444 protein-coding genes, 9 tRNA genes and 1 pseudogene (1 of these 454 only partly in view) are annotated in these 452936 nt (G+C 57.6%); 248 read left to right on the forward strand and 206 right to left on the reverse strand.

All coding sequences use genetic code 11. The features are described from left to right. From ACR0DK_RS09000 to ACR0DK_RS09010, 3 genes are all read right to left on the reverse strand, one after another. Positions 1 to 375 carry the beginning of a capsular polysaccharide biosynthesis protein gene (locus ACR0DK_RS09000; RefSeq protein ID WP_480735815.1) on the reverse strand. 1623 nt of this gene lie to the left of the window's left edge, so the window shows 375 of its 1998 coding nt (coding positions 1-375); its start codon is at positions 373 to 375; its stop codon lies off the left edge, out of view. Between the two features lie 3 nt (positions 376 to 378). After that, positions 379 to 1512 (reverse strand): polysaccharide biosynthesis/export family protein, encoded by a 1134-nt coding sequence (locus ACR0DK_RS09005; RefSeq protein WP_170396306.1) that lies wholly within the window; start codon positions 1510 to 1512, stop codon positions 379 to 381. Positions 1513 to 1592: 80 nt separating this feature from the next. Further along, entirely contained in the window at positions 1593 to 2891 is a 1299-nt protein-coding gene (locus ACR0DK_RS09010) for a capsule biosynthesis protein (protein WP_480735817.1), read from the reverse strand. 140 nt (positions 2892 to 3031) lie between these two features. Between ACR0DK_RS09010 and ACR0DK_RS09015 the strand changes: the two genes are divergently transcribed. Further along, entirely contained in the window at positions 3032 to 3619 is a 588-nt protein-coding gene (locus ACR0DK_RS09015; RefSeq protein ID WP_170396310.1) for a riboflavin synthase, read from the forward strand. Positions 3620 to 3622: 3 nt separating this feature from the next. On the opposite strand, the gene ACR0DK_RS09020 is transcribed toward ACR0DK_RS09015, so the two are convergent. After that, a complete protein-coding gene (locus tag ACR0DK_RS09020; RefSeq protein WP_480735819.1) occupies positions 3623 to 4678 on the reverse strand; it encodes a phosphatase PAP2 family protein in 1056 nt (351 codons plus the stop codon). Between the two features lie 318 nt (positions 4679 to 4996). Between ACR0DK_RS09020 and ribB the strand changes: the two genes are divergently transcribed. The 4 genes from ribB to ACR0DK_RS09040 are packed head-to-tail and all read left to right on the forward strand — an operon-like array spanning position 4997 to position 7516. Continuing rightward, positions 4997 to 6118 carry a 3,4-dihydroxy-2-butanone-4-phosphate synthase gene (gene ribB, locus ACR0DK_RS09025; protein ID WP_170626626.1) on the forward strand — a complete coding sequence of 374 codons (1122 nt, stop codon included), beginning with the start codon at positions 4997 to 4999 and terminating at the stop codon, positions 6116 to 6118. Positions 6119 to 6120: 2 nt separating this feature from the next. Then, a complete protein-coding gene (locus ACR0DK_RS09030; RefSeq protein ID WP_170396313.1) occupies positions 6121 to 6672 on the forward strand; it encodes a 6,7-dimethyl-8-ribityllumazine synthase in 552 nt (183 codons plus the stop codon). Further along, a complete protein-coding gene (nusB, locus tag ACR0DK_RS09035; RefSeq protein ID WP_170396315.1) occupies positions 6669 to 7151 on the forward strand; it encodes a transcription antitermination factor NusB in 483 nt (160 codons plus the stop codon). The genes ACR0DK_RS09030 and nusB overlap by 4 nt, the downstream gene beginning before the upstream one ends. A gap of 59 nt (positions 7152 to 7210) precedes the next feature. Then, positions 7211 to 7516 carry a hypothetical protein gene (locus tag ACR0DK_RS09040; RefSeq protein WP_480735822.1) on the forward strand — a complete coding sequence of 102 codons (306 nt, stop codon included), beginning with the start codon at positions 7211 to 7213 and terminating at the stop codon, positions 7514 to 7516. 215 nt (positions 7517 to 7731) lie between these two features. Here ACR0DK_RS09040 and ACR0DK_RS09045 read toward each other — a convergent pair whose 3' ends face one another. Together ACR0DK_RS09045 and ACR0DK_RS09050 are read right to left on the reverse strand one after the other, a co-directional pair. Beyond that, positions 7732 to 8157 (reverse strand): SRPBCC family protein, encoded by a 426-nt coding sequence (locus ACR0DK_RS09045; protein WP_170585376.1) that lies wholly within the window; start codon positions 8155 to 8157, stop codon positions 7732 to 7734. After that, entirely contained in the window at positions 8154 to 8474 is a 321-nt protein-coding gene (locus ACR0DK_RS09050; protein ID WP_480735825.1) for an ArsR/SmtB family transcription factor, read from the reverse strand. Before ACR0DK_RS09050 ends, ACR0DK_RS09045 begins: the two co-directional genes overlap by 4 nt. Positions 8475 to 8577: 103 nt before the next feature. Between ACR0DK_RS09050 and ACR0DK_RS09055 the strand changes: the two genes are divergently transcribed. Continuing rightward, a complete protein-coding gene (locus ACR0DK_RS09055) occupies positions 8578 to 9009 on the forward strand; it encodes an MmcB family DNA repair protein (RefSeq protein ID WP_170396323.1) in 432 nt (143 codons plus the stop codon). On the opposite strand, the gene ACR0DK_RS09060 is transcribed toward ACR0DK_RS09055, so the two are convergent. Next, positions 9006 to 9194, reverse strand: coding sequence for a DUF6324 family protein (locus ACR0DK_RS09060; protein WP_480735826.1), 189 nt, complete (start codon positions 9192 to 9194; stop codon positions 9006 to 9008). The genes ACR0DK_RS09055 and ACR0DK_RS09060 overlap by 4 nt on opposite strands. Before the next feature lie 78 nt (positions 9195 to 9272). Between ACR0DK_RS09060 and ACR0DK_RS09065 the strand changes: the two genes are divergently transcribed. The 6 genes from ACR0DK_RS09065 (at position 9273) to ACR0DK_RS09090 (ending at position 13388) form a co-directional block, all read left to right on the forward strand. After that, positions 9273 to 9755, forward strand: a complete 483-nt coding sequence (locus tag ACR0DK_RS09065; protein ID WP_170597945.1) for a GNAT family N-acetyltransferase — start codon at positions 9273 to 9275, stop codon at positions 9753 to 9755. Positions 9756 to 9802: 47 nt separating this feature from the next. Next, positions 9803 to 9879 (forward strand) — tRNA-His (locus ACR0DK_RS09070). Positions 9880 to 9971: 92 nt separating this feature from the next. Continuing rightward, positions 9972 to 10991 (forward strand): tRNA dihydrouridine(20/20a) synthase DusA, encoded by a 1020-nt coding sequence (gene dusA, locus ACR0DK_RS09075; protein WP_480589953.1) that lies wholly within the window; start codon positions 9972 to 9974, stop codon positions 10989 to 10991. 28 nt (positions 10992 to 11019) lie between these two features. Further along, complete coding sequence (locus ACR0DK_RS09080; protein ID WP_170511906.1) at positions 11020 to 11844, forward strand: sulfite exporter TauE/SafE family protein; 825 nt, start codon at positions 11020 to 11022, stop codon at positions 11842 to 11844. Further along, positions 11838 to 12623 (forward strand): hypothetical protein, encoded by a 786-nt coding sequence (locus ACR0DK_RS09085; RefSeq protein WP_170565823.1) that lies wholly within the window; start codon positions 11838 to 11840, stop codon positions 12621 to 12623. The genes ACR0DK_RS09080 and ACR0DK_RS09085 overlap by 7 nt, the downstream gene beginning before the upstream one ends. Before the next feature lie 36 nt (positions 12624 to 12659). Continuing rightward, on the forward strand, positions 12660 to 13388 hold the full coding sequence (locus ACR0DK_RS09090) for a SpoIIAA family protein (protein ID WP_480735828.1): 729 nt from the start codon (positions 12660 to 12662) through the stop codon (positions 13386 to 13388). Between the two features lie 491 nt (positions 13389 to 13879). Here the strand turns inward: ACR0DK_RS09090 and ACR0DK_RS09095 are convergent, their stop codons facing one another. The 3 genes from ACR0DK_RS09095 to ccmI are packed head-to-tail and all read right to left on the reverse strand — an operon-like array spanning position 13880 to position 15812. Then, positions 13880 to 14113: a DUF1289 domain-containing protein gene (locus ACR0DK_RS09095; RefSeq protein ID WP_170663723.1), complete on the reverse strand. Its 234-nt coding sequence runs from the start codon at positions 14111 to 14113 to the stop codon at positions 13880 to 13882. A gap of 17 nt (positions 14114 to 14130) precedes the next feature. Continuing rightward, positions 14131 to 14595 carry a Holliday junction resolvase RuvX gene (gene ruvX, locus ACR0DK_RS09100; protein WP_170403288.1) on the reverse strand — a complete coding sequence of 155 codons (465 nt, stop codon included), beginning with the start codon at positions 14593 to 14595 and terminating at the stop codon, positions 14131 to 14133. Next, positions 14592 to 15812 carry a c-type cytochrome biogenesis protein CcmI gene (gene ccmI / locus ACR0DK_RS09105; protein ID WP_480735831.1) on the reverse strand — a complete coding sequence of 407 codons (1221 nt, stop codon included), beginning with the start codon at positions 15810 to 15812 and terminating at the stop codon, positions 14592 to 14594. Before ccmI ends, ruvX begins: the two co-directional genes overlap by 4 nt. 178 nt (positions 15813 to 15990) lie before the next feature. On the opposite strand from ccmI, the gene ACR0DK_RS09110 reads away from it, so the two are divergent. The 4 genes from ACR0DK_RS09110 to ACR0DK_RS09125 all read left to right on the forward strand — a co-directional run bounded on the left by ACR0DK_RS09110 (position 15991) and on the right by ACR0DK_RS09125 (position 21270). Continuing rightward, the gene (locus tag ACR0DK_RS09110) at positions 15991 to 17235 is read left to right on the forward strand and encodes a sarcosine oxidase subunit beta family protein (protein WP_170422297.1); all 1245 of its coding nucleotides are present in this window, start codon (positions 15991 to 15993) and stop codon (positions 17233 to 17235) included. An 88-nt stretch (positions 17236 to 17323) separates the two neighbouring features. Continuing rightward, positions 17324 to 17653, forward strand: coding sequence for a sarcosine oxidase subunit delta (locus ACR0DK_RS09115; protein WP_170422295.1), 330 nt, complete (start codon positions 17324 to 17326; stop codon positions 17651 to 17653). 43 nt (positions 17654 to 17696) lie between these two features. Then, positions 17697 to 20711: a sarcosine oxidase subunit alpha family protein gene (locus tag ACR0DK_RS09120; protein WP_480735833.1), complete on the forward strand. Its 3015-nt coding sequence runs from the start codon at positions 17697 to 17699 to the stop codon at positions 20709 to 20711. Beyond that, positions 20704 to 21270, forward strand: coding sequence for a sarcosine oxidase subunit gamma family protein (locus ACR0DK_RS09125; protein WP_170396351.1), 567 nt, complete (start codon positions 20704 to 20706; stop codon positions 21268 to 21270). Before ACR0DK_RS09120 ends, ACR0DK_RS09125 begins: the two co-directional genes overlap by 8 nt. A gap of 109 nt (positions 21271 to 21379) precedes the next feature. Here the strand turns inward: ACR0DK_RS09125 and ACR0DK_RS09130 are convergent, their stop codons facing one another. Beyond that, positions 21380 to 22147: an FkbM family methyltransferase gene (locus tag ACR0DK_RS09130; protein WP_480735836.1), complete on the reverse strand. Its 768-nt coding sequence runs from the start codon at positions 22145 to 22147 to the stop codon at positions 21380 to 21382. Between the two features lie 101 nt (positions 22148 to 22248). Between ACR0DK_RS09130 and ACR0DK_RS09135 the strand changes: the two genes are divergently transcribed. After that, complete coding sequence (locus ACR0DK_RS09135) at positions 22249 to 22848, forward strand: superoxide dismutase (RefSeq protein WP_113789565.1); 600 nt, start codon at positions 22249 to 22251, stop codon at positions 22846 to 22848. Positions 22849 to 23132: 284 nt separating this feature from the next. Next, entirely contained in the window at positions 23133 to 23585 is a 453-nt protein-coding gene (locus ACR0DK_RS09140) for a baeRF12 domain-containing protein (RefSeq protein ID WP_170396355.1), read from the forward strand. A gap of 48 nt (positions 23586 to 23633) precedes the next feature. Here the strand turns inward: ACR0DK_RS09140 and ACR0DK_RS09145 are convergent, their stop codons facing one another. Further along, entirely contained in the window at positions 23634 to 24185 is a 552-nt protein-coding gene (locus tag ACR0DK_RS09145; protein WP_170422288.1) for an LOG family protein, read from the reverse strand. Positions 24186 to 24311: 126 nt separating this feature from the next. On the opposite strand from ACR0DK_RS09145, the gene ACR0DK_RS09150 reads away from it, so the two are divergent. The 3 genes from ACR0DK_RS09150 to ACR0DK_RS09160 all read left to right on the forward strand — a co-directional run bounded on the left by ACR0DK_RS09150 (position 24312) and on the right by ACR0DK_RS09160 (position 27983). After that, positions 24312 to 25652: a LysM peptidoglycan-binding domain-containing protein gene (locus tag ACR0DK_RS09150; RefSeq protein ID WP_223117869.1), complete on the forward strand. Its 1341-nt coding sequence runs from the start codon at positions 24312 to 24314 to the stop codon at positions 25650 to 25652. A gap of 59 nt (positions 25653 to 25711) precedes the next feature. Further along, on the forward strand, positions 25712 to 27523 hold the full coding sequence (locus tag ACR0DK_RS09155) for an ABCB family ABC transporter ATP-binding protein/permease (RefSeq protein WP_170565844.1): 1812 nt from the start codon (positions 25712 to 25714) through the stop codon (positions 27521 to 27523). 136 nt (positions 27524 to 27659) lie between these two features. Continuing rightward, on the forward strand, positions 27660 to 27983 hold the full coding sequence (locus ACR0DK_RS09160) for a hypothetical protein (protein WP_480735839.1): 324 nt from the start codon (positions 27660 to 27662) through the stop codon (positions 27981 to 27983). A gap of 47 nt (positions 27984 to 28030) precedes the next feature. On the opposite strand, the gene ACR0DK_RS09165 is transcribed toward ACR0DK_RS09160, so the two are convergent. After that, positions 28031 to 31846 carry an efflux RND transporter permease subunit gene (locus tag ACR0DK_RS09165; protein WP_480735841.1) on the reverse strand — a complete coding sequence of 1272 codons (3816 nt, stop codon included), beginning with the start codon at positions 31844 to 31846 and terminating at the stop codon, positions 28031 to 28033. Further along, entirely contained in the window at positions 31843 to 33066 is a 1224-nt protein-coding gene (locus ACR0DK_RS09170; RefSeq protein WP_170403249.1) for an efflux RND transporter periplasmic adaptor subunit, read from the reverse strand. Before ACR0DK_RS09170 ends, ACR0DK_RS09165 begins: the two co-directional genes overlap by 4 nt. A 226-nt stretch (positions 33067 to 33292) precedes the next feature. Here ACR0DK_RS09170 and ACR0DK_RS09175 point away from each other — a divergent pair, with 226 nt between their 5' ends. The 5 genes from ACR0DK_RS09175 to ACR0DK_RS09195 all read left to right on the forward strand — a co-directional run bounded on the left by ACR0DK_RS09175 (position 33293) and on the right by ACR0DK_RS09195 (position 38663). Further along, entirely contained in the window at positions 33293 to 33964 is a 672-nt protein-coding gene (locus tag ACR0DK_RS09175; protein ID WP_170396370.1) for a hypothetical protein, read from the forward strand. Positions 33965 to 34004: 40 nt separating this feature from the next. Further along, positions 34005 to 35327: a PQQ-like beta-propeller repeat protein gene (locus tag ACR0DK_RS09180; protein ID WP_480735843.1), complete on the forward strand. Its 1323-nt coding sequence runs from the start codon at positions 34005 to 34007 to the stop codon at positions 35325 to 35327. A gap of 49 nt (positions 35328 to 35376) precedes the next feature. After that, entirely contained in the window at positions 35377 to 36840 is a 1464-nt protein-coding gene (gene der / locus ACR0DK_RS09185; RefSeq protein WP_170396374.1) for a ribosome biogenesis GTPase Der, read from the forward strand. Positions 36841 to 37003: 163 nt separating this feature from the next. Beyond that, complete coding sequence (locus tag ACR0DK_RS09190; RefSeq protein ID WP_170396376.1) at positions 37004 to 37990, forward strand: fatty acid desaturase; 987 nt, start codon at positions 37004 to 37006, stop codon at positions 37988 to 37990. 88 nt (positions 37991 to 38078) lie between these two features. After that, entirely contained in the window at positions 38079 to 38663 is a 585-nt protein-coding gene (locus tag ACR0DK_RS09195; RefSeq protein ID WP_223117874.1) for a helix-hairpin-helix domain-containing protein, read from the forward strand. A 53-nt stretch (positions 38664 to 38716) separates the two neighbouring features. On the opposite strand, the gene serS is transcribed toward ACR0DK_RS09195, so the two are convergent. Together serS and ACR0DK_RS09205 are read right to left on the reverse strand one after the other, a co-directional pair. After that, entirely contained in the window at positions 38717 to 40009 is a 1293-nt protein-coding gene (serS, locus tag ACR0DK_RS09200; RefSeq protein WP_223117875.1) for a serine--tRNA ligase, read from the reverse strand. A gap of 72 nt (positions 40010 to 40081) precedes the next feature. After that, entirely contained in the window at positions 40082 to 41746 is a 1665-nt protein-coding gene (locus ACR0DK_RS09205; protein ID WP_170663713.1) for a mechanosensitive ion channel domain-containing protein, read from the reverse strand. A 192-nt stretch (positions 41747 to 41938) separates the two neighbouring features. Between ACR0DK_RS09205 and yajC the strand changes: the two genes are divergently transcribed. The 10 genes from yajC to ACR0DK_RS09255 all read left to right on the forward strand — a co-directional run bounded on the left by yajC (position 41939) and on the right by ACR0DK_RS09255 (position 48917). Next, the gene (yajC, locus tag ACR0DK_RS09210) at positions 41939 to 42226 is read left to right on the forward strand and encodes a preprotein translocase subunit YajC (protein WP_155151194.1); all 288 of its coding nucleotides are present in this window, start codon (positions 41939 to 41941) and stop codon (positions 42224 to 42226) included. Positions 42227 to 42259: 33 nt separating this feature from the next. Next, positions 42260 to 43921 (forward strand): protein translocase subunit SecD, encoded by a 1662-nt coding sequence (secD, locus tag ACR0DK_RS09215; protein WP_170597971.1) that lies wholly within the window; start codon positions 42260 to 42262, stop codon positions 43919 to 43921. A 1-nt stretch (position 43922) separates the two neighbouring features. After that, on the forward strand, positions 43923 to 44891 hold the full coding sequence (secF, locus tag ACR0DK_RS09220) for a protein translocase subunit SecF (protein ID WP_170396385.1): 969 nt from the start codon (positions 43923 to 43925) through the stop codon (positions 44889 to 44891). Next, positions 44884 to 45630 (forward strand): TSUP family transporter, encoded by a 747-nt coding sequence (locus ACR0DK_RS09225; protein WP_480735848.1) that lies wholly within the window; start codon positions 44884 to 44886, stop codon positions 45628 to 45630. The genes secF and ACR0DK_RS09225 overlap by 8 nt, the downstream gene beginning before the upstream one ends. 10 nt (positions 45631 to 45640) lie before the next feature. After that, complete coding sequence (locus ACR0DK_RS09230) at positions 45641 to 45994, forward strand: Mth938-like domain-containing protein (RefSeq protein WP_170626639.1); 354 nt, start codon at positions 45641 to 45643, stop codon at positions 45992 to 45994. A 130-nt stretch (positions 45995 to 46124) separates the two neighbouring features. Next, positions 46125 to 46739: a heme ABC exporter ATP-binding protein CcmA gene (ccmA, locus tag ACR0DK_RS09235; protein WP_170396391.1), complete on the forward strand. Its 615-nt coding sequence runs from the start codon at positions 46125 to 46127 to the stop codon at positions 46737 to 46739. Further along, a complete protein-coding gene (ccmB, locus tag ACR0DK_RS09240; RefSeq protein ID WP_480735850.1) occupies positions 46736 to 47392 on the forward strand; it encodes a heme exporter protein CcmB in 657 nt (218 codons plus the stop codon). Before ccmA ends, ccmB begins: the two co-directional genes overlap by 4 nt. 61 nt (positions 47393 to 47453) lie before the next feature. Further along, entirely contained in the window at positions 47454 to 48227 is a 774-nt protein-coding gene (locus ACR0DK_RS09245) for a heme ABC transporter permease (protein WP_170396395.1), read from the forward strand. Further along, on the forward strand, positions 48224 to 48382 hold the full coding sequence (gene ccmD, locus ACR0DK_RS09250) for a heme exporter protein CcmD (RefSeq protein WP_480735853.1): 159 nt from the start codon (positions 48224 to 48226) through the stop codon (positions 48380 to 48382). Before ACR0DK_RS09245 ends, ccmD begins: the two co-directional genes overlap by 4 nt. Then, the gene (locus ACR0DK_RS09255; RefSeq protein ID WP_170396396.1) at positions 48375 to 48917 is read left to right on the forward strand and encodes a DsbE family thiol:disulfide interchange protein; all 543 of its coding nucleotides are present in this window, start codon (positions 48375 to 48377) and stop codon (positions 48915 to 48917) included. The genes ccmD and ACR0DK_RS09255 overlap by 8 nt, the downstream gene beginning before the upstream one ends. Here the strand turns inward: ACR0DK_RS09255 and ACR0DK_RS09260 are convergent. The 3 genes from ACR0DK_RS09260 to acnA all read right to left on the reverse strand — a co-directional run bounded on the left by ACR0DK_RS09260 (position 48912) and on the right by acnA (position 54039). Beyond that, positions 48912 to 49613: an SDR family NAD(P)-dependent oxidoreductase gene (locus ACR0DK_RS09260; protein WP_480735854.1), complete on the reverse strand. Its 702-nt coding sequence runs from the start codon at positions 49611 to 49613 to the stop codon at positions 48912 to 48914. The two genes, ACR0DK_RS09255 and ACR0DK_RS09260, sit on opposite strands and share 6 nt — an antisense overlap. A 115-nt stretch (positions 49614 to 49728) precedes the next feature. Beyond that, the gene (locus tag ACR0DK_RS09265) at positions 49729 to 51231 is read right to left on the reverse strand and encodes a BCCT family transporter (protein ID WP_170403204.1); all 1503 of its coding nucleotides are present in this window, start codon (positions 51229 to 51231) and stop codon (positions 49729 to 49731) included. Positions 51232 to 51348: 117 nt separating this feature from the next. Then, entirely contained in the window at positions 51349 to 54039 is a 2691-nt protein-coding gene (acnA, locus tag ACR0DK_RS09270) for an aconitate hydratase AcnA (RefSeq protein WP_480735856.1), read from the reverse strand. A gap of 226 nt (positions 54040 to 54265) precedes the next feature. On the opposite strand from acnA, the gene ACR0DK_RS09275 reads away from it, so the two are divergent. Further along, positions 54266 to 54967 carry a DUF1223 domain-containing protein gene (locus ACR0DK_RS09275; RefSeq protein WP_170396404.1) on the forward strand — a complete coding sequence of 234 codons (702 nt, stop codon included), beginning with the start codon at positions 54266 to 54268 and terminating at the stop codon, positions 54965 to 54967. Here ACR0DK_RS09275 and ACR0DK_RS09280 read toward each other — a convergent pair whose 3' ends face one another. The 4 genes from ACR0DK_RS09280 to purB form a co-directional block, all read right to left on the reverse strand. Further along, a complete protein-coding gene (locus ACR0DK_RS09280; protein WP_170396406.1) occupies positions 54968 to 55891 on the reverse strand; it encodes a lysophospholipid acyltransferase family protein in 924 nt (307 codons plus the stop codon). A gap of 85 nt (positions 55892 to 55976) precedes the next feature. After that, positions 55977 to 57071: a flagellar motor switch protein FliG gene (locus ACR0DK_RS09285; RefSeq protein ID WP_480735859.1), complete on the reverse strand. Its 1095-nt coding sequence runs from the start codon at positions 57069 to 57071 to the stop codon at positions 55977 to 55979. A 66-nt stretch (positions 57072 to 57137) separates the two neighbouring features. After that, a complete protein-coding gene (locus ACR0DK_RS09290) occupies positions 57138 to 57680 on the reverse strand; it encodes a tetratricopeptide repeat protein (RefSeq protein WP_170663706.1) in 543 nt (180 codons plus the stop codon). Positions 57681 to 58060: 380 nt separating this feature from the next. Then, entirely contained in the window at positions 58061 to 59365 is a 1305-nt protein-coding gene (gene purB / locus ACR0DK_RS09295) for an adenylosuccinate lyase (protein WP_170396410.1), read from the reverse strand. Between the two features lie 88 nt (positions 59366 to 59453). On the opposite strand from purB, the gene ACR0DK_RS09300 reads away from it, so the two are divergent. From ACR0DK_RS09300 to ACR0DK_RS09320, 5 genes are all read left to right on the forward strand, one after another. After that, on the forward strand, positions 59454 to 59786 hold the full coding sequence (locus tag ACR0DK_RS09300) for a hypothetical protein (protein WP_480735862.1): 333 nt from the start codon (positions 59454 to 59456) through the stop codon (positions 59784 to 59786). Beyond that, positions 59783 to 60205, forward strand: a complete 423-nt coding sequence (locus tag ACR0DK_RS09305) for a DUF6314 family protein (RefSeq protein WP_170422260.1) — start codon at positions 59783 to 59785, stop codon at positions 60203 to 60205. Before ACR0DK_RS09300 ends, ACR0DK_RS09305 begins: the two co-directional genes overlap by 4 nt. A gap of 75 nt (positions 60206 to 60280) precedes the next feature. After that, positions 60281 to 60868, forward strand: coding sequence for a biotin transporter BioY (locus ACR0DK_RS09310; protein WP_010442062.1), 588 nt, complete (start codon positions 60281 to 60283; stop codon positions 60866 to 60868). A gap of 139 nt (positions 60869 to 61007) precedes the next feature. Further along, entirely contained in the window at positions 61008 to 61565 is a 558-nt protein-coding gene (locus tag ACR0DK_RS09315; RefSeq protein ID WP_480735864.1) for a hypothetical protein, read from the forward strand. A 10-nt stretch (positions 61566 to 61575) separates the two neighbouring features. Beyond that, positions 61576 to 61926, forward strand: coding sequence for a hypothetical protein (locus ACR0DK_RS09320; protein ID WP_170403183.1), 351 nt, complete (start codon positions 61576 to 61578; stop codon positions 61924 to 61926). A 55-nt stretch (positions 61927 to 61981) separates the two neighbouring features. Here the strand turns inward: ACR0DK_RS09320 and ACR0DK_RS09325 are convergent, their stop codons facing one another. Continuing rightward, positions 61982 to 63196, reverse strand: a complete 1215-nt coding sequence (locus ACR0DK_RS09325) for a bifunctional alpha/beta hydrolase/OsmC family protein (protein ID WP_480735867.1) — start codon at positions 63194 to 63196, stop codon at positions 61982 to 61984. Between the two features lie 254 nt (positions 63197 to 63450). Between ACR0DK_RS09325 and ACR0DK_RS09330 the strand changes: the two genes are divergently transcribed. Beyond that, entirely contained in the window at positions 63451 to 63645 is a 195-nt protein-coding gene (locus ACR0DK_RS09330) for a hypothetical protein (protein WP_223117882.1), read from the forward strand. Between the two features lie 10 nt (positions 63646 to 63655). On the opposite strand, the gene dddP is transcribed toward ACR0DK_RS09330, so the two are convergent. Further along, positions 63656 to 64999 carry a dimethylsulfonioproprionate lyase DddP gene (gene dddP, locus ACR0DK_RS09335; protein ID WP_170626646.1) on the reverse strand — a complete coding sequence of 448 codons (1344 nt, stop codon included), beginning with the start codon at positions 64997 to 64999 and terminating at the stop codon, positions 63656 to 63658. 124 nt (positions 65000 to 65123) lie between these two features. Here dddP and ACR0DK_RS09340 point away from each other — a divergent pair, with 124 nt between their 5' ends. After that, positions 65124 to 65867 (forward strand): heme-dependent oxidative N-demethylase family protein, encoded by a 744-nt coding sequence (locus ACR0DK_RS09340; RefSeq protein ID WP_223117883.1) that lies wholly within the window; start codon positions 65124 to 65126, stop codon positions 65865 to 65867. A gap of 36 nt (positions 65868 to 65903) precedes the next feature. Here the strand turns inward: ACR0DK_RS09340 and ACR0DK_RS09345 are convergent, their stop codons facing one another. The 5 genes from ACR0DK_RS09345 to ACR0DK_RS09365 form a co-directional block, all read right to left on the reverse strand. Next, positions 65904 to 66833, reverse strand: a complete 930-nt coding sequence (locus ACR0DK_RS09345; RefSeq protein ID WP_480444140.1) for a hypothetical protein — start codon at positions 66831 to 66833, stop codon at positions 65904 to 65906. A 176-nt stretch (positions 66834 to 67009) separates the two neighbouring features. After that, positions 67010 to 67804: a lytic murein transglycosylase gene (locus ACR0DK_RS09350; protein ID WP_170396432.1), complete on the reverse strand. Its 795-nt coding sequence runs from the start codon at positions 67802 to 67804 to the stop codon at positions 67010 to 67012. A gap of 67 nt (positions 67805 to 67871) precedes the next feature. After that, positions 67872 to 68519 (reverse strand): MSMEG_1061 family FMN-dependent PPOX-type flavoprotein, encoded by a 648-nt coding sequence (locus ACR0DK_RS09355; RefSeq protein ID WP_480735870.1) that lies wholly within the window; start codon positions 68517 to 68519, stop codon positions 67872 to 67874. Between the two features lie 128 nt (positions 68520 to 68647). Then, entirely contained in the window at positions 68648 to 70054 is a 1407-nt protein-coding gene (gene glnA / locus ACR0DK_RS09360) for a type I glutamate--ammonia ligase (protein ID WP_170396436.1), read from the reverse strand. Between the two features lie 33 nt (positions 70055 to 70087). Beyond that, the gene (locus tag ACR0DK_RS09365; protein ID WP_170422248.1) at positions 70088 to 70426 is read right to left on the reverse strand and encodes a P-II family nitrogen regulator; all 339 of its coding nucleotides are present in this window, start codon (positions 70424 to 70426) and stop codon (positions 70088 to 70090) included. A gap of 169 nt (positions 70427 to 70595) precedes the next feature. Here ACR0DK_RS09365 and ACR0DK_RS09370 point away from each other — a divergent pair, with 169 nt between their 5' ends. The 3 genes from ACR0DK_RS09370 (at position 70596) to tig (ending at position 75121) form a co-directional block, all read left to right on the forward strand. Continuing rightward, positions 70596 to 72179 (forward strand): NAD(P)H-hydrate dehydratase, encoded by a 1584-nt coding sequence (locus ACR0DK_RS09370; protein ID WP_480735872.1) that lies wholly within the window; start codon positions 70596 to 70598, stop codon positions 72177 to 72179. A gap of 301 nt (positions 72180 to 72480) precedes the next feature. Next, positions 72481 to 73605, forward strand: a complete 1125-nt coding sequence (locus ACR0DK_RS09375) for a porin (protein ID WP_170422244.1) — start codon at positions 72481 to 72483, stop codon at positions 73603 to 73605. Positions 73606 to 73789: 184 nt separating this feature from the next. Continuing rightward, the gene (gene tig, locus ACR0DK_RS09380; protein WP_170396960.1) at positions 73790 to 75121 is read left to right on the forward strand and encodes a trigger factor; all 1332 of its coding nucleotides are present in this window, start codon (positions 73790 to 73792) and stop codon (positions 75119 to 75121) included. 95 nt (positions 75122 to 75216) lie between these two features. Here tig and ACR0DK_RS09385 read toward each other — a convergent pair whose 3' ends face one another. The 6 genes from ACR0DK_RS09385 to rpsF form a co-directional block, all read right to left on the reverse strand. Continuing rightward, positions 75217 to 76071 (reverse strand): acyl-homoserine-lactone synthase, encoded by an 855-nt coding sequence (locus ACR0DK_RS09385; RefSeq protein WP_170396444.1) that lies wholly within the window; start codon positions 76069 to 76071, stop codon positions 75217 to 75219. A gap of 119 nt (positions 76072 to 76190) precedes the next feature. Next, the gene (locus tag ACR0DK_RS09390; protein ID WP_170396446.1) at positions 76191 to 76892 is read right to left on the reverse strand and encodes an autoinducer binding domain-containing protein; all 702 of its coding nucleotides are present in this window, start codon (positions 76890 to 76892) and stop codon (positions 76191 to 76193) included. 278 nt (positions 76893 to 77170) lie between these two features. Next, positions 77171 to 77656 (reverse strand): transglycosylase SLT domain-containing protein, encoded by a 486-nt coding sequence (locus ACR0DK_RS09395; RefSeq protein WP_480735875.1) that lies wholly within the window; start codon positions 77654 to 77656, stop codon positions 77171 to 77173. Positions 77657 to 77809: 153 nt separating this feature from the next. Further along, positions 77810 to 78430 carry a 50S ribosomal protein L9 gene (gene rplI / locus ACR0DK_RS09400; protein WP_170396450.1) on the reverse strand — a complete coding sequence of 207 codons (621 nt, stop codon included), beginning with the start codon at positions 78428 to 78430 and terminating at the stop codon, positions 77810 to 77812. Between the two features lie 12 nt (positions 78431 to 78442). Then, positions 78443 to 78670, reverse strand: coding sequence for a 30S ribosomal protein S18 (rpsR, locus tag ACR0DK_RS09405; RefSeq protein WP_005608650.1), 228 nt, complete (start codon positions 78668 to 78670; stop codon positions 78443 to 78445). Positions 78671 to 78697: 27 nt separating this feature from the next. After that, on the reverse strand, positions 78698 to 79051 hold the full coding sequence (gene rpsF, locus ACR0DK_RS09410) for a 30S ribosomal protein S6 (protein WP_068332653.1): 354 nt from the start codon (positions 79049 to 79051) through the stop codon (positions 78698 to 78700). Positions 79052 to 79329: 278 nt separating this feature from the next. Between rpsF and ACR0DK_RS09415 the strand changes: the two genes are divergently transcribed. After that, positions 79330 to 79839 (forward strand): hypothetical protein, encoded by a 510-nt coding sequence (locus ACR0DK_RS09415; protein ID WP_480459283.1) that lies wholly within the window; start codon positions 79330 to 79332, stop codon positions 79837 to 79839. 126 nt (positions 79840 to 79965) lie between these two features. Next, complete coding sequence (locus tag ACR0DK_RS09420) at positions 79966 to 80538, forward strand: YceI family protein (RefSeq protein WP_170422240.1); 573 nt, start codon at positions 79966 to 79968, stop codon at positions 80536 to 80538. A 53-nt stretch (positions 80539 to 80591) separates the two neighbouring features. Here ACR0DK_RS09420 and ACR0DK_RS09425 read toward each other — a convergent pair whose 3' ends face one another. Continuing rightward, complete coding sequence (locus tag ACR0DK_RS09425; RefSeq protein ID WP_480735878.1) at positions 80592 to 81821, reverse strand: cytochrome b/b6 domain-containing protein; 1230 nt, start codon at positions 81819 to 81821, stop codon at positions 80592 to 80594. A 172-nt stretch (positions 81822 to 81993) separates the two neighbouring features. On the opposite strand from ACR0DK_RS09425, the gene fabD reads away from it, so the two are divergent. The 7 genes from fabD (at position 81994) to mltG (ending at position 88333) form a co-directional block, all read left to right on the forward strand. After that, positions 81994 to 82932, forward strand: a complete 939-nt coding sequence (gene fabD, locus ACR0DK_RS09430) for an ACP S-malonyltransferase (protein ID WP_223117887.1) — start codon at positions 81994 to 81996, stop codon at positions 82930 to 82932. 44 nt (positions 82933 to 82976) lie between these two features. Further along, positions 82977 to 83714 (forward strand): 3-oxoacyl-[acyl-carrier-protein] reductase, encoded by a 738-nt coding sequence (gene fabG, locus ACR0DK_RS09435; protein WP_170396459.1) that lies wholly within the window; start codon positions 82977 to 82979, stop codon positions 83712 to 83714. A 210-nt stretch (positions 83715 to 83924) separates the two neighbouring features. Then, on the forward strand, positions 83925 to 84158 hold the full coding sequence (locus ACR0DK_RS09440) for an acyl carrier protein (protein ID WP_008756330.1): 234 nt from the start codon (positions 83925 to 83927) through the stop codon (positions 84156 to 84158). A gap of 141 nt (positions 84159 to 84299) precedes the next feature. Continuing rightward, positions 84300 to 84839, forward strand: a complete 540-nt coding sequence (locus ACR0DK_RS09445) for a GNAT family N-acetyltransferase (protein WP_170403143.1) — start codon at positions 84300 to 84302, stop codon at positions 84837 to 84839. 123 nt (positions 84840 to 84962) lie between these two features. Beyond that, positions 84963 to 85706 carry a 1-(5-phosphoribosyl)-5-[(5-phosphoribosylamino)methylideneamino]imidazole-4-carboxamide isomerase gene (locus ACR0DK_RS09450; RefSeq protein ID WP_170396463.1) on the forward strand — a complete coding sequence of 248 codons (744 nt, stop codon included), beginning with the start codon at positions 84963 to 84965 and terminating at the stop codon, positions 85704 to 85706. Positions 85707 to 85909: 203 nt separating this feature from the next. Continuing rightward, positions 85910 to 87175 carry a beta-ketoacyl-ACP synthase II gene (gene fabF, locus ACR0DK_RS09455; RefSeq protein WP_170635234.1) on the forward strand — a complete coding sequence of 422 codons (1266 nt, stop codon included), beginning with the start codon at positions 85910 to 85912 and terminating at the stop codon, positions 87173 to 87175. Next, entirely contained in the window at positions 87176 to 88333 is a 1158-nt protein-coding gene (mltG, locus tag ACR0DK_RS09460) for an endolytic transglycosylase MltG (RefSeq protein WP_170512919.1), read from the forward strand. 113 nt (positions 88334 to 88446) lie between these two features. Here the strand turns inward: mltG and ACR0DK_RS09465 are convergent, their stop codons facing one another. After that, a complete protein-coding gene (locus ACR0DK_RS09465; protein ID WP_170512921.1) occupies positions 88447 to 89706 on the reverse strand; it encodes a DEAD/DEAH box helicase in 1260 nt (419 codons plus the stop codon). 325 nt (positions 89707 to 90031) lie between these two features. Here ACR0DK_RS09465 and ACR0DK_RS09470 point away from each other — a divergent pair, with 325 nt between their 5' ends. The 3 genes from ACR0DK_RS09470 (at position 90032) to ACR0DK_RS09480 (ending at position 92723) form a co-directional block, all read left to right on the forward strand. Then, entirely contained in the window at positions 90032 to 90919 is an 888-nt protein-coding gene (locus ACR0DK_RS09470; RefSeq protein ID WP_480735883.1) for a DMT family transporter, read from the forward strand. An 84-nt stretch (positions 90920 to 91003) separates the two neighbouring features. Continuing rightward, positions 91004 to 91444 carry a hypothetical protein gene (locus ACR0DK_RS09475; RefSeq protein ID WP_480735885.1) on the forward strand — a complete coding sequence of 147 codons (441 nt, stop codon included), beginning with the start codon at positions 91004 to 91006 and terminating at the stop codon, positions 91442 to 91444. Next, positions 91353 to 92723 (forward strand): DNA-packaging protein, encoded by a 1371-nt coding sequence (locus ACR0DK_RS09480; protein WP_480735887.1) that lies wholly within the window; start codon positions 91353 to 91355, stop codon positions 92721 to 92723. Before ACR0DK_RS09475 ends, ACR0DK_RS09480 begins: the two co-directional genes overlap by 92 nt. Positions 92724 to 92796: 73 nt before the next feature. Here the strand turns inward: ACR0DK_RS09480 and ACR0DK_RS09485 are convergent, their stop codons facing one another. Beyond that, positions 92797 to 93051, reverse strand: a complete 255-nt coding sequence (locus ACR0DK_RS09485) for a hypothetical protein (RefSeq protein WP_170422230.1) — start codon at positions 93049 to 93051, stop codon at positions 92797 to 92799. Between the two features lie 457 nt (positions 93052 to 93508). Here ACR0DK_RS09485 and ACR0DK_RS09490 point away from each other — a divergent pair, with 457 nt between their 5' ends. The 17 genes from ACR0DK_RS09490 to ACR0DK_RS09570 all read left to right on the forward strand — a co-directional run bounded on the left by ACR0DK_RS09490 (position 93509) and on the right by ACR0DK_RS09570 (position 106766). After that, positions 93509 to 93955, forward strand: coding sequence for a hypothetical protein (locus ACR0DK_RS09490; RefSeq protein WP_170396477.1), 447 nt, complete (start codon positions 93509 to 93511; stop codon positions 93953 to 93955). Positions 93956 to 94242: 287 nt separating this feature from the next. After that, positions 94243 to 95403: a phage portal protein gene (locus ACR0DK_RS09495; protein ID WP_480735890.1), complete on the forward strand. Its 1161-nt coding sequence runs from the start codon at positions 94243 to 94245 to the stop codon at positions 95401 to 95403. Further along, complete coding sequence (locus ACR0DK_RS09500; RefSeq protein WP_170635229.1) at positions 95396 to 95614, forward strand: GTA head formation protein, RCAP_rcc01685 family; 219 nt, start codon at positions 95396 to 95398, stop codon at positions 95612 to 95614. Before ACR0DK_RS09495 ends, ACR0DK_RS09500 begins: the two co-directional genes overlap by 8 nt. 26 nt (positions 95615 to 95640) lie before the next feature. Beyond that, complete coding sequence (locus ACR0DK_RS09505; RefSeq protein ID WP_480735892.1) at positions 95641 to 96186, forward strand: HK97 family phage prohead protease; 546 nt, start codon at positions 95641 to 95643, stop codon at positions 96184 to 96186. Between the two features lie 34 nt (positions 96187 to 96220). After that, positions 96221 to 97399 carry a phage major capsid protein gene (locus ACR0DK_RS09510; RefSeq protein ID WP_223117892.1) on the forward strand — a complete coding sequence of 393 codons (1179 nt, stop codon included), beginning with the start codon at positions 96221 to 96223 and terminating at the stop codon, positions 97397 to 97399. Between the two features lie 171 nt (positions 97400 to 97570). Further along, complete coding sequence (locus ACR0DK_RS09515; RefSeq protein WP_223117893.1) at positions 97571 to 98170, forward strand: head-tail connector protein; 600 nt, start codon at positions 97571 to 97573, stop codon at positions 98168 to 98170. After that, a complete protein-coding gene (locus ACR0DK_RS09520) occupies positions 98167 to 98505 on the forward strand; it encodes a phage head closure protein (protein ID WP_223117894.1) in 339 nt (112 codons plus the stop codon). The genes ACR0DK_RS09515 and ACR0DK_RS09520 overlap by 4 nt, the downstream gene beginning before the upstream one ends. Continuing rightward, the gene (locus ACR0DK_RS09525; RefSeq protein WP_480735895.1) at positions 98502 to 98915 is read left to right on the forward strand and encodes a DUF3168 domain-containing protein; all 414 of its coding nucleotides are present in this window, start codon (positions 98502 to 98504) and stop codon (positions 98913 to 98915) included. Before ACR0DK_RS09520 ends, ACR0DK_RS09525 begins: the two co-directional genes overlap by 4 nt. A 20-nt stretch (positions 98916 to 98935) precedes the next feature. Beyond that, positions 98936 to 99349 (forward strand): phage major tail protein, TP901-1 family, encoded by a 414-nt coding sequence (locus ACR0DK_RS09530; RefSeq protein WP_170396490.1) that lies wholly within the window; start codon positions 98936 to 98938, stop codon positions 99347 to 99349. After that, complete coding sequence (locus ACR0DK_RS09535) at positions 99349 to 99663, forward strand: gene transfer agent family protein (RefSeq protein WP_170422217.1); 315 nt, start codon at positions 99349 to 99351, stop codon at positions 99661 to 99663. Before ACR0DK_RS09530 ends, ACR0DK_RS09535 begins: the two co-directional genes overlap by 1 nt. Next, entirely contained in the window at positions 99660 to 99869 is a 210-nt protein-coding gene (locus tag ACR0DK_RS09540; protein ID WP_480735898.1) for a rcc01693 family protein, read from the forward strand. Before ACR0DK_RS09535 ends, ACR0DK_RS09540 begins: the two co-directional genes overlap by 4 nt. Continuing rightward, the gene (locus ACR0DK_RS09545) at positions 99856 to 100518 is read left to right on the forward strand and encodes a phage tail tape measure protein (RefSeq protein ID WP_170512022.1); all 663 of its coding nucleotides are present in this window, start codon (positions 99856 to 99858) and stop codon (positions 100516 to 100518) included. Before ACR0DK_RS09540 ends, ACR0DK_RS09545 begins: the two co-directional genes overlap by 14 nt. Positions 100519 to 100530: 12 nt before the next feature. After that, on the forward strand, positions 100531 to 101163 hold the full coding sequence (locus ACR0DK_RS09550) for a phage distal tail protein, Rcc01695 family (protein WP_480735900.1): 633 nt from the start codon (positions 100531 to 100533) through the stop codon (positions 101161 to 101163). Next, the gene (locus ACR0DK_RS09555) at positions 101163 to 102047 is read left to right on the forward strand and encodes a DUF2163 domain-containing protein (RefSeq protein ID WP_480735902.1); all 885 of its coding nucleotides are present in this window, start codon (positions 101163 to 101165) and stop codon (positions 102045 to 102047) included. The genes ACR0DK_RS09550 and ACR0DK_RS09555 overlap by 1 nt, the downstream gene beginning before the upstream one ends. After that, positions 102047 to 102487 carry an NlpC/P60 family protein gene (locus tag ACR0DK_RS09560; protein WP_170396502.1) on the forward strand — a complete coding sequence of 147 codons (441 nt, stop codon included), beginning with the start codon at positions 102047 to 102049 and terminating at the stop codon, positions 102485 to 102487. Before ACR0DK_RS09555 ends, ACR0DK_RS09560 begins: the two co-directional genes overlap by 1 nt. Continuing rightward, entirely contained in the window at positions 102487 to 106467 is a 3981-nt protein-coding gene (locus ACR0DK_RS09565; RefSeq protein WP_480735903.1) for a baseplate multidomain protein megatron, read from the forward strand. Before ACR0DK_RS09560 ends, ACR0DK_RS09565 begins: the two co-directional genes overlap by 1 nt. Before the next feature lie 2 nt (positions 106468 to 106469). Next, positions 106470 to 106766, forward strand: coding sequence for a DUF7742 family protein (locus ACR0DK_RS09570; RefSeq protein ID WP_170663682.1), 297 nt, complete (start codon positions 106470 to 106472; stop codon positions 106764 to 106766). Here the strand turns inward: ACR0DK_RS09570 and ACR0DK_RS09575 are convergent. Then, positions 106747 to 107085 carry a TraR/DksA C4-type zinc finger protein gene (locus tag ACR0DK_RS09575; RefSeq protein WP_170396506.1) on the reverse strand — a complete coding sequence of 113 codons (339 nt, stop codon included), beginning with the start codon at positions 107083 to 107085 and terminating at the stop codon, positions 106747 to 106749. The two genes, ACR0DK_RS09570 and ACR0DK_RS09575, sit on opposite strands and share 20 nt — an antisense overlap. An 86-nt stretch (positions 107086 to 107171) precedes the next feature. Between ACR0DK_RS09575 and cysE the strand changes: the two genes are divergently transcribed. After that, positions 107172 to 107981 carry a serine O-acetyltransferase gene (gene cysE, locus ACR0DK_RS09580; protein WP_223117899.1) on the forward strand — a complete coding sequence of 270 codons (810 nt, stop codon included), beginning with the start codon at positions 107172 to 107174 and terminating at the stop codon, positions 107979 to 107981. A gap of 71 nt (positions 107982 to 108052) precedes the next feature. Here the strand turns inward: cysE and ACR0DK_RS09585 are convergent, their stop codons facing one another. From ACR0DK_RS09585 to ACR0DK_RS09610, 6 genes are all read right to left on the reverse strand, one after another. Then, positions 108053 to 109354 carry a pyruvate dehydrogenase complex dihydrolipoamide acetyltransferase gene (locus ACR0DK_RS09585; RefSeq protein WP_170646353.1) on the reverse strand — a complete coding sequence of 434 codons (1302 nt, stop codon included), beginning with the start codon at positions 109352 to 109354 and terminating at the stop codon, positions 108053 to 108055. 1 nt (position 109355) lies between these two features. Beyond that, complete coding sequence (locus ACR0DK_RS09590) at positions 109356 to 109616, reverse strand: hypothetical protein (protein ID WP_170403080.1); 261 nt, start codon at positions 109614 to 109616, stop codon at positions 109356 to 109358. Beyond that, entirely contained in the window at positions 109616 to 110989 is a 1374-nt protein-coding gene (locus ACR0DK_RS09595) for a pyruvate dehydrogenase complex E1 component subunit beta (protein WP_170635219.1), read from the reverse strand. Before ACR0DK_RS09595 ends, ACR0DK_RS09590 begins: the two co-directional genes overlap by 1 nt. Positions 110990 to 111004: 15 nt before the next feature. Continuing rightward, positions 111005 to 111994 (reverse strand): pyruvate dehydrogenase (acetyl-transferring) E1 component subunit alpha, encoded by a 990-nt coding sequence (gene pdhA, locus ACR0DK_RS09600; protein WP_170396516.1) that lies wholly within the window; start codon positions 111992 to 111994, stop codon positions 111005 to 111007. A gap of 172 nt (positions 111995 to 112166) precedes the next feature. Next, entirely contained in the window at positions 112167 to 112466 is a 300-nt protein-coding gene (locus ACR0DK_RS09605; protein ID WP_170626672.1) for an FtsB family cell division protein, read from the reverse strand. A gap of 130 nt (positions 112467 to 112596) precedes the next feature. Then, positions 112597 to 113787, reverse strand: coding sequence for a phosphoglycerate kinase (locus tag ACR0DK_RS09610; protein WP_223117902.1), 1191 nt, complete (start codon positions 113785 to 113787; stop codon positions 112597 to 112599). A gap of 135 nt (positions 113788 to 113922) precedes the next feature. On the opposite strand from ACR0DK_RS09610, the gene ACR0DK_RS09615 reads away from it, so the two are divergent. Continuing rightward, positions 113923 to 114429, forward strand: a complete 507-nt coding sequence (locus ACR0DK_RS09615) for a peptidylprolyl isomerase (protein ID WP_170396522.1) — start codon at positions 113923 to 113925, stop codon at positions 114427 to 114429. Beyond that, entirely contained in the window at positions 114422 to 114970 is a 549-nt protein-coding gene (locus tag ACR0DK_RS09620; protein WP_170512043.1) for a peptidylprolyl isomerase, read from the forward strand. The genes ACR0DK_RS09615 and ACR0DK_RS09620 overlap by 8 nt, the downstream gene beginning before the upstream one ends. A 51-nt stretch (positions 114971 to 115021) precedes the next feature. Here ACR0DK_RS09620 and aqpZ read toward each other — a convergent pair whose 3' ends face one another. Further along, positions 115022 to 115711: an aquaporin Z gene (gene aqpZ, locus ACR0DK_RS09625; protein WP_170403069.1), complete on the reverse strand. Its 690-nt coding sequence runs from the start codon at positions 115709 to 115711 to the stop codon at positions 115022 to 115024. Positions 115712 to 115950: 239 nt separating this feature from the next. Between aqpZ and ACR0DK_RS09630 the strand changes: the two genes are divergently transcribed. After that, positions 115951 to 116316 carry a cupin domain-containing protein gene (locus ACR0DK_RS09630; RefSeq protein WP_008758336.1) on the forward strand — a complete coding sequence of 122 codons (366 nt, stop codon included), beginning with the start codon at positions 115951 to 115953 and terminating at the stop codon, positions 116314 to 116316. 177 nt (positions 116317 to 116493) lie between these two features. Here the strand turns inward: ACR0DK_RS09630 and ACR0DK_RS09635 are convergent, their stop codons facing one another. The 4 genes from ACR0DK_RS09635 to ACR0DK_RS09650 all read right to left on the reverse strand — a co-directional run bounded on the left by ACR0DK_RS09635 (position 116494) and on the right by ACR0DK_RS09650 (position 119853). After that, the gene (locus tag ACR0DK_RS09635; protein WP_170585092.1) at positions 116494 to 116994 is read right to left on the reverse strand and encodes a polymer-forming cytoskeletal protein; all 501 of its coding nucleotides are present in this window, start codon (positions 116992 to 116994) and stop codon (positions 116494 to 116496) included. Further along, complete coding sequence (locus ACR0DK_RS09640) at positions 116984 to 118309, reverse strand: DUF5930 domain-containing protein (protein ID WP_480735908.1); 1326 nt, start codon at positions 118307 to 118309, stop codon at positions 116984 to 116986. Before ACR0DK_RS09640 ends, ACR0DK_RS09635 begins: the two co-directional genes overlap by 11 nt. A 178-nt stretch (positions 118310 to 118487) precedes the next feature. Next, on the reverse strand, positions 118488 to 119306 hold the full coding sequence (locus tag ACR0DK_RS09645; RefSeq protein ID WP_480736616.1) for a ferritin-like domain-containing protein: 819 nt from the start codon (positions 119304 to 119306) through the stop codon (positions 118488 to 118490). An 85-nt stretch (positions 119307 to 119391) separates the two neighbouring features. Further along, positions 119392 to 119853 carry a peroxiredoxin gene (locus ACR0DK_RS09650; RefSeq protein WP_480735910.1) on the reverse strand — a complete coding sequence of 154 codons (462 nt, stop codon included), beginning with the start codon at positions 119851 to 119853 and terminating at the stop codon, positions 119392 to 119394. A 68-nt stretch (positions 119854 to 119921) separates the two neighbouring features. On the opposite strand from ACR0DK_RS09650, the gene ACR0DK_RS09655 reads away from it, so the two are divergent. The 4 genes from ACR0DK_RS09655 to ACR0DK_RS09670 all read left to right on the forward strand — a co-directional run bounded on the left by ACR0DK_RS09655 (position 119922) and on the right by ACR0DK_RS09670 (position 126460). After that, positions 119922 to 123305: a YhdP family protein gene (locus ACR0DK_RS09655; RefSeq protein ID WP_480735912.1), complete on the forward strand. Its 3384-nt coding sequence runs from the start codon at positions 119922 to 119924 to the stop codon at positions 123303 to 123305. 44 nt (positions 123306 to 123349) lie between these two features. Further along, positions 123350 to 124396, forward strand: coding sequence for a tRNA preQ1(34) S-adenosylmethionine ribosyltransferase-isomerase QueA (gene queA, locus ACR0DK_RS09660; protein WP_480736618.1), 1047 nt, complete (start codon positions 123350 to 123352; stop codon positions 124394 to 124396). A 106-nt stretch (positions 124397 to 124502) separates the two neighbouring features. Beyond that, positions 124503 to 125774: an MFS transporter gene (locus ACR0DK_RS09665; protein ID WP_170422201.1), complete on the forward strand. Its 1272-nt coding sequence runs from the start codon at positions 124503 to 124505 to the stop codon at positions 125772 to 125774. A gap of 107 nt (positions 125775 to 125881) precedes the next feature. Continuing rightward, the gene (locus tag ACR0DK_RS09670) at positions 125882 to 126460 is read left to right on the forward strand and encodes a DUF924 family protein (RefSeq protein ID WP_170396541.1); all 579 of its coding nucleotides are present in this window, start codon (positions 125882 to 125884) and stop codon (positions 126458 to 126460) included. Here ACR0DK_RS09670 and ACR0DK_RS09675 read toward each other — a convergent pair. Then, entirely contained in the window at positions 126457 to 126891 is a 435-nt protein-coding gene (locus ACR0DK_RS09675) for a hypothetical protein (RefSeq protein ID WP_170565982.1), read from the reverse strand. The genes ACR0DK_RS09670 and ACR0DK_RS09675 overlap by 4 nt on opposite strands. A 213-nt stretch (positions 126892 to 127104) precedes the next feature. On the opposite strand from ACR0DK_RS09675, the gene lpdA reads away from it, so the two are divergent. Beyond that, positions 127105 to 128499 (forward strand): dihydrolipoyl dehydrogenase, encoded by a 1395-nt coding sequence (gene lpdA / locus ACR0DK_RS09680; RefSeq protein ID WP_480735915.1) that lies wholly within the window; start codon positions 127105 to 127107, stop codon positions 128497 to 128499. A 134-nt stretch (positions 128500 to 128633) separates the two neighbouring features. Here lpdA and ACR0DK_RS09685 read toward each other — a convergent pair whose 3' ends face one another. Beyond that, positions 128634 to 130019: a dipeptidase gene (locus tag ACR0DK_RS09685; RefSeq protein ID WP_170663672.1), complete on the reverse strand. Its 1386-nt coding sequence runs from the start codon at positions 130017 to 130019 to the stop codon at positions 128634 to 128636. A 302-nt stretch (positions 130020 to 130321) separates the two neighbouring features. On the opposite strand from ACR0DK_RS09685, the gene hemA reads away from it, so the two are divergent. From hemA to ispG, 3 genes are all read left to right on the forward strand, one after another. Further along, positions 130322 to 131545, forward strand: coding sequence for a 5-aminolevulinate synthase (gene hemA / locus ACR0DK_RS09690; RefSeq protein ID WP_480735918.1), 1224 nt, complete (start codon positions 130322 to 130324; stop codon positions 131543 to 131545). 130 nt (positions 131546 to 131675) lie between these two features. Next, on the forward strand, positions 131676 to 132890 hold the full coding sequence (locus tag ACR0DK_RS09695; RefSeq protein ID WP_480570170.1) for a helix-turn-helix domain-containing protein: 1215 nt from the start codon (positions 131676 to 131678) through the stop codon (positions 132888 to 132890). A 70-nt stretch (positions 132891 to 132960) separates the two neighbouring features. Beyond that, a complete protein-coding gene (gene ispG, locus ACR0DK_RS09700; protein ID WP_170396552.1) occupies positions 132961 to 134082 on the forward strand; it encodes a flavodoxin-dependent (E)-4-hydroxy-3-methylbut-2-enyl-diphosphate synthase in 1122 nt (373 codons plus the stop codon). 6 nt (positions 134083 to 134088) lie between these two features. Here ispG and ACR0DK_RS09705 read toward each other — a convergent pair whose 3' ends face one another. Genes ACR0DK_RS09705 through ACR0DK_RS09715 form a run of 3 tightly spaced genes read right to left on the reverse strand, consistent with a single transcriptional unit; the run spans position 134089 to position 137322 of the window. Then, complete coding sequence (locus tag ACR0DK_RS09705) at positions 134089 to 135159, reverse strand: agmatine deiminase family protein (protein ID WP_480735921.1); 1071 nt, start codon at positions 135157 to 135159, stop codon at positions 134089 to 134091. A gap of 22 nt (positions 135160 to 135181) precedes the next feature. Beyond that, on the reverse strand, positions 135182 to 135940 hold the full coding sequence (locus ACR0DK_RS09710) for a DsbA family protein (protein ID WP_170635211.1): 759 nt from the start codon (positions 135938 to 135940) through the stop codon (positions 135182 to 135184). Continuing rightward, on the reverse strand, positions 135937 to 137322 hold the full coding sequence (locus ACR0DK_RS09715; RefSeq protein WP_480735925.1) for a M48 family metalloprotease: 1386 nt from the start codon (positions 137320 to 137322) through the stop codon (positions 135937 to 135939). The genes ACR0DK_RS09710 and ACR0DK_RS09715 overlap by 4 nt, the downstream gene beginning before the upstream one ends. Between ACR0DK_RS09715 and ACR0DK_RS09720 the strand changes: the two genes are divergently transcribed. The 7 genes from ACR0DK_RS09720 to ACR0DK_RS09750 all read left to right on the forward strand — a co-directional run bounded on the left by ACR0DK_RS09720 (position 137321) and on the right by ACR0DK_RS09750 (position 146620). Continuing rightward, entirely contained in the window at positions 137321 to 138484 is a 1164-nt protein-coding gene (locus ACR0DK_RS09720) for a pyridoxal phosphate-dependent aminotransferase (protein WP_480735927.1), read from the forward strand. The genes ACR0DK_RS09715 and ACR0DK_RS09720 overlap by 2 nt on opposite strands. Positions 138485 to 138550: 66 nt before the next feature. Further along, positions 138551 to 139771, forward strand: coding sequence for an N-acetylmuramoyl-L-alanine amidase (locus ACR0DK_RS09725; protein ID WP_480735930.1), 1221 nt, complete (start codon positions 138551 to 138553; stop codon positions 139769 to 139771). Positions 139772 to 139866: 95 nt separating this feature from the next. Then, complete coding sequence (locus ACR0DK_RS09730) at positions 139867 to 142353, forward strand: PBP1A family penicillin-binding protein (RefSeq protein WP_170396564.1); 2487 nt, start codon at positions 139867 to 139869, stop codon at positions 142351 to 142353. 89 nt (positions 142354 to 142442) lie between these two features. Continuing rightward, positions 142443 to 143570, forward strand: a complete 1128-nt coding sequence (gene prfB / locus ACR0DK_RS09735; RefSeq protein WP_170635206.1) for a peptide chain release factor 2 — start codon at positions 142443 to 142445, stop codon at positions 143568 to 143570. After that, positions 143571 to 144278: a M50 family metallopeptidase gene (locus tag ACR0DK_RS09740; RefSeq protein ID WP_480735933.1), complete on the forward strand. Its 708-nt coding sequence runs from the start codon at positions 143571 to 143573 to the stop codon at positions 144276 to 144278. Between the two features lie 118 nt (positions 144279 to 144396). Then, positions 144397 to 145794: an amidase gene (locus tag ACR0DK_RS09745; RefSeq protein WP_480735935.1), complete on the forward strand. Its 1398-nt coding sequence runs from the start codon at positions 144397 to 144399 to the stop codon at positions 145792 to 145794. Between the two features lie 28 nt (positions 145795 to 145822). Continuing rightward, positions 145823 to 146620, forward strand: coding sequence for a DUF2189 domain-containing protein (locus ACR0DK_RS09750; protein WP_170422180.1), 798 nt, complete (start codon positions 145823 to 145825; stop codon positions 146618 to 146620). On the opposite strand, the gene ACR0DK_RS09755 is transcribed toward ACR0DK_RS09750, so the two are convergent. The 4 genes from ACR0DK_RS09755 to ACR0DK_RS09770 all read right to left on the reverse strand — a co-directional run bounded on the left by ACR0DK_RS09755 (position 146617) and on the right by ACR0DK_RS09770 (position 151306). Next, positions 146617 to 147312: a helix-turn-helix domain-containing protein gene (locus tag ACR0DK_RS09755; RefSeq protein ID WP_170396965.1), complete on the reverse strand. Its 696-nt coding sequence runs from the start codon at positions 147310 to 147312 to the stop codon at positions 146617 to 146619. The two genes, ACR0DK_RS09750 and ACR0DK_RS09755, sit on opposite strands and share 4 nt — an antisense overlap. Positions 147313 to 147652: 340 nt before the next feature. Then, the gene (ilvN, locus tag ACR0DK_RS09760) at positions 147653 to 148213 is read right to left on the reverse strand and encodes an acetolactate synthase small subunit (protein WP_170396580.1); all 561 of its coding nucleotides are present in this window, start codon (positions 148211 to 148213) and stop codon (positions 147653 to 147655) included. After that, complete coding sequence (locus tag ACR0DK_RS09765) at positions 148210 to 149481, reverse strand: glycosyltransferase family 87 protein (RefSeq protein ID WP_170626685.1); 1272 nt, start codon at positions 149479 to 149481, stop codon at positions 148210 to 148212. The genes ilvN and ACR0DK_RS09765 overlap by 4 nt, the downstream gene beginning before the upstream one ends. Positions 149482 to 149554: 73 nt before the next feature. After that, on the reverse strand, positions 149555 to 151306 hold the full coding sequence (locus tag ACR0DK_RS09770) for an acetolactate synthase 3 large subunit (RefSeq protein WP_480561373.1): 1752 nt from the start codon (positions 151304 to 151306) through the stop codon (positions 149555 to 149557). Between the two features lie 425 nt (positions 151307 to 151731). Here ACR0DK_RS09770 and ACR0DK_RS09775 point away from each other — a divergent pair, with 425 nt between their 5' ends. Further along, positions 151732 to 152577 (forward strand): HalD/BesD family halogenase, encoded by an 846-nt coding sequence (locus ACR0DK_RS09775; RefSeq protein ID WP_170422173.1) that lies wholly within the window; start codon positions 151732 to 151734, stop codon positions 152575 to 152577. 43 nt (positions 152578 to 152620) lie between these two features. Then, a complete protein-coding gene (locus ACR0DK_RS09780; protein WP_480570147.1) occupies positions 152621 to 153007 on the forward strand; it encodes a bleomycin resistance protein in 387 nt (128 codons plus the stop codon). A gap of 74 nt (positions 153008 to 153081) precedes the next feature. Here the strand turns inward: ACR0DK_RS09780 and ACR0DK_RS09785 are convergent, their stop codons facing one another. Then, the gene (locus ACR0DK_RS09785) at positions 153082 to 153729 is read right to left on the reverse strand and encodes a response regulator transcription factor (RefSeq protein ID WP_170396590.1); all 648 of its coding nucleotides are present in this window, start codon (positions 153727 to 153729) and stop codon (positions 153082 to 153084) included. Next, the gene (locus ACR0DK_RS09790; RefSeq protein WP_480735940.1) at positions 153729 to 155162 is read right to left on the reverse strand and encodes a cache domain-containing protein; all 1434 of its coding nucleotides are present in this window, start codon (positions 155160 to 155162) and stop codon (positions 153729 to 153731) included. Before ACR0DK_RS09790 ends, ACR0DK_RS09785 begins: the two co-directional genes overlap by 1 nt. A gap of 246 nt (positions 155163 to 155408) precedes the next feature. Between ACR0DK_RS09790 and ACR0DK_RS09795 the strand changes: the two genes are divergently transcribed. From ACR0DK_RS09795 to ACR0DK_RS09805, 3 genes are all read left to right on the forward strand, one after another. Further along, a complete protein-coding gene (locus tag ACR0DK_RS09795; RefSeq protein WP_170396967.1) occupies positions 155409 to 156491 on the forward strand; it encodes a TRAP transporter substrate-binding protein in 1083 nt (360 codons plus the stop codon). A gap of 117 nt (positions 156492 to 156608) precedes the next feature. Beyond that, positions 156609 to 157535 (forward strand): TRAP transporter small permease subunit, encoded by a 927-nt coding sequence (locus ACR0DK_RS09800; RefSeq protein ID WP_170396594.1) that lies wholly within the window; start codon positions 156609 to 156611, stop codon positions 157533 to 157535. A gap of 17 nt (positions 157536 to 157552) precedes the next feature. Then, the gene (locus tag ACR0DK_RS09805) at positions 157553 to 159907 is read left to right on the forward strand and encodes a TRAP transporter large permease (protein WP_480735942.1); all 2355 of its coding nucleotides are present in this window, start codon (positions 157553 to 157555) and stop codon (positions 159905 to 159907) included. A 53-nt stretch (positions 159908 to 159960) separates the two neighbouring features. Here ACR0DK_RS09805 and ACR0DK_RS09810 read toward each other — a convergent pair whose 3' ends face one another. The 5 genes from ACR0DK_RS09810 to ACR0DK_RS09830 form a co-directional block, all read right to left on the reverse strand. After that, positions 159961 to 161319, reverse strand: a complete 1359-nt coding sequence (locus ACR0DK_RS09810) for a dicarboxylate/amino acid:cation symporter (protein WP_480735943.1) — start codon at positions 161317 to 161319, stop codon at positions 159961 to 159963. A gap of 244 nt (positions 161320 to 161563) precedes the next feature. Further along, positions 161564 to 161971, reverse strand: a complete 408-nt coding sequence (locus tag ACR0DK_RS09815) for a VOC family protein (protein WP_170396600.1) — start codon at positions 161969 to 161971, stop codon at positions 161564 to 161566. A gap of 6 nt (positions 161972 to 161977) precedes the next feature. Continuing rightward, positions 161978 to 162802, reverse strand: coding sequence for an arginyltransferase (locus ACR0DK_RS09820; protein ID WP_170396602.1), 825 nt, complete (start codon positions 162800 to 162802; stop codon positions 161978 to 161980). A gap of 74 nt (positions 162803 to 162876) precedes the next feature. After that, positions 162877 to 163308, reverse strand: coding sequence for an RDD family protein (locus tag ACR0DK_RS09825; RefSeq protein WP_170396604.1), 432 nt, complete (start codon positions 163306 to 163308; stop codon positions 162877 to 162879). Between the two features lie 65 nt (positions 163309 to 163373). After that, on the reverse strand, positions 163374 to 163796 hold the full coding sequence (locus ACR0DK_RS09830) for a DUF2852 domain-containing protein (RefSeq protein ID WP_170396606.1): 423 nt from the start codon (positions 163794 to 163796) through the stop codon (positions 163374 to 163376). Positions 163797 to 164059: 263 nt separating this feature from the next. On the opposite strand from ACR0DK_RS09830, the gene ACR0DK_RS09835 reads away from it, so the two are divergent. Then, complete coding sequence (locus ACR0DK_RS09835; protein ID WP_480735947.1) at positions 164060 to 164737, forward strand: aspartate/glutamate racemase family protein; 678 nt, start codon at positions 164060 to 164062, stop codon at positions 164735 to 164737. 785 nt (positions 164738 to 165522) lie between these two features. Here the strand turns inward: ACR0DK_RS09835 and ACR0DK_RS09840 are convergent. Further along, positions 165523 to 166158 carry a LuxR C-terminal-related transcriptional regulator gene (locus ACR0DK_RS09840; RefSeq protein ID WP_480561378.1) on the reverse strand — a complete coding sequence of 212 codons (636 nt, stop codon included), beginning with the start codon at positions 166156 to 166158 and terminating at the stop codon, positions 165523 to 165525. Between the two features lie 215 nt (positions 166159 to 166373). Between ACR0DK_RS09840 and ACR0DK_RS09845 the strand changes: the two genes are divergently transcribed. From ACR0DK_RS09845 to ACR0DK_RS09870, 6 genes are all read left to right on the forward strand, one after another. Continuing rightward, entirely contained in the window at positions 166374 to 167615 is a 1242-nt protein-coding gene (locus ACR0DK_RS09845) for an alanine--glyoxylate aminotransferase family protein (RefSeq protein ID WP_170598129.1), read from the forward strand. A 15-nt stretch (positions 167616 to 167630) separates the two neighbouring features. Beyond that, the gene (locus ACR0DK_RS09850; protein ID WP_170396612.1) at positions 167631 to 168827 is read left to right on the forward strand and encodes a malate--CoA ligase subunit beta; all 1197 of its coding nucleotides are present in this window, start codon (positions 167631 to 167633) and stop codon (positions 168825 to 168827) included. Next, entirely contained in the window at positions 168827 to 169717 is an 891-nt protein-coding gene (gene sucD / locus ACR0DK_RS09855; protein WP_170408424.1) for a succinate--CoA ligase subunit alpha, read from the forward strand. The genes ACR0DK_RS09850 and sucD overlap by 1 nt, the downstream gene beginning before the upstream one ends. Beyond that, positions 169717 to 170688, forward strand: a complete 972-nt coding sequence (locus ACR0DK_RS09860; RefSeq protein WP_170408467.1) for a 2-hydroxyacid dehydrogenase — start codon at positions 169717 to 169719, stop codon at positions 170686 to 170688. Before sucD ends, ACR0DK_RS09860 begins: the two co-directional genes overlap by 1 nt. A gap of 28 nt (positions 170689 to 170716) precedes the next feature. Beyond that, the gene (locus ACR0DK_RS09865; RefSeq protein WP_480561380.1) at positions 170717 to 171694 is read left to right on the forward strand and encodes an HpcH/HpaI aldolase/citrate lyase family protein; all 978 of its coding nucleotides are present in this window, start codon (positions 170717 to 170719) and stop codon (positions 171692 to 171694) included. A gap of 622 nt (positions 171695 to 172316) precedes the next feature. After that, positions 172317 to 173306: a Gfo/Idh/MocA family protein gene (locus ACR0DK_RS09870; RefSeq protein ID WP_480735949.1), complete on the forward strand. Its 990-nt coding sequence runs from the start codon at positions 172317 to 172319 to the stop codon at positions 173304 to 173306. Positions 173307 to 173648: 342 nt separating this feature from the next. On the opposite strand, the gene ACR0DK_RS09875 is transcribed toward ACR0DK_RS09870, so the two are convergent. The 3 genes from ACR0DK_RS09875 to ACR0DK_RS09885 all read right to left on the reverse strand — a co-directional run bounded on the left by ACR0DK_RS09875 (position 173649) and on the right by ACR0DK_RS09885 (position 177368). Continuing rightward, positions 173649 to 175328 carry a BCCT family transporter gene (locus ACR0DK_RS09875; protein WP_170566031.1) on the reverse strand — a complete coding sequence of 560 codons (1680 nt, stop codon included), beginning with the start codon at positions 175326 to 175328 and terminating at the stop codon, positions 173649 to 173651. A gap of 27 nt (positions 175329 to 175355) precedes the next feature. Then, complete coding sequence (locus ACR0DK_RS09880; RefSeq protein WP_223117915.1) at positions 175356 to 176414, reverse strand: FAD-binding oxidoreductase; 1059 nt, start codon at positions 176412 to 176414, stop codon at positions 175356 to 175358. 78 nt (positions 176415 to 176492) lie between these two features. Next, positions 176493 to 177368 carry a LysR family transcriptional regulator gene (locus tag ACR0DK_RS09885; protein ID WP_170396625.1) on the reverse strand — a complete coding sequence of 292 codons (876 nt, stop codon included), beginning with the start codon at positions 177366 to 177368 and terminating at the stop codon, positions 176493 to 176495. Positions 177369 to 177493: 125 nt separating this feature from the next. On the opposite strand from ACR0DK_RS09885, the gene ACR0DK_RS09890 reads away from it, so the two are divergent. The 8 genes from ACR0DK_RS09890 (at position 177494) to ACR0DK_RS09925 (ending at position 185896) form a co-directional block, all read left to right on the forward strand. Beyond that, the gene (locus tag ACR0DK_RS09890) at positions 177494 to 178576 is read left to right on the forward strand and encodes an amidohydrolase family protein (protein ID WP_480570118.1); all 1083 of its coding nucleotides are present in this window, start codon (positions 177494 to 177496) and stop codon (positions 178574 to 178576) included. A 17-nt stretch (positions 178577 to 178593) separates the two neighbouring features. Further along, on the forward strand, positions 178594 to 178947 hold the full coding sequence (locus tag ACR0DK_RS09895) for a Rieske (2Fe-2S) protein (RefSeq protein ID WP_480735953.1): 354 nt from the start codon (positions 178594 to 178596) through the stop codon (positions 178945 to 178947). 623 nt (positions 178948 to 179570) lie between these two features. Next, on the forward strand, positions 179571 to 180563 hold the full coding sequence (locus ACR0DK_RS09900) for a hypothetical protein (RefSeq protein WP_480735954.1): 993 nt from the start codon (positions 179571 to 179573) through the stop codon (positions 180561 to 180563). 112 nt (positions 180564 to 180675) lie between these two features. Further along, positions 180676 to 181065 carry a nuclear transport factor 2 family protein gene (locus tag ACR0DK_RS09905; RefSeq protein ID WP_170512099.1) on the forward strand — a complete coding sequence of 130 codons (390 nt, stop codon included), beginning with the start codon at positions 180676 to 180678 and terminating at the stop codon, positions 181063 to 181065. Next, a complete protein-coding gene (locus tag ACR0DK_RS09910; protein WP_480735956.1) occupies positions 181062 to 183854 on the forward strand; it encodes a [protein-PII] uridylyltransferase family protein in 2793 nt (930 codons plus the stop codon). Before ACR0DK_RS09905 ends, ACR0DK_RS09910 begins: the two co-directional genes overlap by 4 nt. Further along, the gene (locus ACR0DK_RS09915) at positions 183841 to 184113 is read left to right on the forward strand and encodes a hypothetical protein (RefSeq protein ID WP_170513003.1); all 273 of its coding nucleotides are present in this window, start codon (positions 183841 to 183843) and stop codon (positions 184111 to 184113) included. The genes ACR0DK_RS09910 and ACR0DK_RS09915 overlap by 14 nt, the downstream gene beginning before the upstream one ends. Before the next feature lie 41 nt (positions 184114 to 184154). Beyond that, the gene (locus tag ACR0DK_RS09920; RefSeq protein ID WP_480735959.1) at positions 184155 to 185357 is read left to right on the forward strand and encodes an RSP_2647 family RNA methyltransferase; all 1203 of its coding nucleotides are present in this window, start codon (positions 184155 to 184157) and stop codon (positions 185355 to 185357) included. Next, on the forward strand, positions 185354 to 185896 hold the full coding sequence (locus tag ACR0DK_RS09925; protein WP_480735962.1) for an RSP_2648 family PIN domain-containing protein: 543 nt from the start codon (positions 185354 to 185356) through the stop codon (positions 185894 to 185896). The genes ACR0DK_RS09920 and ACR0DK_RS09925 overlap by 4 nt, the downstream gene beginning before the upstream one ends. 68 nt (positions 185897 to 185964) lie before the next feature. Here ACR0DK_RS09925 and ACR0DK_RS09930 read toward each other — a convergent pair whose 3' ends face one another. The 7 genes from ACR0DK_RS09930 to ACR0DK_RS09960 form a co-directional block, all read right to left on the reverse strand. Continuing rightward, positions 185965 to 186654 carry a M48 family metallopeptidase gene (locus tag ACR0DK_RS09930; RefSeq protein ID WP_170396642.1) on the reverse strand — a complete coding sequence of 230 codons (690 nt, stop codon included), beginning with the start codon at positions 186652 to 186654 and terminating at the stop codon, positions 185965 to 185967. A gap of 84 nt (positions 186655 to 186738) precedes the next feature. Then, a complete protein-coding gene (locus ACR0DK_RS09935; RefSeq protein ID WP_480735965.1) occupies positions 186739 to 188541 on the reverse strand; it encodes a hypothetical protein in 1803 nt (600 codons plus the stop codon). Between the two features lie 161 nt (positions 188542 to 188702). After that, positions 188703 to 189887 carry a vWA domain-containing protein gene (locus ACR0DK_RS09940; RefSeq protein ID WP_170732429.1) on the reverse strand — a complete coding sequence of 395 codons (1185 nt, stop codon included), beginning with the start codon at positions 189885 to 189887 and terminating at the stop codon, positions 188703 to 188705. Positions 189888 to 189891: 4 nt separating this feature from the next. Continuing rightward, positions 189892 to 190059: a hypothetical protein gene (locus tag ACR0DK_RS09945; RefSeq protein ID WP_170396648.1), complete on the reverse strand. Its 168-nt coding sequence runs from the start codon at positions 190057 to 190059 to the stop codon at positions 189892 to 189894. 6 nt (positions 190060 to 190065) lie between these two features. Continuing rightward, positions 190066 to 191430 carry a DUF2927 domain-containing protein gene (locus ACR0DK_RS09950; protein ID WP_170406392.1) on the reverse strand — a complete coding sequence of 455 codons (1365 nt, stop codon included), beginning with the start codon at positions 191428 to 191430 and terminating at the stop codon, positions 190066 to 190068. After that, positions 191427 to 191876: a GNAT family N-acetyltransferase gene (locus tag ACR0DK_RS09955; protein ID WP_170732427.1), complete on the reverse strand. Its 450-nt coding sequence runs from the start codon at positions 191874 to 191876 to the stop codon at positions 191427 to 191429. Before ACR0DK_RS09955 ends, ACR0DK_RS09950 begins: the two co-directional genes overlap by 4 nt. Before the next feature lie 90 nt (positions 191877 to 191966). Beyond that, positions 191967 to 192812, reverse strand: a complete 846-nt coding sequence (locus ACR0DK_RS09960; protein ID WP_170396653.1) for an AAA family ATPase — start codon at positions 192810 to 192812, stop codon at positions 191967 to 191969. Positions 192813 to 193197: 385 nt separating this feature from the next. On the opposite strand from ACR0DK_RS09960, the gene dksA reads away from it, so the two are divergent. Together dksA and ACR0DK_RS09970 are read left to right on the forward strand one after the other, a co-directional pair. Beyond that, a complete protein-coding gene (dksA, locus tag ACR0DK_RS09965; RefSeq protein WP_074736317.1) occupies positions 193198 to 193620 on the forward strand; it encodes an RNA polymerase-binding protein DksA in 423 nt (140 codons plus the stop codon). A 72-nt stretch (positions 193621 to 193692) separates the two neighbouring features. Further along, positions 193693 to 194844: an FAD-dependent monooxygenase gene (locus tag ACR0DK_RS09970; RefSeq protein ID WP_480735968.1), complete on the forward strand. Its 1152-nt coding sequence runs from the start codon at positions 193693 to 193695 to the stop codon at positions 194842 to 194844. A 4-nt stretch (positions 194845 to 194848) separates the two neighbouring features. On the opposite strand, the gene xth is transcribed toward ACR0DK_RS09970, so the two are convergent. Together xth and ACR0DK_RS09980 are read right to left on the reverse strand one after the other, a co-directional pair. Then, on the reverse strand, positions 194849 to 195628 hold the full coding sequence (gene xth / locus ACR0DK_RS09975) for an exodeoxyribonuclease III (protein ID WP_170406381.1): 780 nt from the start codon (positions 195626 to 195628) through the stop codon (positions 194849 to 194851). A 280-nt stretch (positions 195629 to 195908) separates the two neighbouring features. Continuing rightward, positions 195909 to 196232, reverse strand: a complete 324-nt coding sequence (locus ACR0DK_RS09980) for a HesB/IscA family protein (RefSeq protein WP_170396659.1) — start codon at positions 196230 to 196232, stop codon at positions 195909 to 195911. Between the two features lie 76 nt (positions 196233 to 196308). Between ACR0DK_RS09980 and ACR0DK_RS09985 the strand changes: the two genes are divergently transcribed. Beyond that, entirely contained in the window at positions 196309 to 197466 is a 1158-nt protein-coding gene (locus ACR0DK_RS09985) for a deoxyguanosinetriphosphate triphosphohydrolase (protein ID WP_480735971.1), read from the forward strand. On the opposite strand, the gene ACR0DK_RS09990 is transcribed toward ACR0DK_RS09985, so the two are convergent. Further along, a complete protein-coding gene (locus ACR0DK_RS09990; RefSeq protein WP_480735973.1) occupies positions 197448 to 197999 on the reverse strand; it encodes a putative pterin-binding protein in 552 nt (183 codons plus the stop codon). The two genes, ACR0DK_RS09985 and ACR0DK_RS09990, sit on opposite strands and share 19 nt — an antisense overlap. A gap of 130 nt (positions 198000 to 198129) precedes the next feature. Between ACR0DK_RS09990 and argS the strand changes: the two genes are divergently transcribed. The 6 genes from argS to ACR0DK_RS10020 all read left to right on the forward strand — a co-directional run bounded on the left by argS (position 198130) and on the right by ACR0DK_RS10020 (position 203742). Further along, positions 198130 to 199875, forward strand: a complete 1746-nt coding sequence (gene argS, locus ACR0DK_RS09995) for an arginine--tRNA ligase (RefSeq protein ID WP_480735975.1) — start codon at positions 198130 to 198132, stop codon at positions 199873 to 199875. A gap of 39 nt (positions 199876 to 199914) precedes the next feature. After that, positions 199915 to 201006 carry an SPOR domain-containing protein gene (locus ACR0DK_RS10000; protein ID WP_255612079.1) on the forward strand — a complete coding sequence of 364 codons (1092 nt, stop codon included), beginning with the start codon at positions 199915 to 199917 and terminating at the stop codon, positions 201004 to 201006. After that, the gene (gene nagZ / locus ACR0DK_RS10005) at positions 201003 to 202010 is read left to right on the forward strand and encodes a beta-N-acetylhexosaminidase (RefSeq protein ID WP_480735977.1); all 1008 of its coding nucleotides are present in this window, start codon (positions 201003 to 201005) and stop codon (positions 202008 to 202010) included. Before ACR0DK_RS10000 ends, nagZ begins: the two co-directional genes overlap by 4 nt. Next, complete coding sequence (locus ACR0DK_RS10010; protein WP_170509855.1) at positions 202000 to 202794, forward strand: segregation and condensation protein A; 795 nt, start codon at positions 202000 to 202002, stop codon at positions 202792 to 202794. Before nagZ ends, ACR0DK_RS10010 begins: the two co-directional genes overlap by 11 nt. Further along, positions 202787 to 203437: an SMC-Scp complex subunit ScpB gene (gene scpB, locus ACR0DK_RS10015; RefSeq protein ID WP_170396671.1), complete on the forward strand. Its 651-nt coding sequence runs from the start codon at positions 202787 to 202789 to the stop codon at positions 203435 to 203437. Before ACR0DK_RS10010 ends, scpB begins: the two co-directional genes overlap by 8 nt. 65 nt (positions 203438 to 203502) lie before the next feature. Then, positions 203503 to 203742, forward strand: coding sequence for a hypothetical protein (locus ACR0DK_RS10020; protein ID WP_170396673.1), 240 nt, complete (start codon positions 203503 to 203505; stop codon positions 203740 to 203742). Between the two features lie 3 nt (positions 203743 to 203745). Here ACR0DK_RS10020 and ACR0DK_RS10025 read toward each other — a convergent pair whose 3' ends face one another. The 8 genes from ACR0DK_RS10025 to ACR0DK_RS10060 form a co-directional block, all read right to left on the reverse strand. Then, entirely contained in the window at positions 203746 to 204825 is a 1080-nt protein-coding gene (locus tag ACR0DK_RS10025) for a 2'-deoxycytidine 5'-triphosphate deaminase (RefSeq protein ID WP_480735980.1), read from the reverse strand. A gap of 61 nt (positions 204826 to 204886) precedes the next feature. Then, positions 204887 to 204963 (reverse strand) — tRNA-Pro (locus tag ACR0DK_RS10030). Positions 204964 to 205024: 61 nt separating this feature from the next. Continuing rightward, complete coding sequence (locus ACR0DK_RS10035; protein ID WP_480705049.1) at positions 205025 to 205615, reverse strand: MerR family transcriptional regulator; 591 nt, start codon at positions 205613 to 205615, stop codon at positions 205025 to 205027. 18 nt (positions 205616 to 205633) lie between these two features. After that, positions 205634 to 205936: an integration host factor subunit alpha gene (gene ihfA, locus ACR0DK_RS10040; RefSeq protein WP_008755922.1), complete on the reverse strand. Its 303-nt coding sequence runs from the start codon at positions 205934 to 205936 to the stop codon at positions 205634 to 205636. Positions 205937 to 206032: 96 nt separating this feature from the next. Then, positions 206033 to 207004: a beta-ketoacyl-ACP synthase III gene (locus tag ACR0DK_RS10045; RefSeq protein WP_170509411.1), complete on the reverse strand. Its 972-nt coding sequence runs from the start codon at positions 207002 to 207004 to the stop codon at positions 206033 to 206035. Between the two features lie 24 nt (positions 207005 to 207028). After that, positions 207029 to 208114: a phosphate acyltransferase PlsX gene (plsX, locus tag ACR0DK_RS10050; protein ID WP_170396680.1), complete on the reverse strand. Its 1086-nt coding sequence runs from the start codon at positions 208112 to 208114 to the stop codon at positions 207029 to 207031. Positions 208115 to 208138: 24 nt separating this feature from the next. Next, a complete protein-coding gene (gene rpmF / locus ACR0DK_RS10055; RefSeq protein ID WP_008756996.1) occupies positions 208139 to 208345 on the reverse strand; it encodes a 50S ribosomal protein L32 in 207 nt (68 codons plus the stop codon). A gap of 205 nt (positions 208346 to 208550) precedes the next feature. Further along, the gene (locus ACR0DK_RS10060) at positions 208551 to 209087 is read right to left on the reverse strand and encodes a YceD family protein (protein ID WP_170567032.1); all 537 of its coding nucleotides are present in this window, start codon (positions 209085 to 209087) and stop codon (positions 208551 to 208553) included. An 84-nt stretch (positions 209088 to 209171) separates the two neighbouring features. On the opposite strand from ACR0DK_RS10060, the gene ACR0DK_RS10065 reads away from it, so the two are divergent. From ACR0DK_RS10065 to ACR0DK_RS10075, 3 genes are all read left to right on the forward strand, one after another. After that, on the forward strand, positions 209172 to 209648 hold the full coding sequence (locus ACR0DK_RS10065) for an outer membrane protein assembly factor BamE (protein WP_170396685.1): 477 nt from the start codon (positions 209172 to 209174) through the stop codon (positions 209646 to 209648). Positions 209649 to 209746: 98 nt separating this feature from the next. Then, positions 209747 to 210481: a GNAT family N-acetyltransferase gene (locus ACR0DK_RS10070; protein ID WP_223118271.1), complete on the forward strand. Its 735-nt coding sequence runs from the start codon at positions 209747 to 209749 to the stop codon at positions 210479 to 210481. Positions 210482 to 210549: 68 nt separating this feature from the next. Next, positions 210550 to 212358, forward strand: a complete 1809-nt coding sequence (locus tag ACR0DK_RS10075; RefSeq protein WP_480735983.1) for an ABC-F family ATP-binding cassette domain-containing protein — start codon at positions 210550 to 210552, stop codon at positions 212356 to 212358. 71 nt (positions 212359 to 212429) lie between these two features. Here ACR0DK_RS10075 and ACR0DK_RS10080 read toward each other — a convergent pair whose 3' ends face one another. From ACR0DK_RS10080 to ACR0DK_RS10090, 3 genes are all read right to left on the reverse strand, one after another. Continuing rightward, complete coding sequence (locus ACR0DK_RS10080; RefSeq protein WP_170567034.1) at positions 212430 to 212972, reverse strand: sugar O-acetyltransferase; 543 nt, start codon at positions 212970 to 212972, stop codon at positions 212430 to 212432. Between the two features lie 10 nt (positions 212973 to 212982). Continuing rightward, positions 212983 to 213738 carry an SDR family NAD(P)-dependent oxidoreductase gene (locus ACR0DK_RS10085; protein WP_480735985.1) on the reverse strand — a complete coding sequence of 252 codons (756 nt, stop codon included), beginning with the start codon at positions 213736 to 213738 and terminating at the stop codon, positions 212983 to 212985. Between the two features lie 74 nt (positions 213739 to 213812). After that, positions 213813 to 214763, reverse strand: coding sequence for a GlxA family transcriptional regulator (locus ACR0DK_RS10090; RefSeq protein ID WP_170396693.1), 951 nt, complete (start codon positions 214761 to 214763; stop codon positions 213813 to 213815). Positions 214764 to 214896: 133 nt separating this feature from the next. On the opposite strand from ACR0DK_RS10090, the gene ACR0DK_RS10095 reads away from it, so the two are divergent. The 4 genes from ACR0DK_RS10095 to ACR0DK_RS10110 are packed head-to-tail and all read left to right on the forward strand — an operon-like array spanning position 214897 to position 219369. Then, positions 214897 to 215607: a GntR family transcriptional regulator gene (locus ACR0DK_RS10095; protein ID WP_170396695.1), complete on the forward strand. Its 711-nt coding sequence runs from the start codon at positions 214897 to 214899 to the stop codon at positions 215605 to 215607. Positions 215608 to 215614: 7 nt separating this feature from the next. Beyond that, positions 215615 to 216532, forward strand: a complete 918-nt coding sequence (locus ACR0DK_RS10100) for a dihydrodipicolinate synthase family protein (protein WP_170509877.1) — start codon at positions 215615 to 215617, stop codon at positions 216530 to 216532. A gap of 3 nt (positions 216533 to 216535) precedes the next feature. Beyond that, positions 216536 to 218032: an aldehyde dehydrogenase gene (locus tag ACR0DK_RS10105; protein WP_480735989.1), complete on the forward strand. Its 1497-nt coding sequence runs from the start codon at positions 216536 to 216538 to the stop codon at positions 218030 to 218032. Then, on the forward strand, positions 218029 to 219369 hold the full coding sequence (locus ACR0DK_RS10110; protein ID WP_480735991.1) for an NAD(P)/FAD-dependent oxidoreductase: 1341 nt from the start codon (positions 218029 to 218031) through the stop codon (positions 219367 to 219369). Before ACR0DK_RS10105 ends, ACR0DK_RS10110 begins: the two co-directional genes overlap by 4 nt. A 12-nt stretch (positions 219370 to 219381) precedes the next feature. Here the strand turns inward: ACR0DK_RS10110 and ACR0DK_RS10115 are convergent, their stop codons facing one another. From ACR0DK_RS10115 to ACR0DK_RS10125, 3 genes are read right to left on the reverse strand one after another with little or no spacing between them, the layout of a single operon-like run. After that, positions 219382 to 220116: an SDR family oxidoreductase gene (locus ACR0DK_RS10115; RefSeq protein WP_170817861.1), complete on the reverse strand. Its 735-nt coding sequence runs from the start codon at positions 220114 to 220116 to the stop codon at positions 219382 to 219384. Beyond that, the gene (locus tag ACR0DK_RS10120) at positions 220113 to 220844 is read right to left on the reverse strand and encodes an SDR family NAD(P)-dependent oxidoreductase (protein ID WP_480735994.1); all 732 of its coding nucleotides are present in this window, start codon (positions 220842 to 220844) and stop codon (positions 220113 to 220115) included. Before ACR0DK_RS10120 ends, ACR0DK_RS10115 begins: the two co-directional genes overlap by 4 nt. Before the next feature lie 19 nt (positions 220845 to 220863). Beyond that, the gene (locus ACR0DK_RS10125) at positions 220864 to 222414 is read right to left on the reverse strand and encodes a trimethylamine methyltransferase family protein (protein ID WP_480735996.1); all 1551 of its coding nucleotides are present in this window, start codon (positions 222412 to 222414) and stop codon (positions 220864 to 220866) included. A gap of 341 nt (positions 222415 to 222755) precedes the next feature. On the opposite strand from ACR0DK_RS10125, the gene ACR0DK_RS10130 reads away from it, so the two are divergent. Next, positions 222756 to 224243 (forward strand): adenylate/guanylate cyclase domain-containing protein, encoded by a 1488-nt coding sequence (locus ACR0DK_RS10130; protein ID WP_170422077.1) that lies wholly within the window; start codon positions 222756 to 222758, stop codon positions 224241 to 224243. Positions 224244 to 224320: 77 nt separating this feature from the next. Here ACR0DK_RS10130 and tyrS read toward each other — a convergent pair whose 3' ends face one another. Both tyrS and ACR0DK_RS10140 read right to left on the reverse strand, forming a co-directional pair. Then, the gene (tyrS, locus tag ACR0DK_RS10135; RefSeq protein ID WP_170611148.1) at positions 224321 to 225571 is read right to left on the reverse strand and encodes a tyrosine--tRNA ligase; all 1251 of its coding nucleotides are present in this window, start codon (positions 225569 to 225571) and stop codon (positions 224321 to 224323) included. A gap of 298 nt (positions 225572 to 225869) precedes the next feature. After that, positions 225870 to 226949 carry a Hint domain-containing protein gene (locus ACR0DK_RS10140; RefSeq protein WP_480735998.1) on the reverse strand — a complete coding sequence of 360 codons (1080 nt, stop codon included), beginning with the start codon at positions 226947 to 226949 and terminating at the stop codon, positions 225870 to 225872. Positions 226950 to 227599: 650 nt separating this feature from the next. Between ACR0DK_RS10140 and ACR0DK_RS10145 the strand changes: the two genes are divergently transcribed. After that, a complete protein-coding gene (locus ACR0DK_RS10145) occupies positions 227600 to 228679 on the forward strand; it encodes an anhydro-N-acetylmuramic acid kinase (RefSeq protein ID WP_370644450.1) in 1080 nt (359 codons plus the stop codon). A 64-nt stretch (positions 228680 to 228743) separates the two neighbouring features. Here the strand turns inward: ACR0DK_RS10145 and ACR0DK_RS10150 are convergent, their stop codons facing one another. Further along, positions 228744 to 229634 carry a fatty acid desaturase gene (locus tag ACR0DK_RS10150; protein ID WP_480736000.1) on the reverse strand — a complete coding sequence of 297 codons (891 nt, stop codon included), beginning with the start codon at positions 229632 to 229634 and terminating at the stop codon, positions 228744 to 228746. 4 nt (positions 229635 to 229638) lie between these two features. Beyond that, the gene (locus ACR0DK_RS10155) at positions 229639 to 230058 is read right to left on the reverse strand and encodes a cupin domain-containing protein (protein ID WP_170509491.1); all 420 of its coding nucleotides are present in this window, start codon (positions 230056 to 230058) and stop codon (positions 229639 to 229641) included. 86 nt (positions 230059 to 230144) lie between these two features. On the opposite strand from ACR0DK_RS10155, the gene ACR0DK_RS10160 reads away from it, so the two are divergent. Then, positions 230145 to 231563, forward strand: a complete 1419-nt coding sequence (locus ACR0DK_RS10160; RefSeq protein ID WP_480736002.1) for a protein adenylyltransferase SelO — start codon at positions 230145 to 230147, stop codon at positions 231561 to 231563. A 62-nt stretch (positions 231564 to 231625) separates the two neighbouring features. On the opposite strand, the gene ACR0DK_RS10165 is transcribed toward ACR0DK_RS10160, so the two are convergent. Next, the gene (locus tag ACR0DK_RS10165) at positions 231626 to 232057 is read right to left on the reverse strand and encodes a hypothetical protein (protein WP_480736004.1); all 432 of its coding nucleotides are present in this window, start codon (positions 232055 to 232057) and stop codon (positions 231626 to 231628) included. Between the two features lie 116 nt (positions 232058 to 232173). Here ACR0DK_RS10165 and ACR0DK_RS10170 point away from each other — a divergent pair, with 116 nt between their 5' ends. The 6 genes from ACR0DK_RS10170 (at position 232174) to ACR0DK_RS10195 (ending at position 236511) form a co-directional block, all read left to right on the forward strand. Then, entirely contained in the window at positions 232174 to 232878 is a 705-nt protein-coding gene (locus ACR0DK_RS10170) for an endonuclease/exonuclease/phosphatase family protein (protein WP_170396721.1), read from the forward strand. A 72-nt stretch (positions 232879 to 232950) separates the two neighbouring features. Then, entirely contained in the window at positions 232951 to 233364 is a 414-nt protein-coding gene (locus ACR0DK_RS10175; RefSeq protein WP_170396723.1) for a Fur family transcriptional regulator, read from the forward strand. A 136-nt stretch (positions 233365 to 233500) separates the two neighbouring features. Beyond that, positions 233501 to 234379, forward strand: coding sequence for a DMT family transporter (locus tag ACR0DK_RS10180; RefSeq protein ID WP_170422062.1), 879 nt, complete (start codon positions 233501 to 233503; stop codon positions 234377 to 234379). Between the two features lie 144 nt (positions 234380 to 234523). Continuing rightward, complete coding sequence (gene eno / locus ACR0DK_RS10185) at positions 234524 to 235801, forward strand: phosphopyruvate hydratase (RefSeq protein ID WP_480736008.1); 1278 nt, start codon at positions 234524 to 234526, stop codon at positions 235799 to 235801. A gap of 122 nt (positions 235802 to 235923) precedes the next feature. Continuing rightward, entirely contained in the window at positions 235924 to 236241 is a 318-nt protein-coding gene (locus ACR0DK_RS10190; protein WP_170422059.1) for a hypothetical protein, read from the forward strand. Positions 236242 to 236343: 102 nt separating this feature from the next. Then, entirely contained in the window at positions 236344 to 236511 is a 168-nt protein-coding gene (locus ACR0DK_RS10195) for a hypothetical protein (protein WP_170396730.1), read from the forward strand. Here the strand turns inward: ACR0DK_RS10195 and ACR0DK_RS10200 are convergent. From ACR0DK_RS10200 to mazG, 3 genes are all read right to left on the reverse strand, one after another. Continuing rightward, positions 236508 to 236957, reverse strand: a complete 450-nt coding sequence (locus ACR0DK_RS10200; protein ID WP_170422057.1) for a GNAT family N-acetyltransferase — start codon at positions 236955 to 236957, stop codon at positions 236508 to 236510. The genes ACR0DK_RS10195 and ACR0DK_RS10200 overlap by 4 nt on opposite strands. Beyond that, on the reverse strand, positions 236954 to 237892 hold the full coding sequence (locus ACR0DK_RS10205; RefSeq protein WP_170662756.1) for a nucleoside hydrolase: 939 nt from the start codon (positions 237890 to 237892) through the stop codon (positions 236954 to 236956). The genes ACR0DK_RS10200 and ACR0DK_RS10205 overlap by 4 nt, the downstream gene beginning before the upstream one ends. A 62-nt stretch (positions 237893 to 237954) precedes the next feature. Further along, positions 237955 to 238812, reverse strand: coding sequence for a nucleoside triphosphate pyrophosphohydrolase (mazG, locus tag ACR0DK_RS10210; RefSeq protein WP_170662754.1), 858 nt, complete (start codon positions 238810 to 238812; stop codon positions 237955 to 237957). 66 nt (positions 238813 to 238878) lie between these two features. Between mazG and ACR0DK_RS10215 the strand changes: the two genes are divergently transcribed. From ACR0DK_RS10215 to ACR0DK_RS10230, 4 genes are read left to right on the forward strand one after another with little or no spacing between them, the layout of a single operon-like run. Beyond that, positions 238879 to 240042, forward strand: coding sequence for a M20 aminoacylase family protein (locus ACR0DK_RS10215; RefSeq protein WP_170636205.1), 1164 nt, complete (start codon positions 238879 to 238881; stop codon positions 240040 to 240042). A 12-nt stretch (positions 240043 to 240054) separates the two neighbouring features. Continuing rightward, positions 240055 to 241023, forward strand: coding sequence for an agmatinase (gene speB, locus ACR0DK_RS10220; protein WP_170406255.1), 969 nt, complete (start codon positions 240055 to 240057; stop codon positions 241021 to 241023). Between the two features lie 59 nt (positions 241024 to 241082). Then, entirely contained in the window at positions 241083 to 242030 is a 948-nt protein-coding gene (speB, locus tag ACR0DK_RS10225) for an agmatinase (RefSeq protein WP_170396741.1), read from the forward strand. Between the two features lie 45 nt (positions 242031 to 242075). Beyond that, on the forward strand, positions 242076 to 242489 hold the full coding sequence (locus ACR0DK_RS10230; protein WP_170509517.1) for a DUF1499 domain-containing protein: 414 nt from the start codon (positions 242076 to 242078) through the stop codon (positions 242487 to 242489). Here ACR0DK_RS10230 and ACR0DK_RS10235 read toward each other — a convergent pair. Then, positions 242415 to 242717: a hypothetical protein gene (locus ACR0DK_RS10235; protein WP_170509520.1), complete on the reverse strand. Its 303-nt coding sequence runs from the start codon at positions 242715 to 242717 to the stop codon at positions 242415 to 242417. The two genes, ACR0DK_RS10230 and ACR0DK_RS10235, sit on opposite strands and share 75 nt — an antisense overlap. Before the next feature lie 62 nt (positions 242718 to 242779). On the opposite strand from ACR0DK_RS10235, the gene prfA reads away from it, so the two are divergent. The 3 genes from prfA to ACR0DK_RS10250 all read left to right on the forward strand — a co-directional run bounded on the left by prfA (position 242780) and on the right by ACR0DK_RS10250 (position 245498). Then, the gene (gene prfA / locus ACR0DK_RS10240) at positions 242780 to 243835 is read left to right on the forward strand and encodes a peptide chain release factor 1 (RefSeq protein WP_170396981.1); all 1056 of its coding nucleotides are present in this window, start codon (positions 242780 to 242782) and stop codon (positions 243833 to 243835) included. Next, a complete protein-coding gene (gene prmC, locus ACR0DK_RS10245; protein WP_480736014.1) occupies positions 243832 to 244689 on the forward strand; it encodes a peptide chain release factor N(5)-glutamine methyltransferase in 858 nt (285 codons plus the stop codon). Before prfA ends, prmC begins: the two co-directional genes overlap by 4 nt. A 227-nt stretch (positions 244690 to 244916) precedes the next feature. Continuing rightward, positions 244917 to 245498: a DUF4167 domain-containing protein gene (locus tag ACR0DK_RS10250; protein WP_170396747.1), complete on the forward strand. Its 582-nt coding sequence runs from the start codon at positions 244917 to 244919 to the stop codon at positions 245496 to 245498. A gap of 58 nt (positions 245499 to 245556) precedes the next feature. On the opposite strand, the gene rsmA is transcribed toward ACR0DK_RS10250, so the two are convergent. The 5 genes from rsmA to lptG form a co-directional block, all read right to left on the reverse strand. Further along, positions 245557 to 246399, reverse strand: coding sequence for a 16S rRNA (adenine(1518)-N(6)/adenine(1519)-N(6))-dimethyltransferase RsmA (gene rsmA, locus ACR0DK_RS10255; protein ID WP_170610981.1), 843 nt, complete (start codon positions 246397 to 246399; stop codon positions 245557 to 245559). An 82-nt stretch (positions 246400 to 246481) separates the two neighbouring features. Further along, positions 246482 to 247447, reverse strand: a complete 966-nt coding sequence (gene pdxA, locus ACR0DK_RS10260; RefSeq protein ID WP_480736018.1) for a 4-hydroxythreonine-4-phosphate dehydrogenase PdxA — start codon at positions 247445 to 247447, stop codon at positions 246482 to 246484. Continuing rightward, entirely contained in the window at positions 247444 to 248697 is a 1254-nt protein-coding gene (locus tag ACR0DK_RS10265; RefSeq protein ID WP_480736020.1) for a peptidylprolyl isomerase, read from the reverse strand. The genes pdxA and ACR0DK_RS10265 overlap by 4 nt, the downstream gene beginning before the upstream one ends. After that, a complete protein-coding gene (locus ACR0DK_RS10270; RefSeq protein WP_480736022.1) occupies positions 248688 to 250853 on the reverse strand; it encodes an LPS-assembly protein LptD in 2166 nt (721 codons plus the stop codon). Before ACR0DK_RS10270 ends, ACR0DK_RS10265 begins: the two co-directional genes overlap by 10 nt. Continuing rightward, a complete protein-coding gene (gene lptG, locus ACR0DK_RS10275; protein ID WP_223118273.1) occupies positions 250853 to 251953 on the reverse strand; it encodes an LPS export ABC transporter permease LptG in 1101 nt (366 codons plus the stop codon). The genes ACR0DK_RS10270 and lptG overlap by 1 nt, the downstream gene beginning before the upstream one ends. Positions 251954 to 252172: 219 nt before the next feature. On the opposite strand from lptG, the gene ACR0DK_RS10280 reads away from it, so the two are divergent. The 3 genes from ACR0DK_RS10280 to ACR0DK_RS10290 are packed head-to-tail and all read left to right on the forward strand — an operon-like array spanning position 252173 to position 255180. Continuing rightward, positions 252173 to 253639: a leucyl aminopeptidase gene (locus ACR0DK_RS10280; RefSeq protein WP_170732377.1), complete on the forward strand. Its 1467-nt coding sequence runs from the start codon at positions 252173 to 252175 to the stop codon at positions 253637 to 253639. A 4-nt stretch (positions 253640 to 253643) separates the two neighbouring features. Continuing rightward, positions 253644 to 254102 carry a DNA polymerase III subunit chi gene (locus ACR0DK_RS10285; RefSeq protein WP_170732376.1) on the forward strand — a complete coding sequence of 153 codons (459 nt, stop codon included), beginning with the start codon at positions 253644 to 253646 and terminating at the stop codon, positions 254100 to 254102. Positions 254103 to 254133: 31 nt separating this feature from the next. Beyond that, positions 254134 to 255180: an aldo/keto reductase gene (locus tag ACR0DK_RS10290; protein WP_480736024.1), complete on the forward strand. Its 1047-nt coding sequence runs from the start codon at positions 254134 to 254136 to the stop codon at positions 255178 to 255180. A 75-nt stretch (positions 255181 to 255255) separates the two neighbouring features. Here the strand turns inward: ACR0DK_RS10290 and ACR0DK_RS10295 are convergent, their stop codons facing one another. Continuing rightward, a complete protein-coding gene (locus ACR0DK_RS10295; protein WP_480736025.1) occupies positions 255256 to 256242 on the reverse strand; it encodes a GlxA family transcriptional regulator in 987 nt (328 codons plus the stop codon). A gap of 132 nt (positions 256243 to 256374) precedes the next feature. Between ACR0DK_RS10295 and bcoG the strand changes: the two genes are divergently transcribed. The 3 genes from bcoG to ACR0DK_RS10310 all read left to right on the forward strand — a co-directional run bounded on the left by bcoG (position 256375) and on the right by ACR0DK_RS10310 (position 259595). Further along, the gene (gene bcoG, locus ACR0DK_RS10300; RefSeq protein ID WP_170422013.1) at positions 256375 to 257292 is read left to right on the forward strand and encodes a 3-dehydrocarnitine:acetyl-CoA trimethylamine transferase BcoG; all 918 of its coding nucleotides are present in this window, start codon (positions 256375 to 256377) and stop codon (positions 257290 to 257292) included. A 63-nt stretch (positions 257293 to 257355) separates the two neighbouring features. Then, complete coding sequence (locus tag ACR0DK_RS10305; protein WP_480736028.1) at positions 257356 to 258837, forward strand: carnitine 3-dehydrogenase; 1482 nt, start codon at positions 257356 to 257358, stop codon at positions 258835 to 258837. Next, positions 258834 to 259595: an SDR family oxidoreductase gene (locus ACR0DK_RS10310; protein ID WP_170396769.1), complete on the forward strand. Its 762-nt coding sequence runs from the start codon at positions 258834 to 258836 to the stop codon at positions 259593 to 259595. The genes ACR0DK_RS10305 and ACR0DK_RS10310 overlap by 4 nt, the downstream gene beginning before the upstream one ends. A 1-nt stretch (position 259596) precedes the next feature. Here ACR0DK_RS10310 and ACR0DK_RS10315 read toward each other — a convergent pair whose 3' ends face one another. Both ACR0DK_RS10315 and ACR0DK_RS10320 read right to left on the reverse strand, forming a co-directional pair. Then, positions 259597 to 259779 (reverse strand): hypothetical protein, encoded by a 183-nt coding sequence (locus tag ACR0DK_RS10315; RefSeq protein ID WP_170396771.1) that lies wholly within the window; start codon positions 259777 to 259779, stop codon positions 259597 to 259599. Positions 259780 to 259855: 76 nt separating this feature from the next. Further along, positions 259856 to 260722, reverse strand: coding sequence for a helix-turn-helix domain-containing protein (locus ACR0DK_RS10320; protein WP_480736031.1), 867 nt, complete (start codon positions 260720 to 260722; stop codon positions 259856 to 259858). 108 nt (positions 260723 to 260830) lie between these two features. Between ACR0DK_RS10320 and ACR0DK_RS10325 the strand changes: the two genes are divergently transcribed. From ACR0DK_RS10325 to ACR0DK_RS10335, 3 genes are read left to right on the forward strand one after another with little or no spacing between them, the layout of a single operon-like run. Next, positions 260831 to 261034: a DUF2061 domain-containing protein gene (locus tag ACR0DK_RS10325; protein ID WP_039535902.1), complete on the forward strand. Its 204-nt coding sequence runs from the start codon at positions 260831 to 260833 to the stop codon at positions 261032 to 261034. Beyond that, positions 261027 to 261929 (forward strand): fatty acid desaturase, encoded by a 903-nt coding sequence (locus ACR0DK_RS10330; protein WP_170662736.1) that lies wholly within the window; start codon positions 261027 to 261029, stop codon positions 261927 to 261929. Before ACR0DK_RS10325 ends, ACR0DK_RS10330 begins: the two co-directional genes overlap by 8 nt. Before the next feature lie 21 nt (positions 261930 to 261950). Beyond that, the gene (locus tag ACR0DK_RS10335) at positions 261951 to 262853 is read left to right on the forward strand and encodes a DMT family transporter (protein ID WP_170567088.1); all 903 of its coding nucleotides are present in this window, start codon (positions 261951 to 261953) and stop codon (positions 262851 to 262853) included. Here ACR0DK_RS10335 and ACR0DK_RS10340 read toward each other — a convergent pair. The 3 genes from ACR0DK_RS10340 to ACR0DK_RS10350 form a co-directional block, all read right to left on the reverse strand. Next, positions 262850 to 264202 (reverse strand): DEAD/DEAH box helicase, encoded by a 1353-nt coding sequence (locus tag ACR0DK_RS10340; RefSeq protein WP_170396782.1) that lies wholly within the window; start codon positions 264200 to 264202, stop codon positions 262850 to 262852. The two genes, ACR0DK_RS10335 and ACR0DK_RS10340, sit on opposite strands and share 4 nt — an antisense overlap. 183 nt (positions 264203 to 264385) lie before the next feature. Next, complete coding sequence (locus ACR0DK_RS10345) at positions 264386 to 265309, reverse strand: glycosyltransferase family 2 protein (RefSeq protein WP_480736035.1); 924 nt, start codon at positions 265307 to 265309, stop codon at positions 264386 to 264388. Between the two features lie 23 nt (positions 265310 to 265332). Further along, positions 265333 to 266937 (reverse strand): peptide chain release factor 3, encoded by a 1605-nt coding sequence (locus ACR0DK_RS10350; protein ID WP_170396785.1) that lies wholly within the window; start codon positions 266935 to 266937, stop codon positions 265333 to 265335. 108 nt (positions 266938 to 267045) lie between these two features. Here ACR0DK_RS10350 and ACR0DK_RS10355 point away from each other — a divergent pair, with 108 nt between their 5' ends. The 8 genes from ACR0DK_RS10355 (at position 267046) to ACR0DK_RS10390 (ending at position 274454) form a co-directional block, all read left to right on the forward strand. Then, positions 267046 to 267408, forward strand: coding sequence for a SnoaL-like domain-containing protein (locus tag ACR0DK_RS10355; protein WP_170396787.1), 363 nt, complete (start codon positions 267046 to 267048; stop codon positions 267406 to 267408). A 72-nt stretch (positions 267409 to 267480) separates the two neighbouring features. After that, entirely contained in the window at positions 267481 to 268260 is a 780-nt protein-coding gene (locus ACR0DK_RS10360; RefSeq protein WP_170396789.1) for an SDR family oxidoreductase, read from the forward strand. 2 nt (positions 268261 to 268262) lie between these two features. Continuing rightward, the gene (locus ACR0DK_RS10365) at positions 268263 to 269375 is read left to right on the forward strand and encodes a hypothetical protein (RefSeq protein WP_480736038.1); all 1113 of its coding nucleotides are present in this window, start codon (positions 268263 to 268265) and stop codon (positions 269373 to 269375) included. A 96-nt stretch (positions 269376 to 269471) separates the two neighbouring features. Next, positions 269472 to 270518 (forward strand): methyltransferase domain-containing protein, encoded by a 1047-nt coding sequence (locus ACR0DK_RS10370; protein ID WP_170406181.1) that lies wholly within the window; start codon positions 269472 to 269474, stop codon positions 270516 to 270518. Between the two features lie 80 nt (positions 270519 to 270598). Continuing rightward, positions 270599 to 271684: an ABC transporter ATP-binding protein gene (locus ACR0DK_RS10375; protein ID WP_480736041.1), complete on the forward strand. Its 1086-nt coding sequence runs from the start codon at positions 270599 to 270601 to the stop codon at positions 271682 to 271684. Between the two features lie 118 nt (positions 271685 to 271802). Further along, positions 271803 to 272585 carry a 5'/3'-nucleotidase SurE gene (gene surE / locus ACR0DK_RS10380; RefSeq protein WP_480736043.1) on the forward strand — a complete coding sequence of 261 codons (783 nt, stop codon included), beginning with the start codon at positions 271803 to 271805 and terminating at the stop codon, positions 272583 to 272585. Next, positions 272582 to 273232: a protein-L-isoaspartate(D-aspartate) O-methyltransferase gene (locus ACR0DK_RS10385; RefSeq protein WP_170509978.1), complete on the forward strand. Its 651-nt coding sequence runs from the start codon at positions 272582 to 272584 to the stop codon at positions 273230 to 273232. The genes surE and ACR0DK_RS10385 overlap by 4 nt, the downstream gene beginning before the upstream one ends. Before the next feature lie 58 nt (positions 273233 to 273290). Next, on the forward strand, positions 273291 to 274454 hold the full coding sequence (locus ACR0DK_RS10390; RefSeq protein WP_170406164.1) for a peptidoglycan DD-metalloendopeptidase family protein: 1164 nt from the start codon (positions 273291 to 273293) through the stop codon (positions 274452 to 274454). A 63-nt stretch (positions 274455 to 274517) separates the two neighbouring features. On the opposite strand, the gene ACR0DK_RS10395 is transcribed toward ACR0DK_RS10390, so the two are convergent. Then, positions 274518 to 275189: a helix-turn-helix transcriptional regulator gene (locus ACR0DK_RS10395; RefSeq protein WP_480736046.1), complete on the reverse strand. Its 672-nt coding sequence runs from the start codon at positions 275187 to 275189 to the stop codon at positions 274518 to 274520. A gap of 21 nt (positions 275190 to 275210) precedes the next feature. After that, entirely contained in the window at positions 275211 to 275516 is a 306-nt protein-coding gene (locus tag ACR0DK_RS10400; RefSeq protein ID WP_170636189.1) for a hypothetical protein, read from the reverse strand. Positions 275517 to 275734: 218 nt separating this feature from the next. Between ACR0DK_RS10400 and ACR0DK_RS10405 the strand changes: the two genes are divergently transcribed. From ACR0DK_RS10405 to ACR0DK_RS10420, 4 genes are all read left to right on the forward strand, one after another. Then, positions 275735 to 275950, forward strand: coding sequence for a twin-arginine translocase TatA/TatE family subunit (locus tag ACR0DK_RS10405; protein WP_010440381.1), 216 nt, complete (start codon positions 275735 to 275737; stop codon positions 275948 to 275950). Positions 275951 to 275956: 6 nt separating this feature from the next. Next, complete coding sequence (tatB, locus tag ACR0DK_RS10410) at positions 275957 to 276415, forward strand: Sec-independent protein translocase protein TatB (protein ID WP_170396807.1); 459 nt, start codon at positions 275957 to 275959, stop codon at positions 276413 to 276415. Next, positions 276412 to 277290, forward strand: coding sequence for a twin-arginine translocase subunit TatC (gene tatC, locus ACR0DK_RS10415; RefSeq protein ID WP_480736048.1), 879 nt, complete (start codon positions 276412 to 276414; stop codon positions 277288 to 277290). Before tatB ends, tatC begins: the two co-directional genes overlap by 4 nt. A gap of 115 nt (positions 277291 to 277405) precedes the next feature. Next, positions 277406 to 278248: an ATP-binding protein gene (locus tag ACR0DK_RS10420; RefSeq protein WP_170396985.1), complete on the forward strand. Its 843-nt coding sequence runs from the start codon at positions 277406 to 277408 to the stop codon at positions 278246 to 278248. 61 nt (positions 278249 to 278309) lie between these two features. Here the strand turns inward: ACR0DK_RS10420 and ACR0DK_RS10425 are convergent, their stop codons facing one another. From ACR0DK_RS10425 to ACR0DK_RS10505, 17 genes are all read right to left on the reverse strand, one after another. Then, a complete protein-coding gene (locus ACR0DK_RS10425; RefSeq protein WP_223117960.1) occupies positions 278310 to 278954 on the reverse strand; it encodes an SDR family NAD(P)-dependent oxidoreductase in 645 nt (214 codons plus the stop codon). 42 nt (positions 278955 to 278996) lie between these two features. Further along, on the reverse strand, positions 278997 to 279245 hold the full coding sequence (locus tag ACR0DK_RS10430; RefSeq protein WP_170396813.1) for a hypothetical protein: 249 nt from the start codon (positions 279243 to 279245) through the stop codon (positions 278997 to 278999). A gap of 238 nt (positions 279246 to 279483) precedes the next feature. Further along, positions 279484 to 281004, reverse strand: coding sequence for an amidophosphoribosyltransferase (gene purF, locus ACR0DK_RS10435; protein WP_170396815.1), 1521 nt, complete (start codon positions 281002 to 281004; stop codon positions 279484 to 279486). Positions 281005 to 281020: 16 nt separating this feature from the next. Continuing rightward, positions 281021 to 281176, reverse strand: a complete 156-nt coding sequence (locus ACR0DK_RS10440) for a hypothetical protein (protein WP_170396817.1) — start codon at positions 281174 to 281176, stop codon at positions 281021 to 281023. A 466-nt stretch (positions 281177 to 281642) separates the two neighbouring features. Then, positions 281643 to 282215 carry a CvpA family protein gene (locus tag ACR0DK_RS10445; protein WP_170421967.1) on the reverse strand — a complete coding sequence of 191 codons (573 nt, stop codon included), beginning with the start codon at positions 282213 to 282215 and terminating at the stop codon, positions 281643 to 281645. Between the two features lie 40 nt (positions 282216 to 282255). Continuing rightward, entirely contained in the window at positions 282256 to 283620 is a 1365-nt protein-coding gene (gene radA, locus ACR0DK_RS10450; protein ID WP_170396821.1) for a DNA repair protein RadA, read from the reverse strand. A gap of 121 nt (positions 283621 to 283741) precedes the next feature. Further along, positions 283742 to 284518, reverse strand: coding sequence for a DNA repair protein (locus ACR0DK_RS10455; RefSeq protein ID WP_480736052.1), 777 nt, complete (start codon positions 284516 to 284518; stop codon positions 283742 to 283744). A 148-nt stretch (positions 284519 to 284666) separates the two neighbouring features. Further along, positions 284667 to 285119, reverse strand: a complete 453-nt coding sequence (locus ACR0DK_RS10460) for a paraquat-inducible protein A (protein WP_170396825.1) — start codon at positions 285117 to 285119, stop codon at positions 284667 to 284669. 535 nt (positions 285120 to 285654) lie between these two features. Further along, positions 285655 to 286401 carry an ABC transporter ATP-binding protein gene (locus ACR0DK_RS10465; RefSeq protein WP_223117963.1) on the reverse strand — a complete coding sequence of 249 codons (747 nt, stop codon included), beginning with the start codon at positions 286399 to 286401 and terminating at the stop codon, positions 285655 to 285657. After that, positions 286398 to 287180: an MlaE family ABC transporter permease gene (locus ACR0DK_RS10470; RefSeq protein WP_170396831.1), complete on the reverse strand. Its 783-nt coding sequence runs from the start codon at positions 287178 to 287180 to the stop codon at positions 286398 to 286400. The genes ACR0DK_RS10465 and ACR0DK_RS10470 overlap by 4 nt, the downstream gene beginning before the upstream one ends. Continuing rightward, positions 287177 to 288211: an alanine racemase gene (gene alr, locus ACR0DK_RS10475; protein ID WP_480736055.1), complete on the reverse strand. Its 1035-nt coding sequence runs from the start codon at positions 288209 to 288211 to the stop codon at positions 287177 to 287179. The genes ACR0DK_RS10470 and alr overlap by 4 nt, the downstream gene beginning before the upstream one ends. Before the next feature lie 47 nt (positions 288212 to 288258). Next, positions 288259 to 289197, reverse strand: a complete 939-nt coding sequence (locus ACR0DK_RS10480) for an isopenicillin N synthase family dioxygenase (protein ID WP_480736058.1) — start codon at positions 289195 to 289197, stop codon at positions 288259 to 288261. 173 nt (positions 289198 to 289370) lie between these two features. Further along, positions 289371 to 290861 (reverse strand): replicative DNA helicase, encoded by a 1491-nt coding sequence (locus tag ACR0DK_RS10485; RefSeq protein WP_170421945.1) that lies wholly within the window; start codon positions 290859 to 290861, stop codon positions 289371 to 289373. 201 nt (positions 290862 to 291062) lie between these two features. Continuing rightward, the gene (locus ACR0DK_RS10490; RefSeq protein WP_170406124.1) at positions 291063 to 291740 is read right to left on the reverse strand and encodes an orotate phosphoribosyltransferase; all 678 of its coding nucleotides are present in this window, start codon (positions 291738 to 291740) and stop codon (positions 291063 to 291065) included. Between the two features lie 328 nt (positions 291741 to 292068). Next, a complete protein-coding gene (locus ACR0DK_RS10495; protein ID WP_480736061.1) occupies positions 292069 to 292551 on the reverse strand; it encodes a CinA family protein in 483 nt (160 codons plus the stop codon). Continuing rightward, positions 292548 to 293045: a phosphatidylglycerophosphatase A family protein gene (locus tag ACR0DK_RS10500; RefSeq protein WP_480736063.1), complete on the reverse strand. Its 498-nt coding sequence runs from the start codon at positions 293043 to 293045 to the stop codon at positions 292548 to 292550. The genes ACR0DK_RS10495 and ACR0DK_RS10500 overlap by 4 nt, the downstream gene beginning before the upstream one ends. Then, positions 293042 to 294172, reverse strand: coding sequence for a bifunctional 2-C-methyl-D-erythritol 4-phosphate cytidylyltransferase/2-C-methyl-D-erythritol 2,4-cyclodiphosphate synthase (locus ACR0DK_RS10505; protein WP_480736065.1), 1131 nt, complete (start codon positions 294170 to 294172; stop codon positions 293042 to 293044). Before ACR0DK_RS10505 ends, ACR0DK_RS10500 begins: the two co-directional genes overlap by 4 nt. Before the next feature lie 179 nt (positions 294173 to 294351). Here ACR0DK_RS10505 and dusB point away from each other — a divergent pair, with 179 nt between their 5' ends. The 7 genes from dusB to ACR0DK_RS10540 all read left to right on the forward strand — a co-directional run bounded on the left by dusB (position 294352) and on the right by ACR0DK_RS10540 (position 303396). Next, on the forward strand, positions 294352 to 295335 hold the full coding sequence (gene dusB / locus ACR0DK_RS10510) for a tRNA dihydrouridine synthase DusB (RefSeq protein ID WP_480453725.1): 984 nt from the start codon (positions 294352 to 294354) through the stop codon (positions 295333 to 295335). Next, complete coding sequence (locus ACR0DK_RS10515) at positions 295332 to 296411, forward strand: two-component system sensor histidine kinase NtrB (RefSeq protein ID WP_170396849.1); 1080 nt, start codon at positions 295332 to 295334, stop codon at positions 296409 to 296411. The genes dusB and ACR0DK_RS10515 overlap by 4 nt, the downstream gene beginning before the upstream one ends. Next, positions 296411 to 297778, forward strand: coding sequence for a sigma-54-dependent transcriptional regulator (locus ACR0DK_RS10520; protein ID WP_170396851.1), 1368 nt, complete (start codon positions 296411 to 296413; stop codon positions 297776 to 297778). The genes ACR0DK_RS10515 and ACR0DK_RS10520 overlap by 1 nt, the downstream gene beginning before the upstream one ends. A gap of 162 nt (positions 297779 to 297940) precedes the next feature. Further along, positions 297941 to 300166 carry a sensor histidine kinase NtrY-like gene (locus ACR0DK_RS10525; RefSeq protein WP_480453723.1) on the forward strand — a complete coding sequence of 742 codons (2226 nt, stop codon included), beginning with the start codon at positions 297941 to 297943 and terminating at the stop codon, positions 300164 to 300166. Next, on the forward strand, positions 300163 to 301572 hold the full coding sequence (ntrX, locus tag ACR0DK_RS10530) for a nitrogen assimilation response regulator NtrX (RefSeq protein WP_170396856.1): 1410 nt from the start codon (positions 300163 to 300165) through the stop codon (positions 301570 to 301572). Before ACR0DK_RS10525 ends, ntrX begins: the two co-directional genes overlap by 4 nt. Then, positions 301569 to 302159 carry a helix-turn-helix transcriptional regulator gene (locus ACR0DK_RS10535; protein ID WP_480736069.1) on the forward strand — a complete coding sequence of 197 codons (591 nt, stop codon included), beginning with the start codon at positions 301569 to 301571 and terminating at the stop codon, positions 302157 to 302159. The genes ntrX and ACR0DK_RS10535 overlap by 4 nt, the downstream gene beginning before the upstream one ends. Positions 302160 to 302202: 43 nt before the next feature. Beyond that, complete coding sequence (locus ACR0DK_RS10540; RefSeq protein ID WP_480736071.1) at positions 302203 to 303396, forward strand: MFS transporter; 1194 nt, start codon at positions 302203 to 302205, stop codon at positions 303394 to 303396. On the opposite strand, the gene ACR0DK_RS10545 is transcribed toward ACR0DK_RS10540, so the two are convergent. Beyond that, a complete protein-coding gene (locus ACR0DK_RS10545) occupies positions 303361 to 303840 on the reverse strand; it encodes a hypothetical protein (RefSeq protein WP_170406102.1) in 480 nt (159 codons plus the stop codon). The genes ACR0DK_RS10540 and ACR0DK_RS10545 overlap by 36 nt on opposite strands. 96 nt (positions 303841 to 303936) lie before the next feature. Here ACR0DK_RS10545 and trkA point away from each other — a divergent pair, with 96 nt between their 5' ends. From trkA to hflX, 4 genes are all read left to right on the forward strand, one after another. Next, positions 303937 to 305313 carry a Trk system potassium transporter TrkA gene (gene trkA / locus ACR0DK_RS10550; protein ID WP_170396865.1) on the forward strand — a complete coding sequence of 459 codons (1377 nt, stop codon included), beginning with the start codon at positions 303937 to 303939 and terminating at the stop codon, positions 305311 to 305313. After that, positions 305313 to 306854: a TrkH family potassium uptake protein gene (locus ACR0DK_RS10555; RefSeq protein ID WP_170396867.1), complete on the forward strand. Its 1542-nt coding sequence runs from the start codon at positions 305313 to 305315 to the stop codon at positions 306852 to 306854. Before trkA ends, ACR0DK_RS10555 begins: the two co-directional genes overlap by 1 nt. A 131-nt stretch (positions 306855 to 306985) precedes the next feature. Beyond that, positions 306986 to 307225, forward strand: a complete 240-nt coding sequence (gene hfq, locus ACR0DK_RS10560) for an RNA chaperone Hfq (RefSeq protein ID WP_005982826.1) — start codon at positions 306986 to 306988, stop codon at positions 307223 to 307225. Then, positions 307225 to 308496: a GTPase HflX gene (hflX, locus tag ACR0DK_RS10565; RefSeq protein ID WP_223117975.1), complete on the forward strand. Its 1272-nt coding sequence runs from the start codon at positions 307225 to 307227 to the stop codon at positions 308494 to 308496. The genes hfq and hflX overlap by 1 nt, the downstream gene beginning before the upstream one ends. On the opposite strand, the gene ACR0DK_RS10570 is transcribed toward hflX, so the two are convergent. From ACR0DK_RS10570 to hemB, 4 genes are all read right to left on the reverse strand, one after another. Beyond that, positions 308493 to 308888: a nuclear transport factor 2 family protein gene (locus ACR0DK_RS10570; protein WP_170509614.1), complete on the reverse strand. Its 396-nt coding sequence runs from the start codon at positions 308886 to 308888 to the stop codon at positions 308493 to 308495. The genes hflX and ACR0DK_RS10570 overlap by 4 nt on opposite strands. Before the next feature lie 103 nt (positions 308889 to 308991). Further along, complete coding sequence (locus ACR0DK_RS10575) at positions 308992 to 311454, reverse strand: penicillin acylase family protein (RefSeq protein WP_170567136.1); 2463 nt, start codon at positions 311452 to 311454, stop codon at positions 308992 to 308994. A 165-nt stretch (positions 311455 to 311619) separates the two neighbouring features. After that, positions 311620 to 312192, reverse strand: coding sequence for a lipid-binding SYLF domain-containing protein (locus tag ACR0DK_RS10580; RefSeq protein ID WP_170396874.1), 573 nt, complete (start codon positions 312190 to 312192; stop codon positions 311620 to 311622). Between the two features lie 143 nt (positions 312193 to 312335). Then, positions 312336 to 313334: a porphobilinogen synthase gene (gene hemB / locus ACR0DK_RS10585; RefSeq protein WP_223117976.1), complete on the reverse strand. Its 999-nt coding sequence runs from the start codon at positions 313332 to 313334 to the stop codon at positions 312336 to 312338. 120 nt (positions 313335 to 313454) lie between these two features. On the opposite strand from hemB, the gene ACR0DK_RS10590 reads away from it, so the two are divergent. Together ACR0DK_RS10590 and mfd are read left to right on the forward strand one after the other, a co-directional pair. After that, positions 313455 to 313979, forward strand: a complete 525-nt coding sequence (locus tag ACR0DK_RS10590; protein WP_170396878.1) for a component of SufBCD complex — start codon at positions 313455 to 313457, stop codon at positions 313977 to 313979. Positions 313980 to 314000: 21 nt separating this feature from the next. Beyond that, positions 314001 to 317456, forward strand: a complete 3456-nt coding sequence (gene mfd / locus ACR0DK_RS10595) for a transcription-repair coupling factor (RefSeq protein ID WP_480736076.1) — start codon at positions 314001 to 314003, stop codon at positions 317454 to 317456. Here mfd and ACR0DK_RS10600 read toward each other — a convergent pair. From ACR0DK_RS10600 to ACR0DK_RS10620, 5 genes are all read right to left on the reverse strand, one after another. Then, positions 317453 to 318130, reverse strand: a complete 678-nt coding sequence (locus ACR0DK_RS10600; protein ID WP_170636176.1) for an SH3 domain-containing protein — start codon at positions 318128 to 318130, stop codon at positions 317453 to 317455. The two genes, mfd and ACR0DK_RS10600, sit on opposite strands and share 4 nt — an antisense overlap. After that, entirely contained in the window at positions 318127 to 319791 is a 1665-nt protein-coding gene (locus ACR0DK_RS10605; protein ID WP_480736078.1) for a hypothetical protein, read from the reverse strand. Before ACR0DK_RS10605 ends, ACR0DK_RS10600 begins: the two co-directional genes overlap by 4 nt. Positions 319792 to 319846: 55 nt before the next feature. Continuing rightward, positions 319847 to 321055: a multidrug effflux MFS transporter gene (locus tag ACR0DK_RS10610; RefSeq protein WP_170406074.1), complete on the reverse strand. Its 1209-nt coding sequence runs from the start codon at positions 321053 to 321055 to the stop codon at positions 319847 to 319849. Between the two features lie 73 nt (positions 321056 to 321128). After that, positions 321129 to 321788 (reverse strand): DsbA family oxidoreductase, encoded by a 660-nt coding sequence (locus tag ACR0DK_RS10615; protein ID WP_170421902.1) that lies wholly within the window; start codon positions 321786 to 321788, stop codon positions 321129 to 321131. Next, entirely contained in the window at positions 321785 to 323302 is a 1518-nt protein-coding gene (locus ACR0DK_RS10620) for a class I adenylate-forming enzyme family protein (protein WP_170406068.1), read from the reverse strand. The genes ACR0DK_RS10615 and ACR0DK_RS10620 overlap by 4 nt, the downstream gene beginning before the upstream one ends. Positions 323303 to 323367: 65 nt before the next feature. Between ACR0DK_RS10620 and ACR0DK_RS10625 the strand changes: the two genes are divergently transcribed. Further along, positions 323368 to 323991: an XRE family transcriptional regulator gene (locus ACR0DK_RS10625; RefSeq protein WP_170396891.1), complete on the forward strand. Its 624-nt coding sequence runs from the start codon at positions 323368 to 323370 to the stop codon at positions 323989 to 323991. Here the strand turns inward: ACR0DK_RS10625 and ACR0DK_RS10630 are convergent. The 5 genes from ACR0DK_RS10630 to ACR0DK_RS10650 all read right to left on the reverse strand — a co-directional run bounded on the left by ACR0DK_RS10630 (position 323980) and on the right by ACR0DK_RS10650 (position 328246). After that, the gene (locus ACR0DK_RS10630) at positions 323980 to 324216 is read right to left on the reverse strand and encodes a hypothetical protein (protein ID WP_170465312.1); all 237 of its coding nucleotides are present in this window, start codon (positions 324214 to 324216) and stop codon (positions 323980 to 323982) included. The two genes, ACR0DK_RS10625 and ACR0DK_RS10630, sit on opposite strands and share 12 nt — an antisense overlap. 187 nt (positions 324217 to 324403) lie before the next feature. Next, on the reverse strand, positions 324404 to 325063 hold the full coding sequence (locus ACR0DK_RS10635) for an MIP/aquaporin family protein (protein WP_170421892.1): 660 nt from the start codon (positions 325061 to 325063) through the stop codon (positions 324404 to 324406). Then, on the reverse strand, positions 325060 to 325536 hold the full coding sequence (locus ACR0DK_RS10640; RefSeq protein WP_170396900.1) for an arsenate reductase ArsC: 477 nt from the start codon (positions 325534 to 325536) through the stop codon (positions 325060 to 325062). The genes ACR0DK_RS10635 and ACR0DK_RS10640 overlap by 4 nt, the downstream gene beginning before the upstream one ends. 26 nt (positions 325537 to 325562) lie before the next feature. Next, positions 325563 to 326387 (reverse strand): arsenate reductase/protein-tyrosine-phosphatase family protein, encoded by an 825-nt coding sequence (locus ACR0DK_RS10645; RefSeq protein WP_170406059.1) that lies wholly within the window; start codon positions 326385 to 326387, stop codon positions 325563 to 325565. 32 nt (positions 326388 to 326419) lie between these two features. Further along, positions 326420 to 328246 (reverse strand): extracellular solute-binding protein, encoded by a 1827-nt coding sequence (locus ACR0DK_RS10650; protein ID WP_480736082.1) that lies wholly within the window; start codon positions 328244 to 328246, stop codon positions 326420 to 326422. A 293-nt stretch (positions 328247 to 328539) separates the two neighbouring features. Here ACR0DK_RS10650 and ACR0DK_RS10655 point away from each other — a divergent pair, with 293 nt between their 5' ends. Both ACR0DK_RS10655 and ACR0DK_RS10660 read left to right on the forward strand, forming a co-directional pair. Next, positions 328540 to 329313: a 3-hydroxybutyrate dehydrogenase gene (locus tag ACR0DK_RS10655; RefSeq protein ID WP_170421879.1), complete on the forward strand. Its 774-nt coding sequence runs from the start codon at positions 328540 to 328542 to the stop codon at positions 329311 to 329313. 64 nt (positions 329314 to 329377) lie between these two features. Continuing rightward, on the forward strand, positions 329378 to 330403 hold the full coding sequence (locus ACR0DK_RS10660) for a patatin-like phospholipase family protein (protein ID WP_223117984.1): 1026 nt from the start codon (positions 329378 to 329380) through the stop codon (positions 330401 to 330403). On the opposite strand, the gene ACR0DK_RS10665 is transcribed toward ACR0DK_RS10660, so the two are convergent. From ACR0DK_RS10665 to ACR0DK_RS10680, 4 genes are all read right to left on the reverse strand, one after another. Next, positions 330404 to 331081, reverse strand: coding sequence for a DUF502 domain-containing protein (locus ACR0DK_RS10665; RefSeq protein WP_170396909.1), 678 nt, complete (start codon positions 331079 to 331081; stop codon positions 330404 to 330406). Between the two features lie 63 nt (positions 331082 to 331144). Further along, positions 331145 to 332059 (reverse strand): pseudouridine-5'-phosphate glycosidase, encoded by a 915-nt coding sequence (locus ACR0DK_RS10670; RefSeq protein WP_170406047.1) that lies wholly within the window; start codon positions 332057 to 332059, stop codon positions 331145 to 331147. Then, the gene (locus ACR0DK_RS10675; protein ID WP_170636170.1) at positions 332056 to 332949 is read right to left on the reverse strand and encodes a PfkB family carbohydrate kinase; all 894 of its coding nucleotides are present in this window, start codon (positions 332947 to 332949) and stop codon (positions 332056 to 332058) included. The genes ACR0DK_RS10670 and ACR0DK_RS10675 overlap by 4 nt, the downstream gene beginning before the upstream one ends. Positions 332950 to 333004: 55 nt before the next feature. Continuing rightward, entirely contained in the window at positions 333005 to 333625 is a 621-nt protein-coding gene (locus tag ACR0DK_RS10680) for a thiamine phosphate synthase (protein WP_170626905.1), read from the reverse strand. Between the two features lie 164 nt (positions 333626 to 333789). Between ACR0DK_RS10680 and ACR0DK_RS10685 the strand changes: the two genes are divergently transcribed. Genes ACR0DK_RS10685 through ACR0DK_RS10695 form a run of 3 tightly spaced genes read left to right on the forward strand, consistent with a single transcriptional unit; the run spans position 333790 to position 337212 of the window. Beyond that, on the forward strand, positions 333790 to 334533 hold the full coding sequence (locus ACR0DK_RS10685; protein ID WP_170396917.1) for an RNA methyltransferase: 744 nt from the start codon (positions 333790 to 333792) through the stop codon (positions 334531 to 334533). Between the two features lie 59 nt (positions 334534 to 334592). Continuing rightward, positions 334593 to 335738 (forward strand): heme A synthase, encoded by a 1146-nt coding sequence (ctaA, locus tag ACR0DK_RS10690; protein ID WP_480736085.1) that lies wholly within the window; start codon positions 334593 to 334595, stop codon positions 335736 to 335738. A gap of 4 nt (positions 335739 to 335742) precedes the next feature. Then, the gene (locus tag ACR0DK_RS10695; protein ID WP_170567164.1) at positions 335743 to 337212 is read left to right on the forward strand and encodes a carboxypeptidase M32; all 1470 of its coding nucleotides are present in this window, start codon (positions 335743 to 335745) and stop codon (positions 337210 to 337212) included. A gap of 23 nt (positions 337213 to 337235) precedes the next feature. On the opposite strand, the gene trhA is transcribed toward ACR0DK_RS10695, so the two are convergent. Both trhA and gyrA read right to left on the reverse strand, forming a co-directional pair. Continuing rightward, a complete protein-coding gene (trhA, locus tag ACR0DK_RS10700) occupies positions 337236 to 337904 on the reverse strand; it encodes a PAQR family membrane homeostasis protein TrhA (protein WP_170595483.1) in 669 nt (222 codons plus the stop codon). 126 nt (positions 337905 to 338030) lie between these two features. After that, entirely contained in the window at positions 338031 to 340754 is a 2724-nt protein-coding gene (gyrA, locus tag ACR0DK_RS10705) for a DNA gyrase subunit A (protein ID WP_480736087.1), read from the reverse strand. 194 nt (positions 340755 to 340948) lie between these two features. On the opposite strand from gyrA, the gene ACR0DK_RS10710 reads away from it, so the two are divergent. Next, a complete protein-coding gene (locus tag ACR0DK_RS10710; RefSeq protein ID WP_039535770.1) occupies positions 340949 to 341218 on the forward strand; it encodes an usg protein in 270 nt (89 codons plus the stop codon). 3 nt (positions 341219 to 341221) lie between these two features. On the opposite strand, the gene ACR0DK_RS10715 is transcribed toward ACR0DK_RS10710, so the two are convergent. After that, positions 341222 to 342175, reverse strand: coding sequence for a radical SAM protein (locus ACR0DK_RS10715; RefSeq protein ID WP_480736090.1), 954 nt, complete (start codon positions 342173 to 342175; stop codon positions 341222 to 341224). A 163-nt stretch (positions 342176 to 342338) separates the two neighbouring features. On the opposite strand from ACR0DK_RS10715, the gene zwf reads away from it, so the two are divergent. From zwf to ACR0DK_RS10735, 4 genes are all read left to right on the forward strand, one after another. Beyond that, a complete protein-coding gene (zwf, locus tag ACR0DK_RS10720; protein WP_170396935.1) occupies positions 342339 to 343793 on the forward strand; it encodes a glucose-6-phosphate dehydrogenase in 1455 nt (484 codons plus the stop codon). Continuing rightward, positions 343790 to 344461, forward strand: coding sequence for a 6-phosphogluconolactonase (pgl, locus tag ACR0DK_RS10725; protein WP_480736092.1), 672 nt, complete (start codon positions 343790 to 343792; stop codon positions 344459 to 344461). The genes zwf and pgl overlap by 4 nt, the downstream gene beginning before the upstream one ends. A 5-nt stretch (positions 344462 to 344466) precedes the next feature. Beyond that, complete coding sequence (pgi, locus tag ACR0DK_RS10730; RefSeq protein ID WP_480736094.1) at positions 344467 to 346077, forward strand: glucose-6-phosphate isomerase; 1611 nt, start codon at positions 344467 to 344469, stop codon at positions 346075 to 346077. 106 nt (positions 346078 to 346183) lie between these two features. Then, positions 346184 to 347803 carry a long-chain-fatty-acid--CoA ligase gene (locus tag ACR0DK_RS10735; protein ID WP_170396987.1) on the forward strand — a complete coding sequence of 540 codons (1620 nt, stop codon included), beginning with the start codon at positions 346184 to 346186 and terminating at the stop codon, positions 347801 to 347803. Between the two features lie 18 nt (positions 347804 to 347821). Here ACR0DK_RS10735 and ACR0DK_RS10740 read toward each other — a convergent pair. After that, positions 347822 to 347896 (reverse strand) — tRNA-Asn (locus tag ACR0DK_RS10740). Between the two features lie 347 nt (positions 347897 to 348243). Continuing rightward, positions 348244 to 349443: an ROK family transcriptional regulator gene (locus ACR0DK_RS10745; protein ID WP_170393677.1), complete on the reverse strand. Its 1200-nt coding sequence runs from the start codon at positions 349441 to 349443 to the stop codon at positions 348244 to 348246. Positions 349444 to 349629: 186 nt separating this feature from the next. Here ACR0DK_RS10745 and ACR0DK_RS10750 point away from each other — a divergent pair, with 186 nt between their 5' ends. From ACR0DK_RS10750 to fsa, 5 genes are all read left to right on the forward strand, one after another. Further along, complete coding sequence (locus tag ACR0DK_RS10750; RefSeq protein WP_170392952.1) at positions 349630 to 350649, forward strand: sugar ABC transporter substrate-binding protein; 1020 nt, start codon at positions 349630 to 349632, stop codon at positions 350647 to 350649. A gap of 117 nt (positions 350650 to 350766) precedes the next feature. After that, on the forward strand, positions 350767 to 351837 hold the full coding sequence (locus ACR0DK_RS10755; protein WP_170380653.1) for an ABC transporter permease: 1071 nt from the start codon (positions 350767 to 350769) through the stop codon (positions 351835 to 351837). Continuing rightward, positions 351837 to 352619 carry an ATP-binding cassette domain-containing protein gene (locus ACR0DK_RS10760; protein ID WP_170392954.1) on the forward strand — a complete coding sequence of 261 codons (783 nt, stop codon included), beginning with the start codon at positions 351837 to 351839 and terminating at the stop codon, positions 352617 to 352619. Before ACR0DK_RS10755 ends, ACR0DK_RS10760 begins: the two co-directional genes overlap by 1 nt. After that, positions 352616 to 353287: a nucleoside/nucleotide kinase family protein gene (locus tag ACR0DK_RS10765; RefSeq protein ID WP_480736097.1), complete on the forward strand. Its 672-nt coding sequence runs from the start codon at positions 352616 to 352618 to the stop codon at positions 353285 to 353287. Before ACR0DK_RS10760 ends, ACR0DK_RS10765 begins: the two co-directional genes overlap by 4 nt. A gap of 93 nt (positions 353288 to 353380) precedes the next feature. Next, on the forward strand, positions 353381 to 354034 hold the full coding sequence (fsa, locus tag ACR0DK_RS10770) for a fructose-6-phosphate aldolase (RefSeq protein WP_480736099.1): 654 nt from the start codon (positions 353381 to 353383) through the stop codon (positions 354032 to 354034). Positions 354035 to 354784: 750 nt separating this feature from the next. On the opposite strand, the gene ACR0DK_RS10775 is transcribed toward fsa, so the two are convergent. Continuing rightward, positions 354785 to 354859, reverse strand: a tRNA-Asn gene (locus tag ACR0DK_RS10775). Positions 354860 to 354932: 73 nt separating this feature from the next. Further along, positions 354933 to 355847, reverse strand: a complete 915-nt coding sequence (locus ACR0DK_RS10780; RefSeq protein ID WP_480736101.1) for an MBL fold metallo-hydrolase — start codon at positions 355845 to 355847, stop codon at positions 354933 to 354935. A 44-nt stretch (positions 355848 to 355891) separates the two neighbouring features. On the opposite strand from ACR0DK_RS10780, the gene ACR0DK_RS10785 reads away from it, so the two are divergent. After that, a complete protein-coding gene (locus tag ACR0DK_RS10785; RefSeq protein ID WP_480613450.1) occupies positions 355892 to 357211 on the forward strand; it encodes an ATP-binding protein in 1320 nt (439 codons plus the stop codon). Between the two features lie 762 nt (positions 357212 to 357973). Beyond that, positions 357974 to 358161: pseudogene (locus ACR0DK_RS10790) on the forward strand (IS5/IS1182 family transposase); the annotation flags it as partial. Between the two features lie 24 nt (positions 358162 to 358185). Here ACR0DK_RS10790 and ACR0DK_RS10795 read toward each other — a convergent pair. Both ACR0DK_RS10795 and ACR0DK_RS10800 read right to left on the reverse strand, forming a co-directional pair. Beyond that, the gene (locus ACR0DK_RS10795; RefSeq protein ID WP_480736104.1) at positions 358186 to 359292 is read right to left on the reverse strand and encodes a glycosyltransferase family protein; all 1107 of its coding nucleotides are present in this window, start codon (positions 359290 to 359292) and stop codon (positions 358186 to 358188) included. A 175-nt stretch (positions 359293 to 359467) separates the two neighbouring features. Next, positions 359468 to 359544, reverse strand: a tRNA-Ile gene (locus ACR0DK_RS10800). 107 nt (positions 359545 to 359651) lie between these two features. On the opposite strand from ACR0DK_RS10800, the gene purM reads away from it, so the two are divergent. The 3 genes from purM to rnd all read left to right on the forward strand — a co-directional run bounded on the left by purM (position 359652) and on the right by rnd (position 362559). After that, positions 359652 to 360698, forward strand: a complete 1047-nt coding sequence (purM, locus tag ACR0DK_RS10805) for a phosphoribosylformylglycinamidine cyclo-ligase (protein ID WP_223118274.1) — start codon at positions 359652 to 359654, stop codon at positions 360696 to 360698. Further along, positions 360695 to 361291 carry a phosphoribosylglycinamide formyltransferase gene (gene purN / locus ACR0DK_RS10810; RefSeq protein WP_170817811.1) on the forward strand — a complete coding sequence of 199 codons (597 nt, stop codon included), beginning with the start codon at positions 360695 to 360697 and terminating at the stop codon, positions 361289 to 361291. The genes purM and purN overlap by 4 nt, the downstream gene beginning before the upstream one ends. Positions 361292 to 361401: 110 nt before the next feature. Further along, on the forward strand, positions 361402 to 362559 hold the full coding sequence (rnd, locus tag ACR0DK_RS10815; protein WP_223117996.1) for a ribonuclease D: 1158 nt from the start codon (positions 361402 to 361404) through the stop codon (positions 362557 to 362559). Here the strand turns inward: rnd and ACR0DK_RS10820 are convergent. After that, positions 362556 to 363080, reverse strand: coding sequence for a hypothetical protein (locus ACR0DK_RS10820; RefSeq protein WP_170405998.1), 525 nt, complete (start codon positions 363078 to 363080; stop codon positions 362556 to 362558). The two genes, rnd and ACR0DK_RS10820, sit on opposite strands and share 4 nt — an antisense overlap. A gap of 141 nt (positions 363081 to 363221) precedes the next feature. On the opposite strand from ACR0DK_RS10820, the gene ACR0DK_RS10825 reads away from it, so the two are divergent. Then, positions 363222 to 363632: a SufE family protein gene (locus tag ACR0DK_RS10825; protein WP_170392962.1), complete on the forward strand. Its 411-nt coding sequence runs from the start codon at positions 363222 to 363224 to the stop codon at positions 363630 to 363632. 3 nt (positions 363633 to 363635) lie between these two features. Here ACR0DK_RS10825 and ACR0DK_RS10830 read toward each other — a convergent pair whose 3' ends face one another. Further along, positions 363636 to 364301 (reverse strand): DUF1638 domain-containing protein, encoded by a 666-nt coding sequence (locus tag ACR0DK_RS10830; protein ID WP_170392963.1) that lies wholly within the window; start codon positions 364299 to 364301, stop codon positions 363636 to 363638. Positions 364302 to 364402: 101 nt separating this feature from the next. Next, positions 364403 to 365101 (reverse strand): corrinoid protein, encoded by a 699-nt coding sequence (locus tag ACR0DK_RS10835; protein WP_170392964.1) that lies wholly within the window; start codon positions 365099 to 365101, stop codon positions 364403 to 364405. Between the two features lie 315 nt (positions 365102 to 365416). Here ACR0DK_RS10835 and ACR0DK_RS10840 point away from each other — a divergent pair, with 315 nt between their 5' ends. Continuing rightward, the gene (locus tag ACR0DK_RS10840) at positions 365417 to 366484 is read left to right on the forward strand and encodes a PA0069 family radical SAM protein (RefSeq protein WP_223117998.1); all 1068 of its coding nucleotides are present in this window, start codon (positions 365417 to 365419) and stop codon (positions 366482 to 366484) included. 9 nt (positions 366485 to 366493) lie between these two features. Here the strand turns inward: ACR0DK_RS10840 and ACR0DK_RS10845 are convergent, their stop codons facing one another. From ACR0DK_RS10845 to gltX, 3 genes are all read right to left on the reverse strand, one after another. Next, positions 366494 to 367435 (reverse strand): autotransporter domain-containing protein, encoded by a 942-nt coding sequence (locus tag ACR0DK_RS10845; RefSeq protein ID WP_170392966.1) that lies wholly within the window; start codon positions 367433 to 367435, stop codon positions 366494 to 366496. A 171-nt stretch (positions 367436 to 367606) separates the two neighbouring features. Further along, positions 367607 to 368902 (reverse strand): citrate synthase, encoded by a 1296-nt coding sequence (gene gltA, locus ACR0DK_RS10850; protein ID WP_170392967.1) that lies wholly within the window; start codon positions 368900 to 368902, stop codon positions 367607 to 367609. A gap of 114 nt (positions 368903 to 369016) precedes the next feature. Beyond that, positions 369017 to 370423: a glutamate--tRNA ligase gene (gene gltX / locus ACR0DK_RS10855; protein ID WP_480736108.1), complete on the reverse strand. Its 1407-nt coding sequence runs from the start codon at positions 370421 to 370423 to the stop codon at positions 369017 to 369019. A 78-nt stretch (positions 370424 to 370501) separates the two neighbouring features. On the opposite strand from gltX, the gene ACR0DK_RS10860 reads away from it, so the two are divergent. Next, a complete protein-coding gene (locus ACR0DK_RS10860) occupies positions 370502 to 372529 on the forward strand; it encodes a ComEC/Rec2 family competence protein (protein WP_480736110.1) in 2028 nt (675 codons plus the stop codon). On the opposite strand, the gene lexA is transcribed toward ACR0DK_RS10860, so the two are convergent. The 6 genes from lexA to ACR0DK_RS10890 form a co-directional block, all read right to left on the reverse strand. Further along, positions 372523 to 373221 carry a transcriptional repressor LexA gene (lexA, locus tag ACR0DK_RS10865; protein ID WP_170392970.1) on the reverse strand — a complete coding sequence of 233 codons (699 nt, stop codon included), beginning with the start codon at positions 373219 to 373221 and terminating at the stop codon, positions 372523 to 372525. The two genes, ACR0DK_RS10860 and lexA, sit on opposite strands and share 7 nt — an antisense overlap. A gap of 70 nt (positions 373222 to 373291) precedes the next feature. Continuing rightward, the gene (locus tag ACR0DK_RS10870; RefSeq protein WP_480736112.1) at positions 373292 to 374464 is read right to left on the reverse strand and encodes a molybdopterin molybdotransferase MoeA; all 1173 of its coding nucleotides are present in this window, start codon (positions 374462 to 374464) and stop codon (positions 373292 to 373294) included. Further along, a complete protein-coding gene (moaC, locus tag ACR0DK_RS10875) occupies positions 374461 to 374934 on the reverse strand; it encodes a cyclic pyranopterin monophosphate synthase MoaC (RefSeq protein WP_480736114.1) in 474 nt (157 codons plus the stop codon). The genes ACR0DK_RS10870 and moaC overlap by 4 nt, the downstream gene beginning before the upstream one ends. Then, a complete protein-coding gene (gene trpC / locus ACR0DK_RS10880) occupies positions 374934 to 375746 on the reverse strand; it encodes an indole-3-glycerol phosphate synthase TrpC (protein ID WP_480736115.1) in 813 nt (270 codons plus the stop codon). Before trpC ends, moaC begins: the two co-directional genes overlap by 1 nt. After that, positions 375743 to 376762 carry an anthranilate phosphoribosyltransferase gene (gene trpD / locus ACR0DK_RS10885; RefSeq protein ID WP_170646154.1) on the reverse strand — a complete coding sequence of 340 codons (1020 nt, stop codon included), beginning with the start codon at positions 376760 to 376762 and terminating at the stop codon, positions 375743 to 375745. Before trpD ends, trpC begins: the two co-directional genes overlap by 4 nt. Continuing rightward, the gene (locus ACR0DK_RS10890; protein WP_170392975.1) at positions 376759 to 377340 is read right to left on the reverse strand and encodes an anthranilate synthase component II; all 582 of its coding nucleotides are present in this window, start codon (positions 377338 to 377340) and stop codon (positions 376759 to 376761) included. The genes trpD and ACR0DK_RS10890 overlap by 4 nt, the downstream gene beginning before the upstream one ends. 197 nt (positions 377341 to 377537) lie before the next feature. On the opposite strand from ACR0DK_RS10890, the gene ACR0DK_RS10895 reads away from it, so the two are divergent. After that, on the forward strand, positions 377538 to 379019 hold the full coding sequence (locus ACR0DK_RS10895; protein ID WP_480736118.1) for a divergent polysaccharide deacetylase family protein: 1482 nt from the start codon (positions 377538 to 377540) through the stop codon (positions 379017 to 379019). Positions 379020 to 379043: 24 nt separating this feature from the next. Here the strand turns inward: ACR0DK_RS10895 and trpE are convergent, their stop codons facing one another. The 5 genes from trpE to fabI form a co-directional block, all read right to left on the reverse strand. After that, entirely contained in the window at positions 379044 to 380555 is a 1512-nt protein-coding gene (trpE, locus tag ACR0DK_RS10900) for an anthranilate synthase component I (RefSeq protein WP_170595521.1), read from the reverse strand. A 12-nt stretch (positions 380556 to 380567) separates the two neighbouring features. Continuing rightward, positions 380568 to 382409, reverse strand: coding sequence for a SurA N-terminal domain-containing protein (locus ACR0DK_RS10905; protein ID WP_480736120.1), 1842 nt, complete (start codon positions 382407 to 382409; stop codon positions 380568 to 380570). Between the two features lie 81 nt (positions 382410 to 382490). Further along, positions 382491 to 383666: an aminotransferase gene (locus ACR0DK_RS10910; protein ID WP_480736122.1), complete on the reverse strand. Its 1176-nt coding sequence runs from the start codon at positions 383664 to 383666 to the stop codon at positions 382491 to 382493. Between the two features lie 39 nt (positions 383667 to 383705). After that, positions 383706 to 384215, reverse strand: coding sequence for a xanthine phosphoribosyltransferase (gene gpt, locus ACR0DK_RS10915; RefSeq protein ID WP_170421803.1), 510 nt, complete (start codon positions 384213 to 384215; stop codon positions 383706 to 383708). 6 nt (positions 384216 to 384221) lie between these two features. Then, entirely contained in the window at positions 384222 to 385028 is an 807-nt protein-coding gene (fabI, locus tag ACR0DK_RS10920) for an enoyl-ACP reductase FabI (protein WP_170405951.1), read from the reverse strand. Between the two features lie 134 nt (positions 385029 to 385162). On the opposite strand from fabI, the gene pdxH reads away from it, so the two are divergent. From pdxH to ACR0DK_RS10940, 4 genes are all read left to right on the forward strand, one after another. Next, positions 385163 to 385768 (forward strand): pyridoxamine 5'-phosphate oxidase, encoded by a 606-nt coding sequence (gene pdxH, locus ACR0DK_RS10925; RefSeq protein ID WP_170405948.1) that lies wholly within the window; start codon positions 385163 to 385165, stop codon positions 385766 to 385768. A gap of 117 nt (positions 385769 to 385885) precedes the next feature. After that, on the forward strand, positions 385886 to 386413 hold the full coding sequence (locus ACR0DK_RS10930) for a cold-shock protein (protein ID WP_170392983.1): 528 nt from the start codon (positions 385886 to 385888) through the stop codon (positions 386411 to 386413). Positions 386414 to 386420: 7 nt separating this feature from the next. After that, entirely contained in the window at positions 386421 to 386888 is a 468-nt protein-coding gene (locus ACR0DK_RS10935; RefSeq protein ID WP_480736125.1) for a DUF192 domain-containing protein, read from the forward strand. A 43-nt stretch (positions 386889 to 386931) separates the two neighbouring features. Beyond that, a tRNA-Pro gene (locus ACR0DK_RS10940) sits at positions 386932 to 387008 on the forward strand. 8 nt (positions 387009 to 387016) lie between these two features. Here ACR0DK_RS10940 and ACR0DK_RS10945 read toward each other — a convergent pair. Beyond that, positions 387017 to 387469 (reverse strand): hypothetical protein, encoded by a 453-nt coding sequence (locus ACR0DK_RS10945; RefSeq protein ID WP_480536934.1) that lies wholly within the window; start codon positions 387467 to 387469, stop codon positions 387017 to 387019. Positions 387470 to 387995: 526 nt separating this feature from the next. Between ACR0DK_RS10945 and ACR0DK_RS10950 the strand changes: the two genes are divergently transcribed. Both ACR0DK_RS10950 and ACR0DK_RS10955 read left to right on the forward strand, forming a co-directional pair. After that, on the forward strand, positions 387996 to 391613 hold the full coding sequence (locus ACR0DK_RS10950) for a vitamin B12-dependent ribonucleotide reductase (RefSeq protein WP_480736127.1): 3618 nt from the start codon (positions 387996 to 387998) through the stop codon (positions 391611 to 391613). 543 nt (positions 391614 to 392156) lie between these two features. Further along, positions 392157 to 392402 carry an EF-hand domain-containing protein gene (locus tag ACR0DK_RS10955; RefSeq protein ID WP_170405941.1) on the forward strand — a complete coding sequence of 82 codons (246 nt, stop codon included), beginning with the start codon at positions 392157 to 392159 and terminating at the stop codon, positions 392400 to 392402. A 54-nt stretch (positions 392403 to 392456) separates the two neighbouring features. Here the strand turns inward: ACR0DK_RS10955 and ACR0DK_RS10960 are convergent, their stop codons facing one another. Continuing rightward, positions 392457 to 394001, reverse strand: a complete 1545-nt coding sequence (locus tag ACR0DK_RS10960; RefSeq protein WP_480736129.1) for a trimethylamine methyltransferase family protein — start codon at positions 393999 to 394001, stop codon at positions 392457 to 392459. Positions 394002 to 394414: 413 nt separating this feature from the next. Between ACR0DK_RS10960 and ACR0DK_RS10965 the strand changes: the two genes are divergently transcribed. Then, complete coding sequence (locus tag ACR0DK_RS10965) at positions 394415 to 394933, forward strand: outer membrane beta-barrel protein (RefSeq protein ID WP_170392989.1); 519 nt, start codon at positions 394415 to 394417, stop codon at positions 394931 to 394933. 17 nt (positions 394934 to 394950) lie between these two features. On the opposite strand, the gene ACR0DK_RS10970 is transcribed toward ACR0DK_RS10965, so the two are convergent. Both ACR0DK_RS10970 and ACR0DK_RS10975 read right to left on the reverse strand, forming a co-directional pair. Further along, complete coding sequence (locus ACR0DK_RS10970) at positions 394951 to 396126, reverse strand: pyridoxal phosphate-dependent aminotransferase (protein ID WP_480736131.1); 1176 nt, start codon at positions 396124 to 396126, stop codon at positions 394951 to 394953. Positions 396127 to 396183: 57 nt separating this feature from the next. Then, the gene (locus ACR0DK_RS10975) at positions 396184 to 396528 is read right to left on the reverse strand and encodes an MmcQ/YjbR family DNA-binding protein (protein ID WP_170405929.1); all 345 of its coding nucleotides are present in this window, start codon (positions 396526 to 396528) and stop codon (positions 396184 to 396186) included. A gap of 218 nt (positions 396529 to 396746) precedes the next feature. Between ACR0DK_RS10975 and cysS the strand changes: the two genes are divergently transcribed. Genes cysS through ACR0DK_RS10990 form a run of 3 tightly spaced genes read left to right on the forward strand, consistent with a single transcriptional unit; the run spans position 396747 to position 400556 of the window. Beyond that, positions 396747 to 398147, forward strand: coding sequence for a cysteine--tRNA ligase (gene cysS, locus ACR0DK_RS10980; protein ID WP_480736132.1), 1401 nt, complete (start codon positions 396747 to 396749; stop codon positions 398145 to 398147). Beyond that, on the forward strand, positions 398144 to 399778 hold the full coding sequence (gene cimA, locus ACR0DK_RS10985) for a citramalate synthase (protein WP_480736134.1): 1635 nt from the start codon (positions 398144 to 398146) through the stop codon (positions 399776 to 399778). Before cysS ends, cimA begins: the two co-directional genes overlap by 4 nt. Position 399779: 1 nt before the next feature. Then, entirely contained in the window at positions 399780 to 400556 is a 777-nt protein-coding gene (locus ACR0DK_RS10990) for a squalene/phytoene synthase family protein (RefSeq protein WP_170392994.1), read from the forward strand. 2 nt (positions 400557 to 400558) lie between these two features. Here ACR0DK_RS10990 and ACR0DK_RS10995 read toward each other — a convergent pair whose 3' ends face one another. After that, positions 400559 to 401785, reverse strand: a complete 1227-nt coding sequence (locus ACR0DK_RS10995) for an MFS transporter (protein WP_170421779.1) — start codon at positions 401783 to 401785, stop codon at positions 400559 to 400561. A gap of 98 nt (positions 401786 to 401883) precedes the next feature. Here ACR0DK_RS10995 and ACR0DK_RS11000 point away from each other — a divergent pair, with 98 nt between their 5' ends. From ACR0DK_RS11000 to ACR0DK_RS11010, 3 genes are read left to right on the forward strand one after another with little or no spacing between them, the layout of a single operon-like run. Beyond that, positions 401884 to 402516, forward strand: a complete 633-nt coding sequence (locus ACR0DK_RS11000; protein ID WP_170392996.1) for a DNA-3-methyladenine glycosylase family protein — start codon at positions 401884 to 401886, stop codon at positions 402514 to 402516. Further along, positions 402513 to 403178 (forward strand): alpha/beta fold hydrolase, encoded by a 666-nt coding sequence (locus ACR0DK_RS11005; RefSeq protein WP_170562612.1) that lies wholly within the window; start codon positions 402513 to 402515, stop codon positions 403176 to 403178. The genes ACR0DK_RS11000 and ACR0DK_RS11005 overlap by 4 nt, the downstream gene beginning before the upstream one ends. A 27-nt stretch (positions 403179 to 403205) precedes the next feature. Further along, the gene (locus ACR0DK_RS11010; RefSeq protein WP_480736137.1) at positions 403206 to 403508 is read left to right on the forward strand and encodes a putative quinol monooxygenase; all 303 of its coding nucleotides are present in this window, start codon (positions 403206 to 403208) and stop codon (positions 403506 to 403508) included. A gap of 4 nt (positions 403509 to 403512) precedes the next feature. On the opposite strand, the gene ACR0DK_RS11015 is transcribed toward ACR0DK_RS11010, so the two are convergent. Further along, a complete protein-coding gene (locus ACR0DK_RS11015; protein WP_170562618.1) occupies positions 403513 to 403938 on the reverse strand; it encodes a VOC family protein in 426 nt (141 codons plus the stop codon). Positions 403939 to 403969: 31 nt separating this feature from the next. Continuing rightward, the gene (locus ACR0DK_RS11020; RefSeq protein WP_480736140.1) at positions 403970 to 404575 is read right to left on the reverse strand and encodes an rRNA large subunit pseudouridine synthase E; all 606 of its coding nucleotides are present in this window, start codon (positions 404573 to 404575) and stop codon (positions 403970 to 403972) included. A gap of 211 nt (positions 404576 to 404786) precedes the next feature. On the opposite strand from ACR0DK_RS11020, the gene ACR0DK_RS11025 reads away from it, so the two are divergent. Continuing rightward, positions 404787 to 405374, forward strand: a complete 588-nt coding sequence (locus tag ACR0DK_RS11025; protein ID WP_170405905.1) for an HNH endonuclease — start codon at positions 404787 to 404789, stop codon at positions 405372 to 405374. 3 nt (positions 405375 to 405377) lie between these two features. Here the strand turns inward: ACR0DK_RS11025 and ACR0DK_RS11030 are convergent, their stop codons facing one another. Next, complete coding sequence (locus ACR0DK_RS11030) at positions 405378 to 405842, reverse strand: disulfide bond formation protein B (protein WP_170421771.1); 465 nt, start codon at positions 405840 to 405842, stop codon at positions 405378 to 405380. Continuing rightward, positions 405839 to 406417: a YqaA family protein gene (locus ACR0DK_RS11035; RefSeq protein WP_170393003.1), complete on the reverse strand. Its 579-nt coding sequence runs from the start codon at positions 406415 to 406417 to the stop codon at positions 405839 to 405841. The genes ACR0DK_RS11030 and ACR0DK_RS11035 overlap by 4 nt, the downstream gene beginning before the upstream one ends. A gap of 145 nt (positions 406418 to 406562) precedes the next feature. Between ACR0DK_RS11035 and ACR0DK_RS11040 the strand changes: the two genes are divergently transcribed. Further along, positions 406563 to 406648: transfer RNA gene (locus tag ACR0DK_RS11040), tRNA-Leu, on the forward strand. A gap of 33 nt (positions 406649 to 406681) precedes the next feature. Here ACR0DK_RS11040 and ACR0DK_RS11045 read toward each other — a convergent pair. From ACR0DK_RS11045 to ACR0DK_RS11055, 3 genes are read right to left on the reverse strand one after another with little or no spacing between them, the layout of a single operon-like run. Beyond that, positions 406682 to 407716: a lipocalin-like domain-containing protein gene (locus tag ACR0DK_RS11045; RefSeq protein WP_480736143.1), complete on the reverse strand. Its 1035-nt coding sequence runs from the start codon at positions 407714 to 407716 to the stop codon at positions 406682 to 406684. After that, entirely contained in the window at positions 407706 to 410120 is a 2415-nt protein-coding gene (locus tag ACR0DK_RS11050) for an ABC transporter permease (RefSeq protein ID WP_480736145.1), read from the reverse strand. Before ACR0DK_RS11050 ends, ACR0DK_RS11045 begins: the two co-directional genes overlap by 11 nt. Further along, complete coding sequence (locus ACR0DK_RS11055; protein WP_480561460.1) at positions 410117 to 410764, reverse strand: ABC transporter ATP-binding protein; 648 nt, start codon at positions 410762 to 410764, stop codon at positions 410117 to 410119. The genes ACR0DK_RS11050 and ACR0DK_RS11055 overlap by 4 nt, the downstream gene beginning before the upstream one ends. Here ACR0DK_RS11055 and ACR0DK_RS11060 point away from each other — a divergent pair. Beyond that, complete coding sequence (locus ACR0DK_RS11060) at positions 410763 to 411365, forward strand: potassium channel family protein (protein WP_370644421.1); 603 nt, start codon at positions 410763 to 410765, stop codon at positions 411363 to 411365. The two genes, ACR0DK_RS11055 and ACR0DK_RS11060, sit on opposite strands and share 2 nt — an antisense overlap. On the opposite strand, the gene cls is transcribed toward ACR0DK_RS11060, so the two are convergent. From cls to ACR0DK_RS11075, 3 genes are read right to left on the reverse strand one after another with little or no spacing between them, the layout of a single operon-like run. Continuing rightward, on the reverse strand, positions 411362 to 412774 hold the full coding sequence (cls, locus tag ACR0DK_RS11065) for a cardiolipin synthase (protein ID WP_480736148.1): 1413 nt from the start codon (positions 412772 to 412774) through the stop codon (positions 411362 to 411364). The genes ACR0DK_RS11060 and cls overlap by 4 nt on opposite strands. A 23-nt stretch (positions 412775 to 412797) precedes the next feature. Next, positions 412798 to 413772 carry an HAD family hydrolase gene (locus ACR0DK_RS11070; RefSeq protein WP_480736150.1) on the reverse strand — a complete coding sequence of 325 codons (975 nt, stop codon included), beginning with the start codon at positions 413770 to 413772 and terminating at the stop codon, positions 412798 to 412800. 60 nt (positions 413773 to 413832) lie between these two features. Further along, positions 413833 to 415443, reverse strand: a complete 1611-nt coding sequence (locus ACR0DK_RS11075; protein ID WP_255612093.1) for an arylsulfatase — start codon at positions 415441 to 415443, stop codon at positions 413833 to 413835. 191 nt (positions 415444 to 415634) lie between these two features. Between ACR0DK_RS11075 and ACR0DK_RS11080 the strand changes: the two genes are divergently transcribed. Beyond that, the gene (locus tag ACR0DK_RS11080) at positions 415635 to 416315 is read left to right on the forward strand and encodes a Crp/Fnr family transcriptional regulator (RefSeq protein ID WP_170562640.1); all 681 of its coding nucleotides are present in this window, start codon (positions 415635 to 415637) and stop codon (positions 416313 to 416315) included. A 7-nt stretch (positions 416316 to 416322) separates the two neighbouring features. Here the strand turns inward: ACR0DK_RS11080 and ACR0DK_RS11085 are convergent, their stop codons facing one another. Further along, positions 416323 to 417414, reverse strand: a complete 1092-nt coding sequence (locus ACR0DK_RS11085; protein ID WP_170421749.1) for an AI-2E family transporter — start codon at positions 417412 to 417414, stop codon at positions 416323 to 416325. Positions 417415 to 417572: 158 nt separating this feature from the next. Here ACR0DK_RS11085 and ACR0DK_RS11090 point away from each other — a divergent pair, with 158 nt between their 5' ends. The 3 genes from ACR0DK_RS11090 to ACR0DK_RS11100 all read left to right on the forward strand — a co-directional run bounded on the left by ACR0DK_RS11090 (position 417573) and on the right by ACR0DK_RS11100 (position 420620). Beyond that, on the forward strand, positions 417573 to 418430 hold the full coding sequence (locus ACR0DK_RS11090) for a YihY/virulence factor BrkB family protein (RefSeq protein ID WP_170393012.1): 858 nt from the start codon (positions 417573 to 417575) through the stop codon (positions 418428 to 418430). After that, complete coding sequence (locus ACR0DK_RS11095) at positions 418430 to 420334, forward strand: cytochrome c3 family protein (protein WP_480736623.1); 1905 nt, start codon at positions 418430 to 418432, stop codon at positions 420332 to 420334. The genes ACR0DK_RS11090 and ACR0DK_RS11095 overlap by 1 nt, the downstream gene beginning before the upstream one ends. A gap of 91 nt (positions 420335 to 420425) precedes the next feature. Further along, entirely contained in the window at positions 420426 to 420620 is a 195-nt protein-coding gene (locus tag ACR0DK_RS11100; protein WP_170393013.1) for a hypothetical protein, read from the forward strand. A gap of 6 nt (positions 420621 to 420626) precedes the next feature. Here ACR0DK_RS11100 and ACR0DK_RS11105 read toward each other — a convergent pair whose 3' ends face one another. Together ACR0DK_RS11105 and ACR0DK_RS11110 are read right to left on the reverse strand one after the other, a co-directional pair. After that, the gene (locus ACR0DK_RS11105; protein WP_170393014.1) at positions 420627 to 421343 is read right to left on the reverse strand and encodes an RlmE family RNA methyltransferase; all 717 of its coding nucleotides are present in this window, start codon (positions 421341 to 421343) and stop codon (positions 420627 to 420629) included. After that, positions 421343 to 422455, reverse strand: coding sequence for a Ppx/GppA phosphatase family protein (locus tag ACR0DK_RS11110; RefSeq protein ID WP_170393015.1), 1113 nt, complete (start codon positions 422453 to 422455; stop codon positions 421343 to 421345). The genes ACR0DK_RS11105 and ACR0DK_RS11110 overlap by 1 nt, the downstream gene beginning before the upstream one ends. Positions 422456 to 422696: 241 nt before the next feature. Between ACR0DK_RS11110 and ACR0DK_RS11115 the strand changes: the two genes are divergently transcribed. From ACR0DK_RS11115 to ACR0DK_RS11130, 4 genes are all read left to right on the forward strand, one after another. Next, a complete protein-coding gene (locus ACR0DK_RS11115; protein WP_170393016.1) occupies positions 422697 to 422993 on the forward strand; it encodes a virulence factor in 297 nt (98 codons plus the stop codon). Positions 422994 to 423019: 26 nt separating this feature from the next. Beyond that, the gene (locus ACR0DK_RS11120; RefSeq protein ID WP_170509779.1) at positions 423020 to 423946 is read left to right on the forward strand and encodes a methylenetetrahydrofolate reductase; all 927 of its coding nucleotides are present in this window, start codon (positions 423020 to 423022) and stop codon (positions 423944 to 423946) included. 9 nt (positions 423947 to 423955) lie between these two features. Next, positions 423956 to 425020: a methyltetrahydrofolate cobalamin methyltransferase gene (locus tag ACR0DK_RS11125; RefSeq protein ID WP_170393018.1), complete on the forward strand. Its 1065-nt coding sequence runs from the start codon at positions 423956 to 423958 to the stop codon at positions 425018 to 425020. Between the two features lie 110 nt (positions 425021 to 425130). Next, positions 425131 to 425204: transfer RNA gene (locus ACR0DK_RS11130), tRNA-Gly, on the forward strand. A gap of 1 nt (position 425205) precedes the next feature. On the opposite strand, the gene ACR0DK_RS11135 is transcribed toward ACR0DK_RS11130, so the two are convergent. Beyond that, positions 425206 to 426063 (reverse strand): class I SAM-dependent methyltransferase, encoded by an 858-nt coding sequence (locus ACR0DK_RS11135; protein WP_170509785.1) that lies wholly within the window; start codon positions 426061 to 426063, stop codon positions 425206 to 425208. A 24-nt stretch (positions 426064 to 426087) separates the two neighbouring features. After that, positions 426088 to 428133 (reverse strand): ASKHA domain-containing protein, encoded by a 2046-nt coding sequence (locus tag ACR0DK_RS11140; protein WP_223118024.1) that lies wholly within the window; start codon positions 428131 to 428133, stop codon positions 426088 to 426090. A 215-nt stretch (positions 428134 to 428348) separates the two neighbouring features. Here ACR0DK_RS11140 and guaB point away from each other — a divergent pair, with 215 nt between their 5' ends. The 3 genes from guaB (at position 428349) to ACR0DK_RS11155 (ending at position 433416) form a co-directional block, all read left to right on the forward strand. Beyond that, positions 428349 to 429797, forward strand: coding sequence for an IMP dehydrogenase (gene guaB / locus ACR0DK_RS11145; RefSeq protein WP_170510229.1), 1449 nt, complete (start codon positions 428349 to 428351; stop codon positions 429795 to 429797). Between the two features lie 60 nt (positions 429798 to 429857). Continuing rightward, positions 429858 to 431021 carry an RsmB/NOP family class I SAM-dependent RNA methyltransferase gene (locus tag ACR0DK_RS11150; protein ID WP_480736156.1) on the forward strand — a complete coding sequence of 388 codons (1164 nt, stop codon included), beginning with the start codon at positions 429858 to 429860 and terminating at the stop codon, positions 431019 to 431021. A 103-nt stretch (positions 431022 to 431124) separates the two neighbouring features. Next, positions 431125 to 433416, forward strand: a complete 2292-nt coding sequence (locus tag ACR0DK_RS11155) for an ATP-binding protein (protein WP_480736158.1) — start codon at positions 431125 to 431127, stop codon at positions 433414 to 433416. 5 nt (positions 433417 to 433421) lie between these two features. On the opposite strand, the gene ACR0DK_RS11160 is transcribed toward ACR0DK_RS11155, so the two are convergent. Beyond that, complete coding sequence (locus tag ACR0DK_RS11160) at positions 433422 to 434015, reverse strand: sulfotransferase family 2 domain-containing protein (RefSeq protein WP_170562662.1); 594 nt, start codon at positions 434013 to 434015, stop codon at positions 433422 to 433424. A 190-nt stretch (positions 434016 to 434205) separates the two neighbouring features. On the opposite strand from ACR0DK_RS11160, the gene recA reads away from it, so the two are divergent. The 4 genes from recA (at position 434206) to ACR0DK_RS11180 (ending at position 439392) form a co-directional block, all read left to right on the forward strand. After that, positions 434206 to 435270: a recombinase RecA gene (gene recA, locus ACR0DK_RS11165; RefSeq protein ID WP_170595572.1), complete on the forward strand. Its 1065-nt coding sequence runs from the start codon at positions 434206 to 434208 to the stop codon at positions 435268 to 435270. A gap of 180 nt (positions 435271 to 435450) precedes the next feature. Then, positions 435451 to 438123, forward strand: coding sequence for an alanine--tRNA ligase (alaS, locus tag ACR0DK_RS11170; protein WP_480736625.1), 2673 nt, complete (start codon positions 435451 to 435453; stop codon positions 438121 to 438123). Between the two features lies 1 nt (position 438124). Further along, on the forward strand, positions 438125 to 438412 hold the full coding sequence (locus ACR0DK_RS11175) for a DUF1330 domain-containing protein (RefSeq protein WP_170393026.1): 288 nt from the start codon (positions 438125 to 438127) through the stop codon (positions 438410 to 438412). A 359-nt stretch (positions 438413 to 438771) separates the two neighbouring features. After that, on the forward strand, positions 438772 to 439392 hold the full coding sequence (locus ACR0DK_RS11180; protein WP_480601538.1) for a transglutaminase-like cysteine peptidase: 621 nt from the start codon (positions 438772 to 438774) through the stop codon (positions 439390 to 439392). Between the two features lie 101 nt (positions 439393 to 439493). Here ACR0DK_RS11180 and ACR0DK_RS11185 read toward each other — a convergent pair whose 3' ends face one another. The 3 genes from ACR0DK_RS11185 to ACR0DK_RS11195 form a co-directional block, all read right to left on the reverse strand. Continuing rightward, a complete protein-coding gene (locus ACR0DK_RS11185) occupies positions 439494 to 440342 on the reverse strand; it encodes a hypothetical protein (RefSeq protein WP_223118028.1) in 849 nt (282 codons plus the stop codon). Between the two features lie 273 nt (positions 440343 to 440615). Next, positions 440616 to 442433 (reverse strand): translational GTPase TypA, encoded by a 1818-nt coding sequence (typA, locus tag ACR0DK_RS11190; protein WP_170595576.1) that lies wholly within the window; start codon positions 442431 to 442433, stop codon positions 440616 to 440618. A gap of 76 nt (positions 442434 to 442509) precedes the next feature. Next, positions 442510 to 442845, reverse strand: coding sequence for a DMT family transporter (locus tag ACR0DK_RS11195; RefSeq protein WP_480453698.1), 336 nt, complete (start codon positions 442843 to 442845; stop codon positions 442510 to 442512). A 186-nt stretch (positions 442846 to 443031) separates the two neighbouring features. Between ACR0DK_RS11195 and ACR0DK_RS11200 the strand changes: the two genes are divergently transcribed. Continuing rightward, entirely contained in the window at positions 443032 to 443163 is a 132-nt protein-coding gene (locus ACR0DK_RS11200) for a hypothetical protein (RefSeq protein WP_255612097.1), read from the forward strand. Between the two features lie 72 nt (positions 443164 to 443235). On the opposite strand, the gene ACR0DK_RS11205 is transcribed toward ACR0DK_RS11200, so the two are convergent. Then, a complete protein-coding gene (locus ACR0DK_RS11205) occupies positions 443236 to 443481 on the reverse strand; it encodes a hypothetical protein (RefSeq protein ID WP_170393030.1) in 246 nt (81 codons plus the stop codon). Beyond that, positions 443481 to 444134, reverse strand: coding sequence for an alpha/beta hydrolase (locus ACR0DK_RS11210; RefSeq protein WP_008758207.1), 654 nt, complete (start codon positions 444132 to 444134; stop codon positions 443481 to 443483). The genes ACR0DK_RS11205 and ACR0DK_RS11210 overlap by 1 nt, the downstream gene beginning before the upstream one ends. A 178-nt stretch (positions 444135 to 444312) precedes the next feature. Between ACR0DK_RS11210 and iscR the strand changes: the two genes are divergently transcribed. From iscR to ACR0DK_RS11260, 10 genes are all read left to right on the forward strand, one after another. Then, positions 444313 to 444771, forward strand: a complete 459-nt coding sequence (gene iscR, locus ACR0DK_RS11215; RefSeq protein ID WP_170393031.1) for a Fe-S cluster assembly transcriptional regulator IscR — start codon at positions 444313 to 444315, stop codon at positions 444769 to 444771. Positions 444772 to 444825: 54 nt separating this feature from the next. Continuing rightward, positions 444826 to 445869, forward strand: coding sequence for a cysteine desulfurase family protein (locus ACR0DK_RS11220; RefSeq protein ID WP_480736164.1), 1044 nt, complete (start codon positions 444826 to 444828; stop codon positions 445867 to 445869). 18 nt (positions 445870 to 445887) lie between these two features. Then, the gene (sufB, locus tag ACR0DK_RS11225; RefSeq protein ID WP_170393033.1) at positions 445888 to 447408 is read left to right on the forward strand and encodes a Fe-S cluster assembly protein SufB; all 1521 of its coding nucleotides are present in this window, start codon (positions 445888 to 445890) and stop codon (positions 447406 to 447408) included. Next, on the forward strand, positions 447408 to 447611 hold the full coding sequence (locus ACR0DK_RS11230) for a hypothetical protein (protein WP_170405842.1): 204 nt from the start codon (positions 447408 to 447410) through the stop codon (positions 447609 to 447611). Before sufB ends, ACR0DK_RS11230 begins: the two co-directional genes overlap by 1 nt. Before the next feature lie 51 nt (positions 447612 to 447662). Next, entirely contained in the window at positions 447663 to 448418 is a 756-nt protein-coding gene (gene sufC / locus ACR0DK_RS11235) for a Fe-S cluster assembly ATPase SufC (protein WP_170393035.1), read from the forward strand. Beyond that, complete coding sequence (sufD, locus tag ACR0DK_RS11240; RefSeq protein WP_480736167.1) at positions 448418 to 449698, forward strand: Fe-S cluster assembly protein SufD; 1281 nt, start codon at positions 448418 to 448420, stop codon at positions 449696 to 449698. The genes sufC and sufD overlap by 1 nt, the downstream gene beginning before the upstream one ends. Beyond that, a complete protein-coding gene (locus ACR0DK_RS11245) occupies positions 449698 to 450183 on the forward strand; it encodes a YIP1 family protein (protein ID WP_170393037.1) in 486 nt (161 codons plus the stop codon). Before sufD ends, ACR0DK_RS11245 begins: the two co-directional genes overlap by 1 nt. After that, entirely contained in the window at positions 450180 to 450746 is a 567-nt protein-coding gene (locus ACR0DK_RS11250) for a Yip1 family protein (RefSeq protein ID WP_170393038.1), read from the forward strand. The genes ACR0DK_RS11245 and ACR0DK_RS11250 overlap by 4 nt, the downstream gene beginning before the upstream one ends. 13 nt (positions 450747 to 450759) lie before the next feature. Next, on the forward strand, positions 450760 to 451980 hold the full coding sequence (locus ACR0DK_RS11255) for a cysteine desulfurase (protein WP_170562686.1): 1221 nt from the start codon (positions 450760 to 450762) through the stop codon (positions 451978 to 451980). 57 nt (positions 451981 to 452037) lie between these two features. Further along, positions 452038 to 452114 (forward strand) — tRNA-Arg (locus ACR0DK_RS11260). A gap of 128 nt (positions 452115 to 452242) precedes the next feature. On the opposite strand, the gene mepK is transcribed toward ACR0DK_RS11260, so the two are convergent. Next, positions 452243 to 452812 carry a peptidoglycan L,D-endopeptidase MepK gene (gene mepK / locus ACR0DK_RS11265; RefSeq protein ID WP_170509840.1) on the reverse strand — a complete coding sequence of 190 codons (570 nt, stop codon included), beginning with the start codon at positions 452810 to 452812 and terminating at the stop codon, positions 452243 to 452245. Positions 452813 to 452936: the final 124 nt, after the last annotated feature.

Below are 452936 nucleotides of genomic sequence, written 5' to 3' on the forward strand. Positions count from 1 at the left end.
GTCATCCAGCGGATGCGTGGCTAACAGAGTTTCCAGATCCGAAGGCACACTCGGATCAAAATGCAGACCCGATCGATCCAACAACAGACCCATGGGTGCCTCACCGCTTCGTCCAGGGTGCAGAGACCGCAGGAACGCGTCTTCGACCCTCACGACGGGCAGATCGCGTTTCTGCGCGATACCCATTCCCCGATGGGCTGTCGGGCTGTTGCCCCAGACCCCGACCAGATCGTCTGGCTGTGGCAGACCAAGCCGGATGTCATACCCGGCCAGAGACAATATACGACGCAGCCGCGACTGTGTCAGGAACCCACCGTTGTAAACAAAAAGCCGGGAGCGTTCGCCCCCGGCCGTGTTCTCCGGTTCAGAGAGCATTCATCAGTTACCCGTAAGCGTCGCCACATTCGCAAATGGCGTCAGACCTCCAGCAATCAGCGAGACAGATTTGCTCCACTGTGCATATGGGGCCTCGGTGACGTATATCGTGTCATCGTCTCGGATCACGAAATCGCGGGCGATGAACAGGCCATTGGGCGCGGTCAGGTTCAGCAAATAGATCATGCGCTGATCACCCTGTAGCTCGGGACGTCCCATGACATTGCGCGCCACATCCTGCCGTTCCTCACGCAGAACAAAAATACCTGTCGGGTCTGAGGATAGCGGCTGTAAGCCTCCGACCTGAGCCAGCGCCTCAAGGGCGGATAGGTCCTGACTTTCAAAGGCCACGCGGGATTGTCCTCCGGTCGAGCCCAGCGCGATGTATGAGCGGCTGTCCTGTTCGACCAGAATGCGATCGCCGCCGCGCAAGGCGATATCGGTTTCCGGGTTGCGGAACAGATCGTCGTACCAGATGGTTCCTCTTTGCTTGCCCCTGATCACAGTGACCAATGCGATATCGGATGCAACTGCCACCCCGCCTGCTTGCGCGAGCATGGTCGACAACGAGCCAGTCGGTCGCTCAATCGGATAGATTCCCGGCGCGCCGATAGTTCCGGTCAGAGAAACGGTCGACCCATCACCCGGAGTGCGCGACACTTGGACCTGCGGATCCGGAGTCTGTTCTTCCAGCTTCGAGGAAATCAGTGTGCGGAGCTGCTCGGGCGTATTGCCCGCCGCACGCAGCCGCCCGGCATAAGGGACAAATATGTAACCTTCGCTGTCGACCTGCACCTGATCCAGAACGGTGGCGCCACCGGCTGCGGAACTTAGCAACCCATCCTCGACATTTTCCCAGATGCTGAGACTCAGAATATCGCCGGGGCGTACGGTATCGGATGCGACGCTTTGCGCGCTGCGGAAGGATTTCGAAAACCCGTATTGCGGAATCACCGATGTGGCCCGCGCAACACGGTCGTCGACCTCAACCACAAAGGCGTTACCCCCGTTTTCGACCGACCCGGCTAGAATTTCGTTTTTGTTCGGTCCGGATTTGGGAAGCTGGCATGCTGCCAGCAGGCCAAGGGTCGCCACAAGGGAAACCCCCCGGATCCATCGGGTAGGAAAGCGCTGCACTGCCGATTTACCTCAATCGTCTTTGTTTTGGGAAGGTTACCCGCATCGCTTCGAAACATCCAGCAGCAGGTTGCCCGCGATCATTCAACAACGCGCAACTGTGGCGTTGTGGCCTCTTTATCGGAGAGCAACCCTTGATAGGGGTCCTGAGCCGATAGCATAATGTCAGCCGCCCGCCGCAGCAATTGACGACGCCCTTGGCGAGAATAGAACCCCCCGGGGACTTGGCAGGTTTCCAGAAGAAATTGGCGATAGGCCCGATAGGCCTTGCCGCCCGGGGCATCTGGCTGGGCAAAGAATGCCTCAATCGATTGCCGAGATACGAATTCGGGCTTGTCATAAACCGACTGCCCAAAAATCCGCAAAGGAATGCCGCGCCACAGAACCTGCTGACCTGCCGTCGAATTCACCGTCACGGCGGATTTTGCATCGTCTAGCAACCTGGCCAGCTTACCACCGGGCACATAGTGAATTCGGTTTGTGATGCCGTGCTGCGCTGCAAGCTGGCGCGCCCGCAGCCGCAGCGGCTCACGGTGGTTCTCAAGTGGATGTTCCTTGATAACGAGGTGGTGATGCGCCGGGGCGCCTTTGGCGAATCCGGCGATCACCAATTCGAGAAACTCGGACATACAGGAAAAATCCGAGTGGTATTGCACCGAACTGTCATGGCCCAATTGAAGCAACACAAGATGGTATGGAAAACCGCTCCACCTGACCTGTGCTGTGGCCCAACCCCGCTGTAGCCTGTGAATGGGCATCAGACTCAGACGTTTGAAGTACAAACGAAACTCTTTCGAAACCGGCAGCTCTCGATGTGGTCGGAATTTCTGATATCTGCGGTTCAGAAACAGCACAAACCAGTGATAGAGCGCACCGTAAAAGATGTGCTGGCGCATATCCCCCCAATGGGAAGGCGGTGGGGGCGCATGCCCTTCGGACTGTTCCAGCGCCGTCTGCATCTGCGCCACATCCAGTTCCATCAGGCGTGAGTTTCCGTTCGACCCGTTTCGTTCATAGGTCACCCACCAAGGGCGCAGGTAGCCTTCTTCAAACACATGAACAGTGGTCCCGCGTGCTTTGGCAATCTCAACTGCGCGTGCATGCACGGGCCGGGTGTCGCCATAGAGCACGATATCGGTCACATCATAGTGGGTGAGCAATTCGCTTAAGGTCTCCGGCCAATCATCTGGCGCGCCGCGATATGGAATGTAACTGGATTTGTCGCCCCAGAAAGCCTGATCGCCCGCGTTGAATCCGACCCGCCAGACCTGAGCACCCGCAGCCCGCAGCATCCGACCAAGCGCGTTAAAGAACGGACCATGCGGTCCTTGTAGAAACAGGAACACACGCCGGTTAGGGCTGTTGGCCAAAGGGATCATGCGGTCTGCTCGTGTGGTGACTTTTGGTGCGTTTGTATAAAATTATGCCTCTTTGTCGTTTTCACGGCAAGGCAGGGCTTGCCGGTAGAGCTGCGTGCCTTTACCTCGGCTATTGAAGCTAGGTTCAGAGGGTTAATGACATGTTCACAGGGATCGTCACCGATATTGGCACTGTTACCGAACTGGACCAGCAGGGAGACCTGCGGGCACGGATCAAGACAAGCTATGAAACGGCGGGCATTGATATTGGCGCTTCAATCGCAAGTGATGGCGTCTGCCTAACCGTCATCGCGTTGGGCGATGATTGGTATGATGTGCAGATCAGCGCTGAGACGGTTTCGAAAACCAATCTGGACAGTTGGCAGGTGGGCAAGCGCGTCAATCTGGAACGTGCCTTGAAGGTTGGGGATGAATTGGGAGGGCACATCGTCTCGGGCCACGTGGATGGCGTGGCTGAGGTGGTCTCTGTGATAGACGAGGGTGATAGCACGCGGGTGACATTGCGGGCGCCGGCCAATCTGGCCCGGTTTATCGCTCCGAAAGGGTCCGTCGCGCTGAACGGTACATCGCTGACGGTTAATGATGTGGACGGGTGCGACTTTGGTATCAACTTCATCCCTCACACCAAAGAGGTCACCACATGGGGTGACGTCTCGGTTGGTGATCGCGTGAACCTTGAGATCGATACCCTGGCCCGATACGTCGCGCGACTGGCCGAGATGTCCTGACCTTCAGGTGGAAGGTCCAAATTTGGCCGTCAGCCTCCTGGACAGCCACCAGAAGCATGAAGCCAGCAGGATTGAGACATACCCGTCGATGGCGTAGTGCCAGGCGAGGTGAACCGAGCCTAGTAAGATGATGAAGGCAAACACCGACAGCGCCCAGCCGAGCCAACGCGAATAGGTGAAGCCGTAGAACGCCAGCAGCACGGTAGAGGCAACATGCATGCTGGGCATCGCCGAGATTCCGCCTGCTAGCCCATTATTCCGATAACCATCCAACAGCATTTCATGCACATTCAGCGCCCAGACCGGGCTGATTTCGTGTGATTTGCGTAACAACTCCATCTGCGGAACGAAGTCAGAGCCAAGATTGAAGGGTTCGTAGTAAACGGGACCAACCGAGGCAAAGATGGTTGCAATCACATTGCCGCCTACAAACCAGCACAGTGCAAACGCTACCAGAAAAACGGTGCTGCGGTTCGGGTCACTGCGGTCCAGACAGGCGACGCAAACCGCGATGTAAATCATGGGAAACCAGATGTGATAGGCACCATTTATCGCAGTGGTTGCGATCGGTGATCCCAAAATGGGCCATAGCAAGGTCCACGGATCGACGCCGCCGTGCAGAAACCGGTCCCATTGCACGAATTGCTCATCCCAGAGTGTCGGATTCACAGCATGTATTTCGTTCTTCAGAAAGGTATAGGTCAGGATAAGTGCGACGATGCTGAGAAAGCAGATAACCGCATCGGTCGCTTTTTCAACATCTGCCATCTTGGATCGCAGATCTTGCAACATCCATTGAATTGGCTTTTTGGGTCGCACGACGAACATGGCAACGCCAAGTCGCCAAAGAACGAAATTTGCGAACATGAAACCAAGAAGACGAACTGAGATGACAATCAGGGAAGAGGTCGAAAAATCCCAATATGACCGTCCTACATAGATGCTAACGGCAATGGCATAGACCATCTGCAGTGCAATGAGTGATAGCAGCAGCCTGTTTCGCCGAAGGGCGTTTACACGCACGAAATTCGCAGCGGGCAGATCAGCGGTCTTAGACACTGGGCTCAAATTCTCGTCTAGCTAGGACATTATACAATGACTGGGCCCAGGATATCAGGCGATCCAAGGGCCCAATTGGGGCAATTTGTGGACAAAGTTCACGCAACCGGCCTAAAGGTTCAGCTATTGGCAACAATGCGCAGAAAAGGCCAAAGTCAAAACTGGCGCATAGGATTGGTAAACTGAGTTGGCACCAGATTTCATCGCTGGCCCTATAGCGCTGGGCATATCAATCTATCTCGCAGTGCTTACAGGCTGGTCTTTGCGTCCACTCTGGTCTATCCCGCCATTCAAACCCGTTGTGCGAAAGGCTGCCCTATGAGTTTTGAAACCCCCGGACCGGTAGAGGCCCAATTGCGCGAGGCGATCAGTCCGATCGAGGAAATCATCGACGAGGCCCGAAAGGGCCGGATGTACATTCTTGTGGATCATGAGGACCGCGAGAATGAGGGTGATCTGGTGATCGCGGCTGAGTTCGCTGATGCAGAGGCGATCAATTTCATGGCGACCCATGGGCGCGGGTTGATCTGCCTGCCGATGACAGCGGAACGGATCGATAGCCTGGGCCTGCCGATGATGGCGGTGAACAACTCGTCGCGTCATGAGACAGCCTTCACCGTGTCGATAGAAGCGCGCGAGGGAGTTTCGACGGGAATATCGGCCGCTGATCGCGCACTAACGGTGGCGACCGCGATCAACGAGCAAAACACTATGGCTCACATAGCGACCCCAGGCCATGTCTTCCCCTTGCGCGCCAAAAGGGGCGGTGTATTGGTGCGTGCAGGGCATACCGAAGCCGCCGTTGATATCTCGCGTCTTGCCGGGCTGAACCCCTCGGGCGTGATCTGCGAGATCATGAAGCCCGATGGCACAATGGCGCGCCTGCCTGATCTGGTCGCCTTCGCCAAAGAGCATGACATGAAGATCGGCACGATCAGTGATCTGATCGCCTATCGCTCACGCAACGACAATCTGGTTGTGGAAACTTCGCGCGAGATGGTGACATCAGAATATGGTGGCGCGTGGGAGATGCGGATTTTCACCGACCAGACCCACGGTATCGAACACGTTGTCATGATCAAGGGCGACATCACAACGCCCGAGCCGGTCCTGACCCGGACCCACGCCCTGCATGAAGCGCCCGATATTCTGGGTCTTGGCCCGAAATCTTCACGAGAGCTGCCCCGCGCGATGGAAAAGATCGCCGAAGAGGGGCGCGGCGTCGTTTGCCTTTTCCGTCAGCCGCGAAATTCGCTGTATGCCGCAGACGACGAAGGCCCGCGCACGATCAAGCAAACCGGTCTGGGTGCGCAGATCCTGTCCAAGATGGGTATTCAGGAACTGGTGTTGCTGACAGACTCGCCTGAAACCGTGTATCTGGGGCTCGACGCGTTTGGACTGTCAATCGTCGGCACCCGCTCGATCCTCAAGGAAGACTGATAATGGCTGAAAAAGACAAACATGGCATTCTGCCGACTCCCAGCTTCGACAAGCCGGTGAAACTGCTGCTGGTGGTGGCTCCGTTCTACCGTGCCATCGCCGACAACATGGTCGCTGGTGCCAAGGCTGAGATCGAGGCCGCAGGCGGAACCTGCGACGTGGTCGAAGTGCCCGGTGCGCTGGAAATCCCGACCACAATCGCCATGGCCGACCGTCAGTGCAACTACGACGGCTATGTCGCGTTGGGCTGTGTCATTCGGGGCGAGACGACGCATTATGAAACCGTCTGCAACGACTCTAGCCGTGCAATCCAGTTGATGGGCCTGCAGGGCCTGCTGATCGGCAACGGCATCCTGACTGTCGAAAACGACGAACAGGCCGAGGTACGTGCAAACCCCGAAAAGATGAATAAAGGCGGTGGAGCGGCGGCTGCGGCCTTGCATCTGATCGCGCTCAGCCGTAAGTGGGGCTCTTCCAAAAAGGGCGTGGGCTTCAAGCCACCGTCCGAGTCCATCCTTGTGGCGGGCGACAGCAACGGACCCACGACAGCATGACCCAGACAGACGCGCCGAAACCGGCCAACCAGAAACGCCTGATGAAATCCGCCGCCCGGCTTTATGCCGTGCAGGCGCTGTTCCAGATGGAGCAGTCGGGCCAGACGACTGAACAGGTTGTGAATGAGTTTCTGGATCATCGGTTTGGCGCGGTCTACGAGGGGGATGAGATGCTGGATGGCGATATCAGTGTCTTCCGTAAGTTGGTGGATGACGCCGTGAACTATCAGGCCACTATCGACCAGATGACCGATCGTGCATTGGTCGCCAAATGGCCCATTGCGCGCATCGATCCGACCCTGCGCGCTGTGTTTCGCGCGGCCGGGGCTGAGTTGACCCAGAGCGACACGCCGCCAAAGGTCGTGATCACCGAATTCGTCGATGTCGCACGTGCGTTCTTCCCGGAAGGCAAAGAGCCCAAATTCGTGAACGCTGTGCTGGATCACATGGCGCGCGAGGCCCAGCCCGAGGCGTTCTGACGCCTTTACCGCGACCCAGCATGCGCTAGACTCACCATCACAGTGCAAGGAGGTTCGCCATGCCCAAACTGGTCCGTCTCTACATTACGCAAGTCGTCTGGGGCTTTGTGATCTCGGCCGTCTTTGTCGGGGTGCTGCTGGCGCTCAACGTGGCCAATCTACGGCATCTAATCACCAGTTCGGAAATTGGTCTGATCGCGTTGGTCATGATCTGGTTCATGAACGGGATCGTCTTTGCGGGTGTGCAGTTCGCCTATGCGATCATGAGCATGGCTGAGAAGCCGAACAAACCACGTGGTGGAACACCGATTGCTCATGGTTTGAAGCCTGCGCCGATCAAACAGGAAGTGCGCGTAGGGCGCTGATTTATTAGGTAAATATGTGGCGGGACCACCAGTCAACCGTGCGGTTTGATTCCCGAGGACCTGTATGTACAGGTGGGCGCCAGGTAATCAGGCCAGGACCTGAACAGAGCCAGCCCCCTCGGAATTGCTTAAGGCCACCAGAATGCTACCAGTCACAAGAAGGGCAGAACCCGCCACGGGCCTAAGTAGGGCCTGAAGCTGGTTCGCACAAGGGGTCAAGCATCAACAGTTTCGTGCAGAGCGGTGCGCATCTTGCCGAAATGTTCATCCCATCCGTCATCCAGCGAAAGGATCAGGCCAAAGGCGTCAGCCCCTTGAGGTAGGCCTTCGTGCAGCAGTCCAAGACGTGTGCCACCAGCGACGGGGTCCAGCGTCCACTTGACCACGCTTTCGGCGCCGCCCATTGGTTTTATGGTGAATGTATATTCAAGATATTCAGGACGTCTCGCTTCACGCACTTCACCCCAAATTAGAAGGTCGCCACTGGTCGTCCCGAACATCTCAAGCTTTTGTCCTGCGGCCAGGGGGCGTTCGGGTTTGTGAAACCACTCGGCCAGTCGGTCGGGATCGGTCAAATAGTCCCAAACGACTTCCGGTGTGGCGCGGAGAAAGATTGTTTTCTGCAAAACTGCGTCTGTCATTTCTTGTTCCCTTCGATAGCTTTTTTCAGATTGGCGAGGCGATCATCCCAGAACCGGTCGAAGTAACTGAGCCAGTCCAAAACCGGAGCCATCCCCTGTGGTTCAAGGCGATTGATGCGCTCGCGACCTCTGGCCTCAACCGTGATCAGACCGCCATCTGACAGGACCGTCAGGTGTTTCTTGACCGCCGCGCGGGTCATGTCGAAACGCTCGGTCAGTTGGGCAATCGTCATGTCTTGGGCGGCGAGCATTTGAATAATGTCCCGCCGGGTCGGGTCGGCGAGCGCCCGGAATGCGTTTTGAGTTTGTGAGTTCATGACAAATTTCACCAGATACCATTTGGTTTCACATTATTGCGATACCAAATGGTACCATGTCAAGCTGCTTGATTTTTGTTCATGAATTGTTCACATTCTCGGAATGACACTAATTATGCAGCCCGGACAAAAGCTGGCCCGTGGTGTTTCGCGTCACTTGTTGACCCACGGCTATGTTTCGATTGAAGAATTTGTCCCTACCCGAGGGCTGCGGGTCGATGTGATGGGGTTGGGCCCAAAGGGCGAGATATGGGTGGTCGAGTGTAAATCCAGCCGCGCCGATTATCAGTCGGATTCTAAATGGCAGGGCTATCTTGACTGGTGTGACCGATTCTTTTGGGCGGTTGATACGGATTTCCCGACCGAGCTTCTGCCTGCGGAAACAGGCTTGATCATCGCTGATGCCTATGATGCTGAAATCATCCGTATGGGGCCAGAAAGCAAGCTGGCCCCGGCGCGGCGCAAAAAGATGGTTCAGAAATTCGCGATGGATTCTGCACGTCGGTTGCAGGCCTTGCGCGACCCCAGGGTTTAGCTTTTGATGGCGCGCGCGGCTTGGGCTGCGGCGCGGATTTCCTCGGCGATTTCTTCGGCCTCTTCGGGGTCGAAATCCATTGGAATCTCAATTCCGGCACCTTCAACGAACAGCCGCACCATACCATGATCGGTGGGGCCGATCTGCAGGTTCGCTTCGATATCGCGTTCGGTATTGATGCTCATGTTCGCCTCCGGGAAATGCGCTTTGGTGCTAACGCGCGATGGGTTGAGAATCAAGCCGACTATGGGTTCAGATAGGGCATGGAGACGGCAACGCTCAGACCTTTCCGCGCCGAGGATGCGCCGTGGCTGGTAGAACAGCATGACGTGCTCTATTCCCGTGACGAAGGGTTTGATGACAGTTTCGGCCCACTGGTTGCCCGCATTCTGACGGAATTCATCGCGGATCATGATCCAACTTGCGAACAAGGCTGGATCGCCGAGTGCGACGGGGATCGTTTGGGTAGTATTTTCTGTGTCAGGCTGGATGATCAAACCGCCAAGCTGCGGTTGTTTCTGCTGCTGCCCGAGGCTCGTGGACAGGGGCTGGGCAAGCGGCTACTGACCGCCTGCATGGGTTTCGCCCGCGACGCAGGATATCGCCAGATGGTGCTGTGGACCCATGAGAGTCACGCCGCCGCTTGCGGGCTGTATCGTGCGTTTGGGTGGGAGCTTGTCGACAGCAAGCCGGTGCATTCCTTCGGTGTCGATCTGGTCGAACAAAGCTGGCGAATTCAGCTTTAATCCCCTTGCAATCCCCGTACGCCTTCGCTAAATCGCCCCTCACAAGTGCCGCCTTAGCTCAGTTGGTTAGAGCGCTGGATTGTGGATCCAGAGGTCCCCTGTTCAAGCCAGGGAGGCGGTACCATCTCCCAAAACCCAAGAACGGTTTGCCGGTTGCAGGTCTTTCTGTATACCCGGTACTTGGCGAAAGCTGCGTTCCGATGACATGAGCAAGATATGCCGGATAAGAAACCTGTAGACATCCGTAGAAATGCGAGACTGTCTGTTGCACCCATGATGGATTGGACCGACAAGAATTGCCGGTTTCTGCATCGTTTGCTGAGTTCTGAGACCTTGCTTTATACTGAAATGGTCACAGCGCCTGCTTTGGTGCGCGGCGGCGCGCTGCATCTGCTGGACTTTAATCCTCAGGAACACCCGGTTGCGTTGCAGCTAGGGGGTTCGGACCCGCAGGAATTGGCGCAGGCGGCCAAGCTGGGGGCTGAAGCCGGATATGACGAGATCAACTTGAACTGTGGGTGTCCGTCTGACCGTGTGCAATCAGGGACATTCGGTGCGGTATTGATGCGCGCACCCGAAAAAGTCGCGGAGTGCGTTGCGGCGATGCGCGAGGCGGTGAAGGTCGAAGTCACGGTGAAATGCCGTATCGGTGTTGACGAACAGGAACCTTCAGAAGTGCTACCTGCATTCCTCGACCAGATTCGCAAGGCCGGTTGTCGGCGGGTGACGATCCATGCGCGCAAAGCTTGGTTGCAGGGGTTAAGTCCCAAGGAAAACAGAGATATTCCGCCACTGGATTATGATCTGGTGCATCGGATGAAGGCTGATTTTTCGGACATGCACATCTCGATCAATGGTGGCATTACGTCGCTTGCTCAGGCGCAACAGCATCTGGAGGCTGGGCTTGATGGTGTCATGATCGGTCGTGCCGCCTATCACCAACCGACAGATATTCTGGCGGCTGCGGACCCGTTGATCTTTGGAACGGGCAGTGTCGCGGATCCCATTGAAGTGGTGCAAAATATGCTGCCCTATGTCGAGGCGCATCTTGTCGACGGTGGTCGATTGCACCAGATCACGCGGCATATGCTGGGCCTGTTCGCGGGGCGTCCCGGTGCGCGGGGATGGCGGCGGATGCTCTCCGAAGGTGCTGTGCGCGAGAATGCCGGCCCAGAAGTGATCCTGCAGGCTCTGGACTCTGTCGCAGCGCTATCGCAGGTGGAACAGGTAGGCTAAGACGGCTTCGAGCCGCTATGGGGGAATGATGCCCGAGACGATGTTGCTGGCCCAGATGCTGGGCCTTTTGCTTGTGATCGGCGCTTTGGCCGGGGTGTTGGCTGGGCTTTTGGGCGTTGGCGGTGGAATCGTTCTGGTGCCCGCGTTTTTCTATGCGTTTCAGACACTTGGATATGGCGGGCCTCAGCTGATGCAGCTATGCCTCGCAACTTCGCTGGCCACGATCATTGTAACGTCGATCCGATCGGTTCTTAGCCATAACAAGAAAGGCGCGGTGGATTGGGGCATCCTGCGCGGCTGGGGGCCAGGCATAGCGGTGGGTGCGGTGATCGGTGTTCTGGTGGCTTCAGCTCTGAGGACAGAGTTTTTGCAGGCGCTGTTCGGCATGCTTGGAATGGTTATCGGCATCTATCTTGGATTGGGTAAATCCGAGTGGCGGTTGGGGGATGCGATGCCCAAAGGATTGCGCCGCGCCGCGCTTTCCCCTTCGGTAGGGTTTCTGTCGGTACTGATGGGAATTGGCGGGGGCAGTTTCGGCGTTCCATTGATGAGCCTTTATAACACCCCGATCCACCGGGCGGTTGCGACCGCAGCGGGCTTTGGCGTGATCATCGCTGTCCCGTCGGTGCTGGGTTTTTTATTTCTCAACATCGCTCCGGAGCATCGCCCGCCGCTGACCATTGGCGCGGTCAATCTGGTGGCTTTCGGTATCGTCGTTGCGATGACTATGATCACCGCCCCGTGGGGCGTTAAGCTGGCGCATGCGATGGATCCGAAGCCGCTCAGGCGGGTCTTCGCGGTATTCCTTACCCTGGTTGCTCTGAATATGCTGAGAAAGGCGTTGGGGTGGTAGCGTCGTTTTACGAGCTAGGTTGGGTAAAGTTTCCTTATGATGGAGCGTTGGCGGATTGGGTGGCGCACGCTCTTCCCACTGCGCGTGCGTCCGTCAGCGATCCAGCTCATGCAGCTTGGCACGATTGCGATGGCACGTGGTTCATTGGCGTTGATGCACTGGACAATGATGCGCAGGGCAGGGTGGCGGGTTCGCCTGCACTGGCGGGCGCGGCCATCGAACTGGCACACCAGCAGTTTGGATCGATCGATCTGCACAAAGGGCAGGTCTCGGTGATCTATCCGGGATATCCGCGTCCCCGACGTGGCGAAAGCGAGGCGGCGGCGCGGTATCGAGCGCGTCGGGATGCGGCGCATGTGGATGGGCTGAAGCCAACTGGCCCTGATCGACGACGGCGGGTGGATGAACCTCATGCCTGGATATTGGGTATCCCACTTACCGAGGCCAGTGTGGACGCAGCACCAATGGTGCTGTGGGAGGGAAGCCACAAAATCCTCGGCGATGCTTTTCGGGCCGCGATGAAGAAGGTGCCGCGGCATGAATTGAGCGAGGCCGATATCACAGATGTCTATCAGGCGGCGCGTCGCGAAGTGTTCGAGACATGTCCGCGCCTCGAGTTACCGGCGCGTCCGGGCGAAGCCTATCTGTTGCACCGCCACTGTCTGCATGGGGTTGCACCCTGGGGTCCGAATGCCAGCGCTGGACCGGATGGACGGATGATCGCCTATTTCCGCCCTCAGTTGCCTGATGGTGTAGCGCAATGGCTCGAATCCCCGTAACCTCCTGCCATTGTTTAGCTTTGGAGAGTTGGTTCGATGATTACGGTTCACACGAATGCAGATGGTGCCCTTATTGAGGTCGAGCTTTCGGGCGAGGTCACTAGCGCAGATTACGCGAGCACGCTTGTTCCCGCTATTGAGGCCGCATTGGAAGAGCACGACGCCATACGACTGCTGGCGATCATTGGGTCCGAGTTCAAAGGATACGATCTGGGCGCCGCATGGTCCGATACCAAGTTGGGGCTCAGCCATTGGCGCGGATTCGACCGGATTGGCGTTGTGGCGGACCAGGGATGGGTGCAAACAAGCGTCCGCCTGGCTGCCCCGATCCTGCCTTGCCCGGTGCACGTTTTTGGAATGGATGAGGTGGAGGAAGCGCGTCGCTGGATGCGCGAATCTCTCGGGGCGATCCACGTGACGGATCTGGGCGGACCTTGCGTGCAGATCCGCCTGATGGGCAAACTGGATTCACAGGAATACGGTCAGGCTCAAACCGATCTTGATGCGCTGTTGCGCGAACGTGACGGGTTTCGCCTGTTGATCGATCTGCGCGAGTTCGATGGTTGGCAGGGTCTGACTGCAATGGCAGCCCATTTCAGACTGGCGGCTGGTCATATTGGGATGCTGGATCGTGCAGCGATTGTCGGTGACAAGACATGGCAAAAAATGGCGCAACGCATGGCCAGCCATGTTCTGGGAACGCGGACCCAGTATTTCCCGGCTGAGGAATACGAGAATGCAAAAACCTGGCTTGCGACTGGCTAGATGCTCTAAAAATGGTTCAGAAACAATGCCTTGTAATCATAGGCATTGTTCTTTTTTGCGTTGACGTTACGGAATGCAACTTTAAGTTAGCGCTATTATTGACTGGTTGGTCAAATAACTTAAAAAGTCCTTACCTGTCCCGGATTTAGAGGGAGAGGCAACAAGCTGTTTCGCGTCGCTGTGGGCCACCACTCACTCAAACACAGCTTCCGGACTCTTCCCCCCTCGGTGTTCGGAACGGTCCCGCAGTGGCGCGTCGTTTATTACATATTGGAAGAGCAATGATTTTTCGCTCAGTACTAAAACGCATTCTTTCGAAGGACACTCCCGAACAGGTTGAAAGCTACGAGTTGGAAGTTGAGTTGCGCCCGCGACCTGCCAAGACGACAACCCAGAACGAGCTGGTTAAACTGTTCGGTTCTGAGTTGCGGGATCACGAATCTCTGAGTGATCTTAAGCCTACGCGGAGACCAAAATACTAGGCTTGCGGATCAGGACCCATGCAGCCGGGCGGCACGGCCACCACGGCGCTTTGCCAGACGGGGTTTGCGTTCCGGCAGATCCTGCATGATTTCGGCCCGTTCGGTGCTGTCCATCTTTGACCAGCGCGTGATCTCGTCAATGGTGCGGTAGCAGCCGGTGCAGATACGTTCGGTCGGGTGAACGACGCAGATTTGGATGCAAGGGCTTTCGACCTCGTCCCGTTTCCAAACCATATTCGTCATGGGCGTTTTCCGATCCGTCAAAGAAAGCGCAGTCTGTCCAGCGCGCCTTGCAGAATATAACCTGCTGCGACGTGATCAATAACCTGTCCGCGACGTTTTCGTGTCGTATCCGCCTCAAGCAGTGCTTTTTCTGCCGCAACGGTACTTAGTCGTTCGTCCCAGAAACCGATGGGCAGATCGGTCAAACGGGTCATGTTTCGTGCGAAGGCGCGGGTTGACTGGCAGCGCGGCCCTTCGCTGCCATCCATGTTGCGCGGCAGTCCGAGGATAATGCCGCCGATCTCACGCTCGGTCACAATCTCGATCAAACGCGCGGAATCCAGTGTGAATTTCTTGCGTCGTACCGTCTCAAGCGGGGTGGCCACGCCGCGCATCCGGTCCGAGACGGAAACGCCGATGGTCTTTTCTCCCAGATCCAGCCCCATCAGGGCTGACATTGGGGGCAGGGATGCTGCGAAGTCTTCGAACGCGTCGTGGATCATTGAGCGATTCCGGCCTGCAGCGCGGCAGCGTCGATCATCTCCAACGCTTCAGCGTTACCCGCAAATACTTCCTTGGCTTCGTTCCTGATTTTGATGGCGCGTTGGCCTTCGCCCAGCACGCCCAAGGCGGCAATCAGGCGTGCCCACTCCTCGGGTGTCCCGCCCTCGGTCGCAAGGCGGTCCGAAAGGCCATCGACCATGCCGCGGATCATTTCTTGTCGTTCTTCTGGCGACATCTCGGCAGCGGCATTTACATCGTCCTGGCTAGGGCCGGATGCAGCAGAAAAGTCGGGTGTGTTAAACACGCCTGCGCGGAATGCCAATTCATCGATCTGTGACCGGATGGCATTCGCCCATGGGGCGCCAGCCGGGGCGTCGTTAAGGGTTTCGACCCAAACGCGATAGGCCATATCAGGCCGCCCGGTCTGTGCCAGCATCTGCCCCCAATAATACCGGGCAGGACCCAAGCGCTGATTGCGCTCAAGCGCCTGTCGCAAGGCGGCTTCCGCTTCTGGTGAGACATAGCCGCCAGCGGCCAAAATCATCATCTCCGCCTGATCCGAATAGGCCTGAGCCGAAGCGTCATCACCCGACAGTTCGATCACACGGGTTTGTGCCTCATACCCTGCTTTGAAGTTCCCCGCGTTGGTTTCATGCTGTGCCAGCAGGGTATGGCCTTGCAGATCATCGGGGCGTTCGGCCACAGTTTCGCGCAGCCGGTTCAGCAAAGTTGCATAGCTTTCGTCCAGCGGAGGCGTCTGGAGCGGTGTGGCAATGCCCTCGGCCTCAGCCTGGCTGGGTCGATTTTCGCGCAGGTCTTCTGCCATTTCCAGACGAACTGAAAGGGGCATGTCAGGGAAACCGGCAGCACCCAACTGACGATACATCGCCAACCCGCCACCAACCAGAACGGCGGCCATGGCGAGGAACGCTATTATGGTAACCAAGCGTGATGGCCCGGCGCCTTTGTCTTCATTGCGCATCTGCGCGTCTGCGGCCAGGATACGGCGCGAGATTTCCGTGCGTACACGCTCGGCATCAGCTTTCGCGATCACGCCGCGCGCCAAGTCTTTGTCGACGCCTGCTAGCTGTTCACGATAGACTCGCAGATCATAAGCAGCTGTCGGGCCGGTGCCGCGACGACCGCGCAGCATCGTGTAACCCAGGAAAATCGCGATCAGCAGCGCGATCAAAAAGATGAGAACCCAGAACGGCATGGTCCCTCCAAAATGGTTGCCCTGACTTAGACCTGTCGGCGCATGGAAAAAAGGGACAAATAGCCGCGAAGGGCGCTCATGTCGCAATAGTGCATTATTGCGGCGTTGCGCGGCAGGGTTAAAATGTACGGGCACGGCATACCTGCGCCCAATCATCGAAGACCGGACGGATTCGCACATGAAACACTACTCAGCCTTTGCTGTAGCGCGCGAAGCGCTGCGCTATCACACCGGATGGGAGCGCGCATGGCGTTCGCCGGAGCCTAAGAAGCGCTATGACGTCATTATCGTCGGGGCCGGCGGTCACGGTTTGGCAACAGCCTACTATCTTGGCAAGAACTACGGCATCCAGAACGTCGCCGTAATAGAAAAAGGCTGGTTGGGCGGTGGCAACACCGGTCGGAACACGACCATCATCCGATCGAACTATCTGCAGGACCCGTCAGCGGCGATTTACGAAAAGGCGCGCGGTCTCTACGAAGATCTGAGCCAGGAACTGAACTATAACATCATGTTCAGCCCGCGTGGCGTAATCATGCTGGCGCAGACCCAGCACGAGATTCGCGGCTATCAGCGTACTGCGCATGCGAATGCGCTGCAGGGTGTTCAGACCGAATGGATTGGGCCCGAACGCGTGAAAGAGCTGGTGCCGATCATTAATCTGGAAGGCCCGCGCTATCCGGTTCTGGGCGGGCTTTGGCAGGAACGTGGTGGGACCGCGCGCCATGATGCGGTGGCATGGGGCTATGCCCGCGCATGTTCGGCCATGGGTATGGACATCATCCAGAAATGCGAAGTCACCGGCGTCCGGTCCGAAAACGGTCGTGTTGTCGGGGTCGATACCACAAAAGGGGCCATCGATTGTGACAAGCTGGGGATCGTGGTTGCGGGGCATTCCGGCCAGTTGGCTGAGATGGCGGGCTTCCGTCTGCCGCTTGAGGCCGTCGCGCTGCAGGCGCTGGTGTCCGAGCCGATCAAACCCTGCATGGATGTCGTTGTGATGGCGAACACCGTACACGGCTATATGTCTCAGTCCGACAAGGGCGAGATGGTGATTGGTGGTGGCACGGACGGGTTCAACAACTATACCCAGCGTGGCAGCTTCCATCATATCGAGGAAACGGTACGCGCATTGGTCGAAACTTTCCCGATGATCTCGCGCCTGAAAATGCTGCGCCAGTGGGGCGGTATTGTGGATATGACCGGCGACCGTTCACCCATCCTGTCGAAAACACCGCTTAATGGCTGCTTTATCAACGCAGGCTGGGGCACCGGCGGCTTCAAGGCCATTCCGGGATCGGGCTGGGGCATGGCACAGCTGATGGCCACGGGGCATTCACCACTGACCGAAGCCTTCTCGCTGGATCGTTTCAAAGAAGGCCGCTTCATCGACGAAAGCGTCGCGGCCGGGGTGGCGCACTGATGAAGATTTTTCGTCGAAAAATCTCGCACGCCCGTCACGCAGAATCTGCAGGCAGATACGTCTCGCCTGCTGCCAAGAGGATGATCACATGCTGATCTTGAAATGCCCCTATTGCGGCGTCGAAGCCGAAGAAACTGAACTGGCTGCAGGTGGCGAGGCGCATTTGAAGCGTTATGGCCCGGGCTCGTCAGATGATGAGTTCCACGACTACCTGTTCATGCGCGAAAACCCCAAGGGCGTTCATTTCGAACGCTGGCGCCATGCCAATGGGTGCGGCAAGTGGTTCCACGCCGCGCGCTGTACGAACACGCTTGAGGTCTTTGGCACCTATTCGGCGCAGACAACCGAGCCGCCCCAAGAGATCAAGGACGCCATCACCGCCAAGCGTCCCGGCTGGACGTGGAGAGAGTACAAATGATCTGTACAGCCATCCAAAATACCGCCTGCGAAAGGTCCGCATCATGAGCACCCGTCTCGCAAAACATGGCCGTTTGATTGATCGGTCGAAAAAGGTCAACTTCACCTTCAACGGCACCTCGATGCAGGGCTACGAGGGCGATACGCTCGCGTCTGCCTTGCTGGCCAATGATCAGATGATGATGGGCCGGTCGTTCAAGTATCACCGCCCGCGCGGCGTGGTCGCGAGTGGCGCGGAAGAGCCAAACGCTCTGGTCGGTCTGGGTGAGGGCAACCGGTTCGAGCCGAACCAGCGCGCCACCACGACAGAGCTGTTCAATGGTCTGACATCCGCGTCACAGAACCACTGGCCGAACCTCGAGTTCGACATCGGTGCGATCAACACGCATCTGTCGCGGTTTCTGCCCGCCGGTTTCTATTACAAGATGTTCATCCATCCGAAACCGTTCTGGAAACATGTTTACGAGCCGTTTATTCGCCAGTCGGCGGGTTTGGGCAAAGCGCCCGACAAGGACAACCGTGACGCGGACACATACGAGCACTTTTACGCCTTCACCGATGTCTTGGTGATTGGCGGTGGCGTTGCAGGTCTGCAGGCCGCCAAAACGGCAGCCCAGTCCGGTGCCAAGGTAATGTTGATTGAACAAACCGCACATTGGGGCGGTCGCGCTCCGGTTGATGGCGGTACCATCAATGGTGAGCCTGTGGATAAGTTCGTGGAACAATTGGTTTCCGAACTCGAAACAATGGACAACGTCACCATGCGCAATCGCTGCATGGGCGCTGGTGTCTATGACCACGGTTATGTGCTGGGTTATGAGCGCCTGACAGACCACAAGCCGGGTGTTCAGGGCCCGCGTCACCGCCTGTGGCGCATTCGTGCGAAACAGGTCGTGACCGCGACCGGTGCGATTGAGCGTCCGTTGTCGTTCGCAGGCAATGATGTGCCTGGTGTCATGCTGGCCTCGGCCATGCGCGACTATGTGGTCAACTGGGGTGTGACGCCGGGTGAGCGTGTGATTGTCGCCACCAACAATGATGACGCCTACCGGACTGCAATTACCTTGAAGCAGGCCGGTGTCGATGTCCTGCGCGTGGTTGATGCGCGCGACACCGCCGGACCTCTGGCCGAAGAGGCGCGTCAGCTGGGTATCCGCGTCGATCCGGGCAAGGCGATCGCAAAGGTCAAAGGCGGCAAGCGGGTCAAGAAAGTTGCGATCTGCAATCAAGAGGGTATCGGAGGCGCCCGGGAAGAGGTCGAATGCGATGCGATTGCCATGTCAGGTGGCTGGTCTCCGGTCGTGCATATGTGGTCGCATTGCGGCGGTAAGCTGATCTGGGACGAGGCGAACGCGCATTTCCGCCCCGATCCTTCACGTCCTCCGCTGGGGGCAGACGGTGAAGGTTTTGTTCTGGCGGCAGGGGCTTCGAACGGCCCGCTGGCCCTGGGGGATGTCCTGAAGGATGCAGATACTGCCGGCAAAGCGGCAGCGAAGGCGGCCGGGTTCTCCGCGAAGCGCACCAAAGCGCCAGTTGGTGAGACTACGGCCGAGGCCCCAATGGCCGCTGTCTGGCTCATGCCTTCTAATGCCGAGATTGATCTGCGCATGAAATCGTGGCTGGACTTCCAGAACGACGTCAAGGTCTCGGACGTGCAACTGGCTGCGCGCGAGGGCTATGAAAGTGTCGAGCACACCAAGCGTTACACCACGCTGGGCATGGCAACGGATCAGGGTAAGTTGAGTAATATCAACGGTCTGGCAATCCTTGCTGATGCGCTGGATTCGGAGATCCCGAAGGTCGGTACCACCACCTTCCGCCCGCCATATACTCCAATCTCGATGGCTTCGATTGGTGGTGAAGCGCGTGGTGAGGTGTTCCAGCCGATCCGTCAAACGCCGATGCATAACTGGCACGATAAGAACGGGGCCGATTGGGAGCCGGTCGGCCATTGGCGTCGAACCTATGCCTATGTGCGACCCGGAGAATCCGTGCATGATGCGGTGAATCGCGAGGTTAAAAACACCCGCGAAAACCTCGGGCTGTTGGACGCTTCGACCCTCGGCAAGCTGATCGTCAAAGGCCCCGACGCAGGCAAGTTCCTGGACATGATGTACACCAACATGATGTCCACGCTGAAGGTCGGCAAATGCCGCTATGGCCTGATGTGTTCCGAGAATGGCTTCCTGATCGACGACGGCGTTGTTGCCCGCATCGATGAGGACACGTGGCTGTGCCACACCACCACCGGCGGGGCCGAGCGTATCCATGGCCACATGGAAGAATGGCTGCAGACCGAGTGGTGGGACTGGAAAGTCTACGTCGCGAACGTCACCGAGCAATATGCGCAGGTCGCCGTGGTAGGTCCGAACGCCCGCAAGGTACTTGAGAAGCTGGGCGGCATGGATCTGTCGAAAGAGGCGCTGCCCTTCATGGAATGGCGCGATGGCAAGATCGGCGCATTCGACGCGCGGGCCTACCGTATCTCGTTCTCGGGTGAGCTGTCCTATGAGATCGCGGTCCCTGCAAGCCAAGGTCAGGCGTTCTGGGACGCTCTGATCGAGGCAGGGCAGGAGTTCGGAGTGATGCCATACGGCACCGAATGTCTGCATATTCTGCGTGCCGAGAAAGGCTTTATCATGATCGGCGATGAGACCGACGGCACCGTGATCCCGCAGGATCTGGGGCTGCACTGGGCGCTGTCCAAAAAGAAAGAGGATTACCTCGGAAAACGCGCCCATTCGCGGACCCATATGGCCGATCCTGAGCGCTGGAAACTGGTTGGTCTTGAGACTGTGGATGGATCGGTTCTGCCGGACGGTGCCTATGCGGTGGGCGAGGGCGTGAATGCGAACGGTCAGCGCAACATGATCGGTCGCGTAACTTCGACCTACTACTCGGCCAATCTGGGCAAAGGCATCGCCATGGGCCTGATCAAACACGGCCCCGACCGGATGGGCGAAGTGGTCGAGTTCCCGGGCACTGACGGCAAAACCTACAAGGCCAAGATCGTGGACCCGATCTTCTATGACAAGGACGGGGAGAAGCAGAATGTCTGAACCCATCAGCGCACTGAACCACGCCTCATATGATGGCATCGCCAAGATCGAGGAATGCGGCCTACAGGGCATGATCACACTGCGCGGTGATCTGTCGGATAAGGTACTGGCTAAGGTTGTCAAAGACGCCACCGGGCAGAAAGTGCCCGGTCAGCGTGAAGCGTTTGTGAATGGCGACACCGGTGTTTGCTGGATGTCCACCGACGAATTGCTGGTGCTTGTGCCTTATGCCGAGGTCGAGGCCAAACTCGCCGCGATGACCAACGCGCTAAGTGGTACGCACGCACTGGCGGTCAACGTCTCCGACGCGCGGGCCGTATTCCGCGTTTCGGGCGCGAACGCGCGCGAGGTATTGGGCAAGCTGGCTCCGGTTGAGCTGTCGGCCGAGGCATTCCAACCCGGCCAGATCCGCCGTTCGCGTTTGGCGCAGGTGGCAGGTGCCTTCTGGATGGACGACGCTGAGACTTTCCGCATCGTCTGCTTCCGCTCTGCGGCGGACTATGCGTTCAAATTGCTGAAGGTTGCGGCGCAGCCCGGCAGCGAGGTCGGGGTTTATTAAGCCCTGATCGCCTGATGATATGTGGGTGAGGGGGCTTTGCCCCCTCGGCCTGCGGCCTCACTCCCAGGATATTTCTGTTTAGATGAAGGTCGGATCTCTGGTTCGGGTCTCAGGGGGTCGTGCTGAACAGGAATGTCGGGAACTGAGTGAGTGCACGCTGGCCCGTGAGGGCGGACTCACCGGTTTCGCGTGTGTGTGGGTCGTGGCATTGGCGATAGAAAGCCAGGTCTTCTGATAGTTTTTTCATGGCCGCGCTGCGGTTGTCTACGCTCAGATAAGGTGCGTGCGTTGAGAGAAACAGCGCAGGGTTATCTTTTTCTAACCAAGGCAGCATAGAAGGCAGGACCGAAAATTCAGCGCCTTCGATATCCATTTTGACCAAAGAGACATCAGTCAGGTCGACGGATTCAGAAAATTGATCCCAACCGATGGTAAGTGCGTCAGTGCCATGGCTGCCTTCGTGGAGCAATGATGACGTTGAATCGCCTGCCTCTCCGTGCGCTGAAGCCATTCGTGCCACTCCAAACCCATCTGACAAGGCGATGCTGAAGGCTGATACGTTTCGGATGTCGTTCAGCTCTAGGTTCCAGACCAAATGGCGGTAAGCCACTGGGTCAGGTTCAAAACACCACACATGGCGAGCGCGGCGCGCGGCATAGAGGACCGTGGGGCCAATCCATGCACCGATATCAAGATAGTCCTTTTCGGGCGACAGATAGTGGTCCAGCACCGAAAATGTCTCAGGTTCCCACTCCCCGGCTGATACCTTGCGCCAGAATTTCGAGTGATAGGGGTCCAGGCGAAAGGGTTCACCGTTCAAGTTGCCCGCATAGTATCCGCGGGCGCGATAGAACATTTTGCGCGCCTGTGTCAGCATCGCGGACCTCCGGGTTTTTGTGTTGCGGCCCTTGACCTGCGGCGGCTGTCAAAGCATTTAACCTTTGGAACCGCAACATTCATTTTCAACAGGGGGCCGAGATGGCTTTTGAACTTCCTGATCTTCCTTATGCACATGACGCGCTGGCAGCCAAGGGTATGTCCGCGGAAACGCTGGAATATCACCATGACCTGCACCACAAGGCCTATGTCGACAACGGCAACAAGCTGATCGCCGGCACCGAGTGGGACGGCAAGTCACTGGAAGAGATCATCGTTGGCACATACGACGCAAATGCCGTCGCGCAGAACGGTATCTTCAACAACATCAGCCAGCTGTGGAACCACAACCAGTTCTGGGAGATGATGGGCCCCGGTGGCAACGCGATGCCCGGTGAGCTGGAGAAGGCTCTGACCGAGAGCTTTGGTTCGGTTGACGAATTCAAGTCGCAGTTCAGCGCTGCCGGTGCCGGTCAGTTTGGTTCCGGCTGGGCGTGGCTGGTCAAGAATGCCGACGGTTCGTTAGCAGTGACGAAAACTGAAAACGGCGTGAACCCGCTGTGCTTCGGTCAAACCGCACTGCTTGGTTGTGATGTGTGGGAGCACTCGTATTACATCGATTTCCGCAACAAGCGTCCGGCCTACCTGTCGAACTTCCTCGACAACCTGGTGAACTGGGAAAACGTAGCCTCGCGGATGTGATTTCCACTTGGTAGAACTTAATGAATGGCCCGCTGGCAGTGATGCTGGCGGGCTTTTTGTTATGAATTGATGGGTGGCCGGTAAAAACCTGCCGGTACGTCAACTTTCATTATCCCACCTATTGTGCACGGCCTTTCTGCACCTACGTAAAGTAGGCGGAGGGAGAGAACCGCCAATCAACCAAAAACCTATCAAAATGCGAGCGAAACACCAACGCCGCATCGTTAAACAGGTGTGTCTAAGGGACAGGCGAAGGCCAACCTAAGCGATACAGGAGATCACGAATGGCTGCACTTGAACAGGGAACATGGGTTATCATCGCCGATGGGGAAAAAGCGCTGGTGATGGAGAATATCACGGACGCACAGGACCCCAACTTGGTCGTCGTGTCGGTCGAAGAACAGGACGCAGCACCGACCAAGCCAAGTGACAGGGCAGGGCGGCGACCCGATACGGGACCGAACCAGAAATCTGCAGTTGAAGAGGAGACATGGAAGTCCCACGCAAAATCTCTGTTCGTTCAGGATGTGGCGAACCTTCTGAATCGCAAGGGGCTGAAAGGGGCCTATAAACGATTGGTATTGGTTGCCAGTCCGCATGTTCTGGGCCTGTTACGCCGTCGGCTGCACAGTGAAGTGCTGGCAAAGGTGGTGGCCGAGGTTGACAAAACACTCACAAACCACCCGTTGCACAAGGTCGAACGGATATTGAAGACCCGATTGGCAAAACCTGCCTAAACGAATGCCGACAATCGGGCGGTTTGCGTCGCCCGATTGCCAGTTTATTTAGTTCAGTAATTTGCGAAGCGCGGACATGGTCGCATCCGGTGTGTCGACCCAGGTGATGAATTCTGCCAGAGAACCATCTGCAAACCCCTGACCGATCAGTTGATCCAGCAGCGTGTGCAGCGTATCCCAGTACCCGTCGACATTCATCACCAGAATGGGTTTGTCATGAAGCCCCAGTTGCCGCCATGTCAGTGCTTCGAAAAGTTCGTCCAATGATCCGGGGCCGCCGGGCAGGACAACTACGGCATCCGCGTTCATGATCATCACTTTTTTACGCTCGTGCATCGTCTCGGTCACGATGAACCGGGTAAGGTCGGTCTTGCCGACCTCGCGCTGAAGCAAGTGCACCGGGATCACCCCAAATGTATCGCCGCCGGACGATTGTGCCGCCCGCGCGACCTCGCCCATAAGACCCACATCTCCGGCCCCGTAGACCAGCCGCCAGCCTTCGTTGGCCAACAAGGTTCCAAAGCTGTGGGCAGCGGCGGAGTAGGCAGGATTCACACCATTGCGTGACCCGCAATACACACAGACGGATTTCTGGGACATAGGTAGGGCTCTCTGCTCTTGTGTTAGGGGTTTTGACCCCTGATAGCGGGATTGATAGGTTGGCTCAACCGCTCCATGAAATGCGCGCCAAACTGGGCATTTCCCGGGCGGAGTGAAAGGAAAAGAATGAACGCCAAATCGGGAAGCGGAGGTTCTGGTACCTTCATATGGGGGCTGGTTGCCGGGATCGTTGTGGTGCTCGTTGCGGGCGGGTTGTACCTGTCCGGTCTGTTCGGCGAGCCGGAACAGCAGGCTGAGCAGGAAGCAACCGAAACATCCGAGCCGATTGCGGAGGTCGCTGAGCCGGAAACCCAGCCAGCGGAGGCGCAGCCCGAAAGCCAGGCGGCGGAAGCCGGCGAATCTGTTGCTGAAGACACACCGCCCGAGATTTCCGATCAAACTCCGGATAGCGAAGAAGCGGATGTTCCGGTTGTGGCCGCGCCGGTTCTGGATCAGATATTCGTTGAGTCCGATGGAAACGCGGTACTATCCGGCAATGCCGAGCCGGGGTCCGAGGTCAGTGTTTTGCTGGACGGTGAGACTGTTCACAGCTTCACCGTCGATGACAGCGGCCAGTTCGCCGAGTTTGTATCGATCCCGTTTGCAGACGACGCTCGCGGGCTTGTTCTTGAGACCCGGAAAGGCGAAGACACCAGCCGTTCAGATGATTATCTGATCGCGGCGCTGCCTGAACCGGTCCTGCCGACCGTGTCAGAGCCCGCTGCCGATGAGCCGGTCGAAGAGGTTGCCGAGGCACAGACGACGGATACGGAAACAACCGATCAGCAAGCAGCCAACCAAGCTGAAACCGAAGAGAATGAACCAGAAGTTGCAGGTGCCGCAACGCCACCTGTGAATGAGACCGCGCCCGCGACTGAAACTCAGCCGGAATCAGGCGACGCGCCTGACCAGCAGGTTGCGATCCTGCGCTCGGGCGAAGAAGGGGTTGAACTTTTGCAAGCACCCACTGTTCAGGATACGCCGCCAGAGCAGATTGCCCTGGACACGATTGGCTATTCGGACGCGGGTGATGTGGAATTGACCGGGCGGGCACAGGATGGATCGGCCGTACGCTTGTATCTGGACAACCAGCTTGTGGCCGACATTGCACCAGCGACTGACGGGCAATGGCGCGGCGAGGTCGAGGGCATTGACCCCGGAGTTTACACTCTGAGGGTGGATGAGGTTGCCCCAGATGGCACTGTGGTCAGCAGGCTTGAGACGCCGTTCAAACGCGAACCCGTCGAGGTCCTGCGCGCGACCGAAACCACCAATCCGGGTGAGGCCTCAACCGACGCTCCGGCGATCCGCTCGGTCACGGTTCAAAAGGGTGATACGCTTTGGGCGATCTCGCGCGACCGGTTTGGTGACGGTGTGCTGTATGTCAAACTTTTCGAGGCTAACAAAGATTCGATCCGTGATCCTGACCTGATCTATCCAGGGCAGATTTTCACCATTCCTGAATAAACATGACCACTGGCCCAACCCGGGCCAGGGCTTTTCTCTGACCGCAGTTAAGGTACGTGATGAGACAACCATCCGCGATCAAAACCGACACGGACGAGCATCGTTCGGGCTGGCGAACCATCCGCAAGGTTTCGCCCTATCTTTGGCCCGAGGACGAGCCATGGGTGAAACGGCGTGTCATTTTGGCGATGGCGATGCTGGTGCTGGCCAAGCTGATCGCTGTGTATACTCCCATCCTGTACAAAGGTGCCGTGGATGGTTTGGCGGGCGAAGGTGTACCGCCGCTTGCGTTGGGTGCGATTGGATTGACCGTTGCCTATGGTGTGGCCCGCATGATGACTGTTGGCTTCCAGCAATTGCGGGATGCGTTCTTTGCACCGGTTGGGCAACGCGCGCTGCGAGCGCTGGCGCTTGAGACGTTCCAGCACATTCACCAGCTCTCGATGCGCTATCACGTGACCCGGCGCACGGGTGGTCTCAGCCGGATAATCGAGCGGGGCGTGAAAGGCGTAGAGTTTCTGTTGCGGTTTCTGCTGTTTTCAATCGGGCCGCTGATCCTGGAATTGCTTCTGGTGTCGATCATCCTGCTATGGTTATTCGACGTCTGGTATCTGGTCGTCGTCGCGGTGACGATTGCGCTTTACATATGGTTCACCTTTGCGGTGACCGAGTGGCGCGTGAAGCTGCGGCGCGAGATGAACGATCAGGATACCGAGGCCAACCAGCGCGCCATCGACAGCCTGCTGAACTTCGAAACAGTCAAGTATTTCAATGCCGAAACCCGCGAAGCCGAACGGTATGATGTTTCGATGAAAGGTTACGCGAAGGCTGCGCTGAAGACGGCCTATTCGCTGGCATTCCTGAATTTTGGTCAGTCGTTCCTGATCACATGTGGCCTGATTGGCGTGATGGTTCTGGCTGCAATGGGCGTGCAGAAGGGGGCGCTGACCGTCGGCGATTTCGTGATGGTTAATGCTTACATGATCCAGATAACCGTTCCGCTGAATTTTCTTGGCACGGTGTACCGCGAAATTCGTCAATCACTGGTGGATATGGGGCAGATGTTTGATCTGTTGGAACAGCCAGCAGAAGTGATGGACAAACCCTGCGCCCCGAACCTGAAGGTAAATGGTGGGGAGGTCACGCTTGAAGATGTCCGCTTTGGATACGAGCCTGATCGCGAAATCCTCAAGGGCGTTTCCTTGGCCGTACCAGCCGGTCAGACCGTTGCGATTGTCGGCGCCACCGGGTCTGGGAAATCCACAATCGGGCGGCTGCTGTTTCGGTTCTATGATGTCACCGGCGGGTCGCTGAAAATCGACGGGCAGGATGTGCGCGATGTTAGCCAGTCAAGCCTGCATGCCTCAATCGGCGTCGTTCCGCAGGATACGGTCCTGTTCAATGACACGATCCGATACAATATCGCTTATGGGCGAGAAGGTGCGACCCAGCAGGATGTAGAGACCGCCGCCAAATCCGCGCAGATTCATGATTTCATCGTCAGCCTTCCAGAAGGGTACGATACCAAGGTCGGCGAACGCGGCCTGAAACTATCAGGCGGTGAAAAGCAACGCGTCGGCATCGCCCGAACCTTGCTAAAAAACCCACCGATCCTGTTGTTGGACGAGGCGACCTCGGCCTTGGATACGGATACCGAGCAGGACATCAAAGATGCTTTGGCCCGGGCGGGTGAGGGGCGGACGGTGATCACCATCGCACACCGCCTTAGCACCATTGCCGAGGCCGATCGGATAGTCGTTCTGGAACGTGGTGAGATCATCGAGCAGGGCACGCATGATGAGCTGCTCAGCCGCGAAGGGCGATATGCCCAGCTATGGAACCGTCAACAGGCCGACAGCGAAGCGGCCTAGGCCCGACAGCCTTGACTGCCAATGATAGTGCGGATCGGTTCGAAAAGAAAATCGGCTGCTGTGGTACGGTTTCCGTTTGACGCGGATCCGCCGCCGCGACACTTTGCAGACCGAAACACAGACAAGGAAAAACTTCATGAAAATGCGAGCAGCAGCAGCGTTGACTGCAACACTGTTGATGGCCACTTCGGCGGCAGCCGAGGATCTGGAATTCTTGATTATCAACGAAACCAGCTTTGACCTGGTTGAGTTCAACGTGTCTCCGGCCTCGTCCGGCGGCTGGGAAGGCAACCTGCTTGAGGGTGGTTATCTGGGCGCGGATTACGAAGTAGACGTCCTTATTGCGGACGGGCTGACCACCTGTGTCTATGACATCCGTGGTATTTTCAGCGACGGAGAAACGATTGAAGACTATGGTCTGAACCTGTGCGATCTGGGCGAATACGCGTTCGTCGAGTAACGGCCATGCCAGAAACGAAAAGGCGAGCCCTTGGGCTCGCCTTTTTTTTATTCCGCCGCCTTCAGCGGTGTTGTCGGGGGATGATCGGGGCGGTCGTCCTGAGCGCTCTGATCTGGGGCAGCTTTGTCCTGTTCATCGGTCCAGATCATTTCGGCTGCTTGCACATCTCGCGCGCTTTGGCCGATTGCCATGTCCTGCGCGATTTGGCTGGATCGGCCCGCCGTGGCGCGTGCCAGCGCCTTACCCAGCCATACCGCGTAGGTTGTGACCCACACTCGCAGCGCCAGGAATGACGGCGTCACGATCAGTGTCAACACCGTGGCCGTACCCAAGCCAAAGACCACCGCCGTGGCCAGCTGTTTCCACCACAATGCCGTGGGGCTGTCGATCGAATACCCTCCGCCGATGAAATCCAGCGACAGGCCGAACATCATCGGGGTCAGACCCGCCATTGTTGTCAGCGTAGTCAGCAGAACCGGACGGATGCGCGCCTCAGCCGTGCGGACAATTGCATCAATGCGAGACATGTAGCCGCTATATTCCTGGTAGGTGTCGATCAGAACAATGTTGTTGTTCACCACGATCCCGGCCAACGCCACGATCCCGGTCCCGGTCATGATGATCGAGAACGGTTGTTGCATTACCATCATGCCCAGCAACACGCCGGTCGTAGACAGAACCACGGCCAGCAGCACCAGCACCGAGTTGTAGAACGAGTTGAACTGCGCCAGCAGGATCACGAACATTAGACCCAGTGCTGCCAGGAATGCGCTGGACAGGAACGCCTGGCTTTCAGCCTGATCCTCCTGATCGCCGGTCCATTCCCAAGTGATGGTGCGACCAAAAGGGTCGGTTTCCAGCCACTCGGTCAGCACGGCAATCCGTTCGTTCGGATTGATCAGGGCAAACCGAGCGTCACCGCTTTCGATGGCGGACCGCACTTCACCCACGTTCTCGGCACCCGTTAGTTGAACGAGTTCGAACTCTGCTCCGTCCGCGCTGGTAATCGTGGTGCCAGTTGGTGTGGCACCTTCGCCAATCGCGCGCACGGTTGCCAAACGCAGCTCTGCACCGTCAGGACCGGTGGTCACGATCTTGCTCAGCCCAGGCTCGACATCCGCTTTAACGTCATAGTAGCGCTGTTGATCCGCGCGATTGATCTCGGCGAGCTTGGCCACGGGTTTGCGGGTGACGAAGTTCGACAGGGGGACCAACCCGTCCGGTGTGCGAACTTTCAGCGTATCCAGCGTCGACAGGACGCGATCCTGATCAGGTAGGCGGACGCGGATTTCTACCTCTTCATCGGTTGAATCCGGTCGCATTTCACCCAGCAAGATGCCACGCGTCACAAGCTGTACCATCGCGCCAACGGTTGCGACGTCCGCGCCGAATCGACCCGCCTTGGCCACGTCCACGTCGATCTGCCAGTCGATGCCAGGCAGGGGCAGGGTGTCCTCGATCTTGATCAAACCGGGTGTGGTGTCAAAGGCTTCTCGTGCTGTGACGGTCGCGGCCGTCAGATCCTCCCAGCTATCGCCTTTGATGCGCAGATGAACGGGCTTGGCGGAAGCGGGACCTTGTTCCAGCGCCTGAAGATCAACGATAAAGCCAGGAAGGGTTGCCAGCTCTGCGGTTAGTTCGTCCAGAACAAAATTGCCGTCATATTCCGCCGCGACCTCTTCCTTTGCAAAGCCAAGTAGACCTGCAATCGGTCCCCAGAACCAACCGGTAATCTGTTCAGAGCTGATTGGGCGATCTTCCCAAGGAATGAGCTCGAACTGTACGCGACCAATTGTGTCGGCGGGGGCTTCTGCACCGCCATTGTTCTGATTGAGCCCGCCTTCGCCCGCAAAGGCAAATACGTTGATCACCGCCGGGTGTTCGCTGATTACGCGCTCGGCCTCAAGAACCATTTCGTCCTTTTCAGCCAGAGACAGGTTGCCGCGTGCCCGGACATAGGCCGTGGCCTGTTCCGGTTCGCTTTCCACGAAGAATTCAACACCGCGAGAGTTTTGCGGGAATATGATGAATGCGACCCAAAACACCGCCGCAAAGACGACTGCGATGGACACCACCGGCATGACCGGATTGCCGACCAGGAACTTGATCACATAACCGAAGGGCGTGTGCTCTTTAGCGGTATGAACATGTTCATCCGGGGCGCGTTCGATCTTGGCAGCACTCAGCGTGACCGACCCAGCGAAGGCGCCGAACAGAAACAGTAGCACGCCAGCAAGTGAACCGCCGGGCAGCAGATAGTTGGGGTTCAAAACCTGCATCGCGCCGAGGAAGATCATATATAGTGAAGGCGGCACCAGAAGCACTCGCAGCCACCAAGGCGTGCGGGCTCGCAGCCAGTTCGAGCTGCGCTCGAAACTGCGGCTCATACGGCCCGAGACACCGCCCACGACCGGCAGGTAGATCAGTGCCACAATCAGCGAGGCCGACAGAACGAAGATCAGCGTGATGGGCAGCATCTTCATGAACTCGCCGGGAATACCGGGCCAGAACAACATCGGAAGAAATGCACACAGGGTCGTGGCCGTCGACGAAACAATCGGCCAGAACATCCGTTGCGCCGCCTCGACATAGGCGTGCATCGGACCAACGCCTTCTTTAATGCGCTTGTCGGCATATTCCACAACAACGATGGCGCCATCGACCAGCATGCCCACGGCAAGGATCAGGCCAAACATCACCATATTCGAGATGGTGACCCCGATCATCGCGAGGAAGGCGAAGCACAACAGAAACGAGGTTGGAATGGCAAAACCCACCAACAACGCGGCGCGTGTTCCCAACGAAGCCAGCACCACGATCATCACGAGCGCGACGGCGGTCAGAACCGATCCTTCAAGCTGGCGCACCATTGAATCGACGATGCGGCTTTGGTCGTTTGAGGTGCCCACATCGACAGCGGCCTGCAGTTCGGCTGGCCACTTGATTTGTTCTTCGGCGACAGTGGCTTTGATCAGCGCAACGGTGTCGATCAGATTGAAGCCCTTGCGCTTGACGACCTGCAGCGCGACGGTGGGTTCGCCGTTGAACCGGGCCGTGCCCGCGCGGTCTTCAAACGTATAGTTGATTTCGGCCAGTTCGCCTAAGGTGACCACACGGTCTCCGTTGACCTTTACGGGCAGGCCATAGACGTCCTGAGCAGTCTTAAATGACGACGGGATCTTGACCGAGAACGTGCCCTGTTCGGTCTCGACCTCACCTGCCGCAATCAGTTGGTTGTTGTTTTGCACAACGTTGATCAGTTCGGCGGCCGTGACGTTGTAGGCCTCAAGCCGCAGCGGATCGATCACGACCTCAAGCATTTCATCGCGGTTTCCGGCAATGCCAGCTTCCAGCACTGCGTCCAACGCCTCAAGTTCGTCCTGCAGATCTTTGGCAACGCGTGCCATTGTACGCTCAGGTACCGGGCCGGTCAGGTTAACAATGACGATGGGAAACTCGGAGAAGTTGACCTCGGTAATCGTGTATTGCTCAGCCCCATCAGGGAAATCAGCTTGCGCGGTGTTCATGGCATCGCGAACATCCGCGATGGTGGCGGATTTGTCCCAACCGAACTCGAACTCCAGCAGAATGCCTGCGTAGCCCTCGGCGGCGGTGGCCGTCATCGTGTCCAACCCGTCGAGATCGGCCATCTCGGTTTCCATCGGCCTGATCAGCAGGCTTTCGCTGTCCTCGGCTGAAATCCCTGGAAACTGCACCGAAACGAAGAGCATCGGGATATCGATGTCGGGTTCACCCTCTTTTGGGAGCCCGACATAAGCATACCCGCCGATAACCAGCGAAATCGCGATGAAAGCCAGCACCATTCTGGCACGGCTTGCGGCCCAACTGACGATACCCGTCATTGCGATACTTCCCTGTATGTCGGCGCGACCGTCACACCACGTGTGACGAATTCCTGCCCGATCACGATGATATCAGCAGTTTCCGGCAGGCCACCAACCCATACACCATCAGCGGTGTCACGCAGAAGGCGGATCGGAACAAAATCAACGACATTGTCGGCTACCACGGTGCGAACACCAAGCTCACCTTCATTGTTCAAGGTCAGTGCGGATTGGGGCAGCAGATGTGCCTTGACCCCTTCGGCCGCGATCTGAATGTTGGCGGTTTGCCCGTCACGGATCAGCAGTTCCGGGTTTGGCACTGTGATCTCGACCTCGAATGTCCGCGTGGTTTCATCGGCCGAACGGCTGAGGAAGGTCACGCGCCCCTCGACCTGCAGACCCGTAACCAACTGCGCAGTTGCCATCGATCCGACAATGATCCGATTCACTTCTGATTCAGGCACAAAACCCACCAGCTTGATCGGATCGAGCTGGATGACGGTTGCGCAGAGCGAGCCGGGCTGCATCAGGCTGCCCAATTCCGCAGTATCACTTTCAAGCAGACCCTTGAACGGTGCGCTGATGGTCAGGCGATCAATCTCGCGCTGGGCGGCTGCAACTGCTGCGGTGGCGGCTTCAATCCCAGCTTGCGTAGCTTCCAGACCAGCCTCGGCGGATTTGATTCCGGCCTCGGCAGTGCTCATTTCGGCTTCGCTCGAGATACGGCGCGTTTCTGATCCAAACCCGGTTTCCGACAGCTTGCGGGCTGCTTTTAGATTGATTTCGGCTTCAGCCAAACGGGCGTGAGCTTCTTCCAGGCGCGCTTCGGCCTCGGGAACGCGGCTTTCGGCCTCAAGCTTGGCTGCCATGGCTTCGGCCAGGCTCGCGGGCCGGGTTCCGGGGTCAAGCTCGCACAGCAGATCTCCTGCTTCGACAAAAGCTCCTTTGCGCTTGGGCTCGGACAGGACTGTCGAAATGGTTTCGGCAAGGACCTCGACCTGGCGGTTTGCCTTGGTCTGACCCCGTAATTGAACGGCGCTGCCGATCTCGCGCGCAGTCGAGCGCAGCACGACAACGCCGATCGAGTCCGGTGATTGCACCGATTCCGAGGCCTCGGTCGCGGTCTCGGATGGCTCGTCTCCGCGACCGGCAAAAGCAAACAGCGCGTCGCGCTCGAAAACAAGAAAATACAACGCAACAATAACCAAAATGGCGTTAACGAATGAAATCAATCGCATGCGGTAGAATCTCCAGATCTGTTCGCGCGGTCGGCTTTAGCCGCTATCCCTTAAAATGGGGCTGTGGCCATGTCTTTTCCATACTGAACTGAATAGTTCGGTTTAGTTTTTTACGCAAGGGTCACCCACATGGTGGCAAATGTATGAATTCGGGCACTTGGCTTGGCCTGATCGCCGGGGTATGACATGGCGCTAGAAAACCGGACACTTAAGCCTGGGGGCAGGGATGAGCGACGCCGACAGTTTTATTGAAGAGGTCACCGAAGAGGTGCGCCGCGATCGCATGTACCTTCTTTTGCGCCGTTGGGGCTGGGTCGGTGTGCTGGCTGTCGTGGCCATTGTCGGGGGCGCTGCGTTCAACGAATACCGAAAAGCACGTGATACCAACCAGGCCGAGGCTCTGGGTGATGCGATTCTGTCGGCGCTGGCTGAAAACGGATCGGCCGAACGGGCACAAAGCCTGCAGGCGATCGATGCTGCGTCTGTCGGCGGTGACGCGGTTTTGAACATGTTGCTGTCCGCCTCTCAGGCCGAGGCCGGATCGGCGCAAGATGCGGTGAACAGCCTGAACGCGATCGCCACGCAGGGGGATTTGCCCGAAATCTATCGCGCGATTGCAAGTTTCAAGGCATTGCTACTGCAAACTGACACGATGCCAGTGGCGGATCGTCGTCAACAGTTCGAAGCGCTGGCCATACCTGGTGCTCCTTTGCGTCTGCTCGCCGAAGAACAATTGGCCCTGATCGATGTGGCCGAGGGCAATACGCAAGCCGCTTTGGACCGTTTGCAGGCGTTGCGCCAGGACGCCGAGGCCAGCGTCGATCTGCAACAGCGCGCGGCTCAACTGATCGTCGCGCTTGGGGGCGAACCCGAGCCCGTGGCGAACCAGCAGGGTTAACCGGCAGCGAAACGGAACATCACAGGCGAGTTTGTAGATTATGCTATCACGTTATTTCTCAGGCTTCGGATTGCCGGTTGCGGCAGCCGCGCTCACCGTTCTCAGCGCCTGTCAGGAACCCGAAGTCATTCTGCCGGGTGAGCGTGAGGATATTCGTGCCTCCATCGACAACGAAACCGTTGAAACCCGTGGCGCCAAACCGATCAGTATTCCGGCTCAAAGCCGCAACGCCAACTGGTCGCAAAGCGCGGGAACACCCGCCTTCCGCACTACCAACGCAGCGTTGAGTGCCACACCGCAGCGTATTTGGTCTGCTAACATTGGGTCCGGCGATAGCCGAAAACAGCGGATCACCGCAGACCCTGTTGTTGCTAGTGGCCTGATATATACGCTCGATTCCGGGGCAAATGTCTCGGCTGTTACGCCCCAAGGGCAGGTCGCCTGGAGCACAAACCTGATCCCGCCGAATGAAAAGGACGGGGATGCCACAGGCGGAGGGCTCGCCTATGCCGACGGTGTGCTTTATGTCTCGTCGGGTTTCGGTAGGTTGACCGCGCTCGATGCGAAATCCGGGGCGCAAAGGTGGCAGAAACGTCTGAATGCAACTGGCAGCGGTGCTCCTTTGGTTAGCGGCGGCATACTCTATCTGGTGGCCGGGGACGAAACCGGTTGGGCGGTGAATACCAAGGATGGGCGGATCATCTGGCAAATCGAAGGCACGCCGAGCGTCGGCAACGTTCTGGGTGCACCTGCGCCCGTGATTGCCTCGGACCTGTCAGTCTTTGCCTTTGGATCGGGTGATGTCGCGGCAACATTCCGCCGGGGCGGTATTTTACGCTGGAACGCGTCCGTTGCAGGCGGGCGTCGGGGCCGAGCGGCAGCTCAGATCGTGGATGTGACCGCCGGGCCCATGGTGTCGGGTAGTTCGGTCATAATCGGCAACCACTCGGGGCGCACGGTTTCCTTCGACGGGAATTCGGGTGAGCGGAACTGGACTGCACCGGAGGGGGCCGTTGATACAGTCTGGCCGGCGGGGAACAGTGTATTTCTGATCAGTGATCGCAGCCAGTTGGTACGGTTGGATGCAGCCGATGGCTCGACTGTCTGGGCCATCGATCTGCCGGGCTTTGTCAAGAACAAGCCGGGCCGCCGGGGTCCGATCTTTGCCCATTACGGCCCGATCATGGCCGGTGGACGCCTTGTCGTGGCTTCGAACGACGGCTATCTGCGCTTCTTCAATCCCGTCGACGGAACGCTGGTGCATCAGGTCGAAGTGCCGGGTGGCGCGACCACGGCACCGGTCGTGGCGGGTCAGACGCTGTATGTTGTATCGACCAAGGGCGAACTGCACGCTTTCCGTTGACGACAAGATGCGTTAAAGGGCGCATCTTGAGTCTTGAAAGTTGAGTATCATGTCGCTGACCCTCGCCATCGTGGGGCGCCCGAATGTGGGCAAATCCACTCTGTTCAATCGCCTTGTGGGCAAACGCCTGGCTTTGGTCGACGACCAGCCCGGCGTGACGCGTGACCTGCGCGAAGGTGAAGGGCGGTTGGGCGATCTGCGTTTTACCGTGATCGACACGGCGGGTCTTGAGGACGCAACCGATGACAGCTTGCAAGGTCGGATGCGCCGCCTTACCGAGCGTGCAGTGGACATGGCCGATGTCTGCCTGTTCATGATTGACGCGCGGGTGGGCTTGACGCCCACGGACGAAATGTTCGCCGAGATTCTGCGTAAGCGCTCCAAACACGTGATCCTGGCAGCGAACAAGGCCGAAGGGAACGCGGCTGATGCGGGCGTGCTTGAAGCATACAACCTTGGCCTTGGCGAGCCGGTGCGTCTGTCGGGCGAACATGGCGAGGGGATGACGGACCTCTATGCGCAGTTGATGCCACTGGCTGACGCGGCTGAAGAGGCGCGCGTAGAAGAGACACCGCAAACCGATATCGAGCTTGACGAAGACGGGGAAGGCGAAGCCCCGCTGATCACCGCTGACAAACCCCTGCAAGTCGCTGTAGTTGGCCGTCCGAATGCCGGTAAATCCACCCTGATCAACAAGATCATCGGCGAGGATCGATTGCTGACCGGCCCCGAGGCCGGGATCACGCGCGACGCGATCAGCTTGCGGATCGACTGGGCCGACCCTGACGGGGACAGCACCCCGATGCGGATTTTTGATACCGCCGGGATGCGGAAGAAGGCCAAGGTGCAGGAGAAGCTTGAGAAACTCTCGGTTTCCGACGGGCTGCGCGCAGTCAAGTTTGCCGAGGTCGTCGTCGTGTTGCTGGATGCGGCTATCCCATTCGAGCAACAGGACCTGCGCATTGCCGATCTGGCCGAACGTGAGGGTCGTGCTGTGGTCGTCGCCGTCAACAAATGGGACATCGAAGAAGACAAACAGGAAAAGCTGCGCGATCTGAAAGAATCCTTCGAACGCTTGCTGCCGCAGTTGCGTGGAGCGCCGCTGATCACAGTCTCAGCTAAAACAGGCCGCGGTTTGGAACGTTTGCGCGCCGCGATATTGCGTGCCCATGACGTGTGGAACCGCCGCGTGCCCACCGCTGCGCTGAACCGTTGGCTGACCGCCATGCTGGAACAGCACCCGCCGCCAGCCCCGCAGGGGCGCCGGATCAAGCTGCGGTATATGACGCAGGCCAAGACCCGCCCGCCCGGGTTTGTGGTCATGTGTTCGCATCCGGACAAGATGCCTGACAGCTATTCGCGTTATCTGGTCAACGGCCTGCGCGAGGATTTTGATATGCCGGGCACCCCTATCCGCCTGACGTTGCGCGGACAGGGGGATAAGAACCCCTACAAAGGGCGGCGCAAGAAAAACGCAGGCGCACTGGCCAAGCATCTCAAGGGACGGGCGTAACTGCGCTAATTTCAAGCATTTTCAGAGAGGGGGCGTGACAGCCCCGTTTCTGCGCGTTAGCATTCAAGCACGTGCATTTGTTTTGCACGTGCTGCTTGTTTGCGGGATCTCCGCACTTAATTTCGAATTTGTGATTGGTCGACCTCCGTGGGGAGCGGGCGTGATGGATCTGAGAGAATATACAAGACAATACGCGGTGCAGGACAACAAGCTTGCCGCGCTCAGTTATTTCGGAACATTCGCGGTGTATTTCGCATCGCTTACATTGGCGATCACCTATGTCGACCGCTGGTACATCATGATCCCGGCGGGGATCGTTTTTGCCTTCTCTGCCGTGCGTCTCTATGTCCTGCAGCATGATTGCGGGCACCATTCGTTGTTCGAGACGCGCGAGCAGAACGAATGGGCTGGCCATGGGTTGTCGCCCTTCACATTTGCCCCGTTCGAGGTGATGAAGCAGAACCACAATCTGCATCACGCCGGAATCGGCAACCTCGAGCATCGCGAGACTGGTGAAATCCACACCATGACGCTGCGCGAATGGAACGAGGCGGATTGGAAAAAGCGTTTGTTTTACCGACTTTATCGGAATCCCTTCATTCTGGTGCCGGTTGGCGCGCTATTCACATACTTCATCCGCTATCGCTGGCCAAAGAACACCGTGCGGTTCGGTGTGATGGGCGTGGTGCTGCACAACCTCTCGATTGTTGTGTTTTTGGGACTGCTGTATTTGATCGCCGGTGCCACCGGCATTCTGGTCTGGCTGGTGTTTTCGCTGCTGGGCGGGATGCTTGGGGTGTTCCTGGTGTATTTGCAGCACAATTTCGAAGATACCTACTGGGATCGCCGCCCCGAGCTGGATCCAAAGCTGGCTGCGTTGGAGGGGTCCTCGGCGCTGGATTTCGGCTGGTGGTTCGATAATGCGGTGGCCTGCATCACATTGCATGACATCCACCATTTCAATGCCCGCATCCCATCTTACCGGCTGCGCGCGTGCCACTATAACCTGCCGCCAGAATATACACCGCGACGGATCAAGTTTCCCGAGGCAGTGGCAGCGCTGAATCTGAAACTATGGGATGAAGACGCCAAAAGACTTGTCCCATTTCCCAGCCGAACTGCAGGCCATCGCCTGGCCGAAAGCGGGTAACCTCCTATCTAATTCTTGAATTGGCGCTCTCGCAGGAACGTATGTGCTGTGCGTTTACAATCTGGGGGAGTTAACGAAAGGAAACGAAATGACCGCAGTTACTGAGGTGCGTGGCGTAGGGCCAGCGCTGGCAAAGGCCTTTAATGCAAAGGGCTACAAAACAGCAGAAGCCATTGCCAAGGCCAAACCGGAAGATCTGTCCGGCACCCCGCGGGTCGGTTCCACTCGCGCAGCTAAGCTGATCGCGGCTGCGAAAGAAGTCGTTGGTGCCAAGCCCAAGCCCGCGCCCCGCGCTGCCACCCGTAAGCCTGCCGAGCGGAAATCGGCTGTGCAGCGCGCGACAGCCAAAAGCAATGCGGCTGCGAACAAGGCCGAGGCCGAGCGTAAGGCGGCAAAGGAGCGCGCGGCGGCAGAGCAGGCCGCTGCCGAGGCCAAGGCAAAGAAAAAGGCGAAAGCCAAGGCCAAGGCTGAAAAGGCGGCCAAGAAGAAGTCTGAAATGGAGGCGGTGTTTTCCAAAGCTAAGGAAAAGGTCAAGGAAAAGTCCAAGAAGGGTAAGAAAAACAAGAAGCCCAAAAAAGACGTTAAGAAAAAGAAGGACGATAAGAAGTCTGACAAGAAGAAGTCCGACAAGAAGCCCGGAAAGAAGAAAGATAAGAAAAAGGCGAAGAAGTGATACTTCTCCGCCTTGTCTGATCGGGAACCGGCGCTTGAATGCGCCGGTTTTTTTTATGTCAGCGTGCCGTTGGTCTGAAGGGTTAGCTTGCCGCCCAGATAGGGTGCCAGAACCTCGGGCAGGGTGACCGTCCCATCCGTGTTCTGACCATTTTCCAACACAGCTATCAGGCAGCGCCCCACGGCCAGGCCCGAACCATTCAGGGTATGGACATATTCTGGCTTTCCCCCGGCCTCGGGCCGGAAGCGCGCATTCATGCGGCGCGCCTGAAAATCCCCGCATGTCGAGACCGAGCTGATCTCGCGATAAGTGTTCTGGCCCGGCAGCCACGCCTCGATGTCGTAAGTGCGTCGTGCACCAAAGCCCATGTCGCCGGTGCACAAGATCACGGTGCGATAGGGGATGCCCAGCTTTTCGAGAATGCCTTCGGCGCAGCGCAGCATACGTTTCTGTTCATCATCCGACTTGTCCGGATGGGTGACCGAGACCATCTCGACCTTTTCGAACTGGTGCTGCCGCAGCATCCCGCGTGTGTCCTTGCCCGCCGATCCAGCCTCGGACCGGAAGCACAGAGAATGGGCGGTATAGCGGCGGGGAAGATAGCTTTCCTCGATCATCGTGTCGTTGACGATGTTGGTCAGTGAAACCTCGGAAGTCGGGATCAGCCACCAGCCTTCGCGGGTTTGATAGCTGTCCTCGCCAAACTTCGGCAACTGGCCGGTGCCCTGCATCATTTCCGAGAGAACCAGAACCGGGCCGTTGACCTCGGTCAGCCCGTTCTCATTGATATGCGTGTCCAGCATGAACTGCGCCAAAGCTCGATGGATGCGAGCGACGCCGCCCGACAGCAGCACAAAGCGCGAGCCGGAGAGTTTGGCAGCCGTCTCAAAATCCATGCCATTCTGAACGGCATCGATTTCAAAATGCTCTTTCGGCGCGAAATCCAATTCGCGTGGTGTGCCCCAGCGGTTGATCTCGACATTGTCGTTCTCATCCGCGCCTTCGGGCACATCCTCGGCGGGCAGGTTCGCGATGCGGATCAGCTGGTCGGCCAGCAGAGCGTCCAGATCCTTGGCTTCGGTCTGCATCCGGGCCACTTCGGCCTTTTTCTCGGCGACCAGAGCACGCAGGCGTTCGAATTCAGCTTCATCCCCGCGCCCTTTGGCAGCGCCAACCTCTTTGGAGGCCTTTTTCTGTTCGGCCTGAGCTGTCTCAGCAGCCAGAATCTTGGCGCGGCGGCTTTCGTCCAGCCTCAGCAGGTCTGACGACACCGGCGCGTCCCCACGGCGCGCAAGGGCGGCGTCGAAGGCGGCTGGGTTTTCGCGTATGGCGCGGATGTCGTGCATGGTTCAGATCCTTAACTGCGTGAATCACTGAATCCGCTTATGCACCATCTGAATGGCAGGGTGTAGCACCGGTTACGACTTATCCGATTCCTCGTGGGATTCATGCGCCAGATGGCCATCCCACTCTTCGGTTGGGATTTTCGGCTCGGGCGGGTCGGCCATGTACGAAGGTGTCATGATCTGCACGTTATTCTCATTGAACACGGCCACGATGTTGCGGTGCAAATCCGAGCGGATTTTGGGAATGATGCTGCCTCGCGTGGTATAGCCGTTGATCTGATAGTTGATCGCGTAATCGGCCAGGGCGGTCCACAAAACAAAAGGTTCGGGCTTGGCCTTGATCCCCTTGGTGCGATGGGCGGCCTCGATCAGCATCGCTTCGATCTTTTCGGGCGGCTCTTCATACCCAATCCCAACGGTGGTGTGCAGAAGCAAACCGCTTCCATCTGTTCTTTTTGAGAAATTCACCACGTCCGAATTCATCAACTGGGCGTTCGGGATCGAGATCAGTTCGTTCTTGATGGACTTCAGATGCGTCTCCATCAGTTTGATCTGCACCACATCGCCAATATGGTCCCCGATCTGGATCCGATCCCCGATCGAAGTTGAGCGGCGATAGATCACGAAGAGCCCCGCCAGCATGTTCGACACGACCGAGTTTGCGCCCAGCGACAGCATGGCACCAACCAGAATCGTCAGCCCCTGAAACGCCGCCGAGTCTGACCCGGGGATGTAAGGGACAGCAAAGACCAGCGCGATCAGGATAACGACGACGCGGGCGATGTTGAAGGTCGGGTTCACCCAGTGGCTTTCAAAATCGCCCATGTCAAAGGTTCCCGCCTCGACGGCGTCAAAGAACACACGCATGCCCCGGATAATATACAGCGTTATCCATGCGATCAGTATCAACATGATCAGGTTTGGGATGTAGCTGAGGATGCCTTTGAAGATTAGCAGGACCGGTTCGGTCAAGTAGGTCAGCAGGAGTTGCGCGAAATAGCGCGTCTCGGCAAAGGCAAGCAGAACGAAGGAAAGGTAGTAGTAGAAGCCGAGGAAAAAGATCACCAGCAGGACAAAATTCAGAGCATACCGGATCAACGCGGCGATGGCCTCGGCCTGAACGCTTTTTGCGGTCGCGGTTTCGACATCCTTGAGGTAACGCTTGACCAGTTTCAGCGTACGGCGGCGAATGCGCCGGTGCAGCCACAGGATAACGACGACAAAAAGCGCGAATCCAGCTGTCCATGCTAAGGCTTCGATGGCACCCGAAACACGCGCCTGTTCGGTGCGGTTTGCGCGATAGCTTTCAATGGATTGTTTAATAGCGTCGCCGTGCAACAAACTGAGAACGTTCAAGTCCATCTGCTCAAGCTCGGAATCGGCATCGGTCACGATCGAAACTTGAACACCATCGGCAAAGATTCGAATGCCGAACTCTGAGTCCTCGAAGGTTATGGAGACCTGCTCGGCGTCTGAGGCCTCGGCGATTTCGATGATCTTGTTCTGTACACTCGCGGCCCGTTCCGGAGCGGGCAGCGCGCTGGAGCCGCGCAGGTGAAACAAGGTGTCGCCGTCAACGATAACCGGAGCCTGAAAAATCTCTGATTCAGTGTCTTCTATAGCAGGCTCTTCGCTAGTGGCGTTCTGTGCCCATACGGGCGACGCCAAAAGACCTATACAGGTTGTCACGAGCATCAGGCGAACAAATGCGCCAAGGGTCTGGATTGATTGAATCATTAGGCCTCCTGCCACAGGACTATATCTGACTGGAAGGGTCTGCCTAGAACATATCTGCAACGTCCGGCAGCAAACCTTTGAACCCGATGGTCGAAATGGGGCCAGGTTTGCTTGCAAACCCATGTTTCAAAGCATAGGTTCCCGCAAACTTTGCAGAGAGCTCTCTGCATCATCAGAACAAAGGAATATCCCATGGAAGGTGGCGCAATCGCCCAGTTTCTCCCGCTGATCCTGATCTTCGCGATTATGTATTTTCTGCTGATCCGTCCGCAGCAGAAAAAGATGAAGGAACATCAGGCCATGGTCGAAGCCGTGCGCCGGGGCGATCAGGTTGTCACCCAAGGCGGGCTGATCGGCAAGGTGTCGAAGGTCAAGGAAGGCGACAACGAGATCGAAGTCGAGATCGCCGAGGGCGTTAAGGTTCGCGTGGTCAAATCGACCATCGCTCAGGTTCTGAACAAGACCGAACCTGCGAAGTAACTTCGCGCGACAATTCCTTGAAAAGGCAGGGTAATGCTGCAAATTGATTCCTGGAAGCGGGTTCTGATCTGGTCGGTCTGTGTGATCGGTCTGTTCCTTGCCCTGCCGAATGCGTTTTATACGCGCGTAGAACAATCTAACGATGCCAAGGCTGCGATTGAGCTGGGCATTGATACACCTGAAATGCAGGCCGAGGCCGCGCAATGGCCGAACTGGCTGCCGTCGTCCCTAGTCAATCTCGGGCTCGACTTGCGCGGCGGCGCGCATTTGCTTGCCGAGGTCAAGGTTGATGATGTCTACGAATCCCGGATGGAGGCGATGTGGCCCGAAATCCGCGACGCGCTGCGTGATGAACGCGCGACGGTCGGCACGATCCGTCGTCAGGATTCGGCGCCTGACGAGATTCGCGTGCGCATCAGCCAACCCGAGGGCATGTCCCGCGCATTAGAGGTTGTGCGCGGTCTGGCCCGACAGGTGCAGACGCTGACCGGGGCAGGGGCAACAGATATAGAGGCCCGCGCTGAGGGGGACACTATCGTTGTCCAACTGTCCGAGGCCGAAAAGCTTGCTTCGGATGATCGTACTGTGCGCCAGTCCCTTGAGATCATCCGCCGTCGGATCGACGAGGTTGGCACACGCGAACCAACTATCCAGCGCCAGGGCGCTGATCGTATCCTTATTCAGGTGCCCGGTATCGGCAGCGCTGGGGAGCTCAAAGAGATTATCGGCACGACGGCACAGTTGACATTCAATCCTGTCGTTGGACGCGGGACTGACCCGGATGCAATTCCGGGCGTTGGTGAGAAGCTTGTGCCTTCGATCGATGAAGATGGTGTGTATTACACTCTGGATGCCGCACCCGTCGTGACCGGTGAAGAATTGGTCGACGCGCAGCCATCCTTCGACCAGAACGGCCGCCCTGCGGTCAGCTTTCGGTTCAACACCTCTGGAGCGCGCAAATTCGGCGATTACACGCTGGAAAACATTGGCGCACCCTTTGCTATCGTCCTGGATGACGAGGTGATCTCGGCCCCTGTAATCCAAAGCCATATCCCAGGTGGTTCGGGCATCATCACTGGCAATTTCACGGTTGAGGAAAGCACCAATTTGGCCGTCCTTCTTCGCGCAGGTGCCTTGCCTGCAGGTCTGGATTTCCTAGAAGAGCGCACCATCGGCCCTGAGCTGGGTCAGGACAGTATCGACGCAGGTAAGGTCGCGACAATCGTGGCTTTTGTCGCCGTGTTGGTATTTATGGCTCTCAGCTACGGCCTGTTCGGCATCTTCGCCAATGTTGCGCTGATCCTGAACGTGGGGCTTTTGTTTGGCCTGCTCTCACTGATCGGCGCCACGCTGACCTTGCCCGGGATCGCGGGTATCGTGCTGACCGTCGGCATGGCAGTTGACGCCAACGTGCTGATCTTCGAGCGTATCCGCGAAGAGCTGAAATCTGCCAAAGGTCCGGCGCGTGCCATCGAGCTGGGATACGAAAAAGCGCTTTCGGCCATTCTGGACGCAAACGTGACCACATTCATTACCGCAACCATCCTGTTTGCCATGGGCAGTGGTCCCGTGCGCGGCTTCTCCATTACGCTTGGTCTGGGTATTCTGACCTCGGTCTTCACCGCGATCTTTGTGACGCGTCTGATGATCGTGATGTGGTTCGAACGCCGCCGTCCGAAAACGATCGAGGTTTGACATGAGACTGAAACTCGTACCCCAAAACACCTCGTTCGATTTCTTTAGCCGTTGGAAGGTCTGGCTGGGCATCTCGGGTTTGATGATGGTGATCGCATTCACGTCATTCCTGCTGCAAGGGCTGAACTTCGGCATCGACTTTCGCGGCGGCACCACGATCCGGACCCAAAGCGCGCAAGAGATCGACGTCGGCGCCTATCGCGACGCCATCGCGCCGCTTGAGCTTGGCGATGTGACTATCACCGAGATTTTTGATCCCACCTTTGGTGAGGATGAAAACGTCGCGATGATCCGCATTCAGGCACAGGACGGAGCCGAAGCTGTGGCGGCCGCAACCGTCACAGCCGTCGAAGAAGCGCTGACCGTCGCCGCGCCGGATATCCAGTTCGTCTCGGTAGAATCGGTTGGCCCCAAGGTTTCGGGTGAGTTGATCCAGACCGCGGTCATTGCGGTCGCCTTGGCGATTGGCGCAGTGCTTGTCTATATCTGGCTTAGGTTCGAATGGCAGTTCGCACTCGGGGCGGTCGCCGCGTTGGTGCATGACGTGATCCTGACCATCGGCATCTTCTCGGAACTACAAATCCGTTTTGACCTGGCGATCATCGCCGCTCTACTGACTATCGTCGGCTATTCGCTGAACGACACCGTGGTCGTCTTCGACCGGGTTCGCGAAAACCTGCGGAAGTACAAGAAGAAAGACCTCAAAGAGGTGCTGAACATCTCGATCAACGAAACGCTCAGCCGGACGGTGATGACCTCTGTGACCACGCTGCTGGCGCTGATCTCGCTCTATGTACTGGGCGGAGACGTGATCCGAGGCTTTGTCTTCGCGATGATCTGGGGCGTGATCGTCGGGACCTATTCGTCGGTCTTCGTGGCCTCGACCATCCTGCTGTGGCTGGGGGTCAAGCGCGACTGGTCGAAGCCGTCGAATACGGCGGGCAACCAGTTTGCCAACATTGATGCCTGAGTATTTCGGCCAGACCCCAACCGGTCTGGCCGTTATTATTTTCGCCGCCTTTGTTGGGGGCATCGTGCGCGGGTTCTCCGGCTTTGGGACGGCCCTGATCTTCCTGCCCATCGCCAGCCCGTATCTTGGCCCCTTCGGTGCCATCATCGCGCTGACGGTCATGGACATATTTGGCCCGATCCCGAACCTGCGCCGCGCATGGACGGTTGTTGACAAGGCAGATCTGATGCGCCTTTTGGTCGGGTGCGCGCTACTTCTACCGGTTGGCTTATGGCTGCTGACCCGGACCGATCCCGAAGTGTTTCGCTATATCGTCAGCCTGATTTCATTGTCGATGCTGGCCGTTCTGATTTTTGGTCTGCGCTACCGGGGAGCGGTATCGCGTGGCATGGTTGCTGCGATCGGCGGGGCTGCAGGGCTACTTGGCGGGGTAGCCGGGATACCGGGGCCTGCCGTCATCCTGTTTTATATGTCACGGCCCTTACCGGTTGAGATCATCCGCGCGACGATCCTGCTGTTCCTGTTTGCTTTCGATTTGCTGATCCTCGGATATCTTGGCGGGATGGGGCGTCTTTCGATCGCGAGCATCGGATTGGGCCTTGCGCTTGCGGTTCCCAACATCGCGGGCAACTGGCTGGGGGGCTGGATGTTCCGACCCGAGTACGAGAACATCTACCGCGCCGCAGCCTATCTGGTGATTGCAACAGCGGCCTTGTCCGGCCTGCCGTTTTGGGGCTAGAACCCTGCACATGCGCCTGAACGAGATCACATATACAAACGCTCAGCCGGTTGATGGCTATGGCCCCGGGTTCTTTCGGATAGGCGGGGAAGTTCATGATGGGGCAGTCCTGACCGGCCCCACCGGTACATCGGCTTGGGCGGGTTACTCCGACGCCCAGACCCTGCTGGCCTTGTCCGAACACGTCGATGTTCTGTTCATCGGTACGGGCAAAGAACTGACCCACATCCCAGCCGACTTGCGCACCACATTGGAAGAGGCAGGTCTGGGTGTCGAAATCATGAACTCTCCGGCGGCCTGCCGCACCTACAACGTGCTGCTTTCCGAAGGCCGCCGCATTGCGCTTGCGCTGATCCCGGTCTGAGGATCTGTTCTTGCTCTGGCTAAAAATATCCCGGGGAGTGTGAGGGGCTGGCCCCTCACTGCGATCCAACCGGCCGCTCTGCGGCAATTCCGACCTTTTGCCCACACGCACAATCCGCTAAGCGGGCTTCATGACTTTAAAGGTAACCGATCTGGCCATCGCACGCGGCGGAGTTCCCGTGCTCGAAGGGCTGAGCTTCTCGCTTGAGGCAGGAAGGGCACTGATCCTGCGGGGGCCGAATGGAATCGGAAAGACAACATTACTGCGTACGCTTGCGGGCCTGCAACCGCCACTGGCAGGGCAAATCGACGGGGCAGAAGACCAGATCGCATACGCGTCCCATTCCGACGGGTTAAAACCGACCCTGACCGTTGTCGAAAACCTCAACTTCTGGGCGTCGGTCTTTGGCACCCGTGATATCCAGCACGCCCTTGATGCGTTTGAACTGAACGAGTTGGCTGACCGCCATGCGGGCAACCTTTCGGCGGGGCAGAAACGGCGTCTGGGATTGGCGCGTATGTTGGTTACTGGCCGCCCGATCTGGATGCTGGACGAGCCGACGGTCTCGCTGGATCGTCACGCCGTGCAGATGTTTGCGGATGCCGTGCGCGCGCATCTGGGGCAGGGTGGTTCGGCCCTGATTGCGACCCATATTGATCTTGGATTGGACGGAGAGGTTCTGGACGTTGGCCCCAACAAGGCCAAGCCCAAGCCCATCGACGATTTCGACGGAGGTTTCTTGTGATCGCCTTATTGCTGCGTGATCTAAAATTGTCCTTCCGTGCGGGGGGTGGCTTTGGTCTCGGTCTTGCTTTCTTCCTGATCGTCACCGTTCTGGTGCCATTCTCGGTTGGCCCGCAATCTTCGCTGCTTTCGACCATCGCACCGGGTGTTCTTTGGCTGGGCGCGCTTTTGGCGTGTCTGCTGTCACTTGATCGCCTTCTGGCGCTGGATTGGGAAGACGGCTCGCTTGATCTGCTCGCGACCGCGCCGCTTCCGTTGGAATCAGTTGTTACCGTCAAAGCGCTAGCCCATTGGCTAACCACCGGATTGCCGCTGGTTCTGGCCGCGCCGTTCCTAGGCGTGTTGCTAAACCTGCCTGTACCCGGGTTTTCGTGGCTAGTGATCTCACTGCTCCTCGGTACTCCGGCGATGAGCGTTATCGGCACCTTTGGCGCGGCCCTTACTGTTGGTCTAAAACGGGGCGGTCTGCTACTGTCGCTTCTGGTTTTGCCGCTCTACGTGCCGACTTTGATTTTCGGAGCCGAGGTCGCCCGACGCGGTGCGACAGGCATGGAGACGCAAACGCCCCTGCTAATGCTGGCAGGGATTACCGCCGCAACGGTCGCACTTTTACCCTTTGCCAGCGCAGCGGTACTGCGCATCAATCTTAGGTGATGGCCACAAAGCTTGACTGAGGTCAATTGAGAACCACGCCGACTCGGACTAGATAGAGCCCATGACAATCGCAGCCAAAGCCAATGCCCTTTGGGAATACGCCAACCCGCGTAAGTTCCTCGCGACCAGCGAACGGGTCCTTCCGTTCTTCTGGATCAGCTCAGGTCTTTGTCTGGTCGTCGGATTGATCTGGGGCTTTTTCTTCACCCCGGATGACTACAAGCAAGGCTCGACCGTAAAGATCATCTACCTGCATGTACCTGCCGCGTTGATGGCGATCAATTGCTGGCTGATGATGCTGGCAACTTCGCTGGTCTGGTTGGTGCGTCGCCACCATGTCAGTGCGCTGGCTGCCCGCGCCGCTGCGCCCATCGGCATCGTGATGACGCTGATCGCATTGGCCACCGGAGCGATCTGGGGGCAGCCTATGTGGGGGACATGGTGGGCCTGGGACCCGCGCCTGACATCGTTCCTGATCCTGTTCCTGTTCTATCTAGGTTATGTCGCGCTTTGGGAAGCGATCGAAGATCCGGATACAGCGGCGGACCTGACCTCGGTCCTTTGCCTCGTGGGCTCGGTCTTTGCGTTCCTCAGCCGGTATGCCGTGAATTTCTGGAATCAGGGGCTGCATCAGGGGGCTTCGGTGATGCGCGCCGGGGCGATCACAGGCACGGATACTGAAGAGAAGGTAAGCAATATCTACTTCTATCCACTGCTGCTTTGCATCATCGGCTTTGTACTGCTGTTCATTGCGCTGGTCTTCTATCGTACGGGCACAGAAATTCGCGCCCGCCGGACCAAGGCGCTTATGGCGCGTGAAAGGGTGAGCGGATGATCCCTGATCTTGGAAAATATGCCGATACCGTCTTGTGGTCCTATGTCGTATCAATCGGACTTCTGATCGCATTGGTGGGTTGCAGCGTGATCCGGGGCCGTAAGGTACGGGCCGAGATGGAGAAGGTTGAACAAAGGATGTCACGCAATGGCTAAGATTTCGCCCCTGATGATCGCGCCTCCGCTGATTTTCGGCGCCTTCGCTGTGCTCGCGGGCATCGGCATGTTCCGTGACGATCCCAACGCCTTGCCCTCAGCGCGCGAGGGTCAGCCAGCGCCGCCGGTTGTACTGACCGAGTTCGCGGGCAAACCGGGCTTCGATGATGCCACACTGCGTGATGGCGAGGTCAAGCTGGTCAACTACTGGGCCAGTTGGTGTGCACCATGCCGCGTCGAACACCCCAATCTGCAGGCTCTGTCTGACGAGGGTATCCCCGTCTATGGTATCAACTACAAGGACCAACTGGACAACGCCGAAGGATTTCTTGCCGAACTGGGCGATCCCTATGCCGGTATCGGTCGGGATGAACAGGGCCGAATGGGGCTGGACTGGGGCGTCTACGGTGTGCCCGAAACCTATGTGATCGACGGTGAGGGCACGATCATCCTGCGCTGGGCTGGTCCGGTCACTCAGCGGGTGATCGAAAGCACGATCCGCCCAGCACTTGAGAAAGCCGCAGGTGGCTCATAAGCGATAGCCACCGGTGACGCCCAGAACCTCACCAGTGATGAAGGATGCGGCATCGGACGCCAGAAACCTGACGACTTTGGCGATATCCTCGGGCTTTCCCGCGCGACCTAAAGCGGTTTCGTTGACAAACAGCGCGGTCAACTCCTCAGACCGGGGCGCTTCGGGGATGTTGATCGCACCCGGCGCGACTGCATTAACGCGTATCCCCTTTGGCCCAAGCTCCTTTGCCATGGCGTGGGTCCATAGATTCAGGGCGGCCTTGCTTGCCCCATAGGTCACCGCATCCCGAGGCGGCAAGACCGCGTTCATGGATGAGATATTGACGATTGAGGCGTCGCGTTTCAGATGTGGTAGCGCAGCAGCCAACAATGCGGCGGGGGCCAGCAGGTTCAAATCCAGAATGGCGCGGTGGTCCTCGACCCGAAATTCCTCTTTGGGGGTAGATTTCACAAGGCCGGCATTGTTGACGATCACATCCAGCCTTCCAAACCTCTCGATCACCTGCGAAATCACGATAGCCGGCTGGTCGGGCGCAGATAGATCGGAGCGTATGGCCAGAACATCCCCACCCAGTAGCTCGGGCGTGGGTTTGCTCGACAACCAAGTAAACGCGACGCGGTGATCACGGCTGAGGTCTTCGACGATTGCACGCCCAATTCCGCGTGCACCGCCGGTTATCAATGCGACTTTGTCCATAATCGTAGGAAATCGGTAAAATGGCCGGGATTCAAGCCGTTACTTACGGACCAAAATCCAGATCATCGCGCCGATGAATGCAAAAGTGGTCAGATTCATAAGCGTATCCGTCAGATCACCGATCAGCATGGCTCAGCCCCTCTTCTCGTAGCCCTCGGAACAGGCAGACCATCAGCAGAACCGAGATGAACACAAAGGGCAGCGCCCCGAGTGAGATCAGGACTTTGACCGATTCCACCGAGCCCGACAGGATCATCGCGACACTCAACAAGCCCAGCAATGCACCCCAGATCAGCCGCACGCGCGGGGGCGGGTTTTCATCCCCCTGGGACGAGAATGTACCCAGCACAAAGGCCGCGCTTACAACGCTGGTTACGATGAACAGAAACGCCGCTGCTACGGTTGCAAGTATTGTGATCTGCGATAAGGGCAAACGGTCGAGCAGGGCGAAGGTCACACGCTCGATGTTTGTTTGCGTATAGGCCAGCAGTTCTCCGGCACCGTTGAGCGCCTCGAACAGACCGATGCCGCCGAAGGCACCGAACCAAAGGATCGAGAACAGTGTGGGCGCAAAGAGTACTCCGATCACGAATTCCCGGATCGTGCGACCGCGAGAGATACGCGCGACAAACACACCAACAAAAGGTCCCCAGGCGATCCACCAGACCATATAGGTGAGGGTCCAGTCGCTGAACCATTTGGTGACGTCATCGCCGAAGAAGGTGAAGGTCTGAAAGCCCCGAGGGATGACATTGGTGACGTAATCGCCGAACCCTTGAACCACAGTGTTCAACAGATACTCTGTAGGCCCGAGGACCACTGTGTAGGCCACAAGGCAGATCGCGATCAGCATTGCCGCATTCGACAAGCGCGCCATGCCTTGGCCAAGGTCGATCAACAGAGCAGGGATGTAGGCTGCGACCATCGCCAGGAAAACAACGCCGATCAGAAGGGCACCAACCGTTTCCCGGCCACCCAGAACCGCAATCCCGTCCGCAACCTGGAACACGCCCATGGCCATTGAACCGCCAACACCGATAGAGATTGCAACAATGGCCATGAAATCCGACAGCCACCCGACCCGCTCGGCCCAGCGTTCGCCGGGAAACAGGCTTTTGATCGGGGCGCTGACCATCATGCCTGTCCCGCGCCGAAAGCTGAAATAAGCGATGGTCAGCGCGGTCGAACCGTAAATCGCCCAGGCGTGCAGGCCCCAATGGAAGTTTGTTGCCAGCATGGCCTGCTGCGCGGCGACATAGTCGGGTGCCATGCCCGAGATGAAGTTGAAATGGGTCAGGGGCTCGGCGACCGCCCAGAACAGCAGTCCAACGCCCATTCCTGCGGAGAACAGCATTGAGATCCAGGTGGCGGTCGAGAACTCGGGCTCTTCATCATCCCGGCCCAGACGGATTTTGCCATAGGGTGAAAAGGCCAGAACCAAACACCCGATCAACATGCCTGAGGCCGCGAGCATCACGAACCAACCGCGACTGTGGAAGGTTTGTTGCACGATGCTGTTGGCCCAAGTCACCAAGCTTTCGATATCGACGACGCCCCAGATCCCGATCACGGCGATGACGCTAAGCGAGCAAACCAGTAGGGCGTTGGGCTTTTTCATGGTGATGGAATTCCGAAGACTGTCTTGCCCAACAGTTTCAGATTTTTGAATAAATGGCCAGAAAACAAAACCCCCGGCGCAGGGCCGGGGGCTGAGGTTGGATATCAACCTGCTGATTTATGACGCTTTTGCGAGATTGCGCAGCACGTATTGCAGCACACCGCCGTTTTCGATGTATTCGATCTCGGGCGCGGTATCGATGCGGCACTTCAGGGTGATCGTCTTTTCGGTACCATCTCCGTAAATGATGGTGCAGGGCACTTCCTGCAGGGGCTCAACCGAATCCAACCCGTGGATCGAAACGGTCTCATCACCCTTCAGACCCAGTGTCTTGCGGGTATCACCATCGGTGAATTCGAATGGTATGACGCCCATGCCTACCAGGTTTGAACGGTGGATGCGCTCAAAGCTTTCGGCGATCACTGCCTTGACGCCAAGCAGAGCTGTGCCCTTGGCCGCCCAGTCGCGTGACGAACCTGCACCGTACTGTTCGCCGCCAAAGACGACCAGCGGGGTGCCTTGCTCCTGATAGGCCATCGATGCTTCGTAGACCGAGGTTTGTTCACCATCCGGGCCTTTTGTATAACCGCCTTCAACGCCATCCAGCATCTCGTTCTTAACGCGGATATTAGCGAAGGTGCCGCGCATCATGATCTCGTGGTTGCCACGGCGTGAGCCATACGAGTTGAATTCGCGCGGCTGAACCTGACGATCCGTCAGATACTTCCCGGCAGGTGTCGTTGTCGCAAACGAACCGGCGGGCGAGATATGGTCGGTGGTGATCATGTCGCCCAGGATCAGCAGAACCTTTGCACCATCGATATTCGAGATCGTGCCCGGCTCAGGCCCCATGCCTTGGAAATAGGGAGGGTTTTGAATGTAGGTTGACGTCGGTGGCCAATCATAGGTTTCCTGTTGCGGAACCTCGACATCCTGCCATTTCTCGTCGCCTTTGAATACATCGGCATATTTCGACTGGAACGCCTCGCGGGTCACGGTTGCCTCAACCAATTCGGCGATTTCGCTTTGGGTTGGCCAGATGTCTTTCATGTAGACATCGTTGCCAGCCTGATCTTGTCCAATCGGTTCCGAAGTCAGGTCGATGTCCAACGTACCAGCCAAGGCATAAACCACTACCAGCGGCGGTGAAGCCAGATAGTTGGCGCGAACGTCGGGCGAGATCCGGCCTTCGAAGTTGCGGTTGCCTGAAAGTACCGAAGTGGCAACAAGATCGCCTTCGGCAATCGCTTCGCTGATTTCCCTTTGGATCGGACCCGAGTTGCCAATACAGGTGGTGCAGCCATAGCCAACAAGGTTGAAGCCGATCTTGTCCAGATCTTCCTGCAGACCCGCAGCCTCCAAGTAGGCGGACACAACCTGCGAGCCGGGCGCCAATGAGGTCTTTACCCACGGTTTGCGATCCAATCCCAGCGCGGCGGCTTTACGTGCAACGAGGCCCGCGCCGATCATCACATACGGGTTCGACGTGTTGGTGCAGGAGGTGATCGAGGCGATCACGACTTTGCCCGATTCCATGCCGTAGTTTTCGCCTTTGACCTCTATTTGTTTGCCCATCGGGCGTTTGAAGGTCTCGGCCATTTCCTTGGTGAATGCGGCCTTGGCGTCGGTTAGTGCGACATAATCCTGCGGCCGTTTCGGGCCCGAGATCGCAGGAACAATTGTGCCCATATCCAGCGACAGAGTGTCGGTGTAGATCGGCGCGTAATCGGCATCGCGCCAGAAGCCGTTTTCCTTGGCGTAGGCCTCGACCAATGCGATGCGGTCTTCGTCGCGTCCAGTATTGCGCATATAGCGCAAGGTCTCGCCGTCAATCGGGAAGAAACCACAGGTCGCGCCGTATTCGGGGGCCATGTTGGCGATGGTTGCGCGATCGGCCAAGGGCAAGCGGTCCAGACCTTCGCCGTAGAATTCAACGAATTTACCAACCACGCCTTTCTCGCGTAGCATCTCGACGACTTTCAGGACAAGGTCAGTTCCCGTTGTGCCTTCGACCATCGAACCGGTCAGTTCAAAACCCACAACCTCGGGGATCAGCATCGAGATCGGTTGACCCAGCATCGCTGCCTCGGCCTCGATCCCACCAACGCCCCAGCCCAGAACGGCCATGCCGTTGACCATGGTGGTGTGGCTGTCAGTACCAACAAGTGTATCGGGATAGGCGACTTCTTCGCCGCTTTGGTCCGTGTCTGTCCAGACGGTCTGCGCCAGATATTCCAAGTTTACTTGGTGGCAGATACCGGTGCCGGGAGGCACGACGCGGAAATTGTTGAACGCGTTCTGACCCCATTTCAGGAACTGATAGCGTTCCATGTTGCGCTCATATTCGCGGTCCACGTTCATCTGAAACGCGCGTGGGTTGCCGAACTCATCAATCATGACCGAGTGGTCGATGACCAGATCGACCGGGTTCAGCGGGTTGATCTTTTGCGCGTCCCCACCAAGGCCCTTGATGCCGTCGCGCATCGCTGCCAGATCCACCACGGCCGGAACTCCGGTAAAGTCTTGCATCAGAACCCGGGCAGGGCGATAGGCAATCTCACGTGGGTTCTTGCCACCGTTGGCACCCCATTCGGCAAAGGCTTTGATGTCATCGACGGAAACCGAGAACCCGTCATCTTCGAACCGCAGCATGTTTTCCAGAACCACTTTCAGCGCGGCAGGCAGATTCGAAAAATCGCCTAAGCCTGCTTCTTGCGCGGCTGGAATCGAATAATAGGAAATGGATTTGCCATTCACGTTCAGGCTGCGGCGTGTCTTGGCGGTGTCCTGTCCGACCTTGATGGGCATCTGTGGCCTCCCTCTCAAATGACTTGGAATACGGGCTTCGCTAAGGGTTATCTGCATTACCACACCAGTTGTTTCAAGGTGCAACGGGCAGTTTGGGTGGTTTTTTGTATACCATTGCACACATTTTGTCGAAAGCTTGTGTCTGAGGTCTCAAGAAACCTTGATTGGCAGTTTATTCGGTTCCGACTTAAACCTTTCAGGCAATCATCCTCTATCGAGAGAAAACATGCTCAGATCAGTCGCTGCGACCGCGTTTGTTTCACTCTTTCTTGCTGCCCCGGCTCAGGCGCAGGATGATCCGGTGGTGGTCGAACTGTTCACCTCGCAGGGGTGCTCGTCCTGCCCGCCAGCGGACCGGATCATGCATGAATTGGCCAAGCGGGATGATGTAATCGGTCTGGCGTTGCATGTGGATTACTGGGACTACATTGGCTGGAAAGATGAATACGCCAATCCCGACCACACCGATCGTCAGCGCGCCTATGCACGTGAAGGCGGGCGGACGATGATCTACACGCCGCAGATGGTTGTGAATGGGCAGCAGGATGTGGTTGGGGCCAAGTCAATTGAACTGAACCGGCTAATCGATGCACACCTGACTGCGCCGCCGGAGGCCGAGGTCAGTGCCACGCGTACCGCGAACGAAGTATCCATGAATGTCGTTCCGATCGAGTTACCAGACGACGAAACCTATGATGTTCGGATTGTGCAGTATTCGCCGATGCGTCGCACCTCGATCCGGCGTGGCGAATTGGCCGGACATGATCTGGATTATGCAAACGTGGTCGAGAATTGGCAGATTGCCGGTCGCTGGGATGGCCAAACACCGCAGAGTTTCACCGCAACATTGTCATCGGAATTGCCTGCCGTTGTTCTGATCCAGCGCAGTGGCCATGGTCCGATCGTGGCCGCAGCGCGGGTTAAGTGATCAGGGCATATCCTTTGGCTGGACCCCCAGTCCCCTCCAGGACTTCCAGCGCCGATGAATCCAGAACCATTGTCCCATGTGCTGACGCACCATCGCTTCCAGGTCGTCATTGGTGAACTGGGTCATGGTTTTGGCATCAGTATGCGGGACCGGGTCGTGTAGGACGATCTCAAAATCGATCCCGTTGGGTTGGCGCACTGCATAGCAGGGGATCAGCACAGCCTTGTATTTGATCGCAAGTTCCGCGTTCAGTACCGAGGTGACGGCGGGTTTGCCGAAAAAGGTCAGCTCCTCACCACCATGCGCATGCAGGTCGGATACAATGGCAATGATGCCTCCGCTTTTCAGTGAACGGACCATTTCGACCATACCTCGGCGGCCCTGTTCGAACATGGGCGACCCGGTCTGATAGAATGCCTCGACATACATGTCGTTGAAATATGGATTTGCCATGCGGCGATAGAGGCTGCCGATGGGTTTACCGCTACGCGCCTGCAGCGCGACCCGCGCGGCCAGATAGTGCCCGAAATGCGCAGTGATCATCATCACTGGACGCCCTTCCGCCACGGCGGCATCAAATGCTTCGACACCCGAGCCCGATACTTTGGCCTTGCTTTGTCGCTCGATGAAACCGTCGGCTGAAAAATGCTCCATGATCGCGCGCCCGGCATTGTCAGGCACGGCGCGGCAGATGCGTTTGACCTCGGCCTCGGGCAGGTCTGGGCAGGTGAGTTTCAGGTTGCGGCGCACGCGGGTTCGAAACCCGACAATAGGGGCAAGCCAGCGCACAATCGCGCCCATCGCTCCGATGCGGCGCTCATATGGCAGCAGACGCATGCCGCGGATTACGCCGGTCAGAAACAGGTTGGCGACGTAGTATTTTCCAAGCTCAAATCGGCTTAGTTCCGACTTTTCGACGGGCATGGGGAGAGACACCTGAGCGTTGTGAACTGCGCGACGAGACATACAGTCCTCATCGTGCGATCACAAGTAGCCGCGCTTTGCCGGACTATTCTGCATTCTCCTCTGCCTCGACCAGTGCGATCGCGCCCTCGTCCAAAAGCGCGCGGATGGCTGCAACGATCTGCGACATCGCATCTTCACTGTCGGATTGTTTGACCTTGCCACGTTCGGCCATTTCTTCCCGTAAGTTTTCCGCCATGCGAGAGGACAAGTTGGCTAGGAAGAACTCGACCGTGGCGAGGTCTTCGTCGCTATTGGCTCCGGCCAACGCCGTGATGAGAACGGGTTGATCCACACCGCGCAGAATCGCTGGAACATCGCGGGGTTCGATGCGCGAGGGCACATGCGAAAAGATGAAGATCGATTGCCGGACGGTATCGGCAAAATCGGAGTCTTCTTCGTCCAGCGCGGTCAGCAAACCATCACGCGTCGCCGCGGCCGACTGGTTGAGGATCGCGCCCACACGCTCACCCGGCCCATCCCGAAAGGCGGGCTCGGGGCGTTGATCCAGCTGAGCGGCCAAGGACCATCCGATCCGCTCTACCGCCTCGGGCGTCACGTTGGCCGTTTTCGATACAGCATAGGTTATCCGTCGCGCTGTGGGGCCGGGCAGGTGGCCCAACAACTGGGCAGCCTTGGCGGTTTCGAGTTTCGACAGCATAACGGCGGCGACTTCTGTGCTTTCAGCTTTGGCCATCTCGGCCAGATCTTCTGAGGGTACTTCGCGCAAACGCTGCCATGGGTCACCGATCTGCCTCACGCCAGCTACCTTGCGCAGCCGGGCGGCGGTGGCTGGGGCGATCTTGCCGTTCACCGCGTCCAGAGCACCGGCTAGCCCATGGGGAAATGCAAGCCCTACGCCATCCAGCGCATCGGCAAATTCCTGCGCGACGGCGGCCAGCGTTACCCGGTCAACCAACCCCATCTGTCCAAGTTGGTGGGTAAGTTGTTCCTGCAGTGAATCGGGAAGCTCTTCCAACGGGATATCCGCCCCCTCGTTCAGCAGCAGCCGAACCACAACCGCGGCTTTCTCTCGGTTGCTGAGGGCGCGCGGCACAACACGTGGCGCATCATCGTCCTGTTCAACGACCGGGGGTTGCGCGCCCGGCGTCATCTGCACCATTAGTTTCGTGTCCTGCATCTGCCTGCAATGCCTCATTCGCGTTGCAGGCAGAATATAGAGAGTCGGGTAAAGAAACCCTGAAACTCAGTAGCTATATGTCAGCCCTGTTCTGATCGCTTCGCGCAGCGATGTCTCAGCCCATGTGCCTTCGCCACCACGCGCCTTGATCTCGCGCCATTGTGCGATGGCCAACTCGGTCTTGCCCTCTGTAACAAATCCCTGGCCCATGTAGCTGCGGGCGAGGATGTTGTCGGGGTTGGATTCAATTGCTTTCTGGTAAAATGCGTCAGCCAGTTTCAGCTCACCCATCTTGCGATAGGTGAACCCCCAATAGGTCTGCACCCGATCATCATCTTGATCCATGATACGCAGAATGCCCTGAGCATTTTCGTACTGCCCGTCGTAAGCCAACTCGCGCACGGCATCATACAGCTGGTCTTCAGTGAAATTTGTCTTGTTGGGTTTGACGCAGCGCCCGGCTGCCTCGTCATAGACGCGGCCAAACAGGCATTTCTTGGTGGTGTTGGTGGGCTTGGGCGGGCTGCTGTCCCCACCACCCGCAGCAATGGCCATGGGCGCGAAGGTAAAGGCCTGAAGAGCGATGGCCGAGGCTAGTACAAGACGCATTTTCCTACTCCGTTGTCAAAGAGACTTGTTACAATCATAGCTTGATCTTCAAAAAAGCTAACGATTGACTGATCGCTTTTATTCACAAGCAGGAAATAAAAATGTCAGCTATTGACGATTTTCATGCAGCTTTGGCTTTCGCTGTCCCAAATTGTGCCTTCAGCACAGGACTGGGTTTGCTTGGTGTTACCGTTACAGGCAAATCCGGCGGTGCCCGCACAGATAAGAGCAATTGCGCATAGAGCAGTTCGTAGCATCGAGTTTTCCTTTCGCGGAAACTGTGCCAACAGATTAACCGATTTTTGCCAATCTGGCAAAGACACAAGGCCCGGCTGCATTGAGCAAGCCGGGCCAAGTTTTTAGCACTGTTTGAGTTTGAATTATTCGCCGAATACGCGGGCGAAAATCGTATCTACATGTTTGGTATGGTAGCCGAGATCGAATTTCTCTTCGATTTCTTTCGGGCTCAGCGCGGCGGTGACATCGGCGTCGGCCAACAGTTCCTCTTTGAAGTCGGTGCGATGCTCCCAGACTTTCAGCGCGTTGCGCTGAACCATGGCATAGGCATCCTCGCGGCTTACACCTGCTTGGGTCAACGCCAACAGCACTCGTTGGCTCATGACAAGACCGGGGAACTTGTTCATGTTCTCGATCATGTTCTCGGGGAAGATCAGCATCTTGTCGATTACACCGGTCAATCGCGCGAGTGCAAAGTCCAGCGTGATAGTGGCATCCGGCCCGATCATGCGTTCGACCGAGGAATGCGAGATATCGCGCTCGTGCCACAGCGCCACGTTCTCCATCGCCGGGATCACGGCCGCACGCACCATGCGCGCAAGACCGGTCAGGTTCTCGGTCAGCACCGGGTTCTTCTTGTGCGGCATCGCGGATGAGCCTTTCTGACCCATCGAGAAGAACTCGGCCCCCTCCAGTACTTCGGTACGCTGCATGTGGCGGATTTCGATAGCGATGTTTTCGATGCTGCTGGCGATAACACCCAGTGTGGCGAAGAATGCGGCGTGACGGTCGCGGGGAATGACCTGCGTGCTGATCGGTTCAGGCACCAGACCCAGCTTGTCGCAGACATGCTCTTCAACCTGCGGGTCGATATTCGCAAACGTCCCGACCGCGCCGCTGATCGCTCCGGTGGCGATTTCCGCGCGGGCATCGCGCATCCGGGACAAGTTGCGGTCCATCTCGGCATAGAAGCGGGCAAAGGTCAGGCCCATCGTGGTGGGTTCGGCATGGATACCGTGGCTGCGACCGATGCGAACGGTGTCTTTGTGCTCGATCGCGCGGCGTTTCAGGGCAGCCAACAGACCTTCGAGGTCTGCAATCAGCAGGTCGGCGGCGCGGGTCAGTTGCACATTGAAGCAAGTGTCCAGCACGTCCGAGGAGGTCATGCCCTGATGCACGAAACGAGCTTCCTCGCTACCCACATGTTCGGCCAGATGGGTCAGGAAGGCGATGACGTCGTGTTTGGTGACGGCTTCGATCTCGTCGATACGGGCGACATCAAACTCCACATCCTTGGCTTTCCACACGGCCTCGGCGTTTTCACGCGGGATCACGCCTAGATCGGCCATGGCGTCGCAGGCGTGCGCCTCGATCTCGTACCAAATGCGGAACTTGCTCTCGGGTGACCAGATGGCGACCATATCGGGGCGTGAATAGCGGGGAATCATTGGCGGCAGCACCTTTTTATGATTGGGATGAGGCGTTGGCGCGGGGTTTAGCCGCGCATTGACCAAGGAACAAGGCGCGAGTGCTGGGATGAGACGGTTTGCCCTGATTTTATTGCTTTGGCCCGGATTTGTGGCCGCCGACGAGTTTCAGCAACTGACGGGTGATGAGATTCTGATGGCGCTTGCTGGCAAGAGGCTCGACTATGGCGAGGGGATCACCCAGACCTTCGATAGCAATATGCAAACGCAGTACTTTTCAGGCCGCCCAAGTTCGGGACGATGGGCCGTTCGTGATGATCGCTATTGCTCGGTCTGGCCGCCTTCGGATTTCTGGGCTTGTTATGATGTTGAGCAAAGCGGTGAAACCATCCGGTTTGTGGATGATTCAGGCAATACAACTGACGGAATCTATTTGAAGTGAGCCTGCCCAGAAATATTTATGATTTCCAGGGCGTTTGGGACCTGAGCCGCCTCATCCGGGACGAGCGTGCAGGCCAGATCATTCAGGCCGAGGGTAAGGCAGAGCTTCGGCAAGATACCCAAGGGTTGGTCTATGATGAGACGGTCACGCTGCGTGTTCCGGGGCAGCCTGCAATGACGGGAACGCGTCGATACCTTTGGCGCGACGCCGGTGATCGGATCGCTATCCATTTTGATGATGATCGGTTTTTTCACGCACTTAAACTTGGCCAAACCCGCGTCAAGGATCATCACGATTGCCCGCCGGACAGCTATGATGCAGACTATGATTTCTCGGGATGGCCGCGCTGGACAGTCCGCTGGACTGTATCAGGACCGCGAAAATCCTATGAAATGGAGACCAAATACGCGCTGCGATAGCGTAATCATCTTGCAGCAACGGCCCGGAACGGGCATTGCTGCATGTGCAAATAAGTCCGAATGTGGAGAAATGAGATGAACGCAAACGTACTGGCCAATGCTTTTGGCCCGCGTGAGGGGACGGCGCTGCGCGTCAAGCAGGTGGCTCTGGTTGCCCTGGGTATCGTTGCTCTGGCTGTTGCAGCCAAAATCAAAGTGCCGATGTGGCCGGTTCCGATCACCATGGGCACATTCGCCGTTCTGACCATCGGCACCGCCTATGGCGCGCGCCTTGGCCTGATCACGATGCTGGGTTACCTGCTGGTTGGTGCTCTGGGCTTTGACGTGTTTGCGGGTTCCTCGGCCGAAAAATTCGGCCTGACCTACATGATGGGTGGCACCGGTGGCTATCTGGTCGGTTACCTGATGGCGACCATTCTGCTGGGCGCACTGGCCGCGCGCGGCTGGGATCGTTCGGTCGGCAAGCTGGCGCTGGCGCTGGTGCTGGCCAATGTCCTGATCTATGTGCCGGGCCTGCTGTGGCTGGGTCAGCTGTATGGCTGGGACAAGCCGATCCTGGAATGGGGTCTGACACCGTTCCTGCTGGGTGACGCAATCAAGCTGGCGCTGGCCGCTCTGCTGATCCCTGGCCTGTGGAAGCTGCTGGGCGACGCACGCACCTGATAGCGCGCTCTTGCGCAAGACACACCCGCGTTCGGAGCTTTCCGGACGCGGGTTTTTTATTGTCTGCAGAACAGGATACTGGACAAAGTCAAACTGCATGGGCAACCTGACATCAGAAAACTGATCAGGTTATTGAGATATGCGTATTTTGTTAAGCTTGGCGCTTGCTGCAAGTGCCGTGACTTGGTTGGCTGTAACGCCTGTGCAAGCTGACACACCGGTGACCTACACCGATGAAGGGCGCGCCCTGTTCCGCTTTGAGGTTCCCGACTTTTGGGCATTGCGTACCGGTGGCCCGCGTGAAATCGAGGATACCAATCTGGGCGATGCCCGTGCGGTTTCGCGCGTCATGGGGATCAGACCGGTGACCGACGATAATGTCTGGATGGGCTTCGTCTCACCATCACGGGTTTCCAGCATTCAGGGCGGGCTGAGCTATCTTGAGGATATCGACAAATTCCTCGTCAAGGACCCGACGGTGACCAGCACCAGTGATACAAGGATTGGCGGGCGGCCTGCTTATGTCATTCGCGGCACCGGCAATCGGGATGGGCGGGGTGTGAATTTTACCGCCACCGTGATTGACCTGCCGCGTGACCGTGTTGCGATTGGGGTTGCGATCCTGCGTGACGGGGCCGACCCGTCTTATGTTGATGCCTTGAACGCCGTTTTCGCGTCGTTCCGGTCTTTGCAGTAAGGAGGCTCGGATGACTCGCAAACTGTTAAAACGGTCTGTTCTGGCGCTGGGGTTGGGTACTGCAACGTTTACATTGTCCGCCTGCGATGGCGTGTCCGTCGGGGTAGGGTATGGCGTTGGGTATGACCCGTTCTACGACTCGATGCTGTGGAATGATTACTACCACGACCGTAACGTGAATGTAGATGTTGACATAAACCGCCCAGACCGGCCTGACCGCCCCGATCGACCGGTTCGTCCGAACCCTCCACCGCGGCCAAAGCCACCGATCGCCAAACCGCCGTCGCGTCCGCATCCCCCGGTGGCGCGTCCTCCGACGGCACGGCCACCAATTCACCGACCCTCACCGAGGCGCCGTTAGAAAAAGGGGGCAAAAGCCCCCTTCAATCATTATCATAAGCTGACAAAGGTGGTTTTCAGTCCAGCAGCTCAGTCGTGATATGGGCCGAGCCTTCAAGGGTTCGGTGCACGGGACATTTATCTGCGATCTCCAATAGCTTAGCACGTTGCGCGGCATCCAGCGGCCCTTGTAGCCGTATCTTGCGGCGGAACTGATCGACCTTGCCATCGCTGGCCAGTCCGGCGTCCTGCGCGTGTACCTTGTCGTGGCAGACATCGACGGTGATACCTGTCAGCGGCCATTTCTTGCGCCGCGCATACATGCGAATGGTCATCGAGGTACAGGCGCCCAATCCCGAGGACACAAATCCATAAGGGGACATGCCTCGGTCCGTTCCTCCGTACGAAGCGGGCTCGTCAGCGACCGAATGGTGGCGCGGGCCGGACTGGATGTCTTGCAGGAACCCTGCCGGGTCTGCCTCGGTCACACGTACCACCCCCTCCGGGGCGCCGGGTGGCGGTGCGGGAGGGCAAAGTTTGACGTATCGAGAAACCCAAGCCGCAATGACATCCGCCGCATAGTCTGCATCTGCCGCACGCGTGATCAGATGGTCGGCATCGTCGAGCGTGACAAAACTTTTGGGATGTTTCGCGGCCAGAAAGATGGTGCTGGCGTTGTCGATGCTTACGGTTTCGTCGCGCGGCGCGTGCAGGATGAGCAGGGCCGCCTTGAGTTCGGCGATGGCAGGGCTAAGCGCGGCCTCGGAGATGTCATCGACAAAAGCCTTGCCTATGCGGAACGGGCGACCGCCAAGCGAAACCTCTGCGCTGCCTTGCGCCTGAATCTCGGGCAGGGCGGCCTCGAAATGGTGTGATACGTGGCCCGGGTCAGCAGGCGCACCCAATGTGACGACCGCCTTGACCGACGGTATGCCAGCGCGTGCGCGCAGTACCGCAGCGCCACCAAGTGAATGGCCAATCAGCAGGGCGGGGGCCATGTTGCGGCCGGACAGGTAGTGCGCTGCAGCGATCAGATCTTCGACATTTGAGGTGAATGTCGTATTCGCAAACTCTCCATCCGAGTGGCCAAGGCCTGTAAAATCAAACCTGAGCACGGCGATGCCCATCGCCGCCAAACGCGCCGAAATGCGCCGTGCGGCAGGTATGTCCTTAGAGCAGGTAAAGCAATGCGCAAACAAAGCCGTTGCCAGTACCGGCCCGTCCGGCAGATCAAGGCGCGCGGCCAATTGGCTGCCGTCGTGACCGGCGAAAGTAATGCGTTCGGTGGGCATGATGAATCCTTGGTGGTCCGGGTTTCGACAATACTGTGTGCTGTGTGCGGTTCTCTCAACCCTTGTGTCAGTGGCGTAACGGGAAGGTGAGGGGGAGAGACCACATAGCCCTTGGCGCGTCGCATCAATGCATTGTTGGGGTTGGTTTTTGAATATCAAAAAATGTGATGATAATTCGGATAAACATTCATTTTACTTATTTTTACTTGGACCCCAACTTGCAATCATCCTTCTTATCCAAAGCAGAGGTCAAAATGGCACATACAACATCTGCACCGCTAAGCCCGACACTCCACGCCGGAGTTCTGTTGGCAATTCTCGTGACTGGTGCAATTGGTTTTGCACTGGGACAAAGCTGGCCGCTGACCAATACGTCTGAGGACACGCCAACTCTCATCGCGCCTGAGGATTGGCACGGTAATGTCAGACGGTCCCACTGGTCGAACTAGGCCATAGCGCTTAGCCAGACCCCATCAACTGTGCGTCGAACGGATACTTCGTTAGGTTTTCATAGCCGTCTTCAGTGATCAGAACCTGATCTTCCAGCTTGATCGAGAAATCGCCGCCAACCTCGCCAACTGCCGCTTCGACGCACAACACCATTCCGGGTTCAAGTGGATAATCATAGGATCCCTCGACCGCCTTGTCGGGATAGGCTACCAAGGGCCATTCATCGCACAATCCAACTCCATGCATCAGGCAGCCGTATTTCTGTGCCTGAAACTTGTCATCCAGCCGATGGGCATTCGCAGTTAGTTCCGGGATCATGACGCCGGGCTTCAGCATTTCCATATTGGTCATGATATGCTCATGCGCGTGCTGCATGGCATAGATCATGTCGGGGCGCGGTTTTTGATCGCCGATCCACCAGGTTCGTGAGATGTCGACGCAAATGCCGTAAGACCCGATCAGGTCGGTATCGAACGCGATGATTTCATTTTGCCTCGTGATGCGCGGGCCGCATTCCTGAAACCAGGGATTGGTGCGCTGGCCCGAGGCAAGCAAGCGGGTCTCGATCCATTCACCACCGCGCCGGATGTTTTCAGCATGTAGCACTGCCCAAATGTCATCCTCGGATGTCTTCCCGTCTCCGACATTGACACGTGCGAAGCGCTCCATTTCGGCCACTGCGGTCTCGCAGGCGTGGCTGGCGCAGCGCATGGCGAGGATTTCGTCTGGGCCTTTGATGGCACGGGTTTTCTCGGTAAGCTCTTCGCCCTCCATCACCTCGAACCCCTGAGCCTCAAGCGCGCGCAGGCCGTGCAGCATGATCTTGTCGACACCCAGCCGCATGTTGCCGCCGCCGTGTTCTTCGATCAGGGCGCGCACCTCGTTTGAGAACACATCTGCGGCAACGTCAATCTTGTCGCCCCGGTCGAAATAGAACAGATCAGCGCCCGAGCGCTGCTCGCGCACCAGCGGGTTGAATTTCGACAAGAACGGAGAGTTCTTGTAGTCCCAGATCACCATATACCCGTCAGCGCAAACCAGAACGGCCCGGAACGGGTTATGGGTATTCCAGAGCTGCATGTTGGTGCTGTCAGTCGCATAGCGGATATTCAGGGGGTCAAACAGCAGGATCCCGCCCCAATCGCGCTGCACGATGGCCTGAGTGAGGCGTTTCCAGCGGTATTTACGCATCTGTTCTAGTTTGGGCAGGCTAAGCCCGGCAGCGGCCCATTCGTCGAAGGCAAGCTGTGTCGGTCCGATCTCGATCCTGTCATTGTCGTTCGGTGTCCCGTCCCCGAGGGTGGCGCCCCGGGTCGGGTCAATCTTACGGGTGTCACGATATGGTGTGTTCACGGTTGGACCTTTCTGCTTGCCTGCCCAACCTGCAAATCCAGATGCGCTGCGTCTTCTAGGTTTGCGACCGTCTTCTGGTCGCTTTTTGACCGACAGCGTCAGAGCAGGGTGCTATGCCTCGACTATGACCGTGATATTACAGCAAGCCATTCCCTATGATCCACTCGCCCAAAACCCGCTGCCTGGCATTAAGCCTGCGGACCCCAGGGCCTGGTTGCATCGCGACGATGCGTTTTCTGCCCAGATGCAACGACGCGCCGCGCTGTTGGCGCAGCAAAAACTGGACGTCTTGGCGCAAAGCCCCGAGGCGTTGGCACCCGCGCAGGAGTTGCTGGAACTGGTCATTCAGCAAGTTTATCCGAATGTCTCCGATCACGTTGTGCGGCCCGACGGTGTGCGGGTTGAGGTTGACCGGGAACGCCCGTTGGAAACGCTATGCCATTTGGTGCAAGAGGATTTCTGCATTCTGCAGAAACACGATGACGAGCATGTTTTGACTGGCGCGATCCTGTGCTTTCCCGCAAGCTGGATGCTGTCGGAAAAGTTCATGCGCCCGTTGATTGGGATCCATGAGCCGGTTGACGCCTACGACGCCAATATTGCCCGCAGAGTTCAACGTTTGTTTGACGGCATTCAACCCAACCGGCCACTCTGGCGGTTCAATGCGCTTTGGTACAATGACGCCGAATTGTTCCAACCGCGCAGTCTCATGCAGCGACGCACACCGCGGGACGAAAATTCGGCCCGATATCTGCGTAGTGAACGTCAGACTCTCTTGCGTTTACCTGAGACAAACGCAGTGGTGTTCGCGATCCACACTTATGTAATGGCCGCTGATCAGGTCCTTAAAATGGAAAACCCCACCTGACGGCGGGGCCTCCAAGGAGGGTCTTGGGTAATTTGATTACATGCCAATCGCGCTGGCGACCTCGGCAAAAGCATTCGTAGCGTTCAGGCCAAAAATCGCTGTGGTAAAAGCCAGAACCTGAGTGTTGAGGCGGAAATCCTCACCCCGGATCAGATTGACTGCTGCCAAGGATATGGCAATCGGTGTCGATATGCTTGCCACAGCACCAGTCATGCCCCAGCTGGTCAGTCGCAGAATATCGCTTGGGCGTTCCGTTTCGTCCTCGGACTGGTGAATGTTGCCGGCGGGCAGGGGAGCGTCAGCCTCGGTCCGGAAGGCGATACTGAGCAGTTGGTCGTCACTTAGCTTGATCGGACGCGGCTTGGCGTGTTTGGTCTGTGTATTTTCCGCATCAGGATCGGGCAGATCGAGCCCCGCAAATGGGCCGCTGACTGCTTCGAATATCTGCTTTCGGTTCCGGGCGTTGCGCGGCGCAATTGAATCAAAGGCACTCATGAATTGTTCGATGGTCAGAACGGTTTTGGGCGACAACCATTCGACACGACGGGTCGTGCAGATGTCGACCATTCGGTACAGGATCACCACAAGCATCAACTCGGATATTTCACTGTCATCGAGCAGCTTTGACACCGGACAAATCGAGATCGTCAGCCGGTTTCCCGGCAGCGTAACCGCAGCACGCGGCATAGTTTTGAGACCAGCGGTTCGATCCATCCGCTCATGGTGGTTGTGATCTACTTGGGTTGGTTCCGAGTCCAATGTCAGACGCACGAGATATTGGCTGCTGACGATACTGGCCTCTGATGCGCTAAGAAGCGTCTTGCGCTCGACCAGATGGCCATAGTCACCCAGCGTCGTCGAGACGACCTCGCACAGACGCTCAAGCGCGCCATCTGCCGACCCGTCAAACTGGAGGCCACCGTGGTAACTATGCTTTGCAGTCACAGCATGTTCCTTTGCTGTCATAATCTTCACAACAAATTAACAGGCGAAATGGCGCAAATTTTGACCAAAATGGAAAAAAGTCGAAATATTCCAAGATTGATTACGCTTTGGAAACCAAGAAAATCGGGGTTTCCTTAAATCTATGTGGCAACAATGTGGCCGAATTCAGGTGCTCTGACGTCAAGCCTATGACCGCCCTAGTTGTCGATTCGCGCCGCCATGATTGCAATGGATTGCTGGTAGACCGAGGCCGCATTCCATTGCTGTATGACCGCAAAATTCGGCTCTCCGGGTTGATAGCCGCGACCGGGCTTCCACCCTTTCTTACGTAGAAAATTCGCGGTCGAGGCGAGCGCGTCGGTCATGTTATAAAAATCGACCCGACCGTCACCGGTGGCGTCCACACCATAGGTCAGGGCGTTGCCGGGCAGGAACTGTGTATGCCCCAGCTCGCCATGTTTTGCCCCTTTTGTCGCCATCGTAAGGGTACCTTGGTCAACCAGTTTTAAGGCGCCGATAGCGTGCGGGATGAAGAATTCGGATCGGCGACAATCATAGGCTAATGTCGTGATTGCGGAAACAACCTGACTATCTCCCATGAAACCTCCAAAGCCGGTTTCCATGCCGTGAATGGCAATTAGCACACCCGCCGGTACGCCATATTGACGCTCGAGCGCGGCGTAAAACTGCGGATTGCGAGCTTTGCGCTTGCGCCCTTGCGCAACGATGGTGTTTGCCCCGCGCACCTGCATGAATTTGTCTAATGAGTATTTAAAGCTCTTCTGATTGCGATCCGCGGCAATCGTACGTGTTGCATATTGCGTTTGTGCGAGCGCTTGCAGACCCTTCTTTTTCACACCCGCCCGTTTGGCGGTTTTGGCAAAGTCGGCTTTCCAGGCCTCAAACCCGCTGCTGGTATTCCCACAAGGGGCGGATAGTGCCACTGAGGGCAGAAGGAACGCGAGTGCAGCGTAAAGGCGAAGACGAGGCATAGAGGAAATCCGAGTGCAAAAAAAACCATGCTCAGCCTAAGCCGAGTTCGACCTACCGCAAAGTGGTTTAATAGAGATCAAGCTCGTCTGTGCCTTTCAGGGATTCGAACCATTCATCCGGGGTTTTGTCGATCTTGGCATGTTTGACCATCATCGCGTTCATATTTGGCAGACTGGATGAGTCCGGCCATTCATCGGGTTGCCACAGGTTTGATCGAATGATGCATTTGGGACAGTGCGCAAAGACGGTTTCGACATGGATCAACAGGGCCAGCGTGGGCACGCGTCCACCAACGGCCATGTTTGAAAGAAGTTCGGGATCTGCGCTAATTCTCGCGGATCCCCGCAGGCGCAGAGTTTCCAATTTTCCGGGGACAAAGAATATCACGCTGACGCGCTGATCTTTCAGCACATTATGAAACGTATCCACGCGCTTGTTCCCAGGCCGGTCCGGGATCGCAATCATCGAGTTCGAGAGCACCTGCACAAACCCCGCAGGATCGCCACGAGGCGAAATATCGAGATGCCCATCGGGATTGGCCGAAGCGATCAGGCAGAACGAGGACATGCCAATGAAGTCTCGACACATCTCATCAAGTGCAGGCAATTCCTTTGCAATGATCTGCGGCAAGGGTTGCCCGCAAATGCGTTCCAGATCTTTTTCCGAGGTTACAAGTCCTGAATACTCAGAAAAGGGTTTGTCGCTTGCGGGCATGTGCTCTCTCCGCCTGATGTTGAGCTTAAATTTTGAAAGATCATCATCGATCCGTCAAATCTCGCGGAGATACAGAAAAAGGGGCGCCCGATGGGCGCCCCCTGAGAATTTTCGTCGAAAATTCTTAATCAGCAGCTGTAGTACATGCCGTACTCAACCGGGTGAGGTGTGTGCTCGTAGGTTTCTACCTCTTCCATCTTCAGCGCGATGTAGCCGTCGATCTGGTCTTTGGTGAACACATCGCCTTGCAGCAGGAAGTCGTGATCAGATGCCAGCGCTTCCAGAGCTTCGCGCAGCGAGCCGCATACGGTCGGGATGTCGGCCAGTTCTTCGGCAGGAAGATCGTACAGGTTCTTGTCCATGGCTTCGCCCGGATCGATCTTGTTCTTGATGCCGTCCAGACCGGCCATCAGCAGCGCGGCGAACGCCAGATAGGGGTTTGCGGCCGGATCGGGGAAGCGGGCCTCGACGCGCTTGGCTTTCGGGCTTTCGGTCCACGGAATACGCACGCAGCCTGAACGGTTGCGGGCCGAATAGGCGCGCAAGACGGGGGCTTCGAAACCTGGGATCAGACGCTTGTAGCTGTTGGTCGCCGGGTTGGTGAAGGCGTTCAGCGTTTTGGCGTGCTTCAGGATGCCGCCGATGAAGTACAGCGCCTCATCAGACAGGTCGGCGTATTTGTCGCCCGCGAACAGCGGCTTGCCGTCTTTCCAGATCGACATGTTCACGTGCATGCCGGTGCCGTTGTCACCTGCGATTGGCTTCGGCATAAAGGTCGCCGATTTGCCATAGGCATGTGCAACGTTGTGGATCACGTACTTGTATTTCTGAAGCTCGTCGGCCTGCTTGGTCAGGCTGTCGAAGATCAGGCCCAGTTCGTGCTGACACGATGCAACCTCATGGTGGTGCTTGTCGACCTTCATGCCCAGACGCTTCATGGTCGACAGCATTTCCGAGCGCAGGTCCTGCGCTTCGTCAACGGGGTTTACGGGGAAGTAACCACCTTTGACGCCCGGACGATGGCCCATGTTGCCCATCTCGTATTCGGTGTCGGTGTTCCACGATGCATCAGTCGCATCAACTTCGTAGGATACCTTGTTGATACTGTTCGAGAAACGAACGTCATCAAAGAGGAAAAATTCGGCCTCAGGACCCATGTAGGCCACATCACCAATACCGGAAGCCTTCAGGTACGCTTCGGCTTTCTGAGCGGTGCCTCGCGGGTCACGTTCATAGGCTTCACCAGTGTCAGGCTCCACAACCGAGCAGTGCAGGCAGATGGTCTTTTCCGCATAGAACGGATCGACATAGGCGCTGTCGGTGTCGGGCATCAGTTTCATGTCGGAAGCTTCAATCGACTTCCAGCCCGCGATGGACGAACCGTCGAACATAAAGCCCTCTTCCAGGAAGTCCTCATCGACCTGATCGGACATGATGGTGACGTGCTGAAGTTTGCCGCGCGGGTCGGTAAAGCGGATGTCGACGTATTCGGCGTCTTCATCACGGATCAGCTGAAGAACTGCGTCCTTGCTCATACTATTTGTTCCTCTGATTTGAAGATTGCTGTGTTACAGGGCTTCCGAACCGGTTTCGCCGGTGCGGATACGAATGGCTTGTTCGATAGGTGAGACAAAGATTTTTCCGTCCCCGATCTTGTCGGTCTTTGCGGCGCCAACGATGGCTTCGATCGCAGCGTCAACCTGATCATCATCCAGGACGACCTCGACCTTTACCTTGGGTAGAAAGTCGACAACATATTCTGCGCCGCGATAAAGTTCGGTGTGACCTTTCTGGCGACCAAAGCCTTTCACCTCGACCACGCTGAGGCCCTGGACTCCCACGTCCTGCAGCGCCTCTTTCACTTCGTCCAGTTTGAACGGCTTGATGATCGCTTCGATCTTTTTCATTCCGGTTCACCTTGTATGGTTGTCTTGATGGCAATGATCACGTCTAAGATCGGGCGGCAATGGAACCGCGAATTTGGTCGCCTTGTGGTGCTGCGAAATCGTGCAACGGGTTAAATTTTGATCGATGTGCACAAAATGTAATCAGAATTGAATCGCGTGAGGGCGCAATATGGCAGAGTTGCTGACAGCGGCACAGATGCGGACGATCGAAAAGTCCGCGATTGAGTCCGGTGACGTGAGCGGGCTGGAGCTGATGGAGCGGGCGGGGCGCGGTGTTCTTCAAGCCGTATTTGAAGAATGGCCAGAGCTGCAGCGGGGGCCAGCCCCCGCACCCCCGAGGTATTTGGGGCCAGATGAAGAGGATCCGCTGCGTGCGGTAATTCTTTGCGGGCCGGGAAATAACGGGGGGGATGGATTTGTTGTTGCACGCTTGCTGCGGGAGCGCGGCTGGGAGGTGGCGGCATTTCTTCTTGGTGATCCGGCGAAGCTGCCACCAGATGCGCGTGTGAATCATGACAGGTGGGGCGAATTGGGGGAGGTTCAACCATTTTCCGAAGTGTTTGCCGCGCATCAAGGGGCTGACCTTTATGTCGATGCGTTTTTCGGGACGGGCTTACAGCGACCGCTTGAGGGTGATGTTCTAAAATGGGCAGAAATGACTGCCTCGGATCCAGCCATCGCCGAAAAGACAGTATCCGTTGATATGCCGTCTGGCCTGTGTTCCGATAGTGGGCGTGAGCTGGCCCCGGGGACCGCGACGGTTCAGGCCAGGCTCACGGTATCGTTTCATACTGCAAAGCTGGGGCATTATCTGGGGCTGGGGCCGGTCAGAAGTGGCCGATTGGTCGTCAAGGACATTGGTTTGGAGGAGGGAGTTCAGGGTGCGGTCAAACTGGTGACCGCCCCGGATGCTGATTTTTCGAAGGCAACTGCCTTACACAAATATGCGCATGGGCATGCCTTGATTATTAGCGGAGGTGCGGGGGCAACCGGCGCAGCAAGGCTGGCGGCACGTGGTGCATTACGCATCGGGGCCGGATTGGTGACGCTGGGTGTTCCACCCTCGGCTCAGATGGAGGTTGCCAGTCACATCACTGCGCTGATGCTGCAGCGGGTCCAGAGCGGCGATGATCTGTTGGAAGTCCTGATGGATGCGCGGTTGAATGCACTATGCCTCGGTCCTGGTTTGGGGCTGGCGCGTGCGCAGGAGCTGGTTCCTGCGGCGCTGGCCTCGGGGCGTCCCGCGTTGCTGGACGCGGATGCTTTGACGGCTTTTGCTGATGCGCCAGAGGTGCTGTTGGACATGCTCCATGACAGATGTGTTCTGACACCGCACGGGGGCGAGTTTGCGCGATTGTTCCCGGAGATCACCGAAAAGCTCTCGGTCAAGCCGGGCAGAGGGCCGGCTTATTCCAAAGTGGATGCCGTGCGTGAGGCGGCCAAGCAGGCTGGCTGTGTGGTACTATACAAGGGCCCTGACACGGTGATTGCTGCACCGGATGGGCAATGTGCGATCAATGCGGCGTTGTATGACCGGGCGGCACCCTGGCTGGCGACCGCAGGATCGGGTGATGTGCTGGCCGGGTTCATAACGGGGCTTTTGGCGCGTGGGTTCAGCCCGCTGCGTGCTGCCGAGGCTGCAGCTTGGTTGCATGTGGAATGCGCCAGGCAATTTGGTCCGGGGCTGATTGCCGAAGATCTGCCAGAACAAGTGCCAGCAGTATTCGCGCGGCTTGATATCACCGGGCCGTAGGCAATTATTGGCCGATCGCGGTTCAAAACGGCAAGGTTTCGCCTTATGATTTACCTATACGCATAACGGGTGTTTGCAAGCTGCAACACGCAGCGCAAGAATTGTCTTGCAGGTTAGCTGGGTGCTGCTTTCGAACTAGGTCAAAATATTGATTATAAAACGCTTTCCCTGAAGGTCCCCGCTTCCGCCTGTGGCAGAAATGCAATGCCGGGCTAATAAGCTTTAGCAATCATTGGAACCGTTAATCCAGGTGCGCATATCGGCAATATCTAAAAAAACTGACCCATCTATGGTGAATGACATGACAGTGAATTTTAAGCTGACTTCGATAGCCGCGGCGCTTGTCGCAACAACGGCAATCCCCGCCGCCGCCGAACTGAAATACGAAAACAACACGGGCGGTTATGTCCTGCTTTATGGTCAGTTGCACCCGGCCTTAATCTCGGTTGACGACGGTGAAGAGACCGAAACGCGCGTTCTGGACAATGACCTGTCAAACAGCCGCGTCGGTTTGGAACTGTTGCAGCCCTTCGGCAACAACGATTTCACCTTCCGTTTTGAAACCGGGCTTGGTCTGCCGAGCTCGAGCGAGTGGAACCAGCTGGGCACAGATTTCAGCGGCTGGACCCGTGAAGATATCCGTCACGTGGATTTCGCACTTGCCGGTGACTGGGGTAAATTCTCGGCCGGTCAGGGCAGCATGGTGGCCGATGGCGCTGCCGAAGTGGATCTGTCTTACGTTGGAACTGCGCTGTATTCCTTTACCAACGATGAAAATGGCGGGTTCTTCTATCGCGGTACTGACGGTTTGCTGAGCGACATCACCGTTGGCGATTCCAGCAGCAACTTTGACGGTGCGCGCCGTGGCCGCGTTCGGTATGACACGCCGGAGTTCAGCGGTTTTAAGGCCGGCATCGCCTATGGTCAGAACATTCTGTCCAGCAGCGATGACGATGACTATTACGATATTGGCCTTCGCTATAACAACACCTTCGGCGGCGGGGTTGAATTTGCAGCGGCGGTTGCATACTCGGTGCGCTCGGCTGACGATGGATCGGGGGACCGCAAGGATACGATCGGGTCGGCCTCGGTTATGCTGCAAAACGGCCTGAGCTTCACCGTAGCCGCCGGGACGCGGGACAATGACGCGGATGGTGCGTCTGACCCGAACTACTTCTACGGCAAGATTGCCTACGAGGATCAGTGGGTATCCTGGGGTAAAACCGGTATCGGGATCGACTATTACTCGGGCTCGGACTTCGTAAATGACGGCTCCAGCACTGATGCTTGGGGCATCGCTGTTGTTCAGCGTATCGACAGCATCAATACAGATGCATATCTCAAATACCGCAATCACGATTTCGAAGATGGCGCTTCGTTCGACAACAACGAGGCGTGGGTGCTGGGGGCCCGCTGGAGGTTCTGATTTCTCAGCTTTCGATGATCGAACGCTCCGGCCTGTGCCGGGGCGTTTTTTCGTCTGTAATAGGGGTAAAACCAGCCTGAAAGGGCCTTTGCCTCTTGCACGCAGGCGGCTGTGCAAATAGAAGGCGTCAAATTTGCCCGGCGCGCCCGTTTTGCGCGCCCCGAATCCTATGGGGACTACCAAAATGCAGGTTACCGAGACGCTGAACGAAGGTCTGAAGCGCGGCTACAACATCGTTGTGACCGCAGCCGAGCTGGACGACAAGGTCAACGAGAAACTGACCGAAGCGCAGCCCGAGGTTGAAATGAAGGGTTTCCGCAAAGGCAAGGTGCCGATGGCTCTGCTGAAAAAGCAGTTCGGCCAGCGCCTGCTTGGCGAAGCGATGCAAGAAACCATCGACGGTGCGATGAACAAGCACTTTGAGGACAGCGGCGAACGTCCTGCTTTGCAGCCCGAGGTCAAGATGACCAACGAGGACTGGAAAGAAGGCGACGACGTAGAAGTTGCGATGTCCTACGAAGCGCTGCCCGAGATTCCAGAAGTTGACCTGAAATCGGTTGAACTGGAGAAGCTGGTTGTCAAAGCGGACGACGCAGCCGTGGAAGAAGCGCTGAACAACCTGGCTGAAACCGCGCAGAACTTCAAAGCGCGTCGCAAAGGTTCGAAAGCCAAAGACGGTGACCAGATCGTGTTCGACTTTGTTGGTAAGGTTGACGGCGAAGAGTTCGAAGGCGGTTCGGCTGAAGATTACCCGCTGGTTCTGGGCTCGAACAGCTTCATCCCCGGCTTTGAAGAGCAGTTGGTTGGTGTGAAGGCCGAGGAAGAAAAAGACGTCAACGTCACCTTCCCCGAAGAATACGGTGCTGAGCATCTGGCCGGCAAAGACGCCGTTTTCACCTGCACTATCAAAGAGGTGAAAGAGCCGGTCGCGGCTGAGGTCGACGACGAGTTGGCCAAGAAATTTGGTGCCGAAGATCTGGCTGGGTTGAAGGCACAGATCGCCGAGCGTCTGGAAGCCGAATATGCTGGTGCGTCCCGTGCAGTAATGAAGCGCGCTTTGTTGGACGTGCTGGACGAGAAAGTCTCGTTCGACCTGCCGCCGTCACTGGTAGAAGCCGAAGCCAAGCAGATCGCGCATCAGCTGTGGCACGAGGAAAATCCTGACGTTGAAGGTCACGATCACGATCCGATCGAACCAACCGACGAGCATAACAAGCTTGCCGAACGCCGCGTGCGTCTGGGCCTGCTGCTTGCCGAACTGGGCCAGAAGGCCGAGGTTGAAGTGACCGACTCGGAAATGACACAGGCGATCATGAACCAGGCGCGTCAGTACCCGGGCCAGGAGCGCCAGTTCTTTGAATTTGTGCAGCAGAACGCCCAAATGCAGCAGCAGCTGCGTGCGCCTATCTTTGAAGACAAGGTTGTCGACTACGTCTTCGAACTGGCTCAGGTTGCGGACAAAGAAGTCAGCAAGGACGATCTGCAAAAAGCCGTTGAGGCACTGGAAGAGGAATAATCCTCTTCCTTCCCCCTTTAGGGGTCAAAAAAAAGCGGAGCCGTCTCGAATTAGACGGCTCCGCATGGGTGGCTTTGTACTATGAGGTGAGGGGGTCAGGCCTCATGAGCAAAAGCACGGGGGGTCTGTAACAGAGCGGTCTTCTGCTCTGGGGTGAATGTGTCGGACAGCGCTTCGATCAGTTTCAGCACTGCCTGCCTTTCTTCTTCCGTCTTGGCCGCACTCATCTGTTCGACAAAGTACTTCTCAAGATCGGTGAGCGGCTTGTGGTCGCGATTTGCCGGGCTGAGTTTGGCGGCCTTTTTAGCCTCGAAGAACTCCAACGCCTTTTCTTCTTCGATAAAGACATCGTGGTGAATGTCTGCGAATTCGCGAAGACCCGAAATCCTCTCTTCTGTGCAATCCAGCAACGCCGCCATGGCCGGTACCTTGCCCATCGGAACGGTTTCGCCCACATAGTCGTAAGGCGCACAGTTCGAGCGTTTGAGAACGCGGTTCATAACCGGGTCAATCACGGTGATGATGTCCTGGATACCCGCGCTGCGGCAGTATTCCAGAGATCCGATCATCAGCTCACAGGTCGCGTAAGAAACCGAGTTCTTCTCTTTTCCTCGGGTCAGTCGCTGCGTGTCGACGCAGAAGCGGGTGGATTCCCACATGGTCGCGCTGCGCATTGGCGCTTCGCCGCACAAGATGTCCGAGAAGACATCTGAAAGCATGTGCGGGCCGGTGGTCTGGAGTGCACGTACTGCGGCTACGACGTTCCCCTCATCGTCGAGACCAATTACGTATGCAGGATCCAGGTGATCGAACTGATCGATTTCTTTGCCGTCTTCGATGTGGACGTCCCATCCAAGTCGTCCACCAAAAACCCGAGCGCGCAGTTCGAACATATCGTCAAGAACTTCGGTGAACAGATGTCTGTTCAGCCCATCAACTACCAAAATCATGTTAACCCCCTTCGAGTGATCTGTCTGTGGATAAGACGTTACCCGGTTTCCACAGCGAATCTATTGGGGGTTTCCCGTAATATTGGCTTTTTTTAGCCCAATTTCGGCAAAATTTGGCTTTATCCTGGGTAGATTAAGCCGATTCCGATGGCCCGACCGACAGCCTGCGGAGTCGTCAGTGCATTAAGCTTTTCGCGAGAAGAGCGCAAGTGCACCTCAACCGTGCGGTGCGAAATCGACAGGATATCGCCGATATCTTGTTGCGATTTACCCGCTGCGGCCCATTGCAAAATCTCCAATTCTCGGCTGGAGAGGGTCGGGTGGTACAGCATCCGGCTGATCGTATCCGATGTCATGACATTGTCATGGATGTGTACGGCCAATGATTGCAGGTCACTTATCACGTTGGGCACCAGTTTCTTCCACTCATCCCGGCTGCACTCGCGCACTGCGCTAAGCAAGCCGATATCTCCGTACGGCCCGCGAACCGGAATCGTAATGCCTTGATCTGGAATGCCAAAATCATGTGCATCGCGAAAAACGCGCTGGAAATCTTTACCGCGTTCCAGACGGCTCCAGTCGACCGGAGCGATACTGCGCTGGCTCATGTGCAGCGTCGGATCGATCAGGTGCAGGCCTTGCTCTTGATAGTGGGTTTTCCAGTCGTCCCCATAAGTCACATGGCCGTGAATCGTACCTGCAGCAGGATTCATACCCGCATAGGCTGCGTGGTCCATTTCATATTTGTCACAGACCTGACGCAGGAACTCGTCATACCGAGTATCCTGTTCGGGAAGAGTGCTGAGATCAACAATATCCATACGGTAACGACCAGTTAGACCCGAGTGAGCGGGCGGATCCCCTTGGCCAGGAAAATGATACTGTCTTCCCTGACGTCAAGCAGGACACCACATTTCGCTTGTCAAGACAAGAAGATGTGGGAAATGTCTGCCTTTTATAGGTAAATGTGCCTTTCGGGCACACAATTACGCACCTTTAAAAGATTTAACGTCAGAGTTGTGCAGTAGGTCATGGGATTCGCCGTGGCATTTCGAAGGTTATGTATGTGCATTACAATCGAAATGCGAATTAAACATGCCTATTCTGTGGCAGAAACCAGACCCGTCTCGACGAGCATGCCTCTGGCCTTTGCTTCGGGCCAATATCCTTTGGCATAAAGAAAGATGGCACGTTGTTGATCTCCATCAGACAAAAGCCAGGCGCCTCGCAGGTATTTTCCGGCGAACTCCAGATTGGTATCGGCGTCCAGCAGGCCTTCGGCATTTCCAGTATAACCCATTGATCGCGCAGTGGCCGGGAGGATTTGCAGAAGCCCATAATAGGGCCGGTTCACCGCCCACGGCCGATGTGTACTTTCACGGATGGCCAGCTTGTGCACCAACTCCCGCGGGAGCTCGTAGTGGTCAGCCCATTTATTGATCGAAACGCGAAGCTCGGGTGTTTCATTGGGGTAGAGGGGGGGATCGAACGTATCGCCGGAACCCGAGCTGCCAGGACTGCCACAAGCTGCAAGCGGTGCCATAAGCAACAAGGTTAAGACGCGGCGACGAAGGAGGGGGGTCATCAAAATACTCCTGATTGCGAATGGCGATGATATGAAACCCTCGCCGGTCTGCAAGGCCAGGCGAACAATCGGGCCGAATTTTGCTTGCGAAGTGACAAAAAGAAAAAGGGCCGCGTAAAAGCGCGGCCCTTTGATATTGGATATGCAGCCAGATCAGGCTTTTGCTTCGTCTTCTTCGACCGGAGCTTCTTCGGCAACCAGATCTTCGTCTTCCGAAGCGGCAGAGCCTATGTCGTCGAAAAGTTCGGCGATTTCGAATTCGGCAGCGGCTTCTTCTTCAGCAGCCAGTTCCTGGATCGATTTGCCCGATGCCTGCAGTTCGGCTTCTTCTTCCGAACGTGCGACGTTCATCTTGATCTCGACTTCTACCTCGGGGTGCAGGTTGACTGCGACCGAGTGCAGACCCAGTTCCTTAATCGGAGCGATCAGGGCAATCTGTTTCTTGTCGACGGTGAAGCCAGCTTCGGTTGCGGCGTCTGCGGCATCACGCGGGGTGACCGAACCGTACAGTGCGCCGGCATCCGATGCCGAACGAATCACGATGAACTGCTGACCGTCCAGCTTTTCAGCCAGCGCTTCAGCTTCTTTCTTGGTTTCCAGGTTGCGTGCCTCAAGCTGCGCTTTCTGGGCTTCGAACGACGCGATGTTGGCGTTCGATGCGCTCAGCGCTTTGCCTTGGGGCAGCAGGAAGTTGCGGGCGTAGCCGGGCTTGACGTCAACGACGTCGCCCATCTGACCCAGTTTCGCAACGCGTTCCAGAAGGATAACTTGCATGTCAGTCTCTCCTTACTTCACGGCGTAGGGCAGCAGGGCGAGGAAGCGGGCGCGCTTGATAGCACGGGCCAGTTCACGCTGCTTTTTCGCCGAAACGGCGGTGATGCGCGAAGGTACGATCTTGCCACGCTCAGAGATGTAGCGCTGCAGCAGACGAGTGTCTTTGTAGTCGATTTTCGGCGCGTTCTCACCCGAGAACGGGCAGACCTTGCGGCGGCGGAAAAATGGTTTTGCGGCCATGGTTTATGTCCTTTCGTCAGGCGTTGATCAGCGGCGCTCGCGGCGGCCTTCGCGCTCATCGCGCTTCTGCATCTGAACCGAGGGGCCCTCGGCATGCTCGTCGACCTTGATGGTCAGAACGCGCATCACGTCATCATGCAGGCGCATCAGGCGTTCCATTTCCTGAACCGCACCCGAAGGGGCATCGGTTTTCAGGAAGGCATAGTGGCCTTTGCGGTTCTTGTTGATCTTGTAAGCCATCGTCTTGACGCCCCAGTACTCGCTTTCGACGACGTTGCCGCCGTTGTCAGCCAGAACTGTGCCGAAATGTTCGACAAGGCTTTCTGCCTGCGCGTTGGACAAATCCTGACGCGCGATCATTACATGCTCATACAGTGGCATGTGCACTCCTGTTTATATCAAGGCGCATTTCAAAGGCGGGGCCATATGGTCCTTCGCGACCCTGCCACGAGAGGCTGCGCGATTCATAACTCCTGCGAAGGATGGCTCCGTATACACGTTTGAGCGGGCGGGGCAAGCCCTGCCACATATGCCTTTGTGAAGTCGCCCTATTTCCACTGGTGCGCCCAATTCCTGACGCTTTTCGCCCCGAGGTTGTTCATGAAGCCGGGAGAACCCGGTAGATTGGAAAACATAGACAGGGCAAGACAATGGCCGTCATGAACACAAACACTTTTGAACAATCGACGCCTGCTGCGGTATTTGATAAATCCGTCCCCGTTCTGATTACGTTTGCGCCGAATTGGCGGGCTCGGATGTTTCTTTTGCGTGCCGTTGGTGTCTTTCTGATCGTGTCGGCCTTTTCGATGTGGTTGATGCCGGGTTCGGTTATGGGGGCCGAGGTTTGGCCTATCAAGTTGGTCGCTTCACTGATGTTCCTGATTGTTGGCGTCAGCCTGCTGACCATCGAGGTGATGGATGCGCGCCCAGACGCCTATTTTGACCCAATCCGCCGCGAGGTTCGCATTCTTCAGAAAAACGAAAACGGTCGGCCGCAAACGGTATTGCGCCGCAGCTACGACTCGCTGGGTGGCGCGCGTTTCGCTGACGACCAGGTCGAACTGTACGATGTAGACGGAAGCCTGCTGATGAAGCTGCCACTGGAATCGGCGGATGTTGGCTCAGCGCTCAAAGGTCAACTCAGCCAAAACGTAACAATTTTCGCCTGATTTTTATTCTGTTCAAAAAGGAACAGAAGTTGTGAATCAAAAAAACTTGTGTGCCGCCCTTGGGCGGCACATTTTCGTAGGTGAGCAACCCACCCGGTTTGCAACAACACCATTGCGGAGATTGTTATGAAATCCACCCTTATTGCTGCTGCTTTGGCCGTATCGGCGACCACAGCATTCGCCAGTGCTGAAAAATACGTTTTGGACTCCAGCCATAGCCAGGTCATCTTCAGTTGGAACCATCTTGGCTTTTCGACCACCACGGGCATGTTTTCGGGCTTTGAGGGCGAAATCATGTTTGATCAGGAAGACCCGGCAGCATCGAGCGTGACTGTTTCGATGCCGGTCGTTGAGATGATCACCGGTTGGAAACCGCGCGAAGATCACTTCATGACCGAAGATTTCTTTGGCGCAGCCGAAGGTGATCTGGTGACCTTCACTTCAACTGGTATCGAGGTCACTGGCGAGAACACAGCCAACATCACCGGTGATCTGACCATGAATGGTGTCACCAAATCCGTGGTTCTGGATGCCAAGCTGAACCAAGTGGGTGAACACCCGATGGCGGGCAAGCCATGGGCCGGATTTGACGCCACCACAACGCTGGTGCGCAGCGATTTTGATTTGGGCCAATTCGCTCCATTCGTGGGTGACGAGGTCGAGGTCAAGATTTCGATCGAGGCACAGAAGGCCGACTAATCCCTTCATGATCCCAAAAAGAAACCGTCGGGGTTATGCGCCCCGGCGGTTTTCTATTTGTTGTCGCGTTCTGCCGTCAATTCGACTGCCACGATAACCGTGAACCCCAACGAATCTTCGGTGGGTTGCGATGTTCCAACGTCGAAATCCATTCGGTTGAGTTCCAGATTCCCCGACATCGTCGCTGTATCGTCGGCCAGTTCCAGCGTAAATGGCAGGACGACATCGATAGATTTGTCCCGGATTGTCAGAGGTCCTCGCGCCTCATAACCCGCATCCGTTTTGAACAGGTCGGCCTTAAATTGAGCCGCAGGAAACTGCGCACTGTCAAAGAAATCCGCACCCATCGCTTGGTCGGTGACTGTGCCGAGGCTGAGTGAACCAATGGCAATCGTTACATCGACGGAACCGGCCAATCCCGGCTCGGCGGGATCCTCAAACGCTATCGCTGCAGTCCAGTCAGCAAACTCGCCGCTTACGGGACTGCCCAATTGCGAGATAGTAATCGACAGGGATCCGTCTTCGACCTCCCATTCCGATTGAACTTGCGCAAGTTCGGCCGTGTCTTCGGTTGCTTTGGACTGGTCGTCAAAGACACCGGTGGACCAACCTCCGACCAGCACCGCGCCCCAGATTGCCAAGGCGGCGAAGGCGGGAACAATGGAATGGTGCTGTGCCGGGGGTTCCGGCGCGTCCGATTGGCCGGGCAGCATACGGCGCAGGGTACTGTCTTTGTCCACGACATGGTGTTTCAGCGCGCCCGCTATGTGCAGCACGAGCGCCACACCCAGGGCCCAGACGAAAAGCCAATGCAGGCTGGCGCTGATGTCTGCAAGGAAAGCTGACTTCGGAATAAGCGGCAGGTTCTGACCAAGGGGCCATAGGATCGGCGCGAAGCCGTCGGTGGCGGCGTGGTGGATCCAGCCGCTGAGCGGAGCCAGTACAAGCGAGCCGTACAGCAGCCAGTGCACAGTTTCGGCGGCGAAGGCCTCGGGTTTGTTTTCAGCGTTCAGCAAGCCCGGCTTCGTCTGGGTAACAGCCCAAAGGATTCGGGCCAGTGCGACGAAGAACACGGTAACACCAATGGTTTTGTGCAGTGAAAACAGCTGGGCGGCGCGGGCGATGTCATCCTCGGTCGTGGGAATGCTCGGATCGTAAATCGCATGGGCCAATTGGTTCGCGAACCAGCCTAGCGGCAGAGCCGTCAGGATCAGTAGCGCGGTCAGCCAGTGAAATGCTTTGGTTACACCACCATAGCTGGACCGGGTGTTGGTAAGGGGCATCGATTGGCTCTCCGAGTTTCTGAATTGAGGGTAAGTTAAATGGATGCCGTGTGGACACAAGACAGAGAAATGCACAGTAAAGGTGTCCTGATGCAGAACGCAGGCAATGCTTGTGCCGCGCCGATTGTCAGTTTAAACCCCGCCGAAATCTGACGTCACGCAAGAGGCACCAATGACACGCGCGTTTGTTTTCCCCGGGCAGGGCGCCCAGACCATCGGAATGGGCAAGGCCTTGGCTGAGGCATATCCAGCCGCCCGCGCCGTTTTCGATGAGGTCGATGAGGCCTTGGGCGAAAAACTGAGCGATCTGATCTGGGAAGGCGATATCGCAGAGCTGACCCTGACTCAGAATGCACAGCCCGCGCTGATGGCAACCTCGATGGCCGCAATGCGCGCACTTGAGGCCGAAGGCGTTTCGATTTCAATGGCATCTTATGTGGCGGGTCACTCGCTGGGTGAATACTCGGCGCTGGCTGCGGCCGGAGCTTTGACGGTTGCCGATACTGCCCGCCTGCTGCGGACGCGCGGGCAGGCGATGCAAAGTGCAGTGCCGGTGGGCGAGGGCGCAATGGCCGCCATTCTGGGGCTCGATCTTGAAGCGGTGCGCGCCGTTGCGGAAGAGGCCGCGCAAGATGAGGTCTGTCAGGCTGCCAATGACAATGACCCAACCCAGGTAGTCGTTTCTGGTTCAAAAGCCGCTGTTGAGCGCGCAGCCGAGATCGCCAAGGAAAAAGGTGCCAAGCGTGCAATTATGTTGCCGGTAAGTGCTCCATTTCACTGTGCGCTGATGCAGCCTGCGGCAGATGTAATGGCAGAGGCTTTGGCCTCGGTTGAAATCAAAGCGCCTGCCGTGCCTTTGGTTGCGAATGTTCGCGCCGAAGCTGTGGCTGATCCAGATATGATCCGTCAGTTGCTGGTGGAACAGGTCACCGGCTCGGTTCGGTGGCGTGAGAGCGTACAGTACATGGTCGCGCAGGGTGTGACCGAAGCGTGGGAGATCGGCGCGGGCAAAGCTCTGTCGGGAATGATCCGCAAGATCGATCGAGCATTGGCGTGCACAGCGGTCGGGACGCCTGAAGATGTACAAAAAGCCGTTAACCCCGGCGCATGAACAAGGGACAGCCGCCGGTTTCGGCGGCCAGAGAGGAAACATAGATGTTTGATTTGACAGGTAAGAATGCGCTAATCACCGGTGCTTCGGGTGGTATTGGCGGCGATATCGCCCGCGCGCTTTACGACGCTGGTGCAACTGTTGGCCTTTCCGGAACGCGCGTGGAGCCTCTGCAAGCTCTGGCCGACAGCCTTGGCGATCGTGCGCATGTCTTGCCGTGTAACCTGAGCGATCCCGAAGCCGTCGAGGCCCTGCCGAAACAAGCGGCTGAGGCGATGGGCTCGGTTGATATTCTGGTGAACAACGCAGGCATCACACGCGATAACCTGTTCATGCGCATGTCGGATGAAGAATGGCAGAGCGTGATCGACGTGAACATGACCGCAACGATGAAGCTGTGCAAAGGCGTGATCAGGGGCATGATGAAGGCGCGCTGGGGTCGGATCGTCAATGTCTCGTCCGTTGTGGCTGCGATCGGAAACCCAGGGCAGGCGAACTATGCTGCCTCCAAGGCCGGCATGATCGGCTTTTCCAAGGCGCTGGCGCATGAGGTTGCGACCCGTGGCATTACCGTTAATGCGGTTGCGCCGGGCTTTATCACCACCGCGATGACCGAGAAGCTGACGGATGAGCAAAAGAAGGGTCTGCTGCTCAAGGTTCCGGCCGGCCGTATGGGTGATCCGCAGGAAATCGCAGCCGCTGTGCTGTATCTGGCAAGCCCTGAAGCAGGTTATGTTACCGGAAGCACCTTGCATGTGAATGGCGGTATGGCCATGTTGTAATCGCAATTCAGGGTGGGCGCGAAAGCGTTTGCCTTGTGCGTTGTCTGTGCTATAGGCGGCGCATATGCGCAGGAACCGGTCCAAGGGCCGGTTCTCTGATTTCCCGGGGACCCGGGACCCAAACCGCCCGGAAAGGGCAAAACAAGTCCACCCCGAACGGGCAAGGGCAGAACCGGGCGGACAGCCCTGAAATTGAAATGAGGAATAGACATGAGCGACGTCGCAGATCGCGTAAAGAAGATCGTTGTTGAGCACCTGGGTGTTGAAGAGGACAAGGTTGCCGAAAACGCCTCGTTCATCGACGATCTGGGCGCAGACAGCCTGGACACCGTTGAGCTGGTAATGGCGTTCGAAGAAGAGTTCGGCATCGAGATTCCGGACGACGCAGCCGAGACCATCCAGACCTTTGGCGACGCGGTCAAATTCATCAGCGAAGCTTCCTAAGCTGACCTGACTGAGACAAAAACGGCGCTTCCGGGCAACGGAAGCGCCGTTTTTTTATGCTCTGCCACATTTCGCGCTTGCTTTGAGGCGTTGAGGCTCCGCACTCTGACACCTGAGGCAAGTTTCTGAGCGGGCAAGGGCATGATAAGATCCACCCCGATGATCAATACGGCGCGTCTGACCTTGTGTGCAATGCGCCCCGAGGATTTCAACCGGTTCGCCGAAATCTGGCGCGACCCCGAAGTTGTACGCCATATCGGAGGCACCCCGAAAACGCGCGGCGAGGCGTGGGATTCTTTCCTGCGCAACGCTGGACATTGGCAGATGACCGGGTTCGGTCAATGGGGTGTGATGCTGCAGTCGAATCGTACTCTGATCGGGCAAGCCGGGTTCTTCTATGGCAACCGTTCTCTGGGCGATGATTTCGATGGTTTTCCCGAAGCCGGGTGGGTTCTGGCCCCGGACATGCAGGGGCAAGGATACGGGTGTGAGGCCGCACAGGCGGCGCACGACTGGTTCGACCGGATCATTCCGGGCCCGTTGGTTGCGCTGATCGACGCGGACCATGCAGCCTCACAGCGATTGGCTGAAAAGCTGGGCTACAAGCTGTTGCGCGAGGCTGAATACCGCGACACCCCCGTTCATCTGTTTCGCCGTGATGGACCTCCTACACGGGTGTGAAACGCATTAGGCAGTGCGATGCCGCAAAATGGACGAGCTTTGCCGATCTTGTGAAATAAAGCGGCAAACTGAGACTCTATGCTATCGTGGAATTACGGAATGATTCAGCGGAGGATATGAATCATGATGATTTACCCCACGATGGAGTTGCAGAACGGTCGGTGCGTTACGCTGGACAAGGGGCGTCTGGATGAAGCGATGATCTGGCATGTCGATCCGGTCGAGACCGCGCGCGGCTGGTCTGCGGCTGGAGCGGAATGGATGCAGCTTACGGATTTTGACGCGATCGAAGGTCGGGATACCAATTCCGAGCTGATCGAAGAAATCATTCGCTCCTCTGAAATGTCAGTACAGTTGGCAGGGGGGATGCGGACCCGCGAGCATGTTGAACATTGGATCAACAAAGGGGCTGGCCGAATCGTGATTGGCACACTTGCGGCTTGGGACCCACAGTTGGTTAAGGAATTGGCTAAGCTTTATCCCGATCAGATCGTGTTGGCGGTCGATGTTTGGCAAGGGCAAGTGATGACCGAAGGTTGGCGTAGCCAAAGTGCGTTTACCCCGGAAGCCTTCATCGAAGCTTTCGCGGATACGCCTCTTGCAGCAATTTTGGTGACCGATATCGATAGTGATATGGAAGATGTCGAGGCGCAGCTGGGTCTGATTTCAGGACTGGCCGAAAAATCGCGTACACCGATCATAGCCAGCGGTGTCGTGCGTACCAGCGACGATATCTCTCGTCTCGCCTATATCTCGAATATTTCGGGTGCGATCGTTGGCCGGGCACTGTTCCGCAAGTCCGTCGATCTGTCCGAAGCACTGGAAGTCGCCCAATCGGCACACGAGCCAGTCGCCGAGTTCCAGTAAACTTTAGTACCAGACGACCCGCCTTTCCCGTTGAAGGAAGGGCGGGTTTTTGCTTTTCAGGCATCGTTCAACTCAATTGACAGAGGATTTGAACAGGTTACGGCACAAGGATGCCGGTTCAGAATATGCCGTTGCTCTTGCCCCCGCACCCCGGGCCGGGGTATGAGCGGTTCTCATAACAGGAAGCAGGCAAGAGGCACTTCATGCGCAGAGTCGTTGTAACCGGTCTTGGATTGGTCACTCCTTTGGCCAGTGGGGTTGAGGAAACATGGTCACGGCTGCTGGATGGAGAATCCGGCGCAGGACCAATCACGCAGTTTGATGCCGAGGCAAGCGGGGTCACCACGACCTATGCCTGCGAAGTGCCGCGCGGAGATGGCACCAATGGGACATTCAACCCCGACGACTGGATGCCGCCGAAAGAACAGCGCAAGATTGAAGATTTCATCCTTTATTCCATCGCTGCAGCCGAGATGGCTTGCAAGGATGCCAATTGGCTGCCCAAAGACGAAGAAGACCGCCTGCGCACGGGCGTTCTGATTGGGTCCGGTATCGGTGGGCTGGGATCAATTGCCAACACGGCCAACCTGATCCGCGACAAAGGTCCCCGTAGGGTTTCTCCGTTCTTTATCCCGGGCGCGCTGATCAATCTGGCCTCGGGGCAGGTTTCGATCCGTCATGGGTTCAAGGGGCCGAACCACTCGGTCGTGACTGCTTGCTCGACCGGTGCCCATGCGATCGGTGATGCCAGCCGCATCATCCGCGCCGGGGATGCAGACGTGATGATCGCAGGCGGCGGCGAGGGCTGTATTTGCGAAATCGGTATCGCCGGCTTCAACGCCTGCAAGGCGCTGTCGACCAAATACGCCGATGACCCGAAGAAAGCGAGCCGCCCCTATGACATCGACCGCGACGGTTTCGTCATGGGCGAAGGTGCAGGCATTGTAGTTCTTGAGGATTACGAACACGCCAAAGCGCGCGGTGCCAAGATTTATGCCGAGGTTCTGGGCTATGGGATGTCGGGTGACGCTTATCACATAACCGCGCCGTCCGAGGATGGCGATGGGGCCGAACGCTCGATGAAAGCAGCGCTGCGTAGTGCGGGGCTTGAGCCGAAGGATCTGGATTATATTAACGCGCATGGGACCTCGACCATGGCGGATACGATTGAGCTGGGCGCGGTAGAACGCCTGCTGGGGGATCACGCCAGCAACGCGACGATGACTTCGACCAAATCGGCCACTGGTCACCTGCTGGGCGCCGCTGGCGCGATTGAGGCGATTTTCTCAATCCTTGCGATCCGCGATCAGGTTGCACCACCGACGATCAATCTGGACAATCCAGCAGTTGAAACTCCGATCGATTTGGCCCCGAATGCCAAGCGCGAGCGTGAGATCAACGTGGCCTTGTCAAATTCGTTCGGCTTCGGCGGCACCAATGCAAGTGTGATCTTCGGAAAGGTCAACTAAATGTGGCGAGCGCTCGCTTCGAACGCGTTGACAATACTGATCGTTGGGCTGTTCCTGATGGGCGGTGTCGTCCTGTGGGGGCAGTCGCAATACAAGTCCGAAGGACCGCTGGAAACCGCGATCTGCCTGCAGGTAAAGCCAGGCTCCAACATGACACGGGTCAGCCGTGACCTCGAGGATCAAGGTGCGATCAGCAGCGGGTTGATTTTCCGCTTAGCTGCTGATTACACAGACAAATCTCAGCAGCTGAAAGCGGGTAGCTTTCTGGTTCGCGAAGGCGCGTCGATGGAGCAAATCGTCGACGACATAACTCATAGCGGTGCCAGCACTTGCGGGACCGAGATCGAATACCGCATTGGCGTGACCCGTATGCAGACCCGCGTGCGGGAACTGAACCCGGCGACTCTGGATTTTGATGAGGTGGCTTCCTTTGTGATCGGCGAAGAGGACGCCCCGGAAGTTTATGCAGAAAAACGCGGTGAGGCGGATACGCGTTATCGCATCTCGTTAGCTGAAGGCGTCACCAGTTGGCAGATTGTCGAGTCGCTAAAGGCGATGGATTTGCTAACCGGCGAAGTAGCAGAATTGCCCGCTGAAGGGATGTTGGCCCCTGACAGTTATGAGGTCAGACCCGGTGAAGATCGGAATGCAATTCTTGCTGAAATGCAGGAAAAACAACAGCTTAGAATCAACGCAGCGTGGGAGGGGCGTCAGGATGGTTTACCTCTGAACAGCCCCGAAGAGATGCTGATTTTGGCTTCGATCATCGAAAAAGAAACAGGTCAGCCGGAAGAGCGTGGCCAGGTAGCCAGCGTTTTCGTTAACCGTCTGAACCAAGGTATGAGGCTGCAGACAGACCCGACGGTGATCTATGGTGTAACCAAAGGGCAGGGTACTTTGGGTCGCGGTTTGCGGCAAAGCGAACTGCGCCGTGCGACGCCTTGGAACACCTATGTTATCGAAGGGCTGCCACCCACCCCGATTGCCAATCCGGGTCTCGCGAGCCTTGAGGCTGCAGTGGCACCTGACAACACGGATTTCATCTTCTTTGTTGCGGACGGAACCGGTGGTCATGCCTTTGCCGAGACCCTGCAAGAGCACAATCGCAACGTCGCAAAGTGGCGTGAGATCGAGGCTGAGCGGAATTCCGGGAACTGATTCAATCGTCCGTGTTGTACAGGTTTGAAACGGCTCTTTGTCCGACTTGTACAACACGAACCTCTGACCCCGATAAAGCAACGGCCCGGTCAATCGACCGGGCCGTTTCTTATTCAGGCCGCTTTCGCGCGACGCGGTCGGCGGCGTTTCTGACCGCCCGGTTTGGGCGCACCAGAGTGCTGAGGTTTCGGGCCGCGACGGCGGTTGCTTGGGCGGCGCGGGGTTTTCTTTGGTGAGATTGCTTCAGGCATCTCACCGCTGGCGACCGGGATTTCGATCTTCATCAGCTTCTGAATCTGACGCAGCAGGTCGACCTCTTCCGCCGAGCAGAAGGCAATGGCCTCGCCCTCGCGGCCTGCACGAGCGGTGCGGCCGATGCGGTGGACATAGTTGTCCGGTACCTCGGGCAGGTCGTAGTTGATCACATAGGCCACGCCCGGAATATCGATGCCGCGCGCGGCGACGTCGGTAGCGACCAGAACATTGACCTCACCGGCGCGGAACGCCTTGATTGCGCGGTCGCGCTGGCCCTGACTTTTGTTGCCGTGGATCGAGGCTGCATTGTAGCCATCGGCGACAAGCCCCTTCATCAGCTTTTCGGCCCCGTGTTTGGTACGAGAAAAGACCAACGTCAGCGCGTCCATGTCAGCCGAGAGGATCTCGCGCAGTTTGGCGGGTTTTGCAGGCTTTTCAACAAAGTGGATCGACTGCGTGATCTTGTCGGCTGCTTTGCCGGGGGGCGAGACCTGCACCCGTTGCGGGTTGGTCAAATAGGCACGGCTGAGCTCTTCCATTTGCTTCGGCATGGTGGCTGAGAACAGCATGGTTTGGCGCGGCGTGCCCAGTTCCGGCGCGATCCGACGCAGGGCATGGATGAAGCCCATATCGAGCATCTGGTCAGCCTCGTCCAGCACGAGGTGCTTGACTGAACCCAGATTAACCGCACCGCGATCCATAAGGTCGATCAGGCGACCGGGGGTGGCGACAAGAATGTCGGTGCCGCGCGCCAGAAACATGATCTGCTTGTTGATCGACTGACCACCAACCACGGTCGCGACGCGGATCTTGGTTTTCTTGGTCAAGTTGCGAAGGCTGTCGGCGATCTGGTTGACCAACTCGCGGGTGGGCGCGAGGATCAGCGCCTTGGCGGTTTTGGGATCGGGCTTGCCGGGCTGGGCCAGCAGATGGTCGATCAGCGGCAGGCCAAAGGCCAATGTCTTACCTGTACCGGTCTGGGCGAGGCCAAGGATATCGTGACCATTCAGGGCCAGCGGGATCGCCTGGTTCTGGATCGGGGTCGGTTGAGTGAAGTTGGCGCGTTTGAGCGCATCATTTAGAGCGGGCGCAAGGCCCAGCATATCGAAGTCGAACAAATAACTATCCTTTACAGCCCGAGGCAATGGCCCACGGGCAAGTCGTGATGGGCCGCATCCGCGACCGGCAGGGGTTGTGCGAAACCTCAGGACGTGCAGGCGTTCCCTGCAGCATCTGGTTGTCGCGTCAAGAACCCTGCGTGATGGGGAACTATGGGTGAATCGGGCGCTGTTGGGGGCGGTGTCGCCCACGTGCTCACGCGGTAGCGCTGTTTGAGGGGCACATGCGCCTTGCGGTCGCGATTGTCAAGCGCCGTGTCGGCCATAAGCTTGCGCGGGTTGCGCGTTTGCCAGATACGGTTCGGAAGGTTTTATGAGTCGGGTCATGACATTCAGAGCTTTACACGGAGCGGATTTGAGGACCGCCAGCGTCGCCCTTGTCATCGGCGGGATGATGTGGGGGCTGTACTGGATTCCGGTTCGTTACTTTGTCGACCAAGGACTGGATGGCCCATGGCCGGGTATTGTGATGTACACCTCGGCGTTGATCGTACTGACGCCTTTCCTGATGCGCGAACGGCAAGCGCTTTTGAAAGACTGGCGCGGGCTGATCTTCAGCGGGATGTTCACCGGTGCTGCGTTCAGCTTGTTTACCATCAGTCTGGTTTACACAGATGTCGTCCGGTCAATCCTGCTGTTCTATCTGACACCGGTCTGGGGAACGATCCTTGGAATGGTGTTTCTGGGTGAGCGTCTTGGCCCGGCGCGCGTGCTGGGCTTACTCTGCGGTCTGGGTGGCATGTTCATCGTGCTTGGCGGAGAACAGGGGTTTCCTTGGCCGCGCAATACTGGAGACTGGCTGGCCCTGATCTCGGGGATCACTTGGGCGATGGGATCTCTGGGGCTTTATCGGACGTCCGGTATCTCTGTTCCGGGGCAGGTTTTTGCCTTTGTTTCAGGCGCTTTGGTGTTGTCTCTGCTGAGCGTTCCATTCAGCGGCGGTTTTGCGTCATCAGAGGCAGTCGGCGAGATGGTTATACGTATCGGCCCGGTCGCGTTGCTGTCGGTCCTGTACACCTTGCCGATGTTTTTTCTGACGATTTGGCCCGCAACCAAGCTGACCCCGGCACGCGTTGGTCTACTGCTGATGAGCGAAGTTGTGGTGGGCCTGATCTCGGCGGCGGTCTTCTCGGGCGAGCCGTTTGGGATGAGAGAAGCATTGGGTGCGGCGTTGATCGTAAGCGCTGCGTTTCTTGAGGTCATGCGGGGCTGATCGTTAACCGATCGGACGCCGGGTGTTGCATCTGCGTTGCGTAACGCATTGACTTTGCGCACTTTTCTTGGTAGGAATTATGTCATGCTAGAAGAGGTGGGCAACGGCCCCGGGGCGACCCGGCGGTCGTTTTTCGTTTCTCTCGTGCGGAAAAACTCACGCATGAGGTCACAGGCAAACATGACTTTGATTACCCCGGAAGAGCGGATTTCTCAGACGGCTGATTTGTTGCAGTCGCTCGAAAGATCCATTCGCGATCTGCGCCAAGCGGCAGAAGAACTGCGAAAACAGATCGGCGCCGGGGAGGATGCAGACCTTGCCGGAACAGGCAAGCAACTGGGTCAGCTAGAGGGGCTGATCCGCAGTTGCCAGAAAGTGGAGACAAGCTTTGTCGAACAACATCACAGACAAGCCGGAATTGCCCAAGGGGGCTATGCGCTCGACCTTGATCGAGCACGATCTGAGATCGGGTGCAGGCTGGCTCGCCTCCGCGCCTGCTGCGGTGCAGGACGGATTTCTGAGTGAGATCGGGGAGGGGGGGCTGTGTGCCCTCCCTTTCCTGTTCGAGTTCTGGGCACTACCGCATCAGTTGCCGCCCGAGGGTGACTGGCGGTCGTGGGTGATCATGGGCGGGCGCGGGGCCGGTAAGACGCGGGCGGGGGCCGAGTGGGTGCGGTCGGTGGTCGAGGGGTCTTTGCCGCTGGATCGGGGGCAGGCGTGTCGCGTGGCTCTGGTCGGTGAGACATTCGATCAGGTGCGAGATGTGATGATCTTTGGTGATAGTGGGATCTTGCAGTGTTCACCGCCGGATCGGCGGCCTGTTTGGAAGGCGTCCGAACGCAAGCTGGTTTGGCCTAACGGGGCCGAGGCGCAGGCGTTTTCGGCACATGATCCCGAGGGGTTGCGCGGGCCGCAATTCGATGCGGCCTGGGTGGATGAGCTGGCCAAGTGGAAGAAGGCGGGCGAGACCTGGGATATGTTGCAATTTGCGCTGCGGCTGGGGGAACGGCCGCGGGTCTGTGTGACCACGACGCCGCGCAATGTGAAGGTTTTGAAGGAGTTGCTGGCGTCTCCGTCCACGGTGCAGACCCACGCGCCGACCGAGGCAAACCGGGCAAATCTGGCGGGCTCGTTTCTGGCCGAAGTGCGCGCGCGATATGCAGGAACTCGGTTAGGGCGGCAGGAGCTGGACGGGGTACTGCTGTCGGATGCCGAAGGCGCGTTGTGGACGGGTTCGATGCTGGAGGCGGCGCGCTGTATGCGGGTGCCTACGCTGGACCGCATCGTCGTGGCACTGGACCCGGCAGTAACGGCGGGGGCGGATGCAGATGCTTGCGGGATCGTGGTCGTGGGGGCCCAGCTACAGGGGCCGCCCGAGGAGTGGCGCGCCTATGTGCTGGCCGACCGGACGGTTCAGGGCGTTGGCCCGGCGGGCTGGGCGCAGACAGCGATTGACGCGATGCATGAGTTCGGGGCCGAACGGTTGGTGGCCGAGGTCAATCAGGGCGGGCAACTGGTGGAAGAGGTGGTGCGGCAGGTGGACCCTCTGGTCCCGTTCCGCGCGGTGCGGGCGTCCCGCGGCAAGGTTGCGCGGGCCGAGCCTGTGGCGGCACTGTACGAGCAGGGGCGCGTGACCCATGTGGCCGGGCTGGATGCGCTAGAGGAGCAGATGTGCCAGATGACCGCGCGGGGGTTCGAAGGGCAGGGTTCGCCCGACCGGGTCGATGCGCTGGTCTGGGCGCTGCATGAGCTGGTTGTGGGACCTGCGAGGACGTATCGGCGGCCTAGGGTGCGGAGTTTGTGAGCATTTTGAGGGGTGCTCTACAAACATTCATACATCGCCTAGAGAATTGGTCCTTCACGGGATGCATCTAGGTTCAGGACGTTGGGTACTCTTGATTCCAACTGTCCTCGTATTCGCCGAGCAACCTCGACAACGTCAGCAGCGAAGAAAACAGCCTTGCGTGGACATCCGGCGACATCATGGTTTTGTAGTCATCAAGTAGCTGCACAAGAACGACTACGTTGGAGGCAAACACCTCGTAGACGTGTTTGTCGGCAGCAGTAGGTTCCTTGGTCCAGTTATTGTTCGTATCGGAGTGTCCGGACGGTGCAGGTTCGTTTTCAGTCATCGGGTGGCCTCTTCAATTTGAAGCACACGTGGGGGCATGTGAAACGCAGACAATTGCCGTGGCATGAAATCACAAGAACTTGGCGGCGATTGCAAAGGAATTTGGTCGGACGTTGAGCGCGCCGCGGCTATTGTAATAGTCCAAGCTGGAGTCAGGGCCAGGGCTCGCCCGACAGAATAGATGCGTTGGTATGGGCGCCGCATGAATTGATTGTGGTGCCTGCGGGAGCGTATGGTCGGCGTCGGGTGCGAAGTTTGTGATTAAAACGCGTATTTCGAAGCTAGTGGCTCTACGACAATGCTTAGCCTTTAGCAGGCCTGTTTCCAGACCAACGGAAAAGAACAATAGGTCAAACCGGCGTGCTAACCGCAGACCAACGATCAAATTGCGACACTGGTTTGAAGTTTCAATTCATGCCAATACCAGCCGATACTACTTGAGAGTATGGAGAAGGCATTTGAGCAAATACCCCAAATTAAACATAGCTCTCGAGTACTTAGAAGCAGCTATTGAAGAAAGAGAGTTGCGTCAAAGATATTTCGCCGCAATGAATTTGGCCGGAGTGGCAGAGGAGCTTCTTGGCAAGCTTATTCGTGCAAATGGCGATGTGGACCAAATGACTGAAGCAGTTAATCGTTTGAACGTCATCCAAAAAGTGGGCGTGGAGCAACTCGGCTGGAAGAAGTTGAGTGAAAAAGAGCTCAGAAAATTACTTGTGCGCCCCAAAAACAGCATCAAGCATATGGATAGTGTTGCATCTGAGAATAGTGCTGAGTTGTTCTTTGAGGTGGAGGATGAGTCGAAGTGGCTCATTCAATCAGCTATCCGCAATTTGGACATTCTCAATATTGATTACTCAAACGTCGTAAAAGAGTTTGTAAATAAGCACGCAGCAGACGTATGAAAGCTGCAACAATTGCTCTTTGGGATCGATACCCACCCTAGTGATTTAGCCAAAATGTCGTGGACATCACATGTCGGTCATGTTTGTTTTCGAGGCGTGGGCAGTGCAGATCGTAAACTTCGAAAGTCCGGAGCTGCCGATTAATTGTCTTGTTGCCTGATGGCAGTCGGAGAATGGTCGCTGACCCGTTGCCCACCCCCCGAACGCCCCATTCCCAAGGCTTAAACTTCTTTCCCTCATAACTCCTTTCAACAAGCCGGGCAGAGCGGCGGCAGAAAGGAGCACAGATGGTATTCGATTTCTTGCGTCGTGGATCGGCTGAGGCAACGCCCGAGGCGAAGGCGAGCACGGCGGGGCCTGTGGTGGCGTGGCAGACGGGCGGGCGCGTGGCGTGGAGCCCTCGGGATGCGGTGTCGCTGACGCGGACGGGGTTTTCGGGGAACCCGGTGGGGTTTCGCTCGGTCAAACTGATTGCCGAGGCGGCGGCGGCCTTGCCACTGGTGCTGCAGGATCAGGCTCAGCGCTATGATACCCATCCGATCCTGTCCCTGATGCGCCGTCCGAATGCGGCGCAGGGGCGGGCGGAGTTGATGGAAGCTCTGTTTGGGCAGTTGTTGCTGTCGGGCAATGCCTATGTTGAGGCAGTGCAGGCCGAGGAAGGGCTGCCAGTTGAGCTGCATGTCTTGCGCTCGGATCGGATGAGCGTGGTGCCGGGTGCGGATGGGTGGCCCAAGGCTTATGATTACGCGGTTGGTGGCAAGAAGCACCGGTTTGCGGCGGAAAATATCTGTCATATCAAATCGTTCCATCCTCAGGATGATCATTACGGATTTTCACCGATGCAGGCGGCGGCGATGGCGATTGATGTGCATAACAGCGCGTCTCGGTGGTCGAAATCACTGCTGGACAATGCGGCGCGGCCTTCGGGGGCGCTGGTGTGGAAGGGTGACGGCCATGGGGTGATGGCCGAGGATCAGTTCCGGCGTTTGTCGGATGAGATCGAGCAGAACTATCGCGGGGCGCGCAATGCTGGGCGTCCGATGGTTCTGGAAGGGGGCTTGGATTGGAAGCCGATGGGGTTCTCTCCGTCCGACATGGAGTTTCAAAAGACCAAGGAAGCCGCCGCCCGCGAGATCGCGCTGGCCTTTGGGGTCCCGCCGATGCTGCTGGGGATCCAGGGCGATGCGACCTATTCGAACTATCAGGAGGCCAACCGGGCGTTTTATCGCCTGACCGTGCTGCCCCTGGTGACGCGGGTGGCGGCGGCGGTGTCAGAATGGCTGGCGGGCTTTATCGGTGAGGATCTGATGCTGAAGCCTGATCTGGATCAGGTGCCGGCGCTGTCGGCGGAACGGGATGCGCAATGGGCGCGGGTCAACGGGGCGGATTTCCTGACGGATGCGGAAAAGCGCGCGTTGCTGGGGCTGCCGGAGCGTGGCGATGGGTGACGGTTATCCTCCGTTCGACTGCGCGCCGGGCCTGCGTCTGGCCGCACATGAGCGGGTGGCCGAGATCCAGCACGCCCACCTGTGTCGGCGGCTGGATCAGATCGAAGAGATGATGGAGCGGCTGGAGAAGCGGTTGTGGCTGACGGTTTACGGCGTGGCGGCGGTGATTTTGGCGCAGGCGTTTCAGTCGTTACTGGTGGTAGCGCCGTAATGTCAGTGGGTTACATGGAGAAGTTCATGGATTTAGAACAAAAATTCGCTCGGTTTGGCGACGGGTTGTCGGTGTCCGAGGATGCGGTGATCGAAGGGTATGCCAGCCTGTTTGAGCAGGTCGATCAGGGCAGCGATGTGGTGCAGCGCGGGGCGTATACGGGCTCGCTGGAGGGGCTGGCAAAGGCGGGTCAGCGGGTCAAGATGCTGTGGCAGCACGATCCGGCGCAGCCCATCGGCGTCTGGGACGAGGTGCGCGAGGACGACCGGGGCCTTTGGGTCAAGGGGCGTCTGTTGGAGAGCACGCAGAAAGGCCGTGAGGCGGCCGAGTTGATCCGGGCGGGCGCAATGGATGGTCTGTCGATTGGCTATCGCACCAAGCGGGCCGTGAAGAATGACAAGGGCCAGCGGGTCCTGACGGAACTGGAGCTATGGGAGGTGTCGCTGGTGACCTTTCCGATGTTGCCCAGTGCGCGGGTGGCGGCGAAGGGCGTTGAGCCTGACGTTGAAAACACCTGGCGCAGTATTGCCGAGGTGTTCAACGACGCCCGGCAGGAGCTGGCGCGGACCTAGCGCGCCTCAATACCCACCCAAAAAGGAAGTGCTGATGAGCAAGACCGAGACCCCGGCCTTGACCGGAGAGGGTGCGCCCCTGGTTCAGGAGGTGAAGCAGGCGATGGCTGGCTTCGTGAATGAATTCAAGGACCTGAAGGCTGAAGTTAAAACACAACTGCAACAGACAGAAGAGCGACTGACCATGCTGGATCGTAAATCAACCATCGCGGCACGCCCGCATCTTGCGGCCTCGATCGAGGACGGCGCACCGCACCAGAAGGCATTCGACGCCTATGTGCGTTCGGGCGAGGATGACGGGCTGCGCGGGCTGGAGATTGAAGCCAAATCGCTGTCGAGCGCGGTGAACAGTGATGGCGGTTATCTGGTTGATCCGCAGACGGCTGAGATGATCAAGTCGGTGCTGAACTCGACCGCCTCGATCCGCTCGATTGCGGCGGTGGTGAATGTCGAGGCGAACTCGTTCGACGTGCTGATCGACCACACCGATGTGGGTGCGGGCTGGGCGGATGAGACCTCGGCGACCGCCGAGACATCGACCCCGTCGATTGACCGCATCTCGATCCCGCTGCACGAGCTGAGCGCGCTGCCCAAAGCGTCGCAACGTCTGCTGGACGACAGCGCCTTTGATGTCGAGGGCTGGCTGGCCGGTCGTATCGCCGACAAGTTCGCCCGCGCCGAGGCGGCGGCGTTCATCAATGGCGATGGCGTAGACAAGCCCAAGGGTATTCTGAACCACCGGACGGTGGAGAATGGCAGCTGGGGTTGGGACAGCCTGGGCTATATCGCGACGGGCATTGATGGCGGTGTCGATGCGGATGCCATTGTGGATGTGGTTTATGCGCTGGGCGCGCAGTACCGGGTGAATGGCACCTTCGTTATGAACTCGAAAACCGCGGGTCTGATTCGCAAGCTGAAGGACAGCGATGGTCGCTTCCTGTGGTCGGACGGTCTGGCCGCCGGTGAGCCCGCGCGTCTGATGGGTTACCCGGTGCTGATTGCCGAGGACATGCCGGATGCGGCGACCGACAGCTACTCGATTGCTTTTGGTGATTTTCAGTCGGGCTACACCATTGCCGAGCGTCCCGACCTGCGCGTGCTGCGCGATCCGTTCAGCGCCAAGCCGCATGTCCTGTTCTACGCGACCAAGCGCGTCGGCGGCGACGTGAGCGATTTTGCTGCGATCAAGCTGGTGAAATTCGGCACTGCCTAAGCGGTGACGGATCCGGGGGGCCACTGGCCCCTCGGGCGGCGGGCGCGGGCCGGGGTGATATCCCCCGCGTTGTCTAGCTGCTCCCCTCCGTCCGAGCAACGTGGGGCGGCGCGTGCCCGTCATTTTCCAAGGATACGGCCCCGGAGGGGTCCGAGATTGCGGAGTGAATAGATGATGTTGATCGAAGAAACCGCCATCGCGGATGCGGCGCTGCCGGTGGATCAGTTCAAGGCGCATCTGCGGCTGGGCACGGGGTTTGCCGAGGGCAATGTGCAGGACGAGGTGTTGAATGGCTTTCTGCGTGCGGCCATTGCAGCGATTGAGGCGCGAACCGGCAAGGTGCTGATCGAACGGAATTTCTCGTGGAGCCTGAACGGTTGGCGCGATCCAGCAGGTGAGGTGCTGCCGGTGGCCCCGGCGGTCTCGGTTGCTGCGGTCACGCTGACGGATGCTGCGGGGACCGAGACGGTTGTGGACGCCGAAGCTTATCGGTTGGAGCGCGACATGCAGCGCCCTCGGTTGCGTCCGGTTGGGGCCTGTTTGCCAAGGGCGCAGACCGGCGCCTCGGTGAAGATCGTTTTCACGGCCGGAATGGCTGCGGATTGGGGCGGGCTGCCCGCTGATCTGGGGCAAGCGGTGCTGCTGCTGGCGGCGCATTACTATGAATACCGCGATGAGACGGCGCTGGGTGCGGGGTGCATGCCGTTTGGTGTGACAAGTCTGATCCAGCGTTACCGCACAGTGCGCTTCGGTGCAGGGGTGACGCAATGAGCACGCCGCTATTGAGCCGCAAACTGGTGCTGGAGGCTCCGGTGCGCAATCCGGATGGCGCGGGGGGATACACCGAGACATGGGCCGCGCTGGGCTCACTTTGGGCGGAAGTCACGGCGCGCAGTGGGGCGGAACGCGCGGTCGGTGGCGCTTCGGTGTCGCGGGTAGGGTACCGGATCGTCGTGCGGGGCGCGCCCGAGGGGTCCCAAATGAGGCCCACACCGGATCAGCGCTTTGTCGAAGGGACGCGCCGGTTTGTCATTCGTGCGGTGGCCGAGCGTGATGGGCGCGGCCAGTACCTGACCTGTTTCGCAGATGAAGAGGTGGCGGCATGAGTTACGGCGTTGCAGCGGCTTTGCAGGCGGCGGTGTTTCAACGGCTTTCTGGCGATGCGCAGGTGGGTTCGCTGTCAGGCGGTGCGATCTATGACGCGGTGCCTTCGGGGGTGTTGCCGCAGACCTACGTGACACTTGGCCCGGAGGAGGTGCGCGACGCCTCGGACCGGTCGGGCGCAGGTGCGGTGCATCGGTTCACGGTCTCGGTGGTGTCCGAGGCGGCGGGCTTTGGCGCTGCCAAGACGCTGGCAGGCGCGGTGTGCGACGCGCTGGAAGGTGCGGCGCTGGCCCTGAACCGGGGCCGCCTTGTGGGCCTGTGGTTCGAACGCGCCAGCGCCCGGCGCACGGGAACTGGCGGCGCGATCCGCCAGATCGATCTGAAATTCCGCGCCCGCGTGGAAGACGACTAAGCAATCAACGGAGAGAGCATATGGCTGCCCAGAACGGAAAAGACCTGTTGGTCAAAGTGGATATGAACGGCACGGGCCTGTTCGAGACCATCGCGGGGCTGCGCGCCACGCGGATCAGTTTCAACGCGGAAAGTGTGGATGTGACCAGCCTGGAAAGCCAAGGCGGGTGGCGCGAGCTGCTGTCGGGGGCCGGGGTAAAATCGGCCGCGATTTCGGGCTCGGGCGTGTTCAAGGATGCGGGCACAGATGAGCGTGCGCGCCAGTTGTTCTTTGACGGTGAGACGCCCGGTTTTCAGGTGATCATCCCCGATTTCGGCATTGTCGAGGGCCCGTTTCAGGTCAGCAGCATCGAATATGCGGGCTCGCATAACGGTGAGGCGACCTATGAGATGAGCATGGCAAGCGCCGGTGCGCTGAGCTTTACGGCGCTCTGATGGCCAATCCGTGGACGGGTGAGGTGGCGTTGACCATCGATGGGGAGCAGCGGGTGCTCAAGCTGACATTGGGTGCTTTGGCGGAATTGGAACAAGAGCTGCAGGCCGGGTCTCTGGTCGAACTGGTGCAGCGGTTTGAAGGCGGGGCTTACTCCAGCGGTGATGTGCTGGCGCTGCTGGTTGCCGGGTTGCGGGGCGGCGGAGCGCAGGTCACGCGCGATGATCTGCTGCATGCCGAGATTGCGGGTGGGCCGATGGCGGGGGCCAAGGCGGCAGCCGAGTTGCTGGCGCGGGCCTTCATGGTGCCCGAGTGAGCGGGTTCGACTGGCCCGTACTGATGCGGGCCGGGTTCCTCGGTCTTCGCCTGACGCCGGATCAGTTCTGGCGTCTGACCCCGGCCGAGCTGCGGCTGGTGCTGGGGCAGGGCGCGGGGATGCCGGCGATGAACCGGGCGGGGCTGGATGCGCTGCTCGCGGCATATCCGGACAAGACACAAGGAGAGCGTAATGACGGATCGTGATGGTTTTGACGACCTGCAGGAGCGGGGAGAGGCGCTGGGTGACGCGTTGGGCGATGCGGCGACCATGGCCTCGGCATTTGATGGCCAGATGCGGCGGATCAAGGCCGCGTTTGAAGAGACCGGAAAGGATGTGGCCACGCTGGAGCGCGGCATGTCCGGCGGGTTGCGCAAGGCGTTTGATGGTGTGGTGCTGGACGGAATGAACCTTTCAGGCGCGCTGGATGTGCTGAAGAACTCGATGATCCGCACGGCCTATTCGGCGGCGATCAAACCGGTAACGGATCACTTTGGCGGGATGCTTGCCAATGGGGTTGGTGGGTTGGTTCAGGGGATTCTGCCCTTCGCGGACGGAGGCAGTTTTTCTCAGGGCCGTGTGATGCCGTTTGCCAATGGTGGGGTCGTTAGCAGCCCGACCATGTTCCCGATGCGCGGCGGCACCGGGTTGATGGGTGAGGCGGGTCCCGAGGCGATCATGCCGCTAGCGCGCGGGGCCGATGGCAAGCTGGGTGTACGGACGCAGGGCGGCGGGCGAGCGGTCAACGTGGTGATGAATATCTCAACACCGGATGTGCAGGGGTTCCGCCGCTCTCAGGGGCAGATTGCGGCGCAGATGAGCCGCGCATTGGGCCGCGGCAATCGCAACAGATAAGGGGAGCAGGCGATGAATTTCCACGAGGTGAGATTTCCCGCCAGCCTGAGCTTTGGCTCAGTTGGGGGACCTGAGCGGCGCACGGATATTGTGACGCTGGCGAATGGGTTTGAGGAACGCAACACGCCCTGGGCGCATTCGCGCAGGCGCTATGATGCGGGTCTGGGGATGCGGTCGCTGGAAGATATCGAAACGCTGATTTCCTTCTTCGAGGCGCGACAGGGCCAGATGTTCGGGTTCCGCTGGAAGGATTGGTCGGATTTCAAGTCGGGCGCGGCAACGGCAGAGGTCGACAAGGGCGATCAGGTGATTGCGCGCGGAGATGGCGAGACGGTCTCGTTTCAGCTGGTCAAGACCTACAGCTCGGGCGGGTTCAGCTATGTGCGGCCAATCCTGAAGCCGGTACTGGGCACTGTGACACTGGGGCTGGATCAGGACGCGCTGCGCGAAGGCGTGGACTTTGAGGTCGATCTGGCGACCGGACGCGTGATGTTCTCGGCCCCGCCGCCTGAGCAGGTCGAGATTACAGCCGGGTTTGAGTTCGACGTTCCGGTACGGTTCGACACCGACAAGATCCAGACCAGCGTCGCCAGCTTTCAGGCCGGTGACGTCCCGAACGTACCGGTGGTCGAGGTGCGGGTCTGATGAGCGGGGACAAACAGGCGCTGCAGGCGCATTTGCAAAGCGGGCTGACCACCACCTGTCGTTGCTGGGCGATCACGCGCAGCGACGCACAGGCCTATGGTTTCACGGATCACGATATGGAGTTGCGCTTTGACGGGCTGGTGTTCAAAGCCAGCACCGGTCTGACCGCTGCGGCGATCGAGCAGGCAACCGGCCTGTCGATCGATAATACCGAGGCGATGGGCGCGCTGTCTGATGCCTCGGTCCGGGAAGAGGATATCGAGGCGGGGCGCTTTGATGGGGCCGAGGTGCGGGCTTGGCTGGTCAATTGGGCCGATCCTGAGCAGCGGATGCTGCAGTTTCGTGGTTCGATTGGCGAGTTGCGTCGCGCTGGCGGGGCGTTTCATGCGGAATTGCGCGGGTTGACCGATCTGCTGAACCGGCCTTTAGGGCGGATTTATCAGAAGCCCTGTACGGCTGTGTTGGGGGATAAGGCGTGCCGCTTTGCCCTGGAGACGCCGGGTTATCGCGCTGAGGCTGAAATTGTCGCGCTGGACGGCGCGGCTTTGCGTTTGCAGGGCGCGGAGAGTTCTGATGCGGGTTGGTTTGAACGCGGCAGGCTGGATGTGCTGGACGGGGCTGCGCAGGGCCTGTGGGCCTCGATCAAGCTGGATGAACAGGTCAGAGATGGCCGCGATGTCACGCTGTGGTCGGCGATTGGCGGCGGGCTGGCGGTTGGGGACCGGGTCCAGCTGATCGCCGGGTGTGACAAGCGCATGACCACTTGCCGACTGAAGTTCAACAACATGCTGAATTTTCAGGGCTTCCCTGACCTGCCACACGAGGATTGGGTCATGGCCGTACCCAAGCGCAGTAGTCAACACAAAGGGGGAAGCAGGCGGTGATGCGGACAAAACAAGATATCGTGGACGAAGCGCGCGGATGGCTGGGCACACCTTATGTTCATCAGGCCTCTGTTCGGGGTGCAGGCGCCGATTGTCTGGGCTTGCTGCGGGGCGTTTGGCGCGCGGTGATGGGGCATGAGCCCGAGGCGGTGCCGGTCTACAGCATGGATTGGTCCGAGCCACAGGGTGAGGAACGCATGTGGGCCGCAGCCCGTCGCCATCTAGTCGAGAAATCGCCCGATGATTTGGCCCCGGGGGATGTATTGCTGTTTCGGATGCGGGATGCGGCCGTGGCAAAGCATCTGGGCATCGTCAGCGCCCAAGACCCGATGCGATTCATCCACGCCTATACCGGGCATGGTGTTGTTGAAAACACGCTGAGCGAGCCTTGGCGTCGCCGCGTGGTCGCTTGTTTCGAATTCCCGCTGGAGGATTTCTGATGGCCACAATAGTTCTGTCTGCTGCAGGTGCGGCAATAGGTGGTTCGATCGGGGGCTCGGTTGCGGGTCTGTCCACGGCGGTGATTGGCCGCGCGGTCGGGGCGACGCTGGGGCGGGTGATCGACAACCGGTTGATGGCCAGCCAATCCGTAATGGGCGGCGGCAGCGAGGTGGTCGAGACCGGGCGTCTGGATCGTTTCCGTCTCACCGAAACCGGTGAGGGTGCGACCGTCGCGACGGTCTACGGCCGGATGCGAGTTGGAGGACAGGTCATCTGGGCCTCGGACTTTCTGGAAACCCGATCGACCTCGACGACGACGCAAACATCAGGCGGTGGCGGTGGAGGCAAGGGGAAACCCAAGCCCGTTGAAGTGACGACAACGACAACCACGCATAGCTACAGCTATTCTGTGTCTCTGGCGATTGCCGTGGGCGCAGGCAAAGTTGCGGATATCACACGCATCTGGGCCGATGGTGAAGAGGTCGAGCGCCGAACGCTGAACATGCGGATATATCGTGGCGATCACGAGCAACTGCCCGATCCTCTGATGGAAGCGGTTGAAGGCACAGGTACGGTGCCCGCTTATCGCGGCACGGCTTATGTGGTGATCGAAGATCTGGCGCTGGGCCCCTTTGGCAACCGCGTGCCGCAATTCTCGTTCGAGGTGGTGCGGCAGGAACAAGAAGAGATGCCGGATGCGGCGGACGCGCTGTCACGGATCATCAAGGGGGTGGCCTTGATGCCGGGTACGGGTGAATACGCGCTGGCTTCATCTCAGGTTAATTACACCAAGGGCCGGGGGCGCAGTTGGGCGGCGAATGTCAATTCACCATCGGGCAAGTCCGATCTGGTGACCTCGACGCGGGCGCTCGGCCAGGAATTGCCGGGCTGCGAGGCGGCCTCGTTGATTGTGTCGTGGTTCGGGGATGATCTGCGCTGCGGAGAATGCCAGATCCGCCCCAAGGTCGAGCGCAAGAATATCGAAGGCGCAAACATGCCCTGGAGTGTTTCAGGTCTGTCCCGAACTGCGGCGGGGCAGGTGAAATGGCAGGATGGGCGTCCGGTTTATGGCGGCACACCGGCTGATGCGGCCGTAGTGCAGGCGATCCGGCACCTGAAGAACTCGGGCAAACGGGTTATGTTTTATCCGTTTATTTTGATGGAGCAATCAGAGGGCAACGGCCTGCCTGATCCGTGGTCCGATGCGCCGGATCAGCCACATTTACCCTGGCGTGGGCGGATCACTTTGGATGTTGCTCCGGGGCGGCCAGGCTCGCCGGATCAAACTGCCGATGCGGATGCGCAGGTGGCGGCGTTCTTTGGTACGGCGCGCGCGTCACATTTCTCGACCAGCGGCAGCAAAGTGACCTATCGCGGCCCTAGCGAATGGGGATTACGGCGGTTCATTCTGCACTATGCGGCCCTTTGCAAGGCGGCGGGCGGCGTGGAGTCCTTCTGCATAGGGTCCGAGATGCGCGGGCTAACGCAAATCCGCGGCGCGTCTGGCTTCGCTGCAGTTGCGGGGCTGCGGTCTCTGGCCGCGGAAGTGCGCGCGATATTGGGGCCGGAAACTAAGATCGGCTATGCCGCAGACTGGACCGAGTATTTCGGGTATCAGCCGCAAGACGGCACCGGAGACCGGTATTTCCACCTCGACCCGCTTTGGGCCGATGAGAACATAGATTTTGTCGGCATCGACAACTATATGCCGCTGTCCGACTGGCGGGACAGGGCCTCGCATCTGGACGCTGAGGTGTCGAATGGGTCGATCTACGATCTGGACTATCTGCGCGGCAATATCGAAGGCGGCGAGGGGTATGATTGGTACTATGCCTCACCGGAGGAAGCTGAAGCGCAGATCCGAAGCCCGATCACTGATGACGATCATGGCGAGCCGTGGGTCTGGCGGTACAAGGACCTGCGCAACTGGTGGGCGAACCGACATCATGAGCGGATCGGGGGTGTGCGGCAGGAAACGCCAACGGGTTGGGTTCCGGGGTCCAAGCCAATCTGGTTCACCGAACTGGGCTGCGCGGCCATCGACAAGGGCACGAACCAGCCGAACAAATTCTTGGACCCAAAGTCGTCTGAATCGAATTTGCCGCGCTATTCCAATGGAGTACGGGATGATTTTATCATGGTTCAGTACCTTCGGGCCGTCCTTGGCTATTGGGGTGATGCTGAGATCAACCCGGTTTCAGATATCTATGACGGCCCGATGGTGGACCTGTCGAACGCCTTTGTCTGGGCTTGGGATGCGCGTCCGTTCCCGACTTTCCCGAACCTGCGGTCGCAGTGGTCGGACGGCGATAACTATGCACGTGGGCATTGGCTGAACGGGCGATCCGGGTCGCGGACTCTGGCCTCGGTCGTGACAGAAATCTGCCTTGAGGCAGGGGTGACGGCGATTGATGTGTCCGAGCTCTACGGCGTGGTACGCGGTTACGCGGTTGAGGACGTCATGAATGCTCGGCAGGCCTTGCAGCCGCTGATGCTGCGCTATGGGTTCGACGCGATCGAGCGGGACGGGGTGCTGAAGTTCAGAACCCGCGACGGGCGTCGGGCCGTTGACATTGACCCCGAGCAGATCGCCATCAGCGCGGATATCGACGGGTCAGTAGAACATCGGCGCGAGGCAGAGGCCGAGATGACCGGTCGCGTGCGTCTGCGGTTCGTCCAGTCGGATGCAGATCACGATGTGGTCGCGGAAGAGGCTGTTTTGCCGGATGACAAAACCCATGCGGTTGCGGTCAACGAAATGCCCCTGTCGATGACCCGCGCCGAGGGGCGGCAAACGGTCGAGCGCTGGCTGAGCGAATCCCGCATTTCGCGAGAGACGGCGCGTTTTGCGCTGCCGCCGTCGCTGTTGAACGTTGGGGCCGGGGATGTGGTGCGTCTGCCGGATGCCGGGGACGGAGCTCTTTATCGGATCGACCGGTTGGAACAGGCCGAGATGCAGCTGGCGGATGCGGTACGCATCGAACCCGGCGTTTATACCCCTTCTGATGTGCTGGATGATGTGGCGGTGGCCAAGCCGTTCATCGCTCCGGTGCCAGTTCTGCCGGTGTTCATGGATCTGCCGCTGATCACTGGATCCGAAGCGCCCCATGCGCCGTATCTGGCGATATCGGCCGAGCCCTGGCCCGGTAACGTGGCTGTCTATTCGGCTGCACAGGATGAGGACTATACCTTGCATCAAGTGATCGCGGGGCAGGCGGTGATTGGCTTCACCGAAACACCCCTGCGACGCGCAGGGGCTGGGATCTGGGACGAAGGGGCCGCGTTGCGTGTCAACCTGATCGATGGCGTGTTGGAGTCGCGTCCACGCTCGGCGTTGCTGAGTGGTGCCAATCTGGCTGCCATCGGTGACGGAACGCCGGGCAATTGGGAAGTGTTTCAGTTCTCGGATGCGATCTTGCAGGAGACTGGCGTTTACAATTTGTCAGGCCGCTTGCGTGGTCAGTTGGGTACGGATGCCCTGATGCCGGATGTATGGCCTGAAGCGTCTACCTTTGTCCTACTGGATGAACGTGTTTATCAGACCGGATTGCTGCGCACCGAACGCCGCGTGGCCAAGCATTACCGTATCGGCCCTGCAACGCGCGGCTACGAGGACCCGGCATATGTGCATCTGGTTGAAGCGTTCGATGGCAATGGGCTGAGGCCTTATGCGCCAGTGCATTTGCAGGCTTCTGCGTCGGCTACCGGGGACAAGATCTCGTGGGTGCGCCGCACCCGGATTGACGGCGATGACTGGAGCGCATTGGATGTGCCTCTGGGCGAAGAAAGCGAATCCTATCTGATCCGCGTCTTCACTGAGGGTGCTTTGTTGCGCGAAACTGTCACCAGTGATCCGGTTTGGCAGTATTCTGCCGCGATGAAAGCCGATGACGGGCTGGCCGGACCCTACGATATCGCAGTCGCGCAGGTTTCGGCTACCTACGGACCCGGGGCGTTTGCGCGCCTTTCGGTCTGCTAGCCGTGCGGCCAGTCCTGCACGGAGATCTCAGCGCGGCGGCGCGGGCTTTGCTGGCCGCGCCGCGAACCGACCGCGATAGGATAAGCACCCTCCTGATTGCTGAGGCCGAACTGGCGGATCGACATGTCGCCAGAACTGGGCGGTTGCACCCTGTTTATGGAAATGGCTCGTTGATGGCAGCCGCGCACTGCCGGCCCTTGGCAGACGAACCAAATTTCGACGATCTGCAATATTGCCAATGTTTCGAGATGGTTCTGCGCAAACTGATCCGGTTTCAAATCAGCCAGATGCGCAGCTGACACATTTTGAGGCGGCCAGGTCCAGCTCTAGCCTTCCGTGCGCTATTTCCTCGCCGCAATCTTCGCAATAGCCGAATTCGTCTTCGTCCATCCGGTTCAGCGCGGCCCGAAGCCGATGCGTTTCGGTGTCGCGCCGGGCCTGTTGCGCCTTGGCCATTGCTTGATTTTGCAACGCATCCATCCGGCTGAGCCGACCCACTGCCTGTTGATCCAGCTCCACAACTGATTGCGCATCCTGACCGGCGGCGGATTGCGCGGCGAGATCGCGAAGGCGCTGGTGAATAAGCTTCCGAAAATGGTCCAGATCGGCTGAGTTCATTTTTTGTTGTAGTGCATATCAAGGGTTTGCGTTTGGTAATTTTACGACTAGATGGCTATTCTAAGCGCAGCAAAGGATGAAAAGCCATGTTCGAAACGCGCAGCCAAGTGACACCTGTGGACCCGGTTTGGGACCGCATCACCTCGGAAGCCCATGCAGCCGTCGAGAAAGAGCCGCTGATGGGTGGGTTGGTGCACGCCTGTATCTTGCATCACCGCAGTCTTGAGAGGGCATTGTCCTATCGCATCTCGGCCAAGCTATGCTCGAATGAGATGTCGATGATGGTACTGCGTGAGATCGTGGATGAGGCCTATGCTGACGACAAAGCGTTGATTGAAGCCGCGCGCGCGGACCTGATGGCCGTTTATGAACGCGATCCGGCCTGCCACCGCCTGCTGCAACCGATCCTTTATTTCAAAGGGTATCAGGCGATGCAGGCTTATCGTGTGGCCCACTGGCTTTGGAACAAGGGGCGCCATGATCTGGCGTATTTCTTCCAGATGCGATCTTCAGAGATATTCGGCATTGATATCCATCCAGCTGCCCGCATCGGTAAAGGCATCATGATCGACCATGCCCATTCTATCGTGATTGGTGAAACCGCTGTGGTTGGGGACAATGTTTCGATGTTGCATTCGGTGACGTTGGGCGGAACCGGCAAGGAAGAAGAACAGCGCCATCCAACCATTGGTGACGGCGTTCTGATCGGCGCGGGTGCTAAGGTTCTGGGCAATATCGAGGTTGGCCATTGCAGCCGTATCGCCGCCGGATCAGTGGTGCTGCAGGAAGTGCCACCGTGCACGACGGTTGCTGGCATTCCCGCCAAGATCGTGGGTGAGGCCGGGTGCGAACAGCCGTCAATCTCGATGGATCATATGCTGGGGAAAGACCAGTAATTCGGAGTGAATAGATGAAAAAGGCCGCCTCGGGGTTCGAGGCGGCCTTTTTTGTGCATGATCTTCTGGGCTTAGGCCAACATGACCATCGGATTTTCCAGGTTGTCGACGATGGCTTGCAGCAGCTGAGCGCCAAGCGCGCCGTCGATGACCCGGTGATCGACCGACATGGTGACGGACATGACGGTTGCGACCGTCAGTTCTCCGTCATCGCCCACTATGGGTTTCTTGAGGCCGGTACCAACTGCGAGGATACCTGCATGCGGCGGGTTCACGATGGCATCGAAATTGTCGATGCCGAACATGCCGAGGTTCGAGACTGCGAAAGTACCGCCTTGGTACTCGTGCGGGGCCAGCTTGCGCTCGCGGGCGCGTCCGGCGAGGTCTTTCATCTCAGTCGACAGCGCCGACAGCGATTTGGTGTCGGCATCTTGCAGGACCGGAGTGAACAGACCGCCCTCGATGGCGACGGCAACAGCCACATCCGAAGGTTTCAGTTGCAGAACCCGGTCGCCCGCCCAGACGGCGTTGCATTCGGGAACCTGCTGTAGTGCGTTGGCGACGGCTTTGATGATAAAGTCGTTGACGCTGAGCTTCACACCCCGGCCTTCGAGTTGCTTGTTCAACTGGCTGCGGAACTTGAGTAGCGCATCCAGCTTAATGTCGCGACGCAGGTAGAAATGCGGGATGGTCTGTTTGGCCTCAGACAGACGCGCGGCGATGGTCTTGCGCATGCCATCGAGTTTGATCTCTTCGTATTCGCGGCCTTCGTACATCTTGGCCACGGCGTCCGCCGATGGACCTGCGGGAGCGGCGGCGGTTTGGGCGGCTGCAGCAGCAGGCGCAGGTGCCGCTGCAGGTGCGGCTGTGGCGCTTTCCACATCGGCTTTGACGATACGGCCATGCGGGCCAGAACCTGAGATTTGAGCCAGATCTAGACCCTTTTGCGCGGCAATCCGACGAGCAAGGGGGGAGGCAAAAATACGACCGCCATCCGCTTTGGCCGGTGCCGCTGGGGCAGGGGCGGGCGCCTCGGGTGCCGCTGGTGCGGCAGCCTCGTTGCCCGCTGCGGCAGCTGGCGCAGCCGCGGGAGCAGCGGTTGGCGTTGCACCGATATCATCAGCGCTTTCCCCATCTTCCAGCAGGACTGCGATGGCGGTGTTGACTTTAACGCCTTCGGTTCCCTCAGGAATAAGGATCTTGCCGACGGTGCCTTCGTCAACGGCCTCGAACTCCATTGTTGCCTTGTCGGTTTCAATTTCGGCCAGCAGATCGCCCGAGGAGACGGTGTCGCCTTCCTTGACGAGCCATTTTGCAAGTGTGCCTTCCTCCATCGTCGGGGACAGGGCAGGCATCAGGATTTCGGTGGGCATTTCAGCGCTCCTCAATCAGAGTAATTTGGTCAAAGGGCGCCTTGGGGCGCCCGGTGCCGCGTGCGAGTGTCGCAATCGCAGCCTCGATTTTGTCTTTGTTCTCCGCCATCCAGACATAGGCGGTCTGGTGTGAGGGGCGCGCGCCGATCAACCGCATATCCGCCGCCAATCGCTCGGGTACAAGCGCCCGCACGATGCGGTTGTCGATGTCAATCTCGACACGGTAGCATTCGGTTGCTGGATCGCGGCCCCTGATCTCCATTACCGGTAGGTCACCTGTTTCACCGCAGCGATCACCTCATCAGTGGTGATCAGCGCCAGCTTTTCGAGGTTCGCCGCATATGGCATCGGAACATCTTTGCCGGTGAGGGTGATGACCGGGGCGTCGAGATAATCGAACGCTTCCTGCATGACCACCGAGCTGATGTAGCTACCAACGGAACCTTGCGGCCAGCCTTCTTCGACGGTCACAAGACGGTTGGTTTTCATTACCGAGTTGATGATCGCACCGGTGTCCATCGGGCGGATGGTGCGCAGGTCGATCACTTCGGCGCTGATGCCGTCTTCGGCCAGTTTGTCTGCGGCTTCCAGCGCATATTGCATGCCGATGCCGAAGCTGACGATGGTCACATCCGATCCTTCGCGCCAGATGCGGGCCTTGCCCAGCGGGATGGTCAGGTCTTCCACTTGCGGCACGTCGAAGGACCGGCCGTAGAGGATTTCGTTTTCCAGGAAGACCACCGGGTTCGGGTCGCGGATGGCTGATTTCAGCAGACCTTTGGCATCGGCTGCGGAATAGGGCATCACCACTTTTAGACCGGGCACCTGCATGTACCATGCAGCGTAGTCCTGCGAGTGTTGCGCGGCCACGCGGGCAGCGGCACCGTTAGGGCCACGGAATACGATCGGACAGCCCATCTGACCGCCAGACATATAAAGCGTTTTGGCGGCAGAGTTGATGATCTGGTCAATCGCCTGCATGGCGAAGTTGAAGGTCATGAACTCGACAATCGGTTTCAGCCCGCCAAAGGCCGAGCCGACGGCGATGCCAGTGAAGCCGTGTTCAGTGATCGGGGTGTCGATGACACGTTTGGCACCGAATTCATCGAGCAGGCCTTGAGAGATTTTATAGGCGCCCTGATATTCAGCGACTTCTTCGCCCATCAGATAGACATCTTCGTCGCCGCGCATTTCTTCGGCCATCGCGTCGCGCAAGGCCTCGCGGACGGTTTGCTGCGCCATCTCGGCGTCAGCAGGCCAATCGGGCGACAGGTCCACAACCGGAGCAGCGGGGGCTGCTGCGGCAGGAGCGGGGGCCTCAACCGCCGCAGGGGCGGCTTCGGCCACCGCTGCGGCTGTGGGCGCAGCCACGGGCAGGGCGGAGGCGTCTTCACCATCTTCGACCAGGATCGCGATAGGGGTGTTTACTTTGACCCCTTCGGTGCCCTCGCTGATCAGAATCTTACCGACGATGCCTTCATCGACGGCTTCGAACTCCATCGTCGCCTTGTCGGTTTCGATCTCGGCCATGATGTCGCCCGAGGATACGGTGTCGCCTTCCTTGACCAGCCACTTGGCCAATGTGCCCTCTTCCATAGTGGGCGAAAGGGCGGGCATGAGAATTTCGGTTGCCATGTCTTATTCGTCCTCTCAGGCGTAGATATCAGTCCAGAGCTCGTCCAGCGACGGCTCGGGGCTTTCTTTCGAGAATTCGGCGGCCTGATTGACGACCTCTTTGATCTCTTTGTCGATCGCCTTCAGGTCATCCTCGGTCGCGTGTTTGCCGGTCAGCAGCAGCTCGCGTACATGTTCGATCGGGTCGCTTTGTTCGCGGACTTTCTGAACCTCTTCGCGTGTACGGTACTTGGCCGGGTCAGACATCGAGTGGCCGCGATAGCGGTAGGTTTTCACCTCGAGGATGTAGGGACCTTTGCCCGCACGGCAGTGGGCGACCGCTTTTTCACCTGCGGCTTTGACGGCCAGCACATCCATGCCGTTCACCATTTCACCCGGTATTCCGAAGGCTTGACCGCGGTGGTAGATGTCGGCCGAAGAGGTCGAGCGTGCTTGCGCGGTGCCCATGGCATACTGGTTGTTTTCGATCACGAATACCACCGGAAGCTCCCAAAGAGCAGCCATATTGAAGGTCTCGTAGACCTGACCCTGGTTGGCCGCGCCGTCACCGAAATAGGTGAAGGTGACGCCGCCGTTCTCTTTGTACTTGTCAGCAAAGGCCAAACCCGCACCCAGCGGAACCTGTGCGCCGACAATGCCGTGGCCGCCATAGAAATTCTTCTCTTTCGAGAACATGTGCATCGAGCCGCCTTTGCCTTTGGACAGCCCGCCTTCGCGACCGGTCAATTCGGCCATTACGCCGCCCGGGTCCATTCCACAGGCCAGCATGTGGCCGTGATCGCGATAGGACGTGATGCGCTTGTCGCCTTCTTTGGCCGCGGCCTCAAGGCCGACAACAACCGCTTCCTGACCGATGTAGAGGTGGCAGAAACCCCCGATCAGACCCATGCCGTAGAGTTGACCTGCCTTTTCCTCGAATCGGCGGATCAGCAGCATCTCGCGGTAATATGTGGTCAGTTCTTCCGCAGAAACATTTGGTTTCTTTGTGGTTTTTCGCGCAGCCATAGTGGCGATCTCCCCCTTTCGGCAAGATAGTTTAGCGTTAAACTATCTCATAGAGCATTTCACACGTTCTGGCGAGTACTAATGTTACGTGAGGGCAGGATACGCGAGTTGCGGCCTGCCACAGCTTATCTTCCGGGCGTTAAGGTACAGAGATTCTTAGTCAAAAATTTCGTCAGCGGATGACGATCTCATCCGCGCGGATCATGCCGAGCACTGAGCGGGCCTGTTGATCCAGCAGATCGAGATCCAGATAGGTGTCTGACAGTCGGCGGGTCAGGTTCTCCATCTGCTCGATTTCGGCGTTCAGCTGCGCCAGATCGCGAGACAAAACATCGCGCTCGGCGGCAATCTCGACCCGGCGAAACAGACCGTAATCCCCTTGAACGGCGGCAAAGGTGAAATACACCCCCAGCATGAAGGCGATCGTGAAGAAAATGAAGGCCCCTAAACCGGGCCGATTGGAACGGGACACTGTGTTAACCGCCGTGTGAAATACTGCCTCAGAAACGCACCCTTTTTGGATGTCTCGACGCACTATGTCACAGGTGATTCGGCTTGTGAATCCCCTGAGTAGAAAAAGCTGAGACCTGAGGTTTGAGCGCTTACGGGTCCAGCGCGGCCACACCCGGCAAGGTCTTGCCTTCCATCCATTCAAGGAAGGCACCACCAGCAGTAGAGATATATGAGAAATCCGTTGCCGCGCCCGAGGCGTTCAGCGCGGCCACCGTGTCGCCCCCGCCCGCGACCGAGGTCAGCTTGCCATCGCGGGTTAGTGCTGCGGCCTTCAGCGCCGCCACATTGGTTGCGGCATCGAACGGGGTCAGCTCAAACGCCCCCAGTGGGCCGTTCCAAATCAGGGTCTGGCTTTTTTCCAGCACTTCGGACACGGCTGCGACGCTTTCGGGACCGGCGTCTAGGATCATCGAGTCAGAAGGGCACTGATCAGCGGGCAGCACCTGATGCGGCGCGTTGGCCTCGAACACTTCGGCCACGACGATGTCGCGCGGCAGGACGATCGTACAGCCAGCGGCTTCGGCCTTGCCGAGGATTTCGGCGGCGGTATCGGTCATGGCGTGCTCGGCCAGCGATTTGCCGACATCGATCCCCTGGGCCAGTAGGAATGTATTCGCCATCCCGCCACCGATGACCAGATAGTCAACCTTCTCGATCAGGTTGCCCAGCAGGTCCAGCTTGGTCGACACTTTGGCGCCCCCGACAACCGCTGTGACAGGCCGCTTGGGTGCGCCCAAGGCGGCTTCAAGCGCGCTCAGTTCCTGCTGCATCAAGCGCCCGGCACAGGCGGGCAGCAGACGGGCCAGCGCCTCGGTCGAGCTGTGGGCGCGGTGCGCGGCCGAGAAGGCATCGTTGCAATAGATGTCGCCCAGCTTTGCCATGCCTTGGGCAAGTGGGACGCTGTTCTTGGTCTCCTCGGCATGGAAGCGGGTGTTTTCCAGCAGCAGAACCTCACCTTCCGTCAGGGCGGAGGCGGCGGTTTCAGCCTCATAGCCCACGCAATCATCGGCAAAGCGCACGGGAGCCCCAAAAGCGGATTCAAGTGCTGGCACAAGCTGCTTCAATGACAGCTCGGGTACATGCCGACCACCGGGGCGTCCGAAATGGGCCAGCAGGATAGGTTTACCGCCTGCGGCGAGGATATCGCGCACGGTTGGCACGATCCGTTGAATGCGGGTGTCGTCGGTCACCACGCCATCCGCGACCGGTACGTTGATATCCACGCGCACCAGAACCCGCTTACCGCCAAGATCCATATCGTCCAGAGATTTCCAGCCCATCGCGCTCATCCTTGCCCATTGCATCCAGTTTCAGCGGTTCTTTTCCTGCATTTTGCGTTCAGGTCAATGCGTCACTTGGCATTCGCGCGCCCGCGTCATAGGTATTTGCGCAAGTTTCAAAGACAGGAGGGCCAGATGGCCGAGATCAAAGACCCCGAAAACACGATCATCATTGAGCTGAAAGACGGCAATGTCGTCATCGAATTGCTGCCCGACGTGGCCCCTCAGCACTCGGCCCGCATGAAAGAGCTGGCGCGTGGTGGTGAATATGACAACGTCGCCTTCCACCGTGTGATCGACGGGTTCATGGCGCAAACCGGCGATGTGCAGCATGGCGACATGGAAGACGGGTTCAACATTCGTATGGCGGGCACCGGTGGATCGTCGCTGCCGAACGTTCCGGCAGAGTTTTCGAAACTGCCCCATGATCGCGGCACGTTGGGTGCGGCACGCTCGGCCAACCCGGATTCGGCAAACTCGCAGTTCTTCATCAACTTCAAGGACAACCATTTCCTGAACGGCCAGTACACCGTGTATGGCCGCGTCATCGACGGGATGGAGCATGTAGACGCGATTGTGCGTGGTGAGCCGCCAGCGAGCCCCGACCGCATGATCAGCGTTAAGGTGGCTGCTGATGCATAAGCTGGCTGCAGTTTTTGCCTTGCTGGCCAGCCCTGCGCTGGCAACCGGGCTTGAGATTGAGATCGAGGGCGAGGGCGCCAATGGCACCGTCACCGTTGATCTATTCGAGGATATTGCACCCAAGCATGTAGAGCAGATCACCGCTCTGGCCGCTGCGGGTCAGTACGATGGGGTTGTGTTCCACCGTGTGATCGATGGGTTCATGGCGCAGACCGGCGATGTTGAGTTTGGCCGTGTCGGTGGCGACATGCGTCGTGCGGGTACGGGTGGATCGGATCGCCCTGATCTGCCTGCTGAATTCTCGGATTTCAATTATGACCGGGGCGTCGTGGGTATGGCGCGGGCGCAGGACCCAGACAGCGCGAACTCGCAATTCTTCATTATGTTCGAGCCCGGCCCGTTCCTGAATGGTCAGTACACGGTTGTTGGTCAGGTGACAGAAGGGATGGACGTGGTCGATGCGATCAAGCGGGGCGATGGCCCTAATGGCGCAGTGATCGGACAACCGGATGCGATGAAAAAGGTCACGGTGACCGAATAAAAGAAAACCCCGGCGCGCTTCTGCGGGCCGGGGGTTCTTGATGCGGCCGGGTCAATCGTCGTCCGACATCGCCCGCCAGATCAGTGCGCCAATCGCACCGCCGATCAAAGGTGCCACCCAGAACAGCCAGAGCTGCGCCAGTGCCGGTCCGTCAGCAAACAACGCCACGCCGGTTGACCGGGCGGGATTTACGGAGGTGTTGGTCACCGGAATCGAGATCAGGTGGATCAGCGTTAACCCCAAACCAATCGCAATCGGGGCGAACCCGGCAGGCGCGCCGCTGGAGGTCGCGCCGAGAATGATCACGATGAAGAACGCGGTCATGACGATTTCGATGATCAATGCGGACATCATCGAATAGCCTTCGGGTGACGCCTCGCCATACCCGTTCGAAGCAAATCCTCCGACACCTTCGAATCCGGGCGCGCCACTGACGATCAGGTACAGCACCGCTGCTGCGGCGATCGCTCCGATCACCTGCGCGATCCAGTAGGGGATCAGATCCTTGGCATCGAACCGCCCGCCGATCATCAGCCCAAGGCTGACCGCCGGGTTGAAATGCCCGCCCGAGATATGACCGACCGCGTAGGCCATGGTCAGCACCGTTAGGCCGAAAGCGAACGAAACGCCCAGCCAGCCGATACCCACATCGGCCACACCTGCAGCCAGTACCGCGCTGCCGCAGCCGCCGAGTACCAGCCAGAATGTACCGAAGAATTCGGCCATGAGTTTTGATGACATGAAAAGCCCTCCAGAAATCAATGACTTTAAGGTTAATTCAAAAAACGCTTTTTGTGAAACTGTGAGAATGCGGGGAATTTTCCTTCAAGACACGTCAGATAGGGGGGCTGTTAGGGAATATGCTTATTCCGGTGTGTTGGCGATTAAGAACGACACACTCGGCCCAACTTGCGTTTTTCTCCTTTGCGCCCCAATGTCCGGTATCGGTTTTGGGCTTGTGATGTGGCGGGGGTATCAAAGTGAAGTTCAAAAAACTGTATTCGGATGCTCAAGGCGAAAGCCATTGGAAAGACATCGAAGTCGAACTTGAAGAGCAAAGCTTTGCACCACCTGCGAAAGCAATCGAGATTTCAAAGCCAGAAGCTGTCAAGCAAACCATGTTCTTGAGACTCAAGAAGGGTTGGGATGAGCCAATTCATCCCACACCTGTCGCTCAAAAGCTCATTTGTCTTTCTGGCTCAGTGCGCGTGACCGCGAGCGACGGGGAATTCAGAGATATTGGTCCGGGTGACGTCTGGCATATGGAAGACAAACACGGCAAAGGCCACCACACAGTTGTAACAAGCGATGATGATTTTCTTTCGATGATCGTGCAGTACGAGTAGCGGGGGCAACGCAGACCAAGCCCTCCTGATCAACCAAGCGCATTGCGGCACTTGCGCGGTGTAAGGCCGCTTCGTCCCGCATTGAGGTCATTGTTAGATTTAGACGAACAACCCAAAACAAAAAAAAACGCCGCAGGGTATCCTGCGGCGCTGTCAATTTGTCTTCTCGACAGAGGCTTACTGCTTCACTTCCGCCGCCGGGTTGGCACCGGATTTGCCGCTGCGGCCAGGGTTCAGCGGGTCGTCCTGACGCTGGACAGACCCTTCGAAATGGGCACCGCTTTCGATGGCGATAGTCTTGTGGATGATGTCGCCTTCAACGCGTGCAGTCGAAGTCAGGCGCACCTTCAAGCCACGGACGCGACCCACGATGCGGCCATTGACAACAACGTCGTCAGCGGTGACTTCTCCCTTGATGGTGGCCGTCTCGCCGATGGTCAGCAGGTGGGCACGGATGTCGCCTTCGACGGTGCCCTCAACCTGGATATCGCCTGAGGTTTTCAGATTGCCGGTGATGTGCAGATCCGAGGATAGGACCGACGCGGGCGGCTTTGGCTTGGGCGGGGTGCTTGCCTTGGTTTCAGCCGGTGCAGGGGCCGCCGGAGTGGCCGGAGCGGCCGGTTTCGCTGCCTCAGTCTCTTTCGATCCGGGTTCGTTGATTTTGCTCTTAGAAAACATTTCTCGCAGCCTTGATGTAAGTCATTGGGTTTACAGGTTTTCCGTTCACGCGCACCTCATAGTGCAGGTGGGTGCCGGTCGACCGTCCGGTGCTACCCATATCAGCAATATGATCACCGCGCGAGACCCTTTGACCAACCTTTACACGTATCTTGGTATTATGAGCGTAAAGTGTCTCAATCCCGAACGCGTGCTTGATCTTGACCAGCCGACCGAAACCCGATTGCCAGCCTGCATGGGTGACCACGCCATCGGCGGTGGCGAAGATATCGGTGCCCGAGGGACCAGCGAAATCTGCGCCGTTATGCATGCGGCGTCCACCGGTCTTGGGGTCGCGGCGGGTTCCGTAGCCACTGGTATAACGGACAGCGGCGCGCACCGGGCTGGCGAAGGGGGCTTTTTCGGCAGCGATGCGATAGAGGTTCAGCTGGTCCATCTGTTCCAGCAGGATATTGGCGCGGATCTGGTCGGGGCTCAGTTCCTCACCGCGGGTGCTGAAGGATAAAGGGGTCAGCGGACCGCCCATACCGCTATATCCGCGCCGAACTTCGTCGAGGATACGATCTGTTGGCATGCCCGCGCTGCGGAACATCTTGTCGAGAGGTTCGACCGAGATCAGCATCGCCTCTTCCAACTGGCGGAAAATCTCGTCGCTGCGCTCCTGCATTAGGCGGATTTCAAGCTCGAGCTCGTCACGCTGGTCCAACGCGCCTTGCGCATCGGCAGCGATCTGGTCGCGCTGCGCCGCGGTCCGGGCCAGGGCATCGGTCATAAATGCCATCTGTTCCGGGTTTGCCGATGCCATCGCATAAGCCGCGTCCGCATCAGTGCTGGGTTGCAGTTCGGCCAGTTTGGTCCGCGCGTCTTCGCGCTGCTTCATAGTGGCACGCAGCGTGGTTTGGATCACCTCGATGCCGGTTTCCAGCTCGCGCCGGCGGTTCTCGGATTCCAGCAATTCGGACTGCATGACCGAAATCTGTTCCAGAGCTGCGTTAAACCTGTCATGTGCAGCCAGCGCTTCGGCCGCACGCGCATCGCGCTCTTCCGACAGGATGTTCAGACGTTCTTGATACGTAGCCTGATCGCGCTTGGCCTGTTCCCGGAAATTGCCCGATCCGATGCTGTCCATCAACAGAACTGACGTGGCAATCGCGGTCCAGGCGACCATCACCGACACACCGGCGACTGCAGCGATCTGAGTTTCAGAACTCAGTCGGATGAACCGCGTGTCGTTGTCAGATTTCAGAAAAACACGGCGCTCTGGAAAGTGCCGCTCGAGCAGTGAGTGTAGTTTAATTGCCAGACGTGTCCGCACGCGTCCTACCTCAATTGTCCCCATATCTCGGAGCCGGTCGTGAGTGAGTAGCCGCTCCTTGACGCGATTGCATAAAGCGGTCGAGGCATTCGGGCAAGTTTGTTAACCAATCAAGAGCTATGAACGGAGAATTACCGCACGTGATCGGCGAGAACTTGCCGATAGCGAGCATTTGCTGTCAGTCCGACACAACTCCGGGTGGTGGCAGGTCTTCGGTCAGGGGCCAATAGAAATCTGGCGGCAGTCCGGCCTCGGCCCGTTTCTCTTCGTTAAATGGTGGTTTCAGCGCGCCGTGGAAGTAGCGGCGGACGAGGGCGTGGAATACATCCTTGGGGTCGGCATTCTCGCGCCCGCACAAGAAGTGGAACCATTTCGAGCCATAGGCGACGTGACCAACTTCCTCGGCATAAATCACTTCCAGTGCAGCGACTGCGTCGTCAGCCTTGGCCTTGCGGAAAATGTCGATCATTCCGGGGGTCACGTCCAGCCCACGTGCCTCAAGCACCATTGGGACGACGGCAAGACGACCCATAAGATCCTCGGCAGTGTCCTCGGCGGCGCGCCACATGCCTGCATGGGCGGGCAGGGCACCATAATGGCTGCCTATCTGTTCGAGGCAGTCGCAGACCATCTCAAAATGGCGTGATTCTTCTTCGGCGCATTTCACCCAATCATCGTAGAACCCGATGGGCATGGGCACATCCCCGAACCGGGCGATGATGTCCCAGTGCAGGTCCACCGCGTTCAATTCGATATGGGCAACGGCGTGCAACAGCGCGATACGACCTGCTTCTGACCCCGGCCTGCGGCGGGGTACATCGCGGGGCGATAACAGCTCGGGTTTATCGGGACGCGCAGGGTAAGGCGGAGGCTCGGCAGTGCCCACTGCGATCTCGGGTGCTTCGCCTTTTCGGGCGGCAAACCATTCGGCGGCATAGCGTTTGGACAGAGCAGTCTTCTCGCGCCCGACCGATGTGGTCAGAATCTCGGTCGCCATTTCGGTCAGTGTTTTTGACACGCTTGCCCCCTTACGCTGCACTCCGCGCGGGTCATACCCTTGATGCCCGCGCGGGTCGAGAGGGCTAGAGCGCGCGTGCGGCCTCCAACACTTCGTCCACATGACCCGGCACTTTCACATTGCGCCAGACGCGGGCGATTTTTCCATCCGCATCAATCAGAAAGGTCGAGCGTTCGATCCCCATGGATTTGCGTCCGTACATGTTCTTTTCGATCCAGACGCCATAATCTTCGCACACGCTCTGACCCTCATCGGACAAAAGCGGCGTCGTCAGGCCGTGCTTGGCGACAAATTTGTCATGCTTTGCCACGGTATCGCGCGAGATGCCGAAAACGTTAGCACCCGCATCCGCAAAGGCTTGTAGTTGTTCCGAGAAACCGATGGATTCCTTGGTGCAGCCCGGCGTATCATCGCGGGGATAGAAAAACAGAACGACCGCGCGGCCACGCTGTTCCGACAGGGTCACCTCGCCGCCGCCGTCGCGAGGCAGTGTAAAGTCGGGTGCGATGTCTGAGACTTCGGGCATATTCAAACTCCGGCTGAGAAATTAACGGTTGCCGCATATCATAGGGCTCCGTTGACAGGTTGAAAGGCGTGAGACGCAAATTGGTCCAGCAAGAACAGCAGGATGACACGAAGGCGGATAAGAAACCCCGCCGTCGGTCGCGGCGTCGGACCGCAGGCCTGTGGACATTGCGCGGTGTCTTCATCCTTGGATTTCTGGCACTGGTCACCGGCTTTATGGTTGTCGGCCAGCGCATGCACGCGCCGGATTGGTTGCGCGACCGGGTCGAGGCGCGCCTTGATCAGACATTGGGTGGCGTCAAAGTTCGGTTCGGCGATGTCAGTTTCATCATTCATGAAGGCTGGCGTCCGCGACTGCGACTGACCGATGTTCGTATCAGCGATGCGGACGGACGGCAGATTGCCGAAGTGTCCGACCTGCGGGCCAGCCTGTCGATGCGCCCGCTGTTGCGCGGGCATGTGCGCCCGAAGCGGATCATATTGCAAGGCGCGCAGATTGCACTGACACGGGGTGTCGATGGAGCGCTGTCGCTGACGGTCGGTGCCGGAAGTGCGCCGGTCGGTCAGGCCCGGAACCTGGCGCAGCTGATTGAATCATCGGACGAGGTGTTCCAGGCACCTATTTTGTCAGCCCTGACCTCGGTCGAACTGGATGCAATTACGCTGGACTATCAGGACCTGCGGTTGGGCCGGTCCTGGGTGCTGGACGGCGGGCGTATTCAGGCCAACCGCAGCGCGGGTGAGATTCGTCTGGCCACCAATTTCTCGGTGCTGGCCGGTCGCGATTATGTCAGCACGATCGAGGCCAACTATACCAGTTTGCTGGGCAGTCCGGCTGCGCAGTTCGGCATCTCGATCACCGATCTTCCCGCCGAGGATATCGCAGGCCACAGCCCTGCGCTGGCATGGATGCAGGTACTTCGCACACCGATCTCAGGTGCTTTGAGGGGTGGCATTGATACTGAGGGCGCGCTGGGGCCGGTCTTTGCCACGTTGAATCTGGGTGCAGGCGCCGTGCAGCCCACGCCTGAAACAACACCGATCAAATTCGACGCGGCGCGGACGTATTTTACCTACGACCCGAAACAACAGGCGCTGGATTTCAATGAAGTCTCGATCCAGTCTGCCTGGGGTACGGTGCAGGCAGATGGCAAGGCCTTTCTACATGGGGTCAAAGCTGGTGGGTTGGACAGTATGTCGGGGCAGTTCCGCCTCAGCGGGATTGAGATCAACCCGGCCAATCTGTTCCCCGAAGCACTGAATCTGACGCGGGCCGATGTTGATTTCCAGATGAAACTTGCGCCGTTCCGTATACAGCTGGGGCAAATGACGGTTGAAGACGGTGCACATCGCGCACGGCTCAGCGGGTCTCTGGCTGGTTTGACCGACGGCTGGGTCGCAGCCATTGATGCACAGATTGATCGGATGAGCTCTGATCAGCTGTTGAACTACTGGCCCGAACGACTTGCCCCGAAACCGCGCCTTTGGGTCACCGATAACCTCTATCACGGAGAAATGTCCGATCTGGATTTCGCCCTGCGTTTGCGGCCCGGAGAAAAGCCGGACATCTATGCGGATTTCGAATTCGACGAGACCGAGATACGGTTCGCCAAGACGTTGCCAACCATCCAAGACGCGCAGGGACAGGCCAGCCTGCTCAACCGGCGCTTTACCGTCTCGGCGCAAAAGGGGATTGTGATCGCGGATGAAGGAGGTGCGGTTGATGCCTCGGGCACCTCGTTCATCATTCCCGATACCGGCATCAAAAAAACCACCCCGGCCATTGCGCGGATTAAGGCCAGCGGCAGTGTAACCGCAGCCATGTCATTGCTGGACCGCCCGCCGCTGCAACTGTTGACCAAGGCCAATCTGCCGGTGGATCTGGCCGACGGTCAGGTCAGTCTGAATGGAACGCTTTCCTTGCCGTTGATTAAGGGCCTGAAGCTGGAAGATACCAGGTTCCATTTTGTTGGCGAGTTGTCGAATTTGGACAGCAGCAAGCTGGTACCCGGATTTGAAGTCAGCGCAGACCGATTGGACCTGAGCGGCGACCAGACGCAAGTGGCCATCCAGGGCGAGGGGCTGTTTGGCGTCGTACCGGTTGAAGCGCTTTGGCGGCAGCCGATCGGAGGCGAAACCCCGCAGCAAAGCGAACTGACAGGTCAAATCGAACTCTCCCCGCGTTTGATGGAACAAATCAATGCCGGACTGCCGCGCGGCATGTTGACCGGAGAGGGGATCGCCGATTTCAGCCTGAGTCTTGGTGCGGGTGAGCCCCCGCGCTTGTCGGCACAGTCCGATTTGGTTGGCGTGGCGTTGGCGATCCCTGAGCTTGGATGGCGCAAATCAGCCAGCACTGGCGGCTCTCTGACTGCCGAGGCCACGCTGGGCGCTCAGCTAAGTGTCGATTCCCTTCGGATCAACGCTGCTGGTCTGCGGACAACTGCAGCGATCTCGTTCCGGGATGGCGGGTTCGAAAGGGTACGGTTCAGCACGTTCGAACTGGGCGACTGGCTTGCAGTTCCGGCGGAATTGATTGGGCGTGGTGCCGCGCTGCCGGATATCCGTGTGTTGGGCGGCGTGCTTGATCTGGGAAAATCCACTATCGGCGAGGGAGGCGGCAGCAGTGGTGCTGCCGGGCCCGGGCCAAAGCTGGATGTGAAGCTGGACCGACTACAAGTCACTGAATCCGTTGCGTTGACCGGGTTGACTGGCTCGTTTCAAACCACTGGCGGACTGACCGGCAGCTTTGCGTCGCAAGTCAATGGCGGTGCAGCGATCCGCGGACAGGTCACCCCGCGCGCGTCCCGATCTGCGGTTGGTCTAACCTCGGACGATGCGGGGGCAGTTCTGCGATCAGCGGGGGTTCTGACGCAGGCACGCGGTGGAACAATGCAATTGCAGCTGGATCCGATCGCAGAGCCTGGAAACTATGACGTCGACCTGAAAATCAAAAATACGCGGATCACGGACGCTCCGGCCATGGCAGCGATATTGAACGCGATCAGTCTCGTGGGGTTGCTGGATGAAATGGCGGGGCAAGGTATTTTCTTCGCAGCCATCGACAGCAAAATGCGTATCACTCCGACCGATGTGAAAGTGCTGAGCGGTAGTGCCGTAGGTCCATCAATGGGACTGTCCTTTGATGGTACGGTCGACACTGTAGCCGGGATGCTGAACCTGCGCGGCGCGATTTCACCGATCTATCTGGTCAATGCTATTGGCAGCGTTCTGACCAAAAAGGGGGAAGGTATCTTTGCCTTCAACTACACTTTGTCCGGACCGCTGTCCGACCCGCAAGTTTCGGTCAATCCTCTGTCTGGTCTCGCACCTCTGTTTCTGCGCAACCTGTTGCGCGAGCCTGCGCCAACGGTCTCGGATGGCCCGAATGCCACACCGGATCGATCTGGCGAACCCAATCCCGCCTTCCAGACACGTGGTGAGGATCGCTGATCTGAGCTGTGGCCGAATCTGTCGGGCCGATGTATGGCGCGGCCATGAAACTCAGCGACTTTGACTTCCACCTGCCCGAACACCTGATTGCCACGCGTCCCGTCAGCCCGCGCTCGTCAGCGCGACTGCTGCTTGCGCAGGGTGATGCTGTTCAGGACCGGCACGTGTTCGATCTGCCGGACATATTGCAGCCCGGGGACCGTCTGGTGCTGAACGACACCCGCGTCATTCCCGCTCGCCTCAGCGGTCGCCGCCACCGTGACAGCGCGCAAGGGCCGGTATCTGCCGCGATTGAGGCAACGTTGCTGGACCCGCAATCTGATGGTTGTTGGGCCGCGCTGATCAAGCCGCTTAAGAAGATCAAACCGGGCGAAGAGATCGTATTCTCAGACGATCTGAGCGCAACCCTGGACCGAGTTGCCGATGGCCAAGCCTATCTGCGCTTCAACCTGACCGGAGAGGATTTCGATCAAGCGTTGGAGCAGGCCGGCGCGATGCCGCTGCCTCCCTACATCGCAGCGAAACGCGCGGCGGATGAGCAGGACAAGACCGACTACCAAACTGTGTGGGCGCGAAACTCCGGAGCCGTAGCGGCCCCAACCGCGTCCTTGCATTTTGATGATGCGCTTTTGCAGGCGCTATCGGAGCGCGGTGTCGAGTTCACGCATGTCACACTGCATGTGGGGGCAGGCACATTTCTGCCGGTCAAAGTGGAAGACGTGACCACCCACAAGATGCACGCCGAATGGGGACGGGTCAGCGCGCAGGCCGCTGCCGAGATTGCGGCGACCAAAGAAGCGGGCGGGCGCGTTATCCCGGTGGGCACAACTGCCCTTCGACTGATCGAAAGCGCGGCACGCCGCGGCCGGATCGTGCCGTGGGAAGGCGAGACCGATATCTTCATATACCCAGGTTTTGAATTTCACGTCACTGATGCGCTGATGACCAATTTCCACCTGCCGAAATCCACATTGCTGATGCTGGTTTCGGCGTTGATTGGGCAGGATCGGGTCAAGTCGGTCTATGACCACGCTATCGCAGAAGAATATCGCTTTTTCTCATACGGCGACGCGTCTCTGCTGATACCATAGTCGTATCTTGGCCATCTGAGCCCTTACAATGTCGTAGACAAGCGCGACGTGCTTCGTCATTGACGGCAAAGCGGACAAAACACACCGGCAATTTTGGATAGGCAGAATGCTTCAGGTTCTTTCCAGCGCTTGGGCGCTTCTTCTGGGAATGGGGTTGCTGATGGTCGGCAACGGCCTGCAGGGCACGTTGCTGGGGGTGCGTGGAGAAATCGAGGGATTCTCGACCCTAGAGATGTCCTTTGTGATGTCGGCCTATTTCCTTGGGTTCCTTGGCGGCTCGCGTCTGGCACCTGAAATGATCCGCCGCGTGGGGCACGTGCGCGTGTTCGCGGCGCTGGCCTCGTTCATCTCGGCTGTTATGATCATGTATCCGATGCTGACCGATCCAATTGCATGGTCGATTGGCCGCGTGATTATCGGGTTCTGTTTTTCGGGCGTGTATGTGACCGCGGAAAGCTGGCTGAACAATGCCGCAAACAACGAGAACCGAGGGCAGGCGCTGTCGCTTTATATGATGGTGCAGATGACAGGTGTGGTGAGCGCCCAAGCCTTATTGCTGGTCGGCGACCCGGCAGGATATGAGACCTTTGTCATCGCTTCTATACTGGTTTCGATCTCATTTGCGCCTATTCTGCTGTCCATTTCTCCGACCCCGGCGTTCGATACCACCAAACCGATGACATTGCGCCAGCTGATGGAAACATCGCCGCTGGGCTGCGTCGGCATGTTCTTGCTTGGCGGGATATTTTCAGCGCAATTCGGGATGAGCGCCGTTTATGGCGCTCAGGTTGGATTGAGTCTGGTCGAGATTTCGACCTTCGTAGCGGTGTTTTATATCGGCGCCGTAGTCCTGCAATATCCGTTGGGCTGGATGTCCGACAGAATGGACCGCCGTCTGCTGATCATGCTGGTGGCCGCTGTTGGTGGGGTAGGCGCCGTGATAGGCATGATACTGGGCGTCACTTTCACCATGCTTCTCGTAGCTGCCTTTATCATCGGCGGCATGACAAGCCCGCTCTATTCTCTGTTGATCGCGTATACCAATGACTACTTGGAGTATGACGATATGTCGGCGGCTTCGGGCGGTCTGGTTTTTATTAACGGCTTGGGCGCAATCGCAGGTCCAATTATCACCGGTTGGCTAATGGGGGCTGGCGTGCTCGGCCCACAAGGCTTTTTCCTGTTCATCGCGGCGCTGATGTTCATCATGGCCGCCTATGCGGCCTATCGTATGACCCAGCGCGTCTACAAACCCGTGGATGAAACCGGATCGATTGCCCCGATCTACCCGACATCGTCGCCCGTTGCCCTGGAAGTTGCGCAAGAGGTCGCCATAGAGGCAGCCCAGGACGAGCAGGATACGCAAGAACCCGCCTGAGCGCCGGAAATGTGACTTTTGTGTTGCAATATGTTACTGTCACAAATCTGTAAAAGTGATTTTAATGACGTTACGTCCTGGGGAGGGCAATTACGGAGTCTAGGGCAATGGTAGGTCCTGAAGAAGTATTGAGTTTTTGGTTAGATGAGGTTGGCCCCGAGGGGTGGTACCTGCAGGATGAAGCGCTGGATGCGCGGATCCGGGATAAATTTCTTTCAACATGGGAAGCCGCGTGTGAGGGTAAATTCTCGCTTTGGCTGACCTATCCTAGCGGTTCGCTGGCCTATATTATTCTTATGGATCAGTTGCCTCGCAACATGTTCCGGGGAAGCAAACAGGCCTTTGCATCGGATCGGGCGGCACTGGCTGCAGCGAAATGCGCGGTCGACAAAGGCTGGGATCTTAAGATCGACGAACCGGCGCGGCAGTTCTTTTATTTGCCGATGATGCATTCGGAAAATCTGTGCGATCAGGAGCGCTGTGTGCGCCTTATGATCGAACGGATGCCGGAAGGCGGCGAGAGCAATCTGCTTCATGCGCGCGCTCATCGTGAGGTGATCCGCAAGTTCGGTCGTTTCCCGTATCGAAACGATGCGCTGGAACGCGCGACCACTGAACACGAAGCCGCATATGTCAGTAATGGCGGATATGGTTCGACTGTGCGCGAGTTGCAGGCCGCGACCTAGGTCGCGGGCTCACAGCCTTTTAGGATCAGAAGGCGGTCGGTGACAGTGTCGGCGGATGTCGTGATGGCATAGTCGATCAAGTCTTCTGGTTTTTCGACCAGGCCCGCCAATCGGGCCTGAGTGTCTTCCAGCTTCCCCTCCAGATCACCCAAACGTCGCAATGCCGCATTCAACTGTTGGCGTGTGACCGCATCGAGTTGCGTGCCCTGACTGCCAAGGGTCGCAAGATCGCTGCGCAACGCGGCCAGTTCCCCACGAATTCCCTGCGCCTGATCTCGTAGCGGCGCCACGACCTGCAGGTTCTCAGCAAACCCGACCCGGATCTGATCGACAGACTGCGCAAGTTTCCACCCCAAAAACAGGCATAAAGCCAACAATATCAATGTCGCGTTCAAAAGAGCGAGCAGTAAATCTTTGAGCGTTTTAGCCATGATACGCCTTTCGAAAATCGGGAAGGTCAAAAACTGGTAGTGCATATTCGTCAGTTCTAGCCTTTGCGGTAACGTGGGTATAGGCTGAATTCAGCTCCAAATACCTGATTTGACCCCGCGTCACATATGTCGCGGGCTCTGATGTTGATGCGTTGTAAAAAATAGTTTAACGGTAAACTAGTTTTTTGAACTGACCTGTGTCGAGAGGGAAACATGGCTGCACAATCTTATGATCTGATCGTAATCGGGGCTGGCCCCGGTGGCTATGTAGCCGCTATTCGCGCGGCGCAACTGGGCCTGAAGACCGCTGTCGTCGAGCGCGAACATCTGGGTGGTATCTGCCTGAACTGGGGCTGTATCCCGACAAAGGCACTACTGCGATCATCGGAAGTGTTTCACCTGATGGAGCGTGCCAAGGATTTTGGCTTGAAAGCTGACAAGGTCGGCTACGATCTGGATGCGGTTGTGAAGCGCTCGCGCGGTGTTGCCGCGCAGTTGTCCGGCGGTATAGGTCATCTGCTGAAAAAGAACAAAGTCGCCGTTGTCATGGGTGAGGCATCGATCCCCGCCAAGGGCAAGGTCAGCGTCAAAACAGACAAAGGCACGGAAGACCTAGCCGCGAAGAATATCGTTCTGGCCACCGGTGCCCGGGCGCGCGAACTGCCGGGCCTTGAAGCGGATGGCGATCTGGTCTGGACGTACAAACACGCGCTGCAACCGCCGCGGATGCCCAAGAAACTGCTGGTCATCGGCTCGGGTGCGATCGGGATCGAATTCGCCAGCTTCTATAACACTTTGGGCGCGGACACGACCGTGGTCGAGGTGATGGATCGAGTGCTGCCTGTCGAAGATGCCGAGATCAGTGCATTTGCCAAGAAAGCTTTCACCAAGCAGGGCATGACCATCATGGAAAAGGCGATGGTTAAACAATTGGACCGCGCCAAGGGCAAGGTGACTGCGCATATCGAGGTGAAAGGCGAGGATGAGAAACACGATTTTGACACGGTGATCTCGGCCGTGGGCATCGTCGGCAATGTGGAAAACCTCGGGCTTGAAGCCTTGGGTGTGAAGATCGACCGCACGCACGTGGTCACCGATGAATACTGCCGCACTGGGGTAGACGGGCTTTACGCTATAGGTGATATCGCCGGGGCGCCCTGGCTGGCACACAAAGCCAGCCACGAAGGCGTGATGGTAGCTGAGCTGATCGCGGGCAAACACGCACATCCGGTGAAGCCTGAAAGCATCGCGGGCTGCACCTATTGCCAGCCTCAGGTCGCTTCGGTTGGATATAGCGAAGCCAAGGCCAAAGAGCTGGGTTATGACATCAAGGTCGGACGCTTCCCGTTCATCGGCAACGGCAAGGCCATCGCGCTTGGTGAGCCCGAGGGACTGATCAAGACCGTCTTCGATGCCAAGACCGGGGAATTGCTCGGAGCACACATGATCGGTGCCGAAGTCACAGAGCTTATTCAGGGCTATGTGGTCGGTCGCCAGTTGGAAACCACTGAAGAAGACCTGATGAACACCGTCTTCCCGCATCCGACGCTGTCTGAAATGATGCATGAAAGCGTGCTGGATGCCTATGGACGCGTGATCCACATGTAAGGCCAGGGGGCTCTGCCCCCGCCGCGGCAAGCCGCGACTCCCCCGAGATACTTATAGCCAGATGAAGCAGGGGATCCGTACTTCATCTGGCCGAAAATACCTCGGAGCGCGAGGCAGAGCCTCGCAAAGGATCCTCATTTATTTATTGCTTCCAATATACGGGCCCACGAGCGGATGCCTTTGTGGAAGCTTTTGACGTCGTATTTCTCGTTCGGCGAGTGGATGGCATCATCGTCATTGGCATACCCAACCAGCATCGAATCCAGCCCCAACACTGTATTGAAATATCCAACCACCGGGATTGATCCGCCCATCCCGGTGAAAACGGCCTCGCGATTCCACTCGTCCGAAAGTGCTCTGCGGGCCGCTTCGAATTCTGGGCGGCTAAGGTTCATCACCGAAGCAGGAGAGCCTTCGAGATCACTGTCCCAGACCACTTTTGCATCCGTAGACAGGCGCTCTTCGACATGTTTGCGGATCCTTTTGCGGAGCGCATCCGGGTCCATGTCGCCGACCAGGCGGCAGGTGATCTTGCAATGTGCCTCGGACGGGATAACGGTCTTGGAGCCCGCGCCGTTGTAACCTCCCCAAAGGCCATTCACTTCGAGTGTGGGTCGCGCCCATTGTTGTTCCAGCGTGGAATAGCCTGTTTCACCGTGCGGCTCGGTATAGCCAACCGAATTCAGGTATTCCGCTTCATCAAACCCGCAATTCTCCCATTGGCGCAACTGCTCGGCCGGGACTTCGTGTACGCCTTCGTAAAAACCTTCGACCGCGACGCGGCCGGTTTCTTCATCATAGAAGGATGCGACGATGCACGACAGTTCCCGCAGCGGGTTCAGACCCGGCCCGCCATAGTGGCCCGAATGCAGGTCGATGCGGGGACCGATGATTGTGAATTCATCCTTGAGCATGCCGCGCAATTGCGACGCTATCGAAGGCACCCCCCGCGACACCATCGAAGTATCACAGACCAGCGCGAGATCCGCCTGAAGCTCGGATTTGTTTGCTTTGAGAAATGGCACGAGTGAGGGCGACCCGGATTCTTCCTCACCTTCGAAGAAAAACGTGATGCGGCAGGGCAGGGTGCCATGCACTGCTTTCCAGGCGCGGCAGGCCTCGACGAAGGTCATCAGTTGGCCTTTGTCGTCAGAAGCGCCGCGCCCGCGTATCACCTGTCCGTGTGGAGTGTCTTCCAAAGCCGGATCGAAAGGATCGCGTGTCCACAGCTCCAGCGGATCGACAGGTTGCACATCATAGTGTCCATAGAACAGAACATGCGGCCCACCGCTGTCCTCACCGACATGGCCAACGACCATGGGATGTCCCGGAGTTTCGCGCTTTTCGGCTGCAATACCGATACTTTTCAGATCCGCCACCAGCCAATCGGCAGCCTGGTCGACTTGGTCCTTGAAGGCCGGGTCAGTCGAGATGGAGGGAATGCGCAGAAACTCCATCAGGCGGTCGATGGAGGTGGTCAGATCGGTATCGATCCGGCTCAGTACAGCGTCAAGCGACATAGGGGTCTCCTGGGAAGGTCTTGAAATTGGACAGAGCCTATCAGCATGGGCGGTACCGTCCAGCAGGTTTCTGTGCTGGATCTGGGGGAAAGGCCTGCGGCGTTTCCTCGCGTCTTGTGGTCGTAACTTTGCTTGTCGGTTTAGGCGTTTGGCGTTATTTGATGCAAATCAAAGTTGGGTTCGGCTGTTCGGCTGTAGGCCAGTTGGACAGATGAACGCGACGCCATACTTCCAGCCCGGCTTGTGAAGTGGCGAAAAAAGTCGCCCGGGGCTATAATAACCGGGCATCCAAGGAGGGTCCGTTGGACTATACTGCTCAGCTCGATACAGCGATTGCCAGGCTGCATGACGAAGGACGTTATCGGACCTTTATCGATATTGAACGTCGGAACGGTCATTTTCCGCATGCGGTACGGACTTGTCCCGATGGTTCGCAGCAGAACATCACCGTGTGGTGTGGCAATGATTATTTGGGCATGGGTCAGAATCCTGTTGTTTTGGAGGCCATGCACGAGGCGGTGGAGGCCGCAGGCGCAGGCTCGGGCGGGACGCGCAACATTTCAGGCACGACAGTCTATCACAAACGGCTGGAAGCTGAATTGGCGGACTTGCACGGCAAAGAAGCCGCACTGCTATTCACCAGTGCCTATATCGCCAATGACGCGACACTCAGCACTCTGCCAAAATTGTTCCCCGGCCTGATTATATATTCCGATGCACTGAACCATGCGTCGATGATCGAAGGCGTGCGCCGCAACGGGGGTGCCAAACGCATCTTCCGCCACAATGACGTGGCACATCTGCGTGAGTTGCTTGAGGCTGATGACCCTGCAGCCCCCAAGCTGATCGCGTTTGAGTCGGTCTATTCGATGGATGGCGATTTCGGACCCATTGAAGAGATTTGCGATCTGGCCGATGAATTCGGTGCTTTGACCTATATTGATGAGGTTCACGCGGTTGGCATGTACGGCCCCCGCGGCGGGGGCGTAACCGAGCGTGATCGGTTGGCGCATCGCATTGACATCATCAACGGAACGCTTGCCAAAGCCTATGGTGTCATGGGCGGCTACATCGCGGCTAGTGCCAAGATGTGTGACGCCATCCGGTCCTATGCGCCGGGCTTTATCTTCACTACCTCGCTGCCACCTGCGGTTGCGGCAGGGGCGGCAGCCTCGGTGGCCTATCTCAAGCGCGCGCCTGAACTGCGCGAGCAGCACCAGACCCAGGCCAGCATTCTTAAGCTGAGGCTGAAAGGGCTTGGCATGCCTCTGATTGATCACGGCAGCCACATTGTGCCGGTGATCGTTGGCAACCCCGTCCACACCAAGAAGTTGAGCGATATGCTGCTGGATGACTATGGTATCTATGTGCAGCCAATCAATTTCCCGACCGTTCCGCGCGGCACCGAACGTCTGCGGTTTACGCCATCTCCGGTGCATGGATCCGACGAAATGAACCGTCTGGTGCAGGCGATGGACGAACTTTGGTCACATTGTGCGCTAAATCGCGCCGAACTTGCTGGATAACCTCACGCTAAAGTGTGCAACGAGTTTGCTGCGTGTTAAGCTTACGCTAACAAAAGAAGCGGACGAATCGTTATAGGGGCGATTCGACGTTTGCGCGTAACACGCGACAGGCAAAGATGGGGCAGCAGGAATGATTGGGCGCAGATCACAGCGCGATTCCGAAGAAGACATGGACGTCAGACCCAAGGGTTTTGATGACTATGAGGTACGGCTTGGCGATGTCATGCGCGGCGAACGTGCAACGATGGGCAAGTCGCTTCTGGATGTGCAGCGTGAACTGCGAATCAAAGCCAACTACATCGCCGCCATCGAAAATGCAGATCCCGATGCCTTTGACACACCCGGCTTCATCGCCGGGTATGTGCGTTCATATGCCCGCTATCTGGGCATGAACCCCGATGAGACTTTTGCGACCTTCTGTCAGGAAAGCGGTTTCGAGGTTGCGCATGGCATGTCGGCCGAGGCGTCGGTGGTCAAAAAAGCGCAAGGTGGTTTGCCCTCACGCGGGCCGATGGGACGTGATCCGTTTGTCTCGCCCAGTACGCCTTATATTCCGGGCCGCGAATCCGTAGTCAGCCAGATTGAACCGCGTGCTATTGGATCGACGCTGGTGCTGTTGGCCGTCATTGGCGGCATCGGTTATGGGGGCTGGTCGGTTCTGAACCGCATTCAGCAGGTGCAGGTCAGCCCGGTTGAGCAGGCCCCCGTCGTGCTTACAGACCTTGACCCGCTGGATGCCGCACAGGCCCGGCCCGAGGGAACCGAGCTGGCCAGCGCCGAGGTGCCAAGCTCTGAAGCGCTGGATCGTCTGTATCGTCCGCAGGCACTTGATGTGCCGGTGCTGGTGGCGCGGGATGCACCGATTTCCACCCTTGATCCGCGCAGTGTCGGAACGTTCCGCGCGCCTGAACCTCCGCAAATCAAAGTGACCGAAGTTCATACGGTTGAACGCCCGGCCTTGCCTCAAGTGGTTGAAAAGCTGGATACGACGCTGAAGATCGTGGCCGTGAACCCTGCTTGGATGCGTGTCACGGCAGCCGATGGCAGCGTGATTTTCGAAGGAACTCTGGGCACCGTTGAGCAGGGCAGCACGTTTGAAGTGCCGCTCACCGAGGAACCCCCGCAACTGCGAGCAGGAGCTGCGGGGTCGGTCTATTTCTCGATGAATGGCGAACATTTTGGTCCTGTGGGCGCGCCGGGTACGGTGGCCAAAGGTGTTGTTCTGTCAAAGGATGCCGTTGCAGAAACCTTCGCAGTTGCCGATCTTGAGGCCGATCAGAACAGCGCACTCAAGCAACTGGTGGCCGAGTTGCAGACCGAGGCGGCAGAAGCGCCCGCCGAGTGATCTTGGCATTGCTCCCCAAGGGATGGCGAACTATCTAAGGGTCAATTCAGGCTGATCCGGATCGATCCTCATGTCGCTCAATCACGTGCGCCCCTGGCGCAATATCTATCGCCGCAAATCCCGCCAGATCATGGTTGGCAATGTGCCCGTCGGAGGTGACGCACCGATTGCCGTGCAGACCATGACCAACACGCTGACCACCGACGTGGCTGCGACCGTGGCACAGGTGCAGGCGGCAGCAGAGGCGGGGGCGGATATCGTGCGGGTCTCGGTCCCGGATGAGGCCTCGTCAAAAGCGCTGAAAGAGATCGTGCGCGAAAGCCCTGTTCCTATCGTGGCTGATATTCATTTCCACTACCGTCGCGGAATCGAATCCGCCGAGGCCGGTGCGGCCTGTCTACGGATCAATCCGGGCAATATCGGCGATGAAAAACGGGTGAAAGAGGTCATCAAAGCCGCGCGAGACCACAATTGCTCGATCCGGATCGGGGTGAACGCAGGGAGCCTGGAAAAGCACCTGCTTGAGAAATACGGCGAGCCGTGCCCCGAAGCGATGGTCGAGAGCGGGTTGGAGCATATCCGTATTCTCGAAGACAACGACTTTCACAATTTCAAGATCAGTGTGAAGGCCAGCGACGTATTCCTGTCAGCGGCGGCTTATCAGGGCATTGCCGAGGCGACGGATGCGCCCATCCATCTGGGCATCACCGAGGCCGGAGGGCTGGTCAGCGGCACCATCAAATCGGCCATCGGTCTGGGCAATCTGCTGTGGATGGGCATTGGCGACACGATCCGCGTCAGCCTGTCTGCTGATCCGGTGGAAGAGGTCAAGGTCGGCTATGAGATCCTGAAATCTCTGGGCCTGCGCCATCGCGGCGTGAACATCATCTCATGCCCCTCCTGCGCGCGACAGGGTTTTGACGTAATCAAAACGGTTGAGGCGTTGGAGCATCGCTTGGAACACATCAAGACACCCATGAGCCTGTCGATCATCGGCTGTGTCGTGAACGGTCCGGGTGAGGCGCTGATGACCGATGTCGGTTTCACCGGTGGCGGGGCAGGCTCGGGCATGGTCTATCTGGCAGGCAAAGCCAGCCACAAGATGTCAAACGACCAGATGATTGATCACATCGTTGAAGAGGTCGAAAAGAAGGCAGCAGAGCTGGATGCGGCAGCTGAAGCTGCTGAGTAACAAGGCCTAAGCAACAGGCATTTGCTGTGTTGCGCAGTGAATGCCGCCGCCCAGCTCGCCCAATACGTCGACATTCAATGCAATGATCTCGCGGCCGGGGTAGTGACGAGCTAATGCCTTCTGTGCAATCTCATCGGTTTCGCGGTCTCCGAACTGGGCCATCACGATGCCGCCATTACAAACATAGTAATTCGCATAAGACGCCACGAATTCGGGATCGTTAACTCGGCGCCTATTGGGTTCAGGGATCACCTCAACCTGCAATCCTTCGGCGACGAGACGGTCATGAGTATCAAGGGCCGCGACATGAAACGGATCATCCATATCCGGCTCGTCTGGCAGGTTGATCAAAACGCGCCCAGGGCCGGTGAAGCGCGCCAGACTGTCGATGTGGTAATCGGTGATATCCTCGCCCCAGACCCCATCAGACCAGACCATGCGGTCGGCCCCATATGCAGCCAGTAATCGAGATTCAATTTCATTGCGTGACAGGTCTGGATTGCGGTTCTCATTCACCCACGAGCTTTCATGGGCCATGATCAACCCATGACCGTCTTGTTCTACACCGCCGGCCTCGCCTTTCAAGCCGGTCGGAAGCAGGGGCAGACCGAGATGGTCGGCAACCTTGGCAGCGATCCGCGCATCGTGTTTGTGCACCTGTTTCCGACCCCAGCCGTTGAACTGGATATGAGTGACCGCAATCCCGCCTCGATTGTCGATCACGAAGATTGGACCTGCGTCGCGGCACCACAAATCTTCGGTTGGAACATCCCAGAGCTCGACTGATGAGGAGAGTTTTTGACGCGCATCCGCATGGTGCTTTCCCGCCGCAAGCAGCGTCACGGGTTCAAAGGCGGAAATGGCGTTCGCGATTTCCGCGATGGTTTGTTGCACCATATCCAGAAAGATCTGGTCACGGTAAACTTTGCGGCTGACCGGCCATTGCATAAATGTGCGTTCGTGGGGCGCTTCTTCCGCCGGTACAAAGAGGTTTGAGGTGCGCTGAGCGAGGGTTTGCTTAGACAGGCCCATAAAACTCAGCGCACCTCCAGTGAGTAAGAGGTTCCGTCGATCCATGCTGGAAACCCACAGTGATGACTTAACCCTGTTCTGCCCGAACACCATTTGCGATCTGGAGCATTTGGTCTGCGGGCAGGTACCCGCGCATCATTTCGGTGCCCAGAACAAAGGACGGTGTGCCTGAAATCCGCAGCTTTTGCGCCAGATCGCGGGTTTTTGCGATTTCTTCGGTGACCTCATCGCTGTTCATTGCCGCGATGATCGCGTTGCTGTCCAGACCCAGCCCATCTGAAATCCGGCGCAGGGTCACCTCGGAGGGCTCGCCGCTGAATTCCAGCAGAGCGTCATGGACCTGCTTATAGGCATCGTCTCCCGCCACCTGTTTTGTTGCGATGGCAAAGCGGGATGACGCTACAGAGGCATCGCCCAGGATCGGCAATTCCTTAATCACAAGACGGATATTGCCGTCCTCGGCCAGCAGGGTGGCCACTTCGGGCACGGCGCGCCGGCAGTAACCGCAACGGTAGTCCATGAACTCGACCAGAGTAATATCGCCGTCCGGATTGCCACCGACCCAGCTGTAACCGTCATTAAAAAGCTCGTCAGCGTTGGCCGCGACAAGCTCCTTGTCAGCCTGAGCCTCGGCAACGGCATTGCGTTCCTCAAGGATGTTGATCGCCTCGAGGATCACTTCGGGGTTTTCCAGAAGGTATTCGCGCACCTGTGCGCCAAACTCGGCCTTCTCGGCGTCGCTCATCGCGTTCAATTCCAGCGCCTGCGCAGGACCAGTGATCAGGGAAAGACCCAATAGGGCCGGTGCAGCATGTCTCAGGATCATTTCCGTTTCCTCTTTTTCTTCTTCTTTGCGCGCTCCGAGGCAATCAACACATCCTGTGCCCTTTGCCAACCCGGAGAGCCTTCGGGGAGCTGTGCAACAGCCCGTTTAGCATGTATGCCCGCATCATCAAGTCGGCCCTGCAGCGCATAGCGTTCTGCAGTCACCGCAGACGCCATTCCGTTGTTGCCCACCTGCGAATAGGCAGAACCCAGATCCCGCATCAGCCGGGCATTGCGGTAGTCGCGTGCGCGCGCCTTTTCAAGCACTTGCAGGGCTTTCTTCGTCTTGCCATCCGCCAGCAAAGCACGTCCGTAACCGGCGAGGATCAGGGCATTGTTGGGCGCCATATCAACGGCTGCACCGTAGGCATCCACAGCTTCGGGCACGCGCCGGTTCTCCAATAGAATCTGGCCCTTCAATTCATAAAAAAACGGATCGTCAGGGCGAATCTCCAGCGCACCATTGATTGCGGCGCGGGCACGGGCGAGATCGCGATTTTGATGATGGGCCGATGCCTCGCGCATCAGGCGTATGTCACGATCTTTTTCTTCGCCCGCGCGACGCATGGTCCAGGTCGGGGATCGAAGAAAGGCTGACAACTTACCTTTGATCCGCGCGAACCAGTAATCGGCATTTGCGTTTTGCTCTGCCTTGTCGCCGAATTCGTTCAGAAAGGCCTCGGCGGCGCGCAAACGTTCGCGGCTGGTAGGGTGTGAGCGCATGTAGGGGTCTTGATTGACGGGGTTCAACAGCTCTTGCCCCGCGAACTTACGGTGCAGGTTGACCATCCCGTGCGGAGATACTCCCGCCCAACGCAAATAGCTGGCAGCACTTCGATCCGCCGAGGCTTCTTCGGCCCGCGTATGGCCCAGAAAGCTTCGCAGCGCCGAGGCTTGTGTGCCCGCTGCAATTCCTGCTGCAGCTTCTCCGCCACCTGCGGCCGCGGCTGCAAGCGCTAAAAGCGTCCCAAGCTGCGCGTTACGTTGCGCCGCGCGCAGGTTCTCTGAGCGTCTGGCCAGGTGGCCGTTGGCGATGTGCGCGGCCTCGTGTGCGATCACCGCTTGCAGCATCTCGGGCGTATCGACGCTTAGGATCAAGCCATAGTTGATATAGATCGTGTTGTAATCGATCACGAAGGCATTGAACGTACCATCATTGACGATCAGTACGCGCACCCGGTTGGTGTTCAGGCCAGCGGCCCGCAGGATCGGAAAGGCGAGCTCTTGCAGCCCGTGTTCAATGTCGGGATCGCGGATAAGGCTTTGCGCGCTGGCCTGCATGGCGCTGATCGACCATGTCACTGCCAGCAGCAACACGGCCGGGATTGACGCCAGCCGGGATAAGCGTTCAAAAGCCATGGCTGCAACATGGGAGATGGCCATGAGAAACTCAACCCGTTCCGGGGTCGATCCCTTCATCGTGATGGACGTGATGGAGGCCGCGCGCAAGGCGGAAGAAGCCGGGCGGCATGTCGTTCACATGGAAGTAGGTCAACCGGGGACCGGCGCACCCAAAGGGGCAACCGAAGCATTGGCGAAGGCCATGGAACAAGGGCCGCTTGGGTATACGGTGGCTTTGGGTTTGCCCGCTCTTCGTCAGCGGATCGCGCAGATGTATGGCGAATGGTATGGCGTTGATCTCAATCCAGAACGGGTGGTCATCACACCGGGATCATCGGGCGGGTTTTTGCTCGCCTTTACCGCTCTGTTCGACAGCGGTGATCGGGTGGGGATTGGTGCCCCGGGATATCCCTCTTATCGGCAAATCCTGAAAGCCTTGGGTTTGGTGCCGGTAGACTTGCCGACAGCACCGGAAAACCGGCTGCAGCCGGTGCCCGCCGATTTCACGGGGCTTGATTTGCAGGGATTGATGGTTGCCTCGCCTGCCAACCCGACTGGAACAATGCTGGATCACAAGGCGATGCAGGCGCTGATCGATGCGGCGCACGGGCAGGGTGCATCGTTCATCAGTGACGAGATTTATCACGGGCTGGAATACGAAGCCAAAGCCGTCACTGCGCTGGAGCTGACGGATGAGTGCTATGTGATCAACTCATTCTCCAAATATTTTTCGATGACCGGCTGGCGCGTTGGCTGGATGGTTGTGCCCGAAGATCAGGTGCGGGTGGTTGAGCGGATTGCCCAGAACATGTTCATCTGCGCGCCTCACGCCAGTCAGGTGGCCGCATTGGCAGCTATGGATTGTGACGACGAATTGCAGGCAAATATGGATGTATACCGCCGCAATCGTCTGTTGATGTTGGACGGGTTGCCCAAGGCCGGTTTTACCAGTATCGCACCGCCGGATGGGGCGTTTTATGTTTACGCGGATGTCTCAGACTTGACCGATGACAGCCGGGCATTTGCAGCCGAGATTCTCGACAAAACCGGAGTTGCCGTGACGCCGGGGCTGGATTTCGATCCGGTGCGCGGGCATACGACGCTGCGATTTTCCTATGCGCGATCGACCGAAGACATTCAGGATGGGCTGGATCGGCTACAACGTTTTATGGCCAAGCGGGGTGCGATCCCGCAATCGGCCTAAAGCGTTCACAAAGGCGGCGTCATGCGATAGGCTCTGCCTCAAACGATCTCGGGATAACTTGAGGCCATGAGCAGGATTTTCTACGCAATCGCCCTGATCTGGGCGTTGAACGGTGTCGCTGTCGCGCAGGACTTCAGCGCGCTCGCACGCGTCCTTCCGGACCAGAGCAGCATCGTCGATGATGGCAATACCGGCGTAAGGGTCGAACTTGGGCTGACTCAAGGCGTGCCATACCGCGTGTTCACGCTGCGCGATCCATACCGCGTGGTTCTGGATTTCCAAGAGGTCGACTGGTCTGGCCTGAACCGCGAGACCTTCCTGCAAACCAGCCGGATCAGCGGTGTTCAATTCGGGGCATACGTGCCCGGTTGGTCGCGACTGGTGTTGGAGCTGGGCGCTCCGCTGGCGGTGGAAACAGCTGATCTGCGGGTTGATCAGGCGACGGGCACTGCTCAACTATCGCTGCACCTAAAAGGCACTGATTTTGACAGTTTTGCAGCCAGCGCAGGTGCCCCGCGTCAGCCCGGCTGGGATTTGCCGGAACCCGCAGTGACACCGGCACTGCCACGGCGCGACGGTGTGCGGGCGGTACGGGTCATGCTGGATCCCGGGCATGGCGGCATTGATCCCGGGGCAGAATTCGCTGATACAAATGAGAAAACACTGATGCTGACCTTCGCGCGAGAGCTGCGAGAGGCGCTGCTGCGTACCGGCGGTTTCGAAGTGGTGATGACGCGTGTTGACGATCAATTCGTCTCGCTCGAACGCCGTATCTCGCTGGCACATCAGGCCGGGGCCGACGTGTTTATCTCACTGCATGCGGATTCGCTTTCCGAAGGGCTGGCGCATGGGTCGGTCGTGTACACTCTTTCAGAGGAAGCTTCAGACGTTGCCAGTCAAAAGCTGGCCGAACGGCATGACCGGAGTGATTTGATCGCAGGTATTGATCTCAGCGGTGCAGACGATCAGGTCGCTGATGTGTTGCTGGATCTGGCTCGGCAAGAGACTGTGCCACGCAGTAGCGCACTGGCGCGCTCGCTGGTGGATGGAATGACGCAGCAGGGAGGCCCGATGAATCGTCGTCCGCTACGTTCTTCGTCGTTTTCGGTGTTGAAGGCAGCCGATATCCCATCGGTTCTGGTTGAGTTGGGTTTTTTGTCCAGCCCGCGCGATTTCAAGAACATCTCTGATCCAAGCTGGCGCGCATCCATGGCGCATGGGCTTGTGCAGGGGCTTGAGAACTGGCGTCGGGACGATCTGGTGAAGCGATCTCTGATCGGACAATGACGCAGCGGCGCAAAACAGCCATTGTAGCCTTTCGTGTTTTGACCCTGCGCGGGGGCGACACTATATAGGCGTCATCGCGAGTAAAAGGCAGTAACGTGATCCGGTTCATTCTTTCGTTCTTCGGGGCAATTTTCAGTCTCGTGACCTTAGGTATTTTTATGGCCGCGCTGGTCGTTGGCGCGGTGTTCTGGATGTATGGCCGAGACCTGCCCAGCCACGAGTCATTGGCGCAATACAAACCACCGACGATCAGCCGGATTTACTCGGGTGAGGGCCAGCTGATCGACGAATTTGCACAGGAGCGCCGCCTGTTCACGCCGTCCGAGGAAATTCCCGATCTGGTAAAACAGGCGTTTATCTCGGCGGAAGACAAGAATTTCTATACCCATCAGGGCTATGACCCACGCGGTATCATTGCTGCCGGGGTCGAGGCAGTGCGCACTAAAGGCGAAACCGTTCGTGGTGCGTCAACCATCACGCAGCAGGTGATGAAGAACTTCCTGTTGTCCGGTGACCGCCGGGCCGAGCGCAAGATCAAGGAAATTATCCTCGCCACCCGGCTTGAGGATACCTTGGACAAGGAACAGATCCTCGAGCTTTATATGAACGAGATCTTCCTGGGCCAGAACTCTTATGGTGTGACCGCTGCTGCGCAGACCTATTTCAACAAAACTCTGCAGGAACTGGCCCCGCATGAGGCCGCGATGCTGGCGGCCATGCCCAAGGCGCCGTCCGACTATCATCCGGTCCGCCAGAAGGAGCGTTTGCTGAACCGCCGAAACTATGTACTGCGCGAGATGCAGCAGAACGGGTACATCGATCAGGCCACCTATGAGACCGAAGTCGAGATGCCGTTGCGCTCGGTCCAGAATGGCGATTTTGAAAGCTTCCGCACTGCATTGCCACCCCGTGATTACTTCACCGATGAAATCCGCCGTCAGTTGAGCGAGGATTTTGGCGAGGGTGAGTTCTTCACTGGCGGTTTCACCGTACGCGCCTCGGTGGATGAGGAAATGCAGGTCGAAGCGGCGAAAGCCCTGCGCACGGCGCTGCAGAAATACGACCGCTCTCGTGGGCGGTGGCGCGGCACAGGCGAGGTCATCGCTGAGGAGAAGCTGGCGGATGAAGCACAGTGGCGCGAGGCGCTGGCGATCATGGAAATCCCCCGCGACGTGGTGCTGCCGACGCAGTGGTATCCTGCCGTTGTTCTGAACGTGGCCGACCAATCCCTGACCGTCGGGATCGAAGATGGCCCAGCAGATGGCACCGTCCCGCGCGAAGACATCAAATGGATGCAGGGCAACTTCCAGGACAATTTCAAACGCGGCGATGTCATTCTGGTAATGGCTGGCGAAGAGGGGCAGTGGTCTGCCCGTCAGGTGCCAGAAGTGCAGGGCGGCTTTGTCGCGATGGACGTGAATTCGGGCCGTGTTCTGGCGATGCAGGGTGGGTTCTCGTATCAGGACACGGTGTTCAACCGAGCCACTCAGGCGCAGCGCCAGCCTGGGTCCAGCTTCAAGCCATTCGTTTATGCCGCTGCTCTGGATAGCGGATACAGCCCCGCGACGATCGTTGTGGATGCGCCGATCGAGGTGAATACACCGCAGGGCCTGTGGCGTCCCAAAAACTCGACGAACAAGTTTTATGGTCCGACCCCGTTGCGTACCGGGATCGAACAGTCGCGGAACCTGATGACCATCCGTCTGGCGCAAGAAGTCACCATGCCCGTTGTTGCGGGCTATGCCGAGCGGTTTGGCGTCTATGATCGGATGGGGGCGTTCCTTGCGAACTCGCTGGGGTCAGAAGAGACGACGCTGTATAAGATGGTTGCTGCTTATGCGATGTTCGCCAATGGTGGTGAACGGGTCGAACCCACACTGGTTGACCGTATTCAGGACCGGTTCGGCAAGACCATCTATCGCCATGACGATCGCCAGTGCGTCGATTGTAACTCTAGCTGGCTTGAGCCTGATGAATCGCCCACGATCCTCACCGATCGCAGCCAGGTCATGGATGCCATCACCGCCTACCAGTTGACGTCGATGATGAAGGGCGTGGTTGATCGCGGCACTGCATCGCGTGTTGTGAACCTGCCCGTGCCCACAGCGGGGAAGACCGGCACCACGAACGAATCCAAGGATGCGTGGTTCATCGGTTTCACCTCAAATATCGTGGCCGGTTGCTACATCGGTTATGACCGCCCGCGCCCGATGGGCCGAGGAGCCTACGGCGGCACCTTGTGCGGTCCTGTGTTCCAAAGCTTTATGGAAAAAGCAGTCGAGAAATACGGCGGTGGCCCGTTCGAGGTGCCTCCAGGTGGCCATTTCATCAAGATTGACCGTTTCAGCGGCGCGCGCCTGCCAGAAGATGCCAGTGGAGAATATGTGGTCGCCGAGTATTTCCGTGATGGCGTGGATGGTTTTATCGATCGCGTCTATGACGGTGGCTTCGCGATGGGATCTGACCTGCCGTTGTTTGAAGAGGCAAGTTCGGGCCGTCAGGTGACCACCTCAACCGGGGATACGATCACCGTTGGCCCCAATGCCAGCCAGGGCGATCTGCAGGGCGGCGGGCTTTACTGATCCGCCCAAGTTTCCCGGCTCAGTCGTCTTGTGGTGCCTCGCACCTCTTGCTATCACGCACACCTGATTGAGCAAGTTGGGACCTGACCATGCGCGCCGAAACCCAGAATATTGTGGCGGAAATCGAAAAGTCGCTGGAGCTGCTGGCGCAGCGCATGGACTATGAAACAGCGCCGCACCGGTTGGAGGAATTCAACGCGCGTGTTGAAGATCCGAACCTGTGGGACAATCCCGAGAACGCGCAGAAATTGATGCGCGAACGGCAGTTGCTGGTCGATGCCATCGAGACCTACGAATCCATCAAGACCGATCTCAACGACAATATCGAGCTGATCGAACTGGGCGAGATGGAAGAGGACGAAGAGGTCGTAACCGACGCCGAAGAAGCGATCAAAAAGCTGCAGACCAAGGCCGCAAAGAAAGAGCTTGAGGCGCTGCTTGATGGCGAGGCGGACGGCAATGATACCTTCCTTGAGATCAACTCGGGCGCGGGCGGTACGGAAAGCTGCGACTGGGCCTCGATGCTGGCGCGGATGTATGTCCGCTGGGCCGAGAAAAAAGGCTATACGGTCGAACTGCAATCCGAGACAGCGGGGGAAGAGGCGGGGATCAAGTCCGCCGCCTACAAGATCACTGGCCACAACGCCTATGGCTGGCTGAAATCGGAAAGTGGCGTGCACCGTTTGGTGCGTATCTCTCCGTTCGACTCGGCGGCCAAGCGTCATACCTCGTTCAGTTCGGTCTGGGTTTATCCTGTGGTGGATGACAACATCGAGATTGAGGTGAACCCGGCCGATATCCGCGTAGATACCTATCGTTCGTCCGGTGCCGGTGGTCAGCACGTGAACACCACCGACTCGGCGGTTCGGATTACGCATATTCCAACCGGAATCGTGGTGACCAGTTCCGAGAAATCGCAGCACCAGAACCGAGATATTGCCATGAAGGCGCTCAAGTCCCGGCTGTACCAGCAAGAACTGGATCGCAGAAACGCCGAGATCAACGCCGCCCACGAAGCCAAGGGTGATGCGGGCTGGGGCAACCAGATCCGGTCTTACGTGCTGCAGCCCTATCAGATGGTCAAAGACTTGCGGACCAATCACGAGACATCGGACACCAAGGGTGTGCTGGATGGTGATCTGGATGGTTTCATGGCGGCGACACTGGCCCTGAATGTCTCGGGCAAAAGCCGGTCCGAGGCACAGGGCGACGGCTAATTGCGGCAGTCCCTGACCTCGGCTGTGAACCTGATCAAGGGCCACTGGCAATTGATCGCAATTGTCGCGTTGGTGTTTGTGTTCTGGAACACGATGCTGGTGCTTCCGTTGAAAATCCTGGTTGTGTTCCTGCATGAGCTTTCGCATGCAGGTGCCATTATACTGACCGGTGGTTCGGTTGAAAGTTTCTCGGTCTCTCCACAACAAGGTGGCCTGGTTATTGGCCGAGGAGGCAATCGGTTTGTCAGTCTGTCAGCGGGATATCTTGGGTCCTTGATGCTTGGGATGGGCCTGCTGATGATCGCCCTGCGCACCAATGCCGATCGGGCTGCGCTTGGTCTCTTCGGGGGAGTCATGCTGATTGTTGCGCTCCTGTATATCCGGGAACCGTTTGCCATGGCGTTCAGCGCGGGCTGTGGAGCGGTGATGCTGGCCACCGCGTGGTTCCTGAACCGCAAACTGTGTGATCTGATTCTACGGGTCATCGGGCTGACCAGCATGATCTACGTTCCGTTTGACATTTTCGATGACACGATCCGACGCGTGGGATTGCGATCAGATGCATATATGCTGGCTGAAGAATTCGGCGGAACCACCATGATGTGGGGCGGGTTGTGGCTGGTGCTTAGTCTGGTGATGATCGTCTTTGGTCTGAAGAATGTGCTGGGCCGCAATAGCAATGTGCGGATCGACCTCAGGATCAGATGATGCGCGCTCTTGCGCCGCTCTTCTTCGCGAAATTCTAAAAAGATACATTTAAACAGTGGCTTTAAATGGTCCGAGCACGTCGCTAGGCTGATGACGAGCAGCCAAAGGACCAACCCGAATGGATTTGACCAGAGCATCCGCGACGGACCTTCTTGACGCCTTGTCCCGCCGACAGCTTTCAGCTGCAGAACTGATGCGCGCGACGCTGGATCGGATCGCCCAGGTGAACGGTGAGGTAAACGCGATTGTCGCGCTGCGGGATGAAGACGCTTTGATGGCCGAGGCGCGGGCGGCGGATGCCGCGTCACCTCGCGGCGCGCTGCACGGGTTGCCGATAGCGGTGAAAGATCTGGCAAATGTGGCAGGGATCACTTCGACGCAGGGTTCGCCATTGTTCAAGGATCATGTGCCGCAAACTGACGATCTGCTGGCCGCCCGGCTAAGGGCTGCTGGGGCAATTCTGATCGGTAAGACCAACACGCCGGAATTCGGACTGGGTTCGCACACCTTCAATCCTGTCTATGGTGCAACACGCAACCCTTATGATCCCACGAAAACCTGTGGAGGTTCGTCGGGCGGTGCAGCAGTGGCGTTGGCGACTGGAATGCTGGCGCTGGCAGACGGCTCGGACATGATGGGCAGCCTGCGCAACCCGGCCGCATGGAACAACGTATACGGGTTCAGGCCAAGTTGGGGGCGCGTTCCGTCTGAGCCAGTGGGGGACGGTTATCTGCATCAGCTTTCAACTCTGGGGCCTATGGCGCGCAGCCCTGAAGACATCGGGCTATTGCTTGACGTCATATCCGGCCCCGATCCAAGGATGCCATTAAGCACAGAGGTCGAGCGCGTGTCGCCCGTTCAAGCGGCTGATCTGACAGGGATGCGCATAGGCTGGTTGGGCGACTGGGGCGGGGCGTTTCCATGCGAAGAGGGTATCCTCGCGCTATGCCGCGATGCGTTGCACGTTTTCGAAGAACGCGGTGCGCGAGTTGAGGCGCTTGCACCCCCGTTTGACGCGGACCTGATCTGGGACAGTTGGATTACTCTGCGCTCCTGGTCAGTGGCCGCAGGGTTGGAGCCTTTGGCCAAGAAGAAATCATCACTCAAAGATACCGCGCAATGGGAGTTGGAGCGCGGCCTGGCGCTCAGCGCGATGGATGTGCACTGGGCCAGTGTGAACCGGTCTGACTGGCACAAGCGGGCGGTGGAGCTTTTCGAAGACTATGACGCCTTGGTGTTGCCCGCAGCGCAGGTCTGGCCGTTCGAACTTGAAACGCCGTACCCAACCGAAATCAAGGGGCAGGGGATGGATACCTACCATCGCTGGATGCAGGTCGTGACACCCGTCAGCCTTTTGGGGTTGCCCTGTCTGGGTGCGCCTGTCGGTTTTGGAGCACAAGGGCTGCCGATGGGAATGCAGCTGTTCGGTCCGCGTGGTGCAGATGCGCGGATCTTGTCGATTGGGGCGGCATATCATTCTGCAACGCTTTGGCCTCAGAAACGACCCGCCATGTAGAACAACCGCCCGGGAGGAGAAAACAAGAATGGACAAACCCTTTGGTGTGCCGACGCTGAAACCCGTTGATACCGCGATGCTGAAAGAAGCGTTACGCCGAGCTTGGCAGGATTATCGCCGCGCGCCGCTTTTCGGACTTCTGTTCGCAGGCTTCTACGTGCTGGCCGGGTGGCTGATGGCGTGGGTCACGCTGCAGACGGGAACGTCGTTCTGGCTGGTTTTGGCCGCGATCGGCTTTCCCCTGATCGGGCCGTTTGCTGCCGTGGGATTATATGAGGTCTCGCACCGGCTGGAACAGGGTGAGCCGTTGAATCCCGGTGCGATATTCGGTGTGGTCATACAGCAAAGCCGAAGGCAACTGCCGTCGATCTGCGCCATTATCGTGGTGATCTTTCTGTTCTGGTTCTTTCTGGGCCACATGATCTTTGCGCTGTTCATGGGGCTGTCGACGATGACCAATATTTCAACATCATTTGAGGTGTTCCTGACACCCAATGGGCTGAGCATGTTGGTACTGGGCACACTGGTCGGGGCCGTATTTGCAATCATTCTGTACATGATCACCGTGCTGTCGATTCCTATGCTGCTGGATCGTGAGCTGGATTTTGTGACCGCGATGATCACCAGCTTTGCCTATGTCAAAGCGAACATTGGTGTGATGCTGGCGTGGGGGGCCTTCATCGCGATCATCACTTTTTTGGCGATGATCCCTTGGTTCCTGGGCCTGTTTATCGTCCTGCCTTTGCTGGGGCATGCCAGCTGGCATCTTTATCGCTTGATCTTGGACAACGATCCGTCCGGGGCTGCTCAGCCGACACCCTCTTAAATCTGTCCGTTTAAGTCAGGCCCTGATGAATTGTGCGCCTTTCGGGCCGATTGCAGTGCTGCGGACAAATTATGCCCAAGGTGATGCAGCGTAAGCCGTCTTACATCGGATCCACTGCCACCGGCCAACCGATACACATAACCCGACCATTCCTGAGGTGCCCATTCAGGCGGAAGGTTCAGAACCATCATTCTGCAATCCTGTGCGCCGGGCCGGGACATCAATGCGCAGACTTGTCCGCCGATGTGAGAAACGATGCCCTGAACCTCACGCATCGGCGCGGAGCATTTCGGCATGTGCGACAAGGGTTCATAGCTGCGCAGCAAGGTGCAATGCCGAATGCGGCGCATAAACAGTAGCCGGTGAAGTGTTGGTTCGCGTCGGTTTGGTGAGGCCTCAGCGGCGTGATAAAATCCGGTCGCCATAGTTTTTTCTGACCCGGTGACGAGAAATCGATCGATGATTTCTGATGCGGGATGAGCGGCGACCGGTTCTATTTCATCCAAAGGTTTCAGCAGGATACGCGCGTCGATATCGAAGAATCGACACATCCGGTCCAGCACATCCGGCCTGGGAAAACTTTCACCTGACAGATAGCGATTAAACTGCGTTCGATTGATGCCCAATTGGCGGCAAAGCTCTGAAACCGACCGATAACTGTTTGCGAGCTGCCTGAGGTTGGCTCCGAACATGCTGCGCAATTCTGCGGGGCTGCGATTGATGTCGGTCACTTCTGTCCCAGATTTCCGTTTGTATCTTCAGCAAAAACAGGTTTGCGGCGGCACAACGGCCGCGCAGTATTCAGAAATCGTAAAGTTGACCCCAACGGGCGCTGCAAAGCGCCTCGCTACGCGTCACAGGCTAGTCTGATGATAAGCAAAATCAATAGGCTTTCAGCCTATTTGCATGATCTTTTTCATGCTGTTGCTCATATTTGATGAACGCATTAAGCCTTTTTGAGGTTAGCAGGGCACAATGGCCAAGCAGGCCGCCGCCCCGAGAATGAATTCAGTCCCAGGGCGGAAATGGGGCTTAGTCACCGCGCAACAGGGCTGCAACTCCGGTACGGGCGATTTCAATCAAGCCAAGAGGGCGCATCAGATCGGCAAAGGCATCGATCTTGTCCGGTGCACCGGTGATCTCGAAGATGAACGAATTCAGCGTACTATCGACGACATTGGCCCGGAAAATGTCGGCCAGTCGCAGGGCTTCGACCCGTTTGTCGCCTTCACCCACAACCTTTATGATCGCCAACTCGCGCTCGACCGAAGCACCTTCGACGGTCAGATCATGCACGTCACGGACCGACACGATGCGTCCAAGCTGCGCCTTGATCTGCTCAATCACTTGTGGGGTGCCGGTGGTGACGATGGTAATTCGGCTGAGATGCCCGGTATGGTCAACCTCGGCAACCGTTAGACTTTCAATATTATAGCCACGACCCGAGAACAGACCAATTACGCGGGCCAGAACCCCCGGTTCGTTTTCAACCAGCACCGCGATCGTGTGTTGTTCCTGCACGTCCGAGAATGTTGGGCGTAGGTTATATGCAGAATGGCGGGTGGAGCCTTTGACGATGTTTAGCGGAGTCATTGATAGACCTCATCTTGGACATAAGTTTCTTCGGGCTTTCGTAGCGCAGAGATCAGCGCTTGGAGGCAAACTACGCAAGCCAGTATTAGGATCGGGGCAAACACGAGGCGCAAAGACAATATCTCGGTCATCTTGAAAAGCACCATATGTGTTGCTGGTCCGATACCGATCCACATTGCGGCGGCCAGTACCAGACGCCATGGAGAAGTTGTCAGGACGCCAGCTCGAAGCAGGAACAATGCAACGATTGCAAGCAGCCCAGATTCATAGAACCAGAAGTACGGTGTAGACATGGAAATACCCAGAAAGAGCACCGCTACCCGCAAGTCAAAACCTACCCTTGGGCTGCGCCATGCAACGAAGACTGCAATTCCAGACAACACTGTCAAAGTCCATTGCATCGCAAGCGCGAGCGTTTCTGGCACACCGATGCTGGCCAGCAAGGAATAAGGGCTAAGCATGACCGTATTCAGGTGGATTGAGCTTCGTATCTCTTCAAAGTGAACGCCCATCATGTTGCGCATTTCGGTCCAATATTCGACGCCAACGACCAGAGTGGCCAGAACGGACAAGACCACCGTCGTGACCGTTGCTGATATGATCGTCTTCCACGCACCGCTTGCCAAAAGCGCAAGCGGTATGAGCAGGCCGAGTTGGGGTTTAAGCGTCAGCAATCCAATAAAGAACCCTGCTAGTACGAAGCGGTCGTTCTTTAGCGCCGCTAGTGCGGCCAGAAGGCCTGCTGCCCAAAGGGTTGTGGTCTGCCCCATATACAAGTTTGGCAACATGGCGGGGGAGAGTGCAAAAGCAAACCAAACCGGTACGATTCCGCAGGAAAATGGCCGCACAGCAAGAAACATCGCGACAATTGAAATCGCTGTGAAAATCGCCCAAGCCGGAGAAAACGACAATGCCCCGAGTGGTTGGAGTGCGACAAGGAATGAGGGAGGATAAGACCAAGGCATCCAATCGTCTTCCTTGGACGCTTCGTGTATTTCCGACAATCTGTCGATATCAAATGCCGCAAGCGGTTCGCCTAAATGCGCGAGGTGACCTGCAGCCCAGAACACCTTGAAATCAACGGATAACGCCATTTTTCCTTGATCAACAACGGCATACCAGCCTGTGCCGACCCAGAACAATATCAACGCTAGAACGAAGAGTGGAACCATGAGCCCCACTTGCCAACCGCGACGGCCGGTGAATATCGACAAATTCTCTTCCGGGCTCGAAGCTCTGGCTGAGAACTGACTGCTGAGATCACGCATGATCTAACCCTTTTTCATGTCACGTGCGGCGACCTTAGCTCCGGCATTTGACCTAGATGTGGCAAAGCGGTGCTCAAACGAGCACAGCTCCACCAGCTTGAATAACACCTTGCGTTTCGGCTTCGCCCAGCAGCATCTCATTGTGGGCCTTGCCCGATGGGATCATCGGGAAGCAATTCTCGTGCTTTTCGACCACGCAGTCGAAGATGACCGGACCGTCGTAATTGATCATCTCCATGATCGCGTCGTCCAGATCGGTCGGGTCGGAACACAGGATACCCTTGGCACCAAAGGCTTCAGCGAGCTTGACGAAATCAGGCAGGGCCTCGGACCACGAATGCGAATAGCGTTCGCCGTGCAGCAGTTCTTGCCATTGTCGTACCATTCCAAGCCGCTCGTTATTCAGAATGAACTGTTTCACGGGCAGGCGGTATTGCGCGGCCGTGCCCATTTCCTGCATGTTCATCAGCCACGAGGCCTCACCAGCCACGTTGATGACCAGCGCATCGGGATGTGCCATTTGCACACCGATCGAGGCGGGGAAACCATAGCCCATAGTGCCCAGCCCGCCCGAAGTCATCCAGCGGTTGGGGTCTTCAAATCCCAGGTATTGCGCCGCCCACATCTGGTGCTGTCCAACCTCGGTCGTGACATAGCGGTCATATTTCTTCGTCAGCTCTTCAAGCCGTTGCAGCGCGTATTGCGGCTTGATGGTCTTCTCGCTGTTTGTGAAGGCAAGGCAGTTGACGTTGCGCCATTCGTTAATCTGGTCTTGCCACTGCTTGATATTGGCAGCGTCTGTTTTGCGACCGCGTGCTTTCCAGACTTTCAGAATATCCTCAAGCACGTGGGCAACATCGCCAACTATTGGGATGTCGACACGGATAACTTTGTTGATCGACGACGGGTCGATATCTACATGGGCTTTGATTGAGTTCGGCGAGAACGCATCGATCCGGCCGGTGATACGGTCATCAAATCGCGCGCCGATGTTAATCATCAGATCGCAATCATGCATCGCCATGTTGGCCTCGTAGAGCCCATGCATCCCAAGCATACCGATCCAGTTTTCGCCCGAGGCCGGATAGGCCCCAAGCCCCATCAGAGTCGAAGTGATCGGAAAGCCGGTTGCATCCACCAGTTCGCGCAGCAGCTGGCTGGCAGCTGGACCAGAATTGATAACGCCACCACCGGTATAGAAGACTGGCTTCTTTGCGGTCTCGATTGCTGCAACAAGCTCCGTGATTTCTTCCAGATCGCCCTTCAATACTGGCTGATAGTGAGAGGTCGACGGTTTTGGCGTCGTGTATTCACCCGAGGCGAACTGAACGTCTTTCGGAATGTCAACGAGCACGGGGCCGGGGCGACCGGAAGTGGCCACATGGAAGGCTTCGTGCATAGTTGCCGCCAGCGAGTCCGTATCCTTCACCAACCAGTTGTGCTTGGTGCAGGGGCGCGTGATGCCCACAGTGTCTGCTTCCTGAAAGGCGTCAGAGCCAATCATGAAGGTCGGAACCTGACCGGTCAGAACAACGATCGGAATTGAATCCAACAACGCATCGGTCAAGCCGGTCACGGCATTGGTCGCGCCAGGACCGGATGTGACCAAAGCAACGCCCGGCTTGCCGGTCGAGCGGGCATAGCCTTCGGCAGCATGTACCGCACCTTGCTCATGCCGTACCAGAATGTGACGGATGTCATTTTGCAGAAAGATCTCGTCATAGATCGGTAGGACGGCGCCACCTGGGTATCCGAATACCGTGTCCACGCCCTGATCCTTGAGGGCCTGAACCACCATCTTTGCGCCGGTCATCTCACGTGTCATCTGCTTTGCTCCGTTCGCGACATGTGTCTTGCGTGTTGCCAAAAAAAAGCCCCCGAGATTTTCGGAGGCGCATGGGTTCGATTATGGTTTACCGTTACCGGCCCATGCGCGTGTTTCCTACGATTACGACTAGCGCTTTCATCGCCAGAGGCTCCTTCTTTGCGTGCAGGGACATTATGGTTGAGGGGAAGGGGCGTCAACAGGCAAATACAAAAATATTGTAAGTCTGGGCTTGTGAGATTTGATATTTTGTTGCGCAAAATGACGCAGGTCGAGAAATATCCGCGAAAATTCGCCGAAATTTGGGGCGCGATCCCGCGATCAGCAGTGGTCTGATTGCGTCAGGCCTATGTCTGAAACAGACCAGAGCAGCGCCCGATGCTGAGGCAGGCTGGTGAAAACAGCGCTAAATCGGGAGGTCAGACATGCTGCACGATCTTGTGGATCTGGGGCGCTATCCGATCGATCGGCCTGATTCATACGGGTACAGGCAGCTGATCGCTGACCTGAGGCGGGATCTGGAAGTTGATGGATGCGCGGTCCTCCCCGGCTTTGTGCACGAAGATGGCCTTGGGAAACTGATCGCTGAGGCCGATCACGTCGCTCCCAAAGCTCATCGATCGTTCAATCGCACGAATGCCTATTTTACGCAGGATGATCCCAGTTACGGGATCGGTCATCCAATCCGACGTTTTTATGACCGATCCAACGCCTTTGTTCCGGCTGACAACTTCCCTGTCACAAGCCCGCTGCGGCGTATTTATGAGTATGAAGGTTTCATGCCTTTCATCCGCATGGCTTTGAACGAGCCGGAGGATCGTTTCTTCCGATATGATGACCCGTTGGCGGATGTGATCATCAATGTGGTCGAGAAGGGAGGCGGCTTTCCGTGGCATTTTGACACCAATAATTACACCGTGACGCTGGCAATCCAGAATGGCGAGGAGGGCGGTGCATTCGAATACGCACCCAATCTGCGGACCAGTGAAGACGAGAATTTCAAAGGCGTCGCTGCGATTTTGGATGGCAGCAGGAGGGGCGTACACCAACTGGAACTGCAACCGGGCGACCTGCAGATATTCAAGGGGCGCTATGCCTTGCACCGGGTAGCGCCGGTTGAAGGACAACGGAAACGCTATGTTGGTATCTTTTCGTTTGTCGAAACCGAAGGCATGTGTGGTGGGGTGGAGCGGACCCGTCAACTCTATGGCCGTGTGCTGCCGCATCATTATGAGCGTGAAGGGTTGCGGGGTGATCAACTGCTTGACTGATATGTGCTAGTCTCGGGCCCGAGGTTGGAAGAGGGCTGTTTTGATGCAGATATTACAACTTACACCATTTGTCCTTTGTTCTTCTTTGGACGCGCAGATTGAGTTCTACACTCGGCGGCTTGGGTTTTCCTGCACATTCAGGCAGGACAATTATGCCTTTTTGCGCCGTGATCCCGTAGCGATCCGATTATTGGAATGTCCACCGCGTCAGGATGGGCGCGCATTGGGGGATGAGCAGTCGTTTTATGTTGACGTCAAAGGAATCGACAGCCTGTTCGAAAGCCTGCGCCCCGGGTTGGAGGAACTGCCTGAAGGGCGGGTGCGCCCGCCATTCGATCAGCCCTATCAGCAGCGCGAATTTCATGTCCTCGATGAAGACGGGACTTTGGTGTTCTTTGGTGAAGATATCAGTGAACGCGGCAGCGGGTAGTGCTCCCGCCCGACTTCAATGTGCGGTTGGCACATCTCCTTCGGTTGGGCCGGGCAGCGCGTTTCGCGCTGCGGTCATAGCCCGGGGCTGGTGCCCTGCAGGACGCCATGCTCCAGGGCATAGCGGGTCAAGCCGGCGGTGGAGGAGATGCCAAGTTTGCGCTTGATGTTCTTGCGATGCGTCTCAACTGTGCGCACCGAAATGTCCAGCGCCAGTGCCACCTCTTTGTTGGATTTACCCTGCGCCAATTCCAGCAGGATTGTCTGTTCCCGGCCGGTCAGCGCCTCGCGCGTGTTGCCGTCCTTGGGCTCCAGCGAGCCGCTGGCCCCGGTACAAAGATACCGCTCGCCCCGCATCACGGCATCGATGGCTTGCTTGATCTCTTCGGTGGGAACGTCCTTGAGGATATAGCCTTTGGCGCCGTGGCTGAGCGCGGTTGAGATGTATTCGGGACTGTCATGCATCGACAGGATCAGAACGCGGGTTTTGGGCAGGCGCTCTAAAATGATCTCGGTGGCGTTCAACCCGCTCAGGCCGGGCATATTGAGATCCATCAGGATCACGTCCGGCTGCAGGTGGGTTGCTCGATCGACAGCTTCTTGTCCGTTGGAAAGTGTGCCGACAACTTCGATCTCATCATAGCTTTCCAGCAGAGACTGAATGCCTTCGGCGACCATGGGGTGATCGTCGACAATAAGGACCCGGATGATTGAGTCGGACATCAGATACCGGCCTTTCGTTTTGGCGTTGGGTCTTCCTGTGGTGGCAGCATATGACTGAGCGGCAAGCTGACCTCAATCACGGTGCCGCTGCGCCCGCCGCGCGATGAGAGGATGCGTAGAGTGCCGTCAAGCTGTTCGATCCGTTCCTGCATGTTGCGTAGCCCGATCCCGGTGCTGACATGGCCTGGTTCGTTCCGCAACCCGCGACCATTGTCCGTAATCCGCATCGTGGCGCCTTTCTTATGACCCCGCAGGTCAATGGTAACACGGGTTGCTCCCGAGTGGCGCTCGATATTGGTCAGGGCTTCCTGCGCAATACGGTAGAGGGCGATCTTGCTGTCTTGATCCAATCGGTTTCGGAACACCACGGTTGAGAAATCGGTTTCAATACCCGTGCGTTCACTGAAATCGTCGGTCAAAGCCTTGAGCGCTGGCCCAAGCCCAAGATCATCCAGAACACCAGGACGCAGGTCGCGGCTGATGCGGCGAACCTCGGTGATGGCGGTGGCCAGATTGTCGATACCTGTTTGCAATGGTTCCTGCGCCGACTCGTCATCCCCGCGGATCAGACGTCGTCGGGCGTTGTCCAGTGCATAGCGTACGCCAACCAGAATCTGGCTGATGCCGTCATGCAATTCGCGGGCGACGCGCCCGCGCTCTTCTTCCTGAGCGTCCAATACCCGCTGTGTCAGTTCCTTAAGCTTGGCATCAGCCAGCCGCCGTTCGCGGAAGTTCAGCAACATGCCCGAGGCAAAGACGATCAGAACAGCGGCCAGAACAATGCCTCCGATATAAAGGAATGTGCGCTGCACGCGCGCCTCAACCTCAGCACGGGCATTGGCGACGGTGGCGACGATGTCATCGATGAACACACCCGTGCCCACCACCCAGCGCCAGTCCTGCAGGCCAACAACATAGGCGATCATCTGAGCCTCTTCACCGGTCGATGGTTTTTGCCACATAAAGCTGTGCCAGCCTGCGCCCTGTCGGGCGAGCGTGATGAACTCATCCACAATCGGGGTGCCATCGCTGTCGGTCAGATCGGCCCAGTTGCGATTGATGAATTCAGTCTGGCGCGGGCTGACGAGGTTGTTGCCGTCATAGTCATAGACAAAGAAGAACCCGTCCTTGCCGTAAATCATCGCCGACAGAATCTGGGTCACGAGGTTTTTTGCGATTTCGTCATCCGGGGAGGCGCGACCGTAAATATAGGCAAACCCGTTCCGCGCCTGGGTCACGTAATTACGCAGCTCTTCTTTTTTGGCTTCGATCAGGCGGCGCTCGAGCGCGTGTATCTCACTCTCGGCGGTCGCGCGCGATTCATAAGCGACCACCATTGCAATGGCCGCAACCGCTGCGATCAGCGGGATTGCGGCAACCAGCGACAGTTTTTGCGCATAGGTTAGCGAGATTAGGTTCCGGATTCCTCCCATGTTCGAATCGATACGCAAGCTGCCGGGAAATTGCAAAAAATTTGGAAGAACACAGTGCTCGGCCACAGTGATTTGGGCGTGAGCGGGTAAAATCAACCGGATTTGTGCTTTTGAATGTGGAAAAACCCGACTGGCTACGTAGTAGTAGGTATTCACATTCATGTGTGTGGAACTAGGCTAACGCGCACTAGAAACGATCGACCCGGCATCACCCGGGGAATGAATATGAAGGGGAGGATCACTCATATGGATCGTCGTAAGTTTCTGAAAACATCAGCACTGGGCGGCTCGGCCGCTGCAGCCACCACGCTGGCAGCGCCCGCCTATGCGCAAGGCAAGCGCACGCTGACTATGGTCACCTCGTGGGGCCGTGGCCTCGCAGGTGTGTTCGACAGCGCGCAGCGTTGCGCCGACAGCATTACCACAATGTCGGATGGCGACCTGAACGTTGAAATCAAAGCCGCCGGTGAACTGGTTGGTGCCTTTGAGGTGTTTGACGCGGTATCGTCCGGTCAGGCCGATATGTACCACGCGGCAGACTACTACTTTGTGGGTCAGCACCCGGGCTATGCATTCTTCACCGCTGTTCCGTTCGGCATGACCGCACAGGAACTGGTGAACTGGTACTACCATGCCGGCGGCATGGAGCTGCATGATGAACTGGGCGAAATCTTCGGCCTGAAATCCTTCCTGGCCGGTAACACTGGCGCGCAGGCAGGTGGCTGGTACTCGAAAGAGATCAACAGCCCCGAAGACTTTAATGGCCTGAAATTCCGCATGCCGGGTCTGGGTGGCAAGGCGCTGGGCAAACTGGGCGCATCCGTTCAGAACATTCCGGGTTCGGAAGTGTATCAGGCGCTGTCGTCCGGTGCTATTGACGGAACCGAGTGGATCGGTCCCTGGGCTGACGAAAAAGCGGGCTTCCAGGAAATCACCAAAACCTACTACACTGCGGGCTTCCATGAGCCGGGTGCGGGTCTGTCGCTGGCCACCAACCGCGAGGTTTATGACAGCCTGTCCGCCGCGCAGCAGAAGATCATCGAGATTGCAGCTGCCGAGTGCCACCAGTGGAACCTGGCACAATTCCTGGCCAACAACGGTGCAGCGCTGCAGCGTCTGCAGGCCGGTGGTGTCAAGGTCATGGAATTCCCGGACAGCGTTTGGGACGCGTTTGGCGCAGCCAGCCAAGAAGTTCTGGACGAAAACATGGGTGATGAGCTGTTCAAGCGCATTCACGACAGCGCTATGGAGTCGATGGCAGCATCGTCGGCATGGAACAACCTGTCGTCGGGTGTCTACACCTCGCAGCGTGACCGCGTACGCGGCTAAGCAATCCGCTCAATGCAATCGGTTCCCCCGTCATCGGGGGAGCCTTTCCTGTTGCACATAAGCGGCCCGGACATGCCGTCATAACCAAACGTGCAACCGATGCGACCTGGGGACAACATGCAGGACGAAAACGGTATCTCGTTCTTCGGCGCCCTGTGGAATGGACTGGTCTGGTTCATTCAGAACATTGCCGAAGCCTTCTATAATTTCGGATACGCCATCACGCATCCGCAGCTCTGGCTGGACTGGTCGAACAAAGAAGCAATCATGCGCTTTGTTTATTATGGCGGGTCTGTCGAGTTCTTCTTCGTGATCTTCGCGCTGTTTCTGGTGCTGACGGCCATTGGTCTTTACTATCGGAACTTCATGTGGGGAATGGTGCGCGGGCTCGAGGGCTTCGCCAATACCACTGGCCGCTTCTTTGCGTGGGCGGGATTGCTGATGGTAATTCAGCAGATCGTTATCGTATTCATGCAGCGGGTGTTCACACGGCCGGATATGTCCTTTGGGCTGGGTATCCCTTTTCAAATGGATATCAGTTGGTTCGCCGAAGAACTTAAACTCTACAACGCCATGGTTGTGTGCCTTTGCTGCACCTACACATTCGTGCAGGGCGGCCATGTGCGCGTTGACCTGATTTATGCGGGCATCAGTCACAAGGCCAAACGCGTCGTTGATATGTGCGGGGCGGTTCTGTTCATGATGCCCATGGCCGTTCTGACCTGGATGTATGGATGGTACTTCATGTGGCGGCACCTGATCGTGCCGAAACCCTCGGCCAGTGACACGCTGGATAGGCTTGTGGCCAAGTCCCGAGCGCTGCGTTGGAACGTGGAAACCATCGGGTTTAGTCCCAACGGGTTCAACGCCTACTTCCTGTTCAAAATCCTGCTGGTGGCCTTTGCCGCCATGGTGTTCCTGCACGCGATTGCGTTCCTGTATCGCTCGTATCTGGAATACGTGGAAGGGCCGGAAAGTGAAGGAAAATACCTCGACAAGGACAGCCTTGGCGAGGGTGAAGAAGCCTACGAAGGCGCGCATTAGGGACGGAGAACCAGACAATGCTATTCGGACTTGATGGCGTCGAGATAGGCCTCATTATCGTATTTTTCTGCCTCTTCGGAGGCATTCTTTCGGGTTTCCCCGTGGCCTTTGCCATCGGTGGGGCCGGGGTGATTTCCTTCGGGATTATCGCTGCATTGGATAGTGCCGGCCTGTTGATCCACCAGGCGATCGACACCGGTTCGCAAGCCTACCGCGAAGTGGTGAATTCTGGCGTCAAACCTGACGTGATATCCGTGTTCCGATACCCGGATTTGCCAAGGATCGCCGAGCCGGTCTTTGTACAAGGCTGGGAAACCGCGCTGGACCGGAATGTTTCCTTCATCGTGAACCGCATGAACGAACGTGTTCTGGCCGGGCAGTCGATCGAGACGCTGCTGGCGGTGCTGATGTTCGTTCTGATGGGCATCACGCTGGAGCGTTCAAAAATTGCAAACGACCTGCTGACCACGATGGCGCGCGTCTTTGGCCCGCTGCCCGGTGGCCTTGCGGTCTCGATTGTGGTCGTGGGCGCGTTCCTTGCTGCCTCGACCGGAATCGTCGGCGCGACCGTTGTTACCATGGGACTGTTGGCCCTGCCGACCATGCTGCGGAACAACTATTCGCCGGAATTGGCGACAGGTGTGATCGCGGCCTCGGGTACGTTGGGGCAGATCATTCCACCCTCCATCGTGATCGTTCTGCTGGGTACACTGGCTGGCGACCTCTATTCGACCGCGCAGGAAACGCGCGCGGTTGAGGCCGGGTGCACCGACGCGCTGACCTATCTGGGCGAGCCTGCAGTTGTTTCGGTGGGTACATTGTTCCAGGCGGCGTTGCTGCCTGGGATCATGTTGGCGCTGCTCTACGCGCTTTATGCCTTTGGCTATGCGCTGTTGAACCCGGAAAAGGCCCCGGCAGTTGAATTGTCGGGAGGCTCGGGTGAAACCATCACGCGCTCGGAAGGGCTGACCTGGCTGCTGGGCGCTCCGGTTGCTCTGATTGTTGGCGCGGTGCTTTTGGGAAGCGCGGGAGTGATTGGCAGCCAGAACATCTCGGTCTCGGCATTTACGGATATCGGGCAGGGCGCCTCGCTGCGCACGAACGTGTCCGAAGAGTGTAAGGCTTCGATGATCGAACTGCATGGGCAATCAGCCTGGGATCAGGCCGTGGCCGAGCAGGAAGCGATTGACGAAGCAGGTGGTTCGTCCGAAGCGCAGCGTCTGAGCGAAGAGGAACTGGCTGCTGCGCAAGAGGCCAAGATCGCCGCTGCAGCGCCAATTGGCAACGGCGTCGCCGTTATTGTGGTACTGCTGGGTCTGACACTGGTGCTGGGTCGCGGGATTGCACCGTCGCAAGCGCCGCAGCCTCTGATCGTCGGAGCGATTGGCCTGTTGCTGATGCTGTTGGTCGACGTGTTGCTGATCGCGCCAACGACTTCGTCCGGGGCTACGTTCCTGATACTCGCCATACCTTTTGCGCTCGCAATGCATGGGTGCAAAGAAGCTGCCGCCCGTTGCGCGACCAATGATCTGATCCGTGTGGTCTTCCCACCGCTGGTGCTGATCATCGCGGTGTTGGGTTCGATCCTTGGCGGTGTCACCAACCCTACGCCGGCTGCGGCACTGGGGGCGGGTGGAGCGATCATGCTAGCGGCCTATCGGAAACTTCAGGATCAGAACCGGTCGGGCAAAGTGATCATCTGGTCAACCTTCGCAGTGATCATCGCACTGGTGATGGGAGTGAACTTTGATCTGCGCATCAATCAGGGCAATGTTTCGGTTGAAAGCTGGATCGCGTTCATCATCGCCTATTCGGCCTACCTCTATGCGCTGTTCGGCTTGATCTACGGCTGCTGGGTGCTGTTCTCAAGCGGGGTTCTGACACCGGTGGTGCGTGAGACAGCGAAGGTGACGTCGATGGTCTTCACCATCCTGATCGGATCGCAACTGCTGAACCTGGTGGTGATTTCCTTTGGTGGAGAGCACTATATCCAGCAGTTCCTGCGCAGCTTTGATAATGAATTCACGGTCTTCCTGATCGTGATGCTGGTGCTGTTCATTCTTGGCTTTGTGCTGGATTTCCTTGAGATCATCTACATTGTGATCCCGATCGTGGGCCCCGTAATCTATGGCGGATCGTTTGATCCGAAATGGGTGACCATCATGGTGGCGGTGAACCTGCAGACCTCGTTCCTGACGCCGCCGTTCGGGTTTGCGCTGTTCTACCTCAGGGGCGTTGCGCCGAAAGAGGTCACAACGGGCCATATCTATCGTGGCATCATACCGTTCGTGATCATTCAGGTGGTGGGCATTGCAATCCTGTGGTTCTTCCCCACGATTGTGACTATCGTTCCTGACCTGATCCCGAACTGATCTGCAGCTTAATCTAACGAAAACGGAGGCCCATTCGGGCCTCCGTTTGTTTTTCAGGAGTGTGGATGCGGGTGTGTAAGCCTTTCAAACTCCGCCTCAGTCGCATGATCGATTGCTAGGTCTGTGGTCTCGACAAGTCCGGCATTGGGATTGTCGAAGGTAGCCTTGTCCAGCTTGCCAACCTTTTGCCCGACGATGGTGGTGACAACAGCATCTCCGGTGACATTCACAACCGTCCGCATCATATCGAGGATCCGGTCGACGGCCAGAATGATGCCGATGCCTTCCAGCGGCATACCCAACTGGTTCAGAACCATCGCCAGCATCACTATCCCCACACCGGGCACACCTGCCGTGCCGATTGAGGCCAGAACCGAGATTGAAATCACGGTCAGATAACCGCTTAGCCCCAGATCAATGCCATAGGCATTAGCCAGAAAAACGGTCGCCACTCCATGCATGATTGCGGTGCCATCCATGTTGATCGTCGCCCCTAGGGGAATACCGAACGAGGCCACGGAACGGTCAACGCCGACTCTCTGAGTCACGCATTGTAAGCTGGCCGGAATTGTCGCGTTCGAGCTTGAGGTCGAGAACGCAAACACCTGCGCCGAGCGCATCTTGCGCAGGAATACCCGAGGGCTCAGCCCGGTCGTAAAATACAGCAGCGCCATCAACGTGACACACAGATGGAATACCAGCGTCAGGCTGATCGTGGTCAGATAGCCGATCACCGGTCCGAATAGGCCAAAGCCCTCCATCGCAAAGGTTTTGGCAATCAGGCTGAAGACGCCGATGGGGGCGAAGGCCATGACGATATTGACGATCTTCATCGCCAGTTCATTCATGAACTCGCAGCCTTCCACAAAGGCCTTGGCGCGGCTGCCCATCATTAGCACTGCAATACCAACGACCATCACGTAGAAGATGATCTGCAGCATCTCACCATTGGCCAACGCGTTGATCGGGTTCTTTGGGATGATGTTCGCCAGTATTTCCCAAGTGGTCTGCGGGTTGGCGACGCTTACGCTATCACCGGCCAGATGCAGGCTCGTGAATCCGGTACCCGGCCCAATGAGGCCCGCAAAGATCAAGGCAGTTGTCACGGCCAAGGCGGTGGTGGCCAGATAGGTAACGAAGGTCAGCCCTCCGACACGGCCCAGCAATTTGACATCGCCAATGCCGACAACGCCGCACAGCAGTGAGAACACAACCAGCGGCACGACAAGCATCTGAAGTGCATTAAGGAACATTTGCCCAAACATGGACAGCACACCCTGCACAAGTGTTGCGTTGAGCGCAGTGATATCGAGATAGTTCAAGACCAGACCAAAGATCGAGCCCAAGGCGAGCGCGACCAGGATCTGGGTCGTCAGCGTGGCCGAAACCAGTCGGCGTGCGGCATATGTCATTTTCCCCCTCCTTCAGAACCTCTGCGACAGGGTGGGAGGCCTGCCGTAGCGACAATAAAGCCAGCCCGGTCAGCGTCTGATTGAGCTGCGGGTTTCAGGTTTGGGCTGGACGTTTAGAAGTGCGGCTAATTTGGTGACCTTGCGTCAACTTTCAATCGCACGGGCGGGGGAAGGTCGATTAAGATTGCTTAACAATTGGGCGCAGCATGGCGGAAGGTAGTTTAACGTGATGAAAAAAATGTATTTATTTTGTCGATACAGGTGCTGAAAATTCGATCAAATCCCAACGATTTCCGAAAGGATCCCGCCAGACGGCGACAATTCCATAGGGTTCATGGCGCGGGCGCTCTTCAAATCCTACGCCTGCTTCCAGCATCGCCGCGTGATCGCGGTAGAAATCATCTGTTTCGAGGAAAAAGCCAACGCGCCCACCGGTTTGATTGCCGACCGATGCGATCTGTTCCGCGCCCACCGCCTTGGCCAGCAACAACGAAGCACCATCCGAGCCCGGAGGCGTGATCCGCACCCAGCGTTTACCATCGCCCAGATCAATATCCTGCGTCAGAGTAAAGCACAGCACTTTGGTGTAGAACGCGATCGCTGCGTCATAATCCGGGACGACCAGCGTCACCGCATGAAGGCTCTGACGCATGATAGATTAACCTTTGGTGGGGTGGCGGTCAGGCAGTTGGATGTTGGCCACCTGCTCGGCAATCGGGGCCGACGAAAGGGGGTGGTGGGCCGTATGGTCACACTGCTCGGGATTTTTAATTCGCTGCCATTCACCCTGCATATAGACCTGCAAGCCCGCGAATTTGGCCTTGTACCCCATCTTGGGGCTGCCGGGCACCCAATAGCCCAGATAAATATAGGGCAACCCAGCCTCGCGCGCGATCTCGATATGGTCGAGAATCATGTAAGTGCCCAGCGAGCTTTGCTGGAACTCTGGATCGTAGAATGAGTAAACCATGCTCAGCCCGTCATCCAGTACATCGGTCAAACTGACGGCGATCAGCTCGCCGGTTTCGGGATCGGCATATTCTACGACTCGGCTGCGGATCGGGGTTTCCTCGATCATCGCGGCAAATTCGAAGACATCCATATCGGCCATGCCGCCATCCGCATGGCGCGCGTCCAGATACCGACGGAACAGGTCGAACTGTTCATCCGTTGCCCAGGGCGATGTTGCACGTCGGATCAAGTAGGAATTGCGCTTGTGGGCCCGTTTTTGGCTTTTGCTTGGCTGAAAGGCTGACACATCGATACGGGCAGACAGACAGGCGGCGCAGTCGGTGCAGGACGGGCGATACAGTACGTTCTGCGAGCGGCGAAATCCTTGTTGCGAAAGGCAATTGTTCAATTGATCCGCACCTTCCCCCTGTAGGGCGGTGAACAGTTTGCGCTCCATCCTGCCCTCAAGGTAAGGGCAGGGCTGGGGTGCCGTCACATAGAATTGTGGCGCAATTGGCAGCGTGTGTCGCATGAAGGTCCCGCATTTCCTCGGAACCGATGATAGCAACGGTTTTTGGCGCAGCCAAGTGTTTCACTCAGGTGTTTTTAGGCGCGCTGGTTGATCATCACGGTGCCGAGGAAGGCATCGGTCAGGCCCTGACAGCGGGCGCTGGTCATCATCATGATGACCGAAATGATCTGTAGTACCGGGATCGCCATGCTGACAAAGTAACCTGCCGTATGTGCAATGGCTTTCCCCGTATCCATTCGGGCGCCAAAGGCGTCACGCAATTCTATCCCCATGAAGCGCATCCCCAGCGTGGCCGAGCCGTTGGCGATGGTAACAACGCGATAGACAAAGCTGATGACTGCGTAGATCAGCGCCAATATGAAGAAGCCCATGCCAAAGGTCAGCAGAATCGCAACTGTACAGAGCAATGAGATAAAGGCGATGTCGAACAGCCACGCGAAAAAGCGCTTGGTCGCTACGGATTGGTAGAATTCGGGTTGGCTGTCGGGGTCAGGCAGATGAGACATAGACTGTAATCCGGGTATTGTGCAGAAACACCCTGTCCCGATGGGCGGGACAGGGCAAGCCGCAATTAGGCAGGTTGTTCGCCGTTTTCGTCATCACGATTATCGCGGGCGCGTTCGTCCATGAACTCGTCGAACTCGGCCTTGTCCTTGGCTTCGCGCAGGCGGTGCAGGAACGCCTCAAAGTCTTTCTGTTCGCGCTCCAAACGCGCCAGGGTGTCGGCCTTGTAGGCGTCAAACGCGCTGTTGCCCGAAGGTTTCATGGCGCTCATGTGGCTGTTCCACGACGAACGGCGGCTGCAGGATTTGCTGAACATGCGTTTGCTCCAGATCATATAGGCAAGAAAGGCCAGGCCGATGGGCCAGAAGAAGATAAAGCCAAGGACCATTGCGGCGATCCAGGCGCCTTTGCCCTTGCTATCAAGCCAGGCTTCGCTTCGGTGCAGCCATCCCGGATTTTGGGGAACGGCGTGGTCGGACAATGCGGTCATGTGCTCTCTCCAGTTAGGATGTAAATGCTTTTCACATTACCAAGATGGGAGGGGGGATAGGTGGTTGCAAGGGGGTATGTGAAAAAGATTTACATTTTTCGGAATCCAGCGTCTGACCGGGCGGATCAATCAGCGGGGTGAAGCGCGCCATGGTTTTATTCAAATTTCGACATGGATAATTGCAGCAAGTCGTTTTCTGGTTTCTTCGCTCACTGGTCCCCGGATCAAAGCCGCCTATCTGGGCGGAGAAGTGTGAGGACGCTGTGAAACTGCTTGTTGTAAATCTCAACACCACCGCCTCCATGACGCGAAAGATCGATGAAGCTGCACGGGCCGCTGCGCATTCCGAAACCACGATCATTGCCGCCAATTCGCAAGAAGGCCTCGCCAGCATTCAGGGATATCTGGATGTCTCTACCTGTGTACCCGGTCTTCTGGAGGTCGTGAAGGCGCATGCTGATGCGGACGCAATTGTTGTTGCTTGTTTCGATGATACCGGAGTCGACGCCGTGCGCTGCGTCACTTCGGCGCCAGTCATCGGCGTTGGGGAGGCGGCCTACCACGCGGCGTCCATGATCAGTCCAAAATTTAGCGTCATCACCACTTTGTCCCGATCTCTAGCAGGGCTAGAGGCAAACTTGTTGCGATACGGCTTAGATCGCAGATGTGTCAGGGTTCGGGCTTCGGATGTGCCGGTTTTGAAGCTGGAGGAAAACGACCCCAAGACCATCGATATAATACGGGCAGAGATACGCGCCGCAATCGAAGAAGACCGAGCGGAAGCGATTGTTCTGGGCTGCGCTGGCATGACAGATCTAATGTCACAACTGTCCGAAGAGTTCGGCCTGCCGGTGGTAGATGGCGTTGCATGTGCCGTCACTTTTGCCGAAGCCCTTGTCAAATCCAGATTGACGACGTCAAAGCTTTGTTCTTATTCCTAGCCGGTTTTTTTAACTAATTGCGTCAGAGGTCGAGTGGTAGCAATGGCATGTTGCTTATCAAAATTGTTAATTGATGCGTTCAATCGTTGAAACTAGTTAATGCACAAGATCATTTGCCGCGGCGGATGGCAGGCAATGCGCAGGGCGCATGATTGAAATATTCAGCGCAACCTCGGGAAAGAATGCTCGAAAGACAACCGAAGGCGATTATTACTGCCCGTTGATGTATCCGCTCACGGTGGTCGGGTCGCAAAGACTATGGAAAAGCTCTTTTTCGACCAGTTAAGTCAGGGTGAAAGGCTCTGAGTTCGAAGCCGTGTTCGAACCGAGCTTACTACAGAACGAAGGCAACGAGGGTTGCGATCAGGTTCGGGTCCCCCAACTGAATCGCTGCCCTTGGGCGGCCTAATAGCGATTTGGTGTCCCGTGTATATCCTAGAATTACGGGCACAAAATCTGGGCTGGAGCATCAGCGTATATCTGCGTCCAGAAATTCAGTGCACGGCGACAACGCCTCATAGTAGGCATAGCCCGCTGGTTTGCCCTTGATCTACGCCAGCCGGTCCGACGCGATGTCCATGGCCCAGATGTCATTCATACGCTCAACCTCAGATCGGCTGGATCAGCGCGCTCAAATCTGCGGGGGTAACGCTCGACGAAAGGTAAGTGACGCATATGATCCGCAAAGGTCAAATCATACCCAGAACCTGTCCGTTTCATCAATTCGCTGAACCAGCCGCTTAACAATCTAAACCTTAGCAACGGACGCCACGAGGTTTCGCAGTTCACGAGTTTCCGTTGTCCAGTTTTGAAGCGTAATAGAAGGCAATCGCCTGCGCGCGGTTCTTGATCGACAGCTTGTCGTAAATGTTCGACAGATGGAACTTTACCGTGTTGGTCGAAATCTGCAGCTCTTTTGACAATTCCTTGTTAGACATGCCCTGCACCAGCGCCTCAAGGATAGCGAGTTCTTTGCGCGACAAAGTCTGCAACGGGTTTTGATGCATTTTGCGCACGTCGATATAGGGAAATACCATTTTGCCCTTAGCGACATCGACACAGGTTTCCAGCAAGCCTTCGACCTCGCCCGAACGCGGCGCGAACCCTGCGGCTCCGGCCTGCATAGCCTGACGCGGTACGTCCCCAGCCTCGTCCCCATAGACCACAAAGCGTGGCGCGTTGGTCTGCTCGCGCAGAACCTCAATCAGTTTTGCCGCGCCCAAAGCAGGAAGTTCCCAGGACACGATCCCCACCTGAACCGGCACCCGCATGACTGTGCCCAGAAATCCCTCGGCGGTCGCTGAAGTGGCCACCAGAGAGAATCGCGGGTCGCGCTCGAAGATCTCGGACATGGCCGACAGCACCAAAGGGTTGTTGTTGGCCAGCATGACATCAATGGGGCGTTGAGATGTGTCGGACATTGTTTTCCAGTCTGATTTTAACTAAACCTACCCATTTTGGTGGGGATGCTTTCAGTATACATTGGCATATTTACCAAAATGGGTAGGTTATTACCCGTCTAACAAGATATGCTAAAGCTGTAGTAAGTTACGTTGCGCCCCGGCGCAAGTTTCAGTTTTCCTCTGGGTCAAGGCGATCGGCGGTATCGAACACACCCGACGCACAGGAGGAGCACATGACGTTTCAGATCTATCCAACGCTCGACATCCCCGAGACGCTGGCCGCTGGCCCAGGACCGGGAAACACCGACGCACGTGTTTTGCAGGCGTTTGCCAGCGCCGGCGTTGCCGACCACATGCAGAGCGACGTGCTGCGTGGCATGATCGAATGCAAGCACATGCTGCGTCTGATCTGGGGCACCGCCAACACCCATACCTTCGCGGTTGCTGGCACCGGATGGAGTGGGCTGGACACCATGTTCTCGGCGGTGATGCCGGGTGACAAGGTTGTGGCCTTCACCAATGGCACCTTCTCGGGCATCGATGCGATGACTCTGCGGATCAAGGCTGCAACACCGGAAGAGCACGCGACCAACCCTCTGGACCCACAAGCCGCGAGTGTCGCCGTTATTGAAATTCCCCACGGCCAGCCCGTCACAGGCGAGATGGTCGAAGAGGTGTTGGCCTCGCACAAACCGAAGTGGGCCTTCATGGCGCATTGGGAAACCGGGTCGGGTCGGGTCAACGACCTGCGTGGCTTCTCGGATGCCTGTGAACGCCACGATGTGATGGGTTTGATCGATGCCGTATCGTCGCTGGGTATCGCGGATTTCCGCATCGATGACTATCCGGGTGTCGCAGGATGGGCCTCGTGCCCGCAAAAAGGGCTGTGCTGCCTACCGCTGACCTATGCGCCGGTCAGCTTCACCGACGCCTATATCGACGCGCTGAAGACCTCCGGCGCCTATACATACGTCCACAACCCGATTTTCGAAGCACGCCACTGGGGCATCGTTGACGGGCAAGACGTGGAAAAGGGCACCTATCACCGTACCCATTCGGGCTATGCGGTCGCCGCCTTCCATGAATCGCTGCGCCTGACTCTGCAGGAAGGGTTGGCCAAACGTGCGCATTCCTATCGCACGCATGAGGCCGTCCTGCGCGACGCCGTCACCGCGATGGGTTGCCAGGTCACATCGGACATGCCCAGCCTTGTGGTGCTGAACCTGCCCGCAGAGCTGGCGGGTCGTGAGATGGAGTTGGTACAGAACTGCCGCGCCCGTGGCTTTGGCATCTGGCCCACGCTCAGCGCCCCGGTTCAAGTCCGTATCGGCATCCTGAACCAGCTAACCCACCAATCGGTCAGTCGCATCGTCAGGCTGTTCGCCCAGGCCATCCGCGAGATGGGCGGCTCGGTTGATTTCGAAGCCATCGAAGCACTTTTGGAAAGTCGCTACGGCACATCTATCGCTGCATAACGGGAGGGAATGCAGATGGATATCCATGAATATCAGGCGAAAGAACTTCTTTCGAATTTCGGCGTCGAGGTCCCTTCGGGGGCTTTGGCCTACAGCCCCGAGCAAGCGGCATATCGCGCGCGTGAGTTGGGTGGTGACAAGTGGGTTATTAAGGCGCAAGTCCATGCTGGCGGGCGTGGAAAGGCCGGTGGTGTAAAGCTGTGCAACTCGGAAAGCGAAATATACGAGGCTTGTGACGAGATGTTTGGCCGCAAGCTGGTGACGCACCAGACCGGCCCCGAGGGCAAAGGCATCTACCGCGTCTATGTGGAGGCCGCCGTACCGATTGATCGCGAGATTTATCTGGGCTTTGTACTGGATCGGTCCAGTCAGCGGGTGATGATCGTGGCCTCTTCGGAAGGTGGGATGGAGATCGAAGAAATCTCATCTGAGCGCCCCGACAGTATCGTCCGCTCAATCGTTGAACCTGCCGTTGGACTGCAGGAGTTTCAGGCCCGCGAAATAGCGTTTAATCTGGGGCTGGAACCTCGCCTAATTCAACACATGGTCCGTACCCTGCAGGGTTGCTATGCTGCGTTCAGCGAGCTGGACGCGACTATGGTCGAGATCAACCCGCTGGTCATCACTGGTGACGACCGTGTGCTGGCGTTGGACGCGAAGATGAGCTTTGACGACAATGCCCTGTTTCGCCATCCGCAGGTTGCTGAATTGCGCGACAAAAGTCAGGAGGACCCGCGCGAAAGCCGCGCGGCGGATCGCGGACTGTCTTATGTCGGACTGGACGGCAATATCGGCTGTATCGTGAACGGTGCCGGTTTGGCCATGGCCACGATGGACACCATCAAGCTGGCTGGCGGTGAACCTGCGAACTTTCTGGACATCGGTGGCGGTGCCTCACCCGAGCGGGTGGCCAAAGCGTTCCGACTGGTACTGTCCGATGACAACGTTCAGGCGGTGCTGGTCAATATCTTCGCAGGCATTAACCGCTGTGACTGGGTGGCCGAGGGCGTAGTGCAGGCGCTGCGCGAGTTGGAAATCGACCTGCCGGTCATCGTGCGTCTGGCGGGCACCAATGTCGAGGAAGGTCAGAAGATCCTGGCCAAATCGGGCCTGCCAATAATCCGCGCGACAACCCTTATGGAAGCCGCTGAACGCGCTGTGGGTGCATGGCGCAACGATCTGTCCCAAAACACCAAGATGAGGGCTGTGTAATGAGCATTCTTCTGGACCGCGACACCCGCGTTATCGTTCAGGGCATCACCGGACGCATGGCACGCCTGCATACCAAGGATATGGTGCAATATGGCACCAACGTCGTTGGCGGCGTTGTTCCCGGCAAAGGCGGAGAGACCGTCGAAGGCGTACCCGTATTCGACACCGTCAAACAGGCGGTTGAGGCCACTGGCGCCGAGGCTAGCCTTGTCTTCGTGCCTCCGCCGTTTGCGGCGGATTCGATCATGGAGGCAGCAGATGCCGGTATTCGCTATTGCGTCTGCATCACAGACGGCATCCCCGCGCAGGACATGATCCGCGTAAAACGCTACATGTACCGCTATCCTAAGGACAAGCGCCTGGTGCTGACCGGTCCGAACTGTGCCGGTACCATCAGCCCCGGCAAGGCGCTGCTGGGCATCATGCCGGGACATATCTACCTGCCGGGCACTGTGGGGATCATCGGACGCTCGGGCACGCTGGGTTATGAGGCTGCGGCGCAGTTGAAAGAGCGCGGCATCGGTGTCTCAACCAGCGTCGGCATTGGCGGCGATCCAATCAACGGCTCGTCCTTCCGCGATATCCTTGAGCGGTTCGAACAGGACGAAGACACCGAGGTCATAGCTATGATCGGCGAGATCGGTGGCCCTCAGGAAGCCGAGGCTGCAGAATATATCCGTGACCACGTCACCAAGCCTGTTGTGGCCTATGTCGCGGGTCTGACCGCGCCCAAGGGCCGGACCATGGGCCATGCTGGGGCGATCATCTCGGCCTTTGGCGAAAGCGCCAGCGAGAAGGTGGAAATCCTGTCAGCGGCTGGTGTAACGGTTGCTGAAAACCCCGCGGTGATCGGCGAGACTATCGCCCGTGTCATGGGAAAGGCCGCGTGATGGTCAAACCTTCGGTCCTTGTCACCCGTCGCTGGCCTGCCGCCGTCGAGGCGCAACTGGCCGAAAACTACAACGCCGTGCTGAATACCGGGGACATTCCGATGTCTCCGGCGGAACTCCGCGACGCGTTGAAGACATACGACGCGGTTCTGCCCACCGTCACCGACACGCTTAGCGCCGAGGCGCTGGACGTGGCCGCAGCTCAGACCAAGATTTTGGCCAATTACGGCGTCGGGTACAGTCATATCTGTGAACCGGCGGCCCGTGATCTGGGTATGACGGTCACCAACACGCCCGATGTTCTGTCTGAATGCACCGCCGATCTGGCCATGACCCTGCTTCTGATGGTCGCCCGTCGCGCCGGTGAGGGCGAGCGCGAGCTGCGCGCAGGCGGCTGGACCGGCTGGCGTCCGACCCATTTGGTCGGCACCAAGGTCAGCGGCAAGACGCTGGGCATCATCGGCTTTGGCCGCATCGGTCAGGAAATGGCCCGTCGCGCCCATCACGGGTTTGGCATGAAAATTCTTGTCCAGAACCGCAGCGCCGTGTCGCCCGACGTGCTGAAGCAGTTCGATGCGACCCAAGTCGAAACGGTGGATGATCTGCTGCCGCATTGCGACTTTGTCTCGCTGCATTGCCCCGGCGGGGCTGCGAACCGGCACCTGATCAACGGACGCAGGCTGGACCTGATGAAGCCCGACGCCTTCCTGATCAACACTGCGCGCGGCGAGGTGGTGGACGAGCGCGCTTTGGTACAGTCGCTGATGTTCGACACGATCGGCGGCGCCGCGCTGGATGTGTTCGACGGCGAGCCACGCATCAGCCCCGACCTGCTGCAATGCGACAACCTCGTGATGCTGCCGCATCTGGGCAGCGCAACAAAAGAATCGCGCGAAGCCATGGGCTTTCGCGTGCTGGACAATCTGGGCGACTTCTTCGCTGGTCGCCCACCCCGTGACCGCGTGATCTGACGCACCCTTCTTCAAAGGAGCAAAACCCATGAGCTTTTATGCCATCGAACAGGCCCCCGCGCGCCTGAACCGCAGCGAACTCGCCGTGCCGGGCAGCCAGCCCGGCATGTTCGAAAAAGCCGCGAAATCGGATGTGGACGTGATCTTCCTAGATCTCGAAGACGCGGTAGCCCCGGATGAAAAAGAGCAGGCCCGCAAGAACATCATTCAAGCCCTGAACGATATCGACTGGGGCAGCAAGACAATGTCGGTGCGCATCAACGGGCTGGATACGCATTACATGTATCGCGACGTTGTGGATGTAGTCGAACAAGCCGGTGCGCGGCTGGACCTGATCATGATCCCCAAGGTCGGCACAGCGGCAGATGTCTATGCCGTCGATATGATGGTCACGCAGATCGAAGACGCAATGGGTTACAAGAAACGCATCGGGTTCGAGCATATCATCGAGACCGCTCTGGGCATGCAGAATGTCAGCGAAATCGCGGCGGCCTCGAACCGCAATGAGAGCCTGCACTTCGGTGTGGCGGACTATGCAGCCTCGACCCGCGCGCGGACCACGATCATCGGTGGTGTGAACCCCGACTATTCGGTTCTGACCGACCCGGATGGCGATGCTGCGCGCGCGACCCATTGGGGCGATATGTGGCACTACGCGCTCGCCCGTATGGTTGTCGCCGCCCGTGCCAACGGTCTGCGTCCGATTGATGGTCCGTTCGGTGATTTCCAGGATCCTGAAGGCTATAAGGCAGCTGCCAAAAGGGCGGCGGTGTTGGGCTGCGAAGGTAAATGGGCCATCCATCCCAGCCAGATCGCTCTGGCGAACGAGGTCATGTCACCCAGCGATGCCGAAGTCACCAAGGCGCAGCGTATCCTTGTTGCTATGGCCGAGGCCGAGACCGCAGGCAAAGGTGCGGTGTCGCTGGATGGTCGTCTGATCGACTATGCCTCGATCCGCCAGGCGGAGGTCATGGTCGAAAAGGCTCGCCAGATTGCGGCAGCGTGATTTTAGCCCGCATTGGGCACTGAAGTAGGGGTGCGCGCGCTTGCCTCGGCAGGTCCGGGGCAGGCAACATCTGCAGACTTCGGTGGTCATTCATTCGATATGGCTGAAGTCTGCAACACACTACCCTGAACACTCACAGCCTTGCCTGAAAACGATGTTTTTCGGACCAAACCAGATAGGTTCTGTCGCAATCTACGATCCCAATTGTCGCTTGCAAGGTAGTTCTTTTGGCGGCGTTCGCAAAACAGACAGGAGCGGTACGTACTGATCTTACTCAAGGGAGCACATTTTCCTGATGAAGTGATCTTCCACGCGGTTTTCCGCTACCTGCGCTAGCGTGTTTCTTGCCGGGACCCAGAAGAAACCATGTCGGAGCGGAGCGTAGTCTTGGACCACGCTGCACTGAACCGCCTTTTGAAGGAGACCAATAGCAGACCGTCAACTGGATAATACCTTTCGCCAAACAGGCGCCAGATCCACCAAGGTCAATGGTCAAAAGATTGCAACGGGTCCCGTTACGACAAAACCGGCTTCTATAAAGTGGCAACGGCGCAAACGCGGTTTTGAACCATGTCAATTTTGACGACGACAGCAGGGGGCCAAGACGTTCAATCAGTGTCGCATGATAGGTATTAAGCCAGATGACCTAAGCCTCGGTCAAAAACTGAATCTGCAGCATGGTGGTTTGAACAGGGCACCATGTCAGGTTCGAAAACTGCATGAACCCGTCATCGACTCTTACGATCTCGAACAGGTTTTCGATCCGGATACCGAACTATTCGGGCACATAAGAGCCTGGTTCGCAAAGAAGGGCGATCTTGTGACCGAACCTGATGCCGAGTACGCCATTCTGCGCTTCCGACAAGCGTCATCAGCTCATTTTATACTGACTCACAACTACACGGGTTATCCAATGGTTCGTCAGGCACGTGGCATGGTGCGTGCGGGCGAGTTGGGCAAGCTGCGGTTGGTGCAAGTGGAATATGCGCAAGACTGGCTGGCCGTACCCACCGCATCGGACAACAAGCAGTCCGACCGGCGCACCGACCCAATTCGGTCCGGTGCTGGTGTAATTGGTGATATCGGTACTCACGCGTTCAATCTGGCACATTTTGTAACGGGCGAAGTGCCATCGCACCTTGCCGCCGACCTTTCAAGCTTGGTTCCGGGCCGCCAGGTGGACGACAACGCCCACGTCTTGATGCGCTATGCTAGTGGCGCGCGTGGAATGCTATGGGCCAGTCACGTGGCCGTGGGAAACGAAAACGGTCTGCGTTTGCGGGTTTATGGCGAACGTGGTGGTCTGGAGTGGTCACAGGAACACCCTAACCACCTACAATTCACCCGCTTTGGCCAACCTATGCAGCTCCTGACACGTGGATCAGGATCGGTGCTCCCGCAAGCCGCTCAACGAGCAACTCGTATCCCTCCGGGCCACCCTGAAGGATATTTGGAAGGCTTTGCAACCTTCTACGCCGAGGCCGCCGAACTGATCCGATGTGAGGATAAGGCGGACCACTTACTGCCCGGTCTTTGCGACGGTTTGTTGGGTATGGCGTTAATCTCAAGCGTACTGGCATCGGTCAAGACGAAGGCCGATGGTGCCGCATGAATGCATAAGGGTTCTACAGCGAAGCCTCCTGAAGTTCTAATAAATGCATCTGACCTGCGGTATAAAGTGGTCAGTTCTTTGAGCTTTTGAAAGGAACAGACTCCAAGCGTTAGCTGACCTTTACGGATCATGTGCGCGACCTCGATTGTCGGCAAAAAAGTGCGGGGCGATACTTGTAGTAAAGCGTCCACATTGGCCGACATTGTCGCAAACAACTTCAAACTGGAATACAGATTTGAATCAGTTTCAGTTTGCTCATACCTTTGATGGGTTGGCATTGAGGGCCAGACAGAAAATGGCCTCCGAAATACCGGAGGCCAATCAAAGATATTAGCTCAACCTCTACTCGGCCGGCATAGTCGTTGCGTCAGCTGAGATTGTTGTCGCGATGCCCGCTGCTTCGCGCCGCCCATCATTCCAGATTGCTTTGATCAGTGCGATGCACATCAACGCCATTACAATAGAGAAGGGCAGTGCACCTATCACCATTGCGGTCTGGATGGCTCCGGTACCACCTGAGACAAGCAAGCCCCCGACAACAAGTGCCAGAGCTGCGCCCCAGAACATGATGTGAGGCCTTGCCTTGGGACCTTCGTCGCCAGCTGCGTTGATCGTATTCACGATCAGCACGGCCGAGTCTGCAGACGTGACAAGGAAGGTCATCAGCAGGACAACGATCACCGCGGCCATTGCCCACGCCAATGCTTCTGCAATCGGAGCAAGCATGTGTTCTGTCATCGCGAAGATCTTGTCACCGTTCGCCGCATCCAGGATGACGCCGTTTGCGTCTCCGTTCAGTTCCAGGTCGATTGCCGTGCCTCCGGCCCAGGCGAACCAGACAAAGCACATTAGTGCGGGAACAATCATCGCGCCCAACACGAACTCACGGATTGTCCGGCCTCTGGAAATCCGCGCCAGGAACAAACCGACGAAAGGTGCGAACGCGATCCACCACGCCCAATAGAAGACCGGCCACCAGCCTTGCCACTGCGCAAGAAGGAACGCTTCCGACCCTTCAACACCATCAGATGTGTATACGTTGAAGCTCAGCCATGGCAGCGCGACCACATAGTCCCATATGCCTACAAAAAACGCTTTGGCGCCAAAGAAGGTCGCTCCGAACAGGATGAAGAACCCCAGAAGGAAGATCGACAGGCCCATATTGATGTTCGATAGCCATTTGATGCCCTTGCCAACACCGGACAGGGCCGACAAGGTCGACGCGCCCATGATGACAAGTAGAGCGACGACGATACCCAAGTTTGTCGCAGAACCATCGGGCTGTGCGAGCCCACCGATGCCGATGCGTGTGAGACCTGCAACGAACTGTTCAACACCGAAGCCGAGCGTCTGGGCTACCCCAAGAATAGTGGCGACAACGGCGACGATGTCGATCAGATGACCGAGGTTGCCCGACAGTGATTTACCAAACAGTGGGGTCAATGAGGAGCGGATCGTCAGCGGCAGTCCGCGACGATAGCTGAAGAAAGCAAGCGCCAAGCCAGCTATCGCATAGCATGCCCACGCCCCGAAACCCCAATGCAGGTATGACCACACATACGCCGTTCGGACATTGTCTGCATCCAGTGCAGTCGTCACCCCCTGAATAACGGATGGATTGTTCTTGAAATGCGCGACAGGTTCGGCGACCGCCCAAGTTAACATTCCGACACCGATGCCCGCGCCAAACATCATCGAGAACCAGGAAAAGTTAGAGAACTCGGGTTTCTCGCCCTCTACGCCAAGTTTCATACGTCCAGCAGTTGGCCAGATGGCCAGCCCAATACAGACGATGACAAACCCGGTAACAACCCAGATATACCAGGCAGCAAACTGCGAAAGAATGGCGGCATTCCAATCGCCAAGAATTCTACCAGCCTGTGTTGGCCAGACTATGCACCAAACAACCAGCAGGCTGATGACGATCTTGCTGATCACCGTCACGTTGACGCTGAACCCCCGGTAAAAACCGTTGTCAGCGGTTTTTATCGGAAGTTCCGATAGCGGTGGTTTCATTGACATTTGTATTCCTCCCTTTGAATCTCCACTTCACGCGTCGAGCGCGACCGGGCCTTTCGGCCAACTGCAACAGGCCAGCACATACCCTTGCTCGGTATCACCGGGTTGCAGGCCGCCCATGTCCTGCATCTCAACATCGCCCTGAGTGAGGCGCACTTTGCAGTTGCCGCAAACGCCCTGCTGGCAGGCCGAGTCGATCCAGACGCCTGCGTTCAGCGCAGCCTCTAGCAAGGTCTCGCCCTCGGCGGCATGTCCGTGCAGACCGCTGAGTGAGAAATAGACCTCACCCCCCGTGCCGCTGCTTTCTTCGATAGTGATCTTTTCGCCAAAGCTTTCTTCGTGGACAGCGGCAAACGGAATGACAGAAGCCACATCACGGGCTGCTTTCATGAACCCTTCGGGACCGCACATGAAAATGCTGCGCTCGGCGTGATCAGGCACAAGTCGCTGCAGCAAATCTGCCGATATCTGACCGATTTCACCCTCAAACCCATCATTCGCTTCATCCACAATGGTATGGATGGTCACGTTGGCGAAGCGTCGGTTCAAAAACTCAAGCTGGTCGTGGAAAATGATGTCCCTAGGCGAGCGAGCGAAATGCACGAAAACGATGTCTTTCGGCAAGGTCACGTCGGTGACGTATTGCAGCATCGACATGACCGGGGTGACACCCGAGCCACCGGACAGGAACAATGGCTTATCGCTGGGGATATCCACCCAGTTGAAGCCACCGGTGATATCTGCAATCTCGATCTCTGTTCCGGGGACCATCTGATCGTTCAGATAGTTGGACACAACCCCACCGGGCACGCGCTTGACGGTGACCTGAATGTTGTGGGGCCGGGTCGGCGTGGACGAGATCGAATAGGCGCGTACATGCTGCTTGCCCTCGATCTCGAAACAGAAGGTCACGTATTGGCCTGGTTTGAAGTCGAAGCTGCGGCTTTGCGTGTCTTCAAAGACGAAGGTCTTGCTGTCATGCGTTTCATCGATCACCGCTTTGCAGGTCAAAGTGGCAGGCCCACCTGCGTAGCAGGGTTGGTTGTTGGCTGAATTCAGGGAAAACGGACTGTCCGTCGCAACGAGCATCTTGCGGAAACCTCCAGAATAGGGTTCGCGCGAGGATAATGGTGCGAGGGGACTGAAAAACGGTGCAGAATTGCGGTATCAATCGGTTAAAGCGATTGATCTGTGTTGGATTAGTTCTTTGAACAGGGTGACAGCTTGCGCCACCAGCGGATCATGGCGTTTTCGAACGTGCACGATGGAATAGATGGGCTGTGGGATCACCGGTGCGTCAGTAACCTGTTGCAATGTTGGATACTCGGCACACAGACCCGGTGCGGCAAATCCCGGGAAATATGCCGTTCCGCCGCTGGCTTTTAGGAAATCCAAAGCCAGATCATTGCTGCCCACCAGGGTCGAGCTTTGCGGCTGATCCAAAAACGCCTCGTCATGCTGGCGGTCAAAATATGATGTGTAGGCTACCTGAATGTAGCGCGTCCATGGAACGTCCTCGATCCGGTCACAATCGGTGGACAGCATTACATAGCTTTCGCTGCCCAATTCGCTGACAAACATGTCAGGCGCCCGCTGCGGGACAAAAACAATACCGATATCGGTCTCGCCGGTCAGAACATCCCGCTGTATCTGTTGTGAGAAATTCGCCTCGAGATACAGGTCCAGATACGGGTTTCTTTCCCTGACTGCCTTAGTCCAGTCTATCAGCACGGATCGGGCCAAACTGAACTGAACTGATATACGCAAGCGTTGCCTGTTGCCGCTGCCACCCGCCTCAACATCGCGTCGTGCCAGACTCCAAGCAGCCAGCAGTGACCGGCAATGGGTCTCAAAGCGGCGCCCGGCGGCCGTGGGTTCAGCCCCGCCGCGCCCCCGTTCGAACAGGCGTGTGTCCAGCTCCTGCTCCAACTGACGGATGCGAGCGCTGACCGTGGATTGGGTCACATTCAGACGTTCGGCGGTGCGGTTGAAGTTCCGCGTTTCCAGAACATCCATGTAGGTCACTAAAAGCTGGCGATTCATTTAATCGGTAATCCCGATCGATAGGTGCGTTTCAATTGTATTTATTTGCCAAAGTTTCGCAGATATCAAGCATCGTTGAACAAGATGTAAGCCCGCCCTTTTGGCGCCAGCAACAGGAGAAGTTCATGTTCATCGTCGATTGCGACTGCCACAACTATTGGTGCAGCGCCACGGTTCTGGAACCCTACATGGAAGGTCTTTTCAAGGACATGTTCGTCCGGGGTGAACGCACCGGCCCACGTGGTGCATTCCCACATGGCCATCGTCCCTGGTTCCACCCCGAAGGATTTGCCCGCCATGACGTGAACCCGGTTGAGGAAGACGACAACTACTTGATAATGAAGGAAAAGCACCTCGATAAATACAATATCGACGTTGCGATCCTGACCGGCGACGAACCGATCGAAGCCTCAACGCTGGCCAACCCTTATTACGCCAATGCGCTGTGCAAAGCCTATAACGACTACATGATCGACTACTGGCTGCCCAAGGACGAGCGGTTCTGGGGCTCGATCGTGGTGGCACCGCAGGACCCGCATCTGGCCGCCGCTGAAATCCGCCGGGTTGGCGGCCACCCCCGTGTCGTTCAAGTTTTGGTGAGCCACGGTGCCGCACGCCCTTATGGCGACCCGTTCTATCACCCGATCTATGAGGCTTGCGCCGAAATGGGCTTGCCATTCGCTATGCATCTCGGCGGACAGGGCGGCATCAACTCGACCCCCATCGGGGCCGGGCCTTCGACCTTCTTCTGGGAAACCCACGCGATCCTGCCGCAGACGGCCATGACCCACATGGCCAGCCTGATCGCCCACGGCGTGTTTGAGAAATGGCCGGGCTTGAAAGTGGTAATAATCGAATGTGGCGTCGCCTGGGTGCCCTCGGTTCTTTGGCGTCTAGATGCGAACTACAAGGCGCTGCGCAAGGAAACGCCGTGGCTCAAGCGTCTGCCGTCCGAATACTTCAAGTCGAACATCCGCATGTCGACCCAGCCCCTGGAGCAGCCCGAGAACATTCAGCACCTTTGGGCAACGCTTGAGGCTATGGATGGAGAGAACACCCTGATGTTCGCGTCGGACTATCCGCATTGGGACTACGACGACGTCAACAAGCTGCATGTCCCGCCCGCATGGCGCGAGAAGATCTTCGGACTCAATGCGTTGGACGTATATACCCGTCTGCCACGCCCGATGGCGCATGCCGCCGAATAAAGAAGGAGACATCGACCATGGCAAACAAGTATTTCGCCTGCAAAACTGATGAAGTCCCCAGCGACGCGGCAAAGATCGTCACAGTTTCGAACATGCCCATCGGCGTTTTCAAACTCGACGACGGTTATCACGCTTTGCTCAACATCTGTCCTCACAAAGGTGCGGCCCTCTGCGAAGGCCCGGTCTGCGGTACGACCCGCCAAACGGACTCAACCGACTTTGTCTATGATCGCGCCGGTGAAATCGTCCGTTGCGCCTGGCACGGTTGGGAATTCGACATTCGCAGCGGTGAGTTTCTTGTGGATTCGTCCATTAAAACGAGACGCTTCGATGTATCAGTAGAGGGCAGTGATCTCTTCGTGCATCTGTAAGAAGCGGGTTTCACGACGAAGGTCAGAAATATTAGGCAGTTCAATCTTTCCTCACAGCTGCCTGCGCTGGCATTGTCTAGGCATAGGCAATGCCAGTTTTATTTTTGAAACCGGAGATCTATCGCTGTGCTTTTCGTATTGGCTCGGAGGATGGCTATATGCACGTTCTGATTGGCCTACAGGAGGGCGCTCACCCTGGCCAGATATTCAATGAAAACAACTCATGGCTTGGCTAAGCCATTCTTACCAGCGCCCAAAACTATTTGTTTGATTGGCTTCATGAGGCATTGGGCATTTGCCACTTTTATGTCCCAGAAAACAGCAGACCGCGTAAATAGCTGTTCAAGGCCTTCTTGAAAACCATTGGGCTCATGAGATTTTCAAACTAAGGAAATGCATTTGAGCCCATATTTTACACGCCAATTCAGGTCCATTCGCAATTATCCCGCTTCCTCTGATCTACTGCAGTATCGAGTATTCAACTACAGCGGATTTACGTCTCAGTAATTCAGGCCGAGCGACGCAGCCCATCGGTTAAACGTTTTATTAAGAACGCTTAATAATCAAACCCTTCCATAGGGTTTGCGCAATGGCTGAATACATAGTTTTCCGAGGAGCAATCAATGGAGGTCGCTGAAATGAATGTTGTGAACACAACTCATTGGCCGTTCGGGTCAGAGGAGAGTTTCATCTTGTCGACCGAACCAGGCCCAGCTTCGCAAGGCGGCGTATCTAGTTCGATTGATCAAGTCGATTTGCCTTTTTTGAACCTCGATCCCCATGATCTCGAAGGGAAAGAAGATCTGCCGGATATCGAATTGCGCGGGTTTTGGGACGGGGTGATCGACAGCACGGTCAGCGCGTATCAAGGTGCTGGGTCTCGCGAGGTTGAGTTCAATCTTTCGATGGTGAACCACGAGATCGCAACACGCGGAAGCGCCACGCTCATTTCCGAGCTGTACCATACACAGCAAGTCGCGCTTGAAACCATAAGCATGAATGGAACGGACATACCTGTTTCTTATGAGGCCCGGTCAGCCTTTGGATTTGAGGGCGTTCACATTAGTCAGGCAGCACAGTTTCAGCATCTGTCTATAGCCAGCGAACAGGGGGAGATGTTCGATGTGCATGGGTTCGATACAAATGGCGATCTGGTTTTGGCGTCATACGGCTATTACGAGGTCGTCGAGATCGCAGGCAAGCTTCACCAAAACGGAATTTCTGATTTTGCACTTAGTTTCGAGGTGTCGTTCGAGCTCGAAATGAATGAGACTGGTCTTTATGAAGTATTTGCTGCGGTCTCGTTCGATGGCCAAATTGACTTTAACGACGGAATGTCGCGCTACTTTGAGTTTGAAGAGGATATGTATTTCCCAGCTCGCGATCTGGGGAGTGTGGAATTTGGCCCTTTGCCAGATGGCTTGTTCCAACAACTGGCGATGTTTCAGACTCATATGGGTGACGCCTGGGACGAGTTGGTGAGTTTGAACGATCAGCTTGAGGCGGTGTTTCTGCAGCTTCGTGAAGACGAGCACTATGATGAGTGGGATTTAGCCGGGCAGGGGATTGAAAATCCGTTCACTTTCGATTTGCCGCCAGTGGATCAGTGGCTATAACGATTTGGACATTCGGCCCTTTCTGCTGTTCAATCGGACAGGGCTAAGCCAACTCTGTCCGATCATGTGCGCTGGCCGCATCTGATTTTCGGCCGTCACAAGTCATAGGCAAATGGAAGATATTGAAAACACCAGCCCACCGTCACTCGATCAGATCCTCTCGCTGGAAAAACAGGTATGGACTGCGCTGGTTGAAGGCAATGCACAGGCCGACCGGGCACTTCTGAGCCCCGATTTTCTGGGCGTGTATCCAGCGGGTTTTGCCAACCGCGACGATCATGTTGGCCAGTTCGCCGATGCGCCTACGATGGCGCAATATGAACTCAGCGATACCAGGTTGCGCGTCTTATCGGCGGATGTGGTTTTGCTCTCATACAGGGCAGATTATCTGCGCCCCGAAGCACAGGAATGGGAGGCGATGCTGATCTCATCCCTGTGGGAGCGGCGTCACGACGTCTGGATCAACAGTTTCAGCCAGGACACACCACTGGAACGGTCATGAGCCAGCCTCTTGTTATCAACCGCTTACCGCGCGCTTTTCATACCGATCTGGGTGACGAAACACGCGCGGCGCTGCCCGATTTGACTGCCGAGCAGGGGGAGTTGATCGCGGGAACTGCGGGCTCTAGCCCCTACCTGAAAGGGTTGATTGACCAAGAAAGGAACTGGTTGCCACACGCGTTGCAGCAACCGGACCAGGCATTGTCGGAAGTGATGGACGCGGCGCGCGCGCTGCCGTCGGATCAGTTGAAACCCGGTTTGCGGCAAGCGAAGAGGCGCATGGCCTTGCTGACGGCGCTGGCCGATCTGGCGGGTGCGTGGCCGTTGGAAAAGGTAACTGCCGTGCTGACCGACGTTGGCGCTTTGGCCGCAGATGTGGCAGCGAAGGCCGAAATTGCTGCGTTGATCCGGCGCGGCAAGCTGCCGGGTATGACCGAGAATGACGTCGAAACCGCCGCTGGTATGGTCATTCTGGCGATGGGCAAAATGGGCGCACATGAGCTGAACTACAGCTCGGATATCGATCTGATCGTGCTGTTCGACGAAACCCGTTTCGATCCCGATGATTTCTATGAAGCCCGTCAAGGAATGGTGCGCGCCACGCGGAATTTCTGTGCCACGCTTAGCGACAAGACGGCTGATGGCTATGTATTTCGCACCGATCTGCGATTGCGCCCCGACCCTGCAGTCACGCCCGTCTGTCTGGCGATGGAAGCGGCCGAGCGGTATTACGAAAGTCTTGGGCGCACGTGGGAACGTGCGGCCTATATCAAGGCACGCCCCTGCGCCGGGGACATCGCGGCAGGTCAGAGATTCCTCGATGCATTGCGCCCGTTCGTCTGGCGGCGGCATCTGGATTTTGCCGCCATTCAAGACGCCCATGACATGCGCTTGCGCATTCGCGAGAACAAGGGAACGGGCGGAAGTCTCTCGATTCCCGGCCACGATATGAAGCTGGGGCAGGGCGGTATTCGAGAGATCGAGTTTTTTACTCAGACCCGTCAATTGATCGCGGGCGGACGTGATCCCGACCTTCGCGTCCGGGGTACCGTTCCCGGTCTGGCGGCGTTGGCGTCGAAGGGCTGGGTGCCCGAAGACGTCGCAGAGAAACTGACTGACCACTACCGCGCCCACCGCGAGGTCGAGCATCGCATCCAGATGGTGCACGACGCACAGACCCATAAGGTGCCAAATTCAGAGGACGGTTTCGAACGGGTCGCGTGCCTGATGGGGATCAGCAGCGCCGAATTGACCGCCGAACTGACCCGCCGCCTGACCGAAGTGCACGAACTGACCGAAGGGTTCTTCGCCCCTGGACCAGGCGCGGCACCCGTGCCGCTTCAGGAGGTTGAGTTTGACAAGGGTGTGCTGGCCCGCTGGCCGACTTATCCGGCGCTTCGATCGCAGCGTGGTGCACGGATATTCGAGCGGCTCAGGCCGGAACTTCTGGCGCGATTGGCAAAAACTGCGAAACCCGACGAAGCGCTATTGGCACTGGATGGTTTTCTGGCGGGATTACCCGCCGGAGTGCAGCTGTTTTCCCTGTTCGAGGCGAACCCGCATCTGATCGATCTGCTGGTCGATATCGTTGGAACGTCACATGCGCTCGCCACCCATCTGTCGCGCAACGCCTCGGTTTTTGATGCGGTGATTGGTGGCAGTTTCTTCAGCGATTGGCCCGGGCAGGCGACCTTGCAGTCGGACTTGACGAAGGCCTTGGCAGAGGAAAGCGACTATGAAACACAGCTCGATTTCGCTCGTCGCTGGTGCAAGGAGTGGCACTTTCGCATCGGTGTGCATCATCTGCGCGGACTGATCGATGGGGCGCAGGCCGGGCAGCAATATGCCGAACTGGCGCAGGCCGTGATTGCGGCGGTTCTGCCCTGCGTTGTCGACCAGTTCTCCAAAAAGCATGGACCGGCGCCCGGGCGCGGCGCCGCGGTTTTGGGCATGGGGTCACTTGGGGCAGGGCGCATCAACTCGCAATCCGATCTGGACATGATTGTCATCTACGATCCTCAGGATCAGGACATGTCCGATGGCCCTCGCCCGCTGGCAACGCGGACATACTACGCTCGTTTCACCCAGGCTCTGATCACGGCGCTCAGCGCGCCAATGTCGCAGGGACGGCTTTATGAGGTCGACATGCGTCTGCGCCCGTCGGGCAATCAGGGGCCGGTGGCTACAAGCTGGGCCAGCTTCACCAACTATCAGCAGAATGAGGCCTGGGTGTGGGAACACCTTGCTTTGACTCGCGCCCATGTGGTCGCAGGTGAAGCCGGTTTAGCCGAGGATATCGAAAACTTCCGCGCTGAATTCCTGTCGCAAACGCGCGACCACCAGAAGGTGCTGAAAGAAGTGGCCGCGATGCGCGAAAGACTGGCCGCAGCCAAAGCACCAGCGGGCGTTTGGGACGCAAAGAATGGGCCGGGCCGCATGATGGATATCGAGCTGATGGCAGAGACGGGCGCATTGCTGGCCGGATTGCCCCAGCGCGATGTACACTGGGGTCTGGACGGGGCGGTCGCTGTCGGGCTGCTGGATGTCGCGCAGGCGCAAACCCTGAAGGGTTGTTACGATTTATGCTGGTCGGTGCAATGTGCGGCGCGTCTGCTGTCGGGAAAGGTGATCGAGGCCGACAAGATCGGTGAAGGCGGTACGGCCTTTCTGTGTCGGGCGACCGGGTTCGATCAGGTCGAACAGCTGCAATCCGCGTTGCAAGACAATTACAGCACTGCGGCCTCGTTGATTGGCGCAGTGGTCGGAGGGGTTGAAGATGGCACGCAGTGATGATCCGAATGACCACAAAGGCCTGATCCGCGAGGCGTATCGCATTGAAGGCATCACCTTGCCCGAGTGTCGCAGCATCTTTCTGGATTGGGCGCTGAGCCTGCCTGGAGAGCTTGACCAAAATCAGGCTCTGACCAACCTGCACGCAGTCTATTCGGAACAGGCTGCTGATCATCCGATGACGCAGGTCCTGACCGAGGGTTTGCAGGCGGCCCATGCCCCCAAGCGTCGTGGCGGCTGGCGCAAGCGCAACCGTTAACGGGGCTTTCACCCACGCGCATTCACGATTATGAGGGCGCCATGACAACCACAGCTGATCGCCCCCGTATCCGTTTGAAACCCAAGGCCAATGCGCGTGGCCTGCGCCACGGGTTTCCCTGGGTCTACGCCAATGACATCGTCACCGACCGCCGGACTCGCAAGATCGGGCCGGGGTCCTTGGCTGTGCTGGAAGACGAGAAGCGTGCGCCAATCGCTCTGGTCGCAGTGAATCCGGTCTCGAAGATCATGTGCCGGGTATTGGATCGCGATATCGGCGCGCAGTTGGATGCGGACTGGTTTGAAACCCGTCTGCGCCGCGCGCTTGAGATGCGCGAGCGACTGTTCGATGCGTCGTACTACCGTCTGATCCATGCCGAGGCGGATGGGTTTCCCGGGGTGATCATCGACCGGTTCGGAGACGCCTGCGTGATCCAACCCAACGCAGCCTGGGCTGAGGCACATCTTGAATCTCTGACCGACGCGCTGGTCAAGGTGACCGGGGTCGACACAGTGCTGAAGAACGCCTCGGGGCGCACGCGTGTGCTCGAGGGGTTGGACGACACCAATCTGACCTTGCGCGGCACCGCGCCCGATAAGCCTCTGCCAGTGCCAATGAATGGCGCAACCTACATGGCTGACCTGACTGGTGGGCAGAAAACCGGCCTGTTCTATGACCAACGCCCCAATCACGCGTTTGCCGCCAAGTTGGTTCACCCCGAGGCGCAGGTGCTGGATGTATTCAGCCACGTCGGAGGCTTTGGTCTGGCCATGTTGGCGGGCGGAGCAGCACAGGCATTGTCCGTTGACGGCTCGGCAGCGGCGCTCGAACTGGCGGCGAAGGGCGCTGAAGCCTCAGGATTTTCTGCCCGTTTCCAGACCCGACAAGGCGACGCCTTTGATATACTGACCAAACTCGGCGAAGAGGACGCGTTGTTCGACGTCGTCATCTGTGATCCCCCGGCTTTTGCACCTTCGAAACAAGCATTGGACGCAGGCCTGCGCGCCTATGAGCGTACCGCACGTCTGGCGGCTCCGCTGGTCAAACCGGGCGGGTATCTTGGCCTCTGCTCCTGTTCTCATGCCGCTGATCTGGGCCGCTTCCGCGATGCCTCATCCCGTGGGATCGGACGGACAGGACGACAGGCCCAACTGATCCGAACTGGCTTTGCCGGGCCGGACCATCCACAACTGCCGCAGCTGGCAGAAAGCGGCTACCTCAAAGCCGTGTTTTACCGTCTGTGAAGGCGGTTCTTGATACCTGCGTCATCTATCCAACGGTGATGCGAGAGATGCTGTTGGGCGTTGCGAGGCTTGGTTATTTCACGCCCGTCTGGTCTGCACGTATCCTCGAAGAATGGGCCCGTGCCGCCCGCAAACTCGGCCCCGAGGGAGAGGCGCAGGCGCGCGCCGAAATCGCGCTGGTTCAGGCCCAATGGCCAAATGCCGAGCAACCCGCCAACCTCGGTGTTGAACAGCGCCTATGGTTGCCGGATGCCGCCGACATCCACGTTCTCGCAACGGCGGTCACAAGCTCAGCAGATGTCATTGTCACCGTCAATGCCAAGGACTTTCCCAAGAATATGTTGGCCGACGAAGGGCTTGAGCGGCGCGATCCGGACGGGCTGCTGCATGAACTCTGGCTGTCCGAGCCCGAAGGCATGACGCAGGTTTCCAAAGCGGTCCTTGCTGAAGCCAACCGGCTATCCGGTGCTCAATGGACCTTGCGCAGCTTAATGAAAAAAGCCCGCCTGCCGCGCCTTGGCAAAGCCCTGAGTACTTAATTCGGGATCCCATTCATCTGGCCAAAAATATCTCGGGGAGCGCGAGGGGCTGGCCCCTCGCTCCTATCCTAAACTCCCACGCCCCACTTTTGTTCAAGTACTTCCAGAGCTGCGATCCGCTCATCCGTCTTTGGATGACTCATCAACCAAGCGGGCACAACGCCCGCGCGCTGCTGTGTCAGATCCTCAAGCTTGTGGAACAAAGACTTCTGTGGACCAATCCCGATCCCGGCTTTTGTCAAAAGCGCAGCCGCATATTCATCCGCCTCATATTCATCACTCCGCGACAGGCGGGAGGCCAGCAAATGAGTCAGCATATTTGCAATCCAGGCTCCAATGAACGGGATGAAGCGGTTCAATAGCATCATCAGCGCAGCACGCAGGGCGTTTTGACCCGAGAAATCAATCATCCGCCGCCGGGCGTGGCCAAGGGCGACATGGCCCAATTCATGCGCGATTACGCTTGCCATTTCTTCCGCTGATACTTCGCCGTTGCCAAATTTGCGATAAAAACCGCGAGTGATGAAAATACGCCCATCCGGCGCTGCCAGCCCGTTCACCGGATCGATCTCGTAGATGTAGACTGGGACCCGATCAATCTCCAAGGCTGCAGCCAGCCGGTCCGTCATGCGTTTTAGCGCAGGATCGGCCAGTTCGGTGGACTTCGCATCCAACTCACGATGCGTGCGCCAGACGGATATCCGGTACATCACAACGGCATAGGCTATGGCCAGCAGGATGGGTGTTAAGCGAAGCATGAGTTAGATATGGGCGGCCCGCCCCGAGGAGGCAAGCGGTAACTCGCCCTTCACGTCCGATCAGTTATGCGGCTAAATCCAGCCTTACCTGCCTGGCGAGGGCAGGTGCAGGTTCGAATGAAACTCGGCAAGGGACTGCTTGGTTAAGACCTCGCCCTTCGAAGCCTCAAAAAATGCGCGTTCAGCTTCCTTTTCTGCGACCAGAGCATCAACTCTCAGGTCCCTCACATCCGCGCGCAGAGCGTCGCGCGCCTCCTCGTAGGTTTCAGCATCGCGCAGCTCATCCTCAAGCGCACTCAGCTTGTCATCATAGTCCGGGTCCGCAGGATCAAGTGCGGCGATATCATCGGCGATGTCTTCGCTGCTGCGGCCATCGTAGTCTTCGTTCAGATCACGCAGTTCACGGCGCGCCTCATAGAGGTCACCGCGTAAGTCGTAATAGGTTTCCGCCGCCGCCTGGTAGGTCGCGATTTTGCCGACATTGCTGTTGGGTGAAGCGTTGCGGAACGCTGGGGCCGCTGCCTTAGACGCATTCAGGTTACGCAGCTTGTCCGAGCCATAGGGATCGGTGATCGCTGCAACAAGCGGGTCGCGATAATAGCGGTAGCGGTTCTTATTGCGATCGGAATATGGCTTGTCGTAGCGCAGTCGATAGTCGGTTTCATCATAGAACTTCTTATCATCCGAATAGCGGTAGCCGTCAGGATCGTAAGGCACCGGCTGGACCGTTGCCCAGTCCTTGTGCCGGTGGTTTGGCTGTGGCAGATCGAGATTGCCGTGGAACTCGCCCAGCGTCGCCTTGGTCAATGTACGCCCTTTCGAAGCGTCATAAAAGGCAGCCTCCGCATCTTGCAACGCGTCGCGGGTTTCGTATTTCAGATCCCTCAGATCCGCGCGCAGATCGTCGCGCGCCTCCTCATAGGTTTCAGCATCGCGCAGCTCATCCTCAAGCGCGCTCAGCTTGTCATCATAGTCCGGGTCCGCAGGATCAAGTGCGGCGATATCATCGGCGATGTCTTCGCTGCTGCGGCCATCGTAGTCTTCGTTCAGATCACGCAGTTCGCGACGGGTCTCATAGAGGTCACCGCGCAGGTCGTAATAGGTTTCCGCCGCCGCCTGATAGGTCGCGATTTTGCCGACATTGCTGTTGGGTGAAGCATTGCGGAACGCCGGGGCTGCTGCCTTAGACGCATTCAGGTTACGCAGCTTGTCCGAGCCATCGGGATCGGTGATCGCTGCAACAAGCGGGTCGCGATAGCGACGCTTGCTGGGCTTCTTATTGTCATAGTGCTTGGATTTATAATCTGTGCGAGCAACAGGTCGCGGGGAATACTCAACCGGAGCCACCGACGCCTTGCGGTACGATTTCTTTACCCGGTTCGCGCTTGACTTGGTTTTTACCGGCGAACGCTTGCCAAATAGTTGCTCGACATCGCGTTTAAACTCTCTTCCAAAGCCCGCCAGTGTGGTCTTTTGTACCTTGCCGTTCCGTCCCTTAGCTTTAGCAGAGGTTTTGGCTGACCGGTGGTGTTTTGCCTTTTGCTTCTTGTTAAACCCGAAAGCCTTTTCCACGCGGTGCGTTTTGGAGTTGGCCTTGCCGGCATCTTTACCCGCGCTTTTGGAACCCTTAGCTTTGCCGGATTTTCCCTTTTCGCCACTTTTGTTGCCGTCGTTGCCTTTTCCGGACTTACCCTTGCCTTTGTTGCCATCGTTGCTTTTTCCAGAATTACCTTTGCCGCCGCCGCGGCCCTTTCCATTGCCATTATCATTCTTGGCATAAGCGGCGTCAGGGGAAAGTACCAATGTCGCGGTCGCACCCGATGCAATTGCGAACGCTGTAATGGTCAAAACAGATGTCAGGATATTTCGTAGTTTTGAAATGGTCATCTCAGCCCCCCAGCTTCAATCCCTTTGTCGTATATCACGAATTCGAGAGAGGCAGGGAATTTTGCCGAGATTGTTTCTTTGGTGGTTCTTTTGACGCGAATATCTCTGAAAAATGGGCCTATTGTTTCCGGTTTCTGAAAAAACAAGGACTCCGACGGTGACTATCGCGTCAGTTCCCGCATACCTTGTTCCAAACCCGCCAGCGTCATGGGTACCATGCGATCTTCGAATATCTCACGGATCATGCCGATCGAATGGGTATATTCCCAATACTTCTCTGGCACTGGATTGATCCACAGGTTCGATGTCCACTGTTCGCGTGCACGGCCCAGCCAGACTTGGCCAGATTCCTGATTCCAATGCTCATTTGCACCGCCGGGATAAGCGATCTCGTAGGGACTCATCGAGGCATCGCCGACAAAGATGCATTTGTAGTCCGGCCCGTATGTGCGCAAGACCTCGTGCGTCGGAGTTTGCTGATCCCAGCGGCGGCGATTGTCGCGCCAGACGCCTTCATAGAGGCAATTGTGGAAGTAGTAATATTCCAGATGCTTGAATTCTGTGCGGGCCGCCGAAAACAGTTCTTCCACAACCTTGATATGCGGATCCATCGACCCGCCCACGTCCAGAAACAGAAGCACTTTGACGGCGTTGTGACGTTCGGGACGGGTTTTGACATCCAGATATCCGTGTTCAGCCGTAGCCCTGATCGTTCCATCCAGATCAAGCTCTTCCGCTGCACCTTCACGCGCCCAGCGGCGCAGGCGTTTCAAGGCAACCTTGATGTTCCGGGTGCCTAGTTCAACAGTGTCATCTAAGTTCTTGAATTCGCGCTTGTCCCAGACCTTTATGGCACGCTGATGGCGGCTTTCTTTCTGGCCGATGCGCACGCCTTCGGGGTTGTAGCCATAGGCACCGAAAGGTGAGGTGCCCGCGGTGCCGATCCACTTGTTACCGCCCTGATGGCGACCCTGTTGGTCCTTGAGGCGCTCGCGTAGCGTCTCCATCAGCTTCTCAAAGCCACCAAGCGCCTCGATCTCGGCTTTTTCTTCATCCGACAGGTGCTTTTCGGCCATCTTTGCAAGCCACTCGGCAGGAATATCGACCGCCTCGAGTACTTGATCGAAACTGATTTCACCCAACCCTTCGAAACTGGCGGCAAAGGCACGGTCGAACTTGTCGATGTTGCGCTCGTCTTTCACCATCGAAACGCGCGCGAGATAGTAAAACGCCTCGACATCGTATGTCGCCAAGCCCTTTTTCATCCCTTCCAGAAACGTCAGGTACTCGCGCAGAGATACGGGAATGCCAGCGTTTCGGAGGTTTTCGAAGAAGGGCAGGAACATCGTTCTATACCAGACGGACAATGACCAGTGAAATCACCAGCCCGACCAACGCAAAGGCAATGCCGTAACCTGCAGCGTATTGAGCCATATCCGCACCGCTTCCGTTACGTTTGCGTGCTGTCAACGCGCCCAGAATCGCGCCCAGAATAGCCATGCCCAGAACCACTATCATGTGACGTTATCCACCCGTGCTTGTGGCGGCTGACTGCGCGATGTCTTGTGTGACCGAGCGCACCACCAAATCCGAGCCGAAGCCGTAACGTGCCCATCCGATACTGTCCAGCCGAACGCGACGTGCCTGATCTAGTTGACCGGACTGCCGCAGTGCCTCGGATTTGAGCAGCAGCAGGGTGGCCAGAAGGGCGGCGTTCTCGGCCTTGGTCATGACATTGATTGCTTTGTTCAATTCGGGCAGGGCCTCGGTGCCCTGACCCTGTGCCAAAGCAAAGGCTGCGGTTTGTGCCGTGATATGAGCGCGCTGAATTTCTGTTCCCGGGGTGGCGTTCAGGTATTTCAGGGCAATTTCATATTGCTGCTGCGCCGCCTCGGGGTCGTCGAATTGCCCCATGCGCCCTAGCAGATAATGCGGATAGGCGCGGCGGTGGTCGGTCCAGCCTTGCTGTTGACCAATTCGCGCTGCCTCGTTCGCAGCGTTGACGCGTTTGGCCGTACCAGCGCCAGCCCCCAAAGCGCGTTGAACTGCGTTAATCCAGGCCCGAGGTGTCTCAGTAACCTGTTGTGGCGCAACCCGATCCCCTCTGGGGTTCAGCCGGCTGAGTACGCCGGGCAGAACCGCTGCCACCTGTTCGCGTGTCATGCCATTTTGCAGCTCAGGCGCATAGGCTGCGCGCAGGATCAACATGTCGAATCCGGTCAGAACCGTGTGGAAATTGTCGTCGTTGAATACTGAATCGGTTAGGCGATAGAGGTCGTTCAGAGGTCCAAGTGCCTGAGCCAATTCTTCATGCAGGCAGTCCCGAATTTCCTGTGGGCTGGCATCGTAGGGGATGAATATCCCGATCCGTTCACGTTTTCGCAGTTCGGTCCAGTTGCTTTTGCTTTTGCGCCTGTCACGGCGGTATTCTTCCAGACTTGAAGAGTTGGGCACGACGAAACAGGCTGCCTGCGGCAGGATGCGGCGGATCTGTTTCTGGCTTACAGCCTCGATCGTGATGTTCGCCTGACCCTCTGGAATCTGCCGGATGTCGATCTTCGCCTCACGTTGCAACCGTGTCAGTAGCCGGCTCAGGTCGGTCTGCATCGTTGGTGGCGGTGTCCCAGTCAGACGCACCGTGATCGGTCCATCAAACCGGGTGAAGACCGGCAGTTCCGCGCCGCTTTCAAGCGCGAAATGCAGTGAGAGGAAGTCGGCAGCGATATTCTTGTTCGAACGGGCAGGCGGGCTTGGACGAGCAGCGCCGAAGGATTTAGACGGCGGCAGCGATGCTTCAATCACCTGGGTACGGGTCGGCGTCTCGATCCGGTCGACCGTGGTGCAGGCAGACAGCGCCGCCAGAAGTAGGGTTGCGCCTAAAAGCCTCATGGTCGCTGATACTTCAGGAACGGCGACAACTTGCCGATGCGGTCATAGAGTTTGCGTGCGGTATGGTTGTTTTCCTGCGTCAGCCAATAGACTGAGGGGGCTTTCTGCCTGTCCGCTTCTTCATAGACGGCCTCAATCAGGGCGCGTCCAACTCCGGTGCCTCGCGCTTCTGGGCGGGCATAGAGATCCTGCAGATAGCAGACACTTTCTTCCTTCCAGGCGTGGCGATGAAACAGGTAGTGGGTCAGTCCAAGCAGTTGCCCATCCAAATCCGCGACAAAACAGGAAAAGTCATTCGGATCATCACCTAAGAGCCGCGCAAAGGTGCTTTGGAAAGTCGAATCCGGCACTTTGGTTTCATAAAATGCCAGGTAGTCACGCCACATTTCGGCCCATTGATCCCGGTCTTCTGGTCGCAAGGGGCGAATTGTGAGGGCGTTAGACATTTTACTATTTCCTGCTCTGGAGGCCCGATTGGCGCGGGGTCTTTCGTTGATGTAATGCTGACACCCGACCGTACCGATGACAAGCTGTGATCACCGCTTGCTACGCGCCATAAAGGCCAGCCGTTCAAACAGATGTACGTCCTGCTCATTTTTTAGAAGCGCACCATGCAGCTTGGGCAGTGCATTCACACCGTCGCGTTTAAGGTCCTCAGCGCTCAAGTCCTCAGCTAAGAGCAGTTTCAGCCAGTCCAGCACTTCCGAGGTCGAGGGCTTTTTCTTCAAACCTTGCGTTTCGCGGATTTCGTAGAACTGGGTCAGCGCGGTGGTCAGCAGCGCATCTTTGATGCCGGGGTGATGGACTTCGACGATACGGCGCATCGTGGCTTCGTCTGGAAAGCGGATGTAGTGAAAGAAGCAGCGGCGCAGGAATGCGTCAGGTAGTTCCTTTTCGTTGTTCGACGTGATTATGACGATAGGACGGTTCTTGGCACGGATCGTCTCGCCAGTCTCGTAGACGTGGAACTCCATCTTATCGAGTTCTTGCAGCAGGTCGTTCGGAAACTCGATATCAGCCTTGTCGATCTCGTCGATCAGTAGCACAACCTTTTCATCCGCATCGAATGCCTGCCACAGCTTGCCCTTGCGAATATAGTTCGAGACATCATGCACGCGCTCTTCGCCAAGCTGGCTATCGCGCAAACGGCTGACCGCATCGTATTCATACAACCCCTGTTGCGCTCGGGTGGTGGATTTCACGTTCCACTCAATCATCGTCAGCCCCAGCGCGCCCGCGACCTGTTTCGCCAGCTCGGTTTTGCCGGTTCCGGGTTCGCCCTTGACAAGCAGCGGGCGTTCCAGCGTGACGGCGGCGTTCACGGCAATGTTCAGATCGTCGGTGGCAACATATTCTGCGGTGCCTTGAAAACGTGCGGTCATGGGACCCCTCATGTGGTTTCCGCGGAATGCGGGCTGGGTTTGCTCTGCTCGGGTTACAGAGAGGCAAGGTTATTTACAAGCCGGGCCGCAGCGTCGCGAAAGGATGGGATGGGCTGTAAGTCCAATCTGTTTTGGGCGATTCGTTCGGGGCGGGGTATCGCAGGGGTTGAAGCTGCCTGAAAAACGCCTTGCGAGAACCACAGAAAAACAAGGTTTTGTTGTTACAAGTCTCAATATTAGAGCAGTCGGAGTGACGCGGCGGCGAGGCATACGTTTGTGTAGTGACAATCTCTGCCCCGTCGGATAAACGCTCCGCAGAAGGGGGTGCCGAATGTCAGGTAATACAATCGCAACCGACGTTTCAGGCCATACCGAGGGAGCAAATATGAAGCAGGAAGTTTTTCTGCCGGAAGATTACCGTCCGGCTGAAGATGAACCTTTCATGAATGATCGCCAGCTTGAGTATTTTCGCCGCAAGCTGATGGATTGGAAGACAGAACTACTCGCAGGCAGCCGTGATACGATCGAAGGTCTGCAGGACAACACCCGAAACATTCCCGATGTCGCTGACCGCGCAAGCGAAGAGACCGACCGTGCGCTGGAACTGCGCACCCGGGATCGTCAGCGTAAGCTGGTGGCAAAAATCGACTCGGCCCTGCGCCGGATCGAAGAAGGGGAGTATGGATATTGCGAGAAGACCGGTGATCCGATCTCGCTCAAGCGCCTGGATGCGCGTCCTATCGCGACTATGACTCTTGAGGCGCAAGAGCGTCACGAGCGCCGGGAAAAGGTCCACCGCGACGATTGATCGCTGGGAAATTGCAACAAAACAACTTCGCCGGGGCCTGTCGCCTCGGCGTTTTTGCGTTATGGCAGACCCATGAATATCAATGGTCTGAATTTCTGCGTCATTGGCGGCGGCATTGGGGGCATGGCAGCGGCACTCGCACTGCGAAGTCAGGGTGCTCAGGTGACGGCTCTGGAACAGGCCCCAGAACTGACCGAAGTTGGTGCTGGATTGCAAATCAGTGCGAACGGGATGGCGGTACTGCGTGCGCTAGGCGTTGCTGGTAAGGTTCCGGAGGCCGGACAAATCTCGGGTGGGACCGTTCTGCGCGATTACCGTAATGGGCGCGTGATCAGTCGGGTCCCGGTCCCTGCCGCTGGGTCGACTTACTATTATCACCGGGCAGATCTGCTGGACCTGTTACACAAAGCCGCCTTGCGCTCTGGGGTGGATATTCGGCTGGATGCACGTGTCGCCACGGTTCATAAACACCCAAGCGAAGCCGAGATCGTTCTGGAAAGCGGCGAAAGGCTGCGTGCGGAATGCGCGATCGCCGCAGACGGTGGGCGCAGCGCTATCCGTCCGATCTTGAATGGCCCCGAGGTCCCGGTTTTCACCCATCAGGTTGCCTGGCGAGCAACGATTCCCTGGACCCAGCGAGAAGAACTGCCATGCGCGTCCTTGACGATGGGGCCAGGCCGGCACGTGGTAACCTACCCGCTGCGCGATCAACGCCTCGTGAACATCGTGGCCATAGAAGAGCGTTCCGACTGGAAAGAGGAAGGCTGGCGACGTCAGGGTGATCCCGACGACCTGCGAACCCGGTTCGCCGATTTTGGCGGACCGGTTGGTGACATATTGTCAAAGATTGACGAGGTTCACCTTTGGGCGCTGTTTCTGCGCCCCGTGGCGCAAATCTGGCAGAATGGGCGATTGGCCTTACTTGGGGATGCGGCGCACCCGACGTTGCCTTTTATGGCCCAAGGAGCTTGCCTGGCACTGGAAGATGCCTGGGTCCTGACACGCGCGTTCCAGGACAACTCAGGCGTCGCCCGCGCATTGGCTACCTATGAAGCCACTCGACGACCGCGTGCCAGGCAAGTGGTTGGCGCCGCAGGCGCAAATGCGCGTAATTTCCACCTTCGTGGGCCAATGAGGCTGGCCGCACAGGCCGCCTTAATGGCGGTTGGTCCACGCTTGGCACGGCGCTACGAGTGGATCTATAGCTACGACGCGACCGCGTAAGCGTTCACAGGTCGAGATCAACCCAGACCGGCACATGGTCCGAAGGTTTTTCGTGCCCCCTCACTTCGGCATCGATCCTGCAATCACGCATCAAATCTGCAGCTTGCGGCGTCAGAAGAAAGTGATCGATGCGAATCCCGTCGTTTCTGTTCCACGCGCCGGCTTGATAATCCCAGAATGAGTAATGACCGGGGCCTTGCGTTCGCGCGCGAAAGGCTTCAGTGAAGCCCAGATTCAATACCTTGCGGAATGCAGCGCGACTTTCGGGTCGAAAAAGCGCATCCTCGCGCCAGGCGTCGGGGCGCTTGGCATCTTCGGCCTGCGGGATGATATTGTAATCCCCGGCCATCAACGCGGGTTCCTCTGATGCCATCAAATCGCGGGCACGATCATAGAGGCGCTCCATCCACTCAAGCTTGTAGTCATATTTCGGCCCCGGCACCGGATTGCCATTTGGCAGATACAATCCGCAGATGCGCAGTGCTCTCTTTCCTATGACAGTAGCTTCGATCCAGCGCGCCTGCTCATCACTTTCATCACCGGGCAACCCACGGGAGACATCCTCAAGCGGCAATTTCGAAAGGATTGCAACGCCGTTGAAGCTCTTTTGCCCGTGGGTTTCAACGTTATATCCGCGCTCCTCGAAAATCTCGCGGGGGAAATTCTCATCGATTGATTTGATTTCCTGCAGCAACACGACATCGGGCTGCGCCTCATCCAACCAGCGAGGTAACGCCTCGGCGCGTGCCTTGATACCGTTGATGTTGAATGTGGCGATTTTCATGCGTGATCCTCCGGTGCCATTGGCAACCTATCGCGCAGAATACACGCAACGGCAAGTTGCCGTACAAGTTAGCGAGGCTCTGCCTCGCGCTCCGAGGTATTTTGGGCCAGATGAAGAAACGGATTCTTAACCATATTCGTCAAAACTGAGTATGCGGTACAGGCGGAGGCGCCGATGACCGCGCCAGGTGAAGCTCTCTGACTTTGACTGTCAGAGAGCGGATCCCTCTTCATCTGGCTAAAAATACCTTGGGGGTGTGGGGGCAAAGCCCCCACCGGAGCTACATCGAGAACGATGTGCCGCAGCCGCAGGACGAGGTGGCGTTGGGGTTCTCAATCACGAAGCGCGCGCCGATGAGTTCCTGTGTGAAATCAATTACCGCGTTCTCCAGAAACGGCAGAGAGATCGAGTCGACGATGACCTTTTGGCCTTTGCCCTCTAGCACCAAATCGTCCTCTTTCGGCACATCCAGGGCGATCTCATATTGAAATCCGGAACATCCGCCACCCTCCACAGCGACACGCAGGGCCTGGCCCTGATCTGCGGCACCGATTTCGGCCAGGCGTTCAAAGGCGCGTTCTGTGACTGTTGGGGGCAGATTCATGCCGGTCTCCAAAGGTTTATTTCCTTAGCATCGTACAATATATGGAACCTGACGACAGGCGACAAGGACAAGACCTTTGGACAGAGCGGGTTTTGCCTCGGACCCAGGCCGCGCAAGGGGGCGGCTTGTACCTGAGGAGGAAAGCAGTTTTCGGTCATGCTTTCAGCGCGACCGTGACAGGATAATTCATGCCAGCGCGTTTAGGCGCCTCAAACACAAAACCCAAGTGTTTGTTGAGCATGAGGGTGACAGTTATCGAACCCGCCTGACGCATTCCATAGAAGTGGCTCAGGTGGCCCGAACGATTGCCGGGGCCTTAGGCCTGAACGGCGAATTGACCGAAGCGGTCGCGTTGGCGCATGACCTCGGGCATACACCGTTTGGTCACACGGGCGAGGACGCTCTGCATGCGTTGATGGAGCCATATGGTGGCTTCGATCACAACGCGCAGGCCATTCGGATCGTAACCAAACTTGAGCGTCACTACGCCGAGTTCGATGGGTGCAACCTGACCTGGGAATGTCTGGAAGGGATAGCCAAGCACAACGGGCCGGTCACTGGTGCATTGCCTTGGGCATTGGCCGAGTGTAATCGGGGCTTTGACCTCGAACTTCACACCCATGCGAGCGCCGAGGCGCAGGTTGCGGCGCTATCGGACGACATTGCCTACAACAACCACGATCTGTTTGACGGATTGCGGGCGGGATTGTTCAGAGATGAAGACATTCAGCAGCTTCCCATAATTGATGCCTGTTTCGCCGAAGTGGATGCCAAATTTCCGGGTCTTGACCCTTATCGCCGTCGGCACGAGGCGCTCAGACGGGTATTTGGCGTCATGGTTTCGGATGTGATCGACACATCACGCGGGCTGATTGCAGCCTCGGGGGCGCAGTCGGTCGAGGATATCCGCCATCTGGGTTGTCCGGTCATTCAATTCTCGGATGATCTTTGGGCGAAGCTCAAACAGATCCGCGCCTTCCTGTTTTCGCGCATGTATCGCGCACCGAGCGTGATGGAAGTGCGCGCTAGGGTCAGCAAGGTGGTCGAGGAACTGTTCCCGATTTACCTGACCGATCCCAAACAGATGCCGCGCCATTGGCACAGCGATATCAAGGCGGCAACGGATGAAACCGCGCTGGCCCGCATCGTCTCGGATTATATTGCGGGCATGACCGACAGGTTTGCGTTGCAAGACCATGCCCGGCTGACCGGAGATCACTCGATCGCAATATAGGCGATGGCCCAGACCTGTTGGCTGGCTTGTGTTTGAGCCAGTTCAGCATCATCTGTGGGCGGGAAAACGATCATCGTGGGGCCGTAACTACCAATGCCCATCGGCACGCCATCCGCGTGGGTGGCCACGATGGGTTGATGTGTCTCGATGCTTTCCCATGGGATTTCAGCCTGATAGCCATCCATAGCCATGGGCAGAGCAGATTTGCCCCTCGCACCTGCCATCGTCATCACGTCGGACAACAGTGGGCCGGAAAAGGTATAGTCGCGCTGGTTCTCTGGCGGGCCGTAGGGGATGGTGATTTCGATCTGTTCCAACCCGTCCAGCATGGCAGCGTCAAAGCCTGCTGCACCGTCATGTGTGACTTCGAGAAAACCCAACAGCCCACCGTCGTTCTCAGCGCGCGCGGGCAGATTGGTTTCGGTGATGGCGCCACCGAGCGTCAGCAGTACGTGGCCTTGAGGTGAGGGCATCTCGGCCCATGTGGGCAGGGCGGTGGTCAGCAACAGGGCGAAGGGCAGGGTAAGGCGCATTCAGGGGCTCCGGTCACGGTTTTCCCCGACCTTAGCCCTGATAGCGGTTAATCCAAGCGCAAAATTTAGGCGTCCATTGACCTTGGCGCTTTGCGTGGTAAACCCCGCGGCAAGCAAAAGGACATCCGAAATGAACCTGTTTTCCGAGATCCGCGGCCTGGTACTGGACGCGCTGGCGCAGATGCAGTCCGAAGGCGCGCTGCCTGAGGGGCTGAGCTTTGACAACGTGGCGGTTGAGCCTCCGCGCGATGCGGCGCATGGCGATATGGCGACCAATGCGGCGATGGTACTGGCGAAACCGGCGAAGATGAAGCCGCGGGACATTGCGGATGTGCTGGCAGGCAAGCTATCTGCAGACGACCGGATCACCAGCGCCGAGGTGGCGGGCCCGGGCTTTCTAAACCTGCGGCTAGCGTCTTCGGTTTGGCAGGGCGTGCTGGCTGCGGTGCTGGAAAAGGGTACCGATTATGGCCGTTCGACCATGGGGCATGGTCAGAAGGTGAACGTGGAATATGTCTCGGCCAACCCGACCGGCCCGCTGCATGTGGGCCACACGCGGGGGGCTGTGTTCGGTGATGCGCTGGCAAGCTTGCTGGCCTATTCGGGCCATGAGGTGACCCGCGAATACTACATCAACGATGGCGGCGCGCAGGTGGATGTGTTGGCGCGGTCGGCATATGAACGGTATCGCGAGGCTAACGGGCTGAGCCCCGAGATCGCAGAAGGTCTCTATCCCGGCGATTACCTGATCCCGATCGGTCAGGCGCTGAAAGAGAAATACGGCGACAGCCTGATCGACAAGCCTGAAAGCGTATGGCTGGAAGAGCTGCGCGAATTCTCAACCGACGCTATGATGGACCTGATCCGCGCCGACCTGAAGGCGCTGGGTGTTGAGATGGATGTGTTCTTCTCAGAGAAGTCGCTCTACGGCACAGGGCGGATCGAGGCTGCGCTTCAGTCGCTAACCGACAAGGGCCTGATCTACGAAGGCGTTCTTGAGCCGCCCAAGGGTAAGAAGCCCGAGGATTGGGAACCGCGCGAGCAGACCTTGTTCAAGTCGACCGAACACGGGGATGACGTCGACCGCCCGGTCAAGAAATCGGACGGCAGCTGGACCTATTTTGCCCCGGATATCGCTTATCACTATGACAAGGTGAGCCGTGGGTTTGACGCGCTGATTGACGTGTTCGGTGCGGACCATGGCGGCTATGTCAAACGGATGAAGGCGGCGGTTTCGGCCCTTTCCGATGGTAAGGTGCCGCTGGATATCAAGCTGACCCAATTGGTGAAGTTGTGGAAGAATGGCGAGCCATTCAAGATGTCCAAGCGGGCAGGGAACTTTGTCACGTTGCGCGATGTAGTCGATCAGGTTGGGCCTGATGTAACCCGTTTCGTGATGCTGACCCGCAAGAACGACGCACCGCTGGATTTCGATTTCGACAAGGTGTTGGAACAAAGCCGCGAAAACCCGGTGTTCTACGTCCAATACGCCCATGCCCGCGTTATGAGTGTGCTGCGCCGCGCCGCTGAGGCCGGGATTTCTGCCGATGATACTACGCTATCAGGGGCAGATCTGGGCAAGATCGACCACGCCTCTGAGCTGACCGTTGCCAAGAAGCTGGCAGAATGGCCACGTCTGGTTGAAATCGCCGCTCGCACAAATGAACCGCACCGGGTTGCCTTCTATCTCTATGAATTGGCAGGAGATTTCCACGCGCTGTGGAACAAGGGCAATGACGAAACCCAGTTGCGCTTCATTCAGGATGGCGGTGTTGCCACAAGCCAATCGAAAATCGCACTGGCCCGGGCTGTTTCTGTTGTGATTTCAGCGGGCTTGGGTATTCTTGGCGTTACCCCGGCGCAGGAGATGCGATAACAAATATCGCCCGAACCGCCGGTCTGAGGCAGACAAGAAATGACCCGCGCGCCACTTTTTACGGCGCAATCGGGCGGTGAGGCGGAAATGGCACGTTACGATTACTCGGGGCAGCATAGCCCCGAGCAGATGCATTACTCGAATCAATCGCATCCTGAAGATGCGTATGATTATCCTGATGAAAGCTATAGCTATGATGACGCCCCGCGCGCAGGCGCTGGGCTGGGCCGTATTGTCAACGTGCTTGGGGCGGTTGCGTCTTTGGCGCTGGTCGCCGGAGTCGGCGTTTGGGGCTACCAACTGATCATGCGCGACGTCAGCGGGGTACCGGTCGTGCGTGCCGCCGAAGGACCCATGCGCGTGCAGCCCGAAAATCCCGGCGGGACGCCTGCTGATCATCAGGGCCTAGCGGTGAATGCAGTTGCCGCTGTCGGGACTGCTGCACCGCCGGCAGATCGTCTGATCCTTGCACCGCGCCCCGTGTCTCTGACTGATGAAGACACGCCCATGACCGCGCTTGAGGCCACAAATGCAGTGCAAGTGATTGAGGAACCCGCCACTGATCAGGCGATCGTGAACGCTCTGGCCGAAGGGCTCGCCGCCGAACCTCAGCTCGAACAGACGCCTGAGCAGGGCGTGCAATTGGCTTCCCTGGTCACGCCCGAAGAAGAGCCCGCGATTGATCCGGCTGATTACGCAGCGCAACAGCCCGACCCTAAGATTGCTGCACTGCCTGGTGTACGCCGGTCGCTGCGTCCGCATGTGCGTCCAGCCCGCGCTACGCCAAGTTCTATTTCGTCCAACAGCGCTACGGAAGCTGCGATCAATGCTGCAGTAAAGGCTGCTGTTGGTCTGGATGTTGATCCCGATACATTGACCAAAGGCACGCGACTTGCTCAGCTTGGGGCATACGAAAGCGCCGATGTGGCGCAGGCCGAATGGGCACGTTTGAATGGCCGATTTGGAGAATATATGGATGGAAAACAGCGTGTTATCCAGAAGACCTCAAGCGGAGGGCGAACCTTCTATCGCCTGCGTGTCATGGGGTTTGATGATCTGAGCGACTCGCGCCAGTTTTGCGCGGCCCTAGTCGCGCAGGGTGCAGACTGTATCCCGGTCGCCGTCCGGTGAGATTTGGCGCGGTTATCACCGATGCCGAAGGGCTGCGCCTGACGCCGGATGAAAAAGCTTTGTTCAAAGAGATGAACCCGTTCGGGTTCATTCTGTTTGCCCGCAACATCGAATCCGCTGACCAGACCCGCGCCTTGTGCGAGGACTTCCGCGCGGCGGTTGGCCGAAGTTGCCTAATCACCGTCGATCAGGAGGGGGGCCGCGTACAACGTCTGCGCGCACCTTTAGCCCGTGAATGGTTGCCCCCTTTGGATCATGTCGCGCATGCCGGAGATCAGGCCGAGCGCGCGATGTATCTGCGCTATCGTCTGATCGCGCATGAACTGCTGGAATTGGGCATCGACAGCAATTGTGCGCCGATGGTCGATCTGGCCCGCGAGGGTACTCATGCGTTCCTGAAGAACCGCTGCTATGGGTCCGATCCCGAAAAGGTTTCCGCGATTGGCCGAGCCGTTGCCAACGGACACTTTGATGGCGGAGTGTTGCCGGTAGTAAAGCACATGCCCGGCCACGGTCTGTCGACGCTCGACAGTCATCACGAGTTGCCGCATGTGGATCTTTCTCTAAGTGCACTGAAAGCAGCAGATTTTGCACCATTCCGCGCGCTGAACGACTTGCCGATGGGGATGACGGCGCATTTGGTTTATGACCAGATCGATCCACGGCCCGCAACGATTTCTGCTGGAATGATGACGATGATTAGGGAGCGCATCGGTTTCGACGGTCTGATTATGACCGACGATATCACGATGAAAGCCCTGAACGGCGCGCCCGCCGACTTGGCCCGAAAGGCACTGGACGCTGGATGCGATGTTGCTTTGCACTGCAACGGGGCCTTTGAAGAACGCGCGCAGGTGCTCGAAGCCGCTGGTGAGATGTCGGATGCGGCACAAGCCCGCGCAGATCGGGCGCTGGCCCGGAGACAACTGCCACAGGAACTTGACATCCAAGCCGCCGAGGCGGAACTATCTGCCCTAATGGGCGGGCAGGTATATGCAGGATAACCTTTTCAGCGAAGACCCGGTCTCGGTTGCCGATCGGCTGGCCGCCGAGGCTTTGATTGTGGACGTCGACGGGTTTGAGGGTCCGCTCGATGTGCTTTTGACACTTTCGCGTACGCAAAAAGTGGACTTGCGCAAAATCTCGGTTCTTGCGCTGGCTCAACAGTATCTGACATTTGTCGAAAAAGCGCGTCAGTTGAGGATCGAACTGGCCGCCGACTATCTGGTGATGGCCGCTTGGCTAGCTTTCCTCAAATCCCGCTTGCTGCTGCCCCCGGACCCGGATGATGAAGGCCCCTCGGGCGAGGAACTCGCCGCGCACCTCGCATTCCAATTGGAGCGTCTGCAGGCCATGCGCGATGCCGCTGCGCGCCTGATGGCGCGTGATCAATTGGGCCGCGATTTTTTCAAACGCGGGCAGGGTGAGGATGTTACGCGAATCCGCACCGTGACCTATTCCGCCACATTGCTGGACCTGATGCAGGGCTATGCGCGTATCCGCACGCGCGACGAGTTCCGCCCCTTCGTCATGGACCGCGACGCCGTTTTCACCATGGAACAAGCGCTTGAGCGGATGCGACCCCTGATAGGCTTTGCCGGTGCGTGGACGGATATGGAGACCTACCTGCCCGAAGGCTGGGATGCTGATCCGGTGCGGCGACGCTCGGCCACGGCTGCAACCTTCGCAGCCTCGCTTGAGCTGGTGAAAGAAGGACATATGGAGATCAAGCAAAGCGAGACCTTTGCGCCGATCCATCTGCGTAAGAGGACTGAGACACGTGACTGACGCCAACGAAGAGACAGGCACACTGTTCGAAGCGCCGCCCTTGGCGGAACAAGAACGTATGGTCGAGGCCGTGCTGTTTGCCAGCGCCGAGCCAGTGACGATTGGTGATCTTGAAGCGCGGATGCCCCATGGCAGCAATGCCGCGCAAGCTGTTGAATCGCTTCAGAAACGATACGAAGGGCGCGGGGTGCGTGTGGTGCGCGTTGGTGAGGCTTGGGCGATCCGCACAGCCCCCGATCTTGGCTTCCTGATGCAGAAGGAAACGGTTGAGACCCGCAAGCTTAGCCGGGCGGCCATCGAAACGCTGGCGATCGTGGCTTATCACCAGCCCTGCACGCGTGCGGAGATCGAGGAAATCCGGGGCGTGTCCGTTTCGCGCGGCACCATTGACCAACTGCTTGAGATGGAGTGGATCCGACTGGGCCGCCGTCGCATGACACCAGGCCGTCCGGTGACATTCGTCGTAACGCCTGAGTTTCTGGATCATTTCGGGCTGGAAAACGCCCGTGACCTGCCGGGCCTGAAGGAGTTGCGCGCAGCCGGATTGTTGGAGAATCGCCCACCCCCTGGTGCTGTGCCGCTGGGCGAAGGGCAGGGTGATGACGAGGACGAAGATCAAACCGAACTGTTCGAAGAAGAGTGATCGGACAGCCCTTTTATTGCCGCAGATCCCGCCTATCATAGGGTGCAGGAAACGGAGTTGAGCCAATGAACGCCAATCGGATCATCGATATGATCGTGCGCCGGGTGATGCGTCGCCTGGTGAACCACGGTGTGGACAAGGGTATTGATATGGCCAGCAAGGTGGGCCGCAAACCGGGGCAGTCTGATGTTGAGAATGGCCCCGAGGCGGATCGCCAGATGCGCGATGCGACCAAGCGCCAAAATCAAAGCGCAAAGCAGATGCGGCAGGTGTCGCGTCAGATGCGTCGGTTCATGAAGTTCTGAAACTCAGCCCACAGCTTTGAAATGCTTGGACAGTTTCAGGCCTTGACCCTGATAGTTCGAGGCAATCCCAGCACCATATAGCTGTGTCGGCATTTCGGCCATCTTCTCATAAACCAGGCGCCCGACGACTTGTCCGTGTTCCAACACAAATGGCGCTTCGTGGCAGCGCACTTCCAGCACCCCGCGTGATCCGGCACCGCCTGCTTCGGCATGTCCAAAGCCCGGGTCAAAGAATCCGGCGTAATGTACCCGGAACTCGCCGACCATAGCGAGATATGGGGCCATTTCAGCAGCATACATTGGCGGGATATGCACCGCTTCGCGGCTGACGAGAATGTAGAACGCGCCGGGGTCGAGGATGATGCGACCATCCTTGGTATGCACCTCTTCCCAGTATTCCTGCGGGTCGTATTCGCCGATCCGATCCAGATCGATCACCCCGGTATGGGGCTTGGCACGATAGCCGACCAGATCGGTATCGGGCAGTTGCAGATCGACCGAAAACCCCAACCCGTCCTGAATGACGGCTGGCCCATCAACCAACGGCGTTTGACCATGCAACGCGTTCAGCTCGGCGTCGCTCAGTACTGCCTGACCTTTGCGGAAACGGATCTGATTCAGACGCATTCCGGGGCGCACCAGAACCGAGAACGATCGCGGGCAGATCTCGGCATAAAGCGGACCTGTGTAGCCTGCGGGAACCCGGTCAAACTCGGTTCCGCCATCGGTGATCGTGCGCGTGAGCAAGTCGAGCCGCCCGGTCGAGCTTTTGGCATTGGCCACCGCACTGACGTCATCGGGCAGGGCGAGCGATTCCATCAGCGGCACCAGATAGACACAGCCCTTTTCCAGAACAGCGCCTTCAGTGATGTCGATGCGGTGCATTTCAAACTCGGCCAGACGATCTGCAACAGACCGTCCTTCGCCTGCCAGAAATGAGGCGCGCACCCGGTAAGCCACTGTTCCCAAACGTAGATCAAGGCTTGCCGGCTGCACCTGTGCAGGGATGATATCCGTGCTTGCGGCGATCTCACCGCGTGCAATCATCGCCTCAAGCTGTTGGTTTGGACAAACACCTGTCATCTCGATCCCCTCTGCTGCCAGAGCGGGATCTGGCCTATGTGCCATAAACGTCGGTGTGATTTGGTCGGGCTAGCAGGACTCGAACCTGCGACCTTCCGTCCCCCAGACGGACGCGCTACCAGGCTGCGCCATAGCCCGACGTTGAGGTGTTCATAAAGACTTTCCCGGCGGGGGCAAGAGGAAATCATCGCCTTTTTTGCTATCCCGCCGTGTGGTGTTCGACGCGATCCAGCCACCTGCGCAGGTCCTTGGCGATGGGTGCAATCTGGTGCAACAGCTCATCGTCATACTCGTCACGATTCCATGCCAGCGAGGCAATACCACCCATCAGCGGCGCTGCATCCAGCTCAGCCGGTATCGGTTTGGGTTCGGGGGTTGCGACGGGTTTCGGAGCCTCTGGGGCAGGGGAATGGGCGGTTTCGCCCAAATCCATGTCGATCTGGTTTGCGGATGGTTCCGGCGCTGAAGCGAACGGAACCACAGTATCGTCGATGCTGGGTGCGGGCGCGTTTTCGTCCAAATTGGGCGAAAGCGATGCAACATGCGCAACGCCCTGTTCCCGAAGTATACGCTGAACACCTTTGATGGTAATCCCGTCCTCGTGCAGCAGTTTCTTGATACCGCCCAGCAGACGCATATCATTGGGGCGATAATATCGCCGCCCACCGGCGCGTTTGACGGGTTTGACTTGGGTAAACCGGCTTTCCCAGAAACGCAGCACATGAGCCTGAACTCCGAGCCAGTCCGCAACTTCACTTATGGTGCGAAAGGCATCGGGGGACTTACTCATAACCTGGATGTCCTGAACTTACTTGCGGTTCCCTGCGGCGACGCGATCCTTCATCAGGTGCGACGGACGGAATGTCAGTACACGACGGGGCTGGATCGGAACCTCTTCACCGGTTTTAGGGTTGCGACCGATACGGGCAGTTTTGTCCCGAACGCTGAAGGTGCCGAAGGACGAAATCTTGACCTGTTCGCCACGCACCAGCGCGTCAGACATGTGGTTCAGAACGCTTTCGACCAGCTGTGCGCTTTCATTGCGTGACAGGCCAACCTCACGAAAGACGGCCTCGCTCAGATCCATTCGGGTCAGTGTTTTGTCGCCCATGCTTTTTCCCCTGTTGATGTCTGAGCATATGGCTATGCAAAATTCGCTGTCAATATCAATGAATTGCAGGAGGCTCTGTAAGCCGGATTGTGCCGGTCACCAACGCAGTGCGACCGCACCCCAGGCCAGACCGCCACCAATCGCCTCTGTAACGATCAGATCGCCGGTTTTGATCTGGCCGTTTTGCTTGCCCACCGACAGGGCCAGAGGGATGGAGGCTGCCGATGTGTTGCCATGGTCCTGAACGGTGACCACAACGTTATCCATCGGCAGGCCCATCTTCTTGGCGGTGCCCTGAATAATGCGGATATTGGCCTGATGCGGCACGATCCAGTCAACATCGTCGCTGGACAGACCTGCACGCTCCAGCGCGACTTCTGCGGTTCGGGCCAGTTTTTCGACCGCATGACGGAAGACCTGATTGCCCTGCATCCGCAAGTGGCCGGTGGATTGGGTCGAAACCCCGCCATCAACATAGAGAAGGTCTTTGTAGCGTCCGTCCGAATTCAAGTCGGTCGCAAGAATACCGCGATCATCCGAAGTGCCCTGACCTTCTTGCTCTTCCAGAACCAGTGCGCCCGCGCCATCGCCAAATAGCACGCAGGTCGACCGGTCGGTCCAGTCCATGATTCGTGAAAAGGTCTCGGCGCCGATCACCAGTACGCGCTTCGCCTGACCGGACAGGATCAGGGCGTTGGCGTTGCTGAGCGCAAAGACAAACCCTGCGCAGACCGCCTGTACATCGAAGGCAAAACCATTGGTCATACCCAACCGGGCCTGAACCATGGTTGCCGCCGAAGGAAAGGTCAAATCAGCTGTGGAGGTTGCCAGCACAATCGCGTCGATATCATCCGCCGTCAGTCCGGCATCAGCCAGTGCGGCTTCGGCCGCTTTGGTGGCCAGATCGGATGTGGTTTCGTCCTCGGCCGCGAAGTGTCGCCGCTCGATCCCGGACCGGGTGCGAATCCATTCGTCCGTCGTATCCAGCGTTTTCTCGAACTCAGAGTTCGGTACAACGCGCTCTGGCAAATAATGCCCGACACCTACAACAACTGAGCGGCCTGCCATGCTGGGGTACTGCCTTTTTTGTTATTATTCCGATTGAGACACGGAATGGGCCGCATCTTGTGCAAGTGCGGCTGTTGATGCAACCCGTGCCGCCAATTTTTCGGCGAAACCGGATTCAGCCAGAGTGAAGGCCAGCTTAACCGCTGCGGAAACGCCGGTTGCGTCCGCTCCGCCGTGGGATTTCACCACGGTTCCGTTGAGTCCCAGGAACACGCCGCCATTGACGCGGCGCGGGTCTATCCGCTTTTTCAGACGATTCAACGAGGTGATTGCCAGGATCGAGGCCAGCCGGGATAGGGGCGAGTATTTGAACGCTTCACGAAGCAAATCACCGATAAGGTTCGCGGTGCCTTCGCCGGTTTTAATGGCGACATTTCCAGTGAAGCCGTCGGTCACGATCACGTCAGCTTTGTCGCCGGGGATATCGCTGCCTTCGACAAAGCCCACGAATTCGAAATTCGCCTGATCGGCAAAGTCCGAGATCATCGCGTGGGCTTCTTTCAGTTCGGCGCGGCCCTTGTGTTCTTCGGTGCCGACATTCAGCAACCCGATCCTAGGGCGGCTGAGCGCCATACCGTTGCGCGCGTATGAAGCCCCCATCAGCGCGTATTGCAAAAGGTCCTTGGCATCAGCGCGCACATCTGCGCCGACGTCCAGCATCACGTTGAACCCATGCGGATTGCGCGAGGGCCACAGGATCGCGATGGCAGGGCGGTTCACGCCGGGCAGCTTGCGCAGCCGCAACATGGACATGGCCATCAGCGCGCCCGTATTGCCGCAGGACACTGCGCCGTGCGCTTCACCTGCACGCACCGCTTCCAGAGCGGACCACATCGACGTGCTCTTGCCGCTGCGGACAACCTGGCTTGGTTTGTCTTCCATCGTGACCACGTCCGGGCAATCACGAAAAACGACGCGCCCATCAAGGACACGCCGTTTGGCAACCAGCTTGCGTAGTTCCTGTTCCTGACCGTGCAGGATGAACCCGATCTTCGGGTTCTTGTCCGCAGATTTTGCAATGCCCGCCACAACGACGGCAGGGCCCGAATCTCCGCCCATAGCGTCAACCGAGATGATGATCCGTCCGGTCTGCGTGGGCTGATCCGTCATGCCTTGGCCTGCGTCCAATCAGGCTTAGGCCGCGTCTTCGTCCAGGTCGATTTCGTCGGCCTGAGCGACGACTTCACGATCGTCATAGTGGCCGCAAGATGCGCAAACGTGGTGTGGGCGCTTCAGCTCGCCGCAGTTCGGGCATTCGTTCGGGTTTGCAGCAACCAGAGCGTCGTGTGCGCGGCGGTTGTTGCGACGCGACTTGGAAACTTTGTTCTGTTGGACGGCCATGGTCTCAACCTTTGTCTGATATGGGCTGACAGATTCGCTGTCAGCCGGGTTACGTACTTTGTTTTCTCGTGGTTTGACGCGCGTTTAAGGGGCTTGCCCCGCAATGTCCAACCCAAATTCCAATGAGCGCGCGAAAATACTGCGATTCTCGTCATGTTCAAGCGGTTTTTCTGACGGCCTGCTATGACAGGAAATCCCTCGCCTGTCACTCGTCTTTTTTCATCGCATCCCGCAGCCCCGCCAAACCAGCGAAGGGTTTTACATCCTCATCTGTGAGGGCCTGTTTGCCCGGTTCGGTATAGTCTATCTGGCCCAGCTCAACTCCATCCTTCCGTGGATATTGGGGCAGGGCCAGCGACAGCGCTTCAACCATGATCAGCGCAGGATCGATCTCGGGGCCAAGCGGTTCGGTCTCGTCATCCTCGGGGATTTCGAACTCGGGCTCTTCCGGATCGCTCCAATCGGCCACAAAAACGCGACTCACCGGGGTGTCGATGCGTGTGGTCACAGGTTCCAGCGTCACGACACAAGGTTGGATCACCGTTGCGCCCAGCTTGCCAGAAAGCATCCAATCCCGTTTGCCCTGCGCGCGCAATTCGCCGACAAAGCTGAGCTTGCGCAGGCCAAGCAGTCCGAGCTCTTGTTTTATGGCCTCCAGCGCGTCGCCGGTCGGGCGCAACTCAAACGGGGTCGGAGCGTTTTGCGGCAGGTCTGCGACGCGTAAAGATGTCTGGTTGCTCATTCGTGAGGTTTTCCTGTGTTGAACCGGAGCCTTGGTTTCTGTAATCGGATAGGGTCCGCAAGGGGCCATGGCAAGAGGATGTGCATGTTGAAGGGTTTGAACAGGTTGAAACCAGCGTCGAAAACGCTTGTCTTTGCGGCCTGTCTGGCGGTCGCGGGCGCATGTTCACCAATCTTCAAGAATCACGGCTACGTGCCTCCGCCAGAGGATCTGGCCAAAATCAAGGTCGGCGTCGATACCCGCGATAGTGTTGAAGAAACCATCGGCGCGCCCAGCTCGGCGGGCGTGGTGCGGGATTCGGGCTATTACTATGTCGCCTCGCGCGTCCGTCATTATGGGCCCAAACGACCCGAGGTCGTTTCACGTGAACTGGTCGCGATCAGCTTTGATCAGCGCGGCGTCGTTCGCAATATCGAGCGGTTCGGCCTGGAAGACGGCTATGTCATCGTGCTGGATCGTCGCGTGACCGATTCCAACGTGGAAGACAAAGGCTTCCTGCGTCAGCTTCTGGGTAACATCGGTAACTTCAACCCGGCAAATATTCCTGGCGCAAACAACTAAAGCGACCAATTCTCTTGCAGTGGTCACAGGACAGTCACACATTCTGTAGTAAGGACCAGACAGATGTGACCGGTCAGCAACCGCAGGAGGATGCGACCATGGCGGTTTTGTTGGACAAGGGCCGATATCGCGCCCGCTTGGCGCAAACCGAGCAAGACGTGGCGGCGGCGCAGACGCTGAGGATGCTGACCTTTGCTACTGATGGTCAGGATTGTGATGCTTTTGACGAACGCTGCGCCCATGTTCTGGTCGAAGATCTGCAGGCCGGTGGGGCGTTGGTGTGCTGTTTCCGTATGCTGACAATGCAGGGCGGCTTTGAAATCGGACTCAGCTACTCGGCACAGTTCTATGACCTGTCGGCGCTACGCGATTTTACCGGACCGATGGTCGAGATGGGTCGGTTCTGTATCCACCCGGACTACAATGATCCGGATATCTTGCGTGTCGCGTGGGGCGCAATGACGGCGTATGTCGATCAGAAGGGGATCGAAATGCTGTTTGGTTGTTCGTCATTCGCTGGAACAGAAACTGCCGAATATCTTGACGCTTTTGCGATGCTCAAACACCGACATCTGGCACCAAGGCGATGGTTGCCGCGAGTCAAGGCGCCGGATGTGTTTCGCTTTGCGGCGCGCTTGCGCAGACGCCCTGATGTAAAACAGGCGATGCTTAGGATGCCGCCCTTGTTGCGCACCTATCTGATGATGGGGGGGTGGGTCAGCGATCATGCGGTGGTGGACAGGCACATGAACACCCTGCATGTGTTCACCGGCCTTGAAATCGGAGCAATTCCCCCAGCTCGTAAACGGTTGCTGCGCGCGGTGGCTGGGTGATTTGAGTATCTGGGAAAAGGTGAAGTTGGGGCGTTGACGCCTTGCTTTGGCCGGTTTAGCTGGCGGGTATGGCGAGAATTCCTTTATTGCAGATGTCCGGTATCTCTCTGACGTTCGGGGGTGATCCGGTGTTTTCCGATCTGGACCTTGTGGTTCAACCCGGTGATCGCGTCGCGCTGGTCGGGCGGAACGGGTCTGGCAAATCCACCTTGATGAAAGTGATGGCCGGGCTGGTCGAGGCCGATCAGGGTGAAATCGTCATCCCTCCGGGTAAATCAGTGGGTTACATGGAGCAGGATCCCGGAATGCAGGGATTCGCGACGCTTGGAGACTATGCCTCAAGCGGGTTGGAATCGGGCGAGCTGTATAAGGTCGAACGCGCGGGCGAAGGGCTGAAATTCGACCCTGAGCGTGCGGTCGAAACCGCTTCGGGTGGGGAAAAGCGACGCGCCGCCTTGGCCAAGCTGATGGCCGAAGCGCCGGACCTGATGTTGCTGGACGAACCGACGAACCACCTGGATATCGAGGCGATAGCGTGGTTGGAGCGTGAGTTGGGCTCGACCCGTGCAGCCTATGTTCTGATCTCACATGATCGCGCTTTCCTGCGTGCGTTGACCCGTGCGACGCTGTGGATCGATCGCGGAGTTGTGCGGCGGCAAGAACAGGGCTTTGCGGCCTTTGAAAACTGGAGGGATAAGGTCTGGGAAGAGGAGGATCAGCAGCGCCACAAGCTGAACCGCTTGATCAAGTCCGAGTCGCGATGGGCCGTCGAGGGTATCAGCGCCCGCCGCAAGCGCAATCAGGGTCGTGTTCGGGCGCTACAAGCCTTGCGCGCCGAGCGTGCAGCGCAGATCAAACGTCAGGGATCGGCTGCCATGACGTTGGAATCCGGTCCGAAATCAGGCCGCAAGGTCATCGAAGCCAATGGCGTTTCAAAGGCATTTGACTCTCAGCAGATCGTGCGCAATTTCGATCTTCTGGTTCAGCGCGGTGACCGTGTGGCCTTTGTTGGGCCGAACGGTGTGGGCAAGACCACGTTGCTGAAAATGCTGCTAGGTCAGGTCGAACCGGACGAGGGTTCGGTGGTGCTGGGTACTAACCTTGAGATCGCCGTGTTCGATCAGGCGAGGGCACAGCTGGACCCGGAAATGAGCCTGTGGGACAGCTTGACCGGCGATCCCGAGATGCGAGTCTCGGGCAAGGCCGATCAGGTGATGGTGGGTGGCCAACCCAAGCATGTAGTGGGCTATCTCAAAGAGTTTCTGTTCGATGACGCGCAGGCAAGAGCGGCTGTTAAGTCCTTGTCCGGTGGGGAAAAAGCCCGGTTGCTGTTGGCGAAACTGATGGCGAAAACATCGAACTTGCTGGTGCTGGACGAACCGACCAACGATCTGGATGTTGAAACGCTGGATCTGCTGCAGGAATTGCTGGACGACTATGATGGCACGGTGCTGCTCGTTAGCCACGATCGGGATTTTCTGGATCGGGTTGCGACCACAACCATCGCCATGGAGGGCAACGGGCGCGCGACCGTCTATGCTGGTGGTTGGTCCGATTACATCGCTCAGCGAGGTGATGTGGATGCGAAAAAGGAAGAAAAAGCAAGGCCTTCAAAGCCTAAAGTAAAGCAAGAGGCGAAGCAGAAGGCGGGGCTTTCATTTTCGGAGAAACACCGACTTGAGAAGCTACCAGCAGAGATCGCGCGCCTTGAAGCCGAGATCGCCAAGCTCGAAGAACTGATGTCTGATCCTGAGCTGTTCACACGCGAACCGATCAAGTTCCAGAAGGCAACCGATGCCCTGGTCGAACGGCAGGAAAAACTGTCAGCGGCTGAGGAAGAGTGGCTGATGCTTGAAGAGAAGGCCGAAGCCGGTTGAGTCCGAGTTGTACAACTTCAATCGACTAGATTGTCTGAGTTGTACAAACCTATGCACCGGTTTGCGCGTGCTCAAATGGGGCGGGCGGGGTTACCGACAACAGTTGCTCGGGCGGGGACGTCCTTCGTGACGACGCTGCCTGCACCGACGATGGCGCGGTCTCCGATCGTGACGCCGGGCATGATGATCGCGCCACCGCCGATCCAGACGTTTTCGCCGATTGTCACCGGGTGGTCGATTTCCAGACCCTGTGCGCGCAGGACTGGGTCTTTGGCGTGTTGGGCGCAATAGATCTGCACCGTGGGGCCGAGCATCGAGTCACTGCCGATGCGAACAGGCGCGGTGTCGAGAATGACACAGCCCGCATTCAGATACACCCGGTCGCCCAGCGACAGGTTCATTCCATAAGCGCAGTGGAACGGAGCCTCAAAATAGCAATCTTGCCCGATCCCCGCAAAGAGCGCCGCCAATTCGGGAGCTATAGCCCCTCGGTCATCGGGCGGGCAGGTGTTGTGGGCATGGACCGCGCGGCGTGCTTTCATACGAAGCACTTCCAGTTCGGGGTCGAGGCAGCAATACCACTCGCCTGCCGCCATTTTCTGCCGCTCGGTCATGAAACCCGTCTTAGCGCATCCGCAGGGCACCGTCGATGCGGATGACCTCTCCGTTCAGGTAGCCCATCTCGACGATGAACCCGGCCAGACGACCGTATTCGCGCGGGTCGCCGAGGCGAGCAGGGTTGGGGACGTCCGCCGCAAGCTGTTGCTGCACCTCTTCAGGCAGGCCGGCCAGCATCGGGGTCATGAAGATGCCCGGTGCGATGGCCATCACACGGATACCAGTCGAGGCCAGATCGCGCGCCATGGGTAGCGTCATGCCGACCACGCCGCCTTTCGAGGCTGCATAGGCCGCCTGACCTTTTTGCCCGTCAAAGGCGGCGATGGAGGCCGTGTTGATAATCACGCCGCGTGCGCCATCCGGTTCAGGATCATTCTTTGCCATCTCTGCGGCAGCAAGACGTGAGACGTTGAAGGAGCCGACCAGATTGATGTCGATGGTACGCTGGAACGCCGCCAGAGGGTGGGGGCCGTCTTTGCCCACAGTCTTAGCTCCAATCGCGATTCCGGCGCAGTTCACTGCGGCGGTGATGCGACCCATCTTGTCCATCGCATGTGCAATCGCTGAAGCGACCGAGGCCTCATGCGTCACATCGGTTTGCGCGAAATGTCCGCCGATTTCAGCCGCGACCTGCGGGCCACGCTCGGCGTCGCGGTCAAGGATGGTGACCTGCGCGCCGTTCTCGGCAAAGTGACGGGCTGTGGCTTCACCCAGGCCGGAGGCTCCGCCGGTGATCACCGCAGCGGTGGTTGAGAGTTGCATGGCGGGTTCCTTCCTGATCTGAACACTTGTTCAGATAATCCCAACCATGGCCTCCTGTCCAGTCACAGCTTTGATCAATCAAGCCTGCTGCGCTGCTGCATCGGCGTGACGCCAAACGCAGCCCGGTACACACGCGAGAAATGACCGGCGCTTTCGAAACCGCAGGCAAAGGCGACCTCGGTCACCGAAGATTCGGTCTGCAACAGCAGATTGCGGGCGCGGTCCAGCCGCAATTCCATGAAGTATTTCTTAGGCGAGGTGTTCAGGAATTTCCCAAACAGGCGCTCCAGTTGCCGGGTTGAGATGCCGATATCGCTGGCAATGACCGAGGGGGACAACGGGCTTTGGATATTGTCGGTCATGATGTGGATTGCCTTGGCCAGATGCGCGTTCCGCATCCCGTTACGCGATTGCAGCGAGACGCGCTGATCGGCAGTGGCGTTGCGCACGGCGTTATAGACCATCTGATCGGCCACTGCGACCGACAGGTCGTGGCCGTGGTCGCGTTCGATCAGGTGCAGCATCAAATCGGCGGTCGCGGTGCCGCCCGAGGCGGTCATGTGTTTTTCGTCGGCGACAAAGACGCTGCGAACAAGGTTGATCTCGGGGAAGGCCTCCATGAAAGCATCATGGTATTCCCAATGGATCGCCGCCTGCATCCCATCCAAAAATCCGGCCTCGGCCAGCAGCCATGCACCGGAACACAAGGCGCTGATATTGGTGCCCCGTGCCCGCTCTCGGCGCAGGGTTGCGAGCAGCGGACGCGAGACGTGATTGCGCATGTTTATTCCTGACAGAACAAACAGTTGGTCGCATTTTGGGATAGATCCCAATCCACCATGCACCAAAGTGACCGATCCGTTTGAACAGACCGCATGCTCAGCGTGTTCGGACAGGAAGGACCATCGATAAAGATCTTCCTCGGCCAGCAAATTTGCGATCCGCAATGGCTCGACCGCGCAGGAGAAGGCGAGATGCGAGAATTCCTCGACCAGTATGAATGCGTAGTGCTGTGTTTGGCTCATCGATAGGTCCGGAATCAGGGCGTTCTGACAGTTTTCTGCATGCTGCACGAAAACTAACTGTATACAACATGTATTTTTATACGATACCAGAGGGCAAGCTATCGATTCGCGGGATCGTGATGAAGGGGATCGGATGAGGGACGAAGGGAAATCACCAAAAGAGGCGTTGGCTGAGCATCTGAAGATGTCGGTTCTGACCCTGCGTTTGCGTCCCGGAGAAGATTTGGACGAGGCGCAGCTGTCGCAGGCCTTTGGCCTGTCGCGCACGCCTTTGCGCGAAGTGTTCCGGCAGTTGGCCGGTGAGGGGTATCTGGACCTGCGCACCCATCGCGGGGCGCGGGTGTCAGAGATGTCTCATACCACGCTACGCGATTTCTTTCTGGTTGCGCCGATGGTCTATGGCGCGGTGCTGCGTCTGGCCGCGGCGAATGCGACGCACGATCAGATCGATCAGTTGAAAGAGGCGCAAGAGACGTTTCGGCAAGCCTTGCGTACAGGCTCGGCTGAGGAGCGGACTCTGGCCAATACCCGGTTTCACGAGGTGACCGGAGAGATGGCGGGGAATGTCTATTTATCCCCATCGTTCAACCGGTTGCTGATCGATCACGCGCGGATCGGGATGACATTTTATCGCCCGCAGACCGCACGAATGGCTGAGAACCTTTCAGAGGCGAGCGACCAGCATGACGCCATCATCGCCGCCATCGAGGCGGGCGATGAGGCGGCTGCTGCGCAGCTGGCCGACGACCACTGGACCCTGTCACGCGATCAGATCGAGCTGTTCGTGATGCCCGAGGGGTTGGATTTTCCGCTGGGGCAGGTCCCCGGCAAGACTTCTGCATGAGGGACACATGACTCCGATCTTCAGATTTGAGGGTATTTATACGCCGGTGGTGACACCCTACGCGGCGGATGGTGGCGTGAACTGGGACGCGTTGGCCGAGGTGATCGAGTACCTGATCGAGAATGGTGTGCACGGGCTGATCTCGGGTGGGTCCACCGGCGAAAACTATGCGCAGACCGTCGATGAGCGGCTGGAACTGGCGCGCTTTACGCATGAACAACTGAAGGGGCGTGTGCCTCTGGTTGTGGGAACGGGGGCGATGCTGACCGGGGATTCCGTCGCTTTGGCCTCAGGTGCGCGAGACCTAGGCGCTGATGCGATCTTGTTGGCCAGCCCGCCGTATTCGGTGCCCACCGACCGCGAGAATGCGCTGAACGCTCTGGCAATCGACAAGGCGGCCGATCTGCCGGTGATGCTGTACAACTATCCGCACCGGACCGGCACGATGATGGGGGAAGAGTTTCTGGACCGCGTAGGCCGCAGCCGGAATTTCTGTGGCATCAAGGAAAGTTCGGGCGATATCAACCGGGTGCATCTGCTGGCGCGGGACTACCCGCATATCCAACTTGGTTGTGGCATGGATGATCAGGCGCTGGAGTTCTTCGCCTGGGGAGCGCCGTTCTGGGTCTGTGGCGGGTCGAACTTTCTGCCTGCCGAACACGTGGCGCTGTATCAGGCTTGTGTGATCGAGGGCAACTTTGCCAAGGGCCGTCGCATCATGAGCGCGCTGATGCCGCTGATGCGGGTGCTGGAGCAGGGCGGCAAATTCATCCAGACGATCAAGCATGGCGTCACCATGAACGGGATCGATGCAGGCGTGGTGAGGCCGCCTCTGAAAGGTTTGAACAAAGATGACAAACGCGCGCTGGAACAGGTGACGCGCGTTCTGAAACGCAAAATCGCAGATATTGTGGCGGAGGGTTAAGGCATGGGCTTGCTGACGAAAGACGAATACGAATCCATCGCTGCGCATCTGGATCTGCCGACGGGCGCTTTCATCGACGGCGGTTATCGCCCCTCGATCTCGGGACAGGTGTTCGACACTATCAATCCAGCCACCGGGGCTGTGCTGACCAGCATTGCTGCCTGCGGATCGGAGGATGTGGATTTTGCGGTCGAAAAGGCGCGAGAAGCCTTTGACGACGGGCGTTGGTCAAAGATGCATCCCTCGGATCGCAAGGACATTCTGATCCGCCTGTGCAAGCTGCTTACCCGCAACGCGCGGGAACTGGCGGTGATGGAGAGCATCGATAGCGGCAAGACCATCTTTGATTGCGAAACCGTTGATGTTCCCGAGACGATCCACTGCCTGAAATGGCATGCCGAGGCGATCGATAAGATCTATGATCAGGTCTCGCCCGCCAGCGATGATCACATTGCCATGGTGGTGCGCGAGCCCATTGGTGTGGTTGGGCTGGTCCTGCCGTGGAACTTCCCTCTGCTTATGCTGGCGTGGAAGATCGGGCCGGCGCTGGCGGCGGGGTGTTCAGTGGTGCTGAAGCCGGCGGCCGAGACTTCTCTGACCGCTTTAAAGGTGGCGGAGCTGGCGTCTGAGGCCGGGTTGCCGCGCGGTGTGCTGAATGTAGTGCCCGGCGGTGGTGCCGAGGTGGGCGAACCCATCGGGCGGCATATGGACATCGACATGGTGTCTTTTACCGGCTCGACCGTAACCGGAAAGAAGTTCCTGAGCTATTCCGCTGAAAGCAATGCCAAGGAGGTGGTGCTTGAGATGGGTGGTAAGAACCCGGCCATCGTCTTGGACGATGCGGAAAATCTGGACCGGGTGGCAGCGCATGTCGTCAATGGTGCGTTCTGGAACATGGGCGAGAATTGCTCGGCCTCGTCGCGGTTGATCGTGCATAAGGACGTGAAGGCAGAACTGCTGGAACGGATCGCGCATCATGCCAAGCACTGGAATGTCGGCGACCCGTTGGACCCAGAGACCCGCATGGGCGCGCTTGTCAGCGAGGGGCATTATTCCAAGGTGTGCGGCTATCTGGAACAGGCCGAAAACGTGCTGATAGGCGGCAAGGCCGACAAGGGTTTTGTTGAAGCCACGGTGGTCGAAGTGCCCGGAAACGATGCCACGCTGGCGCGCGAGGAAATCTTTGGCCCGGTTCTGTCGGTGATCGAAGTCTCTGGCTTTGACGAGGCGATCAGCATTGCCAATGACACCGAGTATGGGCTGTGCGCCTCGATCTTCACGGCCAACGCCAAACGCGCGATCCGTGGCGCGCGGGCGATCCGGGCGGGGACTGTCACGATCAACAGCTTTGGTGAAGGGGATATCACCACACCCTTTGGTGGCTACAAGCAGTCAGGGTTTGGTGGCCGGGACAACTCGGTTCACGCCCATGATCAGTATACCCAGCTGAAAACCATCTGGATTGATCTGGCCGATGACGAAGATGAGGCGGTAGATTGACGATCTACACCGCCAAACGTTTACCCCGGCAAACCGGCGTGGCAGGATGGAATGCCATCCTGCCTCTGCAGCAAGACCTGCCTCGGCTTGAGCAAGACCAGACCGCAGATGTGACCATCATCGGCGGTGGTTTTGCCGGGCTGTCCGCAGCGCTGAGGCTGCATCAGCTTGATCCGGCGCTGAAGGTTGTGGTGCTTGAGGCTGGGCGCTTTGCGGAAGGCTCTGCCGGGCGCAACTCGGGGTTCATGATCGATCTGCCGCATGACTTGGCCTCGGACAATTACGCCAGCGATGGGCTGGAGGCAGATCGGGCCACAATCGCGCTGAATCGCCAGGCGATTTCCTTTGCGACCCGGGTAGCCGCTGAGTGCGACCTGTCGCCGGAGATGTTCGACCCGTGCGGCAAGATCAACGCTGCTGCGACCGCAGCGGGTGATCGGCACAACGCAGACTACGCAGTGCATTTGGCGCGATTGGGAGAGCCCCACGAGCTTTATGATGCACAGCAGATGCAGGCGCTGACAGGCAGCCCGCATTACACATCTGGTCTGTTTGCGTCCGGGACGGTGATGATCCAGCCAGCAGCCTATGTGCGGGCTCTCTCAACGCATCTGGCTGGGCGGATCGGTGTTTATGAAAACTCTGCCGTGACCGGGTTTCGCAAACAAGGCGGTGGCTGGGCGGTCGAGACCGAACAGGCGCGGGTTTCGACGGGGCGGATCGTGATGGCAACGAATGGTCACCTGGAGAGCTTTGGATTTTACCAGCGGCGTCTGATGCACATCTGCCTCTACGCGTCGATAACGGAACCACTGACGCCAGATCAGATCGCCACGCTGGGCGGACAGCCACGCTGGTCAGTAACGCCAGCGGATCCGATGGGCACTTCGGTCCGGCGGGTTTCGGGCAGTTATGGGGATCGCATTCTGATCCGGACCTGTTCAAGCTTTCATCCTGAAATCCACAGCGGCGACAGCCATTTGAAACGGGCAGGCGCGGTGCACGATCGTAAGTTTCAGGAGCGATTTCCCAACTTGCCGAATGTACAGATGCAGCACCGTTGGGCTGGGATGCTGTGCCTCAGCCGCAATGGCTCGGCCGCGTTCGGTGAGATCGAGCAGGGTGTATATGCCGCCTGCTGTCAAAACGGATTGGGTATAGCGCGAGGAACACTGCAGGGAATGGGTGTGGCAGAGCTTGTGCTGGGGAAAGACTCCCAGATTGCAGATCATTTTCTGGCGCAACCGATGCCACCGCGTTTACCACCCGAGCCCTTCGCATCGGTTGGGGCCAATGCGTATCTGCGCTGGAAAGAGTGGCGATCAGGGGCGGAATAGCTTGCAGGCTGGTCAGGGCAGGCTGAGCTTTGCCATCCGTCCGCCATCGATCGTGTAAATTTGACCGGTGACAAAACCCGCTTCCTCGGCTGCCAAGAAAGCGACCAGTGCGGCGACTTCTTTCGGGTCGCCGGTGCGGCCAACGGGATGAATGCGGGCGATATCCCGGCGGAATGCGCCGGGGTCGTTCATGCTCTCGATGAAATCGATGTTGAGGTCTGTGTCGATCCAGCCCGGTGCCACTGCATTGCAGCGAATGCCTTCTGCTCCGTGATCCACGGCAACCGCGCGGGTCAGCCCATGCAGCCCGGCCTTAGAGGCGCAGTAGGCGGCGTGGCCGGGGTTGCTGCCCAACCCCTCGACCGAGCCGATATTGACGATGCTGCCCTTGGTTTTGCGCAGATGTGGCAGTGCAGCCTGGATCAGCAGGAACGGGGCGGTCAGGTTGACCATGAGGTTGCGTTGCCAATCTTCAAGCGGCATGTCGTTGACGGAAGCCTCCTGCATCATGCCTGCATTGTTGATCAGTACGTCCAGCTGGCCCGCGCTGTCCACAACCTGCTTGATGATCTGCGCCGGGCTTTCCGGGTTGGCAAAATCCGCTGGGATAGAGGGGAACTCATCATCTTTACCGCGCTGCGCAGTGTAGACATTTGCCCCTTCTTCGCGCAGCCGCCGGGCGATGGCTTGTCCGATGCCACTGCGGCCACCGGTCACGAGCGCTGTTTTTCCTGCAAATCTTTTCATTGCACCGGCTTGCCCCCATTCACTTCGACCAGAGCACCACACATGTAGCGCGCCGAATCCGAGGCGAGAAAAAGGATCACTTCGGCTATATCTTCGGGTTCGGCGATACGCCCTAAAGGCACCGACTTCCCAAGCTCGGCAATCGCCGTATCAGGATCGAACCCACGTTTGGCAAAGCCCGAACGCAGCATCGGTGTGTTCACCTCGTTCGGGCAAACGGCGTTGATGCGGATGCCCTGATGGGCGTGATCGTGCCCCATGCATTGGGTGAGGCTGGCAATGCCCGCTTTGGTCATGCAGTACACCGCATGATCCGGGCCAGGTCGAAGGCCCCAGCACGAGGCAGTGTTCACAATAGCACCGCCACCCGCCGCCGCCATGATTGGAATCGCAGCGCGGCAGATACGGAAAGGGGCCTCGACATTCACTCCGACGGACAGGGCCCAGTCCTCATCGGATGTTTCAGTCACCGGGCCGCGGGTGATCACGCCTGCATTGTTGATCACGATATCAAGACCACCCAGCGCCTGATGCGCGGCCAAGGCCAGCCCGTCGCAATAGTCGGGATCGCGCAGATCGCCGGGCAGATGCGCCTCGGCTTCAAGGCTGCCCACATCGCGGTCAGCAATAGCCACACGCGCGCCTTCGGCCCGCAGCTGGCTGACGATGGCGGCCCCGATCCCGCCCGACGCCCCTGTGACGAGTGCGGTTTTTTCAGCGAACCTCATTCGTCTACCTCCCCGGGATTTAGTAGGACTGGTTCAGCTCATCCGCAGCCGGTATTTCACGCTCGCGCCGGGCGATGTAATCCAGCAGCTCTTCGTTCTTGGCGATATCGAGCGTTGGTTCCTGATACTCGGCCAGCAGCTTGCGGGCGTGTTTGAGCGCGCGTTCGGTGATTTCAACACAACCCTCAGCCTGCCATTGTTCGATCGAGTTGTTGTCGAACATATCCGGCATGAAGAATGCGCTCTGGAAATTGTCCTGCGTATGCGGATGCCCAAGGTAGTGCCCGCCCGGACCGATATCACCGACTGCCGAAACGGCCTGATCGAAATCGCCCCATTTCGGGCCCTCGGCCATGCGATAGGCCATGGCGCATTGTTCCGCGTCAACGATGAACTTGGCGGTCGAGCAGTGCATCCCGGCCTCGTTCCAGCCCGCCGAGTGCCAGATGTAGTTCGCACCAGCATGGATGACCGCCTGCAAGGTGGTGGCAGATTCATAGCCTGCCTGCGCGTCGAAAGTTTTCGCCCCACCCAGTGTGTTCGAAGTGCGCCATGGCACGCCGTAGTGCCGCGCCATCTGGCCGATCATGAAGTTCATCAAGCTGATCTCGGGCGTGCCTGCCATCGGTGCGCCGGATTTCATCGAGACGGTCGACAGGTAGTGCCCGTAGATCGCGGGCGCGCCCTTGCGGATCACCTGCGTATAGGCCAGCGCGCTGAGCGCCTCGGCATTCAGTTGCGCCACCGTGGCGGGGACGCTGGCGGGCGTATTGGCCCCGCCCAGAACGAAGGGCGAGCACAACACCGGCTGCTTCCGGCGACAGAAGGCGCGCATCGCGCCCAACATGGTTTCATCCCAGACCAGCGGCGAATTGCCGTTGCAATTGCCAGTGGTGACCGGGTGATCTTCAAGGAAATCCTCGCCGAACAGGATGGCGCACATCTCCATGACATCTTCGGCATTCTTGGGGCTGGTGGTCATGCCCATGAAGGTTTTGTCAGAGTGCTTCATTGACGAATAGGTAATCCGCAGATGCCGCTGACTGATCGGGTGATCATAGGGCTCCACGATGTGATGGGCCGAGGAATGCAGCGCGGGCAACATATGGCTGAGCTTGTGGAACATCGCCAGATCGTCCAGCGTCGGGTTGCGGCGCACATCTTCCAGATCGCGCAGGAAGGGCGCACCGGTCATCGGCACGAAGATCGAGTGTTTACCGCCCAGCCGCACGTTCTTTTTCGGATCGCGCGCGTGGTAGGTGAAATCTGACGGAATGGTCGCGATCAACTCGCGCACCAGACCGCGATCCAGATAGACGAGCTCGCCTTCTACCTTGGCACCAGCCTTCTTCCAGTCTTCCAGCGCGATGGGGTCACGGAACTGAACGCCTACGTTTTCCAGAATATCCATCGAGGCCGCATCAATGCGTTCAACCTGTGCGCCGTCCATCACTTCGCATAACGGAATGCCGCGGGTCAGCCCTGGCAGCATCTCGAAGTTTGGAGCGGTGCGCATGGCGCGCCGGGCAGAGCGCCCTCCGGTACGTGTGACTGTGGCAGTTCTGGTCATATGGTGCCTCCTTCCGGTTCAGAGTGGAACGGAAAGGGTGAGGTCCACATGCAGGAATGCGAAAGACTGTTGCGAAATGCGACGTTGGGGTTTCGTCAAATAAACGGCAACTCGAAGGAGGTTCACTAAAGCATCTCAAACGCATCTTTGTGGGAGTTTGTGTTTAACATCACGCAATGGCAGCGAAGCAGACGATGGGGCCAAAGAATTGCGGCCAAAAGTGACTAGTCCGCCCGCAGACTGTATTCTGGTTAATGTATCGGCACCATTCGAGACGGGCTTAATCCATGTGGGAGCGGGGCATTAGGAACTCTCAGCAACCAAATCTGATCGTAAGGAGCGTGGCAAAAGCTGCCCTGTCTGTGCGGGTGAAACTGCTGATGGCGTTTTTGGGTATCACCTTGTTGCTTTTGGGATTGGCGCTTTTTGCGGTGTCGGCCTTGCAGCAATCGAACAGGCGTGTCGATGCGATGATCCATGATCAGGAGAGGATTGCATATTTCAACGAAATCCATTTGGCGCTGAGCGAGTTGAACCTGATGAACTTGTCCTTGGTCATCGATCAGACGCCCGGGGACGACTCGGACGAAATTTTTGCATTTTCAACCGGCAATTTCATCGGTCAGATCGAGAACCTGCAACATCACATTGCGCAAGGGATACGTCGATTCCTGCAGGCGGGCAGCAAAGAGTTCCAAACCATTGATGAAATCCGCGCAGATTTGGGCGACATCAAAACCAAGGCCGCCGCCATGGTGCGGTTTCGAAGAGACGGAGACATGCAGAATCTCGCCGAATTGGGATTGGATCAGATTTTTCGTCAAGTTCGTTCACTGCAAAGCGATGCGTATAATCTTGTGCAGGGCGCCGAAGCAGAGATGCGTGACCGGGCAAATAGGAATGCCGAAGTTTACCAATCGACGCGCAAAATGGTCGTGGCGGCGGCAACAATTGCAATGGGGGCAGCCCTTTTTCTTGGCTACGCAATCTCTTCGTCACTGATCTGGCCAATGCGCCGAATCGGCCAAACACTTAGCGTTGTCGCCGAAGGAGATTTCGCGGCGCGAGTTGATGTCCCCAATCGCGACGAGCTTGGCAAATTGGCAAACGACGTGAATGCAACAAGTGCGCGTCTGGGTGATCTTTATGAACAGGTAGAGACCCAGCGAGCCGAATTGGAAGCCGAATACGACCGGTCGGAAAAGTTGCTTTACAATCTGCTGCCAGAAGACATTGCGGTAAGATTGAAGCTTGAGCCAGACCAGACTATCGCTGACAGTTTGCCCAAGGTTGCAATACTATTCGCTGATATCGTGGATTTCACGCCACGGGCATCGAAACTGCCGCCGGAAGATGTAGTCGGGTTTCTGAACAAGATCTTTCGTCTATTTGATGAATTGGCCGACAAACACGGATTGGAAAAGATCAAGACAATTGGTGATGCCTATATGGTCGCGGCAGGTATGCCGTCTCCGGTCGGCGACCCGGTGCATCGCGTCGCCGAGATGGCTCTGGACGTGCAACGGTCGGTTGCGGAAATGTCACCTGATTTTCCGGATGGGCTTCAAGTAAGAATCGGACTTCACGCAGGGCCTGCTGTCGCCGGTGTCATTGGAAACCAGAAGTTGTTCTATGATGTTTGGGGGGAAACGGTGAACACCGCCAGCCGGATGGAGAGCCACGGTGAACCGGGGAGGATCCAGGTAACGGGTGCCGCAAAAGAGGAGCTTGAAGCGGACTACGACTTCGAACCCCGAGGCGTGGTGGAGATAAAGGGATTGGGTTCTGTGAAAACGTGGTTCTTGATCGGTTCTAAAACCAAAAGCTGACCACTACGTCTCGACCTAATTAATCTGCCACTTCTACTTCAATGGACGGCCACCCGGCGGCGACCGCCCAATTTGGATCAGCCCAATTGAACCAGTGCGTGGCGCTTCTTGCCCGCGCTCAGCTTGATCGGCGATGACAACGCGCCTGCGTCGATCATCAGTCCCGCATCAGTCAGCGGGGCGTCGTCCATTTTGGCGCCGTTTTCGGCGATCAGGCGCTTGGCCTCTTTGCCGGATTTGGCGAGGCCGGATTTGACGATCAACTGCACGATGGACATGCCGTCACCCAGCTCTGATGCGCTGAGGGTCAGGGTCGGGAGGTCTCCGCCAACGCCGCCCTTTTCGAACACCTCGCGCGCGGTCGCCTCGGCGGTTGCAGCGGCTTCTGCACCGTGCAGCAGAGTTGTGACTTCGTTGGCGAGGCGAATTTTGGCCTCGTTGATCTCGGACCCTTGCAGCGCGGCCATGCGGTCGCATTCGTCCACCGGAAGCTCGGTGAAGATTTTCAGGAACCGGCCCACATCGGCGTCGGTCGTGTTGCGCCAGAACTGCCAGAACTCATAGGCGCTCAGCATGTCGCCGTTCAACCAAACCGCACCGCCCTGTGATTTGCCCATCTTGCGGCCATCGCTGGTGGTCAACAGGGGGGTCGTGAGGCCATAGATCTCGTGATCCAGCACCCGGCGGGTTAGGTCGATGCCGTTGACGATGTTGCCCCACTGGTCCGAGCCGCCCATCTGCAGAACGCAGTTATACCGGCGGTTCAGTTCGAGGAAGTCATAGGCCTGCAGGATCATGTAATTGAATTCGAGGAAACTCAGCGACTGTTCACGATCCAGCCGCGATTTCACGGATTCAAAGCTCAGCATCCGGTTGACCGAGAAATGCCGCCCGATATCGCGCAGGAAATCGAGGTAGTTCAGGCTGTCGAGCCATTCGGCATTGTTCAGCATCAGCGCGCCGGTCTCGCTGTCATCGTAAGACAGGTATTTCGAGAACACCTGCTTCATGCCTGCGATATTGGCGTCGATCTGTTCAGGGCCCAGCAGGGGGCGTTCATCCGAGCGGAACGAGGGATCGCCCACCTTGGTGGTGCCGCCGCCCATCAGGGTAATTGGCTTGTGGCCGGTTTTCTGCAACCAGCGCAGCACCATAATGTTCATCAGGTGACCTACATGCAGCGACTGTGCGGTGGCGTCATAGCCGATATAAGCCGTCTGCACCCCAGAAATCAGAGCGTCGTCAAGGCCTTGATAATCGGTGCAGTCGGCGAGAAAGCCGCGCTCGATCATCGTGGCGATGAAATCCGATTTGGGGTGGTAGGTCATGACGCTCAACAGGCCTTGTGTTCTGGCCCTCTCTGCAAGGGCTGGTGTAAGTCATAGGTCAGTAATTTCAAAACCAGACCCGCTTGGTCGCACGACGGAAGGTACATTCATGCGACTGGCCTTCTAATTCCCTAAGTCTCGCGGAATGTCCAGTCATTGGCGAGCAAGTGCAGTCCGTACTGAAAGAATCTTGCGGATAAGCTTTCTGAGGGAAACGCGAAGAAATAACGCATAGCGAAACACAGAATATCGCGTCAGTCTTTGAAGCGTACCAAGTCCTGCCGGATAACCTCTGGTTCTAGCGTGCAGTGTGTCTGGACAGAAGCGGCTTTTCATTCTTGATGTGGCGTTCAATCAGTTGCTTTTGCAGCTTCCCGGATGGGATCGGGCAGGCGGGCTTGGGGGCAAATTCCAGTTCTGCTATCTCGGGGAATATGCTCAGGATTTCTGTTCGTGCTTCTGGACTGATGGCCTTGAGCACTTCCGGTCCGGTAAACAGGCTTTCCGATGGTGCGCCTTCGGCATAGACTACCTCGTGCTGTCCAAAAAGAAGGTGAAAATACTCGACGCTCTGGGCATCCTGGTCGATGAAAATACCGGGCAGCGAAGTCAGATTGACGGCGGGTACCAGAACTTCGGAAGTCCTGAACATACGCTCGACAATCTTTGAAGACACCATCATCCGGTGCTGCCGGGACACCACAAGATCACGCTGAGGCAAGCCCAGACCTAACGCTCCGGCGCTGATACGAACCGGGCGCAGTTTGGGGTTTGCGGCCAGTTCCGGGGCAGATATCGTACGGCGAAACACCCGCAGCAGGGTGGCAAATCCGGGCCCATCACCTGTGGGTTCAAACACTTCGATCTCATCGCTGGCTTTCAGATCCTCGACCGCCTTATGACCACCCCTTACCCGAATATTCGTGCCACTGGTGAAACAGGGAACAAAGTCGTCAACGGGCAGATTTACGACTGGACTGGCGAAGGCACCGTCACCCAGTGCCGTGATCGTCAGTGTTGTGTTGAGCGGGGGGACATCCCCCAAAAAGCCGATGAAAAACCCTTGCTCGGCTCCGCCGCCAAACGCGCCGTTGCCGCTGGAATCATAGTCGAAAACGCCAATCGTGTAGGTATTGGTGCCATCCGTGACTATGTAATTGTAGTCCCAGGCAATTGCATTCCCCAGATAGGTTTGCGTGGGGTCGTCTGGGAATTCGTTGTTTACACCGTCTCCCTCGATGGTGTTGGGGTCAACACCATCAGTAATTTCGATCGTATTGTACGCGGAGATCTGAAATGTCGTTCCAACGCCGCCGAATTGGGCCTGGTTCGTGGTCAGAGTCGTGTCCGTCCGAAATGCACCGTATATGTTTGGCATAAACCCTGTTCAGGCCAATTCACTGCCGCTTTTTACTAAGCGGTATGAACCTACTCACCCGTCCTCAATTTGTTGTCTGTGCTTTGCTGCATATTAGTATCTCATCTATAAGCATTGGTGCAACATTTGCGATTATCCGGGGTTTTGAGCCTGCGCTTTTATTGCACTGAACATCCCAAAATACCGGCCATTATTCAGTCGCTTTGTTTCAATGAAAATCTGACGAAGCTGAGCTATATGGAATGATCGTAGGTGCTTCAGACCAAGTGGAACACTGAAACCGGCGACGGGCATTCTTGGGAGAGCTTGGCACCTGCTGTAGCGATCTGCGAACATGTGGTAATGGACTTTGTACAGCTCTTTCATGAGCACTCGGAACTGCGCTGCGTTTGGGAACGCCTTGTCGCCTTCATTCGCGGTCTCGTACCTTTCGGAACTCTGTAGCGGCGCACGGTACAGGCGGGGGCAGAGGCAAGGAAAAGGCACCTTTTCCAAGAAAAATGAAGCTCGCGCATGATGTGTCTTGCCTTGGCTTTGCATTACCGTGCAGGTTGTGCTCAGAACCCGGCGAAACGGGTGGAGAGACGCAATACGAGGTCGGCGTGGGCAGGGTCATCAGCAAATCGGGGGCGATCAGAGCGTTGGGGGCCATGTCGGGCACATCGCTGGACGGTGTGGACGCTGCGGTCGTTGAAACCGATGGGCAGCAGATATTCGGCTTTGGTCCCAGCGGGTATCGCGCTTATTCCGAAGAAGAGCGTGCCACACTGCGCGCGGCGCTGGGGCTTTGGCATGGACCAAAGGTTGATATTTCGGCTGAATTGGTGACCCGGGCACATGCCGAGGTTCTTTCAGAGTTCGAAGAGGTCGATCTGATCGGCTTCCACGGTCAGACATTGGCACATGAGCCGCGTGGGCGTGGCACGTTACAGGTGGGTGACGGGCTGGGTCTGTCGCAGGCTTTGGGGCTGCCGGTGGTCTGGGATTTTCGCAGCGATGATGTGGCGCTGGGCGGAGAGGGTGCGCCTCTGGCCCCGTTCTTTCATTTCGCCTGCGCCAAATGGATCGGGGCGGAAGAGCCGCTGTGTTTCCTCAATTTGGGCGGTGTTGGGAACCTGACCTATGTTGACCCGTCTTTTGACGGGCCTGAAGCGCCAGGGGCGTTGCTGGCTTTCGACACCGGACCTGCCAACGCGCCGGTTGACGATCTGATGCAGGCGCGGTTGGGGTTGCCGATGGATCGGGACGGCGCGCTGGCCCGAGAGGGTACGGTCGAGACCGGCGCACTGGAGCTGTTTCTGGCCGAGCCCTATTTCAACCGAATGCCGCCCAAATCGCTGGACCGGAATGATTTCTCGGAAATGATCGGTCTGGTGACCGAGCTGAGCGATGCGGATGCGGTGGCCACGTTGACCGGGATGAGCGCTGCGGGTGTGCTGCAGGGGATGGAGCATTGTCCCAAGCCGCCTGTGCGCATGCTGGTTACCGGTGGCGGACGTCACAACCCAGTGCTGATGGAAATGCTGCGCGTGTCGCTGGATTGCCCGGTGGAGCCGGTTGAGGCGGTTGGGCTGGACGGAGACATGCTGGAAGCGCAGGCCTTTGCCTACCTTGCCGTGCGTGTGGCGCGGGGATTGCCGACCTCTTGCCCGGGTACCACCGGGGTAAGTGCGCTGGTCGGGGGCGGTGTCGTGTCGTCTCCGGCGAGGGGTGTCGTGGTGAGCGGGTAGGGGGCTCTGCCCCCGTCGCTGCGCGACTCCCCCGAGGTATTTTTGGCCAGATGAAGGGACGGATCTAGCGATTTAGGGCACGCGCGTAATCCAGGGTGAATTCGGTGTAGCCGTCCGAGGTGGATTGCAGGTGTGCCTGGGTCCAGCGGTGGAAGGCTGGAAGGTGGTGGAAAGGCACGTTTGGAAAGGCGTGGTGTTCCGCGTGGTAGGGCATGTTCCAGGCCAGAAATCGGATCATTCGATTGGTAAAGGTGGTACGGGAGTTTTCGAGCATATTTGCCACCGGCGGGCAGAGGCCGTGTTCAGCCAGCAGGTATAGGCGCAGAAAAGGCTGGCCGATAAGGGCGGGCAGAAGCCAGAGCCAGAACAACAAGGGGCTGAAGAACAGGCTGAGTGCGGCCAGGGCATATAGTGTGGACAATATTCGGGCTTCGGTTCGTATGGCGTGGTGCTGGCGGGTTGGCAGGTAAGCGGGGCCAATCCTGCCGCGCGCGTTGTCGGTCAACACACGAGCCATACCCGTCCAATATGGCCAGCCGCTGAGATAGATCGCAAGGCTGCGCCAGTTTTCGGGGCGGGGTTTGCCGCCAAGTTCTGGGTCTTTGGTCGGGTGGTTTGTCCATTTGTGATGGGCAAGGTGAAAGTAGCGAAACCATGTGAACGGCAGGCAGATGGGAATTGAGACAAGGTGCCCAACCGCTTCGTTGATCCAAGGGGTTTTGAACGGCGTCTTGTGGGTGCATTCGTGGCTGAGCGTAAAGAGGAAAACCAGCAATAGGCCTTGCGGCAGGAGCAATAGTGGCCAGAGGGGAACCTGTAGGATGATACCGGTGCTGGTTGCTGTCAAAGCGCCGAAATAGATCGCTAGATGTCTGAGACCTGCCGTGTCTGATCGCTGTTGCAGCCTGTCCTTGGTCTCGGGCGGGATCGCGGCGATCAGGGCGCGGTGGTCCATGGAATTACACTCCTGGAATATCAAAGCCGGGTGGCGCGAGTTCAAACCCGTCAAATTCAAATCCCGGTGAAACAGTGCAACTGACTAGCGTGTAGTCTCCACTGCTGCGCGCCGCCTGCCAATGGCCCTTGGGTACAATAAGCTGCGGTGCGCCTTGGGTCAGATCAGGTGTCAGGATGTGGTCTTTGGCAGGGCCTGTATCGGAGGCGCTGAGCGAGAGGATCAGCGGAGCGCCGGAATGGTAGAGCCAGATCTCGGTCGCATCTACCTTGTGCCAGTGGCTGCGCTCACCCTTTGCCAGCAGGAAGTAGATGCAAGTGCCGGTGGCACGGCCGGGATTGTCGGCACGCCAGGTCTCTTTGAACCAGCCGCCTTCGGGGTGCTGCTGCAGGTTCAGGTGTTGGATGATGTCTTGCGCGGTCATGGGAGCCTCGGGTCTGTTTGTGGGATTATGCACGCACGCGCACGATCTGCTATGGCAATTGTGTATGCAGAGCATATGTTTGCCGCATGACTTTGATGATCCCGTTTGACAACAGCTATGTTCGCCTGCCGGACACCTTCTTTGCGCGGCAGGGGCCTGTGCCTGTGCGTGCACCAAAGCTTGTTGCCTTCAACAGTGATCTGGCGCGACTGTTGCGGATTGCGCCGGGCGACGTTGAAGAGATGGCGCAGGCTTTTGCGGGCAATACTGTGCCCGAAGGGGCCGAGCCGCTGGCGCAGTTATATTCCGGGCATCAGTTTGGCACCTATAACCCTCAGCTAGGAGATGGGCGCGCGGTTTTGTTAGGTGAGACGGTCGGAGTCGACGGGATTCGGCGGGATATTCAATTGAAGGGCTCAGGGCAGACACCGTTCTCGCGCCAAGGAGATGGACGTGCCTGGCTGGGGCCGGTTTTGCGCGAATATGTGGTTTCCGAGGCGATGCATGCGCTGGGCATTCCCACCACGCGCGCCTTGGCAGCGGTTGAAACCGGAGAGATCGTGCTGCGCGAGGGTCCGATGCCCGGGGCGGTATTGACACGTGTGGCGCAGAGCCATTTGCGGGTGGGCACGTTTCAGGTGTTTGCAGCGCGAGGGCAGATAGAGAGCCTGCAACGGCTGACTGAATATGCCGTTCAGCGCCACTATCCTGAGGCGGACGGGGCTATGGGTTTGTTGCGCGCGGTTCGGGATGCGCAGGCCGGGTTGATCGCTCGATGGATGAGCGTGGGTTTCATTCACGGGGTCATGAATACTGACAACAGCTCGATCGCCGGTGAGACGATCGACTATGGCCCATGTGCGTTCATGGACAGCTATCACCCGAATACAGTCTATAGCTCGATCGACCGGATGGGGCGGTATGCCTACTCGAACCAGCCTGAGATTGCGGTTTGGAATCTGGCGCAGCTGGCGACGGCCCTAATTCAGCAGTTTGAGGACAAGGACGCAGCTGTCGAAGAGGCCACCGAAATTGTCCATGCCATGCCTGCGTTGATGCAGGCACATTGGCTGGAACGTTTCAGGGCCAAGATCGGATTGGTTCGGGCAGAGGAGAGGGATCTTGAAATGATCTCGGACCTGTTGACGCGGATGGCGCAGAATCAGGCGGATTTCACAAACACGTTCCGCGCGCTGGGCAGCGACCGCGCGCGAGACCAGTTTGCCGACCCGGCGGCTTTTGACGAATGGGCAAAGGGGTGGCAGGAACGCTTGGCGCGTGAGGATGCGCCTTCGGACGTGATGGCTGCGGCCAATCCGGCTTTCATTCCACGCAATCATCGGGTGGAGCAGATGATTCAGGCTGCGGTGCAGGGCGATTACGCACCGTTCAATCGACTGAATGAAGTGCTGTCACGGCCGTATGAGGATCAACCAGAATCAGCTGACCTGATGCGCCCTCCGGCGAAGAACGAGGTCGTACACGCGACATTCTGCGGTACGTAACAAAGAGACGGTTTCTTATGAAGAAACCGAGCCTGAAACTTTTGAAGTTTCAGGTTTCGAGGCTATCGGGGCGTGTCTGCAAAGGGCTCGGCGATCACCTGACACGCATCTTCATAGACAATGTAGCCGATCCGGTCTGATCGCAGAGTATCGATCTGGTATCCGTTTTCTTTGAGCAGTGCGACCATCTCATACGACTTGCCCAAAACCTCATTGGCTTCGGGTTTGAACCAGCTGAGGCCTTTGGTATTGCGCTGAAAGGCGCCTTTAGATTTTGTCCTGTTGAAACGATAGGGGATTTCAAGGTTTTCCCGGAACCAAGCCAGCAGCGCCTCAATTCGATCGAATGTGTATTTATCCAGCGCGGCAGTGTCGCGCAGGTGGTAGGCCGCGCAGAAGAACCCCTGACGCGCGTCCATATCTTCTATCTTGATCGGATGGACAAACCTTATGAACATGATCGTGAAGGTGGCCGAGGGGCTGCGCGGGCTCAAGGCCGTTTTGCACAAATGTTAGCGGAGCAGGCGGCGCGTTGCCATTCAGCGCTGGGTTCAGCTTGCACTTGTCCGACCAGTTGGCGATCTTGGGTTAAATCAGTTTAAGTGTGCCGATGACCTACCGCTCGACCTTGCGCCTTGCCAGTTACAACATTCAGAAATGCGTGGGACTCGATTTCCGGCGGCAGCCGCAGCGGATATTGCAGGTCATCGAAAGCATGCAGGCCGATATCGTTGTTCTGCAGGAGGCGGACAAACGATTGCCGCCCCGTCCTGCCGCTTTGCCACATTTCATGTTGGATGAGGCCGGGTGGCAGATCGTGGACCTGGGCGGTGCCGGTAGTCTTGGTTGGCATGGCAACGCGGTGATCTGGCGTGGGGACGCCATTCAGGTGCGTCAGGCAGGTCATCATGATTTGCCGGGTCTGGAGCCCCGCGGCGCCGTGCGGGTCGAGTTTGATACGCAGATCGGGCCTTTACGGGTGATGGGCATGCATCTTGGGCTTTTGCCGGCGTCGCGACGCCAACAGATCAGTCATATCCGTCGATGTGATTCTGATCTGGAACACATGCCCACCGTCTGGGCCGGGGATTTCAACGAATGGTCACGCCAGCCTGTTCTAGATCATTTGGCCCCGGACATGCGGTTTCTTCCTCCGGTTCCAAGCTTCCCGGCCGCGCAGCCATTGGGGGCACTGGACAGAATCGCGGTGGGGCAGGGGCTTGAGGCTGCACTGCACGGGGTGCATGATGCGCGGCCCGCGCATATCGCCTCGGATCATTTGCCGGTCTGGGCCGATCTGCGACGCATCGCCTGACCGCAAAATCGTCTGTGGCGCAGGGCGCGTAGACATATTAAGACAGAACACCGAACAGTCCCGGGGGTCACCATGTCCGACACGATTATCGCCCGTTGCGAAGCCAAGGGCCTGCGCATGACCGGCCAGCGGCGGACCATTGCACAGGTCTTGCAACAGAGCGAAGATCACCCGGATGTAGAAGAGCTTTATGCCCGTGCTTCAGCCGAAGATGCGGGAATTTCGATCGCGACAGTCTATCGTACCGTGAAGTTGTTCGAAGAGGCCGGGATACTTGAGCGGCTGGAGTTCGGCGACGGGCGCGCGCGATACGAAGATGCAGAGCGTGATCACCACGACCACCTGATCGACATGCAGTCAGGCGAGGTGATCGAGTTTGTCGACCCTGAGATAGAAGCTCTGCAAGAAAAGATTGCGGCCAAGCTTGGCTACAGGCTGAAAGGCCATCGCCTAGAATTGTACGGCGTACCGTTGGAAAAAGACTGACACATCACGAAAATCGATCGGTCGGTGAACGCGATTTCATCGAACATGTCGTAATACTGCTTGCGACGTCGCAAAGGTTACGGTTTTGCTGCCGGAAAGGTCCGCCTGTCAGCGGCCTGTTCCAATGGAAACGCGCATGAACAACGTAAACGGCATTTTGCTGATCATCGGCTCGATGGCAGCCTTCGCGCTTGAGGACATGTTCATCAAGCATCTCTCGGTCAGTGTGTCGACCGGGCAGATCATGATCGCATTGGGTCTGATCTGCGGGGCTGTGTTTACGCTTATGTCTATGGCGACACGCAAACGCATCTTCGACCCGGTCGCGTGGCAACCTTTGCCGCTGATCCGTGCCGGGACCGAAGCCTTTGGTGCGCTCAGCTTCGTGACCGCGCTGTCACTTGTTGATCTGTCGACTGTGGCGGCGGTTTTTCAGGCGATGCCTCTATTTGTCACGATGGGGGCAGCACTGTTTCTGGGTGAGCAGGTCGGTTGGCGCCGTTGGAGCGCCATCGGGATCGGCTTTGTCGGCGTCTTGATGATCATCCGCCCCGGGTTCGAGGGATTCCAGCCGGAATCATTGTTTGTTTTGGTATCGGTCGTTGCGATCGCGGCACGTGATCTGATCACACGCAGGTTGGATGTTCGTGTGGCCTCGTCGGTCGTCGCATTGCAGGCCTATATCGGAGTGGCGCTGGCTGGTGCGGCCCTTATGGTGTTCACAGCACAGCCCGTTGTGCCGCTGCAAGCTGCGCAGATCGGGCCTTATCTGGGTGCCATTGGGTTCGGCGTATTGGGCTATTACGGTATCGTAACCGCGATGCGGATTGGCGAAGCCTCAGCGCTGACGCCGTTTCGGTATACACGGTTGGTGTTCTCGATCACGGCCGGGATGCTGATGTTTGGCGAACGCCCCGACAGCATGACGTTGGCCGGTGCCGGTCTGATTATCGGATCAGGTCTGTATACTTTCATTCGAGAACGCCAGCTGGCGCGGGCATTGGCAGTGGCCTAAGCGCCCGCGACCTGTTGGCGCAAACAGCAAACTGTTAGCCCTAAAGGCTGAAAAATATAAGTGTTAGCGATAACGGAAACGGTTTACTTTTCGCCGCGTGCTGGTATGAGGCATGCAACCGTTGGCATCATTGGGACCCGTATCATGAGCACGATCATCGACATCCACGCACGCGAAATACTGGACAGCCGGGGCAACCCGACGGTCGAAGTGGACGTGATTCTGGAAGACGGCACCATGGGCCGCGCCGCTGTGCCTTCAGGGGCGTCGACCGGCGCCTACGAGGCGGTGGAAAAGCGCGATGGTGACAAATCTCGTTACATGGGCAAGGGCGTGCTGGAAGCGGTTGCTGCCGTTAACGGTGAGATCGCCGAAGAACTGGTGGGCTTTGACGCGACCGAGCAGGTGGCCATCGATCAGGCGATGATTGAACTCGACGGGACCGAGAACAAGGGCCGTCTGGGCGCGAACGCTATCCTGGGTGTCTCGCTGGCGACGGCCAAGGCGGCGGCGGATTTCACCACGCAGCCTCTGTATCGCTATGTTGGCGGTACTTCGGCGCGCGTTCTTCCGGTTCCGATGATGAACATCATCAACGGGGGTGAGCACGCCGATAATCCGATCGACATTCAGGAATTCATGATCATGCCGACCTCGGCCGCGAATATCCGCGAAGCCGTGCGCATGGGGTCGGAGGTGTTCCATACGCTCAAGCGCGAACTGTCGGCTGCCGGACTGGCCACCGGAGTGGGGGACGAAGGTGGTTTTGCCCCTAACATCGCTTCGACCCGTGAGGCACTGGATTTCATCCTGCAGGCGGTCGAAAAAGCGGGCTACAAACCCGGAGAAGAGATCCATCTGGCGCTGGACTGCGCCGCCACCGAATACTACCGCGACGGAAAATATGTTCTGTCGGGTGAAAACATCTCGCTGACCTCAGAGGAAAACGCAGAGTATCTGGCGACATTGGTCAAAGATTACCCAATTATCTCGATCGAAGACGGCATGTCCGAGGACGATTGGGATGGCTGGAAAGCGCTGACTGATGCCATCGGCAACGAAGTACAACTGGTCGGCGACGACCTGTTCGTAACCAACCCAGAGCGCCTGGCCGAGGGGATCGATCGTGGCTGTGCCAACTCGATGCTGGTCAAGGTGAACCAGATTGGATCACTGACCGAAACTCTGCGCGCCGTCGATATGGCCCACCGTGCACGGTATACCAACGTGATGTCGCATCGCTCGGGCGAGACCGAAGATGCCACCATTGCCGATTTGGCTGTGGCGGCCAACTGCGGGCAGATCAAAACCGGCTCGTTGGCGCGGTCGGACCGGTTGGCCAAATACAACCAGCTGATCCGCATCGAGGAATCGCTGGGTGAGGTCGCAGAATACGCCGGCGCGTCGATCCTAAAGCGCTGAGTTTGGCGTACTTGGTAAAACCAGATCAGGCCCCGGTAGAACGCCGGGGCCATTTTTTTCTTTGAGTCATTACCGATCCGTCTAAGCTGGGCATCGAAGGCCAACATGGGAGAGGGCGATTTATGACAACATTCAAACGCATCGTTGGCGCTGGGGCGCTATTGATCCTGCCTCAGCTTGCAGGGGCTGATCGTCCGCCTCAGGCAGTGTGCCAGAAAATGGTGGAAGGCGATCCCAGCGGGCAGGTCACTATGGAGGAATGCCTGTGCACCTATAACGTCGCCAACACGGTTTTGGACGATGACATCAAAGAATTATTGTTCGAGTCCTGGTACACCGGTGAGAACATAACTGAACAGTTGAATGCGCTGCCCAAACCCAAACGCGTGCCCCGGCAGTTCAAGACCATGGAGCAGACGTTCAATAAGAACTGCCGCTGATCGTTAAGCTAAACAAACATAAATGTCGTTATGTGTGAACTTGTTCCTATTGCGGCGCTGTGACTCCCGATAGTCTGCAAACATTGCAGAAAGGGGGACGATATGTCTGCTTCAAAGGTCTTTCTCGTAATTTCAATGCTTTGCGCGGGGATGCTGGCCGCATGTTCAGAGCCTGGGACCTATCCGATCACAGGGATGCAGGTTTCGCAGGATGATCCGGTGCAGGAAATGGCAAATCCGGCGGTAATCTTCCGGGGGGAATCGCGCTAAAGCGATTTGCTCATCAGCATGTAGCGATCGCGCGGTTTAAAACCTGACCGCAGATATAGTTTCTGCGCGGTTTCGTTGGTTCGGTCGACCTCAAGATGCAGGGCGGTCAGACCGGCCTCGGCCAGCGCCTTGGGGAGATCATGCAGCACTTCGGTGGCGATACCGCGTCCGCGAACGGCGGGGCGGATGTAAATCTCATCTACAAAGGCATCCATGCCACCAAACTCGACCGACCAGCCGAAGGTGAGGATGACATAGCCCAGCGGCGCGCGGCCCGGACCGATCAGATATATGCACCCATGGGGTATTCCATCCAGCAGTGGGGCCAGCGCGTTGCGACGTTTCTCGTCATCCTGCGCGATGCCGGATTCCGAGTGAAACGCTGCGACCAGCGCCATCAGTCGGTCCAGATCGTCGGGGCGGGCAAGGCGGAGTGCGGCGGTCATAGGCGGGCAAGTCTTTCTGTGAGCAGGTCGAAGAAACCTTGGGCATCCACGTCACCCATGAACATGGCGTTTGGTGCGCGATCAGTGACCCGCCACCAGTCGGCCACTGTCATGCCCAACGTCAATTCTGATTGGGTTTCGATCTCAACATTGATGTGGCGGCCCGAGAACAACTCGGGTCGGATCAGATAGGCGGTGACGCAGGGGTCGTGCAGCGGTGCGCCCTCCGATCCGTATTTTTCCTTGTCGAAACGTTCGAAGAAATCGGTCATTTCTGCGACCGCATGACCAACCTTGCTGTCCAATGCCCGGAATGCATCGTTGCGATGGGGCGTGACCAGCGCGTCGTGGGTGACATCCAGCGGCATGACTACGATGTGAATGCCGGATTTAAACACGATTTCAGCAGCTTCCGGGTCGACATAAATGTTGAATTCGGCTGCTGGTGTGATGTTTCCAACCTCAAAATACGCACCACCCATCAGCACGATTTCCTGCACCCGGTTGATGATGTCGGGCGCTTTCTGGAACGCTGTGGCGATGTTCGTCAGCGGCCCCAGAGGGCAGAGCGTCACCGTGCCGGGCTCATGTGCGCGTAGGGTATCGATGATAAAATCGACCGCGTGACCCTCGGCCAGAGGCATTTCGGGATCTGGCAAAACAGGGCCGTCGAGCCCTGTTTTACCATGCACATGCTCGGCGGTGACGAGCGGGCGTTTCAAGGGGCGATCGCATCCGGCGTAGACGGGGATTTCGGTGTGCCCCGCCAACTCGCACACGATGCGAGCGTTTTTGGCGGTCAGCTCCAAAGGCACGTTTCCAGCGACGGCGGTGATACCCAGAACCTCGATCTCTTCGGGGCTGGCAAGCGCCAGAAGAATGGCGACGGCGTCGTCCTGTCCGGGATCGGTGTCGATTATGATCTTGCGGGGCATTGTGGTCTCCGGGGCCGTGAAGGGCGGACACTCGCAAGTGTCGCGGGGCTTGTCCAGCGGTTTCAGGCCTCGCGTGCGGCATCCACCGGCGGGAGTTTGCCGTTGGCGCGGTGTTCCTCGATTTTCACCTCATCCCACAGCGCGTCCATTTCGGCCAGATCACTTTGGGTGGGCGTTTTTCCGCGTTCGGCCAGCCGGGCTTCGACCTTCTCAAAACGACGAGTAAACTTGGCGTTTGTGCGGCGCAGGGCAGCCTCGGGTTCGATGCCCAGATGGCGGCCAAGGTTGACCATCACAAACAGCAGATCGCCGAATTCATCCTCAAGCGCGTCGGCATCCATGCTGTCGCGCGCCTCTTCCAGTTCGGCGGCCTCTTCGGTGATTTTGGCCAGCACATGGCTGGCGTCGGGCCAGTCGAACCCTACGCGCGCGGCACGTTTCTGCAGCTTATGTGCGCGTAGCAGGGCGGGCAGGTTGGCGGCGACACCGTCTAGTGCACCTTTTTGTTCTTTGCCCGCACGTTCGGCGGCTTTGATGGTTTCCCAGTCCTTTGTCTGTTGATCCGCCGACTTGTCTCGGGACTCATCACCGAAGACGTGTGGGTGACGGGTAACCATCTTGTCCGACATGGTGCGCACCACGTCCTGAAAGGTAAAATGCCCAGCCTCTTCAGCCATTTGCGCGTGGAAGACGGATTGGAACAGCAGGTCGCCCAGCTCTCCCTTCAATTCGTCATAAGCCTCGCGTTCGATGGCATCGGCGACTTCATAGGCTTCTTCGATCGTATAGGGCGCGATGGTCGAAAAATCCTGTTCGATATCCCACGGGCAGCCGGATTGAGGGTCGCGTAAGCGGCGCATGATTTCCAGCAAACGCTCGATACCTGCGTCCGTGTCGTGGATCAGAGGATTTTCGGCCATTGCGAACCCTTTCGTTCCGGTGTCAGATGCATCCATCCCGCAGTCAGGATCAGGAGTCCACCCCAGATGCCCGTCGTCAACCGAATTGCCGATTACGCCGCTGATATGGCCAAGTGGCGCCAGCACCTTCACACCATCCCCGAATTGGAATTCGAATGCTATGAGACCGCCGCCTATGTGGCCGAGCGTCTGCGCGAGTTTGGGGTAGATGAACTGCATGAGGGAATCGCCAAAACCGGCATGGTCGCAATCATCAACGGGCAGGGCGAGGGACCGACTATTGGTCTGCGCGCTGACATGGATGCTCTGCCGATTACCGAGGAAACGGGCGTGGACTACGCCTCGAAGAACCCCGGTAAGATGCATGCCTGCGGTCATGACGGGCACACAACCATGCTGCTGGGTGCTGCGCGCTATCTGGCCGAAACGCGGAATTTTGCGGGCCGGGTTGCGCTGATCTTTCAGCCTGCCGAGGAAGAGGGCGGCGGCGCGGGCGTGATGGTTGAAGAAGGCATCATGGATCGGTTCGATATCTCTCAGGTTTACGGTATCCATAACACTCCGGGTCGGCCCGAGGGGCTGTTCGAAACCACGCCGGGGCCGCTGATGGCCGCAGTAGATACGTTTGAGATCCATATTCAGGGCGTGGGCGGCCACGGGGCAATGCCGCATGAGACGCGCGACCCGGTGATGGCAGCTTGCGGGATGGCGCAGGCGATCCAAACCATCGTCAGCCGCAACCACTATGCGCTGGACGATCTGGTGGTGTCGGTGACGCAGATACACACCGGAACAGTGAATAACGTGATCCCTGATACCGCTTATCTGAACGGCACCGTTCGCACCTTTGATCCGGCCGTGCAAAGGATGGTCAAAGAGAGAATGGCGCAGATCGTGGCGGGGCAGGCGGCCTCGTACGGTGTCGAGGCCAAACTGGACTATCAGGAGGGTTATCCCGCCACTATCAACGACGCCGACAAGGCGGCATTCGCGGCTGAAGTGGCGCGGGATGTATCCGGCGCGGAACGCGTGAAAGATGATGCTGGGCGTGAGATGGGGGCAGAGGATTTTTCCTACATGCTGCAGGCCCGACCCGGTGCTTACCTGTTCATGGGGCAAGGAGATGGCGCGGGGCTGCACCATCCGAAATACAACTTCAATGACGACGTCGCGCCGATCGGAGCGTCCTTCTTCGCACGGATCGTCGAAAAGGCACAGCCGTTGGGCTGACAGGGAAAAGACATGGCACTGGAAGATGCAAAGAACCAGGTGGATGAGGCATTCACCAACCCCGATCTTAAGGGGCTGTCCTATGAAAACACCTTTGGCGGCGCGACCTCATTCCTGCGGCGGCTTTATACCAAAGACCTGACGGGTGCGGATATTGCTGTAACCGGCGTGCCTTTCGATCAGGCGGTGACAAACCGCCCCGGAACCCGTCTGGGGCCGCGCGCGATCCGTGAGGCGAGCGCGCTGCAATCGCCGGATGCGCCTTATGGCTGGCCTTTTGATGCGCTGAGTGAGCTGGCCATCGTGGATTATGGCGACATGGCCTATGACTACGCCAATATCCCGGCCTTTCCCGACACGCTGACTGACCACATTCGGACCATTCTGAAGGCCGATGTCGCTTCGGTCACGCTGGGCGGGGATCATTATATCAGCTTCCCGATCCTTAAGGCCTATGCCGAGAAATATGGGCCAATGTCGCTGCTGCAATTTGATGCGCATACGGACACCTGGGCCGATGACGACATGTCCCGCGTGGATCACGGGACGATGTTCTACAAGGCAGTGAAATCGGGGTTGGTTGATCCGAAACGCTCGGTTCAGGTGGGCATTCGCACTACAAACGAAGACACGTTGGGCGTCAACATCATCGACGCGCGCGAGGTTTACGAATCCGGCCCAGCCGCCGTGGCGCAGAAGATCAGGGGTATTCTGGGCGACAGCCCCGTGTACCTGAGCTTCGACATCGACGGTCTGGACCCTGCTTTTGCGCCCGGTACTGGCACGCCAGTCTGGGGCGGGCTGAGTTCGATTCAGGCGCAAATCATCCTGCGCGACATTGCCGGGATCAACCTCAAAGGTGGCGACGTGGTCGAGGTTTCTCCGCCCTATGACACCTCTGGTGCGACGGCGATTGCGGGGGCGCATGTGGCAACACAGATCATTTGCCTTTTGGGGTGGAACAAGCTGGTGAAGCCTTAACCTTTGGTTAGGCATAATCCCGGTATCTGCTTGGTGAGGCGCCGGATCGGAGACATCACATGACCCAATACAACCAACCGATTGGCGGCAATGATCTGGCACGGTTTTCGGGGCCGAACACGTTTATGCGGTTGCCACAGGCGTCGTCGCTGGACGGGCTGGATGTGGCGATCCTGGGGGTTCCGATGGATATCGGCACTTCGTGGCGGTCGGGCACACGGTTCGGACCCAAGCAGATTCGCAGTGAAAGTGCGATGATCCGGCCCTATAACATGTCCAATGGCGCGGCGCCCTTCGACCATCTGCAGATCGCAGATATCGGCGATCTGGCGATCAACACTTTCTCGCTCGCCGATAGTCTTAAGATCATCAAGGAAAGCTATGACGGCATTTTGGCGCAAGGTGTTGTCCCAGTGGCGATGGGTGGGGATCACTCGATCACTTTGCCGATCCTGCGGGCGATGGCAGCCAAGCACGGGCCTGTGGCACTGGTGCACGTGGACGCCCATGCCGACGTGAATGATGAGATGTTCGGTGAAAAGGAAACCCACGGCACTGTCTTCCGCCGCGCCTATGAGGAAGGGCTGATTGTCCCTGACAAGACCTTTCAGATCGGCATTCGAGGCTCGGGTTACGCCGCCAGCGACTTTACCGAGGCACAGGGTTGGGGGTTCCGTCAGTACCCGGCGTGGGAGCTGTGGCAACAGAACCTGACCGAAATAGGCTCTTTGATCCGTAAAACTGTTGACGATCACCCGGTCTATATCACCTACGATATCGACAGCCTCGATCCGGCCTATGCACCCGGAACAGGCACGCCCGAGATCGCAGGTCTGACCACTCCGCAGGCGCTGCAGTTGATCCATGCGCTGGCAGGCATGAATGTGGTGGGCTGCGATCTGGTCGAAGTATCTCCACCCTATGATCCGTCGGGCAATACGGCACTGACCGCAGCCAATCTACTGTTCGAGATGCTGTGCATTCTGCCCGGAGTGACGTCACGATAGGGGTGCGACGCCATCCTCTGACCGAGTAAGCAGGGCATAGCGGGAATGAATGGGCAGATAAAAATGTTGCTGTGGCTGTTGATTGCGGTGGGCCTTGCAATGGGTGCCTATATCAGACTTGCGCCTTCAGATCCTGTGCGCTGGCATGTGGCCCCTGAAGACACGGAACGAGACCTGAAGGGTGGTGTCGTTCGGGTCGTCGAAACCGGTCCTGATGGGCTGGCGCGTCTCGATAAAATTGCGCGCGCAACACCACGCACCAGTGTGCTGGCCGGATCGCTGGAAGAGGGCATGATCACCTATATCACCCGTACCAAGGTGTTCGGTTTTCCCGATTACACCACCGTGCAGCTAGACGGTGATACGCTGCGTATCTATGCAAGATTAAGATTTGGCCGGAAAGATTTCGGCGTCAATCGGGACCGGGTCACCCAATGGCTTGCTTTGCTGCAACCCTGACGACAAACAGCCCTCTTGCACCTCGCGCCACATGGGCACGTTCAGCGACATCTGGCATTGAGCCATGAACATGCGGCCGTCGACCTGCAGGCATATCATCTCTCCCAGCTCGATGCGGGTGCCGGATTTGTCGGTGCAATAGCAGTCTTGCACTTTGCCTCCGGGGCCAACAACATCGGCCATTCCGGGCGTCGCAATGAGTGTCAGGGCTAAGATCAGTCGCTTCATGGCCCAAGCCTAGCACAAGGCAGGGCCTTGACCAAAGCCTCTGGATGATAGACACCGCGCGGATGATCCCCGAAGAACGCCTTGAACAGATAACTCAGCGATTCCAATACCTCGAAGCGGCCATGGCGGATGGTGCCTCGGGCGGGGATATTGCAGCTTTGGCAAAGGAATATTCCGACCTCAAGCCGGTGGTCGATCAGATCATGGCGTGGCGTCAGCTGGTTTCTGATCTGGCCGAGGCCGAGGCAATGCTGTCCGACCCGGACATGAAAGAGCTGGCTGAAGAGGAAATTCCAGAACTGCAGGCGCGTATCCCCGAGGCGGAGCATGCCTTGCAGCTGGCGCTGTTGCCCAAAGACGCGGCTGATGCGCGCCCGGCAATGCTGGAAATACGCCCCGGCACCGGCGGGGATGAGGCCGCGCTGTTTGCCGGAGACTTGCTGCGCATGTATCAACGCTATGCCGAAGCGCGGGGCTGGCAGTTCGAGATCATCGAGGAACAAGCGTCTGATCTTGGTGGGATCAAAGAGGTGGTGGCACATATCAAGGGCGACAATGTCTTTGCGCGGATGAAGTACGAATCCGGCGTGCATCGCGTGCAGCGCGTGCCCGAAACCGAAAGCGGTGGGCGCATTCATACCTCGGCGGCGACGGTGGCGGTTTTGCCAGAGGCCGAGGATGTGGACATTCAGATCGATGCCAATGACATCCGTATTGACACGATGCGCAGCTCGGGCGCGGGGGGGCAGCACGTGAACACGACGGATTCGGCTGTGCGGATTACTCACTTGCCCAGCGGTATCGTGGTGACCAGTTCCGAGAAATCCCAGCACCGAAACCGTGAGATAGCGATGCAGGTGCTGAAAACGCGCCTTTATGATCTTGAACGGCAGCGGATCGACAGCGAACGCTCGGCGGATCGCGCCAGTCAGGTCGGTTCAGGTGACCGGTCGGAACGGATTAGGACGTATAACTTCCCGCAAGGCCGCATGACGGATCACCGCATTAACCTGACGCTTTATAAGCTGGATCAGGTGATGCAGGGCGATCTGGATGAGGTGATCGACGCGCTGACCGCAGATGATCAGGCTCGGCTTCTGGCCGAAATGGCGCAATGATTTCGGCGCTGACAGCCGCGCAGGCCATGGTCGCTGCAACCGCACGTTTGCGAGCAGCCGGTGTGCCTGATCCAGCGCGGGATGCGCGGGTGCTGCTGGCGCATGCGGCGCGGATCGAGGCCAGCCGGGTGACTCTGATCGCGCCCGAAGAACTGCCTGTCGATATTGCGGAACGCTATGACCAGCTGATTTCGCTGCGGGCCATCCGTGTGCCGGTGTCGCATCTGTTGGGCGAGCGGGAATTCTATGGCCGCCGGTTTCGGGTCAGTCGCGATGTGCTGGACCCGCGCCCGGAGACCGAGGCATTGATCGAGGCGGCGCTGAGCGAGCCGTTTGATCATGTACTCGATTTGGGTGTGGGCTCGGGCTGTATCCTGATCACCTTGCTGGCCGAGCGGGCGAGTGCCTCGGGCGTCGGCGCCGACCTCAGCGAAGCTGCCTGTCTGCAGGCCAGCGCCAATGCAGTACAGCATCAGATGCAGGCGCGCGCCGAGATTCGGCAATCTGACTGGTTCGAAAACATTAAGGGTCAGTTCGATCTGATTGTCTCGAATCCGCCCTATATTTCAGCGGACGAGATGCACGCGCTTTCCCCTGAAGTGCGCGAGCATGAGCCGCGCATGGCGCTGACGGATGAGGGCGACGGTCTGGATGCCTATCGCCGTATTGCGGCGTCGGCCCCGGATTATCTGATGCCCGGCGGGCGTATCCTGGTTGAAATTGGCCCGACACAGGGCGCTTATGTTTCTGCCCTTTTTGATGCCGCTGGTTTGACCGGCGTAAAGGTGATCCCCGATCTGGACAGGCGTGATCGTGTTGTGGGGGCCAGAATGCCGCCTTCTAAGCGAAACTGAGGCCGAAAAATGCCGATTGATGTAAAAAAGCTGCGACATTTTCGAGAATCCCCTTGTCTGAACGCTCAGGACATGTTTACTCAGGATTAGTCGGCGAGGTTGACGCTGTTTCAGCGCACCCCCGACGCCAAGCCCAAAAAGTCGATAGCGCGTAACGGCACAAGCCACTGAGCAGCGTTAGATACGGGTTGATCGACAGTGAATTGATAAGGCTGACGTAAAGTAAGATGAGATCTTCCAAATCCCGCTCGCGGGCCAAGAACAACCGCAATCGTCCTTCTGGCGGAAACGTCGTAAACCGGGTTTTTGACAGCTCGGGCCCCGAAGGCAAGGTGCGTGGCACACCGCAGCAGATCATTGACAAATACAACCAATTGGCGCGCGACGCTCAGCTGTCGAATGACCGCGTGGCAGCTGAGAACTTTCAGCAACACGCCGAGCACTATCTGCGCATGCTAAGCGAAGCGCAGCGCGAGATCGAAGCGCGCCGCGAAGAGCAAGAGCGTCAGAACCGCGAACGACAGGCCGAGCGTGATCGTGAACGCGCCGAGCGTCAGGAACGCGAAGCAGCCCGTCAGGCCGATCCGGCCGAGGCTCCGCAGCCGGACGTTGTGGATTTCGGGAATGAGGCGGCTGCGCCCGATACAGGGCTGGTCGAGACGCCGGAAAGCAAGGATGCCGAGCAACCCGAAGCGACCGAGCGTAAGGAAAAGCCGCGCCGCCCGCGCACCCGGAAGCCAAAGGCTGCCACCCCTGCGGCTGAGGATGCACCCGCTGACAAGGGCGACGCACCCGAGGCAGCTGAATAAGGGCTTTTCGATCATGAATTGAATGAAAACCCCGGGCAAAGGCCTGGGGTTTTTTCGTTCAGGGTTTGCGAATTTCGCGCGCGAGCGCGCAGAAGGCTTCGAGCGGGATCTGCTCGGCCCGGTCGGTGGGTTTGATTCCGGCTGCGATCAGGCGGTCCTCGATATCTGGCGCTGCCCCTTTGAGTGAGGCCCGGAGCATTTTGCGGCGCTGATTGAAGGCTGTGGCAACCACGCGCGACAGGGTTGCGGCGTCAGCGGGATAGCGGGGTTCGGGCAGGGCAGTCAGGTGAACCACGGCGCTTGAGACCTTGGGCGGTGGAGTGAAGGCTCCGGGTGGCAGGGACATTGCAATGCGCGCTTCGGCCCGCCATTGGGCAAGGATGGCGAGGCGGCCATAGGCCTTGCTGCCGGGTTGGGCGACGATCCGCTCGGCCACTTCACGTTGAAACATAAGGGTCAGGCTCTGCCAGAAGGGCGGCCATTCGGGCGGGGTGAGCCAGCGGACCAGAAGCTCGGTCCCGACATTGTAGGGAAGGTTCGCGGCCACCCGGATCGGAGGTGTCAGGTGGGCCAGCGGCTCGATTTCCAGCGCGTCGCCGTTGATTACTTCCAGCTGGCCCGGATAGGCGGCGGCGATGTCGTTCAGGGCGGCGATGCAGCGGGTGTCCTTTTCCACGGCCACGACTTTGCGCGCGCCTTCGGACAGAAGCCCGCGAGTCAGACCTCCGGGGCCTGGGCCGATTTCAAGGACATCGCATTGAGTCAGATCACCCGCCTGCCGCGCGATCTTGGCTGTCAAGTTGAGGTCGAGCAGGAAGTTCTGGCCCAGCGACTTGCGGGCCGAAAGCTGGTGAGTTGCGATAACCTCGCGCAGCGGGGGGAGGGAGTCGATGGCGCTCATGACTTTAGCGTTGTTCGGAATGGAGGGGGAGCGCCAGAGATTTTTTTGCCTCCGGCGGAGGTATTTGGGGCCAGATGAAGCATTAGCGGGACTGCGCCATTCGCTGGGCGAGCTTCAGGGCCTCGATCAGGCTGTTGGGGGTCGCGCTGCTTTGGCCCGCGATGTCCAGAGCGGTGCCGTGATCCGGCGAGGTCCGGACGAAGGGCAGGCCCAAGGTTACGTTCACACCGCGGTCGAAATCCAGTGTCTTTATCGGGATCAGGGCCTGGTCGTGATACATCGCAATCGCGGCATCATATCGCGTGCGCGCCGCGGCGTGGAACATAGTGTCTGCCGGGTGGGGTCCGGTCACGGTGCAATCGACTGGATTGAGGTCTGCGATCAGTGGCGCGATCCAGTCAAGCTCTTCCGTACCCATTTTCCCGCCTTCGCCTGCATGGGGGTTCAGCCCCGCGATGGCGATGCGAGGGTGGGGGATGCCGAATTGGGTGCGCAGGCCTTGGGCGGTGATCTCGATGGTTTCACGCAGCACATCCGGGGTGAGTGCGCTTGGGACCTGGGAGAGCGGGATGTGGATGGTGGCAGGAACCACGCGGAGCTGTTCGCTGGCCAGCATCATTACCACGCGCGACCGGCCTGCCAACGCCGCAAGAAATTCGGTATGGCCGGGGAAGGCAAAGCCCGCACCGTCGATCAGCGCCTTTTTGTGGATCGGCGCGGTACACAGTGCAGAGGCTGCGCCGGAACTCACCAGCTCAACACCCTTTTCAATAGAATCGATGACCGAAAGTGCGTTTGCTGGATCGGGGTGGCCGGGCGTGTTCGGGGCAGGAAAGTCGAAATGCAGCACCGGCAGAGCCGAGGCGCTGGCCGGTGTCGCCTCAGACGGGTCGGCGATCCGGGTAATGGGTGTTCCATCGGGCAAATGTGATGCGTCGCCGATGTAGAAGAACGGACAGGTATCGCGCAGGGCTGCCCAAGCTTTGGCTGCGATTTCGGGTCCGATCCCGGCGGGCTCACCACAGCTTAGCGCGATTGGGGCGATCATTGTTCGATGATGACAGCGTCGGCCCTCAGCTGTTCCAGCAGGCTGTTTGCAAGGGCCTGTAACCGCTGCTGGGTTAGTGCGTTTGCTACGTCCACACGGGTGGTGTCTTCGCCCAGGTTGCGGGTGCGATTGCACAGCATCAGGAACATCAGCGTCTGCCCGTTGTTGCGCGTCAGCGTGGCCGATGCCTCATTTGGATCAAGCTTGGCCAGCTCAAGCGCTACGTCGCGTGGAATCGCCGAGGGGCTTTGGGTAAGGCGTTCCAGCACGTCGGGCGATTGATCTTTGGCTATGCCGTAGAGGTCATCGCAAGTGTCGATCTCTTCCTTGAGCTTTTCGGCTTTTGCAAGCGTTTCGGTGCTGCGGCCACCGGGAAGGTAGTAGATCGCGTAGTCGATCTCGGAATAGGTTGGGGCACCTGCGGCAACTTCGCGGATGCCGCGCATCTGGAACAGAGCCACCGCGTTCGGGAGCGACAGCGGGTCGGTGATCTCACCGGTTTTCAAGCCCAGAATGACTGGTTGCAGCGCCGGAGGCAGGTTGTTGAGCGACAGCCAATCCAGTCGCCCGCCATTCTCGCGTGTGGCAGCGGCAGAGTATTGCGTAGCAGCCGAAGAAAAGCTGTCTTGATCGGGAAGTTGTGAGATTTCATCGGCCAGGGCTTCAGCCTGCGCCAGGGTCTGCGGTGTTACCGGAATGATAATTTCGGACAACAGAACCTGTAGGCCGCCGCCGCCACCCTGACCCAGTGCACGGTTGATCTCATCTTCCGAGGGACGAGCCTGCGACAGAAAGCGGGTACTGACAAAGTCGCGCCAGGACAGTTGATCGGCAACAAAATCCCTGACGGTTTCCTTTGATACGCCCGCATCGTTGAGCAGCTGCAGAAACTCTTCGCTGCTGAGGTTTCCGCGCGAGGCGAATTCATCAATCCCGGTCTGGATATCTTCGGGCGCGGCTTCGATGCCGGCATCGCGCATCGCCTGTTTGCGCAGACGATCCTCGATCAGGGCTTCGCGGACTTCGCGCTCGGAACTGCCCGGAACGCCGAGCAGTTCGAGAAACTGCTGACGTTGTTGAAGTTCATACCAGGTGACGATGTCCTGATTGACCCGGATTGCAGGCGAGAACAGGCTTTGAGCCTGGACCTGTGGTGTGGCCATTGCAACAAGCGCGGCAGCTAGCACCGGCAGCACCGATCTGCGGCAGCCAGAGCGGAGAGATTTTGTGAAACCTGAGATCAACTGCATCTTCTCTTAAACTTCTGTCCATCGCCTTCGACGGAATACCCTGTCAGGGCAACGGTAAAGCCGAATTCTGTCGAAGGCTCAATACTTGATGTGGAGGTAAAGCGTCTGTTGACGTTCACATTTACCTGCACACACTCATTTTCGTAGGTCACGCCGAACCCAAGGCGGAGTGGTTCGGATTCGCTGAAATCATAGCGTGCGCTGGCAAGGGTTAGCCAATTTTGGTCTACGCGGTAGCGGCCACCGACCCGTAGTTCCGAGATTTCATCATTATTTGCTTCAGCAGGATCAGGTTCGAGCCAGATGTACCCGCCGGAGATTGCCGTATCTCCATTAGACCAGCCTGCACGAATTTCAGCTTTGGTAAAACTGAAATCGCTGTTTAAAAGCCCACGCGCGGCCAATGTCAGCCCCTTGCCGTTATTCAATTGCCCGGCAAGCAGAATGTCGGACTTGGTACCCTGCAGCCCCGATGTGAGCGTGAAATCCGGATCCGCATCGGACCGGAAGACCTGTCCGATTGTCGCCAGCGCCCGCCAGCCGTCAGCATTGTACCGAGACCAGTTCAGGCCCACAACGGCGGTTGCACCGTCTTCGCGGCGGTCGGGGGCCGGAAAGCGCGAAAGGGACAAAAGATTGCCCTGATCGAGTTCCTGAAAGGTACTTTCATCGTTGGGAACGTCATTGTTCGAAACATGCGTCCAACCAATTTGCGCGATTGGCTCAAGGATTTGTGTTGCACCGGACTGCTCGCGGCGCAGCATGGGGTAGCGCAGGGTAAAAGCTGCACGCGGGGTCGAGCGGGTTACATTGTTCGGAAACTCGCTGTCATTGCGGATATTGAACGTATCCACTGACGCGCCCACCAATGCCTCTGCACGTAATCCGGTCGCAAAGGTCCAGTTGCGCAGCCATTCCGCATCGAATGTTGCCCTGGCGACGTCGCGACCAATAATATCTTCGTCACTGGTTCGCGTGTGGGTGTGACCATCGAGGCTTAGTTCAACTTCACCCCCTAAGGTGCTGGGGAAGAATCGCTTTCGATAGTTGATGTCGAAGACACGCGATGGGATTTCATCCTGATTTTCGCTATCCCGAAGGGACTTGTAGTGGATGAAGCTGGTTCTGAACGCCGTATCACGCTTGATCCGCTCAAGTGCAATTTCGCTACGCAGGCGGTCAAAATCGGGCAAGCCGTAATCTGCCAGATACGAGTCATCCGAAGTTGTTTTGATATCGAATGTCAGCCGGTAGTCATTTCCAAGACCGAACCGGCCATCGGCGAAGAAATACCCCCGATCCTGACCGGGCTGCAGGTCGTCGCGTGTATAAGAGCCTCGCAGCCGAATGCGCCCGCGTTTGAATGCCTGCCGGTAACGAAACCCAAGTGTGCGGGTCTTGGACGACAGATAGGGCGTCAGAGTCAGGTCCTTGTGATCTCCGATCTTGAAGAAATACGGCACCTGAACTCCAGTGCCCAGTTGCGAAGTGGTGCGGATCGACGGCACGAGAAAGCCGGTCGCCCGCTCAAGTGTCGGGTCGGGTAGGCGTAGCGTGGGAAAGTAGAAGACCGGGACATCGAGTATTCGGAACTGTGCGCCTTCGAAATAGAGCTGCCGTTCAAGCTGGTCATGGGTCACTTTCCGGGCGCGAATTTGCCAGATCGGGGGTCTGCCATTCGCGCAGACATGACATGAGGTTGCAGCGACCTTGCTGAATTGCGTATAGCGACCTGCCGCACGGGTGGCCTGGACTGAGGCGATCTGCACTTGCTGGTCAAAGACCATGCGCGCGCCCATCAGAAGTCCATTCTGTATCCCGCTGTCCAACTGCGCGGAATCGGCCAGCAATGTGCTGTTCCCGCCTTGATCGATCCGGATTGGGCCGGTCAGGGTCAGCTCGCCGGTTTCGCGATCATAGGTGACGCTTTGCGCTGTCAGTTTGACGTCGCCTTGGAAGGCCTCGACATTCCCCTCTGCGACCAGTTTGCGATCCGGGGTAATGAATATCTCATCGGCCACCAGTAGGGCGGGTTGCTTCTGTTCAGTCGCGTCAGCCTCGCTGGCGGCACCTTCTGGTTCGGACTGAGCGGTGGCTGCTGCTGGCAGCGAGAGGATCAGTGCGCTCGACAGCAACAAAGACAGGACGGAGCGCATCAGCCATCCTCCGCATGGAGCAACAGGCCCAGAGACAGTAGAATGCCCGCAAAGGGTGGGGCCCAGGCCGAGACCAGAATAGGTAATTGCCCGTTTTCGCCAAGAATTTGGGCGAAATTCCGGATGAAGTAGATACCGAACCCCAGCAATACGGCGGTCAGCACGGCAACTCCGGTGCCGCCGAACCGGACATGGCGCATTGTGAAGGCGGCCCCGATCAGAACCATCGAAACCAGAAACAGGGGTCGCGCAAGTTGTACCTGCAGCCAGACCTCATATTGCTTGGTTGAAAATCCCGCCTCGCCCAGATCACGAATCAACTGGGGCAGATCATAGACCGAAACTGAATCCTTTTGCCCGAGAGTGTCCAGAATCCGGTCTCTGGTCAGCGTTGTGGGTAGGTTCAGGATCTCATGGCTGGTGGCATTTGCTTCGGGATTGAGATCGTCCTGAATGGGCCAGATTTTGGCCTGATGCAAGGTCCAGAATCCATCCTCCAGATCAGCTTGCTGGGCCGAGATTTGCTGGTTCGGCTTGCCGTCGGATGAGAACGTTGTGATGGTCACGTTCCGCAGGGCGAACCGGTCGCCGTTGACAGTGCCGGTTGCGTGAATCACCGACTGACCGTTGGCTGAGCTCTGGCGCAGCCACAACCCCTCGCGGCTGATGGACAGGGCTGAGCCACCCTGGTTGCGATAGCCATCGGACAAGCGTTGGAACTCTTCCGACGTCGCGGCCGCGATGGGATTCAGCAAAGTCACAGCAAGTGCGCCGATGGTCAGCGCAAGCAACACGGGCGCCAGCAGGGCTCGGATACCGGATCGCCCGATAGCGCGGGTCACCACCAGTTCGGAGCTGCGGGCGAGGCCGACAAACAGCGCGATGGTGGCCAGGATCATTAGCAGGGGTAACATCTCGCTGATCGCGGCCGGTGTGTTCAGCAACGTCAGTTGCAGCAACTGGCCAAAGGATAGGTCAACGCCATCGAACCGCCGCACCTGTTCGATCAGATCGATCAGGATCATCAAGGTCAGAAAAATGCCGCCGATTACAAGAAAGCTTTGAATAAAGCGGCGGGCAAAATAGCGGTCGAGGATCACTTGGGCATCCCCGTCAAACCCCGGCATCCAAGAATCACAATCGGGCATGGAATCATGCGCGACGGCCTGTAACTGCCGATTGGTGTCACGTTCTCTCCCCCGAGCCTGCCGTTATTTTCGCGCGACCATAATGCAATTGCCCGGCGGGGAAAACTGCTATCTGGTCAACGGTGGCTGCGCGGGCTAGGTCTTGGGCAACGCATTTTTCAGGAGAATGATATGAGCAGTCTTGTGCCCGTCCGATTCACCCCCTTTGACCTTGATGCGATAGCGCAAACCGAAGGGCGCGTGGCCATTCTCATTCCCGCCGATGGCAAGATGAGCCCCGCCGCGCGTCGAGCCAATCGCCTGACCAAAGGCGCGGTTGCGCGGCTGGTCGAAAGCGAGCGGTTCAGCAAGGTCAAATCGGGTAATGTTATTTCGCTGGCCTGGCCTGCCGGAATGGTGGCCGAGGCGCTGGACATTCTGGTGTTGCCGCGTCGCCCCGACGCGGACGAGGCGCGCAAGGCCGGGGCCAATCTGGCGAAAGCTGCAGCGGGCAAACCCGTGCTGGTCATGGCCGCCAATCACGCGCGTATCGAAGAGGTAGCCTTGGGCATGGTACTGCGGGCCTACGATTTCGATGTCCACAAATCCAAGGACTCAGACCCGGCGGGTGAGATCACCATCGGTCACTCCAAGCCGGAGGAGGCCGAAGCCGCTTTTGCACCGCTCTATGCCGTCGCAGACGGTGTGCGCATGACACGAGATCTGACAAATGAACCCGCGAATGTGCTGACGACAACTGAGTTCGCGGACAGATTGGTCGAGATGGAATCGCTGGGCCTGAAGGTCGAGGTTCTGGAAGAGGACAAGCTGGCCGAACTGGGCATGCGTACGCTGCTGAGCGTCGGGCAGGGCTCGGTCAGCCCCTCGAAAGTTGTGGTGATGCAATGGGACGGCGGCGACAAGGATGACGCGCCGCTGGCCTTGGTCGGTAAGGGCGTCGTGTTCGATACCGGCGGTATCTCGCTTAAGCCGGCCGGAGGCATGGAAGACATGACCATGGACATGGGCGGCGCGGGTGTTGTTGCCGGAACCATGCGAGCGTTGGCCAAGCGCAACGCCAAAGCCAATGTCGTGGGGCTGGTCGGGTTGGTCGAAAACATGCCCTCGGGCAATGCCTCTCGCCCAGGCGATGTGGTCACTTCGATGAAAGGCGACACTGTCGAGATCATCAACACCGATGCCGAGGGTCGTTTGGTTCTGTGTGACGTCATGTGGTACGCGCAGGATCGGTTCCAGCCGGTGGGCATGATCGATCTGGCCACACTGACGGGCGCGGTCATCATTGGTCTTGGGCATGAGAATGCCGGTGTGTTTTCAAACAATGACACCTTCTGCGACGCCTTCTTGAAGTCGGCCAAGGCCGAGGACGAGGGCGCATGGCGGCTGCCCTTGGGTGAAGGCTACGACAAACAACTTAAATCGCGCATTGCGGATATGAAGAACGTGGGCGGGCGGCCCGCAGGTTCGATCACCGCAGCGCAGTTCCTGCAGCGTTTCGTCAAGGAAGAGACGCCGTGGATTCACTTGGATATCGCAGGTGTGGCCTCTGTCTCTTCCGAGACCTCTTATGCGCCGAAAGGGGCCACGGGCTGGGGCGTCCGCGCGCTAAGCCGGTTCGTGCAGGACAATTTCGAGTAAGCGCATGGGTGCCGTCTATTTCTACCACCTGACCCGCCAGCCGTTAGAGCACACATTGCCTGTGCTGCTCGACAAGGCACGACAGGCCGGGTGGCGGATTGCCGTGCGGGGAATCGACCCTGTGCGGATGGACTGGCTGGATGAGAAATTGTGGCTGGGACCTGAGGACGGGTTCCTGCCGCATGGCCGCGAAGGTGGCCCGCACGACGCGGCACAGCCCGTTCTGCTGACGACCGGCCAAGGGGCTGCAAATGGCGCGACCTGTGTGATGGCTGTCGATGGGGCAACGGTTGAGGCGGAGGAAGTTTCGACCATGGAGCGTGTCTGCATTCTGTTCGACGGGAATGATCCGGAGGCGGTTCAACATGCGCGCGGGCAGTGGAAGGCTCTGACCGGGGCGGGATGTTCGGCACAGTATTGGTCCGAGGAATCCGGACGATGGGAGAAAAAGGCCGAGGCTTGATCGGCCACAAATATATTTTAGGAGATTTCAAATGGATATGAAGCCTTTGGGCCGCACCGGGATCATGGTGTCGGATTTATGTCTTGGGACAATGACCTTTGGTACTCAGACCTCGGAAACTGAGGCGCACCGCCAGATGGACATGGCGCTTGCGGGTGGGATCAACTTTGTCGACGCGGCTGAGATGTATCCGGTGAACCCGATCTCGGCAGAGACGGTCGGGCGGACCGAAGAGATTCTTGGCAATTGGAATGCCGCCAATCCTTCGCGTCGAGGGGACTATGTGCTGGCCACGAAACACTCTGGTGAAGGGTTCGTGCATGCGCGCAATGGCGCCCCAATCTCGAAAGAGACCATACCTGAGGCGATAGAGGGTTCACTGCGTCGTCTACAGACTGATTGCATAGATCTCTATCAGTTCCACTGGCCAAATCGTGGCAGCTACATGTTCCGACAGAACTGGGACTATGCGCCCTCGGGTCACAACCGTGACGAGATTATGGACGAGATGCGCGAAAGCCTGATCGCTCTGCAGGCGCAGGTGGACAAGGGCAATATCCGTGCCTTTGGTCTGTCGAATGAAAGCGCTTGGGGTACCGCTCAGTGGTTGTGGGCGTCGGATGAGGTTAGTGGACCTCCGGTCGCGTCGATCCAGAACGAATATTCTTTGCTCTGCCGGTTATTCGATACCGACCTGGCTGAATTGTGTCTTCTGGAAGATGTCGGGCTACTATCATTCTCACCGTTGGCGGCGGGTTTCCTGACTGGGAAATATCAAGGGGGTGCTGTTCCAGAAGGATCACGCATGGCGCTGGTGCCGAATATGGGCGGGCGTAAAACAGATCGCGTTTTTGATGCCGTGGCTGCTTATCTGGATGTTGCCGCGCGGCATGGGCTGGACCCGATCCACATGTCACTGGCGTGGTGTTGCAGCCGTCCTTTCATGGCCTCAACCATCTTTGGCGCGACGACTTTAGCGCAGCTAGAACATATTCTGGCGGGTAAGGATTTGAAGCTGTCGTCCGAAGTGATGGCCGAGATCAGTGCGGCGCATCGGGCGTTTCCGATGCCATATTGAAGGGATGGGGGCTCTGCCCCCGTCGCCTTTGGCGACTCCCCCGAGGTATTTTAGGCCAGATGAAGCTGGATCGTGTCAGTGATGGGTGGGTTGCGTACGGTCTTGCCTGAGGTCGCGAGCCGTGAGGCCGTGGGCGGTTCGGAACGCGCGGGCGAAGCTGGATTGCGAGGCGAAGCCGGTGGCCAGCGCCACGTCCATCAGCGGCAGGTCGGTATCGGTAACCAGACGGCGGGCCTCGGCCAGTCTGAGTTGCAGGTAATGATCCTGTGGAGTTGTATTCAGGCGCAGGCGGAACTGCTGCTGCAGGGTGCGTGTACTAGTGCCGAGTCTATCGGCGATGTGCGCAAGGGACAGCGGGTCGTCCAGTGAGGATTCCATCAATGAGTTGGCTTTGGCTGTGAGCGCGGTGTGACGGTGCGGCGCACCGGTGCGGCTTTGTGGTTTTGAGGGCTGAGACGCACCTTCATAGAGGAATAGCCCGGACACGCGGGCGGCAAAGCCCGCGCCATGACGTGCAGCAATAATATGGAGCATCATATCGATCGCCGGGACGGCGCCGCCAGAGGTTAGGCGCGTATCGGAGACGGTAAATCGGTCAGGGCGCACATCGACATTGGGAAAGCGCGCAGCGAAGTTCTTCAAATCCTCCCAATGGGTCGTCGCCGCGTGACCGTCGAGCAATCCAGCCTCAGCCAGTAACCAGGGGCCGCCATCTATCCCGGCGATTGTTGCACCGGTGGCCGCGATCCTGCGGAGCCCGGCGAGCAGGCTGGGCGTCGCATGACGGGCCAATTGGAATCCGGCAACTACGATCAACAGATCGCAGCCCTGCAACCGGGCCAGGGGAATGCCCTGCACATTCAGGGCGCTGGTCAGCAACGCGGGTTCTGCGGTTGCCGTGACGTAGTCCCAATCAAAAGCGGGCCGATCCGCTAGTCGGTTGGCAGCACGCATCGGATCGACGGCGGCCGCGAAGCTGAGTGTGTTGCATTCGTCCAGCACCAGCACCGCCGTTTTCAGGGCGCGATGTTCGGGCTGCAGTATGTTTTTTGCGGATTTCATCAAGTCTGATTCGCATTTTGCTAAGTGGTTCCCTCAAGGCTGCGTCAGAGTTGGCGTTGACGCAAATCGGAATCCGGGGAGAAGCCTGGGGAAAACCCACGGTAAAACCGGGTATAAGCTGGGGATAACGCCATGCCTTTGGAAATGAACCGCGAAGTCTTTATCACCTGTGCCGTCACCGGCTCGGGCGGGACACAGGATCGCAGCCCACATGTGCCGCGTTCGCCGAAGCAGATTGCCGATAGTGCAATTGCTGCAGCGAAAGCCGGTGCGGCCGTGGTGCACTGCCATGTGCGCGACCCCGAGACCGGTGCGCCTTCACGCGATCTGGCGCTGTACCGTGAAGTCACGGACCGCATTCGCGATGCCGAAGTAGACGCGGTTCTGAACCTGACGGCGGGCATGGGCGGAGACATGGTGTTCGGCGGGATCGAAAATCCGCTGCCTTTGGCAGAGGCCGGAACCGATCTGGTTGGTGCCACTGAACGTGTTGCACATGTAGCGGAGTGCTTGCCTGAAATCTGTACTCTGGATTGTGGCACGATGAACTTTGCCGAGGCCGACTATGTGATGACCAATACGCCCGGCGCCTTGCGGGCGATGGGGCAGATGATGACCGATCTGGGTGTGAAGCCCGAGATCGAGGCCTTCGACACCGGCCATCTGTGGTTCGCCAAGCAGCTGGTGAAAGAGGGTGTTCTGGAACCGAACGCTCTGGTCCAGCTATGTATGGGGGTGCCGTGGGGGGCTCCGGATGATCTCAACACCTTTATGGCGATGGTGAACAATGTGCCGGATGACTGGACGTTCAGCGCGTTTTCGCTGGGGCGCAATGAGATGGCGTATGTCGCGGCCTCGGTTCTGGCGGGCGGCAATGTGCGCGTCGGGCTGGAGGACAACCTGTGGCTGGAAAAGGGTGTTCTGGCCGAAAACTGGCAGTTGGTCGAGCGTGCAGGCAGCATCATCGAAAACATGGGCGCGCGGGTGATCGGGCCGCAGGAAGTACGTGAAAAGTTGGGGCTTACTAAGCGGGCTCCGGTTGCGAAGTAGTCGCGGATTGGGGGCCAGCCCCCAAACCCCCGAGATATTTTTGGCCAGATGAAGAGGCGGATCGTGGGCAAAGAACAGCAAGCAAAAACAGCAGCAATCATCGGAGGCGGTGTGATTGGTGGCGGGTGGGCTGCCCGGTTCCTGCTGAACGGATGGGATGTTCGGGTATACGATCCCGACCCTGAAGCCGAGAGGAAGATCGGTGAGGTGTTAGATAACGCGCGCCGTTCTTTGCCGGGGTTGAGCGATGTACCTCTGCCGCCCGAAGGGACCCTGAGCTTTCATGACGATCTCGGTGAGGCAGTTCAGGGCGCGATCTGGATTCAGGAGAGCGTACCGGAAAGGCTCGATCTCAAGCTGAAGGTTTACAAGAGCTTGCAGGGGGTTTGTGATCCAGATGCAATCATCGGGTCCTCGACCAGCGGGTTCAAGCCCTCAGAGTTACAGGAAGGCGCGTTGCGACCCGAGCAGATCGTGGTGACCCACCCGTTCAACCCGGTCTACCTGTTACCACTGATCGAACTGGTTCCGACCGACAAGAATTCACCTGACTTGATCGCGCGGGCCAAAGATCTTTTGACCTCGGTGGGGTTCTTCCCGCTGCACATCAAGAAGGAAATCGACGCGCATATTGCTGACCGGTTCCTCGAGGCGGTGTGGCGCGAGGCGCTTTGGCTGGTGAAAGACGGCATCGCAACGACCGAAGAGATCGATGAATCCATCCGCATGGGTTTTGGCATCCGTTGGGCCCAGATGGGACTGTTCGAAACCTATCGCGTGGCCGGTGGAGAGGCCGGGATGCGGCATTTCATGGCTCAGTTCGGCCCGGCGCTGAAATGGCCCTGGACTAAGCTCATGGACGTGCCTGAGTTCACCGATGAGTTGGTCGACTTGATCGCGGATCAGTCGGATGCGCAGTCTGGCAAGCACTCGATCCGCGAGTTGGAGCGTATCCGGGACAATAACCTCGTTGGTATGATGCGGGCGCTGAAGGCCCAGAACTATGGTGCAGGGGCGGTATTGAACCAGCATGATGCGGCCTTGAAGCCAGGAGCGCTGCCGACGCTGGACGAGGCGGATCTGAGCCAGCCGATCCTCACGCTGTCGCGCGCCGTTCCGCTGGATTGGACCGACTACAATGGCCACATGAATGAAGCTAAATATCTGGAGGCCTTTGCAGCAGCCACGGATCGTTTCATGGAAATCATTGGCTGCGATATGGAGTATATCGCGACAGGCGGCAGCTATTTCACTGCCGAAAATCACATCCGTTACATGCAGGAGACCCATGCGGGGTCGCGGATCGAATGCCGTACGCAGATGCTGTTAGGGCAGGGCAAGAAGCTGCATGTCTTCCACAGCATGTACGAGGGTGAAACGCTGTTGGCCACAGGCGAAAGCTTTCTTCTGCATGTCAGCCTTGAGACCCGACGCCCCAGCCCACCTTCACCCGAGATCGAGGCCGCGATGGCACGGGTTGCCGAGGCGCAGGCCGGGTTGCCTTATCCCGAAGGCGCGGGCGCGGCTATCCGCAAGCCCGCATGAGCAGCCGGGTCTTGATTACCGCAGGCGCCTCTGGCGTCGGCAGGGCCATGGCTGAAGCGTTTGATGCTGCCGGGGCTCAGGTCTGGGTTGCGGATGTTGATGCGGATGCGTTGGCGGATTGCCCGGCGCATTGGAAGCAAAGCCAGCTTGATGTGTCGGATGAGGATGCTGTCGCGGCTGCGTTTACCGACCTTGAGACCGAATGGGACGGGCTTGATGTGCTCTGTGCGAATGCGGGGATAGCGGGTCCCACCGCAGCGGTTGAGGACGTTTCCCTGACGGATTGGAGGTCATGCCTTTCCATCAATCTAGAGGGGTCATTTTTGTGCTCTAAATACGCTGCACCTCTGATGAAACAGCAACGCAGCGGCGCGATCTTGATCACTTCATCGACTGCAGGCCAGTACGGATACCCCAACCGCGCGCCGTACGCGGCGGCCAAGTGGGGCATGGTGGGATTAGGCAAAACGCTGGCGATGGAACTTGGGCCGCACGGAATCCGCTGCAATGTGATCTGCCCGGGTTCGGTCGAAGGTCCACGAATGGAGGGCGTGTTGCAGCGCGAGGCCGATGCCAAGGGCATGACCCGGGATCAGGTTTACGACGGCTATGCCTCGGGCACGTCCATGGGCCGCTTTGTAGAGGCGCAGGACATTGCGAACATGGCTGTATTCCTGGCTTCAGATGCAGCGAGGCTGGTGTCGGGTCAGGTAATCGCGGTGGATGGCCATACGGTCAATCCTGACCCGAAACTGTGAATCAGCCCTGATTTGGCCCCCGAATCTGGCGGATGGCGCTGCGGACAGCTTGCCAGTCCTGCGCCTCCTGCTGATTTCCGGCGGCTTCGCATTCGCGCATTTTCTGCGCAGCTTCGGCTTCGGCCCGATCGCCATGGGCCGTATAAAGGGCACGTGCGTATTCAGCGGTTTTGAGTGCGTCCATTCCCGTCATCCTCCATCTCAGATCGGAATGTCTGTAGTTTCGCGCCAAGTGACTATACTACAGCTTTCAGCCTAGGTCATGTCTGAGAGATTTCTGCCCGCAATTGCTGCAGATGGTCCGGGAAATCACGCGCGGTCATATCCGCCTCTCGCACCAGTCGGTCGAAATGGAGCGTAAAGACCTCAATCCGATCACGGTCTCGGAAAGCCATGTAGTGGCTTCCGGCATAGAACACGCATAGAAGTGGGCCGAATATCGTGACGGGGGCAGAGTAAAGACGTTTTGCATCAAATAGATAGATGCGCAGACGTGGATAAAGCTGCTCGCACACCGACAGCAGGTGATCGATCTGATCCAACCGGACCTGAAGCGGTAGTCCCTCGTAGTAACCGCTGGCATAGGCAAAGCTGTGAAGCTCGTACAACGGCATGGCAATTTCATAGTCGGACTGGGCGCTGCGCATCCATGCCAGCCGGTCTGCCGAGGCGCCAATGGCTTGATCCGCAGTACGGCCGAGATGCGGAGCGTATTCCCATTCAAGCACGGCGCGGGTCTTGAGCATGTCGGGCAGGGTAGCCGGAACGTAGCGTATCTTGTAGCCGGCGGCCTCTTGATGCCATTCAAAAATGCGCTCATCAACCAATGCCCGGGCGGCCTCGGTTAGGGTGAGGGAACTGGCCAATAGTTCTGCCGCGCTTTCGGGTCGGTTGGAAAGCCCAAGAAGCCAATCGGCGGAAACCCCAAGCGCCGAGGCGCAGCTGCCGACGACATGAGCATTCGGAAGGCGTGCCCCCGCCCCGGTCAGCAATTGCGAAACGGTAGATCGGTCAACCCCGATGCTGCGTGCCAGGGCGCTTTGGCTGACGTTGCGCTCTTGCATCGCTCGGGCCAGGCGCTGGCGAAAATGCAGGGCGCGATCCCGTTTGTCGATTTTATCAATCATGTGATGATTAATATCACCTTTGGTGAGAATTGTTAATCATATTCAGAATTCACGACCCTTGGCTCTGTCTGTAACGCTGGTGTTACAAAAATAAGAATGGGGTCTGGAATGGAAACGCGACGCAGGTCGGTCGTGAAGGCGCTGGTGTGGAATGCGATGGGGCTGGCGATGATGACGCTGGTTGGTTTGATCGCCACGGGTTCAGCAGCACTTGGAGGGATGGTTGCACTGGTCAATACGGCCATTGGTTTGACCATGTATGTGATTTACGAGCGTATCTGGGCCGGAATTTCGTGGGGCCGCAATGGCTGAGCCGGTCACACCCAAATCACCTGAATGGGCGACATTTGCCCTGATCATCGCGTGCTATTTAGCCTGGATTGGTGCGATTTTCTGGTTGGCAGGCATATCGCTTTGGCTTGCGATCCCGTTCATGGGGCTGGTGGCTGCGCTGCATTCCTCGCTGACCCATGAGGCTTTGCACGGGCATCCCTTTCGCCAGAAGTGGCTGAATGAGGCGCTGATGGCGATGCCGCTGACTTTGTTCATTCCCTACAATCGGTTTCGGGACCTGCATCTGGCGCATCACTGTGACGCGAACCTAACCGATCCCTATGATGACCCTGAGACCAACTATCTCGACCCGCAGGTCTGGGCGTCTCTGTCCGGTTGGCAGAGGCGGATGTATCAAGTGAACAACACTCTGCTGGGGCGGATGGTTCTGGGGCCTGCAATTGGGCAGGTTGCGTTCTTGCGGGATGAACTGCGTGGTGCACTTCGCGGAGATCGGGCGATTTTGTTGGCATGGGCGCTGCATATGCCCGGCGTTGTCGCGACTCTTTGGATCGTCTCGCTTTCGCAAATGCCGATCTGGGCCTTCGCCCTTTCAGCATATATCGGGCTGGGACTGGTCAAGATCCGCACATTCCTGGAACACCGCGCGCATGAGAAATCGCGCGCGCGCACAGTGATCGTAGAAGACCGTGGCATCCTTGCATTTCTGTTTTTGAACAATAACTTGCACGTCGTTCATCATATGAACCCATCAGCACCTTGGTACCGATTGCCGGCACTCTACCGCACGGGCAAGGAAAGATACTTGGCCTGTAACGAGGCTTATGTCTACCGTTCGTACGGGCAGATATTCCGAGAGTATTTCTGGCGCGCCAAGGATCCGGTGGCGCATCCGCTCTGGCCAAAGCCTTGATTTAACGACAGAAGGGAAGCCATGAGTTTATGGATTCCCGTCACCATCGCGGCCGCATCGTTCCAGACGGTGCGGTTCATGCTGCAGAAATCCCTGAGCAGCGTGAAGCTTTCGGCTGCCGGGGCGACATTTGCACGATTCGCCTATTCCATGCCATTGGCCTTGCTGGGGCTTTTCATTGCTTTGGCCGCGACGGGGTACGAACTGCCAGCGCTGTCGGCGAAGTTCTGGATATTTGCTGTCATCGGCGGGACCACACAGATATTGGCCACGATCTGCGTTGTGGCATTGTTCAAGCAGCGCAACTTTGCGGTAGGGATTACGTTCAAGAAAACTGAGGTGATTCAAACCGCTATTGTGGGGTTCCTTGTCCTCGGCGATCAGGTCTCTACCGGGGCGCTGGGGGCAATTCTGCTTGGGTTGCTGGCCGTCCTGTTATTGTCAAAAACGCCTGGAGGCAGCGGCGCTTGGTGGCAACATCTGACAAACAAAGCCTCGCGTCTTGGACTGGGGTCAGGCGTGTTATTCGCATTCTCCTCGGTCAGCTATCGTGGCGCCTCTTTGCAATTGGGCGACATCGATGCGTGGTTCCGGGCACTTGTGACACTGGCCGTCGTGGTAACGTTTCAGTTTCTCAGCATGTGGCTGTGGCTGCTTTGGCGAGACAGGGCCGAGCTGCGCGCGGTGTGGGAGACTCGCCGGACCGGTGTTTTTGTCGGCCTGACCAGCCTCTGTGGTTCGTTTTGCTGGTTCTTCGCCTTCACGTTGCAGAACGCTGCCTATGTAAAGGCCTTGGGTCAGATCGAACTGATCCTCAGCCTGTTCGCATCGCTGCTGTTTTTCCGTGAAACCATCACCCGGCGCGAGATCGCCGGGATGACGTTGCTTGGCTTGTCGATACTGGCGCTTGTGCTGACAATCTAGCCTGCGCGACGCTCATCAAAGCTGAGAGCGATAAAGCTGGGGAGGTGATCCCCCATGCCTACAACTGCTGGCCCGCCATCGTCGCGACGCCCACGACCACGGGTTTTGGGCTCTCGCTCTTTGCGGCTCTCGCTCTTTTTGTTGTCCGACGCTTTGGCCTTCTTCTCTGGCTTTGGCGCCTCGGGCTTGGGCTCATCGGCCTTGACCGGATTGTCGATGCGCGGAATGTCCTTCTGGATCAGGCTCTCGATCGCGGCCAGCGCCTTTTCATCGCGGCCCGAGCAGATCGTGATTGCCTTGCCTTCGCGCCCGGCACGGCCCGTGCGGCCGATGCGGTGGACATAATCTTCGGCATGGCCGGGAACATCGAAGTTGAACACGTGGCTGACCGAGGGGATATCCAGACCCCGTGCAGCAACGTCCGAAGCCACCAGCAGCCGCAGTGATCCATCGCGGAATCCGTCCAGTGTTTTCATCCGCTGCGACTGATCCAGATCGCCATGGATCGCGGCGGCGTTATAGCCGTATTTCTTCAGCGACTTGGCGCAGATATCTACATCGGTCTTGCGATTGCAGAAGATGATGGCGTTGGTGCATTTGTCACCCTCGGCATCGATCAATGCGCGCAGGGTCTTGCGTTTCTGGCTGGCCTCACGATCCCGGCGACCACCTTTGAACATCACCACGCCTTGTTCGATGGTTTCCGAAGCGGTGGCCTGACGCGCAACTTCGACCCGGGTGGGGGCCGACAGGAAAGTATCGGTGATCCGTTCGATCTCGGGCGCCATGGTGGCCGAGAAGAACAGCGTCTGGCGGGTGAATGGCGTCAGCGAGAAGATGCGCTCGATATCAGGAATGAAGCCCATGTCGAGCATCCGGTCAGCTTCGTCCACCACCATGATCTGAACGCCTGTCAGAAGCAGCTTCCCACGTTCGAAATGATCCAGCAGACGGCCCGGAGTGGCAATCAGCACGTCAACACCGCGGTCAATCAGAGCATCCTGTTCCTTGAAGGAAACGCCACCGATCAACAGTGCTTTGGTCAGCTTGAGGTGCTTGGCGTAGGTGTCGAAATTCTCGGCCACCTGCGCTGCCAGTTCCCGCGTCGGGCACAAGACCAGCGAGCGTGGCATGCGTGCGCGGGCGCGCCCACGGGCCAGCAATGTGATCATCGGCAGAGTGAAGCTGGCAGTTTTGCCGGTGCCGGTTTGGGCGATCCCCAGAACATCGCGCCCTTCCAGCGCGGCTGGAATTGCGCCTTCCTGGATCGGGGTCGGAGTTTCGTATCCGGCTTCCTCAATTGCTTTGAGGACCTTCGGGTTCAGGTTCAGTTCGTTAAACTTTGTCATGTATGTCCGGTTCAAGCGGACACTAGACCTGGCCCGCGCGTCTGAAAATGCCGGGCCCGGATGGCCATGCGCCCCATGCGCGTTTCGGCTGTGGCGCGGGCATAACAAAAACGTGGGGCAGGGTCAAATGAAGTCGGTTTAATCCGTGGCAAATCTGCCGGTAACAAGGATTTCCGCAACAATTCAGATGGTTCCGGGAAAGTGTTTCGCGACTTTTTGGTCCAGATCAAGCGGCCGGTGACGGATCAATTCGTTATCCTCAAGCCGTTCCAGCACTTCCGGGTCAGCAGCGCTGATTTCATCGTAAAATTCCCGCAGGCCATCGAGCCCGTATTCGGTTTCCAGAAGGGTGATCAATTCGTACCTGTCTAGCGCACCGATCTTTCGCGGCCGATCCGGGCTGGCCTGGTACGAGCCGCGTTCGAGGCGGAAACGATAATGCGCCAGCCAATGCTCCCAATCCGGGGCGTGGCGATGACACAGATCGATCTGAGGAAGCTCGGTTCTGACTGGCAGAAACTCACCGTGCTGATAGAGGTTGTGGATACGGTCGCTCAGTTTTTTCAAACCGCCGCGTACGAACAGTTTGCCCTGAATGTGGCTCATGAAACCGGCCAGAACGTAAGTGCCGAAATTGGGATAGAGCGCTTCGACCAGCGCTTGTCGATTCTGACTTTCGGGAATGAACGCTTTGTAGAGGTCCTGGCCACCCGCCAGCGCCTCAATCGGGCGGACGCGGACGGCGGGGATGTCATCGGGAATGTCGCGCAGCAGGTCTGGGATCGGGGACATCGGCCACAGGAACTCATCGACATCGATATGTGCGACCCAGTCCAGATCAGTCCTGTTGTAGATCAAATTCGCGTTCGAGGATTGTCGAACCTGATGTTTGTCCGGCCTCTCACGCCTGCGACGCTTCCAGAACGCCGCATCGCAGGTACGCACCCGGATCCGGGGATGCTCGCGCAGGGCTGAGATGTCCCCCTGGACCGGCTCGTCTAGAAAGATGTGAATCCGGTCCGCGCCGATATCGAGGTGGTGGGCGGCAAAGCGCAAAATATCCTCACGCGGGGCGCGGATCGTGGACACAATCCCCCATGTGGTCACTTCTGGATTGCCCGCAGAGTCCGTCAGGTCATCATTTCCTTCGTCGCGGTCAGGCTCAGCTCGGGATAATCGCGGACGACCCGGTCGATGTCCCACTGCAGCCGCGTTAGATAGACGATATCTCCATCGTGATCATGGGCAATATGCTGCTTGTTGGCGTTGACGAATTTGTCGATCTCAACCTTGTTGCCACTGACCCAACGGGCCGAGGTGAACTGAGACGCCTCAAACCGCACAGGCAGGCCGTATTCCATCTCAATCCGGCTGGCGAGCACCTCGAATTGCAGCGCACCGACGACGCCGACGATGAAGCCCGACCCAATCGAAGGTTTGAATACCTTCGCGGCACCTTCCTCGGCGAACTGCATCAGGGCCTTTTCCAGATGCTTGGCCTTCAATGGGTCACCCGCGCGCACCGTTTGCAGCAATTCCGGTGCGAAGGAGGGGATGCCGGTTACCCGGATCGCCTCACCTTCGGTCAGCGTGTCGCCGATGCGCAACTGACCGTGGTTGGGAATGCCGATGATGTCTCCGGCCCAGGCTTCCTCGGCCAGTTCCCGGTCAGAGGCGAGGAACAGCACAGGGTTTGATATTGCCATCGGTTTCTTCGATCGCACATGCGTTAGCTTCATGCCACGTTTGAAATGGCCCGAGGCCATTCGGACAAAGGCCACCCGGTCGCGGTGTTTGGGGTCCATATTGGCCTGCACCTTGAACACGAAACCGGCGACCTTCTTTTCATCGGGCGCGATCTGACGGGGCTCAGCGGACTGAACCTGCGGCTGCGGACCATAGGCGCCGATACCCTCCATCAGTTCCTTGACGCCAAACGAGTTGATGGCCGAACCAAACCAGATCGGGGTCATGTGCCCCTCAAGCACCGCCTGAGGGTCGAGCTTGGGCAGCAATTCGCGTGCCATCTCAACCTCTTCCAGCAGCTTGTCGAGCAATTCAGCGGGCACATGCTCGGCCAGCTTAGGGTCATCCAGACCATTGATTTGGATGCTTTCGGCCACCTTGTTGCGGTCGGCGCGGTCCATCAGCTCAAGCCGGTCGCGCAGCATGTCGTAGCAGCCGATGAAATCGCGACCCACACCGATAGGCCACGCGGCTGGCGTGACGTCGATCGCCAGCATTTCCTGAATTTCGTCGATGATCTCGAACGTATCCCGGCTTTCGCGGTCCATCTTGTTACAGAAGGTCAGGATCGGCAGATCGCGCAGGCGGCAGACCTCGAACAGTTTCTGCGTCTGGCTTTCCACACCTTTCGCACCGTCAATGACCATGACGGCGGCGTCTACGGCCGTCAGGGTGCGATAGGTGTCTTCGGAGAAATCCGAGTGGCCGGGTGTGTCCACCAGATTGAACCGGAAGTTCCCATAGTCGAACGACATGGCCGAGGCTGAGACCGAAATACCACGATCTTTCTCCATCTGCATAAAGTCCGACCGCGTCCGCCGTGCCTCACCCTTGGCCCGTACCTGTCCAGCCATCTGGATCGCGCCGCCGTACAGCAGAAACTTTTCCGTTAGCGTCGTCTTGCCCGCATCCGGGTGCGAGATGATAGCGAAGGTCCGGCGACGAGCGATCTCGGGCGGCAGGGTGGGTTGGTTCGAAGTATCAAGCATAAGCGCGCGTATAGGCGGGGAATCCAACTGAGGCAAGACAAAGGGGGTGGTTCGAATCATGTGGCTGTGGCAATAAGAACATATAGTGAACAAAAATGGAGTGGACCAATGAATTTGAAAGAAATCGCAGACGAACTGGTTGCTGGATGCCGCGAGAACCGGGCCAAGGAAAACCTCGAGAAGCTTTATGCCTCGGATGCTGTTTCTGTTGAGGGACAGGATTTTGCGGGCATGGGGCGCGAGACGCACGGATTGGAAGCCATTCGTGGCAAGCACGAATGGTGGGAAGGCGCTCATGAAGTATCGGGCGCGTCCGTCAGTGGCCCGTACCCGCATGGTGACGACCGCTTTGCCGTGATCTTTGAAGTGCAGGGCAAGGTGAAAGAAACCGGTGAGAGCTTTGATATGCGTGAGGTCGGTGTCTATCACGTCGCCGATGGCAAGATCGTGCGTGAAGAGTTCTTTTATTAATCCGCAAGATCCCATTCTGGTCTTCTTTGCCGGGCCGATGTTAGATGTGTGCCGAAGATAGGGAGGGCCAGAATGGACTTGGGAATTCGCGGAAAACGTGCGCTGGTTTGTGCCAGCAGCAAAGGCTTGGGATTGGGCTGTGCCGAGGCGTTGGCCGAAGCCGGCGTTGATCTTGTGATGAACGCGCGCGGAGCCGAAACGTTGGAGGCTGAAGCCACGCGTTTGCGATCCTCATATGGCGTTGCCGTGCAGACAGTGGCTTGTGATGTTACCACACCAGAGGGTCAGGCCGAGGTGATAAGTGCTGCGCAGGGTGCTGATATCCTTGTCACAAACGCGGGTGGCCCTCCGCCCGGCATGTGGTCGGACTGGGAGCGTGATGATTTCATCAAAGCGCTGGATGCCAATATGCTGACACCCATAGCTTTCATGAAGGCTCTGCTACCGGGAATGATGGATAAGGGCTGGGGTCGCGTGGTGAATATCACCTCGCAGTCGGTACGCGCGCCGATTGCGGTGCTGGGCCTGTCGAATGCGGCGCGAACTGGATTAACCGGCTATGTTGCGGGCACATCGCGCCAGGTGGCACCACATGGCGTGACGATCAATAATCTGCTGCCAGGTATCCACGCCACCGACCGCGCGAACGCGCTGGATGGCGGGGTGTCAGAGCAGAAAGGTATTTCGATGGCCGAGGCACGGGCTGAACGCGCTGCAACCATCCCAGCGAGACGCTATGGCACGAGGGAAGAGTTTGGGGCGACCTGCGCGTTTCTATGCTCGCAACACGCCGGGTTCATTGTCGGGCAGAACATTTTGCTGGACGGTGGTGGCACCAATCTGACGATGTAGGTATGGCACAGAACTTTTCTCTGAAAGATCAGTTGTTCAACGCGGAAAAGATAAGCTTTCTTGCGGGCTTGTTCGCCAATGCTGATTCCGATTTCAAGGAAGAAGCATTCGCGGCGAAAGTGATGTCGCGTTTGCCCGAGCTTGAACTGAAAGAGCGTATGGCGTGGATTGCAGAGTGTCTGCAAGAATCGGTGCCCGGCGATTTGCCGGCAGTGGCACCGGTCATTCTGCGGGCGCTGCCGCCTCCGCTGGACCCCGCCAAAAGTGATGACGACTTCGGAGACTTCATCTTTGCGCCCTTGGGTGATTGGGTTTGTGCAATCGGCCTGGATCATCCCGCTTTGGCGCTGGATGTATTCGAAGAGCTGACCCAGAGATTTTCGATGGAATGGGCGATCCGCCCGTTCCTCAATCACCACTCCGAACTGGTCATGGCGCGGATGCAGGCTTGGTGCACGCATCCCAGCTATCACGTGCGTCGTCTGGTCAGCGAGGGCACGCGGCCGCGTTTACCGTGGGGGCAGGCCGTTGGCTTGGCAATGTCAGACCCATTGCCGTTATTGGACCGGTTGCACGGGGATCGGACGCGCTATGTGACGCGCTCGGTCGCCAATCATCTGAATGATATCACCAAGAAAGACCCCGATCTGGTGCTGGAACGTCTGCGTAGCTGGGGCGAGACAGGGCGGCAGGACAAGGACGAACTGAACTGGATGACATCTCATGCATTACGAGGCCTTGTGAAATCTGGGCATCCCAAGGCGATGAAAGTGCTTGGATACGATCCCGATGCAGATATTGCGGTAGAGATTCAGATAAATGGTCCGGCCCGAATTGGTGAAGCGCTGGAGTTTGAAACCCGCCTGAGTGGCGCAGAAGATCAGCCAGTCTTGGTCGACTATATCGTTCATTTCCAACGGCCTGGCGGAAAGATCTCACTCAAGGTTCACAAGTTGAAACAGGCCGCGCTTACAGGTGGACAGTTGACACTTAGAAAGCGGCACAAGCTGAAGGGCAATGCAACAACGTTCAAGTTGGTTCCTGGGCCGCATCGGTTGGAGATTCAAGTGAACGGCCGCGTGCACGCGGGCGTGGATTTCGACCTGCTCGCCTGAGCCCTGTCACGGTTTCGTCAGATCGGGCGCTGGTGGATTGCGTGGTGTGGATTGCTGCACTAGCTGCAAAAGACCAGTGACAAAAGGATTGCCCTGATGAAGCACGAGGCTGTGCAGAACTACTATGGTGAGGTGTTGCAAGGCAGCGCGGATTTGCAAACAAATGCCTGCTGTACTCCGGATGATATGCCGGATCACTTCAAGAAAATTCTGTCGCAAATTCATGATGATGTGCTGACACGTTACTATGGATGCGGGCTGATTGCTCCGTTGGATCTGGAGGGAATGCGTATCCTGGATCTGGGCTGTGGTGCGGGGCGCGATGTGTATGCTTTATCCGCGATGGTCGGTGAAAAGGGCCGTGTTGTCGGCGTTGACATGACGCCTGAGCAGCTCGACGTGGCGCGCGCGCATCAGGACCATCACGCGAAGGCATTCGGACATTCGGCCAGCAATGTCGAGTTTCACCACGGCTATATCGAAAAGCTGGATGAGCTGGACCTCGAACCGGGATCGTTCGATATCATCGTCTCAAACTGCGTGATCAATCTGGCGACCGACAAGGCTGCTGTGCTGCGTGGTACGCATCGGCTGCTAAAAGAGGGCGGAGAGATGTATTTCTCGGACGTCTACGCCGATCGCCGGGTGCCCAAGGCGATGGCCGAGGATGAGATCCTGTATGGCGAATGCCTGTCGGGTGCGCTCTATTGGAACGATTTTCTGTCGATGTCGCGTGCGGTCGGGTTCAGCGATCCCCGTCGGTTGACGCATCGGCCTTTGACCATCGAGAACCCAATTCTGGAAGAACGGGTCGCACCGCTGAGCTTTATTTCGGCCACCTACCGTCTGTTCAAGCTGCCGGAGTTGGAACCTGCATGCGAGGATTACGGTCAGGCTGTGATCTACAAGGGCACAGTGCCGCATGCGCCGCATGAATTTGTGCTGGATGACCACCATACGATCGAGGCCGGCAAAGTATTCCCGGTCTGTGGCAACACGTGGATGATGCTGCAAGACACCCGTTTTGCACGACATTTCGAGTTTATCGGCGATTTCTCGACCCATTACGGGATTTTCGAAGGCTGCGGCGGGGATAGCCCGTTTGTTGTACAGGGCGAAGCTGCCTCGACCGGGTGCTGCTGATCCCTTGCGCCTGATGGGCGGGGTTGTTATCCCCGCCTAAGCCCGATGGAATTGATCGGGAAAGGCAATGGGGTCCATCGGTGACAGTGACGACAACTCCTCCTCGATTGGAAATCCGCAATCTGATTGCGCGCTTTGGCGGGCGGACGGTCGTGGATGATGTATCGTTGACCGTGCACGCGGGGCAGGTGACTTGCCTGCTGGGGCCTTCGGGCTGCGGAAAGTCGACCACCTTGCGGATGATCGCGGGGGTCGAAATGCAGACCTCAGGCGAGATTTATGTAGATGGCAAGCTGATCTGTGACACGGTGTTCCGAGTACCGCCCGAACGGCGCGAGATTGGGCTGATGTTTCAGGATTTTGCGCTGTTTCCGCATCTCAGCGTGGCGGATAACGTCGCGTTCGGCCTGAAAGGCAGCAAGGAGCAGAAACGCGCGCGGGTCGAGGAACTGCTGTCCAAGGTCGATCTGATGCGGTTCATCGATGGATTTCCGCATCAGTTATCTGGGGGTGAGCAGCAGCGGGTTGCTCTGGCGCGTGCGTTGGCCCCACGTCCGCGGATCATGCTGATGGATGAGCCGTTCTCGGGCCTCGATAACCGTTTGCGCGACGGCATTCGGGACGAAACGCTCGCAGTCCTCAAAGAAGAGGACGCTGCTGTTCTGTTGGTCACGCATGAGCCGGACGAGGCGATGCGAATGGCTGATGAAATCGCGCTGATGCGGCGTGGCAAGATTGTGCAGCAGGGGGCGCCATACAATGTCTATACCCGGCCTGCAGACAAGGCAGCAGTTTCGTTTTTTAGTGATATCAATGTGTTGAAGGCTCAAGTTAATGGTGCGTTGGCGCATACTCCGTTTGGCCGTTTTCTTGCGCCCGGTGTGCCGGACGCGACCGATGTTGAAATCGTGTTTCGACCCCAGCACGTCAAGCTGGACTTCGACCGCAATGGCAAAGGGCCTGCGCCGACGCCGACAGACGGCATTGCCGCCCGAGGCGTGGTTGAGCGTGCTCGGTTTTTGGGAAATGAAAGCCTTGTCGAGTTTCGCATGGACTATGATGGCTCGATCCTGAAGGCGACGGTTCCGAACGTCTTTGTGCCCAAAGAGGGCCGTGTCATGTGGCTGACCATTCGCCGCGACCGGTGTTTTGTGTTCCCGGCCTGACGCTCAAATCCTGCATTTTCATCCAAGTGGTGCGTGAAAGCCTCAGATTGCGCATGTGCATTGCTTGTCGCAGCGCTGAGGCGGGTCTATCAAGGGCAAAACGAGGGGTGGACCGGGCATGCGAATTCTTCTGACCAATGATGACGGCATCAATGCGCCGGGACTGATTGTACTTGAAGCGATCGCGGCTGAACTGGCCGGTCCCGATGGCGAGGTCTGGGTCGTCGCGCCTGCCTTTGAGCAGTCAGGCGTGGGCCATTGCATTAGCTATACCCACCCAATGATGGTCGCCAAACTGGGCGAGCGTCGCTATGCCGCCGAAGGGTCTCCGGCGGATTGCGTGTTGGCCGGTTTGCACGACGTTATGAAGGACGCCCCGCCCGATCTGGTGTTGTCAGGGGTGAACCGGGGCAACAACTCGGCTGAAAACACGCTGTATTCGGGTACTATCGGCGGCGCGATGGAGGCGGCGTTGCAAGGTGTGCCCGCGATTGCCTTGTCTCAGTATTTCGGGCCGCGCAATCTGGGGCTGGACGATCCGTTTGAGGCGGCTGCCAAATTTGGGGCCGATCTGGTGCGCCGCATTCTTGATGCGACACCCGAGCAGCAGGGCGACTATCGTCTGTTCTATAATGTGAATTTCCCTCCGGTTCCCGGAGATGAAGTGCTGGGTACGCGCGTGGCCCCGCAGGGGTACCGGCGCGATACACATTTCTCGGTCGAGCCGCACAGCTCGCCCTCGGGTCGCCGGTTCCTTTGGATCAAGGGCGGGTATCAGCATAACCCGACCGCTCCGGGCACGGATGCGGCGGTCAATCTGGAAGGGTATATCTCGGTCACTCCGATGCGCGCTGATCTGACAGCATATGACACGCTCGAGGCGCTAAAGGTCATCGAATGACTGGACCAAGCGCAGAAACCATAATGCAGTTCCTGTTTGCCTTGCGCTCGCGCGGGGTGACGGATGCACGTGTGCTGGCGGCGATGGAACAGGTTGACCGGGGGCAGTTTGTCAAAGGCCTGTTCGCGGACCGGGCCTATGAGGACACTCCGCTGCCTATTGCCTGTGGACAGACCATCAGCCAGCCTTCGGTTGTGGGGCTGATGACGCAGGCGCTGCAGGTGCGTCCGCGTGATACGGTTCTAGAGGTCGGCACCGGCTCGGGCTATCAGGCGGCGATCCTGTCCAAGCTGGCGCGCCGGGTCTATACGGTTGAGCGGCACAAGAGGCTGGTGCGCGAAACGGGAGAACTGTTCCGTGAGCTGGGGTTGACGAATGTGACCGCGATGCTGTCGGATGGATCATTCGGACTGTCCGAGCAGGCCCCGTTCGACCGTATCATTGTGACCGCGGCCGCCGAAGATCCTCCGGGGCCGCTCTTGGCGCAGTTGAAAATCGGCGGTATCATGGTGTTACCCGTGGGCCAGTCGGACGCGGTGCAGACCCTAATCCGGGTCACGCGCACTGAAACCGGTCTGGACTATGACGAATTGTTGCCGGTCCGTTTTGTGCCCTTGCTTGAGGGGCTGGGAAAAGACGGAGCGTAAAGGTATATTAGAGGCGCCAGAACCCCGGAGAACAGGGGCAGGTGTTGAGGACAGTAAAATGAGAGCAGTTTCCAAATCAGCAATGCGCCGCTATGCGACAGGTGTTGCCGCGCTGGCAATTTTGGCCGGGTGTGAAGGGCCATATGACTATGACCTGCGCGGCAATGTCGGCGGGTTCTCCACTGCAGATGCCGCCCTTGCAGCGACCGCCAACCGCCCGACGCCGGATGCGCGTGGCGTGATCACCTATCCGAACTATCAGGTCGCGGTAGCCCGCCGTGGGGATACAGTTGGCGATGTCGCCACCCGGATCGGCATGCCGGTGGCCGAATTGGCGCGGTTTAACGGATTGCAGCCAAATGACAGCCTGCGTGACGGTGAAGTTCTGGCCTTGCCGCGCTCGGTCGGTGGGACGAGCAATGTCGATATTGCGACCATTGCCGGAACCGCGATTGACGAGGCACCGGACACAGGATCTGTACAGACATCGACATTGGAGCCCGCGCAACCTGCTGCGGCTCCGGCACCGGTTGCTACGGGGCCTGAGCCGATCCGGCACAAGGTCAAGCGGGGTGAGACAGCCTATACAATTTCGCGGCTCTATCAGGTGCCTGTGGAGTCTCTGGCAGAATGGAACGGTTTGGGACCAGACTTTATGGTGCGCGAAGACCAGTACCTGTTGATCCCGGTCAAGAATCAACCGGCACCTCGGGCAGCAGCGCCGGCCGCCACGGCAACTGCGGTAACCCAACCGGGGGAAGGCTCACCAACTCCTACGCCGCCGAGCGCGACGCAGCCATTGCCGGATGAGAAAGTTGCCGCGGCAACGCCTGCGCCGGATATCACAGCCGAGGCCCCGACCAATTCGGGAAGCTCGGCGTTGGCAAGCCCGGTGAGCGGCACCATCATTCGGACCTACAAGAAGGGTAAGAATGAGGGGATAGATATCGCCGCAGCGCCAGGCGCGTCGGTCAGTGCGGCCGAGGCAGGCACGGTCGCCGCGATCACCGCGGATGCGGATCAGGTTCCGATCATCGTTGTGAAACACAACAATGACTTGCTGACTGTTTATGCCAATGTCGACAATATCACCATCAAGAAAGGTGATCGGGTGCGACGGGGACAAAAGATCGCCTCGCTGCGCGGAGGCGACAATGCATATGTGCACTTCGAAGTGCGCAAAGGGTTCGAGTCGGTTGATCCCGAGCCTTACCTGAAGTGACCGAAATGGCCCGTTCCGGGCCATGCCTCCGGCGGAGGTATTTGGGGCCAGTTGAAGGACGGATCACGCATTGGGATCGTAGTCGCTGAGCCTTTTACCCGGTTCGTCGGTAAAGAGTTCCGGTAGAGGCGTGACGTTTTCTATCAGGTCGATGCGGAAGACGCGGAAGTCGTTGCGCAGCTCGCACCAGGCAGTCAGTGTCCAAACACGGCCCCAGTATTCCATATGTAGCGGTCGTATAGTGCGATCGGTCAGCGCGCCGTCAATGCGGCGGTAGCTGAGCTGCAATTTCTGGCGCGATTTGATCGCGGCGCGGATCGGGGCCATATGTGCCATTCCGCGTACGACATCAGCGAAGGGATAGACCGCGAATTTCCAGCTGTCGGCCTCGGCGATGACCTGCGTGGGCAGGACGGCGTCGATTTTCTCGGCCAGAGATTCCGCGGCGGATTTAAGACCGGGATCGGCGGCCTCGGCAACGATCGCCATGCCGAGGTTCAGAGCCTCAAGCTCGGCGGGTGTCAGGTTTAGCGGGGGCAGCGTGATCTGTTCACGCACCATGTAACCTACGCCGCGTTCGCCTTCTACAGGAACGCCCGAGGCCACTAACGTGTCCATATCGCGATAGATCGTACGGACCGACACCTCAAGTCGGTCCGCGATGTCCTGCGCGCGGTGCAAGTTACCATCGCGCAGGATCTGTATGATGTCGAACAGGCGGTCAGTGCGGCGCATGACACGCCGTCTGAGCCGCCCTTAGGCGGTCATGTTCCATAGCACGGTCTCGTGACGCATCTGGGCGCTGTCGGGGTTGATTGCCGCCATCAGAGCGGGTGCAAAATCCTGTTGCATGAATGCAGCAGCGGCATCCTTTGCGGATTTCATATCGGTCCAGACGACATAGTCGGTCCAGCGGCCATCTTCGCCATGGCTTAGCTGGCGGTGGGTAAAGCCGGGAGCCGCACGGACGAAGGCTTCGGAGGCTTGGCTTAGCCTGATGAACTGTTCGGGCTTTGTGCCGTCGGCAAGGGTAAAGGTGACGATTTCTGCGACATGGGTCATGTGGTTCTCCGTAGACCAGGTTTCGATATCGTCCTTCTAGGTGATATCAACTGACATAAACCTGTCAGTTGAGAAATGCGAGTCCGCAAAAAACGCATGATCCGTTCAATTTTGCGCGCGGATTTGATCTGTCGCACTTTTGCTGATGCCCGTACGGGCGTAGACACGGGGCCAGACATATTCACGGCGCGCTGCGCCGACGTAGAAGGAGACAAGTCATGCTCAACAATATTGGCCTTCCGGGTATCCTGCTGATTGCTGTTGTGGTTCTCGTCCTGTTTGGACGCGGCAAGATCAGTTCGCTGATGGGTGAAGTGGGTAAAGGCATTACCTCGTTCAAAAAAGGCATCAAGGAAGGTTCGGAAGAGCTGGAACAAGACGCGTCTGAGCTGGCCAAAGACGTCACGCCTGAGACTGACAAAGACAAGGTCTGAGCCTAGATGTTTGATCTGGGCTGGACCGAGCTTCTGGTCATCGGCATCGTCGCGTTGATCGTGGTGGGGCCAAAGGACCTGCCTGTGCTGTTCCGCAATGTCGGACGGTTCGTCGGAAAGGCGCGCGGCATGGCGCGCGAATTCAGCACTGCTATGAACGAGGCTGCGGACGAAGCAGGCGTCAATGAGATCAAGAAGGGCCTGAACGCGGCGACCAACCCGGTTAGTACAGCGATGGACGGGATCAACGAAGCCGCGCGCGACGTGGCCAAATCCATCGACCCAACCAAGTTCGACCCTGACAGCGAGACCGGCAAGCTGGCCACCGAGCGAGCAGAGCAAGCGAAGAAGATCCAAGCCACAACGGCGCGCGCTGCCGCTGAACGCAAGGCCAAGGAAGCCGCGGATGCGCTGGCCAAGGCGGAAGAGGCCGAAGCAGCGCTGAAAACCGAAAGCAAAACATGACCAAGACCGACGAGATCGAGGACAGCTCGGCACCCCTGATCGAGCACCTGGCCGAGCTACGTACGCGGCTGATCCACTGCGTTGTGGCGTTTCTGATCGGTATGATCATCTGTTTCACCGTGGCCACGCCACTGTTCAACTTCCTCACGCAACCGCTATGTGAGGTGCTGACCGAGCGTGGACAGGATTGCGGGCTGATCTTCATCTCGCCGCAGGAAGGGTTCTTTGTCGCCATCAAGGTTTCGCTGCTGGGCGGGTTCATTCTGGCCTTTCCCTATATCGGGATGCAGATGTGGAGGTTCGTGGCGCCGGGCCTGTATAAATCGGAAAAGAACGCGTTTCTGCCGTTCATGCTGGCCTCTCCCTTCATGTTCCTGCTGGGCGCAAGCTTCGCTTTTTATGTGGTCACGCCATTGGCCTATGACTTCTTCCTCGGTTTCCAGCAATTTGGAGCGGAAGGGGAAGCTGTAGCAGAAGGCGCAACCGCACCTTTGAGCGTGGTGTTTCAGGGTTCGGCGCAGGAATATCTCAACCTGACCATCAAGTTCATCGTGGCCTTTGGCCTGTGCTTTCAATTGCCCGTATTGCTGACACTGATGGGTAAGGCCGGACTTGTCAGTGCCGAAGGTCTGGGGGCAGTGCGTAAATATGCGGTGGTAGGCATTCTGGTGTTGGCTGCGATTGTCACACCGCCGGACGTGATCACCCAGATCATCCTCTTTGTCGTAGTTTACGGGCTCTATGAAATTTCAATATTCCTGGTCGCCCGTGTCGAGAAGAAGCGCGAAGAACAGTTGCGCGCCGATGGATACTACGACGATGAAGAGGCCGAAGCCGACGCAGACGTGATGCAGGATTACGAAGGGAACAAGTAACCTGTTCCAATAGCTTTAAAGGCGCGCCCAAGGTAGGCGCGCCTTTTTCAATTGCTACTCTTGTTGTGTTGATCGGAACATGGTTGAACTCCGCCAGAACATCCCGGAGGAGCCGATGGACGACCAAGCCCTGAATCGCATTGCGGACGCGTTGGAACGCATGGCGCCCGCGCCGCTGGCGACACCTGATTTCAATGCGGCCCCGGCTTTCGTCTGGCATGTCGAGCCTGACCGGCTGGAACCCGTCACACAGGTCAATCGGGTCGACCTTGATCTATTGGTGGGGATCAACCGCTCCCGCGATACGTTGCTGGATAACACGCGCCGCTTTGCTGCGGGTTACAAGGCTAATAACGCGCTCTTGTGGGGCGCGCGCGGAATGGGGAAATCCAGCCTCGTCAAAGCGGTGCACGGTACGTTGCAGGATGAGCATCCTGACCTGAAACTGGTCGAATTGCAGCGCGAGGATATGGGCTCGGTCGCGCGCTTGCTGAACCACCTGCGTGCCGCGCCGCACAGGTTCATCCTGTTTTGCGATGATTTGTCGTTCAGCCACGATGATCAGCATTACAAATCGCTCAAGGCCGTGCTGGACGGCGGTATCGAAGGTCGCCCGGAAAACGTTGTGTTCTACGCCACATCAAACCGCCGCCACCTGATGCCGCGCGACATGATCGAAAACGAACGCTCCAGCGCCATTAATCCGTCCGAGGCGGTCGAGGAGAAGGTCTCACTCTCTGACCGTTTCGGCCTGTGGCTGGGGTTCCACCCCTGCGATCAGGACGAATATCTAGCGATGATCGATCGCTACTGCGCCGCTCATGGCGTCAAGGTTGATCCCGAAACTCTGCGCGCCGAAGCCATCGAGTGGCAAGCCACACGGGGGGCACGCTCGGGCCGGGTCGCCTGGCAATTCTTCGTCGACCTCGCCGGGCGAAACGGCGTCCATATCGGTTAGTCCGCCCGCTTCATCTGGCCAGAAATACCTCCGCCGGAGGCATGGCCCATCAGGGCCATTCTCACAACATTGCTATAATCCGCGCCGCCTCATCCGCAGTGCTGGTTAATACATCCCGATCCTCACCGGGATGGAAACGCGCACGTACGGCGGTCGGCATCGGTGCAGGCTCAACAATCGTTACGCGCGGTCCCGTCCGTGCGGTCTCGGTCGCCCAACTGCGAGCCAGCGCCATCTGTGCCGCTTTGGTGGCGCCGTAGATGCCATAGAACTTCTCGCCTGCCTTCGGGTCATCGAAGAACACGGCATGGCCAGTTTCGCCCAACAAAGGCGAGACATACGGGATCAGAACCGAGGTGGCGTTTGCATTGATGCTGACTGCCTTGTTCCATTCCTTCGAATCAACGAAATGCACTGGCGTCAGGGCTGAGGTATGGATTGCAGTATGCAACCACAAATCGATCTTGCCCCAGCGATCGTGAATGCCCCGGCACAGGGTCGCCATCGCATTGGGATCGGTGATGTCCATGGGGGCCAGAGTGGCCGAGCCACCCTTCGCCTGGATGCGGTCATCCAGCTCTTCCAGCCCGCCCTGAGTGCGAGCGACAGCGACGATGTGATAGTCGGGGGCCAGCGCTTCGGCCAGCGCCGCGCCCAACCCGCGAGAAGCCCCGGTGATAAGGGCGATTTTGGTCTGATCGGTCATGAGGGGGGTTTGAACCTGCACGCGCAGGGCGTCAAGTCAGGATCAGCTGCCGGGGATGTCGATCCGGCGGTTCTGGCCGCTTTGTCGCAGCACAACGCCATTTTCATCAATGGCGACCACCTTACCCGGGCCGACACGACTGCCGGGTTTCACTTTCTTAATGCGCCCCGACGACATGCGGACCAGGGCTTGCAGGTCCGCCTTGGGTCCAAAAATACCCAATACCGAGACCGCGTTCTTCTTGAGCGCCCCCGCCTGTGTGGCGGCGCTTTTCACCGTTGCGTTTGCCATGATCTGTGGCCGAGCTGCGCGCCCGGACCCCGTTTTGTGAGTGGTTTTCGGCATTCGGGTAACACGGGATTTGCCGGACCAAAAGGCCGGCAGCACTCGGTTCGGACCGGTTCGAATGCCGCATACCGAACCCTTTGCAAATGCAGCCTGTTCAGCAATAGGTTGTCGGCGGATTCTGACCTATGGCGGCTAGCGCAAGTCTCTTGGCCGACGCCTCAGGACAAAGCGATTCGCCCGATCACCCCGAGGCAAGTTTCGCCGCGTTCCACGAACTGCCGACCACCTGCATATCTTCACGCTTCTTGCTGACCCGACTGCTGTTTTCTAGGCTGCCCAGATATTCCTCATCGACGCCGGTGACGTAGTTGCCGTCAAAGCAGGAACAGTCAAAGGCTTCGATCTCGGGGTTGCCTTCCTTGGCAGCCCAGATCAGATCGTCGAGATGTTGGTAGAACAGCGCATCCGCACCCAGTTCTTCGCGAATCTCCTCGATCTCTTTGCCATTCGCGACAAGCTCGTGTCGGGTGGGCATATCGATGCCATAGACATTGGGGTATTTCACCGGGGGCGAGGCGCTGGCGATGTAGACCTTTTTGGCGCCGGCCTCACGGCACATCTGGACGATCTTTTTGATTGTATTGCCGCGCACGATCGAATCATCGATCAGCAGTACGTTATGACCGTCAAACTCCAAAGGCACCGCGTTCAGTTTGCGACGCACGGATTTCTGCCGTTCTTCCTGGCCCGGCATGATGAAGGTGCGGCCAACATAACGGTTCTTCACAAGCCCCTCGCGATAGGGAATGCCTGTGATCTTTGCGGCCTCAAGCGCGACAGGGCGGGCGCTATCTGGCACAGGGATGATCCGGTCGATCTCAAGTCCCGAGTCCTGAATTTGCTTGGCCAGCGTCTGCCCCATGCGCATCTGGGTTTTGTAAACCGACACCCCATCCAGCAGCGAATCTGGTCGGGCCAGATAGACATACTCGAAGATGCAGGGCGTCAGTTTACCTTCAACGGCCTGGAACTCGTGCATATTGCCGTCGAGGTCGATAAGGATCGCCTCGCCGGGACCTAGGTCGCGCAGCTTGTCAAAACCGTTGATGCCGAATGCCACATCTTCGGACGCAAAGGCATAATCATCGCCGTCACCAGTTGCGGCACGCTTGGCAACAGACAAAGGTCGGATGCCGTAAGGATCGCGGAAGGCCAGCATCCCGACGCCCGCGACGAGGCAGATCACCGAATACGCCCCCTGAACCCGCTCCATCGTCATTTTGACACCGGCAAACAGGTTGCGGATCGGATCAGCATTACCATTGACCTTGATCGCATCCGCGACCTTGTCGGCCAGTACGTTCAGAAGGACCTCTGAATCCGAAGTTGTGCGCAGGTGACGGCTGTATTTGGCAGTTACCTTTTCACGCTGTTCTTCAGTATTGGTGATGTTGCCGTTGTGAACCAGATAGATGCCATAAGGCGCGTTCACGAAAAATGGTTGCGCCTCGGCCGCGCTGAGCGAGCCAGCGGTTGGATAGCGAACATGGCCCATGCCGACCTTTCCCAACAGGGTTTCGGCGTCACTGGCATTGAACACGTCTTTGACGAGACCATTTGCTTTCTTCTCACGGAAGAACTCGCCGTTGTAGGTGACGATCCCCGAAGCGTCCTGACCTCGGTGCTGAAGCATCAGCAAGCCGTCATAGATTTCCGCAAAGACATCATGTGTCCGGCTTGCGATCCCCAAAATCCCACACATACACGGGCTCCAATTTCTATGACTTGCTTAGGATGGCGTTCAGGTCGGATCGGGTGCGGACGGGTATCTGAATGGTGTGTTTTGGTCCGTTTGCACGGGACTCAGGCACAAGCACGAAAGCGGCTAGCGCATAAGAAAACAGATACAGCAAGGTCGGCAGCTCCGATTCCATGTCGGTATGGCCTCCACATAATGCCAAACGATGCGTGTGTCATCAAAGGATCACATTCGCGATTTGACGCAGGTGCGAATTGTACACGCCGCGGGTTTAGGATGACAAATGTACAGACCTATGCTGTCATATCATTACGAAGGTTTTTTGCATGCATTCCGGCAATACCTGGTGGAGCAGACGCCATGTGGCAACACAAGCAAAACACACCGAAGGACAAACCTGTCAAGCGGCGTTGCCACCGATGTCGTGGGGCAGGGCGCGCACCCTGCGAGATCTGCAAGGGAACCGGTGAAGTGATCAAGAGCCGAGACCAGTATGGCAAGCCGATCTCAAGCCGATGTGACGGATGCTTTGGCCTGAAGACCATCCGGTGCAATATTTGTGGTGGCGAAGGGTTTATCTGATTTTTCCGAACCAAACGCAAAAAAGCCCGGCTGAAACCGGGCTTTTCTTTGGAATTTGATTAACCCTCAGAGGCGTTGTCGGCGGTGCAGCTTGCGACCAGCTCTTCGTACTGGGCGGTAACCCAACCCAGCGCCGCCTCGGGGTTTTGTTCCTCGATCTTGCTGCTGAACTGTTCGAACACCTTGGCCGAGCGGCTTTCATCGACCATCGTGTAGGATTGACCGGTCATCACGGTGTCGTAGACGAAGAACGCAATCGCAACCAGCAATATGCCGCGGGCGATGCCGAAGAAGAAGCCAAGCGCCTGATCCAGCCCGCCAAGCGCGGAACGCTGCACCAGTGAAGAGAATAGCGGCGTGAAGATGCTGACTACGATTAGTGCAATGGCGAAGACGGCGGCAAAGCCGGTAATCACCGAAAGCTCACAACTGTCGCGCAGGAATTCACCGACCACTGGCACTTCTTTGACCAGCGGTACAGCCTGCGGCGCAAAGATGAATGCTAGAACTGCCGCGGCGACCCAACCTGCGATGGCCAAAACCTCGCGCATGAAACCGCGCGAATAGGCCAGCAAGCCCGACAGCACGATGATCAGGGCCACAACCCCGTCAATTATTGTAAAACCTTCCATGGCCCTCGCCTGTTCGTTTTCTGCCCCTCAAGGCGCGACTTTACCCTGCTCCGAAGGTTTCGCCAACAAACCCCACCAAATCAGAGGGTCGGGTGAGTGTCAGACCTGCCACAGTGCCAGTTTTGCCACCTGCCGGAGCAATTGCCGCTGTGAAACCAAGTTTTTGCGCTTCTTTCAACCTGTTTTCGGTCTGCGGGGCTGGTCTAAGTGCCCCGGATAGCGAGATTTCTCCGAAAACGACCGTATCGGCAGGCAGGGCGGTGTCTTCACGAGCGCTGAGCAGTGCAGCAGCAACGGCGAGGTCGGCAGCAGGTTCGCTGACTTTCAGCCCTCCGGCGACGTTCAGGTAGACATCGAGCCCGGCAAAGGGGATGCCGCAGCGTGCTTCGAGCACTGCAAGGATCATGGCGAGCCGCCCGCTGTCCCAGCCAACGACCGTGCGTCGGGGCTGCGAATGGGGCGAGGGCGCAACCAGTGCCTGCAGTTCGACCAACACGGGGCGGGTGCCTTCGATACCTGCGAACACGGCGGAACCAGGGCTGGGCTTACCGCGTTCCGATAGGAACAGGGCCGAGGGGTTGGTGACTTGCGCCAGCCCTTTGCCGGTCATTTCGAAGACGCCAATCTCATCCGCTGGGCCAAAGCGGTTCTTAACGGCGCGCAGGATGCGGAACTGGTGCCCGCGTTCGCCTTCGAAGTAAAGCACGGTGTCGACCATATGTTCGACTACACGGGGGCCAGCGATCTGGCCTTCTTTGGTGACGTGGCCAACCATGATGATCGATACGCCGTGGCGTTTTGCAAATGTCGTCAGCTCATGCGCTGCGGCGCGCACCTGCGACACCGAGCCCGGCGCGCTGTCGACATTATCGGCCCACATCGTCTGGATCGAGTCGATGATGGCGAGGCCGGGTTTTTCTGCCTCTAGCGTCGTGAGGATGTCCCGAAGGTTGGTTTCAGCGGCCAATTGCACCGGCGACTCTTCCAGACCTAACCGGCGCGCGCGCATCCTAACCTGTGCGCTGGCCTCCTCGCCCGAGACGTAGATGGTTTTGACACCTTTGCGGGCAAAACGTGCTGCAGCTTGCAGTAAGAGGGTCGATTTGCCAATGCCGGGGTCACCGCCCACCAGCAGCGCCGATGCAGGGACAAGGCCGCCGCCGAGGACACGGTCCAATTCTTCAACACCGCAGAGGGTGCGGGGCGGCGGTGTTTCTTCGGTCGATAGGTCGGTGAGCGCGATGGATTGGCCGCGCTTGCCGCCGAGTGACTTCTTGGCTGGTCCTGCCGAAAGCGGCGCTTCCTGAACGATAGTGTTCCATTCGCCGCACGCATCGCAGCGGCCCGACCATCTGGTGTGAGAGGCTCCGCAGGCCGAGCAGGAGAAGGAGTGTGTCTTTGCCATGTCGCCCTTGGTGCCCGAGGAAAGGCGGTTCTTCAAGCCCTTGCGGGCTTTCCTCACCGCCGGTGGCGCGCCACGTCCTCAGGCCCTTCGGGCCATCGTCCGCTGCGGGCGCTAGACACGCCTATTCCGCGGCACGCGGCGGGGTCATCGCAACCACGCTGCCTGGTGTTTGATCGTCCGTGAGGGATTGCAATTGCGCCGACAGTTCCGGAAGCAGATCGAACAGCTCATCCCTGAGGCGCGCGAGTTGCGATTTGGCGATGGATTCCTCGATCTCGATGTCTCGGGTCCATTGGCGCAGCTCGTGCTGGATGATTTGGGCTTCCTCGATGCGCTGCTGGAATTGTTCGACCTCTTCCTGACGTTGCCGCAGGAAGGCACGGGCGCGTTCGACCTTTGTGTCCCCATAGGTCTCGGCCAGTTCCTGGCTGATCTGGCTCATCTGAGCAGCCAGTTCCAGCACCTGCGGTTCGAGCCCCTGCAAATCGGGGTGATCGCGCAGGAAGGCCATGCGCTCTTTCACCGCGTCGAATTCGGAGGCCAGCGCAAAGGCGCCGCTGCGGTCGGCGGCATGGGCGACCTGATAGGCCCCGGCCACGTCCTGCATATTCATTGTGAACTTACGATGGGTGTTTTCAAGCGCCATCATGCGGGCGTTCGATGGCAGATAGAAGACCAGCATCAGGATCAGGGCGGTTAATCCGATCTGGATATAGATGCCTGCGTCAATTGTTGCACCGTTGCTGAGACCGGCCTGCAACGAGAGCCAGGGCAGGATGCCAATCGCGGATAAAATGGTGGTCGTCACCGCGAACAATGCTGCGGCGCAGATCAGGAAAAAAGTGAGCCTTAATAAGGTATTCTGAAATTGCAATGTTATTGTGTGGAGGGCGGCCATGATCGTCGTTCTCCTTCTTCAACCGGTACAAAAACCGGGCCGAAGCGGAAGGTTAGACAGACGCGAAGTGATCCGCTACGGACCCGAAAACTACAAAATTTACTGCTCGAAATATAAAGATGATACTCAGAAATCTGTTTTCAATCAATTAGGTCTGAGGTTTTCGTGATCCAAATGTCATCTCTGTAATATGGCCCAGTGCAAGTGAGGCCAGAATGCAGCCGGTGAACAGGTAGAGACCCCATGCGGTTTCGATGGTGGCGTATGAGATGCCTTTGGCCAGCGTGATGTAGAGCGCGATGAGGAAGATATCGGCCATCGCCAGCTTGCCGAGGATGTTGAGCGCGGGCTGGACGCGCGGGTCCAGCAGGTTCCATTGGATCAGCGCGGTGCCGATGGTTTTGACGTAGGGCGCGAAGAGGGCGAAGACGGTAACGATCAACGCGAGGAAGATGTCGGACTTCCACAAGGACTGGAGCCCGGTGATGACGCTGATTTCACTGAGGCCGAAGATCGGGAGGAGACCGGCGCGCATCAGCGGGGCGAACCACGCGATGGGGTAGAGGATCAGGAGGGATAGGGTGGCGAGGCGGAGGGTCATGAACAAGAATTTTGATAACGCAGTTGAATACTTAATGAGTGGAGGTATCTGCGGCAAGTTCTGAGTTGCGGTCGCTTGAGTTGAGTGTAAGTTTAAGTAAGTCCTAAATTAATCAGCTTTAGATTGCAGTGCATGACCCAATAATAAAGATCGTAAACGGCCCATCCGCATTTAGTAAAGGAACCGTTGCTGCGGGAACTGACGGCTTAAATGCTGTCTTTTCAGCTGCGAGTGCGGCAGCAGACAGGTTGCCGTTTGACCGAGAGCAGCTCTTTGGTGTTTTGCATTTCCGACTTTACGAAACGGATCGCGCACGAAGAAGAGCGGTATGGTTTGGTGGCCGTCTATTCAACAGGTTTTCTGGTGAAGATCCCAGCTACATCCCGGTTTCCGGAACACATCTTCGCCAAGTGTTTGATGCAATACGCATTCAAACCCCCGACTTTGTGATAAGCGCAGGGCAATATCTATTGCTCTATGACTACGCTAAGCGCGCGTATGATCAGTTAAAGCAGGATCGTGAGGCGGAGAGAGCTTAACGCACCGCCTCAATCGGCCCCTCGGCACTCCCGCTGATGAACTGCTCCACATAGGGATCACCTGAGGCGTCCATCTGGCTGACCGGGCCAGTCCACTGGATCACGCCTCCGTGCAGCATGGCTACGTTGTCGGCGATGGCACGGACGGAGCTCATGTCGTGGGTGATGGTCATCGCGGTGGCGCCCATCTCGGTCACGATTTCTCGGATCAGGTCGTTGATGACGCCGGACATGATGGGGTCGAGGCCAGTGGTAGGCTCATCGAAAAAGATAATCTCGGGCTCGGCGGCGATGGCGCGGGCGAGGCCGACGCGTTTTTGCATCCCGCCCGACAGCTCGGCCGGGAGCCGGTCGGCCACGTTGGATTTCAGGCCGACGCGGCGCAGTTTTTCGATGGCGATTTCGCGGGCTTCATCCGCCGGGCGTTTCAGCGAGCCGCGCAGTAGGCGGAAGGCGACGTTTTGCCAGACGGGCAGCGAATCGAACAGCGCCGCCCCCTGAAACAGCATCCCGAAACGGGCCAGAAACGCGTCGCGGTCGCCTTTGGTGGCGTCCTTGCCGTCGACATAGATCATGCCGCTGTCAGGCTTGATCAGGCCGAGGATACATTTCAGCGCCACGGATTTGCCGGTACCCGAACCACCGATGATAACCATCGAGGTGCCCTTGGGGATCTCAAGGTTCATGCCTTGCAGGACGTGGTTGTCGTCAAAGGCCTTATGTACGTTCTCCATCCGGATCATAGCGAGAAGAACACCCCTGTAAGAACGAAATTGGCGGCGAGGATCAGCACGGCAGCAGCCTCGACCGAGCCCTTGGTGGCGCGGCCCACGCCCTGCGCGCCGCGGCCCGATGACATGCCGTAATAGCAGCCCATGATGGCGGCGATCACTCCGAAGGCGGCACCTTTGACGAGTGACGAAACGATATCCCGCGCTTCAAGGAAATCGACGGTGTTTTTCAGATAGGCTGCCGGGTTGAAGCCCAGATTTTGCGTCGCGACGGTGTAGCCGCCTGCAATGCCGATGATATCTCCGACCCCGACCAGCGCTGGAACCGTGATCAGGGCGGCCAGCACGCGTGGGGCGGTGAGGTATTTCATCGGATGGGTGGACAATGTGACCAGAGCGTCGATCTGCTCGGTCACTTTCATCGTCGCAATCTCGGCGGCGATCGAAGACGTCACGCGGGCGGCGATCATCAGGCCGACCAGCACCGGGCCAAGCTCTCGCACCATGCCTATGGCGACGATCTGGGGCACAACGGCTTCGGCGTTGAAACGCGCGCCGCCTGCGTAGATCTGCAGCGCCAACGCGCCGCCGGTGAAGATGGCGGTCAGGCCGACCACGGGCAGGGACAACCAGCCGATATTCAGCAGGGCGATGCCGAACTCGCGCGGATAAAACGGTGGTCGAAAAATGTGCGAAACCGCGTCGAGCGCGAACAGCGCGACGCGGCCAAACGCGGCGAGCATGGTCAGGATAGAACGCCCCAGCTCACCCAGCAATGAAACGGGATTCATTCCACGTAGCCCCGCGAAAAGCGACTGCCGAGCGAGGTCAGAATTTCATAGCCGATGGTGCCAGCGGCTTCGGCCAGATCATCGACGGTTTGGTGTCCGTTCAGGATACGCAGGCGATCAGGTTTATACGGCAAGTCAGTCACATCCACGGTGATCAGGTCCATCGAGATACGTCCTACCACCGGGCAGGGCTGATCACCAGCGAATGTATCGATGCCGCCCCCAATGGCGCGATGCAGCCCATCGGCATAACCGGCCGCAACGGTCGCAATCTTCGACGGGCGGCGCGCGCTCCAGCTGTTGCCGTAGCCGACGGTCTCGCCCACGGCGACGTCGCGCACTTGAATCACCGGCATATCGACGGTGACGACCGGCTTGGCCCCGGCAAAGGGCATCCCGCCGTATAGGCCAATCCCTGGGCGGCAAAAGTCAAAGTGGAATTCCGGCCCCATCAGAGTACCACCCGTCGCCGCAAGCGAGCGCGGCGCGTCGACGCCATCGGTCATCTGTTTGAACGTGTTCAACTGTTGGCGGTTCATTGGGTGTTCAGGCTCATCCCCGCAGGCCAAATGCGACATTATCACCAACGGGTTCAGGGCAAGGGCTTCGTGCCGCAGTTCGGCCCAGTCCGCAGGCTCAAGCCCAAGGCGATTCATACCGCTGTCGAGCTGGATACCAAAGCAATGATCGGGCAGGGCCTGACGATGACGCTTGAATTGTTCGGGCGAGTTGATCAACGGCGTCAGATCATGCTGGCGCAGCAGATCCGTGTCACCCTCCATATGTCCGGAAAACACCGCAACCAGCGGGCCGGGGCCCACAGCCTCACGCACGGCCACGCCTTCCTCGGCAACGGCGACGAAGAATTTTGCAACGCCTTCCTCAGCCAGCGCAGAGGCTACTGGACCGGCACCTAACCCGTAAGCGTCAGCTTTAACCACTGCGCCGGTCTCAACCTGGGTCTTTGCGTCAAGCGCCTGCCAGTTCTGGGCGAGCGCGTGCAGATTTATCGTCAGATGTGCGGTACTCATAAACGCCGTTCATCACATAGGATTGGCCCAGGTCAAGGGGGAGCACCTTAATTCTTGGCGGGTTTATGCGCCTCATAGGCCGCTTCCAGCTCGGAACGCAGGAAATCCGCAAATAATAAGGGGCTAAACTGAGGTTGGCCGGTCCCGGGTAGGGGTTCGATGATTGTGCTGACATGAGGATCAAAGAAGAACGGAACGCTATATCGTTCACGGCCAGAACGGTTGATGACCCGATGCGGCGTCGATAGCAGGCGACCGTTTGACATCCGGTGCAGCATATCCCCGACATTGACGACAAAGGCGTCGGGACGGGACGGAACGTCAACCCAATGCCCTGACGGTGTTTTGACCTGCAAGCCGCCCACCTGATCTTGAGCGAGCAGCGTTAGGCATCCGAAATCAGTGTGCGGGGCCGAGCCGAATAGATCATCGGGGCTGGTCTTTGCTTGCGGAGGATAGTGAAGCAGACGCAGCCAGAATGTAGGCTCATCAAAGGCGGAAAGGATCGAGAAATCCTGCGCGTCGCAAGCGATCAGCGCGATATGCATCAATCTGCGTCCAAGGGCCGACATAGCCTTAACGTAGGTTTCCAGGGTGTCGCGAAAATCCGGTAGATCAGGCCATCGGTTTGGGCCCGAGAGGTAGATATCGGGATCAACGCCAGCATCCTCGCGCATCATCATGAAGCTGGCGGATTGGTTGGGTTTTGTTACATCGGCCAGTGTTGAGTTCACATCTGTCGATGTGTTGATGGCGATGTATCCGCGATGCGTGTGGTCGACTGCGATTGCCAGCTTTTGATCCAGCGGCAGCGCGTGAAACTGTTTTGAGGCTTCGAACACATCGCGCATCAGCTGCGGGTCTATTCCGTGATCTTCGATATAGCCGAAACCAGTCGTGCCGTAGGCCGAACGAAACTCGGCCGCGATTTCCTCATCAGGGCGTGCACCCAGACGAATAACGGGGATCTCTGTGAATTCAGTCATGTCTCTCTCGCTTATAGGGGGAAGATTGCAGGGACAAAAATGCCCCCGGTCTATCCCGCAAAGCGTTTGCGGCGATGCCCGAAATGACGCGCCAGAATCACGCGCCGGGGTAGGGGATTGAGACAAGCTTGCATGGCCCGATCCGTACACATCGGACCGGGCAGGTCAAGGAATCAATAACCCTCGATTTGGCTATCCTGTTGCCAGGGTTTGACCAGATTGCCAAATCGGGTGAACTGAGCTTCGAACGACAGCTCTACCGTGCCGATGGGGCCGTGGCGCTGCTTGCCGACGATGACCTCGGCCTTGCCATGCAGGCGCTCCATGGCCTGTTTCCACTCTTCCATCTTTTCCAACTCGTGATCGCCGGGTTTTTCGCGTTCCTTGTAGTATTCCTCGCGGAACACGAACATCACAACGTCGGCATCCTGTTCGATCGAGCCCGATTCCCGCAGGTCAGACAGCTGCGGGCGTTTGTCGTCACGGCTTTCTACCTGTCGGCTGAGCTGTGACAATGCGATGACCGGGATGTTGAGTTCCTTGGCGATGGCTTTCATGCCCATCGAAATCTCGGCGATTTCGTTGACGCGGTTGTCGGCCATTCCGCGGCAGAGCTGAAGGTAGTCGATCACCAGCAAATCCAGCCCGTGCGTCCGCTTCAGCCGCCGTGCACGGGCAGCGAGTTGCGAGATTGGCAGGGCGGGGGTGTCATCAATGAACAGCGGGCAGGCTTCCAGTTCTTTCGCGGCGTCCACGAAGCGGCGGAACTCGGACTCGGTCATGTCGCCCTGGCGGATTTTGTGACTGGAGATCTCAGAAGCCTCGGCCAGAACCCGGCCCGCAAGTTGCTCGGCGCTCATTTCGAGTGAAAAGAACCCGACCACGCCGCCGTCGATCGCACCTTCAGAGCCGTCCGGCTTGGTGCCGCGTTTGTAGGCCTTGGCCACGTTGAACGCGACGTTGGTTGCCAGCGACGTCTTACCCATCGACGGACGACCCGCTAAAATGATCAGGTCGGACGGGTGCAGGCCACCTAATTGTTTGTCGAGATCGGCCAGACCGGTGGAAATCCCCGCCATGCCACCACCGCGCTGGTACGCTTCGTTGGTGACGTTGACGGCTTCTGTGACCGCCTTGAGGAAGGATTGAAAACCCTGTTCGGTCTGGCCCTGCTCGGATAACTGATAAAGCTGCTGCTCGGCCTCGACGATCTGTTCTTTGGGCTCACTGCTGACATCAACCCGCGCCGCCTTGTCCGAAATGTCCCGGCCCAGTCGGATCAGTTCGCGCCGGATGGCAAGGTCATAGATCATCTGGGCGTAGTCATGCACCGCAAATGCACTGATCGAGGCGCCGGCCAGCTTCACCAGATAGGCCGGACCGCCCAGTTCTTTCAGGCCCTCATCTTCGGCCATGAAAGACTTCAGCGTGACGGGTGAGGCCAGCGCATTTTTAGCGATACGGGTCGACGCGACTTCGTAGATGCGCGCATGAACCGGATCATAGAAATGCTCGGCCCCAATAATCGATGCGACCCGATCATACAGATCGTTATTCGTCAGAATAGCACCCAGAAGCTGCTGCTCGGCCTCGATGGAGTGCGGCATTGTTTCTGGGTTCTGAATCTGTGCGGCGGCCTGCTCGATACTGCTGATCTCGTTCATTGCTGTTCTCTTTGTCCCCTGGACAGAGGCCATAACGCGGCCCTGTGAGTCGGCGCAAATTGTATGTTTTCTGGGGATATGCTGTGCATATCTCTCTGCCCCATCATATTGAAGGATGAGGCAGGGTTGCGTCAACATCTTGTGGATGAAGCGATCGACGTAGCGGTCAGTGTTTCCATTCTGAAAACAGTTTGCGCAACGTCAGCTTTTATGTGCGTCCTGCCAACCGCGCGGGTCGTTCAGGAAGGCCTCGACGCCATCAAGCGTCTCTTCGTCAAAGGCCTTTTGCGCTTTGGCTTCTGCCAGAACATCCCACCAGGTGCAGAGCGAGTGCAGCTTTACGCCGTGATCACCCAGCGTTTTCTCGGTTTCGGGGAAGATACCATAATAGAAGATCACCGCCGTATGCCCGCAGGTTGCGCCGGTTTCGCGGATCGCGTCGACAAAGGACAGTTTTGAGCCTCCATCGGTGGTCAGGTCCTCGACCAGCAGCACACGCTCACCCTCGCTCATCGCGCCTTCAATGCGGGCGTTCCGGCCGTAGCCTTTGGGCTTTTTCCGCACGTAAGTCATTGGCAGTGCCATGCGCTCGGCAACCATGGCCGCAAAGGGAATGCCCGCCGTTTCGCCACCGGCGATATTGTCAAACGCCTCGAACCCCGCGTCGCGCATCACGGTAACCGTCAGGAAGTCCATCAGGGTCGAGCGGATGCGCGGGTATGAGATCAGCTTGCGGCAGTCGATATAGGTCGGGCTGGGCAGACCGCTTGCCAGTGTGAAGGGTTCGCGAGAATTGAAGTGTACGGCTTTGATCTCCAGCAGCATCCGCGCGGTCAGGCGGGCGATTTCGGTGCTGTCGGGGAAGGAACTGGGGATCATGGCGCAAACCTCTGGGCTGAAAGGGTGTCGCAGGCTGATAGCCCGACCTCCGGCCCAGAGTCGAGGGGTCACGCCAAAAGAAAAGCGGACCCCCAAGAGGTCCGCTTGATGCCCTTGCGGGCAGAGCAGCCAAGGTGGGCTTGACTGCTCATTTCTCAGGCTCGCTTTCCGCAATCGGAAAGATCGGGCCAGTTAACTCGGTTTCGACGTGTACGCGAGGCGGGGTAAGAAGCGCAACCATCATTGCCGTCACAAATGCGAAGGCTGCCGCGCGGTAACTGTATTCAGCACCCATTTTTGGAATTCATGCGCCGAAGGGGCAGGTTTCTTAGGTCCGGGACATATCAGCAAGCGCGCCGTTCAAAAGGCTTAATGCATGGTCACGCGCAGCGCGACGCACGTTATCCCGCCCTTGCGCTCCGAACTCCACCGTTTCAGTCCGGGTCGGTTGACCCTGTGCGGCGAGGCCAAAGCATACACGGCCTTCGGGCTTGTGTTCGGACCCTCCGGGACCTGCGATGCCGGTGATCGAGACCGCCAGCTGCGCCTGTGAATTCTGCAACGCGCCATCGGCCATTTCCTGGGCGACTTCTTCTGAAACTGCGCCATACGTCTCAAGCGTGTCGGCGCATACGCCCAGCATCTCTTGCTTTGCGGTGTTGGTATAGGTGACGAAGCCACGCTCAACCACGGCTGAGCTGCCGGGGATGTCGGTCATCGCGGCGGCAACCATGCCTCCAGTACAGCTTTCGGCGGTGGCGATCATGACACCTTCCGCTTTGGCGCGATCCAGCAGATCAGCCACGGTCATAGGCCCATCACCCCATGTGCGATCCCGGCGAGGACGACCACACCGATGGCCGCAAAGACACCCGCGATCACATCATCCATCATAACACCCAAGGGATCTCCACGCCGGTCGGCCCAACCAATGGGGCCGGGTTTGGTGATGTCAAACAGGCGAAACAGCAGGAAGCCTGCGATCCAGCCGGGCCAAAGCGCCGTGATCTCGATCCCATGGGCCCAGGACGGGTAGGAAATCGCCCAGATCGCAATGAACTGGCCTGCGACCTCGTCGATGACGATTTCGGACGGGTCGTGATCATCCTGTCCTGCCGTCATCACGCGTGTGGCCCAAAGGCCGCCGAAGAATGCTGCCAAAGTCGCGATGACCAGCAGGGGGAAGCCGCCCAGCGTATGCAGAACCCATGCCAGCGGCAAAGCTGCCAACGATCCCCAGGTTCCGGGGGCAGGGCGCAGATAGCCGACGCCGCAGACAGTTCCGATCAGGCGCGCCACTGTCATGACTTCACCAGACAGGCGGTGGCGATCGAGGCAATGCCTTCGCTGCGACCGGTAAAGCCCAGCCGCTCGGACGTGGTGGCCTTGACCGAGACCTGATCGGTCCGCAGGCCCATGATCCGCGCCATCTCGGCGCGCATCGCGTCGGCATGAGGGCCGATCTTGGGAAATTCGCAGACCAGTGTGCAATCGACGTTCGAGATCACATAGCCCAACTGCCCGGCCAACTCGACGGCGTGGCGCAGGAAAATCTCGCTGGCCGCACCTTTCCACTGTGGGTCGGAGGGTGGGAAATGTTGCCCGATATCGCCCTGCGCCAACGCGCCATAGATGGCGTCGGTCACTGCGTGCATACCCACATCGGCGTCCGAGTGACCCTGAAGCCCGCGTGTATGCGGCACTTTCACACCGCACAGGATCACGTGATCTCCGTCCCCAAATCGGTGCACGTCATAGCCGTTGCCCAGCCTTACATCCATATCCTTACCCATTATGCGTTCGGCCCGTTCGAAATCTTCGGGCCGAGTGATTTTCAGATTATCCGCGTCCCCCGGAATGATCGCCACATCAATCCCGGCAGCACGTGCAACTTCGACGTCATCCGCCGCGCCTCCGGAATGAGAGGCGTGGGCGGCGGTGATTGCGCCGTAATGAAACCCTTGAGGCGTCTGCGCAGCGTAAAGTCCGGACCGATCCTGCGTTCCTGTCACCACCGATCCATCTCCGGTCCAGAGTGCATCCGTGACGGCCAAACCCGGAGCAGCCGCAGTATGCGTGTCGAGCGCGGCCAGAACATCGCCAATCATCTGCGCGCTGACGCAGGGTCGGGCAACATCATGTATCAAAACCTTTTCAACGCTGTACGCTTCCAAAGCCTGCAACCCGTTGCGCACTGATCCGGCGCGGTCTGCACCGCCGGGTGCAAGGATCAGGTTTGTCGCGCTGAATTCTTCCCAAGCGGCTGTGTCGTCTTCGGCCAGCACCAAAACGACGTGATCAACCAACCCTTCGAAGCGGTCAATCGCCCAATCGGCCACGCGCCTCCCAGCCAAGGCACGCCACTGTTTGGGCACTCCGCCTCCGGCGCGCTGGCCGCGCCCGGCGGCGACGATGATGGCGGCTGTGGTCATCTGAAAGGTCTCCTGATTGGGGCATTGTTTAGGGGGCGGTGAATGCAGAGGCAATCACCCGCGTCAATTTGCTTAAAAAATAAGCATATGATGATTTTGCGGGCTTGAATGCTCCCGTTTTATTGTTCATATGCCGCAATTTCGATATCAAATGCGCAACTGCTCAAGGATTAAGCACATTGGCCCTGCGTCTTGCTGAAAAGGATCTGACCCCTCCGGTGCTGCTGGCACCAATGGCCGGAATCACCGACCGGCCTTTCAGGGACCTTGTGATGCGCTTCGGCGCGGGCATGGTGGTCAGCGAAATGGTCGCCAGCCAAGAGATGGTGCAGGCCAAGCCAGGCGTACGTGAACGGGCCGAGCTGTCGGCGGATGTGGAAAACACCGCAGTGCAATTGGCCGGACGCGAGGCGCATTGGATGGCCGAGGCCGCCCGGCAAGTCGCTGACCGGGGCGCGCGCGTGATCGATATCAATATGGGCTGCCCGGCCAAGAAGGTAACCAATGGCTATTCCGGTTCGGCTTTGTTGAAAACTCCGGACCATGCACTGACGCTGATCGAGGCCGTTGTGGGTGCAGTTGATGTGCCTGTTACGCTGAAAACACGGCTAGGCTGGGATGACAATCTGCTGAACGCGCCGGATGTGGCGCGGCGTGCGCAGGACGCAGGCATCCGGATGGTGACCATCCATGGGCGTACGCGCTGTCAATTCTATAAAGGCCGGGCAGATTGGCGGGCGATCCGGGCGGTGAAAGAAGCCGTCTCGATCCCTGTCATCGCAAACGGTGACATCGTCGATACCGAGGCCGCGCAAATCGCGCTGAATCAGTCCGGGGCCGATGGCGTCATGGTAGGTCGGGGGGCGCAGGGCAAGCCCTGGCTGCTGGCGCAGATTTGCCATGATCTCTATGGCGCTGCTTCGCCAACCATTCCCACGGGCACTGAACTGATCGAGATGGTGCGTGGCCACTATCTGGCGATGCTGGAGTTCTACGGTACCGATCTGGGCCTGCGCGTCGCACGCAAACATCTCGGTTGGTACATGGATGAGGCCGGAACACCCGCCACCTTGCGGCGGGCTGTCCTGACATCCCGCGACACCAATGAGGTGTTACGGCTTTTGGCAGATGCGCTTAGTGGCACGGCGGAGGCAGCAGCATGACCTCTGACCAGAGCATCTGGACCTCGCTTCCGGTTCCGGCGTTCATTATCGATGCCGAAGATCGGATATCGGACGTCAACTCCTCGGGTGAGGGGTTTCTGAACGCCTCCCGCAAGGCAGTGATTGGACACCCGGTCTGGGATCAACTCGCGGTTGACGCGCCGTTGGAAGAGGCGTTTCTGCGCGCGCGTCAACAAGGTACACCGCTGTTCGTGAACGATGTGGACGTTGGGTCGGGAAATCGCGCGCCGCTACAATGTGCGCTGCAAATCGCACCGCTGATGGGGCATCCCGGTTCAATGATCATGATCATCTCGCCGCGCGAACTGGCCGGTCGGATGACCCGTGGCAACACTGTGAAATCGGCAGCGCAGTCTGCGATTGGTATGGCCGAGATGCTGGCGCATGAGATCAAGAACCCTTTGGCAGGGATCACCGGTGCGGCGCAATTGCTCAGCATGAATATTTCGCAGCAAGATCTTGAGCTCACTGACCTTATCGTTGAGGAAAGCCGCCGCATTGTGAAGTTGTTGGAGCAAGTAGAACAGTTCGGCAACCTGTCTCAACCCGATTTCAAACCGGTCAATATCCACGATGTACTGGATCGCGCGCGCCGGTCAGCGCTGTTGGGTTTTGGCGCGCATATGACGATTATCGAGGATTACGACCCCTCGCTGCCCTTGGCCTACGGGGACCCGGATCAGTTCCTGCAGGTGGTTCTGAACTTGCTCAAAAACGCTTCGGAAGCTGCTGATGGCAACGGTACAATCCGGCTGCGTACCTATTTTGAGCATTCATTCCGACTGCGGCGCAGTGACGGTTCGGGTCATTCGCTGCCTCTGCAGATCGAGATTATTGATGATGGGCCGGGCCTGCCGGAAAATATTCGCAGTGATATTTTCGACCCCTTCGTGTCCGGCAAGGAGAACGGCACCGGGCTTGGGCTGGCGCTGGTCAGCAAGATCGTTTCCGACCACGACGGCTGGATTTCGGCTGAATCTGTGCCCGGACGCACTAGTTTTCGACTGTCCCTGCGGCGTGCACCGAACGACGCGTATGAAAAGGAGAGCATCTGATGGATGGCACAGTTCTGGTTGCTGATGACGACCGCACGATCCGCACGGTTCTGACACAGGCCCTGACGCGGGCGGGGTGCAAGGTTCACGCGACATCTTCGCTGACCACGCTGATGCGCTGGGTGGCCGAAGGCAAGGGCGACGTTGTGATCTCGGACGTGGTAATGCCGGATGGAAACGGGTTGGAGATGCTGCCAAAGATCGCGCAGGACCGTCCCGGTTTGCCGGTCATCGTGATCTCGGCCCAGAACACCATCATGACAGCCATTCAGGCGGCTGAGGCGGAAGCTTACGATTATCTGCCAAAGCCTTTCGATTTGCCCGATCTGATGAAGCGCACCGCGAGGGCGCTGGATCAAAAGCAGCGGGTACAGGCTGAGCCGGTGATGGCCAGCGAAGACCGACCTGATGAACTGCCGCTTGTCGGGCGCACCCCGGTGATGCAGGCGCTTTATCGTCTGGTCGCTCGGGTGATGAACACGGATCTGTCTGTAATGATTTCTGGTGAAAGTGGGACGGGTAAATCTCTGATAGCACGCGCTATTCACGATTTCTCTGACCGAAGGACACTGCCCTTTGTCACCGTGACTGCTGCCGATCTGAGCGATTTGGAAGGCCCGGCACGGGTTATGGCGCGCGTACGTGGTGGTACGCTGCTGATCGATGAAATTGCCGATATTGATGATGAGATTCAGGCCCGTATCGTGCGCATGATGGACACGCCGGGCGATCACGTGCCGCGTTTCATGGCCACAAGTCAATCAGATCTGACCGACGCGATGGAAAGTGGTCGCGTACGACAAGATCTCTATTACCGTCTCTGCGGTGCGACGATCCACGTGCCTGCGTTGCGCGAGCGGGTTGATGATATCACCTTGCTGACCGATCACTTTCTGGCGCGGGAGGAGCGGGAAAGCGGCGCGCAGCGTCGCCTCAGCCCCGAAGCGGTCGAGTTGGTGCGCCGGTATTCCTGGCCCGGCAATGTCCGACAGCTTGAAAATGCGATCCGGCGTCTTGGTCTAACCAGCCGTTCTGATGAAATCTCGCGCACCGAAGTTGAGATGGTGCTGGGTAGCCAGCCCGAGGCCGAACCAGTTCTGGGTGATGGCGAGCGTGAGAAGCTGTCATCTTCGGTTGGTCGTCACCTGCGCCGGTATTTTGATCTGCACGGAAACATCCTGCCGCCTCCCGGCCTCTATCAACGTATTCTACGCGAGGTCGAGGCACCGTTGATCGAAATCGCGCTGGATGCGACTGGTGGAAATCAGGCAAAATGTGCTGATCTCCTGGGGATTAACCGGAATACGCTGCGGAAAAAGATTACTGACCTCGATATTCAGGTGACACGCCGTCGCAAACTGATGTAATATCGCCACACAAACAGTGGCATTCGGGTTCGACCCCGGGAACGACCACGATATATGGCGGTAAGCCGCGCAAGCGGCACATCAGAATGAGGGCAGACGGTGGCAACCCGGGCACAGAACGGGCCGATCCTATCGATCAACCGGTGGCGCAAGTCCCGGAGGATGCGCAATTTCAGTACCTTGGGACTGGTTATGCTGGGCCCGGTTCTGGCGCTTGCAACCTATCTCGTCATTGGCCCTTTTGATCTTGGCGCTGCGGCACCGACACTGCGGCTGATTTTGTTGGCTGATCTGGTCTACGTGCTGGTCGTAGCTGCGCTGGTGTTGGGCCAATTGTTCAGTCTGATCGCCGCACGTCGCGCGAAATCTGCGGGCTCCCGTCTTCACCTGCGCCTGATCGGCGCTTTCACGCTGTTGGCTCTGGTACCGACGGTCACCGTGGCGATTTTCGCCGGGCTGACGGTGAATATCGGCCTTGAAGGTTGGTTCTCGGACCGTGTGCGGCAGGTGGTTGGGTCGTCACTGACTGCGGCCGAAGCTTACGAGCAGGAACACCGCGAGGGCCTGACGCAGGATGCGGTTGTTCTGGCGCGTTTCCTCGATAACGCGCGATCGTTGGATTATTTTGTCTCAGACGCCGAATTGCGAGAGGTTCTGGCCCAGGGGCAGGCCCAGATACAACGCGGTTTGCGCGAGGCCTATGTGATCGATGGCAGCGCCGAAATCCGGTCGCGCGGTGATCGGTCCTACCTGTTCGACTACGAGGCACCAACTCCCGAAGAGATGATCGAGGCCAATGATCAGGGCGTGGCCATCATTGCCGATTGGGAGAACAGCGAATTCCGCGCGCTTGTTCCTTTGCATGCCTATCTTGACCGGTATCTTTATGTCAGTCGCGAGGTTGATGGGCAGCTTCTGACCTTGCTTGATGAAACCAAAGAGACAGCACAGTTCTACAGCCAACTGGAAAGCGAGCGGGGCAGGGTCCTGTTCGAATTCGGCCTTCTGTATCTCGGCTTTGCTGTGATCCTGATTCTGGCCGCGATGTCGCTGGGCATGTGGTTCGCTGAACGTCTTTCTCGCCCTGTTGGACGGCTGACAACGGCGGCGCAGCGCGTTGGTGCTGGTGATCTGAGTGTTCAGGTCATCGAAGAGGCCAGCGATGACGAAATCGCGATGCTGGGCCGCTACTTCAACCAGATGACTCGTCAGTTGAAGGGGCAGCGCGACACGCTGTTGGAAAACACTCGCCATATCGAACGTCGAAGGCGGCTATTTGATTCAGTGCTAAGCTCGGTGACATCCGGTGTCGTTGGCGTTGATTCAGAGGGCTGTGTGACCTTCGTGAATCGGTCCGCCGAACGTCTTCTGGGCTGGTCTGGTGGAGAGCAGAACCTGGCAATCGGCATCGCTGTTCCCGAATTTTTGCCTTTGTTCGAAGCCCTTAAGGACAGCGGGCAAGAGGCGGTCCAGGGGGAGATCAAGGTAACCCGCAAAGGCCGGTTGGAGAACTTACTGGTACGCATGGCGACACGGCGTGGCGAGGATGGAAGGCTGGAAGGCTACGTTGTAGCCTTTGATGACGTGACCGATCTGGTAAGCGCGCAGCGCATGGCGGCGTGGGGTGATGTGGCCCGTCGCATTGCGCATGAGATCAAGAATCCGCTGACACCGATCCAACTGAGCGCCGAGCGGATCAAACGCAAATTCTCGCGCAAGCTGGATGAGGACGATTGCGATAGCCTGGAATCGATGACCGACGTGATCGTGCGGCAGACCAATGATCTGCGGCGGATTGTTGACGAGTTCTCGAAATTCGCACGCATGCCCGAACCGGAACGGCGCGAAGAGAATATCGTGACGCTAGTGCGTGAGGCGGTTCTGTTGCAGCAGGCGGGTCAGCCTGATGTTCAGATCGATGCGGACTTACCTGAACAGCCCATTTTGGCGGATGTGGATTCGACCATGTTGAGCCAAGCGTTGACGAACCTGATCAAGAACGCGGGCGAGGCTATTGAAACGCTGAAAGAAAAAGGCGCACCGGACAATCTGAAACCTCAGATCAAAGTCGTTGTCTCCACTGACGATGCAGGAACGCAGATCACCATTGCGGACAATGGCATCGGTCTGCCCGAGGACAGGGCACGGCTGTTCGAACCTTATGTGACTACGCGTGACGAAGGCACAGGCCTTGGCCTGCCCATCGTAAAGAAGATCATCGAAGAACATGGCGGAGCGCTGACATTGGAAGACGCGCCCACATTCGACGGACAGGACCATTTCGGCGCAATGGCTGTCATTCGTCTACCCGGGGCCTCAGGCGGCCCGACAAATGCGCCGGAAAAACAGGCGATTAAAACAAACAAACTGAAAGCAGGCCAAAGATGAGCGACATTCTGATCGTAGATGACGAACGCGATATTCGCGAATTGGTGTCCGACATTCTGGAGGACGAAGGCTATTCCACCCGGTTGGCGGCAAACTCGGACGAGTGCATGTCGTCGATCAATGCTGAACCTCCGGGATTGTTAATCCTGGATATCTGGCTGAAAGACAGCCGAATGGACGGGATCGACATCCTGAAAGCTGTAAAACGGGACAACCCGGATGTTCCGGTGGTGATCATTTCCGGACATGGCAATATCGAGATTGCAGTGGCGGCTATCAAGCAGGGGGCTTACGACTTTATCGAAAAGCCCTTTAACATTGACCAGTTGATGGTGGTGATCCGCCGTGCGATGGAAACCTCGCGCCTGCGTCGCGAGAATGCCTCGCTGAAGCGGCAGGAAGTCAGCTGTTCAGACATGATTGGCAATTCTGCGTCGTTCCGAGCGATGCAGGGGCAGTTGGACAAGGTAACAAAGTCGAATGGCCGGGTTATGCTCAGCGGGCCGGCTGGGTCGGGCAAGGAAATTGCCGCGCGCTATATCCATGCCCATTCCAACCGGGCGAATGCCCCATTTGTGACGGTCAATTGTGCGGGGATTGAACCTGAGAGGGTTGAAGAGGTTCTGTTCGGACGAGAATCGTCTGAGCGCGGAATCGAGTCAGGCCTGCTGGAAGAGGCGCATGGCGGCGTTGTCTACTTCGACGAAGTCGCTGACATGCCGCTGGGGACGCAGTCCAAGATTCTTCGCGTGTTGGTTGATCAGCAATTCCAGCGTGTCGGTGGCTCTGACAAGGTGCGGGTTGATCTGCGGGTCATTTCCTCGACCAACCGCGATCTGGAAGAAGAGATCGCCGCCGAACGGTTCCGCGAAGAACTGTATCACCGGCTGAATGTGGTGCCGATTGCGGTTCCCTCGCTGGAGGAACGGCGAGAGGACATCCCGGTTCTGGCGCAACATTTCATCGAGATGTGCAACGATACACAGGGTCTGCCGATGCGCGAGCTGTCGGATGAGGCTATTGCTTTGCTACAAACGATGACATGGCCGGGCAATGTGCGTCAGCTGAAGAACCTGATCGAGCGGGTGCTGATCCTTGGTGACAGCACTGGCCCGATCGAGGCCCGCGAGTTGCCCAACGAAGAAGAGAAATCCGACGAGTCCGGGCGCGTGGTACTGTCTGGCGCACTGGCGACGCTGCCGCTGCGTGAGGCGCGCGAAGCGTTCGAGCGTGAATATTTGCTGACCCAGATCAATCGGTTTGGTGGCAACATAAGCCGCACGGCCAGTTTTGTCGGCATGGAGCGCAGCGCCTTGCACCGCAAGCTCAAGTCGCTGGGCGTCGTGACCTCGAACAAATCCGGTGCGCGGGTGGCTCAAATTGACGAGCCCGAACCAGCCGAGTGATTGCTGCGCCGAATAAAAAGACCGCAGCCGTTTCCATCGGTTTTCCCGCCTTTGGTAAACGGTTGAAGCGGTTGCGGCGGTCGGTTGGACTTAAGCAATCCGCCCTCGCAGATCTGATTGAAGTCGACCAAACCACGATTTCCCGGTGGGAAAACGGGGGTCAAACGCCATCGCCGCATATTCAACAGTCCGTTTTTGCAGCGTTGGGGCCGGTTCGGGTGCAGGATTCTGCGCTGAAACGTCTGGTCGTTCATTCGGCAGAGTGCTTGCACCTTGTCGAAGAGGCCAGCCATACCTGCCTTGCTTATTCGGGCAGCCGGGCGCGGGATTGGAAGACCTCACAGCGCGCCTTGCTGGGCGTTTCGCTTTGGCAATTTGCAACGGATGAGATCAGGCAAGCCGAAGCAGAACTGCAGAAAGATGGCTGGTGGGATTTGCATTCGCCTTCACCCAAAGCGTTTCTGACTTCCGAGGCTGTGCATGATCAAATCAGGATCAGCGCCGGGCAAATCGTGTGGGAGCGGTTGTATCTGGGTGATGGTACTCCGGTCCGTCTGGTCAGCGGGCGGCGCGAAGTCACCGCATAATTTATGCGTTCCGCTGGCAGGTTAGGCGCGATAGACCGGCTGCATGAGTGACTCTTTTCGCACATTCTTGCAGGTCATGCTGATCTGGTTTGCTGGCCTCGGTGCGGCAACCCAATTTGCAAAGATTGCCGTACCATTTTCTGATGTGGGGCTGTTGTACCCGGACAATGCTGCCGCGATCGGCTGGTTGCTGTCCATTATCAGTCTAATGGGGGCTGCTTTGGGCGCGATATCCGGAGCGATCACAGCGCGTATTGGGCCAAATCGTCTATTGCTATTAGGGCTTGTGCTCGGTGGCGCGTTATCTTTGCTGCAAGCAAGCTTGCCGGTTTTTCAACTGATGCTGCTCAGCCGGGTGATCGAGGGGCTGTCCCATCTTGCGATTGTGGTGGCGGCACCGACGCTGATTGCTCAGATCACATCCGGTCGGGCGCGGTATAATTCCATGGTGCTGTGGAGTACATTCTTTGGCGTTGCATTCGCATTAAACGCTTGGGTTGGGCTGCCCATCGTCGATCGTTTCGGACTGCCCACATACTTTGCCATGCACGGGGGTCTGATGCTGCTGATCGCCGCGCTGATCTCGCTTAGCGATCTGAAAACCGACATAGGCCAGACGGAGGGTACCGGGTGGGGGCTCTCCGCCTTCCTTGATGTGCATATCAGGACCTACCGCTCACCCTTTATTTCGGCCCCGGCAATTGGCTGGTTCTTTTACACGCTGACATTTGTTTCTCTTTTAGCGATCCTACCAGGTCGTTTACCCGAAGGGCAGGGTGCATCGATTGCAGCACTTATGCCCCTGGCAGGGATTGTACTGTCATGGCTGCTGGTGCCCTTGCTGTTGACCGTCCTGTCCTGCGTCAGCGTCGTCAATCTGGGCTTTATGCTGGGGATCGCGACGATCATCGCATTGTTTCTGGGGGCGCCCCTTACGTTCGGATGTATCGCCTTGTTTGCTGTGCTCGGGCTTGTACAGGGCGGCAGCTTCGCCGCAGTGCCAGAGCTAAACGGTACCACCGAAGCCCAAGCTCTGAGTTATGGTGCGATGGCGCAGATGGGCAATGCCGGAAACCTGCTTGGAACCCCGGTATTGCTGGCGGTATTGCTGGGCGTCGATGAGGCTGGCATGTTTGTAGCCGTCGCCGCGTTCTATAGCATCGCGATCATAGCGCATCTGCTGCTGGCGCGGCGTCGCAAATCAGCCGGCTTGTCCCGGAGTGATGATCTGAAATGACCCGTCGTCAAATTTCACGAAACAGGACGCGCTGTTCAGCGGCGGGAGCGTCGTGGTGCGCGTGGGCGTGACCCGCGATTTGACACCCTGTTTGCAAGGCGGAAGGCTGACCGGGCGATAGCCCTTTTGGGCCATGCACTGCGCCTCGACCTTGTTTCTCAGCCCCTGGTTCACGTCGACGGTATAGACCCGCCCGGGCTCCCACCATCCGGGGTTGCGATAGCAGCGTCCTCGGCCATCGCAATAGGTGCGCCCGGGCCAATAGACTGGCGGGCTCTGCCGGACCTGATTGGCGACAGGGGCGTCCTTGAGGGCCTGCACCTGGCAGTTCGTGGTCTCGGTCTGCATCCGCGAGACGCTCTCACCTTCGCGATAATACAAAGAAAGCGGACCACAGGCGGACAGCGTCAGCAGGCAAATCAGGGCAGGCAGAATGGTTTTCATATGCTTACTTTGGCGCAGCTTAGGAGGCATGACAATTCAATTGACCGCTTTGGGGGCATCTGTCATTCAAAGATTTCAGGCAGAAAGGCCAAGAGCATGAAGGTCATCATATGCGGTGCCGGTCAAGTCGGCTGGCAGATTGCGCGTCACCTTTCGGGCGAACTGAACGATGTGACGGTGGTCGACAACAATCCCGATCTGGTACGTCGCGCGACCGAGACGCTGGACGTGCAGGGGATCGCCGGTTTCGCCAGTTATCCGGATGTGCTGGATCGGGCAGGGGCGCGGGATGCCGATATGATCATCGCCGCGACACATTCGGATGAGGTGAATATGGTCACCTGCCAGATGGCGCATTCGGTTTTTTCGATCCAGCGCAAGATCGCGCGTTTGCGGTCGAAATCCTATCTTGAAGCAATCCATTCCGATCTCTACCGCCGCGATCATCTGCCCATTGATGTAGTGATCAGCCCGGAACGCGAAGTTGCCGCCGCAGCGATGCGCCGTCTTTCGGCACCTTCTGCTTTCGATACCGAGATATTCATGGATGGAAAGGCGCAGCTGCTGGGCATTCGGGTCGAGGAGGACTGCCCAATCGTCAACACACCGCTGCGACAATTGACCGACCTGTTTTCCACGCTCAGCTCGATTGTGGTTGGTGTGCGCCGCGAAGGGACGCTGTTTGCACCGGAATCCGAGGATCAGCTGTTTGTAGGCGACGAATGCTACGTCTTCACCAGCGTCAAGGACGTTGAACGTACGATGGAGGTGTTCGGCAAGGCTCAGCGTAAGCAAGATCGTGTGGTGATCGTCGGTGGCGGTAATGTCGGATTGGAAGTGGCCCGCACACTGGAAGAGCGCGAAAGCCGGGTGCGTGCCAAGATTATCGAGCGTGACCGCAAATGCGCCGAAATCGCTGCCGAGGCATTGGAGCGGACGATTGTTCTGAACGGCGACGGTCTAGATTCATCTTTGCTGAGCGAAGCAGGGATTGAGCGCGCCGACGCGATGTTGGCGGTCACGGATGACGATCGCACCAACATGCTGGCCGCGGTACGCGCCAAGGGAGAGGGTTGTCCACTGGCCATCGCCCTGATCAACGACCCCAGCATGGTCGCTTTGATGGGACCGCTGGGGATTGACGCATATATCAACCCGCGCGCCACCACTGTCAGTTCGATCCTGCGTCACATTCGGCACGGGCGCGTGCGTCAGGTGTATTCCATTGGAGATGCCGAGGCCGAGGTAATCGAGGCCGAAGTGCTATCAACTTCGCCCATGGCTGGACAAAAACTGCGCGACATCGATTTCCCAGAAGGCGTTCTGGTCGGCGCAGTACGCAAAGGTGACGAGGTTCTGCGCCCGACCGGCAGCCTGCGCATCGACGAGAAAGACGTGGTGGCGATCTTTGCAATGGCCAAAGATGTGCCCGAGGTTGAGCGTCTGATGCAGGTTTCAATCGATTTCTTCTGATGTTGCAGGCACGCGGACAGCAACGGATCGGAGTATTGCGGCGATTGCCGCTTCTGCTGATGATCTGGGGTATCGTGTCGCTGGCAATGTGGATACCCGCAGTTTATGCGCTGGCGCTGGATGATCACGCCACCTCACGGTCATTCTTCTATTCCGGATTGCTGGGTGTTTTTGCGGTGTCGATCATAGCTCTGGCCATGTCGAACCGACGACCACGGCGGGGAACGCTTGGCCAATTGGCGGTTCTGCTGGCCGCCTTTACCGTACTGCCGATATTTCTTGCTATTCCGTTTCACGATGCGCTGGGGACAACCAGCTTCCTGAACGCTTATTTCGATATGGTCAGCGCGCTGACCACAACCGGCGCTGATCTGTTCCCCGATCCCGCACGCCTTTCGGCGCCGTTGCACCTATGGCGCGCGTTGGTCGGTTGGATGGGCGGATTGCTGATGTGGATCTCGGCGGCCGCGATTCTGGCGCCCTTGTCGTTGGGCGGTTTCGAAGTCACAGCCCGGGGGCAACCGGGGCGTCCCGTCTCGGGCGTGGCACAGAGCGAGAAGTCCGATCCACGCGGCCATCTGATCCGCGTGTCGCGCACATTGGCACCCGTCTATGCGGGTTTGACAGCTGTGATCTGGATCCTGCTGTTGATCGCAGGTGAGCAAGGGCTTACTGCCGTGAGCCACGCGATGTCAGTGATTGCGACTTCCGGCATATCACCCGTCGGTGGATTGGAAGGATCGACCGCAGGAATCACTGGCGAGGCGATCCTGTTCCTGTTCCTGTTCTTTGCCCTGTCGCGGCTGACCTTTTCGACCGATACAGCGACCTCAGGGTATTCGCGGCTGGACAAAGACCCAGAATTTAGGATTGGCATCTTCATCGTGCTGGCGGTCGCTGTGCTGCTGTTCATCCGGTTTTTGGCTGGAACGGCCGAACTGAACATTGCCGTCGAAGTGCGGCAAGCACTTGGCGTTTTTTGGGGGTTCATGTTTACGGCGATGTCGTTTCTGACCACGGCCGGATTTGAAAGCGCCAACTGGAACGACGCGCAGCAATTGTCGGGCTTGAGCACACCGGGCCTGATTCTGATGGGGCTAGCCCTGGTCGGAGGAGGCGTGGCGACGACTGCGGGTGGGGTAAAGCTGTTGCGGGTTTTTGCGCTCTATCTGAATGGCAAGCGCGAGATTGACCGATTGATCTATCCTTCTTCGGTCAGTGGAGAGGGTGGCGGCAACCGCCGCATTCAAAGCGACGGTGCCTTCATCGCCTGGATATTCCTGATGATGTTCGCCCTGACGTTGGCCTTGTTCGATTTGTTGCTGGCCGTCATGGGCGTAGGTTTTGAACAGGCCATGCTGCTCAGCGTTGCCGCACTCAGCACCACGGGGCCGTTGATAGAATTGGCAACGGATGTGCCCATACGTCTGATTGATCTTTCCAGCGGGGCCAAGTTGACGGTCTGCGCGGCGATGGTGATCGGGCGGTTGGAAACTCTTGCTATCGTGGCGCTGATTACGCCAACGCTGTGGCGCGATTGACCCTGCGTCAGGCACCTGGTGTTACTGCCTGATTTTTCATCTGGAATATCTGTGCGCGGCACTCCATACTCTGCCGGAGGGAGCGCGTTGGTCCGCAGCGCGTAGCAAGAACAATGGCGAGATAACAAAATATGGCTTCGGACAGACAGAATCTGCAGGACGCGTTCCTGAACAATGTACGGAAAGCAAAGGTCCCGGTCACAATATTCCTGATCAACGGTGTGAAATTGCAGGGTGTAATCACCTGGTTCGACAACTTCTGCGTGCTGCTGCGCCGCGACGGACAGTCGCAGTTGGTGTACAAGCATGCGATTTCGACCATCATGCCGTCACAGCCGATCAACCTGTATGAGGGCGAAGACGCCTCTTGATGGAACATGAGAGGGCGCACACCCGGGCTTGGGTGCTGCATCCCGAAATCAAATCAGATGAACAGCGCCGTGTCCCCGAACCAGCGCTGGAAGAGGCGGTGGCACTCGCTGCCGCTTTGCCCGATCTGGATGTGGTCGGTTCCGAAATAGTGCGCCTACCGCGCGCGCAGGCTGGTTTTCTGTTCGGCAGCGGCAAGATCGAGGAACTGGCCGAACGCCTCCACGACAATGAGATCGAGCTGGTTCTGATCGACGGGCCAGTGACTCCGGTTCAGCAGCGCAATCTGGAAAAAGCGTGGAAGGTCAAAATCCTCGACCGGACCGGTTTGATTCTGGAAATATTCAGCGACCGTGCGCGTACCCGCGAAGGTGTGCTGCAAGTTGAGATGGCCGCGCTTAGCTATCAGCGTACGCGACTGGTTCGGGCCTGGACCCACCTGGAACGTCAGCGCGGTGGCCTTGGGTTTGTGGGTGGTCCCGGTGAAACTCAGATCGAGGCCGACCGGCGTGCCATTGATGAACAACTGGTCCGCCTGCGCCGCCAATTGCAAAAAGTGGTGAAGACCCGCACCTTACACCGCGCAGCGCGCGCGAAGGTTCCATACCCGATTGTTGCACTTGTTGGCTATACAAACGCCGGGAAATCCACGCTGTTCAACAGCCTAACCGGGGCCGAGGTGATGGCAAAAGACATGCTGTTCGCCACGTTGGACCCAACCATGCGACGGGTTGAGCTGCCGGATGGCCCCGAGGTGATCCTGTCCGATACCGTGGGTTTCATCTCGAACCTGCCCACGGAACTGGTTGCGGCCTTCCGCGCCACGCTGGAAGAGGTTCTGGGGGCTGATCTGGTCGTGCATGTCCGCGATATCAGCCACGAAGAAACCGAAGCACAGGCACGGGATGTTGAGGCGATCCTGAACTCTTTGGGTGTCGAGGACAGTCGCCCCCGGTTGGAGGTTTGGAACAAGATCGACTTGCTGAGCCCGGAAGACCGCGAAGCCGCGCTTGCCCGGGCCGAGCGTGATCCGGCGATCTTTGCCATATCGGCCGTAACGGGCCAAGGTGTTGATCCACTGCTGTCTGAAATCGCCACGATCCTGCAGGGCGCGCGGCATGAGACTATCCTGAAACTGGGCTTTGCCGATGGTGACAAACGCGCGTGGCTCTATCGTCAGGATGTGGTCAGGTCTGAAGATCAGACCGAAGCGGGGTTCGAGATCACGGTGCTCTGGACTGACAAGCAGGCGTCCCGCTTCGCGGCGTTCTAGGTACCGTCTATCTGGCGCTGGTAATCCTCTGCATCGAACCACCCAAGCGATGATAGCACCTTGTTGTCCTTTGAAAGCTCCCACTCTTCCCAGCCGCGTGTAACGACACGGTTGCCGGTCTCGGCGTGATGGCCTTCGAGGGTCCAGACAAAAATGGCATGCCCTCCGGCCCAACGCATCATATCGCAACGCACCTCAAGATCGGGGAATTCTGCATAGAACCCGCGGGCCATTTCAGCGATTTCGGCATGGCCGCGCAGGGGCTCACCGCGATTAATGCTGATCTGACCTTCGGGGGCGAAAAAACCGGCGACCAAGTCGGGATCGCCCGAGCTCCAGGCGATGGCATAATCGCGTGCGAGATTGTTTAAGGTGTCTCGAAAGCTGCCCATGCATTTTCCCCCTTCGTGCAATGCGACGGCCAGACGAGTTTAGGCGATAACGAAGGGGTGCGCCACGCGAGGTTCAAAAAGGGGCGGGGATTTGCCGATCAGATCAGCGCGGGTTCAGGACGGTCACACCAACTGCCGCTGCTCGGGCAAGCCCGATATCCAGCGACATGGGGATGTATTCCCCGCGCCGCCATAGTTGGGCCTGATCGTCATAATAGCGAGATAGGAAATGGCCTGACTGGCCAGTTGCGGTGATGAAAACCGAACTATCGGGGTCCGCAAAATCGTAGACGCCACGATAACCTGCGCCATGCACATTCTGGAACGGGTCCGGTCCTTCGCCTGACGTGCGCCCGCGCAGCAGTGTGTTATCGCCACCGCTGGTGGATTGGCGGATGTTGACGAAAAACCGCAGCACCGGAACCTGGCCCAGCGCAGGGTGGTCCTGGGTGGCCTGATGCGCATCGCCCCAGCGTAAAGATTCGAGTGCGGGGCCATAGCGCTCGGAAATCCAAATGATCGCGTCATCCAGGGCCAGTCGTGCCATGTCGGTGCAATTTTCAACGGGAGCGCTCTGAACCACGTCGCACCAGACCGAGGCACCGTCGATATCGCGATACACCCGTTCGATAAACAGCGGCTCGACATGCTTGTACTCGGCAGCCAGCGGACCAAGTTCGTCCGAGATCAGGCGGATTTGCAGCGCGCGCAACCATGCGGCGTAGATCAGGGGTTCCGGCAGATGCTCGTTCATCTCACCGTTCCAGTTGGCCAGCAGATCCAGCGCGATTTGACGCTGCCGTTCGGGCGTGCCTTCGGGTGCCGACTCACCGGTAAACCAGAGGTCGGCGCCGATCAGAGGAAGCAGTGATCGCGCTGTAAAGCTAACCGTGTCCAACTGCGCTTCGATAAAACTGTCACGCGTATGTACCTCGCGCGATTGCATCAGGCGTTCCCAGCGATTGACCCGCTGGGTGTCGCCCCACTCGTACGACACATGGCGGGGGAAGGGCCGGTCGATAATCTTGTTGTTGGTGTTACCCAGAACTCCGCCGACCGGGGCCACGAATTCAGGATTGTCTGAGTAGGGCAGGCGGCCCTGCCAACGGTTCCGTTCCAGCCAGCCGGGGGTGGGAATGCGGCCTCGGCTTTGATTGTTCAGATCGCGCCGGGGCATTGCGCCGACCAGTTTCATGCCGATCGTGTCTTTATCGACAAGCGACAAGTTTTGCGAAGGGGCAATATAGTCCTCGGCCGCGTCAATGGCGTCTCGAACTGAATCGGCATTCATCAGCGCCAAAGAGGCGCTCATGGATGTATCGCGGGGGCTAAGCGCGCTCCACGACAGAGACGCGACATGGCCCGGTGGTGTGATGGTTTCCAGATCATAATGCGTGCCCGGCAGAACCGGGCCATTCTCGGTCCAGCGCAGGGTCAGGGTAATTGGGGCGGCGTCTTTGATCTCGATAATCGAAGGGCGGGTCTGAAAGCGTTTGTAGCCGTCTGGAGTAAGGTATTCTTCGGGATTGTCGGGGTTCAGTTGTTCGATGTGAACGTCCTGATCGTCCAGATAGGAGGAGGTAAGGCCCCAACCCAAGCGCTCACTCCGTCCGGCTGAGATTGCCGGTACGCCTGGAATGGTTGCACCGATAACGCCGCCTTTGGCCAGTTCCAGCCGCGCCAGATACCAGATACCCGGGGCGGTGAGGCCCAGATGCGGATCGTTTGCCAGCAACGTGCCACCGCTGGCCGAGCGGGACGGCGCGGCGGTCCACGCGTTTGACGCACCTGCCAGCCCGCGCTGCGGGAAAGGCGACAACGGCGTGTCGGGCATCGGGGTGCCTTGGGCATAGCGCGGAAGGTCTGGAAACAGATCAGCATACTCGGGCAGCGCGGCAATACCGGGACCGGGGACGTCGGGCAGAATGTCGGCCAGCCGTGCGGGATTATCCAGCATCAGCGATGTGCGTGCGCGCAACACTTCATCAGCAAGATGGCCGGAAAGCTGAAGGCTCATCAGCTTGATAATCGCTACGCTGTCGCCCGGCTGCCATGGGGGAACGGGGGCGTTGAACAGGAACATCTCGGGGGCGCCACGTCCAAGCGCCTGTTCGTTGATCTCGGTAAGCCGAGCATTGATCCCTGCGGAATAAGCGCGAAGCGCGGCCTTGGTATAGTCGTCCTGAAACTCGACTGAGCGATGGGCGAGTCCGTAAAGATCGAAACGACGCAGTAATTTGTCGATGGCTACCGTGCGCTGGCCGAACACTTCGGACAAGCGGCCCTGTGCGGTCCGACGCAGAATGGTCATCTGCCACAGCCTGTCTTGTGCATGGGCATAGCCCAGACCAAAGAACACGTCCGGGTCGGACTGGCCCAGTATATGCGGCACATTTGCAGTGTCGCGAACGATCTCGACAGGGGCAGTTATTCCTTCAACTTCAAGCGTTTGATTGTATTCAGGCAGGGATTGGCTGGCCAGAAAGTAGACCAACCCCACAGCAGCGATTGCCAGCAGGATCAGGCCTGTCGTAAGTCTCACCAGCCAGCGAAAAACCAGACCCATCTGTCCCCCGAGAATTCTATGCGGTCATTTGCGCCAAGGTTACTGGAACCTCCGCCCGACCGAAAGAGGAATGCCACTGGAATTTGTGGAAATCCGCGAAAACTCGGAGCCCCGCCACAAGATGTAGCGGGGCTCGTCAGAGGGGGGAGGGTGGTATCTTGGGTCTTAGGGGATGATGCGCGTATATTTGGTGCCTTCGACCGTCGCGCCGAACTTCAGACCCGCTTGTCCAAAGACTGCGGCCAGCACGGGTTTGCGCAACTGAGTGGTGTCGGTCGACAAGGATTCTCCGGTCGCGTCGACGACGTATCCGATATCTGCACCGGCCGTCCAACCGCTGGAGCGGCGGAAATCGTTCAAGGCCTCTTCGGTCATAAAGAACAGAACATGCGCATATTGCTGTGCGCCGATCTGCAGGCCCGCAGTACCGGAGATGGCGGAATAATAGTCGACCGTCGCGCCCTGAATACGCAGTGCACCCTGACCATAGGCGCCACCAAAGATAAATCCGGCATCTGTAATCAGTGGCATGACCAACATTCCGTTGGCCTTGTTGGCAATCTCAACGGTGTTGGGATACTTGCTGTACATCTCGTTCAGCGTCGCGTCGACGCGCGCGTCGAGTGTGACTGCGTTGGAGTTGCCAACGCCGTTGCCGCAGGCGGCGGTCAGCGTCAGTCCGGCCATGCCAAAAGCAAAACCGCGACGGCTAAGTCGGGGGGAGTTTGAACTGCTCATGTTTCTCTGTCTCTGTGTATGTGCCTGAAATGTCGGGTGTTCCCGATCTTGTCTGCAAGAATACGCCGATTGCACCGGCCTGTCACGGGAAAGCTGTGCTGCGCACGCAGCAAATCGGCGAAAAATTGCGACAATCTGAGGTGTTAGCCCTGCAGGATGCGCGCGGCTTCGGGTGCAAAATAGGTCAGGATGCCGTCACACCCTGCGCGCTTGAAGGCCAGTAGGCTTTCCAGCATCACCCTTTCGCCGTCGATCCAACCGTTTTGTGCAGCGGCTTGGATCATCGCATATTCGCCAGACACCTGATAGGCATAGGTCGGCGCACCGAAGCTGTCTTTGACCCGTCGGCAGATGTCCAAGTATGGCATCCCCGGTTTGATCATGACCATATCTGCACCCTCGGTCAGATCGCGCTCGATCAGACGCAGGGCCTCGTCCGAGTTGGCAGGATCCATCTGATAGGTCTTCTTGTCACCGGTCAGCGCGCCTGATGCCCCAACGGCGTCGCGGAAAGGGCCGTAGAAAGCGCTGGCATATTTGGCGGCATAACTCAGGATCATGACATTGTGGTGACCCGCCGACTCAAGTGCGCTGCGCATGGCGCCGATACGGCCATCCATCATGTCGGACGGGCCGATGATGTCAGCTCCGGCTTCGGCCTGCGCCAGCGTCATTTTCACCAGCGCCTCAACAGTCTGGTCATTCACAATCTCGCCATCGACCACATAGCCGTCATGGCCGTTGATGTTGTAGGGGTCCAGGGCCACATCCGTCATCACCGCGATTTCGGGCGCAGCAGTCTTAATTGCACGAATGGCACGGTTGGACAGGTTGTCGGGGTTCCAGGCCTCGGCACAATCTTCGGTTTTCAGGCTCGGATCGGTGTACGGGAAAATACATATTGCAGGAATACCAAGGGCTTGCGCTTCAACCGCGGCTTTGGCGATCAGGTCGACCGAGCGTCGCACGACCCCGGGCATCGACGGGACGGGTTCTTCGATATTTTCACCGTCGCGCACAAAAACAGGCCAGATAAAGTCATTCACGGTCAAGGTGTTCTCGCGCACCAGACCCCGGATCGCCTCGGATTGGCGGGCCCGGCGGAAACGGGTCCGGGGATATGGGGCGATAGTCGGTTTCATGGCGCACTCTCCTTGAACAATTGCGCATTGGGTGGCATGAATTCCCGGTGGTCTCAAGGGTAACAATGGACGCATCGCTGCGATGACGGTCCCTGCGGACGTTGAACAAAGGGCAGACGCTTGGACATATACTCTTCGATTTTCGAACTCATCGACATGCGGAGTTTTTCGAATCTGTGGTACTGGATCGGTCTGGCCGTTCTTTGGTCATCTGCCAGCCACTGGACGATGGGGGTGCCCTATGATCTGGTGATGCGCGCCCGTCGTGTAGGTGGTCAATCAGAACAAGACCTTCTCGATGTCGCGCGGATCAACTCGAACAGAGTGTTGTACATCGTCGAAACCTCGGGTCTGGTATTGATGGCAATTTGTTGTTTTGTTTTGACAGGCCTTGCAACGTTGGGATTCTTCTACGACGTGGAATTTGCACAGGCCGTATTCCTCCTTCTGCTCCCGATGTGTTTTGTCATGATGATCAGTATTGCGGCAGCGCGTCGATTGCAGACTCAAGAAGCGACCGTAGAAAATGTTTCCAAAACGCTGACGCGCAGTCGGACCTTTACTCAGATCATCGGTATGTTCTCGATCTTGATCACTGCGTTCTGGGGAATGTATCAGAACATTTCGATTGGTGTCCTGGGTTAGTAGTCCCTGAAAGGCAAGGTAATGACGGCTCCGAACCACGTAACAGTCGGCGGCGGCCCCGAGGGGTTTGATGCACAGCTTGTGCTGAATGAGATCGCGCGCTCGGGCGGTCCAGTCTGTCATATCGCTCGCGATGACAAACGGATGGAGGCGATGCGGGCAGCGTTGGCATTCTTTGCGCCGGACATGCCCGTATTTGTATTCCCCGGATGGGACTGCTTGCCCTATGATCGGGTGTCGCCCAACGCCGACATTTCTGCTGCCCGCGTGGCAACACTGGCTGCTTTGGTGCATCAGATGCCGCAGCGGTTCGTGCTGCTGACCACGCTCAATGCCGCGACCCAACGGGTACCCGCGCGTGCAGTGTTGCGAGAGGCCGCATTCACCGCTCGCGTAGATCAGCGCATCGACGAAGATGCCCTACGCAACTTTCTGGTGCGCATGGGCTTTACCCAAAGCCCCACGGTGATGGAGCCCGGAGACTACGCTATCCGAGGCGGTATCATCGACATCTTCCCACCCGGTGAGAGCGGTCCCGTGCGGCTGGACTTGTTCGGGGATGTTCTGGATGGTGCACGCCGGTTTGATCCTGTCTCGCAGCGAACGACTGAAAAACTTGATGTGGTCGAGCTTGCCCCGGTGTCCGAGGTCATACTGGACGAAGCCGCCATCACCCGATTCCGTCAGAACTATCGCATCGAATTCGGCGCGGCGGGTACGGATGATCCCTTATACGAAGCTGTCAGCGCAGGTCGCAAGCACCAGGGGATCGAGCATTGGTTGCCGTTTTTCCATGAAAAACTGGAAACCCTGTTCGACTATCTTCCGGGGGCCTCAATCTCGCTTGACGATCAAGTCACGCCTTCTCGGCTGGCGCGCTGGGATACGATTGCGGATCAGTATGAGACGCGAAAGCTGGCTTTGGAAAACCGCTCGCGCATGGATACGGTTTATAAACCGACGCCTCCCGGTCTGCTCTATATGGACGATGCTGCATGGGAAGATGCATTGGGCGATCGTCGCGTTTTGCAGTTCAGCCCGCTGCCGCAGGCGAGTGGTCCGGGCGTGATCGATGCAGGCGGACGGATCGGGCGCAACTTTGCACCCGAACGTCAGCAGGAAAGCATCAGCCTGTTTGGCGCTCTGGCGGCGCATATCACCGAAAAGATGAACAAGGGGCCGGTCCTCATTGCCTCTTACTCCGAAGGCGCTCGTGAACGACTGACCGGCTTGATCGAAGATGAAGGCCTGGCCGAGGCGATCCCGGTGACCGACGGAACCCGGGTTGGAAAGCGCGGCCTGCATCTTGCGGTTTGGGCATTGGAACACGGGTTTGAAGCGCCCAATCTGACCGTGATCTCGGAACAGGACGTTCTGGGCGACCGTCTGATCCGCCAACCCAAGAAACGCCGCAAGGCCGAGAACTTCCTGACTGAAACGCAGTCGCTATCGCCCGGTGATCTGGTGGTGCATGTTGACCACGGGATCGGGCGGTATCAGGGGATGGAGGTCGTTACGGCTGCGGGGGCCGCGCATGAATGCCTGCTGCTGGAATATGCTGAACAGTCCAAACTCTACCTGCCGGTCGAAAACATCGAACTGCTTTCGAAATATGGCCATGACGAAGGGCTGCTTGATCGCTTGGGTGGTGGCGCTTGGCAGGCAAAGAAGGCCAAGCTGAAAGAGCGCATCCGCGAAATGGCGGACAAGCTGATCCGCATCGCCGCCGAACGAGCCCTGCGGAAAGCTCCTGTCATGGACCCACCGCCGCATGCATGGGAAGAGTTCAGCGCGCGTTTCCCATATCAGGAGACCGACGATCAGTTGCGCGCGATTTCCGAGGTGATGGAAGACATGCATTCCGGCGCGCCGATGGATCGTCTGATCTGCGGGGATGTAGGCTTTGGCAAGACCGAGGTCGCCATGCGCGCAGCCTTTGTCGCCGCGATGTCGGGCGTACAGGTTGCCATTGTGGCACCGACCACGTTGCTCGCACGGCAACACGCGGCGTCCTTCAAGGAACGCTTCCGGGGGTTCCCGCTGGAGGTCCGGCAATTATCGCGCTTTGTCTCGGCCAAAGAGGCGCAGCAAACCCGAGACGGGCTGGCGCGGGGCACGGTGGATATCGTGATCGGCACCCATGCGTTGCTGGCGAAAGGGATACGGTTCAATAATCTAGGCCTGCTGATCATCGACGAGGAGCAGCATTTCGGCGTGGGCCACAAGGAACGGCTGAAACAGCTGCGCTCGGACGTGCACGTCCTGACCCTGACAGCGACACCGATCCCACGAACTCTGCAATTGTCCCTGACAGGCGTGCGTGATCTGTCGATCATTGGCACGCCCCCCATCGATCGGCTTGCGATCCGCACCTATGTTAGCGAATTCGATGCGGTAACGATCCGTGAGGCGCTGCTGCGCGAGCATTATCGTGGCGGGCAGAGCTTCTACGTGGTACCGCGCATCTCTGACCTGCCTGAGATCGAGGAATTCCTGAAAGAGCAGCTGCCTGAATTATCCTACGTGGTCGCACACGGGCAGATGGCTGCGGGTGAGCTTGATGACCGGATGAACGCGTTCTACGACGGTAAATACGACGTTCTGCTGGCCACGACGATCGTAGAAAGCGGGTTGGATATCCCGACTGCCAACACGATGGTCGTGCATCGGGCGGATATGTTTGGCCTAGCGCAGCTCTATCAGATCCGGGGGCGGGTGGGGCGCTCAAAAACCCGCGCCTATGCCTATCTGACCACCAAACCGCGCCAGCGCCTGACGGCGACGGCTGAGAAACGGCTGCGGGTTCTGGGCTCGCTGGATACGCTCGGGGCCGGGTTCACACTGGCATCGCAAGACCTCGACATTCGTGGTGCGGGCAACCTGCTGGGTGAGGAACAGTCCGGCCAGATGCGTGATGTGGGCTACGAACTCTACCAATCGATGCTGGAAGAGGCGATTGCCAAGATCAAAGCCGGCGAGATGGAGGGGCTATCGGATGCCGATGACCAATGGGCGCCGCAGATCAATCTGGGTGTCCCGGTTCTGATCCCCGAGGATTATGTGCCCGATCTGGACGTGCGTCTGGGCCTCTACCGCCGCCTGTCGTCACTGTCGACGAAAGTGGAACTGGAAGGATTCGCTGCCGAGTTGATCGACCGCTTCGGCAGCCTGCCGAAAGAGGTGAATACCCTGATGCTGGTCGTGCGCATCAAGGCGATGTGCAAACGCGCCGGGATCGCCAAGCTGGACGGCGGGCCAAAGGGCGCAACGATACAGTTCCACAATGATAAGTTCGCCTCTCCCGAGGGGTTGGTCGAGTTCATTCAGAACCAACGCGGGCTGGCCAAGGTCAAGGACAACAAGATCGTTGTGCGGCGCGACTGGAAGAAGGACAGCGACAAGATCAAAGGTGCGTTTGCCATCGCCCGTGATCTGGCCGAAAAGGTCGTGGCTGTGAAGAAAAAGGCGAAAGCCTAGTCCCCTGTCACAAAAGTGCAGAGCTGCCAGTCACCCGCTTCGGATCTTACAAGCGCAGCGCGGTAACCGACCATTGATGCCAGAAAATCGCTGAGTAAGTAGCCCGATGTCCCATCGGTCAGTCTGATTTTCTGGTATTCCTCATCAGGTTGATAGTCAGGGACGATCACGATTTCATGACTGATCAGCGCAAGGATGGGCGCGCCACGAGACGGTGCCTGACGCAGTGTGATGCTTTCGCCCGAAACATAGAAGGCGGTGAAAGGGTCTACTGTAGCGGGAAGAATGATCCGCCAATAGTGCGGCATCCAGAATTCACCCTGATCGTCAAAATATCCCGGTTGGGAAACCGTTTGCTGCAATTGCGACCAGTAAAAATCACGTAGCTCCGCAGCCTCGTCCTTAAACTCTTCACCAAGCGTTTCCGGAGGCACAGTCAAGTTGGTGCGAAACTCTTCCGGTCCACCTGCTGTGCCGTGACTGAGATAGATGTCGGGACAAGCGGCGGCGACAACTGCATCGGTATCGCGTGCCTCGATTTTCGCCAGCAAGTCAGCTCGGAATGCGACCAGTGATGGATTTTGACCTGCCTCGTCGATAGGTGGAAAGGTCTGGCGCTGTGCCAGCGCTGGACTGGCAAGCAGCAGGCCTGCCACCAAAAGGAATAGCTTCATTCCGCAGCCCTCATGGCAGCTTGGGCACAGAAGCATGACGCGCCGACGGTGCGGTCCGCGCGCGCCAAGGCAAGATCAAGGCGTTGCTTGATTTGGCGGATTTCTACTGTCTCGCCGCGTGCTTTCAGGCAATCATGCAAACCCTTCAAACTCCAGACATTGTCAGGGTGGATCGAGGCGCGGCTGAGCGTGCCACCCAAGCCTAGATCTTCACGATAGACTGCCTCGGCCTCGTTCACATGCCCTTGTTCGAACAACAACGCACCAAGCGCATGGCGTGTTGGTTGCATCCAACCCCATGGCTCGTCATAGGGCAGCGTGTCATCCAATTCGACCGAGCGGCGTAGATGTGCATAGGCAATCTCGTAGTTGCCTTTGCGATACTCGATTTCTCCGCGCAGCATTTCTGCTGCGATCTCCAGAAGATCGATGACCCGATTGTTGTGCAGGCGGCGGGTCTCGGGCACGCAGGTTTTTGCGGCAAGGAACAACTGCTCTTCGGCTTCGGCCTGCGCCACCTCATCAGTGGCTGCATGGGCGATGGCGCGAGCATAATGTGTTGTTGCCGTCAGAGTGCGATAGAGATCAGGGTCGTCTGGCAACTTCAGTGCCTTGGCCTCTTCCCAGCGGCCAAAGCGGATCAGGATATGCGGGCCCATGGACATGTAGCTTTCAAAATAATCCGCCATGGGCGGGCTTTCGATCCGAAGCATATCTTCGGGGGTGGTATCCCACAGGCCCTGATTGGCACGCAGGGCTGGTTCCATCTGACCGAGAAACAGAGCGCCATAGATGGTGAAGTGATAGTTGTGCTGACGATAGCCGGTATAAATGTTGAACGCGCCTTCACGCTCATAATATTTCAGATCGGCCTCGGTGGCCTTTTCGTTCCAGTAGGCAACATTGTGGTAATGGCCGCACAGCACATCGATATGGGTTGGCATATGCACCAGATGCCCGGCATCGGGCACAAGTGTGCGCAGGATGTCTCCGGCCTGCAGCGCCTTTTCTGGCGTCGGCGACATCTCCATCAGGTGCACATATAGGTGAAGTAGACCGGGATGAGACATCGACGCCGGGTCATTGACCATAACGCTCTCCAAAGCGTCTTGCGCTTCAAGGGTCGCGGCACCCTCGGCCGGTTGGCCCGTTTTCAGGTCCCACATCTGCCACGGGGTGAGGTTCATCAGCGCCTCAACATGGATCGTGCGCAGGTCCAGATCATCAGGCTGTTCGGCAAATGCGGCGCGCATGGCGTCCGCATAGTCATAGTCCCATTGGTGCATGTTTTCGGTGGGGTCGCGCTGAGGGTATCGGGCGGGTAGGGCGCGGATCAACGCTTGCTCAACCGCTGTGCACCCGTCGAGCAGCGACAGTGCCTTCAGTGTTGCATCATAGGCGATGGCCAGTGATTTGGCCCGGCCCTGATCGTCCCGCAATTCCCAAGGCAGGTTATAGTTTGGGCCTGCCGCATAGGCGATGCCCCAATGGGCCATGGCGCAATCCGGGTCAATCTCGGCAGCTTTCTGAAAGCACGTGACCGCTTCGTCGTGGTTGTAGCCATACGTCCAGACCAATCCGCGATCGAACCAAAGCTGCGCTTCGGGTGATGCTGTGGTGACGGCACAGGAATACGTGCCCAGATCATAATAGTCGCTCATGGCGCCCCCCCACGATTTGCGGGAAGGTTAGCGTGTTTCAGCGGCTCTGCACAGATCAGGCGGGCAGTCTGTTTTCGATCCGGCCCATATGTAGCATCAGGCCGAAGCCAAGGATGCACATCGTTAGCACGCCGGTCGTCAGCGGTGTGATCGACCCGTCAAATAACAGCCCAATAGGGGCCGCGATGGCAGCCGCCAGAATTGTGGCGATCGAGCCAATGACCGAGGCAGCCATTCCCGCGATATGACCCATAGGTTCCATGGCAATGGCGTTCAGGTTGCCCATGGTTACACCGGCCATAAAGAAGATCGAGGTCTGCCACGCCACAAAAACAGCAAATGACGCGCCCGGTGAAAGTGGTGTCATGTTCAGGATGATGACGGCGCTTGTTATCAGAATCTGCGCGCCCAAGGCCCAGGTCACCATACGGCGCATCCCGACGCGTACGACCACGGCAGCGTTCAAAAGGCTGGCCGAACCCGAGATCAGCGCCACGAAGGCGAACCAGAAGGGAAAGCTGTCTGCCCGATCATGGATGACGTCAAAAACCGGCTGAACCATCGTTAGCATGGTGAACAGCAACCCCATGCACAGCGTCTGCACCAGGATCGAGAGGCGCACGGTGGGGTGTGCGAACATCTCATGCACTGCCGCAATCATCAGGGGCAGGCGGAAGGGGCGCCGGTTTTCGGGCGCCAAAGATTCAGGCAGGCGCGTGGCCATCCAGATCACGATGATCGTGGCGAATATGATGAAGGACACAAAGATGCCGCGCCAGCCGACCAGTGCAATAACGCCTGCGCCTAGCAGCGGTGCCACGGCGGGGACCAGAGTAAAGATCATCATCGCAATCGAGATGATGCGCGCCATCTCGCGCCCTGAAAACAAGTCGCGAATGATCGCCATAGCCACAACGCGCGGCCCGGCCGCCCCGAGGCCCTGCGCGATGCGTGCAGCCAGCACCAGTTCAAGCGATGAGCTCGACCACGCAACAGCGCAGGCAAGTATATAGAGAGCGGCACCACCATAAATCACCGGCTTGCGCCCGACCGCATCGGAAATTGGCCCGGTAAAGAATGTGCCGATCCCCATGCCCAGCACAAAAGAGGTCAGGATCAACTGTGCTTTGTTCAGATCGTACGGGCTGAGCTCTGCGCCGATCTCGGGCAGGGCTGGCAGCATTGAATCGATCGAAAAGGCTATCGTGGCGAACATCATCGCGATCAACGCAATGAATTCGCCCCGGGACATGCGGTCGGCCATGGGGAACTCCTTCCCGAATGCGCTATCACGGCGTTTCGGGTTGGACTAGATCAGAAATGCACAGGGGTATGTGCTATTCTGCAGGGGAAGCCTCAATCTGAGACATGATCTCAGAGATCACTTTTGCCCACAATTCAGGAGGTTGCGCGCCCGGAACGGCGTGCTGGTTTGCAACGATATATGTGGGAACCGAATTTACGCCCATTTCGCGTGAATGGCTGTCGCGGTTACGGATATCTTCTAGGTCGGCGTCTGACTGCAGCAGTTTCAGTACGACCGCTGCGTCCATGCCGACGCTGTCGGCGACATCAGCCAACACCTCATGATCACCAATATCACGCGCCTCGACGAAGTAAGCATTAAAGAGTGCATCGACCACGGCATCCTGCTTGCCCTCAATCCCCGCCCAGTGGATCAGGCGGTGGGCATCCAGCGTGTTGGGCGTGCGTTTCATGCCTTCGAAATCGATATTCAAACCTGCGTTTTCGGCATGTTCAACAACGGGCGCGTATGCGCGAACTGCTCCGTCCTTACCGCCGAACTTCCGTTCAAGGTATTCGCGCCGATCCATGCCCTCGTCGGGCATATCGGGGTTCAGCTGAAAGGGGTGCCACTCGATCACAAAGGGGTGGTCTGGCACTTCGGCGAGCGCTTTGTCCAGATGGGTCTTGCCGATATAGCACCAGGGGCAAATCGGATCGGACATGATGTCGAGCTTTACAGTGTGTGTCATTCGGACGTCGCCTTGAAATAGGCCGGCAGGGCGCGGCGCAGAAGTTTGCCGTTGCCTCCGGTGGGTAAGGCGGGCAGATGGACAAAGGCACGCGGCTGTTTGTAGCGCGCCAACTTGTCAGACACATAGGCGTGCAGGTCCGCCGCGTCCAGTTCTTCGGGGCCAGTGTAGAAGGCAACGATGATCGAACTGTCCTGTTTTACCTCAACCGTAGCCGCCCCGACCTGGGTGATCTCGGGATGGGTGGATAAGGCCGCCTCGACTTCGACCGGGGAAACGCGATATCCGCCCGCATTCATCATGTCGTCATCTCGACCCAGATAGGTGATTTGCCCATCAACCGCCATCGCGCCTTGATCACCGGTCAGGAACCAATCCCCCTGCATCCGAGCAGCGGCCTCGTCGGGGGCATTCAGATAGGTCAGCATCAGGCCCGGATCTTCGCGATGTACGGCTATTGTACCTTCCTGACCTTGTGGCACAGGGCCATCCGGCCCGAGGATGGCAATCCGACGCCCGGGCTGCGGCTGCCCCAACGCTGTGCCGCGTGCCGGGTGGCTTGGGCTGGATGAGATGAAGGTCGAGCATTCGGACATGCCGTAAGCCTCATAAAGCTCGGTGCCGGTGAACTGCACCCATTTTTCATGCAGGTGTCGCGACAGCTTTTCCCCGGCGCAAAGGCCGTGGCGCAGATCGGGAAGGCCGGGCTGCGTGTCACTTTGCATCATCTTCCGAAAGACCCCCGGTGCGGCTGCAAAGATGGTGGCACGATGTTGTTTCAACAGGGCAGGCAGATCGCGTATGTCTGTCCCGGGTTCAGGGATCAGAGCCGTTGCACCAATGGCCCAAGGGTCCATCAAGCCGGTGCCCAGCGTGTAGGTCCAATTGAATGCCCCCGCATGGCACAGCCGGTCCGAGGATTTCAGGCCATACCAGCCGTCGACCATCATCTGCCGAGCCCAGATGGCGCGGTGTGCATGCGCAACCGCACGGGGTTTGCCCGAAGTACCCGAAGTGTAGACCACGTAGGCAAGCCGCTCGGGATCACCCATGGCAAAACTTGCAGGCGGCAGTGATCGCATCCGGGCCAGTTCAGGCAGCATGATCTGATCCGGGTGCGCCGCGCAGGCGACCTGGGGATCTCGCAAAATGGCGGCGGGTTTCAGATCGTCGACGATCTTTGCGGTCTCTTGCTCGGTCAGTTGTGATGAGGTGGGCACGGGGACCAGCCCCACGGCGATTGCGCCCAGATAGGCGATCGGAAAATCGACGGTATTGCCCAATCGCATGAGAACAATGTCTTGGGCGCGAAGGCCGCTCTGCAGCAATCCTGAACCGGTGCCCATTATCGCCGAATGCAGATCGCCATAGGTCCAGTCTGTTGCACCATCCGATCCCAGCACCGAAAGTGCGGTTTTCTCAGCTGAACTTTTCGCATGGCGCAGCACATGCGCGGCAAGATTGAATGGGCGCGGGCAGGGCGTAGGCGGCCCCTGATCAAAGATCGACAACATGAGAACTGGCTATCCCCGTGCGAGGCGCGTTGCAAGCAGGGCATGCTCGCCCTATAGAAAGACCCATGGCCACCAATGATCATAAATCTATCGTCAGAATTGCCCGCGACAATGGTGTCAACACCGAGTTGGAGCCGGTCGATCTGGGCGCGCGCGTGCGCGAACTGCGTAAAGCCCGCAACTGGACGCTGGAACAGGCGGCGAGTCAGGCGGGTCTGGCTCGGTCGACACTCAGCAAGATCGAAAATGGTCAGATGTCTCCGACCTATGATGCTTTGAAAAAGCTGGCGACCGGATTGGAGATTTCGGTGCCTCAGCTTTTTACGCCGCCACAACGCGATCAGGTGATCGGTCGAATGGCAGTGACCAAGATGGGCGGGGGTGCGGCCCATGCGACCACCACCTACGAACATGAGTTGCTGGCAGAAACGCTGACCAAAAAGCAGATGCTGCCCTATCGCGCCCGTGTACGTGCACGCTCGATGGAAGAATTTGACGGCTGGGTGCGTCACGATGGTGAGGAATTTCTGTATGTTCTGACCGGAGTGGTGCGGTTGTTTACCGAGTTCTATGAGCCGGTCGAAATGCGCCGCGGCGACAGCGCTTATTACGACGGCAGCATGGGGCATAACGTCATTTCGGTCAGTGATGAGGATGCGACGATCCTGTGGGTGACGTCACTTGCTTAGGGATTGGGCCGCTTCACGGTTCAATGCTTCGGTGAACAGGAAATCCTCAAGCTCTTCGCGCGCCTCGTTTACGGTCAGGTGGTGACGCTCGGCCAGGTAAGCTTCGAACTGTTTGCGATCTTCGCCAACGCGCGCCATATCCCTATCGCGCAGGTTCGGAAACCTACGTTTTGCACGCGCATATGACGCGTCCCAGTCTTGCGTCAGATCAGCCCAGTTTAGCATCTGCGAGCCTTCCTTAGTTGGTGTTTCAGGATTGCTCTCCCCCAAGATAGCCTACGGAGCGCCGTGCGTTGCTGCAGACATGACAAAATGTCGCAGCCGGAGTCGGCAGATAAGATGCAAAAAACCCGCTGCGGAGATACCGCAACGGGCCCACGGACCTGCTGTAAAGTGAGTGGCGGCCGGTCCGTTATTCTGCTTGTTCGAATAACCAGTTCAGTATTTTGTGTCCGATAAATACAGCAATTAACTGCATAATTATGAACATCGGAATGTGCGCAGGGTATATCCCCGCAAAGGTATCCGTAAAGCCCCTTGCGATGGTAACGGCCGGATTAGCAAAACTTGTGGAAGACGTATACCAGTAGGCGCCGGTAATATAGAGGCCCACAAGGGCTGGTACCGTGTCCGGCTTGTGCCGAATTCCGCCGAAAATCACAAAGAGCAAACCCAAAGTGGCGACAATCTCCGAAAACCACTGATGTGCCCCGGTACGATGCATCGTTTCCGAAGTTTGCAGAATCGGCAGGTCAAACATGTAATGGCTGGCCCAGACCCCCGCGATACCTCCGGCAATCTGAACAAGCATGTAAGGGGTGACCGCACGCCAGGGATGTTCACCGCGCAGCGCAAAGGCCAATGTCACTGCAGGGTTGAAGTGAGCGCCCGAGACAGGGCCGAGCGTAGTGATGATAGCGTAAAGGATGCAGCCGGTCGCAATTGCATTGGCCAGCAACGCCAGCGCGATGTTCCCGTCGGACAAGGTTTGCGCCATGATGCCTGATCCGACAACGCCGATCAGCAGGAAGGCGGTTCCGAGGAATTCGGCAAAGTATTGGCGGGCGCTCACAGCAGGGCTCCTATACGTTTGAGATGGGCCGAGAGTTCAACGCTGTCCATGGTTTCAATGGGCAGCTCCAGAAGTGCCTCGGCGCGGCGCCCAAGAATGTCATATGCGGTCCTAAAGGCGGTTTCCCAGTCTGACTGAGACGCGGCGGCTGGGTCCTCGACACCCCAATGCGCGCGTACGGGGGCGCCGGGCCAGACGGGACATGTCTCTTCGGCGGCTGAGCCGCAAACCGTGATCACTATGTCCATTTCCGGAGCATTTTCTGCTGCAAACTCATCCCAGCTTTTAGAGCGGGCATCGCGGACGTCATGGCCTTCGGCACCAAGCAGCGTCAAGGATTGCGGATGCACCTTCCCGGTCGGGTTGGAGCCTGCTGAATAGGCGCGTACACGCCCTTCGCCGGTGTGATTGAAGAGCGACTCCAGCAGAATCGACCGAGCCGAGTTGCCGGTGCATAGAACCAGTATGTTCATGGGGGTATCCTTGGATTGATCGAGGACTACTCGGCCATTCGGCCGATATCATCCACCTTGTGCTGTAGTGAGATGCGGTCGAGCGTTTCGAACGGGAGGCTGGCAAAGGTGGTGATACGGTTGCGCAGCAATCCGTAGGACTGCTGGAATGCCAGCTGCTTTTGCGCGTCGGTTCCTTCAACTTTGACCGGATCGGGCAGACCCCAATGCGCGCTTATCGGTTGTCCTGGCCAAGCGGGGCAGGCCTCGTTCGCTGCGTGGTCGCAGACGGTAAAGACAAAATCCATCTTTGGGGCATCAGCAGCGGCAAATTCTTCCAGTGATTTTGAGCGGAGCGAGGTCGTGTCGTAGTCTTTTTGCTTCAAGAGTTCCAAAACGATTGAATTTGGTCCGTCCGATGGTGCCGTTCCTGCCGAATAAGCGCGAAACAAGCCGTTACCTTCATTGTTCAGGATGGCTTCCGCCATGATCGAACGGGCCGAATTTCCGGTGCAGAGGAAAAGCGCATTCATTACGCGGTCAGGGGACGCCATAACGGGGTCATCCGAGGGTTGCATGCACAAATCAGGACGATTTTGACAGCAACCGCCCAGCAACTCATCAAACAGCCCGCGCACCGCTGGTAAGTTGGCGGCATATTGCAATGATGTCCCGCTGCGCGACTGCTGGATCAGCCCGGCGGATTTCAATGCATTCAGGTAGGTTGACGCAGTATTGGGTTTCAGCGCTAAAGCCTCGGCAATCTGACCCGCAGCAACGGAATCTGGATAGCGACGCATCAACAGCCGGAACAGATCCAGCCGCTTGGGATGTGCGAGTGCGTTCAGCCTGTCATGAATCTCTATTTCCATAATTCATGAAATATGGAAATAGAAAGGACTCGTCAATCCTGAAACCACCAGACCTGTGGCATATATTCTGGCCCATCGCCATAAATTGGCAGAGTGTCGGGTTGTTTCAGCTCTTTGACATGGGCGATACGGCCGACATCAAAGCTCCAGATAGGAATAACATAGCGACCCGCTGTCAGAACACGATCCAGCGCGCGCGTTGCCGCAACAAAATCCTCGTGGCTTTCCGAGGCCAGCATCGCGTCGATCAGCCCGTCCACGGCGGGCGAGGTCAGACCCATGACATTCCGCGTCCCGGGAGCGTTGGCGTTTTCGCTGCCCCAATACAGGCGTTGTTCGTTGCCTGGCGAGAGCGACAGCGCACGACGGAACGGGGTCATGTCAAAATCTTGCGCATCGATGCGTGAAGTATATTGCGCGTCATCTACTTTCTCGACTGTCAACTGGATACCCAGGCGTTCGAGGGCGCGGGCGTAGATTTCCGCGATCACGCCGACATCCTGGACCACGTTCAGGCTGCCCTGGCTGATGACCAGATCAATCACAAACGGCTCACCGCTGGCGTTGCGAAGCTGGCCGTCCTGAATGATCCATCCGGCCTCTTCCAGCAGTTTAAGCGCTTTGCGGATATTTCGGCGGTTGCGTTCGGTTCCATCGCTTTGAGGCAATTCATAACCATCCAGCGTGCCCGGTGCCAACTCGGCGGCATAAGGTTGAAGCAATTCCTCGACACGACCAGTGGCCGGTCCGGGTTGCATCCCCAATTCCGAACCCGAGAAATATGAGATGATCCTGGGCTGCGCCCCGCCTGTAATGGTGTCGTTGATGAACTCGAAGTTGAAGGCCAGCGTTAGTGCCTCGCGTACGCGCCAGTCATCGAATGGGGCCTTGCGTGTGTTCATGACAAAGCCGGTCATGCCTGATGGTTTTTGATGGGGAATTTCCGTCTTCACAACATCACCGCGCTGAACCGCTGGGAAGTTGTACTGCGTGTTCCATTTATCCGCGTTGAATTCACGAACGGCCGAAAGCTCGCCAGCTTTGAACGCTTCAAACGCGACTGTGCCGTCTCCGTAGAACTCAACCCGTATGTCATCCAGATTCATCGTGCCCTTGCGGTAGGGGATATCGGCACCCCAATAGTCAGGATTGCGACGCAGGTTCACATAGCGGCCAGCCTCATAGTCATCGATTACGTATGGTCCGGAACCGATGGGTATATCGTGTAGTTGAGCGTCAGCGAACGACTTTCCCTCCCACTGCGCTTTTTGCAGGATCGGGCGCATTCCGGCGATCAGGGCCAGTTCGCGATCCGGTTCGTTAAAGGTGATCCGAACGCTGCGCGGTCCAGTCTGTTCAATGCTATCAATCTTGCCCCACAGCCCGCGATATCGCAGGTGGCCTTCGGTGCCCAGTGTCTCATACGACCAGATCACGTCATCGACAGTGACCGGCGATCCATCCGAGAATTCAGCATTTTCGCGCAGCGTGAATTCGACCCAGGTTCGGTCCGAATCCGTCTCAACTGATTCGGCTAACAACCCGTAAAGAGTGAAAGGTTCGTCCCAGGAGCGGCCCATCAGGCTTTCATGCGTCCAAAATCGCAACTGCCACGGCGCGGTGCCTTTTTGCACAAACGGGTTCAGACTGTTATAGCCGCCGGTATTGCCAAATACGACCTTGCCGCCCTTGGGCGCGTCAGGATTTGCGTAGGGTAGCGACACAAAATCCGGTGGTAGGGCCGGGTCACCATACATAGCTATGCCATGGGCCGATTCTGCTGACGCCATTGAGGCGGCGAAAATACAGGTGATTCCCACAATCGCGGGACGAAGGGGGCGGAGATAATCGGGGCTCATTTTGGAAACAATCCTGCTCTGGCCTTATTTTGTTTGGGATTCACCGTAGCCATGATTTTTCTTATTATCAAACTTTTAGCTTGGACGAGGGCGTGGAATTGCTTATAAAGGCTCTACTGCTCGATAGGTTTCTTGCCTGTATGAAACCTGCCTCAATAACTTAACGCCCGCTTCGTGCGGGCGTTTTTTTTGGCAAAACTCGTGCGGGCGCGCGGATCAGATCATTCCCCGTTTTCTTTGCAGGTGCAGCATGGCACTGTGTTTGAGAAACAAAAACTCATAAGGAGAGTGCCATGAGTCTGTCGGGCAAAACAGCCGTCGTCACGGGGTCGAATTCGGGGATTGGGCTGGGCATCGCGCGTGAGCTGGCGAAGGCCGGGGCGGATGTGGTGCTGAATTCGTTCACCGACCGTGATGAAGATCATGCGCTGGCCACCGAGATTGGCAAAGAGACGGGAACCAACGCGCGCTACATCAAGGCAGATATGTCCAAGGGCGATGAATGCCGTGCACTGATCGAACAGGCAGGTGCTTGTGACATTCTGGTGAACAACGCCGGCATTCAGCATGTGGCCCCGATCGATCAGTTTCCGTCGGACAAATGGGATGCGATCATCGCGATCAACATGAATTCGGTCTTTCATACGATGGCGGCAGCGCTTCCGATGATGCGCGCGGCGGGTTGGGGGCGGATCGTGAATATTGCCTCGGCTCACGGTCTGACGGCCTCGCCCTACAAGGCGGCTTACATCGCGGCAAAGCATGGTGTCGTCGGGATGAGCAAGACCGTGGCGCTGGAGACTGCGCAGGAGCCGATTACCTGCAATGCTATTTGTCCGGGATACGTACTAACTCCATTGGTTGAGGCGCAAATTCCCAACACGATGAAAGAGTACAATATGAGCCGCGAGGATGTGGTGAAGAACATCCTGCTGGAGCGGCAGCCGTCGAAGGAGTTTGCCACGGTCGAGCAGCTGGGCGGAACTACGATCTTCTTGTGCTCGGATGCAGCGGCACAGATCACAGGAACGACGATATCCGTGGATGGGGGATGGACGGCATTGTGAGGGACCATGGGGGCTCTGCCCCCATACCCCCGAGGTATTTCTGGCCAGATGAAGAGGCGGAACCATGAAACGGATCAATCTGGCATTGCAGGGCGGTGGGGCGCATGGCGCGTTTACTTGGGGTGTACTGGATCGATTGCTGGATGATGAGGATATCGAGGTTGCCGCGATCACTGGGACTTCGGCCGGCGCACTGAACGGGGCAGCGTTCAAATCAGGGATGGTGCATGCAGGGCGCGACGGGGCGCGGGCGTGTCTGGATGGACTTTGGAAACGCATGGGTGCCGTCGGCGATATGCGAATTGCCCATTGGATGCGGGGCATTGAGCCTGCTCATGTTGCACAAGCGTTGGAGTACTCCGTTCCGTTCTCGATGGCCGAAGCATGGTCGCGGCTAGTATCGCCTTACGCCTATGGGCCGTTTTATCGCAATCCGCTCACCCCGGTTGTGGATCGGTTCAACTTTGATGAGATTTGTGCAGACGAAGGGCCCGCGCTGTTTGTCTGCGCCACCTGTGTGCGCAGCGGCAAGATTCGCGTTTTCACAGGCGAGGAGATTTCGACCGATGCGATTCTGGCCTCGGCCTGCTTGCCGAACCTGTTTCAGGCGGTTGAAATCTATGACCCGAAATCCGAGCGGACCGAAGCGTATTGGGATGGCGGCTATACCGGAAACCCGGCGCTTTATCCGTTGTTCGGTGGGGATTTGCCAGATGATGTGGTGATTGTGAACATCAACCCGCTGGAACGCGATGAGGTGCCTAAAACGCCGCAGCAGATTCAGAACCGGATCAATGAGATCAGCTTTAACTCATCGTTGTTTCGCGAGCTGCGTGCGATCAATTTCGTTCAACGGCTTCTGGCCGAAGGCAAGCTGAAGGCTGGTGAGATGAGCCGGGTGCTGGTGCATATGATCGCTGATGACGCCTTGATGAACGACCTTTCGGCGGCCACCAAGATCGTGCCAAACCCGGTTGTGCTGAACCGGCTGAAACAGTCCGGGCGCGATGCGGCGGATCAGTTTCTGAGCGCGCATAAGGACGATCTGGGTCAGCGAAGCACGGTCGATTTGCCCGTAATGTTTGGTTGATTATTCAGGCGGCTGGGTTGGGTCTTTGTCATTCGGGTAAACCAGACCTGCTGAGATCACCAGCTTGGCTGCATCCTCGATCGACATATCCAGCAGGATCACATCCTCTGCGGGGAAAAACAACAGGAACCCGGATGTGGGGTTTGGAGTTGTCGGGACAAACACGCTTAGCAACTCGCCCCCGGTTTCGGCGCGATCGCTCACTTCACCGCGCGCTGTTGTCGAGACGAAGCCGATTGCCCAGATGCCCCGGCGCGGATACTGGATCAGGCAGGCTTTTTCGAAAGACCGCTCGGTCTGGGCGAACACAGTTTCCGAGATTTGCTTGATCCCGGAATAAACCGAACGGACCACGGGCATGCGGTCGACGACACTCTCGGCGAAATGGATCAGAGAACGGCCCAGAATGCCCTTTGCGATCCAGCCGACGATAATCGTGAACAGCAGGAATATGACCACGCCAACGCCGCGCAGGTTGATGCCGACATATTCCGAGGGTTGGAACCGTTGCGGGATCAGTGGCAGGACGGCGCTGTCGATCCAGCCAACCACAGACCAGATCAACCAGATGGTCAGCCACACCGGAGCAATGACGACGATACCAGTCAAAAAGGACGCGCGTAGCCGGGAGAACAGGCCGGGGCGTCGGTGGGGTTCTTCGTCAAACGGAGTGTTCATTGCGGTCCTGAGTGGTTTGCGGAATTAGGTAAGCAGTCCGGGCGCTTGGTGCAATAGCTGGGGTCAGTGGGCTGATTCCGTTAGCGCACGCGCGATGACCGCTGCCAGTCGGGCGTTGTTGCGTACCAAAGCGATGTTGGCGGTAAGCGAACGGCCTTCGGTCTGTTCATAGATACGCTGTAGCAGATAAGGTGTGACGCCTTTACCTGTGATCCGGTGAGTTTCTGCATCGGCCTGTGCGGACGCGATGATCGGGGCCAGCTCCTCGGACGGGATCTGGTCGGCTTGCGGGATCGGGTTAGCGACCAACTGACCACCCGGCAGCCCCAACGCACGCCGTGCTGCGTGGGCTTTTGCTATGTCAGCGGCATCATCCATGCGCAGCGGGGCTGCCAAGGGTGATTTTGCGGACCAGAAGGCCGGGAACTCGTCCTGTCCGTGGGCGATGACGGGGACGCCGAGCGTTTCCAGAACTTCAAGTGTTTTGGCGAGGTCGAGGATGGCTTTGGCCCCGGCCGCGACCACAGTCACCGGGGTCTGCGCGAGCTCGTGCAGGTCAGCGGAGATGTCGAAGGAGGTTTCGGCCCCCTGATGCACCCCACCGATGCCTCCGGTGGCGAAGACCTCGATGCCTGCATAATGTGCGGCGATCATTGTTGCGGCGACGGTGGTGGCCCCGGTGCCGCCTGTGGCGAGGCAGGCGGCCATGTCAGCGCGTGACAGTTTGGCGACGCCTTGCGCCTGACCCAGTGCGCTCAGCTGGTCGGCTTCGAGGCCGACGTGCAAAACTCCGTCAATAACGGCAATCGTTGCTGGAACGGCGCCCGCATCGCGGATGTCTTGTTCAACCTGTGCCGCGACCTCGATGTTCTGGGGGTAGGGCATGCCATGGGTGATGATGGTGCTTTCCAATGCCACGATCGGTTGGCCCGCATCCTTGGCGGCGCGGACCTCTGCAGAATAATGAATGGTGATCACAGTGGGGTTTCTCCGGAAACATAGGTTGCAGCGGCGCGCAGCGCGCGGCTGAGTGCCGCGTCGCTGTCGGCACCATTCGCCTCGGCGGCGATATGGGCGGCCATGAAAGTGTCGCCCGCGCCGGTCACGCGGGTGACCAGAACCGACGGGGGTGTTTGGGTCAAGACAGCATCAGCATCCCCGACGGTGGCCGAGTTGCCGCCATCGGTCACAAGAACCCGCAACGCGCCACGGTCCAGCAGGCCTTTGGCGGCGCTCTCGGAATCGGTGAACTCGCGTTGGCAAAGCAGTCCGGCCTCTTCGAGATTCACATAGAGCGTTGCACGGGCGTGTTTGAGGAAGGGCAGCAGCCGTTCTGCCTTGCCGGGCGAGGCCGGGGCGACGCGCAGGTCGGCTTTGGCAAAGGCGGGGCTTTGGGCGATCTCTTCAAGCAAGGTCAGCGTGAGGTTACCGTCCAGCGCGATGGGCCCTTCGAATGGTGTATTTTCATAACCCAGCGGACCATGCATCAAGGGACGCAGGATTTTGGCTCCGGCAGCTTCAAGCGAATGCGCATCGGCAATGGCGGCGATCAGCCCGTTGGCTCCTTCAACCGCCATATATCTGTCGGTTGGCAGGTCTTGCGAGCGATAGATGTGATCGGTGACCATCCCCAAACGCGCGCAGGACCGGACCAATTCGTCGCCTTCAGCGTCGCGGCCAATTGCGGTCAGCAAAGTCGGGGTCATTCCGAACCGCACCAGCGTCATGGCGATGTTCATGGCGACGCCACCCGGCAGGCGAGTAATGCGGCCGGGTACATCCGAGCCCTGTCGCATGGCGCTGGCCGAGCGTCCGATCACGTCCCAAAGGACCGAACCGATGCACAAAATTTTGCTGTTCTTGTTCATGCCTTGTGTCATGCCGCAGCCCCGACGCGGGTGCAAGGGTTAACGCTCGCATCCCTTAGCGCATTGCGGCAATCAGAGAGTTCAGCGCCTCCAACGGGTTATCTTGCGACCAGATTTCCTCTCCGATGCCGAAGAAATCGGTGCAGGGGGTGAGGTCTCGGATCAGATCGGACGTCAGGCCGCCCTCGGCCACGACGGGAACCTCGATCATTTCGGACCACCATTGGAACAGGTCCTTTTCGGCCTGAGTACCATCGCCCAGCGTGGCGGAACCAACCGGGCCAAAGGCCACGTAATCCGCGCCACTTTCACCAGCAGTCATCCCGTCATGGCTGGAAGACCCGCAAAAACTGCCGACAATCGCATCCGCGCCCAGCTCCTTGCGGGCTGCCCTGACAGACCGCGCGCCGTCATCCAGATGCACCCCGTCCAGACCCAACCGCTGCGCCAGCAATACATGGTTGGAAATCACGATGGCTACATCGCGCGCATGCGCAACTTCGCGGCAAGCATCGGCGGCGCGCGCGATGGTATCTTCGTCGCTTCCAGCCAAGGCGAGGCGGATACATGCAATTTCAGACCCGTCCAATACGTGGCCCAATTGATCAGGGAATGTACTCAGCGCGATGGTCGGAGGCGTGATCAGGTAAATCTGCGGCTGCTCGGGGGTGTCCATGGCGCGTCCTTCGGGTTTGTCATCTTTCGCGCGGTTTAGCGGATTGCGCGGGGGAAGCAAACTTTTATGCCGGCTACGTACCCTTTTGCGAACAGAAGACGCCGGGCCGACTTGCCCTCGACCCATGCGGCCATTAGAGCAAGCGGAGTTTTTCGGAGTTAGCCATGCCCAGCGATACATCACAGCCGTCTTTTGTTCTGGTGCGCCCTCAGATGGGTGAGAACATCGGTGCTGCCGCGCGGGCGATGTGGAACTTTGGGCTGGATCGGATGCGGATCGTGGCACCGCGCGACGGCTGGCCCAATCCCAAGGCGGTGGCGATGTCCAGCGGGGCCGGGCGGCTTTTGGATGAGGCGCAGTTATTTGACGATCTGGCGGGCGCGCTGGAGGACACCACCTTTGTCTTCGCCACCACAGCGCGGCAACGTGGGTTGACCAAGCCTGTCTATAGCCCGGAGCGCGCAATGCAGCTTGCATCGCAGAAAGTGGCGGCGGGCGAAAAGGTCGCTGTTCTGTTTGGCCCGGAACGGGCAGGGCTTGAGAATGAGGATATCGCCAAGGCCAATGCGATTATCTCGGTGCCAGTGAATCCGGAATATGCGTCGTTGAACCTCGGGCAGTGCGTTCTGCTGACCGCCTACGAATGGATGCGCCAGACCGGGGATGTCGTGCATGAGGCAACTGATCTGGGCAAGGGCGATTGGGCGACCGGGATCGAGGTTGAAAAGTTGGTCGAGCATTATGAGGACCGTCTGGAACAGGCCGGGTTCTTTTATCCGCCGGAAAAAGCCGAAGGAATGAAGGTGAACCTGCGCAATCTGTGGTCGCGGATGCGGATGACACGGGCCGATGTACAGATGCTTCACGGGATCATGCGGCAGATGGTCCGCTGGAAAGACAAAAGCTGAGGCTGGACCTATCTTCCGCCAAACCATAGCTTGCGACGAAATCAGGACATGAGGACAGCATGAGCGGTAAGCGCAGCATCTTCGAAGAGGTCTCGGACAGCGAAAAACAACAGGCCGTCCAACCCGGTATGATCGACCGGGGGCGTGGCGGTGCGCGGGCCGCGATCCGGGTTTGGTTGATGATCCTGTTCGCGCTGGTCGTGATCATGATTGCTGTGGGCGGGCTCACGCGGCTGACCGACAGTGGACTATCGATCACTGAATGGCGACCTATTACGGGTGCTATCCCACCGATGAACGCCGCCGACTGGCAAGCCGAATTCGACAAATACAAGCAGATTGACCAGTGGCGCATTCAGAACCAATGGATGGAGCTGGATGATTTCAAAACCATCTATTGGTGGGAATGGGGCCATCGCCAGTTGGGCCGCGTGATAGGATTGGTTTGGGCCGTTGGATTTATCGGTTTCCTTGTGACCCGCAAGATTCCGACAGGATGGGCTGGTAAGCTGCTGATCCCCGGCCTGCTTGGCGGTGTTCAGGGTGCTGTAGGCTGGTGGATGGTCGCCTCGGGCGTCACACAGGGTGAAGGCATGACCGCCGTTGCCAGCTATCGTCTGGCAACGCATCTTGGCTTGGCCTTCGTGATCCTCGGCTTTCTTGCCTGGTACATCTTTGAACTTGGCCGTGACGAACGTGACCTGATGCAGGCCCGCCGCGCGAAAGAGGCTAAGCTTTTCTCGATATCGACCGGACTGCTGCACTTCACCTTCCTGCAAATCCTCATCGGTGCGCTGGTGGCCGGGATCGACGCGGGGAGGTCCTACACTGACTGGCCTCTGATTGGCGGTCAGTTGCTGCCGCCCGATGCGACCATGCTGGAACCGATGTGGCGTAACTTCTTTGAAAGTCCCGGTCTGGTGCAGTTTATCCACCGTTGCGTCGGCTATCTGCTCTTTATTTTCGCCATCATAGTCTGGCGGCGCGGTGGCAGCAGCGCGCACCCACAGACCCGCTTTGCCTTCAACGCCATGTTCGCAGCTTTGTCACTGCAAGTGGTCGTGGGCATCATCACAGTCGTCTATGCGGCACCTTGGCAGATCGCCATTTTCCACCAGTTCATGGCCGTGGTCGTCTGGACCCTGATCCTGCGCGCCCGCTTCCTGACAGCTTACCCTATCGCAACATCTGTGCGCGGAGCATGACCCCATGACAGCATACAACGACTTGATGGCCTTTCAGCGCGAAACCTCGGCCCTGGGCCAGATTGCCGGTAGGCTCGGCTGGGACCAGGAAACGGTGATGCCGCGCGGTGCCGCGCCGCAACGGGCCGAGGAAATGGCAGCGATCGAGGCTGTATTGCATGCTCGCCGCTCTGACCCTCGCGTTGCCGAATGGTTGGAGCAGGCCGCACCGCAAGATGAGGTCGGCAAGGCACAACTGCGTGAGATACGCCGCGCCTATGACCGCGCGGTGAAGGTGCCCGCCGATCTGGCGACGGCGATTGCACGCGTGACATCCGCCGCGCAGGGCACATGGGCCCAGGCGCGAGCGGACGAAGATGTCTCAGCCTTCCTGCCGGTGCTGGAAGAAGTTGTCTCGCTGAAACGGCAAGAAGGTGAAGCGCTGGCACAGGGTGGCGACGTTTATGATGCGATGGTTGAGGATTACGAGCCCTACACAACCGGCGCTCAGATCGCCGCGATCTTTGACGAAATGCGCCCACGTCTGGTGGCTCTTCGCGCCGCAGTTCTGGATCGCCCGGAACCTGCCGCGCTGACCGGCAACTTTGACGAACTGACCCAGATGCGCCTGACGCAGAAACTGGCAACGACATTCGGCTATGACCTGAACAATGGCCGCGTCGACAAAGCGGTGCATCCGTTCAGCTCGGGCAGCGGGCTGGACGTTCGGATCACCACCCGCACCAGCGAGACCGATCCGTTCAACTGCTTTTACTCGACCATTCACGAGGTTGGCCACGCCGCCTATGAGCAGGGCATCGACCGCGATTACCTGCTGACCCCGCTGGGACGTGGTGTGTCGATGGGTGTGCATGAAAGCCAAAGCCGGATTTACGAAAACCAGCTGGGCCGCTCGCGCGCCTTTACCGGATGGCTGTTTGACCAGATGAAAGAGGCGTTCGGTGATTTTGGCATCGCCGATGCAGATGCGTTCTATGCCACCGTCAACCGCGTCCACAACGGCTATATCCGGACCGAGGCGGATGAGGTGCAGTACAATCTGCACATCATGCTGCGGTTTGATTTGGAACGCGCACTGATGGCCGGTGACTTGCAGGTCGGCGACCTTGAAGCCGCCTGGAACAACCGCTTCAAAGCAGATTTTGGTTATGCGGTCGACAAGCCCTCGAATGGATGCTTGCAGGACGTACACTGGTCGGTTGGCCTGTTTGGCTATTTCCCGACCTATTCACTGGGCAATGTATATGCCGGATGCCTGTATCAAGCACTGCGCGCGGCAATTCCCGGACTTGAGGGGCAGTTGGCAGCTGGCGATACTTCCGGGGCGACCGGTTGGCTTCGAGAGCATGTGCAGCAGCATGGAGGACTGTACGCGCCCCGCGAAATCATTCAGCGCGCCAGTGGGGTGGAACCAGGGCCGGAGCCGCTGTTGGCTTATCTGGAGCAGAAGTTCGGGGCGTTGTACGGGCTTTGAGGCGTGTTCGTGGCGCTCCGGCGTTACACTGGCCCTGACGGTACCATTTCGATACGCAAGGCAACAGCGGCGAAGAAAAGGCCGCTTCCTGCCAATACAAACACGTGCCAGATGGTGTTGTGGTAGGGCAGCCAGTCCAGAAGGTAAAATACCACGCCTGCGGTATAGATGAGGCCTCCGGCGATCATTAAAGTAAGGGTAAGGGGTGAAAGTTCGGCCAACATGGATTGTCCGGCCCAAACCGCTGCCCATCCCATCAGAAGATACAGCGCCAGCCCGAACCAGCGGAAGCGGTTCGGGTCGATCATCTTCAGAACAGAGCCCAGCGTCGCAGAAGACCACAGCCCCAGCAAAAGCCCCGGAGGTTGCGAAGCCGAGAGCAGCAGGAACGGCGTATAAGTTCCTGCGATCTTCACGTAGATACCCGAGTGATCAAGGCGGCGCAGAAACTCTGCCCATTCATCATGCTCGATCATGTTGTAGAGCGCCGAGAACGTCAGCATCAAAACCAGAGTTATTCCATAGATCGAGGCGCCCAAAACCGCCGTCGGGTCTGACCGATAGAAGACTGTCATGATGATCAGCATAGGCGCTGCGATCACCGCCGAAGAAACACCCAGCACATGAACAACACCGTCACTTATTCGCTCAGCACGGCTGTAGGCAGGTCGGATATGGGCGAATGACCACATATCGAAATGCTAGGCGTGCCGGGTCTGCTGGGGCAAGCCCACCCTCGTGCCGTTGGCAGGAACGTGATCCTGAGTAACAAAAACGCCCGCAATACGGGCGTTTTGTTACACTTCTGTAGTGCTTTGTTATTCCTCGGCTTCTTCGTCACCCTGGTCGGCGATCCAGGCCACACTAACGACTTCTTCGCCTTTACCGGTGTTGAATACCCGCACACCACCCGCGCTGCGGGAGCGGAACGAGATTCCCTCGACCGGCACCCGGATCGATTGGCCTTTCGAGGTAGCCAGCATGATCTGATCGTCGATTTCTACGGGGAAGGAGGCAACCAGTTCGCCGCCGCGCATGGCTTTGTCCATGGCTGCAACGCCCATGCCACCGCGACCGCGGACAGGGTAGTCGTGACTGGAGCTCAGCTTGCCCGCGCCGCCCGACGTGATGGTCAAGATCAGGTTCTCGGCTGCCGACATCTCGGCATAGCGTTCCTGCGTGACACTGCCAGGCGCGGCTTCGTCCTCGTCCGTTTCGCCGTCATCCGCAATGCCCGCGACTGCGCGGCGCATCTTGAGGTAGGCGGCGCGCTCGTCCGGGTCGGCCTCGAAATGGCGAATTACGGACATCGAGACGACACGGTCGCCATTGCTCAGCCTGATGCCGCGCACACCGGTAGATTCGCGTGAGTTGAAGACACGTACATCAGTGGTGCGGAATCGGATCGCACGGCCCGAATTGGTGACCAGCATCACGTCTTCATCTTCTGAACAGATGCGAGCGTTTACCAGTTCCACATCCTCGGGCAGTTTCATCGCGATCTTGCCATTGCGGCGGACGTTCGTGAAATCTGACAGACGATTGCGGCGGACGTCACCTGCACTGGTGGCGAAGACGATTTGCAGGTTCTCCCACTCTTCATCCGGCACATCCACGGGCATGATCGCCGCGATCGAGACACCGGTCGGGATCGGAAGAATGTTGACGATCGCCTTACCCTTACCGGTCCGGCTGGATTGCGGCAGACGCCAGGTCTTGAGCTTGTAGACCATGCCTTCGGTGGTGAAGAACAGCAGTTGCGTATGCGTGTTCGCCACGAAGAGATTGGTGACAACATCCTCTTCCTTGGTCTGCATACCCGACAGGCCTTTGCCGCCACGCTTTTGCGCCCGGAAATCGGCCAGCGGGGTGCGTTTGATGTAGCCGCCTGAGGTGACAGTCACGACCATATCTTCGCGTTCGATCAGGTCTTCGTCTTCCATATCACCGGACCAGTCAACGATCTCGGTGCGGCGGTCGACGGCGAACTGCTCGCGCACGCTGCGTAGCTCATCGGCGATGATGCCCATGATGCGCTCACGCGAAGACAGAATATCCAAGTATTCCTTGATCTTGTCGGCCAGTTCTTCCAGTTCGTCCGTGACTTCCTTGACACCTAGTTGGGTCAGACGCTGCAGCCGCAGTTCGAGAATGGCGCGGGCCTGTACCTCGGTCAGGTTATAGGTGCCGTCGTCATTCATCTTGGACAGCGGATCGTCGATCAGGCGTAGATAGCCTTCGATCTCGGATGCAGGCCAGCGGCGGGTCATCAGTTTCTCGCGCGCTTCAGCAGCGTCTGCCGACGAGCGGATCGTGGCAACCACTTCGTCAACATTCGAAACGGCCACGGCCAGACCACACAGAATGTGACTGCGCTCACGCGCCTTGCGCAAGTCATAGGCTGTGCGGCGGGCAACAACATCTTCGCGGAAGTCGATGAACGAGGTCAGGAAGCGGCGCAGGGTCAGCTGTTCAGGCCGACCACCGTTCAACGCCAGCATGTTGCAACCAAATGAGGTCTGCATCGGCGAGAAGCGGTAGAGCTGGTTCAGCACCACTTCGGGCGTTGCATCGCGTTTCAGTTCGACCACGACACGCACACCATTGCGGTCGGATTCGTCCTGTACGTGGCTGACGCCTTCGATGCGTTTTTCACGCACGGCTTCGGCGATCTTTTCGATCATCGAGGCTTTGTTCACCTGATAGGGGATCTCGTCGACAACGATGGCGTAACGATCCTTGCGCAGCTCTTCTACGCGGGTCTTGGCGCGGATGATAACGCTGCCACGGCCTTCAAGGTACGCTTTGCGCGCACCTGAGCGGCCCAGCATCACACCGCCGGTCGGGAAATCGGGGCCGGGCACATATTCGATCAGTTGTTCTGATGTCAGATCCGGGTCGTCGATCAGCGCCAGCGTGGCATCGACCACTTCGCCTAAGTTATGCGGTGGGATGTTGGTTGCCATACCCACGGCAATACCACCGGCACCATTGACCAGCATGTTCGGGAAACGGGCGGGTAGGACGGTCGGCTCTTTGTCTTTGCCGTCATAGTTGTCCTGAAAATCGACGGTCTCTTTTTCGATATCGGCCAATAGGGACGCGGCGGGCTTGTCCATCCGTACTTCGGTGTAACGCATCGCCGCCGGGTTATCGCCGTCCATTGAGCCAAAGTTGCCCTGACCATCAAGCAGCGGCAGCGACATCGAGAAATCCTGCGCCATCCGCACCAGCGCGTCATAGATCGCACTATCACCATGCGGGTGATACTTACCCATCACGTCGCCAACCGGACGGGCCGACTTACGATAGGACTTGTCATGAGTGTTCCCGGTCTCATGCATCGCGTAGAGAATACGCCGATGCACCGGTTTCAGCCCATCGCGCAGATCGGGGATCGCACGGCTGACAATGACCGACATCGCATAGTCCAGATAGGACGTGCGCATTTCGGATTCGATGGATACCGTCGGGCCGTCATAAACGGGGCGCTCGGGCGGGGTTTCGTCCATGTTTTCAGGGATTTCTGGCGTATCGCTCACGTAGGCTGCCCGTGTCTTGTTCTTGATCTATATCTTGTGGATACACTTTATCAGACCCGGCATATAAGGTGCAAGCAAGCAACCGTTCCCCGGCCAAATTAGGTCGGTAACACCTGAGTAACATATTGTTATCTAAGTATTAGGACAGTTCCGTGTTACTCTGACTAGACCTTGTAACAAATTTGGAGGTCTGCATGGCGCAAAGTGAAACTGAACTCATGCTTAAGGGGTACGGGCTGACCACGGCGGAATTTTTCTACCACATGCCCGACTATATTCACGTACTGAACACGTTTATTTGGCAGGATTACGACCTTGCTCCGGACCATCCGAAGCTGTTCGAATTCGTAGAATTCTGGCAGAAAGAGATTGAAGGTCCGCTGCACTCGGTCAGGTTCACGCACCGTAAAATGATCGCGCCGGGGGAATGGCGCAACATGGTGGGTGAGTTTCGGGTAAATTAGCCCTCAGGCCGAACAGCTCGCGCCGCCCAATACACAGAATTTGGCGCAATGCGGGTGGTTCAGATGCACGTCGGCCTCGGCCTCTTTAAGGGTTTCGCCCAATTCAAACTCCGGCGAATAAGGCAGCAGCGTACAGGCCAGCACCACCGGACGCTCGGCGCCTTTGCGTTTGACGACCATACGCGAGCTGGCGCACATCACCGCATCAGGGGCTTTGTCCAGGATGCCCCAGCAAGCGGTTGTGATTTCAGGAACTTCAACTGTTTCGTCCATCTCGGGAAACAAAACTGTTTGGCCCGGATTTTGCGCATCGATGTCAAAGCCGTGCTTGGCAAAGAATGCTGCATACCCCGCGCGGCTTTCAGCGTCGCTATCCCCCCAGACTGAGCGCCCGGCAATTGCCATCCTAAAGCCGTTGTCCCGCAACCACTCCATCCCCGTCAGAGTTTTGGCAAAACTGCCTTTGCCGCGTTCTTCGTCATGCAGATCGGGGCGGTAGTGGTCGACGGAGACACGCAGCGTCAGTTTTTCTGCGTAGTCGCGCTGTAATTCCAGCAAACCCTCGCGCATTTTGCGGCGCATCATCGGCCGCATTGCATTGGTCAGGATCAAAACTTCGTACCCGCGCTCTAGCGCAACGCGCGTCATCTCGATCATCTCGGGGTTCATGAAGGGCTCACCACCTGTAAAGCCTATCTCGCGGATCGGCCATTGGCGCTGTTCGATCTGATCCAGATAGTCGCGGACTTCGTCGGCGGTGATGTAAACCAGAGCATCGTTGGTTGGGCTGCTGGCGATATAACAGTTTACGCACTCGATGTTGCACAGCGTTCCGGTGTTGAACCAAAGGGTTTCGGGATGAGTCAGCGCGACGGACGCGCGCGTTTGCCCGTCTGCTGTCACTAAACTGTTCTGAAACTTCCCGATATTCGCAGCTTGTAGGGCGTTGTCTTTCATTCCGGCATCCGGTTCTGTGCTTGTGCCAAACCGACTTAACCGTTTGTGCCGGTTTAGTTAAGAGTATCTACCCCTCGCTGACAGAGTTTTGATGTGGGAAGAAAGTTGCTGACTGGTTGCGCTAACATTGGACATGCCCCAAGCGGCAAGGTAAGGAAAAGCCATGGTTTCTCGTGTCATACCTGTTGACCCATTTGATCTGGTCATATTCGGCGGAACCGGCGATCTGGCACAGCGCAAGATCGTTCCGGCCCTGTTTCGGCGTTACTGCGCCGGGCAGTGGCCCGAGGCCACCCGGATCATCGGCGCAGCGCGGGGCGCTCTGACCGTTGATGGCTTTCGCGAAATGGTGGCCGAATCGTTGCGCCAGCACGCACCGAAACGGGCAAAAGATCAGGAGGCTGTGAACGGTTTTCTGCAGCGCGTGGAGTATGTTCCGCTTGACGCATTGTCCGAAGATGGTTGGGCCCAGTTGGCTGAAATGCTGAATGCGGATCGTATCAGGGCCTTCTATTTCTCGGTAGGCCCCCGTTTGTTTGGCCCGCTGGCCGAACAGATCAGGGCGCACAATCTGGCCACCCCGCAAACCCGTATCGTCGTCGAAAAGCCTTTTGGGCACGATCTGGAAAGTGCACGCGCGTTGAATGCGACACTGGCGGCGCATTTTGACGAAGGGCAAATCTATCGGATCGATCATTATCTGGGTAAGGAAACCGTTCAGAATCTGATGGCCGTTCGGTTCGGCAACATGCTGTTCGAACCGCTTTGGAACAGCCAGTATGTTGATCACATTCAGATCACTGTGGCCGAGACCGTCGGCATTGACGGTCGTGAAGAATATTACGAGCGCGCCGGCGCCATGCGCGACATGATGCAGAACCATCTGATGCAGCTTTTGTGTCTGATCGCGATGGAACCACCCGCAAAATTTGATCCGGACGCGGTGCGCGATGAGAAACTCAAGGTCATACGCGCGTTGGATTCGGTTGAGCCGCACCACATTGTCCGCGGTCAGTTTGCAGGCGGTGCCGATGGCCGGGGGTATCGTGAAGTTGTCGGCAATCAAAGGACGACGACGGAAAGCTACATCGCATTGCGCGCACATATCAGCAATTGGCGTTGGGCGGGCACACCGTTCTATCTGCGCACGGGCAAAGAGCTGGTGGCGCGGTCCTCGGTCATCAATGTGATGTTCAAGGATGCTCCGCATTCGATTTTTGGCGAAGAGGCCGGGCGTCATGCGAATGCCCTGTCGATCCGGTTGCAGCCCAATGAAGGCATCACTTTGAAAGTGACAATCAAAGAGCCGGGGCAGGGAGGCATGCGTCTGGTTGACGTTCCGCTGGACATGAGCTTTGCCGAAGCGCTTGGGCCTGAAAACCAGGACCCACCCGACGCTTATGAGCGGCTGGTGATGGATGTCATTCGCGGCAACCAAACGCTGTTCATGCGCGGTGATGAGGTAGAAGCCGCATGGGCCTGGACCGATCCGATTATCGCGGGCTGGGAGGCGCGCGGTGATGTTCCCAAACCCTATGAAAACGGCAGCACCGGCCCGGGCGACGCCGAGCTGCTGATGAAACGAGACCACCGCCGCTGGCAAGGAATAAATCCATGAATATCAAAGAATACGCCGATCGCGACATGCTGGCGATTGATGTCGCGAATGCATTGGCTGGAGATCTTGAGGCCGCATTGCTACATCATGATACTGTCTCGTTGGCTGTTCCGGGCGGAACCACACCGGGGCCGATCTTTGATGGATTGTGCGCTGCTGATCTGGAATGGGATCGTGTGCACATACTGCCGACCGATGAAAGATGCGTGCCGGGTGATCACGAGCGTTCGAACGAGAGGTTGATCCGGGAACGGTTGCTGACCAGTCGCGCATCCATTGCACAATACATGCCGCTCTATGTTGCGGAACATGAGCCTGAGGCGGTTTTGCCCGAGATCGAAAGCCTGATTAACCCGCATCTGCCGCTATCGGTTCTGGTGCTGGGTATGGGTGAGGACATGCATACCGCCTCGCTCTTTCCGGGGATGCAGGGCTTGTCTGCTGCTCTGAACAACAACGCCCCGACACTGGCGGTAGCGCGGACCGACGTGCAGCCCGAAGCGCGTATCACGCTGACGGGTCCGGTTCTGGACGGCGCTTTGTCCAAGCATCTCGTCATATTCGGAGAAACTAAACGGAATGCCCTGGATCGTGCCATGTCACTACCACCCGAGGAAGCTCCGATCGCGGCCGTGCTCAGCGGCATGACCATACATTGGGCGGAGTAATCACGATGCAGCTGGATCAATTGAACTCACTCGCAGCCACACAGACGGGCCGTCGGATACTCGATCTGTTTGACGCCGATCCAAACCGGGCGCAGGGTTTCTCTGCTTCGACCGGAGATCTGCTGTTTGACTATTCGAAGACACAAATCGACGAAGATATCCGCGCGGCACTGATCCAGCTTTGCGATCAAGTCGAATTGGCAGAGCGTCGGGCCGCGATGTTCTCCGGTGAAAAGATCAACGAAACCGAAGGCCGGGCTGTATTGCATACCGCGCTACGCAATCTCGACGGAGGCCCGGTCGAGGTCGATGGTCAGGATGTAATGCCGGACGTACTGGGCACTTTGCAGCGAATGCGCGTCTTTGCAGAAGAAGTGCGTGGCGGGGCGATCAAAGGGGCAGGGGGCGGCTTTACGGATGTGGTCAATATTGGCATCGGCGGCTCGGACCTTGGGCCAGTGATGGCGACGCATGCCTTGGCACCTTATCACGACGGGCCAAAGCTGCATTATGTCTCAAACGTGGATGGTGCGCATATTGCGGATACGCTGCGCCCGCTTGATCCGACACGGACTCTGGTGATTGTCGCTTCGAAGACCTTTACGACCATCGAGACGATGACCAATGCACGCACGGCGCGGGCTTGGATGGTCGATGGTGGTGGTGATCCGGCGCGGCAATTCGCAGCGGTCTCCAGCGCTGTTGACAAGACTCAGGCCTTCGGGATTCCCGAGTCGCGGGTGTTTGGCTTCGCGGATTGGGTCGGCGGGCGGTACTCGGTCTGGGGGCCGGTCGGACTGCCGGTAATGATCGCCGTTGGCTCGAACGCGTTTGACGCGTTTCTACGGGGTGGTCAGGCGATGGATCTGCACTTTCAATCCGCCGAATGGGCGGAAAATCTGCCAGTTATGCTGGCGCTTGTGGGGGTCTGGCATCGTCAGGTGCTTGGGCATGCCAGCCGCGCAGTTCTGCCATATGATCAGCGTCTGCTGCGCCTGCCTGCCTATTTCCAACAGCTTGAGATGGAATCGAACGGTAAATCTGTCGCGATGGATGGCAGCGCGCTGACCATGCCTTCAGGTCCGGTTGTCTGGGGCGAACCCGGCACAAATGGGCAGCATGCATTTTATCAGTTGATCCATCAGGGCACCGATGTGATCCCCTGCGAATTCATGGTGGCGGCAAACGGGCATGAGCCGGAACTGGCCCATCATCATCGCCTTCTATTGGCCAATTGCTTGGCCCAGTCCGAAGCGCTAATGCGGGGTCGGTCGCTGGATGTTGCACGCGCACGCATGGCCGAAAAGGGCCTTACAGGCGACGAGTTGGAGCGTCAGGCACGCCATCGTGTGTTTTCGGGCGACCGCCCGTCAACCACGCTGATCTATCCGCAGCTTACTCCGTTTGTGCTGGGTCAAATCATTGCGCTTTATGAACACCGTGTGTTTGTCGAAGGCGTGCTGCTTGGAATCAACTCGTTCGATCAGTGGGGTGTTGAGCTGGGCAAGGAACTGGCAACGTCTCTGGGACCGATCGTGGACGGTGAGGTCAGCGCCGATGGCAAAGATGGCTCGACCTCGGCGCTGGTTGGATACGCATTGCGACATCGCGGTTGACGCGGCACCCTGCCGCACTCTCTTATTGTCAGACAATTGAATTCTTGGCAGGGTTGTTGCCAAGACATAACGGCGCGGCCAAGCGCTGACGATGGGAGGAATGTCCATGCTGGGACAGATGATGACGCAGCCTTTGCTGATTTCGTCGCTGATTGAACATGCTGAACGTTATCACGGGCAGACCGAGATCATCTCGGTCGAAACCGACGGAACCGTGACCGAGACCAATTGGTCCGGGATCGCGCAGAACGCCCGACGGATGGCTTCGGCGTTGGAAAAGCTGGGGCTGCAACCGCAGGATCGCGTGGGCACGCTGGCCTGGAATAACCGCCGCCACCTTGAGATCTACTATGCGGTGTCCGGCGCGGGCTTTGTCTGCCACACGATCAACCCGCGTCTGTTTCCCGAACAACTAACCTATATCATCAACCACGCGCAGGACCGGGTCCTGTTTTTCGATGCGACCTTCCTGCCTTTGGTCGCCGCGCTGCAAGAGCATCTGACTGAGGTGCAGTACTATGTGCTGATGGGTGCGCGGGACGAGGCTGCGCTGTCTCAGGTGCCGGGGTTGGTTTTTTATGACGAGATGATTGAAACCGGTGATACAGACTACGCGTGGCCCAGCTTTGATGAAAACACTGCCTCCAGCCTCTGTTATACTTCGGGTACCACTGGGAACCCCAAAGGCGTTCTCTATTCCCACCGCTCTACAGTTCTGCATAGCTTCGCGTCGAACACGCGCGACGTAATCGGCTATTCCGCCATGGATGTGGTGATGCCGGTGGTGCCAATGTTCCACGTCAACGCTTGGGGCTCGCCCTATGCCAGCGCTATGTCTGGTTCGCGAATGGTGATGCCGGGGCCGGGATTGCATGGCGAGGCATTGGTCAATCTGATCGACACATATGGCGTCACGCTGGCGATGGGCGTACCGACCATTTGGCAAGGTCTGCTGGCCCATGCCGCGACATGCGGGACCAAGTTGAAAAGCCTCAATCGTACTGTAATCGGTGGTGCGGCATGCCCGCCCTCAATGATTGAAACGTTCCGCGAAACCTATGGCGTCGATACCGTCCACGCCTGGGGCATGAGCGAAATGAGCCCGCTGGGCACGACGAATTATCCGATGGCCAAACATCTGGACATGCCCATCGAAGCGCAACACAAGCTGCGCGAAAGCCAGGGCCGCCCGCCCTTTGGGGTTGAACTGAAAATTGTTGATGATGATGGCAACGATCTTCCTCATGACGGCGAAACGCAGGGCGATCTGATGGTGCGCGGCCATTGGGTTCTGGACAGTTATTTCCACATGCAGGACGAGGACTTATTGCAAGAAGGCTGGTTCGCGACTGGCGACGTTGCAACACTGGACCCAGATGGGTTCATGACCATCCGCGACCGGTCGAAGGACATCATCAAATCGGGGGGTGAATGGATCAGCTCTGTCGAGTTGGAGAATATCGCGGTCGCACACCCTCAGCTAGCGACGGCTGCCGTTGTGGGCGTGCCGCATCCGAAATGGGACGAACGCCCGCTCTTAGTAGCAGTGAAGGCCGAGGGCGAAGAACCGACCGAGCAGGATTTGTTGGCATTCTTCGACGGCAAAATCGCCAAATGGCAGGTGCCCGACAAGGTCGTGTTCGTCGACGCCTTGCCCCTTAACGCGACCGGAAAGGTCCTGAAGCGCACGTTGCGCTCGGATTTCAGTGATGCGCTGATGGGATAAGTGCCAGTCTGGGAAGAATGGCTCCGGCGGTAGGGATCGAACCTACGACCAATTGATTAACAGTCAACTGCTCTACCGCTGAGCTACGCCGGAACTGAGGGGCGTGTATCAACAGGTAAAGTGGAGGTCCAGATGCAAAAACGTTTTTTTGTGGGTGAAGTGCACGGCCTCTCATCTAATTCGGAGGCGACTCAGTGTGGACCTTCCCTAATAGCGTAGCCAACGGCCTATTTGAGCCCGCTTCGACCAATGCTGCGCGATGCTCCAACGACATCAATGCGCAGAAAGCCGACGTCGGCCGCTTTCGATGCGGCCTAAAGCAGTGCACAGTTACCCAATTGGATGGCTACCTGCAGCTGCGTCAGAGCGGCCGTTCTAAGGCCTCCAAATTGAGTAGGAGCGGTTCTTACTTGATTAAGACTGCCCCCTATGAGTTTCGACTACATCCCAGAAAGCCCAGCATTAGTGTTCAATAGAAACTGGCGGAAAATCGGGCTGCTTGCCGCCCCAATCCCGCGGGCGTTTTCTCCGACAGCCGCAGCTTCTACAACCGGAGGAATCAAACCGCGTTTATCTTGGTTGACTAGGTAACGACGAACCCGTGAGACCAGCTCCTCACGTATTTCAGATGGGAATGCGCCGTCGATAAAAATTGCCTCAAAGTCGATGACCGCGCAAATAGACAGCGCAGCTTTGGCCAGTTCCTGCGCGGTGGTACCGATCCATGGTTCGACATAGCGAGAAATGCCGCTCCAGTCCTGCGGCTTTTTCCACAAAATTCCCGGATCAACACCCGCTTCTATCAACCTGTCCTCGAGCAGGAACAGCGATGCAGTGTCAATCAGTTGCTGGCTTTCACCCAAAGGACCCGTCGTCCGCATGGCACCCAAGGCACCGGCATTGCCTTGGTTGCCCTCAAATACGGTGCCATTCAATGCAACGCCTCCGCCAATCATTGAGCCTATGAAGAAATAAAAATAGTCTCGATACTCAGCCCCGCGGCCATAGAGGTGCTCCGCGTGACACGCGGCAGTAGCATCATTGACCACAAAGACCGGCAGTTCGCTGAACTTGGCCACCTCGGAAAAGAAGTTCACGTTTCTCCAGGACCTGAATTTCTGAGCCGCAAGCCCAGAAAGGTCGTGCCACTTCCACAGCTCGAACGGTGTTCCGATTCCAATCCCGCATACACGGTCCCGAAGTTTCTGGGGTTCATTGGCCAGAAGCTCTTCCAATCCTACCTCCAGAAACCCGAACACTGCTTCGGGTAGCGGGTAGTCATAAGTCGTCGAGAGCTGTTGGCGTGGCTTACCGGTGAAGTCGATCAAAAGAAGATCGGCGCTGCGGCGACCGATCTTCATTCCCACCGACAGAATGCCTTCGGGATTGAGCTCCATGGGGATCGAAGGTTTCCCAACTTTGCCCTTCAACGGCGTCCCACGTTTGAGAATCTCGTCCTTTTCGAGCTTACGCAGAATGATCGACACGGTCTGGGGTGACAGGCCCGTCAGCCGCGCGACGTCCGCCCCGGCAGCAGGTCCATGCCGTTGTAAAACCGTCAGAATGAGGCGTTCGTTATGATCACGAACACCGCTTTGGCTTACCCCGCCGGTTAGTATTTTCAACGCCTCTCTTTCCATAACCTTAAACATAAACACCTTGTTTTCTTATGAAAAGATACGTGGGCAAATTAATAAATAAACTTTATTTATTTATTGACACAGAGGCTAGAATCACGGTTTCTTGAACGGGACCTTCATTGGAGGATGGAGGCCCGCCTTGTCGCTATTCCGCGCGGGGCCACAACAATTTTCTGGGAGGACAACATGAGAAATCTACTCAAGCTCGCCGCATCCGCGACTGCGCTGACTTTGGCCGCTGCATCCGCGCAAGCGGCTGGTGAAACCGTCTGCCTGATTACCAAGACCGACACCAACCCCTTTTTCGTTAAGATGAAGGAAGGCGCAACCGCCAAGGCAGAAGAGCTGGGCATGACGCTCAAGGCGTTTGCCGGCAAGGTTGATGGCGACCATGAAACTCAGGTTCAGGCCATTGAAACCTGCATTCTCGATGGCGCAAAAGGCATTCTGCTGACAGCATCCGACACCAGCTCAATCGTTCCTGCGGTCAAACAGGCGCGGGATGCGGGGGTTTTGGTCATTGCGCTGGATACTCCGCTTAGCCCGATTGACTCAGCGGACGCGACATTCGCGACGGACAACTACAAGGCCGGCCTTCTGATCGGTCAATGGGCCAAGGCCAAAATGGGCGACGCCGCAGCCGATGCCAAGATCGCGACGCTGGATCTGAACGTCAGTCAGCCGACAGTAGACGTTCTGCGCAATCAGGGTTTCCTCGACGGGTTCGGCGTGGACCTGGCGGACCCGAATGTCATCGGTGACGAAACCGATGCGCGTCTGGTTGGCAGTGACGTGACCGACGGCAATGAAGAAGGCGGGCGCCGCGCGATGGAAAACCTTTTGGCCAAGGATTCATCCATCAACGTTGTTCACACGATCAACGAACCGGCTGCTGCGGGCGCATATGAGGCGCTGAAATCCATCGGGCGTGAAAACGACGTACTGATCGTTTCGGTCGACGGGGGGTGCCCCGGCGTCCAAAACGTCGAAGCCGGTGTGATCGGGGCGACAAGCCAACAGTACCCGCTGTTGATGGCCTCGCTTGGGGTTGAGGCCGTGAAAAAATGGGCCGAAGAGGGCGTGAAGCCCGAAAACACACCCGGCAAAGACTTCTATGACACGGGTGTGGCACTCATCACCGACCAGCCGGTTGATGGGGTCGAGTCGCTGTCTGTCGCAGAAGGCCTGGATCTCTGCTGGGGCTAAAGGCAGCTCTATTAGGTGAGGCGCGCCGCAGCGCCTCATCAATCCTTTCACCAGCAAACCTAAACTTCCTGTAAACTGATTTCGTGGACGCGATGCCAGCCACGAAAAGGGGGAGAGATGTCTGAAGCAAACCAAAACGCCCAGGAATTCGAAACCGCCGCCAACGCGTCAGAAACCGTAGCGGAATTTGAAGATCACCGTCGTGGTGTTCTGGGGAAGTTGCAGCATCTTCTCCATGTCAACCCTTCCTTTGTGCCGTTGATCGTTCTGGTTGGCGCCATCGTAATTTTCGGTCTGCTGCTGGGGTCCAAGTTCTTCTCCCCCTTTGCGATGACGCTGATCTTGCAGCAAGTTCAGATCGTGGGCATCGTGGCCGCAGCGCAAAGCCTTGTCATTCTGACCGCCGGCATCGACTTGAGCGTCGGTGCGATCATGGTGTTTTCATCCGTCATCATGGGTCAGTTCACCTTCCGCTACGGTATCCCGGTGCCCATTGCTGTGATGTGCGGGCTGGCAATGGGAACGCTGATCGGGGCTCTCAATGGCTGGCTGGTCAGTCGCGTAAAGCTGCCGCCCTTTATTGTCACGCTCGGCATGTGGCAGATCGTTCTGGCGACAAACTTCCTGTATTCCGCAAACGAAACAATTCGCAGTCAGGATATCGAGGCCAACGCCCCGTTCCTGCAATTTTTTGGCACCAAATTCAGCGTCGGTGGCGCGACCTTCACGGTTGGCGTGATATTCATGCTCGTACTGATTTTCGTGTTGGCTTACGCGCTCAAACATACGGCCTGGGGCCGGCATGTCTATGCAGTGGGGGATGACCCTGAGGCGGCTGAACTATCCGGTGTGAACGTGCACAGAACGCTGATGTCCGTTTATATGTTATCCGGTTTGATCTGTGCATTCGCAGGCTGGGCCCTGATCGGGCGTATCGGGTCGGTTTCACCTACATCCGGTCAATTGGCCAATATCGAAAGCATCACCGCGGTAGTGATCGGGGGCATCTCTTTGTTCGGCGGGCGGGGATCCATCCTGGGATCGCTGTTTGGCGCGCTGATTGTTGGCGTGTTCACTTTGGGGCTAAGGCTTCTGGGCGCAGACGCACAATGGACCTTCTTACTTATCGGACTTCTCATTATCGCTGCGGTTGCCGTCGACCAGTGGATTAGAAAGGTATCGGGCTAATGTCAGACTCAACTCCAGTCGTCCAAGGCCGCGGGATCGTAAAGCGTTATGGCCACGTTACCGCCATCGACCATTCCGACTTTGAACTGCGCCAGGGGGAAATCCTGGCAGTGATCGGAGATAATGGCGCGGGCAAATCATCCATCGTGAAGGCGATCTGCGGCGCCACAATCCCGGATGAAGGCGAGATTCTGATCGAGGGCAAAAAGGTTAACTTCAGCTCTCCGATCGATGCGCGGAATATGGGGATCGAGATTGTCTATCAGCAGCTCGCCATGTCTCCTGCCCTTTCGATTGCGGACAACATGTTCATGGGGCGCGAAATCCGCAAGCAGGGGTTCATGGGCAAATACATGCGTAAGCTTGACCGTCCAGCGATGGAGAAGTTTGCCCGAGAAAAACTGACCGAGCTTGGGCTGATGACTGTACAGTCGATCAATCAGGCGGTTGAGACTCTTTCTGGTGGCCAACGCCAAGGTGTTGCCGTTGCTCGTGCCGCTGCCTTTGCAACCAAGTTTATCATCATGGACGAACCGACGGCTGCTTTGGGAGTCAAGGAAAGCCGAAAGGTGCTCGAACTGATCCAGGACGTGCGTGCCCGCGGCATTCCGATCATCCTGATCAGCCACAACATGCCTCATGTTTTTGAGGTTGCCGACCGCATTCATGTGCATCGGTTGGGCAAAAGGCTCTGCACAATTGATCCCAAGGATTACACGATGTCCGATGCAGTCGCCTTCATGACCGGTGCCAAGGAACCCCCAAAAGAGGACGCAGCGTGATCGAGCAGGACGTACAGCGCGTTTGCGACCTGATCTCCTCCCGGCGGCAAGTTGGAGTCCGGACGATTATCGCAATCGCCGGTCCCCCTGCATCCGGAAAGTCGACCTTAGCGGATGCCGTTGTGCAATCGCTGAACACGCAACTGAGCTCGGCGGTTCCCTCAGCCACACTTGTACCAATGGATGGTTACCATTTGGACAACTGCGTGCTGGAAACGCGTGGATTGCTGGCGAGAAAAGGCGCGCCAGAGACTTTCGACGGGGTCGGGTTTTGCGCTGCAATCAGAGAGCTTCAATTTACGCGCCACGAGTCCTTTCATCCCAAATTCGACCGCACAATGGACCTCGCTATTGCCAACGCCATTGCGGTTCACCCGGCAACTCCGGTCGTCGTCGTTGAGGGTAACTATCTTCTGATGGACAGCGACCCGTGGAGAAACCTGACGGATGTCTATGCCGCAACGGTTTTTATCAGCCCAACTTTGGAAGAGCTTGAAAACAGGCTGCAAAACCGCTGGATCAGCCATGGCTTTGACCCGCAAACCGCGCTGCAACGCGCAATAGCGAACGATCTGCCAAACGCTGAACGTGTCATCCGTGATAGCCGGAAAGCCGATCTTATACTGAGCCAGAACTACACTGAATTCGGGATGCGCAACGCATTCTGAATCTGCGCACTGGCTTCAGCCAACCCTTGATACAGTGCCTCTAGGCAGCCTCAGGTGCAACCCAAGTCACCCCTTACGCAATGAGGAAACCTCATGAAATTCTTCGTGGACACCGCAGAAGTAAACGACATCAAAGACCTGATGGGTTTCGGATTATTGGATGGCGTGACCACCAATCCAAGCTTGATCGCCAAGTCCGGTCGCGATTTCAAAGAGGTCATTGCAGAAATTTGCACTCTGACGGATACGCCAGTATCGGCAGAGGTTGCAGCGTCGGATGCTGCGGGAATGATCGCAGAGGGAGTGCACCTCGCGGCGATCGCAGACAACGTCGTTGTCAAACTGCCGCTGACATTGGATGGCCTCAGGGCCTGTGCTCATTTCAAAAGTGAAGGTATCAGAACAAACGTCACACTGTGCTTTTCACCCAATCAGGCTCTCTTGGCGGCAAAGGCTGGCGCTACCAATATATCTCCGTTCATTGGCAGATTGGATGACATCAATCTGGACGGAGTCAATCTGATCCGTGACATCCGTAGCATTTACGACAACTATAGTATTGAAACTGAAATCATTGCGGCATCCGTCAGAAGCCCCAATCATATTACAGAGGTGGCACTGGCCGGTTCCGACATCGCCACGATCCCGCCGTCCGTTATTCGCAAACTGATCATGCATCCATTGACCGATATCGGCATCGAGAAGTTTCTCAATGATTGGAATTCGACTGGGCAATCGATCCTTTGATGGATTGCCAACTCGATTGGGGAGGAGCGACCTGTCCCAAATGATTTACCTCTAAGCGGCACTGCTGCATTTTTAGAAATAAGGTCTCAAGGAGAGTCTTTCTGCTTTGTCAAGTACGTCGAGCTTTGTGGAAAACCGTCGTCACTCCTCACTATTGGCGGGATGAACACTAAGGCAACGGCAGACCAATATAAGGTCAACGGTAGGAAAATGGCTAGAGCAATCGGCGAGGTCGCGGCGAAATTCCGGTTTGACCTTGGCAGCCAGGCGCCTTCATTTCATAGTGTCATCTTCCCGTAAACGTCCGCTTTCACTCCCGTGCCAATTACCTTTGGCGTCTCCAGGGAATAACAGCTTTCCGTCCGCCGTATTTGTTGCCTCGGTCGCAAAGTGCACAAAGCGGACGTTCCGCCGGAAAACTTTGACAGCAGCTTTGTCGGCAAAGTAGCCCTCCGCTCGGGCGAAAGTAAACGACCGGCTTCCTCGTTTCCAGATGTTCGCGAAAGGTGCCGCAAACATCAGCTTTGAGGTAGCCTATGATCGATTGATCTCGAATCAATTGACCTACCGATTTGCTCTGCCTGAAAATCAAGCAATAACAGGTGGTTGCTGGCTGAATGGTGGTTTTGCTGGGAGCTGTTGTCACTTCATTGCCACCTGATTCTTGGCAACAAACTGGCAACACGGCCCTACATTCCTTCCCCTAAATGCGAGGCTTTCCATTAAGTCTATGATCTAAATGTGGAAAATTGGCTCCGGCGGTAGGGATCGAACCTACGACCAATTGATTAACAGTCAACTGCTCTACCGCTGAGCTACGCCGGAACTGAGGGGCGTATAACAACCCGTATTTTCGGCGTCCAGAGGGGAAGCGCACGGGCCGTCAATTTTTTCCGATTCACGCGATGCGCTTGAAACGAGACGCAACTGACAGATCCCCCAAGGGCGCTACACGGGATCTGCCGGTCAGATCAACCAGATGGGCGAAGACATTACGCTCGGCCGCGGGAAGCAGCGCGGCGGGGGTTTCGATATAGATTCGCTGGGCAAGCTGTTGGGCCGTTTCTGGGCCATTTTCCAGGGCGTCGAGTATCTGTGATTCCCGCTGCAATCGGTGGTCTATCAGCCAATCCAGGCGCTTGGCAGGATTCGTGATAGGGGCACCATGGCCCGGATGAAAAACCGACCACTCGCGCGCACGCAGGCGGCGACAGGCCGCCATGAAATCCGTCAGGTCTCCGTCCGGGGGCGAGACCAGAGAACTGGCCCAACCCATGACGTGATCAGCCGTAAAGCAGACATCCCCCCAGGCCAGCGCGATATGGTTGCCCAGATGGCCGGGTGTGTGGATCACTTCGAGTTGCCAGCCTTCTGCCGCGACGCGTTCACCGTCTTCAAGCTCGATATCAGCGCGGAAATCGGCATCGATTCCCTCACCACCTCCGGCAAGCCCGTTCTGGGCCAGCTCGGTCATGACTTCGCTGCGTCCAGCTTGCGGACCACCAAAAGCCAGAACCGGAGCGCCGGTGCGGGATGCGAGCGGGGCGGCCAAAGGCGAGTGATCCAGATGGGTGTGCGTAACAAATATGTGGCTGATCCGCTGCCCGGGTTCCAGCGCATCAACTATGGCTTGCATATGGGCATCACTCAATGGCCCAGGGTCGATGACAGCAATGTCCTCATCGCCCAGAAGGTAGGTATTCGTACCACGATAAGTCATTGGCGAGGGATTGGGCGCAAGAATGCGCCTAAGTCCCGGGGTGAGCACGGCAACCTGTCCAGGGAGAGGGTTGAAATCGTCGGGGGCTTGCATTCTGACCTCTTCCTCTTGCCCGGGCAGCCCGTTAGGTTTAGCGCATGTCGACCCAATGGCTCAAACCCTATATGCCGCGCAGCCTATATGCGCGTGCCGCACTCATTCTGGTACTGCCGGTCATTGTCGTGCTTTTGGTGGTGGCGATTGCCTTTTTGCAAAAACATCTTGAAGAAGTGACCGCCCAGATGACCCGCACGGCGGCGCGCGAGGTGACACTGGTGCTGGACGTGATGGAGGGTGCGGAAACCCAGCAGCAGGCATTGGCAGCTGCGCGGCAGGACTTGTCGGTCTTGAACATGACCGCCCGCTTTCTGCCGCCGAATGAAGAGCCGAAAAACAGTCCGCGTCGATGGTACGATTTCATTGCCCCGCAGGTGGATGCGGAAATGCGCAGCTTGTTGCCTGAAACCCAGTATGTGGCTCTGCCAAATGGACAGGAAGTGAGTCTTTTTCTGGCAACCAATCTGGGCATGCTTGAGCTAGAGTTTGATCGCCGACGCCTGTCGCCGACTGCACCGCATCAGCTGATTGTGACGATGGTGTTCTTTGCGGCTCTGATGACAACGATCTCGTTTCTCTACATGCGCAATCAGTTGCGCCCGATCACGCGCCTTGCGGACGCGGCGCAGGCCTTTGGTCGCGGGCGGGTCGTGCCTTATTCACCCGGTGGCGCAATCGAGGTACGCGCTGCGGGCAATGCCTTCGTTGACATGCGCGCCCGAATCGAGCGGCAGATTGAGCAGCGCACGCTCATGTTGTCGGGGGTCAGCCACGATCTGCGCACACCTCTGACGCGTCTGAAACTTGGATTAGCTATGTTGCCCGAGGACGAGGCCGCACCGTTGTTGCAAGACGTGGACGAGATGCAATCGCTGCTGGATGCATTCTTGGACTTCTCGCGTGGCGCTGCAGAGAGCGCACCCGAAGAGATTGAACCCGAAAACTGGCTGAGCCAAATCGTTGACGATGCACAGCGCGCGGGCCAGCACGTTGAACTAATCTCGGTCGAGGGGCGTGGAACGGCAATGCTGCGCCCATCGGCCATGCGCAGGGCAGTAGAGAATCTGATTGGAAACGCGAATCGCTATGGTTCACGCGCCGATGTCAGCCTTTCGATGACCCCAAAGTCACTACGCATTCGGGTTGAAGATGACGGCCCCGGTATCCCGATCGAACAACGCACCGAGGCCGTCAAACCCTTCACGCGACTTGATCCGGCGCGAAACCAGAATCAGGGCACCGGCGTGGGTTTGGGCCTTGCCATTGTTGCCGATATCGCCCGCGTACATGGTGGTATTCTGCGACTGGGCAGCAGCGAAAGGCTGGGCGGATTATGCGCGGATATCGTGATTGGACGGTGAATTGGTAGGCCCGGAGAGTCTGTCAGGAATTAAGTTTTGCCCTTTATTATCAACGTGGGTGTCCCAGGCTGGAATACCGCTTTGCTCAGCTTTCCAATCCATCCTAGCCTGTTTTGATGCCCCCATTCCAACCAGTCTCATCCGTTCAACCCTTTCAGTATTTGCCTGGGCGCGCTCGTGAATGGACATGATCTCGTATAGAGTAACTCCACGAAGGACGAGAAGGTGATGGATCGCCTTATGAATCATCGAGGGCTACTGGTGAGGGTCTCGTCAAAGTGAAAGAGCTGGGTAGTCGAGCAGTTCGTCTGAAGCGGCCGGCGAGGGCCGGTCGATAGCTGAAGTAGCCGGATCATCTATGGGAATATCGACAGCTAGCGGTGCTGTTCCTTCCGATCTGTCGACAATGCGTTTTGATGCCGAGGTTGCAGGATCCTGCGCTCTCAAGTTTCCAAAGCCAGAACATGGCGTATACCGGTCAACCATCCCGAATTATGGAGAGATGTCGCATGACAATGATTTACAAAGACGTCTCATTTAACATGCTCGTGCCGGATACGGACGAGGTGACAAGCGATCCACAGGATTTAAACGACGTTGCCAACAATGATGTCGTAGCTTTTGTGGGGCGTGATTACAAAAGTGTTGTCTGGCAACGATCAAGGTTCCTTATCGTGTACTGACCGAAACAAAACCGTGTCGTTTGACGAATCATGGGGAGGCTCACACTCACAAAATAATGGACAACCGCGAAGTTCTGCCGTCATCCCCATTCGGAAATCACGCAAGAAGTGTGTTGCTGTCGACAGATCGCTATATTACGTTCGTAAATTGGGAGAACGTTGCTTCAGCAAGCCAAAGAATACCCACCGTGTCGACAATACCGTGGAATGCAACCTAGTCTTATCGACATCAAATCGATCCGTCTCTGGTTGCGCCACTTGTCAACACGACCAAACCAAACAGCGCTATTTCTAGAGAAAGCCAGCTCTCTCAAGCTTCTGACTTATTCGCTGTCCGGTTGATGTCGGCAAAAAATACCCCGTTCGCTCTGCAAGATAATTCTGCAAATCACTATGAAACGTATCCTCGGTACAAAGTCGCCAGAGAATGTCCAAAGCCTCCTCACTGTGGTCGTACGTTCCAGGATACGCAGAACCAAGTTGTTCGTCACGAACCGCATTTCGCCGGGTGACAATGGGGGTTTTGGTTGCCATTGCATCCAGCAGTTTCCCAGACCCCAAATAATCGCTGTCTGCGCACATTTGCCCAAGTGTCCCGCGGCAGGCTGCAAGCGCTCCGGGTACTTCTCCATAGGGAATGTGACCTAAGGACAATGCTGGCATGGGTAATGTTGTGCGGATGCTTCCAGCAAATGCGGCCAACGGATTAGTTGAAGAGCCAAGCCGTTCTCGGACAATGCTGAGGTTGTCGATCAACTCAATTGGAATTGTCTCTTTGGTAACACGCCCAAAGAATCCAAAAGACTTAGAACCAGTCATCTTTGCGTGCCAAATGAATTTCGACTTGGAAGAGATTGGTTGAAGAAAAAGGGGATCGATAGCTTGCTGGATGTTTAGGATCATATCGGGCAGCACGATCTTGTCGGGATACCATTTGGATAGTTTTTTTCGTACTGCAGCACTGGTGGAATGCTCATACAACAAATTCTGCCACGCCTCTGTCGTGACCACCAGAGCATCGGCTACACGAAAGGCTTCCGGGTCGTAAGGATATGCTAGCGTTATCTTAGGGTGGGGAAGGCTTTTGAACAACTCTGGGTTCGCCCGAACATAATACAGATCATAGTCGCGCGTCGGTGTTCTCAAGCCTCCCGGATCACCTATGATTCCGCGTTCCCAGTCAATGAGGACGTCGTTGTAGTAAACATCTGCAAAGCTGGAGAGACTTCGGTAGAATCGCATTTCGTTTATACGATCCCCAGACAAAGGCTCCATGACAGGGCGATCAAGAAATTGGCAGTAAATTTTGGGACGCTTGGAATTCACGCTGTCAGCCTGTTTTGTTTTGATTGGAATGAGGATGACGCTAACTGCCTCGCTCGGTTCAATCATACCCAACTATGCGGGTCAAGTCCGCGCATGATAGTTTGTACTGACAAGTGTGACGGCGTATTGGCTGGCGAAATTTTTTTGTTGAAGCTCTGTCTTTTTTTGTCCCATTGGAATCACGTGAGGGTACTATCAATAGTTCTTGGGGCAATTTGGCGTTGATTTATATGGAAAATGGCGGTTTTGGTAGGCCCGGAGGGACTCGAACCCCCAACCAAAGCGTTATGAGCGCTCTGCTCTAACCAATTGAGCTACAGGCCCGCCTGAGGGCTTTGCCTATCACGATGGCAGCCCGCGTCAAGCCTGACCGTTGCAACATGGCCCACAATCGAATAACCCGCGCGCAAAGCACTCATGAGGGATTGGCCATGACAGCGGGCAAGAACGGAATCACCTACGCAGACGCAGGTGTGGATATCGATGCAGGCAACGCTCTGGTCGATCGGATCAAGCCTGCGGCCAAGCGCACCAACCGTTCGGGCGTGATGAGTGGGCTAGGCGGATTTGGCGCTCTGTTCGACCTGAAAGCGGCTGGCTATCAAGACCCGGTTCTGGTGGGCGCAACCGATGGTGTGGGCACCAAGCTGCGGATCGCAATTGATACCGGCGTTGTCGATGGCGTGGGAATCGATCTGGTGGCGATGTGCGTCAACGATCTGATCTGCCAAGGTGCTGAGCCGCTGTTTTTCCTGGATTATTTTGCCACCGGTAAGCTGGACACCGATACTGCCGCGCGGATTATCGAAGGAATTGCCGAGGGGTGTGTCCAATCTGGCTGCGCCCTGATTGGTGGTGAAACCGCCGAGATGCCGGGTATGTACCCTGACGGCGATTTCGATCTGGCCGGTTTCTCGGTTGGCGCCATGGAACGCGGGACCGCATTGCCCGAGGGCGTTGAACAGGGTGATGTCCTGCTGGGGCTGGCTTCGAACGGGGTGCATTCCAACGGCTATTCGCTAGTGCGCAAGCTGGTCGAGATCTCGGGGTTGGGCTGGGAGGAAGAGTCGCCTTTCGGTGGCGGAACCTTGGGTGAGGCTCTACTGACCCCCACGCGGCTGTATGTGAAACCAGCGCTGCAGGCGATCCGGGCTGGCGGCGTTCGCGCGCTTGCCCATATCACCGGCGGCGGCCTCACCGAAAATCTGCCGCGCGTATTGCCCGAAGGGCTCGGGGCCGAGATTGATTTGAATGCTTGGGACTTGCCGCCTGTGTTCAAATGGATGGCCGAGACCGGTGGGATCGCCGAATCCGAGATGTTGAAGACCTTCAACTGCGGCATCGGCATGATTGTTGTTTGCGCTGCAGATCAGGCGGATGAGCTTACAACACTGCTTGCAGAGGCAGGCGAATCCGTTGCGCGCATCGGAACGGTCACCGCAGCGCCGGGTATGGCCTATTCAGGCAAACTGCTGTGAGCCACAAGCGCGTCGCGATCCTGATCTCCGGGGGCGGATCGAACATGCTGTCGCTGGTCGACAGCATGAATGGCGATCATCCCGGTCGGCCATGTCTGGTATTGTCGAACGATGCAAATGCCGGAGGGCTGAAGAAAGCTGCACAGCGCGGAATTCCGACCGCAGCCGTCGACCACAAGCCCTTTGGCAAAGATCGCGCTGCGTTTGAGGCAGAACTGCTTAAACCGCTTATGGCAGCCCAGCCGGATGTTGTCTGTCTGGCCGGTTTCATGCGTGTATTGACGGGTGAATTTGTATCGCGTTTCCAGGGCCGGATGCTGAACATCCACCCATCGCTTTTGCCTAAGTACAAGGGTTTGAACACCCATGCCCGCGCCATTGAAGCAGGCGACGCCGAACATGGCTGCACCGTTCACGAAGTTACTGCAGCGTTGGATGACGGGCCGATTCTGGGTCAGGCGCGCGTGGGTGTACGGGTAGGGGACACGCCTGAGGAGCTCGCCGCCCGCGTGTTGACCTGGGAGCACAAACTCTACCCTGCCGTGCTTCGCCGTTATTGTATGGGCAACAAAGACCCAGTTCTTCTGCCCTAACGCGGCGGGGTGATTTACACGCAAAGGTTATTCGTCTTATGGTCGCATATCGCTCGGGACGAGGACGGCACGGGCAGTCACAATAACCAAAAGCAAGAACAGCACCGCGCATGAAAACCCTGACGACGACGCAAGAGCTGGCCGCATTCTGCTCGGCTGCTGCACAATATCCTTATGTCACTGTAGATACCGAATTTCTGCGCGAACGGACCTATTATTCGAAACTCTGTCTGGTGCAGCTTGCAGTGCCATCGGAAGATGAAGACAGCGCCGTTCTGGTTGATCCATTGGCTGACGGCATGTCGCTGGAGCCTTTGTACCAGCTGTTCTGCGACGAAAGCGTGGTTAAGGTTTTCCACGCCGCGCGGCAGGATCTTGAAATTTTTTGGGTCGACGCGGGAGTCTTTCCGACTCCGTTGTTTGATACTCAGGTCGCCGCGATGGTCTGTGGTTTTGGTGAACAGGTTGGCTATGAGACTCTGGTCCGGAAGATTTGCAAGGAAGGGGTCGATAAAACTTCTCGCTTCACCGACTGGTCACGGCGCCCTCTGACGGAAGCGCAGAAAACATACGCATTGGCAGATGTAACCCATCTTCGGAAAATCTATGAGCATCTGGCTGCAGAACTTAAGAAGTCGCGCCGGGATCACTGGGTCGCAGAAGAGCTTCGCATACTGACCCGACCCGAGACATATGACATTCGCCCGGAAGAGGCGTGGCGGCGGGTCAAAACGCGGACCAACTCTGCCAAGTTTCTGGCCGTGGTTCGAGAGCTGGCGCAGTTCCGCGAGGCCTATGCGCAAGAGAACAATGTGCCACGAAGCCGTGTGTTCAAAGACGATGCGTTGATCGAGATGGCCTCGACCAAGCCCAAGACGCCCTCTGATCTGGGCGGATCGCGCTTGTTGCTGCGCGAAGCGCGCAAAGGGGCGATCGCAGAAGGCATTCTGGAGGCGGTAAAACGGGGCGTAGGTTGCCCGCAAGACCGATTGCCGAAAATTGACAACAGCCGCGACAAGCTGAAGGTCAACCCTGCACTTGCAGATTTGCTGCGCGTTCTTTTGAAATCAAAGACCGAAAGCGCAGGCGTTGCCGCAAAATTGATCGCCTCCAGCGCGGAATTGGATCAGATCGCTGCAGGAGAACGAGAAGTTCCCGCCATGTCTGGTTGGCGGTTCGAGGTTTTTGGCGAGGACGCGCTGAAGCTTTGCGAAGGCAAGATTGCTTTGGCCGCCAAGGGACAGGCCGTGCAGGTTGTCTCGCTTTAACGGCGACGGGATTCCAACGCGTTCTGCTGGCCTTTGACCCGAACTAAACGAATACCTTCCAGTTCTTTCCGGCTTACATTGACGGCCTCTGAAACCATCCGCGACCGTTCGGTGCCCTGCGCAGTGGCGTAGTCCGGGTAATCCACGCGGAAGGTGAATTCCATAACGCCATTTTTGCTGAGTTCTTCAGATCTTACGCGCGCGAGCTGCGCGTTGAACGCACCCTGTCGAATGGCTGTGCCAGCCGCATAGATGATTGCACCCGTCGAGGTTGGGTCGATCCGCAATTCGTTGATCACGGCGATTGGAACGCTATTATCCTCGGCGTCCGGACGCTCGAACAGGCCTTTTTTGTCGGCATTTTCGGGAACCAAGGCATTAGCGTCATCGGCTGATACTTCGGATGGGCTGGGTGTGCTGCTGCCAAACCAGTTCGATGGATTCGCGCTTGAGTTGCTCCAGTTGCTACAAGCGGACAGAGCCATTGTGGAGATCATCAGAACAGGCAGAGTTTTGTGCATGGACCCAGTACTTTGTGCAACTTTACCTGCATCGGGTTAACGCAATTTCGATCGTTTGAAAAGCCACGCTGGGGACTGGACAGTTGGTAGCGCTGAGCATAGTTCACAATTGTGAATGCGTAACGCAAGGACGGACCCGATATGGCAACGCCAGCCTTCGAAGAGATAGTCGAGGATTTCGAGTTCCTGGAGGACTGGGAAGACCGCTATCGCCATGTGATCGAGCAGGGCAAAGCGATGGAGCCTCTGGATGATGCATTCAAAGTCCCTGCGACCAAGGTGAATGGTTGCGCCAGTCAGGTCTGGCTGCATCCAACCATTGAGGGCGGTCAATTCCGCTTTGACGGTGACAGCGATGCCCTGATTGTTCGGGGCCTGATTGCGGTTCTGCGTAGCCTGTATAACGGCTTGCCGGTGGCCGAGGTGCCCAGTGTTGATGCCGGTGGAGAACTCGCGCGACTGGGGTTGCAGGATCATTTGTCTGCCCAACGTTCGAACGGGTTACGCGCTATGATAGAACGTATTCGCGAAGTGGCATTGGCCAGCGCCTGACTTTTAGGTGGATTTGCGCGCTGCCCAGTCAGCAAGCGTGGTTTCCAAATCGCCATAGCCGGTTTGCCGACGTTCGAATTCCAGCCCCATCCGATCAGCGCACTCCTGCGCGCGACGGGTCAAGTCGGGATCATCGGTTTGCGCCTGATAAACGAGCTTGGTGTAATTGCCGAAATACATCTCTCGCAATTCAGGATGACGGTCCAGACCCAGCGGTTTCCAGACAAACGCATCAAACTGCCGCGCAAGGAAATCTGTCAGATAAAAAGCGGTGGTTTCATCGTCGCCATGCGCTGCAAAGGCCAGATTGCCCTCGAAGAAGGAATAGCAATGGGGCCCTTGGATCATCTCGACCCCCAGTCGCTTGCACGCTGCCTGTAGCAACCCACCGGTTCCGCAATCGGCATAGACAACGTAGATGCGGTCGTATGAGTCTCGATGCTTGGCAACCGCATCCTCGACCGCCTGTGTGATCTTTTCCGGGTGCACATGCAAAATGGCGGGCAGGCAAGTCAGGGCCATGTGATCCCAGCCGTTCCGTTCTTTCAGGTCCAGAATCTCGCGGGCCAGTGCACCACATGCGATCAGAAGAATCGACTCGGCGCTGTGCGCTGCGACATAGCCCTGACGGGTCAGGCTGTCATCGTCTGGGATCTGTGAGTCGGTCATCTGATCTCTCTGGCTGGTCTTTAGCTATATATGTGCCCGAGGTTCGGACAAAAAAGGCCGCCCCAAAAAGGACGGCCTGTCTCACGATATGATCTCGCGCCTTAGCCGGCCAGTTGGTTGTGCTTGCGCGACATGAAGTCCTTGGCCATTTCCACCGCCACGGCTGCGTCGCGGCAATAGCCGTCAGCGCCGATCGCCTTGCCGAACTCTTCGTTCAGCGGAGCGCCGCCAACCAGAACGGTGTACTCATCACGCAGGCCTTGTTCGACCAACGTGTCGATTACGACCTTCATATAAGGCATCGTCGTCGTCAGCAGAGCGGACATGCCCAGAATGTCGGGCTGTTCGTTTTCCAGCGCTTCGAGGTAGTTCTCGACCGGGTTGTTGATGCCGATATCGACAACTTCGAACCCGGCGCCTTCCATCATCATCGCAACAAGGTTCTTGCCGATGTCATGGATGTCGCCCTTGACGGTGCCGATCACCATCTTGCCAACGCGCGGAGCACCAGTTTCAGCCAGCAGAGGCTTCAGGATCGCCATACCGCCTTTCATGGCGTTGGCCGCCAGCAGAACCTCAGGCACGAACAGGATGCCGTCGCGGAAGTCATGGCCGACAATTGTCATGCCGCCAACCAGCGCTTTGGTCAGGATGTCATAGGGTTGCCATCCGCGCTCGAGCAGGATGTTCACACCTTCTTCGATCTCTTCCTTCAGGCCGTCATAAAGGTCATCGAACATCTGTTCGACGAGTTCGTCGTCATTCAGTTCGGACAGGACGATGTCTTCTTCATCAGACATGGGTATTTCCCTGAGCTGTGCGGGCCTGCGGCCCGTGGTGGCATTTTCACCGTTTTGGCCATTTCGTCGCAGGTCTACTGTGACGATTGCGACCTAGGTCGTTCTGAGACCGACCTATAGGCCGAATATTCGCACTCAGCGACATCGAATTTTGCAAGATCATCCTGCATTGGTTTCATTAGCCACGGTAAATTCACCTGCAGTCTAATGCGTCGCCTGTTTCGAGCATCTGATGATTTTTGGAAATCGAAACATGAATCTTGCCAGTGAAACTGGTTTTAATTACATCTAGTGATAGGAACAAAAAGCGAACAAATGACTGCTGCCATCAAAAGCCCTGGGCGCGGAGCAACCTCAAACGAAGCAGGTCGATTCGAGAGGTTTACAACCGAGTTGACCGAAGATGGCTGGGATTTGCCAGAGGAACTGCCCCCGTTGCGGACCGAAGTTCGGGAAGAAATGGCGCGCAATCTGATCACCTATAACAAGTCGCCGGACCTACCTTTTGACCGATCCATAAACCCATATCGGGGCTGCGAGCATGGATGCGTGTATTGCTTTGCTCGGCCAACGCATGCGTATCTGGGGCTGTCTCCGGGTTTGGATTTCGAAACCCGCCTTGTTGCGCGACCCAATGCGGCTGAGCTATTGCGTCGCGAACTCTCAGCACGTTCTTACAAGGTGGCCACGATTGCACTGGGAACCAACACCGATCCCTATCAACCGATCGAAAAAAACCGCAAGATAACAAGAAGCTGTCTAAAGGTTCTGAGAGATTTTCAACATCCGGTCGGTATTGTGACCAAGGGGACTCTGATCGAGCGTGATCTTGATATTCTGGCACCGATGGCCCGCAATGGCCTTGTCCGGGTTGGCATCTCGCTGACCACATTGGACCGCGATCTTTCCCGACGGATGGAACCCCGGGCGCCTTCACCGCAGCGCAGGCTCGGAATGATCCGCAACCTGACCGAGGCTGGCGTGCCTGTGCGCGTTATGACGTCTCCGGTGATTCCCGGTTTAACCGATCATGAATTGGAAATCCTGTTGGAGGCCGGAAAGCAGGCTGGCGCCGATGCTGCAAGCTGGATCATGCTGCGGCTTCCCCGTGAAGTATCCGCGCTCTGGCGCGAGTGGCTGATCGAACATCAGCCGGGCAGGGCTGAGAAGGTGATGGCACGGCTGCGCGAAATGCATGGGGGTAGGGAATATGACCCCCGGTGGGGCCACCGCATGCGGGGCGAGGGGACCTATGCCGAGATGATTGCGCAACGGTTCAAGGCCGCAGTCAAACGTCTCGGGCTGTCGACAGACATGCCGCCACTGAACTGTGCGGCGTTTGCACCTCCACCCCAGCCCGGTGATCAACTGGCTTTGTTTTGAAGCCTTGGTTCAGAAACTAATGCCAATACCGGCCGAGAATCCGTTGACGGTATCGCTGCCGTAGTAGCGGACCATAAACCGTGTCGTTGATACCCAAGGCACCCATGTGTCAGACAGATCGACCTCGATCCCACCACCTACGCGGGCCAGCCAGTCGGTGCCCAATACAAGTGACTGATCCCCGATCAGATAGGACAGGGACAGATCGCCCACCCAGCGGACCGGGCGACCGAACATGCGTTTTCCAGTTGGAAAGCGGTAGCGTGACCACAGAACTGCATTTGCGGCAGTTGATTCAACCAACAGGTCCTCGTTGTCTCCGATAGGCCAGTATTCGATATGGGTATAGCGCAGGCTTGCCTCGAATTCCCGGTCGTTGGACAGAGCTTTCTCGTACGAGACCGTCATCGATCCGCCTGCGCCACCAGCCCAGATGCCGCCGCTTTCGAGAAAGTCTCGATCAAGCCCCAGGCGGTTGGCTATGGCTTGCGCACCGACAGATGCGTCGGATTGCGTACGTCCGACCGAGATATGGGCCATCGGGGTCATTTTCCAATACTCGCCGATGTCGAACTGATAGCCGACACCGCCGGTCAGGGCGAGGCTGGTCCATTTCAGCGGTATACGCGTGGTATCTCCGGTGCCGCTGAAGGTCAGAACGGGGTCATAGCGCGCGTAGCCTATATACCCCTCAAGATAGATCGGCACGCCCTCAGCAAGGCGAAACCCGCCGCCCAGCTGGGCGGATTTGAAATCGTAATCGCGATTGTCAGTATTTGATTGCAGTGAGATTGCGCTGGCAGAATCGTCCGGGATGCCTGCCAACCCCAAGATTGCCAACGACCCGGCGGCGTTTTCCTGCTGCTGCTTCTCAAAAGCACGCTCCAGCACGCTTTGAGCGGATGCCGATTGCGCAAGTAGCAACATAATGAACAAGAAGATGAAACGCATGAGAACCAAACAATATTCGCCGGACGCGGCAACATTAGGCGGACTGAGGCAGTGCGGAAAGATGCATCGAAACAGTCATTTACGATTGGTTTCGAACGGTCTCATTTTGGTAACGCTACGGAAAAAAAGACCCCGGATAACCGGGGTCTTAACATCGATATTGTGTGTGGATCAGCGGTTTTCGATGTCCACGTAATCGCGGTTGGTCGCGCCCAGATAAAGCTGACGTGGGCGTCCGATCTTATTCTGTGGATCGGCAATCATTTCTTTCCACTGGCTAACCCAGCCAACGGTACGTGACAACGCGAAGATTGGCGTGAACATCGAGGTCGGGAAGCCCATCGCTTCCATCACGATGCCCGAATAGAAGTCGACATTCGGGAACAGTTTCTTCTCGATGAAATACGGATCTTCCAGAGCCTGTTTTTCCAGCGCCTTCGCGACCTGTAGTTTGGGATTGTTTTCCACGCCCAGCAGGTCAAGTACTTCGTCTGCCGATTGCTTCATCACTTTCGCGCGTGGATCGAAGTTCTTGTAGACGCGGTGGCCAAAGCCCATCAGACGGAACGGGTCATCTTTGTCTTTGGCGCGCTCGATAAACTCGGGGATGCGGTCCACGCTGCCGATCTCTTCCAGCATTTCAAGGCAAGCCTGGTTCGCACCACCATGGGCCGGACCCCAGAGACAGGCGATACCGGCCGCGATACAGGCGAACGGGTTTGCACCCGAAGAAGATGCCAGACGCACCGTCGAAGTCGAGGCGTTCTGTTCGTGATCCGCCTGCAGCATGAAGATACGATCCATGGCGCGTGCCAGAATCGGGTTCACCTCGTAATCTTCGGCAGGAACGGCAAAACACATGCGCAGGAAGTTTGACGCATAGTCCAGGTCGTTGCGCGGATACACGAAGGGCTGACCAATATGGTATTTGTAGGCCCAGGCCGCGATGGTCGGCATTTTTGCGATCAAACGGTGCGAAGCTACTTCACGCTGACGCGGGTCCGCGATGTCGGTCGAATCGTGATAGAACGCGGACATGGCACCAACCACACCCACCATGATGGCCATCGGATGCGCATCCCGGCGGAATCCGCGATAGAAATACTGCATCTGCTCGTGCAGCATCGTGTGCCGGGTGATTGTGGTCTCGAAGTTCTCCAGATCCTTCGCCGAAGGCAGCTCGCCATACAGCAGCAGATAGCTGAGTTCGAGGAAATGCGACTTCGAGGCGATCTGCTCGATCGGATAACCGCGATGCAGCAACTCACCCTTGTCACCGTCGATGAATGTAATGGTGCTGTCACAGCTTGCGGTGGACGTGAAACCCGGATCATAAGTAAAGACGCCAGCCTGACCATAGAGCTTGCGAATATCGATCACATCGGGCCCAGCGGTCGGAGAAAACACCGGCAGATCATAGCTTTCGCCGTGGACAGTCAGTTTGGCTGATTTTTTGCTCTCGGTCATGTTTGTCCCTTCTTCATTCGTGCGCATGCCGGATCGCTGTCCGACAAAGCAGGCAACGACTGCGATCCGTCGCGCAGTCCGTTCTTAGCGGAGCAGCGTTACCCTTATGTGAAATCAGGCCGGGTTCGCTGCATCAGAAAGCCGCGCCAGGGTTTCATCGCGCCCAAGCACAAGCATCATGTCAAATACCGAAGGTGTAACTGCCCGGCCCGCTAGTGCCGCCCGCAGCGGACCAGCCAATTTGCCGAACTTAACCCCATTCGCCTCTGCGAACGAATTCAGGGTCTCCTCCAGTTCGTTCCGGGACCAGCTAGCATTTTGCAGCTGCGGCGTCAATTCTTTCAGTATACCGTCGGATACAGATGCCAGCGCCTTTGTGGCCTTTTCATCTGGCTGGATAGGTCGCGACGTAAGCACAAAATGAGCTTTTTCAATGAGTTCCGGGAACGTGCGTGCGCGGTCCTTGAGGCAATACATCGCACGGACCAAATCACTTGATTGTGTTTCGGAAAGCGGCGGCAAACCAGCTGACTTCAGATATCCCTGAATTTCATGCTGCAGCGCGGCATCTTCCCCGACGGCAATATGTTGTCCACAAAGGTTTTCAAGCTTCTTCACATCAAATCGCGCCGGGCTTTTGCCGATGCCATCCAGATCGAACCACTCTTTAGCTTGGGCATCGGTAAAGAACTCATCATCCCCATGGCTCCAGCCCAGCCGAGCCAGATAGTTGCGCATTCCGGATGCCGGATATCCCATGGCCCGATATTCTTGCGCCCCCAACGCACCGTGACGTTTGCTGAGCTTTTTCCCATCGGGTCCATGGATCAAAGGGATATGCGCCCAGACTGGTACATCCCAACCCATCGCCTCGTAGATCATCATCTGACGGGCGGCGTTGTTGAGGTGATCGTCGCCCCGGATCACATGAGTCACGCCCATATCATGATCGTCAACCACAACGGCCAGCATATAGACCGGAGTCCCATCCGAACGCAGTAGGATCATGTCATCCAACTGATCGTTGCGAATGGTGACATCGCCCTGCACCTGATCGCGGATCACAGTGGCACCGTCTTGCGGAGCCTTGATGCGGATCACGTAAGGTGCGTCCGGATGGGTGGCCGGGTCGGCCTCGCGCCATGGGCTGCGAAACAGGGTCGACTGCCCCTCGGCCCGCGCCTGTTCACGGAATGCAGCGATTTCTTCCTGCGTCGAAAAGCACTTGTATGCCTTGCCGTCGGACAGCAATTGATGCGCGACCTCTGCATGTCGAGGGGCACCCTCGAATTGGCTGACGACCTCACCGTCATGATCAAGCCCTAGCCAGTCCATGCCTTGCAGTATGGCCGCTGTTGCTTCCGGCGTGGAACGTTCCCGATCGGTATCCTCGATCCGCAACAGGAACTTGCCGCCGCGACCCCGCGCATAAAGCCAGTTGAACAGAGCAGTGCGGGCGCCACCGATATGCAGAAATCCGGTGGGAGAGGGGGCAAAACGGGTGACGACCTGATCGGACATGGTGTGGATTAACCTTTTGGTAACCTTAGCGGGCATAGTTTGGCGACTATCTACCCAGCCCGAAGGACGGGGGCAACCATGCGTGTTCTGACACGGGTCGAGACCGCATTGCTGACCCAGCGGGGACACTTGTTTCCGTGGTCCCCGATCTGCCTGGCGGTCGGGATTGGTTGGTATTTCAGCCTCAGGTTCGAACCCGAGGTTGAGCTCTATGCCGGCGTTCTGGCGCTTGCCTTGCTGGCGCTTGCCTCCACCCGTTGGATGGGGGCCGCGTGGTCACCGCTGGCCACTGGCTTAGCCCTGATCGCGATGGGGTTCGCTCTGGCCGGGGCGCGGGCACATATGGTTGCGGAGCCGGTCCTGCAATGGCGTTACTATGGCCCGGTCGAGGGGAGGGTCGTAGCGCTGGACCGCTCTGCGTCGGATGCGCTGAGGGTGACATTGGATCAGGTGCGGATCGGGGACGTTCCTGCTGATCAAAGACCCCGGCGCATCCGGCTGTCTATTCACGGGGAGTCAGTTGCGCTGTCCCCGGGTCAGCGGATTATGACCACAGCACATCTTTCGCCGCCGCAAGGGCCAGTTGAACCCGGAGGTTTTGATTTTCGCCGCCACGCCTGGTTCCAGCAACTCGGCGCTGTTGGATACACTCGGGTTCCGGTCCTGACGTCGGCTGCGGCGCAAGATGGTTTGGACGGAGTGCGTATCACGGCCTGGCGCATGGAGATCTCGGATCGGGTGCGCACGATCCTGCCGGGCGAAGTCGGGGGCTTTGCCGCCGCCGTAACTACCGGTGATCGCAGCGGGATGGGGCAGGCCTCGTTAGAGGCGTTGCGCGCGTCCAACCTGGCTCATCTTCTGGCGATTTCGGGCCTTCACATGGGTTTGTTGACCGGTTTCGTTTTTGTGGCGTGCCGCATGGGGTTCTCAATGGTACCTGTCATCGCGCTTCGCATGCCCGTACGCAAGGTGGCCGCGCTCTGTGCGTTATTCGCGTCGACAATCTACCTGCTTCTGTCTGGTGGGAACGTCGCGACTGAGCGCGCCTTTGTGATGGTCTGCGTTATGCTGGGGGCCGTATTGTTGGACCGGTGCGCGATTTCATTGCGGGCGGTGGCCATGGCTGCGCTGATTGTTCTTACCTTGCGCCCGGAAACTCTATTGAGCCCCGGATTTCAGATGTCTTTTGCTGCTACAACCGCCTTGGTCGCAGGGTTTGGCGCGTTGCGGGACTATGGCCCAATGCCAGGCCCAAAATGGCTGCGGCCTGTGCTGGCCTTGTTGACATCCTCGGCGATCGCGGGGATCGCGACAGCTCCGATCGGGGCGGCGCATTTCAACGCTATTTCGCACTACGGGTTGCTGGCAAATCTCGTCTCCGTGCCCGTCATGGGAACGCTGGTCGTTCCAAGTGCGGTTGTCGCCGCCCTTCTTGCACCTTTTGGGCTTGAAGCGATTGCATTGCACGTAATGGGTCTTGGGCTGAGATGGATCCTTACCGTTGCCGATTGGGTCGCGGGACTGGAGGGCGCGCGCGGGTACGTAGTAAGCCCAGACTATTTCGTATTGCCTGTTCTGGCTCTGTCTCTTCTGTGGCTAATGCTGTGGCAAGGGCACGCACGGTGGCTCGGCATTGCCCCGGCAGCATTGGCGATAGCGCTGTGGGGCCAGGGAAGCCGCCCAGACGTGCTGATCGCCGATACCGGCGGGCTGGTCGGAGTGATGACTGAACACGGGCGCGCGCTGAGCAAACCGAAAGGCAGCGGATTTGTCGCGTCGGTGTGGCTGGAAAATGACGGGGACGGGGCAGATCAACCAAAGGCCGCTTTGCGATGGCCAGAGGCATCAGCGGGATTTCAACGTTTTCTGCTGGGAGACAAAGAGCTTGTCCACTTGACTGGTAAGCGGGCTGCGAGCGCCTTTCAGGAATGCAGGAAAGATCAGATCATTGTCGCCCCGGTGTCGTTGACTTTGACCGGTGAATGCAGCGTTTACGATACGGAATTTCTGCAGAAGACAGGCAGTCTTGCGTTGTCCAAGGGGCGTTTGTTAGCGAGTTCTGATATCTCAGGCCGCCGCCTCTGGTCCCCCAAGCTGCCTCAGTAGCTTCGGATCAAGCCTACAAGGCGGCCCTGAACTTTCACCTTGTCTTCTGGCAGCACGCGAGTCTCATAGGCCGGATTCGCCGCTTCCAGCGCAATGGCCTGACCTCGGCGGAAAAACCGTTTCAGCGTGGCTTCCTGATCTTCCACCAATGCCACCACGATGTCACCATTGTCAGCGGCCGTGGTTTCGCGGATCACCACGACATCGCCATCGTTGATACCGGCGTCAATCATCGAGTCGCCACGAACCTCAAGCGCATAATGCTCGCCGCGACCTGACACCATCGAGCCCGGTACAGCGACACGGTGCGACACATGGCTGATCGCTTCGATCGGTACACCGGCAGCAATCCGGCCCATAACAGGCAATTCCATCGCATCAACTGTGACGGGTTCAAAGTTCGCGGGGCGTGGACCTTCAGGGCGATCGCCTTCAATCACACGCGGTTTGAAACCTGCCGTGGGCTCTCCCCCAAGGCTTTCTGGCAGCTTGACAATTTCGATGGCACGAGCCCGATGGGCAAGGCGGCGGATAAAGCCACGTTCTTCAAGCGCGGTGATCAGTCGATGAATCCCGGATTTTGACCGTAGATCCAACGCGGCCTTCATCTCATCAAAACTGGGCGGAACACCGTCCGCTTGCACGCGTTTGTGGATGAATTCCAGCAAATCCAATTGCTTCTTGGTCAGCATTGCTCATACCTCGTCGCTCATGCGTTTTCTTTTGTTCTACGCATGTTCACGTTTTGTGTCAACGGATTTGCTAGATCGGTAGGTAAAGGACCTCATCCCCGGCCTCGCGCGCGGGATCGTGGGGTTGGCGTACCAATAGTGCATTGGCTTGCGCCAAAACACTTAGCAGCGAGCTGTCCTGATCATCACAGGCGCGGATGCCGCTGTTGTCCAACACCGCCCGCATATAATGCTCACGCGGGCCATTTTTTCCGAGCGGGGCAGAAAGGCGGGCGCGTTGGAATGGCTGAAGGGCCTGTTCAATCCCCAACATGCGGCGCACCATTGGGATGAGGAACAGGTAACCGCACACCATGGCACTGACCGGGTTTCCGGGTAGTCCGACCATTGCAGCACCCCCAAGCCGCCCGGCCATCAGTGGTTTACCCGGTCGCATGCGAATCTTGTAGAACGATTGCTTCAGCCCAAGACCTTCCGAGACATCCGCAACCAGGTCGTACTCGCCAACCGACGCCCCTCCGATTGTCACCACAAGGTCAGCGCCCTGTGCCAAGCCAAAAGCTGTTTCTAATGACGCTATGGTATCTTGTGCGATAGGAAGTACACGAACTTTTGCGCCAGCATCTTCCAGTAACGCCTTAAGACCAAAGGTATTTGAGGCGATGATCTGATCGGGGCCGGGTGTTTCTCCGGGCATCACCAGTTCGTCACCGGTTGAGATTAATGCAACCACGGGTTTGCGGGTCACAGGGACCGAAGCGATGTTCATCGCTGCCATCAATGCAACATCTTCGGGTCTGAGCTGGCGTGGGGCCGTGATCTGCGTAGCGATGCTGAAATCGATCCCCGCAGGGCGGATATTGGCCTTTTCACCGGGGGCGTCGGTTATGGTGATCAGATCACCGCGTCGGTCGACATCTTCCTGTATGACGACGAAATCTGCACCATCCGGCACAGGCGCACCAGTGAATATACGCACAGCTTGGCCGGGTCCGACGCTTCCAGCAAAGCGACGTCCGGCCGCTGCTTCGCCAACCACTTTGAACATTGCGTGCAGTTCGACTTCGGCCGCCTTGACGGCGTACCCATCCATTGATGACGCCGCAAAGGGCGGCTGATCACGCGTTGCTGCAACGTTTTCTGCCAGGATACGACCGGCAGCCTCGGCAAGGGCAACCGTTTCTGCGGGCAGCGGTGAGACCAGATCGAACAGCAGAGCCCGCGCTTCTTCAACCGAGATCATGATGTCTCGTAACGCCCTGATTTTCCGCCGTCTTTCAGTAGAATGCGAATACCGCCGATCTCCATCGATTTGTCCACGGCCTTCGCCATATCGTAAACCGTCAGTGCGGCTGTCGAGACTGCTGTCAGCGCTTCCATCTCTACGCCGGTCTGGCCGGAAGTCTTTACAGTCGCTTCAATCTGAACGCCGGGAAGGTCCGGGTCTAAGCTAAGTTCAATCGCGACTTTGGTCACGGGTAGCGGATGACACAGAGGTATCAGGTCAGGCGTTTTCTTGGCGCCCATTATGCCCGCAAGTCTGGCAACACCAAGAACATCGCCTTTCTTAGCGCGTCCTTCTGAAATGATATCAAAGGTTTCCTTCGCCATCTTGATGTATCCAGATGCAACCGCAACCCGGTCGGTGACAGCCTTGTCGGACACGTCCACCATATGGGCCTCACCTTTGGCATCAAAATGGGTCAGCGGCATCACATCACTCCGGGAATGAGCGGGTTGGCGAGCAGTGCTCGAGTTGCCGAAGCTACATCATCCTGACGCATCAGGCTTTCACCAATAAGGAAACAGCGCGCACCGTAGCGGGCGATATCGGCGAGGTCCGCCGGAGTGCTCAGGCCGCTCTCGCAGACGATCGTGCGATCCGCTGGAACCAGCTTTGACAGATGACGAGTTGTATCAAGAGTCGTCTCGAAGGTCTTGAGATTGCGGTTGTTTATCCCGATCAGCGGGCTTTTCAGCTGCGATGCCCGCTCAAGCTCGTCTGCGTCATGGACTTCGATCAGAACATCCATGCCCCAGTCAAACGCGGTTTGCTCAAGCTCGGCGGCCTGTGCATCGCCGACCGATGCCATGATGATCAGGATGCAATCCGCACCCAATGCACGCGCTTCGACCACCTGATAGGGGTCGTACATGAAGTCCTTCCGCAATGCTGGCAACGAACAGGCCGCGCGCGCTTCGGTCAGAAAGGACTTGTCACCCTGAAAGCTAGGCGTGTCCGTCAGAACCGACAGGCAAGCCGCGCCGCCCTCTTCATAAGCTTTGGCAAGCGCGGGCGGATCGAAATCAGCGCGGATCAGACCTTTGGACGGGCTGGCCTTTTTGACCTCGGCGATCAATCCGTACCCCTTGCGCATAGCCGAATGCAGGGCTTCGGCAAAACCGCGTACCTCGGGTGCGTTCCGTGCCTCAGATTCTAGTGTTTCCAGAGGCTTATGCGCCTTATCCGCAGCGATCTCTTCCAGCTTGTACGCTTTGATTTTGTCCAGAACGGTCTCGGTCATGCGGCTTCCTGTGTAATGCGCGCCAGCGCGGTGATCTTTTCACGGGCCTTGCCGCTATCAATGCTTTCTGTGGCCATCGCAACGCCCTCGCGCAGATCGCTTGCCGCATCTGCAACGACCAGCGCCGCTGCCGAGTTCAGCAACACCGCGTCGCGGTAGGCTGAAGGTGCCCCATCCAGCAGGGCGCGGAAGGCGACCGCGTTCTCTTCGGGCGTGCCGCCGATGATATTTTCGAACGGATGCACCGGAAGGCCTGCATCTTCGGGGTGAAGCTCGACCTCTTTGACAACGCCGTCCTCAACCGATGCGACCCAGCTGACCCCGGTGATCGTAAGCTCATCCGTACCGTCTGAGCCGTGGACTAGCCAGGCATGTTCAGCCCCAAGCAGACCCAGAGTTTCGGCCATCGGGCGGATCAGGTCGCGGCTGAACGCACCGGTCAGTTGGCGCTTCACTCCGGCGGGGTTGGTCAGGGGGCCCAGAATGTTGAAAATCGTGCGCGTCCCCAGTTCTTGCCGCGAAGGCATGACATGGGCGATCGCCGGGTGGTGCATTGGGGCCATCATAAAGCCGATACCGACCTCTTTCAGCGCTTTCTCAACGACTTCCGGGCCGACCATTACGTTGATACCTAGCTGCCCAAGAGCATCTGCTGCGCCAGATTTCGAGCTCAGGTTCCGATTACCGTGTTTTGCAACGGTGACTCCGGCGCCAGCCGTCACAAAAGCCGTGGCTGTCGAGATATTGAGTGTTCCTTTGCCGTCGCCCCCCGTGCCAACGATGTCCATCGCGCCAGCGGGAGCTTTCACTGCATTGCATTTCGCGCGCATTACGGCAGCGGCGGCGGCGTATTCCTCGACCGTCTCGCCGCGCGTGCGCATTGCCATCAGCAACCCGCCGATCTGGCTGGGCGTGGCGGCCCCATCAAAGAGGATGCCAAAGGCCTGTTCAGCCTCGGCACGGGTCAAAGGTCGATCGGCCGCAGCACCGATCAGCGGTTTCAGAGCGTCGCTCATGCGGGGACTTTCATTTCGTTCAGGAAGTTCTTGAGCAGGGCGTGACCATGCTCGGACGCGATGGATTCCGGGTGAAACTGGACGCCGTGGATCGGCAGTTCTTTGTGCTGCAGACCCATAATCGTGCCATCCTCAAGCTCGGCCGTGATCTCAAGGCAATCGGGCAGGCTTTCGCGTTCTACGACAAGCGAATGATACCGGGTGGCCTCGAAGGGCGAGGGCAGGCCAGCGAATACACCTTTGCCGGTGTGTTTCATCGTGCCCATTTTCCCGTGCACGATCTCATGACAGCGCACAACCTTGCCGCCAAATGCCTGACCGATGGTTTGATGCCCCAGACAGACCCCCATCAGCGGTGTTTGCGTCTCGGCCGCGGCTTCGGTCAGGGCCAGACAGATGCCCGCCTGATCGGGATCACAAGGGCCGGGACTGAGCAGAATACCAGCCGGGTTCATCGCCATTGCTTCCTGTACATCCAGCGCGTCATTCCGGCGCACGACCATCTCGGCCCCGAGCTCACCCAGATAATGAACGAGGTTGTAGGTAAACGAGTCATAGTTGTCGATCAGCAGCAGCATTTGGGCACTTATCTTCCTATGGGCATTTCGGGCTGGCGATGCAGTCCCTGAGCGCGGTATAATGTCGGGACATACATGCTCAGGCTTGTGCGGCAGCGTCAAGAGGACATACCCAACTTGACACCGTGCGGGTGAGCGCCGCGGAAGATGGCGTCTGGGTGGATGAGGCACGAAACAACGCGAGAGGCGAGATTTCGATGAGCGGATTTTACGGTGGAGTGATCGCCGGGGCGGTCTCGGTATTGGCACTGGGCGCGGTTCTTTCGCTGACAACTCCTTTGTCACGTAAACCAGTTGTGACGGCAACCGCGCCCGAAGTGGCTGATACTCCGCAGCCCCTGGAGGCTGCGAAAGTTGAAGAAAGCAATGCCGATGCTGATCTGGTTGAGTTGCCACCATCCGGCCCTGAAACCCCCGATCTATCATCAGATTCGCTGGATGGCTTGGCAGGTATCGAGCTTGAGCCCGGTGCCCGTCCTGAGGCGGGTGGAGCACCGACCGTAGCCGAGGCACCTGCAGCGATCTCATCTTCTGACGTGACCGTTCAAACCGAAGCGCCCGCGGCACCGCCAAATCCACTTGCCGAACCAACCTCGCCACAACAGGAAGCCGAACCGGCAGCGCTCGCGGACGCTCCAGCAGCGCCTGCGCCCGAGGAAGCCCCGGAACCGCAGGTTGCGGAAGAAACGCCCAACGAGGCCCCTCAGGTCGCTGCCTTGCAGCCTGAGATCGCGGATGTGCCGGATGCAGCTCCAGAGGCTCAGGAAGCGGAACCCGTGCCTGATGAAAATCCAATCGCGGTTGAGGGTGAAGAAGATACCCGCCCTGTACGTCAGCCGCGCGTATTGACCCTGCCGCAAATTGGCGGAGAGGGGGCCACAGGTTCCGGTTCGTTGATCGGCAAGCGTGTCGTGCCCCTAACCGAGAGGGATGACCCGCCCGTCGAACAAGCCGTGATTACTCCAGAAGTGGTGGCCAAGCCCATCGAAGCACATGCTGCCACCTTCGAAAATCCAGAATCCAAGCCATTGATGTCGATCATTCTGATCGATGATGAAGGGGCTTTTGGGGCCGAGGCGTTGCAGGATTTCCCATACCCGCTAAGTTTTGCCGTCAGCCCGTCTGACCCGAATGCAGCGGAAAAAATGGCCCGTCATCGCGAGGCTGGATTTGAAGTATTGGCCTTGGTTGACATGCACGAAGCCGCCAGTGCTCAGGACGCTGAGGTGTCGTTGTCGGTGTGGTTGGATCAATTGCCTCAAACCGTTGGCATTCTGGAAGGTGTCGGAAGCGGCATTCAGGGCAACCGAAAGCTGGCTGATCAGGTTGCGGCGATTGCCGGAGATACCGGGCGCGGGCTGGTGACGCAGGACAATGGTCTAAACACAGCGCAAAAGCTTGCAGCGCGCAACGGCATTCCATCCAGCGTAGTGTTCCGCGATTTCGATGGTGCCAAACAGGACCCCAAGATCATGCGGCGTTTTCTGGATCAGGCAGCCTTCCGCGCCGGACAGGAAGGTGCCGTGGTGATGCTGGGTCGTCTGCGTCCCGAGACGATCTCGGCTCTGTTGCTGTGGGGGCTTGAGGATCGCGGCAGCCGCGTGGCGATGGCCCCAATTTCTGCCGTGATGATGAAAGAAGTCCAGCAGGGCGATGCCGGATCGCTGACGGACGGGTGACGGCAGCGACCATCCGCCACCCCACTAGCTGTTTCCGCTGCCTGTAAACCGCGCCGCATCCGCAGCCGCGCGGCGAATGGCGTTCGATTTATGGACGGTCTCCATGTATTCCGCTTCGGGGTCGCTGTCATAGACAACGCCGCCTCCAGCTTGGATATACAGTTTGTGGTCTTTCACAATAGCCGTCCGCAGCGCGATGCACATATCCATGTCGCCGCCTGCGCTGAAATACCCGACACCGCCACCGTAGATGCCGCGCTTTTCAGGCTCCAACTCGTCGATGATCTCCATCGCGCGCACTTTGGGCGCGCCTGATACCGTGCCTGCAGGCATCCCGGCAAAGAACGCGTCCAATGCATCCTTGTCTTCGGCCAGTTCACCGACCACGTTTGATACGATGTGCATCACGTGGCTGTAGCGCTCGATGATGAACTCTTCGGTAGGACGCACGGTTCCAATCTTAGAAACACGCCCGGTGTCATTGCGGCCCAGGTCCAGCAACATGAGGTGCTCGGCCAGTTCTTTCTTGTCGGCCAGCAGGTCGATTTCGTTGGCTTTGTCTTCTTCGGGCGTCGCGCCACGCGGGCGGGTACCCGCGATAGGGCGGATCGTGACCTCATTGCCGAAGACACGCACCAGAATTTCTGGGCTTGCACCTACGACCTGAAAGCCGCCGAAGTTGAAATAGAACATGAACGGCGACGGGTTGGTGCGCCGCAGCGAGCGATAGAGAGCAAATGGCGGCTGCGGAAAATCCTGTGTCCAGCGTTGGGCTGGGACGACCTGAAAGATATCACCTGCACGGATATATTCCTTGGCCTTTTCAACGGCTTCCATATAGCCCGATTTGGTGAAGTTAGAGACAGGAGCCCCAACTTCTATTGCGTCACCCAGATCGCGCGTCTCGGCCGGCATGGCACGCTCAAGATCACGCACGGCATCCATCACACGCTCGGCAGCCTGCGCATAGGCGGCTTTGGCGGTTTGCCCCTCGCTGACCCAGGCGGGCGACACCACGGTAACCTCGCCTTTGACGCCGTCCAACACAGCAATGACCGAGGGGCGCAGCATGATCGCATCGGGCAGGCCCAACGGGTCAAGGTTCACATCCGGCAGGTATTCCACCAACCGGACCATGTCGTAGCCCAGATAGCCAAACAGGCCAGCGGCGGCCTGCGGCAGGTCATCGGGAAGCGCGATGCGGCTTTCAGCCAACAAGGCGCGCAAGTTGTCCATCGGGTTGCCATCCTGTGGCTCGAACGCCTCGGCATCGAAGCGGGCTGATCGGTTCAAGGCCGATGTCTCGCCCTGACAGCGCCAAATCAGATCGGGCTTCATTCCGATGATCGAATAGCGCCCACGCACTTCACCCCCGGTTACCGACTCGAGCATGAAGGCGTCTTTCTGAGCGCCTGTCAGTTTCAGCATCAGTGAAACCGGCGTATCCAGATCAGCGGCGAGGCGGGTATAGACGACCTGATTTTCGCCCGCATCATAAGCGCGCGCGAAACTTTCGAAATCCGGGGTCAGGGCCATGTTCTGTCTCTTTTAGTAACTGGCCCGTACCGCGTTCAGCGCTTGCTGATCCAGCACAGGGCGTGCGCGTGTCTGGGCATTGCGCACATAGATGTCAAAGATGTTCTGCGCCAGCGCCTGGCTCAATTGCGCAGCCAGTGCATCCTGCATCTGGCGTTGCTCATCGGTTTCCGCCGGAGGCAGCTCTTCATCCAGACGCACGATCAGGGCGTTACCGTTTCCGGGAATGACACGCAGCTCGCCAGGGTCCATTTCAAACACCTGAGTCATGAAGTCCACGGGAACATCCCCGAGGAATGCGGTACGTGTCAGCGCATTTTCGACGCGGAAGGGCAGGCCTGTGGCGGTAAAGTCGCCATTTGTTGCCAGTTGGGTCAGAACCGTGTTGCCCTGATTTTGCAGCGCTTTCGCAGTTTCTACCTGCAGCCATGCCTCGGCGACACGGTCACGGGCGCTTTCCAGAGGTTCCGGGCGCGGTTCCAGCACTTCATTCAAGCGCAACGCAAAGATCGAACCATCTTCAAGGAACGCGACCTCTGGGAAATCACCTTCTTGCACAGCCTCAGCGACTGAGCGGAAGCCGTCATACGCGGCAACGCCATCGTCGCTTTGCTGGGTCCAGTCGATCTGACCCAGTTCCATCTCGGTCTCACCGGCCAGTTCTTCCAGTGTTGCGCCGCCTGCAAGCAGGTCGTTGATGTCTTCGGCCTGTGCTTCGATCTGACGGCGCGCTCGGTCGGCGGCGAGTTCTGCACGAAGTTCGGGTTCGGCGTCTTCGAAACTGACATTGTTCTCGGCCAGCGATCCATTGATCCGGAACAGGGCAGGGCCGAACACCGTGGGAAGCGGGCCGACCACATCGTCGATCTCGGCGGCAAACACGGCGTCGGCTGCATCGCCCAGATCTTCACGGGTGACATCGCCCAGATCAACATCGCTCAGCTCAAGCTGACGTTCGCGGACCAACTGTTCGAAATCGGCCCCGCCAACTTCAAGTTGTGCCAGCGCCTCGGTTGCGGATTCTTCGCTGGGATAGGGCAGACGCTCGACCAAGCGGCGCTCGGGTTGGAAAAATTCGTCAGCGCGTTGGTCGTATAGACGGCGCAGAGAATCTTCGTCCACTTCGATCGTGTCGAGCAGCATGTCGGGCGACAGAATGGCGTAGGTCAGTTGCTTGGTGCGGGGCAGGGTGAACTGATCGGTATTCTCATCGTAATATGTCTGAATCTGCGCGTCTGTGGGTTGGGCCACGGGCGTTTCGAGAAGGTCGGCTGACAGGGTCGCCACGGTAAAGCTGCGGCGGGCCAGCACATAGTTCGACAAAGCCTCGGTCAGCGTACGGGGCATTTCAACACCGCTCATGACCGCACCCTGAACGATGGTGCGTGAAGATTCTTTGCGCAGATCCGATTCGAATTCGGAATCGGTCATTCCGACCTGTTCCAGCTGAAAGCGATAGGCTTCGCGGTCGAATGTACCGTTTACACCTTGGAACGCCGGTATCTGTACAATCTCGTCCTGCAGGTTCTCGTCACCGATCGAAATGCCAAGCTGTCCGACCTCGTTATCGATTGCGGCCAGCGCGATCAGGCGCGAAAGGGCAAGTTGATCGAGGCCAAGATCATGTGCCTGCGAAATCTGCATTGCCTGTCCGGTTTGTGCTTCGACGGCCCGGATCTCGCGCTGAAGCTCACGAAAATACGCGTCGACCGAAATGCTTTCATCACCGACCTGCGCAACCGTACGCACGGTTCCGGTCAGGCTGGTGGCGCCAAAGCCCGCAAGGCCCAGCATCAAAAGACCCATGAGAATCCAGACAAAGGTTTTGGATAGGTTTTTCATGCCTGCGGCCATGGTGCCCTCTTGGTTTTGTCGGCAAATGTCTGCCCAGTCGGTTGCGGCCCTGAATACGATGCGTGCAGCCGGGGGGCAAGCTTAGAAGGACAAGCCCTGCAATCGGTCGAACAATTGCGCGATACCGGCGCGGTCGAGGTTGGCAAATGCTACACGAACCTGCCGCTTTCCCGCGGAATCGCCCTCTGGCATGAACATGGTACCCGGCAAAAGCAGTATACCTGCCTCGGGTACCAGCCGTCGGGCCAATTCGTCGGAAGCGATGCCAAAGGGATGTTCGAGGTAGGCAAAGTAAGCGCCAAGTCCCAAAAGACGCCAGCCTTTGTCTTCAAGGCGTGGCATTCCTTCTGCAATGGCGGCTCTTCGGTCGAGAATTTCATCTCGTTCACCCGCAACCCATTGGGTCAAGTTCCGCATTCCCCAAAGCGCGGCAAACTGGCCGATCTGGCCGGGGCAGATCGCGACCGTGTCCAGAAATTTTTCGATCTCCGCCAACAGGGCGGGGCTGGTTGAAATCGCGCCGACACGGTGACCGGTCAGGCGATAGGCTTTTGAGAACGAGTAGAGATGGACAAACGTATCGTCCCAACCCGATTGCTGGAACAGGTCATGAGGCGCGCCTGATCGACTGTCGAAATCGCGATAGGTTTCGTCAACCAAAAGACGAAGCCCCGTTTCCCGCGCAAGATCAAAGAAGCGGCGCACCAAGTCCGCAGGATATTCGACACCACCGGGATTATTCGGCGTCACCAACGAAATCGCCCGTGTCTTTTCGGTGATAAGGGCGCGGGCGCGTTCCGGATCGGGAAGCAAATCATCGTCTGTGGGCAAATCAACGGTTTTTACCCCAGCCATATCCAGCCACATCTTGTGATTGAAATACCAAGGGGTCGGAAGGATCACCTCATCCCCCTGATCGGTAATTGCCGAAATCACGGCTGAAAAGGCCTGATTGCAGCCCGAGGTGATTGCGATCTGATTCGCCGTTACCTCAGCCGCATAATGTGCGCTGATCTGAGCCGCGAGTTCGGACCGCAGGTCATCGTTGCCCAAGACCGGGCCGTAAAGATGTGCGCTGTCCTGCTCGACTGCGAATTCGGCCATTGCTTGCCGCAGCGCTAACGGGGGCGGATCGACTGGAGCCGCTTGACTGACATTGATCAACGGACGGTCAACCGCGAACTCGACCCCGTCCAGCCAACGGCGTGCCTCCATCACCGGAGGGGCAAAGGTGGCGGCAGTGCGGGTCATTGTCATGGTGAGTCCGTGATTTCAACGCTTATGAAAAACGCTTGATTAATCGGTGCCCCGATAGGGTTCGACATATTGCAGCGCCATGTCCCATGGGAAGAAAATCCATGTGTCCTGACTGACCTCGGTAATGAAGGTGTCTACCATCGGACGGCCTTTAGGCTTGGCGTATACGGTCGCGAAATGCGCTTTGGGGAACATATCGCGCACCAGTTCCAGCGTTTTGCCGCTATCGACCAGATCGTCGATGATCAGAATACCGGTGCCATCACCCATCAGATCTGCATTGGGCGCTTTGAGAATTTCTGCTTCGCCCTGCGCCTGATGATGATAAGACTTCACGCTGACAGTATCGACCGTACGGATATCCAGTTCGCGGCTGACGATCATCGCGGGGGCCATGCCGCCACGTGTAATTGCCACGACCGCACGCCAAGCGCCGTCATCTGGTCCTTGCCCATCCAGACGCCACGCAAGAGCGCGCGAGTCGCGATGAATCTGATCCCAGCTGATGTGGAAGCCTTTTTCGTGTGGCAGGCGGTCCTTGGCGCTCATGGTCTGTTATCCTTTTTCAACGTCCGGCGCGTCGACGGCCTTCATTCCAACGATGTGATAGCCTGAATCCACGTGCAGATTCTCACCTGTCACTCCGCTGCTGAGATCAGACAGCAGATACAGGGCCGATTTACCAACATCATCGATGGTCACATTCCGGCGCAGGGGCGAGTTATACTCGTTCCACTTCATGATGTAACGGAAATCGCCGATGCCGCTGGCCGCGAGCGTCTTGATCGGGCCTGCCGAGATCGAATTCACGCGAATGCCGTCTTTGCCCAAATCCTCGGCCAGATACTTTACGGATGCCTCAAGGGCGGCTTTGGCAACACCCATTACATTGTAGTGTGGCATGACCTGTTCGGCGCCGTAATAGGTGAGGGTGATCGCACTGCCGCCTTCGTTCATCATTTTTTCCGCGCGCTGCATAACGGCGGTGAAAGAGTAGACCGAAACATCCATCGTCAGGTTAAAGTTCGCGCGCGATGTGTCGACGTAACGCCCGCGCAATTCGTTCTTGTCAGAAAAGCCAATGGCGTGGACGACGAAATCCAGTTTACCCCATTTCTTTTCGAGCGCGCTGAAGAGTTCATTAATTGATTCTTCGTCGCTGACGTCACAGGGCAAAACGATCTCGCTGCCCAACTGCGCCGCCAATGGATCGACGCGTTTTTTCAGGGCGTCCCCCTGATAGGAAAAGGCCAGCTCGGCCCCGGCGTCGGACAAGGCGCGGGCGATACCCCATGCGATTGATTTGTCATTGGCCAGTCCCATGATGAGGCCGCGTTTTCCGGCCATCAACTGATTTGACATCTTCGGTTCTCCGCCTGTCGTCGCATTGTGTTCGGTTGGTTTATGCCATTGATTGTCCTGCTTCAAGGCCATGCGCTCTTGCCCGCAGCGGGTTCTCGCCTTAGGGTCATGTTAATTGTTTCCTGGGGATGGAAATGAACGAGCACAATGGCATCTTCGCCGGGGCTGATCCGTTTGAAATCGCGGATCGGTGGCTGGCCGAGGCAGAAAAGACCGAACCGAATGATCCTAATGCGATTGCTTTGGCAACCGTGGACCCGGAAGGTTTGCCGAACGCCCGTATGGTTCTGCTGAAGGAAATCGAGAAGGACGCGTTTGTTTTCTATACGAACTATCACAGCGCCAAGGCTCAGGAGTTGGACAGCGCCCACAAAGCGGCTTTTGTGATGCATTGGAAATCTTTGCGGCGACAAATCCGTGTTCGTGGTACAATCACCAAGGAAGATGGGCCGCAGGCGGACGCATACTACGCCTCGCGCTCGCTCAAAAGCCGCTTGGGTGCTTGGGCGTCACACCAGTCGCAACCGCTGGAAAGTCGTGCATCCCTGATGGCCGAAGTGGCTAAAGTGACCGCAAAGTTGGGTACCAACCCGCCTCGCCCTGAATTTTGGGGGGGATACCGTGTAACACCTGTCGAAGTCGAGTTCTGGGCCGATGGTGCCTTCAGGTTGCATGACAGGTTTCAGTGGAAGCGACAAAATGTCGATTCCGACTGGCAAGTGCTGAGGTTAAATCCATGACGTTCGCGTTGCGTGAAATGCAACTGTTTGCAGACAATAGCTTTTTTCAGCTTGAATTTGCGAGCCAAAACATAAACAAGAAACCCTTAACGACTTGCCTATCGTAATGGGAAAACAGTGCCAGAAGATCTGAACAGCATGTACCGCGTCCGTGGACACGTAAAATGGTTCGATCCCGCCAAGGGATACGGATTTGTTGTGTCTGACGAAGGCGGCCCGGACATTCTGTTGCACGTCAACGTGCTGCGAAACTTCGGGCAAAGCTCGGTCGCGGATGGCGCCGGCATCGAGATCATGACCCACAAAACTGATCGCGGTGTTCAAGCGGTCGAAGTGATCAGTGTTGACCCGCCTGTTCGCGCGGAAACCATGATGTTGGCCGATTTTGCCGAGCTTGATCCAACCGTGATCGGCAGCGCTCCGCTTGAGGCTGCGCGCGTCAAATGGTTCGACAAGGGCAAAGGGTTTGGCTTTGCCAATGTTTTCGGCAGCAGTGAAGACGTATTCCTACATATCGAGGTGCTACGTCGTTCTGGGTTGGCAGATCTGCAACCGGGCGAAGCGCTGGCCATGCGGGTCATTGATGGCAAGCGCGGAAGAATGGCCGCGCAGGTTCTGGCCTGGGAAGCGGCCCTGAACGACTAGGTTCTGAATGATGAGAACGGCTTTCGTACTGGCGCTCCTGAGTTTTTTGATTGGCGGGATCGCGCGGGCTGAATGCCGTCCGGATCGTGTCGAGCTTCGAAATGATCTGGCAGAGGTTCGCTTCGACGTTGAACTGGCCATCACACCGAAAGAGCGATCGCGCGGATTGATGTTTCGCGAAAGCATGCCGAACAGATCTGGAATGTTGTTTGTTTTTAATCCGCCGCAACCTGTTGCGTTCTGGATGAAGAATACCCTGATTCCGCTTGATATGATCTTTGTTGATCGCTCGGGCACTGTGACGCGTGTGCACGAAGGTGCAATTCCGGGGGATCTGAGCCCAATCGAGGGCGGCGATTCGGTTTATGCAGTCCTGGAAATCAACGCTGGCCTAGCCGAGCGTTACGCCATTCGGCCTGGATCGCAGATGCGCCACGAAGTTTTTTCGCAAGGTCCTGCAATTTGGCCCTGTTAGGGCTTTTCAAATCAGATCGGCACGTTTAGGAAGGCGCACGGTCCGGGGCGTGGCGCAGTCTGGTAGCGCACCTGTTTTGGGTACAGGGGGTCGTAGGTTCGAATCCTGCCGCCCCGACCATTTTTCTTCTACACTGGCGTTCCGCCATAATCGGTGTAGAGCTTGGAAAAATCCCTGTCCAAATCTTTGCTTTCAATAGGTATTCTAAGAGTTGAACCATCTTTCTGCGGAACCAGAAAGTACAACTCTGCGTCCACGCGATACCCGGCCTGATTCTTGGTCGAGCTCAGCCGCGTTACGATCTGCGGCAAGTTCTGCGGATAGCCGTTGAAGCTGAGAATCAAATAGGCCGTTGCCTCGGGCGGCAAGGTCTCGCGGCATTCAAAGATGCTTGCGGTGGTCTTGATATACTTGTCGCCCGGCCCCGCGCAGTCGGTCCTGAAGGAATTGAAAAGGTTCTGCGGATAACCGTCGAATTGCGCGCTGCGAGATGCAGGTGGTGCTTCCTGTGATGTGCAGGACACGATTAGCGCCACAATAGTTAACAATGAAATCAAACGCATGTAGAGTAGATTTCCCATCCAGAAATGTCGTGTGATTTCAAGTATGGCACGCGCTGCGATGTCGTGACGATGATTCTCTGAACATGTCCTTAACGCGGGATCGGTTGATCAATGACCTCTAACTGTGGCGGAAAACACGAGAAATCACTCTGACACATCAAGGCGGAATGGGCTGGTCGTGCGGGACATGTCTGTGGAGGAATCGCGATGCGGCGAAATTCCGCCGGTTCAGCAAAACAGGTCAAGCTAAAAGATTCCAAAAATGACCGAAAAAGCCCGTTGACCAACTATGGGAATATACGTCAGATTGTATGGGCCGAAAGACGAGCCACTAAATCTGGTAGGCAATGACCGGAAAAGGCATCGGGCGAGGGACGGAAAGCAAACCACTATGACGTAGACCGTATTCGCGGTTCTGCGCTGTTCTAGGCAGCGTCCGGTCCCTTGCGTCTCAAATTCGTCGGTAGTGCGGGCGGCACCCCGCAGCATCAAGATTTAGTGCCGGGACTTGAAATTTGGACAGATCGAAGCTGGGGCAGCGGACATGAAGATTGAAAGAAAATTCACCAAACCGGGACAGGATGCATATGCCGATCTGGATTTTGTGTCCGCAACATCCGAGATTCGCAATCCGGATGGCACAATCGTGTTCCGTCTGGACGAGATCGAAGTGCCTGCAAAATGGAGCCAGGTGGCTAGCGATGTCATCGCACAGAAGTACTTCCGCAAGGCCGGTGTTCCTTCCAAGCTGAAGAAGGTTAAGGAAAAGGACGTTCCCGAATTCCTGTGGCGATCGGTTCCTGCGGAAGATGCTGAATTTGATGGCGAAACCTCATCGAAACAGGTTTTTGATCGTCTGGCCGGCGCGTGGGCTTATTGGGGCTGGAAGGGCGGTTATTTCTCGACTGAAGAGGACGCGAGCGCCTATTTTGACGAGATGCGCTATATGCTGGCGACCCAGCGTGCAGCTCCGAACTCGCCGCAGTGGTTCAACACCGGTCTGCACTGGGCATATGGGATCGATGGCCCGGCACAGGGGCACCACTATGTTGACTACAAAACCGGCAAGCTGACCAAATCGAAATCCGCTTATGAACATCCGCAACCGCATGCGTGCTTCATCCAGTCGGTCGACGATGATCTGGTCAACGAAGGCGGCATCATGGATTTGTGGGTGCGTGAGGCGCGCCTGTTTAAGTATGGCTCGGGCACCGGAACCAACTTCAGCCATCTGCGTGCAGAGGGTGAAGCGCTTTCGGGTGGCGGCAAGTCTTCGGGCCTCATGGGATTTCTCAAGATCGGCGACCGCGCCGCTGGCGCGATCAAATCAGGCGGTACAACCCGTCGAGCAGCAAAGATGGTAATCGTCGATGCAGATCACCCGGACATCGAGCAATTCATCGAATGGAAAGTGATCGAAGAGCAGAAGGTGGCCTCGATCGTTGCCGGATCGAAGATGCACGAGAAGATGCTGAACGGTATTTTCGAGGCCATCCGGTCTTGGGACGGCTCTGCCGATGATGCCTATGATCCAAACGCAAACGACGCCCTGAAAAATGCGGTTCGCGAAGCGAAAAAGGTCGCGATCCCAGAAACTTACATCAAGCGCGTTCTGGACTACGCCAAGCAGGGCCACGATAGCATTGAATTCCCGACCTACGATACGGACTGGGATTCAGAGGCTTATAGCTCGGTCTCGGGCCAAAACTCGAACAACTCGATCCGGGTGACCAATGCGTTCCTGACCGCAGTTGAAAAAGACGCGGATTGGGAACTGATCAACCGCACCGACGGCAAGGTTGCTCGTACAGTCAAAGCACGTGATTTGTGGGAAAAGGTCGGCCACGCCGCATGGGCCTGTGCCGATCCTGGCATCCAGTTCCATGATACTGTCAACGAATGGCACACTTGCCCCGAAGACGGTGAAATCCGCGGTTCGAACCCGTGTTCGGAATACATGTTCCTCGATGACACTGCCTGTAACCTGGCGTCGATGAACTTGCTGACCTTTTTCAAGGACGGTGAGTTCCAGGCGGCGGACTATATGCACGCCTCGCGGCTTTGGACGCTGACGCTGGAAATCTCGGTGACCATGGCGCAGTTCCCGTCTAAGGAAATTGCGAAACTCTCTTACGACTTCCGCACCCTGGGTCTGGGATACGCCAACATCGGCGGCCTGTTGATGAACATGGGTTACAGCTACGACTCGGACGAGGGACGTTCGATCTGTGGCGCGCTGACCGCGATCATGACCGGTGTGGCTTATGCGACCTCGGCAGAGATTGCAGGCGAGCTTGGCCCGTTCAAAGGATATGAGCGCAACGCAGACCATATGCTGCGCGTCATCCGCAACCACCGTCGTGCGTCGCAAGGAGTGACCGAGGGGTATGAAAAACTGGCTGTTAAGCCGGTGCCTCTGGATCACGACAATTGCCCGGACAAACGTCTGATCGATCTGGCCATGTCAGCTTGGGATGAAGCGCTGAGCCTCGGCGAAAAGAACGGTTATCGCAACGCGCAGGCCACAGTTATCGCACCAACCGGCACCATCGGTCTGGTGATGGATTGCGACACGACCGGGATCGAACCGGATTTTGCGCTGGTTAAGTTCAAGAAGCTTGCGGGAGGCGGTTACTTCAAGATCATCAACCGCTCGGTGCCTTCGGCGCTTGAGAAACTGGGCTATTCCTCGGCTCAGATCGAAGAGATTGTGGGTTATGCGGTTGGTCATGGCACCATCGGCAACGCGCCGGGGATCAACCACACCTCGCTGACCGGTCATGGTTTTGGCCCGAACGAGTTGGCAAAAGTAGATGCCGCACTGGAAAGCGCGTTCGACATCCGGTTCGTCTTCAACCAGTGGACGCTGGGTGAAGACTTCTGCACCGGCGTTCTGGGCATCCCGGCGACCAAGCTGAATGACCCGACTTTCGATTTGCTGCGCCATCTGGGCTTTACCAAGGCGGATATCGACGCGGCCAACGACCATGTTTGCGGAACCATGACGCTGGAAGGTGCGCCGCATCTGAAGGAAGAGCACTATTCGATCTTCGACTGCGCCAACCCGTGCGGCAAGAAAGGCAAGCGTTTCCTTGGGGTTGATAGCCACATTACCATGATGGCTGCAGCGCAAAGCTTTATCTCGGGCGCGATCTCAAAGACGATCAACATGCCCAATGACGCGACCATCGAGGACTGCCAGAAGGCATACGAACTCAGCTGGTCGCTGGGTGTGAAGGCGAACGCGCTATACCGCGACGGCTCGAAACTGTCGCAGCCTCTGGCCGCGGCGCTGGTCGAAGATGATGACGAAGCGGCGGAAATTCTGGAAAGCGGTTCGACGCAAGAAAAAGCTGTCGTTCTGGCCGAGAAGGTGATCGAGAAGGTTGTGGTCAAGGAAATGATCCGCAGCCATCGCGAGAAACTGCCGCATCGCCGCAAGGGCTATACCCAAAAGGCGATCGTTGGCGGCCACAAGGTCTATCTGCGGACTGGCGAGTTCGAAGACGGCAAATTGGGCGAGATTTTCATTGACATGCATAAGGAAGGCGCTGGCTTCCGGGCGATGATGAACAACTTTGCCATCGCTGTGTCGGTTGGCCTGCAATACGGCGTGCCGCTGGAGGAGTTCGTCGACGCTTTCACCTTCACCAAGTTCGAACCGGCCGGGATGGTGCAGGGCAACGACTCGATCAAAAACGCGACGTCGATCCTTGATTACATCTTCCGCGAACTGGCTGTGTCCTATCTGGACCGCACTGATCTGGCGCATGTCAAACCCGAAGGCGCAACCTTCGACGATCTGGGTCGCGGCGAAGAGGATGGTCTGTCCAACGTATCGGAAATCAGTGAAAGCGCGGCGACCAAATCCTTGGAAGTGCTGAAACAAATCAGTTCAACCGGCTATCTGCGCAAACGACTGCCGCAAGACCTGATGGTCTTCAATGGCGGACAGGCTGACGTGACGGGTATGGCGGAAACCGCAGCGACATTCGAAGCACCCGCTGAGACGGCGGTTGCGACCGGAATGGACGCCCGTACCAAAGCCAAGATGCAAGGGTACGAGGGCGATCCCTGCGGCGAATGCGGAAACTACACCCTGGTGCGCAACGGCACCTGCATGAAATGCAACACCTGCGGCGCGACAAGCGGGTGTAGCTGAGTTTAGCGCCCCGGCAACCCGGGGTGCAGGGGTCGGATGCTGCCACAGTAACCGGCCCCGACGAATACGAAGCAAGGCGCTGAGACTTACCATCGATGCCTTGTTTCACTCGGCCGACATGCCCGTGTCGGCCGGGAACAGGGTGGGGCGGAATATTTGCTCCCTCCCACTCTCTCACGGGACGGGTGCGCTCGTCCCATGCGCAGTCCAGGCCGCAGGCAAAAAAACACCGGGCGGTCAACGAAATGAGCCTGGAAGGCGAAACTGACAGGGGGCTTCGGCCCCCTCTCTTTTTTCAACCCCGAGTCGTGGATTTGAGCAGGGCATTGCCGGATCATCCTGTTTGGATCGGGCAAGAGTTGCCGAAACCTGTCCTGGCCATTTCGCCCGGCAAGCCTCCGCAAATGCGACTCAGTCAAACACGCAGAGATTGGCTTGAAAGCGGCCATATCAATCTGAGCGGGTGACACGCCTTCAGGATGGCCTTTTTTTGGCGCTTGTCCGGACGCAAACACTCAAGAAAACGCAATCAGGAGGCATAACATGAAACCGCAAATTCTGGCCCTTATCTCAACCTTCGCACTTGGCCTGCCGACATTGGCCGTCGGCCAAAGCGCCGCCGATACCAACGGCGACGGAGTACTGACGATCGATGAAGTTCAGGCCGTCGTGCCTGACGTTGATGCCGAAGGCTTTGCGCAGATGGACGCAAACGGCGACGGTGCGCTAGATCAGGATGAGATCACCATCGCTGAACAAGCGGGCCTGCTGCCGCCGTCCAACGGCTGATCAAGCAGGAATGCTGGCGGCCCGGAATATCCGGGCCGCTTATTTTTCAGCGGCTTACGCGGGTAAGTAAATGTTGAACTTGCCGCGAATTTCCGCGTCCAAAAGCGGGTCGAATCTGGCCGGGGATGGCACGGCGAGGATTTCTTCCTTCCGCTTCACTGCCTTTTCGATCAGGTCCGGTTTGCCAAGCTCAACCCATTCCTTCGGAGATGATCGGTCACCAAAGGTAGGATAGACGTAATCTGCCTGCATACGGCCTAGCGTCGCATCGGTGCCAAGATAATGCCCAGGACCACCCATGCAGACTTCGGCCATCTGATCCAGTGCCAGCGTCTCGTCCGTTACCTCGATTCCGCGCACACAGCGCTGTGCCTGTCCGATCAGGTCATCGCTCAGGATCAGGCTCTCGTGGCAGAACCCCAGCAACGAGGCATGCATGCCTGCGGCCTCATACACCATGTTCAGGCCCGATAGCCCAGCCATGACGTTCGAACACATTTGTTCCCAACCGGCCTGCATGTCGGGCAATTTCGCGTCCGATGCACCAGCTGCGGCGCCACCGGGCAGATCGTAGAACTGGTGCATTTGCGCGCAGCCCGCGGTTAGCAGAGCTTGTTCACCCGAGCCGATGGACATTGCACCCGTGCGCAGGTCCAGACCAAAAGGCCAAGTGCCAAAAATCGCGGGAGCACCGGGCTTTACGGCGTTTACATAAACCAAACCCGCCAGACATTCGGCGGTGGCTTGTGTGATCGCTCCGGCAACGGTCGAGGGTGCGGTAGCTCCTGCCATGCCCGCAGAAAGCAACAAAACCGGCATTCCGGCCTTGATGCATTCTTCCATCACCTCGCAGCTTTCGGTGGCGAATTTCATCGGGGGCACAACGAAGCAGTTGGAATTGGACATGAAGGGCCGCTTACGCCACTTGTCCTCTCCGCCCGCGATCATGTGCAGCATCTCGATGGCGGGGGCCACATGGCTGGGCTCTGTGAACGACGTACCGATGTGTTTGAACGTGCCTGAGGTGGTGGCGTAGACCGTGTTCAGGTCCATCTCGAGGTTGTCCGCAATGTCGCGGCACACCATGGGACGTTGAACAAAGTGAATGTTTTCAAGCTGTTCACAGATGCGAGTCGCGTCATGCAGGTCCTGCAGGGTCGAGTCGCGGTATTCCTGCCCATGCACATCGACCATGCTGACCGCCGCGCCTGCGGTGCCATAATGGACGCGTGTCCCCGATAGCTCCAGATCCGACTTGCCATCCCGGCTGTGCAGAGTGATCGAGCGGTTGGCCTTGGCGATTGTGTCCTCGACCAATGCGCGCGGAAAGCGGATGCGGCCATCGTCGCCCAAGGTGCATCCCGCAGCCACGAGATAGTCGATCCCACTTTGTGGCGCATCAGCAAGGCCGATGGTTTCCAGAGCGGTCAGAGCGGCCTCGTGGATGCGTTCGATCTGTGCTTGGGTCAGAACCTTCAGGGTTCCGCCCTCCATACCAGGCCGAATCGGGCGAAGATGTTCCGGAAGAGCTGACGCACGGGCGGCACGACGCGCGGCGCGGCCACCGCTGCGGGATGAGTTTCGGGTTTGTTCGTTCATGTGTGTGTCCGGTCAAAAAAGTACGTTGTGGGTGAGTGTACCTAGACCAGTGCTGGCCGTCCTCGTGCCGCACGACCGCGATCCGCACCAATGGTGCGGCTGACCAGCCGAATCTTCCAAACTTCGTTATGCATCAACTTCCTCAGTCTGATGCGCCCATTGTTTCAATGCACTTCTGGACAATCTGTTCTGTTTGCGACTTTGGACTAATTTTATTGGGCCATCAGTCAAAATGAACTGGGCGCAAATCCTCGTGACTAAATGTTTTTTTCCAATTGCGGTAAGAATCTGTTAATCTGCACGTAGTTATTTGGATTTGTATCTTAGGTTTAAGTAAATACTGGGGTTGGCTGATCAGCAGATCGCTGCCTCGGGGATGCGCCCAAACCGGCAACGGATGTTTGGAGGTCTGCATGAAGTCATTACTGGCCGCACTCGCCACAGCACTGATAACAGGTGCAGGGCAGGTTGTGGCAGAAGACTGGACAGGCGCGTACGCTGGTTTCAGCTTTGGTTATGCAGATGTTGATGGGTCCGGAGGAGCAGGCGGAAGCGGGGGCAGTTTTGGCCCGCTGATCGGATACGACTATGATTTTGGAAATTTCGTGCTTGGCGGTGAGTTGGAATATAACCGCCTGAATCTTGATCTGGGACAATCCGAAGGAAGCCTTGATAGTATGTCGCGATTGAAGTTGCGCGGCGGCTACGACTTTGGATCAGCCCTTGGCTATGTTGTCTTGGGAACCGCGCGGGCCAGTACGTCGGGTGACAGTGATACGGCAGCCGTTTACGGGATCGGTGTTGCCTATCCGCTTGGCGATCGGTTTGTAATCAGTGGCGAAGCGCTGCGGCAGAACTTCGATGATATACCGGAGTCTGGTCGAAGCCTCGACGCAAATGTGTTCAACTTGCGCACCACATTCCGCTTCTGAAACTCGGTGGTCGATTGTCATCCATCTGCCAATTGAGCGGCAAATTCGCATAGGGTCTGTAGCGATGTGACGAATTTCTCGTCATCGATTGTCATGGCCACGCGGATGTGACCTGCGGCGGCAGAACCAAAGCTCTCACCGGGCATCACAGCGATGGCATGCGTGTCCAGCAGCGCATTTGCGAACACATCGCCGCTAAGACCCGTAGCCCGGATATCCAGCATCAGATACATCGCGCCTTGCGCCGGTATTAAGGTGACGACCTGCTGCGCAGCCAGCACTTCAATCGCCAGAGCGCGGCGGCGGCGAAACGGCGCGGCGATCTTGTCTTCGAGAGGTTGTCCCACGCTCAGCGCATAGTTGGCCGCATCCTGTATAAAGCCGGGCACACCATAGGTTGTGTGTGTTGCCAAGTTGATCAGGTGGTCGATCACGCCTTCCGGAGCAACGATCCACCCACAACGCGAGCCAGTCATGGCATGAGATTTCGACATTGAACCCACGACCAGAGTGCGCTCAGCCATGCCGGGTAGGGCGCGCGGTGACAGGTGTTCACCCTCCCAAACCTGCGTGTCGTAGACTTCATCGGAAATCAGCCATAGATCGCGGCGCTGACAAACCTCGGCGATGGCAGAAAGTGTTTCGGCGGAATAGACCACACCAGTTGGATTGTTTGGGGAGTTTATCAGCAGCGACACCGCCCCGCCTGCCGCGCCATCGATATCGGAAGCACGAGGTTGGAACAAATCTTCGGCGCGTGTTTCTATGCGTTTGGCTTCCGCTCCAACGCCACGGATCGTGCCGGGGTAGGTGGCATAATACGGATCCAGGTAGAGCGCGATATCGCCCGGATCGCAAAGCGCGGTGTGCGCCGCAAACAACGCGGCCTGACCGCCGGGGGTTATGATGACATTGTTGCGAGTGGTCGCTACACCTGTTCGCATTTGGACACGGGCGGCCACAGTATCACGCAGCAGATCAGTGCCCGGAACCATCGCGTATCCTGTGTGCCCGCTGCGGGCCGAACTTTCCATGGCCGACAATATTGACTGATCGGTCCGAATGTCATGCTCGCCGATCGTCAACTCGGTAACGGCATGGCCTTCGGCAATCATCCGACGCGCGCGGATGAACACCTCCCAGCCGTCTGATCCATCCTCGGTCAGATGCGTGATGCGATGCGATAGTTTCAAGGGATTCTCCCGACCGGCTATGACGCCGAATGGGGCAAAGCACAGCAATTTTGTCAATCAGCTTCGCGGCGGCAAACTCGCCTGTATCTTCTTGGTCAGCGATGCACGGACGATATCGTATGAGGTGATCAGGCGATGTTGCATCTCGTCGGCGTCGGTTTCCCACGGCAGGCGAACCCAGCTGCGGTGAAAATACGGGGCCTTGGTGCCAATCCCTGCGTCGATCAACATCTGCGCGGTCTCAATGTCGGGAGTCTTGACCGATACACCATCCCCGACCGAGCCGACGCAGGCGAACATCTTGCCGCCAACTTTCCATGCGTCGTGGCCGCCACCCCAAGGGTCCGAAAGTTCGGCACCGGGCAGGTCTGCGCATACGGAATTGACGTAATCACGGGTCATGGTGGGCAGACTGCCTCTGTGGAGGTTGAAACTCAAGGCTTGGCTCAGCATCAATCCCGTGCTAGGCAAAGCGCATGAACCGGAAAACTTGCATCATTATCTGCTGCATTACCTGCTGATTTCTCAAGCGGGCCGGTTTCTTTCGTTTTCATCTCTGAGACAAGTTGCTAAGCCCGCGCCAACGCGTGACGTATATGCTGTTTCAGGAGCACGACCCGATGACGACGATCAAACTGCACAACACAAGGACACGGACGAAAGAGGATTTCGCGCCGATCGATCCCGATAATGTGCGGATGTATGTCTGTGGTCCGACGGTCTATGATCGGGCGCATCTGGGGAACGCACGGCCTGTGGTTGTGTTCGACGTGCTCTATCGTTTGTTGCGGCATGTATACGGTGCTGATCACGTGACCTATGTCCGCAATTTCACCGACGTGGACGACAAGATCAACGCCACCGCATTGTCGCGCAAGAAGGCTGGGGCTGACGGGTCTTTGGAACAGTTGGTGCAGGAACGTTCGGACGAAACCATCGGCTGGTATCTGCACGACATGGGCGCGCTGGGGGCGTTGGAACCCAACGCGATGCCGCGCGCCACAGAGTATATCGCGCAGATGATTGCGATGATCGAAGACCTGATGGCCAAGGGGCACGCTTATGCTGCCGAGGGTCACGTGTTGTTCGCGGTGGACAGCTGGAAGGAACACTATGGTGCGCTGTCGGGGCGGTCGGTTGATGACATGATCGCCGGGGCGCGGGTCGAGGTCGCGCCTTACAAGAAGAACCCGATGGATTTCGTGCTTTGGAAGCCGTCGACCGATGAGTTGCCCGGATGGGACAGCCCCTGGGGCCGTGGGCGTCCTGGCTGGCACATTGAGTGCTCAGCGATGAGCTATGAACTGTTGGGCGAGAGCTTTGACATTCATGGCGGCGGCAACGACCTGATGTTCCCACATCATGAGAATGAGATTGCTCAGAGCAAATGCGCCCATCCGCATGGCGAGTTCGCGCGTGTCTGGATGCACAATGAGATGCTGCAGGTCGAGGGGAAGAAGATGTCCAAATCACTGGGCAATTTCTTCACCGTTCATGATCTGCTTGAGCAGGGTGTGCCGGGTGAAGTGATCCGGTTTGTGTTCCTGCAGACCCATTATCGCAAGCCGATGGACTGGACCGAGAAGAAGGCGCGCGAAGCCGAGGCAACATTGCGCAAGTGGCGGGCGTTGACAGCGGGCATCGAGCCCGCCGCCACCGCGGCACCTGCGGTCATCGATGCGCTTGCGGATGATCTGAACACGGCAGGTGCCATCGCGGAACTGCATCGTTTGGCTGCAGATGGTGATGCTTCGGCTTTGCTGGCAAGTGCGCAGCTGGTTGGACTGTTGGGGGACGATATGGGCGCTTGGGCCGAGACCGCTTCGGCTAATCTGTCGTCTCATGCAGAAAAGCTGGCCGCTGCGCGCGCGTTTGCGATGCAGAGCAAGGATTTCTCTGAGGTTGATCGTCTAAAGGCGGCATATATCGCCGTCGGGCTTGAGGTTCGGATGAGCAAGGATGGTGTGGAATTGGTACCCGGCGCCGGATTCGACGCCGCCAAGCTGGAGGGGGTCGAATGACCAAGGAACGCCTTTACCTCTACGACACCACGTTGCGCGACGGGCAGCAAACTCAGGGTGTGCAGTTCTCGACAGCCGAGAAGGTGCAGATCGCGCAGGCGTTGGATTCGCTGGGGATTGATTACATCGAAGGGGGTTGGCCCGGAGCGAACCCGACCGACAGTGCGTTTTTTGAGAGCGCGCCTGAGACGTCGGCCTGTATGACGGCGTTTGGAATGACCAAACGCTCGGGCAGGTCGGCTGAGAATGATGACGTTCTGGCGGCTGTAATGAACGCGGGAACACCAGCCGTTTGTCTGGTTGGGAAATCGCACGATTACCACGTGACCCACGCGCTTGGTATCACGCTGGAGGAAAACACCGAGAATGTTCGCGCCTCGGTCGCGCATATCGTGGCGCAGGGGCGGGAGGCTCTGTTTGATGCCGAGCATTTTTTTGATGGCTACAAGGACAACCCGGAATATGCGGTTGAAGTCTGCCGCGCTGCGCTCGATGCAGGGGCACGGTGGGTGGTTCTGTGTGACACCAATGGCGGAGCATTGCCGGCAGAGGTCGGGCGGATCGTATCCGAGGTGATTGCGGCCGGTCTGCCGGGGGATCGGCTGGGCATTCATACGCATAACGACACCGAGAACGCAGTGGCGTGCTCGCTGGCTGCAGTCGATGCGGGGGCGCGGCAGATTCAAGGTACGTTGAATGGGTTGGGAGAGCGCTGTGGCAATGCCAACCTGACCGCTTTGATCCCAACGCTGATGCTGAAAGAACCCTATGCCTCGTGCTATGAGATCGGAGTGATGCCCGAGGCGCTGGCCGGGCTGACGCGCATCAGCCGGATGCTGAATGATATCCTGAACCGAGTGCCCAGCAAGCAGAGCGCCTATGTGGGCGCGTCGGCTTTTGCGCATAAGGCCGGGCTGCATGCCAGCGCGATCCTCAAGGACCCGACAACCTATGAGCATATCGATCCGGCAAGTGTTGGAAATGCGCGCATCATTCCGATGTCAAACCAGGCTGGGCAATCGAACCTGCGTAAACGTCTGACCGATGCGGGATTGGCCGTAGAAGCGGGCGATCCGGCGTTGGGACGTATCCTTGAGCGGATAAAACTGCGCGAGGCCGAGGGGTATTCCTACGACACCGCGCAGGCTAGTTTTGAGCTGCTGGCGCGGGATGAGCTGGGGCAATTGCCCGAATTCTTTGAGGTCAAGCGCTACAAGGTGACCGTTGAACGTCGAAAAAACAAATACAACAAGATGGTCAGCCTGTCTGAGGCGGTTGTTGTTGTGAAAGTGGATGGCGAGAAGAAGCTGTCGGTCAGTGAGTCGTTGGACGAAAGCGGTAGCGATCGCGGTCCGGTGAACGCGCTTGCCAAAGCTCTGGCTAAGGATTTGGGGCAGTATTCGCAGATACTGTCGGATATGCGGCTGGTCGACTTCAAGGTGCGCATCACTCAGGGCGGGACCGAGGCGGTCACGCGCGTGATCATTGACAGCGAAGACGGGCAAGGGCGGCGCTGGTCTACGGTTGGGGTGAGTGCGAACATAATTGATGCCTCGTTCGAAGCGCTGCTGGATGCGATTCAGTGGAAACTGGTGAGCGATTGCGCCCCGCAGTCAGCGGCCGCCGAATAAGGTGGAGTTCGACGACGACATCAAGGCTTGTGCTGCGCTGGTTCATCGGGCCGATCCTGATCGCTTTATGGCTGCCATGGCCGCGCCAGTTGAGGCACGGGCAGTTTTGTTCCCGATTTATGCGCTGAACGTCGAGGTGGCCCGTGCCCCGTGGGTGACGCAAGAGAGCATGATCGCCGAGATGCGGCTGCAATGGTGGCGCGATGCCTTGCAAGAGATTGCCGAAGGTCCATCTGTTCGTCGGCACGAGGTTGTTACGCCATTGTCGCGCGTGATTTCTCCGCATCTGGCAGCGCTGCTGGATGAATATGTGGCCGTAAGGCGTTGGGATATCTATCTTGATCCGTTCGAGGATGAGGCGCATTTTGACGCCTATATTGCCCATAGCGCTGGGACATTAATGGTGGTGTCGGCGCAGGCTTTGGGTTCGGCGGATGAAACTGTTCTGCGTGATTTCGGATATGCAGCGGGGATCGCGAATTGGCTGCGCGCAATTCCCGAGCTTGAGGCACGTGGGCGCATTCCTTTGCTGGACGGAACCCATGACGGGGTTCGGGCGCTGGCGCAGAAGGCTTTGGACCGATTGGCGCAGGCGCGGTCCGCCCGCAACGAGGTCTCGGCACAAGCACGGCCTGCGCTCTATGCGGGGTGGCAGACGGAATGGGTGTTGCGGACTGCATTGGCCAGACCGGACCGGGTGGCCGCAGGTGCGTTGGCTCAGGGTGAAATCCGACGTCGGTTTACGCTGATGAAAACCGCAGCGACCGGGCGCTGGTAACGTCAGACGGTTTGTGGGTCCGAAGGCCTCAGAACTAGCCACAGCAGCGCGCCACCTGCAAGGGTCAGCAGCGGGATCATGGCGAGGTTTACGGCCGTCCAACCCTCGACCGCTGAACCGCCCGAGCAGTTCATCAATCCGCCAGAGGCAAGCGAGGCAAAAGTCACGCCGCCAAACACCAGCAAGTCATTCAGGCCCTGCATTCGACCGCGTTCGTGCACTTCATGCGAGTCTGCCAACATGCTGGTGGCGCCAATGAAGCCAAAGTTCCATCCGATGCCAAGCAGGATCAGGGCGACGAAAAAGTTACCTAGATCAACACCTTGCAAGGCGACAATGCCTGCGCCGCCAAGGATCGCCAAACCGAGAGCTACGATCTTTTCGACCCCAAACCGCGCGATCAGGTGGCCGGTGAAGAAGCTGGGAATGTACATCGCCAGTACGTGGCTGGTGACGATATCCGCGGCATCACCTTCGGTATATCCGCACCCGACGACGGCCAAAGGTGTAGACGTCATTACAAGGTTCATCAGCGCGTAGGAAACCATTGCGCAGATGATCGCTACTGCGATGCGTGGAGTTTTCAGCAACTCCATCCGTGTGCGACCTTTGGGTTCATCTTCGGTCGGTTTCGGCGGAGTAGGGATGTCGAGAAAGAAGAACAGGGCTGAGCCGATTACGTTGATCGCGATCACCGCCAGATAAGTGCCCAAAAACGGGACCACATACGCTTGCGAAGTCAGCTTGACGATCTGAGGGCCGATGATCGCCGCCGCAAGCCCTCCGGCCATGACGTATGAGATCGCCTTGGGCCGGAACGCATCCGATGCAGTGTCAGCCGCTGCAAAGCGATAAAAGCCATGTGCGCTCATGTATATGCCGGTCAGGAAGCTGCCAATTAGGAAGATCGGGAACGAGCCGAGATAAAGGCCGTAAGCCCCGATAACGCCCCCTGCGGCACCTGCGGTTGATCCCACAAGAAACCCGGCACGGCGTCCCCAGCGTTGCATGATGGCCGAAATCGGCGTGGCCGCCAGCATTGAACCCAGAACGATCAGTGAAATCGGCAGCGTCGCAAGGCAAGCGTTGCTGGCCAGCGATTGGCCTGCCAGCCCGCCGACGATGAACATCATGGGCATCTGTGCACCCAGGATTGCCTGTGCTGCCACCAAAACGGCAACGTTGCGTTTGGCCTGACTATCGTCAGGGGTGGCAGCGATCATTGTCATGGGCGAATGGTTATCTACGATTGAGACTTGGCACAAGCGGGTTGCATATGCGGTACATCCGCCTAACGTGCGGACAAGGATCACTTATCGGAGAGCGCATGTCCGTCGGACGCATCATCGAAACACCGGACTGCGTTACCGAAGGGGCCGAGTGGTTGGCTGAGGCCTGCCCGCGGATGGCTTATGCGATGGAGCAAACCGGACCCCTGCCACTCAGGCGCAAGCCTGACGGGTTCGCCCAATTGCTCAGCGCGATTGTCAGTCAGCAGGTCAGCGTGGCCTCGGCAAACGCAATCTGGAAGAGGCTGCAGGACGCAAAACTGACCGGTCCGCGCAAGATTATGTGGGCCACTGATGATGATCTGCGCGCTGTGGGTCTCAGCCGTCAGAAAATTCGCTATGCCCGCGCCTTGGCTGAGGCGCGGATCGATTACAAAGCGTTGCGTGATGCGCCAGATGACGAAGTGGTCGCAATTCTGACCGAGGTACCGGGAATCGGTGTCTGGACTGCCGAGATTTATGCGATGTTTTCGCTGGGTCGCGCCGATGTGATTGCACCGGGCGATCTGGCCTTACAGGAAGCTGCACGCATCCTCTATGAATTGCCAGAACGACCAAAAGACAAAGAGTTACGCCAGATGGCTGAAGCATGGTCGCCGTGGCGATCGGTTGCGGCGCGGGTGCTGTGGGCCTATTACCGGGTTGCAAAAGACAGAGAAGGGATCAGATGACACGGGTTTTGAACGCGCTCAGGAAAGAGCCGGTTTCAGGCGACACACGCTCGGTCGTGGTGTTTGTGCATGGTTATGGTGCAAACGGGGCCGATCTATTGGGGCTGGCTGATCCGTTGGGCGAGCATCTGCCGGATACGTTGTTTGTAGCTCCGGACGCGCCTGAACAGATCATCGGTATGCCCAACGGTTTCCAGTGGTTCCCGATCCCGTGGATTGATGGCTCATCCGAGGAGGAAGCCCGACGGGGTATGGAAATGGCGGTTGAGGATTTCAACGCGTTCCTTGATGCGCTGATGGTGGATGAGGATGTCCTGCCAGAGCAGGTAGTGCTGTTCGGTTTCAGCCAGGGAACGATGATGAGCTTACATATAGCCCCGCGCCGCGAGGACCCAGTGGCGGGGATCGTAGCGTTCTCGGGACGTTTGCTGGAACCTGATTTGCTGCCGGACGAAACCGTCAGTCGCATGCCGATCCTGCTGGTGCATGGCGATGCTGATGACGTTGTACCGCCGCAATCGTTGCCAGAAGCAGCTGAGGCACTTCAGGCGGCCGGGTTCAAAGAGGTTTATGCCCATATAATGAAGGGCACCGGCCACGGGATTGCTCCGGATGGCTTGAGTGTTGCGCTGGCCTTCATGCGGGATAAGTTGAGCCTCTGACTTGCGGGGCGATCTAAGGAGAGCATGATGCTGATCGTGACAGGAGTGGTCGAAGTTTCAGATGCAGGGGTCGAGAAAGCCATTGCCGCTGCGCAGGTGATGGTTGCGGAAACCCTGAAAGAACCCGGATGCCTGATCTATGAATTCAGTCAAATCCTGGGTCAGGCGACCCGCTTTCGGGTCTATGAGGAATGGCAGGATCAGGCCGCGCTTGAGGCCCATTTCGCGACCCCTCATATGGCTGCTTTTCAGGCGGCGCTTGGCGAGGTCGGCGTTGTCTTTAGCGAAATCTACCGTGTGATCGGGGGCGAGAAGCAGCCGCTTCGCTGATCGATCACTCCCAAAGCTTTCCTTCCGAGAATTCGACCGAATTGCCTGCAGGGTCTCGTACATAGAGCGACCGGGCTCCGTTGGGCCAGTCGAACTCGGCATCGACAGGGATGTTCCAGTCCAACAGATGCTTGCGCATCACGGTGATTTCATCGCGGCTCAGGACAAGGCAAACATGGCTGGGACCGCGCGCCCCATGCGGTGGGACTGGCAGATCGGGGTTTCCTGGCGGTTTCTCGGTTTCGCTGGCATTGAACAGCAACAGGACGGACCCGCCGATCCGATAGAACACATGGCGGTCGGTGACGCGCTGGATTTTCTCTAGCCCCAATATCTGACCATAGAAATCCTCGGCCGCATCTAGATCGTCGACATACAGCGCGGCTTCCAGGATGGCAGACGGGGCAGGGATATCCGGTGTTACCTTCATGCCCTAAGCCTATCACATCACGCAGTTTTTGTCACCGGCGCGGGCGGCGGTCCCGCTTGCGCGACGGTGCTGCGTCAACAGCTGGCATCGGCAGGCTTTCCCACTGACCGGGGTCAAGGCCGTCCAAAGACCAATCTCCAACACGGGCTCGGATCAGGCGCAGAGTTGGGTGCCCGACTGCGGCTGTCATCCGGCGAACCTGACGGTTGCGGCCCTCTTTGATTGTCAGTTCAACCCAACTGTCGGGCACCGTTTGGCGAACCCGGATCGGCGGGGTGCGTGGCCACAGCCATTCGGGTTCGTCAATCAGCCGCACCTTGGCGAGGCGCGTCAAACCATCCTTAAGTTCAACACCTTCCCGCAACGCCTTTAGCGCCGCTGTATCGGGAATGCCTTCGACCTGAACCCAGTATGTCTTAGGCATCTTGTGCTTGGGGTCTGATATCTGCGCCTGCAATCGCCCATTATCAGTCAGCAGCATCAAACCCTCGCTATCCCGGTCCAAGCGTCCCGCAGGATAGACACCGGGCAGGTCGATGAATTCCGACAGCGTGCTGCGGGGCGAGTCAGAATTGGCGCGGTCGGTGAACTGCGGCAATACATCGTAAGGTTTGTTGAAACGGATGAACCAGGACATGCCCCGCCATAGCTTGCAGACCACATCTGCGCAACCTGTGGATAAGTGTCACTTATCTGTTACGTATGCGGCCTAACCAATACCCGAGATGTTGTGTGAACTCGGCACTTGTCAGAGATTTAACACGATATATAGTTAACTTAAGGCCGGGGCGGGTGTTCCCCGCTCTGATGTCACAAACGGGCAGTACAGAGCGAGGAGCGATTCTGTTATGGACGGAGACTTCAGGACCGAATTTGTCAGGGAAACCGGTGCGCTCAAGCATCATCCGGCATTGGTTTTGAACGCCGATTACAGACCTCTTTCCTACTACCCGTTGTCTTTATGGCCGTGGCAGGAGGCGATCAAAGCCGCCTGGCTGGACAGGGTGGATATTGTTGCGGAATATGACGAGGTTGTCCGCAGTCCCAGTACCGAGATCCGAATACCCTCGGTCGTTGTCCTGAAAGACTATGTAAAACCCAGAAAGCGCGTGGCCTTCACGCGCTTTAATTTATTCTTGCGGGATGAATTCAAATGCCAGTACTGCGGCAGCCGTGAAAACCTGACCTTTGATCATGTTGTACCGCGTGCTGCGGGCGGGGTCACAAGTTGGCAGAATGTCGTTGCAGCGTGCAGCCCGTGCAATCTGCGCAAGGGCTCAAAATCCCTGCGACAAGCCAGAATGTCTCTGAATAAACCGCCGCGTCAGCCGGATGCTGAGGCTTTGCGCAATATCGGTCGGAAGTTCCCCCCGAACCATCTGCACGAAAGCTGGATCGACTTCCTCTACTGGGATGCCGAACTGGATCAGCTATGAACCCTAGCGCGCGCGCCAGGCTGCGATCCAGATCAGGACCAGACCCGTCGAAATCAATCCATTCCAGCCCGCCATGGAAATCCCGAACATCTCCCACGGGATGTCATCGCAACGCACGAGCGGGGCGGACATGATCTGATCCATTAACTCTTCGGCACTCAGACCACCGATATCACCAGATGTGCAGGTCGATGGGCCCTCCCACCAGCCTTGCTCGACCCCAGCATGGTAAAACCCTATTCCCGCCGTTGTGGCCGCTGCCAGAGCGCCTAGTAGGGGCAGGGGGCGGACGCCCGGGAAGGCAAAGGCTAGAGCACCAAGAATCACTGCGACACCATGAGGATACCGCTGCCAGATGCACATTTTGCACGGCGCGAGCCCACCGATGTACTGAAAGCCCCAAGCCCCAAGTAGCAACGCGGCCGAGCCGGATGCGGCAACCAGAACCAGAAGTCTTTTGCGCGTCATAAGTATTTCACCACAAGAAAGCCGCCAAACAGCAGGATTATGAATAGGGTAAACATCAAACCCAACCGTTTTTCGATGAAGTCACGGATTGGTTCCCCAAATTTCCACAGCAGCCCGGCCACAAGAAAGAAGCGCAAGGCGCGCGCCAGGATCGAGGTGGCTATGAACGTCCCAATCGGCATCCCGGTCCAGCCCGACATGATGGTGATGACCTTATATGGGAAAGGCGTCACACCAGCCGCCAGCACGGCCCAGAAGCCGAAATCATTGAAGCGGGTATTGAATTCTTCCATTGCGTGGGCTTTGCCCATGGCTTCCAGAACAGGCTGCCCAAGGCTTTCGTAAAAGAATGCCCCAATTGCATAACCCAATATCCCACCCAGCACCGAGGCAACCAAGGCGACCGTCGCGATCAGCCAGGCCCGCGACGGACGCGCAAGGATCATGGGAATCATCAAAACATCGGGTGGGATCGGAAAAAACGAACTTTCGACAAAAGCCACAACAGCCAGCGCCCAGAGCGCATGAGGATGTTCGGCCAGACGAATGGTCCAGTCATAAAGGGATCGCAACATGAAGAATAAGTATCCTGGTAACCGCTGCGGCAAGCCAAACCATGCACCCGACTGACCGTCAACCTCCTTCGACGAAACATTCAGGGCAGTGGTTGTTTTTTGCCTCTGGACCTTCTCTCGGTAGGGCGCTAATCCAGTGTTCGTGGCCCAAGTGGCGGAATGGTAGACGCAGGGGATTCAAAATCCCCCGCCTTCACGGGCGTGAGAGTTCGAGTCTCTCCTTGGGCACCACAGCAATTCTGAATATATTGCTGAAGTTCAACTTCAATACCCCGTCATCTCAAGATATCCGCGTCCTGTGTGGCTACCTGTGATGGTGATTGGGCCTTCCCAGTATTCGAACCGGGTTCCCATCCAAGCCTTCGGGCTTATGGCATCGACTTCAACATCGATCCCGCGATCCGGCAACGACACCTGCCATTTGATCGGAACGTCACGTTGTGCCACGCGGGCGGTTTCAAGGGGTTCTAGCAGTACTGAGCCGTCAGGTAGGGGGGTCGTTTGCCCATCAGGCTCAATCCATGTAGCGGCCGTGAAATCCCCTCGATCCCCGCGTAGGCGGAAGGCCATCAGCTTGTCACCGTCGTCAAAGCTGAGCGAGAACCAGTCCCAGCCGCTTTGATCTTCGGCCAAGGGTTGCGAAGACCATTCGCGATCCAGCCAACCCTGGCCGGCGACTTCGACATCTTCGTTGGGCAGGTGGAGCGTGCCCTCGACCGAGTAGAAGGGTTGTGAATAGTAATAGCTGGCCTGACCATCGGCGGATTTCACCGAATACCCCTCGGCCCCGTGAAACACCAATGGGCCTTGGGCCTTCAGAGTCAGATCATACCCAAAGTTTGATCCGTTTGCTGTCAGGCTCAGGGTTTCCAAATCATCGCCGCGCATGTGCCATTCATCGATCCATGCCTCAAACGGTTGGGCCGTAACGCCAGCCTGTCCAACACCGCCGCGAGAGAGTCGTTCGGCGAAATAGTGTGTTTCTGGCGTTGTGAGCGCGGCATGGCCCATCCAGATCTGTGGGTTTTGCCAGCCGTCAGCTTCGGATGGTTTCAGTGCCGAACGGAACAGGGTCCATTGTATGCCATAGTCGCGACCCTCTGCGTCTTTGAGGTTTGCCGTCAGATACCACCATTCAATCCGATAATCCGGATGGGCGCCGTGATCTTGCGGAAACTGAAAGCTGTAGCCCGGTTCAGGACGCGTAAAGCCATCCGCATTGCCGCCCAACCCGGCATAACCCTGCGCCCAACCGGGAATTGGAAGGAGGATGAACAGAATGAAGGCTTTAACGTTCATTGGCAAAAACCCTCAACAGCGCAGCAGGTGGTAGGCGGAGCAATCGTAATGCGGGTAGGGCCGCTGCGAGCACGGCGGCAACCAGAGTCAGCAGGAATAAGCTCAGCCAATCAGTTGGGAACAAATACATGGGCAAGCGCCATCCGAAGGCCTGCACGTTGATCACGGCCAGCAGCACCCATGCCAATACAAGGCCCAATGGAAGGGCAAGACAAGCGGTCATCACCGCAAGCAGGACACTGCGCAGAAGCTCTAGCTTGGCCAGTTGCGCGCGCGTAAGGCCCAGCGCCCAGACCGGTGCGACCTGAGGCAGGCGCTGGGTCCACAGTGTCAGCAAGCTGGTGAGTATCGCGAACCCCGCAACGCCCAGTGTCAGCACATTCAGCGCTGAGGTGACGACGAAAGTTTTTTCAAAAACAGTCATCGATTGCGCTTTCATAGCGGCCTGCTGCACAACTGCCGATGGAGGCAGGTCAAATTGGTCACGCAACGCCTGTGCCAGCTCCGAGGCCTGATCCGGTGCGATGCGAATGCCAAAGCGGCGTGTATCCGTATCCGGGGCAATCTGATCCAGCATCGGCATTGCGACGATGGCCTGACCTGTCGGGTTCCCGTAGTCGGAATAGACACCTGCAATCGGCAAGCTGTGCTCGGGTGTGATCGCGACGGTGTCTCCGGGCCACAGATCCGCGCGTCGTGCGAGTTGCTCGTTGATGAGTACGGCGCCGCGATACAGGACGTTGTCCCAGACGTCGGGATCCTTGGCGATCAGTGGCCAGTTGTTGCGATAGCTATCGTGATCAACAATCCCGTACAGAAACAACGGCCCGGTCTCGTGCAGCAATTCGGTGCTGCGAATGGGTAGGACAGCTGACGCCCTTGGGGCGAGCCAATCGATAAGGGCTGCGCCTTGTGCATTGTCGGCTGCGGTCACGTAAAGTTCGGAGGTCAGCCGTTGATCGAGCCAGCCAGTAAAGGTGAGGCGGAAGCTTGAAACCATTGTGCCCACGCCGATATTCGCGGCGAGCGCTAGCAGCAAGGCCATCAGCGCAAGTGACAGACCGGGCAATTGCGCCCGCATGTCCGCGAGCACCCATTGACCAACAGGCGTGCGGGCCCGGCGCAGGCACAAGGTCAATATCCCTGACAGTGCGAGCGGCAGCAACAAGGCCGCTCCGGTCAGCATCCCGGCAAGCAAGGCAAACCCTGCGATAAGTCCGCCGATTGTGAAATATGCGATAAAGCCCAATGCTAGCAGGGCTAGGCCACACGCGCCTGTAATCTGGGCCGAGGCTTTACTGCCACGCCAAGCTTGTAAGCCCGGCCCTGCGAGGATGGGCATGCGCGAAAGTCGCCAAAGAGCGTGGCCACTGGCCGCCAACGTGCCGCCTGTTGCCATCGCAAGACCTGCGGCGACCCATTGGGGGCGTAATGACATCTGCCCGTCGATTGTTGCCCCGTAGAGGCCGCGCAACGTGGCGGCGACATCAGGCAACAAGGCTCCAGCCAGAAAATACCCCAGGATTAACCCGAACAGGCCACCGATCAGGGCCAAGAGAAGTAATTCACCCAGAACGATCCAGATCAGGCCCCGCATGGGAAGGCCCAAAGCCCTTAATGTACGGATAGTGCCACGCCTCTGCGCGAAGGCGAGGCCGACCGTTCCGTGAACGATGAACAGGCCGACGGCGAAAGACAGCAAGCCGAAGGCTGAGAGGTTCAGGTGAAAGCTGTCGGTAAGTTGCGCGGTATCCAATTGGGCCGAGGGGCTAATGCGTTGAAGTTCAGGCGCAAGTTCTGACAGAGACGGGACACCACGGGGCTGATTGGGCAAGATCACCAGACGGGAAATCTGACCGGGACGGTTCAGAAGACGCTCGGCCACTCCAATATCGGTGAGCACCAGATCAGGTGGCAGCGCGGTGCTGGAAAGCACCGGTGGGAAGTCGTCGCTAGATTGAAACAGCGGGGTCAGGGCGGGTGACATCAGCAGCCGCCCCGGAGCTGTCAGCATATCAGCTGGGTCGGGGGCATCCGCGCCTTGCTCGATCTGGGTGATCGCGGGCAGGACAGGGTAGGCCACCAAATCCACCCCCATCAGACGTACGGAACGGCCCTTGATGCGCAGCGTGCCTTCTAAGACGGCCGCCACTTGCCAGCCTGCGCGCCTGAGCTCGGCGTAGCGGGAAAGAGGGATCGTGGAACCGGAGGCGCGCAATTCGTCGAATTGTCCGATGGCAAGCTGGGTGCTGGCGCGTTCATAGCTCGCGCGCGCTTCGGCATTGATGGCTTGCACGGCCGACCACAGACAAGTTGCCAGCGCGATACCCGTCAGAAGCGTCATCAATTGCAATGGGTGCATCCGCCAATGGGACACCAGCGCCAGGACCGCAGCGCGTGTCATGCGATATGCCCGCCCGTCAGGTGGGCACGTCGGTCGAGACGGCTGGCGATGTCATTCGAGTGAGTGACCAGCAGGAGCGCAGCGCCGGTATCGGCAACCAATGAAAGCATCAGGTCCAGCACCACCGCACTTGCTGTTTCGTCCAGATTGCCCGTCGGCTCATCCGCTAGCAGCAATCGTGGTTGGATCGCCATGGCGCGTCCGATGGCAACCCGCTGCTGCTGTCCGCCCGAAAGGTTCTCGGGGTAGCGGTCTTGCAGTTCTCTCAGGCCAAGGCGCTCGGTCAGGTGGACAACCCAATCCGGGTCGTTCCGACCCGCAAGTCGCGCATGGATCGAGAGGTTCTGGGCAACGGTCAGCGACGGGATCAGGTTGAACTGCTGAAAGACCAGAGACAGGGTGCCGCGACGCAATTCGGCGCGTTCCGCATCATTCAGGGCCGACATGGCGCGCCCGTCCAGAGTAATCTCTCCGCCATCAAACCCATCCAGCGCCGCCACCAGATGCAACAATGTGCTTTTGCCACTGCCACTTTCTCCGGTCAGCGCCAAGGTCTGTCCCTGTTCCAGCGTCAATGAAACATCAGTCAGGACAGGTCTCCCACCGGGATAGGATTTTCGAACGTGATTAATTGATAGCAACATGCAAACTCTCATCTGGTCCCGTCACAATGTGCAACGCGGCGCGCCAGTGTCCAGAGCCGAGATCGGTTCTATTCGCCGCAGCCTTACGCATCGCATGGGGTTGTCGGCAACGCGCGAAACCCCCATGCTTGCACAGTTTTCAGCGATCAGAACAAAGGCCGTTTACATGACATTGTCGCAACAAATCATTTGGGGCAGCTTCTATCTGGGTATTTGTTTTCTGATCGAAATCATGCTGCTGACATGGTGCGTTCTGGTCATCCGAAAACTGGTTGCGAAATGGGAGACGCGCAGCACTATCCTTGCAACCGCAGGCCCGATCAGCGTGGCGCTGGTGTTTATCGTGCTGACCCATACGGTTCAGGTCTGGATCTGGGCGATTGTCTGGGTGTGGGGTGATGTGCTGCCGGATTGGAATTCGGCCCTCTATTTCTCATTGGTGACGTTCACAACGCTGGGTTACGGCGACATCGTCTTGGGCGAAGGGCTGCGCATCTTCGGAGCATTTGCATCGGTCACGGGCCTACTGGCCTTTGGGCTGTCGACCGCGTTCCTGGTGGCCCTCATGACGCGGGTGTTTGAAGAACGGTTCCTGAACTAGAGGATCGGTGCAAACAACCGAGCAAGCGGCGCACCAAAACGGATGTGGAACGGTTGCTGGGGCAAATTGCGGGTCAATTCGTAACTTGCTTCAAAATCGGTTTCCAGCATCGCAGCCACTGCGTTTGCTGCGCGACGATCAAAGAACAGGGCCATCGCCTCAAAGTTCAGACGGAAAGATCGGTTGTCCAGATTGGTGGTGCCAACGGCGGCCAAGGTATCGTCTACAACAAACGCTTTTTGATGCATGAAGCCGTCGGTATAGCGAAACACCCGGGCGCCACAGTCTCGGATTTCGTCGAAATAGGCAAAAGCGGCCAGCCAGGGCAGACGATGGTCGATGACATCCGGCACGAGTATTCGTACATCCACACCACGCAACGCCGCGTGCTGTAGCGCGGTCATGATGTCGATGTCGGGCACAAAATAGGGCGAGGCGATCCAAAGCCGTTCTTTCGCCTCAGTGATGGCCGCAAAGAACATCATTGCGCCGGTTTCTGTTTCGTCGCCCGGGCCCGTTGCCACCAGCAGCGCATTCATGTCCTGATCAGATTCATTTCCAGCCCAATCGAGTTGGTCGATCAGATCTTCGTTGCGCGCCCAGTGCCAATCCTCGGTAAAAATCAATTGCAGTTGCCGTACAACGTGGCCGGTCATCTTGATATGCGTGTCCCGCCAGCGACCGAACCGAGGGCTTTGCCCCAAGTATTCAACGCCGATGTTGTGACCACCGATAAAGCCGACATCGCCATCCACGATCACAGTTTTTCGGTGGTTGCGATAGTTCAGTTGAAACCGGAAATTGGGCCCGCGTTGTTCGCGGGGATCTGCAACATCCACACCGGCCTGGCGCAGCGTCTCAAAATAGCTGGACGGCAGGCCATAGCTACCCACCGCGTCGGTCATGAACCGAACATGTACGCCACGCTTGGCCGCGGCGATCAGCCGGTCCCGCACCCTTCGCCCAAGATCATCATCCCGGACGATGTAGAACTGGATCAGAACGTAATTCTCGGCCTTATCTATGGCGTCGAGAATGGCATCAAACGTAGCTTCGCCGTCGATCAGCAGCTCGGCTCCATTACCACGTGAGACGGGCAAATGGGCCAACGCTTCAAACGCGCGAGGATTGACTCGCATCGTCTGAGGGTCGGGTTTCGAGAAATCGGCAAAGGTCTTGATCCCTTCGACGACGCGCTCACTTTCTTGCCGAGCGATCCGGTATCCTCTGAACCGATGGTGACCGAGGAATAGATACAGCGGCACGCCAAACATCGGGGCCGACAGCAGGAACACAACCCAGCCAACCGCTCCTTGTGGTGTGCGTGCAGTCTGCGCAGCGCGAACTGCAAAGACGACCGCTACGCAATAGAGTGAAAACAGAAAAAACGAGACGAGTAATGTCCACATCGGGGCGCAGCGATCCGGGTTGCTTAGTTTGCCCCAGTGTAGATGCGGGACCAGTCGTTGGCCATATCAACAATGACCCATCCCATATCCGGGCCTTTGTCCAACCCATCGACTAACCGTCCAACCGGGCTTTCGCGGTCGTAGGCCCATTCGCGATCCGCATCAGTGTGATGGATCAAAACGCCCAGCCGTGGCCCGTCGCCTGCGGTGGTCCATTCAAGCATGGCAAAATCCCCGTCCGAGTTTCCTCCGGCAAATATGGGACGCTTGCCGATGGTGCGCTCGATATTGATAGGTTTGCCTTCTTTATCATCGATGAAGGCGATGCCGGGGGCCTTGTTGATTACGGGCGTGCCGTTTTCGCTGTCATAAGTTGTTTCCCCATAGGTGCCCAGAATCTGTTCGGGCGGGATGCCATAGGCCTGTTCGGCGAAGACACGCATGAAATGCAGGCCTCCGCCTGAAACGATATAAGTTTTGAAATCCTCATCCCGCAGGTAGCGCAACAGCTCGACCATCGGCTGATAGGTCATCTGGTCGTAGGGCAGATCGGTCTCGGGATGTCGTGAAGTACTAAGCCAATCGGCCACCGACGCCTGAAATACTTCAACGCTGCTGCCGGAATGCGATGCGTTGACCACTTCGATCAGAGCGTCGTGCCCGCCTTCCAGAATGGTTTTCAGATCACCTTCAGCAGCCGCTTTCAACGCTGGGGTCGATAAGATCGATGGGTCTTGTTTAGCAAGCTCTGCCAGTTGGTACATGGCAAATATGAACTGAAAATAGACCGGTTGTTCAGCCCAGAGCGTGCCGTCATTGTCAAACACCGCAATCCGATCGGCGGGAGTGACATAGAGTTCATTCGCCGGGTCGCTGACCGCGTCAACAAAGTCGATGATCTGCTGTTTTGATGCCGAGTCGGTCCAGCTGGGCAGGGGGTCTGCGAACGCCACAAGGGGGACGGTGGCTATAAACGCCGTGAGTTTGAGAAATCTCATGTAATAGCCTCTGATACTGGAAAAAGGGGCCGCGCTTTACGGCGGCCCCTGTCTTGTTTTCTAGTTCGAAGTTGGTGTGGCCAATTTCTGCATCACCTGATCAAGGCTGAAGCTGGCCGCCTTCTGACGTGGTGGGAATTCTTGGAAAGTACTCAGGAAACTCGCCACATATTGCTGCGCCGGTACTAGGAAATACACCCGGTCGATCATCCAGTCGTAGTATGTGTTGGATGTACGGTATCCACGCTCATAAGGGTCGCGGCGCAAATTCACGATGATCGGCACGCGCAGTTCCGTGAATGGTTCCATCCATGCGCGCAGGGTGGCCCATGCTTTTTGCTCCAAAAAGATCAGCTTCCAGTCGTCAAAACGCAAAGCGGACAGGTCGCCGTCATCCGTGAAATAAAAGATTTCTCGGCGGGGGCTTTCAGTGGTCTCACCGGTCAGCAGTGGCAAGATATTGTAGCCATCCAGATGCACTTTGTAGTCGCGACCCATGGCAGGTGAGGAATAGCCGGCTTTCAGCTTTTCCTTGATTTCGGGGTCGCCAGCGACCGCCAGATAGGTGGGCAGCCAATCCATGTGATGCACGATTTCGTTCGAGATCGAACCCGCTTCGATCTTACCGGGCCAACGCACCATGGATGGTACGCGCCAGCCGCCTTCCCAGTTGGTATTCTTTTCGCCCCAGAACGGTGTCGAAGCGGCATCCGGCCAAGTGTTGTAATGCGGGCCGTTATCGGTGGAATAATGAACGATAGTGTTGTCGGCGATGCCGAGTTCGTCCAGCAGATCAAGCAGTTGGCCGACCTGAATGTCATGTTCGATCATGCCCGCCGTGTATTCATCGGCCGGACTACCTAGGATTTCGTTGGCTGTTTCGCGCATTTCTTCCCCGACATGGGTGCGGAAATGCATGCGTGTGCCATTCCACCAGACATAGAATGGTGTGCCGTTCTGGTTGGCCTCACGAATGAACTCAACGGCAGCTTCCAGGGTTTCCTGATCCACCGTTTCCATGCGTTTGCGTGTCAGTGGACCGGTGTCTTCGATGGGGCCGCCTGCGCTGGACTTGATCACACCGCGCGGACCATAGGCCTCGCGGAACGTGCGCCCGTCGGGCAGAACCGCGTCCCCGGGATAATCTTCATGCTCGGGTTCTTCTTCGGCATTGAGGTGATAGAGATTCCCAAAAAACTCATCAAATCCGTGATTTGTCGGCAGATGCTCATCTCGGTCGCCCAGGTGGTTCTTGCCAAACTGGCCGGTCACGTACCCATGATCCTTGAGCAACCCTGCAATCGTGGGGTCTTCGATCTGCATCCCTTCTTTAGCGCCAGGCAAGCCAACCTTGGACAGTCCAGTCCGGAACACCGATTGGCCCATGATGTAAGATGAGCGGCCAGCTGTGCAGGATTGCTCGCCATAATAATCGGTGAAGATCATGCCTTCATCGGCGACCCTGTCGATATTGGGGGTCTGGTATCCCATAAGGCCCATTGTGTAGGCCGAAATGTTGGATTGGCCGATGTCATCGCCCCAAATGACCAGAATGTTGGGTTTTTGATCCTGCGCCCATGCGGGCAGTGCGACCAGAACGGCAATCGACGCTGCTGCGGTACGGCGCAGTCCGATACGCCAGCTTTCCAAGAACCGGGTTGTAGTTAACATGTTTTACTCCTGAACTTGTGGACAATTTGTCCCTGTGAACTATCTGAGACTTGTGTCCAGAATAGGATTAGTTGCAGTCGTTAAGCATTGGATATCCCGCGAAAATAGCCAGATTGCGGGATTCGTGTGTAAGTAATGTAGGCCAGCGAGCCTGATTGAAATTTATCATATGATGAAGTTTAAATATATAGATGGCATTAATTGAAACTGATCTAGACGCGCTGCAGGAAAGTTCCTGGTTCAAAACCAGATCTCCCGCCTTTCAGGATGCTCTGATGCGCAGCGCCGTGCGCCGAACTTACGGTGCTGACGAAGCTTTGTTTGTCCAGGGTGATCCCGCCAACGGGATCCACGCTGTATTGGATGGTAGTGTTAAGATCACCGTCCCCGCAGATGACGGTCAGGAATTTGTCATACATCAAGAGGGACGTGGCTTTTGGATCGGCGATCTCGCGTTGTTTGCGACTGCACATCGGCTGATCAGCGTGGTAGCGACTCGGCCAACCGAAACGCTTTTCTTTCCGGCCTCGCGGCTAGAACGCTTAGTGCAGGATTCTCCTGACTTTGTTCGGGATTTCTACGCTTTGAGTCATGAAAACATGCAAAAAGCCCTGCGTATCGTAGCCAATCTTGCGGTGACCGGCACCGAGAAACGGCTGGTTCTGAGGTTGCTGCATCTGGATGAGGTGACATCCGATGCAGAGGGTTGGATACCGGTTTCGCAGGAAGAGCTGGCGGCTATGATTGCAGTCTCTGCGCCAACGCTTCACCGAGCATTACACAGGCTTATCGAATTAGACTTGATCGAAGGCGGGTATGGTCGGCTGAGGTTGAAAGATCGACGCGCCCTCGTCGCTAGCTGTCAAAGTTGACGGACTTTCAAGCCGAATGTTCTGTTGACGAGTGATCATCCTCACCGAGCCTTCCATCCAAAGACATCAAGATCGCGACCGGGCGCAGCGCGGGGATGTGGCTGAAGATGATCAGGATGCAGACGGTCAAAGGCACACTCAGGAACGCTCCGATCAGACCCCAGACCGTGGTCCAGAAGGTCAACGCCAAAATCACTAGGAACGTCGACATGTTCAGCGATCGGCCAAGCATAGCCGGATCCAGAAAGTTGCCGATTAGAAACTGTAGTGTGCCGCACCCCAGAACGATCACGAGAAATGGCCCGATCGTCTCAAACTGAACCAGAGCGATCATTGCGGGAAAGATGACGGCGATGATCGAACCGATTGACGGGATGAAATTCAGGGCGAAAGTCAGCACGGCCCAGGTTTCAGCATATTCCAGACCCAGCGCTTTGAATACGGCGTAGCTGATGGTGGCGGTGATCAGACTGATAAATGTTTTCACGCCGACGTATCGCTGCAGGCTGTACGAAATCGCATCCAGAACCAAGGCCAGGTCAGCCCCCAGCCGTGGGTTGCCGGCGGCAAGCTGGATTTTCTTGCGAAAGGCCAACCGCTCGGCCATCAGAAAGGCGACATAGAGGCTGATTAGGAAGAACTGGTTAAGCAGTGATGTGGCGCTGCCCAGCAATATCCGAGCGACATAGGACATATCGATGCTGACCAGATTGTCTCGGATAAAACTTGTGACATCGTTGCCGACCAACCCGGTAATTCTATGAACAGCCCCGTCAAACTGGCTTTCGTAGGTGTTGATCGAGCGTGCAAACTGCGTGGCCTGACTGCCCAGAATGTACATGATCATGAACAAACCGGCCAATACAACTGTTACTCCCGCGACATTCGCCAACCAGATTGGCACCCGCGTCACTGCAATGACCCGGTCGCTAAGGGCCAGGATCAGCACGTTGACCAGTAACGCCATGGTCAACGGCACCAGAAAGTTTGCCCCTGCATAGAGGCCAAGCACCATTAGCGTGGCCACGATCGCAACATCCCGCAATACGCTCAGTTGCGGACGCGCACGGGAAGGGCTGTTTTCTGGGTCAGAGGTCATAAGATGGCCTTGGTCTGAGTGCTGCCTGGATGTGTTTTGATTGATCCTGCACAGGCTGGCGGGTTTATGCAATCCATACAGAAGGTTATACGCATGAAATCGGTGGCCTGATCCGATTGACGGTTCTGCCAAAGGAAAAGGCAGGCTAGGCTAGCGCAATGCCAACTGTTTTGATTCCCTCGTTCGGCCAATTCCTGCGTGCGCTCTGGCTTGCTGTGCGCCGATTTAATGACAAAAACGGCTTCGTCATGAGCAGCCACGTCGCCATGTCGTTGATGATGGCCCTGTTTCCATTCGTTCTGTTCACGGTTGCGCTGGCAGGGGCCTTGTCACAGGGCTATGTGACCGATGAACTGATCGAACTGATATTTGGCGCCTGGCCCAAAGACGTGGCCGATCCCATCGTTTCAGAACTGCGTGCTGTTCTGGCCGGTGCGGGCTCGGGCGTGATCACTTTGGGTGGCTTGTTGGCGATCTACTTTGCCTCGAACGGAGTCGCCGCCGTGCGAAAGGCGATGGCGCAGGCCTATCACGACACGGACAATTGGCCCTTCTGGAAGACCCGACTGCTGTGCTTTGTGCTGGTCATAATCGGCGGTGCTGCCATTCTGGCCATCGCGGCGGTCGAAGTCGTTCTGCCGGTCTATACCCGTTTGGTTTCGGAAAAGACGGCAGTGGATGTGGACAACTGGCTGTCGGTGGATCGTCTGCGATGGACCTTTACCGTGGCTGTCCCCGCTGGCACCGTTCTTTTGGCTCATCTGATCTTGCCCACCCGACGGCACAGCCTACTACAAATCTTGCCGGGCGTAATCCTGACATTGGCTTTGTGGGCTGCAGGTGGATGGGGCTTTTCAATCTACATCGCCAAGTTTGCGACCTATAGCGCGACGTATGCCGGGCTTGCAGGGGCAATGGCAGCGCTGATTTTCCTGTACTTATGCTCGGCCATGCTGATCCTCGGGGCTGAATACAACGGCGCGCTGATCGATTTGCAAAACGAAGAGGGGCAATGATGTATCTCCGCGCTATCGTGATGACCGCGATCCTTTGGGCGACCGCGCAGCAGTCGCAGGCGCAGGACTATGTTGGATCAGACGCGTGCTCGGATTGTCATAAGGAAGAAACCGAAGCCTGGGAAAGCTCATACCATGCGCTTGCCTGGACTGAGGTGGAGGACGGCCATGTTCAGGCTGATTTCGATGGAACACGATTCTCGCATGATGGAATTAGCGTGGCCTTTGCGGATCAAGATGGAGCTCTTACGGCGCAAGTCACCGAAAAAGACGGCGTTACAACGACCTATCCGGTACATTCAGTGGTTGGTATCGCGCCGCTACAGCAATATCTTTTCGAAACCGAACCCGGCCGGTTGCAGAGTTTCGACGTTGTTTGGGACGTCGAAAAGGGCCGTTGGTTTCACCTTTATCCAGATCAGGATTTGCCTCCGAATGATGGGCTGCACTGGACCGGTCCGTACAAAAACTGGAACGCCCGCTGTGCCGAGTGTCATGCGACCGGTTATGTGAAGAACTACGACTCTGAGGAAAGGCGCTATGCCTCGACACAGGTCGAAATTGGTGTCGGGTGCGAGGCTTGCCACGGGCCGGGTTCTGCGCATTTGGAGTGGACGACCGGAAAAGTGTTGCAAGACGGTTTGAGCGAGTTCGGATTCCCTACGACATGGGGCAGGGGGCAGAAAGAAGCGGAAATTCAGCAATGCGCCGGCTGTCATTCCCGGCGCGAGGCGTTAGAAGATGGTAATCCGCTTCCCGGCAAGCCGTATCACGACGCCTATAACCTGGCGTTGCTGCGACCGGGTTTGTATCACCCAGATGGCCAGATTTTGGACGAGGTCTATGTTTATGGCTCATTCCTGCAGTCGCGCATGTATGCAGAAGGGGTGGGTTGCATGAATTGCCACGATCCGCACCGGGCTGAGGTGAAAGCCGAGGGTAATGGGTTGTGTACCCAATGCCACTCCCCCGGTGGCAACCCGGATTTCCCGACCCTTCGGCTGGCGGAATATGACACGCCCGCGCATCACCAACATGCCGAAAATTCTGCGGGTGCCCAATGCAAGAACTGCCACATGATCGAGCGTGTCTATATGGGGGTAGATGGCAGGCGCGATCACAGCTTCCGCATTCCCCGCCCTGATCTTGGGCTCGGAACTGATGCCTGCACTGATTGCCATGCGGATGAAGATCAGTCTTGGGCGGCGCAGCAGATTGAACTCTGGTTCCCGGAATCATCCTATAGAGTGGCGCATTATGGCACGACATTTGCAGCAGCAGGCAGTGGTCAATTGGACGACCCTGAAACGCTGGTCGCGATCGCTCTGGATGAAGGGCAGGCAGGTATCGTTCGCGCAACCGCTCTGTATTTGTTGCAACCTTTTGCAACGCCTGATCTTGCCGAGCGTCTAGCACCGTTGCTGGCCGATCCGGACCCACTGATACGGGCCAATGGACCGGTACTGCAGCGTCAGGTTCCTGCCCAGTTGCGCGCTTCGCGGTTAGAGCCGTTGTTATCCGACCCCATGCGCAATGTACGCATCTCGGCTGCGAAAGAGTTCTTATCGATCCCAGCGCAGGCCATGACGCAAGACCAACGCGCAAGCGCGCAGCAGGGCATGGCGGATTGGCAACGTAGCATTTCCAATCGTTTGGACTTTCCTGAGACCCATTTGGTGTTGGGTGGTTGGGCGCTTACGCTCAGAAACGCGCCGGCTGCAGAACGTGCATTCCGCGAGGTTGTAACGCTCGACCCGCAGCGCGTTGAGGCTTGGCCGATGCTGGTTCAACTTGCCCACATCAATCGCGGTGTTCAGGCTGCGTTGGCGACATTGGACGAGGCCTTGTTAGTTCTTCCCGATGATCCAAACTTAATGCAACTGGCGCAGGAACTCGGGAGATAACTGGCATGGAACTGGCAGATTTGCGCCATCTTCACGGCGCATTCTGCGGTTAGCCAACCGGTATAAGCACTCGGATTGCTACAGGTGATGTATGCCGGATCGCACCGCAACCCTCGCAAAGCCGCTGACGGCGGCCCGTAAAACGACGCTTGACCAGCGTATTGAAGAGCTGCGCGCGCGCAAGCCTGTCGATATCAATCATGGCGAAGCACTATTGCTGCAAGGCATAGCTGCAGCGTCTCTGCGGAAACAGAGTATAGCGCCGGGAAAGATCGATCTGGATTAACGCCGCTTAACCCCGGAAGCCGGTGGCGACAACAAACTTCTCGGAACTATCAGAACGTGAGGCCGGAGGCTTCACATTGGCAACCTTGTTGAATTTCTGCTTGAGCAGTTTCTGAAGGTCCCCCTCAGCCCCGCCAGCAAGCACCTTGGCAACGAAGGTGCCGCCCTCTTCCAGCACGTCGAACGCGAAATAAGCCGCCGTTTCGCACAAGGCCATGATCCGCAGGTGATCAGTCTGTTTGTGGCCCGAGGATGCAGCCGCCATATCAGACATGACCACGTCCGCTTTGCCACCCAGCCAGTCCTTGACCTTCTGATCGGCGTCATCTTCCATGAAATCAAGGACATGCGCGGTGGCACCGGCGACGGGCTCAACCTCTTGAAGGTCAACCCCCAGGACGGTGCCGATGCGCTTGCCGCTTTTCTCGCCGAGTGCATTGACGCGTTTCACAGCGACTTGCAGCCAGCCACCGGGCGCACATCCCAGATCGACCACGCGCGCGCCGGGTACGAGAAACCGGAACTTGTCGTCCAACTCAAGTATCTTGAATGCCGCGCGTCCGCGATAGCCTTCGACCTGCGCGCGTTTGACATAGGGGTCGTTCAACTGCCGTTCTAACCAGCGGGTCGAGCTGAGCTTGCGCCCGCGCGCTGTCTTGACCTTCACCTTCAGGTCGCGTTGTCCGCGACCCGAGTTGCTTTTGCCAGTTGGTGTCTTCGCCATCAGAACGGTCCGTCTTCCAATACACCGTCCGCACTCATTTGCGCATAAAGCAAACCCTCGCGCAGCCCACGGTCCGCCACAGAAAGGCGATCGGTGGGCCAGCAGCGCAACAGGGCCTGCAAGATGGCCGAGCCGGACATGATCAGGGCCTGCCGATCTTCCCCGATCCGGGGATCACGGCGGCGCCCACGAGGGCCGAGTTCTAGATAGCCTCGTATCACCTTGTCAATCTGATCGCTGGTCATCCGCAATCCGTCCACCTTCGTCCGGTCATAGCGCTTGAGGCCAAGGTGTGAGGCGGCGACAGTGGTCACCGTTCCGCTGGTGCCCACAATCTGAAACCCTTCGCGGGCCTGTTCATCCTTGTAAGGTGCGAAATCGGCCAGATTTTCTTCGAAAAACCAGCTCATTAGCGCAAAACGCGCGGCATCGTCTTCGACGTCGTTGAACTGATCACGCAATGTTGCCACGCCCAGCGGGACGCTGATCCAATCAACTACCTTGGCCGCAGGGAAAGGGCTTTCAGGTGTGTGGAACCCGTTATGCAATCTCATAATCGCGGCAGGCCGATCCCGACGAGGAACAGAGGAGATGTCGATCCAGACCAATTCGGTTGAGCCGCCGCCGATATCGACGACCAACAATTGCTCGGTCTTGGTCGACACCAGCGGTGCACAGGAAATCACAGCCAGACGTGCTTCTTCCTCGGGCTGGATGATGTCGAGCGTCAGGCCGGTTTCGCGTTTAACTTGCCGGATGAAATCGCGTGAATTCTTGGCGCGACGGCAAGCCTCGGTTGCGATCAAGCGCATGCGCTTGACCTTGTTACGCTTGAGTTTTTGCTGACAAATCCGCAGCGCCTGTACGGTACGTGCCATGGACGCCCGCGACAATCGCCCGGTGCGTTCCAGACCGGCACCCAACTGCACCGATTTGGAGAAGCTGTCCACCACATGAAATCCACTGCCCTTGGGCTGGGCGATCAACATGCGGCAGCTATTTGTCCCCAAATCCAGTGCCGCATATAACGCATCTGGATCGGGTCTTGCCGGCGCGGGGCTTTCGACCGCTTTCGGGAACGCGCCCGCACCTCTGGGACGCTTGGGCGCCATCTTAAACGCCCTCCGATTTTCGAGTTACCCCGACCATAGGTCGCGCAATTGGATCACGCAAGACGCTCATTAAAGTCATTAGGATTTTGATGTTCGGTTTTGGCCACCAAGGCATTAAAAGCTGCGGTATGCAGCCGTGGGCAAAAAGGTCGCTGCAAATACGCCGTATGTCGAAAATCGACCGACTTGGACCCACATTGAAGTTTAGAACCGGTCCATCTGGTTAGGAGGAATCACGGTAATGCCTGACGTCACCATCGTATATTGGCGCGATATTCCCGCCCAAGTCATCGTCGGCAAGGGCCGTCGTGGCGCTAAGCGGCAGTTGGAAGAGCGGTTTGAACAAGCCATCGACCGGGCCGCAATGAAGGTGAACGCCAAGGATAGTGATGCCTATCTGGCCGAGTGGCGCAAAGCCGAGCCTTTCGCAGTTGAGGGCGACCCGTCCGAAATTGCCGAAGCCGAGGCCGCGCGTTTGGAAACAGAGTACGATCAGGACCGTATCAAGACCCTGATCGCCAATGACGGTTGGGCATGAGCCCCAGATCTTTATGGGAGGCCGCTATGGCTTTGCTGAACTTCAAGAAACGTGATGCGGTCGAAAACGGCCCTGTGAACCCGACCGTCGAAGCCTTTTTGCAGGGCTACTCGATCGAGGTGATGCCGCGCACTGCGGAAAAGGTCGAAGATTTCCGCGCGCTGCTGCCAGAAGGCACCCGTGTCTACATCGCCCATATCGAGGGCACGCCAATCGAAGACATGGTCAAAACTGCCAAGCGCATCGCGGCCGAAGGTTACCCTGTCATGCCGCATTTCCCGGCACGGATCATCAAGGATGCCGCAACGCTGGAAAACTGGATTTCCATGTATCAGGGTGAAGCGGGCGTCGAGCAGGCGCTTCTGCTGGCCGGTGGGGTCGCCAAACCGCATGGTGATTTCGACAGCTCGATGCAGCTGCTGGAAACCGGACTGTTCGACAAGGCGGGGTTCAAGCGACTGCACGTAGCCGGTCACCCCGAAGGCAACAAGGATATCGATCCCGACGGCTCGACCAAGAATGTCGATGACGCGCTGCGCTGGAAGCAGAAGTTTTCGGAAACCACCGACGCCGAAATGGCGCTGGCCACTCAGTTTGCGTTCGACGCCAAGCCGATCATCGCTTGGGCAAACGGTCTGAAAGAAGCGGGTATTGATCTGCCGATCCATATCGGTATCGCGGGCCCGGCGAAGCTGCAGACGCTGATCAAATTCGCTATCGCCTGCGGCGTTGGTCCATCGCTGAAAGTCCTGCAGAAGCGCGCCATGGACGTGTCCAAGCTGCTGTTGCCTTACGAGCCAACCGATGTGGTCACCGAACTGGCCAATCACAAGGCAGCCAACCCGGATTTCAATATCACCAAGGTACACTTCTTCCCGCTGGGCGGGATCAAGACCAACGCCAACTGGGCGATCAACAACGGCGGCGCTTCGGCAAAGCCGGTTAACTCCTAAGGAACGGACATGACCCGTACAGTCGTAGAATCAAAAACAAAAACTGCCGTTCTGGGCTTTGACGAACCGTTCTGCGTTATCGGTGAGCGGATCAACCCAACGGGCCGTAAGAAACTGGCTGCCGAATTGGAAGCAGGCGATTTCTCGACAGTCGAAAAGGATGCTCTGGCGCAGGTCGCTGCAGGCGCGACCGTTCTGGATATCAACGCAGGTGTCGTCTACAACTCGAACCCCAACCCGAACGAGACCGAGCCGCCGCTGATGACCAAGATCGTCGAGCTGGTGCAGGGGCTTGTTGATGTACCGCTTTGCATCGATTCCTCGGTTCCGGGCGCTTTGGAAGCCGGTCTTGAGGCGGCGGAAGGTCGTCCGCTGTTGAACTCGGTCACCGGTGAAGAAGAGCGTCTGGAACTGGTTTTGCCACTGGTCAAGAAATACAACGTACCCGTTGTGGCGATCTCGAACGATGACACCGGAATCTCGGAAGACCCCGATGTGCGTTTTGCCGTCGCCAAAACCATCGTTGAGCGTGCAGCCGATCACGGCATCCCGGCTCATGACATCGTGGTCGATCCGCTGGTCATGCCGATTGGTGCGATGGCAACTGCTGGCCAGCAGGTGTTTGCTCTGGTCCGTCGTCTGCGGGAAGAGCTGGGCGTGAACACCACATGCGGTGCGTCCAACATCTCGTTCGGCCTGCCGAACCGTCACGGTATCAACAACGCCTTCCTGCCGATGGCAATGGGTGCGGGAATGACTTCAGCGATCATGAACCCGGTGGCTCTGCCGGTGACTCAGAAGAAGATTGCTGAAAAGAAAGAGGCCGTTGCTGCCGCCGGTATCATTCTGCCCGAGGATATGGACGACGAAACCTTTGTACAGATGTTCGGTCTGGGTTCGACCCTTCCGCGTGCGGGCAAAGAGATGGAGGCCATCCGCGCCGCCAACCTGCTGACCAACAACGACGCACATGGCGGTGAGTGGATCAGGTTCAACAAACCACCCGCCGAGGCCGGAGCCGAAGGCGAGGGTGCACGCGGACGTCGTGGCGGCGGTCGCCGTCGCCGCGCTTAAGGTATATAAAACAATCGATTGGGCCGGATCTTTGATCCGGCCTTTTCGATTCGTCAGGGTTTGTTGACCCTTGAACCCCGGTAAAGAGCAGTGCTAATCAATGCCCAGCGGCGGGTATGATGTAATGGTAGCCTGTCAGCTTCCCAAGCTGAACGCGCGGGTTCGATTCCCGCTACCCGCTCCAATCATTCTGCGCGTCGGGCCTGATAGAGGTTGATCATCGCCGGGATGAGGATCTCCGAACCAGACTGATACTGTCGGAACTCTTCTGCGACCGCTTGTTGAATAGCGTCAGTATCAGCCTCACTCCCTTCGAAATGAGCAACAACACGGCCCGCAGGACCAACACGTGTCACCAGCCTCGCCGTGCCTTCAACGCCGCCAAAACCCGTCAGGTTCACTGTGATCGCGTCGCCGGTTATTTCAGACAGCCCCGCTTGGGTCATCAGACCTTTGACATGGTCGATGTCGTGGAACGCCAGCGGCCCGGGCGCATAGCGGTCTACGCGGGGCGGTTGACCCATTCGCCGAACGGCGGCGACATGGGGTATCTTGAACCACGGGTTGACGTCCAATGGCCCCCAGGAAGCGAACGTCATTTGCCCACCGGGTTTCAGTGCCGAGGCGATGTTTCGGAATGCTGCGATCGAGTCGCTAAAGAACATGACACCAAACCGGGAGATTGCGGCATCCATTTGTCCGGGTTCAAACGCGTAGGTTTGCGCATCCGCGTGCTGAAAAGTGATAGTCTGTATCCCGTCGCTTTCAGCACGTTTGGCTGCGCGGTCCAGAAAGGGCTGTGAAATGTCAGCGGCCAGAACGTGCCCGTTCGGCCCTACCGCGCGGGCGGCAGCGATTGCACTGACGCCCGTGCCACATCCGATATCCAGCACCTTCATGCCTGCCGACAAGGCGGCCCGGTTCAGAACGAGATCAAGAACAGGCGCAAAGGCGTGGTCAAGCTGATCCTCATAGGTCAGCCATTTGGTGCCTTGTTCCGAGTTTCCCCAGAATTCCGCCTGTTCCTCGTTCACTGATGTCATGTTCGCCTCCTGTGGATGGGGCGACTATGACCTCCGGCGGCGTCGGCGGCCAGATTTTTCCTCATCCCCGCCGCCGGTATTGAAGGACGGAGCGGGCAGGGTGACGACCTGGGCCAATTCAGGGAACGGATCGGTTTTGTGCGGGATCGCATTGGCGGCGACGAAATGGTCCTGAAACTTGGGCTCGATTGCCGTTTCGACCTTGGTGATCTCGCGCACCACGCGTTCGATCTCGGCCCGCGATCCGATGTTACACAGCGCGATCCGGGCACCGGTTCCAGCGGCATTACCCGCGCTGGAGACCTTCTCCAGCGGTGCATCAGGGATCATACCCAGCACCATCGCGTGTTTGGTCGAAATATGCGCGCCGAAGGCACCGGCCAGTACCACACGATCCACACGGTCAACCTCCATCTCATCCATTAGGAGACGCGCTCCGGCGTAGAGCGCGGATTTAGCCAACTGGATGGCACGGATATCACCCTGAGTTACCGTGATACGCGGACCGCCCTCGGCGCTGGCGTCGTGGATCAGATAAGAGTTGGTGCGGCCTTCGGGAATGCAACGCGATGTGCCCGTCTGCGCGGCCGAGCCGATCAGCCCGCTTTCGTCCAGAAGACCTGCAATGCGCATCTCGGCCACGGCCTCGATAATGCCTGAGCCGCAGATACCGGTGATGCCCGTGGTGGCAATGTCCTGATCAAAGCCTTCGTCATTCGACCATTTCTCGGACCCGATCACGCGGAAACGCGGTTCTTTGGTGACAGGATCGATTTCGATTCGTTCAATCGCACCGGGCGCGGCTCTCTGGCCCGAGCTGATCTGGGCACCCTCAAATGCGGGGCCGGTGGGTGACGAACAGGCCAGAACGCGGTGGGTGTTGCCCAGCAAGATTTCCGCATTGGTACCCACATCCACGATCAGTACCAGATCGTCGGACTTGCCGGGTTCCTCGGATAGGGCAACGGCAGCGCAGTCCGCACCCACATGGCCCGCAATACACGGCAGGATGTAGACCTGCGCGCGTGGATTCATCGTGGTCAGGTCCATCTCATGCGCAGGCAGGGACATGCTTTCCGAACTTGCCAACGCAAATGGGGCCTGACCCAGTTCAACCGGGTCCAGACCCAGCAGAAGGTGGTGCATGACCGGATTGCAGACGAACACTGTTTCGACGATCAAAGCGGCATCGATCCCGGCCTCATCAGCGATTGAAGTGGTCAGATCGTTGATCGCTTCGCGCACGGCCCGGGTCATTTCCTTGTCGCCACCGGGATTCATCATGGCGTAAGACACGCGGCTCATCAGGTCTTCGCCGAAACGAATTTGCGGGTTCATCAGGCCGGAAGAAGCCTTGACTTCACCGGTTTCCAGATCGGTCAGGTGCGCAGCGATGGTGGTCGAGCCGAGGTCGATAGCCAGACCGTAAAGCCCATGTTCGTGCAGGCCGGGCCAAATTTCGACGATACGGGCCACGTTGTCCTTGTGGCCTTTGTGGACGGCGACCGTGACCTCCCATTTCCCTTTGCGCAGCACTGGCTGCAGCTTGGACATCAGCGACAGGTCGGCGGTGATTGCATCGATCTTCCACTGCTCGCGCAGGGCGCGTTCTAACCGTTCCAGATCGCCTGTGGGCGAGTGCATGTCGGGTTCTTCAACCACCACGAAATACAGGCGTGTTGCAGGGTCCATGGTGATGGCGCGGGCGGCGGCGGCCTTGCGGACCACCTGGCGGTGAACCTGGCTTTCAGGAGGCACGTCGATCACCACGTCACCCTGAACCGAGGCCTGACAGCCCAAACGGCGCCCGGGTTTCAAGCCTCGCTTGTCGTCATAACGCTGTTCAACCGCGTTCCACTCGCTCAGCGCGTCCTCCGAGACGGTCACGCCATGCTTGGGAAACTCGCCATAGCTGGGGGTGATCTGACATTTCGAACAAATACCGCGTCCACCGCAGACTGAATCAAGATCGACACCCAACTGGCGCGCTGCCGTCAGGATTGGCGTGCCAACGGGAAAGTGTCCGCGTTTGCCGGACGGGGTAAAAACGACAAGAGGATCGGTGGTCATGAATGGCCTGCCTTTGTATTCGCGCGTATGCCGGCGAACATATGGGTTTGAACGCAAAGGGAAAGGGCATTCAGCGGCACGTTTTGCATTGCTAGCGTCGTTTTCGGGCGTGGCAGAAGCCCGCAGGGGAAAACAACTTGGGTTCGGGGCTTTCCCTCTGGTGAAATCCATGCAATAGGGTCACCGTCAAACGGGCTTTTGCATGGGGTTATCAAATGCAGATTCGTGAGGCACTCACCTTCGACGACGTTCTTCTGGTTCCGGGCGCATCTTCTGTGCTTCCGGCAACGGCAGATACGAGCACACGCGTGACGCGTGAAATCACTATGAACATCCCGCTGCTCAGTTCGGCGATGGACACGGTGACCGAGGCGCGCATGGCCATCGCGATGGCACAAGCCGGAGGGATCGGAGTTGTGCACAAGAACCTCTCAGTCGAGGAACAGGCGCGTGAAATTCGTCGGGTAAAGCGGTTCGAATCCGGTATCGTCTATAACCCTGTGACGTTGCGCGCGGATCAGACACTGGCGGATGCGCAGGCTTTGGTCGAGCGGTATAATTTCACAGGTTTCCCTGTGGTAGACGAAAGTGGCCGGGTCGTTGGTATCGTCACGAACCGAGATATGCGCTTTGCAACCTCGGATGATACGCCGATCCACGCGATGATGACTTCGGACAATCTGGCGATGCTGCAAGAGCCTGCCGATCTCGAAGAAGCCAAAAGCCTGATGCGCGCGCGCCGGATCGAAAAACTGTTGGTTGTTGACGGTGGTGGCAAGCTGACCGGTTTGCTGACCCTGAAAGACACCGAACAGGCTGTGCTGAACCCTACTGCATGCAAAGACCGCCTGGGTCGCCTGAGGGTGGCAGCGGCTACCTCGGTTGGTGATGCAGGATTTGAGCGGTCTGAGCAGCTGGTGGATTCAGGCGTCGACATCATCGTTGTGGACACGGCACACGGCCATTCGCAGGGGGTTCTGGACGCGGTGAAACGTGCCAAGACGCTGTCGAACGAGGTTCAGATCATCGCCGGTAACGTCGCCACTGCCGAAGCCACCAAAGCGCTGATCGATGCAGGTGCAGACGCGATCAAAGTGGGCATCGGGCCCGGCTCGATCTGTACCACACGGATGGTCGCGGGTGTTGGCGTCCCTCAGTTGACGGCCATCATGGATTGTGCCGCTGCGGCGGGGGAAGTTCCGGTCATTGCTGATGGTGGCATCAAATTCTCGGGCGATTTTGCCAAGGCCATAGCGGCGGGTGCGTCTTGTGCCATGGTCGGCTCAATGATCGCTGGTACGGATGAAAGCCCGGGCGAGGTCATTCTGTATCAAGGACGTTCGTTCAAATCCTATCGCGGCATGGGCAGCCTGGGTGCGATGGCGCGCGGCTCGGCGGATCGCTATTTCCAGAAGGACGCCGCGAATGACAAGCTGGTGCCCGAAGGGATCGAAGGTCAGGTGCCGTACAAAGGGTCCGCAAGCGCTGTTGTGCACCAACTGGTTGGAGGTTTGCGCGCGGCGATGGGCTATACCGGTTGTGCCACCGTCGATGAGATGCGCCAGAACTGCAACTTTGTCAAAATCACTGGCGCAGGTTTGAAGGAAAGCCATGTGCATGACGTTCAGATCACACGGGAAAGCCCCAATTATCGCGTGATGTAAGTTTGTGAGACCCTTCAGGGGGTCTCTCGAAATTGATCGTGTAGACGAACGGAAAACGCGATGACACCTGCTGCTCGGGTTCAGGCCTCGATCGAGATCCTCGATGACATTCTTGCCGGTGCACCGGTCGAGAAGGCGTTGACCGGCTGGGCTCGACGCAGTCGGTTCGCGGGATCTAAGGATCGCGCTGCGATCCGGGATCATGTGTTTGATGCATTGCGGTGCAAGCGATCCTTCTCGGCGCTCGGTGGATCCGAGACGGGGCGCGGCCTGATGATCGGTGCCGCCCGATCCTTGGACTCAGACCTAACGTCATTATTTTCGGGTGCGCGGTATGCACCTGCAGAGGTAACCGAAGCTGACCAACCCAGGTCATTTCAGAGCGACGCAGAACGTCTGGATATCCCTGAATGGTTGTGGCCCCAATTTCAGGCCGCGTTGAAGGACGAAGCTGAACTTGCCGCAGCCACGCTACAATCGCGCGCTCCGGTTCATCTGAGGGTTAATCTGCTGAAAGCTGACCGACCCTCGGCCATTCAGCGATTGGCTGCCGATGGGATTACGGCGCATCCACATTCGGCTTGCGACACCGCATTGGAAGTGACCGTAGGCGCACGCAAGATATCTCAGAGCGGTCCGTATACAGATGGGCTGGTTGAGTTGCAGGATGCCGCAAGCCAGGCGGTTGTTGCCGCGCTTGATTTACAGCCAGGCATGCGTGTCCTGGACTATTGTGCGGGTGGCGGAGGCAAGTCCCTTGCTTTAGCGGCTACGGATATGGGTGTTCAGGTCTTTGCCCATGATGCCAATCCCAACCGTATGCGCGACTTGCCAGCGCGCGCGGCAAGGGCGGGCGCGGATGTCAAGATCCTGACCACAGGCCAAGTCTCCAGTCAGGCGCCGTTCGATGTCGTTTTGACAGATGTGCCCTGTTCCGGCAGCGGATCGTGGCGCCGCGCACCGGCAGGGAAATGGGCGCTTACGCCGGAGCGCTTGGACGAGCTGACGCAGATTCAGGCCGCTATTCTACGAGACGTTTCACCTCTCGTTGCGTCCAAAGGCGTGCTTGCCTATGCGACCTGCTCGATGCTGACGATTGAAAACGACGGCATTATTGATGGATTCTTGGCCAGCAATCCCGAATGGCAGAGCGGATACCGCAAAACGTGGCTGGTTTCACACGGGACCGATGGATTTTTCACAGCACACTTGACGAGAATATAAACTTTAAAACACAACCTTAAGAAGTTTATGTCACTGATCATTAAGCAGCAATTAACCATTGTAGGCAGATATTGATCAGAAATTGTAATAATCCGGGCTGTTTATGTCTATTCAATCTGAATTTAACCCCTCTCGATCAAGTGGATGGGGCATTGATCGTGGGCGCTATGCCTCGCTGGCATTGATCGCCATTTTATTGAGCGTACTTTCCTTCTTTGACGTCTTGCCGCCACGGTTAAGTGCCGGGGTCGCAGCCGTTGGCTTGTCCTTCTTGGTAGTAGTGGTCTTTGCCTTGGCGCGTGCTTGGATATTGAAACAGATCGAAGTGCAAACATACGCTGCGATGACGGGTTTTCTAGAGCAAGAAACCGATGCCTGTGTCATTTCGGATGCGACGGGCGAGGTGCTAGTTGCAAACGCTCAGGCCAATGCACGTCTTATTCGGAACGCGGGTATGCGATTAGATGAGTCTCTGCGTACCGTATTTGCAAACCCGTCGGCGGTGCTGTTGCGTTTGCAGTCTCATGCCCTGAAACGAGGATTTTGGGAAGAAGATGTTGTCACGCGCGGACAAACAATACCGGTGTCTGTTTCAAAGCTGGGTGAAAATCGGTTTTGCTGGCGTTTTAGAATAGATGCACCTCAGATCTGGCGCAGCGTGCAGCGGCCGGTTCTGACGGTCGGACGAAATGACGTGGTGCTGGATGCCAATGATGCAGCAATCGAACTTTTTGGTCAGATTCCCACCTGCCTCAAGCCGATGGTTCAGGCTGGCGGTGCAGTTGATGGTAGCATCATACAGATTAAAACCGGGGAAACCGAAGCATCATTCACTGTCACAACGCTCAGGCACAGCGGTATTGTGCGTGAGTTGCTTTTAACGCCGCTGCAGCACGCCGAAGGACCGCAGCACACGACATCATTTGCAGATTTGCCAGTTGCGATCATGTGCATGTCTCCCGATGGAGATGTTAGCGAAGCAAACCACCTCGCGGTTGAATTGGTCGGTGAGATCCAACCGGGGCGGACGAATATCGAAAGCATGATGCAGGGGCTCGGCTATCCGATCAGGGACTGGCTGGCGAGTGCTGCCGAACAAGGCGCAGCACCGCGGTCTGAATTCCTGCGTTTGGTGCGCAAGGACAAAGAGGTGTTTGTGCAAGTTACGCTGTCACGGATTCTCAGGGATGGTCAGGTTTGTCTTATTGCGGTTCTGAACGATGCCACCGAACTGAAAACGATGGAGGCGCAGTTTGTCCAAGGCCAGAAGATGCAAGCCGTTGGGCAATTGGCTGGCGGGGTCGCACATGATTTCAATAACTTGCTGACGGCGATTTCGGGGCATTGTGATCTGTTGCTGTTGCGCCATGACCAAGATGACCCGAATTACGGCGATCTTGTACAGATCAATCAGAACGCCAACCGTGCTGCAGCGTTGGTCAGCCAGCTTCTGGCCTTTTCGCGCAAACAAACGCTCCGGCCCGAGGTGCTGGATCTGCGAGATACAATTTCAGACCTTATCCATTTGCTAAACCGTCTTGTGGGCGAGAAGGTCCGCCTGACGCTCAGTCATGATCCGGTGCTCAAATCCGTCTGCGCGGACAAGCGCCAGTTAGAGCAGGTCTTGATGAACCTGGTCGTCAATGCGCGTGATGCGATGCCCGAGGGTGGGGAGATTCGGATCGAGACCGAAGTAGTGACATTGGATCAATCGATCACGCGCGATCGGGCTACGGTACAGCCGGGGGAATATGTTACGGTCAAAGTCATCGACAGCGGCATCGGGATTCCTGCAGACAAACTGCAAAAAGTGTTTGAGCCATTTTATACGACCAAACGCACAGGCGAGGGGACGGGGCTGGGGCTATCGACTGTTTACGGGATCGTAAAACAGACTGGTGGTTTCATATTTGTCGACAGTGTACAGGACCGGGGAACGGAATTCACCGTGCTCTTGCCTGTGAGTTCCCGGGTCCAAGAATCGGAGCCTGAGGCCCCCGATACGTCAGAGGTGCAAAGTTCCCGATTGGGTGAAGGCGTGGTTTTGTTGGTCGAAGACGAAGCCCCGGTGCGCGCCTTCGCGACGCGGGCGCTTCGCTTGAAAGGCTACACTGTGCTTGAAGCTGAATCAGCCGAAGATGCACTGCAATTGTTGGACGACCCCAATTTGCTGGTGGATGTTTTTGTTACAGATGTGGTCATGCCCGGAATGGACGGCCCGACTTGGGTGCGCGAGGCCATGAAAACCCGCCCTAACGTTCGGGTGGTCTTCATGTCAGGCTATACTGAGGGGGCATTCGGCGAATCTGGTCCTCAGATCGAAAATTCCACCTTCCTGCCCAAGCCGTTTTCGTTGACCCAGCTGACCGAAGCGGTGTTTCAGCAAATGAATTGAAAACGCTATTCGGCAGCACGATACAATGCGTATTCTGCGGCGTTCAATGATTGGAACCGGAGTTCAGTTTGTTTTGAGAAGTCCATCGGGCAAGCGGGCGAGACGTTCTCTCGTGGTAGATCGATTTTACATTCCAGCCGATTCTGAAGGAAATCCAGTATCTTTTGCTGGCTGTCATATTTGAAGATATGCGCAACACCTTTACCGTTACTGCGGGGTTGCAAAAAATCGGTTTGGCATCCCACATCTGCGTAGGCCGGGCGGGGGTTTTGCATATAGGCGTCGAGAAATGCCTCGAAGCTTAAACCTTTTGTGGAATGCGGATGACCTGCCAATTCGGCGCGCGTTCGATATCGATACCAACTTCCCAACCAATCGACAGGTTCGCGCACAATGGCCATGACGTCCATTTCTGCATCAAACATCTTGCGAAACATGGTCTGGAAGAAGCGATCATAGCGACGCATGTTCGCATGTTTCAGGTCTGTTGGTCCGGACACGACGATATCGGCCCGATCGCGCAAAGCTGATTGATACGCGGTGGAGCCGGTCTTTGGAACAGACAGAAGCGCAAGCCGCTTTTCATAGAAAACAAGCATTTATCTTTTCTCTTCAATGCCTTTCATGTCCCAGATTGTCGTAAACGACTCTTTAACACAATTGCTGAAGAGTAGTTTTCATAAGTTTTAGTTGAAATGTTCTCTTTTTGGTCCCATAAGGAACAAGAGGCGAACAAAGCAGCGATTGCCGCCCGATCAAGGGTGTGACAAAAGAGAAGGCGACAGGACAATGGCGGATCTTCTGACGATGAGCGACAAGAAAAACGCAGACAAGCAAAAGGCGCTCGACAGCGCATTGGCCCAGATCGAACGGCAGTTCGGCAAAGGCTCGATCATGAAGTTGGGCGAAGATTCCAAGCAGGATATCGATGCGAGTTCGACCGGATCGCTGGGCTTGGATATCGCTCTGGGGATCGGCGGCTTGCCGATGGGCCGGATCGTCGAGATTTATGGCCCGGAAAGCTCGGGTAAGACCACGCTGACGCTGCACTGCATCGCTGAACAGCAAAAACGCGGCGGAGTCTGCGCGTTCGTCGACGCAGAACATGCACTGGACCCTCAATATGCGCGCAAGCTGGGTGTGGATCTGGATGAATTGCTGATCTCTCAGCCCGACACCGGCGAGCAGGCACTTGAGATCACCGACACCTTGGTGCGGTCGGGGGCCGTGAACATGGTCGTGGTCGACTCGGTTGCGGCGCTGACGCCGAAATCCGAGTTGGAAGGCGACATGGGTGACAGCAGCGTGGGTGTTCAGGCCCGGCTGATGAGCCAGGCGATGCGCAAGCTGACCGGCTCGATCAATCGCTCGAACTGCATGGTGATCTTCATAAACCAGATCAGGATGAAGATCGGTGTGATGTTTGGCAGCCCGGAAACCACTACCGGTGGTAATGCGTTGAAATTCTACAGCTCGGTCCGTCTGGATATTCGCCGTATCGGTGCGATCAAGGATCGGGACGAAGTTGTGGGCAACCAGACCCGCGTCAAGGTCGTCAAGAACAAGGTGGCACCGCCGTTCAAGCAGGTGGAATTCGACATCATGTATGGCGAAGGCATCAGCAAGATGGGTGAGCTTCTGGATCTGGGCGTCAAGGCCGGTGTGGTCGAAAAGTCGGGTTCGTGGTTTAGCTACGGTGATGAGCGGATCGGGCAGGGGCGTGAGAATGCCAAGCAATATCTGCGTGACAATTCCCGTGCGGCGCTCGAGATCGAAGACAAAATACGTGCCGCGCATGGGTTAGACTTTGAAATGCCACCCGAAACGGAAGAGGATGACATCCTCGAAGCTTAAAGCGTGCCTGAGGGGGAACCGAAGAAATCCCCCGGCACCCCGGTAGTGCTAAAATATCTGGAACAGGGTGGCCCCTCGGGGCCGCCTTGTTTCGTTTCGGATGGGCCAATGCTGTGGACACTCTCGGGGGGTGGGGCTAAACCTTTGCTGACCATAACGACTGCGCGCCGAGAGAGCCTTATGCCAACGCTGAACGACATTCGATCTACCTTCCTGAACTACTTTGCCAAGCAGGGGCACGAAGTGGTTGCGTCCAGTCCGCTGGTTCCGCGCAATGATCCGACACTGATGTTCGTCAACTCGGGTATGGTTCAGTTCAAGAATCTGTTTACTGGCGTCGAAACCCGCGACTACAGCCGTGCTACCACTGCACAGAAATGCGTGCGTGCAGGCGGCAAACATAACGATCTGGACAATGTGGGCTATACCGCTCGCCACCATACGTTCTTTGAAATGCTGGGGAATTTCTCATTCGGGGATTACTTTAAGCATGAGGCGATACCGTTCGCTTGGGAACTGATCACCAAAGAGTTTGGTATCGATAAGAACCGTCTGTTGGCCACTGTCTATCACACCGATGATGAGGCATTTGAAATCTGGAAAAAGGTTGGTGTCCCTGAAGACCGGATCATCCGCATCGCTACCAATGACAATTTCTGGCAAATGGGCCCTACCGGCCCCTGCGGCCCGTGCACCGAGATTTTCTATGACCACGGTGATCACATCTGGGGTGGGCCTCCGGGTTCGGCTGAGGAAGATGGTGATCGGTTCATCGAAATCTGGAACATTGTTTTCATGCAGAACGAGCAGTTCGAAGACGGCTCGATGGTCGAACTCGACATGCAGTCGATCGACACCGGCATGGGATTGGAACGCATTGGTGCGTTGCTGCAAGGCAGCCACGACAATTATGACACCGATCTGTTCAAAACGCTGATCGAAGCCTCTGCGGATGCGACCGGTGTTGATCCTTATGGGGATCAAAACGTGCATCATCGCGTGATTGCGGACCACTTGCGTTCAACTTCGTTCCTGATCGCGGATGGTGTGATGCCGTCAAACGATGGGCGAGGGTATGTTCTGCGCCGTATCATGCGCCGCGCGATGCGCCATGCGCATCTGTTGGGGGCCAAAGATCCGGTGATGCACCGCCTGGTACCCACGCTGGTGCAATTGATGGGTGCGCAATATTCAGAGCTTGGTCAGGCGCAGCCACTGATCGAAGAGACACTGCTGCTTGAGGAAACTCGGTTCAAGCAAACTTTGGATCGCGGTCTGAAGCTGTTGGATGAGGAAGTCTCGGGCTTACCTGAAGGCGATCCACTACCCGGAGACGCGGCGTTCAAACTGTATGATACCTATGGTTTCCCGCTTGATCTGACGCAGGATGCGCTGCGCGAGAAAGGTCGAACCGTCGACACCGATGGATTTGACGTGGCCATGGCCGAACAAAAAGCCAAGGCTCGCGCGGCGTGGGCCGGGTCTGGCGAATCTGCCGATCAGGTGGTTTGGTTCGATGTGCTGGATGCGGCCGGTGCGACCGATTTCCTTGGCTACGATACTGAAAAGGCCGAAGGGCAGGTCGCTGCGTTGGTGGTCGATGGTGTATTGGTCGACAAGATCGAGAAGGGTGGTACCGGCTGGGTCGTAGTCAACCAGACACCGTTCTATGGCGAGGCCGGCGGCCAGGTCGGCGACACTGGTGAAATTCGCAGGTTGGATGAGCGCGACGATATCGCCCGCGTTGAAGACACCAGAAAGTTTGCTGATGGCAAAGTCTATGCTCACAAGGTCACGATTGATCATGGGGCGATCTCAAAAGGTGACGCAGTTGAGCTGGAAGTCGATCACGCGCGCCGCACGGCCATTCGTGCCAACCACTCCGCGACGCACCTTCTGCATGAAGCTCTGCGCGAGACATTGGGTGACCACGTGGCGCAGCGCGGGTCGCTCAACGCATCAGATCGTTTGCGGTTCGATTTCAGCCATTCCAAGGCTCTGACACCGGAAGAAGTGCAGAAAGTTGAGCGAGAGGTGAACGCATTCATCCGCCAAAACTCAACCGTGGAAACCAGGATTATGACACCTGATGACGCCCGTGAACTGGGTGCTCAAGCTCTGTTCGGTGAGAAATACGGGGATGAGGTGCGCGTGGTTTCGATGGGCAAAGCACCCACCGGCAAAGGCCAGGATGGCGAAACTTGGTCGATTGAACTGTGTGGCGGTACCCATGTGCGCCAGACCGGTGATATCGGAACCTTCGTCGTGTTGGGCGACAGTGCCAGCAGCGCGGGCGTGCGGCGGATCGAGGCTTTGACCGGTGATGACGCGTTTAAGTATCTGTCGAAACAGGACCATCGCCTTTCAGCGATTGCGCTTGAGTTGAAAGCCCAGCCGGATGACGTTGTGGCGCGTGTTAAGACTCTGCTGGATGAGCGTAAGTCGCTGCAAAACGAAGTTGCGCAGTTGCGCCGTGATCTGGCCATGGCCGGAGGCGCGGGGCAGGGCGGTGGAGCGGAAGCGCGCGATGTGAACGGCGTTGCGTTCTTTGCGCAGTCGCTCTCGGGTGTGTCCGGAAAGGACCTGCCTGCATTGATTGATGAGCACAAAAGCCGTTTGGGTACGGGCGCAGTATTATTGATTGCTGATACCGGCGGCAAAGCGGCTGTCGCAGCGGGTGTCACTTCGGACCTGACAGACACGGTATCTGCGGTGGATCTGGTCCGCGCGGCGGTGACTGAACTTGGCGGCAAGGGCGGTGGTGGACGGCCTGACATGGCACAGGGTGGGGGCAAGGATGCCTCAAATGCAGAGGCTGCAATCAAGGCGGCTGAACAGGTTTTGGGAGGATAAGATGCCAGCACTTTGGATCGCACACGTCACTGTGACAGACGCCGATGCTTATGGAAAATACGCCGAGCTTGCAGGGCCGGCAATTGCGGCGCATGGGGGTGAATTCATCGCCCGCGCGGCACGTTACGTGCAGTTAGAGGGCAAAGAGCGACCACGCAATGTGGTCGCCCGCTTCCCAACCGTCGAGGCTGCGGTAGAGTGCTACAATTCTCCTGCATATCAGCAGGCATTGGATCATGCCCGTGGCGCCAGCGAGCGAGAGCTGGTGGTCGTTGAAATTACCGACTGAGAATCAGGCTAAATCTACCTTCGCATGAAAATTGCAAATTCTGCCCGGCCCAGAGCCGTGCGACCTGCCATGCATTTTAGCGTGGGCGGCTCTTCACGATCGCTCTGAATTTATACACATTATTACAATGGGTTGTGCGTACTTCCTGTTGGTTTTGAACATATTTTTCTGTCCGATTGTGGCACTTCGCGCCACTTTTTTGCGCGGAAATGGTCACGAAAAGTGACGAATTTCCGCCGTTTTTTCCGCTCAATCTCGGATTTGATTGCGTGACAACCACGGTTTACGGATATGGTCCGGTATACAGATGGGTTCTGATCCACGCAGTTTGCAGGGATTAATAGGACTCGAGGGACAGCATGAAATTCTTTGGTACGACCATAGATGCCCACTTAAAGAGCGCTGCCAAGCTTGGCGGGCTGTTTGGTTTGGCTATCCTGATTAACGGTTCGCTGTTGTTTGGGACTGAAGCATCGGCGAAAGATGCCGCGTTTATCCCAAGTATCGCTGCCTCGCCACCACCCTCGGGTGCGCGTCAGCTTTGCGGTAAATATTCCTGGGCATGTGCGCAAAAAGGTATCGGTTCCTTATCTACCAGCCAAGAATTGAAGCTTGTCAAAGAGATCAACCGCCGCGTTAATCGATCCACGCGAGAGGTCACGGATCAGTCGCAATACAAAACCAGTGAACTTTGGGCGCTTCCAACGTCGCGCGGTGGTGACTGCGAAGATTTTGCGCTTCTAAAGAAAAGAGATTTGATCCAGGCTGGTTTCGACCCTCGTAAACTACTGCTCGCGACAGTGTTGGATACGCGCAGAAACTCTCATGCTGTTTTGGTCTATCGGTCAAGCGACGGCGATCTGGTTCTGGATAATTTGACCAATCAGATCAAGCCTTGGAAGGCGACGCGCTATCTGTTCCTGAGGATGCAAGATCCTAAGCAGCCCGCCAGATGGCTGGGAGTTTATGGAAAAAGCTGAGTTCTTCGACCTCAACTAGAGTGGGCGGGTGCATCTGCACGCCGCCCATCCGCTATTCTCGTCAGTGGCGCTATGGTCGCGCACAACCCTGATCGAAGGAATTAATGACCGCGATCATCCTCTTTTTCGCGCTCAGCTCTGCGTTCTTGGGATTTGGCCCTGTCTTTGACCCGTTTGGCTTCGGCTATTGACAGTTTTCCCAAACGCTCTTGCGACTGCCGGGCACTTTCCCGGTACATCTTGGCGTTAGCGGCATGTTGTTGTGCGTAGGCACGTTGCTCATTAGCCCAAGCTTGGCTTTCTTTGGCCCACCCAGCAAACAGTCGCGCTTGTTCCCTTGCCTGCTTCGCACCCTTTTTATCGCCAGCGTCACGTAGTTGCTTGGCTTTTTCAGAATAGTCTTTAGCCGTTTGCCGGTGCTGCTTGATTGTCTTTCTTTTATCTTTGACTCTTTCCCTGTATTCCCTTGCCTTTTCACGCTCTTCTTTCGCCTTTTTCCTGTTTTCCTTTGCCTTTTTTCTTTCTTCCTTAGCTTTTTCGTCGTCGCCGTTTGGCTTCTCAGGCGTATCGGGCGTGTCAGGCGTATCAGGCGTATCGGGTGTGACCGGGGTATCAGGCCTATCGCGCTCGGTTCTTTCGTCTGAGGCACCGTCACCCGTGCGCTGCGGGTTAATGCCGATGCTCGCCGTAGGCAAGTCAGTCAAAACAGCTGCAAATCTCGGGCAATCAAGAATTGTACGCTCCAGGATCGACTCGAAGTCGGCGCGCCGTTGGATGTAACGGAGCATGCCTGAAGTAACCACGTCGCAGGCACAAAGAGTGTTCGACGAAACAGACTGTTTGGCCGTGCTCACTGTGCAAGTACCAGCCGCCTGAGCGGAATTTCCGAAGATGAAGGGTAAGATTGCGGAAGCAAAAGCAATCGATAACAGTTTGGATTTGATGCGCATCGCACGCTCCTTAAGCACTCGTTAACTAAATTGCCGTATACTCAAACGGCGTCACACTTTGAACACAAAGTCCTCTTTCTATCGCCTATTTTCAAGCAAACTTTCTGTTGGATTTCTGTGATCCAGCTCACTCAAACACGATTAATCCATAAAAAACAAAAAGAAGACCTGCTGTTGCACCAGGTCTTCTTTTTCTGTGTTGTTTCTAGCCTGACGCAAAAATGTCACGAATGTGGCAATGTTTCCAAAACGTGAACAAGTTCACAGCATTGATCAGGCTGATTTTGACATTCGTTTACGCTCGTGCGGATCCAGATAACGTTTGCGAAGCCGGATCGCATTGGGTGTAACCTCGACCAGTTCATCGTCGTCGATATAGGCGATTGCCTCTTCAAGCGAGAACTGAATATGAGGGGTCAGCCTTACTGCGTCGTCCGAGCCGCTGGCACGCACGTTTGTCAGCTTCTTACCTTTCAGCGGATTCACTTCCAGATCGTTGTCTCGCGAATGCTCTCCGATCACCATGCCCTGATAGACATCAGTTTGCGGGCCAACGAACATGCGGCCACGCTCTTCCAAATTCCAAAGCGCATAGGCAACCGCCTGGCCGTTTTCCATCGAGATCAGAACACCTGCGCGTCGGCCGGGGATCTGTCCTTTATGGGCCGCCCAGCCGTGGAAGACACGGTTCAAGACACCAGTTCCACGTGTGTCGGTCAGGAACTCTCCGTGATAGCCGATCAGGCCACGAGACGGCACGTGGGCGATGATCCGGGTCTTGCCTGCCCCTGCAGGGCGCATTTCAGCCAGTTCACCTTTGCGCGCACCCGTGATTTTCTCGATCACCGCGCCAGAATATTCATCATCCACATCGATCGTGACTTCTTCGATAGGTTCAAGGCGCTGGCCGTCCTCCTCGCGGAACAAAACCTGTGGGCGAGAGATGCTAAGCTCGAATCCTTCGCGACGCATGTTTTCGATCAGAACACCCATCTGCAATTCGCCGCGACCAGCAACCTCGAAGGCTTCGCCGCCGGGCGTGTCGCTGATGCGGATGGCTACGTTCGATTCGGCTTCTTTCATCAGGCGATCACGAATGACCCGAGACTGAACCTTTTTGCCGTCACGACCGGCCAGCGGGGAATCGTTTATGCCGAAGGTCACTGTGATGGTTGGCGGATCGATAGGCTGGGCAGGTAGGGCCTCTTCGACTTGCGGTGATACAAGGGAATCTGCCACGGTGGCTTTGCTCATACCCGCAATCGTGACAATGTCGCCTGCTTCAGCGACGTCAATGGGTTGTTGAGCTAATCCACGGAATGCAAGGATTTTCGACGCGCGGAAGCTTTCAATCTGGGTGCCATCTCGGCTGAGTGCCTTGAGGCTGTCACCTGCTTTCAGAGTTCCACTTTCCACACGACCGGTCAGAATGCGACCGATGAATGGATCGCTGCCCAAAGTGGTGGCGAGCATCCTGAACGGTTCGTCCTTTTTCTCGATCTGCTTGGGGGCGGGGACGTGATCAACGATCAGATCGAACAGGGCGGTCAAGTCCTTGCGCGGACCGTCAAGCTCCATATCGGCCCAGCCGGACCGGCCCGAAGCATACATGGCCGGGAAGTCCAGCTGATCGTCATCGGCGCCCAAGTTGGCGAAAAGGTCGAAACATTCGTCCAGCGCGCGATCAGGCTCGGCATCGGGTTTGTCGACCTTGTTCAGCACGACAATCGGGCGCAGGCCCAAAGCCAACGCCTTTGAGGTCACGAATTTGGTTTGCGGCATCGGGCCTTCGGCGGCGTCGACCAGCAGTACAACGCCGTCGACCATGCTGAGAATACGTTCGACTTCCCCACCGAAATCAGCGTGGCCGGGGGTGTCGACGATGTTAATGCGGGTATCCTTCCACTCAACGCTGGTGGCTTTGGCCAGGATGGTAATGCCGCGTTCGCGTTCCAGGTCGTTGCTGTCCATGGCGCGTTCTGCCACGGCCTGGTTTTCCCGGAACGCGCCGGATTGTTTGAGCAGCTCATCCACCAGGGTCGTCTTGCCGTGGTCCACGTGAGCGATGATTGCGATGTTGCGCAGGTCCATGAGAGGTCAGCCTTTGAACGGGAAGTTGCCGCGCGCATAACGCGGCGCGACAAAATATACCAGCCCTAACCGGCGGTCAGTGGCCCGCTGTAGCTGAAAACAGGTGGATGATCAGAATGCCGCTCAAAATCATGCCCAAACCCAAGACTGCGGGCCAATCGAGTTTTTGGCCAAAAACCAGAAATCCAATCAGTGCGATCAGGGCAATTCCAAGGCCCGACCAGATTGCATAGACAATGCCCACAGGCATGACCTTTAACGTGAGGGCCATAAGATAAAAGGCCGACCCATAGCCAACCACGACAAGAGCCGACGGCCAAAATCGCGTAAACTGATGGCTAGCCTGCAACGCAGTCGTGCCGATGGTTTCCGCGATAACAGCCAACATTAGGATTAGGTAGGTCTTTGGCACGAGCGATGCCTCTCTGAATTATCGCGAAAGGTTGAGCATACTTGCGATCATTTGGGCAAGGGGATTCAGATGCAGATGATCAAAACCCTAACTTTACCAAAGGTCAGGTAAACCCGACTATTCGGGCTTTTGCATTCGTGCTAAACACTCGATTGTTTTTAGTGTGTTTTTAATGAGTTTGATAAGATGACGACTTTTGCAAAATCGGTCATTATCGCTTCGGTTTTGATTGTGGCGTTGGGGTGGCTTGCAGACGGGGGGTCCGTCGACATTGATGCAGCCCAGAATGTTGAGCGGTTCACAGGTTTTCCGGTTTAGGCGCCCACCGAGCGATATCCTCGAAAAGGAGCTTTCGGGCTCCTTTTCTTTTCTTCAGACGCTAAGCAATCTTTACTGCTTTTCGATCGCTTTCAGCTTGGATCGATGTTCAGACAGTCTTTTCACCACGAATTGCCGCGCCTTGCGTTCCGCCAGCCTAACCCGGATTTCGGTCAAGAACGCTTCTTCCAGAGATTGCGAGGCTGCACCGAGAACGTCTCCAACCTCCACAAAGAATCGATCCTCGCCTGTCTCGTCCATAACCTTCATCGTGTCCTCGGCCAATCTGGCGGCGAGGGTAGTGATGGTATCGGACATCAGCGCGTATTCTCTGTCAGGCGGCGTTTCACGTAATCCGTCACATCTGTCATCAGCGTGTCCATGTGGCGGTCTTGGAAGAAGTGATCGGCACCTTCCACCTCATTATGGGTGATGGTGATACCCTTTTGTTCATGCAGCTTTCCGACCAGAGACGCAGTGTCTGCAGGTGGTGCCACACGGTCCGCCAATCCGTTGATGATCAAGCCAGAAGACGGGCAGGGTGCCAGGAACGAAAAGTCGTACATGTTTGCGGGCGGCGATACACTGATGAAGCCAGTGATCTCGGGGCGGCGCATCAGAAGCTGCATTCCGATCCATGCACCGAACGAGAACCCAGCGACCCAGCAATGCTTGGAGTTGTTGTTCATCGACTGAAGGTAATCCAGCGCTGATGCTGCATCGCTCAGCTCACCTACACCCTGGTCATACTCACCCTGGCTGCGACCAACGCCGCGAAAGTTAAAACGCAGAACCGTGAAGCCCATGTTGTAAAAGGCGTAATGCAGGTTATAGACCACCTTGTTGTTCATGGTCCCGCCAAATTGTGGATGCGGGTGAAGCACGATAGCGATCGGTGCGTCTTTTTCCTTTTGCGGGTGGTAGCGGCCTTCCAGGCGGCCTTCGGGTCCGGGAAAAATCACCTCGGGCATGTGTGCTTTGGTCCTGTTTTTTGACGCGTCGGCCCCGAGATTAACTTGACGGTAATCCTCAGGTACCTTAGAACGGTTCTAATTACATTGTGTCGCGTGAAAACGCTGTCAGTGGGAGATACGCACTGGCTCGGGCGACGTCAATGTTTTCGCGCAGTTCTTGCCTGAAGGAAACAAAATGAAGCTGTCGACCAAAGGCCGCTATGCGATGGTTGCGCTGGCGGATATCGCCCTTCAGTCCTCGGACAAACTTGTCACGTTGGGCGAGATTTCCGAACGTCAGGATATTTCACTACCGTATTTGGAGCAGCTTTTCGTGAAACTGCGCCGAGCTGATCTGGTCAGTTCAGTACGCGGACCGGGTGGGGGCTATCGCCTGGCGCGACCTGCCTCGGAAATCCGTGTGGTCGAGATACTGGCCGCGGTTGATGAGACGGTGGATGCGATGCACAAGGGGGCAGGTGCCTCGGGCGCGTCTTCGGGCAGCCGGGCGCAGTCACTGACCAATCGGTTGTGGGAAAGCCTGAGCGCGAATGTTTACGTATTCCTGCATCAAACGCGGCTGTCGGATGTAATTCGGAATGATCTTGCACCGTGTCCCGCTGTTCCTAGCTTGTTCGCAGTCGTGGACGATTGATCTGATGACGTTTTTCTGTGTTCCGCCAAAACCCATCTTGGAAAAGATATATCTATGAAACGGGTTTATCTCGACCATAACGCAACCTCCGCTCTGAGGCCCAAGGCCCGCGATGCAATGATCGCGGCGATGGATTTGGTGGGCAATCCGTCTTCGGTCCATGCCGAAGGGCGCGCCGCAAAAGCGGTGGTCGAGAAAGCGCGGGCTCAAATCGCAACAGCGTTTGGGGCCGATGGTGCCGACATCGTGTTTACATCCGGCGCGACTGAGGCAGCGGCTTTGGCCATGGCGGGGCGCGATCTTCAAGGTGCAGCGATTGAACATGACGCGGTAAGAGCTTGGATTAATGAGGTTCTGCCTGTCTCCCAAGGCGGTTACGTTGACGTGCCGGACGCTTCCCGATCCACGCTGCAACTGGCCAATTCGGAAACTGGAATTGTTCAAACTTTGCCTGCCGGTCTTGCGGTCACCGACGCGACTCAGGCTTTTGGTAAGTTGCCGATAGCCTTCAACTGGCTGGGGGCTGAGATGGCGCTGATTTCAGCCCACAAACTTGGCGGGCCAAAAGGGATCGGGGCGTTGGTGATGAAACGCGGCACCGATCTTGCTGCGCAAATCAAGGGCGGCGGGCAGGAGATGGGGCGTCGCTCGGGCACAGAAAATGTTGTTGGAATCGCGGGGTTCGGAGCAGCAGCTGAAGCCGCATCCCGTGATTTAGCAAATGGCGTTTGGGAAAACGTTGCAGAACTTAGAAATATTCTAGAAAACGCTCTTGAGGCTGGTACGAAAGCTACTATTTTTGTCGGGAAAGACCAAGGGCGACTCCCCAACACTCTGTGCTTCGCTACACCGGGCTGGAAGGGTGAGACCCAGGTCATGCAGATGGATTTGTCGGGATTTGCGATCAGCGCAGGCTCGGCCTGTTCCAGCGGCAAGGTTCGCGCAAGCGCCGTACTGACGGCCATGGGATTTGATGAGATGACGGCCTCCAGCGCAATCCGCGTATCGCTGGGGCCAGAGACGGCAGAAGAAGATGTGCTGCGTTTCGCGGAAACGTGGCTTGAAAAAGAGCAAAAGCATCGCGCGCGGGCCGCGTGATCTGACGGAGGGTGAATTATGGCCGCTTTGGACCAGACCCAGGTGAAAGAGGGTGTCGATCAGGAAACCGTAGACGCGGTTCGCGAGGTCAGCACTTATAAATACGGCTGGGAAACTGATATCGAGATGGAGTATGCGCCAAAAGGCGTGAATCCCGATATCGTTCGTCTGATCTCGGACAAAAATGATGAACCTGAGTGGATGACCGAATGGCGTCTGGCCGCGTTCGAGCGCTGGACCCAGATGGAAGAGCCTAAATGGGCGATGGTGCACTACCCGCCGATCGACTTTCAGGACCAGTATTATTATGCCCGTCCGAAATCGATGGAAGATAAACCCAAATCCCTGGATGAGGTCGATCCCAAGCTTCTGGCGACTTACGAAAAGCTGGGTATCCCTTTGAAAGAACAGATGATCCTGGCAGGTGTCGAGGGCGCTGAGAATGCACCGGCAGAAGGCCGTAAGGTTGCTGTTGATGCAGTATTTGACTCGGTTTCGGTCGGGACGACTTTTCAGGAAGAGTTGAAGAAAGCCGGCGTTATCTTCTGCTCGATTTCCGAGGCGATCAAAGAGCATCCGGAACTCGTCAAGAAATACCTGGGGACGGTCGTTCCGGTCTCGGACAATTTCTATGCCACGCTCAACTCGGCTGTATTCTCGGATGGTTCATTCGTCTACGTCCCGCCCGGCGTGCGCTGCCCGATGGAACTGAGCACATATTTCCGCATCAATGCAGAAAATACCGGCCAGTTTGAGCGCACGCTGATCATCGCCGACAAGGGCTCTTACGTCTCGTATCTGGAAGGCTGCACCGCGCCCCAGCGCGACACCGCTCAGTTGCACGCGGCGGTTGTCGAGATCATCGTCGAAGAAGATGCCGAGGTGAAATACTCGACCGTTCAGAACTGGTTCCCCGGAGATGAGAATGGCAAGGGCGGGATCTACAACTTCGTGACCAAGCGCGCCGATTGTCGGGGTGATCGCTCCAAGGTGATGTGGACGCAGGTCGAAACCGGCTCAGCCGTAACCTGGAAATACCCGTCCTGCATCCTGCGTGGCGACGATAGCCAGGGTGAGTTCTACTCGATCGCGATCACGAACAACATGCAGCAGGCCGACACCGGCACCAAGATGGTTCATCTGGGCAAGAACACCAAGTCGCGGATCGTATCGAAAGGGATCAGCGCCGGTAAGGCGCAGAACACCTATCGTGGTCTGGTGTCGATGCATCCAAAGGCCAAGGATAGCCGCAACTATACGCAGTGCGACAGCTTGCTTATTGGCGACAAATGCGGGGCGCATACGGTTCCGTATATCGAGGTGAAGAACAACTCATCTCGGGTCGAGCACGAGGCGACGACATCAAAAGTGGATGACGATCAGCTGTTCTATTGCCGTCAGCGTGGCATGGACGAGGAAGAAGCCGTGGCCTTGGTCGTCAACGGGTTCTGCAAGGACGTTCTGCAGGCGCTGCCGATGGAATTTGCGATGGAAGCGCAACAGCTTGTGGCAATCAGCCTTGAGGGATCAGTCGGCTGATGACACCAAAACCCCAACAGCGAATCCGAAAGGACGATGTCCTGACCGTGCTTGGCTATGCGTTGCCGGTGCTCGGCGGCCTGTTGGGGGTTGCTTACGTCAATACCAAGTACATGGACTTCATAAACCCGGTTTGGGCAGTGGGCGCAGGCGCGTTGCTTGGATGGATCATCGCCCGCGTGATCCGCAAGGTGCTGGGATAAGAACTTATCGGGGTCGCAATGCGCCCCTTGCGAGATGCTAAAGGACAGAAAATGCTGGAAATCAATAACCTGCACGTCAAACTTGAGGAAGAAGACAAGCAAATTCTGAAAGGGGTCGACCTGACGGTCGAGCCTGGCAAGGTGCATGCGATCATGGGGCCCAATGGCTCGGGCAAATCAACGCTCAGCTACGTGTTGTCTGGTCGTGATGGCTATGAGGTGACCGAGGGCGGCGCGACGCTTGATGGCGAGGATCTGCTTGAGATGGAACCGGAAGAACGTGCAGCCGCAGGTGTGTTTCTGGCGTTCCAGTACCCGGTCGAGATTCCCGGTGTGGGCAACATGACCTTCCTGCGCACCGCCGTGAATGCGCAGCGCAAAGCACGTGGCGAGGAAGAGCTGTCGGCGACGGATTTTTTGAAAGAGGTTCGTGCCAAGGCCAAGGCTCTGAAAATCGACGCTGAAATGTTGAAACGTCCGGTCAATGTTGGCTTTTCGGGTGGTGAGAAGAAGCGCAACGAAATCCTGCAAATGGCGATGCTTGAGCCGAAGATGTGCATCCTGGATGAGACAGACTCGGGCCTTGACGTGGACGCGATGAAGCTGGTGGCCGAGGGTGTGAACGCCCTGCGCGATGAAGGGCGGGGTTTCCTTGTTATCACGCACTATCAGCGGCTTCTCGATCACATCAAACCTGACGTGGTTCACATCATGGCGGATGGTCGTATCGTGAAATCCGGTGGCCCCGAACTCGCGCTGGAAGTGGAGAACAACGGCTATGCCGACATTCTGGCCGAGGTGAACTGATGGCTTTGCCCCAAGCGAAACAAACGGCGACCGAGGAACGGCTGGCAGCGCTGACCATGCCGGATGCGGGATGCACACGCAAAGCGCGCGAAGCCGCAATTGCACGTGTACGCGCGATGGGTTTGCCCAGTCGTCGAGATGAATACTGGAAATATACCCGTCCAGACACTCTGGTCTCTGCGGAAGCTCCCAGTGCTGCTTTGTTCAAAACGGATGAACCGGCTCTGTTCCACGCGCTCGACCGACTGAAGATCGTTTTCATTGATGGCGTATTCAGCCCGGAAGAGTCTGATGATCTGTCTCTGGAGGGGGTAACGATCGATCGGCTGGAAGATATCTGTTGCAAAGATATCCATTGGGCCAAAGAGTTATACGGCGTTCTTGAAGCAAAAGGCCAAGATCCAGTGGCGCGTCCCTTGGCGGCGCTGAACACGGCCTATGCGTCAGATGGAGTTGCCATTCATGTATCCGGCAAGCCGAGCAAACCGATTAACCTGATTTATCGCCATGAATCTGAAACGTCGGATGCGATCCTGCATCACGTCGTTCGGGTTGAAAGCGGTGCCGAAGTCACGATCCTTGAAAACGGACCCGCAGCTTCGCGCTTCAACAAATGTATGGAGATCGATATCGCCGACAATGGCACACTGCATCACATCCGTGCGCAGGGCCGGGATCACCAACGTCGTGCGGCGACTCATATGTTCTCGCGGCTTGGTAAGGAATCCGTCTATAAGTCCTTCACGCTGACCGTGAACGGAGTTTTGACGCGAAACGAGCAAGTCGTCGAGCTGACCGGTGACGATGCGGTCGCACATGTGGCGGGTGCGTGCGTGGGCGATGGAGATTTTCACCACGACGATACGGTCTTTGTCACCCATGATGCGGTGAATTGCGAAAGCCGCCAAGTGTTTAAGAAAGTGTTGCGCAACGGTGCGACCGGTGTTTTTCAGGGCAAGATCCTTGTGAAGGAAGGTGCCCAGAAAACCGATGGTTACCAGATCAGCCAGTCGCTGCTTCTGGACGATGACAGTCAGTTCCTCGCCAAACCCGAGCTTGAGATTTACGCCGATGACGTGGCGTGTTCGCACGGTTCGACCTCGGGCGCCATTGATGAAACGGCTTTGTTCTACCTGCGCTCCCGTGGCGTCCCAACGGCAGAAGCAACCGACATGTTGACACTGGCCTTCCTGGCTGAAGCCGTTGATGAAATCGAGGACGAGGATCTGGCAGCTGATATCGTGTCCCGATTGCAAGATTGGCTGGCACGCCGACGCTGATGCCTGTCACAACTGATATCGTGGCCACGTATCGCGGACCGGGGCGTGTGGTGCGTCGGCTGCTTGATATGGGGCCGCGCGAAGATCGCGCATTGGCGTTTGTGATGGCGTTCTGTGTAATAGGCTTTATCGCGCAATTGCCCGGCCTTGCACGGAGGGCTCATCTGGAAGGGATAGAGCTGAACATGCTGATGGGCGGGGCCCTGTTGGGCTCGGTCTTTATTCTGCCATTGTGCTTTTATCTTCTTGCTTGGCTCACCCATTTTATCGCGCGGATGATGGGGGGCGTTGGCACCAGCTATGGCGCGCGGCTAGCCTTGTTCTGGGCGCTTCTCGCGTCAGCGCCTTTGGTGTTGCTGAATGGGCTGGTGTCCGGTTTCATCGGCCCCGGGTCAGCGCAAACACTTGTGGGGCTGTTATGGGTTGCGGTTTTTCTCTGGTTCTGGTTGTCGGGCCTCAAGCAATCGCAAAAGGCTGCTAAATGAATTCCACCGCACTGCTCAACCTGGTCGTTCTGACCCTGTCCAATCCAGCCGAAGCCGCAAGACGATTGCTCGCGTTGCGGCTGGGTACGGATGTACTGTGGCTCGCCTTTTCTCTTGCGGTGATCCTGAACGCTCTGGTCCAGTCTGCGTCCAGCTTCGTCCTGCCGCTTATCAGTCCGGATGTTCAGCAACTGGCTGAGCCACTATCGAGGACGCTTTTTGTTTCCGTTGCGGCAATCATGATCAGCGTCGTGACGTTCCTATTAGTGGGCCGCGTCCTGGGTGGAACGGGAACGTTCAATGACTTCATGACGCTGATTGTCTGGTTGCAAATCCTGCAAATTGCGGGGCAAGCAATCATTCTAGCGCTGGTTGCAGCGCTGCCGTTTCTATTCTTACCGGCCAGTCTGGCGATGCTGGGTCTTAGCCTTTACATCACCCTGCATTTTCTCAACGAGGCGCATCGATTTAAGTCGTTGGGAAAGTCGTTTGTTGTGATCCTGATCTCTGGTCTTGTGGCCGTCCCGTTTGTTCTTTGGCTGATCCCCGCCGGGTCTGTATAGGGAAGTCCTGTCTATGTATGACGTACAAAAAATCCGCGCAGATTTTCCGATCCTGTCACGTCAGGTCAACGGAAAGCCGCTGACTTATCTAGACAACGGGGCCTCCGCGCAGAAACCCCAGGTGGTGATCGACGCGATCACGCAGGCCTATGCGCACGAATATTCGAACGTGCATCGAGGGCTTCACTATCTGTCAAATCTCGCGACCGAGAAATATGAGGCCGTCCGTGGCACGGTTGCGCGGTTTCTGGGCGTATCAAACGAGAATGAGATTGTCCTGAATTCGGGTACGACCGAAGGAATCAATTTGGTCGCCTACGGTTGGGCAATGCCACGCCTGCAGGCGGGGGACGAGATTGTCCTCAGCGTGATGGAACATCACGCCAACATCGTGCCGTGGCACTTCCTGCGCGAACGGCAGGGCGTGGTGCTGAAATGGATCGACGTCGATGCGACCGGCCATCTTGACCCTCAGGCGGTAATCGACGCCATTGGCCCCAAGACAAAGCTGGTTGCGGTGACCCAGTGCTCGAACGTGCTGGGCTCTGTGGTTGATGTCAAAGCAATCACGCAAGCCGCCCACGTCAAAGGCGTTCCGGTTCTGGTGGATGGCAGCCAGGGCGCGGTTCATATGCCCGTCAATGTCGATGACATCGGATGTGACTTCTATGCCATCACGGGTCATAAACTGTACGGCCCATCCGGTTCTGGCGCAATTTTTATCAAATCGGACCGCATGGCTGAAATGCGCCCCTTTATTGGTGGCGGTGACATGATCAAAGAGGTTTCAAAAGATCAGGTGATCTACAACGATCCGCCAATGAAGTTCGAGGCCGGAACTCCCGGCATCGTGCAGACCATCGGGTTGGGTGTGGCGCTTGACTATATGATGGACCTTGGCATGGAGAGCATCGCATCGCATGAGGCCGGCTTGCGCGACTATGCGATGCAACGGTTGAATGGATTGAACTGGCTGCAGGTTCAAGGCACCACAGCGAACAAAGCCGCGATATTCAGCTTTACTTTGGATGGGGCAGGGCATGCCCATGATGTTTCAACCATTCTGGACAAAAAGGGTGTCGCCGTGCGCGCAGGCCACCACTGCGCCGGGCCGCTGATGGATCATTTGGGGGTCACTGCTACCTGTCGTGCCAGCTTTGGGCTTTATAACACGACGGATGAGGTCGACACCCTGATCGACGCGTTGGAGCTTGCCCACGATCTGTTTGCCTGATCGTACTGCGGATTTGCAGTTGCACCCGGATTGGAACGAGGGTAGCTAACGGCCAAGGCACCTGTAGCTCAGCTGGATAGAGCGCTGCCCTCCGAAGGCAGAGGCCAGAGGTTCGAATCCTCTCAGGTGCGCCATTTCACCCTTGCTAGTCGGCATATTACGCAGAACTGACGGTGCACGAACCTGTTTTTCCAGGCAAAACAAAACCCCCGCCAGAACTATCTGATGGGGGTTGTGCAACAGCGAAAGATGAAATGCTCGATTAGCCGCGCCACGAGCGGATGACACCGCAATCCATGTGAACGAAATTTGAACGATAGTACTGTCCAACGCCACCGGCACGACAGGCCATCGCTGCCTTGCCCATTTGCGAGACCGAGCGTGATGACAGTCGCAGATCAGCAGCCTGACCCTTCATATGAAGCGAATTCTTGGCGACACCCCGCGAGCGGCGGCGCAGCATTGCGTTGGTTTGCGGTGAGCGGTAACCCGACAGCAGCATGTATGGCTCGCTGACATCCAGAAGGTTATGAGTGGCCGCCATGATGTCGACGGTCCTCAGGTCCACGGACTTGACTTGATCGCTGCGCCAGTCGCGCATGAAGTGATTGACCTCTTTCACCGCGTCTTTGATGTATTTGCCATCAACCCAATAGACCATATCGATACGTTCACCGGTACGGCCGGAATACATGCGGATACGGCGAATATCACCTCCGCCGCGAAGGAAACCTGCTGCGTTGGAATATGTGGGGGCTGCAACAACTGCGGTTGCAGCGAATGCGCCCAATAGGGCACGCCGGGTCAGGCCCGAGGTACTGCTCTTGGTCATTTTTTGTTTCGTCCCGTACTGTTCCTGCCTGCACACGATGTTACGCGCGCCGTATTAATTTTTTCCCATCCCAGATGCGGGATTTATGGCACAGTAGGAATCAACAGCCAAGAAATCTTTGGTC

It is taken from the genome of Ruegeria sp. CE6, assembly GCF_056537485.1.

Bases quoted from the DNA above. Each gene is read 5' to 3' on its own strand.
- fabF (WP_170635234.1), top strand. From the start codon at position 85,910: ATGCGCAGAGTCGTTGTAACCGGTCTTGGATTGGTCACTCCTTTGGCC.
- prmC (WP_480736014.1), top strand. From the start codon at position 243,832: ATGATTTCGGCGCTGACAGCCGCGCAGGCCATGGTCGCTGCAACCGCA.
- ACR0DK_RS10205 (WP_170662756.1), bottom strand. From the start codon at position 237,892: ATGCCCCGCAAGATCATAATCGACACCGATCCCGGACAGGACGACGCC.
- ACR0DK_RS09065 (WP_170597945.1), top strand. From the start codon at position 9,273: ATGGAGACGGCAACGCTCAGACCTTTCCGCGCCGAGGATGCGCCGTGG.
- ctaA (WP_480736085.1), top strand. From the start codon at position 334,593: ATGAGCGGTAAGCGCAGCATCTTCGAAGAGGTCTCGGACAGCGAAAAA.
- ACR0DK_RS10710 (WP_039535770.1), top strand. From the start codon at position 340,949: ATGGCGCAAAGTGAAACTGAACTCATGCTTAAGGGGTACGGGCTGACC.
- ACR0DK_RS09110 (WP_170422297.1), top strand. From the start codon at position 15,991: ATGAAACACTACTCAGCCTTTGCTGTAGCGCGCGAAGCGCTGCGCTAT.
- ACR0DK_RS09885 (WP_170396625.1), bottom strand. From the start codon at position 177,368: ATGAATCGCCAGCTTTTAGTGACCTACATGGATGTTCTGGAAACGCGG.
- sufD (WP_480736167.1), top strand. From the start codon at position 448,418: ATGGCTTTGCCCCAAGCGAAACAAACGGCGACCGAGGAACGGCTGGCA.
- ribB (WP_170626626.1), top strand. From the start codon at position 4,997: ATGAGTTTTGAAACCCCCGGACCGGTAGAGGCCCAATTGCGCGAGGCG.
- ACR0DK_RS10425 (WP_223117960.1), bottom strand. From the start codon at position 278,954: ATGACCGATCAGACCAAAATCGCCCTTATCACCGGGGCTTCTCGCGGG.
- ACR0DK_RS09890 (WP_480570118.1), top strand. From the start codon at position 177,494: ATGTTCATCGTCGATTGCGACTGCCACAACTATTGGTGCAGCGCCACG.
- ACR0DK_RS09790 (WP_480735940.1), bottom strand. From the start codon at position 155,162: ATGGGAGGAATCCGGAACCTAATCTCGCTAACCTATGCGCAAAAACTG.
- ACR0DK_RS09850 (WP_170396612.1), top strand. From the start codon at position 167,631: ATGGATATCCATGAATATCAGGCGAAAGAACTTCTTTCGAATTTCGGC.
- ACR0DK_RS10025 (WP_480735980.1), bottom strand. From the start codon at position 204,825: ATGACAGGTGTTTGTCCAAACCAACAGCTTGAGGCGATGATTGCACGC.
- mfd (WP_480736076.1), top strand. From the start codon at position 314,001: ATGACGGCTCCGAACCACGTAACAGTCGGCGGCGGCCCCGAGGGGTTT.
- ACR0DK_RS10665 (WP_170396909.1), bottom strand. From the start codon at position 331,081: ATGAACACTCCGTTTGACGAAGAACCCCACCGACGCCCCGGCCTGTTC.
- ACR0DK_RS10645 (WP_170406059.1), bottom strand. From the start codon at position 326,387: ATGGAAATAGAGATTCATGACAGGCTGAACGCACTCGCACATCCCAAG.
- ACR0DK_RS10935 (WP_480736125.1), top strand. From the start codon at position 386,421: ATGATGAGAACGGCTTTCGTACTGGCGCTCCTGAGTTTTTTGATTGGC.
- ACR0DK_RS09290 (WP_170663706.1), bottom strand. From the start codon at position 57,680: ATGCGTCTTGTACTAGCCTCGGCCATCGCTCTTCAGGCCTTTACCTTC.
- ACR0DK_RS09765 (WP_170626685.1), bottom strand. From the start codon at position 149,481: ATGCGTGATCTCAGCAGTCAGTTCTCAGCCAGAGCTTCGAGCCCGGAA.
- lpdA (WP_480735915.1), top strand. From the start codon at position 127,105: ATGGCTGCACAATCTTATGATCTGATCGTAATCGGGGCTGGCCCCGGT.
- ACR0DK_RS10330 (WP_170662736.1), top strand. From the start codon at position 261,027: ATGGCTGAGCCGGTCACACCCAAATCACCTGAATGGGCGACATTTGCC.
- hemB (WP_223117976.1), bottom strand. From the start codon at position 313,334: ATGAAACCGACTATCGCCCCATATCCCCGGACCCGTTTCCGCCGGGCC.
- ACR0DK_RS09755 (WP_170396965.1), bottom strand. From the start codon at position 147,312: ATGTTCGGAGCCAACCTCAGGCAGCTCGCAAACAGTTATCGGTCGGTT.
- ACR0DK_RS09725 (WP_480735930.1), top strand. From the start codon at position 138,551: ATGAGCAGGATTTTCTACGCAATCGCCCTGATCTGGGCGTTGAACGGT.
- ACR0DK_RS10315 (WP_170396771.1), bottom strand. From the start codon at position 259,779: ATGGACGCACTCAAAACCGCTGAATACGCACGTGCCCTTTATACGGCC.
- ACR0DK_RS09175 (WP_170396370.1), top strand. From the start codon at position 33,293: ATGAGCGACGCCGACAGTTTTATTGAAGAGGTCACCGAAGAGGTGCGC.
- trpD (WP_170646154.1), bottom strand. From the start codon at position 376,762: ATGAGCGACGCTCTGAAACCGCTGATCGGTGCTGCGGCCGATCGACCT.
- ACR0DK_RS09165 (WP_480735841.1), bottom strand. From the start codon at position 31,846: ATGACGGGTATCGTCAGTTGGGCCGCAAGCCGTGCCAGAATGGTGCTG.
- ACR0DK_RS09060 (WP_480735826.1), bottom strand. From the start codon at position 9,194: ATGAGCATCAATACCGAACGCGATATCGAAGCGAACCTGCAGATCGGC.
- ACR0DK_RS11125 (WP_170393018.1), top strand. From the start codon at position 423,956: ATGACCCGTACAGTCGTAGAATCAAAAACAAAAACTGCCGTTCTGGGC.
- ACR0DK_RS10755 (WP_170380653.1), top strand. From the start codon at position 350,767: ATGTCTGAAGCAAACCAAAACGCCCAGGAATTCGAAACCGCCGCCAAC.
- ACR0DK_RS10785 (WP_480613450.1), top strand. From the start codon at position 355,892: ATGTCGACCCAATGGCTCAAACCCTATATGCCGCGCAGCCTATATGCG.
- hfq (WP_005982826.1), top strand. From the start codon at position 306,986: ATGGCTTCGGACAGACAGAATCTGCAGGACGCGTTCCTGAACAATGTA.
- ACR0DK_RS10265 (WP_480736020.1), bottom strand. From the start codon at position 248,697: ATGCAGTTGATCTCAGGTTTCACAAAATCTCTCCGCTCTGGCTGCCGC.
- ACR0DK_RS11090 (WP_170393012.1), top strand. From the start codon at position 417,573: ATGCCAACTGTTTTGATTCCCTCGTTCGGCCAATTCCTGCGTGCGCTC.
- ACR0DK_RS10420 (WP_170396985.1), top strand. From the start codon at position 277,406: ATGGACGACCAAGCCCTGAATCGCATTGCGGACGCGTTGGAACGCATG.
- ACR0DK_RS09550 (WP_480735900.1), top strand. From the start codon at position 100,531: ATGAATTTCCACGAGGTGAGATTTCCCGCCAGCCTGAGCTTTGGCTCA.
- ACR0DK_RS10780 (WP_480736101.1), bottom strand. From the start codon at position 355,847: ATGCAAGCCCCCGACGATTTCAACCCTCTCCCTGGACAGGTTGCCGTG.
- ACR0DK_RS09610 (WP_223117902.1), bottom strand. From the start codon at position 113,787: ATGGGCTGGAAATCTCTGGACGATATGGATCTTGGCGGTAAGCGGGTT.
- ACR0DK_RS09315 (WP_480735864.1), top strand. From the start codon at position 61,008: ATGCGTATTTTGTTAAGCTTGGCGCTTGCTGCAAGTGCCGTGACTTGG.
- ACR0DK_RS10615 (WP_170421902.1), bottom strand. From the start codon at position 321,788: ATGACACACACTGTAAAGCTCGACATCATGTCCGATCCGATTTGCCCC.
- queA (WP_480736618.1), top strand. From the start codon at position 123,350: ATGAAACTCAGCGACTTTGACTTCCACCTGCCCGAACACCTGATTGCC.
- ccmD (WP_480735853.1), top strand. From the start codon at position 48,224: ATGATCCCTGATCTTGGAAAATATGCCGATACCGTCTTGTGGTCCTAT.
- pgl (WP_480736092.1), top strand. From the start codon at position 343,790: ATGAATATCAAAGAATACGCCGATCGCGACATGCTGGCGATTGATGTC.
- rnd (WP_223117996.1), top strand. From the start codon at position 361,402: ATGAAAACCCTGACGACGACGCAAGAGCTGGCCGCATTCTGCTCGGCT.
- ACR0DK_RS10440 (WP_170396817.1), bottom strand. From the start codon at position 281,176: ATGGAATCGGAGCTGCCGACCTTGCTGTATCTGTTTTCTTATGCGCTA.
- ACR0DK_RS09750 (WP_170422180.1), top strand. From the start codon at position 145,823: ATGGACAAACCCTTTGGTGTGCCGACGCTGAAACCCGTTGATACCGCG.
- sufC (WP_170393035.1), top strand. From the start codon at position 447,663: ATGCTGGAAATCAATAACCTGCACGTCAAACTTGAGGAAGAAGACAAG.
- purB (WP_170396410.1), bottom strand. From the start codon at position 59,365: ATGATTCCCCGCTATTCACGCCCCGATATGGTCGCCATCTGGTCACCC.
- ACR0DK_RS10270 (WP_480736022.1), bottom strand. From the start codon at position 250,853: ATGCGCTCCGTCCTGTCTTTGTTGCTGTCGAGCGCACTGATCCTCTCG.
- ACR0DK_RS09585 (WP_170646353.1), bottom strand. From the start codon at position 109,354: ATGCCCACCGAAATCCTGATGCCTGCCCTGTCCCCGACGATGGAGGAA.
- ACR0DK_RS10580 (WP_170396874.1), bottom strand. From the start codon at position 312,192: ATGAGCAGTTCAAACTCCCCCCGACTTAGCCGTCGCGGTTTTGCTTTT.
- ACR0DK_RS10960 (WP_480736129.1), bottom strand. From the start codon at position 394,001: ATGAACGAACAAACCCGAAACTCATCCCGCAGCGGTGGCCGCGCCGCG.
- ACR0DK_RS09920 (WP_480735959.1), top strand. From the start codon at position 184,155: ATGACAACCACAGCTGATCGCCCCCGTATCCGTTTGAAACCCAAGGCC.
- ACR0DK_RS09810 (WP_480735943.1), bottom strand. From the start codon at position 161,319: ATGACATATGCCGCACGCCGACTGGTTTCGGCCACGCTGACGACCCAG.
- alr (WP_480736055.1), bottom strand. From the start codon at position 288,211: ATGAGTACCGCACATCTGACGATAAATCTGCACGCGCTCGCCCAGAAC.
- ACR0DK_RS10745 (WP_170393677.1), bottom strand. From the start codon at position 349,443: ATGGAAAGAGAGGCGTTGAAAATACTAACCGGCGGGGTAAGCCAAAGC.
- ACR0DK_RS09195 (WP_223117874.1), top strand. From the start codon at position 38,079: ATGACCGCAGTTACTGAGGTGCGTGGCGTAGGGCCAGCGCTGGCAAAG.
- ACR0DK_RS10075 (WP_480735983.1), top strand. From the start codon at position 210,550: ATGGCGAGAATTCCTTTATTGCAGATGTCCGGTATCTCTCTGACGTTC.
- iscR (WP_170393031.1), top strand. From the start codon at position 444,313: ATGAAGCTGTCGACCAAAGGCCGCTATGCGATGGTTGCGCTGGCGGAT.
- ACR0DK_RS09425 (WP_480735878.1), bottom strand. From the start codon at position 81,821: ATGCCCCTTACCAACACCCGGTCCAGCTATGGTGGTGTAACCAAAGCA.
- ACR0DK_RS11210 (WP_008758207.1), bottom strand. From the start codon at position 444,134: ATGCCCGAGGTGATTTTTCCCGGACCCGAAGGCCGCCTGGAAGGCCGC.
- ACR0DK_RS11140 (WP_223118024.1), bottom strand. From the start codon at position 428,133: ATGACCACCGATCCTCTTGTCGTTTTTACCCCGTCCGGCAAACGCGGA.
- ACR0DK_RS09080 (WP_170511906.1), top strand. From the start codon at position 11,020: ATGCCCGAGACGATGTTGCTGGCCCAGATGCTGGGCCTTTTGCTTGTG.
- ACR0DK_RS10485 (WP_170421945.1), bottom strand. From the start codon at position 290,861: ATGAACGAGATCAGCAGTATCGAGCAGGCCGCCGCACAGATTCAGAAC.
- ACR0DK_RS09720 (WP_480735927.1), top strand. From the start codon at position 137,321: ATGAGAAACTCAACCCGTTCCGGGGTCGATCCCTTCATCGTGATGGAC.
- ACR0DK_RS10070 (WP_223118271.1), top strand. From the start codon at position 209,747: ATGGCGGTTTTGTTGGACAAGGGCCGATATCGCGCCCGCTTGGCGCAA.
- ACR0DK_RS10890 (WP_170392975.1), bottom strand. From the start codon at position 377,340: ATGCTGCTGCTGATCGACAACTATGACTCGTTTACCTACAACCTCGTT.
- ACR0DK_RS09120 (WP_480735833.1), top strand. From the start codon at position 17,697: ATGAGCACCCGTCTCGCAAAACATGGCCGTTTGATTGATCGGTCGAAA.
- ACR0DK_RS10555 (WP_170396867.1), top strand. From the start codon at position 305,313: ATGTTGCAGGCACGCGGACAGCAACGGATCGGAGTATTGCGGCGATTG.
- ACR0DK_RS09125 (WP_170396351.1), top strand. From the start codon at position 20,704: ATGTCTGAACCCATCAGCGCACTGAACCACGCCTCATATGATGGCATC.
- ACR0DK_RS10035 (WP_480705049.1), bottom strand. From the start codon at position 205,615: ATGAGTAAGTCCCCCGATGCCTTTCGCACCATAAGTGAAGTTGCGGAC.
- mltG (WP_170512919.1), top strand. From the start codon at position 87,176: ATGTGGCGAGCGCTCGCTTCGAACGCGTTGACAATACTGATCGTTGGG.
- ACR0DK_RS10360 (WP_170396789.1), top strand. From the start codon at position 267,481: ATGGACTTGGGAATTCGCGGAAAACGTGCGCTGGTTTGTGCCAGCAGC.
- ACR0DK_RS11020 (WP_480736140.1), bottom strand. From the start codon at position 404,575: ATGTCCTGGTTCATCCGTTTCAACAAACCTTACGATGTATTGCCGCAG.
- ACR0DK_RS11030 (WP_170421771.1), bottom strand. From the start codon at position 405,842: ATGACGCGCAAAAGACTTCTGGTTCTGGTTGCCGCATCCGGCTCGGCC.
- ACR0DK_RS09480 (WP_480735887.1), top strand. From the start codon at position 91,353: ATGCGCTCGACCTTGATCGAGCACGATCTGAGATCGGGTGCAGGCTGG.
- dusA (WP_480589953.1), top strand. From the start codon at position 9,972: ATGCCGGATAAGAAACCTGTAGACATCCGTAGAAATGCGAGACTGTCT.
- ACR0DK_RS10515 (WP_170396849.1), top strand. From the start codon at position 295,332: ATGACCTCTGACCAGAGCATCTGGACCTCGCTTCCGGTTCCGGCGTTC.
- xth (WP_170406381.1), bottom strand. From the start codon at position 195,628: ATGAAAATCGCCACATTCAACATCAACGGTATCAAGGCACGCGCCGAG.
- ACR0DK_RS10895 (WP_480736118.1), top strand. From the start codon at position 377,538: ATGAGCGGATTTTACGGTGGAGTGATCGCCGGGGCGGTCTCGGTATTG.
- ACR0DK_RS10285 (WP_170732376.1), top strand. From the start codon at position 253,644: ATGGGTGCCGTCTATTTCTACCACCTGACCCGCCAGCCGTTAGAGCAC.
- tig (WP_170396960.1), top strand. From the start codon at position 73,790: ATGCAGGTTACCGAGACGCTGAACGAAGGTCTGAAGCGCGGCTACAAC.
- fabI (WP_170405951.1), bottom strand. From the start codon at position 385,028: ATGTCAAATCAGTTGATGGCCGGAAAACGCGGCCTCATCATGGGACTG.
- ACR0DK_RS09390 (WP_170396446.1), bottom strand. From the start codon at position 76,892: ATGGATATTGTTGATCTCAGCACTCTTCCCGAACAGGATACTCGGTAT.
- ACR0DK_RS09515 (WP_223117893.1), top strand. From the start codon at position 97,571: ATGATGTTGATCGAAGAAACCGCCATCGCGGATGCGGCGCTGCCGGTG.
- ACR0DK_RS09860 (WP_170408467.1), top strand. From the start codon at position 169,717: ATGGTCAAACCTTCGGTCCTTGTCACCCGTCGCTGGCCTGCCGCCGTC.
- ACR0DK_RS10490 (WP_170406124.1), bottom strand. From the start codon at position 291,740: ATGATCCCCAGTTCCTTCCCCGACAGCACCGAAATCGCCCGCCTGACC.
- ACR0DK_RS11060 (WP_370644421.1), top strand. From the start codon at position 410,763: ATGCAAACTCTCATCTGGTCCCGTCACAATGTGCAACGCGGCGCGCCA.
- ACR0DK_RS09355 (WP_480735870.1), bottom strand. From the start codon at position 68,519: ATGCCCGCAAGCGACAAACCCTTTTCTGAGTATTCAGGACTTGTAACC.
- ACR0DK_RS09645 (WP_480736616.1), bottom strand. From the start codon at position 119,306: ATGGCGACCGAGATTCTGACCACATCGGTCGGGCGCGAGAAGACTGCT.
- ACR0DK_RS10065 (WP_170396685.1), top strand. From the start codon at position 209,172: ATGTTGAAGGGTTTGAACAGGTTGAAACCAGCGTCGAAAACGCTTGTC.
- ACR0DK_RS10835 (WP_170392964.1), bottom strand. From the start codon at position 365,101: ATGTCTGATGAAGAAGACATCGTCCTGTCCGAACTGAATGACGACGAA.
- ACR0DK_RS11045 (WP_480736143.1), bottom strand. From the start codon at position 407,716: ATGAACGTTAAAGCCTTCATTCTGTTCATCCTCCTTCCAATTCCCGGT.
- pdhA (WP_170396516.1), bottom strand. From the start codon at position 111,994: ATGGCTGCGCGAAAAACCACAAAGAAACCAAATGTTTCTGCGGAAGAA.
- ACR0DK_RS09155 (WP_170565844.1), top strand. From the start codon at position 25,712: ATGAGACAACCATCCGCGATCAAAACCGACACGGACGAGCATCGTTCG.
- ACR0DK_RS10335 (WP_170567088.1), top strand. From the start codon at position 261,951: ATGAGTTTATGGATTCCCGTCACCATCGCGGCCGCATCGTTCCAGACG.
- ACR0DK_RS09805 (WP_480735942.1), top strand. From the start codon at position 157,553: ATGCTATTCGGACTTGATGGCGTCGAGATAGGCCTCATTATCGTATTT.
- ACR0DK_RS10540 (WP_480736071.1), top strand. From the start codon at position 302,203: ATGAGTGACTCTTTTCGCACATTCTTGCAGGTCATGCTGATCTGGTTT.
- ACR0DK_RS10470 (WP_170396831.1), bottom strand. From the start codon at position 287,180: ATGAATCCCGTTTCATTGCTGGGTGAGCTGGGGCGTTCTATCCTGACC.
- ACR0DK_RS09815 (WP_170396600.1), bottom strand. From the start codon at position 161,971: ATGCGTCAGAGCCTTCATGCGGTGACGCTGGTCGTCCCGGATTATGAC.
- ACR0DK_RS10020 (WP_170396673.1), top strand. From the start codon at position 203,503: ATGAACGCCAATCGGATCATCGATATGATCGTGCGCCGGGTGATGCGT.
- ACR0DK_RS10370 (WP_170406181.1), top strand. From the start codon at position 269,472: ATGAAGCACGAGGCTGTGCAGAACTACTATGGTGAGGTGTTGCAAGGC.
- ACR0DK_RS10365 (WP_480736038.1), top strand. From the start codon at position 268,263: ATGGCACAGAACTTTTCTCTGAAAGATCAGTTGTTCAACGCGGAAAAG.
- ACR0DK_RS09555 (WP_480735902.1), top strand. From the start codon at position 101,163: ATGAGCGGGGACAAACAGGCGCTGCAGGCGCATTTGCAAAGCGGGCTG.
- ACR0DK_RS11015 (WP_170562618.1), bottom strand. From the start codon at position 403,938: ATGAAGGTAACACCGGATATCCCTGCCCCGTCTGCCATCCTGGAAGCC.
- ACR0DK_RS09785 (WP_170396590.1), bottom strand. From the start codon at position 153,729: ATGTCCGACTCAATCATCCGGGTCCTTATTGTCGACGATCACCCCATG.
- ACR0DK_RS09635 (WP_170585092.1), bottom strand. From the start codon at position 116,994: ATGTTTTCTAAGAGCAAAATCAACGAACCCGGATCGAAAGAGACTGAG.
- ACR0DK_RS11075 (WP_255612093.1), bottom strand. From the start codon at position 415,443: ATGTTAACTACAACCCGGTTCTTGGAAAGCTGGCGTATCGGACTGCGC.
- ACR0DK_RS09445 (WP_170403143.1), top strand. From the start codon at position 84,300: ATGATAAGATCCACCCCGATGATCAATACGGCGCGTCTGACCTTGTGT.
- ACR0DK_RS09840 (WP_480561378.1), bottom strand. From the start codon at position 166,158: ATGTCCGACACATCTCAACGCCCCATTGATGTCATGCTGGCCAACAAC.
- surE (WP_480736043.1), top strand. From the start codon at position 271,803: ATGCGAATTCTTCTGACCAATGATGACGGCATCAATGCGCCGGGACTG.
- ACR0DK_RS10735 (WP_170396987.1), top strand. From the start codon at position 346,184: ATGCTGGGACAGATGATGACGCAGCCTTTGCTGATTTCGTCGCTGATT.
- ACR0DK_RS11005 (WP_170562612.1), top strand. From the start codon at position 402,513: ATGACACGGGTTTTGAACGCGCTCAGGAAAGAGCCGGTTTCAGGCGAC.
- ACR0DK_RS09350 (WP_170396432.1), bottom strand. From the start codon at position 67,804: ATGCCTCGTCTTCGCCTTTACGCTGCACTCGCGTTCCTTCTGCCCTCA.
- ACR0DK_RS09470 (WP_480735883.1), top strand. From the start codon at position 90,032: ATGACATTCAGAGCTTTACACGGAGCGGATTTGAGGACCGCCAGCGTC.
- ACR0DK_RS09775 (WP_170422173.1), top strand. From the start codon at position 151,732: ATGCTGCACGATCTTGTGGATCTGGGGCGCTATCCGATCGATCGGCCT.
- ACR0DK_RS09595 (WP_170635219.1), bottom strand. From the start codon at position 110,989: ATGGCAACCGAAATTCTCATGCCCGCCCTTTCGCCCACTATGGAAGAG.
- ACR0DK_RS09830 (WP_170396606.1), bottom strand. From the start codon at position 163,796: ATGACCGCATTGTCCGACCACGCCGTTCCCCAAAATCCGGGATGGCTG.
- ACR0DK_RS09545 (WP_170512022.1), top strand. From the start codon at position 99,856: ATGACGGATCGTGATGGTTTTGACGACCTGCAGGAGCGGGGAGAGGCG.
- ACR0DK_RS11115 (WP_170393016.1), top strand. From the start codon at position 422,697: ATGCCTGACGTCACCATCGTATATTGGCGCGATATTCCCGCCCAAGTC.
- der (WP_170396374.1), top strand. From the start codon at position 35,377: ATGTCGCTGACCCTCGCCATCGTGGGGCGCCCGAATGTGGGCAAATCC.
- yajC (WP_155151194.1), top strand. From the start codon at position 41,939: ATGGAAGGTGGCGCAATCGCCCAGTTTCTCCCGCTGATCCTGATCTTC.
- ihfA (WP_008755922.1), bottom strand. From the start codon at position 205,936: ATGGGCGACAAAACACTGACCCGAATGGATCTGAGCGAGGCCGTCTTT.
- ACR0DK_RS09820 (WP_170396602.1), bottom strand. From the start codon at position 162,802: ATGCGACACACGCTGCCAATTGCGCCACAATTCTATGTGACGGCACCC.
- ACR0DK_RS10085 (WP_480735985.1), bottom strand. From the start codon at position 213,738: ATGCAACTCTCAACCACCGCTGCGGTGATCACCGGCGGAGCCTCCGGC.
- alaS (WP_480736625.1), top strand. From the start codon at position 435,451: ATGCCAACGCTGAACGACATTCGATCTACCTTCCTGAACTACTTTGCC.
- ACR0DK_RS09770 (WP_480561373.1), bottom strand. From the start codon at position 151,306: ATGACACGTGAGATGACCGGCGCAAAGATGGTGGTTCAGGCCCTCAAG.
- ACR0DK_RS10820 (WP_170405998.1), bottom strand. From the start codon at position 363,080: ATGCACAAAACTCTGCCTGTTCTGATGATCTCCACAATGGCTCTGTCC.
- ACR0DK_RS10525 (WP_480453723.1), top strand. From the start codon at position 297,941: ATGCGCAATTTCAGTACCTTGGGACTGGTTATGCTGGGCCCGGTTCTG.
- mepK (WP_170509840.1), bottom strand. From the start codon at position 452,812: ATGACCAAGAGCAGTACCTCGGGCCTGACCCGGCGTGCCCTATTGGGC.
- ACR0DK_RS09800 (WP_170396594.1), top strand. From the start codon at position 156,609: ATGCAGGACGAAAACGGTATCTCGTTCTTCGGCGCCCTGTGGAATGGA.
- ispG (WP_170396552.1), top strand. From the start codon at position 132,961: ATGTCGCTCAATCACGTGCGCCCCTGGCGCAATATCTATCGCCGCAAA.
- ACR0DK_RS09045 (WP_170585376.1), bottom strand. From the start codon at position 8,157: ATGACAGACGCAGTTTTGCAGAAAACAATCTTTCTCCGCGCCACACCG.
- ACR0DK_RS09095 (WP_170663723.1), bottom strand. From the start codon at position 14,113: ATGACGAATATGGTTTGGAAACGGGACGAGGTCGAAAGCCCTTGCATC.
- speB (WP_170396741.1), top strand. From the start codon at position 241,083: ATGACCCAATACAACCAACCGATTGGCGGCAATGATCTGGCACGGTTT.
- ACR0DK_RS11245 (WP_170393037.1), top strand. From the start codon at position 449,698: ATGCCTGTCACAACTGATATCGTGGCCACGTATCGCGGACCGGGGCGT.
- ACR0DK_RS10150 (WP_480736000.1), bottom strand. From the start codon at position 229,634: ATGGACCACCGCGCCCTGATCGCCGCGATCCCGCCCGAGACCAAGGAC.
- ACR0DK_RS10090 (WP_170396693.1), bottom strand. From the start codon at position 214,763: ATGAGCCAAACACAGCACTACGCATTCATACTGGTCGAGGAATTCTCG.
- rsmA (WP_170610981.1), bottom strand. From the start codon at position 246,399: ATGAGCGCCATCGACTCCCTCCCCCCGCTGCGCGAGGTTATCGCAACT.
- speB (WP_170406255.1), top strand. From the start codon at position 240,055: ATGGCACTGGAAGATGCAAAGAACCAGGTGGATGAGGCATTCACCAAC.
- cysS (WP_480736132.1), top strand. From the start codon at position 396,747: ATGACGACGATCAAACTGCACAACACAAGGACACGGACGAAAGAGGAT.
- ACR0DK_RS09485 (WP_170422230.1), bottom strand. From the start codon at position 93,051: ATGACTGAAAACGAACCTGCACCGTCCGGACACTCCGATACGAACAAT.
- ACR0DK_RS10695 (WP_170567164.1), top strand. From the start codon at position 335,743: ATGACAGCATACAACGACTTGATGGCCTTTCAGCGCGAAACCTCGGCC.
- ccmI (WP_480735831.1), bottom strand. From the start codon at position 15,812: ATGCCGTTCTGGGTTCTCATCTTTTTGATCGCGCTGCTGATCGCGATT.
- cls (WP_480736148.1), bottom strand. From the start codon at position 412,774: ATGTGGACATTACTCGTCTCGTTTTTTCTGTTTTCACTCTATTGCGTA.
- ACR0DK_RS10505 (WP_480736065.1), bottom strand. From the start codon at position 294,172: ATGACCACAGCCGCCATCATCGTCGCCGCCGGGCGCGGCCAGCGCGCC.
- glnA (WP_170396436.1), bottom strand. From the start codon at position 70,054: ATGAGCAAGGACGCAGTTCTTCAGCTGATCCGTGATGAAGACGCCGAA.
- ACR0DK_RS11105 (WP_170393014.1), bottom strand. From the start codon at position 421,343: ATGGCGAAGACACCAACTGGCAAAAGCAACTCGGGTCGCGGACAACGC.
- ACR0DK_RS10870 (WP_480736112.1), bottom strand. From the start codon at position 374,464: ATGATCTCGGTTGAAGAAGCGCGGGCTCTGCTGTTCGATCTGGTCTCA.
- ACR0DK_RS09695 (WP_480570170.1), top strand. From the start codon at position 131,676: ATGATTGGGCGCAGATCACAGCGCGATTCCGAAGAAGACATGGACGTC.
- ACR0DK_RS11000 (WP_170392996.1), top strand. From the start codon at position 401,884: ATGTCCGTCGGACGCATCATCGAAACACCGGACTGCGTTACCGAAGGG.
- ACR0DK_RS09845 (WP_170598129.1), top strand. From the start codon at position 166,374: ATGACGTTTCAGATCTATCCAACGCTCGACATCCCCGAGACGCTGGCC.
- ACR0DK_RS09650 (WP_480735910.1), bottom strand. From the start codon at position 119,853: ATGCCCGAAGTCTCAGACATCGCACCCGACTTTACACTGCCTCGCGAC.
- ACR0DK_RS09825 (WP_170396604.1), bottom strand. From the start codon at position 163,308: ATGTCTCATCTGCCTGACCCCGACAGCCAACCCGAATTCTACCAATCC.
- ACR0DK_RS10600 (WP_170636176.1), bottom strand. From the start codon at position 318,130: ATGAAGCTATTCCTTTTGGTGGCAGGCCTGCTGCTTGCCAGTCCAGCG.
- prfB (WP_170635206.1), top strand. From the start codon at position 142,443: ATGCGCGCCGAAACCCAGAATATTGTGGCGGAAATCGAAAAGTCGCTG.
- aqpZ (WP_170403069.1), bottom strand. From the start codon at position 115,711: ATGTCATCAAAACTCATGGCCGAATTCTTCGGTACATTCTGGCTGGTA.
- ACR0DK_RS11255 (WP_170562686.1), top strand. From the start codon at position 450,760: ATGTATGACGTACAAAAAATCCGCGCAGATTTTCCGATCCTGTCACGT.
- recA (WP_170595572.1), top strand. From the start codon at position 434,206: ATGGCGGATCTTCTGACGATGAGCGACAAGAAAAACGCAGACAAGCAA.
- ruvX (WP_170403288.1), bottom strand. From the start codon at position 14,595: ATGATCCACGACGCGTTCGAAGACTTCGCAGCATCCCTGCCCCCAATG.
- ACR0DK_RS09135 (WP_113789565.1), top strand. From the start codon at position 22,249: ATGGCTTTTGAACTTCCTGATCTTCCTTATGCACATGACGCGCTGGCA.
- fabG (WP_170396459.1), top strand. From the start codon at position 82,977: ATGTTTGATTTGACAGGTAAGAATGCGCTAATCACCGGTGCTTCGGGT.
- ACR0DK_RS10655 (WP_170421879.1), top strand. From the start codon at position 328,540: ATGAGTCTGTCGGGCAAAACAGCCGTCGTCACGGGGTCGAATTCGGGG.
- ACR0DK_RS10825 (WP_170392962.1), top strand. From the start codon at position 363,222: ATGGCAACGCCAGCCTTCGAAGAGATAGTCGAGGATTTCGAGTTCCTG.
- ACR0DK_RS10430 (WP_170396813.1), bottom strand. From the start codon at position 279,245: ATGGCAAACGCAACGGTGAAAAGCGCCGCCACACAGGCGGGGGCGCTC.
- ACR0DK_RS10480 (WP_480736058.1), bottom strand. From the start codon at position 289,197: ATGACTGAATTCACAGAGATCCCCGTTATTCGTCTGGGTGCACGCCCT.
- ACR0DK_RS09930 (WP_170396642.1), bottom strand. From the start codon at position 186,654: ATGCTTCGCTTAACACCCATCCTGCTGGCCATAGCCTATGCCGTTGTG.
- ACR0DK_RS11070 (WP_480736150.1), bottom strand. From the start codon at position 413,772: ATGAGATTTCTCAAACTCACGGCGTTTATAGCCACCGTCCCCCTTGTG.
- hflX (WP_223117975.1), top strand. From the start codon at position 307,225: ATGGAACATGAGAGGGCGCACACCCGGGCTTGGGTGCTGCATCCCGAA.
- ACR0DK_RS09325 (WP_480735867.1), bottom strand. From the start codon at position 63,196: ATGCCCACCGAACGCATTACTTTCGCCGGTCACGACGGCAGCCAATTG.
- ACR0DK_RS09030 (WP_170396313.1), top strand. From the start codon at position 6,121: ATGGCTGAAAAAGACAAACATGGCATTCTGCCGACTCCCAGCTTCGAC.
- ACR0DK_RS10175 (WP_170396723.1), top strand. From the start codon at position 232,951: ATGTCCGACACGATTATCGCCCGTTGCGAAGCCAAGGGCCTGCGCATG.
- ACR0DK_RS10500 (WP_480736063.1), bottom strand. From the start codon at position 293,045: ATGACAGTGGCGCGCCTGATCGGAACTGTCTGCGGCGTCGGCTATCTG.
- ACR0DK_RS10965 (WP_170392989.1), top strand. From the start codon at position 394,415: ATGAAGTCATTACTGGCCGCACTCGCCACAGCACTGATAACAGGTGCA.
- ACR0DK_RS10610 (WP_170406074.1), bottom strand. From the start codon at position 321,055: ATGGCCGACCGCATGTCCCGGGGCGAATTCATTGCGTTGATCGCGATG.
- ACR0DK_RS09190 (WP_170396376.1), top strand. From the start codon at position 37,004: ATGGATCTGAGAGAATATACAAGACAATACGCGGTGCAGGACAACAAG.
- ACR0DK_RS10010 (WP_170509855.1), top strand. From the start codon at position 202,000: ATGCAGGATAACCTTTTCAGCGAAGACCCGGTCTCGGTTGCCGATCGG.
- ACR0DK_RS11155 (WP_480736158.1), top strand. From the start codon at position 431,125: ATGTCTATTCAATCTGAATTTAACCCCTCTCGATCAAGTGGATGGGGC.
- ACR0DK_RS10975 (WP_170405929.1), bottom strand. From the start codon at position 396,528: ATGACCCGTGATTACGTCAATTCCGTATGCGCAGACCTGCCCGGTGCC.
- ACR0DK_RS10845 (WP_170392966.1), bottom strand. From the start codon at position 367,435: ATGCGTTTCATCTTCTTGTTCATTATGTTGCTACTTGCGCAATCGGCA.
- ACR0DK_RS09905 (WP_170512099.1), top strand. From the start codon at position 180,676: ATGGAAGATATTGAAAACACCAGCCCACCGTCACTCGATCAGATCCTC.
- ACR0DK_RS09440 (WP_008756330.1), top strand. From the start codon at position 83,925: ATGAGCGACGTCGCAGATCGCGTAAAGAAGATCGTTGTTGAGCACCTG.
- ACR0DK_RS09475 (WP_480735885.1), top strand. From the start codon at position 91,004: ATGCTAGAAGAGGTGGGCAACGGCCCCGGGGCGACCCGGCGGTCGTTT.
- ACR0DK_RS09160 (WP_480735839.1), top strand. From the start codon at position 27,660: ATGAAAATGCGAGCAGCAGCAGCGTTGACTGCAACACTGTTGATGGCC.
- ACR0DK_RS09365 (WP_170422248.1), bottom strand. From the start codon at position 70,426: ATGAAAAAGATCGAAGCGATCATCAAGCCGTTCAAACTGGACGAAGTG.
- pgi (WP_480736094.1), top strand. From the start codon at position 344,467: ATGCAGCTGGATCAATTGAACTCACTCGCAGCCACACAGACGGGCCGT.
- ACR0DK_RS09980 (WP_170396659.1), bottom strand. From the start codon at position 196,232: ATGAATCTGCCCCCAACAGTCACAGAACGCGCCTTTGAACGCCTGGCC.
- trkA (WP_170396865.1), top strand. From the start codon at position 303,937: ATGAAGGTCATCATATGCGGTGCCGGTCAAGTCGGCTGGCAGATTGCG.
- ACR0DK_RS10840 (WP_223117998.1), top strand. From the start codon at position 365,417: ATGACTGCTGCCATCAAAAGCCCTGGGCGCGGAGCAACCTCAAACGAA.
- moaC (WP_480736114.1), bottom strand. From the start codon at position 374,934: ATGCCGCTGACCCATTTTGATGCCAAAGGTGAGGCCCATATGGTGGAC.
- dksA (WP_074736317.1), top strand. From the start codon at position 193,198: ATGAAGCAGGAAGTTTTTCTGCCGGAAGATTACCGTCCGGCTGAAGAT.
- ACR0DK_RS10570 (WP_170509614.1), bottom strand. From the start codon at position 308,888: ATGGGCAGCTTTCGAGACACCTTAAACAATCTCGCACGCGATTATGCC.
- ntrX (WP_170396856.1), top strand. From the start codon at position 300,163: ATGAGCGACATTCTGATCGTAGATGACGAACGCGATATTCGCGAATTG.
- ACR0DK_RS09345 (WP_480444140.1), bottom strand. From the start codon at position 66,833: ATGACAGCAAAGGAACATGCTGTGACTGCAAAGCATAGTTACCACGGT.
- fabD (WP_223117887.1), top strand. From the start codon at position 81,994: ATGACACGCGCGTTTGTTTTCCCCGGGCAGGGCGCCCAGACCATCGGA.
- ACR0DK_RS10095 (WP_170396695.1), top strand. From the start codon at position 214,897: ATGAGGGACGAAGGGAAATCACCAAAAGAGGCGTTGGCTGAGCATCTG.
- acnA (WP_480735856.1), bottom strand. From the start codon at position 54,039: ATGCCCATCAAGGTCGGACAGGACACCGCCAAGACACGCCGCAGCCTG.
- ACR0DK_RS09450 (WP_170396463.1), top strand. From the start codon at position 84,963: ATGATGATTTACCCCACGATGGAGTTGCAGAACGGTCGGTGCGTTACG.
- ACR0DK_RS09910 (WP_480735956.1), top strand. From the start codon at position 181,062: ATGAGCCAGCCTCTTGTTATCAACCGCTTACCGCGCGCTTTTCATACC.
- ACR0DK_RS10445 (WP_170421967.1), bottom strand. From the start codon at position 282,215: ATGGAAGGTTTTACAATAATTGACGGGGTTGTGGCCCTGATCATCGTG.
- ACR0DK_RS09970 (WP_480735968.1), top strand. From the start codon at position 193,693: ATGAATATCAATGGTCTGAATTTCTGCGTCATTGGCGGCGGCATTGGG.
- zwf (WP_170396935.1), top strand. From the start codon at position 342,339: ATGGTTTCTCGTGTCATACCTGTTGACCCATTTGATCTGGTCATATTC.
- fsa (WP_480736099.1), top strand. From the start codon at position 353,381: ATGAAATTCTTCGTGGACACCGCAGAAGTAAACGACATCAAAGACCTG.
- ACR0DK_RS11200 (WP_255612097.1), top strand. From the start codon at position 443,032: ATGACGACTTTTGCAAAATCGGTCATTATCGCTTCGGTTTTGATTGTG.
- ACR0DK_RS10060 (WP_170567032.1), bottom strand. From the start codon at position 209,087: ATGAGCAACCAGACATCTTTACGCGTCGCAGACCTGCCGCAAAACGCT.
- ACR0DK_RS10170 (WP_170396721.1), top strand. From the start codon at position 232,174: ATGACCTACCGCTCGACCTTGCGCCTTGCCAGTTACAACATTCAGAAA.
- cimA (WP_480736134.1), top strand. From the start codon at position 398,144: ATGACCAAGGAACGCCTTTACCTCTACGACACCACGTTGCGCGACGGG.
- tyrS (WP_170611148.1), bottom strand. From the start codon at position 225,571: ATGACCTACCACCCCAAATCGGATTTCATCGCCACGATGATCGAGCGC.
- ACR0DK_RS09685 (WP_170663672.1), bottom strand. From the start codon at position 130,019: ATGTCGCTTGACGCTGTACTGAGCCGGATCGATACCGATCTGACCACC.
- ACR0DK_RS09670 (WP_170396541.1), top strand. From the start codon at position 125,882: ATGGTAGGTCCTGAAGAAGTATTGAGTTTTTGGTTAGATGAGGTTGGC.
- ACR0DK_RS10545 (WP_170406102.1), bottom strand. From the start codon at position 303,840: ATGAAAACCATTCTGCCTGCCCTGATTTGCCTGCTGACGCTGTCCGCC.
- gltA (WP_170392967.1), bottom strand. From the start codon at position 368,902: ATGACCGAGAGCAAAAAATCAGCCAAACTGACTGTCCACGGCGAAAGC.
- ACR0DK_RS10860 (WP_480736110.1), top strand. From the start codon at position 370,502: ATGCGTGTTCTGACACGGGTCGAGACCGCATTGCTGACCCAGCGGGGA.
- ACR0DK_RS09615 (WP_170396522.1), top strand. From the start codon at position 113,923: ATGGCCGAGATCAAAGACCCCGAAAACACGATCATCATTGAGCTGAAA.
- ACR0DK_RS09955 (WP_170732427.1), bottom strand. From the start codon at position 191,876: ATGTCTAACGCCCTCACAATTCGCCCCTTGCGACCAGAAGACCGGGAT.
- ACR0DK_RS11250 (WP_170393038.1), top strand. From the start codon at position 450,180: ATGAATTCCACCGCACTGCTCAACCTGGTCGTTCTGACCCTGTCCAAT.
- ACR0DK_RS09560 (WP_170396502.1), top strand. From the start codon at position 102,047: ATGCGGACAAAACAAGATATCGTGGACGAAGCGCGCGGATGGCTGGGC.
- ACR0DK_RS10680 (WP_170626905.1), bottom strand. From the start codon at position 333,625: ATGGACACCCCCGAGCAGCCGCAGATTTACCTGATCACGCCTCCGACC.
- ilvN (WP_170396580.1), bottom strand. From the start codon at position 148,213: ATGACTCCGCTAAACATCGTCAAAGGCTCCACCCGCCATTCTGCATAT.
- ACR0DK_RS11120 (WP_170509779.1), top strand. From the start codon at position 423,020: ATGGCTTTGCTGAACTTCAAGAAACGTGATGCGGTCGAAAACGGCCCT.
- ACR0DK_RS09275 (WP_170396404.1), top strand. From the start codon at position 54,266: ATGCTCAGATCAGTCGCTGCGACCGCGTTTGTTTCACTCTTTCTTGCT.
- ACR0DK_RS10280 (WP_170732377.1), top strand. From the start codon at position 252,173: ATGAGCAGTCTTGTGCCCGTCCGATTCACCCCCTTTGACCTTGATGCG.
- ACR0DK_RS10215 (WP_170636205.1), top strand. From the start codon at position 238,879: ATGCCCGTCGTCAACCGAATTGCCGATTACGCCGCTGATATGGCCAAG.
- ACR0DK_RS10250 (WP_170396747.1), top strand. From the start codon at position 244,917: ATGAGATCTTCCAAATCCCGCTCGCGGGCCAAGAACAACCGCAATCGT.
- ACR0DK_RS09320 (WP_170403183.1), top strand. From the start codon at position 61,576: ATGACTCGCAAACTGTTAAAACGGTCTGTTCTGGCGCTGGGGTTGGGT.
- gpt (WP_170421803.1), bottom strand. From the start codon at position 384,215: ATGAGCGCCAAGGACCGCCTGCCACACGAAAAAGGCTTCCACATCAGC.
- ACR0DK_RS11055 (WP_480561460.1), bottom strand. From the start codon at position 410,764: ATGTTGCTATCAATTAATCACGTTCGAAAATCCTATCCCGGTGGGAGA.
- ACR0DK_RS11220 (WP_480736164.1), top strand. From the start codon at position 444,826: ATGAAACGGGTTTATCTCGACCATAACGCAACCTCCGCTCTGAGGCCC.
- ACR0DK_RS10235 (WP_170509520.1), bottom strand. From the start codon at position 242,717: ATGAAGCGACTGATCTTAGCCCTGACACTCATTGCGACGCCCGGAATG.
- ACR0DK_RS09140 (WP_170396355.1), top strand. From the start codon at position 23,133: ATGGCTGCACTTGAACAGGGAACATGGGTTATCATCGCCGATGGGGAA.
- secF (WP_170396385.1), top strand. From the start codon at position 43,923: ATGAGACTGAAACTCGTACCCCAAAACACCTCGTTCGATTTCTTTAGC.
- ACR0DK_RS09265 (WP_170403204.1), bottom strand. From the start codon at position 51,231: ATGAAAAAGCCCAACGCCCTACTGGTTTGCTCGCTTAGCGTCATCGCC.
- ACR0DK_RS10325 (WP_039535902.1), top strand. From the start codon at position 260,831: ATGGAAACGCGACGCAGGTCGGTCGTGAAGGCGCTGGTGTGGAATGCG.
- ACR0DK_RS09340 (WP_223117883.1), top strand. From the start codon at position 65,124: ATGACCGTGATATTACAGCAAGCCATTCCCTATGATCCACTCGCCCAA.
- trpC (WP_480736115.1), bottom strand. From the start codon at position 375,746: ATGACCGAGACCGTTCTGGACAAAATCAAAGCGTACAAGCTGGAAGAG.
- ACR0DK_RS09230 (WP_170626639.1), top strand. From the start codon at position 45,641: ATGCGCCTGAACGAGATCACATATACAAACGCTCAGCCGGTTGATGGC.
- gltX (WP_480736108.1), bottom strand. From the start codon at position 370,423: ATGTCCGATCAGGTCGTCACCCGTTTTGCCCCCTCTCCCACCGGATTT.
- ACR0DK_RS09245 (WP_170396395.1), top strand. From the start codon at position 47,454: ATGACAATCGCAGCCAAAGCCAATGCCCTTTGGGAATACGCCAACCCG.
- ACR0DK_RS10685 (WP_170396917.1), top strand. From the start codon at position 333,790: ATGCCCAGCGATACATCACAGCCGTCTTTTGTTCTGGTGCGCCCTCAG.
- ACR0DK_RS09520 (WP_223117894.1), top strand. From the start codon at position 98,167: ATGAGCACGCCGCTATTGAGCCGCAAACTGGTGCTGGAGGCTCCGGTG.
- trhA (WP_170595483.1), bottom strand. From the start codon at position 337,904: ATGTGGTCATTCGCCCATATCCGACCTGCCTACAGCCGTGCTGAGCGA.
- ACR0DK_RS11175 (WP_170393026.1), top strand. From the start codon at position 438,125: ATGCCAGCACTTTGGATCGCACACGTCACTGTGACAGACGCCGATGCT.
- ACR0DK_RS09385 (WP_170396444.1), bottom strand. From the start codon at position 76,071: ATGATTTTGGTAGTTGATGGGCTGAACAGACATCTGTTCACCGAAGTT.
- ccmA (WP_170396391.1), top strand. From the start codon at position 46,125: ATGACTTTAAAGGTAACCGATCTGGCCATCGCACGCGGCGGAGTTCCC.
- ACR0DK_RS10045 (WP_170509411.1), bottom strand. From the start codon at position 207,004: ATGGCAGGCCGCTCAGTTGTTGTAGGTGTCGGGCATTATTTGCCAGAG.
- purF (WP_170396815.1), bottom strand. From the start codon at position 281,004: ATGTGTGGGATTTTGGGGATCGCAAGCCGGACACATGATGTCTTTGCG.
- ACR0DK_RS10455 (WP_480736052.1), bottom strand. From the start codon at position 284,518: ATGGCCGCCCTCCACACAATAACATTGCAATTTCAGAATACCTTATTA.
- ACR0DK_RS09495 (WP_480735890.1), top strand. From the start codon at position 94,243: ATGGTATTCGATTTCTTGCGTCGTGGATCGGCTGAGGCAACGCCCGAG.
- ACR0DK_RS10405 (WP_010440381.1), top strand. From the start codon at position 275,735: ATGCTCAACAATATTGGCCTTCCGGGTATCCTGCTGATTGCTGTTGTG.
- ACR0DK_RS09505 (WP_480735892.1), top strand. From the start codon at position 95,641: ATGGATTTAGAACAAAAATTCGCTCGGTTTGGCGACGGGTTGTCGGTG.
- ACR0DK_RS10390 (WP_170406164.1), top strand. From the start codon at position 273,291: ATGAGAGCAGTTTCCAAATCAGCAATGCGCCGCTATGCGACAGGTGTT.
- ACR0DK_RS10155 (WP_170509491.1), bottom strand. From the start codon at position 230,058: ATGACCGCGCAAGACATCATCCAACACCTGAACCTGCAGCAGCACCCC.
- ACR0DK_RS09145 (WP_170422288.1), bottom strand. From the start codon at position 24,185: ATGTCCCAGAAATCCGTCTGTGTGTATTGCGGGTCACGCAATGGTGTG.
- tatB (WP_170396807.1), top strand. From the start codon at position 275,957: ATGTTTGATCTGGGCTGGACCGAGCTTCTGGTCATCGGCATCGTCGCG.
- ACR0DK_RS09255 (WP_170396396.1), top strand. From the start codon at position 48,375: ATGGCTAAGATTTCGCCCCTGATGATCGCGCCTCCGCTGATTTTCGGC.
- ACR0DK_RS09940 (WP_170732429.1), bottom strand. From the start codon at position 189,887: ATGTTCCTGCCCTTCTTCGAAAACCTCCGAAACGCTGGCATTCCCGTA.
- ACR0DK_RS10115 (WP_170817861.1), bottom strand. From the start codon at position 220,116: ATGAAAAGATTTGCAGGAAAAACAGCGCTCGTGACCGGTGGCCGCAGT.
- ACR0DK_RS10200 (WP_170422057.1), bottom strand. From the start codon at position 236,957: ATGACCGCCGCACTCCGCCTTGCCCGCCCCGACGATCTGGACCGACTG.
- ACR0DK_RS11085 (WP_170421749.1), bottom strand. From the start codon at position 417,414: ATGACCTCTGACCCAGAAAACAGCCCTTCCCGTGCGCGTCCGCAACTG.
- ACR0DK_RS11230 (WP_170405842.1), top strand. From the start codon at position 447,408: ATGACACCAAAACCCCAACAGCGAATCCGAAAGGACGATGTCCTGACC.
- ACR0DK_RS10230 (WP_170509517.1), top strand. From the start codon at position 242,076: ATGAATGGGCAGATAAAAATGTTGCTGTGGCTGTTGATTGCGGTGGGC.
- ACR0DK_RS10495 (WP_480736061.1), bottom strand. From the start codon at position 292,551: ATGACCGTGGCTGATCTGCTGGATCGCGCCAAAGCGGAAGGTGTCATG.
- ACR0DK_RS09225 (WP_480735848.1), top strand. From the start codon at position 44,884: ATGCCTGAGTATTTCGGCCAGACCCCAACCGGTCTGGCCGTTATTATT.
- ACR0DK_RS10575 (WP_170567136.1), bottom strand. From the start codon at position 311,454: ATGGGTCTGGTTTTTCGCTGGCTGGTGAGACTTACGACAGGCCTGATC.
- ACR0DK_RS09795 (WP_170396967.1), top strand. From the start codon at position 155,409: ATGGATCGTCGTAAGTTTCTGAAAACATCAGCACTGGGCGGCTCGGCC.
- trpE (WP_170595521.1), bottom strand. From the start codon at position 380,555: ATGGCCCTGACCCCGGATTTCGAAAGTTTCGCGCGCGCTTATGATGCG.
- ACR0DK_RS10310 (WP_170396769.1), top strand. From the start codon at position 258,834: ATGAGCAGCCGGGTCTTGATTACCGCAGGCGCCTCTGGCGTCGGCAGG.
- ACR0DK_RS09040 (WP_480735822.1), top strand. From the start codon at position 7,211: ATGCCCAAACTGGTCCGTCTCTACATTACGCAAGTCGTCTGGGGCTTT.
- ACR0DK_RS11010 (WP_480736137.1), top strand. From the start codon at position 403,206: ATGCTGATCGTGACAGGAGTGGTCGAAGTTTCAGATGCAGGGGTCGAG.
- rplI (WP_170396450.1), bottom strand. From the start codon at position 78,430: ATGCAAGTTATCCTTCTGGAACGCGTTGCGAAACTGGGTCAGATGGGC.
- ACR0DK_RS09530 (WP_170396490.1), top strand. From the start codon at position 98,936: ATGGCTGCCCAGAACGGAAAAGACCTGTTGGTCAAAGTGGATATGAAC.
- tatC (WP_480736048.1), top strand. From the start codon at position 276,412: ATGACCAAGACCGACGAGATCGAGGACAGCTCGGCACCCCTGATCGAG.
- ACR0DK_RS10400 (WP_170636189.1), bottom strand. From the start codon at position 275,516: ATGACCCATGTCGCAGAAATCGTCACCTTTACCCTTGCCGACGGCACA.
- ACR0DK_RS10000 (WP_255612079.1), top strand. From the start codon at position 199,915: ATGACCCGCGCGCCACTTTTTACGGCGCAATCGGGCGGTGAGGCGGAA.
- ACR0DK_RS10350 (WP_170396785.1), bottom strand. From the start codon at position 266,937: ATGCTTGATACTTCGAACCAACCCACCCTGCCGCCCGAGATCGCTCGT.
- ACR0DK_RS09745 (WP_480735935.1), top strand. From the start codon at position 144,397: ATGGATTTGACCAGAGCATCCGCGACGGACCTTCTTGACGCCTTGTCC.
- ACR0DK_RS09285 (WP_480735859.1), bottom strand. From the start codon at position 57,071: ATGCAGGACACGAAACTAATGGTGCAGATGACGCCGGGCGCGCAACCC.
- ACR0DK_RS09935 (WP_480735965.1), bottom strand. From the start codon at position 188,541: ATGACCATTTCAAAACTACGAAATATCCTGACATCTGTTTTGACCATT.
- radA (WP_170396821.1), bottom strand. From the start codon at position 283,620: ATGGCAAAGACACACTCCTTCTCCTGCTCGGCCTGCGGAGCCTCTCAC.
- ACR0DK_RS10465 (WP_223117963.1), bottom strand. From the start codon at position 286,401: ATGATCCGGATGGAGAACGTACATAAGGCCTTTGACGACAACCACGTC.
- ACR0DK_RS10910 (WP_480736122.1), bottom strand. From the start codon at position 383,666: ATGACAATGACCCGCACTGCCGCCACCTTTGCCCCTCCGGTGATGGAG.
- ACR0DK_RS11095 (WP_480736623.1), top strand. From the start codon at position 418,430: ATGTATCTCCGCGCTATCGTGATGACCGCGATCCTTTGGGCGACCGCG.
- mazG (WP_170662754.1), bottom strand. From the start codon at position 238,812: ATGGCCGAAAATCCTCTGATCCACGACACGGACGCAGGTATCGAGCGT.
- ACR0DK_RS10160 (WP_480736002.1), top strand. From the start codon at position 230,145: ATGACTTTGATGATCCCGTTTGACAACAGCTATGTTCGCCTGCCGGAC.
- ACR0DK_RS10145 (WP_370644450.1), top strand. From the start codon at position 227,600: ATGTCGGGCACATCGCTGGACGGTGTGGACGCTGCGGTCGTTGAAACC.
- ACR0DK_RS10105 (WP_480735989.1), top strand. From the start codon at position 216,536: ATGGGCTTGCTGACGAAAGACGAATACGAATCCATCGCTGCGCATCTG.
- purM (WP_223118274.1), top strand. From the start codon at position 359,652: ATGACAGCGGGCAAGAACGGAATCACCTACGCAGACGCAGGTGTGGAT.
- nusB (WP_170396315.1), top strand. From the start codon at position 6,669: ATGACCCAGACAGACGCGCCGAAACCGGCCAACCAGAAACGCCTGATG.
- ACR0DK_RS11160 (WP_170562662.1), bottom strand. From the start codon at position 434,015: ATGCTTGTTTTCTATGAAAAGCGGCTTGCGCTTCTGTCTGTTCCAAAG.
- ACR0DK_RS10180 (WP_170422062.1), top strand. From the start codon at position 233,501: ATGAACAACGTAAACGGCATTTTGCTGATCATCGGCTCGATGGCAGCC.
- ACR0DK_RS10140 (WP_480735998.1), bottom strand. From the start codon at position 226,949: ATGCCAAACATATACGGTGCATTTCGGACGGACACGACTCTGACCACG.
- ACR0DK_RS09535 (WP_170422217.1), top strand. From the start codon at position 99,349: ATGGCCAATCCGTGGACGGGTGAGGTGGCGTTGACCATCGATGGGGAG.
- ACR0DK_RS10605 (WP_480736078.1), bottom strand. From the start codon at position 319,791: ATGAGCGACTATTATGATCTGGGCACGTATTCCTGTGCCGTCACCACA.
- ACR0DK_RS10100 (WP_170509877.1), top strand. From the start codon at position 215,615: ATGACTCCGATCTTCAGATTTGAGGGTATTTATACGCCGGTGGTGACA.
- ACR0DK_RS09900 (WP_480735954.1), top strand. From the start codon at position 179,571: ATGGAGGTCGCTGAAATGAATGTTGTGAACACAACTCATTGGCCGTTC.
- ACR0DK_RS09960 (WP_170396653.1), bottom strand. From the start codon at position 192,812: ATGACCGCACGTTTTCAAGGCACCGCAGAATATGTTGCCACCGACGAT.
- ACR0DK_RS09115 (WP_170422295.1), top strand. From the start codon at position 17,324: ATGCTGATCTTGAAATGCCCCTATTGCGGCGTCGAAGCCGAAGAAACT.
- pdxH (WP_170405948.1), top strand. From the start codon at position 385,163: ATGAACGAGCACAATGGCATCTTCGCCGGGGCTGATCCGTTTGAAATC.
- ACR0DK_RS10395 (WP_480736046.1), bottom strand. From the start codon at position 275,189: ATGCGCCGCACTGACCGCCTGTTCGACATCATACAGATCCTGCGCGAT.
- ACR0DK_RS09620 (WP_170512043.1), top strand. From the start codon at position 114,422: ATGCATAAGCTGGCTGCAGTTTTTGCCTTGCTGGCCAGCCCTGCGCTG.
- ACR0DK_RS09880 (WP_223117915.1), bottom strand. From the start codon at position 176,414: ATGCTCGTTGCGACGGACAGTCCGTTTTCCCTGAATTCAGCCAACAAC.
- ACR0DK_RS09130 (WP_480735836.1), bottom strand. From the start codon at position 22,147: ATGCTGACACAGGCGCGCAAAATGTTCTATCGCGCCCGCGGATACTAT.
- sucD (WP_170408424.1), top strand. From the start codon at position 168,827: ATGAGCATTCTTCTGGACCGCGACACCCGCGTTATCGTTCAGGGCATC.
- sufB (WP_170393033.1), top strand. From the start codon at position 445,888: ATGGCCGCTTTGGACCAGACCCAGGTGAAAGAGGGTGTCGATCAGGAA.
- ACR0DK_RS10520 (WP_170396851.1), top strand. From the start codon at position 296,411: ATGGATGGCACAGTTCTGGTTGCTGATGACGACCGCACGATCCGCACG.
- rpsF (WP_068332653.1), bottom strand. From the start codon at position 79,051: ATGCCACTGTATGAGCATGTAATGATCGCGCGTCAGGATTTGTCCAAC.
- ACR0DK_RS09875 (WP_170566031.1), bottom strand. From the start codon at position 175,328: ATGTCAATGAAACCACCGCTATCGGAACTTCCGATAAAAACCGCTGAC.
- ACR0DK_RS09780 (WP_480570147.1), top strand. From the start codon at position 152,621: ATGCAGATATTACAACTTACACCATTTGTCCTTTGTTCTTCTTTGGAC.
- ACR0DK_RS10080 (WP_170567034.1), bottom strand. From the start codon at position 212,972: ATGACCGAGCGGCAGAAAATGGCGGCAGGCGAGTGGTATTGCTGCCTC.
- cysE (WP_223117899.1), top strand. From the start codon at position 107,172: ATGTTCGAAACGCGCAGCCAAGTGACACCTGTGGACCCGGTTTGGGAC.
- ACR0DK_RS09705 (WP_480735921.1), bottom strand. From the start codon at position 135,159: ATGGATCGACGGAACCTCTTACTCACTGGAGGTGCGCTGAGTTTTATG.
- ACR0DK_RS09150 (WP_223117869.1), top strand. From the start codon at position 24,312: ATGAACGCCAAATCGGGAAGCGGAGGTTCTGGTACCTTCATATGGGGG.
- ACR0DK_RS11025 (WP_170405905.1), top strand. From the start codon at position 404,787: ATGGACGGAGACTTCAGGACCGAATTTGTCAGGGAAACCGGTGCGCTC.
- prfA (WP_170396981.1), top strand. From the start codon at position 242,780: ATGATCCCCGAAGAACGCCTTGAACAGATAACTCAGCGATTCCAATAC.
- ACR0DK_RS10195 (WP_170396730.1), top strand. From the start codon at position 236,344: ATGTCTGCTTCAAAGGTCTTTCTCGTAATTTCAATGCTTTGCGCGGGG.
- ACR0DK_RS09205 (WP_170663713.1), bottom strand. From the start codon at position 41,746: ATGATTCAATCAATCCAGACCCTTGGCGCATTTGTTCGCCTGATGCTC.
- ACR0DK_RS11080 (WP_170562640.1), top strand. From the start codon at position 415,635: ATGGCATTAATTGAAACTGATCTAGACGCGCTGCAGGAAAGTTCCTGG.
- ACR0DK_RS11110 (WP_170393015.1), bottom strand. From the start codon at position 422,455: ATGGCGCCCAAGCGTCCCAGAGGTGCGGGCGCGTTCCCGAAAGCGGTC.
- lexA (WP_170392970.1), bottom strand. From the start codon at position 373,221: ATGCTGACCAAGAAGCAATTGGATTTGCTGGAATTCATCCACAAACGC.
- ACR0DK_RS09050 (WP_480735825.1), bottom strand. From the start codon at position 8,474: ATGAACTCACAAACTCAAAACGCATTCCGGGCGCTCGCCGACCCGACC.
- ACR0DK_RS09300 (WP_480735862.1), top strand. From the start codon at position 59,454: ATGAGACGGTTTGCCCTGATTTTATTGCTTTGGCCCGGATTTGTGGCC.
- ACR0DK_RS10355 (WP_170396787.1), top strand. From the start codon at position 267,046: ATGAATTTGAAAGAAATCGCAGACGAACTGGTTGCTGGATGCCGCGAG.
- ACR0DK_RS09950 (WP_170406392.1), bottom strand. From the start codon at position 191,430: ATGAGGCTTTTAGGCGCAACCCTACTTCTGGCGGCGCTGTCTGCCTGC.
- ACR0DK_RS09170 (WP_170403249.1), bottom strand. From the start codon at position 33,066: ATGCGATTGATTTCATTCGTTAACGCCATTTTGGTTATTGTTGCGTTG.
- ACR0DK_RS10955 (WP_170405941.1), top strand. From the start codon at position 392,157: ATGAAACCGCAAATTCTGGCCCTTATCTCAACCTTCGCACTTGGCCTG.
- bcoG (WP_170422013.1), top strand. From the start codon at position 256,375: ATGCCTTTGGAAATGAACCGCGAAGTCTTTATCACCTGTGCCGTCACC.
- rpsR (WP_005608650.1), bottom strand. From the start codon at position 78,670: ATGGCCGCAAAACCATTTTTCCGCCGCCGCAAGGTCTGCCCGTTCTCG.
- ACR0DK_RS09575 (WP_170396506.1), bottom strand. From the start codon at position 107,085: ATGAACTCAGCCGATCTGGACCATTTTCGGAAGCTTATTCACCAGCGC.
- ACR0DK_RS09865 (WP_480561380.1), top strand. From the start codon at position 170,717: ATGAGCTTTTATGCCATCGAACAGGCCCCCGCGCGCCTGAACCGCAGC.
- ACR0DK_RS11100 (WP_170393013.1), top strand. From the start codon at position 420,426: ATGCCGGATCGCACCGCAACCCTCGCAAAGCCGCTGACGGCGGCCCGT.
- ACR0DK_RS09915 (WP_170513003.1), top strand. From the start codon at position 183,841: ATGGCACGCAGTGATGATCCGAATGACCACAAAGGCCTGATCCGCGAG.
- ACR0DK_RS09375 (WP_170422244.1), top strand. From the start codon at position 72,481: ATGACAGTGAATTTTAAGCTGACTTCGATAGCCGCGGCGCTTGTCGCA.
- ACR0DK_RS10640 (WP_170396900.1), bottom strand. From the start codon at position 325,536: ATGAACATACTGGTTCTATGCACCGGCAACTCGGCTCGGTCGATTCTG.
- ACR0DK_RS11050 (WP_480736145.1), bottom strand. From the start codon at position 410,120: ATGACACGCGCTGCGGTCCTGGCGCTGGTGTCCCATTGGCGGATGCAC.
- ACR0DK_RS11205 (WP_170393030.1), bottom strand. From the start codon at position 443,481: ATGTCCGATACCATCACTACCCTCGCCGCCAGATTGGCCGAGGACACG.
- ACR0DK_RS10945 (WP_480536934.1), bottom strand. From the start codon at position 387,469: ATGGGAAATCTACTCTACATGCGTTTGATTTCATTGTTAACTATTGTG.
- eno (WP_480736008.1), top strand. From the start codon at position 234,524: ATGAGCACGATCATCGACATCCACGCACGCGAAATACTGGACAGCCGG.
- ACR0DK_RS10995 (WP_170421779.1), bottom strand. From the start codon at position 401,785: ATGACAATGATCGCTGCCACCCCTGACGATAGTCAGGCCAAACGCAAC.
- ACR0DK_RS10295 (WP_480736025.1), bottom strand. From the start codon at position 256,242: ATGAAATCCGCAAAAAACATACTGCAGCCCGAACATCGCGCCCTGAAA.
- typA (WP_170595576.1), bottom strand. From the start codon at position 442,433: ATGGACCTGCGCAACATCGCAATCATCGCTCACGTGGACCACGGCAAG.
- ACR0DK_RS09510 (WP_223117892.1), top strand. From the start codon at position 96,221: ATGAGCAAGACCGAGACCCCGGCCTTGACCGGAGAGGGTGCGCCCCTG.
- ACR0DK_RS10340 (WP_170396782.1), bottom strand. From the start codon at position 264,202: ATGACAAAGTTTAACGAACTGAACCTGAACCCGAAGGTCCTCAAAGCA.
- ACR0DK_RS09420 (WP_170422240.1), top strand. From the start codon at position 79,966: ATGAAATCCACCCTTATTGCTGCTGCTTTGGCCGTATCGGCGACCACA.
- ACR0DK_RS10660 (WP_223117984.1), top strand. From the start codon at position 329,378: ATGAAACGGATCAATCTGGCATTGCAGGGCGGTGGGGCGCATGGCGCG.
- ACR0DK_RS10675 (WP_170636170.1), bottom strand. From the start codon at position 332,949: ATGAACAAGAACAGCAAAATTTTGTGCATCGGTTCGGTCCTTTGGGAC.
- ACR0DK_RS10905 (WP_480736120.1), bottom strand. From the start codon at position 382,409: ATGGCCGCAGGCATGAAAAACCTATCCAAAACCTTTGTCTGGATTCTC.
- ACR0DK_RS10125 (WP_480735996.1), bottom strand. From the start codon at position 222,414: ATGACCAGAACTGCCACAGTCACACGTACCGGAGGGCGCTCTGCCCGG.
- ACR0DK_RS09945 (WP_170396648.1), bottom strand. From the start codon at position 190,059: ATGATAGTGGTTCTGGGCATGGCTATTCTGGGCGCGATTCTGGGCGCG.
- ACR0DK_RS10630 (WP_170465312.1), bottom strand. From the start codon at position 324,216: ATGCTAAACTGGGCTGATCTGACGCAAGACTGGGACGCGTCATATGCG.
- ACR0DK_RS09675 (WP_170565982.1), bottom strand. From the start codon at position 126,891: ATGGCTAAAACGCTCAAAGATTTACTGCTCGCTCTTTTGAACGCGACA.
- ACR0DK_RS10760 (WP_170392954.1), top strand. From the start codon at position 351,837: ATGTCAGACTCAACTCCAGTCGTCCAAGGCCGCGGGATCGTAAAGCGT.
- guaB (WP_170510229.1), top strand. From the start codon at position 428,349: ATGCAGATTCGTGAGGCACTCACCTTCGACGACGTTCTTCTGGTTCCG.
- ACR0DK_RS09395 (WP_480735875.1), bottom strand. From the start codon at position 77,656: ATGACCCCCCTCCTTCGTCGCCGCGTCTTAACCTTGTTGCTTATGGCA.
- ACR0DK_RS09665 (WP_170422201.1), top strand. From the start codon at position 124,503: ATGCTTCAGGTTCTTTCCAGCGCTTGGGCGCTTCTTCTGGGAATGGGG.
- ACR0DK_RS11180 (WP_480601538.1), top strand. From the start codon at position 438,772: ATGAAATTCTTTGGTACGACCATAGATGCCCACTTAAAGAGCGCTGCC.
- ACR0DK_RS10320 (WP_480736031.1), bottom strand. From the start codon at position 260,722: ATGATTGATAAAATCGACAAACGGGATCGCGCCCTGCATTTTCGCCAG.
- ACR0DK_RS09310 (WP_010442062.1), top strand. From the start codon at position 60,281: ATGAACGCAAACGTACTGGCCAATGCTTTTGGCCCGCGTGAGGGGACG.
- ACR0DK_RS11185 (WP_223118028.1), bottom strand. From the start codon at position 440,342: ATGCGCATCAAATCCAAACTGTTATCGATTGCTTTTGCTTCCGCAATC.
- rpmF (WP_008756996.1), bottom strand. From the start codon at position 208,345: ATGGCCGTCCAACAGAACAAAGTTTCCAAGTCGCGTCGCAACAACCGC.
- ACR0DK_RS09870 (WP_480735949.1), top strand. From the start codon at position 172,317: ATGATAGGTATTAAGCCAGATGACCTAAGCCTCGGTCAAAAACTGAAT.
- ACR0DK_RS11135 (WP_170509785.1), bottom strand. From the start codon at position 426,063: ATGACATCAGTGAACGAGGAACAGGCGGAATTCTGGGGAAACTCGGAA.
- ACR0DK_RS09990 (WP_480735973.1), bottom strand. From the start codon at position 197,999: ATGCGCCTTACCCTGCCCTTCGCCCTGTTGCTGACCACCGCCCTGCCC.
- argS (WP_480735975.1), top strand. From the start codon at position 198,130: ATGAACCTGTTTTCCGAGATCCGCGGCCTGGTACTGGACGCGCTGGCG.
- plsX (WP_170396680.1), bottom strand. From the start codon at position 208,114: ATGACGGATCAGCCCACGCAGACCGGACGGATCATCATCTCGGTTGAC.
- ACR0DK_RS09895 (WP_480735953.1), top strand. From the start codon at position 178,594: ATGGCAAACAAGTATTTCGCCTGCAAAACTGATGAAGTCCCCAGCGAC.
- ACR0DK_RS10750 (WP_170392952.1), top strand. From the start codon at position 349,630: ATGAGAAATCTACTCAAGCTCGCCGCATCCGCGACTGCGCTGACTTTG.
- ACR0DK_RS09710 (WP_170635211.1), bottom strand. From the start codon at position 135,940: ATGATCCTGAGACATGCTGCACCGGCCCTATTGGGTCTTTCCCTGATC.
- ACR0DK_RS09280 (WP_170396406.1), bottom strand. From the start codon at position 55,891: ATGCCCGTCGAAAAGTCGGAACTAAGCCGATTTGAGCTTGGAAAATAC.
- ACR0DK_RS10620 (WP_170406068.1), bottom strand. From the start codon at position 323,302: ATGTTGTCGATCTTTGATCAGGGGCCGCCTACGCCCTGCCCGCGCCCA.
- ACR0DK_RS09015 (WP_170396310.1), top strand. From the start codon at position 3,032: ATGTTCACAGGGATCGTCACCGATATTGGCACTGTTACCGAACTGGAC.
- ACR0DK_RS09370 (WP_480735872.1), top strand. From the start codon at position 70,596: ATGGCAGAGTTGCTGACAGCGGCACAGATGCGGACGATCGAAAAGTCC.
- serS (WP_223117875.1), bottom strand. From the start codon at position 40,009: ATGCACGACATCCGCGCCATACGCGAAAACCCAGCCGCCTTCGACGCC.
- ACR0DK_RS09525 (WP_480735895.1), top strand. From the start codon at position 98,502: ATGAGTTACGGCGTTGCAGCGGCTTTGCAGGCGGCGGTGTTTCAACGG.
- ACR0DK_RS09055 (WP_170396323.1), top strand. From the start codon at position 8,578: ATGACACTAATTATGCAGCCCGGACAAAAGCTGGCCCGTGGTGTTTCG.
- ACR0DK_RS10460 (WP_170396825.1), bottom strand. From the start codon at position 285,119: ATGACCCTCCGCCTCGCCACCCTATCCCTCCTGATCCTCTACCCCATC.
- ACR0DK_RS09565 (WP_480735903.1), top strand. From the start codon at position 102,487: ATGGCCACAATAGTTCTGTCTGCTGCAGGTGCGGCAATAGGTGGTTCG.
- ACR0DK_RS09500 (WP_170635229.1), top strand. From the start codon at position 95,396: ATGGGTGACGGTTATCCTCCGTTCGACTGCGCGCCGGGCCTGCGTCTG.
- ACR0DK_RS09415 (WP_480459283.1), top strand. From the start codon at position 79,330: ATGAACACAAACACTTTTGAACAATCGACGCCTGCTGCGGTATTTGAT.
- ACR0DK_RS10650 (WP_480736082.1), bottom strand. From the start codon at position 328,246: ATGAGCCCCGATTATCTCCGCCCCCTTCGTCCCGCGATTGTGGGAATC.
- ACR0DK_RS10625 (WP_170396891.1), top strand. From the start codon at position 323,368: ATGGCCACCAATGATCATAAATCTATCGTCAGAATTGCCCGCGACAAT.
- ACR0DK_RS10290 (WP_480736024.1), top strand. From the start codon at position 254,134: ATGGATATGAAGCCTTTGGGCCGCACCGGGATCATGGTGTCGGATTTA.
- ACR0DK_RS10830 (WP_170392963.1), bottom strand. From the start codon at position 364,301: ATGACCGACTCACAGATCCCAGACGATGACAGCCTGACCCGTCAGGGC.
- ACR0DK_RS10120 (WP_480735994.1), bottom strand. From the start codon at position 220,844: ATGAGGTTCGCTGAAAAAACCGCACTCGTCACAGGGGCGTCGGGCGGG.
- ACR0DK_RS09180 (WP_480735843.1), top strand. From the start codon at position 34,005: ATGCTATCACGTTATTTCTCAGGCTTCGGATTGCCGGTTGCGGCAGCC.
- ACR0DK_RS09330 (WP_223117882.1), top strand. From the start codon at position 63,451: ATGGCACATACAACATCTGCACCGCTAAGCCCGACACTCCACGCCGGA.
- ACR0DK_RS11150 (WP_480736156.1), top strand. From the start codon at position 429,858: ATGACACCTGCTGCTCGGGTTCAGGCCTCGATCGAGATCCTCGATGAC.
- ACR0DK_RS10385 (WP_170509978.1), top strand. From the start codon at position 272,582: ATGACTGGACCAAGCGCAGAAACCATAATGCAGTTCCTGTTTGCCTTG.
- ACR0DK_RS11035 (WP_170393003.1), bottom strand. From the start codon at position 406,417: ATGTTGCGATCCCTTTATGACTGGACCATTCGTCTGGCCGAACATCCT.
- ACR0DK_RS10715 (WP_480736090.1), bottom strand. From the start codon at position 342,175: ATGAAAGACAACGCCCTACAAGCTGCGAATATCGGGAAGTTTCAGAAC.
- ACR0DK_RS09590 (WP_170403080.1), bottom strand. From the start codon at position 109,616: ATGGAGATCAGGGGCCGCGATCCAGCAACCGAATGCTACCGTGTCGAG.
- ACR0DK_RS09090 (WP_480735828.1), top strand. From the start codon at position 12,660: ATGATTACGGTTCACACGAATGCAGATGGTGCCCTTATTGAGGTCGAG.
- secD (WP_170597971.1), top strand. From the start codon at position 42,260: ATGCTGCAAATTGATTCCTGGAAGCGGGTTCTGATCTGGTCGGTCTGT.
- ACR0DK_RS09715 (WP_480735925.1), bottom strand. From the start codon at position 137,322: ATGGCCATCTCCCATGTTGCAGCCATGGCTTTTGAACGCTTATCCCGG.
- ACR0DK_RS09260 (WP_480735854.1), bottom strand. From the start codon at position 49,613: ATGGACAAAGTCGCATTGATAACCGGCGGTGCACGCGGAATTGGGCGT.
- ACR0DK_RS10950 (WP_480736127.1), top strand. From the start codon at position 387,996: ATGAAGATTGAAAGAAAATTCACCAAACCGGGACAGGATGCATATGCC.
- ACR0DK_RS10190 (WP_170422059.1), top strand. From the start codon at position 235,924: ATGACAACATTCAAACGCATCGTTGGCGCTGGGGCGCTATTGATCCTG.
- pdxA (WP_480736018.1), bottom strand. From the start codon at position 247,447: ATGATCGCCCCAATCGCGCTAAGCTGTGGTGAGCCCGCCGGGATCGGA.
- ACR0DK_RS09010 (WP_480735817.1), bottom strand. From the start codon at position 2,891: ATGATCCCTTTGGCCAACAGCCCTAACCGGCGTGTGTTCCTGTTTCTA.